The 450,556-nt window shown below is 60.7% G+C and carries 421 protein-coding genes, 2 tRNA genes, 1 other RNA gene and 4 pseudogenes (2 of these 428 cut by a window edge); 253 read left to right on the top strand and 175 right to left on the bottom strand.

Going from position 1 to position 450,556, the window contains the following annotated elements; all coding sequences use genetic code 11:
* From E2F50_RS05675 to E2F50_RS05660, 4 genes are all read left to right on the top strand, one after another.
* Positions 1–1,000, top strand: the 3' portion of a protein-coding gene (locus E2F50_RS05675) for an ABC transporter ATP-binding protein (protein ID WP_133315045.1). It extends 98 nt beyond the left edge of the window; only the last 1,000 of its 1,098 coding nucleotides appear in the window; its start codon lies beyond the left edge, outside the window; its stop codon occupies positions 998–1,000.
* A gap of 126 nt (positions 1,001–1,126) precedes the next feature.
* Positions 1,127–1,939 (top strand): BON domain-containing protein, encoded by an 813-nt coding sequence (locus E2F50_RS05670; protein WP_133315044.1) that lies wholly within the window; start codon positions 1,127–1,129, stop codon positions 1,937–1,939.
* Positions 1,940–2,186: 247 nt separating this feature from the next.
* Positions 2,187–3,887, top strand: coding sequence for a sensor histidine kinase (locus tag E2F50_RS05665; protein WP_133315043.1), 1,701 nt, complete (start codon positions 2,187–2,189; stop codon positions 3,885–3,887).
* 63 nt (positions 3,888–3,950) lie between these two features.
* Positions 3,951–5,048 (top strand): DNA topoisomerase IB, encoded by a 1,098-nt coding sequence (locus E2F50_RS05660; RefSeq protein WP_133315042.1) that lies wholly within the window; start codon positions 3,951–3,953, stop codon positions 5,046–5,048.
* Between the two features lie 52 nt (positions 5,049–5,100).
* Here the strand turns inward: E2F50_RS05660 and E2F50_RS05655 are convergent, their stop codons facing one another.
* Entirely contained in the window at positions 5,101–5,661 is a 561-nt protein-coding gene (locus E2F50_RS05655; protein ID WP_133315041.1) for a type 1 glutamine amidotransferase domain-containing protein, read from the bottom strand.
* A 33-nt stretch (positions 5,662–5,694) separates the two neighbouring features.
* On the bottom strand, positions 5,695–5,892 hold the full coding sequence (locus E2F50_RS05650; protein WP_133315040.1) for a hypothetical protein: 198 nt from the start codon (positions 5,890–5,892) through the stop codon (positions 5,695–5,697).
* Positions 5,893–6,089: 197 nt separating this feature from the next.
* Between E2F50_RS05650 and coxB the strand changes: the two genes are divergently transcribed.
* The 5 genes from coxB to E2F50_RS05625 are packed head-to-tail and all read left to right on the top strand — an operon-like array spanning position 6,090 to position 11,752.
* The gene (gene coxB / locus E2F50_RS05645) at positions 6,090–7,157 is read left to right on the top strand and encodes a cytochrome c oxidase subunit II (protein WP_133315039.1); all 1,068 of its coding nucleotides are present in this window, start codon (positions 6,090–6,092) and stop codon (positions 7,155–7,157) included.
* Positions 7,154–9,670 carry a cytochrome c oxidase subunit I gene (ctaD, locus tag E2F50_RS05640; protein ID WP_133315038.1) on the top strand — a complete coding sequence of 839 codons (2,517 nt, stop codon included), beginning with the start codon at positions 7,154–7,156 and terminating at the stop codon, positions 9,668–9,670. Before coxB ends, ctaD begins: the two co-directional genes overlap by 4 nt.
* On the top strand, positions 9,667–10,050 hold the full coding sequence (locus tag E2F50_RS05635) for a hypothetical protein (RefSeq protein WP_133315037.1): 384 nt from the start codon (positions 9,667–9,669) through the stop codon (positions 10,048–10,050). The genes ctaD and E2F50_RS05635 overlap by 4 nt, the downstream gene beginning before the upstream one ends.
* Positions 10,047–10,691: a cytochrome c oxidase assembly protein gene (locus E2F50_RS05630; RefSeq protein WP_133315036.1), complete on the top strand. Its 645-nt coding sequence runs from the start codon at positions 10,047–10,049 to the stop codon at positions 10,689–10,691. Before E2F50_RS05635 ends, E2F50_RS05630 begins: the two co-directional genes overlap by 4 nt.
* Positions 10,688–11,752, top strand: a complete 1,065-nt coding sequence (locus E2F50_RS05625; RefSeq protein WP_245515293.1) for a c-type cytochrome — start codon at positions 10,688–10,690, stop codon at positions 11,750–11,752. Before E2F50_RS05630 ends, E2F50_RS05625 begins: the two co-directional genes overlap by 4 nt.
* A gap of 212 nt (positions 11,753–11,964) precedes the next feature.
* On the opposite strand, the gene E2F50_RS05620 is transcribed toward E2F50_RS05625, so the two are convergent.
* Positions 11,965–12,234 carry a hypothetical protein gene (locus E2F50_RS05620; RefSeq protein WP_133315035.1) on the bottom strand — a complete coding sequence of 90 codons (270 nt, stop codon included), beginning with the start codon at positions 12,232–12,234 and terminating at the stop codon, positions 11,965–11,967.
* 108 nt (positions 12,235–12,342) lie between these two features.
* Here E2F50_RS05620 and E2F50_RS05615 point away from each other — a divergent pair, with 108 nt between their 5' ends.
* From E2F50_RS05615 to glgX (E2F50_RS05605), 3 genes are all read left to right on the top strand, one after another.
* Complete coding sequence (locus E2F50_RS05615; RefSeq protein ID WP_133315034.1) at positions 12,343–12,648, top strand: hypothetical protein; 306 nt, start codon at positions 12,343–12,345, stop codon at positions 12,646–12,648.
* Positions 12,645–12,872: a hypothetical protein gene (locus E2F50_RS05610; RefSeq protein ID WP_133315033.1), complete on the top strand. Its 228-nt coding sequence runs from the start codon at positions 12,645–12,647 to the stop codon at positions 12,870–12,872. The genes E2F50_RS05615 and E2F50_RS05610 overlap by 4 nt, the downstream gene beginning before the upstream one ends.
* A 79-nt stretch (positions 12,873–12,951) precedes the next feature.
* Positions 12,952–15,030: a glycogen debranching protein GlgX gene (gene glgX / locus E2F50_RS05605; RefSeq protein ID WP_133315032.1), complete on the top strand. Its 2,079-nt coding sequence runs from the start codon at positions 12,952–12,954 to the stop codon at positions 15,028–15,030.
* Positions 15,031–15,153: 123 nt separating this feature from the next.
* On the opposite strand, the gene glgA (E2F50_RS05600) is transcribed toward glgX (E2F50_RS05605), so the two are convergent.
* Both glgA (E2F50_RS05600) and E2F50_RS05595 read right to left on the bottom strand, forming a co-directional pair.
* A complete protein-coding gene (gene glgA / locus E2F50_RS05600; protein WP_133315255.1) occupies positions 15,154–16,635 on the bottom strand; it encodes a glycogen synthase GlgA in 1,482 nt (493 codons plus the stop codon).
* Between the two features lie 311 nt (positions 16,636–16,946).
* Positions 16,947–17,405: a DUF2934 domain-containing protein gene (locus tag E2F50_RS05595; protein ID WP_133315031.1), complete on the bottom strand. Its 459-nt coding sequence runs from the start codon at positions 17,403–17,405 to the stop codon at positions 16,947–16,949.
* A 160-nt stretch (positions 17,406–17,565) separates the two neighbouring features.
* Between E2F50_RS05595 and E2F50_RS05590 the strand changes: the two genes are divergently transcribed.
* Positions 17,566–17,796, top strand: a complete 231-nt coding sequence (locus E2F50_RS05590; protein WP_133315030.1) for a hypothetical protein — start codon at positions 17,566–17,568, stop codon at positions 17,794–17,796.
* A 97-nt stretch (positions 17,797–17,893) separates the two neighbouring features.
* On the opposite strand, the gene E2F50_RS05585 is transcribed toward E2F50_RS05590, so the two are convergent.
* From E2F50_RS05585 to E2F50_RS05560, 6 genes are all read right to left on the bottom strand, one after another.
* Positions 17,894–18,391, bottom strand: a complete 498-nt coding sequence (locus E2F50_RS05585; RefSeq protein WP_133315029.1) for a YciE/YciF ferroxidase family protein — start codon at positions 18,389–18,391, stop codon at positions 17,894–17,896.
* An 82-nt stretch (positions 18,392–18,473) separates the two neighbouring features.
* A complete protein-coding gene (locus E2F50_RS05580; protein ID WP_133315028.1) occupies positions 18,474–18,659 on the bottom strand; it encodes a hypothetical protein in 186 nt (61 codons plus the stop codon).
* 20 nt (positions 18,660–18,679) lie between these two features.
* Complete coding sequence (locus E2F50_RS05575; RefSeq protein WP_133315027.1) at positions 18,680–19,072, bottom strand: BON domain-containing protein; 393 nt, start codon at positions 19,070–19,072, stop codon at positions 18,680–18,682.
* Positions 19,073–19,144: 72 nt separating this feature from the next.
* Entirely contained in the window at positions 19,145–19,729 is a 585-nt protein-coding gene (locus E2F50_RS05570) for a cysteine hydrolase family protein (protein WP_133315026.1), read from the bottom strand.
* A gap of 224 nt (positions 19,730–19,953) precedes the next feature.
* Positions 19,954–20,136 (bottom strand): hypothetical protein, encoded by a 183-nt coding sequence (locus E2F50_RS23155; protein WP_133315025.1) that lies wholly within the window; start codon positions 20,134–20,136, stop codon positions 19,954–19,956.
* A gap of 197 nt (positions 20,137–20,333) precedes the next feature.
* Positions 20,334–20,534 carry a hypothetical protein gene (locus E2F50_RS05560; RefSeq protein ID WP_133315024.1) on the bottom strand — a complete coding sequence of 67 codons (201 nt, stop codon included), beginning with the start codon at positions 20,532–20,534 and terminating at the stop codon, positions 20,334–20,336.
* A 108-nt stretch (positions 20,535–20,642) separates the two neighbouring features.
* On the opposite strand from E2F50_RS05560, the gene ku (E2F50_RS05555) reads away from it, so the two are divergent.
* Positions 20,643–21,449 (top strand): non-homologous end joining protein Ku, encoded by an 807-nt coding sequence (gene ku, locus E2F50_RS05555; protein WP_133315023.1) that lies wholly within the window; start codon positions 20,643–20,645, stop codon positions 21,447–21,449.
* Positions 21,450–21,452: 3 nt separating this feature from the next.
* Here the strand turns inward: ku (E2F50_RS05555) and ligD are convergent, their stop codons facing one another.
* Together ligD and ku (E2F50_RS05545) are read right to left on the bottom strand one after the other, a co-directional pair.
* Entirely contained in the window at positions 21,453–23,996 is a 2,544-nt protein-coding gene (ligD, locus tag E2F50_RS05550) for a DNA ligase D (protein ID WP_133315022.1), read from the bottom strand.
* 2 nt (positions 23,997–23,998) lie between these two features.
* Positions 23,999–24,877, bottom strand: coding sequence for a non-homologous end joining protein Ku (gene ku / locus E2F50_RS05545; protein ID WP_133315021.1), 879 nt, complete (start codon positions 24,875–24,877; stop codon positions 23,999–24,001).
* Between the two features lie 175 nt (positions 24,878–25,052).
* Between ku (E2F50_RS05545) and E2F50_RS05540 the strand changes: the two genes are divergently transcribed.
* On the top strand, positions 25,053–25,559 hold the full coding sequence (locus E2F50_RS05540; protein ID WP_245515292.1) for a sigma-70 family RNA polymerase sigma factor: 507 nt from the start codon (positions 25,053–25,055) through the stop codon (positions 25,557–25,559).
* Between the two features lie 87 nt (positions 25,560–25,646).
* Here E2F50_RS05540 and E2F50_RS05535 read toward each other — a convergent pair whose 3' ends face one another.
* Positions 25,647–26,375 carry a glutathione S-transferase gene (locus E2F50_RS05535; protein WP_133315020.1) on the bottom strand — a complete coding sequence of 243 codons (729 nt, stop codon included), beginning with the start codon at positions 26,373–26,375 and terminating at the stop codon, positions 25,647–25,649.
* 302 nt (positions 26,376–26,677) lie between these two features.
* Between E2F50_RS05535 and E2F50_RS05530 the strand changes: the two genes are divergently transcribed.
* Positions 26,678–29,020, top strand: a complete 2,343-nt coding sequence (locus E2F50_RS05530; RefSeq protein ID WP_133315019.1) for a glucose/quinate/shikimate family membrane-bound PQQ-dependent dehydrogenase — start codon at positions 26,678–26,680, stop codon at positions 29,018–29,020.
* Positions 29,021–29,078: 58 nt separating this feature from the next.
* Here E2F50_RS05530 and E2F50_RS05525 read toward each other — a convergent pair whose 3' ends face one another.
* Together E2F50_RS05525 and E2F50_RS05520 are read right to left on the bottom strand one after the other, a co-directional pair.
* Positions 29,079–29,372: a BON domain-containing protein gene (locus tag E2F50_RS05525; protein WP_133315018.1), complete on the bottom strand. Its 294-nt coding sequence runs from the start codon at positions 29,370–29,372 to the stop codon at positions 29,079–29,081.
* Positions 29,373–29,424: 52 nt separating this feature from the next.
* A complete protein-coding gene (locus E2F50_RS05520; protein WP_133315017.1) occupies positions 29,425–31,362 on the bottom strand; it encodes a hybrid sensor histidine kinase/response regulator in 1,938 nt (645 codons plus the stop codon).
* 189 nt (positions 31,363–31,551) lie between these two features.
* On the opposite strand from E2F50_RS05520, the gene E2F50_RS05515 reads away from it, so the two are divergent.
* Genes E2F50_RS05515 through E2F50_RS05505 form a run of 3 tightly spaced genes read left to right on the top strand, consistent with a single transcriptional unit; the run spans position 31,552 to position 36,544 of the window.
* The gene (locus tag E2F50_RS05515; protein WP_133315016.1) at positions 31,552–32,154 is read left to right on the top strand and encodes a TetR/AcrR family transcriptional regulator; all 603 of its coding nucleotides are present in this window, start codon (positions 31,552–31,554) and stop codon (positions 32,152–32,154) included.
* 50 nt (positions 32,155–32,204) lie between these two features.
* Complete coding sequence (locus E2F50_RS05510; RefSeq protein WP_133315015.1) at positions 32,205–33,386, top strand: efflux RND transporter periplasmic adaptor subunit; 1,182 nt, start codon at positions 32,205–32,207, stop codon at positions 33,384–33,386.
* A complete protein-coding gene (locus E2F50_RS05505; protein ID WP_133315014.1) occupies positions 33,383–36,544 on the top strand; it encodes an efflux RND transporter permease subunit in 3,162 nt (1,053 codons plus the stop codon). The genes E2F50_RS05510 and E2F50_RS05505 overlap by 4 nt, the downstream gene beginning before the upstream one ends.
* Here the strand turns inward: E2F50_RS05505 and E2F50_RS05500 are convergent.
* Positions 36,493–37,485 carry a LysR family transcriptional regulator gene (locus tag E2F50_RS05500; RefSeq protein WP_133315013.1) on the bottom strand — a complete coding sequence of 331 codons (993 nt, stop codon included), beginning with the start codon at positions 37,483–37,485 and terminating at the stop codon, positions 36,493–36,495. The genes E2F50_RS05505 and E2F50_RS05500 overlap by 52 nt on opposite strands.
* Before the next feature lie 171 nt (positions 37,486–37,656).
* Between E2F50_RS05500 and E2F50_RS05495 the strand changes: the two genes are divergently transcribed.
* The 10 genes from E2F50_RS05495 (at position 37,657) to E2F50_RS05445 (ending at position 47,854) form a co-directional block, all read left to right on the top strand.
* On the top strand, positions 37,657–38,871 hold the full coding sequence (locus tag E2F50_RS05495) for an ABC transporter substrate-binding protein (protein WP_133315012.1): 1,215 nt from the start codon (positions 37,657–37,659) through the stop codon (positions 38,869–38,871).
* A complete protein-coding gene (locus E2F50_RS05490; RefSeq protein WP_133315011.1) occupies positions 38,871–39,653 on the top strand; it encodes an ABC transporter ATP-binding protein in 783 nt (260 codons plus the stop codon). Before E2F50_RS05495 ends, E2F50_RS05490 begins: the two co-directional genes overlap by 1 nt.
* Positions 39,650–40,354: an ABC transporter ATP-binding protein gene (locus tag E2F50_RS05485; RefSeq protein ID WP_133315010.1), complete on the top strand. Its 705-nt coding sequence runs from the start codon at positions 39,650–39,652 to the stop codon at positions 40,352–40,354. Before E2F50_RS05490 ends, E2F50_RS05485 begins: the two co-directional genes overlap by 4 nt.
* A gap of 313 nt (positions 40,355–40,667) precedes the next feature.
* A complete protein-coding gene (locus tag E2F50_RS05475) occupies positions 40,668–41,555 on the top strand; it encodes a branched-chain amino acid ABC transporter permease (protein ID WP_133315008.1) in 888 nt (295 codons plus the stop codon).
* A complete protein-coding gene (locus E2F50_RS05470) occupies positions 41,548–42,555 on the top strand; it encodes a branched-chain amino acid ABC transporter permease (protein WP_133315007.1) in 1,008 nt (335 codons plus the stop codon). The genes E2F50_RS05475 and E2F50_RS05470 overlap by 8 nt, the downstream gene beginning before the upstream one ends.
* 12 nt (positions 42,556–42,567) lie before the next feature.
* Positions 42,568–44,163, top strand: a complete 1,596-nt coding sequence (locus E2F50_RS05465) for a GMC family oxidoreductase (RefSeq protein ID WP_133315006.1) — start codon at positions 42,568–42,570, stop codon at positions 44,161–44,163.
* A gap of 13 nt (positions 44,164–44,176) precedes the next feature.
* The gene (locus tag E2F50_RS05460; protein ID WP_133315005.1) at positions 44,177–45,256 is read left to right on the top strand and encodes an enoyl-CoA hydratase/isomerase family protein; all 1,080 of its coding nucleotides are present in this window, start codon (positions 44,177–44,179) and stop codon (positions 45,254–45,256) included.
* A 27-nt stretch (positions 45,257–45,283) separates the two neighbouring features.
* Positions 45,284–46,171, top strand: coding sequence for a 3-hydroxyisobutyrate dehydrogenase (mmsB, locus tag E2F50_RS05455; protein WP_133315004.1), 888 nt, complete (start codon positions 45,284–45,286; stop codon positions 46,169–46,171).
* A gap of 503 nt (positions 46,172–46,674) precedes the next feature.
* Complete coding sequence (locus tag E2F50_RS05450) at positions 46,675–46,914, top strand: hypothetical protein (protein ID WP_133315003.1); 240 nt, start codon at positions 46,675–46,677, stop codon at positions 46,912–46,914.
* A 142-nt stretch (positions 46,915–47,056) separates the two neighbouring features.
* Positions 47,057–47,854, top strand: a complete 798-nt coding sequence (locus tag E2F50_RS05445; RefSeq protein WP_133315002.1) for a hypothetical protein — start codon at positions 47,057–47,059, stop codon at positions 47,852–47,854.
* Positions 47,855–48,019: 165 nt separating this feature from the next.
* Here E2F50_RS05445 and E2F50_RS05440 read toward each other — a convergent pair whose 3' ends face one another.
* On the bottom strand, positions 48,020–49,456 hold the full coding sequence (locus E2F50_RS05440) for an NAD-dependent succinate-semialdehyde dehydrogenase (RefSeq protein WP_133315001.1): 1,437 nt from the start codon (positions 49,454–49,456) through the stop codon (positions 48,020–48,022).
* A 190-nt stretch (positions 49,457–49,646) separates the two neighbouring features.
* Entirely contained in the window at positions 49,647–50,822 is a 1,176-nt protein-coding gene (locus E2F50_RS05435) for an acyl-CoA dehydrogenase (RefSeq protein ID WP_133315000.1), read from the bottom strand.
* 97 nt (positions 50,823–50,919) lie between these two features.
* Between E2F50_RS05435 and E2F50_RS05430 the strand changes: the two genes are divergently transcribed.
* Positions 50,920–51,852, top strand: a complete 933-nt coding sequence (locus tag E2F50_RS05430) for a LysR family transcriptional regulator (RefSeq protein WP_133314999.1) — start codon at positions 50,920–50,922, stop codon at positions 51,850–51,852.
* Between the two features lie 34 nt (positions 51,853–51,886).
* On the opposite strand, the gene E2F50_RS05425 is transcribed toward E2F50_RS05430, so the two are convergent.
* Positions 51,887–52,651, bottom strand: a complete 765-nt coding sequence (locus E2F50_RS05425) for an SDR family oxidoreductase (protein ID WP_133314998.1) — start codon at positions 52,649–52,651, stop codon at positions 51,887–51,889.
* 119 nt (positions 52,652–52,770) lie between these two features.
* On the opposite strand from E2F50_RS05425, the gene E2F50_RS05420 reads away from it, so the two are divergent.
* The 23 genes from E2F50_RS05420 (at position 52,771) to E2F50_RS05305 (ending at position 76,585) form a co-directional block, all read left to right on the top strand.
* Positions 52,771–53,670 carry a LysR family transcriptional regulator gene (locus E2F50_RS05420; RefSeq protein WP_133314997.1) on the top strand — a complete coding sequence of 300 codons (900 nt, stop codon included), beginning with the start codon at positions 52,771–52,773 and terminating at the stop codon, positions 53,668–53,670.
* 359 nt (positions 53,671–54,029) lie between these two features.
* A complete protein-coding gene (locus E2F50_RS05415; protein WP_133314996.1) occupies positions 54,030–55,079 on the top strand; it encodes a DUF1963 domain-containing protein in 1,050 nt (349 codons plus the stop codon).
* Between the two features lie 71 nt (positions 55,080–55,150).
* Positions 55,151–55,666: an ankyrin repeat domain-containing protein gene (locus E2F50_RS05410; protein ID WP_133314995.1), complete on the top strand. Its 516-nt coding sequence runs from the start codon at positions 55,151–55,153 to the stop codon at positions 55,664–55,666.
* A gap of 69 nt (positions 55,667–55,735) precedes the next feature.
* On the top strand, positions 55,736–56,824 hold the full coding sequence (locus tag E2F50_RS05405) for a LacI family DNA-binding transcriptional regulator (RefSeq protein ID WP_133314994.1): 1,089 nt from the start codon (positions 55,736–55,738) through the stop codon (positions 56,822–56,824).
* Positions 56,821–57,855 carry an ABC transporter substrate-binding protein gene (locus E2F50_RS05400; RefSeq protein WP_133314993.1) on the top strand — a complete coding sequence of 345 codons (1,035 nt, stop codon included), beginning with the start codon at positions 56,821–56,823 and terminating at the stop codon, positions 57,853–57,855. The genes E2F50_RS05405 and E2F50_RS05400 overlap by 4 nt, the downstream gene beginning before the upstream one ends.
* A gap of 95 nt (positions 57,856–57,950) precedes the next feature.
* Positions 57,951–58,793 (top strand): ABC transporter permease, encoded by an 843-nt coding sequence (locus E2F50_RS05395; protein ID WP_133314992.1) that lies wholly within the window; start codon positions 57,951–57,953, stop codon positions 58,791–58,793.
* Entirely contained in the window at positions 58,790–59,584 is a 795-nt protein-coding gene (locus E2F50_RS05390; RefSeq protein ID WP_133314991.1) for an ABC transporter permease, read from the top strand. Before E2F50_RS05395 ends, E2F50_RS05390 begins: the two co-directional genes overlap by 4 nt.
* Positions 59,577–60,602 (top strand): ABC transporter ATP-binding protein, encoded by a 1,026-nt coding sequence (locus E2F50_RS05385; RefSeq protein ID WP_133314990.1) that lies wholly within the window; start codon positions 59,577–59,579, stop codon positions 60,600–60,602. Before E2F50_RS05390 ends, E2F50_RS05385 begins: the two co-directional genes overlap by 8 nt.
* A gap of 12 nt (positions 60,603–60,614) precedes the next feature.
* Positions 60,615–61,538 (top strand): nucleoside hydrolase, encoded by a 924-nt coding sequence (locus tag E2F50_RS05380; RefSeq protein ID WP_133314989.1) that lies wholly within the window; start codon positions 60,615–60,617, stop codon positions 61,536–61,538.
* Positions 61,535–63,322 carry an adenine deaminase gene (locus E2F50_RS05375; RefSeq protein WP_245515291.1) on the top strand — a complete coding sequence of 596 codons (1,788 nt, stop codon included), beginning with the start codon at positions 61,535–61,537 and terminating at the stop codon, positions 63,320–63,322. The genes E2F50_RS05380 and E2F50_RS05375 overlap by 4 nt, the downstream gene beginning before the upstream one ends.
* Positions 63,323–63,331: 9 nt before the next feature.
* A complete protein-coding gene (locus E2F50_RS05370; protein WP_133314988.1) occupies positions 63,332–64,009 on the top strand; it encodes a phosphoribosyltransferase in 678 nt (225 codons plus the stop codon).
* An 89-nt stretch (positions 64,010–64,098) separates the two neighbouring features.
* Positions 64,099–65,148, top strand: a complete 1,050-nt coding sequence (locus E2F50_RS05365) for a dipeptidase (protein ID WP_133314987.1) — start codon at positions 64,099–64,101, stop codon at positions 65,146–65,148.
* A 37-nt stretch (positions 65,149–65,185) separates the two neighbouring features.
* The gene (locus E2F50_RS05360) at positions 65,186–66,829 is read left to right on the top strand and encodes an ABC transporter substrate-binding protein (protein ID WP_133314986.1); all 1,644 of its coding nucleotides are present in this window, start codon (positions 65,186–65,188) and stop codon (positions 66,827–66,829) included.
* Positions 66,830–66,864: 35 nt separating this feature from the next.
* Positions 66,865–67,911 (top strand): ABC transporter permease, encoded by a 1,047-nt coding sequence (locus tag E2F50_RS05355; protein ID WP_425375366.1) that lies wholly within the window; start codon positions 66,865–66,867, stop codon positions 67,909–67,911.
* The gene (locus E2F50_RS05350; protein WP_245515290.1) at positions 67,908–68,852 is read left to right on the top strand and encodes an ABC transporter permease; all 945 of its coding nucleotides are present in this window, start codon (positions 67,908–67,910) and stop codon (positions 68,850–68,852) included. The genes E2F50_RS05355 and E2F50_RS05350 overlap by 4 nt, the downstream gene beginning before the upstream one ends.
* Complete coding sequence (locus tag E2F50_RS05345; protein WP_133314984.1) at positions 68,849–69,697, top strand: ABC transporter ATP-binding protein; 849 nt, start codon at positions 68,849–68,851, stop codon at positions 69,695–69,697. Before E2F50_RS05350 ends, E2F50_RS05345 begins: the two co-directional genes overlap by 4 nt.
* Entirely contained in the window at positions 69,694–70,443 is a 750-nt protein-coding gene (locus E2F50_RS05340) for an ABC transporter ATP-binding protein (RefSeq protein ID WP_133314983.1), read from the top strand. The genes E2F50_RS05345 and E2F50_RS05340 overlap by 4 nt, the downstream gene beginning before the upstream one ends.
* A gap of 112 nt (positions 70,444–70,555) precedes the next feature.
* Positions 70,556–72,082 carry an ABC transporter substrate-binding protein gene (locus tag E2F50_RS05335; RefSeq protein WP_133314982.1) on the top strand — a complete coding sequence of 509 codons (1,527 nt, stop codon included), beginning with the start codon at positions 70,556–70,558 and terminating at the stop codon, positions 72,080–72,082.
* A 316-nt stretch (positions 72,083–72,398) separates the two neighbouring features.
* Positions 72,399–73,349: an ABC transporter permease gene (locus E2F50_RS05325; protein WP_133314981.1), complete on the top strand. Its 951-nt coding sequence runs from the start codon at positions 72,399–72,401 to the stop codon at positions 73,347–73,349.
* Positions 73,346–74,164 (top strand): ABC transporter permease, encoded by an 819-nt coding sequence (locus E2F50_RS05320; RefSeq protein ID WP_133314980.1) that lies wholly within the window; start codon positions 73,346–73,348, stop codon positions 74,162–74,164. Before E2F50_RS05325 ends, E2F50_RS05320 begins: the two co-directional genes overlap by 4 nt.
* Positions 74,165–74,187: 23 nt before the next feature.
* A complete protein-coding gene (locus E2F50_RS05315) occupies positions 74,188–75,585 on the top strand; it encodes an amidase (protein ID WP_133314979.1) in 1,398 nt (465 codons plus the stop codon).
* A 185-nt stretch (positions 75,586–75,770) separates the two neighbouring features.
* Positions 75,771–76,115, top strand: coding sequence for an ElaB/YgaM/YqjD family protein (locus E2F50_RS05310; protein WP_133314978.1), 345 nt, complete (start codon positions 75,771–75,773; stop codon positions 76,113–76,115).
* A complete protein-coding gene (locus E2F50_RS05305) occupies positions 76,115–76,585 on the top strand; it encodes a hypothetical protein (protein ID WP_133314977.1) in 471 nt (156 codons plus the stop codon). Before E2F50_RS05310 ends, E2F50_RS05305 begins: the two co-directional genes overlap by 1 nt.
* 1 nt (position 76,586) lies before the next feature.
* Here E2F50_RS05305 and E2F50_RS05300 read toward each other — a convergent pair whose 3' ends face one another.
* Positions 76,587–77,345 carry a Crp/Fnr family transcriptional regulator gene (locus tag E2F50_RS05300; RefSeq protein ID WP_133314976.1) on the bottom strand — a complete coding sequence of 253 codons (759 nt, stop codon included), beginning with the start codon at positions 77,343–77,345 and terminating at the stop codon, positions 76,587–76,589.
* A 133-nt stretch (positions 77,346–77,478) separates the two neighbouring features.
* Here E2F50_RS05300 and E2F50_RS05295 point away from each other — a divergent pair, with 133 nt between their 5' ends.
* Positions 77,479–77,841, top strand: a complete 363-nt coding sequence (locus E2F50_RS05295; RefSeq protein ID WP_133314975.1) for a response regulator — start codon at positions 77,479–77,481, stop codon at positions 77,839–77,841.
* A gap of 4 nt (positions 77,842–77,845) precedes the next feature.
* On the opposite strand, the gene E2F50_RS05290 is transcribed toward E2F50_RS05295, so the two are convergent.
* Together E2F50_RS05290 and E2F50_RS05285 are read right to left on the bottom strand one after the other, a co-directional pair.
* Positions 77,846–78,412 (bottom strand): RNA polymerase sigma factor, encoded by a 567-nt coding sequence (locus tag E2F50_RS05290; RefSeq protein ID WP_133314974.1) that lies wholly within the window; start codon positions 78,410–78,412, stop codon positions 77,846–77,848.
* A complete protein-coding gene (locus E2F50_RS05285) occupies positions 78,409–78,591 on the bottom strand; it encodes a NepR family anti-sigma factor (RefSeq protein WP_161974038.1) in 183 nt (60 codons plus the stop codon). Before E2F50_RS05285 ends, E2F50_RS05290 begins: the two co-directional genes overlap by 4 nt.
* A 165-nt stretch (positions 78,592–78,756) precedes the next feature.
* On the opposite strand from E2F50_RS05285, the gene E2F50_RS05280 reads away from it, so the two are divergent.
* Positions 78,757–79,551, top strand: coding sequence for a response regulator (locus E2F50_RS05280; protein ID WP_133314972.1), 795 nt, complete (start codon positions 78,757–78,759; stop codon positions 79,549–79,551).
* Between the two features lie 376 nt (positions 79,552–79,927).
* Positions 79,928–80,869, top strand: coding sequence for a sensor histidine kinase (locus tag E2F50_RS05275; RefSeq protein WP_245515289.1), 942 nt, complete (start codon positions 79,928–79,930; stop codon positions 80,867–80,869).
* 319 nt (positions 80,870–81,188) lie between these two features.
* Here E2F50_RS05275 and E2F50_RS05270 read toward each other — a convergent pair whose 3' ends face one another.
* From E2F50_RS05270 to E2F50_RS05260, 3 genes are all read right to left on the bottom strand, one after another.
* On the bottom strand, positions 81,189–82,115 hold the full coding sequence (locus E2F50_RS05270; RefSeq protein WP_133314971.1) for an ABC transporter permease: 927 nt from the start codon (positions 82,113–82,115) through the stop codon (positions 81,189–81,191).
* Positions 82,108–83,118 carry an ABC transporter permease gene (locus tag E2F50_RS05265; protein WP_133314970.1) on the bottom strand — a complete coding sequence of 337 codons (1,011 nt, stop codon included), beginning with the start codon at positions 83,116–83,118 and terminating at the stop codon, positions 82,108–82,110. Before E2F50_RS05265 ends, E2F50_RS05270 begins: the two co-directional genes overlap by 8 nt.
* Positions 83,119–83,189: 71 nt before the next feature.
* A complete protein-coding gene (locus E2F50_RS05260; protein WP_133314969.1) occupies positions 83,190–84,899 on the bottom strand; it encodes a peptide ABC transporter substrate-binding protein in 1,710 nt (569 codons plus the stop codon).
* Positions 84,900–85,232: 333 nt separating this feature from the next.
* Here E2F50_RS05260 and E2F50_RS05255 point away from each other — a divergent pair, with 333 nt between their 5' ends.
* Both E2F50_RS05255 and E2F50_RS05250 read left to right on the top strand, forming a co-directional pair.
* On the top strand, positions 85,233–86,396 hold the full coding sequence (locus tag E2F50_RS05255) for a M20 aminoacylase family protein (protein ID WP_133314968.1): 1,164 nt from the start codon (positions 85,233–85,235) through the stop codon (positions 86,394–86,396).
* A 22-nt stretch (positions 86,397–86,418) separates the two neighbouring features.
* Positions 86,419–88,266, top strand: coding sequence for an ABC transporter ATP-binding protein (locus tag E2F50_RS05250; RefSeq protein ID WP_133314967.1), 1,848 nt, complete (start codon positions 86,419–86,421; stop codon positions 88,264–88,266).
* Between the two features lie 159 nt (positions 88,267–88,425).
* Here the strand turns inward: E2F50_RS05250 and E2F50_RS05245 are convergent, their stop codons facing one another.
* Positions 88,426–90,192 (bottom strand): methyl-accepting chemotaxis protein, encoded by a 1,767-nt coding sequence (locus E2F50_RS05245; protein ID WP_133314966.1) that lies wholly within the window; start codon positions 90,190–90,192, stop codon positions 88,426–88,428.
* A gap of 335 nt (positions 90,193–90,527) precedes the next feature.
* On the opposite strand from E2F50_RS05245, the gene E2F50_RS05240 reads away from it, so the two are divergent.
* The 10 genes from E2F50_RS05240 to E2F50_RS22900 all read left to right on the top strand — a co-directional run bounded on the left by E2F50_RS05240 (position 90,528) and on the right by E2F50_RS22900 (position 100,487).
* On the top strand, positions 90,528–91,481 hold the full coding sequence (locus E2F50_RS05240) for a sugar-binding transcriptional regulator (protein ID WP_133314965.1): 954 nt from the start codon (positions 90,528–90,530) through the stop codon (positions 91,479–91,481).
* A gap of 143 nt (positions 91,482–91,624) precedes the next feature.
* On the top strand, positions 91,625–92,950 hold the full coding sequence (locus tag E2F50_RS05235) for an ABC transporter substrate-binding protein (protein ID WP_133314964.1): 1,326 nt from the start codon (positions 91,625–91,627) through the stop codon (positions 92,948–92,950).
* Positions 92,951–93,083: 133 nt separating this feature from the next.
* Positions 93,084–93,956: a carbohydrate ABC transporter permease gene (locus E2F50_RS05230; RefSeq protein WP_133314963.1), complete on the top strand. Its 873-nt coding sequence runs from the start codon at positions 93,084–93,086 to the stop codon at positions 93,954–93,956.
* 9 nt (positions 93,957–93,965) lie between these two features.
* On the top strand, positions 93,966–94,790 hold the full coding sequence (locus tag E2F50_RS05225; RefSeq protein WP_133314962.1) for a carbohydrate ABC transporter permease: 825 nt from the start codon (positions 93,966–93,968) through the stop codon (positions 94,788–94,790).
* A 12-nt stretch (positions 94,791–94,802) separates the two neighbouring features.
* Positions 94,803–95,822: an ABC transporter ATP-binding protein gene (locus tag E2F50_RS05220; RefSeq protein WP_133314961.1), complete on the top strand. Its 1,020-nt coding sequence runs from the start codon at positions 94,803–94,805 to the stop codon at positions 95,820–95,822.
* 22 nt (positions 95,823–95,844) lie between these two features.
* Positions 95,845–97,326 (top strand): mannitol dehydrogenase family protein, encoded by a 1,482-nt coding sequence (locus tag E2F50_RS05215; protein WP_133314960.1) that lies wholly within the window; start codon positions 95,845–95,847, stop codon positions 97,324–97,326.
* Positions 97,327–97,338: 12 nt separating this feature from the next.
* The gene (locus E2F50_RS05210) at positions 97,339–98,040 is read left to right on the top strand and encodes an HAD family hydrolase (protein WP_161974003.1); all 702 of its coding nucleotides are present in this window, start codon (positions 97,339–97,341) and stop codon (positions 98,038–98,040) included.
* Positions 98,041–98,095: 55 nt separating this feature from the next.
* A complete protein-coding gene (locus E2F50_RS05205) occupies positions 98,096–99,676 on the top strand; it encodes an FGGY-family carbohydrate kinase (RefSeq protein WP_133314959.1) in 1,581 nt (526 codons plus the stop codon).
* Positions 99,677–99,755: 79 nt separating this feature from the next.
* Positions 99,756–100,235 carry a hypothetical protein gene (locus tag E2F50_RS05200; RefSeq protein ID WP_133314958.1) on the top strand — a complete coding sequence of 160 codons (480 nt, stop codon included), beginning with the start codon at positions 99,756–99,758 and terminating at the stop codon, positions 100,233–100,235.
* A gap of 81 nt (positions 100,236–100,316) precedes the next feature.
* Positions 100,317–100,487 (top strand): hypothetical protein, encoded by a 171-nt coding sequence (locus E2F50_RS22900; RefSeq protein ID WP_161974000.1) that lies wholly within the window; start codon positions 100,317–100,319, stop codon positions 100,485–100,487.
* A 149-nt stretch (positions 100,488–100,636) separates the two neighbouring features.
* On the opposite strand, the gene E2F50_RS05195 is transcribed toward E2F50_RS22900, so the two are convergent.
* Positions 100,637–101,302 (bottom strand): HAD family hydrolase, encoded by a 666-nt coding sequence (locus E2F50_RS05195; protein ID WP_133314957.1) that lies wholly within the window; start codon positions 101,300–101,302, stop codon positions 100,637–100,639.
* Positions 101,303–101,554: 252 nt separating this feature from the next.
* On the opposite strand from E2F50_RS05195, the gene E2F50_RS05190 reads away from it, so the two are divergent.
* Positions 101,555–102,301, top strand: a complete 747-nt coding sequence (locus tag E2F50_RS05190; protein ID WP_133314956.1) for a sulfate transporter family protein — start codon at positions 101,555–101,557, stop codon at positions 102,299–102,301.
* Here the strand turns inward: E2F50_RS05190 and nth are convergent.
* A complete protein-coding gene (gene nth / locus E2F50_RS05185; RefSeq protein ID WP_133314955.1) occupies positions 102,254–103,045 on the bottom strand; it encodes an endonuclease III in 792 nt (263 codons plus the stop codon). The two genes, E2F50_RS05190 and nth, sit on opposite strands and share 48 nt — an antisense overlap.
* Before the next feature lie 36 nt (positions 103,046–103,081).
* On the opposite strand from nth, the gene E2F50_RS05180 reads away from it, so the two are divergent.
* Together E2F50_RS05180 and E2F50_RS05175 are read left to right on the top strand one after the other, a co-directional pair.
* Positions 103,082–103,564 (top strand): DUF2244 domain-containing protein, encoded by a 483-nt coding sequence (locus tag E2F50_RS05180; protein ID WP_133314954.1) that lies wholly within the window; start codon positions 103,082–103,084, stop codon positions 103,562–103,564.
* 65 nt (positions 103,565–103,629) lie between these two features.
* Positions 103,630–104,511 carry a methylated-DNA--[protein]-cysteine S-methyltransferase gene (locus tag E2F50_RS05175; RefSeq protein ID WP_133314953.1) on the top strand — a complete coding sequence of 294 codons (882 nt, stop codon included), beginning with the start codon at positions 103,630–103,632 and terminating at the stop codon, positions 104,509–104,511.
* A 50-nt stretch (positions 104,512–104,561) separates the two neighbouring features.
* On the opposite strand, the gene E2F50_RS05170 is transcribed toward E2F50_RS05175, so the two are convergent.
* Positions 104,562–104,933, bottom strand: coding sequence for a tudor domain-containing protein (locus E2F50_RS05170; protein WP_133314952.1), 372 nt, complete (start codon positions 104,931–104,933; stop codon positions 104,562–104,564).
* 124 nt (positions 104,934–105,057) lie between these two features.
* Positions 105,058–106,068 carry a sugar-binding transcriptional regulator gene (locus tag E2F50_RS05165; RefSeq protein ID WP_133314951.1) on the bottom strand — a complete coding sequence of 337 codons (1,011 nt, stop codon included), beginning with the start codon at positions 106,066–106,068 and terminating at the stop codon, positions 105,058–105,060.
* A gap of 187 nt (positions 106,069–106,255) precedes the next feature.
* On the opposite strand from E2F50_RS05165, the gene tal reads away from it, so the two are divergent.
* Together tal and E2F50_RS05155 are read left to right on the top strand one after the other, a co-directional pair.
* Positions 106,256–107,221, top strand: coding sequence for a transaldolase (tal, locus tag E2F50_RS05160; RefSeq protein ID WP_133314950.1), 966 nt, complete (start codon positions 106,256–106,258; stop codon positions 107,219–107,221).
* A gap of 176 nt (positions 107,222–107,397) precedes the next feature.
* Positions 107,398–109,110, top strand: a complete 1,713-nt coding sequence (locus E2F50_RS05155; RefSeq protein ID WP_133314949.1) for a methyl-accepting chemotaxis protein — start codon at positions 107,398–107,400, stop codon at positions 109,108–109,110.
* A gap of 71 nt (positions 109,111–109,181) precedes the next feature.
* Here the strand turns inward: E2F50_RS05155 and E2F50_RS05150 are convergent, their stop codons facing one another.
* Genes E2F50_RS05150 through E2F50_RS05135 form a run of 4 tightly spaced genes read right to left on the bottom strand, consistent with a single transcriptional unit; the run spans position 109,182 to position 112,663 of the window.
* On the bottom strand, positions 109,182–110,048 hold the full coding sequence (locus E2F50_RS05150; protein ID WP_133314948.1) for a metal ABC transporter permease: 867 nt from the start codon (positions 110,046–110,048) through the stop codon (positions 109,182–109,184).
* Positions 110,045–110,905 carry a metal ABC transporter permease gene (locus tag E2F50_RS05145; protein ID WP_133314947.1) on the bottom strand — a complete coding sequence of 287 codons (861 nt, stop codon included), beginning with the start codon at positions 110,903–110,905 and terminating at the stop codon, positions 110,045–110,047. Before E2F50_RS05145 ends, E2F50_RS05150 begins: the two co-directional genes overlap by 4 nt.
* A complete protein-coding gene (locus tag E2F50_RS05140) occupies positions 110,886–111,779 on the bottom strand; it encodes a manganese/iron ABC transporter ATP-binding protein (protein ID WP_161973997.1) in 894 nt (297 codons plus the stop codon). Before E2F50_RS05140 ends, E2F50_RS05145 begins: the two co-directional genes overlap by 20 nt.
* Complete coding sequence (locus E2F50_RS05135) at positions 111,776–112,663, bottom strand: metal ABC transporter substrate-binding protein (RefSeq protein ID WP_133314946.1); 888 nt, start codon at positions 112,661–112,663, stop codon at positions 111,776–111,778. Before E2F50_RS05135 ends, E2F50_RS05140 begins: the two co-directional genes overlap by 4 nt.
* A gap of 251 nt (positions 112,664–112,914) precedes the next feature.
* On the opposite strand from E2F50_RS05135, the gene E2F50_RS05130 reads away from it, so the two are divergent.
* Positions 112,915–114,345 (top strand): hypothetical protein, encoded by a 1,431-nt coding sequence (locus E2F50_RS05130; RefSeq protein ID WP_133314945.1) that lies wholly within the window; start codon positions 112,915–112,917, stop codon positions 114,343–114,345.
* A 124-nt stretch (positions 114,346–114,469) separates the two neighbouring features.
* On the opposite strand, the gene lysS is transcribed toward E2F50_RS05130, so the two are convergent.
* The 4 genes from lysS to E2F50_RS05110 all read right to left on the bottom strand — a co-directional run bounded on the left by lysS (position 114,470) and on the right by E2F50_RS05110 (position 119,578).
* Positions 114,470–115,969, bottom strand: a complete 1,500-nt coding sequence (gene lysS, locus E2F50_RS05125) for a lysine--tRNA ligase (protein ID WP_133314944.1) — start codon at positions 115,967–115,969, stop codon at positions 114,470–114,472.
* A 216-nt stretch (positions 115,970–116,185) separates the two neighbouring features.
* On the bottom strand, positions 116,186–117,643 hold the full coding sequence (gene gltX / locus E2F50_RS05120; protein ID WP_133314943.1) for a glutamate--tRNA ligase: 1,458 nt from the start codon (positions 117,641–117,643) through the stop codon (positions 116,186–116,188).
* A 365-nt stretch (positions 117,644–118,008) separates the two neighbouring features.
* On the bottom strand, positions 118,009–118,776 hold the full coding sequence (locus tag E2F50_RS05115) for a TerC family protein (protein ID WP_133314942.1): 768 nt from the start codon (positions 118,774–118,776) through the stop codon (positions 118,009–118,011).
* Positions 118,777–118,873: 97 nt separating this feature from the next.
* Positions 118,874–119,578, bottom strand: coding sequence for a TetR/AcrR family transcriptional regulator (locus E2F50_RS05110; protein WP_133314941.1), 705 nt, complete (start codon positions 119,576–119,578; stop codon positions 118,874–118,876).
* A gap of 129 nt (positions 119,579–119,707) precedes the next feature.
* Between E2F50_RS05110 and E2F50_RS05105 the strand changes: the two genes are divergently transcribed.
* The 5 genes from E2F50_RS05105 (at position 119,708) to xylA (ending at position 126,547) form a co-directional block, all read left to right on the top strand.
* Positions 119,708–120,910 (top strand): HlyD family secretion protein, encoded by a 1,203-nt coding sequence (locus tag E2F50_RS05105; protein WP_133314940.1) that lies wholly within the window; start codon positions 119,708–119,710, stop codon positions 120,908–120,910.
* Between the two features lie 27 nt (positions 120,911–120,937).
* Positions 120,938–122,539 carry a DHA2 family efflux MFS transporter permease subunit gene (locus E2F50_RS05100; RefSeq protein ID WP_133314939.1) on the top strand — a complete coding sequence of 534 codons (1,602 nt, stop codon included), beginning with the start codon at positions 120,938–120,940 and terminating at the stop codon, positions 122,537–122,539.
* Positions 122,540–122,709: 170 nt separating this feature from the next.
* Positions 122,710–123,735 (top strand): LacI family DNA-binding transcriptional regulator, encoded by a 1,026-nt coding sequence (locus tag E2F50_RS05095; protein ID WP_133314938.1) that lies wholly within the window; start codon positions 122,710–122,712, stop codon positions 123,733–123,735.
* A gap of 23 nt (positions 123,736–123,758) precedes the next feature.
* Entirely contained in the window at positions 123,759–125,213 is a 1,455-nt protein-coding gene (xylB, locus tag E2F50_RS05090; protein ID WP_133314937.1) for a xylulokinase, read from the top strand.
* 23 nt (positions 125,214–125,236) lie between these two features.
* Positions 125,237–126,547 (top strand): xylose isomerase, encoded by a 1,311-nt coding sequence (gene xylA / locus E2F50_RS05085; protein ID WP_133314936.1) that lies wholly within the window; start codon positions 125,237–125,239, stop codon positions 126,545–126,547.
* Positions 126,548–126,590: 43 nt separating this feature from the next.
* Here xylA and E2F50_RS05080 read toward each other — a convergent pair whose 3' ends face one another.
* Positions 126,591–127,652 (bottom strand): SDR family oxidoreductase, encoded by a 1,062-nt coding sequence (locus E2F50_RS05080; RefSeq protein ID WP_133314935.1) that lies wholly within the window; start codon positions 127,650–127,652, stop codon positions 126,591–126,593.
* A gap of 114 nt (positions 127,653–127,766) precedes the next feature.
* Between E2F50_RS05080 and E2F50_RS05075 the strand changes: the two genes are divergently transcribed.
* Positions 127,767–128,138: a winged helix-turn-helix transcriptional regulator gene (locus E2F50_RS05075; protein WP_133314934.1), complete on the top strand. Its 372-nt coding sequence runs from the start codon at positions 127,767–127,769 to the stop codon at positions 128,136–128,138.
* A 57-nt stretch (positions 128,139–128,195) separates the two neighbouring features.
* On the opposite strand, the gene E2F50_RS05070 is transcribed toward E2F50_RS05075, so the two are convergent.
* On the bottom strand, positions 128,196–129,062 hold the full coding sequence (locus E2F50_RS05070) for an aldo/keto reductase family oxidoreductase (RefSeq protein ID WP_133314933.1): 867 nt from the start codon (positions 129,060–129,062) through the stop codon (positions 128,196–128,198).
* A gap of 93 nt (positions 129,063–129,155) precedes the next feature.
* Here E2F50_RS05070 and E2F50_RS05065 point away from each other — a divergent pair, with 93 nt between their 5' ends.
* The 14 genes from E2F50_RS05065 (at position 129,156) to speB (ending at position 144,721) form a co-directional block, all read left to right on the top strand.
* On the top strand, positions 129,156–130,052 hold the full coding sequence (locus tag E2F50_RS05065) for a LysR family transcriptional regulator (RefSeq protein WP_133314932.1): 897 nt from the start codon (positions 129,156–129,158) through the stop codon (positions 130,050–130,052).
* An 80-nt stretch (positions 130,053–130,132) separates the two neighbouring features.
* Positions 130,133–130,471, top strand: coding sequence for a DUF6665 family protein (locus tag E2F50_RS05060; protein WP_133314931.1), 339 nt, complete (start codon positions 130,133–130,135; stop codon positions 130,469–130,471).
* Between the two features lie 203 nt (positions 130,472–130,674).
* The gene (locus E2F50_RS05055; RefSeq protein WP_425375356.1) at positions 130,675–132,192 is read left to right on the top strand and encodes a sugar ABC transporter ATP-binding protein; all 1,518 of its coding nucleotides are present in this window, start codon (positions 130,675–130,677) and stop codon (positions 132,190–132,192) included.
* The gene (locus E2F50_RS05050; protein WP_133314930.1) at positions 132,189–133,190 is read left to right on the top strand and encodes an ABC transporter permease; all 1,002 of its coding nucleotides are present in this window, start codon (positions 132,189–132,191) and stop codon (positions 133,188–133,190) included. Before E2F50_RS05055 ends, E2F50_RS05050 begins: the two co-directional genes overlap by 4 nt.
* A gap of 72 nt (positions 133,191–133,262) precedes the next feature.
* Entirely contained in the window at positions 133,263–134,228 is a 966-nt protein-coding gene (locus tag E2F50_RS05045) for a substrate-binding domain-containing protein (protein ID WP_133314929.1), read from the top strand.
* A 202-nt stretch (positions 134,229–134,430) separates the two neighbouring features.
* Positions 134,431–135,486, top strand: a complete 1,056-nt coding sequence (locus E2F50_RS05040) for a sugar phosphate isomerase/epimerase family protein (RefSeq protein WP_133314928.1) — start codon at positions 134,431–134,433, stop codon at positions 135,484–135,486.
* 1 nt (position 135,487) lies between these two features.
* Complete coding sequence (locus tag E2F50_RS05035) at positions 135,488–135,886, top strand: hypothetical protein (RefSeq protein ID WP_133314927.1); 399 nt, start codon at positions 135,488–135,490, stop codon at positions 135,884–135,886.
* Positions 135,887–135,909: 23 nt separating this feature from the next.
* Entirely contained in the window at positions 135,910–137,097 is a 1,188-nt protein-coding gene (locus E2F50_RS05030) for a Gfo/Idh/MocA family protein (RefSeq protein ID WP_133314926.1), read from the top strand.
* Between the two features lie 103 nt (positions 137,098–137,200).
* The gene (locus E2F50_RS05025) at positions 137,201–138,583 is read left to right on the top strand and encodes a GH1 family beta-glucosidase (RefSeq protein ID WP_133314925.1); all 1,383 of its coding nucleotides are present in this window, start codon (positions 137,201–137,203) and stop codon (positions 138,581–138,583) included.
* Between the two features lie 218 nt (positions 138,584–138,801).
* Complete coding sequence (locus E2F50_RS05020; RefSeq protein WP_425375355.1) at positions 138,802–139,902, top strand: methionine ABC transporter ATP-binding protein; 1,101 nt, start codon at positions 138,802–138,804, stop codon at positions 139,900–139,902.
* Positions 139,892–140,560, top strand: a complete 669-nt coding sequence (locus E2F50_RS05015; RefSeq protein WP_133314924.1) for a methionine ABC transporter permease — start codon at positions 139,892–139,894, stop codon at positions 140,558–140,560. Before E2F50_RS05020 ends, E2F50_RS05015 begins: the two co-directional genes overlap by 11 nt.
* Before the next feature lie 55 nt (positions 140,561–140,615).
* Positions 140,616–141,392 carry a MetQ/NlpA family ABC transporter substrate-binding protein gene (locus E2F50_RS05010; protein WP_133314923.1) on the top strand — a complete coding sequence of 259 codons (777 nt, stop codon included), beginning with the start codon at positions 140,616–140,618 and terminating at the stop codon, positions 141,390–141,392.
* 110 nt (positions 141,393–141,502) lie between these two features.
* Positions 141,503–143,722: a putative bifunctional diguanylate cyclase/phosphodiesterase gene (locus E2F50_RS05005; RefSeq protein ID WP_133314922.1), complete on the top strand. Its 2,220-nt coding sequence runs from the start codon at positions 141,503–141,505 to the stop codon at positions 143,720–143,722.
* A 24-nt stretch (positions 143,723–143,746) separates the two neighbouring features.
* A complete protein-coding gene (gene speB / locus E2F50_RS05000; protein WP_133314921.1) occupies positions 143,747–144,721 on the top strand; it encodes an agmatinase in 975 nt (324 codons plus the stop codon).
* A 14-nt stretch (positions 144,722–144,735) separates the two neighbouring features.
* On the opposite strand, the gene trhO is transcribed toward speB, so the two are convergent.
* Genes trhO through E2F50_RS04985 form a run of 3 tightly spaced genes read right to left on the bottom strand, consistent with a single transcriptional unit; the run spans position 144,736 to position 147,182 of the window.
* The gene (gene trhO, locus E2F50_RS04995; RefSeq protein ID WP_133314920.1) at positions 144,736–145,680 is read right to left on the bottom strand and encodes an oxygen-dependent tRNA uridine(34) hydroxylase TrhO; all 945 of its coding nucleotides are present in this window, start codon (positions 145,678–145,680) and stop codon (positions 144,736–144,738) included.
* A 46-nt stretch (positions 145,681–145,726) separates the two neighbouring features.
* Positions 145,727–146,710: a CHAD domain-containing protein gene (locus tag E2F50_RS04990; protein WP_133314919.1), complete on the bottom strand. Its 984-nt coding sequence runs from the start codon at positions 146,708–146,710 to the stop codon at positions 145,727–145,729.
* Positions 146,700–147,182 (bottom strand): CYTH domain-containing protein, encoded by a 483-nt coding sequence (locus tag E2F50_RS04985; protein ID WP_133314918.1) that lies wholly within the window; start codon positions 147,180–147,182, stop codon positions 146,700–146,702. The genes E2F50_RS04990 and E2F50_RS04985 overlap by 11 nt, the downstream gene beginning before the upstream one ends.
* A 154-nt stretch (positions 147,183–147,336) precedes the next feature.
* Between E2F50_RS04985 and E2F50_RS04980 the strand changes: the two genes are divergently transcribed.
* The 7 genes from E2F50_RS04980 to E2F50_RS04950 all read left to right on the top strand — a co-directional run bounded on the left by E2F50_RS04980 (position 147,337) and on the right by E2F50_RS04950 (position 152,770).
* Positions 147,337–147,987 carry a 2-dehydro-3-deoxy-phosphogluconate aldolase gene (locus E2F50_RS04980; protein WP_133314917.1) on the top strand — a complete coding sequence of 217 codons (651 nt, stop codon included), beginning with the start codon at positions 147,337–147,339 and terminating at the stop codon, positions 147,985–147,987.
* Between the two features lie 93 nt (positions 147,988–148,080).
* Positions 148,081–148,794: a tellurite resistance TerB family protein gene (locus E2F50_RS04975; RefSeq protein ID WP_133314916.1), complete on the top strand. Its 714-nt coding sequence runs from the start codon at positions 148,081–148,083 to the stop codon at positions 148,792–148,794.
* 168 nt (positions 148,795–148,962) lie between these two features.
* On the top strand, positions 148,963–149,988 hold the full coding sequence (locus E2F50_RS04970) for an ABC transporter substrate-binding protein (RefSeq protein WP_425375354.1): 1,026 nt from the start codon (positions 148,963–148,965) through the stop codon (positions 149,986–149,988).
* 38 nt (positions 149,989–150,026) lie between these two features.
* Positions 150,027–151,025, top strand: a complete 999-nt coding sequence (locus tag E2F50_RS04965; RefSeq protein ID WP_483475617.1) for a FecCD family ABC transporter permease — start codon at positions 150,027–150,029, stop codon at positions 151,023–151,025.
* A complete protein-coding gene (locus E2F50_RS04960) occupies positions 151,022–151,783 on the top strand; it encodes an ABC transporter ATP-binding protein (protein WP_133314913.1) in 762 nt (253 codons plus the stop codon). Before E2F50_RS04965 ends, E2F50_RS04960 begins: the two co-directional genes overlap by 4 nt.
* Positions 151,784–151,874: 91 nt before the next feature.
* On the top strand, positions 151,875–152,567 hold the full coding sequence (locus tag E2F50_RS04955) for a GNAT family N-acetyltransferase (protein WP_133314912.1): 693 nt from the start codon (positions 151,875–151,877) through the stop codon (positions 152,565–152,567).
* Positions 152,564–152,770: a hypothetical protein gene (locus E2F50_RS04950; protein ID WP_133314911.1), complete on the top strand. Its 207-nt coding sequence runs from the start codon at positions 152,564–152,566 to the stop codon at positions 152,768–152,770. The genes E2F50_RS04955 and E2F50_RS04950 overlap by 4 nt, the downstream gene beginning before the upstream one ends.
* A 13-nt stretch (positions 152,771–152,783) precedes the next feature.
* On the opposite strand, the gene E2F50_RS04945 is transcribed toward E2F50_RS04950, so the two are convergent.
* The 4 genes from E2F50_RS04945 to E2F50_RS04930 form a co-directional block, all read right to left on the bottom strand.
* The gene (locus E2F50_RS04945) at positions 152,784–153,020 is read right to left on the bottom strand and encodes a hypothetical protein (RefSeq protein ID WP_133314910.1); all 237 of its coding nucleotides are present in this window, start codon (positions 153,018–153,020) and stop codon (positions 152,784–152,786) included.
* A 359-nt stretch (positions 153,021–153,379) separates the two neighbouring features.
* Entirely contained in the window at positions 153,380–154,453 is a 1,074-nt protein-coding gene (locus E2F50_RS04940; RefSeq protein WP_133314909.1) for a nickel/cobalt transporter, read from the bottom strand.
* Complete coding sequence (locus E2F50_RS04935; protein ID WP_133314908.1) at positions 154,447–155,091, bottom strand: DUF1007 family protein; 645 nt, start codon at positions 155,089–155,091, stop codon at positions 154,447–154,449. Before E2F50_RS04935 ends, E2F50_RS04940 begins: the two co-directional genes overlap by 7 nt.
* A gap of 83 nt (positions 155,092–155,174) precedes the next feature.
* Positions 155,175–156,071, bottom strand: a complete 897-nt coding sequence (locus E2F50_RS04930) for a LysR family transcriptional regulator (RefSeq protein ID WP_133314907.1) — start codon at positions 156,069–156,071, stop codon at positions 155,175–155,177.
* Between the two features lie 526 nt (positions 156,072–156,597).
* Between E2F50_RS04930 and odc2 the strand changes: the two genes are divergently transcribed.
* Positions 156,598–157,731, top strand: a complete 1,134-nt coding sequence (gene odc2 / locus E2F50_RS04925; protein ID WP_133314906.1) for an ornithine/lysine decarboxylase — start codon at positions 156,598–156,600, stop codon at positions 157,729–157,731.
* Positions 157,732–157,828: 97 nt separating this feature from the next.
* Positions 157,829–158,398, top strand: a complete 570-nt coding sequence (locus E2F50_RS04920; RefSeq protein WP_133314905.1) for a GNAT family N-acetyltransferase — start codon at positions 157,829–157,831, stop codon at positions 158,396–158,398.
* A 98-nt stretch (positions 158,399–158,496) separates the two neighbouring features.
* Here the strand turns inward: E2F50_RS04920 and E2F50_RS04915 are convergent, their stop codons facing one another.
* On the bottom strand, positions 158,497–159,153 hold the full coding sequence (locus tag E2F50_RS04915) for a glutathione S-transferase family protein (RefSeq protein WP_133314904.1): 657 nt from the start codon (positions 159,151–159,153) through the stop codon (positions 158,497–158,499).
* A 264-nt stretch (positions 159,154–159,417) separates the two neighbouring features.
* Here E2F50_RS04915 and E2F50_RS04910 point away from each other — a divergent pair, with 264 nt between their 5' ends.
* From E2F50_RS04910 to E2F50_RS04900, 3 genes are all read left to right on the top strand, one after another.
* On the top strand, positions 159,418–160,668 hold the full coding sequence (locus tag E2F50_RS04910) for a sensor domain-containing diguanylate cyclase (RefSeq protein ID WP_133314903.1): 1,251 nt from the start codon (positions 159,418–159,420) through the stop codon (positions 160,666–160,668).
* Positions 160,669–160,767: 99 nt separating this feature from the next.
* Complete coding sequence (locus tag E2F50_RS04905; RefSeq protein ID WP_133314902.1) at positions 160,768–161,301, top strand: DUF4142 domain-containing protein; 534 nt, start codon at positions 160,768–160,770, stop codon at positions 161,299–161,301.
* A gap of 141 nt (positions 161,302–161,442) precedes the next feature.
* The gene (locus E2F50_RS04900) at positions 161,443–162,459 is read left to right on the top strand and encodes a serine hydrolase domain-containing protein (RefSeq protein ID WP_133314901.1); all 1,017 of its coding nucleotides are present in this window, start codon (positions 161,443–161,445) and stop codon (positions 162,457–162,459) included.
* A gap of 5 nt (positions 162,460–162,464) precedes the next feature.
* Here E2F50_RS04900 and E2F50_RS04895 read toward each other — a convergent pair whose 3' ends face one another.
* Positions 162,465–163,145: a spermidine synthase gene (locus E2F50_RS04895; RefSeq protein WP_133314900.1), complete on the bottom strand. Its 681-nt coding sequence runs from the start codon at positions 163,143–163,145 to the stop codon at positions 162,465–162,467.
* Between the two features lie 207 nt (positions 163,146–163,352).
* Between E2F50_RS04895 and E2F50_RS04890 the strand changes: the two genes are divergently transcribed.
* Positions 163,353–164,528: a GGDEF domain-containing protein gene (locus E2F50_RS04890; RefSeq protein WP_133314899.1), complete on the top strand. Its 1,176-nt coding sequence runs from the start codon at positions 163,353–163,355 to the stop codon at positions 164,526–164,528.
* A 28-nt stretch (positions 164,529–164,556) separates the two neighbouring features.
* On the opposite strand, the gene E2F50_RS04885 is transcribed toward E2F50_RS04890, so the two are convergent.
* From E2F50_RS04885 to E2F50_RS04865, 5 genes are all read right to left on the bottom strand, one after another.
* A complete protein-coding gene (locus E2F50_RS04885) occupies positions 164,557–165,543 on the bottom strand; it encodes a WD40 repeat domain-containing protein (protein WP_133314898.1) in 987 nt (328 codons plus the stop codon).
* A complete protein-coding gene (locus E2F50_RS04880) occupies positions 165,543–166,649 on the bottom strand; it encodes a CobW family GTP-binding protein (protein ID WP_133314897.1) in 1,107 nt (368 codons plus the stop codon). The genes E2F50_RS04885 and E2F50_RS04880 overlap by 1 nt, the downstream gene beginning before the upstream one ends.
* Before the next feature lie 114 nt (positions 166,650–166,763).
* Positions 166,764–167,168: a type II toxin-antitoxin system VapC family toxin gene (locus tag E2F50_RS04875; protein ID WP_133314896.1), complete on the bottom strand. Its 405-nt coding sequence runs from the start codon at positions 167,166–167,168 to the stop codon at positions 166,764–166,766.
* Positions 167,168–167,422, bottom strand: a complete 255-nt coding sequence (locus E2F50_RS04870) for a type II toxin-antitoxin system VapB family antitoxin (RefSeq protein WP_133314895.1) — start codon at positions 167,420–167,422, stop codon at positions 167,168–167,170. Before E2F50_RS04870 ends, E2F50_RS04875 begins: the two co-directional genes overlap by 1 nt.
* Before the next feature lie 45 nt (positions 167,423–167,467).
* Positions 167,468–168,259 (bottom strand): creatininase family protein, encoded by a 792-nt coding sequence (locus tag E2F50_RS04865; protein ID WP_133314894.1) that lies wholly within the window; start codon positions 168,257–168,259, stop codon positions 167,468–167,470.
* Positions 168,260–168,341: 82 nt separating this feature from the next.
* Between E2F50_RS04865 and E2F50_RS04860 the strand changes: the two genes are divergently transcribed.
* Together E2F50_RS04860 and E2F50_RS04855 are read left to right on the top strand one after the other, a co-directional pair.
* Positions 168,342–168,854, top strand: a complete 513-nt coding sequence (locus tag E2F50_RS04860; protein WP_133314893.1) for a MarR family winged helix-turn-helix transcriptional regulator — start codon at positions 168,342–168,344, stop codon at positions 168,852–168,854.
* 94 nt (positions 168,855–168,948) lie between these two features.
* Positions 168,949–169,971, top strand: coding sequence for a LacI family DNA-binding transcriptional regulator (locus E2F50_RS04855; protein ID WP_133314892.1), 1,023 nt, complete (start codon positions 168,949–168,951; stop codon positions 169,969–169,971).
* Positions 169,972–169,978: 7 nt separating this feature from the next.
* Here E2F50_RS04855 and E2F50_RS04850 read toward each other — a convergent pair whose 3' ends face one another.
* Positions 169,979–170,752, bottom strand: coding sequence for a gamma-glutamyl-gamma-aminobutyrate hydrolase family protein (locus E2F50_RS04850; RefSeq protein ID WP_133314891.1), 774 nt, complete (start codon positions 170,750–170,752; stop codon positions 169,979–169,981).
* 299 nt (positions 170,753–171,051) lie between these two features.
* Between E2F50_RS04850 and E2F50_RS04845 the strand changes: the two genes are divergently transcribed.
* Positions 171,052–172,158, top strand: coding sequence for a TRAP transporter substrate-binding protein (locus tag E2F50_RS04845; protein ID WP_133314890.1), 1,107 nt, complete (start codon positions 171,052–171,054; stop codon positions 172,156–172,158).
* Between the two features lie 88 nt (positions 172,159–172,246).
* Here the strand turns inward: E2F50_RS04845 and E2F50_RS04840 are convergent, their stop codons facing one another.
* Both E2F50_RS04840 and E2F50_RS04835 read right to left on the bottom strand, forming a co-directional pair.
* Positions 172,247–173,800 (bottom strand): TRAP transporter large permease, encoded by a 1,554-nt coding sequence (locus tag E2F50_RS04840; protein ID WP_133314889.1) that lies wholly within the window; start codon positions 173,798–173,800, stop codon positions 172,247–172,249.
* Positions 173,801–173,833: 33 nt separating this feature from the next.
* Positions 173,834–174,373, bottom strand: coding sequence for a TRAP transporter small permease subunit (locus tag E2F50_RS04835; RefSeq protein ID WP_133314888.1), 540 nt, complete (start codon positions 174,371–174,373; stop codon positions 173,834–173,836).
* 306 nt (positions 174,374–174,679) lie between these two features.
* Here E2F50_RS04835 and E2F50_RS04830 point away from each other — a divergent pair, with 306 nt between their 5' ends.
* The 3 genes from E2F50_RS04830 (at position 174,680) to E2F50_RS04820 (ending at position 178,322) form a co-directional block, all read left to right on the top strand.
* A complete protein-coding gene (locus E2F50_RS04830; RefSeq protein ID WP_133314887.1) occupies positions 174,680–177,004 on the top strand; it encodes a putative bifunctional diguanylate cyclase/phosphodiesterase in 2,325 nt (774 codons plus the stop codon).
* A gap of 161 nt (positions 177,005–177,165) precedes the next feature.
* Positions 177,166–177,918 carry an N-acyl amino acid synthase FeeM domain-containing protein gene (locus E2F50_RS04825; protein ID WP_133314886.1) on the top strand — a complete coding sequence of 251 codons (753 nt, stop codon included), beginning with the start codon at positions 177,166–177,168 and terminating at the stop codon, positions 177,916–177,918.
* Positions 177,919–178,097: 179 nt separating this feature from the next.
* A complete protein-coding gene (locus E2F50_RS04820) occupies positions 178,098–178,322 on the top strand; it encodes an aa3-type cytochrome c oxidase subunit IV (RefSeq protein WP_133314885.1) in 225 nt (74 codons plus the stop codon).
* Positions 178,323–178,667: 345 nt separating this feature from the next.
* On the opposite strand, the gene E2F50_RS04815 is transcribed toward E2F50_RS04820, so the two are convergent.
* A complete protein-coding gene (locus E2F50_RS04815; protein ID WP_133314884.1) occupies positions 178,668–179,558 on the bottom strand; it encodes a tetratricopeptide repeat protein in 891 nt (296 codons plus the stop codon).
* 124 nt (positions 179,559–179,682) lie between these two features.
* A complete protein-coding gene (rpsU, locus tag E2F50_RS04810; protein ID WP_133314883.1) occupies positions 179,683–179,931 on the bottom strand; it encodes a 30S ribosomal protein S21 in 249 nt (82 codons plus the stop codon).
* 260 nt (positions 179,932–180,191) lie between these two features.
* Here rpsU and E2F50_RS04805 point away from each other — a divergent pair, with 260 nt between their 5' ends.
* The 5 genes from E2F50_RS04805 (at position 180,192) to E2F50_RS04785 (ending at position 186,486) form a co-directional block, all read left to right on the top strand.
* On the top strand, positions 180,192–181,166 hold the full coding sequence (locus E2F50_RS04805; protein WP_133314882.1) for a zinc-binding dehydrogenase: 975 nt from the start codon (positions 180,192–180,194) through the stop codon (positions 181,164–181,166).
* A 156-nt stretch (positions 181,167–181,322) separates the two neighbouring features.
* Positions 181,323–182,576, top strand: a complete 1,254-nt coding sequence (locus E2F50_RS04800) for a sarcosine oxidase subunit beta family protein (protein ID WP_133314881.1) — start codon at positions 181,323–181,325, stop codon at positions 182,574–182,576.
* A 19-nt stretch (positions 182,577–182,595) separates the two neighbouring features.
* A complete protein-coding gene (locus E2F50_RS04795; protein WP_133314880.1) occupies positions 182,596–182,952 on the top strand; it encodes a sarcosine oxidase subunit delta in 357 nt (118 codons plus the stop codon).
* Positions 182,949–185,924 carry a sarcosine oxidase subunit alpha gene (locus tag E2F50_RS04790; RefSeq protein WP_133314879.1) on the top strand — a complete coding sequence of 992 codons (2,976 nt, stop codon included), beginning with the start codon at positions 182,949–182,951 and terminating at the stop codon, positions 185,922–185,924. The genes E2F50_RS04795 and E2F50_RS04790 overlap by 4 nt, the downstream gene beginning before the upstream one ends.
* Positions 185,917–186,486 (top strand): sarcosine oxidase subunit gamma, encoded by a 570-nt coding sequence (locus E2F50_RS04785; protein WP_133314878.1) that lies wholly within the window; start codon positions 185,917–185,919, stop codon positions 186,484–186,486. Before E2F50_RS04790 ends, E2F50_RS04785 begins: the two co-directional genes overlap by 8 nt.
* Positions 186,487–186,542: 56 nt before the next feature.
* On the opposite strand, the gene olsE is transcribed toward E2F50_RS04785, so the two are convergent.
* The 13 genes from olsE to E2F50_RS04720 all read right to left on the bottom strand — a co-directional run bounded on the left by olsE (position 186,543) and on the right by E2F50_RS04720 (position 208,758).
* On the bottom strand, positions 186,543–187,547 hold the full coding sequence (gene olsE, locus E2F50_RS04780; protein WP_133314877.1) for an ornithine lipid hydroxylase OlsE: 1,005 nt from the start codon (positions 187,545–187,547) through the stop codon (positions 186,543–186,545).
* A 101-nt stretch (positions 187,548–187,648) separates the two neighbouring features.
* Positions 187,649–188,890 (bottom strand): SAM-dependent methyltransferase, encoded by a 1,242-nt coding sequence (locus E2F50_RS04775; RefSeq protein ID WP_133314876.1) that lies wholly within the window; start codon positions 188,888–188,890, stop codon positions 187,649–187,651.
* 54 nt (positions 188,891–188,944) lie between these two features.
* Entirely contained in the window at positions 188,945–189,430 is a 486-nt protein-coding gene (locus tag E2F50_RS04770; RefSeq protein ID WP_133314875.1) for a MaoC family dehydratase, read from the bottom strand.
* A gap of 74 nt (positions 189,431–189,504) precedes the next feature.
* The gene (gene glgX / locus E2F50_RS04765) at positions 189,505–191,448 is read right to left on the bottom strand and encodes a glycogen debranching protein GlgX (RefSeq protein WP_133314874.1); all 1,944 of its coding nucleotides are present in this window, start codon (positions 191,446–191,448) and stop codon (positions 189,505–189,507) included.
* Between the two features lie 86 nt (positions 191,449–191,534).
* On the bottom strand, positions 191,535–193,160 hold the full coding sequence (locus tag E2F50_RS04760) for an alpha-D-glucose phosphate-specific phosphoglucomutase (RefSeq protein ID WP_133315245.1): 1,626 nt from the start codon (positions 193,158–193,160) through the stop codon (positions 191,535–191,537).
* 8 nt (positions 193,161–193,168) lie between these two features.
* Positions 193,169–194,614 (bottom strand): glycogen synthase GlgA, encoded by a 1,446-nt coding sequence (glgA, locus tag E2F50_RS04755; RefSeq protein ID WP_133314873.1) that lies wholly within the window; start codon positions 194,612–194,614, stop codon positions 193,169–193,171.
* Between the two features lie 12 nt (positions 194,615–194,626).
* On the bottom strand, positions 194,627–195,889 hold the full coding sequence (gene glgC / locus E2F50_RS04750; protein WP_133314872.1) for a glucose-1-phosphate adenylyltransferase: 1,263 nt from the start codon (positions 195,887–195,889) through the stop codon (positions 194,627–194,629).
* Positions 195,890–195,907: 18 nt separating this feature from the next.
* A complete protein-coding gene (gene glgB, locus E2F50_RS04745) occupies positions 195,908–198,103 on the bottom strand; it encodes a 1,4-alpha-glucan branching protein GlgB (protein ID WP_133315244.1) in 2,196 nt (731 codons plus the stop codon).
* A 17-nt stretch (positions 198,104–198,120) separates the two neighbouring features.
* Complete coding sequence (locus E2F50_RS04740; protein WP_133314871.1) at positions 198,121–200,583, bottom strand: glycogen/starch/alpha-glucan phosphorylase; 2,463 nt, start codon at positions 200,581–200,583, stop codon at positions 198,121–198,123.
* A 213-nt stretch (positions 200,584–200,796) separates the two neighbouring features.
* Positions 200,797–201,975 (bottom strand): vWA domain-containing protein, encoded by a 1,179-nt coding sequence (locus E2F50_RS04735; RefSeq protein ID WP_133314870.1) that lies wholly within the window; start codon positions 201,973–201,975, stop codon positions 200,797–200,799.
* A gap of 125 nt (positions 201,976–202,100) precedes the next feature.
* Positions 202,101–202,979, bottom strand: coding sequence for a transglutaminase family protein (locus E2F50_RS04730; RefSeq protein WP_133314869.1), 879 nt, complete (start codon positions 202,977–202,979; stop codon positions 202,101–202,103).
* Between the two features lie 14 nt (positions 202,980–202,993).
* The gene (locus E2F50_RS04725) at positions 202,994–205,417 is read right to left on the bottom strand and encodes a circularly permuted type 2 ATP-grasp protein (protein ID WP_133314868.1); all 2,424 of its coding nucleotides are present in this window, start codon (positions 205,415–205,417) and stop codon (positions 202,994–202,996) included.
* A gap of 8 nt (positions 205,418–205,425) precedes the next feature.
* Entirely contained in the window at positions 205,426–208,758 is a 3,333-nt protein-coding gene (locus E2F50_RS04720) for a transglutaminase family protein (protein WP_133314867.1), read from the bottom strand.
* A gap of 205 nt (positions 208,759–208,963) precedes the next feature.
* Between E2F50_RS04720 and E2F50_RS04715 the strand changes: the two genes are divergently transcribed.
* Positions 208,964–210,772 carry an ABC transporter ATP-binding protein/permease gene (locus tag E2F50_RS04715; RefSeq protein ID WP_133314866.1) on the top strand — a complete coding sequence of 603 codons (1,809 nt, stop codon included), beginning with the start codon at positions 208,964–208,966 and terminating at the stop codon, positions 210,770–210,772.
* 83 nt (positions 210,773–210,855) lie between these two features.
* Here the strand turns inward: E2F50_RS04715 and E2F50_RS04710 are convergent, their stop codons facing one another.
* Both E2F50_RS04710 and E2F50_RS04705 read right to left on the bottom strand, forming a co-directional pair.
* Positions 210,856–211,698: a DMT family transporter gene (locus tag E2F50_RS04710; protein ID WP_133315243.1), complete on the bottom strand. Its 843-nt coding sequence runs from the start codon at positions 211,696–211,698 to the stop codon at positions 210,856–210,858.
* Positions 211,699–211,805: 107 nt separating this feature from the next.
* Complete coding sequence (locus tag E2F50_RS04705; RefSeq protein ID WP_133314865.1) at positions 211,806–213,875, bottom strand: ATP-dependent helicase; 2,070 nt, start codon at positions 213,873–213,875, stop codon at positions 211,806–211,808.
* A 201-nt stretch (positions 213,876–214,076) separates the two neighbouring features.
* Here E2F50_RS04705 and E2F50_RS04700 point away from each other — a divergent pair, with 201 nt between their 5' ends.
* The 4 genes from E2F50_RS04700 to E2F50_RS04685 all read left to right on the top strand — a co-directional run bounded on the left by E2F50_RS04700 (position 214,077) and on the right by E2F50_RS04685 (position 217,948).
* On the top strand, positions 214,077–215,036 hold the full coding sequence (locus E2F50_RS04700) for an iron ABC transporter substrate-binding protein (protein ID WP_245515318.1): 960 nt from the start codon (positions 214,077–214,079) through the stop codon (positions 215,034–215,036).
* 79 nt (positions 215,037–215,115) lie between these two features.
* On the top strand, positions 215,116–216,684 hold the full coding sequence (locus E2F50_RS04695; protein ID WP_133314863.1) for an ABC transporter permease: 1,569 nt from the start codon (positions 215,116–215,118) through the stop codon (positions 216,682–216,684).
* Complete coding sequence (locus tag E2F50_RS04690; protein WP_133314862.1) at positions 216,681–217,715, top strand: ABC transporter ATP-binding protein; 1,035 nt, start codon at positions 216,681–216,683, stop codon at positions 217,713–217,715. Before E2F50_RS04695 ends, E2F50_RS04690 begins: the two co-directional genes overlap by 4 nt.
* 59 nt (positions 217,716–217,774) lie before the next feature.
* The gene (locus E2F50_RS04685; protein ID WP_133314861.1) at positions 217,775–217,948 is read left to right on the top strand and encodes a DUF1328 domain-containing protein; all 174 of its coding nucleotides are present in this window, start codon (positions 217,775–217,777) and stop codon (positions 217,946–217,948) included.
* 58 nt (positions 217,949–218,006) lie between these two features.
* On the opposite strand, the gene E2F50_RS04680 is transcribed toward E2F50_RS04685, so the two are convergent.
* The 3 genes from E2F50_RS04680 to cpdR1 all read right to left on the bottom strand — a co-directional run bounded on the left by E2F50_RS04680 (position 218,007) and on the right by cpdR1 (position 219,102).
* Positions 218,007–218,246 (bottom strand): hypothetical protein, encoded by a 240-nt coding sequence (locus E2F50_RS04680; protein ID WP_133314860.1) that lies wholly within the window; start codon positions 218,244–218,246, stop codon positions 218,007–218,009.
* A gap of 315 nt (positions 218,247–218,561) precedes the next feature.
* Positions 218,562–218,636 (bottom strand) — tRNA-Val (locus tag E2F50_RS04675).
* A gap of 103 nt (positions 218,637–218,739) precedes the next feature.
* Positions 218,740–219,102 (bottom strand): response regulator CpdR1, encoded by a 363-nt coding sequence (gene cpdR1 / locus E2F50_RS04670; protein ID WP_133314859.1) that lies wholly within the window; start codon positions 219,100–219,102, stop codon positions 218,740–218,742.
* A 181-nt stretch (positions 219,103–219,283) separates the two neighbouring features.
* Here cpdR1 and E2F50_RS04665 point away from each other — a divergent pair, with 181 nt between their 5' ends.
* Positions 219,284–220,171 carry an N-formylglutamate amidohydrolase gene (locus E2F50_RS04665; RefSeq protein ID WP_133314858.1) on the top strand — a complete coding sequence of 296 codons (888 nt, stop codon included), beginning with the start codon at positions 219,284–219,286 and terminating at the stop codon, positions 220,169–220,171.
* 275 nt (positions 220,172–220,446) lie between these two features.
* Positions 220,447–221,223 (top strand): histidinol-phosphatase, encoded by a 777-nt coding sequence (gene hisN / locus E2F50_RS04660; RefSeq protein ID WP_133314857.1) that lies wholly within the window; start codon positions 220,447–220,449, stop codon positions 221,221–221,223.
* A 6-nt stretch (positions 221,224–221,229) separates the two neighbouring features.
* Here the strand turns inward: hisN and E2F50_RS04655 are convergent, their stop codons facing one another.
* Entirely contained in the window at positions 221,230–222,195 is a 966-nt protein-coding gene (locus E2F50_RS04655; RefSeq protein ID WP_133314856.1) for an alpha/beta fold hydrolase, read from the bottom strand.
* 346 nt (positions 222,196–222,541) lie between these two features.
* Here E2F50_RS04655 and E2F50_RS04650 point away from each other — a divergent pair, with 346 nt between their 5' ends.
* Entirely contained in the window at positions 222,542–223,024 is a 483-nt protein-coding gene (locus E2F50_RS04650) for an Hsp20 family protein (protein WP_133314855.1), read from the top strand.
* 206 nt (positions 223,025–223,230) lie between these two features.
* Here the strand turns inward: E2F50_RS04650 and E2F50_RS04645 are convergent, their stop codons facing one another.
* Entirely contained in the window at positions 223,231–224,232 is a 1,002-nt protein-coding gene (locus E2F50_RS04645) for a bile acid:sodium symporter family protein (RefSeq protein WP_133314854.1), read from the bottom strand.
* A gap of 83 nt (positions 224,233–224,315) precedes the next feature.
* On the opposite strand from E2F50_RS04645, the gene E2F50_RS04640 reads away from it, so the two are divergent.
* A complete protein-coding gene (locus tag E2F50_RS04640) occupies positions 224,316–225,176 on the top strand; it encodes a LysR family transcriptional regulator (RefSeq protein ID WP_133314853.1) in 861 nt (286 codons plus the stop codon).
* Between the two features lie 6 nt (positions 225,177–225,182).
* On the opposite strand, the gene E2F50_RS04635 is transcribed toward E2F50_RS04640, so the two are convergent.
* Positions 225,183–226,235 carry a threonine aldolase family protein gene (locus E2F50_RS04635; RefSeq protein WP_133314852.1) on the bottom strand — a complete coding sequence of 351 codons (1,053 nt, stop codon included), beginning with the start codon at positions 226,233–226,235 and terminating at the stop codon, positions 225,183–225,185.
* 458 nt (positions 226,236–226,693) lie between these two features.
* Here E2F50_RS04635 and gltB point away from each other — a divergent pair, with 458 nt between their 5' ends.
* The 5 genes from gltB to E2F50_RS04610 all read left to right on the top strand — a co-directional run bounded on the left by gltB (position 226,694) and on the right by E2F50_RS04610 (position 234,192).
* Positions 226,694–231,412 (top strand): glutamate synthase large subunit, encoded by a 4,719-nt coding sequence (gltB, locus tag E2F50_RS04630; protein WP_133314851.1) that lies wholly within the window; start codon positions 226,694–226,696, stop codon positions 231,410–231,412.
* A 58-nt stretch (positions 231,413–231,470) separates the two neighbouring features.
* Positions 231,471–231,743 (top strand): antitoxin, encoded by a 273-nt coding sequence (locus E2F50_RS04625; protein WP_161973991.1) that lies wholly within the window; start codon positions 231,471–231,473, stop codon positions 231,741–231,743.
* A gap of 8 nt (positions 231,744–231,751) precedes the next feature.
* Positions 231,752–232,138, top strand: coding sequence for a type II toxin-antitoxin system VapC family toxin (locus E2F50_RS04620; RefSeq protein ID WP_245515287.1), 387 nt, complete (start codon positions 231,752–231,754; stop codon positions 232,136–232,138).
* 26 nt (positions 232,139–232,164) lie between these two features.
* Positions 232,165–233,619, top strand: coding sequence for a glutamate synthase subunit beta (locus E2F50_RS04615; RefSeq protein ID WP_133314848.1), 1,455 nt, complete (start codon positions 232,165–232,167; stop codon positions 233,617–233,619).
* Positions 233,620–233,724: 105 nt separating this feature from the next.
* On the top strand, positions 233,725–234,192 hold the full coding sequence (locus E2F50_RS04610; RefSeq protein WP_133314847.1) for a hypothetical protein: 468 nt from the start codon (positions 233,725–233,727) through the stop codon (positions 234,190–234,192).
* A gap of 35 nt (positions 234,193–234,227) precedes the next feature.
* Here the strand turns inward: E2F50_RS04610 and E2F50_RS04605 are convergent, their stop codons facing one another.
* On the bottom strand, positions 234,228–235,529 hold the full coding sequence (locus E2F50_RS04605) for an SGNH/GDSL hydrolase family protein (RefSeq protein WP_245515286.1): 1,302 nt from the start codon (positions 235,527–235,529) through the stop codon (positions 234,228–234,230).
* A gap of 25 nt (positions 235,530–235,554) precedes the next feature.
* The gene (locus E2F50_RS04600; RefSeq protein ID WP_425375352.1) at positions 235,555–236,790 is read right to left on the bottom strand and encodes a lytic murein transglycosylase; all 1,236 of its coding nucleotides are present in this window, start codon (positions 236,788–236,790) and stop codon (positions 235,555–235,557) included.
* Between the two features lie 185 nt (positions 236,791–236,975).
* Here E2F50_RS04600 and galU point away from each other — a divergent pair, with 185 nt between their 5' ends.
* Positions 236,976–237,863 carry a UTP--glucose-1-phosphate uridylyltransferase GalU gene (galU, locus tag E2F50_RS04595; protein ID WP_133314846.1) on the top strand — a complete coding sequence of 296 codons (888 nt, stop codon included), beginning with the start codon at positions 236,976–236,978 and terminating at the stop codon, positions 237,861–237,863.
* A 120-nt stretch (positions 237,864–237,983) separates the two neighbouring features.
* Here the strand turns inward: galU and fucP are convergent, their stop codons facing one another.
* Together fucP and E2F50_RS04585 are read right to left on the bottom strand one after the other, a co-directional pair.
* Positions 237,984–239,246 (bottom strand): L-fucose:H+ symporter permease, encoded by a 1,263-nt coding sequence (gene fucP, locus E2F50_RS04590; RefSeq protein WP_245515317.1) that lies wholly within the window; start codon positions 239,244–239,246, stop codon positions 237,984–237,986.
* Between the two features lie 421 nt (positions 239,247–239,667).
* Entirely contained in the window at positions 239,668–241,236 is a 1,569-nt protein-coding gene (locus E2F50_RS04585) for an outer membrane beta-barrel protein (protein WP_133314844.1), read from the bottom strand.
* A 143-nt stretch (positions 241,237–241,379) separates the two neighbouring features.
* On the opposite strand from E2F50_RS04585, the gene E2F50_RS04580 reads away from it, so the two are divergent.
* Positions 241,380–242,375 carry a KpsF/GutQ family sugar-phosphate isomerase gene (locus E2F50_RS04580; RefSeq protein ID WP_133315240.1) on the top strand — a complete coding sequence of 332 codons (996 nt, stop codon included), beginning with the start codon at positions 241,380–241,382 and terminating at the stop codon, positions 242,373–242,375.
* A gap of 66 nt (positions 242,376–242,441) precedes the next feature.
* On the opposite strand, the gene E2F50_RS04575 is transcribed toward E2F50_RS04580, so the two are convergent.
* Both E2F50_RS04575 and E2F50_RS04570 read right to left on the bottom strand, forming a co-directional pair.
* Complete coding sequence (locus E2F50_RS04575) at positions 242,442–242,900, bottom strand: NfeD family protein (protein WP_133314843.1); 459 nt, start codon at positions 242,898–242,900, stop codon at positions 242,442–242,444.
* Between the two features lie 5 nt (positions 242,901–242,905).
* On the bottom strand, positions 242,906–243,943 hold the full coding sequence (locus tag E2F50_RS04570) for an SPFH domain-containing protein (protein ID WP_133314842.1): 1,038 nt from the start codon (positions 243,941–243,943) through the stop codon (positions 242,906–242,908).
* A gap of 142 nt (positions 243,944–244,085) precedes the next feature.
* On the opposite strand from E2F50_RS04570, the gene queC reads away from it, so the two are divergent.
* Together queC and E2F50_RS04560 are read left to right on the top strand one after the other, a co-directional pair.
* Positions 244,086–244,796 (top strand): 7-cyano-7-deazaguanine synthase QueC, encoded by a 711-nt coding sequence (queC, locus tag E2F50_RS04565; protein ID WP_133314841.1) that lies wholly within the window; start codon positions 244,086–244,088, stop codon positions 244,794–244,796.
* Between the two features lie 59 nt (positions 244,797–244,855).
* A complete protein-coding gene (locus E2F50_RS04560) occupies positions 244,856–244,963 on the top strand; it encodes an FAD-dependent monooxygenase (protein WP_133314840.1) in 108 nt (35 codons plus the stop codon).
* Between the two features lie 16 nt (positions 244,964–244,979).
* Here E2F50_RS04560 and E2F50_RS04555 read toward each other — a convergent pair whose 3' ends face one another.
* The 6 genes from E2F50_RS04555 to E2F50_RS04530 form a co-directional block, all read right to left on the bottom strand.
* The gene (locus E2F50_RS04555; protein WP_133314839.1) at positions 244,980–245,441 is read right to left on the bottom strand and encodes a hypothetical protein; all 462 of its coding nucleotides are present in this window, start codon (positions 245,439–245,441) and stop codon (positions 244,980–244,982) included.
* 100 nt (positions 245,442–245,541) lie between these two features.
* A complete protein-coding gene (gene hemH / locus E2F50_RS04550) occupies positions 245,542–246,573 on the bottom strand; it encodes a ferrochelatase (protein ID WP_133314838.1) in 1,032 nt (343 codons plus the stop codon).
* A gap of 145 nt (positions 246,574–246,718) precedes the next feature.
* Complete coding sequence (locus tag E2F50_RS04545; protein WP_133314837.1) at positions 246,719–248,743, bottom strand: 5'-nucleotidase C-terminal domain-containing protein; 2,025 nt, start codon at positions 248,741–248,743, stop codon at positions 246,719–246,721.
* Between the two features lie 211 nt (positions 248,744–248,954).
* Positions 248,955–249,320, bottom strand: coding sequence for an outer membrane lipoprotein Omp10 (gene omp10, locus E2F50_RS04540; protein ID WP_133314836.1), 366 nt, complete (start codon positions 249,318–249,320; stop codon positions 248,955–248,957).
* Between the two features lie 156 nt (positions 249,321–249,476).
* On the bottom strand, positions 249,477–250,928 hold the full coding sequence (locus tag E2F50_RS04535; protein ID WP_133314835.1) for a homospermidine synthase: 1,452 nt from the start codon (positions 250,926–250,928) through the stop codon (positions 249,477–249,479).
* Positions 250,929–251,068: 140 nt separating this feature from the next.
* Positions 251,069–251,980, bottom strand: coding sequence for a heme-dependent oxidative N-demethylase family protein (locus E2F50_RS04530; RefSeq protein ID WP_133314834.1), 912 nt, complete (start codon positions 251,978–251,980; stop codon positions 251,069–251,071).
* Positions 251,981–252,103: 123 nt separating this feature from the next.
* Between E2F50_RS04530 and E2F50_RS04525 the strand changes: the two are divergent.
* A pseudogene (locus E2F50_RS04525) lies at positions 252,104–252,217 on the top strand (SDR family oxidoreductase); the annotation flags it as partial.
* An 8-nt stretch (positions 252,218–252,225) separates the two neighbouring features.
* Here the strand turns inward: E2F50_RS04525 and E2F50_RS04520 are convergent.
* Positions 252,226–253,128 (bottom strand): LysR family transcriptional regulator, encoded by a 903-nt coding sequence (locus tag E2F50_RS04520; RefSeq protein ID WP_133314833.1) that lies wholly within the window; start codon positions 253,126–253,128, stop codon positions 252,226–252,228.
* Positions 253,129–253,242: 114 nt separating this feature from the next.
* On the opposite strand from E2F50_RS04520, the gene E2F50_RS04515 reads away from it, so the two are divergent.
* From E2F50_RS04515 to E2F50_RS04505, 3 genes are all read left to right on the top strand, one after another.
* Complete coding sequence (locus E2F50_RS04515) at positions 253,243–253,971, top strand: SDR family oxidoreductase (protein ID WP_133314832.1); 729 nt, start codon at positions 253,243–253,245, stop codon at positions 253,969–253,971.
* A gap of 26 nt (positions 253,972–253,997) precedes the next feature.
* Complete coding sequence (locus E2F50_RS04510) at positions 253,998–254,489, top strand: carboxymuconolactone decarboxylase family protein (protein WP_133314831.1); 492 nt, start codon at positions 253,998–254,000, stop codon at positions 254,487–254,489.
* An 89-nt stretch (positions 254,490–254,578) separates the two neighbouring features.
* Positions 254,579–254,842 carry an Atu4866 domain-containing protein gene (locus tag E2F50_RS04505; RefSeq protein WP_202615420.1) on the top strand — a complete coding sequence of 88 codons (264 nt, stop codon included), beginning with the start codon at positions 254,579–254,581 and terminating at the stop codon, positions 254,840–254,842.
* A gap of 40 nt (positions 254,843–254,882) precedes the next feature.
* Here the strand turns inward: E2F50_RS04505 and E2F50_RS04500 are convergent, their stop codons facing one another.
* On the bottom strand, positions 254,883–256,700 hold the full coding sequence (locus tag E2F50_RS04500) for a M3 family oligoendopeptidase (RefSeq protein ID WP_133315239.1): 1,818 nt from the start codon (positions 256,698–256,700) through the stop codon (positions 254,883–254,885).
* A gap of 203 nt (positions 256,701–256,903) precedes the next feature.
* On the opposite strand from E2F50_RS04500, the pseudogene E2F50_RS04495 reads away from it, so the two are divergent.
* The 3 genes and pseudogenes from E2F50_RS04495 to E2F50_RS04490 form a co-directional block, all read left to right on the top strand.
* Positions 256,904–258,089, top strand: a pseudogene (locus tag E2F50_RS04495) (sigma-54-dependent transcriptional regulator); the annotation flags it as partial.
* Positions 258,090–258,268: 179 nt separating this feature from the next.
* Positions 258,269–258,475: pseudogene (locus tag E2F50_RS23635) on the top strand (helix-turn-helix domain-containing protein); the annotation flags it as partial.
* Positions 258,476–258,658: 183 nt separating this feature from the next.
* On the top strand, positions 258,659–260,542 hold the full coding sequence (locus E2F50_RS04490; protein ID WP_245515284.1) for a peptidoglycan L,D-endopeptidase MepK: 1,884 nt from the start codon (positions 258,659–258,661) through the stop codon (positions 260,540–260,542).
* An 80-nt stretch (positions 260,543–260,622) separates the two neighbouring features.
* Here the strand turns inward: E2F50_RS04490 and E2F50_RS04485 are convergent, their stop codons facing one another.
* The 3 genes from E2F50_RS04485 to E2F50_RS04475 form a co-directional block, all read right to left on the bottom strand.
* Positions 260,623–260,895 carry a DUF2312 domain-containing protein gene (locus E2F50_RS04485; protein ID WP_133314828.1) on the bottom strand — a complete coding sequence of 91 codons (273 nt, stop codon included), beginning with the start codon at positions 260,893–260,895 and terminating at the stop codon, positions 260,623–260,625.
* 98 nt (positions 260,896–260,993) lie between these two features.
* Entirely contained in the window at positions 260,994–261,320 is a 327-nt protein-coding gene (locus E2F50_RS04480; RefSeq protein ID WP_425375351.1) for a DUF1244 domain-containing protein, read from the bottom strand.
* A gap of 23 nt (positions 261,321–261,343) precedes the next feature.
* Positions 261,344–262,135: an N-formylglutamate amidohydrolase gene (locus E2F50_RS04475; protein ID WP_133314827.1), complete on the bottom strand. Its 792-nt coding sequence runs from the start codon at positions 262,133–262,135 to the stop codon at positions 261,344–261,346.
* Positions 262,136–262,396: 261 nt separating this feature from the next.
* Here E2F50_RS04475 and E2F50_RS04470 point away from each other — a divergent pair.
* Positions 262,397–262,801, top strand: a pseudogene (locus tag E2F50_RS04470) (DUF1036 domain-containing protein); the annotation flags it as partial.
* On the top strand, positions 262,801–264,240 hold the full coding sequence (pyk, locus tag E2F50_RS04465) for a pyruvate kinase (protein WP_133314826.1): 1,440 nt from the start codon (positions 262,801–262,803) through the stop codon (positions 264,238–264,240). The pseudogene E2F50_RS04470 and the gene pyk, both read left to right, overlap by 1 nt.
* Positions 264,241–264,295: 55 nt before the next feature.
* Here the strand turns inward: pyk and E2F50_RS04460 are convergent, their stop codons facing one another.
* From E2F50_RS04460 to E2F50_RS04435, 6 genes are all read right to left on the bottom strand, one after another.
* A complete protein-coding gene (locus E2F50_RS04460) occupies positions 264,296–265,333 on the bottom strand; it encodes an alpha/beta fold hydrolase (RefSeq protein WP_133315235.1) in 1,038 nt (345 codons plus the stop codon).
* Between the two features lie 19 nt (positions 265,334–265,352).
* On the bottom strand, positions 265,353–265,961 hold the full coding sequence (locus E2F50_RS04455; protein WP_133314825.1) for a tetratricopeptide repeat protein: 609 nt from the start codon (positions 265,959–265,961) through the stop codon (positions 265,353–265,355).
* 95 nt (positions 265,962–266,056) lie between these two features.
* Complete coding sequence (gene ykgO, locus E2F50_RS04450) at positions 266,057–266,182, bottom strand: type B 50S ribosomal protein L36 (RefSeq protein WP_112638909.1); 126 nt, start codon at positions 266,180–266,182, stop codon at positions 266,057–266,059.
* Between the two features lie 132 nt (positions 266,183–266,314).
* A complete protein-coding gene (locus E2F50_RS04445) occupies positions 266,315–267,388 on the bottom strand; it encodes a 5-(carboxyamino)imidazole ribonucleotide synthase (protein ID WP_133314824.1) in 1,074 nt (357 codons plus the stop codon).
* Positions 267,385–267,885: a 5-(carboxyamino)imidazole ribonucleotide mutase gene (gene purE, locus E2F50_RS04440; RefSeq protein ID WP_133314823.1), complete on the bottom strand. Its 501-nt coding sequence runs from the start codon at positions 267,883–267,885 to the stop codon at positions 267,385–267,387. Before purE ends, E2F50_RS04445 begins: the two co-directional genes overlap by 4 nt.
* Before the next feature lie 9 nt (positions 267,886–267,894).
* Positions 267,895–268,098: a YdcH family protein gene (locus E2F50_RS04435; RefSeq protein ID WP_133314822.1), complete on the bottom strand. Its 204-nt coding sequence runs from the start codon at positions 268,096–268,098 to the stop codon at positions 267,895–267,897.
* 229 nt (positions 268,099–268,327) lie between these two features.
* Between E2F50_RS04435 and E2F50_RS04430 the strand changes: the two genes are divergently transcribed.
* Positions 268,328–268,504: a YdcH family protein gene (locus E2F50_RS04430; RefSeq protein WP_133314821.1), complete on the top strand. Its 177-nt coding sequence runs from the start codon at positions 268,328–268,330 to the stop codon at positions 268,502–268,504.
* 208 nt (positions 268,505–268,712) lie between these two features.
* Here the strand turns inward: E2F50_RS04430 and E2F50_RS04425 are convergent, their stop codons facing one another.
* A complete protein-coding gene (locus E2F50_RS04425) occupies positions 268,713–269,483 on the bottom strand; it encodes a sulfite exporter TauE/SafE family protein (protein ID WP_133314820.1) in 771 nt (256 codons plus the stop codon).
* A gap of 113 nt (positions 269,484–269,596) precedes the next feature.
* Here E2F50_RS04425 and E2F50_RS04420 point away from each other — a divergent pair, with 113 nt between their 5' ends.
* Positions 269,597–270,247 (top strand): thiamine phosphate synthase, encoded by a 651-nt coding sequence (locus E2F50_RS04420; protein ID WP_133314819.1) that lies wholly within the window; start codon positions 269,597–269,599, stop codon positions 270,245–270,247.
* Positions 270,247–271,371 carry a tetratricopeptide repeat protein gene (locus E2F50_RS04415; RefSeq protein WP_425375350.1) on the top strand — a complete coding sequence of 375 codons (1,125 nt, stop codon included), beginning with the start codon at positions 270,247–270,249 and terminating at the stop codon, positions 271,369–271,371. The genes E2F50_RS04420 and E2F50_RS04415 overlap by 1 nt, the downstream gene beginning before the upstream one ends.
* A 22-nt stretch (positions 271,372–271,393) precedes the next feature.
* Here E2F50_RS04415 and E2F50_RS04410 read toward each other — a convergent pair whose 3' ends face one another.
* Positions 271,394–271,729 carry a hypothetical protein gene (locus E2F50_RS04410; protein ID WP_133314818.1) on the bottom strand — a complete coding sequence of 112 codons (336 nt, stop codon included), beginning with the start codon at positions 271,727–271,729 and terminating at the stop codon, positions 271,394–271,396.
* Between the two features lie 197 nt (positions 271,730–271,926).
* On the opposite strand from E2F50_RS04410, the gene E2F50_RS04405 reads away from it, so the two are divergent.
* The 4 genes from E2F50_RS04405 to E2F50_RS04390 all read left to right on the top strand — a co-directional run bounded on the left by E2F50_RS04405 (position 271,927) and on the right by E2F50_RS04390 (position 275,162).
* Positions 271,927–272,727 carry an inositol monophosphatase family protein gene (locus E2F50_RS04405; protein ID WP_133314817.1) on the top strand — a complete coding sequence of 267 codons (801 nt, stop codon included), beginning with the start codon at positions 271,927–271,929 and terminating at the stop codon, positions 272,725–272,727.
* Positions 272,728–272,855: 128 nt separating this feature from the next.
* Positions 272,856–273,905 (top strand): flagellar motor protein MotA, encoded by a 1,050-nt coding sequence (locus E2F50_RS04400; protein ID WP_133314816.1) that lies wholly within the window; start codon positions 272,856–272,858, stop codon positions 273,903–273,905.
* Between the two features lie 3 nt (positions 273,906–273,908).
* Entirely contained in the window at positions 273,909–274,940 is a 1,032-nt protein-coding gene (locus E2F50_RS04395; protein ID WP_133314815.1) for a peptidoglycan -binding protein, read from the top strand.
* A 3-nt stretch (positions 274,941–274,943) separates the two neighbouring features.
* Positions 274,944–275,162, top strand: a complete 219-nt coding sequence (locus E2F50_RS04390; protein ID WP_133314814.1) for a hypothetical protein — start codon at positions 274,944–274,946, stop codon at positions 275,160–275,162.
* Between the two features lie 29 nt (positions 275,163–275,191).
* On the opposite strand, the gene E2F50_RS23295 is transcribed toward E2F50_RS04390, so the two are convergent.
* Together E2F50_RS23295 and E2F50_RS04385 are read right to left on the bottom strand one after the other, a co-directional pair.
* Positions 275,192–275,452, bottom strand: a complete 261-nt coding sequence (locus E2F50_RS23295) for a hypothetical protein (RefSeq protein WP_210234586.1) — start codon at positions 275,450–275,452, stop codon at positions 275,192–275,194.
* A gap of 362 nt (positions 275,453–275,814) precedes the next feature.
* The gene (locus E2F50_RS04385; protein WP_133314813.1) at positions 275,815–277,611 is read right to left on the bottom strand and encodes an ABC transporter transmembrane domain-containing protein; all 1,797 of its coding nucleotides are present in this window, start codon (positions 277,609–277,611) and stop codon (positions 275,815–275,817) included.
* Positions 277,612–277,796: 185 nt separating this feature from the next.
* Here E2F50_RS04385 and rpmE point away from each other — a divergent pair, with 185 nt between their 5' ends.
* The gene (gene rpmE / locus E2F50_RS04380) at positions 277,797–278,018 is read left to right on the top strand and encodes a 50S ribosomal protein L31 (RefSeq protein ID WP_133314812.1); all 222 of its coding nucleotides are present in this window, start codon (positions 277,797–277,799) and stop codon (positions 278,016–278,018) included.
* A 154-nt stretch (positions 278,019–278,172) separates the two neighbouring features.
* Here the strand turns inward: rpmE and rcdA are convergent, their stop codons facing one another.
* The 3 genes from rcdA to E2F50_RS04365 all read right to left on the bottom strand — a co-directional run bounded on the left by rcdA (position 278,173) and on the right by E2F50_RS04365 (position 280,592).
* Positions 278,173–278,685, bottom strand: coding sequence for a protease adaptor protein RcdA (rcdA, locus tag E2F50_RS04375; protein ID WP_133314811.1), 513 nt, complete (start codon positions 278,683–278,685; stop codon positions 278,173–278,175).
* A 438-nt stretch (positions 278,686–279,123) separates the two neighbouring features.
* Positions 279,124–279,315 carry a DUF1192 domain-containing protein gene (locus tag E2F50_RS04370; RefSeq protein WP_133314810.1) on the bottom strand — a complete coding sequence of 64 codons (192 nt, stop codon included), beginning with the start codon at positions 279,313–279,315 and terminating at the stop codon, positions 279,124–279,126.
* On the bottom strand, positions 279,315–280,592 hold the full coding sequence (locus tag E2F50_RS04365; protein WP_133314809.1) for an MFS transporter: 1,278 nt from the start codon (positions 280,590–280,592) through the stop codon (positions 279,315–279,317). Before E2F50_RS04365 ends, E2F50_RS04370 begins: the two co-directional genes overlap by 1 nt.
* Before the next feature lie 185 nt (positions 280,593–280,777).
* On the opposite strand from E2F50_RS04365, the gene E2F50_RS23150 reads away from it, so the two are divergent.
* Positions 280,778–280,939, top strand: coding sequence for a hypothetical protein (locus E2F50_RS23150; RefSeq protein ID WP_202615403.1), 162 nt, complete (start codon positions 280,778–280,780; stop codon positions 280,937–280,939).
* Positions 280,940–281,216: 277 nt separating this feature from the next.
* Here the strand turns inward: E2F50_RS23150 and E2F50_RS04360 are convergent, their stop codons facing one another.
* From E2F50_RS04360 to tkt, 5 genes are all read right to left on the bottom strand, one after another.
* Complete coding sequence (locus tag E2F50_RS04360; protein WP_133314808.1) at positions 281,217–282,113, bottom strand: fructose bisphosphate aldolase; 897 nt, start codon at positions 282,111–282,113, stop codon at positions 281,217–281,219.
* Positions 282,114–282,329: 216 nt separating this feature from the next.
* The gene (locus E2F50_RS04355) at positions 282,330–283,532 is read right to left on the bottom strand and encodes a phosphoglycerate kinase (protein ID WP_133314807.1); all 1,203 of its coding nucleotides are present in this window, start codon (positions 283,530–283,532) and stop codon (positions 282,330–282,332) included.
* Between the two features lie 111 nt (positions 283,533–283,643).
* Complete coding sequence (locus tag E2F50_RS04350; RefSeq protein WP_133314806.1) at positions 283,644–285,470, bottom strand: potassium/proton antiporter; 1,827 nt, start codon at positions 285,468–285,470, stop codon at positions 283,644–283,646.
* Between the two features lie 288 nt (positions 285,471–285,758).
* Positions 285,759–286,766 (bottom strand): type I glyceraldehyde-3-phosphate dehydrogenase, encoded by a 1,008-nt coding sequence (gene gap / locus E2F50_RS04345; protein WP_133314805.1) that lies wholly within the window; start codon positions 286,764–286,766, stop codon positions 285,759–285,761.
* 83 nt (positions 286,767–286,849) lie between these two features.
* Positions 286,850–288,823: a transketolase gene (tkt, locus tag E2F50_RS04340; protein WP_133314804.1), complete on the bottom strand. Its 1,974-nt coding sequence runs from the start codon at positions 288,821–288,823 to the stop codon at positions 286,850–286,852.
* Between the two features lie 319 nt (positions 288,824–289,142).
* Between tkt and E2F50_RS04335 the strand changes: the two genes are divergently transcribed.
* From E2F50_RS04335 to E2F50_RS04295, 9 genes are all read left to right on the top strand, one after another.
* A complete protein-coding gene (locus tag E2F50_RS04335; protein WP_133314803.1) occupies positions 289,143–289,415 on the top strand; it encodes a DUF4164 domain-containing protein in 273 nt (90 codons plus the stop codon).
* A 9-nt stretch (positions 289,416–289,424) separates the two neighbouring features.
* Positions 289,425–289,802: a cell division protein ZapA gene (locus tag E2F50_RS04330; RefSeq protein ID WP_133314802.1), complete on the top strand. Its 378-nt coding sequence runs from the start codon at positions 289,425–289,427 to the stop codon at positions 289,800–289,802.
* 53 nt (positions 289,803–289,855) lie between these two features.
* A non-coding RNA gene (gene ssrS / locus E2F50_RS04325) (6S RNA) lies at positions 289,856–290,014 on the top strand.
* Positions 290,015–290,327: 313 nt separating this feature from the next.
* Positions 290,328–291,827, top strand: coding sequence for a sensor histidine kinase (locus tag E2F50_RS04320; protein WP_133314801.1), 1,500 nt, complete (start codon positions 290,328–290,330; stop codon positions 291,825–291,827).
* Positions 291,824–292,264, top strand: coding sequence for a response regulator (locus E2F50_RS04315; RefSeq protein WP_133314800.1), 441 nt, complete (start codon positions 291,824–291,826; stop codon positions 292,262–292,264). Before E2F50_RS04320 ends, E2F50_RS04315 begins: the two co-directional genes overlap by 4 nt.
* A gap of 12 nt (positions 292,265–292,276) precedes the next feature.
* Positions 292,277–293,314, top strand: a complete 1,038-nt coding sequence (locus E2F50_RS04310; protein ID WP_133314799.1) for a sensor histidine kinase — start codon at positions 292,277–292,279, stop codon at positions 293,312–293,314.
* A 218-nt stretch (positions 293,315–293,532) separates the two neighbouring features.
* Positions 293,533–294,819: a hemolysin family protein gene (locus tag E2F50_RS04305; RefSeq protein WP_133314798.1), complete on the top strand. Its 1,287-nt coding sequence runs from the start codon at positions 293,533–293,535 to the stop codon at positions 294,817–294,819.
* Complete coding sequence (locus E2F50_RS04300) at positions 294,819–295,412, top strand: 5-formyltetrahydrofolate cyclo-ligase (RefSeq protein ID WP_133314797.1); 594 nt, start codon at positions 294,819–294,821, stop codon at positions 295,410–295,412. Before E2F50_RS04305 ends, E2F50_RS04300 begins: the two co-directional genes overlap by 1 nt.
* 22 nt (positions 295,413–295,434) lie before the next feature.
* Positions 295,435–296,259, top strand: coding sequence for a TIGR00282 family metallophosphoesterase (locus tag E2F50_RS04295; RefSeq protein ID WP_133314796.1), 825 nt, complete (start codon positions 295,435–295,437; stop codon positions 296,257–296,259).
* 60 nt (positions 296,260–296,319) lie between these two features.
* Here the strand turns inward: E2F50_RS04295 and E2F50_RS04290 are convergent, their stop codons facing one another.
* The gene (locus E2F50_RS04290) at positions 296,320–297,051 is read right to left on the bottom strand and encodes a dienelactone hydrolase family protein (protein WP_133314795.1); all 732 of its coding nucleotides are present in this window, start codon (positions 297,049–297,051) and stop codon (positions 296,320–296,322) included.
* 177 nt (positions 297,052–297,228) lie between these two features.
* On the opposite strand from E2F50_RS04290, the gene E2F50_RS04285 reads away from it, so the two are divergent.
* The gene (locus E2F50_RS04285; protein WP_133314794.1) at positions 297,229–298,077 is read left to right on the top strand and encodes an MBL fold metallo-hydrolase; all 849 of its coding nucleotides are present in this window, start codon (positions 297,229–297,231) and stop codon (positions 298,075–298,077) included.
* A gap of 21 nt (positions 298,078–298,098) precedes the next feature.
* Here E2F50_RS04285 and E2F50_RS04280 read toward each other — a convergent pair whose 3' ends face one another.
* On the bottom strand, positions 298,099–298,608 hold the full coding sequence (locus E2F50_RS04280; RefSeq protein WP_133314793.1) for a pyridoxamine 5'-phosphate oxidase family protein: 510 nt from the start codon (positions 298,606–298,608) through the stop codon (positions 298,099–298,101).
* A 175-nt stretch (positions 298,609–298,783) separates the two neighbouring features.
* On the opposite strand from E2F50_RS04280, the gene E2F50_RS04275 reads away from it, so the two are divergent.
* Positions 298,784–299,530 carry a YebC/PmpR family DNA-binding transcriptional regulator gene (locus tag E2F50_RS04275; RefSeq protein ID WP_133314792.1) on the top strand — a complete coding sequence of 249 codons (747 nt, stop codon included), beginning with the start codon at positions 298,784–298,786 and terminating at the stop codon, positions 299,528–299,530.
* Between the two features lie 70 nt (positions 299,531–299,600).
* Here the strand turns inward: E2F50_RS04275 and E2F50_RS04270 are convergent, their stop codons facing one another.
* On the bottom strand, positions 299,601–300,608 hold the full coding sequence (locus E2F50_RS04270) for an LLM class flavin-dependent oxidoreductase (protein ID WP_133314791.1): 1,008 nt from the start codon (positions 300,606–300,608) through the stop codon (positions 299,601–299,603).
* Positions 300,609–300,710: 102 nt separating this feature from the next.
* Entirely contained in the window at positions 300,711–302,117 is a 1,407-nt protein-coding gene (locus E2F50_RS04265) for a methyl-accepting chemotaxis protein (RefSeq protein ID WP_161973985.1), read from the bottom strand.
* A gap of 172 nt (positions 302,118–302,289) precedes the next feature.
* Here E2F50_RS04265 and ruvC point away from each other — a divergent pair, with 172 nt between their 5' ends.
* The 6 genes from ruvC to E2F50_RS04235 all read left to right on the top strand — a co-directional run bounded on the left by ruvC (position 302,290) and on the right by E2F50_RS04235 (position 305,735).
* Positions 302,290–302,799, top strand: coding sequence for a crossover junction endodeoxyribonuclease RuvC (gene ruvC, locus E2F50_RS04260; RefSeq protein WP_133314789.1), 510 nt, complete (start codon positions 302,290–302,292; stop codon positions 302,797–302,799).
* 55 nt (positions 302,800–302,854) lie between these two features.
* On the top strand, positions 302,855–303,472 hold the full coding sequence (ruvA, locus tag E2F50_RS04255) for a Holliday junction branch migration protein RuvA (RefSeq protein ID WP_133314788.1): 618 nt from the start codon (positions 302,855–302,857) through the stop codon (positions 303,470–303,472).
* A gap of 70 nt (positions 303,473–303,542) precedes the next feature.
* Positions 303,543–304,580 carry a Holliday junction branch migration DNA helicase RuvB gene (gene ruvB, locus E2F50_RS04250; protein ID WP_133314787.1) on the top strand — a complete coding sequence of 346 codons (1,038 nt, stop codon included), beginning with the start codon at positions 303,543–303,545 and terminating at the stop codon, positions 304,578–304,580.
* Positions 304,573–305,100 carry an NUDIX hydrolase gene (locus tag E2F50_RS04245; protein ID WP_133314786.1) on the top strand — a complete coding sequence of 176 codons (528 nt, stop codon included), beginning with the start codon at positions 304,573–304,575 and terminating at the stop codon, positions 305,098–305,100. The genes ruvB and E2F50_RS04245 overlap by 8 nt, the downstream gene beginning before the upstream one ends.
* A 55-nt stretch (positions 305,101–305,155) precedes the next feature.
* The gene (locus E2F50_RS04240) at positions 305,156–305,377 is read left to right on the top strand and encodes a hypervirulence associated TUDOR domain-containing protein (RefSeq protein ID WP_133314785.1); all 222 of its coding nucleotides are present in this window, start codon (positions 305,156–305,158) and stop codon (positions 305,375–305,377) included.
* Entirely contained in the window at positions 305,370–305,735 is a 366-nt protein-coding gene (locus E2F50_RS04235) for a hypothetical protein (RefSeq protein WP_133314784.1), read from the top strand. The genes E2F50_RS04240 and E2F50_RS04235 overlap by 8 nt, the downstream gene beginning before the upstream one ends.
* On the opposite strand, the gene E2F50_RS04230 is transcribed toward E2F50_RS04235, so the two are convergent.
* The 3 genes from E2F50_RS04230 to E2F50_RS04220 are packed head-to-tail and all read right to left on the bottom strand — an operon-like array spanning position 305,719 to position 308,648.
* Positions 305,719–306,606, bottom strand: a complete 888-nt coding sequence (locus tag E2F50_RS04230; protein WP_133315233.1) for an NAD-dependent epimerase/dehydratase family protein — start codon at positions 306,604–306,606, stop codon at positions 305,719–305,721. The genes E2F50_RS04235 and E2F50_RS04230 overlap by 17 nt on opposite strands.
* Positions 306,606–307,415: a glycosyltransferase gene (locus tag E2F50_RS04225; RefSeq protein ID WP_133314783.1), complete on the bottom strand. Its 810-nt coding sequence runs from the start codon at positions 307,413–307,415 to the stop codon at positions 306,606–306,608. Before E2F50_RS04225 ends, E2F50_RS04230 begins: the two co-directional genes overlap by 1 nt.
* A 12-nt stretch (positions 307,416–307,427) precedes the next feature.
* Positions 307,428–308,648, bottom strand: a complete 1,221-nt coding sequence (locus E2F50_RS04220; protein ID WP_133314782.1) for an NAD-dependent epimerase/dehydratase family protein — start codon at positions 308,646–308,648, stop codon at positions 307,428–307,430.
* Positions 308,649–308,772: 124 nt separating this feature from the next.
* Between E2F50_RS04220 and ybgC the strand changes: the two genes are divergently transcribed.
* The 14 genes from ybgC to E2F50_RS04150 all read left to right on the top strand — a co-directional run bounded on the left by ybgC (position 308,773) and on the right by E2F50_RS04150 (position 325,685).
* Positions 308,773–309,222: a tol-pal system-associated acyl-CoA thioesterase gene (ybgC, locus tag E2F50_RS04215; protein WP_133314781.1), complete on the top strand. Its 450-nt coding sequence runs from the start codon at positions 308,773–308,775 to the stop codon at positions 309,220–309,222.
* A gap of 254 nt (positions 309,223–309,476) precedes the next feature.
* A complete protein-coding gene (gene tolQ, locus E2F50_RS04210) occupies positions 309,477–310,196 on the top strand; it encodes a protein TolQ (protein WP_133314780.1) in 720 nt (239 codons plus the stop codon).
* Between the two features lie 27 nt (positions 310,197–310,223).
* Complete coding sequence (tolR, locus tag E2F50_RS04205) at positions 310,224–310,679, top strand: protein TolR (protein ID WP_133314779.1); 456 nt, start codon at positions 310,224–310,226, stop codon at positions 310,677–310,679.
* Positions 310,680–310,689: 10 nt separating this feature from the next.
* Positions 310,690–311,913 carry a TonB C-terminal domain-containing protein gene (locus tag E2F50_RS04200; protein WP_133314778.1) on the top strand — a complete coding sequence of 408 codons (1,224 nt, stop codon included), beginning with the start codon at positions 310,690–310,692 and terminating at the stop codon, positions 311,911–311,913.
* A 32-nt stretch (positions 311,914–311,945) separates the two neighbouring features.
* Positions 311,946–313,250: a Tol-Pal system beta propeller repeat protein TolB gene (gene tolB / locus E2F50_RS04195; protein WP_133314777.1), complete on the top strand. Its 1,305-nt coding sequence runs from the start codon at positions 311,946–311,948 to the stop codon at positions 313,248–313,250.
* Between the two features lie 181 nt (positions 313,251–313,431).
* The gene (gene pal, locus E2F50_RS04190; protein WP_133314776.1) at positions 313,432–313,965 is read left to right on the top strand and encodes a peptidoglycan-associated lipoprotein Pal; all 534 of its coding nucleotides are present in this window, start codon (positions 313,432–313,434) and stop codon (positions 313,963–313,965) included.
* A gap of 174 nt (positions 313,966–314,139) precedes the next feature.
* The gene (gene ybgF / locus E2F50_RS04185; protein ID WP_133314775.1) at positions 314,140–315,165 is read left to right on the top strand and encodes a tol-pal system protein YbgF; all 1,026 of its coding nucleotides are present in this window, start codon (positions 314,140–314,142) and stop codon (positions 315,163–315,165) included.
* Positions 315,166–315,182: 17 nt separating this feature from the next.
* Complete coding sequence (gene tilS / locus E2F50_RS04180; protein WP_161973982.1) at positions 315,183–316,526, top strand: tRNA lysidine(34) synthetase TilS; 1,344 nt, start codon at positions 315,183–315,185, stop codon at positions 316,524–316,526.
* A gap of 102 nt (positions 316,527–316,628) precedes the next feature.
* The gene (gene ftsH, locus E2F50_RS04175) at positions 316,629–318,566 is read left to right on the top strand and encodes an ATP-dependent zinc metalloprotease FtsH (protein WP_133314773.1); all 1,938 of its coding nucleotides are present in this window, start codon (positions 316,629–316,631) and stop codon (positions 318,564–318,566) included.
* Positions 318,567–318,824: 258 nt separating this feature from the next.
* Positions 318,825–320,177, top strand: coding sequence for a phosphoglucosamine mutase (gene glmM, locus E2F50_RS04170; protein WP_133314772.1), 1,353 nt, complete (start codon positions 318,825–318,827; stop codon positions 320,175–320,177).
* A 312-nt stretch (positions 320,178–320,489) separates the two neighbouring features.
* Positions 320,490–321,314 (top strand): outer membrane protein, encoded by an 825-nt coding sequence (locus E2F50_RS04165; RefSeq protein WP_133314771.1) that lies wholly within the window; start codon positions 320,490–320,492, stop codon positions 321,312–321,314.
* Positions 321,315–321,533: 219 nt separating this feature from the next.
* Complete coding sequence (locus tag E2F50_RS04160; RefSeq protein ID WP_133314770.1) at positions 321,534–322,715, top strand: phosphoserine transaminase; 1,182 nt, start codon at positions 321,534–321,536, stop codon at positions 322,713–322,715.
* Between the two features lie 77 nt (positions 322,716–322,792).
* Entirely contained in the window at positions 322,793–324,388 is a 1,596-nt protein-coding gene (gene serA, locus E2F50_RS04155; RefSeq protein ID WP_133314769.1) for a phosphoglycerate dehydrogenase, read from the top strand.
* A 241-nt stretch (positions 324,389–324,629) separates the two neighbouring features.
* Complete coding sequence (locus E2F50_RS04150; protein ID WP_133314768.1) at positions 324,630–325,685, top strand: Tim44 domain-containing protein; 1,056 nt, start codon at positions 324,630–324,632, stop codon at positions 325,683–325,685.
* Here E2F50_RS04150 and E2F50_RS04145 read toward each other — a convergent pair.
* On the bottom strand, positions 325,682–326,116 hold the full coding sequence (locus E2F50_RS04145) for a DUF1810 domain-containing protein (protein ID WP_133314767.1): 435 nt from the start codon (positions 326,114–326,116) through the stop codon (positions 325,682–325,684). The two genes, E2F50_RS04150 and E2F50_RS04145, sit on opposite strands and share 4 nt — an antisense overlap.
* A gap of 99 nt (positions 326,117–326,215) precedes the next feature.
* Here E2F50_RS04145 and E2F50_RS04140 point away from each other — a divergent pair, with 99 nt between their 5' ends.
* Positions 326,216–327,337, top strand: coding sequence for a mechanosensitive ion channel family protein (locus E2F50_RS04140; RefSeq protein ID WP_133314766.1), 1,122 nt, complete (start codon positions 326,216–326,218; stop codon positions 327,335–327,337).
* 342 nt (positions 327,338–327,679) lie between these two features.
* On the opposite strand, the gene E2F50_RS04135 is transcribed toward E2F50_RS04140, so the two are convergent.
* Positions 327,680–327,928 (bottom strand): hypothetical protein, encoded by a 249-nt coding sequence (locus E2F50_RS04135; RefSeq protein WP_133314765.1) that lies wholly within the window; start codon positions 327,926–327,928, stop codon positions 327,680–327,682.
* An 87-nt stretch (positions 327,929–328,015) separates the two neighbouring features.
* The gene (locus tag E2F50_RS04130) at positions 328,016–328,444 is read right to left on the bottom strand and encodes a DUF983 domain-containing protein (protein ID WP_133314764.1); all 429 of its coding nucleotides are present in this window, start codon (positions 328,442–328,444) and stop codon (positions 328,016–328,018) included.
* Between the two features lie 204 nt (positions 328,445–328,648).
* Here E2F50_RS04130 and E2F50_RS04125 point away from each other — a divergent pair, with 204 nt between their 5' ends.
* Positions 328,649–329,506: a glycerophosphodiester phosphodiesterase gene (locus E2F50_RS04125; RefSeq protein ID WP_133314763.1), complete on the top strand. Its 858-nt coding sequence runs from the start codon at positions 328,649–328,651 to the stop codon at positions 329,504–329,506.
* Here E2F50_RS04125 and E2F50_RS04120 read toward each other — a convergent pair whose 3' ends face one another.
* Complete coding sequence (locus E2F50_RS04120) at positions 329,507–329,836, bottom strand: hypothetical protein (protein ID WP_425375349.1); 330 nt, start codon at positions 329,834–329,836, stop codon at positions 329,507–329,509. It lies immediately after the preceding gene.
* 115 nt (positions 329,837–329,951) lie between these two features.
* Between E2F50_RS04120 and E2F50_RS04115 the strand changes: the two genes are divergently transcribed.
* The 6 genes from E2F50_RS04115 to E2F50_RS04090 all read left to right on the top strand — a co-directional run bounded on the left by E2F50_RS04115 (position 329,952) and on the right by E2F50_RS04090 (position 336,190).
* Positions 329,952–331,313, top strand: coding sequence for an amidase (locus tag E2F50_RS04115; protein WP_133314761.1), 1,362 nt, complete (start codon positions 329,952–329,954; stop codon positions 331,311–331,313).
* A 108-nt stretch (positions 331,314–331,421) separates the two neighbouring features.
* Positions 331,422–331,829, top strand: a complete 408-nt coding sequence (locus E2F50_RS04110; protein ID WP_281029179.1) for a response regulator — start codon at positions 331,422–331,424, stop codon at positions 331,827–331,829.
* A gap of 152 nt (positions 331,830–331,981) precedes the next feature.
* The gene (locus E2F50_RS04105; protein WP_133314759.1) at positions 331,982–333,475 is read left to right on the top strand and encodes an ATPase domain-containing protein; all 1,494 of its coding nucleotides are present in this window, start codon (positions 331,982–331,984) and stop codon (positions 333,473–333,475) included.
* Positions 333,423–335,513: a hybrid sensor histidine kinase/response regulator gene (locus tag E2F50_RS04100; RefSeq protein WP_133314758.1), complete on the top strand. Its 2,091-nt coding sequence runs from the start codon at positions 333,423–333,425 to the stop codon at positions 335,511–335,513. The genes E2F50_RS04105 and E2F50_RS04100 overlap by 53 nt, the downstream gene beginning before the upstream one ends.
* A 135-nt stretch (positions 335,514–335,648) precedes the next feature.
* Positions 335,649–335,972 carry a hypothetical protein gene (locus E2F50_RS04095; protein ID WP_133314757.1) on the top strand — a complete coding sequence of 108 codons (324 nt, stop codon included), beginning with the start codon at positions 335,649–335,651 and terminating at the stop codon, positions 335,970–335,972.
* Entirely contained in the window at positions 335,969–336,190 is a 222-nt protein-coding gene (locus E2F50_RS04090) for a hypothetical protein (RefSeq protein ID WP_133314756.1), read from the top strand. The genes E2F50_RS04095 and E2F50_RS04090 overlap by 4 nt, the downstream gene beginning before the upstream one ends.
* Before the next feature lie 15 nt (positions 336,191–336,205).
* Here E2F50_RS04090 and E2F50_RS04085 read toward each other — a convergent pair.
* From E2F50_RS04085 to E2F50_RS04055, 7 genes are all read right to left on the bottom strand, one after another.
* Positions 336,206–336,282 (bottom strand) — tRNA-Met (locus E2F50_RS04085).
* A 134-nt stretch (positions 336,283–336,416) separates the two neighbouring features.
* A complete protein-coding gene (gene mnmA, locus E2F50_RS04080) occupies positions 336,417–337,613 on the bottom strand; it encodes a tRNA 2-thiouridine(34) synthase MnmA (RefSeq protein WP_133314755.1) in 1,197 nt (398 codons plus the stop codon).
* 167 nt (positions 337,614–337,780) lie between these two features.
* Positions 337,781–338,065 (bottom strand): hypothetical protein, encoded by a 285-nt coding sequence (locus E2F50_RS04075; RefSeq protein WP_133314754.1) that lies wholly within the window; start codon positions 338,063–338,065, stop codon positions 337,781–337,783.
* 363 nt (positions 338,066–338,428) lie between these two features.
* On the bottom strand, positions 338,429–340,969 hold the full coding sequence (treY, locus tag E2F50_RS04070; protein ID WP_133314753.1) for a malto-oligosyltrehalose synthase: 2,541 nt from the start codon (positions 340,967–340,969) through the stop codon (positions 338,429–338,431).
* Positions 340,970–341,225: 256 nt separating this feature from the next.
* A complete protein-coding gene (locus E2F50_RS04065; protein ID WP_281029178.1) occupies positions 341,226–341,957 on the bottom strand; it encodes a metallophosphoesterase family protein in 732 nt (243 codons plus the stop codon).
* A gap of 32 nt (positions 341,958–341,989) precedes the next feature.
* Positions 341,990–342,793, bottom strand: coding sequence for a nucleotidyltransferase family protein (locus tag E2F50_RS04060; RefSeq protein ID WP_245515314.1), 804 nt, complete (start codon positions 342,791–342,793; stop codon positions 341,990–341,992).
* A gap of 174 nt (positions 342,794–342,967) precedes the next feature.
* Positions 342,968–343,228, bottom strand: a complete 261-nt coding sequence (locus E2F50_RS04055) for a hypothetical protein (RefSeq protein WP_133314751.1) — start codon at positions 343,226–343,228, stop codon at positions 342,968–342,970.
* Between the two features lie 149 nt (positions 343,229–343,377).
* Between E2F50_RS04055 and E2F50_RS04050 the strand changes: the two genes are divergently transcribed.
* Together E2F50_RS04050 and E2F50_RS04045 are read left to right on the top strand one after the other, a co-directional pair.
* On the top strand, positions 343,378–343,566 hold the full coding sequence (locus E2F50_RS04050) for a DUF3008 family protein (protein ID WP_133314750.1): 189 nt from the start codon (positions 343,378–343,380) through the stop codon (positions 343,564–343,566).
* Positions 343,567–343,607: 41 nt separating this feature from the next.
* A complete protein-coding gene (locus tag E2F50_RS04045) occupies positions 343,608–343,838 on the top strand; it encodes a hypothetical protein (RefSeq protein WP_133314749.1) in 231 nt (76 codons plus the stop codon).
* A gap of 14 nt (positions 343,839–343,852) precedes the next feature.
* On the opposite strand, the gene hutX is transcribed toward E2F50_RS04045, so the two are convergent.
* Positions 343,853–344,377: a heme utilization cystosolic carrier protein HutX gene (gene hutX / locus E2F50_RS04040; protein ID WP_133314748.1), complete on the bottom strand. Its 525-nt coding sequence runs from the start codon at positions 344,375–344,377 to the stop codon at positions 343,853–343,855.
* A 9-nt stretch (positions 344,378–344,386) separates the two neighbouring features.
* A complete protein-coding gene (gene hmuQ / locus E2F50_RS04035) occupies positions 344,387–344,731 on the bottom strand; it encodes a heme-degrading protein HmuQ (protein WP_133314747.1) in 345 nt (114 codons plus the stop codon).
* A 165-nt stretch (positions 344,732–344,896) separates the two neighbouring features.
* Between hmuQ and E2F50_RS04030 the strand changes: the two genes are divergently transcribed.
* The 3 genes from E2F50_RS04030 to E2F50_RS04020 are packed head-to-tail and all read left to right on the top strand — an operon-like array spanning position 344,897 to position 347,651.
* Positions 344,897–345,784 carry a heme/hemin ABC transporter substrate-binding protein gene (locus tag E2F50_RS04030; protein ID WP_425375365.1) on the top strand — a complete coding sequence of 296 codons (888 nt, stop codon included), beginning with the start codon at positions 344,897–344,899 and terminating at the stop codon, positions 345,782–345,784.
* Positions 345,784–346,872 (top strand): FecCD family ABC transporter permease, encoded by a 1,089-nt coding sequence (locus tag E2F50_RS04025; RefSeq protein ID WP_133314746.1) that lies wholly within the window; start codon positions 345,784–345,786, stop codon positions 346,870–346,872. The genes E2F50_RS04030 and E2F50_RS04025 overlap by 1 nt, the downstream gene beginning before the upstream one ends.
* Positions 346,869–347,651 carry a heme ABC transporter ATP-binding protein gene (locus E2F50_RS04020; protein ID WP_133314745.1) on the top strand — a complete coding sequence of 261 codons (783 nt, stop codon included), beginning with the start codon at positions 346,869–346,871 and terminating at the stop codon, positions 347,649–347,651. Before E2F50_RS04025 ends, E2F50_RS04020 begins: the two co-directional genes overlap by 4 nt.
* A 12-nt stretch (positions 347,652–347,663) precedes the next feature.
* On the opposite strand, the gene E2F50_RS04015 is transcribed toward E2F50_RS04020, so the two are convergent.
* The gene (locus E2F50_RS04015) at positions 347,664–348,020 is read right to left on the bottom strand and encodes a YbaN family protein (RefSeq protein WP_133314744.1); all 357 of its coding nucleotides are present in this window, start codon (positions 348,018–348,020) and stop codon (positions 347,664–347,666) included.
* A 156-nt stretch (positions 348,021–348,176) separates the two neighbouring features.
* On the opposite strand from E2F50_RS04015, the gene galE reads away from it, so the two are divergent.
* The 4 genes from galE to E2F50_RS03995 all read left to right on the top strand — a co-directional run bounded on the left by galE (position 348,177) and on the right by E2F50_RS03995 (position 351,600).
* A complete protein-coding gene (galE, locus tag E2F50_RS04010; RefSeq protein WP_133314743.1) occupies positions 348,177–349,166 on the top strand; it encodes a UDP-glucose 4-epimerase GalE in 990 nt (329 codons plus the stop codon).
* 11 nt (positions 349,167–349,177) lie between these two features.
* Positions 349,178–349,870, top strand: a complete 693-nt coding sequence (gene ung / locus E2F50_RS04005) for a uracil-DNA glycosylase (RefSeq protein WP_133314742.1) — start codon at positions 349,178–349,180, stop codon at positions 349,868–349,870.
* Positions 349,871–350,009: 139 nt separating this feature from the next.
* Entirely contained in the window at positions 350,010–350,942 is a 933-nt protein-coding gene (locus tag E2F50_RS04000; RefSeq protein WP_133314741.1) for a VOC family protein, read from the top strand.
* A gap of 28 nt (positions 350,943–350,970) precedes the next feature.
* On the top strand, positions 350,971–351,600 hold the full coding sequence (locus E2F50_RS03995) for an alpha/beta hydrolase (protein ID WP_133314740.1): 630 nt from the start codon (positions 350,971–350,973) through the stop codon (positions 351,598–351,600).
* Between the two features lie 64 nt (positions 351,601–351,664).
* Here the strand turns inward: E2F50_RS03995 and E2F50_RS03990 are convergent, their stop codons facing one another.
* The 3 genes from E2F50_RS03990 to E2F50_RS03980 form a co-directional block, all read right to left on the bottom strand.
* Positions 351,665–352,240, bottom strand: coding sequence for a transglycosylase SLT domain-containing protein (locus tag E2F50_RS03990; RefSeq protein ID WP_133314739.1), 576 nt, complete (start codon positions 352,238–352,240; stop codon positions 351,665–351,667).
* Between the two features lie 53 nt (positions 352,241–352,293).
* Positions 352,294–353,487, bottom strand: coding sequence for a low temperature requirement protein A (locus E2F50_RS03985; protein ID WP_133314738.1), 1,194 nt, complete (start codon positions 353,485–353,487; stop codon positions 352,294–352,296).
* Positions 353,488–353,589: 102 nt separating this feature from the next.
* Positions 353,590–354,492 carry a DMT family transporter gene (locus E2F50_RS03980; protein WP_133314737.1) on the bottom strand — a complete coding sequence of 301 codons (903 nt, stop codon included), beginning with the start codon at positions 354,490–354,492 and terminating at the stop codon, positions 353,590–353,592.
* A 259-nt stretch (positions 354,493–354,751) separates the two neighbouring features.
* On the opposite strand from E2F50_RS03980, the gene E2F50_RS03975 reads away from it, so the two are divergent.
* The 4 genes from E2F50_RS03975 (at position 354,752) to E2F50_RS03960 (ending at position 360,744) form a co-directional block, all read left to right on the top strand.
* Positions 354,752–356,047, top strand: coding sequence for an adenylosuccinate synthase (locus tag E2F50_RS03975; RefSeq protein ID WP_133314736.1), 1,296 nt, complete (start codon positions 354,752–354,754; stop codon positions 356,045–356,047).
* Positions 356,048–356,107: 60 nt separating this feature from the next.
* A complete protein-coding gene (locus tag E2F50_RS03970) occupies positions 356,108–358,657 on the top strand; it encodes a hypothetical protein (protein ID WP_133314735.1) in 2,550 nt (849 codons plus the stop codon).
* Between the two features lie 125 nt (positions 358,658–358,782).
* Positions 358,783–359,175 (top strand): DUF2946 family protein, encoded by a 393-nt coding sequence (locus E2F50_RS03965; RefSeq protein ID WP_133314734.1) that lies wholly within the window; start codon positions 358,783–358,785, stop codon positions 359,173–359,175.
* Positions 359,176–359,328: 153 nt separating this feature from the next.
* Positions 359,329–360,744: a PepSY-associated TM helix domain-containing protein gene (locus E2F50_RS03960; RefSeq protein WP_202615402.1), complete on the top strand. Its 1,416-nt coding sequence runs from the start codon at positions 359,329–359,331 to the stop codon at positions 360,742–360,744.
* Between the two features lie 76 nt (positions 360,745–360,820).
* Here the strand turns inward: E2F50_RS03960 and rpoH are convergent, their stop codons facing one another.
* Together rpoH and E2F50_RS03950 are read right to left on the bottom strand one after the other, a co-directional pair.
* Complete coding sequence (gene rpoH, locus E2F50_RS03955; protein ID WP_133314733.1) at positions 360,821–361,723, bottom strand: RNA polymerase sigma factor RpoH; 903 nt, start codon at positions 361,721–361,723, stop codon at positions 360,821–360,823.
* A gap of 247 nt (positions 361,724–361,970) precedes the next feature.
* Positions 361,971–362,993: an RluA family pseudouridine synthase gene (locus E2F50_RS03950; protein ID WP_133314732.1), complete on the bottom strand. Its 1,023-nt coding sequence runs from the start codon at positions 362,991–362,993 to the stop codon at positions 361,971–361,973.
* Positions 362,994–363,024: 31 nt separating this feature from the next.
* Here E2F50_RS03950 and E2F50_RS03945 point away from each other — a divergent pair, with 31 nt between their 5' ends.
* Both E2F50_RS03945 and E2F50_RS03940 read left to right on the top strand, forming a co-directional pair.
* Positions 363,025–363,411 carry a hypothetical protein gene (locus tag E2F50_RS03945; RefSeq protein ID WP_133314731.1) on the top strand — a complete coding sequence of 129 codons (387 nt, stop codon included), beginning with the start codon at positions 363,025–363,027 and terminating at the stop codon, positions 363,409–363,411.
* Entirely contained in the window at positions 363,411–364,232 is an 822-nt protein-coding gene (locus tag E2F50_RS03940; protein WP_133315229.1) for a TrmH family RNA methyltransferase, read from the top strand. The genes E2F50_RS03945 and E2F50_RS03940 overlap by 1 nt, the downstream gene beginning before the upstream one ends.
* Before the next feature lie 35 nt (positions 364,233–364,267).
* On the opposite strand, the gene E2F50_RS03935 is transcribed toward E2F50_RS03940, so the two are convergent.
* Positions 364,268–365,476 (bottom strand): coiled-coil domain-containing protein, encoded by a 1,209-nt coding sequence (locus E2F50_RS03935; protein WP_133314730.1) that lies wholly within the window; start codon positions 365,474–365,476, stop codon positions 364,268–364,270.
* A gap of 146 nt (positions 365,477–365,622) precedes the next feature.
* Positions 365,623–366,213, bottom strand: a complete 591-nt coding sequence (locus E2F50_RS03930; protein ID WP_133314729.1) for a DUF1134 domain-containing protein — start codon at positions 366,211–366,213, stop codon at positions 365,623–365,625.
* A 188-nt stretch (positions 366,214–366,401) separates the two neighbouring features.
* Between E2F50_RS03930 and chpT the strand changes: the two genes are divergently transcribed.
* Together chpT and E2F50_RS03920 are read left to right on the top strand one after the other, a co-directional pair.
* Positions 366,402–367,049: a histidine phosphotransferase ChpT gene (gene chpT, locus E2F50_RS03925; RefSeq protein WP_133314728.1), complete on the top strand. Its 648-nt coding sequence runs from the start codon at positions 366,402–366,404 to the stop codon at positions 367,047–367,049.
* A gap of 92 nt (positions 367,050–367,141) precedes the next feature.
* Entirely contained in the window at positions 367,142–367,504 is a 363-nt protein-coding gene (locus E2F50_RS03920) for a response regulator (protein ID WP_133314727.1), read from the top strand.
* A 152-nt stretch (positions 367,505–367,656) separates the two neighbouring features.
* Here E2F50_RS03920 and ctrA read toward each other — a convergent pair whose 3' ends face one another.
* Complete coding sequence (ctrA, locus tag E2F50_RS03915; RefSeq protein WP_133314726.1) at positions 367,657–368,358, bottom strand: response regulator transcription factor CtrA; 702 nt, start codon at positions 368,356–368,358, stop codon at positions 367,657–367,659.
* Positions 368,359–368,778: 420 nt separating this feature from the next.
* Between ctrA and E2F50_RS03910 the strand changes: the two genes are divergently transcribed.
* Positions 368,779–369,129, top strand: coding sequence for a flagellar export protein FliJ (locus E2F50_RS03910; protein ID WP_133315228.1), 351 nt, complete (start codon positions 368,779–368,781; stop codon positions 369,127–369,129).
* 75 nt (positions 369,130–369,204) lie between these two features.
* Here the strand turns inward: E2F50_RS03910 and E2F50_RS03905 are convergent, their stop codons facing one another.
* Positions 369,205–369,483: a GNAT family N-acetyltransferase gene (locus E2F50_RS03905; RefSeq protein ID WP_133314725.1), complete on the bottom strand. Its 279-nt coding sequence runs from the start codon at positions 369,481–369,483 to the stop codon at positions 369,205–369,207.
* 96 nt (positions 369,484–369,579) lie between these two features.
* Here E2F50_RS03905 and E2F50_RS03900 point away from each other — a divergent pair, with 96 nt between their 5' ends.
* Complete coding sequence (locus E2F50_RS03900; protein WP_133314724.1) at positions 369,580–370,032, top strand: paraquat-inducible protein A; 453 nt, start codon at positions 369,580–369,582, stop codon at positions 370,030–370,032.
* An 88-nt stretch (positions 370,033–370,120) separates the two neighbouring features.
* On the opposite strand, the gene sciP is transcribed toward E2F50_RS03900, so the two are convergent.
* Together sciP and E2F50_RS03890 are read right to left on the bottom strand one after the other, a co-directional pair.
* Positions 370,121–370,396 carry a CtrA inhibitor SciP gene (gene sciP / locus E2F50_RS03895; protein ID WP_062455190.1) on the bottom strand — a complete coding sequence of 92 codons (276 nt, stop codon included), beginning with the start codon at positions 370,394–370,396 and terminating at the stop codon, positions 370,121–370,123.
* Between the two features lie 288 nt (positions 370,397–370,684).
* The gene (locus E2F50_RS03890; RefSeq protein ID WP_133314723.1) at positions 370,685–371,713 is read right to left on the bottom strand and encodes a DUF2793 domain-containing protein; all 1,029 of its coding nucleotides are present in this window, start codon (positions 371,711–371,713) and stop codon (positions 370,685–370,687) included.
* A 249-nt stretch (positions 371,714–371,962) separates the two neighbouring features.
* Between E2F50_RS03890 and E2F50_RS03885 the strand changes: the two genes are divergently transcribed.
* Genes E2F50_RS03885 through E2F50_RS03870 form a run of 4 tightly spaced genes read left to right on the top strand, consistent with a single transcriptional unit; the run spans position 371,963 to position 377,019 of the window.
* A complete protein-coding gene (locus E2F50_RS03885; protein WP_133314722.1) occupies positions 371,963–373,213 on the top strand; it encodes a sarcosine oxidase subunit beta family protein in 1,251 nt (416 codons plus the stop codon).
* A gap of 10 nt (positions 373,214–373,223) precedes the next feature.
* A complete protein-coding gene (locus E2F50_RS03880) occupies positions 373,224–373,505 on the top strand; it encodes a sarcosine oxidase subunit delta (protein WP_133314721.1) in 282 nt (93 codons plus the stop codon).
* Complete coding sequence (locus E2F50_RS03875; RefSeq protein ID WP_133314720.1) at positions 373,502–376,459, top strand: sarcosine oxidase subunit alpha family protein; 2,958 nt, start codon at positions 373,502–373,504, stop codon at positions 376,457–376,459. The genes E2F50_RS03880 and E2F50_RS03875 overlap by 4 nt, the downstream gene beginning before the upstream one ends.
* An 8-nt stretch (positions 376,460–376,467) precedes the next feature.
* Positions 376,468–377,019 (top strand): sarcosine oxidase subunit gamma, encoded by a 552-nt coding sequence (locus E2F50_RS03870; protein ID WP_133314719.1) that lies wholly within the window; start codon positions 376,468–376,470, stop codon positions 377,017–377,019.
* Between the two features lie 4 nt (positions 377,020–377,023).
* Here the strand turns inward: E2F50_RS03870 and E2F50_RS03865 are convergent, their stop codons facing one another.
* Entirely contained in the window at positions 377,024–377,290 is a 267-nt protein-coding gene (locus E2F50_RS03865) for a hypothetical protein (RefSeq protein ID WP_133314718.1), read from the bottom strand.
* A 235-nt stretch (positions 377,291–377,525) separates the two neighbouring features.
* Between E2F50_RS03865 and E2F50_RS03860 the strand changes: the two genes are divergently transcribed.
* The 7 genes from E2F50_RS03860 (at position 377,526) to E2F50_RS03830 (ending at position 385,748) form a co-directional block, all read left to right on the top strand.
* Positions 377,526–379,952 carry a GcvT family protein gene (locus tag E2F50_RS03860; protein ID WP_133314717.1) on the top strand — a complete coding sequence of 809 codons (2,427 nt, stop codon included), beginning with the start codon at positions 377,526–377,528 and terminating at the stop codon, positions 379,950–379,952.
* Between the two features lie 248 nt (positions 379,953–380,200).
* Positions 380,201–381,103, top strand: a complete 903-nt coding sequence (locus tag E2F50_RS03855) for a branched-chain amino acid ABC transporter permease (RefSeq protein WP_133314716.1) — start codon at positions 380,201–380,203, stop codon at positions 381,101–381,103.
* A gap of 1 nt (position 381,104) precedes the next feature.
* The gene (gene livM / locus E2F50_RS03850) at positions 381,105–382,493 is read left to right on the top strand and encodes a high-affinity branched-chain amino acid ABC transporter permease LivM (RefSeq protein ID WP_133314715.1); all 1,389 of its coding nucleotides are present in this window, start codon (positions 381,105–381,107) and stop codon (positions 382,491–382,493) included.
* Complete coding sequence (locus E2F50_RS03845; RefSeq protein WP_133314714.1) at positions 382,493–383,356, top strand: ABC transporter ATP-binding protein; 864 nt, start codon at positions 382,493–382,495, stop codon at positions 383,354–383,356. Before livM ends, E2F50_RS03845 begins: the two co-directional genes overlap by 1 nt.
* Entirely contained in the window at positions 383,356–384,084 is a 729-nt protein-coding gene (locus tag E2F50_RS03840; protein ID WP_133314713.1) for an ABC transporter ATP-binding protein, read from the top strand. Before E2F50_RS03845 ends, E2F50_RS03840 begins: the two co-directional genes overlap by 1 nt.
* A 39-nt stretch (positions 384,085–384,123) precedes the next feature.
* Positions 384,124–384,477, top strand: a complete 354-nt coding sequence (locus E2F50_RS03835) for a DUF6867 family protein (protein WP_133314712.1) — start codon at positions 384,124–384,126, stop codon at positions 384,475–384,477.
* 140 nt (positions 384,478–384,617) lie between these two features.
* A complete protein-coding gene (locus tag E2F50_RS03830) occupies positions 384,618–385,748 on the top strand; it encodes a branched-chain amino acid ABC transporter substrate-binding protein (RefSeq protein ID WP_133314711.1) in 1,131 nt (376 codons plus the stop codon).
* An 87-nt stretch (positions 385,749–385,835) separates the two neighbouring features.
* Here E2F50_RS03830 and E2F50_RS03825 read toward each other — a convergent pair whose 3' ends face one another.
* The 3 genes from E2F50_RS03825 to E2F50_RS03815 all read right to left on the bottom strand — a co-directional run bounded on the left by E2F50_RS03825 (position 385,836) and on the right by E2F50_RS03815 (position 390,403).
* A complete protein-coding gene (locus E2F50_RS03825) occupies positions 385,836–386,033 on the bottom strand; it encodes a hypothetical protein (protein WP_133314710.1) in 198 nt (65 codons plus the stop codon).
* 67 nt (positions 386,034–386,100) lie between these two features.
* A complete protein-coding gene (locus tag E2F50_RS03820; RefSeq protein ID WP_133314709.1) occupies positions 386,101–387,024 on the bottom strand; it encodes a response regulator transcription factor in 924 nt (307 codons plus the stop codon).
* Complete coding sequence (locus E2F50_RS03815) at positions 387,017–390,403, bottom strand: hybrid sensor histidine kinase/response regulator (protein ID WP_133314708.1); 3,387 nt, start codon at positions 390,401–390,403, stop codon at positions 387,017–387,019. The genes E2F50_RS03820 and E2F50_RS03815 overlap by 8 nt, the downstream gene beginning before the upstream one ends.
* A 319-nt stretch (positions 390,404–390,722) precedes the next feature.
* On the opposite strand from E2F50_RS03815, the gene olsC reads away from it, so the two are divergent.
* Complete coding sequence (gene olsC, locus E2F50_RS03810; protein ID WP_245515283.1) at positions 390,723–391,559, top strand: ornithine lipid ester-linked acyl 2-hydroxylase OlsC; 837 nt, start codon at positions 390,723–390,725, stop codon at positions 391,557–391,559.
* A 579-nt stretch (positions 391,560–392,138) separates the two neighbouring features.
* Here olsC and E2F50_RS03805 read toward each other — a convergent pair.
* The gene (locus tag E2F50_RS03805) at positions 392,139–392,657 is read right to left on the bottom strand and encodes a helix-turn-helix domain-containing protein (RefSeq protein WP_133314707.1); all 519 of its coding nucleotides are present in this window, start codon (positions 392,655–392,657) and stop codon (positions 392,139–392,141) included.
* Positions 392,658–392,796: 139 nt separating this feature from the next.
* On the opposite strand from E2F50_RS03805, the gene E2F50_RS03800 reads away from it, so the two are divergent.
* Positions 392,797–394,644, top strand: a complete 1,848-nt coding sequence (locus tag E2F50_RS03800) for an AAA family ATPase (protein ID WP_133314706.1) — start codon at positions 392,797–392,799, stop codon at positions 394,642–394,644.
* 339 nt (positions 394,645–394,983) lie between these two features.
* On the opposite strand, the gene E2F50_RS03795 is transcribed toward E2F50_RS03800, so the two are convergent.
* Positions 394,984–395,460, bottom strand: coding sequence for a hypothetical protein (locus E2F50_RS03795; protein WP_133314705.1), 477 nt, complete (start codon positions 395,458–395,460; stop codon positions 394,984–394,986).
* A gap of 162 nt (positions 395,461–395,622) precedes the next feature.
* Here E2F50_RS03795 and E2F50_RS03790 point away from each other — a divergent pair, with 162 nt between their 5' ends.
* From E2F50_RS03790 to E2F50_RS03745, 10 genes are all read left to right on the top strand, one after another.
* On the top strand, positions 395,623–396,417 hold the full coding sequence (locus E2F50_RS03790) for a hypothetical protein (protein WP_133314704.1): 795 nt from the start codon (positions 395,623–395,625) through the stop codon (positions 396,415–396,417).
* A 10-nt stretch (positions 396,418–396,427) separates the two neighbouring features.
* The gene (locus E2F50_RS03785) at positions 396,428–398,728 is read left to right on the top strand and encodes an integrase catalytic domain-containing protein (protein ID WP_133314703.1); all 2,301 of its coding nucleotides are present in this window, start codon (positions 396,428–396,430) and stop codon (positions 398,726–398,728) included.
* Positions 398,729–398,756: 28 nt separating this feature from the next.
* The gene (locus E2F50_RS03780; protein WP_133314702.1) at positions 398,757–399,782 is read left to right on the top strand and encodes an ATP-binding protein; all 1,026 of its coding nucleotides are present in this window, start codon (positions 398,757–398,759) and stop codon (positions 399,780–399,782) included.
* Between the two features lies 1 nt (position 399,783).
* A complete protein-coding gene (locus E2F50_RS03775) occupies positions 399,784–401,766 on the top strand; it encodes a hypothetical protein (RefSeq protein WP_133314701.1) in 1,983 nt (660 codons plus the stop codon).
* Between the two features lie 162 nt (positions 401,767–401,928).
* Positions 401,929–402,282, top strand: a complete 354-nt coding sequence (locus tag E2F50_RS03770; RefSeq protein WP_133314700.1) for an EF-hand domain-containing protein — start codon at positions 401,929–401,931, stop codon at positions 402,280–402,282.
* A 477-nt stretch (positions 402,283–402,759) separates the two neighbouring features.
* Complete coding sequence (locus E2F50_RS03765; RefSeq protein ID WP_133314699.1) at positions 402,760–404,079, top strand: SIR2 family protein; 1,320 nt, start codon at positions 402,760–402,762, stop codon at positions 404,077–404,079.
* A complete protein-coding gene (locus E2F50_RS03760) occupies positions 404,079–404,609 on the top strand; it encodes a hypothetical protein (protein WP_133314698.1) in 531 nt (176 codons plus the stop codon). Before E2F50_RS03765 ends, E2F50_RS03760 begins: the two co-directional genes overlap by 1 nt.
* Positions 404,606–406,654 carry an AAA family ATPase gene (locus tag E2F50_RS03755; RefSeq protein WP_133314697.1) on the top strand — a complete coding sequence of 683 codons (2,049 nt, stop codon included), beginning with the start codon at positions 404,606–404,608 and terminating at the stop codon, positions 406,652–406,654. Before E2F50_RS03760 ends, E2F50_RS03755 begins: the two co-directional genes overlap by 4 nt.
* The gene (locus tag E2F50_RS03750; protein WP_133314696.1) at positions 406,651–408,969 is read left to right on the top strand and encodes an nSTAND3 domain-containing NTPase; all 2,319 of its coding nucleotides are present in this window, start codon (positions 406,651–406,653) and stop codon (positions 408,967–408,969) included. Before E2F50_RS03755 ends, E2F50_RS03750 begins: the two co-directional genes overlap by 4 nt.
* Positions 408,953–413,005, top strand: a complete 4,053-nt coding sequence (locus tag E2F50_RS03745) for an nSTAND3 domain-containing NTPase (protein WP_245515282.1) — start codon at positions 408,953–408,955, stop codon at positions 413,003–413,005. Before E2F50_RS03750 ends, E2F50_RS03745 begins: the two co-directional genes overlap by 17 nt.
* Before the next feature lie 281 nt (positions 413,006–413,286).
* Here E2F50_RS03745 and E2F50_RS03740 read toward each other — a convergent pair whose 3' ends face one another.
* From E2F50_RS03740 to E2F50_RS03730, 3 genes are read right to left on the bottom strand one after another with little or no spacing between them, the layout of a single operon-like run.
* Positions 413,287–414,129, bottom strand: coding sequence for a type 1 glutamine amidotransferase domain-containing protein (locus E2F50_RS03740; protein ID WP_133314695.1), 843 nt, complete (start codon positions 414,127–414,129; stop codon positions 413,287–413,289).
* Positions 414,130–414,152: 23 nt separating this feature from the next.
* Complete coding sequence (locus tag E2F50_RS03735) at positions 414,153–414,455, bottom strand: putative quinol monooxygenase (protein ID WP_133314694.1); 303 nt, start codon at positions 414,453–414,455, stop codon at positions 414,153–414,155.
* Between the two features lie 10 nt (positions 414,456–414,465).
* Positions 414,466–415,257, bottom strand: coding sequence for an SDR family NAD(P)-dependent oxidoreductase (locus tag E2F50_RS03730; protein WP_133314693.1), 792 nt, complete (start codon positions 415,255–415,257; stop codon positions 414,466–414,468).
* Positions 415,258–415,356: 99 nt separating this feature from the next.
* Between E2F50_RS03730 and E2F50_RS03725 the strand changes: the two genes are divergently transcribed.
* The 3 genes from E2F50_RS03725 (at position 415,357) to E2F50_RS03715 (ending at position 418,917) form a co-directional block, all read left to right on the top strand.
* Complete coding sequence (locus E2F50_RS03725) at positions 415,357–416,283, top strand: LysR family transcriptional regulator (protein WP_133314692.1); 927 nt, start codon at positions 415,357–415,359, stop codon at positions 416,281–416,283.
* A 459-nt stretch (positions 416,284–416,742) separates the two neighbouring features.
* Complete coding sequence (locus tag E2F50_RS03720; protein WP_133314691.1) at positions 416,743–418,197, top strand: catalase; 1,455 nt, start codon at positions 416,743–416,745, stop codon at positions 418,195–418,197.
* A 69-nt stretch (positions 418,198–418,266) separates the two neighbouring features.
* Positions 418,267–418,917: an HD domain-containing protein gene (locus tag E2F50_RS03715; protein ID WP_133314690.1), complete on the top strand. Its 651-nt coding sequence runs from the start codon at positions 418,267–418,269 to the stop codon at positions 418,915–418,917.
* On the opposite strand, the gene E2F50_RS03710 is transcribed toward E2F50_RS03715, so the two are convergent.
* A complete protein-coding gene (locus E2F50_RS03710) occupies positions 418,914–419,903 on the bottom strand; it encodes a GlxA family transcriptional regulator (RefSeq protein ID WP_133314689.1) in 990 nt (329 codons plus the stop codon). The two genes, E2F50_RS03715 and E2F50_RS03710, sit on opposite strands and share 4 nt — an antisense overlap.
* A gap of 105 nt (positions 419,904–420,008) precedes the next feature.
* Positions 420,009–420,830 carry an oxidoreductase gene (locus E2F50_RS03705; protein WP_133314688.1) on the bottom strand — a complete coding sequence of 274 codons (822 nt, stop codon included), beginning with the start codon at positions 420,828–420,830 and terminating at the stop codon, positions 420,009–420,011.
* Positions 420,831–420,919: 89 nt separating this feature from the next.
* On the opposite strand from E2F50_RS03705, the gene E2F50_RS03700 reads away from it, so the two are divergent.
* Positions 420,920–421,483: a TetR/AcrR family transcriptional regulator gene (locus tag E2F50_RS03700; RefSeq protein ID WP_133314687.1), complete on the top strand. Its 564-nt coding sequence runs from the start codon at positions 420,920–420,922 to the stop codon at positions 421,481–421,483.
* A gap of 28 nt (positions 421,484–421,511) precedes the next feature.
* Here the strand turns inward: E2F50_RS03700 and E2F50_RS03695 are convergent, their stop codons facing one another.
* A complete protein-coding gene (locus tag E2F50_RS03695) occupies positions 421,512–422,735 on the bottom strand; it encodes an MFS transporter (protein WP_133314686.1) in 1,224 nt (407 codons plus the stop codon).
* Between the two features lie 96 nt (positions 422,736–422,831).
* Here E2F50_RS03695 and E2F50_RS03690 point away from each other — a divergent pair, with 96 nt between their 5' ends.
* Positions 422,832–423,740 (top strand): LysR family transcriptional regulator, encoded by a 909-nt coding sequence (locus E2F50_RS03690; protein WP_133314685.1) that lies wholly within the window; start codon positions 422,832–422,834, stop codon positions 423,738–423,740.
* Positions 423,741–424,047: 307 nt separating this feature from the next.
* On the opposite strand, the gene E2F50_RS03685 is transcribed toward E2F50_RS03690, so the two are convergent.
* Complete coding sequence (locus E2F50_RS03685; RefSeq protein ID WP_133314684.1) at positions 424,048–424,800, bottom strand: alpha/beta fold hydrolase; 753 nt, start codon at positions 424,798–424,800, stop codon at positions 424,048–424,050.
* Between the two features lie 221 nt (positions 424,801–425,021).
* Between E2F50_RS03685 and E2F50_RS03680 the strand changes: the two genes are divergently transcribed.
* Positions 425,022–425,855 carry an AraC family transcriptional regulator gene (locus E2F50_RS03680; protein ID WP_161973979.1) on the top strand — a complete coding sequence of 278 codons (834 nt, stop codon included), beginning with the start codon at positions 425,022–425,024 and terminating at the stop codon, positions 425,853–425,855.
* Positions 425,856–425,880: 25 nt separating this feature from the next.
* Here the strand turns inward: E2F50_RS03680 and E2F50_RS03675 are convergent, their stop codons facing one another.
* On the bottom strand, positions 425,881–426,483 hold the full coding sequence (locus E2F50_RS03675) for a TetR/AcrR family transcriptional regulator (protein ID WP_245515281.1): 603 nt from the start codon (positions 426,481–426,483) through the stop codon (positions 425,881–425,883).
* Positions 426,484–426,579: 96 nt separating this feature from the next.
* Here E2F50_RS03675 and E2F50_RS03670 point away from each other — a divergent pair, with 96 nt between their 5' ends.
* Entirely contained in the window at positions 426,580–427,266 is a 687-nt protein-coding gene (locus tag E2F50_RS03670) for a glutathione S-transferase family protein (protein ID WP_133314682.1), read from the top strand.
* Positions 427,267–427,281: 15 nt separating this feature from the next.
* A complete protein-coding gene (locus E2F50_RS03665; protein WP_133314681.1) occupies positions 427,282–428,256 on the top strand; it encodes an alpha/beta fold hydrolase in 975 nt (324 codons plus the stop codon).
* Positions 428,257–428,295: 39 nt separating this feature from the next.
* On the opposite strand, the gene E2F50_RS03660 is transcribed toward E2F50_RS03665, so the two are convergent.
* Both E2F50_RS03660 and E2F50_RS03655 read right to left on the bottom strand, forming a co-directional pair.
* The gene (locus E2F50_RS03660) at positions 428,296–428,766 is read right to left on the bottom strand and encodes a hypothetical protein (RefSeq protein WP_133314680.1); all 471 of its coding nucleotides are present in this window, start codon (positions 428,764–428,766) and stop codon (positions 428,296–428,298) included.
* A gap of 33 nt (positions 428,767–428,799) precedes the next feature.
* Positions 428,800–429,801 carry a GlxA family transcriptional regulator gene (locus E2F50_RS03655; protein ID WP_161973976.1) on the bottom strand — a complete coding sequence of 334 codons (1,002 nt, stop codon included), beginning with the start codon at positions 429,799–429,801 and terminating at the stop codon, positions 428,800–428,802.
* A gap of 68 nt (positions 429,802–429,869) precedes the next feature.
* On the opposite strand from E2F50_RS03655, the gene E2F50_RS03650 reads away from it, so the two are divergent.
* Positions 429,870–430,718, top strand: a complete 849-nt coding sequence (locus tag E2F50_RS03650; RefSeq protein WP_161973973.1) for an MBL fold metallo-hydrolase — start codon at positions 429,870–429,872, stop codon at positions 430,716–430,718.
* A 219-nt stretch (positions 430,719–430,937) separates the two neighbouring features.
* On the opposite strand, the gene E2F50_RS03645 is transcribed toward E2F50_RS03650, so the two are convergent.
* The 4 genes from E2F50_RS03645 to E2F50_RS03630 all read right to left on the bottom strand — a co-directional run bounded on the left by E2F50_RS03645 (position 430,938) and on the right by E2F50_RS03630 (position 433,897).
* Entirely contained in the window at positions 430,938–431,732 is a 795-nt protein-coding gene (locus E2F50_RS03645; protein ID WP_133314677.1) for an SDR family NAD(P)-dependent oxidoreductase, read from the bottom strand.
* A gap of 99 nt (positions 431,733–431,831) precedes the next feature.
* A complete protein-coding gene (locus tag E2F50_RS03640; RefSeq protein ID WP_133314676.1) occupies positions 431,832–432,380 on the bottom strand; it encodes a nuclear transport factor 2 family protein in 549 nt (182 codons plus the stop codon).
* A 104-nt stretch (positions 432,381–432,484) separates the two neighbouring features.
* Positions 432,485–432,943: a MarR family winged helix-turn-helix transcriptional regulator gene (locus E2F50_RS03635; protein ID WP_161973970.1), complete on the bottom strand. Its 459-nt coding sequence runs from the start codon at positions 432,941–432,943 to the stop codon at positions 432,485–432,487.
* A 15-nt stretch (positions 432,944–432,958) separates the two neighbouring features.
* Positions 432,959–433,897, bottom strand: coding sequence for a LysR family transcriptional regulator (locus E2F50_RS03630; protein WP_133315224.1), 939 nt, complete (start codon positions 433,895–433,897; stop codon positions 432,959–432,961).
* 129 nt (positions 433,898–434,026) lie between these two features.
* On the opposite strand from E2F50_RS03630, the gene E2F50_RS03625 reads away from it, so the two are divergent.
* The 4 genes from E2F50_RS03625 to E2F50_RS03610 are packed head-to-tail and all read left to right on the top strand — an operon-like array spanning position 434,027 to position 440,074.
* On the top strand, positions 434,027–435,328 hold the full coding sequence (locus E2F50_RS03625; RefSeq protein ID WP_133314674.1) for a beta-ketoacyl-ACP synthase: 1,302 nt from the start codon (positions 434,027–434,029) through the stop codon (positions 435,326–435,328).
* Entirely contained in the window at positions 435,325–435,813 is a 489-nt protein-coding gene (locus E2F50_RS03620) for a MarR family winged helix-turn-helix transcriptional regulator (protein WP_133314673.1), read from the top strand. Before E2F50_RS03625 ends, E2F50_RS03620 begins: the two co-directional genes overlap by 4 nt.
* A 29-nt stretch (positions 435,814–435,842) precedes the next feature.
* On the top strand, positions 435,843–436,973 hold the full coding sequence (locus tag E2F50_RS03615) for an efflux RND transporter periplasmic adaptor subunit (RefSeq protein ID WP_133314672.1): 1,131 nt from the start codon (positions 435,843–435,845) through the stop codon (positions 436,971–436,973).
* The gene (locus tag E2F50_RS03610) at positions 436,970–440,074 is read left to right on the top strand and encodes an efflux RND transporter permease subunit (protein WP_133314671.1); all 3,105 of its coding nucleotides are present in this window, start codon (positions 436,970–436,972) and stop codon (positions 440,072–440,074) included. The genes E2F50_RS03615 and E2F50_RS03610 overlap by 4 nt, the downstream gene beginning before the upstream one ends.
* 101 nt (positions 440,075–440,175) lie before the next feature.
* On the opposite strand, the gene E2F50_RS03605 is transcribed toward E2F50_RS03610, so the two are convergent.
* Positions 440,176–441,111, bottom strand: coding sequence for a GlxA family transcriptional regulator (locus E2F50_RS03605; protein ID WP_133314670.1), 936 nt, complete (start codon positions 441,109–441,111; stop codon positions 440,176–440,178).
* Positions 441,112–441,341: 230 nt separating this feature from the next.
* On the opposite strand from E2F50_RS03605, the gene E2F50_RS03600 reads away from it, so the two are divergent.
* Together E2F50_RS03600 and E2F50_RS03595 are read left to right on the top strand one after the other, a co-directional pair.
* On the top strand, positions 441,342–442,070 hold the full coding sequence (locus tag E2F50_RS03600) for a hypothetical protein (protein ID WP_133314669.1): 729 nt from the start codon (positions 441,342–441,344) through the stop codon (positions 442,068–442,070).
* Complete coding sequence (locus E2F50_RS03595; protein ID WP_133314668.1) at positions 442,067–442,474, top strand: nuclear transport factor 2 family protein; 408 nt, start codon at positions 442,067–442,069, stop codon at positions 442,472–442,474. Before E2F50_RS03600 ends, E2F50_RS03595 begins: the two co-directional genes overlap by 4 nt.
* Before the next feature lie 31 nt (positions 442,475–442,505).
* On the opposite strand, the gene E2F50_RS03590 is transcribed toward E2F50_RS03595, so the two are convergent.
* Positions 442,506–443,243: an SDR family NAD(P)-dependent oxidoreductase gene (locus E2F50_RS03590; RefSeq protein WP_133314667.1), complete on the bottom strand. Its 738-nt coding sequence runs from the start codon at positions 443,241–443,243 to the stop codon at positions 442,506–442,508.
* Positions 443,244–443,856: 613 nt separating this feature from the next.
* Between E2F50_RS03590 and E2F50_RS03585 the strand changes: the two genes are divergently transcribed.
* Positions 443,857–444,606 (top strand): DUF5131 family protein, encoded by a 750-nt coding sequence (locus E2F50_RS03585; RefSeq protein ID WP_133314666.1) that lies wholly within the window; start codon positions 443,857–443,859, stop codon positions 444,604–444,606.
* Here E2F50_RS03585 and E2F50_RS03580 read toward each other — a convergent pair.
* Complete coding sequence (locus E2F50_RS03580; RefSeq protein WP_133314665.1) at positions 444,567–445,478, bottom strand: three-Cys-motif partner protein TcmP; 912 nt, start codon at positions 445,476–445,478, stop codon at positions 444,567–444,569. The genes E2F50_RS03585 and E2F50_RS03580 overlap by 40 nt on opposite strands.
* 397 nt (positions 445,479–445,875) lie before the next feature.
* Between E2F50_RS03580 and E2F50_RS03575 the strand changes: the two genes are divergently transcribed.
* Positions 445,876–446,376 (top strand): nuclear transport factor 2 family protein, encoded by a 501-nt coding sequence (locus tag E2F50_RS03575; protein WP_133314664.1) that lies wholly within the window; start codon positions 445,876–445,878, stop codon positions 446,374–446,376.
* 574 nt (positions 446,377–446,950) lie between these two features.
* On the opposite strand, the gene E2F50_RS03570 is transcribed toward E2F50_RS03575, so the two are convergent.
* Entirely contained in the window at positions 446,951–447,334 is a 384-nt protein-coding gene (locus E2F50_RS03570; RefSeq protein ID WP_133314663.1) for a hypothetical protein, read from the bottom strand.
* 263 nt (positions 447,335–447,597) lie between these two features.
* Positions 447,598–448,272: a GNAT family N-acetyltransferase gene (locus E2F50_RS03565; protein ID WP_133314662.1), complete on the bottom strand. Its 675-nt coding sequence runs from the start codon at positions 448,270–448,272 to the stop codon at positions 447,598–447,600.
* A 94-nt stretch (positions 448,273–448,366) separates the two neighbouring features.
* On the opposite strand from E2F50_RS03565, the gene E2F50_RS03560 reads away from it, so the two are divergent.
* Positions 448,367–448,831 (top strand): winged helix-turn-helix transcriptional regulator, encoded by a 465-nt coding sequence (locus tag E2F50_RS03560; RefSeq protein WP_133314661.1) that lies wholly within the window; start codon positions 448,367–448,369, stop codon positions 448,829–448,831.
* A 275-nt stretch (positions 448,832–449,106) separates the two neighbouring features.
* On the opposite strand, the gene E2F50_RS03555 is transcribed toward E2F50_RS03560, so the two are convergent.
* Both E2F50_RS03555 and E2F50_RS03550 read right to left on the bottom strand, forming a co-directional pair.
* Positions 449,107–450,309: a hypothetical protein gene (locus tag E2F50_RS03555; RefSeq protein ID WP_133314660.1), complete on the bottom strand. Its 1,203-nt coding sequence runs from the start codon at positions 450,307–450,309 to the stop codon at positions 449,107–449,109.
* A gap of 13 nt (positions 450,310–450,322) precedes the next feature.
* Positions 450,323–450,556, bottom strand: partial view of an MFS transporter gene (locus tag E2F50_RS03550; protein ID WP_133314659.1) — the 3' portion only. 1,182 nt of this gene lie beyond the right edge of the window; the window shows 234 of its 1,416 coding nt (coding positions 1,183–1,416); its start codon lies off the right edge, out of view — the gene reads right to left on this strand; its stop codon occupies positions 450,323–450,325.

Raw genomic sequence — 450,556 nt, 5'->3', positions numbered from 1 at the left:
TCTCGTCGGTCCGTCCGGCTGCGGAAAATCGACTTTGCTCAACGCCATTGCGGGCCTCTTGCCGCTGACATCGGGCGACATCGTCATCGACGGTCAGGTGGTCAACGACCTGCACCCGTCGCAGCGCGATATTGCCATGGTCTTCCAGTCCTATGCGCTTTACCCGAACATGACGGTCGAGGAGAACATCGCCTTTGCGTTGGAAATGCGCGGCGTCGCCAAAGAAGAACGGGCCAAGGCCGTTGCCCAGGTAGCAAAGACGCTGCAGATCGAGCATCTCCTGAAGCGCCGCCCGAGCCAGCTTTCCGGCGGCCAGCGGCAGCGCGTCGCCATGGGCCGGGCGCTGGTGCGGCAGCCGCGCGTCTTCCTGTTCGACGAGCCACTGTCCAACCTCGATGCCAAGCTGCGTGTCGAAGTCCGGGCCGAGATCAAGGCGCTGCATCAGAACACCCATGCCACCATTGTCTACGTGACGCATGACCAGATCGAGGCGATGACGCTGGCGACGAAGATCGTCGTCCTCAAGGAGGGCATGGTCCAGCAGGTCGGCACCCCGGCGGAAATCTACAATCGTCCGGCCAATCTTTTTGTTGCCGACTTTATGGGTTCGCCAGCCATGAATATGCTGAAGGGCAAGGTCACCGCCGGCGGCGGTATCGCGCTGTTCGGCAATGGCGGTGTTACCGTGCCTATGCCGCCGTCGATCAGCTCCGCCTTGCCTGCGGGCAAGGACGTTATTCTCGGCTTGCGCCCGGAAGCGATTACCGATGACGGCCTGGTCGACCCGACGGCCCGCGCGATCGCCCATGTGGAAGCCGAGGTGACGATGATCGAGCCGACGGGTTCCGACACATTCGTGACCGGCAAAATCGACGGTGCAAGCTTCACCGCCCGAACCCGCGCCGAAGTGGTGGTCGAACTCGGCCAGACATTCCGCTTCGCCTTCAATCTCGACAAAGCCGTCGTCTTCGACCCCGAAACCGGTCATCGGGTCGTCTGAGCGATCGCGCGAAAAATCGGCTCAAGCTCAAGCGCCGAACCTGTCGAAACACAGGAACATTCCTCCGAAGGCGTGGTTCCGTTGGTGTTCCCCATTGAGGAACCAATGCAATCGAGGAGACAAACAATGGCGAATGGACCCTATTCCCCATCGGGCGGGTATCGAAACGATCGTGCCCGCGAAGAGCGCGATCCGGCCCGGCAATCCTCCCAGGAATACCGGGAAGGCGACACAGGCTATGTGCGCGGTTTCGGCGACTACCAGCGCAGCAGCGATGATGGCTATGGTGGCCGCGACCAAAGCGATCGTGCCCGGCAGCCCCAAAACGGGCGCGGCGACCAGCGCGGGCGAGAGGACTTCAGCTACCAGAGCGGCTATGGCGACAACGACCAGTCGCGGGTATGGGCGCGTGAATCCTACCGGGCAGATCCGTCTTCCTTCAGCTACCAGCCGAACCATCTTCGCAATACCCGAGCCTCTGGCGACCGCTATGGTTCCGGACTGGAGCATCGCGCCGGCCCGGATCGGTATAGCTCGGATCCACGGCAGGGGGATTCCGAGAAGGCTGATCATCGCCGCGGCTTCATGGAGCGTGCCGGCGACGAGGTTGCTTCTTGGCTCGGCGACCGAGGTGCCGAGCAACGCCGCGCCATCGATGAACATCGCGGCAAGGGCCCTAAGGGCTATCAGCGCTCCGACGCACGCATTGAAGAGGATATCAACGACAGATTGAGCGACGATCCGATGCTGGATGCGTCCAACATCACCGTCACAGTGAAGGGTGGGGAGGTCACCCTGGATGGCTTCGTGTCCAGCCGCCTGGACAAGCGCCGCGCCGAAGATCTGGCCGATGACGTATCCGGCGTGCGGCATGTGCAGAACAATCTGCGGCTCAACAATGGCTCTAGCGACAGCCTGACCGGCTCGACGACAGTCTAGCTGCTCAGGGGCGACGCCCAACCAATGCGACCATGTCTACCGGTGTGATTGCATTTGGTACAGCTTTACCTGCCCGCAATCACAAGCGGGCGGGAAAAGGTTCCCGCGCGCCAATCAATCCTTGGCCCATCTTCCAAAACCAGTTAGAAATACCCGTTGTTATATTAGCAAGGGGCGGGATAAGGGATGTCATGTTCGGGCGGGTCGCACAGGACCTGCGTGATATGCTTTGGGACGGGCAGGCGAAATGCTTAGAATTTCGCGCTGGCTTCCGACGGCATCGATAGGGACTTACCTTGTCGCCCTGGCGGCAGGCGTTGCCTTGCCTCTGCTCATCTTTGTCGGCTTCCTGATGCTGCAGCTCGAAGATCATGAGCGGGAAATCCTGTCGAGCCAGACGGCAGAGGATGCCCAGCTGATTGCCCGTTCGGTCGATCGTGAGCTCCAGGACATGGCAACGACGCTGCGCCTGCTTGTGACCTCCCCCGAACTGGAGGCGGGAGATCTGCGCTCCTTTCATAACCGCACGCAGAACAGCCTAAAATCAAACTCGCTCTACGTTATCCTGGTGAATGCGGACGGCCAGCTGCGCCTCAATACCAGGGTGCCGTTTGGCACGCCTTTGGGAAAAACCGGCAACATGCCGGCGCTACAATCGGTGCTGCGTTCCGGTGTCACGGAAGCCTCTCCCGTCTTCCTGGGTGCGACCAGTGGCAGATGGGTGTTCAATGTGGCGATGCCGCTACCGAAGGACATATCCTATTCCGGCGCCGCCATGATCATTACCCAGGATGCCGAGGATCTAAAGAAGCTGATCTCCATCGACGGCCTTCCAAAGGGCTGGTCGGCCGCCGTTGTCGATGGAGCGGGCCGTGTCGTCACCTCCGTCGGCGCCCAAAACCTCGCGCAGGGCTCGGCCTTTCCAGCCGAAACGCTGCGCTTGATGACCGGTTTCAAAGGCACGATCGAGGATGTCGAGGGCGACCTGAAGCAGATGTACGGTTATGCACAGATCACCGGCTGGACCTGGAAGGCTGTTGTCTGGGGGCCGATCGACACAGCCCAGGCGAGCATCCTGACCACGTGGCGGCAGCTGATCGCGGGCGGCGCAGTCTTCCTTGCTGTCGGCATGCTGATCGCTTGGCTGGTCGGCCGCCAGCTCCGCATCCCCATTCAGCAGATCGCCGAAATGGCCGAGCGGATCGGCAAGGGGGAGATCGTTTCGCCGGTGGAAACAAAGATCCGCGAGGCCAATCAGGTGGCGATCGCCTTGTCCAATGCATCCTTTGACCGCAGCCAGGCGGAAGACCGGATCCATCTGATCCTCCACGAACTCGTTCACCGCACGAAGAATATCCTCACCCTGGTGCAGGCGATGATGCGCCAGCTTGGCCGTAAAGGCACCAGCATGGAGGACTTCCAAAAGGCAATTGGCACGCGCCTGCAGGGTCTTGGTAAATCGATCGAGGCCTTGGCAAGGGAACAATGGGCAGGCGTGTCGATCCACCGAGTCATCGAAATCCATATGAGCACGTTCGCCGACGTGGCCGACCGGGTCGAGCTGAACGGGACCGACTTCATGCTCAAAGCCGAAGCCGTCCAGAATTTCGGCCTTATTCTCCATGAACTGGCTACCAATTGCGTCAAATACGGCGCGCTTTCTACCCAGTATGGCAAAGTTTGCATTACCTGGGTCGATCTCCCAGGGGGAACGGAAGACGGCCCTCTGCTTCAGCTCAGCTGGGAAGAGAAGGACGGCCCGCCCGTCCGCGAGCCGACCCAAGCGGGCTTCGGTACGACGATCATCCGGCGCCATGCCGCGGCAGCCTTTGGCGGCCAGGTGGAGGTGGATTATAATCCGCAAGGCCTTCGCTGGAGCCTGACGGCGCCGCGTTCCGCCTTCGAGCGCAACGAGCTTGTGGAGAGCCCGGCCGACATCGCCATCTGAGCCGATCTCAGCTCCTCGATATCAGCGAGGGGAACGAAGCAGTTTGTGCTCCGTTAAGCGCGCATGGATGCGACGATCACCACCACTACAGCCACGGCAACAACAACAACGACGATCGATGTCGATCCGGATTTTCTCGAAGCAATCGGCCTTACCTATGTGAGCGACGTGCAGCCGGGCATTCGGCGGCTTCGCCGCGGCAAGGGTTTTTGCTACAAGCTGCCGGACGGAAAGCTTCTATCCGACGAAGCCGAAAGGCGGCGGATCGCAGCGTTGGGCTTACCGCCTGCCTATGACAATGTCTGGATCTGTCTTGATCCGCGCGGTCATCTTCAGGCGACGGGTGTGGATTCGCGCGGGCGCAAGCAGTACCGTTATCATGCGGACTGGCAGAGCTTCCGCAGCGAGCGCAAGTTTGATCAGCTCGTCCGCTTCGGGGAGGCGCTTCCGCGCATCCGCCGCAAGGTTCAGCGAGACTTGGAATTGGGGCTCGATAAGGCGGATGCAGTCCTGGCCGCGCTCGTCGCACTGATGGACGCAACCCATCTGCGGGTCGGCAACCGCCTTTATGCCAAGGAGAACAAGACGTACGGAGCGACGACGCTCCTGAAGCGTCATATGAAGCTTTCCGATGGCTCTGTGCTGCTGCGTTTTACTGCAAAGGGCGGCAAGCGCGTCCAACATACGGTCAAGCATCCACGGCTGCAGCGCATCTTTGAAGAGATCGCCGACCTACCGGGCCGCCAGCTCTTTTCCTGGCCTGACGAGAACGGCACCCCACATCCAGTCGATTCCGGTCGCCTCAACGCTTATCTCGCAAAAGCAGCGGGCTTTTCGATCTCGGCAAAGACGTTTCGCACCTGGGGCGGCAGTTTGGCGGCCTTGATAGAAGCGTGGCGGATCGTCGAGGAGGAACACAGCCGGCCAAAGATCAAGGCGATTTGCAAAGCGGCATCCGATGCGCTCCACAATACGCCTGCCGTTTGTCGCACCAGCTATATCCATCCGAGCATATTGGCGCTCTCGGAGGACGTCTCGCCAGTTGAAAAGCTGCTCGCCGAAAAGACATATCTGAACGGGCCGAAGGGCTTGAGGGCGAGCGAGCAGCGGCTGCTGGCTTTCCTGAAGGAAGCGTCGAAGATCAACGCCGAGACGGAATGACCGCCTGTACAGCTGCAGGCGGCCATCCTATCTCATTAAGCGAGTTGTGCGATCAGGCGGCGCGCCGGTTGTGGCGGCCTTCCTCGACCTCCTCGACGATCTTGTCGATGAACTGCTCCAGGTCTTCCGGCGAGCGGGACGTGATGATGCCATTGTCGACCACCACGGCTTCGTCCCGCCAGGAGGCGCCGGCATTGCGAATATCGGTGCGGATGGAGTGGTAGGAGGTGGCCTTGCGGCCTCGCAGGGCGTCCGCCTCGATCAGCAGCCAGGGGCCATGGCAGATGGCAGCGACCGGCTTGCCGCTTTTGATGAAATCACGCACAACCTGGACCGCATCCTCGTTGACCCGTAAAAAATCAGGATTGATCTGGCCGCCAGGCAAAACCAGTGCATCGAAGTCCTCAGCCCGGACGTTCTTGGCCTCCAGGTCGACGGGAACGGTGTCACCCCAATCTTTTTCGTCCCAGCTCTTGATCTCCCCGGTCTTGATCGAAGCAATCTTCACGACGGCGCCGCGTTTCCTGAGTTCGTCAAGCGGCACCCGCAGCTCCGAACGTTCGTAGCCGTCGGTTGCGAGAATAAGGATAGAGGCGGATTTGATCTCGGCCATGCTTTGTTCCTTTCGGTATGTGATTTCAGATCTTCAAAGGCGTCCGGTGGAAAGATCCCGGCCGTTGATCGAGGCAGGGACGCGGATTTCCTCGCGGGTCGCCTTGGGGAGGGGCAGCACGACAGCTTCCGGCGCGACGGCTTGCAGTTCCTGGGGATGTGCAACCGCGAAGGTCTTCTTCTGGTCGCTGTTCATCAGCCGGTTTTTCAGCAGTTGGAAAATGTGTCGCATGATCAATCTCCCGTTGTGGAGGCGGGCGGTCGGCCCGACCATAGGAAGCAAACCTTTGTTCAGGGCATTGGTTCCACCTTTTTGCAGGTCGCCATATTTCGTGAGAAGCGCCGTGGAACAAATGCAAAGGCAAGGCGTTGAGCGCGATTGATCACGACCGCATCCAGTAGCGGAAGCCAATCGACGGATAAGGCCGGATGACTGATGACCGCTTGACCGGCTCCGAATGCTGGCCAATCCGATCAAGACTGTTTATCGGCCGAATAACCGATCGCGCAGATGCCCGCAGTTTTTACCGTGCGGGACTGATGCTCGCTGCTTCCCTCCTTTGCTCCTGTTCGGGACCTCAGTCTGCGCTCGATCCTGCCGGGCCTGAGGCCGAGGACGTAGCAATTCTGTTTTTCACTATGGTGGTCGGCGGCGCCCTGATCTGGTGCAGCGTCGTCGGCATCCTGTTCTATGCGAGCCGCAAAAAGCACGCCTATGACGCCGGACAGGCCAGCCGGATCATTCTGTGGTGCGGCGTAGTCTTTCCCACGATTGTCCTCGGCGCCCTGCTTTCCTATGCGGTCTGGCTGATGCCGAATATCCGTCCCGGCTTCGGAGAAGCGAATGCGAGACTGAGGACGATCGACGTGGCCGGCGAGCAGTTCTGGTGGCGCGTACGCTACCAGAACGCGGAGGGATCTGCGGCCTTCGAGACGGCAAACGAGGTGCGGGTGCCGGTCGGCGAGCGTGTCCTCTTCAAGCTGACATCACCGGATGTCATCCATTCCTTCTGGATTCCCGTCCTCGGCGGTAAGATGGATGTCATCCCCGGGCGAGAAAACCATCTGACGCTGATGGCGGAAAAGCCCGGCACTTATCGGGGCGTCTGCGCCGAATTCTGCGGCCCCTCGCATGCCTTCATGGCATTTACCGTGGTCGCCATGGAGCCTGGAGCTTTCGAGGACTGGACAAAGGCGCGCGCCAGCTTCGACGGAGCCCGCGACGCCGAAGGTCTGGCGCTGTTTCTCAAGCACGGCTGTTCCGCCTGCCATGCGATTTCGGGCACCGAGGCGCGTGGCACGATCGGCCCCGATTTGAGCGGTTTTGGCGAGCGCGGCTCGGTCGGCGTTGGCGCTCTTGTTAATACGCAGGAAGATATCGCCCGCTTCATCCGCAATCCGTCGGAGATCAAGCCGGGGGCCCGCATGCCGCATTTCTCCATGCTGCCGGAGACCGATATTCAGCGGATTGCCGCCTATCTGAAAGGGCTCCAATGAGCATCGAGCTCGGAAATTTTACGGCGGAGGAACGTGCGGCTCAGGAAGAGCGGCTGCGCAAGGTCTGGGGCACGCCGAAGGGGCTTCGCTATTGGACCTCCGTCAACAATAGCGAGATCGGCCTCTGGTATGCCTGCACCGCCTTCGCCTTCATGCTGTTTGCCGGCGGTCTGGGGCTTCTCATGCGCCTGCAGCTGGTGGTGCCGAACAATAATTTCCTGTCGGCGGATTTCTTCAACCAGGCCTTCACCCTGCATGGAACAGTGATGATGTTCCTGTTCGCGGTGCCGATCTTCGAGGCGATCGCGATCTTTCTCCTGCCGTCCATGCTGGGCGCGCGGGAGCTGCCTTTCCCGCGTCTGTCCGCCTTCGGCTACTGGAGCTTCCTGCTCGGCGGTGTCTTCGTTTGCGGCTCGATCTTCTTCAACGCGGCGCCGAATGCCGGCTGGTTCATGTATCCGCCGCTGGCAACCGACGAGAAATATTCGGGCATCGGCGCCGATATCTGGCTGCTCGGCCTGTCTTTCATCGAGGTGGCGTCGATTGCCGCCGCCGTCGAGATCATCGTCGGCATCATGAAATGCCGGGCGCCGGGCATGCGCATCAACCTGATGCCAATGTTCGCCTGGTATCTGCTGATCGTCGCCGGCATGATCCTGTTCGCCTTTCCGCCGCTGATCGCCGGCGACCTCCTGTTCGAGATGGAGCGGATGTTCGACTGGCCGTTCTTCGACGTGGCGAGGGGCGGGGATCCGCTGCTCTGGCAGCACCTGTTCTGGATCTTCGGTCATCCGGAAGTCTACATCATCTTCCTGCCCGCCATTGCGCTGATGGCGATGATCGTGCCGACCTTCTCTCAGCGGCCGATCGTCGGCTATTCCTGGATCGTGCTCGCGGCCGTCGGCACCGGCTTCCTGAGCTTCGGGCTCTGGGTGCATCATATGTTTGCAACCGGGCTGCCGCAAATCTCGCTCGCCTTCTTTTCCGCCGCCTCGGAAGCCGTCGTCATTCCGACGGGCGTGCAGATCTTTGTCTTCGTTGCCACCATGCTGGCCGGGCGGGTGATCTTCTCCGTTCCCATGCTGTTCGGCACCGGCGGACTGATCATCTTCGTGATCGGCGGCCTCACCGGCGTCATGGTCGCGCTCGTGCCTTTCGACTGGCAAGCCCACGACACCTATTTCGTCGTGGCACACCTGCATTACGTGCTGATCGGCGGCATGCTGTTTCCGGTGGTCGCCGGCATCTATTATTATTTCCCCTTCGTGACCGGCAAGAAGCTCTCGGACGCCTGGGGCAAGGCCGCCTTCTGGCTGATGTTTACCGGCTTCAACATCGCCTTCTTCCCCATGCACCTGTCCGGCCTGCGCGGCATGCCGCGGCGTGTCTTCACCTATCCGCAGGATATAGGCTGGGACTGGTTCAACCTCATCTCCACGGTCGGCGCCTTCGTCTTCGCCGCCGGCGTCGCGACCTTCGTGATCGACATCCTGCGGCCGAAGCCTGCGCCATCCGAGCCCAACCTCAATCCCTGGAACTCGGGCACGCTCGAATGGACAAACAATCCGGCCGAGGATTGGGGCATGCGCTCCGTGCCGATCATTTCCAGCCGCTACCCGCTCTGGGACCAGCCCAACCTGCAAGCGGATATCGAGGCGGGGCGCTTCTATCTGCCGGATGCCAAGTCCGGCCGGCGGGAAACGCTGGTCACCTCCGTGCTGGATGCAACGCCGATCCAGTGCCTGCGCGTCGGCGGCACATCCTATGTCACCATCGTCGCGGCACTGGCGCTCGGCGGCGTCTTTATCGCGCTGACCTTCAAGTGGTGGATCGCCACCATCATCTGTTCGATCATCACCTTTGCCGCCATCGTCACCTGGCTTTGGAGAGGAACGGCGCAGATCCCCGAAGCACCGGAAACCGATGTCGGGCTGGGGCTCAAGCTGCCGATCTACGTGTCCGGTCCGGCCTCCGTCGGCTGGTGGGCCATGTTCATCACCATGGTCGGCGACGGAACCGCGTTTGCCAGCCTGATCTTCGGCTATTTCTTTTACTGGACGGTCCATGACGATTTCACCGCCGCAGCGCAGGGGCCCGGCGTGGTTTGGCCGATCACCGCTCTCGTCCTGTTCGTCGCTGCCTGGGGATTGACGCTTCTCGCCCGGCAGCTGAACGAAAAGGGACCGAACGGCGCCCGCATCGCGCTGGTGGCAGCCATCATCGTCACGCTTGCGGCATGCGGCGCGGGTCTTGCCGGTCCTTATCTTTACGCCATGGACCCGACCGCCCATGTTTATCCGGCCACGGTGTGGATCGTGGCGATCTGGGCGGTCGTGCATGGCGTCGTCGGCGCCATCATGCAGCTTTACTGTCTGGCCCGCAGCCTTGCGGGCAAGATGACCGGCGAATACGACCAGGATATCCGCAATGTCGCACTCTACTGGCACTTCATGGCTTTCACGGCCGTCGTGACCTTTGCGGTCGTCGGCCTCTTTCCCTTGGTGAGCGCATGAAGAGCGTCATCCCTCGCGAGGTCGAGACCCTCTGGACGCTGTTTACGGCGCCGGTGGTGTGGGCGGTGCATTTCCTTGTCTGCTATGTCGGGTTTGCGGTTTATTGCGCCAAGGCTCTGAGCCTCCATCTATCCTTCGACGCGGTGCGGATCGGGCTTGGCGTCTTCACGCTGCTGGCCTTGGCCATGATCGTTCTGTCGGCCTATCTCGCCTGGCGTCAATGGGGATATGGCACAGGCGATCCGCCCCATGACGCACCGACAAGGCAAGACCGCAAGCACTTCCAGGGCTTCGCGACCCTGCTACTCTCCGGCCTCAGCTTCATCGCCGTGCTCTACATGGCCATCCCGATGATCTTCATTGCGGAGTGCCAGAGATGAGAACTTCGACCCTTGTCCTCGGCTTTGTCCTGCTTCTTGCCTTCTGGTTTCTGCTGCTGCCCTTCGCCGATAGGGCTGCATTTTCGGTGCACATGATTGCCCATATGGGAGTCGTGGCGATCGCCGCGCCGCTGATCGCGCTCGGCCTGTCTGGAACGCGGCTGGATTATACGGCAGACCGGACCTGGCTGACGCCGGTGCTAGCCTCCGTCCTGGAACTGTTCGCGGTCTGGGGCTGGCATGTTCCGGTGCTGCGGCAGCTGTCGGAAGGCTCCGGCTTGGTGGCGGCGCTCGAGCAGATCGTCTTCCTCGGAGCTGGTCTCACCCTCTGGCTGTCCTGCCTCGGCGGCGCGGCGAGCGGACGGGAGGAAAGACGGCTTGCGGGAACTTTTGGCCTTCTCTTCACCTCCATGCACATGACCCTGCTCGGCGCACTGCTGGCGCTCTCGCCGCGGCCTTTGTTCGGGGAAGGCGAAGTCAGCTGCCTCGGCCTCACCTTGACTGCAGCGCAGGACCAGCAGGCGGGTGGCGTGATCATGCTTCTGGTCGGTGCAGTGGCCTATCTTGCCGGTGGCCTTGCGCTGCTGGCGGGCACGCTCAATCGTCCGCTGCAGACCGGTGAGGGGAGGGTAAGCCGATGATGACCATCCGCTGGAAACATGTGCTCGCCCTCATTGTGATCCTGCCGATCGCCGGGCTGCTGATCGGCTGGTCCGGCTTGATCGGCATCCGCGCCAGCAGCGGCCATTGGGCTGTGACCGACTGGTTCCTGCACTGGGTGATGCGCAGCTCAGTCAGCACGGCAGCAATCACGGTGCAAGCGCCACCTCTCGATAATCCTGCCCTTCTGCCGCCGGCAGCCGGCCATTTCGAAAGCGGCTGCGCTACCTGCCATGGTTCGCCGGCGCAAGCCCGCTCCACTGCGGTGCTCGGCATGTTGCCGCCGCCGCCGGATCTTAAGGGCGTCATTGGCTCGTGGACGGACGAGCAGCTTTTCGAGATCGTCAAGCATGGCGTCAGATATACCGGCATGCCCGCATGGCCGGTGCAAACACGGGATGACGAAGTCTGGGCCATGGTTGCCTTCCTTCGCCGCCTGCCGGACATGTCTTCCGGCCAATATACCGCCATGGCCGGCCTGGCGACGGGACGTCAGGTTGCCCGCATGTCGGCCCAGGCAATTACCTGCGACAGTTGTCATGGCGAGCAGCGACTTGGTGAAGATAGCCTGATACCCAGCCTTTCCGGCCAGTCGAAAACCTACTTGATGAACAGCCTGCAGGCTTATGTCCAGGGACGGCGACCAAGCGGCATCATGCAGCAGGCAGTGTCGACGATCCCGGAAGATCAGTTGCGCGAATTCGCAGCGCATTATGCCAGCCAGCCTCAGCCCCTCCATCGATCAGCTGCGGATCGGTCTTTGGTGGCCCGGGGGCAGGAGCTTGCCGAAAAGGGAAGGGCGGCAGATACCATTCCAGCCTGTCTCAGCTGTCATGAGAGAGAAGGCGGCAACGCTGCTTATCCGCACTTGTCGGGCCAGAAAGTGCCCTATCTCGAAACGCAGCTGCGGTTGTTCCGCGGGGGCGTCCGAGGCGGTTCTTCCTACAGCCATATCATGACCGAAGCGGCTGCCCATCTGGGCGACGAAGATATCACGGCTCTCGCAGCCTATTTCGCTGGCCGCGAGAGCGTGGGGCCGTAAACGGCCACTCCTCCTCAGGAGTTCAAAAGCCTTTCAGACCGGCACGATCATCATGTAGCACGCCGCGATGACCAGAACGAAACTTGCTGCTTCTACCCATTCCCTGACCATAACCGCCTCCATGTTGCATGCAGGATGAACGAGGATCAGGCAATCTTGTTCCACAATATGGCCATAATCGTGGCATGGTCGCCGCAAAGATGTATGGGCAGTTACCGGATGTCCGCAGCGGCCCTTGCCCGGGCGGCTTCCAGGATGCTGCGAAGCTCGCGTGCAGCAGCGTTTTCGATCGCTAAGGCGCCATCGGGAAGGACACCGGGATCCTCTTCATTATCCTTCAAGGTCGCGTCGTCGCGGAGGCGCTGCAGGAATTCTGAGATTGTCGTTTCGCCGCCGATCATCGCCGCCAGCATGTCGATCATCAGCTCCCGGTGAGCGTTGAGCTTTCCTTCCAGTTCCTGCGGCGTCAGGCTCGTCGACATCATCTTCTCCTTCACATCTGTTCTGCGGGAGACATAGGGGAGAGGGGTCGCGAGGGAACAATAGGGCAAACCGAAAGTTGACCTTGCGATCACGATTTGGAGGATGCCATGGCTGAATTTGCCAGGACTGGTACCGGAACCGACCAGAAACCTCGACACGAGCAGCACGATGTCCGTGACCGTTTGATCCTGGCGCTTTACGCCCAGTTGCAGGCGGAACGGCAGACACGGGAAGCTCTGGAGTATGTGATCCGCAATGGCGCGCTGGCGCCGGAGGTTCTGGAAGCGATTGCCGGCGATCCGATTCCGGTGGCCATAACCGAAGACGTGGCGGCCGTTGAAAAGATCATCGCGCTCGATGCCCGGCGTCCGACAGCGCGACACAACAAGACCAAGGGAGCAGAAACAACATGAAGCGTTTGATCATGGCCATGTCGGCAGGGCTTCTGCTCGCCGGCTGCAGCGATTCCGGTGAAAAGCAGAACGACACCTTCAACAATACGCCGCCTCCCCAAGCCAATAACACGGCGCCGACCGAGCAAAGAGCGACGCCGCAGAGCGGCTCCGGCTATCAGGCCCCCGTCAACAATGCGGCTGGCGCGACGAACAGCCAACCTACCGAGGCGCCGAAGCAATAGTTTCTGTCATAGTTGAAGATCGAGGGAACGAAATGTTGTGCCGCACCATTATGACGGGAATCTTTCAACTGGGTGCGGCATGACGACAAATACCGGTAACTTCGAAATCCAACCTGGCTCCTGGCTCCAACTGGGGGCCAATTTTGATGGTGAAGGGGTCAATTTCGCTATCTTCTCGGCGCACGCGCAGCGTGTAGAGCTCTGCCTGTTCGACGAGAGCGGCAAGAACGAGATCGCCCGTCTTGAACTTCCGGAATACACGCACGAGATTTGGCACGGCTATGTGCCCAAGCTGAAGCCGGGAGCGCTTTACGGTTTCCGCGTGCATGGCCCCTATGACCCTGAAAACGGCCACCGCTTCAACCCCAACAAGCTGCTAATCGACCCTTATGCGCGCGAACTGGCGGGTGATGTGGAGTGGAACGAGGCGCATTTCGCTTATGATCTCCTGCACGAGGACAAGGATCTGGTTTTCGATGCGCGCGACAGCGCACCTTTCATGCCGAAATGCCGCGTGATCGATCCTAACGAATTCGACTGGCAGGACCAGAACCGGCCGAACATCGCCTGGCCGCATACGATCGTGTATGAGACCCATGTGAAGGGCTTTACACAGCTCAATCCAGGCATCCCGCAGAACCTCCGCGGCACGTTCGAGGGTATGGGCCACAAGGCCTCGGTCGACTACATCAAGAGCCTCGGCATTACCTCGGTCGAACTGATGCCGATCCATTCGTTCCCGGACGACCAGCACCTGCTCGACAAGGGCCTGCACAATTTCTGGGGCTATAACACGCTCGGTTTCTTTGCGCCGGCGTCGCGCTATTATGGACCGAAAGGCATCCAGGGCTTCCGCGACATGGTGCGGTCCTTCCACGATGCCGGCATCGAGGTCATTCTCGACGTGGTTTACAACCACACGGCGGAAGGCAACGAACTCGGCCCGACCCTCTCCTTCAAGGGCATCGACAACTTCTCCTATTACCGCACCATGCCGGACCAGCATCGTTACTACATCAACGACACAGGCACCGGGAACACGGTCAACACCTCGCATCCGCGTGTCCTGCAGATGGTCACGGATTCGCTGCGCTACTGGGCCGAGGCGATGCATGTCGACGGCTTCCGCTTCGACCTTGGCACCATTCTCGGCCGCGAGCCGGAAGGCTTCAACGAGCGCGGCGGCTTCTTCGACGCAATCACCCAGGATCCGGTTCTCTCCAAGGTCAAGCTGATCGGCGAGCCCTGGGATATCGGTCCCGGTGGCTATCAGGTCGGCGGCTTCCCGCCCGGCTGGGCGGAATGGAACGACAAGTACCGCGACACGGTGCGCGAATACTGGAAGGGCGACAACGTGCCGACCGATTTCGCGGCACGCCTGCTCGGCTCAGGCGATCTCTATGACCAACGCGGTCGTCGCCCTTGGGCGAGCGTCAACTTCATCACGGCCCATGACGGCTTCACCCTGAACGATCTCGTTTCCTATAACGAGAAGCACAACGAAGATAACGGCGAAGACAATAACGACGGTCACAACGACAACCGCAGCTACAATTACGGTGTCGAAGGTCCGACGGAGGACGAGGGCATCAATGCGGTGCGCGAGCGCCAGAAGCGCAACTTCCTCGCCACGCTGTTCTTCTCGCACGGCACGCCCATGCTGTTGGCCGGCGACGAGTTCGGTCGCAGCCAGATGGGCAATAACAACGGCTATTGCCAGGACAGCGACATTTCCTGGGTGCATTGGGAGGACTTGCCAGAAAGCTGCGAGGAGCTGCGCGAATTTACCCGCCGGATCATCAAGCTGCGCCACGAGCAGCCGATCCTGCGGCGCGAGAACTGGCGCGACGGGATGGACATCAAGTGGTTCAATGCCGGCGGCGGATTCCAGACTGCCGAGCAGTGGGAAGAAGGCTCGACGATTGGCCTTTACATCGGCCGCGGCGATCTGAAGGAGGAAGAAGGCATATGGCACGACGTGCTGCTGCTGTTCAATCCGTTTGAAGGCAATGTTCCGTTCCGCATCCCGCAGTTCGGCGAAGGCGGCTGGGTGCTGGAACTGACGACGTCGGATGTCACCAAGCACGGCCAGGTCATCACCAAGGAACGGGACTTCGAACTTGAAGGTCGAAGCCTGGTGCTCTTCCGCAGACCATAACCGACATCGGAACCAGTCGCCGGGGGGTATTCGACCCTCCGGCGACCTCTCCTTATACAACGAGACATAATAAAACCGGCCCGAGGCCGGTTTTTTTATTAAACTGACTTCAGCCGCGACGCCTCAGAAGGAGGCGCGGCGGATATCGCTGGTGGATGCGGCGCGGCCGGACTTGCGGATCAGGTTGGCATAAACCGTGGCATACTGTTCGGCGCTGCGCTCCCAGGAAAACTTTGCTTTCATGCCCTGGTTCTGCAAGCGCGCCCACATTTTCGGCTCGACATAGGCATGCATGGCGCGCCTCAAGGCCAATCTCAGCCCGTCCGTCGTAACGGGGTGGAACTGAAATCCGGTGGCAACACGTGCGGACATGGCCGCGTCATTGGCATCGATGATGGTCTCAGACAGGCCCCCGGTCCTTGAGACGACCGGGACTGTTCCGTACCGCAGCGCGTAGAGTTGGGTCAGGCCGCAGGGCTCGAAGCGGGAAGGCTGGACGATGGCGTCGGACCCACCGTGGATCAGGTGCGCGGTCGGTTCATCATAGCCGATATGCACCGCCATGCGTCGCGGATAGCGCTGCGCCGTCGCGAGAAGATGCTGCTCGATATCGTGATCGCCCTGGCCGAAGATGATCAGCTTGCCGCCATTGGCAACGACCTCGTCGGCCGTTTCGGCCAGCATGTCGAGGCCCTTCTGCCATGTCAGGCGGCTGACCGCCGCAAAGACCGGACCGTCGTCATCGGTATCCAGATCGAAGGTCTTCATCAGGACCTGGCGGATTTCACGCTTCCGCCTCAAGCTGGTGAGGTCGTAATTGCGCGGCAGATAGGGGTCGGTGGCCGGGTTCCAGACGTCGAGGTCGATCCCGTTGACGATGCCCCGCAGGATGGAAACGCGTTCGTTCAGAACGCCGTCCATGCCCATGCCGAAGCGCGGCGTCAGGATTTCGCGGGCATAGGTCGGGCTGACAGTGGTGATCGCATCCGCCGTCTGCAGGCCGCCCTTGAGGAAGCTGATATCGCCGAAATATTCCAGTCCTTGCATGTTGTAGAGGCTGGCGGGAAGCCTGATCTCCGGCAGGATCTGCGCCGAATACTGGCCCTGGAAGGCAATGTTATGGATAGTGATGACGACCGGCGTCGTGCAGCCCATGTCCCGCATATAAACGGAGGTGAGGGCCGACTGCCAATCATGCGTATGCACGAGATCGGGCTGCCAACCGGGTAGAAGGCCGGATGCGATCTCGGCTGCGGCGCGTGAAAGCGCTGCAAAGCGCTTCCAATTATCCGCGTGATCGCGGCCATGCGCATCCACATAAGGGCCGCCTGGACGGTCGTAGAGGCTGGGCGCGTCGAGAATAAAGAGGCTCAACCCATCCACCCGCGCATGCAGAAGCGAAGCGCGCACGCCCAGGAGATCGTCGAAAACAACGAGCGGCGTCGCGTTTTTCAGCTGCTCCATGACCCTCGGATAGCCGGGCACAAGCGAGGTGGTTTCGACGCCACAGGAGGCGAGCGCCTTAGGCAGAGATCCAGTCACATCCGCCAAACCCCCGGTCTTGACCAAGGGGTAGATTTCGGATGTCACCGACAAAACCTTCATTTCAGAGATATCCCCATTCCGGCGGGCAGAAGCGGCAACCCGATTGATCCTTTGGGCAGGATTGCGGGCTATGCTTTCAACAGAAACCTGCGCGTTCATCATGCCTGCCTCCGCCATGCTGCATTTGTGTAGATCAGAACGCGTGGCTTACATTGCACGTTCCATGGCCGAAGTGGAATTGAATAAACCGTACGCCCGACACTCATCCGAAAAATCCAAGCAGGAACAAGATATCGGCCGCGGCGACTGTCGTCGCCACGGCCACTGTAAATTTAGATAGGGTTCGGACAGAGTGACAGCAGTCATTGCTGTCAGCCGCCAGCCGCGGCCTTCTTAGAGCGCTTCTTATCAGGCTCCTGCACGGAAGCGGCAGGTGTTGTTGGAGCTTTCGCGGCAGATGTCTTAACCGGCGTGGCTTTCGCGGCCGCAGCCTTGGAAGAGTTCGCTTTGGTGGAAGTTGCTTCGGCGGCGCTGGCGAGATCGGTCGGTTTCGTCGGCTTGGAGCCCGCAGCGGCTTTGCCCGCTGCCTTCGATGCAGACGTCTTGCTCGACGTGGCCTTGGCTGCGCTGCTCTTTATCTCTGCTGGCGTTTCTGCTGCGCCATTTGCCTTTCGGCGGGATTTGCCTGAACCGGCCGCTGCCGGGTTATTCGTCATATATTCAAGTCTTGCTTGTTCCCAATGCTCGGCATCCTTGCCTGTGGGATAGCCTTCGGCTTCCCACAACTCGTAGGCACGCCTTCTGATCCATTCTTCGTTGGATTCCGCCATGTTCGTCTCCATTCGCCCAAACGCCCAACGCCGATGTAGACAAAAGGTTCCAGCGGCAATGAGAAAAGTTCGGGTGACTATGACTAAAGCTACCGCTGACGGCGCTGATCGGAACTTTCTTCGGGCATCGGCGTTAGAGCCCTCTGGGAGGAGTACATGAATGGAAAACTACTGCGATATCATGCCTGATGCCACAGGCTGGGTTTACGTCCTCGATGGCGTCCAGTCGCCCTGCGCCTATTACAGCTATGAGCTTGCGCTAGAAGCGGCTCAGGCCCAATTGGCCCGTAAGGGGCGTGGTCGGCTCTTTCGATACCAGGCGCTGAACGGTGAAATGCTGCCGGTCCAGGCAATGAGTCTGGCAAGGCCACCTGCATCCATGAGCTTCTAGTTACCGCCTGTTGCCAATCGAGAGGCCCGGTCTCCGGGCCTCTTTTTTTGTAAGGATGCAGCCGAGCCGCATCCTATTTTTGTTTGGTCGCTCGACCTTATGCAGCTTTCTGGGCAGCCGAGTTGACAGCCGATTCGGCCAAGCCAGTCAGCAGTTCGTCCGTCTTGGACTCTTCAGCCAGCGTCTCTTCGAGGAGCGTCACCGCTTCCTTCAGGCCGAGCTGCTGTGCCCAGGCGCGCAGGGTGCCATAACGGCTGATCTCGTAGTGCTCAACGGCCTGAGCCGCAGCCAGAAGACCGGCGTCCAGAGCAGGCGTGCCCTTGAACTCTTCCATGATTTCTTCGCCTTCGGAAATGATACCTTCGATCGCGTCGCAGGTCTTGCCCTGGGCGCGCTTGCCGATCAGTTCGAAGACCTGCTTCAGCCGGTCGATCTGGCCTTCGGTTTCATCTTTGTGGGTCTTGAAGGCAGCCTTGAGCTTTTCGTCCTGGGCGGCGCGTGCCATCTTCGGAAGGGCCTTGGCGATCTGGCGCTCGGCATAATAGATGTCCTTGAGCGTCTCATAGAACAGGTCGTCGAGGGTCTTGTTGGCCATGGTGTTTCTCCTTGTTGTAGACATTCTTGATCAGGGGATTGCGAGACTCGTAACGACAAGCCGCCGCGAAAGGTTCCGCCCGTTATCGGCTGTGCGTGCTCGGCTGGCGGCCGCCCTGCGGCTTGTCATAAAGAGCTTTAACGGCCTCTTCCTGACGTGCCTTTTCGCTGCTCGACAGGCGCCGGCGCTGCAGCATTGCATAAGCGATGGCGCCACCCAGAAGGATGGGGCCGATCGCGACGAGGATGAACCAGAGATTGTCTGCCATTGCTGTCTCCTATCCGGACGTTAGTGCCGTTCGGGAGCGAGGCGAAGATTGTTCTGGCAGGATTGCGCACCCTCGACCGACAGGGCGCAGGCCTCGGCCCTCTCCTTGTCGGCGAGCTGCGCGACATAGCCTCCCAGACTAACGACGCCGTCCTGAACCGTGACAGTGATATTGGTGGGATCGAGAAAGGCGTCCTGAGTCAGTTGCTCTTTGACGTCCTGCTCGACGAGATCATCCGCGCGCTGGTAGCCGAGGGGGCCCTTGCCTGCCTGCTTTTCCTGTCCGGGCTCCGTTGCGAAGATGTTTGTCTCGCCCTGAAGATATCCGCTTGGGCGGCTTTCCGCCGGTCCTTCCCAGCGGGGCCACTGCGACGTTTCCCCGGGACGGCCGGCTTTTGGCTGCTCGTTTTTCATCGGTGGCTCCTTCGATGGTAGTGCGATTGCTGCTACTGGAAACCGACGAAACGCCGGAAGGTTCCTTTGGAGCTACGCCCAAGAGCTGAGTATGTCTTCAACGCGTGCAAGCCTGAGTTGGCTGGAGAAGCGGCTGCCGAACAGCGACAGCGACGCATCATGGGTCTCGTCGGAGGTGCTGCATATCGCATCTTGGAGGAGGATGATGTAGTACCCGAGATCGACAGCGCCGATCACAGTCGCCAGCACGCAGACATCGGTTTCACCGCCGGAAATCACCAGCGTAGTCACCTCCTCGTGCTGCAGATAGGCGTGCAGGCGGCCGTCGAGCCAGGGCGAATAGGTCATCTTGTCGAAAACCGTGGCAGGCGGCACCAGGGCCCGAAGTTCAGGAATGATATCGCCCATCTCGTCACCGAGCTGGCTGCGGGTCATCATCGGCCATTTCTCGTAATACTCTCGCCAACTTCCAAAGGCATCGCCCGGTGTCTTGGGCGGCAGGAAGCGCGTGAATATGGTCTTATCCGCGTGAACCTCGGAAAGCGCCGCTACTGGCTCGCGAACGCGCTGCATCCAGGGTATCTGCCATGGTGTGGCTTCGGCGAACATGCGCTGCATGTCGACGCAGAGATGTCTGCAACGGCCCAGATCCTCCATCGGCTTGCCTCCTTTTCCAGAGCGCCAAAAACCATGAGGACCGGCTAAAGTTCCCGCTGGGAATGGCGCAAGAGACAAGGACAATGGCAGCCGCTCAGATGATCAGCCGGCGCGTCGGACGGTCAACGAAATGCAAGGGAAATGGGGGAGGACGATCGTCCATCCGGGGGGCAGTTACTCTCATGAGCGAGCGGTTTCGCTCCCACCGCCGGCGTTATCGGTCGCTATTCTGAGGCGCGTGCTTCCATCTTTTCGTTGAGAGCCTTCTGCAACTCGCGTGCCAGGTCGAGCAGGCGGTCAGGAACCTCTTCCTTTTCGATCTCGGTCAGCAAGACGGAAACCTGCCGGTTGACCCGGCGTCCTATCCTTGCCTCCTGCTCCTTAACCGAACTGTTCTGTTTCGCCATCCCGACCTCTGAGGTATCACTACGGCATAACCGGTGCCGGCCCAATCGCTGGCCGGAAAACCCTACAGAGTCCCTCTTACAGTATCGGGGGTTATTTCGGATATCCCGAAAAAGTCACAGAGGATAAATGAAGTAGGGCAGCTTCCTATCCAGGAAGCCGCCCCATTTGTTCCAGTGCTTGATCAGATGATCCGAATTTAACGTTTCGGGGGCGCTGGCGTGCCGGCCGGGATGGAGGTCACGGTGGTCGCAACCGGGTCGCTCGCCGGGAACGTGTCTTCGAGACCTTCCTCGAGCTGTTCTTCGAGAGCGGCATCATTGCCTCTCTCACGGGCGCTGCTTTGGGCTGCCTTGCCCTGGTCCTTCGGAGGGGAATTAGGGGTGCTGTTGATGCTCATGGAAATGCCTCCTGCGATCTGGTTCGGGCAAACGGCTGTTCCGGATGTTTGTTCCGGAACCAAGCGGAGCATGTTCGGGTTGTCCAGGCAAACAATAAGGAGTTGTCCGTGGCGCCCCGCGTATTCTGGAAAGGCTATCTGAAGCTGTCGCTGGTCACCTGCCGTGTCACCATGACGCCGGCCATTTCCGAAGGCGCCAAGGTCCGCTTCCACAACATCAACCGCAAAACCCATAACCGTGTCCTCAGCCAGTATGTCGATGCCGAAACCGGCGCGTCCGTGGAGGACGAGGATCAGGTCAAGGGTTACCCGAAGAGCGAGGACGAATATGTGCTCTTCGAGGATGAGGAGATCGAGGATGTGGGTCTTGAAAGCACCCGCACCATCGACATCGAGACTTTCATTCCGTCTGGTTCGATCGGCTGGACCTGGTATGACCGGCCGCATTATCTCGCACCCGATGACGAAGTGAGCGCCGAGGCCTTTGCGGTGATCCGCGAGGCGATGGCCAATACCGGCACCGGCGGCATTGCGCGGCTGGTCATGTATCGCCGCGAGCGGGCCGTGCTGCTCATGCCCAAGGACAAGGGCATTGTGGTTTGGACGCTCCGCTATGGCGACGAGGTCCGCAACGCTGAAGATTATATGCCTGGCAAGCCTTCCGAGAAGGCGGAAGCCAAGCAGTTGTCGATGATGAAGAAGATCATCGAGGAGCGGACCCAGGCCTGGGATCCGTCCATGGTGGACGATCCTGTCCAGGACAAGCTTCTCGACATCATTGCTGCCCGCAAGAAAGGCCGCAAGACGAAGAAGCAGGCTTCCGCCAAGACGCCTGAGCGCACCAATAATGTCATCGACATTACCAGTGCGCTGAAAAAGAGCCTCGAAGCCGAAAGGAAGTCGACGCGCAAATAGGCGTCACTTCTTTTTCTTAAGGTCGAACTTGATCGGTGCTGCAGCCTTGCGGAAGTCGGCCCATGGATCGCTCGCCAGCTGGGCGATGCGGGCCGGCGCATTGATCACGGTAAAATAGTTCGGGCCGATCGCGCCGCCGAGTTCATCCCAGGACAGCGGCATGGAAACCGGAGCGCCGGGCCGCGCTCTCGTGGAATAGGGCGCCACCGCCGTCGCTCCCCTGCCGTTTCGCAGATAGTCGATCAGGATCTTGCCCTTGCGCTTCGACTTGGTGATCGTGGAGACGTATTTGTCGGGATCGTCGCCGGCCATGCCGTCGGCTAACGCCTTCATCGATGCCTTCACCTCGGGCCATTCCGCCTCCGGCTTGACCGGCGCCACCACGTGCAAACCCTTGCCGCCGGATGTCTTGACGAAGCCGACGAGCCCCATGTCCTCGAAGCGCTGCTTCACCTCATGGGCGGCCGCGATGACGGCGGTCCAGGAGACGCCGTCTCCCGGGTCGAGGTCGATATTGACCATGTCCGGCTTTTCCCAATCATCGAGGGTCGAGCCCCAGGGATGGATTTCGAGCGTGGCGCCCTGAACAAGGCCGAGCAGGCCGTCAAAATCCCGGATATAAACGTCCTCTTCCGTCTTATCGGCGGGATCGGGCTTCAGGAGGATGTTCTTGTTCATGCCCTTCCAGCCGTGCTTCTGGAAGAAGAGCGGTTTTGTGATGCCGTCGGGGCCGCGCACCAGAGACAGCGGCCGGTTGACGATAAAGGGCGCCATCAGCCGCCAGACCTGCGCATAATAATCGGCAAGCCCTTCCTTGGTAACGCCGGCATCCGGCCAGTAGACCCGGTCGGGATGGGTCAACGTGACGGTCCGCTGAGGCTGCTTGGCGTCCTCTTTGGTTTCTGCTTCCGCCACGGCACCTTCTCGCACGATCTCCTTGGGATCCTTGTCCTCCCTCAAGCCCCGGAAGGAGGCGTGGCGGATATGCGCATCGGCCATCCAGCCGTGAAATTCGACCTCGGCGACGATCCGCGGCTCCAGAAACACCACGTCCTTCTTCTCGATGCTGGCCAGCTTCTCGTCGAACGGGCTCTTGTCGATGCGGAAGTTATCGAGCTGCTTGAACAGTGACTGGGCTACCGCATTGGAATAGCCCGTGCCGACGCGTCCGGCATGGCGCAGCTTTCCCTTGTCGTAATAGCCCATGACCAGCGAGCCGATCGCATGGCTGTTGACGGAGGAGGGGACATAGCCGGCCACTACGAATTCCTGGCGGGCCGAGCATTTGGATTTTACCCAGTCGCGGCCACGACCGGCGCGGTAGGGCGCATCGGCAATCTTGGAAATGATTCCTTCCAGGCTGAGGCGGCAGGCATGCTTGAGCACGAGACCGCCTTCCTCACCGAAATGTTCGCTATAGCGGAGGGCCGAACCGCTCCCCGCCAGCAGTTTCTCCAGCGCTGCCTTGCGGTCGATCAGCTTGGCGTCGGTCAGGTCATAGCCGTCGAGGTGAAGGAGATCGAAGGCGTAAAAGGTAAAACGGTCGGAGCGGCCTTCGCTGAGATCCTGTTGCAGGAGCGAAAAGTCGGTGGCGCCGGAGCCGGCTTCGATGGCCACTTCGGCATCGATGACCGCATCCTCGAGCTCAAGTTTTTCCAGCTCGGCAACGATGTCGGCGCCGAATTTATGGGTCCAGTCGAGGCCGGTGCGGGTTAGCAGCTTCACTTCGCCCTTTTCGATGCGGGCCTGGAGACGATAGCCGTCCAACTTGATCTCGTGCAGCCAGCGCTTTCCCGATGGCGCGCTCTTGACCAGCGTTGCCAGCTGCGGTTCCACAAAGTCTGGGAGCGGGCTCTTCTGCGCGCCCTTCATCGTATTTGGATGCGCTGCGGAAACGGCTGTCTTGCTTGACTTGTCCGATCCCTTGTCCGATGCCTTGGCCGGCATCTTCCCGGCCTTGGTACTGCGTTTCTTGGCGGGCACCTTGCCCCAGATCTCCTCCAGCGTCTTTCCGGTTTTAACCGAAAGCGGCAGCTCTTCCAAAATGTCCTTGTCGCCTTCCGCGCGGGCAAACTCGTCCTCGCTCTTGATCAGCAGCCAGTTTTCGCGCTTCTCGCCTTCCCGATGGCCCATGCGCACCAGATGCCACCGCCCTTCCAGCTTCTCGCCCTTCAGCTCGAATTCGAGATGACCCTTCTTGTAGGCCTTGTGCAGATCGCCGATCGGCGCCCAGCTGCCGCGGTCCCACAGCATGACGGCGCCCGCGCCGTAATTGCCTTCCGGGATCGTGCCTTCGAACGTGCCATAGTCGAGCGGATGATCTTCCACATGCACGGCCAGCCGCTTTTCTCCGGGAACGAGGCTCGGCCCGCGGGTGACCGCCCAGCTTTTCAGCACACCGTCCATTTCCAACCGGAAATCGTAATGCAGCCGGGTCGCATCGTGCTTCTGGATCACGAAACTGTTGCCGCCGGTCTGGCCCTCGAGGCCCTGCGGTTCCGGGGAGACTTCGAAATTCCGTTTCTGGTTGTAGGTTTCGAGCGCCATGGTCAGCCTGCCTTTTTCTGCGGAGCCGCAGTTTTACGCGATACGGATTTCTTGGCCGAAGCAGATTTGCGGGCCGTCTTCTTGGGCGCGGGCTTGTCTTTGCCACCCGTGCCGCCGGCACTTTGCCTGAGGGCGTCGAGCAGGCTCGATACCTTCTTGGGTTCCGGAGCCGGCTTCTTCTTGATCTTGCGGCCCTCGATCTTGGCACGGATCAGTTCCGCCAGCGCTTCCTCATAGCGGTCGTCGAACTTGGTCGGGTCGAACTCGCCACGTTTGGTGTCGATAATATGCTTGGCGAGGTCGAGCATTTCGCCCTCGATCTCGAAGGTCTTGATGTCGGAGAAGATCTCCTTGGCCGGCCGCACCTCATAATCGTAGTTCAAGGTAGCAGCGATCAGACCGTCTTCGCTCGGGCGGATCAGCAGCGTGCGCAGACGGCGGAACAGGACGGTTTGCGCCAGTGCCGCGACATTCTTTTCCTGCAGCCCCTTACGGATCAGCGCAAAGGCTTCGGCAGAAGCCTTGTCGGCGGGGGCGAGATAATAGGGCTTGTCGAGAAAGGTCGTATCAACGTCGCCGCAGGCGATAAAGGTGTCCAGCTCCAGCGTCTTGTCGCTTTGCGGAACGGCTGCCTTGATCTCGTCGGGCTCCAGGAAGACATATTCGCCGCTCGAGACCTCATATCCTTTGACGATGTCTTCGCTTTCCACTTCCTGGCCGGTATCGGCGTCGACCATCTGGCGGTGGACGCGGTGGCCGGTTTCCCGGTTGACGATGTGAAAACTCACACGATCGGAGGTTGAGGCGGCCGTGTAGAGAGCGACGGGGCAGCTCAGTTCTCCGACCTTGATATAGCCTTTCCAGTTTGCACGCGGTGCCACGACAAAAACTCCGTGAAAGCCTATCAACAGGCGCGGTGGCGTCTTTGTTCCGTCGGCGATTCGAGCATCTAGCAGCAAGATGAATGGGACGTTCATGTTAGCGGAACCAATACCCCGGGGCATGCGTTTGCCACCGTCATTTCCGCCATTGGGACTCAGGGAGAGGTAGGCAACGGTGTCTGAATCACAGTTGAACGGCGATCCTGCACGTGCAGACATAGTGCGGCTCATCCCGGCCCTCCGCGCCTTTGCCCGCACATTTTGCCGCAGTTCCACCGATGCAGACGACCTCGTCCAGGAAACCTTGATGAAGGCGCTTGGCAATCTCGACAAGTTCGAGCCGGGTACCAAGCTGAAGTCGTGGCTCTTCACGATCATGCGCAACACGTTCTACACCCGTTCCAAGGTGCTGGGACGGGAGGCGCCGGGGGTCGAGGAAAACGTGTCCGGCGATACCCCCATGGCGGCTACCCAGGAAATGGCCGTTCGGGCCCGCGAAGTGCAGCGCGCCTTGCAGAAGCTGCCGCCGCATTATCGCGAAGTCCTGACGCTGGTCGCCATCCTCGGCGAAAGCTACGAAGCTGCCGCAGAAATATGCGACTGCGCCGTCGGCACCGTCAAAAGCCGGCTCAACCGGGCCCGGCACCAGATCCTCCAGGAATTGGGCGAAGAGGTGAGATAGCCTCGCTTTCCGGCAGCAGTGGTGCCGGTGACATCTCAGACCTTAGCCGGCGCCTGCCCATAGGCGCCGGCTTTCGTTTGGCCGATGTCACGCCGGATCCTGGTCCAGTTCCGGATAGTGACGGAATATCCCGCTTTCGTTGAAAGCCAGCCGCCGATCCGATTTGAGATAGGACGCGATCCTCGGTCGCTGGCGCACCTGATCACGCAAGGTCGCGACATGCGGATAATTCCGGTCGAAACCCACCATGGCGCGCGGAAAGGCATAGGTCAGTCCCTCGGCTAGCTGGAAGAGGGACAGGTCCACATAACTCAGGCTGCCGCCGATCACATGCCCGCTCTTGACCGGATTGCAATCGATCAAACGGTCGAAGTAACCGATGAATTTCGGGACCCTGTGCTTCAAAAAGGACGTGGTGCGCGCCTTCGCCTCAGGCTTCTGGTCCTCGTAGTAATCGGCGGTACTGATCGGATGATGCGTATCATGCACCTCGGCGATGAAGTCGGAGATCGTCAGCTGCACGCCGTGTGCAAAAACGCGGGTCCGCTCGTCATCTGGGACGAGGTTCATCTTGGGTCCGAGATATTGGAGTATATTGGCCAAGTGCGAAACGACCAGATCCCCGTCCTTCAGGAAGGGTGGGGCGAATGGCATGTCCAAGTAGCCCTGCTTGCCCTGGAGATAGGCCATCATTTTCTGGGCCCCGACGCTGCTGCGGGCCACATCGAGATAATCGGCTCCCGCTTCTTCCAGTGCGAGCCGGATGAACTCGCCCCGGCCCTGAATACCGTCCCAGTAATAAAGTTCGTATGCCATGCCTACTCCGCAAAATCAGAAATCGTCTTTTAAATCGTCATAGAATTTCGCCGGGTTCACCTCGGCATCAGGGTCGTCGCGCGTGCGCAGAAGCGCCGAAGGATGACTTGCCGCAGCCCTCGGGACCCTGTCCACAGCATCTCCGGGTTTTTCTTCGATGCTATCAAACCGGCTCAAACTTGTGACGGTTCCGTAAAATTTTTGGAGGGGGAATGGACCCAGGAACTTTGCGCCTTAGCTTATGTTCAAGCTCGGGCTGGCGGAGGCTCGGCGCGTCGGTTTTTCATCGGAACGGATTCATTATGGCTATTAAGATAACCGCGGTCATCTTCACGCTGATCGGGCTGGCGCTCGCAGTCGGCGGCGGGCAGTTGCTGATGCTCGGCGGCAGTGCCAATTACCTAGTTTGCGGCCTCGCCTTCGTGCTGACCGCCGTGCTGCTTTTCTTAAAGAAGCGGATTGCCCTTCACGTTTATGCAGTGATCGTCATCGTTTCCCTGATCTGGGCAATCTGGGAGGTCGGCTTCGACTGGTGGCAGCTCGGCCCGCGCGGCGGCGTCATCATCGTGCTCGGGCTCTGGCTGCTGACACCGTGGATCCGCAAGCCGCTCGGCTTCCTCAGTCCAAGCGGGATGCGGTATGGAGCAAGCGCCGTTCCGCTGGCTGTCTGCGTGGCGATCTCGATCGCCGTTGCTCTGCTGTCGATGTTCTTCGACCCTTATGATCAAAGCGGTGACCTTCCCTCCCAGTCCGTTGCGGCTGCGCCGCCGCTGGGCGGCAATGTTCCGGATGGCGACTGGCACCAGTATGGCCGGACGCCCTTCGGCCAGCGCTATTCACCGCTCGACCAGATCAAGGTCGACAATGTCGCTAACCTCACCGAAGCCTGGCGCTACCAGACCGGCGATGTAAAGCGGCCGGACGATGTCGGCGAAACTACCTATCAGGTGACGCCGCTCAAAATCGGCAATTCGCTTTATGTCTGCACGCCGCACAACCTGGCCATTGCGCTTGATGCGACGACCGGCAAGGAAAAATGGAAATACGATGCCAATTCGGGGATGAACCCGGATCGGCAGCACCAGACCTGCCGCGGCGTCAGCTATTACAAGGACGTAGCCGCTGCTGCCGGCTCGCCTTGTGCCGAACGCGTCTACCTGCCAACGGCCGATGCACGGCTGATCGCGCTCGATGCCGCCAATGGTCAGGTCTGCACCGGGTTTGCCGATCAGGGCACGCTGCATCTGCAGAGCGGCATGCAGCACAATCCCGCCGGCTATTATTATTCCACGTCGCCGCCGGCCGTCGTCGGCAACAAGATCATCATCGGCGGAGCCGTCAACGACAACTATTCGACGCAGGAGCAGTCCGGCGTCATCCGCGCCTTTGACGTCAACAGCGGTGCGCTGATCTGGAACTGGGATTCCGGTAATCCCGGCCAAACACAGCCGCTCGCACCTGGCCAGACTTATACGACCAATTCGCCGAACAGCTGGTCGGTCTTCAGCGTCGACGAGGAACTGGGTCTTGTCTACGTGCCGCTCGGCAATCAGGTGCCTGATCAGCTCGGCATGAATCGCAGCGAGAATGTCGAGAAATATTCCTCCTCCATCGTCGCGCTCGACATCAATACCGGCGCCGATCGCTGGGTGCGCCAGACGGTGCATCACGACCTTTGGGACATGGACGTGCCGGCCCAGCCGGTTCTGCTGAACATCACCAAGCCGGATAATACCGTGGTTCCGGCCCTGGTTGGGCCGACTAAGCAGGGCGATATCTACGTGCTCGACCGGCGGACGGGCGAGCCAATCCTGCCGGTCACCGAAGAGCCGGCTCCGGGCGGTGCCATTCCGGAAGACCGCACGGCACCCACCCAGCCGACCTCGGCGCTTAGCTTCAAGCCGGAAAAGCTGAAGGAAAGCGACATGTGGGGCGTCACCATGTTCGATCAGATGGTGTGCCGCATCCGTTATTATCAGCACAAATACGAAGGCCGCTACACGCCGCCTTCCTTGCAAGGGTCACTCATCTACCCCGGCAATTTCGGCACGTTCAACTGGGGCAGCGTTGCAGTGGATCCGGAGCGCCAAGTGATGTTCGGCATGCCGACTTATCTCGCTTTCACCTCGCGCCTCGTGCCGCGGGCCGAGATTGCTCCGAAGGGTGAGGGCGAAAAGGGCAGCGAACAGGGCCTCAACCGCAACGAGGGCGCGCCTTATGGCGTTTACATGGGTCCTTTCCTCGGGCCTCTGCAGGTCCCCTGCCAGGCGCCGCCATGGGGTTATGTCGCCGGCGCCGATCTCAGGACCGGTAAGGTCGCATACAAGCATCGCAATGGAACCGTTTATGACATGACGCCGCTGCCGCTGCCATTCAAGGTCGGAGTGCCCGGCATCGGCGGGCCGATGATCACCAAGGGCGGCGTCGCTTTCCTGGGAGCTGCGGTCGACAATTACCTGCGCGCCTATGACCTGACCAATGGCGAGGAATTGTGGAAGACGAGACTTCCGGCTGGCGGCCAGTCGACGCCGATGACCTATGCGGTGGATGACGGACGTCAGTTCGTGGTCATGGTGGCCGGCGGGCATGGCTCGATCGGGACCAAGCCGGGCGACTATATCATCGCCTATACGCTGCCGCGCTAAAGGCAAACGAACAAAAGGAAAAGCCCGGAAGCGTCCTTCGCTTCCGGGCTTTTTTTCGTCAGATGCCGCGTGGTTGCGGCGCGGGCATGGTGGAGCGAAGGCTGTTACGAACTTCCGTCACCCCAGAAACGCTGCGCGCTACTTCTTCGGCGCGAGCCACTTCTTCCAGTTGAAAGACGTTGCCGGCAAGCGTGATCGTCGAGCCGTCGGCGGTGACGGTGACGTCCGTGGCATCTAAGCCGCCAGCCGAGGCAAGCGCGTCCGACACCGCGCCTTCCAGCGCGGCGCTTGGCGGAAATTCGTTTTCCACCTGCGGCAGGGTATCGTGAAAATGTTGGTGTTTGCGAACCATGGCGTCGTTCTCCGGATTTGACACCCGCCAAACGTTTGATCGGCGCCTTTGTTCAGCCGGCGGCGCCGAGAACGGAGGCCATGACCTCCTGCAACTGGTTCTGGGAGAAAGGTTTCGGTAGGCGCGGCAGGCGGTTGTCGCCGCCGGAAGGCAGTTCGGCGTAACCGGTTGCCAGCACCACCGGCAGCTGTGGCCACTGGCTGCGGATCTGGTTCGCCAGTTCCGAGCCGGTCATTCGAGGCATGGAATGATCGGTGATTACCAGGTCGATCTGGTCGTTGCTTTTCAGCATATCCAGCGCTTCCGGGCCGCTATAAGCCTCGATTACCGTATGGCCGAGATCTTCCAGCATCATGGTCGTGTTCATCAAGACGAGCGCATCGTCGTCGACGGCCAGAACCGTGAGGGGCTTGCTCGGCCCGTTGGCTGGCATGGCCGCGGGCTCTTCTGCTTCCGGAACGACGTCGCTGTCGGCGCTTGGCAGGAACAGAGATACTGAGGTTCCCTTGCCCTTGACGCTTTCAACGCGAAGTTTGCCGCCCGACTGCTCCGTCAGGCCCTGGACCATGGACAGGCCGAGCCCGGTGCCCTTGCCGACACCCTTGGTGGTGAAGAAGGGCGTGGTCGCCTGTTCCAGTGTCTCGGCATCCATGCCTTCGCCGGTATCGGTCACCCAAAGCCGCATGTAGCGGCCAGGCTTCAGCCTGTCGCCGGTGCCGTCGGTCAGATATTCCTCCGCGGCAATGGTGATCGTCCCGCCGCTCGGCATGGCGTCTCGGGCATTAACCGCAAGATTCAGTAAAGCCGTCTCCAGCTGGACGGCGTCGGTGACCACCACCGCGTTCGACACTGGAATGGATGTCTCTATCCGTACCGCTGAACCGAGCGAGCGCTGCAGGAAGTCCATTACGCCGTTGACCAGGGCGCCAAGATCGACCGGCTTCATGTTGAGCTCCTGCCGGCGCGAAAATGCCAGCATGCGCTGCGTCAGGGCAGCACCCCTTTCGCCACCCTGAATGGCATTTTCCAGAAGCGGCGTCAGCGCCGGATCGTCCGGCATTCTCTTCTTCAGCATTTCCAGGCTGCCGAGGATGGCCATCAGGAGATTGTTGAAGTCATGGGCGATGCCGCCGGTCAGCTGGCCGATCGCCTCCATCTTCTGGGATTGAAAGAGCTCTTCGCGAGCCTGGGCAAGCGCCTTCTGCGCCTGAACTTTTTCAGTAATGTCGCGGGTGATCTTGGCAAAGCCGATGATCTCGCCTTGGTCATTGCGAATGGCATCGACGATGACATGGGCCAGGAAGCGGGTGCCGTCCTTGCGCTGGCGCCAGCCCTCCTTTTCGAACCGACCGTCGCGCCGTGCCGTGGCCAGTGTCTTGGCGGGCTCTCCCTTTTCCCGGTCTTCATCCGTATAGAATTGGGAGAAATGCTTGCCGACAATTTCATCGGCGAGATATCCCTTGATGCGCTCCGCGCCGGCATTCCAGTTGCTGACATGCCCATCGGGATCCAGCATATAAAGCGCATAATCGGTCACGCCCTGAACGAGGAGCTGGAACTGCTCGTGGCTGCGCTTCAGTTCCGCTTCGGCCGTCTTCCGTTCCGTCAGGTCGCGGGTGACCTTGGCATAGCCCAGCAGGTTTCCGGACTGATCGCGGATCGGATCGACAACCACATGCGCCCAGAAGCGACTGCCATCCTTGCGGACCCGCCATCCCTCGTTCTCGAAGCGACCCTCCGTCAAGGCGCCGCGCAATACACGCTCGGGAAGACCGGCGGCGCGGTCTTCATCCGTATAGAAGCTGGAAAAATGTTGGCCCAAAATCTCCCAGGCTTCGTAGCCCTTGAAGCGCTGGGCCCCCGCATTCCAGCTGGCTATGCGCCCATCGGGGTCTAGCATGTAGATAGCGTAGTCGGTGATAGAGTCGACGAGAAGCCGGTAGCGTTCCTCGTCAAGCAAGGTCACTTCGTAACTTTGCGGCATGCTCATCGAATCGCTCCCCGGCCGTCGCACCCAGTTCAACACGGTTTAATGCATGATAGGGAAGCCGGTTCCAACATCTTTTGCTGTGGTTTTCTTGCAAATATGGGCATGCCGCATTGACTCTCAAGCATAGGAGTCTTACGACTGACGAAATATGAAATTCGTCACACGTCATTACGTGTCTGCGAGGCCCCGATGGATATCCAGGAAAACACAATCGAAACGAGCCGTCAGGAGAACCTGACGCGGATTTTGGATGCCGCCGAGCGCTTGTTCAAGCACTACGGCTATACCAAAACCAACGTGGCCGACATTGCCCGGGATCTCGGCATGTCGCCGGCTAATATCTACCGGTTCTTCTCCTCCAAGTCGGAGATCCATCAGGCGCTTTGCCGCCGTATGCTGTCTGCCAGCTATGAGGTCGCGCGTTCGATCGTCGAGGGTAAGGGCAGCGCCTGCGCACGGCTGATGGAGTTCACGCTTGGCCAGTTCCAGTTCACTCTCGAGACCATGCTGGACGAGAAGAAGGTTCACGAGATGGTGGTTGTCGCCATGGAGCAGAACTGGCCGGTGATCGAGGAGCATATCGAAAAGCTCCGCCTTCTCGTGGAGCGTACAATCACCGAGGGGATCTCGGGCGGTGAATTCCGGGCGCAAGATGCTGCACTTGGCGCCGAAAACTTCATGTCGGCGACCGTCATCCTCTGTCATCCGCAACTGGTTGCCAAATGCCTGGCCGAAACCAGGATCGGCAAGCCTGAAGATCTCGTGAAATTCGCGCTGCACGCCTTGAAGTAGAACCGGTGCCCGCCGGGCGCCAATTTCAACCACCACCGGGAGTGGGGATCATGTTTTTCATTGGCAATGGACGTCTCGCCTTCTTGCCCAAGGGCATGGCTGTCGCGGCCGCTCTGACTGCTCTTACCGCCTGCTCGGAAGAAAAGAAGGCCGAGGCGCCTGAGGTCGTCCGTCCCGTCAAGGTGACTGAGTTGGCTGGCCCGGACAATGGCCGCATGCTTGTTTATTCCGGCTCGGTCAAAGCGCGCACGGAAATGAACCTCGGCTTCCGCGTTGCCGGCAAGATCACCGAGCGTTCGGTGGATATCGGCGACCGCGTTACCCCCGGTGTCGTGCTCGCCCGGCTCGACCCTGCCGATCTGCAGCTGGCGGTGCGCCGCGCCGAGGCGGATCTTTCGGCGGCCGAAAAACAGGCTGAAATCAGCGAACTCGCTTATCGCCGAGCCGAGAGCCTACATTCCAAGAACATCACCTCGCAGTCCGAGCTGGAGCAGGCAAGCCTTGCCCGTGACCAGGCGACGTCCACCCGCCAGTCTGCGGTTTCGGCACTCGAACAGGCCCGCAACCAGGCGGCCTATACGGAGCTGAAGTCGGAGCAAAGCGGCATCGTCACCAGCACCAGCGCCGATATCGGCCAGGTCGTCAGCGCCGGCACGCCAATCGTCACCGTCGCCGTCGACGGCAGCAAGGAAGTGCAGATCGCCGTTCCCGAAATGGATGTGGCGCATTTCAAGCCCGGCAAGACCGTCAAGGCACGCTTCTGGTCGAGTGCCGACCTGGTGCTCGACGGCAAGGTCCGCGAAGTGGCCGGCAGTGCGGATGCCCAGTCGCGCACCTTCTCGATCCGCGTCAGCCTGCCCGAGGACCCGCGCGTGCTTTTAGGCATGACGGCGACGATCGAAGCGACCGCCGACAACTCGGTTCCGGCCTATTCCATTCCGCTTGCCGCACTCGGCAAGAAGGGCGACCAGCCGGTTGTCTGGATCGTCGATCGGAGCAAGGCCACGGTGAGCTCGCGTCCCGTCACCGTTGCCGACTTTTCCGACGATGGCGTGCGTATCTCCAAGGGTCTGTCGACCGGCGATCTCGTCGTCTCGGCCGGCACGCAATTCATGAAGGAAGACATGAAGGTGAGGCTGCCGGAAACCGTCTCGTCGCGGTTCGGCAGCGTCAACAGCCTGACCACTGCGTCCGTCCCCTCCGAGCGCCAGGATGAGGAGCAAAGACCATGAGCTTGCACAACACTCCTTCCGCATCCGGCCCTGAAGACAGGCAGCCGTTCAACCTGTCGCGCTGGGCGATTTCCCATCCCAGCATTGCCCGCTTCCTGTTCGGCCTGATCATCGTCATGGGCGCGCTCGGCGTCATGAACATGGGCCAGAAGGAAGATCCGGATTTCACCTTCCGGGTGATGGTCGTGCAGTCGGTCTGGCCAGGTGCCTCGATCGACGACATGCAGAACCAGGTCGTCAACAAGATCGAGCGCAAGCTACAGGAAACACCCCATCTCGACTGGGTGAAGTCCTATACCCGTGCAGGCGTTTCCATCACCACCATCCAGATCAAGGGCGACACCAATGCCCAGGACGTCGCGGATGCCTTTTATCAGGTACGCAAGAAGGTCGGCGACATCAGCCAAGACCTGCCGTCCGGCCTGCTCGGGCCTTATTTCAACGATGAGTTCGGCGATACCTATATCACGCTGCATTCGATCAGCGGCGAGGGCTACAGCTATCCTGAATTGAAGCAGTTCGCCATTCAGGCGCGCGACATGCTGATCGCCACGCCGGGCGTCGAAAAGGCCGTCATTCTCGGCGACCAGCCGCAGAAGATCTTCATCGACGTTTCCTCCAAGGCACTGGCCGAACGTGGCCTGACCGTCGTCAATATCCAGGATGCGCTGGCCGGGCAGAACGATGTGGATGCCTCCGGCAGCATCGATACGGCCGAGCGTTCGGTGCGCATCTCCGTCGAGGGCGGTGTCACAACGCCGGCGGAAATCCGCGAGCTGCGGCTGCGCGCCGGCAGCAGTGTCATCCGGCTCGGCGACATCGCTACGGTCAAGGAAGGCCTGGAAGATCCTTTCCAGCGCAAGTTCCGCTTCAACGGCCATGACAGCGTCCAGCTCGGCGTGGTGATGGCCAAGGGCTTCAAGGTCACCGATGTCGGCAAGGGAGTCGAGGATACCTACAAGCGCTTCGAAGACACCATACCCGTGGGCGTTTCGGTCGAGCAGGTCTCCAACCAGCCGGAAGTCGTCACCGAAGCGGTCGGCGAATTTACCCAGGCGCTTTTGGAAGCACTGGTGATCGTGCTGGTCGTGTCGCTGATTTCGATTGGCTGGCGCTCCGGTATCGTCATCGCGATTGCCATTCCGTTGGTGCTCGCTGCAACGCTGGCGATCATGTACTACATGAGCATCGACCTGCAGCGCATTTCGCTCGGTGCCCTGATCATCGCGCTGGGCCTTCTGGTCGACGATGCCATGATCGTCGTCGAGATGATGGAGCGCAAGCTGGAAGAGGGGATGGAGCGCCTCGACGCGGCAAGCTTTGCCTATTCCTCCACCGCCTTTCCCATGCTCACCGGCACGCTGATCACCACGGCCGGTTTCATCCCAGTCGGCTTTGCCGCTTCAACGGCCGGCGAATATGTGCGCTCGCTGTTCTACGTAGTCGGCATCGCGCTCGTCACCTCCTGGTTCGTGGCGGTCTATTTCACGCCCTGGCTCGGTTACATGATCCTCAAGCAGCGCGCCCATGCCGGCACCCATCACGATGCTTATGACACGCGCTTCTATCGCGGCGTCGGCCATACGGTCGGCTGGGCGGTGCGCCATAAGGCGATCGTGCTGCTGCTGACGCTCGGCGCGTTTGCCGGCAGCCTGTGGTCCTTCCAGTTCATTCCGCAGAGCTTCTTCCCGCAATCGTCGCGCCCGGAAATCCTGGTCGACATGTGGCTGCCGGAAGGCACGAGCATCAAGGAAGTCGAGCGTCAGGCCAAGGCGCTGGAGCAGAAGATCCTGCCCGATCCGGACAAGAGCTTCGTGGCCACCTATATCGGCGAGGGCGCGCCGCGCTTCTTCCTGCCGCTCGACCAGCAGCTCCGCAATCCGAACTATGCCCAGCTCCTCGTCATGTCGAAGGGCCTGGAAGAGCGCGAGCGGATGATCGTCAAGCTGCGCAAGATCCTGGCCGAAGACTTTCCGACGGTGCGCGGCAAGGTTGACCGTCTCTTCCTCGGCCCGCCGACCGGCTGGGCGGTGCAAATGCGCGTCACCGGCCCGGATCGGGCTGAGGTCCGCCGCATTGCCGATCAGGTCAAGGAACGCTACCAGCAGCAGCCACTGTTCGGCGCCATTCACGACGACTGGATGGAACCGGTGCCGGCCATGAAACTGGTGATCGACCAGGACCGCGCCCGGGCCTTGGGGGTCACTTCGCAGCGGGTTCGGCAGATGCTGCAGACCTCGGTTTCTGGCGCGCCGCTCAGCGATTTTCGCGACGGCGAGGAAACCGTCTCGATCGTCGTGCGCGAACCAGAAGCGACCCGCAGCCTGCTGTCGGCCGTCAACTCGGTCTATATCCCGACCGATTTCGGCGGATTCGTGCCGGCTTCGCAGATCGCCAAGGTCGTGCCGGTTCTCGAACAGGGGATCGAATGGCGGCGCGACCGCCTGCCGACGATCACCGTCAAGGCGACCTTGCCGGATGGCGTAGAGCCGACCCAGGTGTCGATGAACCTCTACAATTCCATGGCTGACTTAAGGGAGAAGCTGCCGGCCGGCTACAATGTCGAGATCCAGGGCGGTGCCGAGGATGCGGCCGAGAGCCAGAACTCGATCGCCGCAAAGGCGCCGATCATGCTGCTCGTCATCCTGCTGCTGCTGATGGTGCAGCTGAAGCATTTCGGCAAGGCCATGCTGGTTCTGTCGACCGGGCCGCTCGGCATCATCGGCGCCGCCATGGCACTGCTGATCACCGGCGCACCGTTCGGCTTCGTGGCGATCCTCGGGGTCATTGCGCTACTCGGCATCATTATCCGCAACTCAATCATCCTCGTCGACCAGATCGACCAGGATATTGCAGCCGGCCATCCGCGTGCCGAGGCGATCGTCGGCGCGGCCGTGCGGCGTTTCCGGCCGATCATGCTGACGGCACTGACCGCCGTCTTGGCCTTGATCCCGATCTCCCGCGGCCTGTTCTGGGGGCCGCTCGCCTATGCGATGATGGGCGGCATCCTGGTCGCGACCGTACTGACCATCCTCGTTCTGCCGGCCGCCTACGCCCTGTTCTTCGGCCGCGAGCCGAAGCAGAAAAAGGATGAGCAAGCCGCCAATCAGGGTGATCTCTTCGCAAGCCGCGAGGATCTGCCGATGGCGGCGGAGTGACGACGCAGCAGGTCGCCTTCCTTTTCGGCTAGATGGGCGCGGAGGAAGGCGTCCTGATTGTTGCGGACCGCTTCGAAAATGTAATCCGCCACCATCCTGACGCGCGGCACATGGCTGAGGTCACGATGGCAGACGAGCCAGTAGTTGCGGCGCAATTCCACCTCGTCCGGCACGACGATCTGCAGCTCCGGATGGGCGCGGGTGATGAAATGCGGCAGAACGCAAAGCCCGAGCCCGTTCAACGTCGCCGTCAGCTGGGCTGAAATGCTGGAACTCTGAAACCGCGCCCGGATGCCGGGGTGCACGTCGCCAAGGTAATCGAGCCCCGGCACGAAGATCATGTCCTCGATATAGCCGATGAAGGGATGATCGAGCAGGTCCTGCCGGCTGGTGATCTCCGGCGCACCCGCCAGATATGATTTGGCGCCATAAACGTTGAGATTGTAGTCGGTCAGCTTTTCGGTGAGGTAGGGACCGTCCTTGGGCGGATCGAGCGAGACGGCGATATCCGCCTCCTTGCGCGACAGCGACATGATCTGCTGGATGGTCACTAATTCCAGCGAGATATTCGGATGGCTGTGGCAGAAGCCATGGATCTTGTCGGCAAAGAAGAAATTGGCAAATCCCTCTGGCGCGCTCAAGCGTACCACGCCGCGCTGCGCCGTCGTGCCGGAGGTGATGTCGGCCTGCAGCCGGTCGGCTTCCGTTTCGATGCGTTCGGCCGTTTCGATGAAGCGTTGGCCGATGGCGGTCAGCACATAACCGCGTGGATTGCGTTCGAAGAGCTTCACCTTGAGGGCGAATTCAAGCCGGTCGATGCGGCGGGACACGGTGGCATGACTGGTCCGTAGCTGCCGCGCCGCCGTCGATAGCTGGCCGCTACGGGCAACGGCCAGAAAATACTGCAGATCGTCCCAGGTGAAATTCGGGTTTGCCGCCAAGCTGTCTCCGTCTGTTCAAAAATGCACAGATACTGTTTGCAATTAATGACGGCTGCCTGCTTGCGTCAACCGCAGTTTTCCTAAACCATAGGCGCTGGGAGAGCTGCTTTGAGGAGAGCGGCTGGCCAATTTTGAACAGATGTTCGGCAAAGTTCTCTGGGAGGGGAAATCATGCACAAGACTATTTTGGCGTCGCTGGCACTCGTTCTTGCAGGCAGCACAGCCTTTGCGCAAACCGCGTCAGGCAGCGCGTCCGACAACAAGGTCAAGATCGGCATCCTGAACGACCAGTCCGGCGTTTATGCCGACTTCGGCGGCAAGTCCTCGGTCGAAGCGGCCAAGATGGCGGTCGAGGATTTCGGCGGCAAGGTTCTTGGCGCAACCGTCGAGATCGTCGATGCCGACCACCAGAACAAGCCGGACATCGCCTCCAACATTGCCCGCCAGTGGTATGATACCCAGCAGGTCGATGCGATCATGGAGCTGACGACGTCGTCCGTGGCGCTGGCGGTTCAGGCCGTTGCCAAGGAAAAGAAGAAAATCGACGTGGTTACCGGTGCGGCAACCACTGACCTGACCGGCAAGGCCTGCAGCCCCTACGGCTTCCACTGGGCATACGACACCCATGCTCTGGCCGTCGGCACGGGCGGCGCTCTTGTCAAGCAGGGCGGTGACAGCTGGTTCTTCCTGACCGCCGACTATGCCTTCGGCTATTCGCTGGAACAGCAGACCGGCGATTACGTGAAGTCAAGCGGCGGCAAGATCCTCGGCTCTGTGCGCCATCCCCTGTCGAGCACGGATTTTTCGTCCTTCCTCCTGCAGGCGCAGTCGTCCGGCGCCAAGGTGATCGGGCTTGCCAATGCCGGTCTCGATACGGCGAACGCTATCAAGCAGGCCTCGGAATTCGGCATTACCCAGGGCGGCCAGAACCTGGCGGCGCTGCTGTTCACGCTGGCCGAAGTGCATGGCCTTGGCCTCGAGGCGGCGCAAGGGCTGACGCTGACCGAAGGCTATTACTGGAACCTCGACGACAAGAGTCGGGAATTCGCCAAGAAGTTTTTTGCACGCACCAAGAAGATGCCGAACATGATCCATTCGGGCACTTATTCGGCCGTGCTTCAATATCTGAAGGCGGTCCAGAAGGCCGGCACGGACGAGACGGAAGCGGTTGCCAAGGCGATGCATGAAATGCCGGTGGACGACTTCTTTGCCCGCGGCGGCACGGTGGGCGCGAATGGCAGGCTGATCCACGACATGTATCTGCTGCAGGTCAAGAAGCCGGCCGAAAGCAAGGAGCCGTGGGACTATTTCAGCGTGCTGGCCACCATTCCCGGCAAGGAAGCCTATATCGACCCCGCCAAGAGCGGCTGCAGCCTGGTGAAGTAATGGCGGTTTCCGCAACATCCATGCAGGAAGAACCGCGGGTGGTCTTGTCCGCCCGCGGCCTCACCAAGAGCTTCGGCGCCTTTGCCGCGGTCAGACAAGTCGATCTCGACGTGCATGACGCGCAGGTGCATGCGCTGATCGGTCCGAATGGTGCTGGCAAGACGACGGTCTTCAACCTGTTGACCAAGTTCCTGCAGCCGACCGCCGGCTCGATCATGCTGATGGGAACGGACATTACCAAGACGCCGCCGGACAAGGTGGCGCGCATGGGGCTCGTGCGCTCCTTCCAGATTTCAGCCGTGTTTCCGCATCTGACCGTGCTCGACAATGTCCGTGTCGCGCTGCAGCGGCCGGGCGGATTGTCGACGCAGTTCTGGCTTCCCATGTCCTCGCTCGACCGGCTAAATGCCCGCGCCGACGAATTGATCGAGCAGGTTGGCCTGAAGCGCGAACGCAATGCGCTGGCCGCCGATCTCTCCTATGGCCGCAAGCGGGTGCTGGAGATCGCCACGACACTGGCGCTTGATCCCAAGGTCCTGCTGCTCGACGAACCGATGGCCGGCATGGGCCAGGAGGATATCGGCACGGTCTCCGGCATCATCCGCGAGGTCGCGAAGACACGGGCCGTGCTGATGGTGGAGCACAATCTTTCCGTCGTTTCCGACATCTGCCACCATGTTACGGTTCTCCAGCGCGGCGAAATCCTGGCAGCCGGCGATTATGCGACGGTTGCCCAGGACGAGCGCGTGCGGCTCGCCTATATGGGGACGGAGGACGCATGACCAAGCCCCTTCTTCAGGTCTCCAACCTGCATGCCTGGTATGGCGAAAGCCATGTTCTTCACGGCGTCGACATGACGGTGGGCGAGGGCGAAACCATCACCATTCTCGGCCGCAACGGCGTCGGCAAGACCACGACGCTGCGCACCATCATGGGCATTATCCGCGAGCGCAAGGGCGAGATCCGCTTTGCGGACAAGGACATGGCGAACGTGCCGCTGCATCGCACCGCGCATGCGGGCCTCGGCTTCGTGCCGGAGGAACGCGGCATTTTCTCCACCCTCACGGTCGAGGAAAACCTGACGCTTCCGCCTGTGGTGGCGAAAGGCGGCATGCCGCTCGATGAGATCTACGACCTTTTCCCCAACCTGAAGGAACGCCGCTCCAGCCCGGGCACCAAGCTTTCCGGCGGCGAGCAGCAAATGCTGGCGATCGCCCGCATCCTGCGCACCGGCGTCAAGCTCCTGATCCTCGACGAGCCCACCGAGGGGCTGGCGCCGGTCATCGTGCAGCGCATCGGTGAGGTGCTGAAGACGCTGAAGGCCCGTGGCATGACGGTGCTGCTGGTGGAGCAGAACTTCCGCTTCGCCAGCCGCGTCGCCGACCGTTTCTACCTGATGGACCACGGCAAGATGGTCGCCGACTTCCCCGTTGGCGAATTGCCGGAACGGATGGACATGCTGCACAAGGTTCTGGGGGTATAGGGATGGGCGAGACTTCCAGTTATGCCTCCGGTGGTTTGGCCATAAACCTATCCTTCGTGATTTCTGTGCTTGTCACAGAAATCCAGTGGCGCCGCGTCTGCGGCGTAAAGGACATCTTTCAGCCCAAGGACCTGGTCTGGCTGGATTCCTGTGACAAGCACAAGAATGACGGACCCTTTGGAGAGAACGGCGGGGTTTCGGTGCAGTCGCCCTTCCGGAAATCCCGTGCGGCACTCAAATCGCGCCTCTTGAGGGGGGGATCCTGCCGCGCCGTCTTTTTCGATTCCAAATCTCCGCAGAGGAGCCTCGCCCGATGACGATGATCTTTGGAATTCCGCTGCAGGCCTTTCTCGGGCAGTTGCTGATCGGGCTGATCAACGGCTCCTTCTATGCGCTGCTCAGCCTCGGGCTTGCCGTCATCTTCGGGCTGCTGCGGGTCATCAACTTTGCCCACGGGGTGCAGTATATGCTGGGCGCTTTCGCAGCCATGCTGATGCTGCAGTACTTTTCCATCAATTACTGGTTTGCGCTGATCCTTGCGCCGCTTGTCGTCGGACTGTTCGGGGCCGTGGTCGAGCGCTTCCTCCTGTCGCGGCTCTACAAGCTGGACCACCTATACGGTCTGCTCTTCACCTTTGGCCTGGCGCTGACGCTCGAAGGCACGTTCCGCTACTTCTACGGCTCGTCCGGACAGCCCTATGCCGTTCCGCCGCAGCTCGCCGGCGGCACCAATCTCGGCTTCATGTTCCTGCCCATCTATCGCGGCTGGGTCGTGGTCATCTCGCTTGCCGCCTGCATCGGCACCTGGCTGCTGATCGAAAAGACCAAGCTCGGCTCTTATCTGCGCGCCGCCACGGAAAATCCGGTTCTGGTGCAGGCCTTCGGCGTCAATGTGCCGATGCTCCTGACGCTGACTTATGCGCTCGGCGCCGGGCTTGCGGCCTTTGCCGGCGTGCTCGCCGCGCCGATCTACCAGGTCTCGCCGCTGATGGGCTCCAACATCATCATCGTCGTCTTCGCGGTGGTCGTGGTCGGCGGCATGGGCTCGATTATGGGCGCCATCCTTACCGGCTACATGCTCGGCATTGCCGAAGGGCTGACCAAGGTCTTCTATCCGGAAGCATCCAACATCGTGATCTTCGTGATCATGGCGATCGTGCTTCTGCTTCGGCCGGCCGGCCTGTTCGGAAGGGATGCCTGACATGACCGAGGTGCTTCACACGACCTCCAAGCTTCCCGCCGAGCGTTCTGCGACCGCCTCCAGGACCTATGCGGCCTTTCTGCTCGTCGGCCTCGTCCTGCTGATCGTGGCGCCCTTGTTCTTCTACCCGATCTTCCTGATGAAGCTCCTGTGCTTCGCGCTGTTTGCCTGCGCCTTCAATCTCCTGCTCGGCTATACCGGCCTCCTGTCCTTCGGCCACGCCACCTTCTTCGGCGGTGCCGCCTATTTCACCGCCCATGCGGTGAAGGAATGGGGCTTGTCGCCGGAGCTCGGCGTGCTCCTCGGCGTCGTCGGAGCAGCAGTGCTTGGGCTGATTATGGGCTTTTTCGCCATCCGCCGGCAGGGCATCTACTTTGCCATGATCACGCTGGCGCTGTCGCAGATGTTCTTCTTCTTCTGCCTGCAGGCGGAATTCACCCAGGGCGAAGACGGCATCCAGTCGGTGCCGCGCGGCTACCTGTTCGGGTTGATCGACCTCAGCCAATCGACCAACATGTATTATTTTGTGCTGGCGGTGTTTCTGATCGGCATGGTGGTGATCTGGCGCTTCATCAATTCTCCCTTCGGGATGATCCTCAAATCAATCCGCGAAAACGAACAGCGCGCCGTCTCGCTCGGTTATTCGGTGGCCCGCTACAAGCTCGGCGCCTTCGTCATGTCGGCGGCGCTGGCGGGACTTGCGGGCGGGGTCAAATCCTTGGTCTTCCAGTTCGCGACCCTGACCGACGTGGCCTGGCAGATGTCGGGCGAAGTGATCCTGATGACACTGCTCGGCGGCATCGGCACGCTGATCGGGCCGATCTTCGGCGCAGGCCTGGTGGTGACGCTGCAGAACTATCTGGCCACGTCGCAATTTCCGGTCACCATCGTCACCGGCGTGGTGTTCATGGTCTGCGTGCTTCTTTTCAGGCGCGGACTGATCGGCGAGTTCTACGCCTCGCGGCTCGGCCGCAAGCTGGGCTTCGAGCACAGGCGCTGATCGGGCGGCATTATGGAAACCTATGACTACATTATCATCGGCGCCGGCAGCGCTGGCTGTGTGCTGGCCAACCGCTTGTCGCAGGACCCGAAAAACCGGGTGCTGATCCTGGAAGCAGGCGGCAATGACAATTACCATTGGGTGCATATCCCGGTCGGCTATCTCTACTGCATCAACAATCCGCGCACCGACTGGTGTTTTACCACCGAGAAGGAGGAGGGGCTGAACGGCCGCTCGCTATCCTATCCGCGCGGCAAGATTCTCGGCGGCTGTTCGTCGATCAACGGCATGATCTACATGCGCGGCCAGGGCCGCGACTACGACCTGTGGCGGCAGATGGGCTGCACCGGCTGGGGCTGGGACGAGGTGCTGCCGCTCTTCAAGAAAAGCGAGGATTTCTATAAGGGCGCCGATGAGATGCATGAGGCCGGCGGCGAATGGCGGGTGGAGAAATCGCGGGTCCGCTGGGCGGTCCTCGATGCGTTTCGGGCGGCCGCGGCACAGGCCGGCATTGCCGAGATCGAGGATTTCAACCGCGGCGACAATGAAGGCTCATCCTATTTCGACGTCAACCAGCGCTCCGGCATCCGCTGGAACACGGCCAAGGCCTTTCTCAAGCCGGCGATGAAGCGGCAGAACCTCGATGTCGTGACCAAGGCGCATGTGAAGCGCCTCCTGGTCGAAGCGGGCGAGGTGAAGGGCGTCGAATTCCAGCATGACGGGGTGACGAAGACGGCCTTTGCCCGGAGGGAAACGGTGCTTTCCGCCGGCGCCATCGGCACGCCGCATGTTCTCGAGCTGTCTGGGATCGGCCGCGGCGACGTGCTTTCCGGTGCCGGTATCGAGGTGGTGAAGGAGGTCAAGGGCGTCGGCGAAAACCTGCAGGACCATCTGCAATTGCGGATGGTTTATACGGTGACGGGCGTGCCGACCTTGAACGAAAAGGCGTCGCGGCTTCTGGGCAAGGCGGCGATCGGGCTCGAATATGCTTTTCGCCGCTCGGGGCCGATGTCGATGGCGCCGAGCCAGCTCGGCATCTTCACGAAGTCCGGGCCTGAGAAGGAAACCGCCGATCTGGAATATCACGTGCAGCCGGTATCGCTCGACAAGTTCGGCGATCCCGTCCACGCCTTTCCCGCCATGACTGCCAGCGTTTGCAACCTTCGGCCTGAAAGCCGCGGCTCCGTGCACCTGAAAAGTCCAGATTTCGCCGCTCAGCCGGCCATCCGTCCGAACTATCTCTCGACGGCGGCGGATCGGGATGTCGCCGTGCGGTCGATCCGTCTGACCCGCGAAATCGTGCAGATGCCCGCCTTTGCACGCTACCAGCCGGAAGAATACAAGCCCGGCCCATCCTATGAGACGGATGCGGATCTGGAGCGGGCGGCGGGGGAGATCGGCACGACCATCTTTCATCCGGTCGGCACGGCGCGCATGGGTGCTGATCTCGACAGCGTTGTCGATCCCCGTTTGAAAATGCGGGCGCTGGGCAGATTGCGTATCGCCGATGCCTCGATCATGCCTAATATAGTTTCCGGTAACACCAATTCGCCGACCGTCATGATCGCCGAAAAAGCGGCGGAGATGATCCTGGCGGACAATCGCTGAGGAGAAGAGTGCAATGCCGGAAGCGGCGATCCCGAGCCCGGAAGTGATCATCGACCGCGTCGGCTCGGCCGGGATTATCCGGCTCAACCGGCCAAAGGCGCTGAACAGCCTCACCCTTTCCATGGTCCGGGCAATGAAGGCCGCGATGCATGATTTCGCCGAGGACGACACGGTGGCCACGGTTGTCCTGGTCGGGGAAGGCGAGCGGGGGCTTTGCGCCGGGGGCGATATCCGTGCCATTCACGATATGGGCCGTGCGGGCGATCCCGACGTGACGCAGTTCTGGCGGGAGGAATTCCCGATCAACTATGCCATTGCGCATTATCCCAAACCCTATGTGGCGCTGATGGACGGCATCGTCATGGGCGGTGGGGTCGGCATTGCATCGCACGGAAAACATCGGGTCGTGACCGGACGGACGCGGCTTGCCATGCCGGAAACCGGTATCGGCTATGTGCCGGATGTCGGCGCCACCTGGCTGCTGCCGCGCGCGCCGGGCGAGACCGGCACATGGATGGGGCTGACGGGACAGGAAATCGGCGCCGCCGACGCGATCTACGCCCGCCTGGCCGATGCGTGCCTCTCGTCGGATGATCTTCCCGCCCTCATAGAAGCGCTGGGTGGGCTCGGTGGTAGCGCATCCGATAGCGAGGTGCGGGCGGTGATCGATGGATTTGCGGTTCAGCCCGCCGGCGGGAAATTTGCGACCCAGCAGGCTCTGATCAACCGTTGTTTCCGCTTCGACACCGTTGAGGAGATCCTGGAGGCGCTGCGGCAGGAAGAAGGCGAGTTTGCCGCCCGCACCCGCGACGTCATCCTGAAGCGCTCGCCGACGAGCCTGAAACTGACGCTGCGGCTGCTGCGGCTGGGGCGGAACAGTTCAAGCCTTGTGGAATGTCTCGAACGGGAGTTCACTGCGGCTTCGGAGATCCTCAAGAACCATGACTTCTATGAGGGCGTGCGGGCGGCGATCATCGACAAGGACCGCAATCCGCAATGGTGGCCGGGACGGCTCGAAGAGGTGAATGAGGCGGATCTGGAAGGCTATTTCACAAGCCGGCATCCTGTGCTGTTTGCGGACCACCGGCTCTGACGTGAGATTGGAGGAGGGGAGGACGACATGACGAAGATTGCTTTCGTGGGGCTTGGCAATATGGGCGGGCCGATGGCCGCAAACCTGGTCAAGGCGGGACACGAGGTGCGCGGCTTCGATCTTTCCGATGCGTCGGTGAAAAGCGCCGCCGAGGCCGGCGTGACGCCGGCCGGCTCGCTTGCGGAAGCGGTCAGCGATGCGGAATGCGTCATCACCATGCTGCCCAAGGGCCAGCATGTCATTGCCGTCTGGACCGATCTCACCACGCTGGTGGCGGAAGGCACCCTGCTGATCGATTGCTCCACCGTGGACGTGGCGAGCGCCCGCCAGGCGCATGAGCTTGCCTCGGTGATGAACTGCATGTCGCTCGATGCGCCGGTTTCGGGCGGCACCAGCGGCGCGTCGGCGGGCACGCTCACCTTTATGGTCGGCGGTTCGGACAAGGCGTTCGCGCTGGGCCTGCCGCTGCTCGAGACGATGGGAAAGAAGATCGTCCACTGCGGCTCGGCAGGTGCCGGCCAGGCGGCCAAGATCTGCAACAACATGATCCTCGGCATTTCCATGATCGGCGTCTGCGAAGCCTTCGGCCTGGCGGAAAAGCTCGGCCTGTCGCATCAGGCGCTGTTCGATGTCGCCTCCACCTCGTCCGGCCAATGCTGGTCGCTGACCACCTATTGCCCGGTGCCTGGCCCGGTGCCGGCCTCGCCGGCCAACAACGACTACCGGCCGGGCTTTGCCGCGACGCTGATGTCGAAGGACCTGACCCTGTCGCAGGAAGCCGCCAAACAATCGGGCGCCGCCACACCGCTGGGCGAGCACGCGGCGGCGCTTTATGCGGAGTTCGAAAAGGCCGGTCATGGGGCTGAGGATTTCTCGGCGATTATCCGGATGCTGCGGGAAAAAGCTGGCGGCTAGCCCGCTTTTGTCAACGCCGACGGCCATGCCGGCGGGACCGGCATGGTGGGAAAGGGGCAGGCAGGGATATTGCAGGGTAGGAGGTAGATTTGTCTGCCTGCCCCGGCCATTTCACCAATCTTTCGAGGATTTCGGGCTCCTCATCCGACCGCTGCCATGACCATCACCGGAACCAGGACCTTTCGAACCCGAGGAGGCGCCGGTTCGCGAACCCGGTTCCCTCCGATGACAGGCGGATTATCGCGCAGACGCAGCGCGCGGGGACGAACGGGATCGTCACTGTCGTGGAAGCCCTTGAAGATGCATCCGCATTATTTTCTGGTTATTGCTGATCGTCCCCCTGCCGAAAAACTGATGTAGCGCAAACGCGCGGAGCGACGTGGCGGGATTTTTGTCCTAGCCTATATAGAAGCAGCGAAAGGATTCCTGTTCGCGCGCCAACGTCTTCTCTAAGCCGGCAAGGCACATGGTTACCTTAAGCTGTTCATGCCCCGGAGCCCGTCATGCTGGATGCACCAAAGTCCGAAAGCCGCCTGCACGATGCCTATGAAATCGCCCTCGATTGGTGCGATGATGCCCCTCAAGGAAAGATGCACGACGACTGCGTCGTCGGCTCCATGGCTTCGATGAGCGTCCGGGAGCAGGCGGCGGCCGATCGCGCGACTTTGCTGGAGGGCGCTTTTCTTCTTGCGCTGGTTGCGGCTGTTGCACTGATCGCCGGCCGCAAGTTCCGCCGTGCCTGAGCGATGCGTGGACCGGAATCCGACTGCAATGCGCGCGGAAGACTTACATCGAGGTCTGTTAAGGCTTGCTGTTGGAAGCCAGCAGGTGACGTGACCAAGCATGGGAGAAGTGGCTGCGCGGCCGATGTCATGGGAGATTGTGATGCTGATGAGTTTCGTACATCCAACCACGAGGCTGGCATATGGCGGGCTGATCACAGCAGCGATCACCTTGTTTGGCCCAAGCGAACTTGCGGCTGCCTCTGATCTGACAGTGGAAATTGCCGGCGAGCTTCTGGAGCGCGGTGGCGCCGTGACCATCTATCACATCCCGGTCGATGCGGATAAACTGCAGATGGGCGAAAGCGGTGTTGTCGCCTCAATGATACGGATCGACCAGAGATATACCGAGATACAACTGCGTTATCCTAAGGATGGCTCATTCGCATATCGCTTTCGCCCCGGCACCGGATCACCCAATGCGGCACAACACTGGACGCAGGTGCTTTCCATCATCGGGACGACCATGGAAGGACAAGGGCCTCTGATGGAGCATGGTTTTGTAGGTTCCAGTTCTTCCGGAGGGCGCATCATCCGGATACCATCCATGTCCGAGATCGCCGGACCGAGCGAGGCGACAAGAACGGCAGCGCGATGGGGCGAGACTGAAGGTCTGGGTGCCCATCCTCCTGGAGATGAGCGGAGCGTGCGCGCCTTGGTCGGGCTTTTGGATGGCGCACGCCTGCAATGCAATGGTGGTGAGCAGGTACAGGTATGCGCCCCGGACCAAGCGCAATGGCCAGAAATCGAAGCCAAATGGTGGCGGTCGATCGCGGAAGCGCGGTTAGATCGTCTAAGAGAACATGCACTGCGCCGCTGCTACGACAGCAAGTGGTTTGAAAATGTCAAATGTGACGCTGACCCGGAATCCGATGAGCCAAAATACAAGGCGCGTTGGTAAAGCCGGGCCTTGGCGCGGTTCATGCAATTCGGCCAGTTTCCCGCCGTAGCCAGTCTGGTTTCCGTTCATCGCTCGGAGCGTGCGGCTCTTGTTTTGCGTCACCTCAAGCAAAACCGGCCGGAGCACTCGCTCTGGCCGGCTCAAACGCTGCAGCAAATGATCTATTCAGTTCATCAGCGAAACGAACTTGGTTTCCAGATAGGCTTGCGTGGCTTCGGACCCGCCTTCGGTGCCGTAGCCGGAATCCTTGATGCCGCCGAAGGGGACTTCGGGAATGGCTAGGCCGTTGTGGTTGATGGTCAGCATGCCGGCTTCCACCTGACGGCCGAGCGCATGCGCGGTCTTCACCGAGCCAGTAAAAGCATAGGATGCGAGGCCGAAGGGCAGGCGGTTGGCTTCCTCGATCGCTTCCTCATAATGGGCGAAGCGGTTGACGATGGCGATCGGGCCGAAAGGCTCGTCGTTCATGATATTGGCCGAGGTCGGCACGTCGGCGAGCACCGTCGGCTCGAAGAAATAGCCCTTGTTGCCGACGCGCTTGCCGCCGGTCTTCAAGGTTGCGCCCTTGGACACAGCATCGTGGATCATGTCCTCCATGACCGGGATGCGGCGCTCGTTGGCGAGCGGGCCCATGGTGGTGGCATCTTCCAGGCCGTTGCCGACCTTCAGCGCCTCGGCCGCCTTGACAAAGCCGTCGAGGAACCGGTCGGCGACGCCGTCCTGCACCAGAAAACGGGTCGGCGCGACGCAGACCTGGCCAGCATTGCGAAATTTCGCGGCGGCCGTCACCTCGATCGCCTTGTCGATATCGGCATCGTTGAAGATCATCACCGGCGCATGGCCGCCGAGTTCCATCGTGGCGCGCTTCATGTGCTTGCCGGCGAGTGCCGCCAGGTGCTTGCCGACCGGGGTGGAGCCGGTGAAGGAAATCTTGCGGATCACCGGATGGGAGATCAGATATTCGGAGATTTCCGCCGGAATGCCATAGACGAGGCCGATGACGCCAGCCGGCACGCCTGCATCGGCAAAGGCGCGGATCAATTCAGCGGGCGAGGCGGGGGTTTCTTCCGGTGCCTTGACGATGATCGAGCAGCCGGTCGAGACGGCGGCCGACAGCTTGCGGACGATCTGGTTGATCGGGAAATTCCATGGGGTAAAGGCGGCAACCGGGCCGACCGGCAGCTTGATCGTCATCTGCTGGACGCCGCCGAAGCGGGCTGGGATGATCTGGCCATAGGTGCGGCGAGCTTCTTCGGCGAACCAGTCGATCGTATCGGCGGCACCCATGACCTCCATCTTGGACTGGGCGAGCGGCTTGCCCTGTTCGCGCGTCATGAGATAGGCGATGTCGTCGGCGCGGGAGCGCATGATATCGGCAGCCTTGCGCATCAACTTGGAGCGCTCGAAGGCGGAAGTGTCGCGCCAGACCTTAAAACCCTTGTCGGCAGCTTCAAGCGCCAGGTCGAGATCGGCCGGACGCGCATGGGCGATCTTGCCGATCACTTCCTCGGTTGCCGGATCGATGACGGGGAGGGTTTCGCCGCCAATGGCATCGCGCCATTCGCCATTGATGAAAAGTTTTACGTCGGGATAGGCAGTCATGATGTCCGCTTTCGTTCGCATGGAGATCGGGCGAAGGCCGGCAATGCCGGCAAGGGAATAGCGCACCTGACGTAGGATAATTGGCGCCCACAATCAACGGCTGGCTGAAGGAATGAGTGCCGGTGGCCGCCTCAGGTGTCCATACCTCCCGGGCAAGGAGGGACGGACGTTGTCAGGGTAAACGCCAGTCTCAGAAAAACGCCTGTATCCCCGTCTGCGCACGACCCAAAATTAGCGCATGCACATCATGCGTGCCTTCATAAGTATTGACCGTCTCCAGGTTCTGCGAATGGCGCATGACATGATATTCGGCCTGGATGCCGTTGCCGCCGTGCATGTCGCGGGCCTGGCGGGCGATATCAAGCGCCTTGCCGCAATTGTTGCGCTTGACGATGGAGATCATCTCCGGCGCCATCCTGTGGCTGTCCATCAGCTGGCCGACCCGCAACGACGCCTGCAGGCCAAGTGCGATCTCCGTCTGCATATCGGCGAGCTTCTTCTGGTAGAGCTGCATGCCGGCGAGCGGCTTGCCGAACTGTTTCCTGTCGAGACCGTATTGGCGGGCGCGGAACCAGCAGTCTTCGGCGGCACCCATGACACCCCAGGAAATGCCGTATCGGGCGCGGTTGAGGCAGCCGAACGGGCCTTTGAGCCCCGAGACGTTCGGCAGGATCGCATCTTCGGTCACTTCGACGCCGTCCATGACGATCTCGCCGGTAATAGAAGCGCGCAGCGACAGCTTGCCGCCGATCTTCGGGGCGGACAGGCCCTTCATGCCCTTTTCGAGCACGAAGCCGCGGATTTCGTTGTTATGGGCTTCCGATTTGGCCCAGACGACGAAGACATCGGCGATCGGTGCGTTTGAAATCCACATTTTTGCGCCGCGCAGGCGGTAGCCGCCGGCGATCTTTTCGGCGCGGGTCTTCATGCCGCCGGGATCGGATCCGGCATCCGGCTCGGTCAGGCCGAAACAGCCGATCAGGTCGCCCGACACCAGGCCGGGAAGATATTTCTGCTTCTGCTCGTCCGAGCCGTAAGCGAAGATCGGATAGATGACCAGCGACGACTGCACGCTCATCATCGACCGGTAGCCCGAATCGATGCGTTCGATCTCGCGGGCGACAAGGCCATAAGCCACGTAGGATGCGTTGGCGGCGCCGAACTCTTCCGGAAGCGTCAGGCCGAGCAGGCCCGTCTGGCCCATCAGCTTGAAGAGGCCCGGATCGGTCGTTTCGTCCAGATAGGCCTCGTTGACGCGCGGCAGAAGTTCGGACTTGGCGAAGGCCGCAGCGGCATCGCGGATCATCCGCTCTTCGTCGGAAAGCTGATCTTCGAGAAGAAAGGGATCGTTCCAGGAAAAGGCCAAGGGTCTCGCTCCATGTCAGGTTGGGTCGATTATGGTTGTGCCGTCGCCAAGAGCAAGACCCGTTTACTCAAGCAGACATGAACTATAGTAATAGCGCATGCTCGGTCTTTCGCGAAAACTTCTTCCCTCGACTTCGGCGCTGGCCGCCTTTGACTCGGTTGCCCGGCTCGGCAGTTTCTCGGCGGCCGCAGAGGAGCTATCGCTGACGCAAGGGGCGGTCAGTCGCCAGGTTTCCGGACTGGAAGAGCAATTGGGTGCCCTGCTTTTCGAACGCACCAGCCGCGGCGTCGTGCTGACGGTGATTGGCCAGGATTACGCCAATGCGGTCGCCCATGCGCTGGCGCAGATCCGCTCCGCCTCCCTGCAGGTCATGACCAAACGACATAGCGACCAGCTGAACCTCGCCATCCTGCCGACCTTCGGCACCCGCTGGCTGATGCCGCGGATACCGTCGTTCGTTGCCCAGCACCCGGAGATCACCCTGAATTTCGCAACCCGCATCGGCGTTTTCGATTTCGACCGCGACGGCATCGACATGGCGATCCATATCGGCCCCATGGGAGAGAAGGGGCCGGATTGGCCGGGGGCGGAATGCACCTTTCTGATGGAGGAAACCGTCGCGCCGGTCTGCTCGCCGGCATTTCTGGCCGCCCATCCGATCGCTTCTGGCGCGGATCTCTTGCGCCTGCCGCTTCTCCACATGGCGTCGCGGCCGGGCGCCTGGGGCCACTGGTTCGAAAGCCTCGGCGTGACGGGGACGCCGTCGCAGGGCATGCGCTTCGAGCAATTCGGCAATGTGGCGCAGGCGGCCATTGCCGGGCTGGGCGTGGCACTGATGCCGCTTTTCCTGATCGAAACCGAATTGGCGAGCGGCCAGATCGTCGAGGCCTTCCCGCACCCGGTGCGCAGCCCCAGCGGCTATTATGCCGTGGCGCCGGTGAGCAAGAAGGACTTCAGGCCCGTCGTTGCCTTCCGGGCCTGGCTGATCGAGGAGGTCGGACGCTTCCAGCAGGACGTGGTGGGGTGGTGAGGGTGGCTCGATTTCGCCAGCCACCCGGGCAGCGTCAGGTGCGGGTAATGGAAAGGCCGCCATCCACAAGGGACGCGGTGCCGGTGACGAAGCTCGCGTCGTCGGAGGCGAGATAGAGGACGGAGCGGGCAATCTCCTCCGGCGTGCCAACGCGCTTCAGCGCATGAAGCGAGGTGACGAAGGACTGCTTTTCCGGCGTGTCATTGTGTTCCCGGTACATATCCGTTTCGACGGCACCCGGAAGGACGGCGTTGACGCGGATGTTCTGCGGTCCGTATTCCGCGGCTAGTGCCTGGGTGAGGCCGATCAGGCCGGATTTGCTTGCGGCATAGGCGGCCGTGCCGGGAAAGGCGACCGTATAGCCGACAAAGGTCGAGGTGAAGATGATCGAGCCGCCGCCATTGGCCTGCATAGCCGGAACCTGGTGCTTGGCCGCCAGGAAGGAGGCGGTGAGGTTGATGGCGAGCGTGTCGGCAAATCCCGCCTCGGACACGCCGGTTGTGGGGCCGCCCTCGCCAAGCGTGCCGGCATTGTTGAAGGCGATGTCGAGCTTGCCGAAGCGCTCCACCGCGGCGGCGACGAGAGCCTTGTGGTAATCTTCCGAGCGCACGTCCCCGGCTATGGCAATCGCTTCGCCTCCTTGCGCCCGGATCTCGTCGACCAGGCTGTTCAGTTCCGCCTGGCGGCGCGCGGCCACGACGAGCCTCGCGCCTTCCCGGGCGAAGAGCTTCGCCGTCACGCGTCCGATGCCGGAGCTGGCGCCCGTCACGATGGCGACCTTGTTCGTCAGTCTGTTCATTGTCATGCTTTCCTTGATCGTGGAGGAGACCCCTCCGTTGGCTTGATCGGAAGATGGCATTTCTCCAGCGTTCGGATTAGCCTGCGAACAGCGGAACTGCCGTCCGGAATGTTCGAACAATGCTGAAAACCGAAGCGCTTCTTGCCTATGCCGCCATCGTGGAAAGCGGCTCGATCATCGCGGCTGCCCGGCGGCTGCGGCTGTCGAAATCCGTCGTCAGCGAGCGTTTGGCGGAGCTGGAAAAATCCCTAGGCGTGGTTCTCCTGCATCGGACGACCCGTAAGCTGACGCTGACCGAGGACGGCACGGCCTTCCTGGAAAGGGCGCGCCGCATCCTGGCGGAGATCGAGGATGCCGTCGCCGACATATCGGAGCGGCGGGGAACGCTTGCCGGGCCGCTGCGTCTGGCTGCCCCGGTGACCTTCGGGCGGCTTCATCTGGGGCCGGCACTTTGTCCATTCCTGCGCCAAAACCCGGAACTCGCGCTGACGCTGGATATCGATGACCGGCGGGTGGATGCAGTGGCGGACGGTTTTGATGCCGTAATCCGTCACGGGCCCATCGCCGATTCCCGCCTGATCGCCTGGAAGCTCGCGCCAAGCCGTCGCCTGCTGCTGGCATCGCCGGACTATCTTGAGCGGTTCGGCACGCCGCGAAGCCTGAAGGAGCTCGAAACCCATCGGGGGATATTCTACACCAACCGAGGCGTGTCTGACTGGCGCTTCGAGACCGAGGATGGCCCGATCCTGGTGCGGGCACGGCCGGCTGCCGTCGTCAACAATGGCGACATGTTGCGAGATGCAGCCATTGCCGGGCTCGGCCTCGCCATGCTGCCGACCTTCATTGCCGGCGCGGCGGTGCGCGAAGGGCTGCTGCAGGAGGTCGTGCTGGAGCACAAGCCGGCCCAGGAATTCATCTACATGGCCTATCCGCAAGGCCGGGGCGCCTCCGCGAAGCTGCGGGCGATTGCCGAGCATCTGCGGGTGACCTTTGGCGATCCGCCCTATTGGGAGAGCTAAAGAATTCGAACAATCCGTTTCGGCGATCACCTGCATGGTTCGCCAGCGGATGCGGACTCGACTCGTTCATGGGCCGATTTCTCCTGCTCAAATCATTGATTTAGCCTCCCCATGACTGGCGTCCGCAGAGCCTGATGCCGATACGGCATGCAGACGTAGGCCTTCCCGTACCGGTTCGCAGCCCCAGCGCCTGTTACGCCGGTCAACAAAAGGAATTCTTGAAGCCTGTCGCTGCCTCCGGGACTTGCTGATCAACGAAGTCGAGCGCTGCCGACGGACGTGCTGGGGCGGTAGCGCTATCCATGGCTTGCCAAGGTGCATCCGTCCATTAAGTCTCTCCTCTTTCGGACAGGCGAGGGATGAACATGTTCGACACGCCGGCACAAGCGCATCAGGTGATCGAGGAGCGCTTTGCTCCGGACATGGTCGAAATGATAGCGAGCCAGTTGCGCCCGGTCGTCGTCTTTTCGGTGCAGGACGCAGATCGCAAGGGCGGCAGCCGGATCGGCGGTGTACCGGACCTGCCGAAGGATACGGAATGGCCGCGCCGGCCTGTTCCGGAGAATACGGATGAGATCGCCAAACGCGCCGGCGAACCTTACGACAAGGAGCTGCGCGCTCATCTTGCCGGCGGCCTTCCCTATGCCTTCTTCGCCCAGGTCGACCTTGGTGAGGCTGCTGGTCTCGGTGAGGTGGCAAGTTGTCTGCCGAGCGAAGGACGGCTCCTGTTCTTTTACGACATGATCGCTGGGCCCTTCGATAGCGGCACACAGTCGGCCAAGGTGATTTGGGACCGCAGCCCGAGCGACAGCCTATTGCAGGCTGCAGTGCCGGCCGAACTCTCGGACGCTGCTGCTGCCTACCGGCAAATGGCCGAACAAACGAACAAGCAATATGGGCTGCAGCCAGAGACCCGCGCACCCGGCGCGCCGCAACCGGGAACATCCTATGGCGGTCCGTCCAGGCCGATGGCGCTGAAGCTCGCGCTGCAACTGCCGGTCTATTCCAGTCTCGAATTTCAGGCATCCGGACGTTTGGAAAAGACCTATTCGGCCGATCGCGCGGTGGTCGGCGGGTCGCAGAAGTTCAGCCAGGCTTATGGAGAATTGTCGGGAGAGTATTACCCGGGAAATCAGCTGCTCGGCGCGCCGGTGCCGGTGCAGGACGATCCGCGCTACGACGCGGTCGTCGTCAGCGAGTACAATACACAGTTCCTGTCCGGTGAAGACTGGGCAAAGAACCGGGACAAGGTGATCGAGAAGGCGAAGGAGTGGCGGCTTCTGCTGCAGGTCGAGGTTTCCGACTGGATGCAGGACAGCGCGGAAGGCACGGTCTATTTCCTGATCCGTGAAAAGGATCTCGAAAACCGAGCCTTTGACCGTGTTGTGGCTGTTTACCAGCAAACCTGATCGGATGAGATTATGCGCAGGTTCGCAGTCTTTTGCCTCTTGCTCTCGCTGGTTTCCACGGGGCTTCAGCAATGAGTTCCAATGATGTCGAGACCTTTCATCGTGCTGTTGAGACCGGCGACGTGCCTATGGTCATGGCAATGCTGCAGGCGGAGCCAAAGCTTGCAACATCGTCCGGTGCCTTTGGCTTTCAGCCGATGAACCTGCAGGACCTTTACTTCGAACCCGCCATCTTCAGGATGCTCATCGCGAACGGCGCCGACGTCAATGCCGCCAATGATGAGGGCATCACGCTGCTGCACATCATCGCGGATCCCGCGCCAGTCGCCGAAGTCGTTGCCGCAGGCGGCAATCTGGAAGCACGCGACAAGGACGGGCGGACACCGCTGCTTGTCAATATGACGGAGCCCGATCGGGAAGACGTTATCGAGGCGCTGATCGAGGCCGGCGCCAACGTCAATGCGCGCAGTCATGATGGAAAGACGGCGCTCGCCATGGCGTGGGAGGCTCAGAACAGCGTCCTGGCAGACCTGCTGATCAAGGCCGGTGGCATGAGTGAGCGACATGCTAGTCGGCCAAACGCCTAAGAACGCAAGGGACTCGACTCCCTGACCTTTCCATATTATCCTGCTTAAACGATTAATCAGGCAGGTCCCATGGCCGTCGTCCGCCAAAGCACGAATATGAGCGCTATCGCTTTGGCGCTTGGCGTGTCTGCGGCAACGGTGTCCAATGCGCTTTCGGGCAAGGGCCGCGTGTCGCCGGAACTGGTGGACAAGATCCGCGCCAAAGCGGCCGAGCTCGGCTATGTGCCGAGCCTCACGGCCCGGGCTCTGCGCACGGGGCGGACCGGCGTGCTCGGTCTGGTGCTGCCGGACATTGCCAATCCGCTGTTTCCGCAGATCGCTCAAGCTATCGAAAACGCTGCGGCCAGTGCCGGTTACGGCGTGCTGATCGCCGACTCGCGCGGCAACAACAATACGCAGACGCTGGCCATCCAGCGGCTGATGGAGCGGCAGGTGGATGGCATGGTCATCGTGCCGCGCTTTGGCACCCGGATTGCCGATCTCGGCTGCCCGGTCGCCGTGATCGACAGCCCCTCGACGCCCGGCAACACGGTCTCGGCCGATCACTGGCAAGGCGGTCAGCTGGTGGCAGAACATCTCGTCGGGCTCGGCCATCGCAACTTCGTGCTGATCGGCGCCAATCCGCAGTCCAATGTTCAAAACGACCGGATCGGCGGCATGAAATCCCGCATGCCGAAGGATGCAAGGATCGAGGTCATCTGGATCGAAAAGGCCGAAGCCCTCGCCGGTCCCGGTTGCGCGCTGGGTCTGGCAGACAGGATCGAGCGCGGCTTTACCGCTTTTGCCGCCAGCAATGATCTGCATGCATTGCGCGCCCTGACGGAGCTGCAACGCGCCGGCGTCCGTATTCCCGATCAGGCCAGCATTGTCGGCTTCGACGACCTCGTCTGGTCTTCTGTGGTCAGTCCCAGCATTACCACGGTGCGGCAGAATATGTCCGTGATTGCCGAGATCGCCGTCAGTGCGCTGCTTGGAGTGATCGACCAGGAAAGTCCTGAAACCGCGGACGTGGGCGGCATGGCGGTTGCCCAACGGGACCGTGTGCCGATGACGCTGATTGCCCGTCAGACCAGCGCTGCGGTCAATCCGCATCACGAGACGCTGAGCTTGCATGCCCGAACCCTCCAGAAGATTCCAGCAGGAGAACTCAAATCATGAAGAAGGTTGTATTCGCATCGGGCGCCGTCCTGATGCTCACCCTCGGTAGCGCGCAGACACCGGTTCTAGCGCAGGAAAAGACATTGACGATCTCCGTCTATGCGCTGGCGCAGGACGAGTATAAGCAGATCGTTTATGATCCCTTCGAGAAGATCTGTGGCTGCAAGCTGGTCGTCGAGACCGGCAACAGCGTCGAGCGGCTGGCGAAGATGGAGGCGAACAAGGCCAATCCTGTCGTCGACCTTGCTGCCGTTTCCATGGCAGATGCACTGGCCGCATCGCGCGCCGGCCTGATCGACAAGATCGACACGGCCAAGCTTCAAAGCTTCGACAAGCTCTATGACATTGCCAAGGATCCGAACGGCGACGGCATGAGCGTCGGCTATACATTCTACGCCACCTCGATCGCCTATCGCTCCGACAAGATGAAGATTGAAAGCTGGGCAGATCTGCTGAAGCCGGAATATGCAAGCCATATCGCCTGGCCGAACGTCACCACCAACCAGGGTCCGCCGGCGCTTTACATGCTCGGCCAGGCGCTCGGCAAGGACACGCCGGACCTCAAAGGCGCCATCGAGGCGGTCGGCGAAAGCAAGGACGATATCGTCACCTTCTATGAGAAGTCCTCGCAGCTCGTGCAGCTGATGAAGCAGGAAGAAATCTGGGCCGCCCCAATCGGCCGCTTCACCTGGGCGCCCTTCGCCAAGCTCGGCCTCCCCGTCGCCTGGGCGATGCCCAAGGAAGGCCAGACCGGTGGCATGAACGTGATGATCCTCACCAAGGGCTCCAAGAACCGGGATCTGGCGCTGCAGTTCATGGATTTCTGGTTGTCGACCGAAGTTCAGACCAAGCTTGCCGAAAAGATGATCGACAGCCCGGCCAATCGCCAGGTCAAGGTTTCCGATGAGGTCGCCGGCAATCTCACCTATGGCGAGGAAACCGCCAAGAGCCTGAAGCTCATTCCGTCTGCCGTGGCGCTCGACAATCGCGCCGGCTGGGTGAAGAGCTGGAACGAGACGGTCGGGCAGTAACGCCATCCAAAGAGTAGCCTCCCAAGGCGAAGGGATGCGGTCCGGGCGCGAATGCCCCTCCGCATCTCGTTTACAATCACGCAGGATTAATTCGCATGTTCCAGAACAGGGCCGAGGCGCTTGCACTTGCATTGCCTGCCGCAATCTTCGCGGCGGCGGTGTTTCTCGTGCCCGTCATCATCCTGCTGTCAGACGGATTTCGCGATCCCGTCGGCGGATGGACGATTTCGGCCTATACGGACTTCTTTTCCAATTCGCTCAACCAGACGGTTTTCCTGCGCACGCTGCGTCTTGGCGCCATCGTCACCGTCGTGTCAGCGGTGATCGGCTATGCCGCTGCATTCGCCATCGTCAGTCTGGAGCCTGCGACCAAGGGAAAGATCACCGGCCTCGTCGTGCTGCCGCTGATGATCTCGCCGGTGGCGCGCACCTATGCCTGGATCGTCATTCTCGGTCGCACCGGCATCGTCAACCAGGCGTTCCAGGCATTGGGGATAACCGACGCGCCGCTGCGCATCCTGTTTTCCGAAACGGCGATCTTTATCGGCCTTCTGCAGCTGTTCCTGCCCCTGATGATCATCTCGCTGATCTCGGCACTCGAAAACATGCCGAAGGATGCCATTCCCGCGGCCCGTGTCTTGGGCGCCAACTGGTTCCAGGTGTTCTGGAAGGTTGTGCTGCCGCTCACCAAGGAGGGGCTGGTGATCGGCGGAACACTGGTCTTCACCGGCTCGCTCACCGCCTATATCACGCCCGCCATTCTCGGCGGCTCCAAGGTGCTGATGCTCGAAACACTGATGTACCAGCAGGTCTCGGTTTCGGGCAATTTCGTCGCCGCCAGCGTCATTGCCTTCATCCTGATCGTCATGAGCTTTGCCGCCAATATCCTCCTGAAACGCGTCGCGACGGCCCGCAACAAGGTAAGGAGCCAGGGATGAATTCGAACACCCTTGCCCGCAGCCTGTTCATTCCGATCATCCTGTTTCTGGTGATCGCCTTCCTGATCGGGCCCTTCCTGATTATCGTCGCCGCCTCGTTTTCGGCCGGTGATACGCTGGCCTTCCCGCCGCAGGGTTTTTCCTTGCGATGGATCGCCAAGGTCTTCACGGTCGAAAGCTTTCGCGCTTCCTTCGGCATGTCGCTGTTTCTAGCGATCGGCGGCACGGCGGCGGCGCTCGTACTCGGTATTCCGGCCTCTTATGCGCTGTCGCGCTACAAGCTGCCGGGAGCGGAAGTGATCCGCACCGTGGTTTCGGCGCCGATCATCGTGCCAGGCATCATCGTCGGGCTGGCGCTTCTTCGCTATATCGTCGTGCCCTTCCAGGTCGGCATCACGCTGGCGCTGTTCCTGGCCCATACGGCGCTTGTTCTGCCCTATGCGGTGCGGGTCGTCTCCGCCAGCCTCGACAATCTGCGCTCCGACATCGAGGAGGCCGCCGTGCTGCTGGGATCGTCACGCACGGGGGCCTTCTTCCGGGTGGTGATGCCGAACATCCGCGGTGGCATCCTGTCGGCCTTCATCCTCGGCTTCGTCACCTCGTTCAACCAGGTGCCGGTATCGCTGTTTCTTTCCGGCCCGGGCGTACGCACCCTACCGGTCGACATGATCGCCTATATGGAAATCGTCTTCGACCCATCGGTTGCCGCGCTGTCGGCGCTGCTCGCCTTCCTGTCCATCGGCATCGTCTTTGCCGCAGAACGTTTCCTCGGATTTTCCCGCTATGTCTGATGCCTCCTATCTTTCGCTGCAGAAGCTGACGCTCGCCTATGGCGACACGGTCGCCGTGCCGGATCTCGACCTCGATATCGCCAAGGGCGAGCTGATCGCGCTGCTCGGGCCTTCGGGCTGCGGCAAGACGACGACCATGCGGGCAGTCGCCGGGCTGCTGCCGGTCAAAAGCGGTCATGTCAGGCTCGACGGCGCCGACATCACCCATGTCTCGCCCAACAAGCGTGCGGTCGGCCTGGTCTTCCAGTCCTATGCGCTGTTTCCGCATCTCTCGGTCTACGAGAATGTCGCCTTCGGCCTGAAGCTCAAGGGGCTTCGCGGGGCCGAACTTGATAAAAAAGTGCGCTCCGGCCTGACCTCCGTCGGCCTGTCGACCTTTGCCGACCGCAAGCCAGCCGAACTTTCGGGCGGCCAGCAGCAGCGCGTCGCACTTGCCCGTTCCATGGTCATGGAGCCGAAAGTCCTGCTGCTCGACGAGCCGCTCTCCAACCTCGATGCCCGGCTTCGCCTGGAAATGCGCACCGAGCTGCAGCGCGTCCAGAAGGAGACCGGCGTGACGATGATTTTCGTCACCCACGACCAGGCGGAAGCCCTGGCGCTGGCCGACCGGATCGTCGTCATGAAGGCCGGAAAGATCGAGCAGATCGGCTCGCCGGAGGATATCTACAATCGCCCGGTATCGTCTTTCGTGGCAGATTTCGTTGGTTTCGAGAACATTTTCCCGCTCGAGAACGGCAGGCTCAGGACTGCTTCCGGTCTTGAGGAGCTTTCCAGCCAGCCCCCTTCAGCGGCGGGTCTGGCCTGGCGTCCGCGCATGGTGTCCCTTGGGACAGGTCCTTTTCGGGGCACCGTGCGCGGCACATCCTTTGCCGGCGATAGCCGCGAATACCTGCTCGACACGCCGCTTGGCGCCATCAAGGCGGAGGTCGAGGCGAGCGCGCCGGCGCATCCGCTCGGCGCTGAACTCGCCTTTGACCTGCCGGCCCACAAGGCCGCGCCGCTTTCCACGTTTTCCTGAGGAGCGGTCGCCATGGGCATCTGGATCGATACCGATATGGGCTTCGACGACATTGTCGCGGTGATGACCGTGGCGCATGCGGGCTTAAGCATTGATGGCGTCTCGCTGACCTTCGGCAATGCCTCGTTGGAACAAGTCATGCGCAACTCGGCAAGCGCCGCAGCCGCCTTCGTATGGCCGTTCCCGATCCATGCGGGGCGTCGGGCACCTGTGCTCGGGCGCCTTGAAACCGCAACGGATATTCTCGGGCAAACAGGCATGCCGAGCGCTGGGCTGACGCTGCCGGAGGCGCCGGCGACATTCCAGAACGATGCCTTCGAGGCTCTCTGCGCCTGGTTGGAGAAGGCGGAGGGCGAGCGCCGCATCCTGGCGTTGGGGCCGCTCACGAATATCGCCGCAGTGGCCCTGGCGCGGCCCGATCTGGCGCAGAAGATCACCGATCTGACCTGGATGGGCGGCGCCGTAACCACCGGCAATCACACCGCTTCGGCGGAGTTCAACGCCTTTGCCGATCCCGAAGCGCTGGCGATCGTGCTTGCCCACAAGGTGCCGCTGCGAATGGTCGATCTCGATCTCTGCCGCAGGGTCCTGTGTGGCCCTGACAACGTTGCGCCCATTCGCGGTGCCGGCGGCCGCAATGCCGTTCTTCTGGCCGACCTGCTTGAAGGTTTCATCCAGATCGCCATCAGCCGCGGCCGACCGGCCATGCCGCTTTATGACGCGGTGGCGGCTGTCGCCCTGGCCTATCCTGGCACCGTTACCTGGCGAGCGGCACGGCTGGATGTGGAGCTCTGCGGAGGATTGACCCGCGGACGCACGGTGGTCGAGACGCGGCTCGGCCGCGGCGAGTTCAACGGCGCCTATGCGGTCGAGATCGACGTGGAAAAGGCGCGGTCGGTCATTCTTGAAACATTGCAAGCGGAGGCGAGCTGGTGAAGAGCATCATCACGGATGTGAACGAGTTCAACGATCCGGAGCTTCGCAACCGCGCCGTGATTGCGGCGCGTGGCGATGCGGCCTTCGATATCCTGATCACCGGCGGCACGCTGGTCGATGTGGTGACGGGCGAGTTGCGACCGGCCGATATCGGCATTGTCGGACCGCTGATCGCCAGCGTCCACGCGACCGGCAGCCGTGCCGACGCGGCAGAGGTGATCGATGCGACGGGTGCCTTCGTGTCACCCGGGCTGATCGACATGCACATGCATATCGAAAGCTCGATGGTGACGCCGGCCAATTATGCGGCAGAGGTCTTGCCGCGCGGCGTGACCACCGTGGTCTGGGATCCGCATGAGCTGGGCAATGTGCATGGCGTCGACGGCGTCCGATGGGCGGTCGAGGCGGTGAAGGCCTTGCCCTTGCGCTCCGTCGTTCTGGCGCCTTCCTGCGTTCCCTCGGCTCCGGGATTTGAAGTTGCCGGTGCCGATTTCGACGCCTCGACGATTGAGGAACTGCTGTTCTGGCCAAAGATCTGCGGGCTGGCGGAAGTCATGAACATGCGCGGCGTCATCGACCGCGATCCGCGCATCAGCGAGATCGTCCAGGCGGCACTGTCGTCGGAAAAGATGATCTTCGGCCATGCCCGCGGGCTGGCGGGCGCCGATCTTGCCGCCTTCATGGTGGCCGGCATCACCTCCGATCATGAGCTTGTTTCCGGCGAGGATCTGCTGGCCAAGCTTCGGGCGGGCCTGACGATCGAGCTGCGCGGCTCGCATGATCACCTTCTGCCTGAACTGGTCGAGGCGCTGAAGGCCCTGCCGCATCTGCCGCAGACCGTAACGTTTTGCACGGATGATGTGTTTCCCGACGATCTCGTTGAAGGCGGCGGGCTCGACGATGTGGTGCGCCGGCTGGTGCGCTACGGGCTGAAGCCGGAATGGGCGCTTCGGGCCGGGACACTTAACGCGGCCATGCGGCTGGGACGGGACGATCTGGGGCTGATTGCTTCCGGGCGACGGGCGGATATCGCGGTGTTCGAGGACCTCGGCGACTTTCGGTCGCGGGCTGTTCTGGCGAGCGGAACCGTGGTTTCCAGGTCCGGCGCCATGACCGCCAAACTCAGCCACGCCGACCCTGCGCCGCTGCGGGATTCGGTGAAGCTGCGCTCGCTGCGGGAAGAGGATTTTCGCATCGCATCGGAAGGACGCAGGGTTCGCCTCGCGACCATAGACCAGCCGCGGTTCACGCGCTGGGGAGAAACGGATGCGGATGTCGTCGACGGTTTCGTGGTACCCCCGGAGGGCGCGACGCTGATCGCCGTGACCCACCGCCACGGCCGCGCCGACAGCCGCACCCGTGTCGGCTACCTGACCGGCTGGGGCGCCTGGAAGGGTGCGTTCGCCACCACGCTTGCCCATGACAGCCATAACCTGACCGTCTTCGGCGCAAAGCCGCGAGACATGGCAATGGCCGCCAACGCGGTGATCGCCGCCGGCGGGGGCATGGCCGTTGTCGAAGATGGCGAGGTCACCGCCCTGTTGCCGCTGCCGCTTTCCGGCCTGTTGTCGCAGGCGCCGGCTGCCGAGGTGGCGGAACGCTTCAGCGCCATCCGCGCCGCCATGGACAGGGTCGTCGACTGGCAGCCGCCCTATCTGGTGTTCAAGGCCTGTTTCGGTGCGACGCTCGCCTGCAATCCCGGCCCGCACCAGACAGACCGCGGCATTGCCGATGTGACGACGGGCAGGCTGCTCCGATCGCCTGTTCTGGACATCCTGGAATAGGTGCCGCCGATGCAGCCGCATGATTTCTGGCAGACCATCCATCCGCCCGGCAGCTTCGATACGGTCGGGCCGTTCACCGGTTTCTTTCCGGCGACGCTCGGCCAGGGGGAGCAGATCCGCCTGCCGATCCGGCCGCTGGCGGACGGAAGCCACGCGCTCGCCTCGCTGATCATCAACCAAGCGAGCTTCGATGTGCAGGATGCGCTGGCCGGCGACCTTGCGCCGAAGCTTGCCGCCTTTCGGCCCGAAATTATCATCGGCCTGCCGACGCTGGGGCTGACATTGGCCGCCGGTGTCGCCCGCGCCCTCGGCCACACGCGCTATGTGCCGCTCGGGACCTCTCGCAAATTCTGGTACGACGAGAGCCTGTCGGTGCCGTTGTCTTCCATCACCACGCCGGAACAGCAGAAGCGGCTTTATGTCGATCCCCGCATGCTGCCGCTCATTCAGGGCAAGCGCGTCGCGCTGGTGGACGACGTGATCTCCAGCGGCACGTCGATCGTCTCAGGCCTGACGCTGATGGCATCGCTCGGCATCGAGCCGGTGGTGATCGGCGCCGCCATGCTGCAATCGGAGCGTTGGCACCAGCGGCTGGACGCTTTCGGTCCTCACTGGCGTGGCCGCGTCGTCAGCGCCTTCCGCACGCCCATGCTGCAAAAGGCAGGCGAGGGGAGTTGGCGTTTTTGATGCGGATTGCGTCTTGCGAAAGCCAAGTGGCTGGCTAGGATCGCTTCATCATTCATCTTGGTACCTTCAATAAAATCGGGAATAGCTTCATGGAACTGGTGTTCGACGGCCATAACGACGTGCTTTTGCGGCTCTGGCGGAACATGAAGGCAGGCGGCGACCCGGTCCGCGAATTTGCAGAAGGCATTCCGAGTGGCCATATCGACCGCCCCCGCGCCAAGGCTGGCGGTCTAGCCGGCGGGTTTTGCGCCATCTACATTCCATCCGGCGATCTCGTGCTCAAGGAGCCTGACGAGCAGGGGCATTATGAGACGCCGCTCGCCGCTCCGCTCGATTATTCTCCGTCGCTCGACATCGCTCTTGAAAAGGCGTCGATCGCGCTTCGGCTGGATCGCGCCGGCGCATGGCGGCTGTGCCGCTCCACTGCCGATATCCGCAGGGCCATGGATGACGGGATCTTCGCCGCCGTCATGCATATGGAAGGCTGCGAGGCGATCGATCCCGACCTCCGCAATCTCGATGTATTCTACGCCGCCGGGCTCCGGTCGCTCGGTCCCGTCTGGAGCCGCCACAATATCTTCGGCCATGGCGTTCCCTTCGCTTATCCGATGACCACCGATACAGGCCCGGGCCTGACCGACCTCGGCTTCGAGCTGATCAAGGCCTGCAACCGGCTCGGCATTCTGATCGACCTGTCCCACATTACCGAGAAAGGTTTCTGGGATGTGGCCAAGACGTCCGATCAGCCGCTGATCGCCACGCATTCCAACGCGCATGCGCTGACGCCGGTTGCCCGTAACCTGACCGACAAGCAGATGGATGCCATCAAGGAGAGCGGCGGCGTGGCCGGGCTCAACTATGCGGTGACCATGCTGCGGGCCGATGGACGCGACGATGCCGCAACGCCGCTGTCCGACATGATCCGCCATATCAACTATATGATCGAGCGTATGGGCATCGATCACGTAGCCTTGGGATCCGACTTCGACGGGGCCTCGATTCCGCAAGAAATTCATGATGCTGCCGGCAATCAGAATCTGGTTGCAGCCCTCAAAACTGAGGGATACGGTGAGGCGGAATTAACAAAGCTTTGCCGGGAAAACTGGTTGAGAGTCTTGGGGAAGGCCTGGCACGAATAGGCGGCTCCAAAGATACAAAAACAAGGGAACGACGACCATGATCCATTCACTCCATGCCGGAATCCGCTTGCTGTCCACCAGCGCGGCCCTGTCCCTCCTTCTCGCAGCCGCGCCGCAGGCCTTTGCCGCGACGCCGGCCGATACGCTGGTGGAAGGCTTTGCCTTCGACGACATCATCACGCTTGATCCGGGGGAGGCCTTCGAGCTTTCGACCGCGGAAATCACCGCCAACAGCTACAGCAAGCTCGTCATGCTCGATCCGGCCGACACGTCCAAAGTGGTCGGTGAGCTGGCCGACAGCTGGACGGTTTCCGACGACGGCCTGACCTATACGTTTAAGCTGAAATCCGGCCTGAAATTCGCTTCCGGAAATCCGATTACCGCTGAAGACGTCGCCTTCTCGTTTGAACGCGCCGTCAAGCTCGACAAGTCGCCGGCCTTCCTGCTCACCCAGTTCGGCCTGAAGGGCGACAATGTTGCTGAAAAGGCCAAGGCTTCCGGTGCGGATACATTCGTCTTCACCGTCGATAAGCCCTATGCACCGAGCTTTGTCCTCAACGTCCTGACCGCCACCGTCGCCTCCGTGGTCGACAAGAAGTTGGTGATGGAACATGCCAAGAAGGTGACGCCGAGCGCCGACTACAAATACGAAACAGATTTCGGCAATGAATGGATGAAGACTGGTTATGCCGGTTCCGGCGCCTACAAGGTGCTGACCTGGCGCGCCAATGAAGCCATCATCATGGAAGCCAATCCAAACTTCTTCGGCGAAAAGCCGAAGCTGAAGCGGGTCATCTACCGGCACATGAAGGAAAGTTCGGGCCAGCGCCTGGCGCTCGAGAATGGCGATATCGACGTTGCCCGCAACCTTGAGCCCGGCGATATGGAAGCGGTGACCAAGAAGAACGGCATCCAGCTGACCTCGGCGCCGAAGGGCACAGTCTATTTCTTCAGCCTCAACCAGAAGAACAAGAACCTGGCCAAGCCCGAAGTCGTCGAAGCGATGAAATATCTCGTCGACTATGACGCGATCGGCGCAAAGCTGATCAAGGGGATTGGCGAAATCCACCAGACCTTCCTGCCCAAGGGGCAGCTGGGCGCGATCGACGACAAACCCTACAAGCTGGATGTCGCCAAGGCCAAGGAACTACTTGCCAAGGCGGGGCTGAAGGACGGCTTCACCATCACCATGGACGTGCGCAACACGCAGCCGGTCACCGGCATTGCCGAAAGCGTGCAGCAGACGCTGGCCCAGGCCGGCATCAAGATGGAAATCATCCCCGGCGACGGCAAGCAGACGCTGACCAAGTTCCGCGCCCGCACCCATGACCTGTATATCGGCCAATGGGGCTCGGATTACTTCGATCCGAATTCCAATGCCGAGACATTTGCCATCAACTACGACAATTCCGACGCCGGCACCAACAAGACGCTCGCCTGGCGCAACGCTTGGGATGTTCCCAAGGAATATTCTGACGCGGCCAAGGGCGCGCTTCTGGAGAAGGATGCAGCCAAGCGCGCGGCCATCTACGAGGACCTGCAGAAGAAGCTTCTGGCCACCAGCCCCTTCGTCTTCCTTTTCCAGCAGACGGAAGTGGCCGGCTATTCCTCCAAGCTCAAGAACTTCAAGCTTGGCCCGAGCTTCGACACCAACTTCGTTTACACGGTGTCCAAGGAATAGTCTGAAGGCCGGCTTCCTTGACCTTACCTGACACGATAGTGGCAACGCGGCGCCGACGGCGCCGTGGTTCATCCTTCGCCAAAGCGGTGCTGCGCTTCATCGTCACTGCCGCTACCACCTTTCTCGGCCTCCTGGCCGTGACGTTTTTTATCGGCCGCGTCGTGCCGATCGATCCGGCGCTGGCGATTGTCGGCGACCGTGCGCCGGCGCATGTGGTGGAGCGGGTGCGCGAGCAGCTCGGCCTCAACCTGCCGCTTTACCAGCAGTTCTGGATCTACCTGAAACAGGCCGTGACGGGTGATTTCGGCACCTCGGTTCTAACCACCAATCCGGTCATGGCGGATATCGCCCGGGTGTTTCCGGCGACCATCGAGCTGGCGACCGTCGGCACGATCATCGGGGCATTGATCGGGGTGCCGCTCGGGGTACTGGCCGCCGTCAAGCGCGGATCGATTGCCGACCAGATCGTCCGGATCATCGGGCTGATCGGCTATTCGGTGCCGATCTTCTGGCTGGGACTGCTATCCCTCCTGCTGTTCTACGCCCGGCTGAACTGGGTCGCCTATCCCGGCCGCATCGATATCGTCTACGAGTACACCTTCACCCCCGTCACCGGCTTCTTCCTGCTCGATGCGATCTGGCAAGGGCAGTGGGAAGTCGTTTGGGACCTCTTCCGCCACATCATCCTGCCGGGTGCTCTGCTCGGGTATTTCTCGCTCGCCTATATCAGCCGCATGACGCGCTCTTTCATGCTGAACGAGCTTTCCCAGGAATATGTGGTGGCGGCGCGCGCAAAGGGCCTTTCGGAAACGCGGATCATCTGGTTCCACGCGCTGCGCAATGCGGCCGTGCCGCTGGTGACGGTGATCGCGCTGTCCTATGCCGGGCTGCTGGAAGGTTCGGTGCTGACCGAGACGATCTTCTCCTGGCCGGGGCTTGGCCTCTACATCACCAATTCGCTGCAGAATGCCGACATGAATGCCGTGCTCGGCGGCACGATCGCCATCGGCGTCGTTTTCGTCAGCATCAACCTTTTGTCCGATCTCCTTTACCGGACGCTGGACCCGAGGACCAGGCGATGAGCCATCAGTCAACAAGCATGGGCGAGACCCTGAAGCCCTACAGCCGGGCATGGCTGCTGTCCGACCGGCCGACCTCGCGCAACCAAGCCCGGCTCGGCCGCGCCTATATCATCTGGCGGCGGTTCGCCGAAAACCGGCTCGCACTGATCGGGCTTGGCATCATCTTGGCTCTGCTGGTGGTGGCGGCGCTTGCCGACGTGCTGGCGCCGCATAATCCGGTGCAGGGCGATCTGATGAATGCCCGCCTGCTGCCGCCCGGGACACCGAGCTACCTGCTCGGTACCGACGACCAGGGCCGCGACATCCTTTCGCGCCTCATCCATGGTTCGCGGCTGACCCTGTTCGTCGTCGTGCTTGTGGCGGTGATCGCCGCGCCGATCGGGCTGATCGTCGGCACGGTTTCCGGCTATGCCGGCGGCTGGGTCGATGCGGTGCTGATGCGCATCACCGATATCTTCCTCGCCTTCCCGAAGCTCGTCCTGGCACTGGCGCTGGTCGCCGCCCTCGGGCCCGGCATCGAGAATGCCATCCTGGCCATCGCCGTCACCTCCTGGCCGCCCTATGCGCGCATCGCCCGTGCCGAAACGCTGACCTTCCGCAATTCGGAATTCATCTCAGCGGTGAAGCTGATGGGTGCCTCGCCCTTTCGCATCGTGCTGCGCCACGTCATGCCGCTCTGCATGTCGTCGCTGATCGTGCGCGTGACGCTCGACATGGCCGGCATCATCCTGACGGCTGCGGGCCTCGGCTTCCTCGGTCTCGGCGCGCAGCCGCCGCTGCCGGAATGGGGCGCGATGATCGCCTCGGGCCGCCGCTTCATCCTCGATCAATGGTGGGTGGCCGCCATGCCCGGTTTCGCGATCCTCGTGGTCAGCCTCGGCTTCAACCTGCTCGGCGACGGGTTGCGCGATGCACTGGACCCGAAGGAGGCCGGCCAATGAGCAACGGGAGTTTCGGACCGCTTCTGACGGTCGACGACCTGCGCGTCACCTTTCCGACCCGCACCGGCGAGGTGCAGGCGGTGCGGGGCGTTTCCTTCACACTCGGCAAGGAAAGGCTCGGGATTGTCGGCGAAAGCGGTTCCGGCAAGTCGCAGACCGGCCGCGCCATCATGGGGCTGACGCCCGGACACGCCAAGATCACCGCCAAGACGCTGGCCTTCCGCGGCCGCGATCTGCTCGGCATGCCGGCCCGCGAGCGCCGCGATCTGCGCGGCAAGCAGGTGGCGATGATCCTGCAGGATCCGAAATATTCGCTGAACCCGGTCATGCCGATCGGCCGGCAGATCGTCGAGACACTGAAGACCCACGAGAAGATCTCCAGTTCCGAAGCAAAGAAGCGGGCGCTCGCCATGCTCGAGGCGGTGCAGATCCGCGATCCGGAACGGGTGTTTTCGCTTTATCCGCATGAAGTATCCGGCGGCATGGGGCAGCGGGTGATGATCGCCATGATGCTGATCTGCGGCCCGGAACTGCTGATCGCCGACGAGCCGACCTCGGCGCTGGACGTGACCGTGCAGCTGGAAGTGCTGGATATTCTCGACAAGCTGGTGTCCGAGCGCGGCATGGGGCTGATCTTCATTTCCCACGACCTGCGGCTCGTTTCGTCGTTCTGCGACCGCGTGCTCGTCATGTATGCCGGGCGGGTGGTGGAAGAACTGGCTTCGGCCGACCTTTCCAAGGCGCAGCATCCTTATACGCGCGGGCTGTTGAACTGTCTGCCGACCATCGGTTCCGACCGGCATCCGCTGCCGGTTCTCGACCGCAAGCCGGAGTGGGCCCTATGAGTTCTGCTCTTTCGATCCGCGACATGGTGGTGACCTACGAGGATTTCGCGGCGCTCGACCATGTCAGCTTCGATATCGCATCCGGCGAAAGCTTCGGGATCGTCGGCGAGAGCGGTTCCGGCAAATCGACGCTGCTGCGGGCGATCGCTGGGCTGGCGGCCTTTGAGAAAGGGACGCTGTCCGTCAATGGCAAGGCCTATTCCGGCAGCCGGCGCGACAAGCAGTTCTACCGCACCGTTCAGATGGTGTTCCAGGACCCTTACGGCTCGCTGCATCCGCGTCAGACGGTAGACCGGCTGCTGCTGGAACCGCTCGTCATCCACGGCTTCACCGATATCGAGACGCGCATCAACCGGGCGCTGGACGAGGTCGGCCTCGGCTCCGGCTTCCGCTTCCGCTATTCGCACCAGCTTTCTGGCGGACAGCGGCAGCGCATCGCCATTGCCCGGGCGCTGATCCTGGAGCCGAAAATCCTGTTGCTCGACGAGCCGACTTCGGCACTCGACGCTTCGATCCAGGCGGAAATCCTCAACCTGCTCGAACAGGCGCGGCGCGACCGCAACCTCACCTTCGTGATGGTCAGCCACGACCTCGGTGTCATCAGCCACATGTGCGAACGGCTGGCGGTGATGAAGAGCGGCAAGGTGGTCGAGACGGTGGCGGTGGAGGCGCTGGAGAAACGCGAATTCTCAGCCGATTATACGCGCCGGCTGCTGGTGGCCAGCGAAGGGTTTCGACGCGCCTAGGGCCATGGTGGCTCGCACATTTTTGCCGCACATTCTTATTGTGCATCTGCGAAATCGCCTTAGACTACCCTCCAATAGGTCGCGACAAGCGGTTGATAAATGGGGGTGCAGTATGAATGTGTTGGGTGCATGGAAGCCTGTCTCACGGGGACTGGGGCTGGCTTTGGCGCTGGGGGCAGGGGTGGCTTTGGCGGGCGCAGGCACGGCCTTTGCCGCGTCGAAAACCTCGGTGACACTGGGCATGGCAATCGAGCCGGCAGGACTAGACCCGACGATTGCGGCTCCCGTCGCGATCGGCCAGGTCACATGGCAGAACATCTTCGAAGGCCTGACGACGATCGACAAGGCTGGCAAGGTGCAGCCGCAGCTGGCGGAAAGCTGGAAGATCTCCGAGGACGGCAAGACCTATACGTTCAAGCTGCGCCAGGGCGTCACATTCCATAACGGCGTCGCCTTCGACTCGTCCGTCGGGAAATACACGATCGAGCGCGCCCGCGGGGCCGACAGCGTCAATCCGCAGAAGCGTTATTTTGCGTCGATCGACAGCGTCGAAACGCCGGATGCGGCAACGCTCGTGTTGAAGCTGAAACAGCCGGCCGGAAGCCTGCTCTACTGGCTCGGCTGGCCCGCTTCCTCGATGGTCGAGCCGAAATCGGCTGCCGACAACAAGGTGACGCCGGTCGGCACCGGGCCGTTCAAGTTCGTTTCCTGGGCCAAGGGTTCCAAGGTTGACCTGGCAAGGAACGCCGATTATTGGAACAAGTCCGCGCCGGTCAAGCTTGAGACGGCCTCTTTCCGCTTCATCGCCGATGCGCAGGCGCAGGCCGCCGCTCTCAAGGCCGGCGATGTCGACGCCTTTCCGGAATTCGGCGCGCCGGAACTGATGGAAAGCTTCAAGGACGACCAGAAGCTTGCAACCGTGATCGGCAATACCGAGCTCAAGGTCGTTGCCGGCATGAACAATGGCCGCAAGCCGTTCAACGATAAGCGAGTTCGTCAGGCGCTGATGATGGCGGTCGACCGCGAAACGGTGGTGGAGGGGGCCTGGTCCGGATTCGGCACGCCGATCGGCAGCCATTACACGCCGAACGACCGCGGCTACAAGGACCTGACCGGCACTTATGCTTATGATACGGAAAAGGCAAAGGCGCTGCTGGCCGAGGCCGGCTACCCCAATGGCTTGACCTTCACCATCAAGGCGCCCCAGATGGCCTATGCGCAGCGCACCTCGCAGATCCTGCAGGCGCTGTTTGCGGAAATCGGCGTGACGATGAATATCGAGACGACCGAATTCCCGGCCAAATGGGTGGCGGACGTCCTGAAAGCCGCCGATTACGACATGACCATCATCGCCCATGCGGAGCCGATGGACATCGATATCTATGGCCGCGATCCCTATTACTTCAACTACAAGAACCCGGTCTTCAACGACATCCTGAAAAAGGTCGAGGCGACCTCCGATCCGGCCGAACAGGATAAGCTTTATGGCGAGGCGCAGACCATGCTCGCCAATGACGTCCCGGCGCTCTTCCTGTTCGTCATGCCGAAGCTCGGCGTCTGGGACAAGAAGCTCAAGGGGCTGTGGGAGAACGAGCCGATCCCCTCCAATGTGCTGACCGAGGTGCATTGGGAAGAGTGATGTCTTTCTCGGGTGCGGCATACCGATCTACCCCACACGCAAGATACTCACCGGGACCTTGCCAGGCCCGCTCCGTTTGGCATGGACTAGGAATCCCGGTTGACATGGAGGCGGCAGATGTTTGTCGCGCCCTTGCTGCAAATTCCGTCATCCCTGTGCTTGTCACAGGGATCCAGCCACGCGAAGTCCTTTGTGTGAAAAGATCCTTCCGCGCCGCCGACGCGGCGCTGCCGGATTCCTGGGACAAGCCCAGGAATGACGGGTGCGAGTGGTACCTCCGGGGCTACAATGGCAGCGCTGATCGGGCGGCTCGGTCATGATGGCTATCCTCATCCGCCGCATCTTGAGCCTCGTTGTCACGCTTCTCGTCGTGTCGCTGCTGATCTTCACCGTGATGGATCTCTTGCCTGGCGACCCGGCGGCGATCATGCTTGGCACTTCGGCGAGCCCGGAGACGCTGGCGGCGCTGCAGCATCAGCTGGGTCTCGATCAACCGCTGCCGGTGCGGTACCTCGCTTGGCTTGTGGGCGTATTGCGCGGCGATCTCGGACAATCCTATACCTATGGCGTGCCGGTGGCGGGGCTGATCGTCGAGCGGCTCGCGGTCACGCTGCCGCTGGCGCTGATGGCCGTCGTGCTGTCGGTGCTGATCGCCGTGCCGCTGGGCGTGCAGGCGGCGCGCCGGCATAACGGCCTGTTCGATGTCGTCGCCGGCATGTTTTCCTATGTCAGCATTGCCGTACCGGCCTTCTGGGGCGGGCTGCTGCTGATCATCTTGTTTTCCACCATGCTCGGCTGGATGCCGGCCGGCGGCTTTCCCGGCTGGGAAGCGGGCCTTCTGCCGGCGCTGAAGTCGCTCGTCCTGCCGGCGGTGGCTCTCGCCCTGCCGCAGGCGGGGGTGCTGACGCGGGTGGCGCGGGCAGCGGTGCTCGACGTGATGAACGAGGATTTCGTGCGTACCGCCCGCGCCAAGGGGCTGAGCGAACGGATTGCCGTTTGGCGGCATGCCGTGCCGAATGCGCTCATCCCGGTCGTCACCATGCTCGGCCTGCAGTTTACCTTCCTGATCGCCGGCGCGGTGCTGGTAGAGAACGTCTTCAACCTGCCGGGGCTCGGTCGGCTGGCTTATCAGGCGCTGGCGCAGCGCGATATCATCGTGATGCAGGACGTGGTGCTGTTCTTTTCCGCCCTGGTCATCCTGATGAATTTCATCGTCGATCTCGCCTATCTGGCGATCGATCCGCGGCTGCGGGCAGGTGCACAATGAGCCGTGCATTCCGCCGCCCCATCTTCCTGGCCGGCCTGCTGATCACGCTGGCGCTGGTTGCCGTGGCGCTCCTGTCGCTGGTCTGGACCCCGTTCTTACCCTCCAAGATGAACATCGTCCACAAGCTGAAGGCGCCACTGGAATATGGTCTTCTCGGCACCGACCAGTTCGGCCGCGATATTCTGTCCATGCTGATGGTCGGCGCCTGGAATTCCCTATCGACTTCCATTCTGGCCGTGCTTCTGGGTGCCGGCATAGGTACGGCGGTCGGCCTCCTTGTGGCGATGCGGCGCGGCTGGACCGAACTGGTGGTGATGCGCGGCTGCGATATCATCTTCGCAGTGCCGCCCATCCTGTCGGCGATGATGCTGGCCGCATTCATTGGGTCGGGCCGGTTCACGGCAATCATCGCCATTGCGGTCTTCATGGTGCCGGTCTTTGCGCGGCTGGTCTTGAGCGCGGCGCTGCAGATCTGGACGCGCGATTACGTGATGGCGGCGATCGGTATCGGCCGGTCAAAGGCCAGGATCACGCTGGTCCACGTTCTGCCGAACATATCGAGCCAGATCATCGTGCAGGTGACGATCCAGCTCGGTCTTGCCATCCTGACGGAAGCGGGGCTGTCGTTTCTCGGTCTCGGCATGCCGCCACCGGCGCCGACCTGGGGGCGGATGCTCGCCGATGCGCAGACCTTTCTCGGACAGGCGCCCTGGTTGGCATTGATGCCGGGCATGGCCATCGCGCTTGCTGTGCTTGGCCTCAACATGCTGGGCGACGGTTTGCGCGATATTCTCGATCCGCGCGACAATTCCTGATTTTCAAGAAGAAGAGCATTGCCATGAGCGACCTTTTGAAACTGACCATCCGCGAGGTTCTGGCCCTATATGCGGACAGAAAACTCTCGCCGTTAGAATACTGGCTGGCGGTCGAGGACCGCATTGCCGCTTTCGAGAGCCATGTCCAGGCGCTCTATCTCTACGATCCGGAGAGCGCCCGGGCACAGGCAAGCGCCTCGACGGAGCGGTGGGCGAGGGGGGCGACGCTCGGCGTGCTGGACGGCATTCCTGTCACCATCAAGGAACTGATTGCCACAAAAGGACAGCCGGTGCCGCTTGGAACGGCGGCGGTGGAACTGGTGCCGGCCGCCGAAGATGCGCCGGCGGCGGCCCGGTTGCGCGAAGATGGCGCCGTCATTTTCGCCAAGACCACCTGCCCGGACTACGGCATGCTGTCATCCGGCCTGTCGAGCTTCCACCCCTTGAGCCGCAACCCCTGGGATCTCAGCCAGAATCCCGGCGGATCGAGCGCCGGTGCTTCAGCGGCAGCCGCTGCGAGCTTCGGCCCTTTGCATATCGGCACGGATATCGGCGGGTCGATCCGTCTGCCGGCCGGCTGGACCGGTCTGTTCGGCCTCAAGCCGAGCCAGGGCCGTATACCGGTCGACCCCTATTATGTCGGCCGCTGCGCCGGTCCGATGACCCGCACGGTTGAAGACTCGGCGATTGCGATGGCGACGCTGACGCGGCCCGACTGGCGCGACGCCACCTCCTTGCCGCCCAATGATTTCAACTGGCTCGACCTCAATATGGATGTCAAAGGCCTGCGGATCGGCCTGATGATGGAGGCCGGCATCGGGCTCGGCGTGGATCCGGAAGTGTATGACGCCGTCACTGCCGCAGCCCGCCGGTTTGAGAAAGCGGGCGCCATCGTCATGCCCGTGCAGCCGGTGCTGACCCGCGACATGCTGGACGGGCTCGACAATTTCTGGCGGGCCCGGTTCTGGGGTGATATCGAAAAAATGCCGGAGGAAAGGCGAAAGCTGATCCTTCCCTATATCTATCAGTGGGCGGAAGGCGGCACCTATATATCCGGTGCCGAGGCGGTACGCGGCTTCAACCAGACGATCGAGATGCGCAAGGCCTGCGCAAAACTCTTCTCCGAGGTGGACGCCGTCATCTCCCCGACCAATCCGATCGTTTCCTATCCGGCCGAATGGGCTTCGCCGACCAATGATCCAAGCCGCCCTTTCGAGCATATCGGCTTTACCGTACCCTGGAACATGTCCGAGCAGCCGGCCGCCTCGATCAATTGCGGCTTCGCGCGCTCAGGCATGCCGATCGGGCTGCAGATCGTCGGGCCGCGCTTCGGAGACCTTTTCGTGCTGCAGCTGTCACGGGCGTTCGAGCAGTGGAGCGGCGGAATTCACGCCTGGCCGGAGCCGGGTGCTGCATCCTAAAGACCGTTCATCTTTATTTTCTTCAGCCGGCGCAAGGCTGGAACAATCATGCTTTTGCCGCGTTCAACGCCCGCAGCACAGGCGTGGTGGACATGATGCCATTTGTCCGCGCGTCAAAGCTATTCTAATTCGGCGCGGCCCTCTGCTGCGCACCATCCCAGGTTTCGCAACAACAGGAGACGGATATGCCATCTGCCAACACAACGAGTGATATCGGCCGCGCAACGGGCCAGAGCTCCAGCGCCTCGAAGGATGTGGAAGTTCAGATCAGCCAGCTGCGCGACGACATTGCAGCACTTGCACGCAGCGTTGCCGCGGTCGGCAATGAAAAGGCAAGCGAAGTGCGCGGCAAGGCAAAGCGCGCCGCCAATGACGCAGCTGACGCATCCATGCAGATGGTGGAAGCGGCGCGGGAGCAGGCGATGACCTGGGAACGCGACCTGGAGCGCCAGATCCGCACCAAGCCGCTCCAGTCGGTTGCCATTGCCGCCGGCTTCGGCTTCCTCTTCGCGCTGATGACGCGCCGCTGATGCTGGCAGCAATCGGTCCCCTTTTGGCTTCCTTTGCCGCGATCGACATCGCGAATTTGACACGGAAGCTGAAAAGAAACGCCATCCTTTACGGGTTCGCGCTGATCTTCCTGCTGACGGCCTATGTGCTCGCCACCGCGGCACTGGCGGTTTACCTCGGCGGTCTGTGGGGTCTGCCGGTCGGGCTGCTGGTGGTTGCCGGCGGCGCTCTGCTTCTGGCGCTGATCATGTATGTCTCGGCAGTGATCGCCAATAATGCGGAACTGTGGCGCAAGCGGGAATTGGCGGCCGCCAATAGCAGCAGGGCGCTGATGGTGACGGCAGCGGCATCGACTCTGCCGATGGTGATCAAGTCGCGGGCGCTCTTGGTCGTCGCCATTGCCGGTGGCCTCGGCTTCCTCGCCATGAAGAAGATGCCTACCGGATTACGGCTTTCGCGCCGCCGCCGTCCAGGCGAACCGCTCGACTGAGCTAGATAAATGGCCGCTTGCTTTCTGCAGGCGGCCACCATTCCGCCACCTGGTGAAGCCCTTCGGCATTGATTACCTCACAGCCGCGGTCGAGCCAGCGGATCAGCCCCTGGTCTGCGAGCTTGCGCAGTGTCTTGTTCGTGTGCACCAGGGACAATCCGAGCGTGTCCGCCACATGCTGCTGCGTCAGCGGCAAGGTGATCGACTGGCCGGCCTGCACCGGGGCAGTGGACTTGGCGCGCGAGTGCAGGAAGACCAAAAGATAGGCCGCCCTTTCCGCCGCGCTGCGTCGGCCGATACTCAGCAGATGCTCGTCCAGCATGGACTCCTCACGGGCCGCCAGCCAGGTGATGTCATAGGCCAGCGACGGATGGCGCTGGTAGAGCTCAATCAGCCGCTCCCGCTCGAACATGCATAGCGTCATCCGCGTCAGCGCTTCGACCGAATGCTGCATCTCGAGCATGATATTGCCCTGCAGGCCGACCATATCGCCCGGAAGCAGGTAATTGAGGATCTGACGGCGGCCGTCCTCGAGGATCTTGTAGCGGAAGCCCCAGCCTGCAAGCACCGTATAAAGCTGCGGATGGCGTTCGCCTTCGCCCATGATCGACATGCCGGGATCCGCGATCAGTTCGCCAAGCTTGAAATCCGCGATGAAATCAAGTTCGGGCGGCGAGAAGTCCCGAAACGTGTCGAGGCGCCGCAGGGGGCATCTGACGCAGGGGATGCGGGGAGGAATGATGGGTCTGCTGCTGGCCATGGGACTCAAATGACACGAATAGAAGACGCACAATAGTGGGCTCTTCTGTTGTCGTCTGTGTCTTTTTTAAATGACCACGTCGCCTTTCGGTGATCTACGGCCTTCCGTTGGGCGGAAAACCAGGACAGTCGTATTGCAGATTCTCATCGTCGAGCCGGAATATCTGATTGCTCTGGAGGCCGAAAGGATCTTGCAGCTCTTCGACGGCAGCGAGATCACGATTGCCATGCCGCGCGAATATCTGGCGGTCCTAAAAGATCGGACCTTCGACATCATCCTGATTGCATCCAAGCTGCTGACGACACCGGAAGCTGAAGCGGCTCTGCGCAGCTCGCACGCCGGGATCGCGTTTTCAACACTGCGACGCGAAGAGCTCAACGGTATTGCCGGCTGGCCGGACGTTCCGGTCGTCTGGAAGCCTTTCGATGACGCAGAACTGTTGGCCGCAATCGAAAACGCCGCCCGGAACCGGACGGCGTTTTCGTCGAACATCTGAGGGATCAGCTTCCGAAGGCGCGGGCGGTGATGGCGGCGTCGCCGGCATCCGGGCCGTAATCACTTTCACCCGAAACGCCCAGCAGCTCCTGCAACCTCGTGCGGGCGCGGCTGACGCGGCTCTTGATGGTGCCGACGGCGCAGCCGCAGATCTCGGCCGCTTCCTCATAGGCAAAGCCCGCGGCGCCCACCAGAACGATGGCTTCACGCTGATCATCCGGGAGCTTATCGAGCGCAGTGCGAAAATCCTGCAGGTCGAGACGGCCATATTGTTCCGGATGCACGGAAAAACGCTCGCTGAACAGCCCGTCGCTATCCTGCACTTCCCGGCCCCGCTTGCGCATCTGGCTGTAGAATTCGTTGCGAAGGATCGTGAAAAGCCAAGCGCGCATATTGGTGCCGGCGGTGAAGCTGGTCTGGTTTGCCCAGGCCTTCATGATCGTGTCCTGCACGAGATCGTCCGCCTTGTCGTGGCGGCCCGTGAGGGAAACGGCAAAGGCGCGCAAGTTGGGCAGCGATGCGAGGAGGTCGCGCTTGAAGCCGCGATCGTCAGGTTCGACTTCCTTGCTCATTTCACTTGCACCGATTTGGCGTTCTTTTCAGCCTGATCCAGTCGCTCGAGAAGATCAAGAAAGCGATCGGGAATGCCTTCTTCCTGAACGGCATCGTAGAATTCGCGCAGTTTCCGCGATATCGATGCGTTAGGAGTTGCTGACCCGGGGCGTAAATCTGGAGGTTGGCTTATATTCATGTCATTTTTTTTTCTAAGATCTTCACTCATCACGCGGGCAGCCTGTTACGATATCGTCGGCGTGGTAATGCGGGATTTTAAAAAAAGTTCCCCCCTTGCGGAACTTTTTTTGCATGCCCACGTTCTGACGAGGTCAATTGCCCGGTTGGGCCAGGGGAGTTTTGTATGTCACTTACCACACGCGTTGCGTCTCATCTTCCATATCTGCGTCGTTATGCCCGTGCCGTCACGGGATCGCAGACCTCCGGAGACGCCTATGTCGCTGCGGTCCTGGAAGCTTTGATTGCAGACGTTTCGATATTCCCCGAAACGTCCAAGGACCGTGTTTCGCTGTATAAACTGTTCGTTGCAATTTTTGGTTCCACGGCCATCGAGATACGTCCGATCGATTCTCCCTTTGCTTGGGAGCAGCGTGCGGCGGCCAATCTGGCGAGCCTCCCTTCGCAGTCGCGGCATGCTTTCCTGCTGATTTCGGTCGAAGGCTTCACCATCGATGAGGCTGCCGAAGTCCTGGATGTCAGCGTCGCAGAGGTCAACCGCCTGCTCGACGAAGCATCGCGCGAGATTTCGCGCCAGGTGGCAACCGATATCATGATCATCGAAGACGAGCCGCTGATCGCGCTCGATATCGAGCAGATGGTTCAGGATCTCGGCCATCGCGTCACTGGCATTGCCCGCACCCACAAGGAAGCGGTGTCGCTCTTCCAGACGTCGCATCCGAAAATGGTGCTGGCCGACATTCAGCTCGCCGATGGCAGCTCGGGCATCGATGCGGTCAACGAGATCCTCAAGAATTCCAGCGTGCCGGTCATCTTCATCACCGCGTTCCCGGAAAGGCTTCTGACGGGCGAGCGTCCGGAACCTGCCTTCCTGGTGACGAAACCCTTCAATCCGGATATGGTGAAGGCGCTGATCAGCCAGGCGCTCTTCTTCAACGAAGCGGTCAAGGCGGCTGCCTGAGGTTTGATCATCCTCAGCAACAAGCTGGAACAAATACAGGCATGGCTGCGTTTTGGCGCATCCGCAATGGAGGAAGCCATGTCCTGTTCGCTCCCGACGTTCCGCTTATCGCTCATCCCTGTTTCGCGGGATGCAGGTGTCAAGCTCGCTTGTCTGCCGCTTTTGGGCATACCCTTCATTGCCTCGCTGTCGATAACGCTGATGGCGGCTTGTTCCGTCTCCGTCGGCATCTTATAAGAGTTCAGCACTCAGCTTAACCGGGCGCTCCCTTGCAGGCGCTTGTTTCCCCAGAAGCCGCAAATGGAGAATTCAATTGGTGCATCCGCTGACATGGCAGCAAGCTGGTCAGAGTGATGGCAAACTTCGGGAATTCTTTATGCCTGCGCTCGTCGATCTCGGCGCAAGCATCATCATCCAGGACCCCCGTCGTGAATATCTCCTCGTTACCAACCTGCCAGACGCTTGGGCGGTAGAGCAGTTTGCTTCGCCAAGCGACGTCAGTCTGTTTGGTGAGGATGTTGCAGCCAAACTGTCGCTTCTTAAGCAAGGCATGACGGAGCCCGGCCACAAGGGACACATCGAGGTCACGGTTGGGTCCGACCAGGTTTATGAGTTCCGGGTCCAGGCGGTCGAATTTGAGCGTGGTGGCGTTCACCTCGTCACAACCATCATTGATCGTTCCGAGGAGCGGCATCGGGAGCGGCTGTTACGGGCGCTTCTGCGAGAAGTCAGCCATCGCTCGAAGAACCTGCTGGCGATCATTCAGAGCATCGCCCTGCAGACGGCCCGCTATTCCGGCTCTTTGGAGCTGTTTCTCAACAAATTCCGCGGCCGCTTGTATTCACTGTCGCAGAGCCAAGACCTGATCACCGACAGCAGCTGGCGTGGTGCTTATTTCTTTGAGCTGGTCCAGCAGCAGACGGAAAAATACTTGCCGGATAACAAGCATTTGATTCGAGTCGGGGGCGACAACGTTCTGCTGACGCCAAATGCCTCGCTGCATCTTGGGCTCGCCCTGCATGAACTGATTGTTAACGCGGTGAGCCACGGTTCCATCCTGCGCAGCCGCCAGGCCATCAGTGTGTCCTGCACCAGGCTGCATCTGGAGGGACACGATTCGCTTGAAGTGGCATGGGACGAGGTCCTGGATCCGGCACATGCATCTGATCCGGGTGAGGATGCGCTCAAGGCGCATTTCGGCAGCACGGTTCTAGAGCGCGTCGTGCCGGCGTCCGTCAACGGCAAGGCAACCTATGCCATATCGAGCGGTCGCATCAGCTACCGGCTCGTCTTCCCGCTGGAAAGCGCCGCAGAGTAACGTTCACTTCAAGTGGTGTAAGAGCGCGATACCTTAGGTCGTGGCCCAGAAAATAGCTGTGGAGCCAAAAACAGATCTGGCTCGGTTCCTGTTAAGGAGCCGAGCCAGTTCGTCTCTTCGAGGGGGATTGAAGAGTATGTCCGAAGGCTTTTGTAGGGCGGGGGACGGGGGGTCGCCTTCAGACACTCCAATAACGAGCCGCATGAAGTAAGGTTCCGAAGAATATCCAAAAAAAATGTTTTTTTTGAAGTTCCTCTGGAAATGCGGGAGCGGCACATTTCCGAAAACAGAGTGCGAGCTCTGCTCCCGGAAACCGTAGTCAACGCCTGAGGCTGCGCGGATCAAGCGCGTCGCGGATGGCGTCGCCCACATAGTTGACGCTGAGCACGGTCAAGGAGATCGCGAGACCCGGCCAAAGCACACGCGACGGCGTGAGCTGCAGGAAGTTGGCGCCATCGAACAGAAGCCGGCCCCAGGTCGGAAAGTCTGACGGGAAACCGAGGCCAAGAAAGCTGAGCGCCGATTCGGTGATGATGGCCGAGGCGATGCCGAGTGTTGCCGAGACCATGATCGAACTCAGCACATTGGGCAGGATATGCCGCCAGATGATGCGGTATTCGCGCATCCCGCTCGATTTTGCAGCCATGATGAATTCCTGGCTTTTCACTGCCAGGACATCGCCGCGCACGATGCGGGCGGTATGCATCCAGCTGGTAATGCCGATCACGAAGACCACGAGAATGAAGATCCCGGTCTCCGGCCCGAATGCCGCCCGCAACGTATCGCGGAACAGCATCAGGATGACGAGGAGGAGGGGCAGGAGGGGCAGGGCCAGGAAGAGGTCGGTCAGCCGCATCAGGGGACCGTCAAGCCTGCGGAAATATCCGGACATGACGCCGACCAGCGTGCCGAGGAACAGGGCCAGCAGCATGGCCGTGAAGCCGACCGCCAGCGACGTGCGGCCGCCGGCCAAAACCTGAGCCAGCATGTCCTTGCCAAGATTGTCGGTACCGAAGGGATGCGTCATCGAAGGCCACTGGTTCTTGTCGCGGATATTGATCGCATTGGGGGCAACGCGATGGATATAGGGGCCGATGTAAACGGCTGCGACGATGAAAACGAAAACAGCCAGCCCCACCACGCCGCCCTTGTGGGACCGGAACTGGTGCCAGATATCGGCAAGCGCCGAGCGGGCCGGGCTTGCCGCCTTGGCCGGCGGCGCGGCAGCGATGGTCGCGTCAGTCATAGCGGATCCTCGGATCAAGAATGCCGTAGAGTACGTCGGCGATCAGGTTGAAGAGTACGATCAGCACCGCGAAGATGAAGGTCAGCGTCTGAACCAGCGGAATATCCGCCCCCTGGACCGCGGTGATGAGCAATTGTCCGAGGCCGTTCACGCGAAAGATCTGCTCGGTGATGATGGCGCCGGAAAAGATGGTCGGCACGCCGAGCGCAATCACGGTGACAACCGGGATGAGGCTGTTGCGCAGCACGTGGATGAGCAGGACCGCCTTCTCCTTGACGCCCTTGGCGCGCGCCGTGCGAACATAATCCTGGTGGAGATTGTCGAGCATGGAGGCGCGGACGAAGCGGGTGATCTGCGAGGCATTGTAGAGTGCGAGCACTGCCACCGGCAGCACCATCTGTCTCATCTGTGCGAGAAAAGTCGAGACATTGGTGACCTGCAGATTGGTGTCGTAAACGGATGGAAACCACTGGAGGTAAGAGGAGAAGATGACGATCAGCACGACGCCGGTGAAGAAGGTCGGCACCGAATAGCCGACCATGGAGATGAAGGTGCCGATCTGGTCGAAGATCGAATATTGCTTGTAGGCGGAGATGACGCCGATGGGGATGGCGATCAGGATGCCGAAGAGATAAGCGAGACCAACGACCCACAGCGTCTGCGGCATGCGCTGGACGATCAGATCGACTACCGGGCTTCGGGTCGCCCAGGAAAGAACCCGCATGCGCTGGCCGTCGCCCACCTGCCAGCCGGTGAGGCTTTCGAAAATATTGATTGGCTCGTTGATGAAGAACTGCTGCAGCCATTTCATGTAACGGATCAGGAAGGGCTGATCGAGACCGAGGGAGGCACGGATCTGCTCGCGCACTTCCGGGGGAATGGTCAGCGGAAGATCCCCGGTCGGGTCACTGGGCGCAAGGTCGAGAAGCGCGAAAATGACGAAGCTGATGACCAGCAGGGTCGGGATTGCAAAGAGCAATCGCCGCAATGTGTATGTGAACATTTCATAGTCTCCAGGCTAGCGCGGAGAGGATCAATTGCCGGGCCCGCCGAAAGCAGGCCCGGCAATTGCCATCACTTCTTGCGCGACCAGTCGGCGACATTCCAAAGTTCGGAATCCCAGGCATTCATCTTGATGCCTGCGACGGAATTGGAGGCGGCGGAGGGATTGCCGCGGTGGATGAGCGGAATATGCGCGCCTTCCTCGGTCAGCATGTCGTTGAGGCGCTTTGAAAGCTCATGGCGCTTGTCGAGATCGGCGGTCTTGGACAATTCGCCGACGAGCTTGTCATATTCCGGGTTGCAGTAGCGGGGAATGTTCTGGCCCTGCCAGCCGTTGGCCGGACCCGGCACCTTGTCGCACAGCCATTCCGCCAGATATTTTTCAGGATCCGTGCCGTCGAAATTGTTGGTGTACATTTCGACGTCGGCGTAAAATTTCTGGAATGTGTCCGGGCTGGCGGGATCACCGCCGAAGAAGACGGAAGCGCTGGCATTGCGTAATTCCGCTTGGACGCCGATCTGCGACCACATGTCCTTCACCAGTTCCTGCGTCGCCTGACGGACGGAGTTGGTGGAGGTCGAGTAAAGGTAGGACAGGCGCACGCCGTTCTTGGCGCGGATGCCGTCAGGACCCTTCTTCCAGCCCGCGTCTTCCAGGAGCTTGTTGGCGCCTTCGATATCCTGCTTCAGGCACCAGCTGTCGTTCTTGGTGGAAGTGACGGCTTCGGGCGCCGGAACGATGTTGCAGGTCGGCTTGCCCGCATCGCCGTAACCGGCTTCGTCAATGATCTCGCGATCGATGGCGAGCGAAAGCGCGCGGCGCACGGCAGGATCCGAAAGGGACGGATGCGGGCCGGCTTCCTTGGTGGAGCGCTTGTCGCCGAGCTTCGGATCGGCATTGTACCAGTTGAGGTTGATGCGTTCGACATTGGTGCCGAAGGCGGTTTCCAGATGGCCCTTTCCGGCGGCGACCATGGTGGCCAGGATTTCAGGCTCCACCTGGACGTTCCAGGCATAGTCGTATTCGCCGGTTTCAAGAACCGCGCGCGCCGCAGACGGAGCGTCGCCGCCGCCCTTCAAGGTGACGCTGGCAAAGGCCGGCTTGGCCGAATCGCGGTAATTCTTGTTGGCGACGAAGGTGACGACGTCATTCGGCTTGAAATCCTTGACTACGAAGGGTCCGGTACCGATGGGGCCGAAATTGGCGGAAGTGCATCCCGGCGCCTTGGCGCCGACGCAATCCTTGAACTGCGCAGCCTGAATGATCGGCGACTGGGCGCCGACAAAGGCGCTGTAGGGATAGGGCTTCGGCTCTTCGAAGGTGATTTTCACCGTCAGCGGATCCGGCGCCTCGACATTCTTGACGCCTTCATACTGGGCTGCCTGGGCGCAGCCGCCATCAGGCGCCGTGCAATATTTCCAGGTGAAGATAACATCGGCCGCGGTAAACGCCGTGCCGTCCGACCATTTGAGATCCGGCTTCAGCTTCCAGGTCATGCTGAGAAGATCCTTGGCGACCCCGCCGTTTTCCAGCGTCGGGATCTCGGTGACCAAGGTGGGTACGAGTTCGCCCTTCTCGTCGTAGCGCGCCAGCGGCTCGATAACCATGGACGAGGAGTAGACCTCCTTCGTGCCGCCGGACAGGAAGGGGTTCAAGGTCGAAACGGCCTGCCAGAAGATGATCTTCAGGTCGCCGTCGCTGCCTCGCTCGGCATGCGCCGCCGACCCAGCGAAGGCGAGCGCGGCAACCGTGCCGGCCAGTAGGAGCTTGATATTCTTCATTCTGCTATTCCCCTTTGGTTTTCTTTTGAGTGATGCTGCGGCCCGCCCGTTATCTCGGTGCTGGTGCCTCGCCCAGTTGCGACCGGCGGAGCCAAGTCGCTGGTAACACTAGATGACCTAGGCTTTATCCTCCGCGGATTGGTAGCTCGAAGAGCTTGCTGATCGATCCCGGAAAACCGGTGATGACCAAAATTTGAGCCATCTAAGCATAGGCCTATTTTTCGTTCAAGGGCGAAAATAGAAGCTTGCAAAAAGCGTTCCAAGCGTCTCAATATCCTTCCGACATCTGGCCTCGGTCAGAAGGAAACAGCAAAAAAACAACGGGGTATCGTAATGCCGGTCATCAATCGCGTCGCCGAAATGCAGGATGAGGTCGCAGAATGGAGGCGCCATCTGCATGAGAATCCGGAATTGCTCTACGACGTTCATCACACGGCGGATTTCGTTGCAGACAAGCTTAGATCCTTTGGTTGCGACGTCGTCGAAACCGGTCTCGGCAGGACCGGCGTTGTCGGCATCATCAAGGGCAGCCAGGGCGAGGGGCCGGTGGTCGGCTTCCGGGCGGATATGGATGCGCTGCCGATTCTGGAAACCTCCGGCAAGGCCTGGGCTTCAAAAACGCCCGGCAAGGCCCATTCCTGCGGTCATGACGGCCATACGGCAATGCTGCTCGGAGCGGCGCAATATCTGGCGGAAACGCGCAACTTCAAAGGTTCGGTCGCGGTGATCTTCCAGCCGGCGGAAGAGGGCGGCGCCGGCGCGCTGGCGATGATCAACGACGGGTTGATGGAGAAGTTCGGCATTGCCCAGGTCTACGGCATGCACAACGAGCCGCGCCTGCCGGTGGGCAGCTTTGCGATCCGTAAGGGTTCGACCATGGCGGCTGCCGATACGTTTGAGATCACCATCAACGGCCGCGGCAGCCATGCTGCCCAGCCGCATCTTTCGATCGATCCGGTGCTCGCCGCATCGCATGTGGTGGTGGCCCTGCAGTCAGTCGTTTCGCGCGAAACAGACCCCCTGAAGTCGCTGGTGGTCACGGTTGCCTCCATCCATGGCGGCGAGGCGAGCAATGTTATTCCCGCCTTCGTGAAGCTGGCCGGCACGGTGCGCACGCTGCTGCCGGAAACGCGCGATTTTGCCGAAAAGCGGTTGAAGGAGGTCGCAGAGGCGACTGCCATCGCGCATGGAGCGAGCGCCGAGGTTATTTATCACCGTGGCTATCCGGTCACGTTCAACCATGACGAGGAAACTGATTTCGCCATTGAGATTGCCAGCAAGGTTGCAGGGCCGAAGGCTGTCAATGTCGGCGTGCCGCCGCATATGGGCGCCGAAGACTTTTCCTACATGCTGGAAAAGCGTCCGGGCGCCTTTATCTTTATCGGCAATGGCGACACGGCCAATCTCCATAATGCCGCCTATGACTTCAACGACGAGGCGATCCCGTTCGGCGTCAGCTATTGGGTCACGCTTGCCGAAACCGCGCCTGCCGCCTGAGTTCTGGAACAAGGAGAATACCATGCTGCTTTCTGGCAACGCGATGGAGCAGGGCGGCGGTTCTGTGACGCCGGTTCTTTCAGTGCGAAACCTGTCTACCTCGTTCCGGGTCAATGACGAGTGGAAGACTGTCGTGCGCAATATTTCCTTCGATGTCGCGCCGCGTGAGACGGTGGCTATCGTCGGCGAGTCGGGCTCGGGAAAGAGCGTCACTTCGCTGTCGATCATGCGGCTCTTGCCGAAAAATTCGAGCAGGATCGAAGGCCAGGTTCTGCTCGGTGCCCGGGATCTGCTATCTCTGCCGGAAGAACAGATGCGGCGGGTGCGCGGAAACGATATTTCGATGATCTTCCAGGAGCCGATGACCTCGCTCAATCCGATCTTCCCGATCGGCAAGCAGATCGCCGAGGCGCTGACTGTCCATAAGGACATCAGCAATGCGGAAGCCAAGGCAGAGGTGATCCGGCTTCTGGAAAAAGTCCGCATCCCGAATGCCAAGAGCAGGTTCGACGAATATCCTCACCAGTTTTCGGGCGGCATGCGCCAGCGCGTGATGATCGCCATGGCGCTGGCGTCGCGGCCCAAGCTGCTGATCGCCGACGAGCCGACGACGGCGCTCGACGTGACGATCCAGGGCCAGATCCTCGACCTCATCAAGGTTCTGCAGGAAGAGGAGGGCATGTCGGTCCTCTTCATCACCCATGACATGGGCGTCGTTGCCGAAGTCGCCGACCGGACGATCGTCATGTATCGTGGCGATGCGGTCGAGACTGGCGAAACCAGCGACATCTTCCACCGTGGCCAACATCCCTATACGCGGGCGCTTCTTTCCGCCGTGCCGCGTCTCGGCTCCATGGGCGAGCGGCGGCTGCCGCTGCGCTTCCCGATCGTCGACGTCAAGACCGGCGAGCAGCAGGTGCTGGCCGACGTGCAGGACACGGTGGGTAAGGGCAAGACGCCGATCCTCGACGTCAAGGACCTGACGACCCGCTTCGACATCCATTCCGGCCTGTTCGGTCGCAAGACGGGCGCCGTGCATGCGGTGGAAAAGGTTTCCTTCGATCTGTTCGAAGGGGAAACCCTGTCATTGGTTGGCGAGTCCGGCTGCGGGAAGTCAACGACAGGCCGTTCCGTGACACGGCTGATCACCCCGACCAGCGGCACTGTCCAGGTTGACGGCTATGACGTGATGAGCCTCGATCAGCACGCGCTGCGCAAGATGCGCCGCTCAATCCAGATGGTCTTCCAGGATCCTTTCGCATCGCTCAACCCGCGCATGAGCGTCGGCTCAGCAGTGATGGAGCCCTTTATCGAGCACAAGCTCGGCAGCAAGGCGCAGGCTCGCGAAAAGGCAGCGGCCCTGCTGGAGAAGGTGGGCTTGTCGGCCGACATGATGCGCCGCTTTCCGCACGAGTTTTCCGGCGGTCAGCGCCAGCGCATCGCCATCGCCCGGGCGCTGATGCTCGATCCCAAGGTCATTGTCGCCGACGAGGCGGTTTCGGCGCTCGACGTGTCAATCAAGGCGCAGGTCTGCAATTTGCTGCTCGACCTGCAGCAGAGCCTCAACCTGGCCTTCCTGTTCATTTCCCACGACATGGCGGTGGTGGAACGGGTCAGCCACCGGGTTGCGGTGATGTATCTGGGTGAAATCGTCGAGATCGGGCCGCGGGCGGCGGTGTTCGAAAACCCGCAGCATCCTTATACGCAAAAGCTGATTTCGGCCGTGCCTGTGCCGGATCCATCGCGCCGCCGGATCAAGCGCAACATGTCGACCGACGAGATCAAGAGCCCGATCCGGCCGGTCGATTACGTGGTGCCGAAGCGGGAATATCGGGAAATATCCGCCGGCCATCTGGTGCAGGTGGCGTAGACCTTTCAGGTCTGCGGTTGTTCAGCGGCTATGGGGTCACGGTATTGTTAGATGATGCCTTGACCCCTGGTCGTTTACGACTGGAACGGCGGTATCCGCTTGTGATGGCGAATGCCGCCGCTTCTTCTCATGCCTTAGAACGGCCAGCTGGGCTGGCGCTTAGAACTCGCTCCATTCGACCTTCATGGCCGCATTTCCATGCGTCGCCATTCTTGGAGCTGCCGCGCGCTGCGGCGCCGGCCTCGGGGTTGCGCTGCTTGGCGCCGTGCGGTGTGCCTTGGCGCGATCATCGAACTGGAACTGCTCCAAGAGCGCAAACAGAGCCTTGGCTTCCTCGGCCAGGCCGTGGCTTGCCGCCGTCTGCTCCTCGACCATCGCGGCGTTTTGCTGCGTGCCCTGGTCGACCAGATTGATGGCCCGATTGATCTCGCTCAGCGCCGTCGACTGCTCGCGCGCCGATTCGATGATGGCGCCGATATCCTTGTTGATGTCCTGCACGTTGCCTGCGATCTCCTGCAGAGCCTCGCCCGCCCGGCTGACCAGGGTAACGCCGCTTGCCACCTGCGTGCCGGACGCGGTGATAAGTGTCTTGATCTCCTTGGCAGCCGATGCCGAGCGCTGGGCAAGCTCGCGGACTTCCTGGGCAACGACGGCGAAGCCCTTGCCCGCTTCCCCAGCGCGTGCCGCTTCGACGCCGGCATTTAGCGCCAGAAGGTTGGTCTGGAAGGCAATCTCGTCGATCACGCCGATAATGTTGGAAATTTCGGACGAGGACTGGTTGATCTTGTCCATGGCAACGATCGCTTCGTTGACGATCTGGCCGGAATGATCCGCATGCGCCTTGGCGCGGCCGACCAGCTGGCCGGAATCTTCGGCGCGGCGGCTGGAGTCCTTGACGGTCGTCGTGATCTCTTCAAGCGCGGCTGCGGTTTCTTCGACAGAGGCTGCCTGCTGCTCGGTTCGCTTTGCCAGATCATCGGCGGCGGTGCGGATTTCATGCGCGCCGGCCGAGATGGTTTCGGCATTGGTCATGACGGTCTTCATGGCCTCGCGCAGCTTGGCAGAGGCTGCGTTGAAGTCGCGGCGCAGCTTGTCGAGCGATGGGATGAAGGGTGTTTCGATGTTCTGCGACAGGTCGCCCGATGCCATGCTCGTCAGGGAGGAGGCCAGGCGTTCCACGTTCTCGACGCGGGCGGTGACATCGGTGGCAAACTTCACGACCTTGATGACGCGGCCCTTGAAGTCGAAGACAGGATTGTAGGATGCCTGAATAAAGACGTTGCGGCCGCCTTTGCCCATTCTCTTGAACTCGCCAGCAACCAATTCCCCCGCGTTCAGCTTGCGCCACATATCGGCATATTCAGGGCTGGCGGAAAAGCCGGGCTCCACGAACATGCTGTGATGCTTGCCGACGATCTCGGACAGGGAATAGCCGAGTGCCTGCACGAAGTTCTCGTTGGCGGAAAGGATCGTCCCGTCCGTCTTGAACTCGATCGTGGCCTGGGCTCTTGAGATGGCGTCAATTTTTGCGCCCGTGTCGATGCCTTGCATCTTGGTCTGGGTGATGTCGTTGGCGAACTTGACGATCTTCAGAACCTTGCCCGAGCTGCTCTTGATCGGGTTATAGTTTCCACGGATGAAGATCTCTTTTCCGCCTTTGGCAAGGCGGGTGAACTCGCTGCAGACAAATTCACCGCCGCGCAGCTTGTTCCAGAAGGCGGTATAGTCGGAAGATCCGGCATAATCTGCATCCAGGAACATGCGGTGGTGCTTGCCGAGCAGTTCCGCTTCGGAATATCCCATCAGGTCGCAGAAATTCTTGTTCGCCTTGAGAATCTTGCCGTCGACGTCGAATTCGATCACAGCGAAGGAAAGATCCAGGGCGTCGAGGATTTTAGCAGAGTTAGAGCTCAGGAAGCTTGCCATGTGTTTGTTCCATCAGATGCAGTTACATAAGATGCTCGACTATTTAAGTTAAAATTTTGGACATAGTTTTCGTACCTGCTCACTTGGGATCTATGTATTTCTACTTAGATGAAGGACTTACCTCGTAACCTAGGATGCCGGCGACTTTGCCTTCGTGCCTGCTAGGGAGAGTAGAGCTGGAAGCTTTCTCGCGTGGTTGCTTCGGGCACTTCCATGGCTCGGAACTTCAGGGGCGCCGTTTTCGAGGACCCATGCGGTGATCCTGATCCATCCGCCGATCCGTTTGACAGAGTGTCGGAAAACATGGCAGCAAACCCGCGAGGAGAATTTCTGTTATGGCAAAACGGTCCGATTCCCAAGGTCGACTTGACGACGCTGCAAGAGCCGGTTGGCTCTACTATGTCGCCGGTCGCACCCAGGACGAAATTGCCAGTACCATGGGGATATCGCGCCAGTCGGCCCAGCGGCTCGTGTCGCTCGCTATTGCCGAACGGCTGATCAAGGTCCGGCTCGACCATCCCATATCGATCTGCCTCGAGCTTGCGGAAGGGCTGCGGCAGAAATACGGTCTCAAGCATGCCGAAGTGGTGCCGAGTGATCCGGGCGGCGGATCGACGACAGTGGGTATTGCGGAAGCGGCGGCCGCCGAAATCGAGCGCTGGCTGAAACGTCCTGATCCGATCGTCGTGGCCGTCGGGACGGGGCGGACGCTGAAGGCGGCCGTCGACCAGCTGCCGCCGATGGAATGCCCGCAGCACCGCATCGTGTCGCTGACCGGCAATATCGGCCCGGACGGGTCCGCAGCCTTCTACAACGTCATCTTTTCTATGGCCGATGCCATCAAGGCAAGGCATTTTCCCATGCCCCTTCCAGTCCTTTGTTCCTCCACCGCCGAGCGGATCACCCTCCATGATCAATCGCTAGTGCGCTCCACGCTGGCTCTCGGGGCGCAGGCCGACGTGACATTTGTCGGGGTCGGCGAACTGGGCGTCGACGGCCCACTATGCGTCGACGGTTTCATCGGCAAGGAGGAAATGCTGCAACTGATTAAAAGCGGCGCCGCCGGCGAGATCTGCGGCTGGATCTATGACCAGAAGGGCCGACTTCTCGACAATGCCATCAACGAGCGGGTGGCCAGCGTTCCCATTCCGTCGCGCGATGTCTCGCATGTCATCGGCATTGCCCAGGGCAAGCGGAAATGGGCTGCGATGAAGGCGGCGCTCCACGGGGGCCTGCTGAACGGGATCATAACCGACGAACTTGCCGCGACCTTTCTGCTGGCTGACTAACAGAATTATCTCTTGATAATCAATCAGTTGCTTTTTTCCGCTGCGTTGCAGCGATGATTTCCCGTTGACTTGCCCTAGCTAATGTTGGGTAATTGCCCATGAGCAAAGCGAATGCTCGCACTCAATCTTCTCGGGAGGAAGATATGACATTGAAGACGATTTTGCTGAGCGCCTGCTCGGCGTTCATTCTGGCCGGCGTTTCGGCGACCGGTGCCTCGGCCGAAACGCTCACCATTGCGACGGTGAACAATGGCGACATGGTGCGCATGCAGGCCATGGCGCCGGAATTCACCAAGGCCAATCCGGACATCCAGATCAACTGGGTCACCCTGGAAGAAAACGTTCTGCGCGAACGTGTCACGACCGACATTGCCACCAAAGGCGGCCAGTACGACATACTGACCATCGGCAATTACGAAGTGCCGATCTGGGCCAAACAGGGCTGGCTGCTCGAGCTGAACAAGCTCGGCGACAAGTATGACGCCAATGACCTGCTGCCGGCCATCAAGGGCGGCCTGACGGTCAACGACAAGCTTTATGCCGCGCCGTTCTATGGTGAATCGGCGATGATCATGTACCGTAAGGACCTGTTCGACAAAGCCGGCCTGAAAATGCCTGAAAACCCAACCTGGGAATTCATCGGCGATGCGGCCCGCAAGATCACCGATCGCAAGGGCGACGTGAACGGCATCTGCCTGCGCGGCAAGGCCGGCTGGGGCGAGAACATGGCCTTCATCACGGCGCTCGCCAATTCCTATGGCGGCCGCTGGTTCGACGAAAAGTGGAACCCGCAGTTCGACCAGCCGGAATGGAAGGAAGCGCTGCAGTTCTATGTCGACCTGATGAAGGATGCCGGGCCGTCGGGCGCCTCCTCGAACGGCTTCAACGAAAACCTGACGCTGTTCCAGCAGGGCAAGTGCGGCATGTGGATGGATGCGACCGTCGCGGCCTCCTTCGTGTCCGACCCGAAGGATTCCAAGGTTGCGGACAAGGTCGGCTATGCGATCTTCCCGACCAAGGGAGAGATGAAGAACCATGGCAACTGGCTCTGGTCGTGGAACCTGGCTGTTCCGGCTTCCTCCAAGAAGTCCGACGCTGCTCAGAAGTTCATCTCCTGGGCAACCAGCAAGGAATACACCCAGCTCGTAGCTTCCAAGGAAGGCTGGACTGCCGTTCCTCCGGGTACCCGCACCTCGCTCTACAATAACGAGGAATACAAGAAAGCGGCTGCCTTCGCGGGTCCGACCTTGGCTGCCATGCAGGCTGCCGACATCACCAAGCCGACCGTCAAGCCTGTGCCCTATACAGGTGGCCAGTTCGTTGCCATTCCTGAATTCCAGGCGATCGGCACCAATGTCGGCCAGCTGTTCTCGGCGGTCATCGCCGGCCAGTCGACGGTCGACGATGCGCTGGCCCAGGCACAGCGCGCCACCCAGCGCGAAATGAAGCGCGCCGGCTATCCGAAGTAAGAAGCCTCCCAGGCAGACCGCCCGGCCATCCAGCCGGGCGGTCCTTCATAACCAACCACCACACTAAAATAGGTCCCGCGCAGACGTCTCCGTACCTTACGGGGCGCGCGGCCAGTTCGGGGAGGGCGTCGTTATGGCAACGCAAAACACCAAGACGTTGGCGCGGCTGATGATGGCGCCATCCGTTCTGCTTCTACTGGTCTGGATGATCGTACCGCTGGCTATGACGCTGTGGTTTTCCTTCCAGAACTACAATCTGCTGGATCCCTCCAGCGACGGCTTCACCGGCTTCTTCAACTACGAATACTTCTACACCGATCCGGCCTTCTTCCAGTCCGTCTGGAATACGCTCGTCCTGGTCGGTGGCGTGCTTTTGATCACCGTGATCGGCGGGATTGCCATCGCCCTCCTGCTCGATCAGCCGATTTTCGGCCAGGGCATCGTTCGCATCCTGGTGATCTCGCCCTTCTTCGTCATGCCGCCGGTGGCAGCGCTGATCTGGAAGAACATGATCATGCATCCAGGCTATGGGGTACTGGCGGATATTTCGAAATTCTTCGGCCTTCAGCCGGTGGACTGGTTTGCCAGCTATCCGCTGTTTTCGATCGTCGTCATCGTCGCCTGGCAATGGCTGCCGTTTGCAACGCTGATCCTGCTGACCGCCCTGCAGTCGCTGGACGGCGAGCAGAAGGAGGCGGCCGAGATGGACGGCGCGAATTTCATCAACCGTTTCATCTACCTGACGCTGCCGCATATGTCGCGGGCGATCACCGTGGTGATCCTGATCCAGACGATCTTCCTGCTCGGCGTTTATGCGGAAATCCTTGTCACCACCAATGGCGGCCCGGGCTACGCGTCCACCAACCTTGCCTATCTGATCTACCGCGTCGCGCTTTTGAATTACGATGCCGGCGGCGCAGCGGCAGGCGGCATTATCGCGGTCATCCTTGCCAATATCGTCGCCATCTTCCTGATGCGCGCGGTCGGCAAGAACCTGGATCGTTAGGAGAAGATCATGGCTCGTTCCGTTACGACAAGACACAAGGTCACTGCCACGATCTTCGCTTGGATCGTCGCATTGCTGATCTTCTTTCCGATCCTCTACACGATCATCACCAGCCTGAAGAGCGAGACGGAGGCGATTGCGGGCTTCAATCTCCTGCCTTCCTTCACGCTGGAAAGCTATATCACGGTGCAAACGCAGCGCGATTACCTGACGCCGTTCATGAACTCCGTGATCATCTCGGTCGGATCAACCATCCTCGCCCTGATCATCGCCGTTCCGAGCGCCTGGGCCATGGCATTCTCGCCGACGAAGCGGACCAAGGACATCCTGATGTGGATGCTGTCCACCAAGATGATGCCGGCCGTCGCAGTCTTGGTGCCGATCTACCTGATCTTCCGCGATCTCGGTATTCTCGACAGCCGCATCGGCCTGACCGTCGTGCTGATGCTGATCAACCTGCCGATCGTCGTGTGGATGCTTTACACCTATTTCCGCGAGATCCCAGGCGAGATTTTGGAAGCATCGCGGATGGACGGGGCAGGGCTCTGGCAGGAGATCGTCTATGTCCTGACGCCGATGGCCGTGCCTGGCATTGCTTCAACGCTGCTTCTCAACATCATCCTCGCCTGGAACGAGAGCTTCTGGACGATCCGCCTGACGACCACGAATGCTGCACCGCTGACGGCATTCATCGCTTCCTTCTCCAGTCCCCAGGGGCTGTTCTGGGCAAAACTGTCGGCAGCTTCGACCATGGCGATCGCGCCGATCCTCATCCTTGGCTGGTTCAGCCAGAAGCAACTCGTCCGCGGCCTCACCTTTGGCGCGGTTAAGTAAGGACCTTTCGTCATGGGCAGAATCACACTCAAGAACGTTTCGAAGACCTTCGGCGAAGCCAAGGTCATCCCTTCCATCGACCTGGAAATCAACGACGGCGAATTCGTCGTCTTCGTCGGCCCGTCCGGTTGCGGCAAGTCGACGCTTTTGCGCCTGATCGCAGGCCTTGAAGATGTCAGCGGCGGCCAGATCCTGATCGATGGCAAGGATTACACCAATAATGCGCCGGCCGAGCGCGGCCTTGCCATGGTGTTCCAGTCCTACGCACTTTATCCGCATATGACCGTGCGCAACAATATCGCCTTTCCGCTGAAGATGGCGAAGATGGACAAGGCGGCGATCGACAAGAAGGTGACGGATGCGGCCCGCGTGCTGAACCTCACCGACTATCTGGAGCGCCGCCCGTCGCAACTTTCCGGCGGCCAGCGCCAGCGTGTCGCGATCGGCCGCGCCATCGTTCGCGAGCCCTCGGCCTTCCTGTTCGACGAACCGCTGTCGAACCTCGACGCGGCTCTGCGAGGGACTATGCGCCTCGAGATCACCGACCTGCATCACCAGTTGAAGACGACGATGGTCTACGTCACCCATGACCAGATCGAAGCCATGACCATGGCCGACAAGATCGTCGTCCTCAACCGCGGCAATATCGAGCAGGTGGGCTCACCGCTCGAGCTTTACCGGTCGCCGCGCAACCTGTTTGTCGCCGGCTTCATCGGCTCGCCGAAGATGAACCTGATCGAAGGCGCCTACGCCCAGTCCAAGGGCGCCAAGACCGCCGGCATCCGGCCGGAACACCTGCTGCTTTCCAAGGACAGCGGCTTGTGGACCGGAACCGTGACGGTGGCGGAACATCTCGGCGCCGACACTTTCCTGCATGCAAATGTTGATGGGATCGGCCTGATCACCGCCCGCTGCGATGGCGAGTTCGGCGTCACCTATGGCGACCGGATTTACCTGACGCCGGACGAAGGCAAGCTGCACCGCTTCGACGGCCGAGGCCTTGCGATCGGCAATGCCGGCCTGGCCGCCTGAGCGAGACACTGGAGTACTGGAAATGACCGTAAAGCTTTCGCTGGCAAGCCTTCAGGATGCCGCCGCAACCGCCGCCGTGCCGGCCTATGATCCGAAGGGCCTGACAGCCGGGATCGTGCATTTCGGCGTCGGTAACTTTCACCGCGCCCATCAGGCAGTCTATCTCGACGACCTGTTCAACCTGGGCAAGGCGCATGACTGGGCGATCATCGGAGCGGGCGTCATGCCCTCCGACGCCGCCATGCGCGACAAGCTTGCGGCCCAGGATTTCCTGACAACCGTGGTCGAGCAGGACAATAACAAGACGGCAGCCCGGGTCACGGCGCCGATGATCGACATCATTGCGCCCGGCGAAGTTCAGGCCCTGGTCGAAAAGCTTGCCGACCCGACAATCCGCATCGTCTCGATGACCATTACCGAAGGCGGCTATTTCATCGACGCGGCCGGCCACTTCAATCCGGCCCATCTGGCCATGGTCGAGGACGGCGGCAATCCGACGGCGCCAAAAACGGTGTTCGGCCTCATCCTCGCCGGCCTCAAGCTTCGCCGCGAGCGCGGCGTCACACCCTTCACCATCATGTCCTGCGACAACATTCCCGGAAACGGTCATGTGACGGAAAACACCGTCATAGGGCTCGCCAAGCTGTCCGACCCGGATTTCGCGACATGGATTCACGACAACGTGTCCTTCCCGAACTCGATGGTTGACCGCATCACGCCGGCGACAGGACAGCGCGAAATCGATATCCTGAGACAAGATTTCGACATCGACGACAACTGGCCAGTCTTCTGCGAAGAATTCAAGCAGTGGGTGATGGAAGACAGGTTCCCCTCCGGCCGGCCCCGGCTGGAAGAGGTTGGCGTGCAATTTGTCGACGACGTGGCGCCTTACGAACTGATGAAGATCCGCATCCTTAACGGCGGCCATGCGACGATCGCCTATCCTGGCGAATTGCTCGACATCCATTTCGTGCATGAGGCGATGGAGCATCCGCTGATCCGAGCCTTCCTCGCCAAGCTCGAGAAGGAGGAGATCATCCCGATCGTGCCGCCGGTGCCCGATACCGACCTGCATGAATATTTCGACCTGATCGAGCGGCGCTTCCTCAATCCGAAGATCGGCGACACCATCCCGCGGCTCGCCCAGGACGGCTCCAACCGCCAGCCGAAATTCATACTGCCATCGACACGTGACCGGCTGGCGCAGGGCAAGGACATTGTTGGCCTGTCGCTGGTTTCGGCGCTGTGGTGCCGCTATTTCGCCGGCACGTCCGACAGTGGCCGCAAGATCGTCTTCAACGATGCCAGCGCCGAGAAGCTGCAGGCCGCAGCGCTGAAGGCTAAGGACGACCCGGATGCTTTCCTGGTCTTCGACGAAATCTTTGGTGAAGTCTCGAAATCCGATCTCTTCCGTCAGCGCTTCGCGCATGCGCTCAAGACGCTCTGGGCAGAAGGAACGGCCAAGACGCTGGAACTCTATCTCGCTGACCAACTCGTCAAGTAAAGAGGTGCAGCGGTGACGCAGGCGGCGGCCCCATTGGTGATCTTCGACTGCGACGGCGTTCTCGTCGACAGCGAACCCGTCTCGGTGCGGGTGCTGGTCGATGCGCTGCGCCGCAAGGGCGTCGAAATGGACGAGGCGGAAGCCTATCGTCGCTTTTTGGGCCGCAGCCTGGCGACCGTGACCAAAACCATGCAGGAAGAGTTTGGCGTCACGGCCGATGACGCCTTCCTGGAAGACATGCGCCACGACCTTTATCTGCGCTTCCGCTCGGAGCTGAAACCGGTGCCGGGGATTGCGGATGCGCTTGCCAGGCTGACGCTACCCTGCTGCGTTGCCTCCTCCAGCCAGCCTGAACGCATCCGGCTGTCGCTGACGCTGACCGGCCTGATCGACAGGCTCGAACCGCATATTTTTTCCGCTGCCATGGTTGAAAACGGCAAGCCGGCGCCAGACCTTTTTCTGCACGCCGCAGAGCGCATGGGGGTCGCGCCGCGCGACTGCATCGTCATCGAGGACAGCCCGGCCGGCATCGAGGCCGGGCAGCGCGCAGGCATGGTCGTCTTCGCCTTTGTCGGCGGTTCGCATGCCTCGACGCCCGGCTATCGTGAGAGGATTGCGGCACTCTCTCCGGACGTGGTGTTTGACGCCATGCCGGATTTGCTCCACCTTGTCCAAAAACATATAAAGGGTCGCGACAGCACGATTGCCCGATAGCTGCCACAGGCTGGGACGTGCGAAGCGGACATCAGGGACGGGGAAACGGATCTGGATGCGTGATTATCTCGTGGCGGTCGATGTCGGAACGGGCAGCGCCCGCGCCGGCGTGTTTGATTGCGACGGGCGGCTGCTCGCCAAGTCGAAACATCCGATCCTGATGTTCCGGCCAAAGGAAAACCATGCTGAACACGATTCGGAAGATATCTGGGCCGCCACCTGCGCCTCGGTAAAGGCGGCAGTGGCGGAAGCGGGAATAACGAGGTGCGACGTTGCCGCTATCGGGTTCGACGCGACCTGTTCTTTGGTTGCCCGGGATGTGGAGGGGCGGCAGCTCAGCGTGTCGATCACCGGCAAAGACAGCCAGGATACCATCGTCTGGCTCGACCACAGGGCCATCCGGGAAGCCGATTTCCTGTCATCGACCGGTCATCCGGTGCTGGACTTTTCGGGCGCTTCGCTGTCGCCGGAAATGGAAATGCCGAAGCTGATGTGGCTGAAAAAGCACCTGCCGCAGAGCTGGGCAAGGGCCGGCTATTTCTTCGACCTTGCCGATTACCTGACCTGGAAGGCGACGGGGTCGGCAAGGCGCTCGCGCTGCACGCTGACCGCCAAGTGGAATTATCTGGCGCATGAAAAGCCCGGCTGGAATGCCGATTATCTGCGGCTTGCCGGGCTCGAGGACCTTCTCGAAAAGGGCGGGCTGGCGGAGGATACGGTGGCGCCCGGCTCGAGCATGGGGCGTTTGACCCCGATGGCTGCCGAAGATCTGGGGCTCGATGTCGATGTGGAAGTGGCGCCGGGCCTGATCGATGCCTATGCGGGTGCTTTCGGCGTACTGGGCGCTGCCTCGGGGGGGCCGAAACTCGAAACCAGCGTCGCGTTGATCGGCGGCACGTCGAGCTGCATCGTTGCCTTTGCCGGGCAGGCCAAGTCCGGCCGCAGCCTTTGGGGGCCTTATTTCGAGGCGGTGCTGCCGGAACACTGGCTGGTCGAAGGCGGGCAATCGGCGACCGGCGCGCTGCTCGATCATATGGTGAGGATGCATGCAAGTGGGGGCGAGCCGACCGGCGAACTGCATGGCCGCATCATCGACCGCATCGGCGAGCTGCGGGCCATCGAGGGATCGGATCTGGCGCCCGACCTTAATATCCTTCCCGACTTTCACGGCAACCGCTCGCCGCTCGCCGATCCGCATGCAACGGGTGTCATCAGCGGATTGACGCTCGATACCTCCTTCGACGGGCTGTGCCGATTGTACTGGCGGTCCTGCGTAGCGATCGCGCTCGGCATTCGTCACATCCTGGAAACGATGAGCGGCTATGGCTACCGTTTCGAGACGCTGCATGTCACCGGTGGGCATGTCCACAATCCGCTGCTGATCGAGCTTTATGCGGATGTGACGGGCTGCAGGGTAATCGTTCCTGAAACCCGCGACGCGGTTCTGCTCGGCACGGCCATGACGGCGGCGGTGGCCGGTGGCGTTCATCCCGATCTGCCGGCTGCCGGCCGGGCCATGGACGGCGGCGGTACCGAACGTATCGCCAACCCGGAACGGGCCCGGCAATATGACCGGGATTATCGGCGGTTCCTGGCCATGGTCCGGCATCGCGACGAGCTGCGATCGATTGGATAGGGTTTGGTTGGGAGTATGGCTGTCCTGACTTCAACGTGAGGCCAGTGAGACCAGCCGTTTAGCGGGAGGTGGCGGCGAGATGATTGATCATGACATGTTGATCCCTATCTACCGGCCTCGATATATCGGACGCTTGGCCAGCTGGGAATTTTCTAATTGGACTTTCAAGGTCTACGGGATCTCTGCTGCAGCCCAAAACCACAAACTGGATCTCGATCCAAGTTTAATCGCAGCAGCGCGGGGCTTTGTTGAAGCTAATTTACCTCACATGAACGAAACGCCTCATTATGGGGTCGGCTTCGTCATATTGCACCATGGAAGCGGAGCGAAATCTCTTCTGACTCAATGGTGGACCAACGAATGTGTTTGCCTGCAAACGGTTGCGCAGTCCAATTTTCTTGGGTTACCGGAGTTCAGGCCTGCAAGGCAGGATCTGATGGCATGCGTCTATGAGCTTGTAGCAATCGATTTCGAGCGCCGCGCTTGGATTACGACGGTGATGTCTGGAAGATCAATGAGTGATTACCATGCCGCCTCGCTAGAGGACGGCTTCTACTGAACAGAACCTCACCGGCTAGCAGACAACCGTCGATGCTTGAAGCTGTGTAACACACGCCTATGTCTTCGTTTGGAGGTTGCTATGCTAGCATTAGTTGTCCGACACCTGCTCGGCATCGTCGTCGTATCCAGCCCTTTCTGGGGCGCCGGGCTGCTGTGCGCCTGGATCAGGAAGGACCGCAAGAGCCATCAGGGCCGCAAGACCAGCGGCAGCGCCACGGCGCTTTACGTCAGCACCAACAACCACTGGTGACGGGTTCCGGCTTGCCGTACCGGTGCATCAGTAGGCCGGAACTCCGCCCGCTGACGGCTGCCGGTCGTCCAGCGACATGCGGCTGGAAGGCTGTGCCTCTTTCCGCTATCTGATTGCCCACCCTGGAAATCGCAATCCTGCCTGGCCGCTCATTGGCCAAGCGGCGAATTGTCGTAGTCGGCCAGGAGAGCCGCCACGTTGTCGTAGATGGCGAGTGCTCCGGCTTCTTCGAGGACGGCATCCGGAAAGCCGCCGGAGCGAAGTGCGATTGCCGATATGCCGCATCTTCTTGCAGCTTCGACGTCATAGGGCGTGTCGCCGACGACAAGGGTCTCAGGAGCGCTTATTCCCGGCAGCTTGGCCAGAGCGGTGGCAAAGATATCGGGAGCCGGCTTGGTGTTTTCGACGTCGGCGCTGCTCGTCGTGGCGTCAACCAGATCCCGAACATCGAGAAGATCGAGATAATGGTGGAGCTGATCTTGTGACGACGAGGTGGCCAAGACGACCTTCTGCCCGCGCCCGTGCGCATGAGCCAAGAGATCGTGAGCGGATCCAAACGGCTTAACCTCATCCAAGAACCTGGCCTTAAAGATTTCGCCCTCCGCTTCGCCCAGCTTCTTTTGCCCGGCCTCATCCAGATCCGGAACAAGTGCCGGCAGCAACATGTCGGCACCCTTGCCGATCTGGCCGTGGATCACCGAGCGATCGAACTCGCGGCCCGTGTCCGCGAAGGCCGCCTGCCAGGCGTCGACATGCATGTCATTGCTGTCGACCAGCGTTCCGTCGATGTCGAATAGGATGGCCTTTATCTGCATGTATGGATTCCTGATCTGCTCTTGTTGATGCCGGCCGGATCAAAGCAAAGTCTGCGGCATCTGCGGCGGATTACGCAGCGATGACACCGAGGTTGCTGTTGGTGGCGGGCCTTGATCGTCAAAGGTGAAGTGTCGAGTGCAGTTCAACCAATGGAAGGCGCCAAAGTTCCACCGTAGGTGGCCTGCCACCGCTTCACCGCTTGCTCGCAGCCTTCCGCCCACCTACATCTTGCCGGGAACCGGAGACCGCTCATGATCCTCGACGCCGCCAGACGTTCGCTCGTCAATCTCTTCGCGCCGGAAAGCCGCGCCGTTTTCTGGAAGACGCTCGGATTGACCATTCTCGTGCTGACTGGCCTGTGGCTCATGCTGCGGGAAGCCTTCGTTTATTACGCCTGGCCCTGGGTCGCAGTCTTTCTTCCCGACCTGCCGGACTGGACAGGCTGGCTGACATTCGTCGCCGCGATCGGGGCGAGCATCGGGCTTGCGCTGGCGCTCGCCCTGCTGATTGCGCCGATCACGGCGCTGATCGCCGGGCTTTTCCTCGACGACGTGGCCGAGGTGATCGAGAAGCGGGATTATCCTAGCGAACCGGCCGGCAATGCCATGCCGCTCGGGCAGGCGATCATCGGCTCCATTCAGTTCCTGGGCGTCGTCATCCTCGGCAATATCGTCGCGCTGATCATGCTGTTCATCCCAGGCGTCAACCTCGTCGCCTTCTTCCTGGTCAACGGTTATCTGCTTGGGCGGGAATTCTTCGAGTTTGCGGCAATGCGGTTTCGCAGCCCCAAGGACGCCCGCGCCTTCCGATCAAAGCATGCATCCACGGTCTTCCTGGCGGGTCTGCTGATCGCCGGCTTCCTCGCCATTCCCTTCGTCAACCTGCTGACACCCCTGTTTGCGGCGGGCCTGATGGTGCACCTGCACAAAAGTCTGAGCCGGCGCGACCCGTCATTCGCCCTCGACCAGAGCCGCTTCGCCGAGCCTTTGCGGCGGTAGCTCGACGAGCGGTGCCGGAATGTCGCAGGTCTTTTCGGGCGATCGACAGAGATCGGCAATGACGCAATGTTCGCATTCGGGGCGGCGCGCCTTGCAGGTATAGCGGCCGTGCAAAATCAGCCAATGATGCGCGTGGAAGAGATATTGCTCGGGAATGACCTTGAGGAAATGCTCCTCCACTTCGTCCGGTGTCTTGCCCTGCGCCATCAGGAGCCGGTTGCCGAGCCGGAAGACATGCGTATCGACCGCCAGCGTCGGAATGCCGAAGGCCATCGACATGACCACATTGGCGGTCTTGCGCCCGACGCCCGGAAGACGAACGAGTTCCTCCCGGGTTTTCGGCACCTGACTGCCAAATTCCTCGATCAGCATGCGTGACAGGGCAATGACGTTCTTCGCCTTGTTGCGATAAAGGCCGATCGTGCGGATATGCTGGGTGACGCCCTCTTCGCCAAGCGCCAGCATTTTTTCCGGCGTATCGGCTTGTCTGAACAGTTCACGCGTCGCCTTGTTGACGCCAGCATCGGTCGCCTGCGCCGACAAGGCGACGGCCACGACGAGGGTGAATGGGTTCACATGCTCGAGCTCGCCCTTCGGTTCGGGTCGCTGAACAGAAAAGCGTCGGAAGATTTCGTCCATTTCTGCTTTGGAATAGGCGGACTTGTAGCGCTTCGGCTTACGGCCGGCGGCTTGATTTGACTTTTTGGGAGAGCTGGCTTTGGATTTCGGTTTGAGCAGGGCCATATGCCTCTATATCCAGCCTGAAGGAAGGAAAGCAACGTGGACCTTTCCGACGACCGGCCCGTATTCACGGCCGAACTGACGCCTTACCGCTCGCTTGGCAAGACTGGCTTTCGCGTCGTGCTGGTGATCTGCGGCGGTGTCTGCCTGCTCTACGGTGCCTTCTTTCTGGCGACCGGTGCCTATCCCGTCGGGGTGTTCTTCGGGCTGGATTTCCTCGGGCTCTACATCGCGCTGAAGATGAGCTACCGCTCCGCCCGCGCCCGCGAGGAGGTGACGGTGAGCCGAACTGGTCTGTCGATTCGCAAGTTTTCCGCCGCAGGCCGCATGGTCGAGCATCGCTTCAATCCGTTCTGGGCGCGGTTCCGGGTCAGGCGTCACGAGGAATTCGGCATTACCGGCATGTATGTGACGGGCGAGGGGCGGTTTACCGATATCGGCTCCTTTCTCAATCCTGACGATCGCGAAAGCTTTGCCAAGGCATTTCGGGGCGCGCTTGCAACGGTGAAACGGCGGATCTGAGCGCACAAGAAACGGGTGGCCCGGATGTCGGCAAGGGTGCATTGATGAGCGAAAGGAGAGACGCCATGAATGCGCTTGCCAAGATCGCCGAACCCGCCGTGGATGTGACGCCGCAAGGCTCCGATTATGAGACCGTGCGCCGCGTCATCGAGATGATCACACTCGATTACCGCCAGCAGCCTTCGCTCGACATGATCGCTGCCGAACTCGGCCAATCGCCGACCCAATTGCAAAAACTATTTACCCGCTGGGCCGGGCTGTCCCCGAAAGCTTTCCTGCAGGCGGTGACGCTTGATCATGCAAAGCGGCTGCTCGGACACGAGGGGCTGCCGCTCCTGGAAGCGTCGTATGAGCTTGGTCTTTCGGGGCCCGGCCGGCTGCATGATCTCTTCGTGACCCATGAGGCGATGTCGCCCGGCGAATGGAAGGCCCGCGGCGGCGGGCTCACGATCCGCTACGGCTTCCACCCGTCGCCCTTCGGCATCGCCCTGGTGATGGCCACCGACCGTGGCCTTGCCGGCCTAGCCTTTGCCGATCTCGGCGGAGAAAGTGCAGCATTGGAGGACATGACGCGGCGCTGGCCCAATGCCGCCTATGTGGAGGACGGCCCGTTGACGGCCCCTTATGTCAGCCGCATCTTCGAGCGCTCGCAATGGGCGGCGGACCGGCCGCTGCAACTGGTGATGATCGGCACCGATTTCCAGGTGCGCGTCTGGCAGAGCCTCCTCAAGATCCCGTTCGGCAAGGCCGTCACCTATTCCGACGTCGCCCGCGACATCGGCCAGCCCAGCGCCAGCCGGGCCGTGGGGGCTGCGATCGGCGCAAACCCCATCTCCTTCGTCGTTCCCTGCCACCGGGCCGTCGGCAAGAGCGGCGCGCTCACCGGCTATCATTGGGGGCTGACTCGCAAGCGGGCGATCCTCGGCTGGGAATCGGGAGCGGCTTGAAACAAGGCGCTCCCGGAAAACACACAGCGTCAAAACCTGTTGCTTGCCGATTACCTGGAGCGGCAGCGGCCGGTTTTGGTGGTCTCCTTGTCGCCATCGTCATAGGCAATGCCGATCCTCTCGCCAGCGAGGGATGAGATGGTGCCGCGGTACCATTCGCCCTGGCCCTTGAAATTGCATTCCACCTTCATGCCGATCGACCAGTTGTAGGGACGGACGTCGCGCAGCGCGACCGTTTCCTTGTCGCCGTCGTCGTAGCGGATGGTGACCTGGTTTCCCTGCACTCTGTCGATGACGCCCGGAAACCAATAGCCAGCGCCCTTATAGTTGCCGAGAACCCAGTCGCCCGTGGTTTGCGCGCCGGCTGCGATAGCACTTGCGGCCAAAATACCTGCCGCCAGAATCATTGTATATTTAGCCATGACCAAACCTCCCCAGAAAATATGCCGGCATTATTGCCAGTGGCAATTTGTGTTTAGGAATTTTCAACTGAATACATGCTGAACGTAACCGCTCTTCTTGATACTCGCGATGCTAAGGGGAAAGTCAGGCCTTGGCAGGAAGGGCGCTGGTCTCTTCATCAGCTGCCAGACGCAACAGTTCGCGGGCCGCGGTCTCGTCGGTGATCAGCGTGTTGCAGCCGATGCGCCGGATTGTCGCACGGATCGCCACGGCACGATGGGCGCCGCCTGACGAAAGCACGATATGCTGGGCCTGCTTCAGCGTGTCGAGGTCGACGCACATGACCCGCTCGTTCAGCGCGTGGTCGACGGACCGGCCATCCTCGTCGAGGAAGTTGAACATGGTATCACACACGCAACCGGCGGCGATCAGGCGGTCGAGCTCGGCCTTCGATATGAAGCCTTCCGAAAGAGAGGTCGAATGCGGCCCAATATCGCCGCAGCTGACCACTGCCAGATCAAGGTTCTCGGCCAGGTCGTAAATGGTCTTCAGGCCGCATTTTTCGACAAGTGCCCGCTTTGTTTCAAGCGTGTCGACCAGTAGCGGCGCGAGGAACATGTAGCATTCCGCGCCGAGCTGGCTTGCCAATCGCCAAGTATAGTCGATCGGATTGGTCTGATGCACGGCGACGATGCCGCCCAGCAGCGACACGACCTTGCAATTTTCCCGCCGCGGCGGCCGAAAGCCGGAAAGCGAGGCGGTCATGGTGCGGCCCCAGCCGACGCCGATGGTCATGCCATCCTGCACCACTTCAGACAGAAACTGGCCGAGCGCCAAGCCGACAGCCGTCGCCAAGGCTTCGGCACTGTCATCGCGCGGCGCTGGCACGACAAGAGCCTCGTCCAGGCCGTAAGCCTTTTCAAGCCCAGTCGCCAGTTCAACGCAGCTGCCCACCCCTTCGCTGATCCAGATCTGCACCTCGGACCGCTTCATCGCCTCGTCCAGCAGCCGGATCACGGTGGAGCGGCTGATGCCCAGCCGTTCGGCCACGTCCTTTTGCGTCAGACCCTGGTTATAATAAAGCCAAGCGGCGCGCAGCCGCAGCGACGCTGCTTCAGAATAGGAGGTATGGGTTTCTCGTCTGAGCTTTGCCAAGGGTGGTTCCTGAAACGGGCGCAAGCTGAAGGCTGGTGACTTCATGATAGGGTTGCAATGGAACATATGTCAATTGTGAACGACATATGTCTTGACTTCTTTACCTTGGCGAGATGTTATCTACATATTGCCCAAGGAGCTGAAACGGCGCCGAAGGTGTCAGAGATCCACAGCGAGGACATTGCCGATGACGTCGAAACTAGAGCAACTTCGTTCCATGACCACCGTTGTCGCCGATACGGGCGATATCGAAGCAGTCACCCGCCTGAAGCCGGTGGATTGCACGACCAACCCGACCATCGTGCTGAAGGCGCTCGGCACGCCGATTTTTGCCGACAAGGTGAAGGCGGCTATCGCATGGGGCCGTCAACAGGGTGGCCAGGATGATAGCGTCGTGGCAGCAGTCGCCGACAGGTTGGCCGTCGATGTCGGCGCGGCATTGGCCGAGATCGTGCCCGGCCGGGTTTCCACGGAAGTTGACGCTGATCTTTCCTTTGACACCCAGGGGTCAATCGCCAAGGCCCACCAGATCATTGCCGCCTACAAGGAACGTGGCATTGAGCGGGATCGCATCCTGATCAAGCTCGCCTCCACCTGGGAAGGCATTCGTGCGGCGGAAGTGCTGCAGACGGAAGGCATCGATTGCAATTTGACGCTGCTATTCAGCCAGGCCCAAGCGATTGCCTGCGCCGAGGCCAAGGTCTTCCTGATCTCACCTTTCGTCGGGCGCATCCTTGACTGGTACAAAAAATCGACCGGCGAAGACTATACGGCTGAAACCGACCCAGGCGTTGTTTCCGTCCGCGAGATCTATAATTACTACAAGGCGAACGGCATCGGCACGATCGTCATGGGTGCTTCCTTCCGCAATGTCGGCGAGATCGAGGCCTTGGCAGGCTGCGACCGACTGACGATCAGCCCGGCCCTGCTCGACGAACTCGACAAGGACACCGGCAAGCTGGAGCGCAAGCTTTCGGCGGAGACATTTAATGCCGAGCCGATGCAGTCACTCGACGAAAAAGCCTTCCGCTGGATGCTGAATGAAGACCAGATGGCGACGGAAAAGCTTTCCGACGGTATCCGGCTGTTTGCCAAGGATCTCGTCGCCCTGCGCACGATGATCAAGAAGGAACTGACGCTCGCTGCTGCTTAAGTCCTCTGGCGACTGGAAGAGGCCCGCCGAGGCGGGCCTTTTTGCTGGATTGTCTGATGCCGTACAGTCCGCCTGTTCAGGTCTTCATCAAGTTTTACTTTAACTGAAATTTCAGCACCTTGATTTAATTTGCAGCACTTATTCCTCATTGAGTTCCGTGGAACTTGGAGCTGATCATGGTTGCTGTGCCGTTCGGTCGCATGTTGTCTAATGCTGCAGTGCTTGAAGCCTTAAACCGGTCGCAGGCTATCATCGAATTCAACCTGGATGGCATTATTCTCAGCGCCAACGAGAACTTCTGCAAAGCCATGGGATATTCGCTGCAGGAAATCGTCGGCAAGCACCACCGGCTTTTCGTCGACCCGGCCGATGCGGCATCTGCCGAATATTCGGCCTTTTGGAAGCGTCTGGGCACCGGCCAGTTCGACCAGGGCAAGTACAAGCGGTTCGGCAAGGGTAACCGCGAGGTCTGGATCGAGGCTTCTTACAATCCGATCATGCGCGGCAAGAAGCCGTACAAGGTCGTCAAGCTGGCAACCGACATCACGGCGGCGCGCAAGATAGCGCTGGAAAACCGCGGCAAGCTGGAAGCGCTGTCGCGTGCCCAGGCAGTCATCGAATTTACACCCTCCGGCGAGATCATCACCGCCAACGAGAATTTCCTGAAGGCGCTGGGCTATAGCCTGGAAGAGATCGTCGGCAAGCATCACGCCATTTTCTGTGAGCGCGATTATGCGCAGTCGGCGGAATACAGGACCTTCTGGAAGGATCTCGGTGCTGGCCATTTCGCCGCCAACCAGTTCACCCGCGTGACCAAGGACGGCAGCAAGATCTACATCCAGGCGTCCTACAATCCGATTGTCGATGACAACGGCCATGTCTTCAAGGTCGTGAAATTCGCGACCGATGTGACGGAACGCGTCAAGGTGGTCAATGAACTCGGCGCCGGCCTCGCACGTCTTTCGGATTGCAATATCCGTCAAACGATCGACGAGCCTTTCGTTGAGGAATTCGAGCCGCTGCGTCGCGACTTCAATGCGTCGCTGGGCGCCTTCCAGGAAACATTGGTCAATGTTCTCAAGCAGACCAACAGCCTGAACGGCAATGGCCAGCAGATGCACGAGGCGGCCGATCAGCTGTCGATGCGCACCAAGGAACAAGCGGCCTCGCTGGAACAGACTTCCGCAGCCCTGGAGCAGGTGACCGCCACCGTGCGCTCTTCGACGGTCAACACGGAAGATACCCGCAAGCTGGTCAAGAACGCGCTGCAATCGGCATCGACGTCGTCATCGGTCGTGCAGGAAACCATCACGGCGATGCAGCGGATCGAATCCGCTTCGGCCGAGATCAACAAGATCATCAGCGTTATCGACGAGATCGCTTTCCAGACCAACCTGCTGGCACTGAACGCGGGCGTCGAAGCGGCGCGCGCCGGAGAGGCGGGCAAAGGCTTTGCGGTTGTCGCGCAGGAAGTGCGCGAACTGGCCCAACGCTCTGCCAAGGCGGCAAAGGAAATCAAGGGACTGATCGAGAATTCTGGCCGGGAAGTCACCGAGGGCGTGCGGCTGGTTGATGCAACCGGCGTTGCCCTTCACGAGATCGAAAAGTTCGTCGCTTCGATCGACACCAATATGCAGTCCCTGGCAACGGCTGCGACGGAACAGTCAGTCGGTCTTTCCGAGATCAACAACGCCGTTTCGCAGATCGACCGGATGACCCAGCAGAACGCTGCCATGGTCGACCAGACAACGCATATCAGCCGAGAACTGGCAAATGGTGCTGCCCAGCTGGCCGAACTGGTCGGCCACTTCAAACTGAACCGCCGGACCATGATCCGCGAACCCGGTGCGCCAGAAGCTGCACCGCGATCGTCGCGTCGGGCTGCCTGAGCAACTCATCGCTCCAAGCTATTCAAGAGCCGCTGTCACCCTGACGGCGGCTTTCGTTGCTCAGCTTCCTGTCAGCTGGATGTTGTCTCGCTGGCGCCGACAGTCGTGCGGCCGCTCATCATCGTGCGTATGAAGGCGATGATGAAGAGAAGGGTCATCAGGAGCACGATGGTGGGGGCAGGGGCGCTGTCGAGGAAGAAGCTGATATAGATGCCCGTGATCGAAGCGCCGAGTCCGATCGCGACCGCTGTCAACATCATGGTCGTGAAGCGGCGCGTCAGCAGAAAGGCGATCGCGCCCGGCGCTACCAGCATGGCAACCGACAGGATGATGCCGACAGCCTTCAAGGCGCCGACCACCGTCAGCGACAGGACGGCGAGCAGGCCGTAATGCAGGAGCCGAGTGGGGAGCCCGATCGCCTTGGCATGCTGCTCGTCAAAGGCATGCACCAGCAGATCCTTGCGCAGTAAGATGAGGAAAATCGTCGAGACCAGCGCGATCAAACCGGTTTCGATGACATCCGAAGACACGATCCCCAGCATGTCGCCGAAGAGAATGTGGTCGAGATGCACGTCCGCCTGGACGTTGACGAACAATACAAGTCCGAGGCCGAACATGCCGGAGAACACGATGCCGAGCACCGTATCCTCCTTGATGCGGCTGTTTTCCTTGAGGAAGCCGGTTGCCAAGGCGCAAATCATGCCGGCAACAAAGGCGCCGATCGCAAACGGGATGGACAGCATGTAGGCGATGACAACCCCTGGCAGCACCGCATGGCTGACGGCGTCACCCATTAGCGACCAGCCTTTCAGCACCAGGAAGCAGGACAGGATCGACATGGGCAGGGCGATCATCAGCGTCACCGCGAAGGCAGTGCGCATGAAATCGATCTGGAAGGGGAAGGTGACGAGATCCAGGAAATCCAGAAGGCTGCTCATGCGGCTTCCTCCAGAGTCCGGCGCAGCCTGCGGCGCGCCGCCAGCATGCCGTGCTTGGGTGCAAACAGGAAGGCGGAAAGGAATAGCAGCGTCTGCAGCACGACGATGATGCCGCCGGTGGCGCCATCGAGGAAATAGCTGAGATAGGCGCCAAGGAAACTGGTGCCGGCGCCGATGCCGAGGGCCATCAGGATGACCCGCTGGAACCGGTCGGTCAGAAGATAGGCGGTAGCGCCCGGCGTCACCACCATGGCGACGACAAGGAAGGCGCCGACCGTCTGCAGGGCGGCGACGGTCGAGGCGGCGAGCAGGGTGAAGAACAGCACTTTCAAGAGATCCGGCTTGAGGCCGATGCTGCGGGCGTGGTTCTCGTCGAAGAAGGCGACCATGAGGTCTTTCCATTTCAACGTCAGGACGAGGAGGCTGACGCCGCCGATGATGACCAGCTGCAACGTATCAGCGGGGGAGATGGCGAGGATATTGCCGAGCACGATGGTCTGGATATCCACCGATGTCGGCGACAGCGACACCATGAACAGGCCAAGCCCGAAGAAGGAGGTGAAGATCAGCCCGATGATGGCGTCTTCCTTGAGCCGGGTCCGCTGGTTGAGGAAGAGCATGGCGCCGGCTGCAAGCCCGCCGGAAATAAAGGCGCCGATCGAAAAGGGCATGCCGAGCATATAGGCACCGGCGACGCCCGGAACGATCGAATGGGACAGCGCGTCGCCGATCAGCGACCAGCCCTTCAGCATCAGATAGGCGGACAGGAAGCCACAGACGCCGCCCACCAGCGCGCTGACCCAGATGGCGTTCAGCATGTAGCTATAGGTGAAGGGTTCAAGAAGCGTCTGGAGCATCCAGGGTCTCCTTTGGCTTCCGGCTGCCGTTGCCATAGGTCACATAAGGCCGCTCGTCATCGGTAATGACCTTGACGTGGCGCGCATCGTCGTCGTCATGCAGGTCGGTGCCGCTGAGGATGAAATGCCGCAGCACGCCGCCAAACGCCTTTTCGAGGTTGGCCTCGTTGAACGTGTCCTCAGTCTTGCCATAGGCGATCACGGTGCCCTTGACGAAGACGGTGCGGTCGCAAAAATCCGGCACGCTGCCGAGATTGTGGGTGGAGACCAGCATGACGCGGCCCTCGTCGCGCAGCGCCCGCAGCAGTTCGACGATCTGCTCCTCGGTTGTCACGTCGACGCCAGTGAAGGGTTCGTCGAGCAGGATGACCTGGCCTTCCTGGGCCAGTGCCCGGGCCAGAAAGACGCGCTTTCTCTGGCCGCCGGAGAGTTCGCCGATCTGCCGCTTGCGGTATTCCTGCATGTTCACCCGCTGCAGCGCCTGATCGACCAGGTCATGGTCGCGGCGCGAGGGGATGCGCAGGAAATTCATGTGGCCGTAACGGCCCATCATCACGACGTCCTCGACGAGGACGGGGAAGTTCCAGTCCACCTCTTCCGACTGCGGCACATAGGCGACGAGGTTCTTCTTCAGCGCCTCGCGGGCCGGAAGCCCGAGAATTTCCACCGAACCCTCGGCCAATGGCACGAAACCCATGATCGCCTTGAACAGCGTCGATTTGCCGGCGCCGTTGACGCCGACAAGCGCGGTAATCGTGCCCTTCGGCACGGTAAAGCTGGCACGGCGCAAGGCGGTCATGCCGTTGCGGTAGGCGACCGTGACATTGTCGACCGCCAGGCCGGCGCGGGCCGGCTTCGTCTTGCCCATCATCATTGTGCCAGGCCCTTTGCAATGGTTTCGGTGGTGACGCGCAGCAGGTCGAGATAGGTCGGCACAGCGCCATCCGTGTCGCTGAGAGAATCCACGTAGAGAATGCCGCCATAGGCCGCCCCGGTTTCGGCCGCGACCTGTTTCGCCGGCTTGTCGGAGACAGTGCTTTCGCTGAAGATCACCTTGACCTGGTGTTCGCGCATCGCGTCGATCACGGAGCGCACCTGCTGGGGCGTGCCTTGGCTGTCGGCATTGACGGGCCAGAGATACAGCTCCTTCAGCCCGAAATCGCGGGCGAGATAGGAGAAGGCGCCTTCGCTCGTCACCAGCCAGCGGTGCTCTTCCGGCAGCTTGGCCAGCGCATCGCGGATCGGCTTGACCTGAGCGCGGATCCTGTCCGCATAGGCCTTGGCATTGGCGGCATAGAGATCAGCATGGGACGGATCGATCTGGGTCAAGCCCTTGCGGATGTTCTCGACATAGATGATTGCATTTTCCGGCGACATCCAGGCATGCGGGTTCGGCCGGCCCTGATAGGCGCCGCCGGCGATCGACACCGGCACGATGCCGTCGGAGACGGTGACGTTCGGGATGTCGCCGAGATTGCGCAGGAAACGCTCGAACCAGGTTTCCAGGTTGAGGCCATTGCGCAGCACGAGATCCGCATCGCGGGCGCGCAGGAGATCGCGCGGCGTCGGCTGATAGTTATGGATCTCGGCGCCCGGCTTGGTGATGCTTTCCACATCCGCAGCATCGCCGGCGACGTTCTTCGCCATATCGGCGATGACCGTGAAAGTGGTGACAACCTTCGGCCTTTCCTGAGACACAGCGAGCGTCGGAAAAGCCAGGAGCATGGCGGCAATGAAGAACAAGTTTCGAAAAATCATGGGCGATAGGTGCTGCTGTTGCAAGTCATTCGCAATCTAATTTAGGCAGCTTGCCGCATCTGTCAATGCTATTGCAAGTCATTCGCAACAGAAGGGGCATTCATGTTTCAAAACCTGCCGTTTCAAGAGCTCCCGGGCTGCAAAGAGGGCATGCGGGTTAAAGCTTCTTCAATGAGATCGTGCGCATATGCATCCTTATTCCATGACTTGTAATGCGTTCCAGTGGAGTGGCGTATGCCGGAGTTTGGCGGATGAAGATCCGGCTACCGAAGAAGTTCGTCCTGATTATCGGCGGCGTCCTCGTCCTGTGCGGCGGCAGCGGCGCGGCTGCGGTCTTCGTCGGCACCGACAAGATCCTCGGGCCGTCCTATCTTGAAATCAACGGCCTGGAATGCACGGCGCTGCAGACCATCCAGATCAAGCGGGACCACCGCCATTGGGTCCGGAAATATGTGGTAAGCGATGAGCCGGGCGACGGCATGGCGCGGATCCGCACCGCCCTGCGCGTGGCGCGCGCCGTGCAGGAAAAGGAAAAGGCGGACCTCGTGCAGGTGGCGCTGCTCGACAAGGCGGGTCCGACCGGACGAGCGGAAATGCGCGGACGCATGATCGGCGCGCAGGTGATCTATATCCCGGATCTTGCCAAGGTGCCGCCAGGCGCCGCCGCCCAGACCTACAGCGCCTATTACATTGACGGATCTTCGACCCCCAAGGGGGAGTATTACGGGATGCGGATCGACCTGCCGCTCGAGGACGTCGAGGCGCTGTCCGCCAAGCTTACCGACAAGGCCGACTGCATCGATCCGGTCGTGGAAGCGCCGGAAGGAGCTCACGGCGCAACAAGCGGCCACGGCGACACGAAGAAGACCAAGCCGAAGGGCGGCGACCATGGCGCGTCGAGCGGCCATGGGGACGCTTCGGCCCACGGCGAAGCAAGCGGCCACGGGGAGCCATCCGCACACGGCGAAGCACCGGCACATGGCGCAGCACCGGCTGCCGACGCGCATGCTGCCGCGGCCGATGCGCATGGTGAAGAAGTTGCCGCCAAGGAGAGCGGCGGGTTCCTGAGCTCCATTACCGGCATGATCTTCGGATCCAAGGACGAGGCGCCCGCGGAAGGGCATAAACCCGAAGCCAATGCCACAGACGGACATGCAGCGGAAGGCCATGCAGCGGAAGGCCATGCGGTCAAAGGCGAGGACCATCCAGCCGCTGCGGCCGATGCCCCTGCCGCCCATTCCGCACCGGCGGCAAGTCATGATGCGACCGCGGCGGACCATCCGGTTGCCTCCAAGGATCATCCTGAGGCGCCTGTAGTCTCGGCCGCATCCGCGCCCGAAAAGGCCTTGGCAGAACCATCGAACCCGGATGCGGGCTTCTTCGATTCGATGAAGTCGATGATCTTCGGGGGAAGCGAACAGCCGGAGGCGTCGCATGACAAGGCCTCGGCTTCTGCCTCTACAGGACCGGCCGAACCTGCACCGGAGCCGAGAACCTCGGCGGAAGGCGGCAAACGATGGTCTTCCTCGACCGATGCGGATGTGATCCGGTCCGATGAGGGGGCAACCCAGACGCCGCATGCCGATGGAAAACCGGTTGCCAGCGATGGCCCGACGGATGCGGATGCCGCCGGCGCCGAATGGCTTGCGAAATTCCGGGCACAGCAAGCTGCCAAGCCTTGAGGCAGAGAGGCAGATCGCTGCGACCTAGCGATCAATAGCGCCCAGACCCCATCCTCTTGCGGGCCGTTCGTTTGTGATCGGTCGTGGGGTGTACCGGTCGCCGGTTGTATACCAGCCGGACGCGTCAATCCTGCTTGGCGCGGCGTGCCGGAAAGAGGATGACGTCGCGGATCGACGGCGAGTCGGTCAAGAGCATGACGAGCCGGTCGACGCCGATGCCGAGGCCGCCGGCCGGCGGCATGCCCTGGTCGATAGCGTCGAGGAACTCGTCGTCGAGTTGCTTGTCCTTTTCACCACGGGCATGCGCCTGCTCGAGTTGCTCGACCATGCGCTTGCGCTGTTCTTCCGGGTCGTTCAATTCGGAAAAGGCATTGCCCAGTTCCCAGGCATTGCAATAGGTCTCGAAACGCTCGACGAGGCGCGGTTCGCCCGGCACTTCCTTTGCGAAGGGCGAAATGTCCTTCGGGAAATGAGTGACATGGGAGGGCTGAATCAGCGTGGCCTCGACCTTCTCTTCGAAGATGAAGGCTAGGCATTCGCCCCAGGTCCAGTCCTTTTCGACCTCGAAGCCCGCGGCCTTGGCGGCCGCACGGGCTTCCTCGTCGGTCTTGAGGCTAAGGAAGTCGATGCCGGTCGCTTCCCTCACGGCGTCGGGCATGGGCACACGCTTGAACGGGCCCTTGAAGGACAGTTCCTTGTCGCCGAACTTGAACTCGGTCCTGCCGTGAATGGTCATCGCCAGGCGCGAGAACAGCCGCTCGACGAGGTCCATAATGTCCTCGTAATCGGCATAGGCCCAGTAGCATTCCATCATCGTGAATTCGGGATTGTGCCGGGTCGAGACGCCTTCGTTGCGGAAGTTGCGGTTGATCTCGAACACCTTGTCGGTGAGGCCGGAAACCAGGGTGCGCTTCAAGAACAGTTCCGGCGCGATGCGCAGGTACATGTCGAGCTTCAGCGTGTTGTGATGCGTCTTGAAGGGTTCTGCCGTGGCGCCGCCATAGACCGAATGCAGCATCGGCGTTTCGACTTCCATGAAGCCGTCGTCTTCCATGAAGCGGCGGATGCCGGAAACAATGCGCGAGCGCTGCTGGAAGCGGAGCTTCGACTCCTCATTGGTCATGATGTCGAGATGGCGCTTGCGGTAGCGCAACTCGACGTCCGACAAGCCATGCCACTTTTCCGGCATGGGCAGCAGCGACTTGGTCAGCATGATGATCGACTGGGCGTTGATCGTCAGCTCGCCGCGCTTGGTGCGACGCACGACGCCAGTGACGCCGATAATGTCGCCGATATCGATCATCGGCAGAAGATCACGGGCTTCCTGCGGTGTGGTGTCTTTGTGGGAAAAGATCTGCAGCTTGCCGGATGCATCATGGATATCCATGAACATGCCGGAATTGCGCGAGGAATAGACCCGGCCGGCGACGGTGACGATGTCGGTCGTCTCGACGTCCGCCTCGAGGTTCTTGTACTTCTCGGCGAGTTCCGCATTAGTCATGGTGCGGTGGAAATGCGCCGGATAAACGTCGCCGATCTTGTCGCGCAGGATGGCGAGCTTCTGGGCGCGCACCTGTGTGGCGTCGGAGGAGAGGGCGGTTTCGGTCGTCGTCGTGTCGGTCATGGTGTTCTGGTTCCTGTCGATTCCGTCTTCTCGTCATTCCTGTGCTTGTCACAGGAATCTAGCCACCGCGCGTCTGCGCGGTTAAAGGCTTTTTTCCAGCCCAAGGACTTGGGCTGACTGGATCCCTGTGACGAGCACAGGGATGACGGAGGAGAGGCTTAAGTTCTATTGTTTCCGGTGAGCCCTGCCTCTCGATGCAGGCCGCCGATCGAAATGCTATGCCGCGCTGCCCACCATGGACGCCACCACGCCTGCTGCAATCTTCAAGCGCTGGCGTACGACAGAGCGGCCGAGGAGGGCCATGGAGTCGAACAGCGGCAGGGAGCGCGACGAGCCGGACATGGCGATGAAGAGCGGCGGGGTGACGACGCGCAGCTTCTTGGCGAGTTTATCGGCCACATTGCGCAGTTCCGCGTCGATAGCCTCGACATTCCACTCGATCATCTTCTCGATATCGGCCTGGACCGTGGTGATGATTTCCAGCGTCTCCGCAGGCGTTGTCTTCAAGCCGGCAAACGAGGCCGGCGTCAGGCCGACATCGGCCGCCAGCAGGAAGCCGGCAAGGTTCGGCAGGTCGCCGAGCTTGGAGACACGGCTCTGGGAGTGTTTCAGGCCTTCGGTCAGGCGGCCGTTTTCCATCGCCCATTCGAGCGTCCGGGCGACAAACTCTTCCGGCGAAAGCTTTTCGCGCAGCCAGCGGCCGTTCAGCCAGTCGAGCTTCTGCAGGTCGAAGATGGCGCCGGCCTTGGACAGTGCTTCCGGGTCGAACTTGCCAATGAGCTCTTCCATCGTCATCAGCTCCTCGCCTTCGGCGATCTGCACGAAGAACAGGCCGAGGAAGTTCATCAGCGCTTCCGGCAGATAACCGAGCGCTGAATAATAGGAGATCGAGGTCGGGTTCTTGCGCTTCGACAGCTTGGACTTGTCGGCATTGCGCATCAGCGACAGATGCATGAAAACCGGCGCTTCCCACTCGAAATAGCGGTAGAGCAGGATGTGCTTCGGCACCGATGCCAGCCATTCCTCGCCGCGCGCCACATGGGTGATCTTCATCAGATGGTCGTCGATGACGTTGGCCATGTGATAAGTCGGCATGCCGTCGCCCTTAATGAGCACCTGCATGTCGACCGAATCCCAAGGGATCGACACGTCACCGTAGACGCCATCGTGGAAATCGCAGGAGCCTTCGGTCGGTATCTTCATGCGGATGACCGAGCTTTCGCCCGCTTCCATCTTCGCCGTCACTTCCTCGGCGCTGTACTTCAGGCAGAGACCGTCGTATTTCGGCGGCTTGCCGCTCGCGCGCTGCCCTTCGCGCATTTCCTCCAGACGCTGCGGCGTACAGAAGCATCGGAAGGCATGGCCCTTGTCGAGTAGGTCCTGGGCATAGGGCTGGTACATGTCCTTGCGGTCCGACTGGCGGTAGGGACCGTAGGGGCCGCCGATATCCGGACCCTCGGCCCAGGTCAGGCCGGTCCATTTGAGAGCGTCCAGCACCTTCTGTTCGAATTCCAGCGTCGAGCGGGTCGCGTCGGTATCCTCGATGCGCAGGATGAATTCGCCACCGTTTTTCTTGGCAAAGAGGTAGTTGAAGAGCGCGATATAGGCAGTGCCGACATGCGGCTCGCCGGTCGGCGACGGGGCAATGCGGACGCGCGGAGTCGGATTGATCATGATACTGCTCGATCTAAGGCGCGCTCAAATTGGTATCAGTCGGGCGCCAAGCCTGCTTCTGGAATGTGGATTTTCGCAGGCTTAGGCCATATTCAGGCGCAAGCGTCAAGAAATTTAGGCCGCGTGCTTAACGGACAGGCCAGACCCACATGAGCACTGGCACGCTGGCCAGGATGATCAAGAGCGACGAAAGAGCGCCAAGGCGGGATTTGCCAAAGCCATCAGGAAAGCTTCTGCAGCTCAAGTCATTAGGGATCGCGAAGACGCCGCCGGTGCGAGTTCCGCAAAGCAGGCACAGCGCGCCTATCAAGCAAGGGGGATGCAGCAAAAAAAAGCGCCCGGAGGCGCCTTTTTCGGTAGGGTTATCAATGCAACGTCGGGTCGCTGCCCTTTTTCTTCTTACGCGCCGTCCTGGAAAACATGTTGAGGGCCTCAACGCCGGCGGAGAAGGCCATGGCGGCGTAGATATAACCCTTGGGCACATGCACGCCGAAACCTTCCACGATCAACGTGCCGCCGATCATCAGCAGGAAGGCGAGCGCCAGCATGACAATGGTCGGGTTCTTCTCGATGAAGTTGGCAAGCGGGGAGGCGGCAACCAGCATGACGGTGACGGCGGCGACTACCGCAACAATCATGATCGGCAGATGCGGCGTCATGCCAACGGCAGTGATGATGCTGTCGATCGAGAAGACGAGGTCGAGGAGAAGGATCTGGCCGATCGCCGCGGCAAAGCTCATCTTCAGCACTTCCTTGCCGGCGCCGACCATATCTTCCTTATGGTCATCGACATCGACGGAATGATGGATTTCCTTGGTCGCCTTGTAGACGAGGAAAACGCCGCCGGCGATCAGGATCAGGTCTTTCCAGGAGAAGTCGTGTCCAAAGGCGTTGAACAGCGGATTGGTCAGCTGGACGATCCAGGCAATCGTGCCGAGCAGGCCGAGGCGCATGACCAGAGCAAGGCCGATACCGATCTTGCGCGCCTTTTCCCGGCTTTCGGGCGGCAGCTTGTTGGTGAGGATGGAGATGAAAATCAGGTTGTCGATGCCAAGCACGACCTCCATGACGACCAGCGTGACGAGTGCCACCCAAGCGGCCGGATCCGTGATAAGCGCGGCTATTTCCTGCATTCAAACTCCCCTATTCAATCAAAAGGCGCAATTGCCGGCCCGATGTAAGGATTGGCCGTCTGAAGACAAGAGGAGGTTGTAGGGACTTAAGTCTGATTCAAGCTTGTTCCGGCAGCTTTTTGGTCACGGATTCGTCATGTCTGCCATAGGCGGCCATGAAAACCCGCACGGCACCGTGGATGACCCGGTCCATTTCTTCGCGCGGCGGCGTCGCTTCCAGAGTGCCGAACAGGCGAAGCTTGAAGAAGCTGCCGCTGGCAAGGTCCAGAAACTGGCCGGCAGCGAGATCGATATCGTCGATTGAGAGGGCGCCGGCCACCACATGGCGCTCCAGAAAGTTGCGCATCACGGTGCGCAGGTTTTCCGGCCCTTTGAAGAAGCGCTGACACAGCACTGGCATGCGCTCGCGAACTCCGAGAACGGTACGCATGGCAGTGATGACCTTCTCATCCGTCATATGGGTAACAAAGGCGATCCCGAACTCGTAGAGGCCCGTCTTGATGTCTTCGGTACCGTCGAGAGCCGTGCGGACTGCGTTCAAGAAGACGGTCCGCTCTCTGTCGACCATGGCGGCGAACAGGTCTTCTTTGTTTTGGAAATAAACGTAGATCGTGCCTTTGGAGACGCCTGCCTCACGGGTTATGTCATTCATGCTGGCAGCGTCAAAGCCAAGTTTGAGGAAGACGCGCTTGGCCCCCTCGATGATCTGCTCGCGCTTGGCAGGATCCTCGCCTGCTGCAAACCGTCCTGCAGACGAGGCGACCTCCTTTGCGGCTGCCGTTTTTAACGCTTTTGAAGTCATCTGTTCTCAACTCGAATATTTTCGAACCAAGTGGTTCGATCTGCTCTTGATATGTGATGGGGAAGCTTCTATGTCAATGCCACCGAACTGAGTGGTTCGATTGATATGCCTCTGACGATGGTTCCCAAAATGACGGCTTCCCAGAATGCGGGCGCTCTGCGCGCAGTACAGAATGAAACTGCTGTTCCGGCCGACAACGAAGCTCGCAAGCCTGCGCCTGCAAGCGAACAGCCTGCAAGCGAGCAGCCGGCAGCCGCCGCTCCCGTTGCAGAACCTGCGGCCGCGCCGAAAAAAAAGAAGCGTGGTTTCATTCTGCCTGTCGTTATTCTGGCTCTGCTCGCCGGCGGCGCCTGGTATGGCTATCAGTGGTGGACCGAAGGCCGCTTCATGGTTTCCACCGATGATGCCTATATCGAAGGCGATATCGCAACTATTTCCCCTAAAGTGACGGGATATGTTGCCAAGGTCAACGTCGTCGCCAACCAGCAGGTGAAGGCAGGCGACGTTCTTGCTACGCTCGACAAGGGCGATTACCAGAACGCACTTGATCAGGCCGAAGCGCAGATTGCCACAGAGAAGCTGTCGCTCGACCGGATCGACGCCCAGATCGAAGGCGGACGGGCCAGTCTGGCGCAGGCGAAGGCGCAGCAGGTAGCGCTCGAGGCGGCCGTTCGCGGCGCGCAGACGACGCAGAAGCGTCAGGCGGAACTGAGTGCAAAATCAGTCGGCACCACAGCAGACCTGGACACGGCCAATGTGGCGCTTGACCAAGCCAAGGCGAACCTTGCGGGCGGCCTTGCCAATATCACGGCGGCAGAAGCCAATATCAGCATCCTGCAGGCGCAGCGCAAGGAAGCGGAGGGAACCGTCCGCACGCTCGAGCTGCAGCGCGACAAGGCGGCACGCGACCTGTCGTTCACAGTTCTGAAGGCTCCTTATGACGGGCTGGTCGGCAATCGTTCCGTGCAGGAAGGGGATCTCGTTTCGCCGGGTCAGCGCCTGATGGCGATCGTTCCGGTGCGCCAGCTTTATATCGACGCCAATTTCAAGGAAACGCAGATCCAGCATCTGGTTCTCGGTTCCAAGGTCAAGGTGCACGTGGACGCCTACGACGACCATGCGATCCAGGGTACGGTCGAAAGCATCTCGCCGGCCTCCGGGGCGGTCTTCTCGCTGCTGCCGCCTGAAAATGCCACCGGCAATTTCACCAAGATCATCCAGCGTGTGCCTGTGCGTATTGCATTGCCCCAGGATGCGCTCGACAGCGGTCGCCTTCGTGCCGGCCTGAGCGTCGTCGTCGACGTGGATACCCGTACGGCGCCGAGCAAGTAGGCCCGTGCCGGGGCGGAGGTTGATCTGATGGCCGGAAGTGCAGCAGCGACAGCGGGAACCATTCCCGGCGCTCCCCCGAAAGTCGAGGAGAGCATGGATACGAGGAAGCTGATCGCCTTCTTCGCGATGGTGCTCGGCATGTTCATGTCGATCCTCGACATCCAGATCGTGTCCGCCTCGCTGTCCGAGATCCAGGCCGGCCTTTCTGCCGGCGGTGATGAGATCGGCTGGGTACAGACCTCCTACCTGATCGCCGAGGTCATCATGATCCCGCTGTCGGGCACGCTGGCGCGCATCGTCTCGACCCGTTACCTGTTCGCCTTTTCGGCTGCGGGTTTTACCGTAGCCAGCGCGCTCTGCGCCACCGCAACGAATATCGACCAGATGATCGTCTACCGAGCGATCCAGGGCTTTATCGGCGGCGGCATGATCCCGTCGGTCTTTGCGGCCGCCTTCACCATATTCCCGCCGTCCAAGCGCGCTATCGTGTCGCCGATCATCGGCCTGATCGCCACACTGGCGCCGACCATTGGCCCGACCGTCGGCGGCTATCTGTCCAACGCCTTTTCCTGGCACTGGCTGTTTCTCGTCAACATCATTCCGGGCATTGTCGTCACCATCGTCACCTGGAACTTCATCGACTTCGACAAGCCGGAACTGTCGCTCTTCAAGAAGTTCGACTGGTGGGGCCTCCTCTCGATGGGCGTCTTTCTCGGCGGCCTCGAATATGTGCTTGAAGAGGGTAATTCCAACGATTGGTTCAATGACCACATGATCGTCATCGGTGCCGTCGCTTCGGCCGTCGGCTGCCTGATCTTCTTCTACAGGGCTTTGACCGTCGCCTTTCCGGTGGTCGACCTGACCGCCTTCACCAACCGAAATTTCGCCTTCGGGTCGATCTTTTCCTTCGTTATGGGGATAGGCCTTTATGGCCTGACCTATATCTATCCCGTCTATCTCAGCCGGATCCGCGGCTATGACAGCCTGATGATCGGCGAGACCATGTTCGTGTCCGGTCTTGCCATGTTCGTGACGGCGCCGATCGCCGGCAAGCTGTCGACCAAAATGGACCTCAGGCTGATGATGATCCTGGGCTTCATCAGCTTTGCTTCCGGTACCTATGTGATGACCGGTATTACTCAGGACTGGGACTTTTACGAGCTCTTCCTGCCGCAAATCCTGCGCGGTTTCGGCCTGATGATGTGCATGGTGCCGATCAACAATATTGCGCTCGGAACGCTTTCGCCGGCGCGTATCCGTGGAGCTTCCGGTCTCTTCAACCTGACCCGCAACCTCGGCGGCGCCGTCGGATTGGCCATCATCAGCACCCTGCTCACCAACCGGCAGGACGTACATTACGAGCGGCTGCGCGAAAGCATGGACTGGGGCAAGGCCGCTGCCGTCGAGCAACTGAACAATATGGCAGCCAACCTCAACGCCTACGGCCTGGATGGCACGACCGGTGCGCTGCGGCAGATGGTGCAGCTGGCCACCAAGCAGGCCGTCGTGATGTCGTTCAGCGACGTCTTCCTGATCCTGACCGTGCTCTTCAGCGCGCTGATCCTCGGCGTCTTCCTGATCGACAAGCCCGCCCCCCAGGGCGGCGGAGGTGGCGGCGCCGGCCACTGACCTTATACCAGATCCACCGCCGGAAGGGGTCGTCGCGAAAGCGGCGGCCCTTTTCTTTTGTGGCTGGTTTACGGGCCGATTCAAATGCTCGGCAGTAGGCCGCTACACTTCCAAGATTTTTTGATTTACGTACCTCAGAAATTGCACTACGACGTTCGGCGGAGGAGTTCATGAAGCCGACGGTCCATGACATAGCGCGCAGCGCAGGCGTCAGCCTCGCCACAGTCGACCGCGTCCTCAACGGTCGGCCCGGCGTTCGGCATGTGACCCGGGAGAGGGTCGAGGGTGCGATCTCGGCTCTGGGCTATGTACGCGACGTGGCCGCCGCGAATCTGGCCAAAAGCCGCACCTATTCCTTCGTGTTCATCCTGCCGATGAACGACAATCCCTTCATGATCAGTCTCGCTGACGAGGTGCGCGGCGCAATCGGCCGCTCGGGCGCGGAGCGAACCGGCATCCGCGTTGTTGATGTGCCGCCCTTCGATCCTTCTGCCTTGGTGGGCGCTTTGGAGGCGGTGCTTGTGGAGAAGCCGGCCGGCATCGCCTTTGTCGCCATCGATACCCCGGAGGTGCGCGATGCTGTCGCAAGGCTTGCCGGAGCCGGGATTGCCATGGTGACGCTGGTTTCCGACCTGCCGGACTCCGCCCGCGACCACTATGCCGGCATCGACAATATTGCCGCAGGGCGAACGGCCGCCAGCCTGATGGGCCGGTTCCTCGCCGGGCGTTCCGGGACTGTTGCCGTGCTTGCCGGTTCCATGCTGGTGCGCGACCATCGCGAACGGCTGGAAGGCTTTTCGGCCGTGCTTCAGGACACCTTTCCGGATGTCCGAATTCTGTCCGTTCTGGAGGGCCGCGACGATCCGGAACTGGCCGAAATGCTGGTTGCCGATGCGCTGAGGCGGCATCCCGAAATCTCCGGCATCTACAGCCTCGGCGCCGGCAATCGTGGCCTCATTCGTGCCGTGCAGAGCCGGGAAGCAGACAGGCGTCCGCTCGTCATCGCCCACGAGCTCACGGCGCCGACACGTGCCGCACTGACCGATGGCATTATCGATGCGGTCCTCAACCAGGACGCCGGTCATGAGGTTCGTAGCGCCATCCGGGTGTTGAAGGCAAAGGCCGACGGTCTGCCGGTCATTACGGCGCAGGAGCGCATCCGCATCGACATTTTCTTGAAAGACAATTTGCCCTGAAGGGCGGCAGGAAAGGAATCATCATGTATCTTGGTCTCGATCTCGGCACGTCAGGCGTCAAGGCGATGCTGATCGACGGCGATCAGAAGATCGTCGGGTCGGCGAGCGGCTCGCTCGACGTCTCGCGGCCGCATTCCGGCTGGTCCGAACAGGATCCGGCGCACTGGATTCGCGCCACCGAGGAAGCGGTTGCCGGCCTGAAGGCGAAGTTTCCTGAGGAGCTCGGCGCCGTCAGGGGCATCGGCTTGTCCGGTCAGATGCATGGCGCGACGCTGCTCGATGCCGATGACAAGGTGCTGCGCCCCTGCATTCTGTGGAACGATACCCGCTCTTACGCAGAAGCGGCCGCGCTCGACGCCAATCCGATCTTCCGTCAGCTGACCGGCAATATCGTCTTTCCGGGTTTCACAGCGCCAAAGCTCGTCTGGGTGAAGAACAACGAGCCAGAAATCTTTGCCAAGGTTGCCAAGGTTCTGCTGCCGAAGGATTATCTGCGTCTCTGGCTGACCGGTGAACATATTTCCGAAATGTCGGATTCGGCCGGCACGTCCTGGCTTGACACGGGTGGCCGCAAATGGTCACCCGAACTGCTGGCAGCCACGGATCTCGACGAACGGCAGATGCCGTCTCTGGTGGAAGGCACGCAGCAAGGCGGCACGCTGCGGCGCGAGCTTGCCTCGGCCTGGGGCATTGCCGGTGAGGCCGTCGTCGCCGGCGGGGCAGGGGACAATGCCGCTTCGGCCTGCGGCATGGGCACGGTTGCCGAAGGCCATGCCTTTGTTTCGCTCGGCACATCCGGCGTGCTGTTTGCCGCCAACGCCGCCTATCTGCCGAAGCCAGAAAGCGCCGTGCACGCTTTCTGCCACGCGCTGCCGAAGACCTGGCACCAGATGGGCGTCATCCTGTCGGCGACCGACGCCTTAAATTGGCACGCGCATGTCACCGGCAAGACGGCCGCCGAACTGACGCAGGAGCTCGGGGACAGCTTGAAGGCGCCGACCGGCGTGACGTTCCTGCCTTATCTTTCGGGTGAGCGGACGCCGCATAATGATGCTGCTATCCGCGGCGCCTTCATCGGTCTTGAACATGAAAGCAGCCGGGCGGTGCTGACCCAGGCGGTGCTGGAAGGCGTAACCTTTGCGATCCGCGACAACCTCGAAGCACTGAAATCCGCCGGGACCTCCATCTCCCGCGTCACGGCAATCGGTGGCGGTTCCCGCTCGCGCTATTGGCTGTCTTCGATCGCCACTTCGCTCGGCGTACCGGTCGATATTCCGGCCGATGGTGATTTCGGCGCCGCCTTCGGTGCAGCGCGCCTCGGCCTGATCGCCGCGACCGGCGCCGATCCCGTCGCCGTCTGCTCGGCACCGAAGACAGAAGAAACCGTAGACCCGGTCTCTGCTCTCTCAGAGGCCTATGGCACCGCTTACGCTCGCTACCGGGCCGCCTATCCGGCGATCAAGTCGCTGGCACATTAAGAATATTCAAGGAGGAATACATCATGAGCACAGGCTTTTTCGGAGACATCCAGAAGATCCAATACGAAGGCCCTGACAGCACCAATCCGCTCGCCTTTCGTTTCTACAATCCCGATGAGATCGTGGCCGGCAAGCGGATGGAGGATCATCTGCGGTTCGCGGTCGCCTACTGGCATTCATTCACCTGGCCGGGCGGCGATCCGTTCGGCGGCCAGACTTTCGAGCGGCCTTGGTTTTCCGACACGATGGAAGCGGCGAAGATGAAGGCCGACGTCGCTTTCGAATTCTTCCAGCTGCTCGGTGTGCCTTTCTACTGCTTCCACGATGCCGACGTGCGTCCGGAAGGCAATAACTTCGCCGAGAACACGAAAAACCTCAACGAGATCGTCGATTATTTCGCGCAGAAGCAGGCCGATACCGGGACCAAGCTTTTATGGGGTACGGCCAACATGTTCTCGCACCGGCGCTACATGTCGGGTGCCGCGACCAATCCGGATCCGGATGTCTTCGCGTTTGCGGCCGCGACCGTGAAGACCTGCATGGACGCGACAAAGAAGCTCGGCGGCGCCAATTACGTACTGTGGGGCGGTCGCGAAGGCTATGAGACGCTGCTCAACACCGATCTCACCCGCGAGCTCGACCAGATGGGGCGCTTCCTCAACCTTGTCGTCGAATACAAGTACAAGATCGGTTTCGAGGGCACGATCCTGATCGAGCCGAAGCCGCAGGAGCCGACTAAGCACCAGTATGATTACGATGTTGCGACGGTCTATGCCTTCCTGCAGAAGCACGGGCTGGACAAGGAAGTGAAGGTCAATATCGAGCAGGGCCATGCGATCCTCGCCGGCCATTCCTTCGAGCATGAACTGGCTATGGCCAATTCCTTTGGCATCTTCGGCTCGATCGACATGAACCGCAACGACTACCAGTCCGGCTGGGATACCGACCAGTTCCCGAACAACGTACCGGAAATGGCGCTCGCCTATTACCAGGTGCTGGCGGGCGGCGGCTTTACCACCGGCGGTACCAATTTCGACTCGAAGCTGCGCCGCCAATCGCTCGATCCGCAAGACCTGCTGATCGGCCATATCGGCGGCATGGATTGCTGCGCCCGTGGCCTGAAGGCTGCGGCAAAGATGATCGACGACGGCGCCCTCAAGAAGCCGCTCGACGCCCGTTACGAGAAGTGGGACAGCCCGGAAGCACAGAAGATGCTGCGCGGCGAGTACAAGCTCGACGACATCGCTTCCTGGGTCGAGCAAAACGATATTAACCCCGAGCCTGTTTCCGGCCGCCAGGAATATCTCGAAAACGTCGTCAACCGTTACGTTTGATCAGCGAAAGAAGCGGGCGGGGCACGGCTCCGCCCGCCATTCGTTACGGTATCAGGCGGTCGGCGCGCAACTGCTCGAACAGGGTGAAAAACGCGTCATCCGTCGGCTGGTAGTCTAGGAAGCCGAGGCGGCGGCTCTTGGCCATGTCTGTGACCACTTCGATCGGCCGGCCGAGATCGGCATCCGTGTGCCAGGGCGAAACCAGTCGGTCGATATCCGGCTCAGCCAGGCCGTGCTTTTGGGCAATTTCAGCCCAGATCGACGCGTCGTTCGCCATCTGAGTTTCGAGCGGCTGGACCGTTCCGTCGAAGGGCGCCGCTTCGACGCCAAACCAGTCAGCGATCCGTCCCCACATCCATTTCCAGCGAAACACGTCGCCGTTGACGACGTTGAAATCCTGGTTGGCCGCCGCTGGCGTCGTGGCTGCCCAAAGCAGATGCCGGCCGAGCAGGGTCGCGTCGGTCATGTCGGTCAGGCCGTTCCACTGCATGTCGACGCCGGGAAAACGCAAGGGGCGCCCGGACTGCTTGCAGATCGAGGCATAAACGGCGAGCGTCGTTCCCATGTTCATGGCGTTGCCGACCGCCTTGCCGACGATGGTGTGGGGGCGATGCACGCTCCAGGCAAAGCCGTCGCGGGCGGCCGCGGCAAAGACCTCGTCTTCCTGGGCATAATAGAAGTTGTCGATTTCCAGCCGGCCCTGCTCCTCGCGAAACGGGGTCTGCGGCAGGCTGCCCTTGCCATAGGCCTCGAACGGTCCCAGATAATGTTTGAGCCCGGTCACCAGTGCCACATGACGGACGGAGCCTGCGGGCCGCAGGGCATCGAGCAGATTGCGGACCATGGCCGAGTTGACACGGATGTTTTCTGCCTCAGTCGGCTGGCGGAGCCAGCTCGAGATGAAAACATGCGACGGATCGAGCCCGGCCAGCGCCTTTTCAAGTGAAGCGGGATCGAGAAGATCGGCGGCCACCGGCTCCACGTTCGACTGCGCCTGCGGCTTTCGCGCCAGGCCCCAGATCTGCCAGCCGTCATCGGCCAGAACTTTTGCGGTGGCGCTGCCGACAATGCCGCTGGCGCCGACGATCAATGCTTTCTTGGTCATGCATGCTCCTTTGCTTTAGCGGCTCATCTAGTCTTTGGAGTGCAGCTATGCCAGAAGGCACCCTTTGGGGACATAGACACCCTGGCGTAACCACCTAGGAGCAGAGAGAGTATCATGGAGCGCGGATCGCCGGATGACGAGTGGCGCGAAGACTGCGCACCGCGGCGCGTGCTGGAAATATTCGCAAGCAAATGGACGAGCATGATCCTGCATGTGCTGGCCACGCGGCTCGGCGGCTGCGCCCGCACCGGCGTATTGCTGCGCAGCCTGCCGGGTATTTCCAAGAAGATGCTGACCCAGACGCTTCGCGACATGGAAGCGTCCGGGCTGGTGACACGGCATGTGCACGGCACCGTGCCGCCGGCGGTGGATTACACGCTGACGCCGCTCGGGCGACGCTTCGTCGAGCCGATCGACCTTCTCTATGGCTGGGCACGCGGCAATGCGGATGCGCTGGATGCGCTTGGCAGCAAGCGCCGCGCCTGATCGATCAGGTCAGCAGGACGAAAGGCAGGCAGAGCGAGGCTCCACCGGCTTGATTCTTCAAGCGGCGATCGTGTCGAGCTGCGCCAGCGCCTCCGCCGGCAGGGTGAGTTCGGCGGCGGCCAGGTTTTCCTTTAGGTGACCGACCGACGAGGTGCCGGGGATCAGGAGGATATTGGGCGAGCGCCGCAAAAGCCAGGCAAGTGCGACCTGCATCGGCGTGGCGTTCAAGCTCGCTGCGACGTCATTGAGCGTCGTCGACTGCAGCGGCGAGAAGCCGCCGAGCGGGAAGAACGGCACATAGGCTGTGCCATCCTGTGCCAGCTGGTCGATCAGCCCGTCGTCATCGCGATGGGCGACGTTGTACATGTTCTGCACGCAGACGATGTCGGTGATCTTTCGGCCGTCGGCAACCTGCTTTGCCGTGACGTTGCTGAGGCCGATATGGCGGATGAGACCCTTCTGCTGCAATTCAGCCAGCGCCGTCAGTTGCTCTTCTAGCGGACCTTCCGCCGGGCCGTGGACATCATACATCGAGCGCAAGTTGACGACGTCGATGACGTCGAGCCCGAGATTGCGCAGGTTGTCATGGACCGCCGAAGTCAGCTCCGCAGGCGACATGGCCGGTAGCCACTCGCCGTTCGGGCCGCGCTTGGCTGAGACCTTCGTGACGATGGTCAGATTGTCCGGATAGGGGTGCAGGGCCTCGCGGATGATCTGGTTGGTCACATGCGGACCATAGAAATCGCTTGTATCGATATGGTCGACGCCGGCTTCGATGGCCGCGCGCAGCACGGCGATCGCCGCGTCGCGCTCCTTTGGCGGGCCGAAGACGCCCTTGCCGGCCAGCTGCATGGCGCCATAGCCGAGGCGTTTGACGGTGCGGTCGCCAAGCTCAAACGTGCCCGCCTTTTCGAGAGTGCTCATGATCTTCTCCTGTGTCGATGGCGGCAAGATAGCGCTTGGACATATGGAGGATAATGGGGTATAATTTGGACAAGTTGTGCTGAATGGCGAACAGTGAAGGTGGAGCTGAGCGACCTGGAGGCGTTTGTTGCAGTTGCCCGCGCAGGCGGCTTTCGCGAGGCCGCGCGGGTGACGAGCAGCAGCGCGTCCGGATTGAGCGAGGCGGTGCGCCGCCTGGAGAGCAATCTCGGCGTGCGGCTCCTTAACCGGACCACGCGAAGCGTTGTTCCGACCGAAGCGGGCAAGGGGCTGCTTGAACGGGCCGCCCCGGCACTGGCCGAAATGGAAGCCGCCCTCGACGTGGTCAACGGCTACCGGGACCGGCCAGCCGGCGCACTGCGCCTCAACGTGCCGACCAGCGCCGCACGGCTTGTCCTGCCCGGGATCGTGCCGTCCTTCCTGCAAGCCTATCCGGATGTGCGGCTGGAAGTGATGACGGATGAAAGCTTCGTCGACGTGATCGCCGCCGGCTGTGATGCGGGCATCCGCTATGGCGAACGGCTGGAGCAGGACATGATCGCGGTGCCTATCGGGCCGCGGGTGCAGACCTATGCCTTTGCCGCGGCACCTGCCTATCTCGACGCCCATGGCCGGCCCGAGCATCCGCGGGATCTTTTGAACCATGCCTGTCTGCGCCACCGCTTTGCCAGTGGCCGCATGCCGCCCTGGGAGTTCGAACGCGACGGCGAGGTGCTCGTGGTCGATCCGCCCGGTCCGTTGATCGTCCAGGCGGGCGGGGCCAGCGATCTTGCCGTCGAGGCGGCCATTTCCGGCCTCGGGATCGTTGGCCTGTTCGAGGGCTGGTTGCGGCCCTACCTGAACAGCGGGCAGTTGGAGCCGGTGCTCGAGCCCTGGTGGCAAAGTTTTCCGGGCCCGTTTCTGTATTATCCGGGCCAGCGGCTGGTGCCGGCACCGCTCAGAGCCTTCATCGATTTTGTCAAGGCGAAGTAAGAATGACGTCGGGTGGGAACGGCGTTTGCGGCCTTCGCGTTTGACAGCAAACGGGAGATCTTCATGGCCATCCGTCCTTCATGGCCATCCGTCCACCGCAAGCCTTTCACGCGTCTCGTACCGCCGAAAGCGGATTGGGCATTCTGGAGCATGAGCTGGCGGCCGAGCGGGCAAGCGCGCTTGGTCGGCACGGGCAGAAGCTGGAGGCTTCTCTTGCCAGGCTGCGCCAATGGAGTGCCGAGGGCGGCCAGGAGGATGAGGCAACACGCCTTGCTCTCGTTCATGATGCCGCCGATGCCCTCTGGGCATTGTTCATCCAGCGCGAAGTGTGCGGTCTGCGCGACAACCGCGACATCGTGCGGCGCTACGGGATCCCGTCCGAAGTCCTGTCGAAAGTCGGTACCGTCCGGTCACGCTAGTATGGATGTGGCCGCCAGTCGCATTCCGTCGCCTCATGACGCGAAGTTGACGCGGAAATCTGCTTTACGTACCTCAGAATCTTAGATAGCCTGAATGTACAGGGAGGATTTCAGGTGCACCACATCGCTTGCGAGGAGGCAGGCGTTGGGGGCGCGTTGCGCGACAACCGCTTCACGACGCTCATTTTTTCCGGCCGGCGCGCATGATCGCGGTTGCAGCAGAAGCACCGCTGCTCGACGCGCGCGGCCTGTCCAAGACCTTCGGCATTGTCGAGGTCCTGAAAGACATCGATCTCAGCGTGCGTGCTGGCGAGGTGCATGCGATCATCGGCGAAAACGGCGCTGGCAAGTCGACTTTGATGAAGATCCTTGCCGGCAATCACCTGCCAACCCGCGGCGAAATCCGCATGGATGGGCAGCCGGTCGCTTTTGCAAGTCCCGTTGACGCCGAAGCACGCGGCATCGTGCTGGTGCATCAGGAAATCCTGCTCGCACCCGATCTCAGCGTGGCGCAGAACATTTATCTCGGCCGCGAACTTGGCCGCGGTCTCACGGTCAACGACCGGGCCATGAACGAGGGCGCCGCCAAGGCCATTGCCGATCTCGGCGCGGATATCGATCCGAAGACGGTGGTCTCGCGCCTGTCGATCGCGCAGCGTCAGCTGGTGCAGATCGCCCGGGTGCTGCTGGTGCCGCATCGTATCGTCATCTTCGACGAGCCGACGGCATCGCTGACGCCGCACGAGACCGAGGCGCTTCTCAAGGTCATCAAGCAGATTCGTGCCAAGGGGGTCGGCATTCTTTATATCTCGCACCGTCTTCCGGAGGTGAAGGAGATTGCCGACCGCGTGACGGTGCTGCGTGACGGGCGTCTGGTCGCGTCGCATGCCGCAGCCGAACTGCAGCCAGCCGACATGGCACGACTGATGGTCGGGCGCGACGTTGCCAAGCTTTATCCCGACCGTCATGCGGCTCGAGCGCGTGAAACGGTGCTTGATGTCGAAGCGCTGGATGTTCCCGGCTATGCGCAGAATGCTTCGTTCCGGCTGTGCAAGGGCGAGATCCTCGGCTTTGCAGGATTGATCGGCGCGGGCCGCACCGAGCTGATGGAGGGCCTGGTGGGGCTGAGGCCTGCCCACGGCACGGTGCGTCTCAACGGCAGCCCGGCTCATTTTTCCGATGTGCATGGGAGCCTCAAAGCGGGCGTTGCCTATTTGTCGGAAGACCGTAAGGGCAAGGGGCTGCTGCTCACCAAGGACCTGCGCGTCAACCTGACGCTCGCCTCGCTTGGCAAGTTCACCAGCGGCTTGCAGATCGATCGAGCTAAGGAGGCGCAGGCGCTCGACCAGGCGATCAAGGATTTCGATATCCGCACGGGCACCAAGACTATCCTGGCCGGCCAGCTTTCGGGCGGCAATCAGCAAAAGCTGCTGCTTGCCAAGATGATGCTGCTCGATCCGCAGGTGGTCATCATCGATGAACCGACCCGCGGCATCGATATCGGCAACAAGGAACAGATCTACAAATTCATCGCCGCTCTTGCCGAGGAGGGACGTTCGATCATCGTCGTTTCTTCCGAAATGCCGGAGCTGATCGGCATATGCGACCGCATCCTGGTGATGCGGTCCGGGCGGATCGTCGGCGAAGTCACGGGAGAACACATGAACGAAAACGAGATCGTCGGGCTGGCCACGGGTGTGACGGCAGGAGAAGCGGCATGAGCGTGGCTGCTACTGACACACCCAAGGCGCCAAAAACATCGCGGGACTGGGACATGGCGGCGATCGCGCCGTTCATCGCGCTCGCGCTTTTGCTGCTGCTCGGCTATTTCGCCAACCCCAATTTCATTTCCGTAGCCAATCTCCTGAACGTCATCACCCGCAGCGCCTTCATTGCCATCATCGCACTCGGAGCCACCTATGTGATTTCTTCCGGCGGGCTTGATCTCTCGGTCGGCTCGATGGTCGCCTTTGTTGCAAGCCTGATGATCCTGTTCATGAATTCTGGCACGATCGGCGATCCGATGCTGATGCTGATCGCAGCCATGATCCTTGCCACAGTCCTCGGCGCCGCCTGCGGGCTTGCCAACGGGCTGATCACGACGGTGGGCCGGATCGAACCCTTCATCGCGACCCTCGGCACGATGGGCATATTCCGCGGGCTGACCACCTGGCTCAGCCAGGGTGGAGCGATCACACTCAGGGATCGCGAGATGCAGGCGCTTTATCGACCGGTCTATTTCGGCACGCTTGCCGGCATCCCCATTCCGATCGTCATCATCTTCGTCACCGCTGCAATTGCCGCTTTTGTGCTCTACCGGACGCGCTACGGACGCCATCTGATCGCCGTCGGTTCGAATGAGGATGTCGCACGTTATTCTGGGATCTCGGTCAACCGGGTGCGCACCATTGCCTATGTCGTGCAGGGGCTCTGCGTCGCGGTTGCGGTCATTCTTTATGTGCCACGCCTCGGCTCGACGTCGGCGACCACCGGTATCCTGTGGGAATTGCAGGCGATCACCGCCGTCGTCGTCGGCGGTACAGCACTCAGGGGCGGCGTGGGGCGTATCTGGGGCACGGTCTGCGGCGCCTTCATTCTCGAAATCGTCGGCAATATCATGATCCTGTCGAACTTCGTCAGCGAATATCTGATCGGCGCCATCCAGGGTGCCATCATCATCATCGCCATGCTGGTGCAGAGATTGCTGATGCGCAGGTAAGGAAACCGGCCGGGCGCGTGGGGTGCGCCTGGCTTTGGAGGAACAGACCCCGCAACTTTGGGAGAGAGACATATGCGTAGAAGAACTTTTGGCCTGGCAGCCGCGGCGCTTGCCGCTTCTGTTGCCGCCGGCCCCAGCCTCGGCTGGGCTCAAGAAGCAAAGAAGGTGACGATCGGCGTTTCCATTCCGGCCGCCGACCACGGCTGGACTGCCGGCGTCGTGTTCCATGCCGAACGCGTGGCAAAACTGCTGATGGCCGAGCACAAGGGCCTCAATGTCATCGTCAAGACCTCGCCCGATCCGGCAAGCCAGGCGAATGCCGTGCAGGATCTTGCGGTACAGGGCCTCGATGCACTGGTCATCCTACCGTCCGACCCGGATCCACTGGTCAATGCCATCCAGCAGGTGAAGGACAGCGGCGCCTTTGTGGCTCTCGTCGACCGCGCGCCTTCGGTCAACGACAATTCCATCCGTGATCTTTATGTCGCCGGCAACAATCCGGCGCTCGGCGAAGTCGCCGGGCAGTACATCGCCAAGACCACGCCGGATGCCCAGGTCGTGGTAATCCGCGGCTTGCCGATCCCGATCGACCAGCAGCGCCAGGACGGCTTCGACAAGGGCATTGCCGGCTCCAAGGTGAAGATCCTGGAGCGCCAGTACGGCAACTGGAACCGCGACGACGCTTTCCGGGTGATGCAGGACTATCTGACGAAATATCCGAAGATCGACGTCGTCTGGTGCCAAGATGACGACATGGCGGTCGGTGTCATGGAAGCGATCAGCCAGGCCAAGCGCACGGACATCAAGTATGTGGTGGGCGGCGCCGGCTCCAAGGACATGATCAAGAAGGTCATGGACGGCGACAAGATGATCCCAGTCGACGTGCTTTATCCGCCGGCCATGGTGGCGACTGCCATGCAACTGACGGCTGCCAATTTCTATGATCAGGTCCCGGTCAGCGGCAATTACATCTTGGATGCCACGCTGGTAACCAAGGAAAATGCCAAGAACTTCTACTTCCCGGACTCGCCGTTCTGATTTGACTATCGCAGCGCCCGCTCCGGCGGGCGTCGCTCCCGTAATCCGTCATTCCTGTGCTTGTCACAGGAATCCAGCGTGCCAAGTTCTTGGCACAGGGAAACTCCTTCATGGCGCAGACGCGCCATGGCTGGCTCACGGCCCAGCGCCGGGATGATGGAGTTGCGAGTTCGTTCGAATTCAATTGCAAGTGGAGAATTTCATGAAGACCATCAAGGGTCCCGGCATATTTCTTGGCCAGTTCGCAGGCGATGCGGCACCGTTCGACACATGGGACGGGATCACCAAATGGGCGGCAGACAAGGGCTATGTCGGTGTGCAGGTGCCGACCTGGGCAAGCCAGCTGATCGACCTGAAGCAGGCTTCGGCGTCGAAGGATTATTGCGACGAATTTGCCGGCGTGGCGCGGCAGAACGGTGTCGAGGTCACGGAGCTGTCGACGCATCTGCAGGGCCAGCTGGTGGCGGTACATCCGGCCTATGACGAGGTTTTTGACGGATTTACCGTGCCGGAAATGCGCGGCAACCCGAAGGCCCGCCAGGAATGGGCGGTCGATCAGGTGAAGATGGCGCTGACCGCGTCACGGCATCTGGGCTTGAGCGCCCACGCGACCTTTTCCGGCGCGCTTGTCTGGCCATTCCTTTATCCGTTCCCGCAGCGCCCGGAAGGCCTGGTGGAAACGGCCTTCGACGAACTTGCGCGTCGCTGGACGCCGATCCTCGATCACGCGGAAGAGAACGGCATCGACCTCTGCTACGAAATCCATCCGGGCGAGGACCTGCATGACGGCGTGACTTTCGAGATGTTCCTGGCGCGGGTCAACAACCATCCGCGCGCCAACATGCTCTACGACCCATCGCATTACGTGCTGCAATGCCTCGATTATCTCGACAATATCGACATCTACAAGGATCGGATCAAGATGTTCCACGTCAAGGACGCGGAGTTCAATCCGACCGGCCGCCAGGGCGTCTACGGCGGCTACCAGAGCTGGGTGAACCGCGCCGGCAGGTTCCGCTCTCCGGGCGACGGCCAAGTGGATTTCGGTTCGATCTTTTCAAAAATGGCCGCCAATGATTTCGACGGCTGGGCCGTGGTCGAATGGGAATGCGCGCTCAAAAACTCCGAGGACGGTGCGCGCGAAGGTGCCGAATTCGTCAAGGCGCATATCATCAACGTCACCGACAAGGCATTCGACGACTTTGCCGGCGCCGGCACGGACGAGGCGGCCAACCGCCGCATGCTGGGGATTGATTGAAGTGGATACGCCAACCGTGGTCGCTCTTGTGACTGCAATTATCTCTGGCGGATTGGGCGGCATAGCAACTCTTCTGGCCTATGCGCATGGATACCTTCGCATCGAAAAATTGGAATCCAAGCGGAGGAGATTAGAGGTCGCTTATGACGTTTTGGCTTATCGCTATGTTCTCCAAGCTGGGAGCAACAGCGATGATGCCTCTCGACACGGGTTTAATCGCGCTCTCAACCAAGTACCTGTCGTTTTCGGCGATGACGCCGAGATAATTCAAGCATTTGACGCATTCTCAAACAACAAATCCGACGAAAATCTGAAGAGGCTGCTGGTGGTGTTGACGAGACGAACAGGGCTTAGAGGCATTGTGCTGGACAGTCACTTGATGAAAACGCTTTCAATCTAGCCTACTACACGGGAAATAAAGTCATGACCATAGAAGCCAAGGACGAGCAGGCGCGAAGCCCGAAAATCAGGCTCGGCATGGTTGGCGGCGGAGCCGGCGCCTTTATCGGGGCGGTGCATCGCATGGCGGCGCGCCTGGACGACCAGTTCGACCTCGTCGCCGGCGCGTTGTCCTCGACGCCGGAAAAGGCCATGGCGTCCGGCCGCGATCTGGGGCTCGATCCGTCACGCACCTACGGGTCGTACAAGGAGATGGCGATCCGCGAGTCGGAGCGCGAGGATGGCATCGAGGCGGTGTCGATCGTCACGCCGAACCATGTGCATTACGACGCGGCACGAGAATTCCTGACGCGCGGCATCCACGTGATCTGCGACAAGCCGCTGACCTCCAACCTAGCGGATGCGATCAAGCTCAAGCAGGCGGCCGACGAGAGCGGCGCGCTGTTCATCCTCACCCACAATTACACCGGCTACCCGATGGTGCGGCAGGCCCGCGAAATGGTCGCCAATGGCGAACTCGGCAGGATCCGCATCGTGCAGGCGGAGTATCCGCAGGACTGGCTGACCGAGGCAGTGGAGCAGACCGGCGCCAAGCAGGCGGTCTGGCGCACCGATCCGGCCCAGTCGGGTGCCGGCGGTTCGACCGGCGACATCGGCACGCATGCCTATAATCTTGCCTGCTTCATTACCGGACTGACGCTCGACAGCCTCGCCGCCGATCTCGACAGCTTCGTGGAGGGCCGCAGGCTGGACGACAATGCCCATGTCATGCTGCGGTTTGCGGCCAAGGACGGGGAAAAGCCGGCCAAAGGCATGCTCTGGTGCAGCCAGGTGGCGCCGGGACATGAGAATGGCCTAAAAATCCGCGTCTACGGCACGAAGGGCGGCATCGAGTGGGTTCAAGCCGATCCGAATTATCTGTGGTTCACGCCGTTCGGCGATCAGAAGCGGCTGATCACCCGCAATGGTGCCGGCTCCGGTCCCGCCGCCGCCCGGGTTTCGCGTATCCCCTCGGGCCATCCGGAAGGCTATCTTGAAGCCTTCGCGACCATCTACACGGAGGCCGCGCATGCGATCAATGCCGCCAAGGCGGGCAAGCCGGTCGACGGGGCGGTGATCTATCCCACCGTCGACGACGGGGTGAAAGGAGTCGCTTTCGTTGAAGCCTGTGTTGCCTCGTCGAAGAGAAACGGCGCCTGGGTAAAAGTCTGAGATAGACACCTGTGACCGCGGTTGACAGGCGACCTGTACAACCGCGAGCTCGTCCGATAAATGGCCGCCATTGATGGTTCAGAACCAGACATGGCGGCATCCAATGACCGAAATCAAAATCCTCGCATCACGCTTTCCCGATGAATTCCTGTTTGGCGTCGCGACTGCCGCCTACCAGATCGAAGGTGCGGCCAAGGTCGATGGCCGAAAGCCCTCCATCTGGGATGCCTTCTCGCATATGCCGGGCCGGGTGTTCGGCGGGCATAGCGGTGATGTCGCCTGCGACCACTATAACCGGCTGGACGAAGATCTCGATCTCATCAAGGAGATGGGTGTCGAAGCCTATCGGTTTTCCATCGCCTGGCCGCGCATCATCCCGGAAGGAACCGGGCGCATCAACGAGAAGGGCCTGGATTTCTACGACCGGCTGGTCGACGGCTGCAAGGCGCGGGGCATCAAGACCTATGCGACGCTCTACCACTGGGACCTGCCGCTGGCGCTGATGGGGGACGGAGGCTGGACCGCGCGCTCGACGGCCTATGCCTTCCAGCGCTATGCCAAGGTGGTGATGGCGCGGCTGGGGGACAGGCTGGACGCAGTGGCCACCTTCAACGAACCCTGGTGCTCGGTCTGGCTCAGCCATCTCTATGGCGAGCATGCACCCGGCGAGCGCAATATGGAGGCTGCACTTGCCGCCATGCATTACACCAATCTGGCCCATGGCCTTGGTGTCGAGGCCATCCGGCATGTGACGCCGAACGTGCCGGTCGGACTGGTTCTGAACGCGCATGCGGTCATTCCCGCCACGCAGGGCGTTGAGGACAAAGCGGCAGCCCGCCGGGCGTTCGATTTCCACAACGGCGCCTTTTTCGGCCCGGTCTTCAAAGGTGAATATCCGGCCTCGCTTCTTGATGCGCTGGGCGAACGGATGCCGAAGGCGGAGGAGGGCGATCTGGCCATCATCAGCCAGAAGCTCGACTGGTGGGGGCTCAACTATTACACGCCGATGCGGGTTTCCGACAATGCGACGGAGGGCGCCGAATTCCCCGCAACGAAGCCGGCTCCTTTCGTCGGCAAAACCGTGACGGATATCGGATGGGAAGTTTATCCGGCGGCGCTGACCGAACTGGTCGAGGATCTTTATCAGTATTACGATCTGCCCGATTGCTACATTACCGAAAACGGCGCCTGCGACAATACCGAGATCGTGGATGGCGAGATCGACGATCAGATGCGTCTCGATTACTACGGTGCGCATCTGTCGGCGACCGCCGATCTTGTCGAGAAGGGATACCCGCTGAAGGGCTATTTCGCCTGGAGCCTGATGGACAATTTCGAATGGGCGCAAGGTTACCGCATGCGCTTCGGCCTTGTTCATGTGGATTATGAGACCCAGAGGCGAACGATCAAAAAAAGCGGCAAATGGTATCGGGCGCTGGCCTTGGAGTTTTCTAGGAGCCGTTCCGGAACTAACGCGGCTAAGTGAGAGAAATTTCCCGGGGCCCGGCTTTAAATGGAATAATATCCCTGTTAATTGGCCCAGGCCTTGGGCATTTAGGCGACAGCGATCGCGGCCGTCCTGGCCGTTCAGGGAAAGTTCGAGAATGCTCCGGGAAGTCACCTGTCATCGAATGTGCGCCTAAGCCGATGAGCAGGGCAGCGATATCGTCGCTGGGATGAATAGACTTAACACGTGAGCAGAAAATGACCCTCGCAGAAGCCGCGGCAAGCTCCGCACCGTCGCTCCAGGCGCAAGCCGCGCCCATGGTCGCCTTCGAGGCGGTCACGAAACGGTTCGGCAGGGCTGCAGATGAAGCGCAGTTCACGGCACTGGACGGCGTCGGTCTCTCCGTCTCACGCGGTGCCATTACCGGCATTATCGGGCGCTCAGGCGCGGGCAAGTCGACCCTGATCAGGCTCGTCAACGGTCTGGAGAAGGCTACTTCCGGCAATGTCCTGGTCGATGGGGTCGAGGTCGGCGGCTTGTCGGAGACCGGCCTTCGCGACCTTCGCCGCCAGGTCGGCATGATCTTCCAGCACTTCAATCTCCTGTCGTCGCGAACCGCCTTCGACAATGTGGCGCTGCCGCTCGAAATCGCCGGCCTCAGCCGCGAGGCGATCCGGCAGAAGGTGGCGCCGCTGCTGGACCTCGTAGGGCTGGGCGACAAGGCCGATCGCTATCCGGCGGAACTTTCCGGCGGGCAGAAGCAGCGCGTCGGCATTGCCCGTGCGCTCGCGACGTCTCCGAAGCTGCTGCTGTCGGACGAAGCCACTTCGGCGCTCGATCCGGAAACCACCCATTCCATCCTCGAGCTCCTGAAGCGTATCAACGCGGAACTCGGGCTCACCGTCCTGCTCATCACCCATGAAATGGAGGTAGTGAAGACGATCGCGACCGATGTCGCGGTGATCGACCGGGGCCGCATTGTTGAAGCGGGTCGCACCTTCGATGTCTTCACCCTGCCCAAACACGAGACGACGCGAGCGCTTTTGTCCTCGTCGCTCGGGGTCAAGCTGCCCGAATGGGTGCGTTCGGGACTTCAGCCGCAGCCATTGCCTGGCGGTCGCGTCATGGTCCGGCTGATCTTCTTCGGTGCAACCGCATTCCAGCCGTTGACCGCGCGGCTGGTCAGCGAGATCGGCACCGGCGTCAATATCATGGCCGGCACGATCGACGAGATCGCCGGCGAGCCCTTTGGTTCGCTGGTCGTTTCCTATTCCTCGGATACTGCCGTCATCCAACGTGCCGAACAATTTTATACGGAGACCGGCCTGACCAGGGAGGTGCTCGGCTATGTCGCCTGAAATGCTCTTTAACCTGCTTTGGAAGTCGCTCGCACAGACACTGCAGATGGTCGCCATCGCCGGGGTAATCGGTTCGCTGATCGGCCTGCCGATCGGCGTCTTCCTGGCTACCAGTGGCAAGGGAGAATTGTTTCCGGCGCCGGCGACCAATCGGATCATCGGCCTTGTGGTCAATGCTGCCCGTTCGACTCCGTTCATCATCCTGGTCGTGGCGATCATCCCTTTTACCCGCTTTGTTACCGGCACCTCGATCGGCACCTATGCCGCCATTGTGCCGCTGACACTCGCTACCATTCCCTTCTTCGCGCGGTTGGTCGAAGCCTCTATCCGTGAGATCGACAAGGGATTGATCGAAGCGGCCCGCGCCATGGGCGCCACGCCGTTCCAGATCGTCTGGAAGGTGCTGCTCCCGGAAGCAAGGCCAAGCCTCATCCTGGCGCTGACGATGACGCTTGTCAGCCTGATCGGCTATTCGGCCATGGTAGGCGCCGTCGGCGGCGGCGGATTGGGTGATCTGGGTATCCGTTATGGGTATCAGCGCTTCATGCCGGAAGTAATGCTCGCTGTCGTCGTGGTGCTGATCGTCCTCGTTCAAGCTGTTCAGAGCGCCGGCGATCTGGCTGCCCGTCGCTTCGACAGGCGCAGCCGCAAAAACTGATATTACCTAAAACCAGCCTCTCAAGACTGGTCCCGAAAACCTGAAGGAGACATCCATGAAGAAGTTCATTATCGCGGCGGCCCTTGCCGTCTTTGCAGCAGCGCCAGCATTGGCTGAAGATATCAAGGTTGGCGTGACTCCCGGCCCACACGCGCAGATCATGGAAAAGGTCAAGGAAGTCGCCGCCACCAAGGGCCTCAACATCGACATCCTCGAATTTTCGGACTACGTCGTGCCGAACCAGGCGCTAGCCGATGGCGAACTGGATGCCAACTCCTTCCAGCACAAACCTTATTTGGACAACCAGGTCGCAGACCGCAAGTTTGCGCTGGTGGACGTCGCCCAAAGCGTCAACTTCCCGATGGGTATCTACTCCAAGAAGGCAAAGAGCCTGGCCGAGCTCAAAGATGGCGCCACAATCGCCATTCCGAACGATCCCACCAATGGCGGTCGCGCCTTGCTCATCCTTGCCGACCAGGGCTTGATCAAGGTGAACGCCGCCAAGGGCCTGAAGATCGGCCCGGCCGACGTCACCGAGAACCCGAAGAAGATCGAGTTTGCCGAGCTTGACGCGGCCCAGCTTCCTCGCTCGCTGGACGATGTCGACGCGGCCGTGATCAATACCAATTATGCGATGGAAGCGGGCCTCAACCCGAAGACCGATCCAATCGGCAAGGAAGGCGAGAAGGCTCCCTACATCAACATCATCGCGGTGAAAGCCAAGGACAAGGACGCGGCTTGGGTCAAGACCTTGATCGAAAGCTATCACAGTGATGCGGTCAAGAGTTTCGTTCTGGACAAGTTCAAGGGCGCCGTCGTCCCGGCCTGGTAAGACTCCAGAAAAAGCGCGCCAGGACGGCCTTCCATGTGGCTGGTCCTGGCCGCCTTAACGGTATCTGAAGGAATACTCGCGAAAGATGTGGCGCTCCAGCGAGGTTATTAATGCGGCTTTTTCCGCCACATTTGCGACGTCCCGTCTCGGTCGGCCGAAGGGCGACCGGGATTCTGATGCTGTTCGCCTTCGCGCTTGTCGTTCTGCTTGTGACGATCTTCATCCTGACCGCTGTCAGTCGTATAGCTGCCTACGCCAATAATCTTGACGACGACCGATCGCGCCAGACCACTGCGGGCGCCCTTCATACGTTTCAGGACCAGCTTCGCGCGACACTTGGCGACTATGCGGCCTGGGACGATGCAGCACAATTCGTGTATGCACCCGACGGCCAGGAGTGGGTCGTGAACAATTACGGCGACATGACCGCCGATAGTCCGCTTTTCGACATCGCCCTAGTGATGGATGCGCAGCGCAATGTCCTGTTGGCCTATCAGGACGGTAAGCCGGCCAGCTGGCTGCCCCGCAACTATTTCGACGGCTCGCTTTGGACACTATTCGACAGGGTGCGTTCTTTCGATCCGCAGGTCACTCCGGAGGCCACAGGCTTCATGAGGACGGGCAGGGGCGTAGCGGCCGTTGGCATCGCCTTGATCCGTCCAAAGTCGGGACGGTTGGACAAACCGGGGGACCAACGTCGGTTTCTCGTCCTCGCCCGCCATCTCGACGAAAAGAGGGTCGGCGCGCTTGCGAACACCTATGTCATTGAGGGGCTGCACTTTGCCAACGGCAGTACATTCCCTTCAAAAACCGTCGAAATTCGCAATGTCCATGGGCAATTGCTGGCGGAACTGGGCTGGCAGTCCCGTCGCCCGGGCGACCTGGGCTATACCGAGGTGCGGCCGCTGGTTTACTGCGCCCTGGCCATGGTCGGCCTCTTCTTCCTCCTGCTTTTTGTCAGCGGCACGAACATGCTCGATCGGCTGAAAGCCGACGAGGCTGCAGCTCGTCAGCTTGCCATGCGCGACAGGCTGAGCGGCCTCATGAATCGTGCCGGTTTCTTTGCAGCTCTGGAAGATCTGGTGCAGGCCGGCCGTGCCAAGAACGTCGACATCTTGCTTCTTTATCTCGATCTGGACGGGTTCAAGGAGGTCAACGACGCCTACGGACACGGCACGGGCGACCAATTGATCCGCGGCGTGGCTGCAGGCCTGAAGGCGCTTGTGGGGCCGGAGGCTGTGCTCGCCCGGGTCGGAGGCGACGAATTCGCCGTTGTACTTTCAACCGCGGATGCGCCGGCCACTGCGGCCATTTTCTGCGACCGTATTCTCGGGTTCTTCGACGAACCCTTCATCATCGGCGAACGGGTCGCCACGATCGGCACGAGTATCGGCACCGCCGTTTCTGCGCGGGGAACCGTTTCCGGCGAGGAACTGGTGCGGCGTGCCGACATGGCCATGTACCGCGCCAAAGAAACTGGACGAGGTAGGGCTGAGGATTACCATCCGGAAATGGATGCCGAGCGCGAAGAGCGCAACATGCTTGAGATCGACCTGCGGATCGCCATCGAGCGGCGCGAACTGGCGGTCGTCTATCAGCCGGTGGTGGATGCGGAGGATTGGCGGCTGATCGGCGTCGAGGCGCTGGCGAGGTGGAACCGCAAGGGCTATGGGCCTGTGTCTCCGGAGATCTTCATCCCGATCGCCGAATCCACCGGTCTTATCGATCAACTGGGCCTTTTCGTGCTGCACCGCGCCTGCGAGACAGTACGGCAGTGGCCCGAGATCAAGCTTGCGGTGAACATCTCGCCCGGCCAGTTCCGGGATCCGGGTTTTGCCGTGCATGTGGGCTCAGTGTTTCAGAAAACGGCTGTTGATCCTGCCCGCATCACGCTGGAGATGACCGAGGGTTATTTCATCCAGAACCCCGAGCGGGCCCGTGCCGCCATCACCAAGCTGCGCCAGCTGGGCGTCAGCATTGCGCTCGACGATTTCGGCGCCGGCTTCTCGAGCGTCGGCTATTTGCGCCAGTTCGGCTTCGACCGCATGAAGATCGACAAATCGCTCGTGCAGGCGCTGGATGAGGGCAACCGCGCGGCCGACCTGCTGCAGGCAACGGTGGCGTTGGCACGATCGCTGGAAATCCCCGTCACGGCGGAAGGCGTTGAGACGCAGAGCCAGGCTCTGCAATTGCAGCTGACCGGCTGCGACGAGCTGCAGGGCTATTTTTTCGGCAAACCGATGGCGGCGGAAGAGATCGACAAGATATACATGGCAAGGAACAAGCGGCGGGCGCCGACGGGCTTGCGGTCGTCAGGCTTGGAAATATAGTTTCTCCGATCCAGGAGATGCGCCATGAAACCACCATTCCACCAGCCGGTCGATGCGGCGCAAGTGCCGCGCTTTGCGGGACACTCCACCTTCATGCGGCTTCCTGTCGTTTCGAATGCGGAAGGGCTCGATATCGCGCTTGTGGGCATTCCGTGGGACGGCGGCACCACCAACCGGGCCGGCGCCCGGCACGGGCCGCGTGAGGTGCGCAACCAGTCGAGCCTGATGCGGCGGGCCCATCATGTATCGGGCATTGCGCCCTTCAGCGTCGCCAATGTCGCCGATGTGGGGGACCTGTCGGTCAATCCGATCGACCTGCTGGATTCGCTGAAGCGGATCGAGGCGGGGATGACTGCTATTGTCCGGACCGGAGCGATCCCGCTCAGCGTCGGCGGAGATCATCTGACGACGCTTCCCGTGCTGCGCGCTGTTGCCAAGGAGAGGCCGGTCGGGCTGATCCATTTCGATGCCCATTCTGATACGAACGACACCTATTTCGGCGACAATCCTTATACGCATGGAACGCCCTTCCGCCGCGCCATAGAGGAGGGGCTTGTTGATCCGAAGCGGATCGTCCAGATCGGCATTCGCGGCTCCGTCTACGATCCCGGCGAGCACGATTGGGCGAAGGACCAGGGCATCCGCATCATCTATATGGAAGAATTCCTGCGTCGTGGCGCTGAAGACGTGATGGAAGAGGCTCGCCGCATTGCCGGTGATGGCCCGACCTATATTTCCTTCGATATAGACAGCATCGATCCATCCATGGCGCCCGGCACCGGCACGCCGGAGATCGGCGGCTTCTCGACCCGGGAGGCGCAGCAGATGGTGAGGCTGCTGGCCGGCGTCGATATCGTCGGCGCCGATGTCGTGGAAGTCGCGCCGCCCTTCGATCTCGCAGGGATGACGGCGCTGGCGGGCGCTACCATCATGTTCGAGCTGCTCTGCGTGATTGCCGGACAGGTTGCCGCCGGGCGAACCGTAGCCGGGGCCACCTGAACGGGAGCGTCGGCTTAGCCGCCGATATGTTTCTGGCCGCGCTGTTTGGCCAAGGCGATCTGAAGCTGGCGCTGCCGGTAGCGATCCCGGTCCTCTTCGGTTCGACTGTCGTAGCAATGGGAGCAGGAAACGCCTTCCTCAAAGTGCGGTGACGTCACCTCTTCGGCAGTGATCGGATTGCGGCAGGCGTGGCAGAGCTTGTGATTGCCTTCCTTCAGGCCATGCTCGACCGAAACCCGCTCATCGAAGACGAAGCAGGCGCCTTCCCATAGGCTTTCCTCTGCCGGAACCTCCTCGAGATATTTCAGGATGCCGCCCTTGAGGTGGTAGACCTCGTCGAAGCCCTGCTCCTTCATGAAGGCAGTGGCCTTTTCGCAGCGGATGCCGCCGGTGCAGTACATGGCGATCTTCGGCTTGTTGTGCAGGCCGGTATTGTTCTTCACCCAGTCGGGAAACTCCCGGAAGGTCTTGGTCTGCGGATCGACGGCGCCCTTGAAGATGCCGATCGCCGTCTCGTAGTCATTGCGCGTGTCGATGACGATGGTTTCAGGATCGGAAATGAGCGCATTCCAGTCCTTCGGCTGAACATAGGTGCCGACAATGCGGTTGGGATCGATATCCTCGACACCCATGGTGACGATCTCTTTCTTGAGCTTCACCTTCATCCGCACGAAGGGCATTTTCGAAGCCCAGCTTTCCTTGTGCTCGAGCTTTTCGAATTCCGGCTGCTGGCGCAGATAGGTGAGAAGGCCAGAGATCGCATCGTCGCTACCGGCGACCGTGCCGTTGATACCCTCGCGAGCGATCAGCAAGGTCCCCTTGATGCCGTTGACATTGCAAAAAGCCTGCAAGGGCTTCTGGAAGTCTTCGAAGCGGTCGAAGCGCGCGAAATGATAAAGGGCTGCCACGAGAAAGGCGCCCGTCACTTCGGGCTTGGCTTGGGTCGAGATTTCGGTCATGGCGCTGAAATACAGCCAGAAGCCCTTTGGTGCAACGGATGACTTGTCAGGCCGACACGGATTCCTTCTGGCGGTGCTTGTGAGCCTTGGGTGACTTCGAGCCAAGCCGCTGCCGGCGCTGCGCTTTCGCAGCCACCTCCCACAGAAGCTCGACAAGCCCACCTTCGACCTCGGGACTGTCTGCAAAGACATCGCGCGCCATGTCGAGCGCTTCCTGTCTCAAACCCTGTTGTCGGGTGATGATGGCGCCAAGCAGCAGCGCCAGCGTTTCGCTCTCGCCGAAAAGCTCGGGGCTCTCGTTGACCAGCTGGGTCAGGACCGAAAGGTCATGTTCGTGGCCGAGCAGGTCGACCAGCTGCTTTGCTTCCTTTTGTTTTGCAGCCATGGCCGAGGGCCAGATGGGGCCGAGCAGGGCAAGGTGCATCCAGTAGGTCTGGCCGGCTTTCCTGAGGTCGTGGAAAACTTCGGCATGGGCGTTGGCGTGGCATTCCGCCAGGGCTGCCTGCGCCCTCTGCCGCTGCTTCTTCCAGCTTCTGCCCAGCCGCTTGGCGGTCCTGCGCGGGTCGTTTTCAAGGCGCAGATCCTGCAGGGCTTCGATAGCCTGTCGGGAGCTTGCCGCGGCCGCCTCCATTTTGGCCGGCAGATCCTGCTCTTCGTGGGCAATCCGGTCACGGCGCTCGGTCAGTGCCTTAGAGGCAAAGGCGAGCGCCGCCATTTCCTCGGGCGACTTTGCCTGACTAGCCAGATAATCGACGGTCTCCACCAGGGCTGTGGCATCGCGGACGGCGGATAGCGTTTGGGCCATATCCCGAATACGAGCGTTTTCGCGGCGCCGAAACTCCTTCGCATCCGCCTGAATCAACCTGTAAAGCGCCCGGACACGCTTGAATTTCTTGCGCGCATCATGCACCGCTTCATGCGGGCCGTGGGCCTGGTCCTCGAGAATCTCGATCGCCTGGGAAAGCTGGCTTTCCGCCACCGACCGGAATTCCTCCGTAAAAGGCCTGCCGGGGCGCAGCCTAAAGGCCATTCAGCAACTCCTCGCTCAGGTCTTCGGTGGCCATGACCATATTGGAATAGCGGCGGTCGCCGGTGACTTCCGGCCCAATCCAGCCAGGCAAGTCCGGCTGGGCGCCCTCATCCTCCATCTCCACTTCGGCGACGACGAGCCCGTCATAGCTGCCGCCGTAGACGTCCACCTCCCAGACATAGCCCTGGTGCTCGACCTTATGGCGGATCTTTTCCAGAACGATCCCGACAGCGGCACTGGCCAGTTCCTGCGCATCGGCGAGAGGGATGTCATACTCGAATTCGTCGCGAGAGCGAAGGTTCTTGCCGATCTTGATCGTCAGCCGGGCTTTCTGTCCGTCCATGATCCGTACGCGGACCGAACGATCTTCGGCCGATGCGACATAGGCCTGCAGGAAGGATGAGGAGGAATCGACCTTGGAGCGCCATTCGTCGCTCGTGACCCGAAACTTCCGCTCGATCTCCTTGGCCATGCTGATCCTTGCGCGTTAGTGCCTCAAATCCTTAGTGCAAATAGACCCTCAAGGGAACTTGTTCCATGGTCGAAGCCTGTTTTTTCTCGACATCAAGGCGCTCGGGCGCTATTCCCGGCTTCACATTTTAATCGTTTAGCGGAGACCATGCGTGATGGCCGGCCAGACCGACAACAAGACCGAAAAGCTGCTTGCCATCCTCAAGCTGCAGCCGGTCGTACCCGTGCTGATCGTCGATGATGCCAAGTCTGCCGTAGGGCTGGCGCGGGCACTGGTCGCGGGCGGACTACGGGCTATCGAGATCACCATGCGCACGCCGGCTGCTCTCGATGCAGTGCGGGCGGTTGCGGACGAAGTCGAAGGCGCCAATGTCGGCGCCGGAACGGTTCTCAACGCGCGTGACTTTGACGCCGCCGTCAAGGCAGGATCGACCTTCATCGTTTCCCCCGGCTCGACGCCCGGCGTCATCGATGCGGCCAAGGCGTCCGACATCCCGACACTGCCGGGTGCTGCGACGGCCAGCGAGGTGATGACACTTCGCGAAGCCGGGTTCGGCGTCATGAAATTCTTCCCGGCCGAGCAGGCTGGCGGTGCGGCCTATCTCAAGGCGCTCTCCTCGCCGCTCGCTGGCACGCTGTTTTGCCCGACCGGCGGCGTTTCCCTGAAAAACGCCATGGATTATTTGTCCTTGCCGAACGTCGTTTGCGTCGGCGGGTCCTGGGTAGCTCCGAAGGAAATGGTGTCGGCCGGCGATTGGGACGGCATTACCAAGCTTGCTGCCGAGGCTGCGGCTTTGCGGGGCTGACATTCGCGTTATCATCCGGCGGGAAAAATTGCTTTCCCGCCTTGCGTTTCCTATCTCCCGACCTGACGCTCAAAAACAATCAGGGAGACAGCCATGTTCGATGCCAAGAAACTTCTCGACCAGTTCCTGGGTTCGCAAGTGCCGGGCCTTTCGGGATCGCTGCGGGACAGGGCAGGGCAGGCGGGACAGATCGCAAAGGAGAATCCGCTGAAAACAGGCGCGATCGTTGCAGCGCTTCTCGGCACCAAGACTGGCCGCGACATTGCCGGCAATGTGGCAACGGTAGGGGGCATCGCCGCCATTGCCGGCCTCGGTTATCTCGCCTACAAGAATTATCAGTCGGGACAGTCGCCGCAGGCGGTGGCGCAGCCTAACCCTCAGGCGCAGAGCCCGGTTCTGATGCCGCCGACCGATTCACCCTTTCATCCGCAGTGGCCGGCGCTGTCAAATGATTTTGCGCTGACGCTGGTGCGCGCAATGATTGCCGCCGCCAAGGCCGACGGCCATATCGACGAGGCCGAACGCGCAAACATCATGGACAAGGTGCATGCCGTCGATCTCGGAGCAGAGGCGGAAGCCTTTATTGCCAAGGAACTGGCCAACCCGATCGAAATCGACGAACTCGTAGCGGCGGCGAGAACTGAAGAGCAGAGGGTCGAGGTCTATGCGGCATCACGGCTGACGATCGACCCGGATACCCGCACCGAGCGTGGCTATCTCGACATGCTGGCCGGGCGTCTCGGGCTTGCCGATGCGCTGATCGACCATATTGATGCGACGGTTTCCGCCGCCAAGGTGAAGGCCTGATCCAGCTTGCTTCGGGCGCTCTCCTCCATCAGGAAGGGTGCCCGACAGCTCAAGTCGCTGATCTCTCCGTGCCCGAATAGAAAGCTGATTTAAATTCTCTTGTTATCAGTTATCCTGACGGCTATATGGCGCCGAAATTTCACGCCCACGCCAATCAGGATGCTTCTCGTGACGGTAACAAAACCCCTTCTGGCCCTTTCTGGTCTGCTTGCCGCCTTGGCGCTCGCCACCGCATCCGCCTATGCCGCTCCCACGCAATTTCCGCTGACGATCGACAATTGCGGAGCCAAGGTCACTTTCGACAAGGCGCCTGAGCGGGCGATCGGGCTTGGCCAGAACAGCGCGGAAATCCTGCTGCTGCTCGGCCTTGAGGACAAGATGGCCGGCACGGCTTTCTGGCCGAGCAAGGTTTTGCCGCAGCTTGCCGACGCCAATGCCAAGGTGAAGCTACTCACCGTCGAATTTCCGACCTTCGAATCCATTCTGGCCGAAAATCCGGATTTTGTGGCGGCGGCGCTGCCGAGCCTGATGGGACCGACCAGCAAGGTCGCCAAGCGCGAAGATTTCGAGAAAGTAGGGATCCCGACCTATCTGTCCCCGAGCACCTGCCTCAGCACCGACAAGGTGAAGGACCAGTATGGCAGCCGCGACCAGTTGTGGAACATGGACCTGCTTTACAAGGAGATCGACGAGCTTTCGCAGATCTTCGATGTTGCCGATCGCGGTCAGGCGCTGATCGCCGACTTCCGGAAGCGCGAGGCGTCTCTGCGTGCCGGTGTCGCGGCCGACGGCAAGAAGCTTTCCTATGTCTTCTGGTTCTCCAGCCCTTCGCCATCCGCAGATGCCTATCTGGGCGGCAAGAACGGCGCCTCCGGCTTTATTGCCGACCTGCTCGGCGGTCGCAACGCCATCGATGCGGATGCCGAATGGCCGACGCTCGGATGGGAAGGCATCATCGCCGCCAATCCCGATGTCATCGTCGTTGCCAGCCTCGACCGCAACCGGTGGGAACTCGACAAGCCGGAAGCCAAGATCAAGTTCCTGAACACCGATCCGGCCGTTAGCCAGATGCCGGCGGTCAAAAACAAGGCCATCGTCGTCATGGACGGCCAGGCGATGAACCCGACGATCCGGACCATCTACGGCGCCGAACAGGTGGCCGCGCAGATGAAGGCGCTCGGTCTTTCCAAGTGACAAAGGCCGGCAGCAGGACGGGCCAATGGGCGGCAGCCATATTCCTGCTGCTGGTATCCTTCGGTGCCGTTGCAGTGGCCGTCGGCGTCAGTGTCGGGATCGGCGACCTGCCGATCCCGCTGAAGACGACCTTCCAGGCCGTGACGAACCGGATCGGGCTGACTTCCGTCCAGTTGAACCGCATCCATGAAACGGTGATCTGGGACTACCGCCTCAGCCGTGCTCTTGTTGCCGCCTTCTGCGGCGCCGGGCTCGCCCTGTCAGGCGCCATTATGCAGGCGCTGCTGCGCAATCCTTTAGCGGAACCCTATGTTCTCGGGATTTCCGCGGGCGCTTCGACCGGTGCGGTTGCGATCGTCATTTTGGGCCTCGGAGCCGGCACCGTATCCCTTTCGGCAGGCGCCTTTGCCGGCGCCTTCGCCGCCTTCTTCTTCGTCGCGCTGCTGTCGAATGGTACCCGGGGCGGATCCGACCGCACGATTCTTGCCGGCGTCGCGGCATCCCAGCTGTTCAATGCTTCCACCTCCTATATCGTCACCACTTCCGGCAATGCGCAGCAGGCACGCGACGTCATGTTCTGGCTGCTCGGTAGTTTCGGCGGAGTTCGCTGGCCCGAGTTTGCGCTCGTTTCCGCGGTCCTCGGCCTCGGCCTAGTGATCTGCCTCCTGTACGCGCGGGTGCTCGACGCCTTCGCCTTTGGCGACGAGGCGGCCTCGGCGCTTGGCGTCAATGTCGGCAGGGCTCGCATCATCCTGTTTGCCGTGACGGCGATGATGACTGCCACGATCGTCAGCATGGTGGGCTCGATCGGCTTTGTCGGGCTCGTCGTGCCGCATGCAGCACGCTTTCTCGTAGGCCCGCTGCATATCCGGCTGCTGCCGGCCTGTGCCATCGCCGGCGCGATTTTCATGGTTCTTGCCGACATCGCCTCGCGTGCCCTCATTCCCCAGCAGGTTCTGCCGATCGGCGTCGTGACGGCCCTGGTCGGCGTGCCCTTCTTTTCGATCATCCTTTACCGGTTCCAGCGGGCATCATGAGCATCAAGGCCGATAAGATGACCTGGAAGATCGGCGGGACCACGATCCTGCATGGGGTTTCGCTGGAAGCGCAGCCCGGTAAGATGCTGGGTCTTCTGGGCCCGAACGGGTCGGGCAAGACGTCGCTGCTGCGTCTGCTGGCAGGCCTGAAGCAGCCGCATGCCGGGCAGGTCCTGCTGGACGGCACCAATCTGAGTGCGATGGGACGGCGCCTGGTGGCTCGCCGGATCGCCTTCGTCGAACAGCATGCGGCGACCAATGCCAATCTGAAGGTGATCGACGTCGTGAAACTGGGGCGGTTTCCGCATCGCTCGATGTTTTCGAGCTGGACGCCGGCCGATGACGAAGCCGTCGAGAGCGCCCTGACGCGGGCAGGCATGGGAGAGAAGCGCAACCAGGGCTGGATGAGCCTTTCGGGAGGCGAAAAGCAGCGGACCCATATCGCCAGGGCGCTGGCGCAATCACCGTCCGAACTCATTCTCGACGAGCCGACCAACCATCTGGACATTCAACATCAGATCGGCCTGATGCGACTCGTGGCCGAACTGCCCGTGACCAGCATCATCGCCATGCACGACCTGAACCATGCAGCCATGTTCTGCGACCAACTGATTGTCCTGCAGCGGGGCCAGGTGGTCGCCTCCGGCCAGCCTGAAGACGTGCTGACGGAGCATCTGCTGCGCGAAGTGTTTGCCGTCGACGCGCGGATCGAGGCCTCGCCCTACCATTCTCGTCCGCATATCCATTACCTGCGTTGACGAACCATGCTGAGCTTTTAGTAGCAGTCCATCTCCCGTTGCCTTTGCAGCCGTGCTGGCCTAAGCCTCTGACGTCCTTCTCGAGGCTGTCATGCGCGATCTGAAAAACTACCACGTTGCTGCCCCTAGTCCGGTTACCCTGGAAGGCCGGTTTGTGACGCTCGAACCCTACACGCCCGAACTGCATCTGGCCGACCTGTGGGAGGCGCTCGGAAGTACCGGTATCAACGAGTTGATCCGATACTTCCCCAACGAGGAATATGCCTCGGCGCAGGAGTTCGGCGCATGGCTCGACAATGCGCGGGTGGCCTCGAACTTCGTCACGCTTGTTGCCCGCGACAAAGCGACGGGCAAAATTGTCGGCATGGCAAGCTATATGCGGCCTGATCCCAAGAACGGCGTGGTCGAGGTCGGCTCGGTTGCCCACGGGGCGGCCATGAAGCGGTCGCCGATGTCGACGGAGCTGCACTACCTGATGGCCAGGCATGTCTTTGAAGATCTCGGATATCGCCGCTACGAATGGAAATGTCATAACGACAACGAGCCGAGCAAGGTAACGGCCAGGCGCTACGGCTTCACATTCGAAGGCGTCTTCCGTCAGCACATGATTTCCAAGGGCGCCAATCGGGACACGGCCTGGTTCTCGATGATCGACAGCGAATGGCCCGCCGTCGGCAAGGCCTTTGAAGCCTGGCTGTCACCTGACAATTTCGACGACAAAGGTCAGCAAAAGCGGCGGCTGGAGGATATCCGCACCGAGATTTTGCAAGGTGGGAGCCGATGAGCCCGGAAAACAGATCGCCGGCCATCGCGGCCGCAATCATTCTCGCCGGTGCGGCACTGGTGATCTATTTCCTGCCGGCGATCGTGCTCTGGATCGGCAATTTCTCGCCGGCGCTTGGCTTTGCGGTCGGCGCGGCGCTGCTGCTGTCCTTCTTTCTCGTCTTCTGGCTCAGGGCTCGGTATCAGCAGCGTCATAAGCGCTGAAGAGGGCTGCCGCCTAGTAAGCAAAATAGCCCATCGTGAACCCGAAGAAGGCGCTGGAGACGATGCTGCGCATGAGGTGATCCGGTGCTTCTCGGTAATACGGAAAGACAAGCCAAGCCAAAAATAAGATGACAGTAGTCGCTAGTACCGGGATGCCGAGATCATTTGGCACGAAGATAAGGGCGAGCACTATGGCGAAGAGAGCGGGCCAGAGCCTCGACCCTGCGACGATCCTGATTGCTTTGGCCACTCATCCACTTTCGTCTTGCCTTGACGCGCAGCCTCCTCAATCGGCCTGATATGCCTTTCCGGTAAAAGGAAGCGGTCTCGACGAGGCATTGACGGCCAAGTTCAAGAATGATGCATCCCGACTGCAGGCCCATCCAGAACAGCCAAGCCCACACTGGCTGCCAATCTGCGACCAGGCTTCCGCCGGCGAGACGGCCCAGGATTAAGCTCGTTGCCATTGCGGTGGCGACTGCCATCATGCCTGCGAAACGATATCTAAGTGCAGGCTGTGGCTTTTGCTGCGGAGGGTCAACTGGTCCCATGCTTGCGCTAACTCTTGCAGATGGCGGACTTACATCTGCGCATGTAGGCCGTCGATCATCAAGCCTGCAGTACCGCGCCAAGCAGCGACAGGCCGACAAGCAGCACGAACAGTGCCCCGCCGATCTCGATTGCATGGCCGAGGCGCCGTCCCTTGCGCGATTGCGGACCAGCCATGCGAAGCGCCAGATCCTTGGCGGTCACCGCAAGGGTGGCAAGGATTGTCACGGTGATCGCAGTGCCCAGCGACATGGCCAGCACCGACAGGATGCCGCCGAGATAAAGCCCGTTCAGCAGTGCGAAACTCATCACCAGGATGGCGCCTGAACAGGGGCGAAGGCCAACAGCCAGGATCGCCGACCAGGCTTCGCGCAGGCTGAAATCCTGCTTCCCGAGGGCCGTGGGATCGGGCATGTGGCTGACGCCGCAGGTTTCGCAGTAACCGTCGTCGCCAGTGGCGTCGTGGTCGTCGATCTCGATGGCGCGGAAGTTCAAGCTGTTCGACACGCGCCCGGACGACAGGCGCATGGCAGAAGGTGTCTCGAATGCCGGCGAGGTCGTCATTGCCGGCGACGGGACCATGCGCATTCGGAGCGCGCGGATCTTCTTGACCAGCAGCCAGGCACCGAACAGGGCGACCATGGCAAAGCTGGTGATCTCCATCGCCTGTGTGGCCTCCGTCATCGTGATTCCGGATCCACGCAAAAGGACATAGGCGACGCCGACCAACAGGATCGCCACCATTCCCTGCAGCAGCGCAGAGATGAAGGAGATCGTCACGCCGCGCTTCAACTCGATCTCATTGGCGATCATGTAGGAGGAGATGACTGCCTTGCCATGGCCGGGTCCAGCAGCGTGGAAGACGCCATAGGCAAAGGAAAGACCGATCAGGCCGGATAAGGCGTAGGGATCTTCTCGCATGGCCTTAAGGGAACCGGTCAGTGCCCGATAGAAAGCCTGCTGATGAGCATTGATCCAGGCAAAGAAGGGGCCGAGCGGGCCGCCGATGGAGAAGGCGGGCTCCGCCGAGCCGACGCCGAGCGGAGACTGTGCAAGCGCCGATCCGGCGGCGAGACAGCCGATCAACATGGCGGCGAGTGCAATGCGAGGCAGGTCGCAGCGCTTGGTCAGCATGTCACTTCCATGCGGGTGGCAAACAGCTTGGTCATGTCGGTGCCGGTCGGGTCATTGAAGAAGGCATCGGTCAGCGAGGCGCTGTTTTGCGACAGCACTTCATCAGGATCCGGCCGAACCACCTTGTGCTGGCATTTGGCGAAGGCCGCGCCCTTGACGATCAGGTCGCCGTCGGTGGGGAAATCGATCGACGTGTACATCGACGGGTCATAGATGCCGAATGTGAGCCTGCCCTTCAGCGGTATAGGCTTGACCGGCTTCACCGCGAAGATGACCATCAACTGGTTATCCTGCAGTGAGACGTGGATAGCATCCGGCTTGGTAATGCCGATGACTGCGCCATCGAGCGTGATCGTCGTGAAGTAATGGTAGTCGCCGAGCGAGGTGCGCATGGTTTCGCCAAGCTCGGCAAGTTCCGCGCTGTCCAGTTTCAGATCGGTATTCTTGTCGAAATCCAGAAGCACGCTGGAGGAAAACACCTCGTCGAAGCGCCAGACATTCTGTAGTTCCTCGACATTGCCGTCCGGGCCGCCGACGATCTCAAGCCGCGCCTCGGCAAATATATGCGGATGGGCAAGTGCCGGCAGCGGCGTGCATGCGGCCGCAAGGGCAGCCATAATTGCAAATCTGTATCGCATCCGCCCGTCAGGCTCCCGGTTCGTCCCAAGCCTGCTCTGCAGCGCAATTGGGACGGAATTTCGACCCGGTCCGGCAGATCCGCTTAGGACGGCAGCTGCTTGCGAAACCAGCTGGCGAGGAAATCGACGAAGCTTCTGACCTTCGCCGGCAGGTAGCGGCGATGCGGATAGACTGCATAGATGCCGCGGTCCTTGATGATATACTCGTCAAAGAGGGTGACCAGTTCGCCCGACTGGATGGAGGCCTGGGCGATGAAGTCCGGAATGATGGCGACGCCGAGCCCGGCGCGGGCGGCGCGCAATGTGGCTTGCGGGCTGTTTACCTCGATCGGGCCGCTGACGGGTACGGACAAGGTGGAGCCGCCGTCGACGAAGCGCACATTGTTGTGCCAGCGGGAATTGGTGTCGATGATGAAGGGTGTGCGGCTGAGATCCTGCGGATGATTGAGGGGGCCGTATTTGGCGACCAGGTCCGGCGTGGCCACCGCATAGACACGGAAATCGGAAAGCTTCTTGGCGATCATGCCCGAATCTTCGAGCTTGGTGATGCGGATGGCGAGGTCGAAATTTTCCTCGATCAGATCGACGAACCGATCCTCCGCCACGATCTCCAGCGAAACATCCGGATGCGCCTTGGCGAAATCGATCATTGACTGGCCGACATCGGCGTCGATGAAGGTGCGGGGTGCGGAGATCCGCAGCTTGCCCTTGAGATCGGTATTATTCTCGCGCACCAGGTCCGCCAGGCTGTCGATCTCCTTGAGAATATCGGCAGCGGTGCGGTAATAGGTATGGCCGGCCTCCGTCATCGAGAATTGCCGAGTGGTGCGGTTCAAGAGCAGCGCGCCGAGATCATCCTCGAGTTCCCGCACATATTTCGACAGAAGCGCCTTGGAGCGGCCGGTGCGCCGTGCCGCAGCCGAAAAGCCTTCGGCTTCGACGACGTCGATGAAGGCACGCATGCGGGTGAGTGTGTCCAAGGTGATCCCCTAAATGGCGGCTGAAACCTAGTTGGCCGAAGCTATGCGGATGTGCAACGCGAATTTTCTTCCCGCCGGAAAAAACCACTTGATTATGACGGCGAATATTCTTATCTCCCGTGCAGCCCAAAGTCGCACGTGCCCGTGGGTGTCCGCCGACCCTCTATTTGGTGAGGTCATCGGTAAGGTACCTGGAACTAACCCCTCCAGTCGCTATTCCGGCCATCCGGGAAATGCGAGGACATCTGAAGCAACGACGGTGCGGGCCTTTTTGTTCTCTCCCTGCTTTCCATCAGCGGGGGTTACTGAAGAGGCACACCATCATTGCCGGAAGTGCGGTAGGGGTCCCCCTCCAATCCATGGCAGACAAAGCCGGATCCTTGTTCTTGGCGGAACGTTGATCCACTTACCGCGCGTTTGAGCGTGTCAAGGTACCAGTGTCTCCACCGACTGGTCCTGGCGCATGTTCATCCGTCCTTTGTCCTCCGGTTCACAGCCGGAGCCTAGAGATTCGAAGGGACTGACCATGACCACTGCCCGCATCCTTGACTTCATCAAGACGCAGCGTCCCGAAGGACCGTATCTTGTTGTCGATCTCGACGTCGTGCGCGACAATTATTCGGCTTTCCGTCATGCCCTGCCGGACAGCGCGATCTATTATGCGGTCAAGGCCAATCCGGAGCCGGCGATCCTGAAGCTGCTCGCTTCCATGGGTTCCAACTTCGATTGCGCTTCGGTGGCCGAAATCCAGATGGCTCTCGATGCCGGCGCTTCCGCTGATCGCATCTCCTTTGGCAATACAATCAAGAAGGAGCGTGATGTCGCCCGCGCCTTTGCGCTCGGTGTCGGTCTCTATGCCGTCGACAGCCATGAGGAAGTCGAGAAGATCTCACGCGCCGCTCCGGGCGCCAAGGTATTCTGCCGCGTCCTGACCGATGGCGAAGGCGCCGAATGGCCGCTGTCGCGCAAGTTCGGCTGCGTGCCGCAGATGGCCGTCGACGTTCTCGTCTATGCTCACCAGCTGGGCCTGGAATCCTACGGCGTGTCCTTCCATGTCGGTTCGCAGATGACCAAGGTCGATGCCTGGGATGCGGCTCTTGCCGATGCCAAGCGCGTCTTCGGCCAGTTGGCGAAGCAGGGCATCGTCCTGCAGATGGTCAATATGGGCGGCGGTTTTCCGACCAAGTATCTGCGCGACGTGCCGAAGGCCGAGGAATACGGTCAGGCGATCTTCGCTTCGCTGCGCAAGCATTTCGGCAACAACCTGCCCAAGACAATCATCGAGCCGGGTCGCGGCATGGTCGGCAATGCCGGCGTCATCAAGGCGGAAGTCGTGCTTGTCTCGAAGAAGTCGGACAATGACAACCATCGCTGGGTCTTCCTCGACATCGGCAAGTTCGGCGGTCTCGCCGAAACCATGGACGAGGCGATCCGCTACCCGATCCGCACGACGCGCGACGGCGACGAAATGGAGCCCTGCGTCCTGGCCGGTCCGACCTGCGATTCGGCTGACGTGATGTACGAGAAGAACATGTACCCGCTGCCGATCTCGCTTTCGATCGGCGACGAGGTTCTGATCGAAGGTACCGGCGCCTATACGACGACCTATTCGGCCGTCGCCTTCAACGGCTTCGATCCGCTGAAGGCCTACGTGATCTGAGACTTCCAATGCCGCCGGCCCCGTAACCAGTCGGGGCGGCAAATTCACAATTTTCCGCAGTGCCGCCTTGAACGGTTTTGGGTAACGGGAGGCCAAGATGGCCACTGTGCTTGACACTGTACGCGCATTCTTTGCGCACAGCTCCACTTTCACCATAGATGCCGAAACGCCGGCTGACGTCGTTGCGCGCGAAAACCTGCTCGATCGTGCCATGGGCGCGGATCGACGCAAGAAGTCGTCGGAGCAGATCCGCCGCAACCGCCTGCCGGCCGAAGGCCTGGCTCTGGTCGCGCGCGATGAGGATGGCCATGTCATCGGCACCGTCCGTCTCTGGAACGTCGAGGCCGGCATTACGCTTGAGGGCCAGCCGATCGACGCCTTGCTGCTCGGTCCGTTGGCGGTGGATGGCGCCCACGAGGGCAAAGGCATCGGGGGAGCCTTGATGCGCACGGCGATCACCGAAGCCAAAAACCGCGGTCATGGTGCCGTGCTGCTAGTCGGTGATGCGGCATATTATGAGCGCTTCGGCTTCTTTGCCGACAAGGTCCGGCATCTTGTTATGCCTGGGCCGTTCGAGCGTGCGCGCTTTCTCGGGCTGGAGTTGAAAACAGGCTGGCTCCAGGATGCTGCGGGCATGATCGTTCCCAGCGGACGCAAGCTCGCCTGACATCGGTATTGCCGGAAGGCATGGCCTTCGATGATCTGCCCATTACCCGCTCGCCGATAAGGCAGACGGGTATCGGTATCATTCACAATATCGGCAGGTCACTTTCCTCTCGGCTTGACGAATGCATATTCACCGCCCTTGGCAAGCGCCGCCTGATAGGCGGGGCGGGCGTGGATCTTTTCGAGCCAGGCGATTGTTGCCGGGCGGCTTCCATCGAGGCCGGCCCGGCTGCTGGCAGCTTCCAGCGGAAAGCTCATCATGATGTCGGCGGCCGTCAGCGCCTCGCCGGCAAACCAGGCGCGGCCGGACAGTTCCTGTTCGATATAATCGAGATGCACATCGATCATCGGCTGCACCTTGCTTGCCGCGAACTTGCCGATCATCGGTACACGGCTGACAACCAGCTTTGCGAACAGCGGTGGCATGACCGAGCCCTCGGCATAATGCAGGAACTGTCTGTAGCGCAGCGCGCCGATCCTGTCGTTGGGCGCGCCGAGGCGGCCGTTGGACTTGTCGACGAGATATTCGCAAATTGCGCCGGTTTCCACCAATGTGACCTCAGCGCCGCCGGACCCGCCCATGTCTTGGATCATCGGTGATTTGCCGAGCGGATGTACCTGCTTCAGTTCCGGCGGCGCCAGCATGGTGGCCGAGTTGCGCTGGTAGAGACGCAAGTCATAGGGCAGTGCAAGCTCTTCCAGCATCCACAGGATGCGTTGCGAGCGGCTGTTGTTCAGGTGGTGCACGATGATCAAGACGAGACTCCAGCGGCAGTGGGTGAGAACGGCCCGCATCCGCCGGAGTTCCGAGTGTCTTGGATTGCGCAAGAACGACAGCAGTCAAAGCCAGTGGTTCAAGCTGCAGTGTTGAGAGCTCCCCTCCGGCCTTCGCTTTCATAGGACACGCGCCTCGGCATCGCGACCAGCGGCGGCCGGCGCCTTGCCGGGCCGTTGTTCAATAAATTCTAAATTAATTAATCGACTGCATGATTGCCACCATTCTTAGGGCAAGGAGTGGAAATGCCGACGGCAAGAATATTCGGGAAGTCATCCCTTGAGGCTCAGCGGGAAACAGCCCGCCTGGCTGCGCTGGAGCGACTGGATATTCTTGACAGCCCGAAGGACGAAGGCTTCGAACGGATCGTGCGGCTGATCAAGGAGATCTTCACGGTCGACATCGGCATTGTCTCGCTCATCGATGCGCATCGTCAGTGGTACAAGGCCTGCTCTGGCTTTGCCATCGAGGAAATGCCACGCCAGGACACGTTCTGCAGGCGCGTCATCGAATGCGAAGATGCAATCATTATTCAAGACACCACCAAAGATAGCTACTTTTCCGCTCATCCGGCGGTCACAGGTCCGGATCATGTCCGCTTCTATGCCGGCATGCCGCTCAAGACGCGCGACGGGTTTACCGTCGGAACCGTGTGCGCCATCGATCGCCGGCCCCGGTCGTTCAGCAGCCGTGATGTCGTTATCCTCCAAGAGCTGGCTGGCGCCTGCATGGATCGGATAGAACTGCTGGAATCGGCGGCCACCGACAGTCTTACCGGCGCCATGACGCGCCGGGCCTTCAAGAAGGAGGCAGAACAGTTCATTTCGCTGGCTCGGCGCCATCAGCACGATCTATCCTGCATTGCCTTGGACATTGACCATTTTAAGAACGTCAATGACAGCTACGGGCATGCCGTCGGGGACCAGGTTCTGAAAGCCGTGGTCGCGGCATGCAAGGCTACTCTGCGGGCAGGAGATCTGCTCGGCCGATTAGGCGGTGAGGAATTTGCAATCATCCTCCCGCATGTGGATCGCCAGGATGCAATCGCGGTCGCGGAGAAAGTGCGGGAGCGTGTCGCGGCCCTTGAGATCCCGAGCGAGCATGGCATCATAAAAGTGACGGCCAGCTTCGGCATCACCTCGCTCTCCATTGTCGGCAAGGAGATCGAAACCCTTCTGGCGCAGGCGGATGCCGCCATGTATCAGGCCAAACATGCTGGCCGGAACCGGTGCATGTCCTGGAACACCGTTCAGGCTGATCATCCAACTGGCGCACGTCGGCGGGTGCTCAAGGCGGGGGCGATCATCTTCAACAATCGCCGCTCGACCATGGACTGCACGATCAGGACGCTCGGCAGCGACAGTGCGGGCCTGGCGGTCTCGAATGCAATCGGCATTCCTCCGGAATTTGTGCTCGCCATCAAAGGAGAAGGGTTCGAAACCAATTGTAAGGTGATCGCCCACGACAGGCAGCATCTGGAAGTGGCATTCGCCTAGTTCGTTTTTGACATTCTGATGAAATTTGTAGCATCCTGTTCCTCAAATGGAACAGAGGCATGCCTTGTTCGTTCTGGCCTCATCACAAAGGAGACCTCAATGAACAAACTAGCTTTGGCAGCTGCGATTTTTCTCGCGGCGACATCCACGTCCGTTATGGCCCAGTCGGCCGCAGAAAAGACCGGCGTGAACTCCCTGATCGGCGTTGCACCGAAGACCGAAGATTTCGTCATGGAGGCAGCGGGTAGCGACATGTTCGAAATCGAATCGAGCAAGCTTGCTGTCGAGCGTGCTGACCCGGCTACGAAGACCTTCGCGCAGCAGATGATCACCGATCACACCAAGACTTCGATGGAAATGAAGCAGATGATCGATGGTGGCAAGGTCAAGGCGACAATCCCGGCAGCGATGCCGGAAAAGTACCAGAGCATGCTCGACAAGCTCAAGGGCCTGCAGGGCGACGACTTCAACAAGCAGTATCATTCCGACCAGGAAGACGTGCATGAAGATGCCGTCGATCTGTTCAAGCGCTATGGCGCCGAAGGCGAGAATGCCGAGCTGAAGGCCTGGGCTGCAAAGACCACGCCGGCTCTCGAGCACCATCTCAAGATGGCCACGGATATGAACAAGTAACGGTCAATTCCGTTCAAGTGTGTTTTGAAATGGCCGCTGCATTCGATGCAGCGGCCATTTCCGTTTCACGACCCATCATTTTGGCGTGAGGCTTAAGCTCCCGCCCTATTTCCGGATGATCCGGGCTATATTTCCCGACAGATGATTACACGCCGCACCGCCCTGCTTTCCGTGCCATTCGCTTTAACCGCCGTCCGCTCCTTGGCGCAGGGTGTTCCGCAACCGCCGGTAACGCTGAAGACAGTGCTCGACGGTGCCGGCGAGCTTGAGCCACTGAAGGTCGTGCTTGTTACGCGCAATGGCCAGATGCTGGCCGAACGGGCTTTCAATGGCCATGCCCTGAATGGCGCAACCAATATCAAGTCGGCCTCCAAGTCGATCATTTCCGCGCTGGTTGGGATAGCCATAGACCGAAAACTGCTTGGAGGGGTGGACCAGAAGATCGCCCCAATCCTCAAAGTCCACCTGCCCGCCAATTCCGACCCGCGCATTCACGAGATCACCATCGGCAACCTGCTTTCCATGCAGGCGGGCTTGTCACGCATGTCCGGCCCGAACTACGGGCGTTGGGTATCGAGCCGGAACTGGGTTCGCTTCGCCCTGTCGGAGCCTTTCGATGCCGATCCAGGCGCTGACATGCTTTATTCTACCGCTTCGACCCATCTCCTTTCCGCAATCCTGACGCGGGTAGGAAAGAAGCCGACATTGGCTCTTGCACAGGAATGGTTGGCGCCGGTCGAGGGTTTCAGAATCACCTCCTGGGAGCGCGATCCGCAAGGCATTTACCTTGGCGGCAACCAAATGGCGATGACGCCTCGGTCGCTGCTGGCCTTCGGCGAGCTTTACCGAAATGGCGGCAAGACAGTTGCGGGAAAGCAGGTCGTCTCGGAAAGCTGGATCGAACAGTCCTGGGTGCCGCGCACCCAATCGCGGTTCTCAGGCGATGGCTACGGCTATGGATGGTTCATGCGCTCGATCGGCGGCGAGGAGGTCAAGTTCGGCTGGGGCTATGGCGGCCAGATGGTGTATATCGTGCCGTCGCTCGGGCTGACCGTCGTGATGACCTCGGCCGATAGCGGCCCTTCGGCGCGCAGCGGGTACCGGGACGACCTGCACAACCTGCTCGCCGAGATCATCAGCGTGATCCGGAGGGCTTGATCGCCTCAGGCCTGTCTCTTGCAGGCAAGCCATATCGTATGGCGGGCGCCGCCGCGCTTGCCGTTGGCCCTGACCTTGACTTCTTCGGCAGCAAAGCCGGCGGCCTGCAGCCGGCGGGTGAACTGCGCGTCAGACGCGGAAGACCAGACGGAAAGGACGCCTCCAGGGCGCAAGGCCGTGCTTGCAGCCCTTAATCCACCGAGATCGTAGATCTGGTCGTTTTCGGCGCGGGTCAGCGCCTCGGGACCGTTATCAACGTCCAGCAGGATCGCGTCGTAGCTGTTGGCTCCTGCGCGAATGACACCGCCAACATCGCCTTCCCGGATACTCACGCGCGGGTCTTCAAGGCTGCCTCTGAAGACTTCCGCCATCGGCCCGCGCGCCCAGGAAATGACGGCCGGCACAAGTTCAGCCACCACCACGCTGGCATCATCCGGCAGTTCGGCAAGCGCGGCGCGAAGCGTGAACCCCATGCCGAGGCCACCGATCAGCAGCTTCGGCTTGGGCCGACCGCGGATCTTTTCCCAGGAAAGATGGGCCAGCGCTTCCTCCGAACCGCTGAGGCGGCTGTTCATCAACTCATTGGTGCCAAGCATGATTGAGAATTCCGAGCCGCGCTGCTTCAGGCGCAGTTCGTCGCTGCCGCCGGGTACTTTCGCGGTATCGATCAGCGACCAGGGTATCATCGGAACTCTCCATTGGGGCATCAACGCCGCTCTTTCGCCTTATGACGGGTCGGTGCGCACAGCGCAATTACCGAGCGGATCGATGAAGTACAGGGAGCCGTAGAGCGGATGCGCAGGAAATGATTTTCTATCGCATTCTACGCAGGGCGCATACCAATCGGAAAGAACACGTGGTGTAAAATCGCCGCCGACCAAAGGGAAAAGGCGATGGCGTTCGATCTGCGCACCATTTACGCAATGACAGCAGTGGCCTGCCTGATTCTCGGCGTCATCCAAGGCGCTGCGTTCACCACCGGCCGGTTTGGCCGCTGGCTGGCTTGGTGGAGCGTCAACAACTGCCTGCTGGGTGTCGCCTCCTGCCTGATCGTGCTGCGCGGCATCGCGCCGGATCTACTCACGGTGCAGATCGCCAATGGCTTGACTTTGGTCGGCTGTGCCCTCCTGCCGGTGGCAATCCGGGACTTCAGCGGGCGGATCATGAAGCCGTGGGCCATCGGCCTGGTGGCTACCGTGCCGGCTTTGCCCTTCCTGTTCGTTCTGACGGATCCCGGCCAGGCCGTAGCCCGGATTGTTTTAGCCTCGGCCCTTTGCGCGCTGTTCGACATGTTCGTCGCCTGGGAGACCCGGCGCTTGGCGCAGGAGGAAAAGCTTTATTCCGCCAGCCTTGCTTCCGGCCTCTTCGCGCTCACTGCGACGCTCTACGGCGCGCGCTCATTGATGGGTCTGTGGGGCAGCCTCGGCCCCGGGCCACTGTTCCAGGGTGGCGACCAACTCCATGCGTCGCTGGGCCTCGTCGCCATGCTGCTTTTGACCCTCCGGTGCATGGTGATCATGATGATGGCGACGGAACGCACCAAGGTTCAGCTGGAGAACGCCGCTCATCATGATCCGCTGACGGGGCTTCTGAACCGGACCGGCGTTGCCCGTGCCTTTGACCGTGCTGCCGAGAAGCCGCTGGCCCTGCTGCTGGTGGATCTCGACCACTTCAAGCAGTTGAACGACAGCTGCGGTCATGCCATGGGCGACAAGGTGCTTCAAGCGTTTGCCGACGCCGCCCGTCGAGCGGTGGGGCCAGGGGAGCTCATTGCGCGCCACGGCGGTGACGAATTTCTGGTCGTGCTAAGCGAACGGACCGCCGAAGAGGCGGCACATATTGCGGATCAGATCCGGCAGGAATTCGCCGCTGCGATGATGCAGCTCGAGGATATTCACTGTGCGCGGCCGACGCTGAGTATTGGCGTTGCGCTCGGCCAGGCGGCGCGGGGCGATCGACCGCAATTTCTGGACGCCATGCTGCACAAGGCAGATCAGGCTCTATACCGTCGCAAACGCGATGGCCGCGACGGCGTCGATGTTTTCGTCGAGGCGGCGAAAGCAGCCTGAAGCAACGGGCGCCGGATCGCACCGCCCGTCAGGCAGAAATATCCACCACGCCGCAATCGCCCGCTTCGGAAGCAAAGGCCAGCAATCTGCCGCTGGCGCTCCAGCTCATGCCGGTGATGCCGCCTTTTCCGGGGCGGCGCAGCAGCGCTTCCTTGCCGTCGGCCATCCGCACGCCGAGGATCATGCCGTCAATGAAGCCGATCGCCAGAACCTCGTCGGTCGGGTGGAAGGCGACCTGCGTCACCATGATGTCGGCACGCGTCCCAAGCTCTTGAGGCGCCTTTCCCATTGGACCGTCCTTGGCCGAAAACGGCCAAACGATAGCGGCCGGGGCGCCGGACGATGCGAGCCACTTGCCCTTGGCCGACCATGACATGGACTTCACCTTGGCCGGGTAGCCGGTCATCCGCATATGGCGGTTTTCGCCGGGCTTGCCGTCCAGCTTCCAGCCATGCAACGCGTTTTCCTGCATCATGGTGACAAGGAACCGATTGTCTGGAGAAAAGGTCACACCCGTATGGGCGCCTTTCCAATCGAGATCCACGGGCGGCGCATTGGTGCCGACCCAGTGCAGCGAAACGCCATTGTACCGCGCGGCGGCGATGCGCAGGCCCTTGGATGCAAAGGCGATGCCTTCGACGCTGCGGTTTTCCGTGAATTCCTTGACCGCGCCGTCGCTGGTGCGCACGAAGCTCGACTTGCCTTGCGCCCAGGCTACAGCACCCTGGGGGCCGCCGGCCACCACGCTAATCCATTTGCGTGGCGCTTCTGCAAGCACGGTCGCCGTGCCATCATGGCCGACGCGAAGGACTTTGCCGTCTTCACCGCCGGAGATCAGCGTGTCGCTGAAGGGATCGCGAATACAGGTCAGCAGGCCTTCATGGGCCTCGGTAACCTTCTCGCCGCCGTCCAGACGGTGGATCGAGCCGGCAGCGGTCGCAAAGAAAGGGACGTCGCCGAGAAAATGCGCGGCGACGACATGGCCTTCGAGATCAAGCGGTGCAACTGTCGGCATCAGGCGGCGGTCGTCACATTCGCCTGGCAGGCCTTGAAGCTCTGCTCGATCTTCTGGACGTCCAGGTCGCGGCCGATGAAGACGAGACGGCTTTCGCGCTTCTCGCCATCTTTCCAAGGACGCTGGTGATCGCCCTCGACGATCATGTGGACGCCTTGAACGACGTAGCGCTCCTCGTCGCCCTTGAAGGCAATAATGCCCTTGAGCCGCAGGATGCTAGGACCGTCCGTCTGGGTGATCTTCTGGATCCAGGGGAAGAAGCGCTCGGGGTTCATTTCACCGCCGCGCAGCGATATCGACTTCACCGTCACATCATGGATCGGCGACATTGCACCGTGGTGATGATCATGCCCGTGGTCATGATGGTCGTGCGCATGGTGGTCATGGCTGTGATCATGGTCGCAATCGGGACCACAAACATGGCCCTCATGCCCGTGATCGAGGAAATGCGGATCGTTTTCCAGTGCGCGCTCCAGGTTGAAGGCACCCTGATCGAGCACGCGGGCAAGATCGACACCCGAACGGCTGGTCTTGTAGACGCGGGCAGTCGGATTGATGGCGCGCACGACGTCTTCGATGACGGCCAGTTCTTCCGGCGTCACCAGGTCGGTCTTGTTGATGACGACGACATCGGCAAAGGCGATCTGGTCTTCCGCTTCGCGGCTGTCCTTGAGGCGCAGCGGCAGATGCTTGGCATCGACGAGGGCGACGACCGCATCGAGCTCAGTCTTGGCGCGCACGTCGTCGTCCATGAAGAAGGTTTGCGCAACCGGGACCGGATCGGCAAGTCCGGTGGTCTCGACGATGATACCGTCGAAGCGGCCGGGGCGGCGCATCAGCCCCTCAACGACACGGATCAGGTCGCCGCGCACGGTGCAGCAGACGCAGCCGTTATTCATTTCGTAGATTTCTTCGTCCGATTCCACGATCAGGTCGTTGTCGATGCCAATTTCGCCGAATTCGTTGACAATGACGGCATATTTCTTGCCGTGGCTTTCGGACAGGATGCGGTTGAGCAGCGTCGTCTTGCCGGCGCCGAGATAGCCGGTGAGCACCGTGACGGGCACTGGCCTAGGTGTGGCTGCTTCGGTCTTTGCTTCGGTCATAAGGGAACCTCGAAGGATGTGGAGCGCCTGAGGGCGCGGAAGCTTGTCCGCCTCATATAAGCGGAAGCCGAACCGAGTTCAAAGGGTTTTGAATGTTATAAGATCACATCGTATCTAGGGACGAGTGTCGGCATCCGTTTGGCGAAGAAGCTCGTCCAGGGTCAGGAGTGGCTGACCAGCCACTCTTGCCGTTGCATAATGGAAGCAGTCGAAATTGCTGAGATAGCGGCGACCTATTCCATATTTTTCGGCAACGGCTACTGCGTGGCTCAGGATGTCGCGAGGCGAACCCAGCTCACAAATTCCAATGCTACGGGCATCGAGCCATTCTACAACGGCGCCTTGAGCCTCACTATATCGGCAGTTCAACTGGTCGGGCCGGGACAGGACGATAATAGCCTCCCACGCGGCAAGTGGCGACGTGAATGGCGTGTCGGCGATCGACAAGGCTTGTTCATAGGATTCGGCAGTCTGTTCGTTGGCCATCAAGGAAATGATTGCGCAGGCATCTACAAACATTACGGCTTGCCAGAAAGGTCATGATCAAGGTCATGATAGGCTTCGCCATCCACGGCCTCACGGTCCTGGTTGAACGCCAGGCCTCGGCGAGCAAGGATCCGCTTGGCAGTGTCCCGAGGCGTTTCCTGCTCGATCCGCTTTCCGATGGTTTCCTTGAGAGCGGAAATAACGGCATCGGTGATCGATATACCGTCGATCCGCGCCAGTTCCCGCGCAAGCAGATCTGCTTCCTCATTGCGGATGTTCAGCGTCATAGCTATTCTCCTGTAGCCCATTATGACTAAGTGTGTAGCTTTGCGCTACCATAATGTCTCAACATCAAACCTCGCCACGTCCTCCAGCAATTCGATCATGCCTCTCACGGCATAAGCGACCAGGGCCTCGCCGCGTTCGACGGTGGCGGCTGCGGCATTGCCGGCGACGCCCTTCTCGTTGAGGTCCGACATCTTCCAGCCGAACGCATGCGGGCCGTAGGCACGCAGGTGCCGGAACGTGCTGACAAATTCCGTCTGCCGCGAAGAGAAGTTTTCCGCCTTCGTCATATCCACCTTGTCCGGCCACAGGGCCAGCATAACGGAGGTCTCGATATCCCCGCCATGGATGTCTATGGCCTTTTGTTCGGGTGTGATCCACCCTTCGGGCTGGCCAAAGCGGGTCCAGCTGGTCGTAACAACCAGCATGCCGAACCGGATCCTCGCCTCGGTCGCGACCACGGTCAGAAGTGGAGAATTGCCGCCATGGGCATTGAGAAGCACCAGCTTTTGGATGCCATTGCCGTGAAGCTCCTTGGCAAGCCCCAGCCAGCGGGATACCGCCTCGTCAAAGGCGAGGGTCCTGGTGCCGGCGACATCCATGTGCTCGACCGAATAACCCACCGGTTCCACCGGCAGGAAGGTGACGGGGAGGGCGGCCGGCATGGCGGCTTTCAAGCGTGACACCAGACCGGCAGCGATCAGTGCATCGGTTTCGAAGGGTAGGTGTGGGCCGTGCTGCTCATGCGCCCCCAAAGGCAGGACCGCGATCCAATCGCGTCTTCCTGTGGATGGAAGTGTAAGATCATTGTCATGATAGTCGGGCAGAGGATGCGGCACTGGCGGCGGTTTCCGGGTTTCTATAAGGATAGCGCCGCACAGATATAGCGCCTTACGTCATGGGGCAAAACAGGCGGAGTCGATGAGCAAGAAAAAGGGCGACAAGAAAGCCAAGCCGGGCAAGAAGAAAGATCATGCCGGCCTTTCCGTGGTCGATCTTGCACCGACGATCACCCATGCCGCCCGGTCCATGCGGACCGCGCTGACGCGCAGTCTCGGTGAAAGCGGTCTCTATGCCGGCCAGGATGGCGTCATCCTAGCGCTCGCCGAAGAAGAGGGCATGACGCCGGGACAACTGGCCCTGCGGCTGGGGGTGAAGGCGCCCACCATGACACGCACGATCGGCCGAATGGAGGCGCAGGGCTTCCTCGAGCGCCGGGCCGATGAAACAGACGGACGTCTGACCAAGGTTTTTCTGACCCATAACGGACTGAAGACAGTGGAACAGATCGGCCGCTCCGTATCCGAATGTGGCGAGCAGGCGGCCAGGGGCCTGTCCGACAAGGAAGTGCGAACGCTTCTCAAGCTTTTGAAGCTCGTCGAGCAAAACCTCCAGCCGGCTCAGGAAGAGGATCAGGATTCCCTCGACGACTGAAAAGTGCCGTCACAGGATTGTCGCATTCAATTAAATTGTTTATTTCAAGTTTAAATCGGCATCCCGGGATGATGCTTGTGGACTTGGGGGAGACATGGTTCAGAAGATCAAGTTGTCGACAATTGCCGAGAGCCTCGGTCTTTCCACGGCCACGATTTCCCTTGCGTTGCGGGATAGTCCTCTGGTTGCCGCCGATACCAGGGAAAAGATCAAGGAACAGGCGCGCACTCTCGGCTACATCTACAACCGGCGCGCGGCGAGCCTGCGCACCTCCCGCTCCGGCATTATCGGCGTCGTGGTGCACGATATCATGAACCCGTTCTACGGCGAGATCTTGAAGGCGATCGAAAGCGAGCTCGACCGCAGCCGGCATACCTTCATCCTTTCCAACCATTACGATTCAGTCGAAAAGCAGCGAACCTTCATTGAGACGCTGCTGCAACTCGGCGGCGATGGAGTGATCATGTCACCGGCCATCGGAACCCCGATCGAAGATGTGAAGCTCGCCGAACAGAATGGCATGCCGGCCATTCTCGTTGCCCGTTCCATGGATGGCGTCGATCTGCCTACTTATCGCGGCGATGACAGCTATGGCATTTCGCTCGCTACCAACCACCTGATCGGCCTCGGCCACAAGGTTATCGCGATGATCGGCGGAACCGATCAGACCTCAACGGGCCGCGACCGCTATCAGGGATATGTAAACGCGCTGCGCAAGGCCGGCATCGAGGTTGATCCGGACCTGCGCATTCCGGGTCCGCGCACCATGCAGGGCGGCTTCGAGGCGGCCGTCAACTTCCTGTCGCTGCCGCAGAAGCCGACCGCTGCGGTTTGCTGGAACGATCTCGTCGCAATCGGCTTGATGAACGGCATTGCCCGCGCAGGCCTGGTGCCTGGTCAGGACATTTCGGTGACCGGCTATGACGACCTCCAAGAGGCCTCGATCGCGACGCCGTCGCTGACGACGGTTTCGAACGGGCAGGCGGATGTCGGCAGATTGGCTGCGCGGGCGCTGCTCGATCGGCTCGCCGGCAGCCATGAGCCTGACGGGATTCATCTGATCAAGCCGGAAATGCGCATCCGCCAATCGACCGGACTTTACCAGCCCCGCAACTGATCTCGGCTCAGGCCGCAGCCTCGCTGCGGGTTCCGCGGCCGGCATAAGTGCGCACGGCATCTCCAAAAGCATGAAAAAGGGCGCGGGAGACCGTATCGGTTTCCGCCCAATATTCCGGATGCCACTGCACGCCGACCGCAAAATTGCGGGCGTCGATGACCGACACGGCCTCGATCGTGCCGTCTTCCGCAGTTGCCTCCACCTTAAGGCGTGGCGCGGTCTGGGCGATCGCCTGGCGATGCAGCGAATTTACCTGGATCTTGCCCGAAAGCCCGAGGTAGTTGGCGATGCAGGAGCCTTCCTGAACAAAAACCGGTTGGCGGATCGCATACATGTGATCCCGCTCCGGCACATTGGGCTTGCGGTGGTCCCACATGCCCGGCTGATCCTGGATTTCGCTGGCGAGCGTACCGCCAAGCGCTACGTTAAGCTCCTGGATGCCGCGGCAGATGGCCAGAAGCGGGATACCGCGATCAATCGCCCGCTGGATCAGCGGCAACGATGTTGCATCACGTGCCGGGTCGAAAGGGCCATCCGCCTCCTTCGCCTGCCGGCCATAGAGTGAGGGATGGACATTGGTTGCGGAGCCGGAAATCAGGACGCCGTCGACACGGTCAAGCACCGCATCGATCTCTGTTCCGTCCTCGAAGGCCGGCACGATGAACGTCATCACCTCGGCCACCTTCAGCGCCGCCTGCAGGTATTGATTGGGAGCAGCGTGCCAAACGGCACCGTCGATTTCGCGGATATCGGCGGGAAGGGCGACTATCGGTTTCGGCATGCAATCTCCGACGGCAAGACAAGCTGGACTACTCCGTTTTCGCGCCGCGAGCCCCTCCAAGTCAAGCTTCACCGCAATCGGCATCCTTCCGAGCTCGTGGCTCGGACCCGCAGCTGTCTTCGGCTGGTTCAAGGAAGGAATGACAACGGCGGAGCGACGAAAGTATAAGGCGCAACGGGAGCCCGGCGTTCGAGAATATGAGGCGACCGCTTGCAAGCCCTTGTCCAACATGGTTACCTCGGCTGAACCGCGGGATTGGGAAGCAGGAGCCCACGGTAAGTCATCATGGGAGGTTATGCATGGATCGTCGTTCATTCTTTAAAAAGGCAGCCGTTACCGGCGCCGGCGCTGCGGCGGCAACTGCGCTTGCAGCACCCGCCATCGCGCAGTCCAACCCTAAGATCACGTGGCGGCTGACCTCGTCATTCCCCAAGTCCCTGGACACGATCTATGGCGGTGCGGACGATGTCGTCAAACATGTGGCGGCCGCAACGGACGGCAACTTCACCATCCAGCCCTTTGCTGCCGGCGAAATCGTTCCGGGTCTGCAGGCGCTGGACGCGGTCACCAACAGCACGGTGGAGATGGCCCATACCTGCTCCTATTATTTCGTGGGCAAGGATCCGACCTTCGCGATCGGCAGCGCCATCCCCTTCGGCCTGAACGCGCGCCTGACCAATGCCTGGTTCTACCAGGGCAATGGCAATACGCTGATGAACGAGTTCTTCGCCAAGCACAATGTTTATGGCCTGCTGGCGGGTAATACCGGCGCCCAGATGGGCGGCTGGTTCCGCAAGGAGATCAATACGGTCGACGACTTCAAGGGCGTCAAGATGCGCATCGCCGGGATCGCCGGCCGCGTGCTGGAAAAGCTCGGTGCCGTTCCCCAGCAGATCGCCGGCGGCGACATCTATCCGGCCTTGGAAAAAGGCACGATCGATGCGGCCGAGTGGATCGGACCCTATGACGACTACAAGCTCGGCTTCTACAAGGTCGCCAAGTACTATTACTATCCGGCCTTCTGGGAAGGCGGGCTCGCCATCCACTCGTTGGTCAACCTTGAAAAATGGAACAGCCTGCCGAAGGCCTACCAGGCGGCGCTGACCGATGCCTGTGCCTATGCCAATGTCAACATGATGGCGAAATACGACCTGAAGAACCCGACAGCGATCAAGCAGATCGTTTCGCAGGGGACCACTTTGCGGCCGTTCAGCCAGGACATCCTGGAGGCCTGCTACAATGCCTCGCTCGAGGTCTACAAGGAAATTTCGGCGACGAATGCCGACTTCAAGAAGATCTACGAGGACCAGGTCGCCTTCAAGAAGGAGGGTTATCTGTGGATGCAGCTCTCGGAATATACGTTCGATACATTCATGATGATCCAGCAACGCAACGGCAAGCTGTAAGCAGTCGTATCAGTTGAGCGCATAGAAAACCCGGAGCCAAGGCTCCGGGTTTTTGTTTGGCTACAAGGGGAACTCGCGCCTCATCGGATCACGGATTGATCTTCGGCGGCTCCCCGAAATTCGGCATGCCGGGAAGCCCCGGAGCCTGCTGACCTGGTTGCGCCGGCTGGCCTGGCTGATTGCCGCCTTGACCGGGTATGCCGTCCAGAGAGGGCAGGCCGAAATTCGGCATCTGATTGTTGTTGCCGCCATTCCCCAGTCCGTTGCCGAAGCCCGGAACCTCGATCTTGATCGTGTTGAGGTCGACATCCGGCGCCTTGTCCAGCCAATAGGTCACCGACTGCGGCCAGAAGATGATGATCGCCACCAGAATCAGCTGCATGCCAAGCCATGGAATGGCGCCAATATAGATGTCACGGGTCTTGACCGTCTTCGGCGCGATGGAGCGCAGGTAGAAGAGCGCGAAGCCGAAGGGCGGATGCATGAAGCTCGTCTGCATGTTGACGCAAAGCAGGACGCCGAACCAGATGAGGTCGATGCCAAGCGCGCTTGCGACCGGCGCCAGCATGGGCAGGACGATGAAGGCGATCTCGAAGAAATCGAGGAAGAAGGCAAGGAAGAAGATGAAGATATTGACGAAGATCAGGAAGCCGACCACGCCGCCCGGCACGTGCTTGAGCAGGTATTCGATCCACAAGCCGCCGTCCATGCCCTGAAAAACCAGGCTGAAGCAGGTCGCTCCGACAAGGATGAAGACGACCATGGACGTGATCGTCATGGTGGAATGCATGCCCTGACGGATGAGATCCCAGGTGAGGCGGCCATGCAGGGCGGCGAGCACCATGGCACCGACGACGCCGAGTGCGCCGGCTTCGGTCGGCGTTGCCAGACCCATGAAGATCGTGCCGAGCACCAGAAAGATCAGCACGATCGAAGGGACCATGCCCCAGAGAACGCGGCCAACGAGCGCCATGTTCATCTCGCCACGGGCTTCGGGCGGAAGCGCCGGCACGTCCTGGGGCCTGAAGATGGACATGGCGAGGATGAACAGAAGGAAGATGACGACCTGCAGGATGGAAGGACCGATGGCGCCGAGATACATGTCGCCGACGGAGCGGCCGAGCTGGTCGGCGAGCACGATCAGAACGAGCGACGGCGGGATGACCTGGGTAATCGTGCCGGAGGCGGCGATGACGCCAGTGGCAAGCCGTGGATTATAGCCGTATTTCAGCATGATCGGCAGGGAGATCACACCCATGGTGATGACCGAGGCGGCCACCGTGCCGGTGATGGCGCCGAGAATGGCGCCGACCAGGATGACGGCATAGGCGAGGCCGCCCGGGATGGCGCCGAACAGCTTGCCGGTGCCTTCCAGCAGGTCCTCCGCCAGGCCGCAACGTTCCAGAACGGCGCCCATGAAGGTGAAGAAGGGAATGGCGAGCAGCAGGTCATTGGAAACGATGCCGAATATTCGCAAGGGCAGCGCCTGCATGAAGCCGAAGTCGAAGTGACCGGTGGCGATGCCGAGCAGCCCGAAGAAGAGACCAACGGCCGAAAGCGAGAAGGCAACCGGAAAGCCGTAGAGCATGAAAATGATCATGCCCAGGAACATTGCCGGCGGCATTATGCCATATTCAAACATGAGCGACAGATCCCCCAGATCGTCTTGTCGTTGTTATTGCAGCGGCTTCTCATAGGCCGTGTTCACCTGAAGGGCGCCGGTCAGCCCCGCGATACGCTTGATCAGCTCCGACAGGCCCTGCAGCGCCAGGAGCACGAAGCCCGCCACGATGATCAGCTTGACCGGCCAGCGGATCAGGCCGCCGGCATTGGAGGATATTTCGCCCTGCATGTAGGACATGGAGAAGAAGGGCCAGGAAAGCCAGGCGAGATAGAGGCATGCGGGAATGAGGAAAGCCACCAGGCCGATGGCGTCGATCCATAAGCGCGCCCTGTCCGAAACGGCACCATAGACGAGGTCGACACGCACGTGTTCGTTCAGGCGGAGCGTATGGGATGCGCCCAACAGCACGATGAAGGCGAAAAGATACCATTGAATCTCGAGCCAGCCGTTTGAGCTGTAATTGAAGAGATAGCGAATGCAGGCGTTGCCGGCGCTGATCAGGCAGCAGGCGAGTACAAGATAACCTGCAAACTTACCGATGATCTCGCTGATGCGGTCGATGATGCCGCTGAACTTCAACAAAGCTGACATGGATCCCCCAAGTAAAACGGGTCTCCTTCATCCCGCTCGTCCTGTTGGCCATGTAACCCAGGGATCGAAAAAAAGAAAGTGCTTAAACCCGCTTAAACCGCCTGCTGCACAAGGCTTTCAGAAGCCGGGCCTCGGCATTCCTCAAAAAGCCTGATGTGTTTTACGAAAATTCTAGTCATGATGCCCAGTATTGGTTTCCCACGTTTTCACCGGTCCCCCTGAAACAGGGGGTATCCATCCTAAGCACAAGTAATTCTTAAAGAGTTTTCGCCCACTGTCGCCGCAAGTAACGAGGGATTGAACCCGATGAAGGAAGTCGAAGCAAGGACGGTTCCGACAGATGTCTATCTGTCTTTCGTCACGTCCTTGTTCGGCAATCGCGGCACGCTCTTCACGGGCATGGTTGTCCACATCCTGTCTTGCGCAATCATCTACGCCAATACCGAGTCCGTCTTTTTCCTGCTTCTCATTGTCGTGTTTGCGGCGGTCTTCTCCTACCGGCTCTACGGGTTCCACCAGTTTGATCTTGTCGACCGAGCGTTACTAACTCGGAAGGAAATCCAGAATTGGGAGAAGCGCTATGTTTATGGCGCTGCGCTGACCGCATTTCTGCTTGGCCTTGCGAGCGCTTATGCGGTAGCGGTTTTGCAGGACATGGCGGCGGCCTTTATGTGCATTGCCGTCACCATGGCGTCCATGGTCTCTATCGTTGGGCGCAATTACGGATCAGCGCGTGCGGTTGCGCTGCAGACGGTGGGCTGCTGCCTGCCGATCATTCTCGGATGCTTTGCAAGCGGCGATGTGCCGTTGATGTTGATGTCCCTGCTGCTTATCCCGTTCGGCCTGACCACCCAAGCTATGGCGACTGGAGTGAGGGAATTTCTCTACGAGAACGTCGTAGCATCCAAGGAAATGGTGAAAATCGGCGACCAGCTCGATATTGCGCTGAACACCACGGCGCACGCACTGGTCATGGTCGACGCCGATGGCCAGATCCAGGTGATCAATCGGCGAGCCTTTGACCTCCTGGATCTCGACAGCCGCAAGGGTATCAAGGGGTCGCCGTTTTCGACTGCCGTGAAAGAAAGTGCAGGATCGCTTTCGGACGAAATCCTGAACAAGATTGCATCGCTGCCGGCCGGTCCTGCCGGCAAGGTCCTGCTTCGGCTTGACGCCGCCCGTTGCCTGGAATTTTCCGTCAGCTATCGAGCGGACGGCGGCGTCGTCATGATCTTCGAAGATGTCAGCGCTCGCGTCGCTGCCGAAGACAAGATCCTCCATATGGTGCGCTATGATTCCCTGACGGGCCTCCCGAACCGCGGCTATTTCGGCGAATGCGCGCTAGCGAGAGCGCAAGCTGCAATGCCGAACGGTCTTGCCGGTTTGCTGATCCTCGATGTCGATGGTTTCAAGCACGTTAACGACATGCAGGGTCACCTGGTTGGCGACGGCTTGCTCGCCGCGATCGCCTCAAGGATTTCCAGTCTTGCCGGCGATGGTATGTTGGTCGGGCGGCTGGTAGGGGACGAGTTCATCCTTCTCGTGACGGGAGGCAGCGATATCAGCGACATGGAACAGCGTCTGCGCAGCATCCATGTCCGGGTTCAAGGAAGATATCTCTTCGATGGAAGAGAGCTGAGCGTTTCCTTGAATGGCGGATGCGTCATCCTCCCGACCGAAGATTTCGACATGGAAGCATGGCAGATCAAGGCAGACCTTGCCCTTAACGACGCCAAGTCGAGCGGTAATGGCACTCTGACCCTGTTCCGCCCGGAAATGGATGAGCTCTATGTTGCGGAGCAGAGCCTGATGGCCGATCTTCGCCTGGCGATCGACAACCATGACCTCATGGTTGTCTACCAGCCGATGTACCGCCCGGACGGTTCCCACATGGAGTGCTGCGAAGCGCTGGTGCGATGGGCTCATCCGGAGCGCGGATGGATTGGGCCGAACATCTTCATCCCGATGGCGGAAAAGATGGGCCTGGTATCGTGGATTACACGTTTCGTCCTTGATCGTGCCTGTCGCGACTGTGTCGCCTGGTCCGGACTGACGGCCGTATCCGTCAATCTTTCCATTGCTGACCTGCGCAATGATGACCTCGTTGCTTACGTCGCGGAGGTGTTGGAGCGCCATTCACTTCAGCCGACCCGCCTTCATCTCGAGGTGACGGAGAGCTGTTTCATGGACGAGCCGGTGGTCATCAGCGGGGTGCTCAACGCCTTGCGCGCAAGCGGAGTAACAATTGCCATCGATGACTTCGGGACCGGGTTTTCCAGCCTTAGCTATCTTGATTCCCTGCCAGTTGACGTGTTGAAGATCGACCGCGCCTTCGTAACCAACATTACGGAAGACAGTCGCAAGCTGAAGCTGCTGAATGGCATTGTTCAGCTGTCGCGCGGGCTGGGCATGAAGATTGTGCTGGAAGGAGTGGAGACAAGGGAGCAACTTGCCCTCATCAACCAGCACCAATTTGCTGATCTGGTGCAGGGCTATGTCTTCTCCAGGCCAATCGATACCAGCGAAATTGCACGGCTATCGGCGGATCAGGTTTCCCGCAAGTTGTCGCCGTCCGTTCGCCGCCGCCGCAAGGAAGCGGCTGCCCGCCCCGTCAGTGTCGCCAGCCGCTGACCGCGAATCACCGTTCCTGGTGCCGCCGGTGTTCACCGCACCGCGTCCTGATGCTCGGCGAATTAACCATAACAGCAAAAACTTGATTCTAATCGTCCGGAATGATTGGCGAACTGCCGGTAGATACGGTTAATTTCCTGTTAACAGCAGGAGAAATCCGTATGCAGCAGAACGATGTGCCTAATTCGAAGTCATTTTCCGTCAAACTGCTGGATGCCCTCGATCACGTTGAATACCGCCGCATAGAAAGCCATGAGGATTACGAGGATATCGCTCGGCTGCGCTACAAGGCTTACAAGATGCAAAACGTGCTGCCCGTCGGCGCGAGCAGCATGTTGGACGAGATCGATTTCGACAGTCATGCCTATGTCTTTGGCATCTATTTCTACGAAGAATTGGCCGGAACGATCCGCGTCCACCACGTGACGCCGGACCACCGCGTATGCCAGTCGAGCGGCGTGTTCCCGCAAGCCGTTACCCAGTTCCTCGACGCTGGGATGACGCTAATCGATCCGGCCCGTTTCGCCGTCGACCCAGCAATCGTCGGGGAGCTACCGCTTCTCCCTTATGTGACGCTGAGGCCGAGCATCATGGGCGCCATTCATTTCGGCACCGACCGGGTGCTCCAGCACATCCGGCCGCCTCATGCAGCCTTCTACCGTCGTGTTTTCGCGGCAAAGGTCGTGGTTCCGCCGACCATAGCCAAAAGCTACGGCTTCGAACTGACGCTGCTTGCCTCCAATGTGCGCGATGTCCGCTCCACCGTAATGAGACGATTTCCGATCTTTCAGTCAGAAGCCTATGAGCGGCGGCTGATGTTCGAAAGCGCCGCGCAGCTCGCCGTGCCGCCGCTGACTATCCTGCCCACGGCGCGGCTCGCTTCCAAGCCGGCGGTCCAGCTCTTGCTGAGCTAGCGATAGGGCTTGGTGGCGGTTCGTTGAGCAAGGCGCTGCCATTGCGCTTTGGGACCGCTTTGTGTAATTCCTGAAGAGAGATTGGCAGCGATTTGCACCATGGGTGCGGGTGTCGCCAGAGTTTGCACGCGGGCCCCGATCAGGTGCCGCATAGCTGTTCGTTTGAGGAGACGAGACTGATGGACAACCACCACAGCGCGCCAGCCGAAACCGGTGCTCCAATGGATTATGCGGAGCACGAGAGAACCTACGAAATGTTTCTGGCCGGAGCAAAGTGGGGAACCATGGCTATCGTCGTGCTGATGATCGCTATGGCAGCCGGCTTCTTCGGTGGCGTTGGCATTATCGGCAGCTTGTTCGTGTTCATCGTGCTGAACATTGCGGGCGTTTTCCTGCTGCGCTGACCGGTTTGGCGCAGGAGGAGGTCCATAACGTCTTCGGCCAGCCGCTTCCATTCAATTACTAAGCGTGTGCGCAGCTGGGAATATTCGAGCGGACTGCTCCAATCAGCGGCGATCCAGGCAATGAATCGGCAGTGGCAACGCCACCCGAGCGCTGTTGCGACAAGACGAACCTAATCGCCTGCCGCGCAAGATGCCATGCGACGAAGGCACCGATAACCATAATTCCACACATGCGTGCGTCATTCTCCGCCTGTGCCTGTGATCCAGAAAATCATCATCGCGACTGAAGGCAGACCTATCCGATGTCGCCATCTCTGCCTTGTGGCGGCGAAGCTCGGATAAGAATCAGCTGTTGCCGCGCGTTCTGGCGGCGCCGTCCTGGGCCGGCTTGTAATTCGGGTCGAGGCGCACGGCATGCGAATAGGATTTGTTGGCACGTGCCCTGTCGCCGCGACGTTCATAGACAAGCGCCTGGTTCGCCCAGGATTCGGCAAGCTTGTCGTTGAGTTCGATCGCGCGGTTGAAATCGGCAAAGGCATTGTCATCGTCGTTCAAGGCGACGTAGGATATGCCTCGGCCATTATAGGGCTCCGGCGAGTTCGCCGAGAGAGAGATCGCCTTAGAGAAGTCGTCGATCGCTTGAGCGTGTTGGCCTCGGGTCTGATAGATCAGGCCGCGATTGTGCCAGGCGCGGCCATCGGTGGTTTCCAGTTCGATGGCGCGGCTGAAATCGTTGAAGGCTTCGTTTGACCGTCCAGCCTGACGGTAGATATTGCCGCGGCCGATCAGCGCGACGTCGTAATTCGGATTGATCTGGAGCGCTCGGTTATAGTCGTTGGCCGCATCCACCGGCTTACCCATATTGCGGTAGACCAGCGCCCGGTTGGCGTAGGCCTGGTAGAATTGCGGGTTCAGCTGGATCGCGCGGTTGAAATCGTCCAAGGCGCGGCGGAAATCGCCCGCCTTGCCGTAAGCGGTGCCGCGGCTGTTGTAGCCCTCGGGATCCTGCGGATTGGACTGAATGACGGAAGACAAAGAGGTAATGTTTTCCGCGCTACCCTGCGCACGGTCGACGGTGATCATATCGTTCGACGTGGTGGTCGTGGAACAACCGGCAAGCGCCAAGAGACCCGACAGTGCTACGGGAAGAAGTTTTGTGCCATAGGCGCGGGAAGCGATCGCGAAAGGGCCGGGGTTTCGGATTCCATCTTTCAGAACGGCATTCGTGGCGGCCATCAGGCGCGTTTCCTCATATCGGGATGTGGAGCAGGTTCTTGGATCGGGCTAAATCAAAAAAAAGCGGCGGCGCCCTTGTCGCCACCGCCCTACAAGCACATGAAAACGTCGAAAAAACGGCCGATCAGCGAGCCGGACGTGCAGTTGCAGCCGGACGCGGGGTCGCCGGCAGAAGGCCTTCGCGCTGCATCCGCTTGCGAGCCAGCTTGCGAACCCGGCGAACAGCTTCGGCCTTTTCACGAACACGCTTCTCAGAAGGCTTCTCGTAGAAATCGCGCATCTTCATTTCGCGGAAAATGCCTTCGCGCTGCATCTTCTTCTTGAGAGCGCGGAGCGCCTGGTCGACGTTGTTGTCGCGGACAAGTACCTGCACGTGAATCCCGTTCCTTTGTTTGGTTCATCGCCCAGCTCGTGCACCGAATCCAAGGCGAAAAAATTCGTATACTCAAGCCGCAGCATGAGCGATTTGCGACGCGGCATAGCAGAAGAGGCGCGGCAAGTCCAGATATTCAGGTTGCTGTTCTCGTAAAAAGTGTTCGATAAAATCGTGATGGCTTCCCGCGCATTCCAGTCGGCCTATATCGGACGACAAATGCTAATGTTTACCTGATCCCAAACAATGCGGAGATTTTCATGCGCAGCGCCATCTATTCGAGATTCGGCAAGCCCCCGGAGGTTCTTGTCCTGGAGGAGAAGGCGCTTCCCGAACCCGCTGCCGGTGAGGTAAGGATCAGGATGACCATGGCGGCCATCCATAATCATGATCTGCTGACGGTGAGCGGCCAGTATGGCGTAAAGCCCGACCTGCCGGCGGTGGCGGGAACGGAGGCTGCCGGCATCGTGGACGCCGTGGGCGAGGGTGTGACGCATCTGAAAGTGGGGCAGAGGGTCGCCGCATCCGGCAAGGGCACCTGGGCAGAGTTTTACCTCGCGCAGGCCGCAGCCGCCGTGCCGTTGCCCGATTCCATCAGCGACGAGGCGGGCGCCCAGCTGATCTCGATGCCGCTCAGCGCCCTGACCTTGCTGGACTTCATCTGCGTGGAGAAAGGGAGTTGGATCGTCCAGAATGCCGCCAACGGCGCGGTCGGCAAGGCACTCGCCATGTTTGCAAAGCCGCGCGGCATCAATGTCGTCAATCTGGTTCGGCGCAATGAGGCGGTCAATGAGCTCACCGACCTCGGCATCGAAAACGTGGTTTCGACATCCGAGCAGGGCTGGCAGGAGAGGGTGCAGGCGCTGACCGCGGGAAAGCCGATTCAGGCGGCTATTGACGGCGTCGGCGGCACTGCTTCGGGAGAGCTCCTGTCCCTGCTGGGCGAAAACGGCCTTCTCGTCTCGTTCGGTTTGATGTCGGGGCAGCCGATGCAGCTGTCGGCCAGTGATGTCGTCTTCAAGCAGGCGGTGATCAAGGGCTTCTGGCTTGCCAAGATCGCGCCGACCCTCACACCTGAGAAGATGCGCAGCCTGATCGGCGAGATTGTCCAAGCCGTCGCTGCCGGGCACGTCAGCTTGACGGTTTCTGAGGTCTTCGGCCTGGATGATGTTGCCAGAGCCGCTGCTGCGGCGGCGGAACCGGGGCGCAAGGGCAAGGTCCTCATCCGTCCCTGACACCAAAACTAAGGGTACCTGGATTGCCGCTTAATCGGCCGTGTCGAAACAATCGCCTCCTGCGTCGCAAAACAGCTATTGCGGCGCATGTTGATTTGCGAAGGGTATGGCACTACGCAAAGTATCGTACCCGGCCGATCGAGGAGCAGAGGCGCAATGCGCAAATATTCGGTTTTTGCCATAGCCCGCGAGGCGATGCGTGCTCATAAGGGCTGGGAGCAGCAGTGGACCTCGCCGGAGCCGCGCAGCTCCTATGACGTGATCATTGTCGGCGCCGGCGGCCATGGGCTCGGCGCCGCCTATTATCTCGCCAAAGAGCACGGCATCACCAATATCGCAGTGATTGAGAAGGGCTGGCTCGGCGGCGGCAACACCGGCCGCAACACCACGATCATCCGCTCGAACTATCTCTATGAAGAGAGCATGGACATCTACGAGCACTCCCTGAAGCTGTGGGAAGGCCTGAGCCAGGATCTCAACTACAACGTCATGTATTCGCCGCGCGGCGTGATGATGCTGTCGCACAACACCCATGACATGCAGTCGTTCAAGCGGCATATCAACGCCAACCGGCTCTACGGCATCGACAACGAGTGGCTGACGCCGGAACAGGCGAAGGCCTTCGTGCCGGTTCTCGATATTGCCAAGACGGCGCGCTACCCGATCAACGGCGCCGCCTTGCAACGGCGCGGCGGCACCGCCCGCCATGACGCCGTCGCCTGGGGCTATGCGCGCGCCGCTTCGGATCGGGGCGTCCACATCATCCAGAACTGCGAAGTCACTGGCATCCGCCGTGGCCCGAATGGCGAAGTCCAGGGGGTCGAGACCTCGAAGGGCTTCATCGGCGCCAAGAAGATCGGCGTATCGGCCGCCGGCCATTCGTCGGTGGTGATGGAAATGGCCGGGGTGCGCGTGCCGCTGCATTCCAATCCGCTGCAGGCGCTGGTGTCGGAACCGTTGAAGCCGATCTTCCCCTGCGTGGTGATGTCGAACACGGTGCATGCCTATATCTCGCAATCCGACAAGGGGGAGCTGGTCATCGGTGCCGGCACCGACCAGTACAACTCCTATAGCCAGACCGGCGGGTTGCAGATCATCACCCATACGTTGGATGCGATCTGCGAACTGTTCCCGATCTTTCGCCGCGTCAAGATGATGCGCCAGTGGGGTGGCATTACCGACAACACACCGGATCGCTCGCCGATCCAGGGTGTCACGCCGGTTCCTGGCCTGTTCGTCAATTGCGGCTGGGGCACCGGCGGCTTCAAGGCGACGCCGGGCTCGGCCAACCTGTTCGCCCACCTGATCGCCAAGGGCGAGCCGCACAAGCTCGCCGCCGGCCTCAACCTCGACCGGTTCCGGACGGGGCGGCTGATTGACGAGGCGGCAGCGGCCGCGGTGGCGCATTAAACGATAGGGGATAAACGAGATGCTTTTGATCCATTGCCCCTATTGCGAAGAAGATCGCTCGGAGTTGGAATTCCGCTGGGGCGGCGAGGCGCATATTGCGCGGCCGGAGAACATCGCGGCGATTTCCGACGAGGAATTCACGGAGTTCTTCTTTCTGCGCAACAACGAAAAGGGTCTGACTTATGAGCGCTGGCGGCATATCCATGGCTGCGGCCGCTTCTTCAATGCGGCGCGCGACACGGTGAGCGACAAGTTCCTGCTGACCTACAAAGCAGACCTGCCCAAGCAGCCGATCGCAGCGGTGGAGGAAGCCCTGGCAGCGGCCCAGGACAAGGTCGTTGAGACCTGGGAACAGACGGAAGGAGATGCGCGATGAGCTCTTCTTCCAACATCGGTGCATTCCGCATCAAGGGTGCCGGACGCCATACGCCGGCGCGTACCGCGCGCTTCACCTTCGACGGCAAGACCTATACGGCACTGGAAGGCGATACGGTGGCTTCGGCGCTACTGGCGCATGGGGTGCATCTGGTCGGACGTTCGTTCAAGTATCACCGCCCGCGCGGCATCCTGTCCGCGGGGCCGGAAGAGCCGAACGCGCTGCTTGACGTCTCATGGGACAGTGCCCGCCGCCAGCCGAACGTGCGCGCCACCGTGCAGGAAGTCTTCGACGGCGTGAAGATCGCCTCGCAGAACCGCTGGCCGTCGCTGAAGCACGATATCGGCGCCTTCAACGACATGCTGTCGCCGTTCTTCGCCGCCGGCTTCTACTACAAGACCTTTATGTGGCCGAAAGAGGCGTGGGCCAAGATCTACGAACCCTTCATCCGCCGGGCCGCCGGTCTTGGCGAAGCACCAAAGGAAGAGGATCCGGATCACTACGCCAACCGGTTTGCCCATTGCGATGTGTTGATCGCCGGGGCCGGCGTGGCGGGGCTGACAACGGCGCTATCGGCGGCAGCAACGGGCGCCACGGTTATTCTGGTCGACGAGCAGCCGGAAGTCGGCGGCGCGCTGCATCACGATGCGGCCACCACGATCGACGGCCAGAACGGCTACGACTGGGCTCAAGACGCGGCCGCCAGACTGAAGGCAATGCCGAACGTCACGCTGCTGACCCGCACGACCGTGTTCGGCTACTACAATCACGGCTTCCTTGGCCTGGTCGAGCGGGTGACGGATCACCTCGCGCGTCCGGGCCGCAACCTGCCGCGCGAGCGGCTGTGGCAGGTGCGGGCCAAGCGCGTGGTGATCGCCACCGGTGCGATCGAGCGGCACATGGTGTTTTCCAACAACGACCGGCCGGGCATTATGCTGGCCTCGGCGGCGCGATCTTTCCTCAACCATCACGGCGTCGCACTCGGCCGCAATGTCGGCGTCTACACGGCACATGACAGCGCCTATGAAGCGGCATTCGACCTGAAGCGCGCCGGCGTTTCGATCGCCGCGATCGTCGACAACCGCACCGATCCGGGCGAGGCGGTGCTGGCGGAAGCGCGGGCGCTCGGCATCGACGTGCTGACCGGCCATTCGGTCACGGACACGTCGGGCCGGCTGCGGGTCGCGTCGATGACCGTGGTGCGCAATGGCGGCGCCAACGCCCGCAAGATCAAAATCGATGCGCTGATCATGTCGGCCGGCTGGACGCCGTCCGTGCACCTGTTCTCGCAGTCGCGCGGCAAGCTGCGCTTCGACGAGGCGAACCAGCGCTTCCTGCCGCATATCTACACCCAGAACTGCGTGTCGGTCGGCGGCTGCAACGGCACCGACGATATCGCCGATCTCGTCGGCGAGGCGATTGCGGCCGGCGGTGGCAGCATCGCGGTGACGGCCGAGAACCGCTTCGAATGGACTGGCGGCATGATCGGCGCTGCCGAAGGCGCCGGGCCGGACACGGCGGTCAAGGCCTTCGTCGATTTCCAGCACGACGTGACCGCCAAAGACATTCGCCTTGCGGTGCGCGAAGGCATGCATTCGATCGAGCATATCAAGCGCTTCACCACCAATGGCATGGCATCCGACCAGGGCAAGCTTTCCAACATGCACGGCCTGGCGATCGCCGCCGAAGTGCTCGACCGGCCGATCCCGCAGGTGGGGCTAACGACCTTCCGCGCGCCCTATACGCCGGTGACCTACGGAGCGCTGGTGGCGCACTCCCGCGGCGAGCTGTTCGACCCGGCCCGCAAGACGCCGATGCATGCGCTTGAGGCTCAGGCCGGCGCCGAGTTCGAGGATGTCGGCAACTGGAAGCGCGCCTGGTATTTCCCCAGGCGCGGCGAGGACATGCATGCCGCCGTCAACCGCGAGTGCCGGACGGTGCGCGACGTGGGCGGCGTGTTCGACGCCTCGACGCTTGGCAAGATCGAGGTGGTCGGCCCCGATGCGGCGCAGTTCCTCAACCTTCTCTACACCAATGCCTGGGATACATTGAAGCCGGGCAAGAGCCGTTACGGCATCATGACCCGCGAAGACGGCTTCATTTATGATGACGGCGTGGTCGGACGGCTGGCCGAAGACCGCTTCCACGTGACCACCACGACCGGCGGCGCGCCGCGCGTGCTGCATCACATGGAAGACTATTTGCAGACCGAATTCCCGCATCTGAAGGTCTGGCTGACTTCGACCACCGAACAGTGGGCGGTGATCGCGGTGCAGGGCCCGAAGGCGCGCGAGATCATCCAGCCGTTCGTCGAAGGTCTCGACATTTCCAACGAAGCCTTTCCCCACATGAGCGTTGCCGAGTGCAGCGTCATGGGCGTGCCGGCGCGGCTGTTCCGGATGTCGTTCACCGGCGAACTCGGCTTCGAGGTCAACGTGCCGGCCGATTACGGTCCTGATGTCTGGAAGGCGATTTGGGAACGGGCGCAGGGAATTGGTGCCTGCCTCTACGGCACCGAGACCATGCACGTGCTGCGCGCCGAGAAGGGCTATATCATCGTCGGTCAGGATACGGACGGCACTGTCACGCCGGACGATGCCGGGCTTTCCTGGGCGGTCTCCAAGAAGAAGACCGATTTCGTCGGCATCCGCGGGCTGAAACGGCCCGATCTCGTGCGCGACGGTCGCAAGCAACTCGTTGGGCTGATGACCAGGGATCCGACCCTGGTGCTGGAGGAGGGCGCGCAGATCGTCGCCGATCCGAACCAGCCGAAGCCGATGACCATGCTCGGCCACGTGACCTCCGCCTACTGGTCGGAGAACTGCGGCCGCTCAATCGCCTTCGCGCTGGTTGCCGGCGGCAGGGCGCGGATGGGTGAAACGCTCTACGTGCCGATGAAGGAAACGACGATTGCCGTCGAAGTGACCGACCTGGTATTCTTCGACAAGGAAGGAGGCCGCATCCATGGCTGAGCTTGGTTCTCATCATCTGGCGACCCGCACGCTGCCGCTTGCCGGCCATCATGGCGGCTCCTCGGTCGTACGGCTGGAAGCGGCTCCACCTGCCGCGCGCTTGTCGCTGCGGGCAAGGGCGGAAGACGTCGCAGCCCTGTCGGCATCCCTCGGCATCAGCTTGCCGGTAAAGCCGAAGACCTCGGTTTGCGTGAACGGCCGTACGGCATTGTGGCTTGGGCCGGACGAATGGTTGGTCATCGACGAAGATCACGGCGGGCTTCTGCAGGCCGCCACGGACTCGGGCGTGCTTCACTCGGCGACCGACGTGTCCCACCGCAATACGGCTATCCTCGTTTCAGGACCGGGTGCGGCGGCGGCCATCAATGGGGGCTGTCCGCAAGACCTGTCGCTGGCTGTCTTCCCGGTCGGCGCCTGTTCGCGCACGCTGTTCGGCAAAGTCGAGATCGTGCTCCTGCGAACGGCGGAAGATGCTTTCCGGGTCGAGGTATGGCGCTCGTTCTCCGATTACGCGTTCGGACTGCTTGCCGCCGGCGCGCAGGATGCGGCGCTCTCCGCTTAATTTTTTGCTCTGCAGAGGAAGCTATTAAGGCGGCGGTCGGACACCGCCTCCATGCCTCACTCGGCGGGGATGGAATCCGCGCCAGATGGCACCGGCATGGTCACACCGGCGTCAGTCGACCGGTTCTGACCCTCGAAGGTCGCAGGCTGCTTCGGCTTGCGACCCATGATCTCCCGGTAACCCTTTGTGGTGAAGGGTTGGACGAGCTGGCCCCAGAATGTTCTTGCGACGCGACCGCTGATGCCGATCTGCGTCGATGACGGCCGCGGCGGATTGAAATAGGATCCGAATACCTGATCCCACAGAACGAGGTTTTCGCCGTAATTGGTATTACCCTCGTCCAGCAGTTTGGAGTGATGCCAGCGATGCAGACGCGGCGTGCTGAACAGCCAGTCGAGTGCGCCGGTCTTCACGTCGATATTGCAATGGGTGAGGAGACCGATGAAGGCGGTCACGGCACCGATCCACAGGAAGACGGGCAAAGGCGCCCCGAAGACATAAAGCGGGATCTGGCTGAGCGCGATCTTGATCACCGAGTCGATGACGTGGAAGCGTCCGGTATTGATGACCCAAAGCCGCTCGACGCTATGATGCAGGGCGTGAAAGCGCCAAAGCGAGTTCTTTTCGTGGGCAAGCCGGTGCGCCCAGTAAAGGCCGAATTCGGCGACGACGAGCCCGAGCACGACCTGAATGAAGAGCGGCCAGGCATGCGGCCAGATATCCAGCGGCGAAGCGAAGGCGGGAAGGGCGACGGTTGCTACCGCCATGGGCGCAGAGGCGCCGAGAGCGGCCGCCAACTGGACGCCGCCCTTGTTCAGCAGTGTGTGGGCTATATCGTTAAAGGTCTCGCCATCCTTCTTCCGCCAGGTTTCCTCATAGGGCATCAGCCATTCGAAAAAGGCAATGACCGCCACCACCGACAGATAAACCACGTTGAACCACATTAGATGGGACGAGGACTGGAACGCGAAATAGGCGCCGATCAGCCCGCCGCAGAACACGGCCGGCCAGACCAGGCATGAGATAATGGTGTAGAAATGCGAAGCGGAAAATTGCCTCATGGTTTGTCTTCGATCCTTGGCAATGACCTTCAATAAATTCTTTCAGTAGAGCGATGTATTGCACATGCTTTCAGCGCAGTCATCCGCCCTTCCCGTGATCCTCAGAGGCTGAGATCAAGCGCCTTTTCCCGCTCGATATATTCTCTTTGCTTGTCGGTGATATAATCGCGGACGATCGGGGCTGCGTCCCGCTTGCGCGACAGCTGCATATGGAAGACAAGCTGGCTGCCGGTGCGGAACATCATCTCGGCGCTGATCAGATAAAATTCCCACATCCGTGCAAAACGCTCGTCATAGAGCGCAATCACTTGGTCGCGGTTCTTCTCGAAGCGCTGCGTCCAGTGGGCCAGCGTCGTAGCGTAGTGGACGCGCAAAAATTCGAGATCCGTGACCCAGAGGCTGTTGCGTTCGGTGACCTCAAAGACTTCAGACAGCGCCGGCGAATAGGCGCCTGGAAAGACATATTTGCGCAGCCAGGGGCTCGCCATGCCAGGCGGGCTCATATGGCCGATGGAATGCAGCACCATCAGCCCGTCGTCCGGCATCAGGTCGTTCACCTTGGCAAAGAATTCGTCATAGTGATGTACCCCGACATGCTCAAACATGCCGACCGAAACGATGCGGTCGAAGGGGCCAGCGACGTCGCGATAGTCGCGCAGTTCGAATTTGACCCGGTCGGACAAGCCCGCTTTCTGGGCCCGCTCCGAAGCAAGTTTCTGCTGTTCCTTTGACAGCGTCACGCCGGTCACCCGGACATTCTCCAGCTTTGCAAGATAAAGCGCGAGATCCCCCCAGCCGCAGCCGATGTCGAGGACCGTCATGCCCGGCTTCAGGCAGAGCTTCGACGCGAGCAGGCGCAGCTTATTGCGCTGCGCCTGTTCCAGCGTCTCGCCGGGATCGCGAAAATAGGCGCAGGAATAGAGCATGTTTTCGTCGAGGAAGAGTTTGTAGAACTCGTTGCCGAGATCGTAGTGATGGGCGACGTTCTGTTGTGCCTGGCCCTTCCGATTGGATTGCTGGTGCTTGCGAAACCGCATCTTGATGGCCCGGAGTGCCTTCTGCAGCGGGTAGGAGCCGAGCGACAGCCGGTTGACCGAAAACAGCATGAGGAAGTCGCGCAGCGTTGAGCCGTCCTCGAAGCGCATCGTGCCGTCCATATAAGCCTCGCCAGCCGCAAGCTCGGGATTGAAGACGAGAGTGCGGTAGAGCGCCTTGTCGGTCAGCCGCATCGTCACTTCTATGCCTGGCGTCCCGGCAAAGACATGCCGGTTGCCGTCTGCATCGATGACCGTCAGGCGGCCCTTGCGGATGAAGGATTTCATCATGTGAGACAGCGGAAACATCGGACCTCGCAGGGATAAACAGGCGACAGGGCATGCGATGCGTAGGCTTGGGCGTCAGACGCCCTCGGGACGATCCTTCGGATCGAACTGAACTATGGTAATCCAGCAGGCGGTCAGGGCGGGCTTCTTCTCGTTCTCGATTTCGATGGAAACGTCATAGGTGGTCATCAGCATGCCGGCGCCCCGAAAGCGGCATTCCGCCAATGTGAAATGGCCGCGCACGCGGCTGCCGCTCCTAACCGGCGACATGAACCGCACCCGGTCGAAACCGTAGTTGATGCCCATGGTCTGTTCACGGATCTTCGGAACGGTGTTGAAATTCATGGTGGAGAGAAGCGATAGCGTCAGGAAACCATGCGCAATGGTGCCGCCGAAAGGGCTTTCGGCTTCTGCGCGGGCCGGATCGACATGGATGAACTGGTGGTCGTGGGTAGCGTCGGCAAAGAGATCGATCATCGTCTGGTCGATGGTTATCCATTCGGATGTGCCAAGTTCCTTGCCGACGAGGCCCGGGACATCCCCGAGCGAAATTTCACGCATGCGACCCTCATTAATGCTGGAATGCCGACTTTACAGAGTCTGGAAGGCTTGGCGAGCGGCTTTTTCACGGCATTTCAGTCTTGGATGCAGAAACACACGGAGCGGGCGGGGAGCTGTTCGCTCCAGGTTTCGCCGGAAGGAAGCCGCGTCCAGCCGGCGCCGGGCAAAGCAAAGCTCGCAACGTTGTGGCCGCGATTGAAGAGCACGGCTAGGCGCATGGCTTTGTTTGTCTGGCGATCGAGCGTCTTCAGCAGCATGCCGAGAACCGGATTGCCTGGATCTTCCCAGTCCTGAACCTGCATCGGCTGCCCGGATGCGGCGAGCCATTCGACATCGCCGTCGCCGTCGAAGAAACGGTTATGGGAAAACACGGCGAAGCGCTTACGGAGCGCCGAAAGCTGTGCCGTATGTTCGACCAGCACCGGGTCCAGTGCGTTCCAATCCAGCCAGGTGATGGGATTGTCCTGCGCATAGGCATTGTTGTTGCCCCGCTGGCTGCGGCCGCCCTCGTCACCCATGGTCAGCATCACCGCGCCCTTGGTGGCAAACAGTGTCGAGAGCAGCGCTTCGACATCGCGGCGGCGGTTCGCAAGGATCTGCGGATCGTCTGTCCCACCCTCGACGCCATTGTTCCAGGACATGTTCTCGCCGTGGCCGTCGCGATTGTCCTCGCCATTCGCCTCGTTGTGCTTGTGGCGGTTTGAAACGAGGTCCATCAGCGTGAAGCCGTCATGCGCGGCCAGAAAGTTGACCGTTCTTGTATGCCCGGAGCGCTCGAAGATGTCGGATGAGCCGGCAAGGCGGGTGGCGAGGGCTCCGGTCATCCATTCGTCGCCGCGCCAGTAGCGGCGCAGGTCATCGCGGGCCCGGTCGTTCCATTCGAGGAAAGCCTGCGGGAAATTGCCGAGCTGGTAGCCGCCTGGGCCGATATCCCATGGTTCGGCGATCAGCACGCGGTCTTTCAGCACCTCGTCGGAAAGCATCGCCGTCAGGGTTTCGCCGTTCGGGTCGAAGCCATGCGCGGTGCGGCCGATGATCGGCGCCAGATCGAAGCGGAAGCCATCGACGCCGGCATGCAGCACGAAATGCCGCAGCGTGTCGATGATCAGCCTGCGCACCATCGGGTGGTCGCAGGCGACCGTGTTGCCGGTGCCGGTATCATTGACCAGATGACCTGGCTCTCCGGGCACATGCCGGTAATAATTGAGGTTGCCGAGGCCGCGCATGGACAGCGTCGCGCCGTAGCGGTCGCTTTCGCCGGAATGGTTGAAGACGAGGTCGAGGATCACGCCGATGCCGGCCTCGTGCAGCGCCGCCACCGTGTCACGCAGTTCCCGGAGACCGCCGGGGCAGAGCCGCGGGTCGAGCGCCATGAGGGCGACCGGGTTATAGCCCCAGCCATTGGTCAGTCCCAGTGGGGGAAGATGCCGCTCGTCGATCCAGGCGGTGATTGGCATAAGTTCGACCGCGTCGACGCCGATTTTCTTCAGATGCGCGACGACGGCGGGGTGGGCAAGTGCTGCGACTGTGCCGCGGATGTTTTCGGGCACATCCGGATGCAAGATGGTGAAAGGTCTGACCGCGACCTCATAGATGAAACCGCCCGCCGGCAGGATAGGCTTGCCGACATTCGCCGGCATCATTTGCGCGACGATCGTCTTCGGCACGAGGTCGGCTGTGTCCATGCCGAATTGCGACAGCTTGGCATCGTGAACAAAGGGACGGTCCAGTTCGCGGGCGTAGGGATCGACTAGCAGCTTGGACGGATCAAACCACAGGCCCCGGTCGGGATCGTAGGTGCCATGGGCGCGAAACCCATAGCGTTGGCCGAGCCTGATCGAAGGGAGTTCGATGCGGTGGATGTGGTCGTCGCCGCGCTGCATCGCGTAGTCGGCGATCTGCTTCACACCATCGGCATCGAACAGGCAGAGATCGATCCGCTCGGCGTGTTCGGACCAGACGGCGAACTCCGCCAGCTTTTCAGCCAGAGTTACGCCGAGTTTTGGCGCAGACGTCATAGGTTAGCCCCCTCGTGCGGGGAGATGCCCGGCAGGGCAGAGAGGAGTAGGTGCATATGTAATCTCCCCGGTTTACAGCGGCCGCCTTACGTAATGACCGTCGGTGCGTCACGCCCCGAACGCTTCTTGAGCTCGGAGATCTCGTCCGCCACCGCGATCAGGTCGGCCAGCGCCTCCTGCGTCTCGATATTGTGGCGAGATGGATCCGGCTCATAGCGCTCCACGTAGACGCGGATCGTTGCGCCCGACGTGCCGGTGCCCGACAGGCGGAAGACGACGCGGGAGCCGCCTTCGAACAGGATGCGCACGCCCTGGTTCTTGGACACCGAGCCGTCGACCGGATCGTGGTAAGCAAAATCATCGGCGCTTGCCACTTTCAGTGCGCCGAAGCTCTGGCCGGGCAGGGTGGCCAGCTTTTCGCGCAGGGCGGCGACCAGAGCATTGGCTGCGTCCGAATCGACCTCTTCGTAGTCGTGGCGGGAATAATAGTTGCGGCCGTATTCGGCCCAATGCTTCCTGACGATCTCGGCGACGCTTTCGTTGCGGGCGGCGAGGATATTGAGCCAGAAGAGCACAGCCCAAAGGCCGTCCTTTTCGCGCACGTGGTCGGAGCCGGTGCCGAAGCTTTCTTCGCCACAGACCGTGACCTTGCCGGCATCGAGAAGATTGCCGAAAAATTTCCAGCCGGTCGGGGTTTCGTACATGCCGATGCCGAGCTTTTCAGCAACCCGGTCGGCAGCGGCGCTGGTCGGCATGGAGCGAGCGATGCCGGCGATCCCCTTGGCATAGCCCGGCGCCGCCGTGGCATTGGCGGCGATGATCGCCAGGCTGTCGGACGGGGTCACGAACATGCCCTTGCCGACCACCATGTTGCGGTCGCCGTCGCCATCGGAAGCAGCGCCGAAATGCGGGCCACTCTCGCTCATCACGTCGTCATAGAGTTCCTTGGCATGCACGAGGTTCGGGTCCGGGTGATGGCCGCCAAAATCCGGCAGTGGAACAGCATTGCGGACCGAACCTTCCGGCGCGCCGAGGCGATTTTCCAGGATTTCCCGGGCATAGGGGCCGGTCACGGCACCCATGGAATCGATGACGACGTTGAAGCCGCTGGCGATCAGGGCGCGGATCGACGGAAAGTCGAACAACTTCTCCATCAGTTCGGCATAATCGGCGACCGGATCGGTGACCTCGACCTCCATGCCGGCGACATCGAAGGAACCGACCTGATCGAGATCGATATCGGCGACATCGGCGATCTTGTATGTGTCGATGACCTTGGAGCGGGCGAAAATCGCATCGGTGATCTTTTCCGGTGCCGGTCCGCCATTGCCGATATTGTACTTGATGCCGAAATCTTCAGTCGGACCGCCGGGATTGTGGCTGGCCGACAGGATGATGCCGCCGAATGCCTTGTATTTGCGGATGATGTTGGAGGCGGCAGGCGTCGACAGGATGCCACCCTGGCCGACCATGACCTTGCCAAAGCCGCTCGCAGCGGCCATCTTGATCGCCTTCTGGATGACTTCGCGGTTGTAGTAGCGGCCGTCGCCGCCGATCACCAGGGTCTGGCCTTCAAAGCCCTCGAGACTGTCGAAGATCGACTGGATGAAATTCTCGACATAGTTTTCCTGGGCAAAGACCGGGACCTTCTTGCGCAGGCCGGAGGTTCCCGGCTTCTGATCCTGATAGGGAGCAGTCGTGACGGTCTTCATCGTGGTCATCAGGCACCTTTTTTGACAAGCAATTGTGAATAAAGCGCGGCGTAGAGGCCGGCGCTCATTTCCCAGGAGACATCCGATTTCATGCCCTGCTTCTGGATCGCAGTCCAGAGCTTGGGATCCTGGTAGAGGCGAACGGTACGGCGAAGTGCGCGGCGGAGATTGTCCGGGGTAGCGGGGCCGAAGGAAACGCCGGTGGCAGCCTTTGCCGCAAGCGCCGCGGGGCTGGCATCGATCACCGTGTCGTTGAGGCCGCCGGTCCGGGCGACGACCGGCACGCAGCCGTAGCGCAGGCCGTAAAGCTGGGTCAGGCCGCAGGGTTCGAATCGCGACGGAATGACGATCGCATCGGCACCGCCCTGCATCAGGTGAGACAGCGGCTCGTCGTAGCCGGTCACGATGCCGACGCGACCGGGATGCTTTTCCGCCGCGGCCAGAAACGCGCTTTCCAGCCCCCGGTCACCTGAGCCGAGCACGGCCAGCCGGCCGCCGAGCGCAACCAGATCATCGACAGTCTCGGCGAGCAAATCCATGCCCTTCTGCCAGGTCAGCCGCGATATGACGCAAAACAACGGACCATCATCCTCGGCCAGGCCGAAGCGCTCAGCCAAGGCCCGCTTGTTCGCTTCGCGAGCTTCGAGCGTCGCAGAGCCGTAATATGCACTGAGATTGCTGTCGGTTTCAGGGTTCCAGACCTCAGTGTCGATGCCGTTGACGATGCCGGTCAGGCTGGAGGCGCGGTGATTGAGCAAGCCTTCGAGGCCCATGCCAAATTCCGGCTCAAGAATTTCTTCCGCATAGGAGGGGCTGACGGTCGAGATCGCCCAGCTCGTCTGAAGCCCTGCCTTCAGGAAGCCGACGCCGCCGTAATATTCGACCCCGTCCATGGCAAAGGCGTGCGGCGGTAGTTGCAGATGCGGAAAGATGTCGGCGCCGAACTGACCTTGGAAGGCGATGTTGTGGATGGTGATCAGGCTCGGAATTTCTGGTTCGGCGGCGTAGCGCATGTAGGCCGGCAGCATCGCCGCCTGCCAGTCGTGCACATGCACGAGATCTGGTCTCCACCCGTCAATGCCCTGCTGGGCAATGGTCGCGCCGGCCTTGGAAAGCGCCGCAAAGCGCCTCCAGTTGTCCGCATGGTCCTGGCCGCCCGCATCGACATAGGGCCCCCCGGGACGATCGAAGAAGGCGGGGCAATCGAGGATCAGAAGGTCGAGACCCTGATGTTTCGCCAACAGGATATTCGCCTTGGCGCCGAGAAGGTCCTCGATGCGTAGGACAGGGACGGCGTCTCTCACCGCCTGCATGACAGCAGGATAACCAGGCATCAGCGTGCGTACCGAGACGCCGTGCCGACCAAGCGCCAGCGGCAGGGCTCCGGCCACATCGGCAAGCCCGCCGGTTTTCACCAGAGGATAGACTTCGGACGCGACCGAAAGAACCTGCATCAGATATCCAACTTAAACGTCCAGCCTGTCGATCATCGGCTGGGTGATGAGGCAGATCCCGGTTTCGGTGCGGCGGAAGCGCTTGGCATCAAGTTCCGGATCTTCACCGACGATCAGGCCCTCCGGAATGGTTACACCGTGATCGATGACGACATTGCGAAGCTGTGCTCGCCGGCCGATGCGGACATTCGGCAGAACGACCGCACCTTCGAGCTTCGAATAGGAATTGGCCCGGACCCCGGTGAACAGCAGGCTGCGGTTGAGCGAAGAGCCCGAAATAATGCAGTCGCCGGCAACAACCGAGGACGTCGCCGAACCGCGGCGGTCTTCGTCGTCATGGACGAACTTGGCCGGCGGCAGGATTTCCGCATAGGTCCAGATAGGCCAGGACTTGTCGTAGATGTCGAGGCCCGGGACGATTTCCGTCAAATCGATATTCGCCTGCCAATAGGCGTCGATCGTGCCGGCATCGCGCCAATAGGGCTCGCGCTCGAAATCGGAACGGACGCAGCTGTCGGCGAAGCGGTGGGCGACGGCTTTGCCGTGCTCGACGATGTAAGGGATGATGTCCTTGCCGAAGTCGCGGCTGGAGCCTTCCGCTGCCGCATCGCGCTTGAGTGCCTCCATCAGGAATTTCGTGTGGAAGACGTAGATGCCCATCGATGCCAGCGCAAAATTCGGATTGCCGGGAATGCCAGGCGGGTCGGCGGGCTTTTCCACGAAGGCGATGATCTCGTCCTTCTCGTTGACATGCATGACGCCGAAGCCGGTCGCCTCCATGCGCGGCACTTCCAGGCAGCCGACGGTGACGTCGGCACCTGAATCGACATGCTGCTGCAGCATGTATTCATAGTCCATCTTGTAGACGTGATCGCCGGCCAGGATGACCATGTATTCGGGAGCGTATGCCTCGATGATGTCGATGTTCTGGAAAACGGCATCGGCTGTGCCTTCATACCACTGCGTCTCCGAGACGCGCTGGGAGGCGGGCAGGATGTCGAAGCTCTCGTTGCGCTCCGGTCGGAAGAAGTTCCAGCCCCGCTGCATGTGGCGGATCAGCGAATGGGCCTTATACTGGGTGGCCACGCCGATGCGTCGAATGCCCGAATTCAGGGCGTTGGACAGGGCGAAATCGATGATACGGGCCTTGCCGCCAAAATACACGGCGGGCTTGGCGCGCCGATCTGTCAGTTCCTTCAATCGGCTGCCGCGGCCGCCGGCCAGCACATAGGCCATGGCATCGCGTGACAGCGGCTGAATGCGTTTCTCGTTCATTGTTCCCTCCCTTATGCTTTACGCTTGTTCCAGTTCGAGCATGATCGTTGCCAAAGGCGGCAATGTGACTTCTGCCGAAATGCTTCCTCCTGCATTGACGGCTTGAACCCGACCGCCATTGCCCTTGCCGCTGCCGCCATAGATCTCCGCGTCTGTGTTGAGGATTTCCCGCCATCTGCCTTCGTTTGGCAAGGGCACACGATAATTTTCCCGGTACACCGGCGTGAAATTGGTAATGACCGCGACCGGCTTTTCGCCCGGTGCCATGCGCAGCCAGGCATAAACAGAGTTTTCCGCGTCGTCGGCGATCAGCCACTGGAAGCCTTCGCCTTCGCAGTCACGCGCATGCAAGGCAGGCTTGGAGCGGTAGCAGAAGTTGAGATCGCGCACCAAGCGACGGATGCCTTCGTGCGGATGGTAGGCCAAGAGGTTCCAGTCGAGCGCGCGCTCCTCGCTCCATTCGCTCCACTGGGCAAACTCCTGGCCCATGAACAGCAGTTTCTTGCCCGGGTAACCCCACATGAAGCCATAATAGGCGCGCAGGTTGGCAAACTTCTGCCAGTCATCCCCGGCCATCTTGGCGATCAGCGAGCCCTTGCCGTGAACCACTTCATCATGGGACAGCGGCAGGACGAAATTTTCCGAATAGGCATAGACCAGTCCGAAAGTCAGCTCATGGTGATGGTGCTTGCGGTGCACCGGTTCGCGCTGCAGGTAGCTCAGCGTGTCGTGCATGAAGCCCATATTCCACTTGAAGCCGAAACCAAGCCCGCCTTCATGCACGGGCGAGGAGACTTTAGGCCAAGACGTGCTTTCCTCGGCAATGGTCATTACGCCCGGATGGGCGGCGTAGGAATGCGTATTCATCTTCTGCAGGAAGCGCACAGATTCGAGATTTTCGCGACCGCCATATTCATTCGGCACCCATTCGCCCTCTTTGCGCGAATAGTCGAGGTAGAGCATGGAGGCGACCGCATCGACGCGCAGCCCGTCCAGATGGAACTTCTCCGCCCAGTAAAGCGCATTGTTGATGAGGTAGGAGAGGACTTCCACCCGGCCGAAATTGTAGATGGCGGTGTTCCAGTCCGGATGGAAACCCTGGCGCGGATCCTCATGCTCGTAGAGCGCGGTGCCGTCGAAGAAGCGGAGGCCGTGCGCATCGACCGGAAAATGCGCCGGCACCCAGTCGAGAATGACGCCGATGCCGACCTTGTGGCAGCCGTTGACGAAGCGCGCAAAACCTTCCGGCTCGCCGAAGCGGGCCGTCGGGGCATAAAGCCCGGTCGTTTGATAGCCCCATGAGGGGTCGTAGGGGTGCTCGGTAATCGGCAGGAACTCGATATGGGTGAAGCCCATGTCGTCGCAATAGGGGATCAGTTCGGAGGCAAGTTCGTCCCAGGAAAGAAAAGAGCCGTCGGCCTTTTTGCGCCAGGAACCGGCATGCACCTCGTAGATCGAGATCGGCTGACGTCGGTGGTCCGATTTTTCCCAATGCTCGCGGTGCGCCTCGTCATCCCATTTCTGAGCGAGTTCCGGCGCGGTCACCGATGCGGTCTTCGGGCGCATCTCGGCACGCCGAGCATAAGGGTCGGCCTTCAAGGGCTGCGTTTTCCCGTCCTTGCCGACGATCTCGAACTTATAGGCAGAGCCGGCGGAAATATCGGGAGCGAAGATTTCCCAGATGCCGGTATCCGTGCGCAGCCGCATGACGTGGCGACGCCCGTCCCAATTGTTGAAATCTCCGACGACCGAGACCCGTCGGGCATTCGGCGCCCAAACGGCGAAGTGAAAGCCTTCGACACCCTCATGCTTCAGGGGATGGGCGCCCATCTTGTCGAACAGGCGCAGATGCGAGCCTTCCCGCAGAAGGTAGTCGTCCATCGGTCCCAGCACGGGGCCAAAGGAATAAGGGTCCGTAACGGCCCATTCGTCGTCGCCACGGCGGGCGCGATAGCGGATCGGCTGTAGTTGCGTGGCGCTGACCAGACCCTCGAAATAGCCGGCCTCATGACGGCAGGTGAGTTCGCCTAGCTCGGTTCCGGTGAGGCTGAGCGCGGTGACGGCCTCGGCGCCGGGAATGAAGCAACGAGCCCGAAAGCCGTCCCCGAGCTTATGAAGCCCGAGGACGGCGAATGGGTTGGTGTGCCTGCCTTCTAAAATCGCCTCGATCTCGGATAACGGGATTTCTCCTGGAGCTCTCCCGTCATCGAGCATACGCGGCGATTTTGTCATCAGGCTCTCCAGATCTCCGACGCGTACTGGCGAATAGTTCTGTCAGAGGAGAACCATCCCATCCGGGCGGTATTGCGAATTGTTTTCGAATACCAGGATTTAGGGTCGGCCCAGATTTGGTCAACGTTGCGCTGCGCTTCCGCATAGGCATCGAAGTCTGCAGCAACCATGAACCAGTCGTGATTGTAGATGCCGTCCATCAGCGCCGAGAAACGCGACCGGTCATCGGGTGAGAAGACACCCGTGGCGATGGCGTTGAGCGCCTGTGCCAGTTCACGCGACTTCTCGATGATCGGACGGGGATCGTGCCCGTCCGCACGAACCTTGGTGACTTCATCTGCGGTCATGCCGAAGATGACGATGTTGTCTTCGCCGACGTGATCGCGCATTTCCACATTGGCGCCATCAAGCGTGCCGATGGTGAGCGCGCCGTTGAGTGCAAACTTCATGTTGCCGGTGCCCGAAGCTTCCATGCCCGCCGTGGAAATCTGCTCGGAAAGATCGGCCGCCGGAACCATGATCTCGGCCAGCGAGACGTTGTAGTTCGGGATGAAGACGATCTTCAGCAGGCCGCGGACCGCCGGGTCGTTATTGATGACGCGGGCGACGTCGTTGGCAAGCTTGATGATGAGCTTGGCATTGTGATAGCTCGGCGCCGCCTTGCCGGCGAAAAACTTGACGCGCGGCACCCAGTCCAGTTCCGGATGCGAACGGATCTGATCGTAGAGCGCCACGGCCTCGATAATGTTCAGGAGCTGGCGCTTGTATTCGTGGATGCGCTTGATCTGAATATCGAACATGGCGGAAGGATCGACACGGATACCCATCCGGCTGCCGACGAGATTGGCAAGCTGCACCTTGTTCGCCCGCTTCACGGCGGCGAACTTTTCCTGGAAGGCCTTGTCGTCTGCATGGGCATCCAGTCCCTGCAGAGCATCGGTATCGTCCATGAAGCTGTCGCCGATAGCTTCCTTTACTAGCGATGTCAGCCCGGGATTGCACTGCATCAGCCAGCGACGCGGCGCGATGCCGTTGGTCTTGTTGTTGATGCGAGCCGGATACAGCGTGTGCAGATCCGAAAACACCGTGACCTTCATCAGGTCGGTATGCAGCGCCGAAACGCCGTTGACCGAATGGGAGCCGACAAAGGCAAGGTTGCCCATGCGGACACGGCGGTCGCCGCTTTCGTCGATTAGCGAGATCGAGCGGATCTGCGTTTCAGAGAAGCTTTTCTGCTTGCGGGCCTCGATCAGGATTTTCGCGTTGATCGCATAAACGATCTGCATGTGGCGCGGCAGGAGGCGCTCGAACAGTGGCACTGGCCAGCTTTCCAGCGCTTCCGGCAGAAGCGTGTGGTTGGTATAGGAGAAGGTCTGGCGGGTGATGTCCCATGCCTGCTCGAAATCCATGCCATGGATGTCGGTGAGAAGCCGCATCAATTCGCCGATCGACACCGCAGGATGGGTGTCGTTAAGCTGGATCGCGACTTTCTCGTGCAAATTGGTGAAGTCGGGATACTGCTGCAGGTGACGGCGAAGAATGTCCTGCAACGAAGCGGACGAGAAGAAGAATTCCTGGCGCAGGCGCAGTTCCTGACCGGCCGGATTGGCGTCGGCCGGATACAGCACGCGTGTCAGGCTTTCCGCCTTGTTGCTTTCGCGAAGCGCGCCGATATGGTCGCCGGCGTTGAAGGCATCGAGCAGGATCGGATCGATCGGTTGGGCCGACCAGAGGCGCAGCGTGTTGACGCGCTGGGCGCGCCAGCCGACCACCGGCGTATCATAGGCCATGGCGATGACGCGTTCGGCCGGCTTCCAGACGTAACGCGGCGTGTCTTCGTAGCCGCCGACGGTCTCGACGGTGCCGCCATAACCGATTTCGTAGGAGCTTTCCCGGCGCTCGAACTCCCACGGATTGCCGTGAGCAAGCCAGTTTTCGGGCAGTTCGACCTGCCATCCGTCCGCCATCTGCTGACGGAACAGGCCGTGGACATAGCGGATGCCATAGCCATAGGCCGGGATGTCGACGGTTGCCATGCTTTCCATGAAGCAGGCGGCGAGACGGCCAAGACCGCCATTGCCGAGAGCGGCATCCGGCTCGAGCCCGGCAATCACGTCAATATCGACGCCGAGGGACGTCAGCGCGTCGCGCAGCTCGTTCATGACGCCCAGATTGCTGACGGCGTCGCGCATCAGGCGGCCGATCAGGAATTCCAGCGATAGATAATAAACCCGCTTTCCATCGGTTGCGTATACCTTGCGGGTGCTCTCCATCCACTTGTCGATGATGCGATCGCGCACAACGAGGATCGACGCTGTCAGCCAATCATGCGGCTTGGCAACCTTGGCATCCTTGCCGATGCGGTAGGTCAGGCGTTCGATGATCTCTTCCGCGAGGATTTCAGGGCGGGAGCTGCGTGGAGCCGGCTGCGGGATTTCAACCGGAGAAGAGAGACTGTTCATATATCGCCAACTTTCTGGTGGAACGGGAGGAAAGGCGTCCGATTCAGGTCCATCAGGCATGATGTCGCGAGACAGTCTATGCAGCCTTATGACACCCTTCAATGGGTCGGGAATATATTAGTGAACTTGAGCGGAACTGGCCAAGCGATCGCCATAGCTGGAATCAAAAGCCCCGCCGGGCGATGGCGGGGCGCTACGGGTTTGGCGAAACCATCAATTGGTGAGGCGGGTGCCGACCTGTGAAGCTTTTTCCCCGATGGACTTGAACGCCGCAATGAGATCGACTGCGTTATCTGCGTCGTAGTAATGGCTTGTGTCGGTTGCGCAGGTTTTTAAAAGCTTTTGGCCTGCAGTCGGAGCCATGAATGCAACGGTGTAGATCTCGATCCCGGCGGCCTTTGCATTGGCGCATGCTGCCTTCGTCTTTGTGTCCGCACCGGCAACGTTGTTTTCTCCGTCCGTCATGAAAATGATGTACTTGCTCGGATCGCTCTGTCCGTTCTTCTTCTTATGTGCACTTGCCTCAGTAGCAGCGGAAAGCGAAGAATAAGCGGTCTCCATCGCCTCTCCGGAATTGGTCGTCCCGTCTGCACTCAGCTTACTGACGTAGTCCTCGACCTTTTTAGTTCCCCAGCGGAGCTTCTCAGGCGACTGCATTTCATTGTTGTAGGAGACCGCCCCAAGCCTAGCATATTTGCTGTCCGCGTCGGCTTGCTTGATGGTGGTCAGCAGACTGTTGACCGCTATTTTGAGTGCGTCGATCTTGATCACATAATTTGTTGTTTCCTGGCATTTGCCGTTTGAATAGGAGCTGCACTTCTTGGGTTGGGCCGTGTTGACGGTCGCTGTGTCCTCCCCCATCGATCCCGAGCGATCGAGCACGAGGTACATGGAAAGTGCGTTCTGCGCCTCGGTGCTGCTCTGAGCCGAGCCGGATACGGCAACGTTCATCGTGCCGACGCCGATTGCTGCGCTCAAGCCACTCAACGGCAGATTCAATGAACTGTTTATCGCGACATTGAAGGTCTGCCCGGATGATGGGCTTCCCGTCTGCGACACCACGACGGCAGTGTTATCCTTGATGTATTCAGCCTGATTGGCCGCCTCAGCCGCATCTTTACTCTTCACGACTTCGCCGATCTGGGCCGCAAGCAGCGATTTTGCGAGCTCCTCCGCCTGCTCCGGAGTAAGGCCCTTGTCGGCCATGGAGGAGGCGGCTGCCAAGGCCGCGGCATCCGCCAGTCCTTGCAAGGCGCTCTTCGTCTGCATCGCATTGCTCAAATCCAGCGCCACACCCGCAGCACCTAGGAGCACGGGCAGAAGCACAGCCGTCATGATTCCGAAATTGCCGCTGCGGTCCTTCAAAAGCCGCCTGAGATGTGACTTGGCCATGGTCGTCCCCGATCGCTGCTCGAGTCATTCGAGCTTTGCGTGACCATAAGTCCGGAGTTGTGGATGAAATTCTAAAGCAATCCGCGCAATCTTAACGAATGTCGCGATTCAGCGTCAAAACGAGGCTATCTCACTGGAATGACGTCGACGGCCTGGGCCGCCTTCTGATTTCCGTAACCCTTGAGGACGCCAATCACCGGTGCCACATCGGAGTAATCGCGGCCGTAGCCGACAACGATATGATCGCTTCCGACAGCGATATTGTTGGTCGGATCAAGCTCCATATATCCGGTCGCGTCGCCGCACCAGACCTTTACCCAGGCATGCATGGCATCCGCCCCTTCCAGCCGCTCCTTGCCCGCCGGCGGAATTGTGCGCAGGAAGCCCGAGACATAGCCGGCGGGAATGCCGAGGCTGCGCAGTGCGACGATCATGATATGGGCGAAATCCTGGCAAACGCCGCGTTTCAGGGCAAACGCTTCCTTGGCGGTCGAATCGACGGTGGTCGCTTCCGCATCGTAGGCGAAGTCCTTGTTGATGCGGGCGCAGAGCGCAAGCGCGACCTCGCGCACCGTCTGCCCCGGCTTCATGGTCTCCCGGGCATATTCGGCAATGGCGGGCTCTTCGGGCAGGCGAAGGCTGGGTCCGGTCAGATGATGCGGAGACGCAGGTCCCACGGACCGCAGATCCTCCAATTCCTCCCGAAGCTCTGCAAGTTGCGGCGACAGGTCGGCGGTGAGCGGCGGAGGCTCGACCATGACGCGCGCCTGCATGCGGATATCGAGACGCTCGTGCGGCGCCCGCACCAGCACTGCCGTCGCCTGCTGGCCGAAGAAGTCGATGAAACTGGTTCGTTCCTCGGCGGTCGGGGTGACGGTGACCGAGCCGGCGATCAGTCTCTGCCGGTCGGGCAGCGACACCGGCAGCACACGGATCAGATGCCGGGCACCGGATGCCGGGACGTCATAGGCATAGCCCATGTGAAGGGAGAGGTCGTAGAGCATCGACATATCTTCCCTCAGCTGAAGTAAGTCTGACCGAGAATGTCGGACAGCTTCTCCATCTCCTGTTCGAGCTTGCGGTAGAAGTCCTCGTTCATGCCTTCCGGCGTCATCACCGCAAGTCCCGAATGCAGCCGCATGGCCTCGCGGTAAAAGGGCGACATCTGGCCGTTGACGAAGGCATTCGGCAATTGCTCCACCTCGGTGCGGATCTCGTTCAGCTGGTACAGGACGGAGCGCGGGTTGAGAGGGTCGAGCGCCAGAAGATCGGCCACGGTCAGCCGCGCGGTCGCCACATTGTAACGGCGCCGATGGGTCATGACGCTGTCGCCGATTTCCAGCAGCATGTCGAGTGAGCCATCCGGAGCATCCTCCCCCGACATGTGGCCGAGAAGGCGGGTCATGTGCAGGGCGCGTTCCAGATGCCTGCCGATCGACAGGAAGCGCCAACCGGTAAAGCGATACATGTTCTCGTGCACCAGGCCGGCAAAGCCTGCGAGCTTGCGCAGCAGCACGGTCATGGCATGGGCGGCATCGTCACCCGGCTGCACGGCCTCGTGGAAGCGCCGCGCCGTTTTGGCAAGATCGGTCAAGGCAAGCCAGCCGTCCGGCGAAAAGCGGTCGCGGATATTGCTAGCGGAGTAAATGGCGCTGTCGATATTGCGCAGAAGCGGTGTCGGCACCGCCTTTCCCATGTCGATGTCGATGCTTTCCAGATAGCGGCTCACGTCGGCCAGCAGCGGCGCTTCCGGGTCCGCCGATTCCGCATAGCGCAGGTTCCAGGCGCGCAGGATGCGCAAAGCCCCTTCCGCTCGTTCAATATAGCGGCCGAGCCAATAAAGATTGTCGGCGGCGCGGCTCGGGAGCGAGCCCGGCATATTGCGGGTGAAGCTTTCCTCTGGTGGCAGCAGGGTCGGCTTGCCGACGGGCTTGCTGGAAACGATCCAGACGTCGGCAGCCGTGCCGCCCGCCTGCATGGCGATCGCCGCCACGTCGTCGCCGGAGCCGATACGGGCAAAGCCGCCGGGCATGATCTGCCAGCCGCTCGCGGTGCGGGCGGCAAAAACGCGCAGCGACATCGGCCGTGGGGTGAGCTTGCCATCGACATAAGCGGGCGTGGTCGAGAGCGTCACGACTTCCTGGCCGACCAGCTTGGAGCCTTCCGAGGCAAGCCATTCGCCGACCGTATCCTTGGCCGTCTCGCGCAGCGACGATCCGAGCACGGATTGGCCGTTGTCGTCGAAAAAGGGCATGCGCGAATAGGCCGGGCCAATGACCATACGTTCGATATTGGCGGCGACATGCTCGCGTTCCGACTTCTGGCCGCACCACCAGGTGGCGATCGACGGCATGGTCAGATCCTGCCCCGTCAGCCGGCGACAGATGGTCGGCATGAAGGCAAGCAGAGCGCGCGTTTCCAGTATGCCGGAGCCCAGCGCATTGACCAGGGTCAGCGAGCCGGATCGCAGCGCCTGGACCATGCCGGGCGTGCCGATATGCGAATTCTGATCAAGCTCGAGCGGGTCGGCATAGGACGCATCAAGCCGGCGCCAGAGCACGCCGACCGGCTTCAGGCCGGCCACGGTGCGCACCATGACTCGGTTGTTGACAACCGTCAGGTCTTCTCCTTCGAGCAGCATGAAGCCGAGATAGCGGGCGATATAGGCATGCTCAAAATAGGTTTCGTTGGCGGGGCCGGGAGAAAGAACGGCAATGCGGTCCTCCGGATATTGCTTGTGGCCCTGCAGGGCGTCGCGGAAAGCGCCGAAGAAGGCGGCCAGGCGGTGCACATGACTTTCCGCATAGATGTCCGAAAGGGCACGGGTCGTTGCTACCCGGTTCTCCAGTGCAAAACCGGCGCCCGAAGGCGCCTGGGTGCGATCGGCTAAGACCCACCATTTGCCGTCCGGCCCACGGCCGACTTCGAAGGAACAGAAATGCAGATAGTGGCCGCCGACCGGCTTGACACCGACGAGCGGGCGCAGGAATTCTGGATTGGCGGCCACCAGTTGCGGCGGCAGTATGCCTTCCTGCACCAGCTTGTTGTCGCCGTAGATATCGGCGATCAGAGCTTCCAGAAGATCGGCCCGCTGCTTGAGGCCCTTCGATACCGCTTCCCACTCCTTGCCGTCGATGAGCACGGGAATGTGGGAAATCGGCCAGCTGCGCTCGCCGTTGCCTTTTGCAGGCGCTTGCGCCCCGTAGGTGCGGTAGAAGACGCCGGCGTCGCGCAGATAACGGTCGGCGCGCGCGAAGCGGTCATGCAGCTCTCCTTCCGACATGCGGCTCAACCGCGTGATCAGGTTCAGCCAGACCGGCTTGATCTCGCCGTTGGCATCCAGCATTTCGTCGGCGACGCCCGGCAAAGCGGAATAGCCGAGAATCGGGTCGCCGCCGATCGGTTCGGGTTCCACGCGTTCTGTTGCCGGTCGCTGGGACATGGCTGACTTTACACTCCGTGCGGCCGACGCAGATCGAGCGTCAGCGGAAATTCGGGCGAGGGCGTTTCGGCAAGCAAAGCATATCGGCCCGCTGTATGCCCCCAGGGTTCAAAGCGGGCAAGGCGCCGCGCCTCCGCCTCATTGCCATTGACCGGGAAGGTCTCATAACTACGCCCGCCGGGATGGGCAACATGGTAGATGCAGCCGCCGATCGAGCGGCCTGACCATATATCATAGATGTCGAATGTAAGCGGCGTATTAAGCGGCAGTGTCGGGTGCAGGCCCGAGGCCGGCTGCCATGCCTTGAACCGCACGCCGGCAACCGAAACACCGGCTGTGCCTGTCTGTCTCAGCGGGACCGCACGGCCGTTGCAGGCAACCGTGTAACGCGACGGATTGGCCGTTTCGAGACGCACCTGCATGCGCTCGACCGAACTGTCGACGTAACGCACAGTGCCGCCTGGGGCACCTTCCTCGCCCATCACGTGCCAAGGTTCGAGTGCCTGGCGGAGTTCGAGCCTGGCGCCCTCGTATTCGACCTCGCCACAGAAGGGGAAGCGGAATTCGAGCTGTGCCGCAAACCATTCCGGACGGAAATCGAAGCCGTTTTCACGCAAATCCTGGAGCACGTCGAGAAAGTCCGCCCAGACATAATGCGAGAGCATGAAGCGGTCGGCAAGGGCCGTACCCCAGCGGACGAACCTGCCCTGGGCGGGGTTACGCCAGAACCGGGCGATCAGGGCCCGTACCAGCAATTGCTGGGCAAGCGACATCCGCGCATTCGGCGGCATTTCGAAGCCGCGGAACTCAACCAAGCCGAGACGTCCGGTCGGGCCGTCCGGCGAAAACAGCTTGTCGATGCAGATTTCCGAGCGATGGGTATTGCCGGATACGTCGGTCAGCAGGTTGCGGAACAGGCGGTCGACCAGCCAAGGCAGCGGCGCTTCGCCTTGCCCGGGCATCGGCACCTGCGCCATGGCGATTTCCAGCTCGTACAGCGTGTCGTGGCGGGCCTCGTCAACACGTGGCGCCTGGCTGGTCGGGCCGATGAACATGCCGGAAAACAGGTAGGACAGCGACGGATGCCGCTGCCAGTGCATGATCAGGCTTTTCAGGAGGTCGGGACGGCGCAGGAACGGGCTGTTGTTGGGATTGTCGCCGCCGACCACTACATGATTGCCGCCGCCGGTGCCGGTATGGCGGCCGTCGATCATGAACTTGTCGGCACCAAGCCGTGTCTGCCGGGCCTCTTCGTACACAGCGGTGGTGATCTCGACGCATTCGGCCCAATTGGAGGCCGGGTGGACGTTGACCTCGATGACGCCGGGATCCGGCGCAACGCGCATGACATTGATGCGCTCGTCCTGAGGCGGCGTGTAGCCTTCAATATGGATCGGCAGGCCGAGCTGCTGGGCAGCCCTTTCGGCGGCGGCGATCAGGTCGAGATAGTCCTCGATCCGCTCGACGGGAGGCATGAAGACGCAGAGCCGGCCGTCGCGCGGCTCCACGCTCATCGCCGTGCGCACGGCGCCGCGGATGTCGCCGGCCGAGCCGGTGATGTTCTGCTCGTTTCGGTCCTGCTGCGGTTCACTCGCCGTGCGGGATGCCTGCGCCATGGCGCGAGCCGGAGCGCTGTAATCGGGCAGCGGCTGGCGCGGGATCGAGGGGTCGGCCTCGTGGATGTAGGGATATTGCGACGGCGGCACATAGGGCAGCGTGCCGAGCGGCATGCGGAAGCCGACCGGGCTGTCGCCGGGGATGAGGAAGATTTTGCCGCGCCGGGTCCGCCAGCGCTCGCTCACCCAGCGCCGTCCGTCGGCCTTGGCATTCCAGGCCTGGACTGGAAGGATATAGCCGGTCGGCACCGTCAGACCGCGCTCGAAGACCTTGGCGATGCGGGCCCGTTCCTCAGGGCTTTCCAGTTTGGAATTGGACGGGTCGACATTTTCGGGAAGGCTGCCTTCCTTGATAATCCATTCGGCCGGATCCTCGAAGGCCGGGATGACCATGTCGCTTTCGATCTCAAGCTCGGAGGCGATACCGGAGATCAGCGCTTCGGCCTCCTTGGTCGTGACCTTGGTATCCTTGCCTTCGGCGGCGATCAGATCCGGGTTAATCCAGATCGGTTTGCCGTCCTTGCGCCAATAGAGCGAAAAGGTCCAGCGCGGCAGACTTTCGCCCGGATACCATTTGCCCTGGCCGTAGTGCAGGAAGCCGCCCGGCGCGAAACGCTCGCGCAGCTTGCGGATCAAGATATCGGCCTTTTCCCGCTTGGTCGGGCCGACGGCATCGGTATTCCATTCGCCGGACTCGAAATCGTCGATGGATACGAAGGTCGGTTCGCCGCCCATGGTCAGGCGCACATCCTGGGCCTGGAGAACGCGGTCCACCTGCTCGCCCAGATCGTTCAGCGCGTCCCAGCTTTCATCGGAGAAAGGCTTGGTGATGCGCGGATGTTCGGCGACTCGGCTGACTGTCATGGCGAAGTCGAAGGAGGTCTGGGCTTCGCCGAAATAGCCGCCGGAAATCGGCGCGGCATTGCGGTAATGCGGCGTGGCGGCGAGCGGGATATGGCTTTCGCCGGTCAGAAGACCCGAGGTCGGGTCGAGGCCGATCCAGCCGGCGCCGGGCAGATAGACTTCCGCCCAGGCATGCAGATCGGTGAAGTCCACTTCGGTGCCGGAAGGACCGTCCAGCGCCTTCAGATCCGGCGTCAGCTGAATGAGATAGCCGGACACGAAACGGGCGGCGAAACCGAGATGCCGTAAAATCTGTACCAGCAGCCAGCTCGAATCGCGGCAGGAGCCCATCGCCGAGGTCAGTGTCTGCTCCGGCGTCTGGACACCCGGCTCCATGCGGATCACATAGCCGATCGCCTGCTGTAGCCTGGCATTGATGCCGACCACCATGTCGACGGTCGGCTGGTTAGGCGACATGTCGAAGGTCTTGAGATATTCCACGAGCGCCGGTTCGGGCGGCTCCGGCGTCATGTAGATCGACAGATCCTCGACCAGGTCGGCCGGATACTTGAACGGCCATTTCATGGCCTCCTCTTCAACAAAGAAGTCGAAGGGATTGTAGACTGTCATGTCGGCGACGAGGTCGACCTCGATCTTCAGTTCAGTAACAGGCTCGGGAAACACATAGCGGGCCAGATAGTTACCGTAGGGATCCTGCTGCAGGTTCACGAAATGGGTGGAGGGGGTGACCTTCAGCGAATGGCTGAGGACCTTGGTGCGGGAATGGGCGGCGGGCTTCAGGCGGATGATCTGTGGCCCAAGCTTTACCGGGCGATCATATTTGTAATGGGTGAGGTGATAGATGCTCGCCTTGATCGACATACTGCCCCTTTGGCTGCGCTTTCGCTGATTCTGCCGATGCTAACACCGGGCGATCCGTGATCGTTGCAAGGATTTTGTGCAATGCACGAGAATAATGCAAGGCGGCATCCAAGCTTGTCGCCTGCTTGCTGTACAAGCGGCGAGCCCATGTTAAGGCTTCGGCATCAAAATGAGCTCGACGTCGAGCCACGGGAGACCGCGCAGAATGAATGACACTCCGGATGCCATGCCGCAGGCCTACGAGCTTTCGCTGTGGAGCCAGCTGCGCATGATGGCCGGCGCCTTCTGGGGCTCGCGGGTGCGCACCAAGGTCCTGTTGCTGACGGTTGCGCTCCTGACGATCATCTTCGCGACGACCTATGCGCAATATCGGCTGAACGAGTGGAATGGGCCTTTCTACGACGCACTTGAGCGGCGCGACATGGCGGAATTTCTCGACCAGCTGGTGGTTTTCGCCGTTCTCGCCCTGTCGCTGACTGCACTCAACGTTGTCCAGATGTGGCTGAACCAGATCGCTGCGCTGCGCATGCGCGAAGGCTTGGCGCGAGATCTGGCGGATGTCTGGCTTTCGCACGGTCGGGCACTGAAGCTGACCAGCGCCGGCGCAATTGCCGCCAATCCGGACCAGCGGCTGCACGAGGACACCCGGATCCTGGCGGAAAATACGACGAACCTGGCGATCGGGCTCGTCAATTCCACGATCCTGCTGGCCAGCTTCATCGGCGTGCTCTGGGCGATCTCGTCGGATTTCGTCTTTCCCCTTGCCGGACGCATGGTCTTCATTCCCGGATATATGGTCTGGGCGACTGTGCTTTATGCGGTACTCGGTTCGGTCATCAGCAATGTCGTGGGCAGCCGGCTGCCGCGGCTCAATGCGGACCGCTATGCCCGCGAAGCCGACCTTCGTGCCGCGCTGGTCCGGGCTAACGAGAACATCAAGCCGATCACGCTGGCACGCGGCGAACCGAACGAGCTGGCCCGTGTTCAGGGAGCCATCGACGGCGTGCTCGGCATGCTGCGCAAACTGGCCTGGGCACTTACCAACCTCACCTGGGTCTCCTCCGGTTTCGGCTGGCTGGCCCTGGTCGCACCGATCATCATCGCATCGCCCATGTATTTTTCCGGCCAGCTTTCGTTTGGCGGTCTGATGATGGCGGTCGGCGCCTTCAATCAGGTCAACCAGGCGCTGCGCTGGTATGTCGCCAATTTCAGCGTCATCGCCGACTGGCGGGCGACGCTCGCCCGCGTTTCCTTCTTTCGCAACGCGCTCCTTGCCATGGATACGCCGAGACAGGAAGGTGAAGTCATTGTCCGCGGCGACGCGGCCGTCGGCGAGGGCATCAGCCTGGCCGGGCTTACCGTGTTCGCCGAGCCGGAGCGCGGCAAGGCAGGACGAGGCGTGCGGATCGTCGAAGGAACGTGCGCCATCAAACCTGCTGAGCGGGTGATGATCAATGGCGATCCGGGCGCCGACAGGCATCTTTTTTTCCAGGCTCTGGCCGGCATCTGGCCCTGGGGCCGGGGCAAGGTCAATCTCCCAGTCGCCGGTACAATGATCATGATGCCGCAGGAGGGCTACCTGCCGACGGCAACCTTGCGCGAAGTGATGACCTATCCGGCCGGTCTTCCAGGTATTACCGATGCAGCTCTTTCCGAGGCTCTGGAAAAGGTCGGGCTGGAGCGGCTTGTGCCCCGGCTGGACGACGTCGAGCGGTGGGACAGGTTGCTGGACAAGGACGAGAAGGCGGCACTGGCGATTGCCAATGCCGTGCTACGCCATCCGGACTGGCTGATCATGGACGATGTGCTGGAAGGGATCGAGCAAGAAAGCCGCGAGCGGCTGCTCGACGTCCTGTCGGGCCTCGAAGGCTCGGCGCTGGTTTATATCGGCCGCTCCGAGGAATTCCTGAACAGGTTTTCGCCGAAGATCTTCCACCTGTCGCCGCTGCATGCCAATGGCGAGCATACGGCGTCGGCTGAACCACAAGATCACCCTTTGCCGGAAAAGGTATGAATAGGGCAAAACACTCGCCGCCGCTCATGCCCCGGGGGGGTCATCTCTTCGGCATCATGTCTAGCGCCAGCCAGTAAGCCTTCCTAGGTCGGTGTCGTCTCGATGCGGTTGGCATTCGGTCGGCGCAGGTTGAAGAGGTTGCCGGCCAGGATCAGCGCCGCGCCGATCGCCATCAGGGTATCGACGCCCTCGGCGTAAAGGAAATAGCCGATCAGCGCCGACAGCGGCACGCGAAGATAATCCATCGGCATGGCGACCGTGGCATCCGCATGGGACAAGGCCTTTGCCATGCAGAAATGCGCGAACGTGCCGGTGAAGGCGATCACGAAGATCCATGGCCAGATGCCCGCAGAGGGCCAGGCCCAGACCCTTAGGGCTGGGATGAGGCCGAGGATCGACTGGATGATCAGCATCCAGAAGATGATCTTCGTGGCGCTGTCCGACCGTGTCAGAAACTTCGTCATGATGAAGGATATGGCGAAGAAGAAGGCGGCACCCAGCACGATCAGATGGCCGGGATTGAGCGGCGCAGCCCCCGGCTTCAGGATCAGCAGCACACCGAGGAGGCCAAAGGAGATGGCGGCGCCCTTGCGCCAAGTCAGTCTTTCGCCGAGAAAGGTTGCCGCCATCAGTGCCGCCCAAATCGGCGCGGTGAATTCGATGGCGATCACCTGCGCCAGCGGGATCAGCGTCAGGCCCATCAGCCAAGTAAACTGGCCTACATAGTGGGCGACGTTGCGGCCGATATGGATCGGCAGGATGCCGGTTCGCATGGCGCCAAAGCCGCCTTCGCGAAAGACCAGCGGCAGCAGCATGAAAAAGGCGATCACCGAACGCATTTCCATGACCTGGAAGACATCTATTTCGCGAGTGGTGATGCGGCCCGAAACGGCCATCAGCAGAAGCAGTGCGATCGACGCCATCATCCAGGCCGCAGCCTTCATGGTCGATTGAGTGTTTTCCAAGGACGTTTCCTCCTGACGCAGAACCGGCGGCATTGCCTTAGAGGTTTCGGGCGGCGAATGGAAATGCCTTATCGCCACATGCCCCGCATTCGCGCAGTAACGTCGATGCGGACTTGCTGGCGGTGCTGGCGTTCCGCATCCGACATCGGCGCAACGACCGGCCAGGCGCAGGTCTCGAAGAACTGCAGCAATGTCGCCGGGATGAAGCGGGAGCGAGACGCATAAACGTGCCGGTCGCCCTGCGACGCCTGGCCGTGCACGAAGAAACGCTGCGGGGTGATGAGGTGCAGGTGGTCCTTGGCCCGCGTCATGGCGACATAGAGAAGCCGGCGCTCCTCCTCGATCTCGGCGGTCGAGCCGACGCCGAGATCCGAGGGGATGCAGCCGTCGACGCAGTTCAGCAGGAAGACCGAACGCCATTCCTGTCCCTTGGACGAGTGGATAGTCGAGAGGATGAGGTAGTCCTCGTCTAGCAGCGGCACGCCTGCCTGGTCGCTCGTCGCATCCGGTGGATCGAGCGTCAGCTCGGTCAGAAAGCGCTCCCGCGAGGAATAACCGGAAGCGATCTGCTCGAGTTGCAGGAGGTCGGCTTTCCGGGTCTCTGCATCCTCGTGGATCCGCTCCAGATGCGGCTCGTACCATTGTCGCGCAAGGCCGATCTCCGAAGGCCAGCCTTCCTTTTTGCGGACGGCAGCCAGCATTTCCACGAGGGCCGGCCAGTCGGCGCCCGAGCGGGGCGGTGCCGGGATTTCCTCCAGGGCAGCCAGAGGTTCCGGATCGCCAGCGATCGCATCGAGGATCTTGCCCGCCGTTTGAGGGCCAATGCCGGGGACGAGCTGCATCAGCCGGAAGCCGGCGACCCGATCGCGGGGATTCTGGGCAAACCGTAGGGCGGCCAGCATGTCCTTCACATGGGCGCTGTCGAGGAATTTCAGGCCGCCGAACTTGACGAAGGGAATGTTGCGGCGCGTCAGTTCCACTTCGAGCGGGCCGGAATGATGCGAGGCGCGAAACAGCACGGCCTGGTTTTTCAAGGTCATGCCGGTTTCACGGTTCTCGAGGATCTTCTCGACGATGTAATTCGCCTGTTCGTTCTCGTCCTTGACGGTGACGAGGCGCGGCCGCTCCTGCGACTCGCGTTCCGTCCACAGGTTTTTGGTGAAACGCTCCCGGGCAAGCTCGATGACGCCGTTGGCGGCAGAAAGAATGGCAGTGGTCGAACGGTAGTTTCGGTCCAGCGTGACGATATGGGCGGGCGGGTCGAATGCGTTCGGGAAATCAAGAATATTGCGGATCGTCGCGGCCCGGAAGGAATAGATCGACTGCGCGTCATCGCCAACGACGGTGAGGCCTTGGCCGCCCGGCTTCATCGCCATCAGAATCGAGGACTGGAGGCGATTGGTGTCCTGATATTCGTCGACCATGACATGATCGAACCGCCCACCGACATCCTCGGCGATCAGGGGCTCCGCCATCATCTGCGCCCAGTAGAGCAGCAGGTCGTCGTAATCGAGGACGTTCTGGGCCTGCTTGGCCTCGACATAGGAGGCAAAAAGCTCGCGCAGCTGCTTGTCCCAGGCTTGGCACCAGGGAAAGCTCTGCTTCAGCACTTCGTCGAGCGGGGTCTCGGAATTAACGGCGCGGGAATAGATGGCGAGACAAGTGCCCTTGGTCGGAAACCGGCTTTCCATCTTGGAGAAGCCAAGCTCGTGGCGCACCAGGTTCATCAGGTCGGCGGAATCCTCTCGGTCGTGGATGGTGAAATCCGGGTCGAGTCCGATCTGATGGGCATAGATGCGCAAGAGCCGCGCCCCGATGCCGTGGAAGGTACCGGCCCAGGCCAGGGCATCCGTCATGATGCCGGCCTTTGCGCCCAGGACCTGCTTGCAGATACGCTCGACGCGCCGGCCCATTTCCGAGGCGGCACGGCGCGAAAAGGTCATCAGCAGGATGCGGCGCGGGTCGGCGCCCGACATGATCAGATGCGCAACGCGATGGGCAAGCGTATTGGTCTTGCCGGAACCGGCGCCGGCGATCACCAGAAGCGGCCCGGCCGCGCCACCATCGGCGACTTCGGAACCGTGTTCGACGGCCCGCCGCTGGGCGTCGTTGAGTTTTTCCAGATAAGCAACAGTCATGGCCGTTCCCGATGTGTTCGATTTAGCCATAGCTGATTCGTCGGCTCGCGCATGTCTTCACGTAGTTGCGATTGACCTGAACTTGACCGGGCTTCTCCCCTTTCGATAAGACCGTCGCATTCAATCTTCATGTGGGAGGCGCTCTTGAACATCCTATTCGGCCTGATCGGTACCGCTGCCGCCGCAAGCCTTTCGGCTCTCGTGGTCTCCACGCCGGCCGCAGCGCAGGTGGCCGACAGCATCACCATCTACAATGCGCAGCACGAGGGGCTGACCAAGGAATGGGCGGAAGCCTTTACCGAGGAGACCGGTATCGTCGTGACGATCCGCAACGGCTCGGACCTCGAATTCGCCAACCAGATCGTCCAGGAAGGCGCCAATTCGCCGGCCGACGTGTTTTTGACGGAAAACTCTCCGGCCATGGCACTGGTGGATGGCAAGGCCCTGTTCGAGCCGGTGGCAAAGGAAACGCTTGAGCAGGTGCCGGAGCAGTTTCGACCGGCCAACGGTCATTGGATCGGCGTCGCGGCGCGCTCCACGGTCTTTGCCTATGACAAGACCAAGCTGTCAGGCGACAAGCTGCCGAAGTCCATGCTCGATCTTGCCAAGCCGGAATGGAAGGACCGCTGGGCCGCGTCTCCTTCGGGCGCCGATTTCCAGGCGATCGTCGGCGCGCTCCTGCAGCTGAAGGGCGAGGAGGTCACCGCTGAATGGCTGAAGGGCATGAAGGCCAATTTCACCGCCTATCGCGGCAATTCCACCGCCATGAAGGCAGTCAATGCGGGCCAGACCGAAGGCGCCTTGATCTACCACTATTATTACTTCGGCGATCAGGCGAAGACCGGCGAGAACAGCAAGAACGTGTCGCTGCATTACTTCAAGAACCAGGATGCGGGTGCCTTCGTGTCGATTTCGGGCGGCGGCATCCTGGCTTCCTCGAAGCACAAGGAGCAGGCGCAGGCCTTCCTCAAATGGCTGACCGGCAAGGGCGGCCAGGCGGTGCTGCGCGACGGCACATCCTTTGAATATGCGGTCGGCAAGGGTGAGGCTTCCAACAAGGCGCTGGTTCCGCTCGAGGAACTGCAGGCGCCGAAGGTCGAGCCGTCAGCCCTCAACAATGCTGAGGTCACCGACATGATGACGGCTGCGGGCCTACTGTAGCCCTGTCGCGTCTTATAATTCCAGTTGCACCTGAACATGGCAGGCGCTACCTGCCGTGTTCAGGTTTTTCAGGTTTCTCATGAGTTCCATCGCCGATACCAGCGTCTTGCCTGCGCAGCGCCGCCGCTTGCCGGCTGCATCGTCGTGGACAATGACGACTGCGGTCTCCGTGGCCCTGCTCGCCCTCATGCCGCTTGGCTTTGTACTATGGGCGACAGTGGCGACCGGTTGGGAGACCGCGCAGCAGCTGATCTTCCGCTCGCGCGTCGGCGAGCTGATGATCAACACGATCCTGCTCGTCGTCTTCACCATTCCGATCTGCACCCTTCTTTCGGTTGCGCTTGCCTGGTTGACCGAGCGCAGCGATCTGCCGGGCGCGCGCCTGTGGTCCTGGCTTTGCGTGGCGCCGCTCGCCGTGCCGGCCTTCGTGCATTCGTATGCCTGGGTCGGCCTTTGGCCCGGCATCCACGGGCTCGGCGCCGGCATAGCGATTTCGGTGGTTGCCTATTTCCCATTCGTTTATCTTCCCGTCTCGGCCGCATTCCGGCTCCTCGACCCGGCGCTGGAGGATCAGGCCGCATCGCTAGGCCTGGCGCCCCTTGCGGTGTTTCGCCGTGTCGTGCTGCCGCAGCTTCGGCTGGCCCTATGCGGCGGGGCCCTGCTGATCGGCCTGCACCTGCTCGCCGAATACGGGCTCTATGCCATGATCCGCTTCGACACGTTTACGACGGCGATCATCGACCAGTTCCAGTCCACCTATAACGGCGTCGCCGCCTATATGCTGGCGGTGGTGCTGGTCGTCTGCTGTTTCGTGCTGCTGGGGCTGGAAGCGGCGGTACGTGGCCGTCGCCGTTATGCGCGCCTTGGTCCGGGCGTCGCTCGCCAGGCCAAGGTCGCCCGTTTGGGAAGGTGGGCATATCCGTGCCTGCTGCTGCCGCTTGTCACCTCCGCCTTCTCGCTTGGCATTCCGGCCTTCACCCTTGGCCGATGGCTGGTGGGTGGCGGCACGAGCATCTGGCGAATGGACGAGATAGGACTAGCGCTCAGCCAGACGCTGGTGATCTGCCTTGTTGGCGGGCTTGCAACGACGACTGCAGCCGTGCCGATTGCCTGGCTTTCGGTGCGCCGGCCGACGCGGGCCAGCCGTCTCCTTGAAGCCTGCTATTATCTGGCAAGCTCTATGCCCGGCGTCGTCGTCGCCCTGGCGCTGGTGACGATAACGGTGCGGCTTCTGCTGCCGCTTTACCAGACGCTCGCCACCATCGTGCTCGCCTATGTCATCATGTTTCTGCCGCGCGCACTCGTCAGCCTCAGGGCCAGCATTGCGCAGGTGCCGATGGAACTTGAGCAGGCGGCTGCCTCGCTCGGACGCTCGCCTGCCAATGCGCTATGGTCCACCACCGTGCGGCTTGCAGCACCGGGGGCTGCGGCCGGAGTGGCGCTCGCTTCGCTCGGCATCATGAACGAACTGACGGCCACGCAGATGCTGGCGCCCAACGGCACGAGAACGCTCGCCATGGCCTTCTGGGCCCTGACGGGCGAGATCGACTATGCCGGTGCTGCACCCTATGCCGTGCTGATGGTGCTGTTTTCGCTGCCCCTGACATGGCTGCTCCACCACCAATCGAAAAAGATCGCCGGGCGATGACGCTTCTCCAATTGAATTTCCTGAACAAGCACTTTGGCGCAGTGGCCGCGCTCGACGGCGTCCACCTGACCGCGACCAGCGGCAGTCGGACTGCCATTGTCGGCCCCTCCGGCTGCGGCAAGACTACGCTTCTGCGCCTGATTGCCGGTTTCGAGACGCCGGATGCGGGAGAGATCCTACTTGATGGACACAGGATCGCAGATGCGGATGCCCAGGTGCCGGCGCATCTGCGCAATATCGGCATCGTCGCCCAGGACGGCTGCCTGTTTCCCCACCTGAGCGTCGTTGACAATATTGGCTTTGGGCTCAAAGCCGAGCGGGCGGTGAAGCTGGCGCGGGCGTCCGAACTGTTGGACATGGTCGGGCTCGACCAGGCCATGCTGGCGCGAAAGCCGGACCAGCTTTCCGGCGGCCAGCAGCAGCGTGTCGCGCTGGCACGGGCGCTGGCCCGCAAGCCTCGACTGATGCTGCTCGACGAGCCCTTCTCGGCGCTGGATACGGGGCTGCGGGCAGCAACCCGCAAGGCGGTGACGGAGGTCCTTTCGACCGCTGGCATTACCACCATACTTGTCACCCATGATCAGGGTGAAGCGCTCGCCTTTGCCGATCAGCTGGCGGTGATGCGTGGCGGCCGTTTCGTGCAGGTTGGCCATCCACGCGAGGTTTATGAAAGACCGGTCGATGCGGCAACCGCCGTCTTTTTGGGGGAGGCGGTTCTTCTCCCGGCGGTAGTCACGGCGGGGCGGGCGCAAACGCCGCTCGGAGTTCTGGCGGTTGAGGACCTGGAATTTCGCGGACAGACTACCGTGCTGCTGCGTCCGGAGCAGATTTCCGTCCGCCGAGTGGAAGGCGGGGAGGGCGATGGTGTGATCACCGACTTAGTGTTCGGTGGCTCTACCTGCAATGTCTGCCTGACGCTGGGCGGCACAGAAGCCTTTTCCTTCCGGATAGACGTCCCCAGCCGCGACATCCGTTCCGCCGGAGATCGGGTAGCCATTGGCGTGGATGGACCTGCCCACATTTTCCCTTAATGGGAACTTGGAACCTTTTTCGACGTTGAGTGGCCATTCAACGTAAAAGGTAAAATTCCATGCTGAAATGGGCTCTTATTTTTCTGGTCATCTCGCTGATTTCCGGCTTCCTTGGCTTTTCGGGTGTTTCCGCCGCAACGGCGTCGATCGCGAAGATCCTGTTCTTCATCGCCATCGTGCTCTTCCTGATCTTCATCGTGCTGACCTTTGCCGTCGGCAGCGCCGTATTCTGATCCTGTCGATGCCTGATCGAAGCTGAAGGTTGTCCGCCAAAGCCTCAGCCGTGAGACATTAGCCGCCGGAGGGATGCTTCTGGGCAAAGACCAGGAGCTTCCAGGCAACGGGGCCGAGAAGCGTGTGCTCGTGGTGGCTCTTGGGGATGGCGGCGCCCTTGTCCACTACGATTTCATCGCCGCAGGTTGTGCAGCGGTAGATGCCGGCATTGCGAACCACCTGGCCGGGTTTCCAATCCTGATCGAAGGCCCAGGATTTGGTTTCCACTATATGCGTCGGATATTTGTACTGCGCCACGCCAGCCTCCGCGATCTATTCGCTGCACCTTATAAAAGGAAAGTAACCAATTCGACTGTGAACGCCGTAAACGAATTCAAACAGGGAGGGCTGTGCTGGTTCTGGCCGGCATTACTTTGAACGAGGTGAGGGCGGCCAACGTGATCTCGTGGCAACGACGTGACGTCAATCTGTCGCCCGACCCCGTTCTTGATCTAACGGCAGTCGCGCCCCCGATGGGCTTCTGACAGACCGGCTGGCGGAGGTCCAGTCTTCCCAAACCACGGCCATGAAAAAAGGCCTCTCGATGTCTCGAAAGGCCTTTTTGAAAAGGGATGGTGGGCGTGACAGGGATTGAACCTGTGACCCCTACGATGTCAACGTAGTGCTCTCCCGCTGAGCTACACGCCCATCCGTGGCGGCGCATAGACCATAGAGCGGTCGGGCCGTCAACAGGTTTTTCGCACCAGATGCGAAGCTTTTTTGAACAGCCTGCATTCCGGTGCTTACGGTCTTAGGCCGCCAGGAGCTTGTTCACTTCGTCCACAAGATCGCGCAGGTGGAAGGGCTTGGAAAGCACCTTTGCATCCTTCGGCGCCTTGGAATCAGCATTAAGTGCCACTGCTGCAAAACCGGTGATGAACATGACCTTGAGGTCGGGATCGAGTTCCGTTGCGCGGCGGGCAAGTTCGATGCCGTCCATTTCCGGCATGACGATATCGGTCAGGAGCAGCGAGAAGGGTTCCTCGCGGAGCCGGTCATAGGCGCTGGCGCCATTGTCGAAGGAAATAACTTTATAGCCAGCCTTCTCCAATGCTTTCACGAGGAAGCGGCGCATATCATTATCATCTTCGGCGAGAAGAATTTTCTGGAGCATCTTCGGGGACCGTTATCCGTGTATTAGAAGTGTCTGTATAGCCATTCACACTGCCAAGTCACGGTAAATATCCGTTTAATGGGGTGGAAGCGGCCTCAGTGAGGGATACATAGTATGGACTTGGCGTCAGGCAACTGGCAACATACCACTTCGAACTAGTTGGCGACATGGTAAAAGCAGGATGGATTGCAGCGCAGGCGGTATCAAGCATTTCGAGGTGAGAGAGCCCCCGACGCAGACCATTCCCTTCGTGTTCAATTCGCCGCATAGCGGCCGCAGCTATCCGACTGCCTTCCTCGCCGACAGCAATCTTGACTCGATCGCCATTCGCCGCTCCGCCGACCATTACGTCGATGAGATTTTCGCGGATGCGCCGGAAATCGGGGCGCCGATGCTGATGGCGCATTTCCCGCGTGCCTATCTCGACGTCAACCGCGAGCCCTATGAACTCGACCCGCGCATGTTCGATGGACCGTTGCCGTCCTATGCCAATATCGGCTCGATGCGCGTCGCGGGCGGGCTCGGCACCATACCACGCATTGTCGCGGAAAACATGGAAATCTATCGCAGGCGGTTGCCGGTAAACGAGGCGCTGTCCCGGATCGAGACGATTTATAAACCTTACCACGCCTGCCTGCGCAGATTAATTGCCAGAACCCATGCGCGGTTCGGGCTTTGCGTGCTGATCGATTGCCATTCCATGCCCGGCAATATCCGGATATCAGGATCCGACATGCGTCCCGACTTCATCATCGGCGACCGTTACGGCACGAGCGCCTCTGCCGAGCTTTCGCGCGCGGCGCTGCACATGTTCGACAGGATGGGCTTTTCGGCCGTCCGCAACAAGCCTTATGCAGGTGGGTTCATCACCGAACATTATGGACGGCCGGTACGTGGGCTGCATGCGCTGCAGATCGAGATCAACCGGGCGCTCTATGTCGACGAGGTGACGCTTGCCAAGAAGCCGGAATTCCCGGTGATTGCCGCGGCGCTTTCCACCTTCATGCGACAGATGGCGGATTTCGTCGCAGATTTTTCCGGCAGCAACACCGCACTTGCCGCTGAATAGTCTCAGCCTCTCCCAGAATCCAAGGCAAAAAAAACCGCGCTCGGGGCGCGGCTGAGTCTAGGGAGGAAACACCCAAGGAGGGTATTTACAGTCAGAGACTGTAGGGAGAACCTATGGAAACTATGCACAATTGTCAAGCACATTTAACGCGTGATTAAATTTGCATCATTTATAGGCGGGATGATGCGTTTTTCGCCAAGCTGAAGATTGGCGGACAATTCCAATCTGCGACGGGAGGCGATAGAAGAGCTCTTCTGCCACGATGGGAATTCAAAATGTTACCCGATCGCACCTTCTTCCATGCTCTCGCCGATGCCGCGAAGGCGGAAACGCTGCCGCGATTTCGCACCGGCGTTTCGATCGTCAACAAGATACAAGAAGGCTTCGATCCGGTTACCGAAGGTGACCGTGCCGCCGAAACGGCAATCAGAGCGATGATCGTTGCAAAGTTTCCCGGGCATGGGATTCTCGGCGAGGAGCATGGCAATACCGGGCTCGACCGCGAGCATGTCTGGGTCATCGATCCGATCGACGGTACGCGAGCGTTTATTTCGGGCCTGCCGGTCTGGGGCACGCTGATCGGTTTCCAATCCCACGGCCGTGCAATGATGGGGCTGATGGATCAGCCATTTATCGGCGAACGCTATTATGCAGACGGTACGCGCGCCTGGTATTCCGGTCCGGACGGTGAGCGGCAGCTTGCGACGCGCGACTGCGGCGCGCTTGCCAATGCCATTCTATTTACCACCTCGCCGCATATCTTTACCGGCGAAGATGCCGTCAGATACCGGGCGGTGGAGGAAAAGGTGCGGTTGTTCCGCTATGGCTGCGATTGCTACGCCTATGCACTGCTTGCTGCAGGCCATATAGACCTTGTCGTCGAGAACAGCCTCAAGCCCTATGACGTCGGGGCGCTGATCCCGATCATCGAGCAGGCTGGCGGCGTGATTACCACCTGGGACGGCGGCCGGCCGGAAAACGGTGGCAGCATTGTCGCGGCGGGCTCGAAGGCTGTCCACGAAGAAGCCATGGCGCTGCTGGCCGGCCGGTAGTGCTTTTCAGGCGGCAGTCTCAGAAAGGTCCAGCCCACCGTCCAGTCCCGGCATAAAGGCCTCGATCGCAGCGAGCGCCTGTGCCCGATAGATATCCCTGTCCTGCAGCAGTTCATGGCGGCCGCCGGTGATGGTGACGAGCTGCCCAGCCCGAAAGTTGCGCGACAATTCCTCTTGCGCTGCATAGGGCACGATGCCGTCTAGCACCGGCGCCAGAATTAGCGTCGGAATGGTGATCTTCGTCAGATGCGCCTGGGAAGCGACGCGTTTTGCCGCCTTGAAGGTTTCGTGTAGCCAGCGAGCGGTGGGGGCGCCGATCGTCAACTCCGGATGAGCGGCGATGATCTCCGCATTGCGCCGGAACCTGTCCGGGTCGGATGTCAGGGGATTGCCCGCAAACGGCCGATGACTTTGATCCTGTCCAAGCTGCACTTTGCCCAATCCCGTCCAACTGGCCAAGCCGGCAATGGTGCGGATAACACCTTCCGGGAGGCTCTGGCCGGTGAGCGCGATGTATGGCGCTGCAAGTGCCATGCGGCTAATGCGGTTCGACAGTCTCGGTGCTGCAGAAAGGGCAACCAGCGCTCCCGTGGAGTGAGCGACGAGGAAGAAGGGCAGGCGGGCATCCGGCAGTACGATATGCTCCAGGAAAATTTCTAAGTCGCGCTCGTAATCCACGAACCGCCGTACATGCCCCTTGCGCTGGTTTTTGGTCAGGCGGTCGGACCCGCCTTGGCCGCGCAGATCATAAACGGCCACCCAAAGGCCGAGGGCGTTGAGGTCCCGGATGGTTTCGAAATACTTCTCGATGAATTCATTGCGGCCGGGCACCAGGACGATCGTGCCGACCGCCGGCGAGCGGTCCGACCGGAACAGCCCGTAGCGGATGCGCGCGCCGCGGTGGCCGGTGAAATAGCCGGCAGTGTAGTTGGCCGGCGCAGGATTGTTCGGGGTCAGGTGGAGGATTGTCATGAATGTGCCGCTCGCTTGTCGCCTCAAGCGATAGGCACGCCAAGTCGGACGTCAAGGAAAAAGACGCCGAAAGCCGTTTTTCCGGTTCCGCGGCACAAGACCTGGAGCCGGAGCGTAATACGGCGCCGTTGGAGGAGGCCGCAGCCTTTGCATCGTCTGTTTCTGCACCCAACGGCCGCGTCCAGATTTCGATGCGGTTCCTTTCCGGCAGGGGCTTGAAGGGGCAAAAGGCAATTCCCATCTTCAACCTGCGGGCGCCGAGAAGGGCCTGCAGAATGGGTTCCGCATCGCCAAGAAGGGATCGGAATCACCTAAAACCGCACCGTCGCTTCCCAAGGAGGACATTATGCGTCACGTCGATTTTACACCCCTGTACCGCTCCACCGTCGGTTTTGACCGTCTTTTCAGCCTGCTCGACAATCGCAGCATTGCCGACCAGACCCCCAGCTATCCGCCCTATAATATCGAGCGGACCGGGGATAACACCTATCGCATCACCATGGCCGTCGCCGGCTTCGACGAAAAGGAAATTTCGATCGAAGCGCATGCGCATGTGCTGACCGTGAAGGGCGAAAAGGGTGAAGATGCCAATGCCAGCGAGAGCGAATATCTTTATCGCGGCATTGCGACGCGCGCTTTCGAGCGCCGCTTCCAGCTCGCCGACCACGTTGAAGTCCAGGCTGCTTCGCTGAAGAACGGTCTGCTCCACATCGACCTTCTCCGGAATATCCCGGAAGCCATGAAGCCCCGTCGGATCGCCATCGCAGCGGAAGCTGCCGATGAAGGCAAGACGATCGAGGCCCAGGTCGCTCCGCAGCAGATCAACTAAGCTCGACCCGAAAACCTCCAAGTCAAGGATCGGACTTCAGACGCCTCTTCCCCCGCCAGGAAGGGGCGTTTTCCAATTCAACCCGTCAGCCTCTGTACAAGAGAGATATCGATTAGCTGCAGGAACATGCAGTGCTGCCTGATGACGAGCAGGCGGGACGGCTAAGGCTGCCGCACCGATGGAAACGCCCTAACCCAGATACCGCCTCATGCTGCCGCGGTTGCCGGCGTCGCTGGCTCCTTGGCCTTCAGGCGTTGCGCATATTTCTGGGCAATGATTGCGCAGGTCATTAGCTGAATCTGGTGGAAGAGCATGATCGGCAGGACGATGGCCCCGATCGAGGCGGACTGGCCCGCAAATATGGCGTTGGCCATCGGCACGCCCGATGCCAGCGATTTCTTGGATCCGCAGAAGGTGATGGTAATCTCGTCTTCCTTGGTAAAACCCAAGGCCCTGCTGCCAAACATCGTGATGCAGATCACCACTGCCAGCAGCACGATGTCGACGAGGACGACAACGGCGATATCGGTGAGGGAAAACGTCCGCCAAATGCCTTCCATGACGGCTTCCGAGAAGGCGGCATAGACAACCATCATGATCGATCCGCGATCGATGGGAGCCATCAAGGTTTTGCGGGCACGGATCCAGGCGCCGATCCAAGGCTGCAAGAGCTGACCGAGCGCGAAAGGCGCCAGCAATTGCAGGGCGATCTTCTGGATAGCATCGACCGATACGCCGCCATCACCCGTCGTCGACATCACCAAACCGGCAAGCAGAGGCGTCAGGAACATGCCTAGCAGGTTGGACCCGGACGCCGCCACGACCGCTGCCGGCACGTTGCCGCCCGCCATCGAGGTGAAGGCGATGGAGGACTGCACCGTCGAGGGCAGGACGCACAGGAAGAGAATGCCCATGTAGAGCGGCGAGGGGAGGATGTCTTCCGGGATGAAGCCGATCGCCAGCCCGAGCAGCGGGAAGACAGCGAAAGTGGTGAGCAGGATGGTGAGATGCAGCCGCCAATGCAGCATGCCTGCAACCACTACCTCACGTGACAATCTTGCACCGTGCAGAAAGAAGAGCAGACCAATGGCGACGTCGGTCGCGGTCCCGAACCAATCGGCCCACACCCCATGGATAGGGAGGATGGAAGCGAGGATGACCGTGCAGACCAGCATGATCGTAAAACGGTCCGGCAGAAGACGCTTCATGACTTGTTCCTTGATTTAATGCTGGATCTGTCGCTTATCACGAAGCGGGATGCAAACACTAACAGTTATCAAGGATCATGATCGTGCTGAACCTGTATCATCTCGACAGCTTCCTGATGCTCCATGAAACCGGCAGCTTTACAACGGCTGCAGCGCGGCTTGGGCTTGGCCAGTCCACCGTGACGCAGCACATCCAGCGACTGGAGAAGTTGCTGGGCCGAAGGCTGGTGACGCGCGATACGCACCAGGTCAGGCTGACGGCGGAGGGGGAGGCGCTGCTGGGCTATGCGCGAGGCATGCTGGATCTGAACGGCAAGGTGACGGCGCTGTTCGGGGAAAGCCGGCTCAGGGGCAAGCTCAGGCTCGGCGTTTCGGAGGATGTGGTGGCGAGCCGGCTGACTGCCATCCTCGAAGACTTCATCCGGCTACATCCGCTGGTCGATCTCGAGCTGACCGTCGCGCTGTCGGCGGTCCTTTATCAGATGCAGGATATTGGCGATCTAGACCTAGTTCTGGCAAAGCGGCATATCGGCGAAACGCATGGCCGGCTTCTTTACCGCGAGCCGCTGGTCTGGCTTGCGCGCGACCCTGAAATCATTCTGTCGCGCTCGCAGGCTTTGCCTCTGATTGCCTTTCCGCCGCCTTCTATCACCCGAAGGGTTGCCCAGGAAGCGCTCGATCGGGAGAAGATGGCGTGGCGGATCGTCTGCACTTGCGGCAGCCTGAGCGGGCTGACTGCCGCCGCACGGGCCGGCATGGGCGTGCTGGTGCAGCCGCGCAGCATGGCTCCGGAAGGCTTGAAGGAGATACCGGCAGACCGGCTGCCGGTATTGGATGACGTAGAGTTCGTCCTTGTCGCAAGGCGTGGCGCGGATGCCGCACTGGTCGACGCTCTTTCCAGCCTGATCGCGAAGCGGATCGGACCTCAGCCTGTGTCGGGCTGAGCCTCGTCAGGCAGCGGCGCAGATCGACAGGAACTGGTCGACATCCTCCTGCGTCGTCGCAAAGCTGGTGACGAGACGGATCAGCACTTCATCTTCTGCGACGAGGTCGGGCATGGTCAGCGGCACCGGCCAGTCGTAGAATGCCGAGCCTTTCTCCTTGGCGGCATCGGCGGATGCCTTGCTGAGCACGGCAAAGACCTCATTGGACGTGGTCTCCCAGGCGAGGCGGGCGCTGTTGAGTGCGCCGATCCCAGCTCGCAGGCGGGTGGCCATGGCGTTGGCGTGGCCGGCGAGATCGAGCCACAGATCGTCCTGCAGATAAGCCTCAAACTGGGCCGAGATGAAACGGGTCTTGGAGAAGAGCTGCGCCGAGCGCTTACGGATATAGGCAAACTCTTTGGCGAGCTCCGGGTTGAAGAAGACGATTGCTTCGGCGCACCAGCAGCCGTTCTTGGTGCCGCCGAAGGAGAGCACATCGACGCCGCGCTTCCAGGTCATTTCCGCCGGCGTCGCTCCGAGAGCGACAAGCGCATTGGCGAAACGGGCGCCGTCCATATGAACCGGCAGGTCATTGTCCTTGGCGATCCTGACGATGGCTTCAATTTCATTGAGGGAGTAGATCGTGCCGGTCTCGGTCGCCTGGGTCATGGTAACGGCGGCGGCGCGCCCGTGATGCAGTGCATCCTGAGGAAAGCCGGCAATCCGCGCCTTCAGCCTGGCCGGATCGATCTTGCCGCCTGCGCCTTCGACGCCCACCATACGCATGCCGGAGAAGAAGTCCGGAGCGCCGCATTCATCCTCGATTACATGGGCTTCGGAATGTGCAAAGACAACGCCGCCGACGCGTGCAATGCTGGCGAGCGACAAGGAATTGGCGGCCGTGCCGGTAGACACGAAGTAAACCGAAACCTCGCGTTCGAAAATCTCGTTGAAGCGCTCTTCGACGCTCTTGTCGAGTTCGCTGTTTCCATAGGCAGCGGCAAAACGAGTCGATTCTTTTGAGAGGCGGTCATTGATGGCGGAATGGGCACCGGCCCAGTTATCGGAAGCGAAGAACATACATTCACCTGGATGAGGTCTGGAGAGGAGCGCAGATTAAGAGTTTTGCGGGTCCATTCAACCGTAAAGCTAGATCTCGTTGCCGGCCCTACCGCTGCAGCAATCAACTTCACGCCAACGCGCCTGGGCCGTAATAAAATTTCGTCGCGTACGGCACGCGGGCAATCAACTGTCGCAGCTTGCCTTCCTTTTGTAGCGTGGGCTCTTGTTAATCATCTCATTCCGTGTCATAGAAAATGGAAATTAGGTCATCTATACTGTCCTAATTTCCGCAAAACACGCGTGTGGTGCGGTCGTTTGCGACTGATTGTTGTGCCGATCCGCGTTATGCTGCGGTTGGTGGCTGCAGTTCGGTACGATTGCGTGACCGGAATTCAGGAGCGCTCCTGTCATCCGGAAGAGACAATAGAGAGCCACCTTGCCGCCCAATGATGAGGCGGCGAACAGGAGGAATGACGATGACGAAGACCATTTCCGAGACGAGCGTCGGTGCCGCCTTGTCTTCCGAAAAGAAACTCGACATTCCGTTCGTTGCTTCCGGCATTCCGGCGGCTCAGGGCCTCTATGATCCTCGCAAGGAGCATGATGCCTGCGGCGTCGGCTTCATCGCCCATATGAAGGGCAAGAAGTCGCACCAGATCGTCAAGGACGGACTGTTCATCCTTGAAAACCTCACGCATCGCGGCGCCGTCGGCGCCGACCCGCTAATGGGCGATGGCGCAGGCATTCTGGTGCAGATCCCCGACCGCTTCTTCCGCGAGGAAATGGCCAGGCAGGGCGTCACCCTGCCCAAGGCAGGCGAATATGCGGCCGGCCATATCTTCATGCCGCGCAAGCCGGAAGAGATCGAGCATTACAAGAAGGTCATCCAGGATGTCATCGCCGAGGAGGGCCAGCAGTTCCTCGGTTTCCGCGACGTGCCGGTCGACAATTCCTCGCTGTCCAAAGCACCCGATATTGCCGCCACCGAGCCGCATCATGTCCAGGTCTTCATCGGCGCCGGCCGTGATGCCGCGACCAACCAGGATTTCGAGCGCAAGCTATTTCTGATCCGCAAGGTGATCTCGAACCGGATCTACGATGCTTTCGGCGGTGCCGATATGGGCTTCTATCCCGTGTCGCTGTCGTCCTCGACGATCGTCTATAAGGGCATGTTCCTCGCCTATCAGGTCGGCGCCTATTACAAGGATCTCTCGGACCCCCGGTTCGAGACGGCCGTGGCGCTTGTCCACCAAAGGTTCTCGACCAATACCTTCCCGTCCTGGAAGCTGGCCCATCCCTACCGCATGGTCGCCCATAACGGCGAGATCAACACGCTGCGCGGCAATGTCAACTGGATGGCGGCGCGTCAGGCCTCCGTTTCCTCGCCGCTGTTCGGCGAAGACATTTCCAAGCTCTGGCCGATCTCTTACGAAGGCCAGTCGGATACCGCCTGTTTCGACAACGCGCTGGAATTCCTGGTGCGCGGCGGCTACTCGCTGGCGCATGCGATGATGATGCTGATCCCGGAAGCCTGGGCCGGCAATCAGTCCATGTCTAAGGAACGCAAGGCATTCTACGAATACCATGCGGCTCTTATGGAGCCGTGGGACGGTCCTGCTGCGGTCTGTTTCACCGACGGCCGGCAGATCGGCGCGACGCTCGACCGCAATGGTCTGCGCCCGGCGCGCTACATGGTGACCGACGACGATCGTATCATCCTGGCGTCGGAGTCCGGCACCCTGCCGGTGCCGGAGGAGAACATCGTCAAGAAGTGGCGCTTGCAGCCCGGCAAGATGCTGCTGATCGACATCGAGAAGGGGCAGATCATCTCCGACGAGGAGCTGAAGTCGCAGCTTGCCACCAAGCATCCTTACGAGAAGTGGCTGGATCGCACCCAGCTGATCCTCGAGGAACTGAAGCCGGTGGAGCCGCGCGCCCTGCGCCGCGACGTGTCGCTGCTCGACCGCCAGCAGGCCTTCGGCTACACGTCGGAAGATACCCGCATCCTGATGTCGCCGATGGCGACGACCGGACAGGAAGCCATCGGTTCGATGGGCACCGACACGCCGATCTCGGCCATGTCGCTGAAGTCGAAGCTGCTCTACACCTATTTCAAGCAGAATTTTGCGCAGGTCACCAATCCGCCGATCGATCCGATCCGCGAAGAGCTCGTCATGAGCCTCGTATCGTTCATCGGGCCGCGTCCGAACATCCTCGACCACGAGGGTGCGGCACATGCCAAGCGGCTGGAAGTGCGCCAGCCGATCCTCACCAACGGCGATCTGGAAAAGATCCGCTCGATCGGCCATACGGAAGACCGGTTCGATACCAAGACGCTCGACTTCACCTATGACATCGAGCGCGGTGCCGAAGGCATGCCGGAAATGCTCGACCGTCTCTGCGAGCGCGCCGAGGCGGCGGTCAAGGGTGGCTATAACATCATCGTGCTGTCCGACCGCCAGCTCGGGCCGGACCGCATCGCCATCCCGGCGCTGCTGGCAACGGCTGCCGTGCACCATCACCTGATCCGCAAGGGCCTGCGCACCTCGGTCGGCCTCGTCGTCGAGAGCGGCGAGCCGCGCGAAATCCACCATTTCTGCTGTCTCGCCGGCTTTGGTGCCGAGGCGATCAACCCCTATCTCGCCTTCGACACGCTGACCGACATGCATATGCGCGGCGAGTTCCCCAAGGAGGTCGATGCGAGCGAGATCGTCTACCGCTACATCAAGGCGGTGGGTAAGGGCATCCTCAAGGTCATGTCCAAGATGGGCATTTCCACCTACCAATCCTATTGCGGCGCCCAGATCTTCGATGCGATCGGCCTGTCGTCCGAGCTGGTGGAAAAGTACTTCTTTGGTACCGCCACCTCGATCGAAGGCATCGGCCTGGAAGAGATCGCCCAGGAAACCGTCACTCGCCATCATGCAGCCTTCGGCAAGGACCCGGTTCTGGCCACGACGCTCGATATCGGTGGCGAATATGCCTACCGCATTCGCGGCGAGAGCCATGCCTGGACGCCCGACGTGGTCGCGACGCTGCAGCATGCGGTGCGCGGCAACAGCCAGGAGCGCTATCGCGAGTTCGCCCAGATGGTCAACGAGACGGCTGTGCGGATGAACACCATCCGCGGCCTGTTCAAGATCAAGACCGCCGAAGCCTTCGGGCGTCAGCCGATCGCAATCGATGATGTCGAACCGGCCGTGGACATCGTCAAGCGCTTCTCCACCGGCGCCATGTCTTTCGGGTCGATTTCCCGCGAGGCGCATACGACGCTGGCGATCGCCATGAACCGGATCGGCGGCAAGTCGAACACCGGCGAAGGCGGCGAGGAAAGCGACCGCTATCTGCCGCTGGCCGACGGCCGGATGAACTCGGAACGCTCCGCCATCAAGCAGATCGCCTCCGGCCGCTTCGGTGTGACGACCGAATATCTGGTCAATGCCGACATGCTGCAGATCAAGGTGGCGCAGGGTGCCAAGCCCGGCGAAGGCGGCCAGCTGCCCGGCCACAAGGTGGATGCAACGGTCGCCAAGACCCGTCATTCCACCCCGGGCGTCGGCCTGATTTCGCCGCCGCCCCACCATGACATCTATTCGATCGAAGACTTGGCGCAGCTGATCTTCGATCTGAAGAACGTCAACCCGACTTCGGATATCTCCGTCAAGCTCGTGTCGGAGGTCGGTGTCGGCACGGTTGCGGCGGGCGTTGCCAAGGCGCGTGCCGACCATATCACGGTTGCCGGTTTCGACGGCGGCACCGGCGCATCGCCGCTGACCTCGCTAAAGCATGCGGGTTCACCCTGGGAGATCGGCCTTGCCGAAACCCAGCAGACGCTGGTGCTGAACGGGCTTCGTTCGCGCATCGCGCTGCAGGTCGACGGCGGGTTGAAGACCGGCCGCGACGTGATCATCGGTGCGCTTCTCGGTGCCGACGAATTCGGTTTTGCGACAGCGCCGGTCATCGCCGCAGGCTGCATCATGATGCGCAAGTGCCACTTGAACACCTGTCCGGTCGGCGTCGCGACGCAGGACCCGGTCCTGCGCAAGCGCTTCAAGGGTACGCCCGAGCATGTGATCAACTACTTCTTCTTCGTCGCCGAGGAAGTGCGTGAGATCCTCGCCTCGCTCGGCTATGCCCGTTTCGACGACATTATAGGTCTTTCCGAACTTCTGGAGAAGGACGAGATGATCGCGCACTGGAAGTCCAGGGGGCTCGATTTCTCGAAGATCTTCCACAAGGTGGAGGCTCCGAAGGAGGCAACGTACTGGACCACCCGTCAGAAACACCCGATCGACGACATTCTCGACCGCAAGCTGATCGAGAAGTCTCTGCCGGCCTTGGAAAGCAAGGAGCCGGTGGTCTTCGAAGTGCCGATCAAGAACGTCGACCGCTCTGCGGGCGCCATGCTGTCCGGCGCGCTTGCCAAGCGCTGGGGCCATAAGGGCCTGAAGGACGATACGATCCATGTGACCTTGCGCGGCACGGCCGGCCAATCCTTCGCCGCCTTCCTGGCGCGTGGCATCACCTTCGATCTGATCGGCGACGGCAACGACTATGTCGGCAAGGGGCTTTCCGGTGGAAGGATCATCGTCCGTCCGCCGGAAAATTCCAAGATCGTCGCGGAGCACTCGATCATCGTCGGCAACACAGTGCTTTACGGCGCGATCACCGGCGAGTGCTATTTCCGCGGTGTCGCCGGCGAGCGCTTCGCAGTGCGCAATTCCGGTGCGATCGCGGTCGTCGAAGGCGTGGGTGACCACGGCTGCGAATACATGACCGGCGGCATTGTCGTCGTGCTCGGCGAGACGGGCCGTAACTTCGCAGCCGGCATGTCGGGCGGCGTCGCCTATGTGCTGGACGAGCGAGGCGATTTCGCCAAGCGCTGCAACATGGCCATGGTCGAGCTCGAGCCGGTTCCGGAAGAAGACGACATGCTGGAAAAGCTGCACCATCATGGCGGCGACCTCATGCACAAGGGACGCGTCGACGTGTCCGAAGACATGACGCGCCACGACGAGGAGCGGCTTTATCAGCTGATCTCCAACCACATGCACTACACCGGTTCGAACCGCGCCAAGGAAATCCTTGATCGCTGGGGCGAGTTCCGACCGAAGTTCCGCAAGGTCATGCCGGTCGAATATCGCCGGGCGCTTGTAGAGATGGAGCGCATGCGGATGGGCGTCGCCGCGGAATAAGTCGACAAGCTTCATCTGCGTGATATGCTGATGGCATATGGCAAAGATGGGGCCTGACATGAACGAGCATGTAAAAGACACTGGTGAAGGTGGCGAGGTTGTCGTCGCCATCTTCAAGAATGGTCGAAGCCGGGCGGTTCGGATACCGAAAGAGTTCGAGTTCGAAGGCGATCGCGCCGTTTTGGTGAAGCAGCCGGATGGATCTATACTGATGCGGACAGCGGTGACCGCAGGCTTGATCGAGTATCTCAAACGGGCGGAAGCCTGGCGTGGAGAGGATTTCGTCGCGGATGATGACGATCTTGCGCCGCTCCGTGAAGTCGAGTTCTGATGCCGTTCATGCTCGATACCAACATCGTCTCGGCGATCGTGAGGGACCCTCGTGGAAAGGTGCTTGAACGACTGCTCGAAGTGGGAGAGGAGAACGCCTTCATCAGCATCATCACCCATGGTGAGATTTGGTACGGCGTTGAAAAGAACGGGTCGGAGGAGCTGGCAAAAAAGGTATCCGCGGTGACGCGGCGGCTTTATGTGGCGCCTCTCAATCTGCCAGGTGATCAGCGATATGCCGAAGTCCGGCTGGCGTTGAGACAGGGAAAGAACATCGGTCCCAATGATCTTTGGATCGCCGCCCATGCGCTTGCCTTGGATGCGATCCTGGTGACGGACAATGAACGTGAGTTTTCCCGGGTGCCGGGACTGAAGATCGAGAACTGGCTGCGGTAGCGGCGGGACGAATTAGGGGTACAAGTATGGGCAAGGTTACAGGTTTCATGGAAATCGACCGGCAGGTGGCGAAGTACCAGCCGGCCTCCGATCGCATCCGGCATTTCCGCGAATTCACGATCCCGATGTCGGATCCGGAAGTAACGAAACAGGCGGCGCGCTGCATGGACTGTGGCATCCCGTATTGCCACGGCCCGACCGGCTGCCCGGTGCATAACCAGATCCCGGACTGGAACGACCTCGTCTACAACAACAAGTGGGAGGAGGCGATCCGCAACCTCCACTCCACCAACAATTTTCCCGAATTCACCGGCCGCGTCTGCCCCGCTCCCTGCGAGGAGGCGTGCACGCTGAACCTCGAAGACGCGCCGGTGACGATCAAGACGATCGAGCAGGCGATTGCCGACAAGGCTTATGAGCTCGGCTTCATCGCGCCGCAGCCGGCGACGGTGAAGACCGGCAGGAAGGTGGCTGTCATCGGCTCCGGTCCAGCCGGCATGGCGGCCGCCCAGCAGCTCGGCCGCGCCGGGCACGAGGTGCATGTTTTTGAGCGCGAGAGCAAGGCGGGCGGCCTGCTGCGCTACGGCATCCCTGATTTCAAGATGGAGAAGAACTTCATCGACCGCCGCGTCGAACAGATGACCGGCGAGGGCGTCACCTTCCATACGGGCGTCAATGTCGGTGTCGACATGCCGGTCGAACAGCTTCTCGCGGAACATGACGCGGTGCTGTACTGCGGCGGATCGGAAACGCCTCGTCCGGCTGGCATTCCGGGTGTCGATCTCAACGGCGTTTATGACGCCATGCCTTACCTGGTGCAGCAGAACCGCCGACTCGGCCGCGAGAACATCGACAGTGTCGCCTGGCCGGCCGATCCGATCCTGGCCGGAGCCAAGCATGTCGTGGTTGTCGGCGGCGGCGATACGGCGTCGGACTGCGTCGGCACGGCCTTCCGTCAGGGTGCGGTCAAGGTGACCCAGCTGGACATCCGTCCGCAGCCGCCGGAAAAGGAAGACAAGCTCGCGGTCTGGCCCTTCTGGGCCACCAAGATGCGCACCTCGTCTTCCCAGGCGGAAGGCGCAATCCGCGAGTTCCAGGTGGCGACGCTGGAATTCGTCGGCGAAGATGGTCAACTGACCGGAGTGCGCTGCTGCGAAGTGGACGAGCGCCGCCAGCCAATCGCCGGCACGGATTTCATCATCAAGGCGGACCTCGCCTTCATCGCGATCGGCTTTTCCGGCCCAATGACGGAAGGCGTGTTGTCCGAACTCGAGGGCAAGCTGACGCTCAACGTCGACCGCCGCGGCTCCACCAATGTCGTTGCCAACGACAAGGACTATCGGACTTCAATCGACAAGTTCTGGACCGCCGGTGACGTGCGCCGCGGCCAGTCGCTGGTCGTCTGGGCGATCCGCGAGGGCCGCCAGGCGGCCCGCGCCATCGACGAGGCTCTGATGGGAAGCTCGGTCCTGCCGCGGTAAATCTCCGCAGTTTGGCTATTCAAGGTTCTTTCCTCCTGGGAAAGGGTCTTGCTCATTTCTGGATCTGGTTTGACTGCTGCCGAGAATCGGCCCAGCCTCCGTCGAATGTACATCCTGAAGCACGGTATCAAGAAGGATCCGGTGAGGCGGTGGGCTCTGCCCGACCGGATCTTCTTCGGATATGGTGCCTGCCATATTCTAGCAGGCGTATTTCTTCGACATCCGCCGTTCCGGCGATTTTATGCCGAGCGTATCATTCCGGTTGAAGGCTTTGCAGGTGCCCATGCCTATGTCACCGATGGTATCATTGCCTTCGACTATCACGGCTACTCGTGTCGGGAACGGCTACTGAAGCATCATGCCAAAGGCTGGTTGGAGCACTATCCGGGCTGGCAATGCGACATCGAAGTGGTCGATTTCGACCTTCTCGACACTGGCGAATTGAACCGCCGCAAGATGCTGGGGCCGGATCAGTATCTCCACAATGCCATTCCCCGCGCGCGGGCTTTTGTGGATCGTGTCAAACATGAAGAGGGAGCGGCGAGAGCGCGACGAATTCTCGATCTTGGCTGAAAATAGCGATTGTACCCACCGGTATCCGGCAGATCTTACTGCGTAGCCTCTACCCGGTAATTGTCGATTCGTCCTGCCGGCGGCTCCGGCAGTTCGCCCCGCTTCACCAGCTTGTCACGTGGTGTTTCGGCCAGAACAGCAGGCGGCGGGGTGGCGCCGAGCAGTTCGCTTCCGCCGTCCAAGTCAGGATCAACAAGGCTGATCGGCTGGGTGGGAACGGCCGTGTCTGACGGAGACGGCGTCATCGAAAGCGTGGGCAGGCTGCCGGGGTCGAGGCTGAGGAGATCGGCGCTGGCCATGTCGCCCAAATGTCTGCGGGCAAGCCGTTCGACGTAAAATGCCAGCTTGCGCTTGCCTGCTTTTGTGAATGTGATGCCGTCGGAACCGCGCAGCCGGACCTGCTGGCCGTTGATGTCCGATCCGGTCACGACGAATTTGCCTTCCTCGTCAACGAAGCCGTCCCAGACATCGACAAATTCGCCGCCCGCCTTTTCAACCTGGGCACGGTAGAGTGCATTGAGCGTCACCGCGTCTGCTGTCAGCGCAGGGGACTGGAAGGCCGGCAGGCCGACCCAGAGCAGGGGGATCTTCCGCGATGTGACAGCGCTGGCAAACTGCGTGACCCGGTTCTGGTATTCGGTGAACCAGCCATCGCTGCGGAACTTTTCCTTGTTGTCTCCGATCGACATCTGCTGACGGTCATTGGCGCCGAGCATGACGACGACGACTGCCGGCTTGACCTCGTCGATCATGCCTGGCAACGCCGCCAGCCAGTCGAAATGATCGGTGCGCACCAGACCGGACGAGCCATTGCTGCGCTCGACGATGGAAACTCCCGGCGAGCTTTCGAAAGCGGTTTCAAGTTCCGATCCAACGCCGCCGGCGAGGAAATCGCCGACCACCAGCACTTTGCGCGCATCCTCTAGTTTGGCTGCCGGCTCGGCTTTCAGTGGTGCTGCAGGCTGCGGTTCCCGAGGCGTGGAAGCTCTAACCGTGCTGCGGCGGGGCGGCCGAGCGGGCGCTTCGATGATCGAACCGTTCCGGGGGTCGTAGCGGCTGCCTCGCTCGTAACGCGGCTCATACCGTGGCTGGTAACGCGGCTCATATCGCGGTTCGTACCGCGGATAACGCTCATAACGAGGACGGTCGCCGAAGAACATATCGAGGAGGTTGCGCCGCTGGCCTTCCTGAGCCGATGCCGGCCCAGTTTGGATGGGCAAGGCGATCGCCAGCGCCATAAACAGAAGAAGGAGGCGAACCAGCCTTCCATATTGCCCTGTTTTCTGCACGCGTCTCAAACCTCCGGCGTCACGCACGCCTGATGGCGTCTCAACCATGATGTGGCGCCGCCGTGGCTTGTTGTCAACGCAAGGCTTGGAGCAGCTTCTGGGAAGGCTCGCCGTTCGGCTGCATGCCCAGGCGCTGCTGGATTGTTGAAATGGCGGCCTTCGAGCCGGAGCCGAAATTGCCGTCGACTTCACCTTCGTAATAGCCAAGCGCCTTCATCCGGGTCTGCAGTTCGAACTTTTCCTTGATGTCGAGAGTGCCGTGAGGCCGCGGCCAATCCTGCTGGACGCCGCCGTGGCCGGCAATTTCATCCGCAAGCAAGCCAACGGCCAGCGCATAGCTGTCGGCTGCATTATAGCGCTTGATGGTGAAGAAGTTCGACAACATCAGGAAGGCGGGACCTTCCGCACCTGCCATGAGCTTCAGCGTCGCCCGGTCACCGCCTCGCGGAAACGCCTTGCCGTCGGGACGCTGAAAGCCGAGCTTTGCCCATTCGGCCAGCGTCTTGGTTTGTCCTTCGTAGCGGCCGCCGGCCGCCGGGGTCACCGCTTCATAGCCCCAGGTCCTGCCGGCCTGCCAGCCGTTCTTGGCCAGCAGATTGGCGGACGTGGCCAGCGCATCGGGTACCGAATTCCAGATATCGCGCTTGCCGTTTCCGTCCGCGTCGACCGCGTAAAGCAGGTAACTGGTCGGGATGAACTGGGTGTGGCCCATGGCGCCGGCCCAGGATCCGGTCAGGTGCTTTGCACTGATATCCCCCGACTGCAGGATCTTCAGCGCGGCAATGAGCTGCGCACGGGCAAATTTCGCGCGGCTTTGATCGGCCCAAGCGAGGGTCGCCAGGGCCTGCGGCACATGATGCAGCCGGTCGGGCTTTTCCAGAACGGCGCCATAGTTGGATTCCATTGACCAGATGGCCAGAAGAATATTGCGGTCGACGCCGTAATGCCGTTCCAGTGCCGCCAGCGTGCCGTGATGCTTGGCGGCCATTTCGCGGCCGATGCGCACCGTATAGGGATTGACGCGCGAATCGAGATAGTCCCAGATCTTCGACTTGAATTCGGGCTGGTAGGCTGCCTTCTCCAGAACTTCCTCGTCCGGTCCGGTGACGCCGGCAAAGGCCTTGTCGTAGGTGGACCGGCTGATGCCGCTCTTTGCGGCCGTCTCGTAGAATTTTGCCACCCACGTCTTGAAACCGGCATCTGCCTGGGCATCTATCGGGCTGATCGCTGCGGCAAGCCCGGCAGCGAAGCTGAAAACAAACCCGCGGAAACGTTTGGTGCGGAATATCGTCATCGTAGTCGTGTCCATTTTTATCATCAGGCCCGAAAGGCGAGACCGGGATGCGGCTTAACGATGTCATAACAGGATTGGGTCAACAAATTCTTTACCATAGAAAAGCCGCCGGGTGCAGCCCTTTGCGAAACGGTGGCAAATGGCGGATAAGAACCCTTACGGATCAAGATCCGCACAATGAAGTGCTTCAGGAGGCATGAGTGTCAGAGCAACGAAAAATTCGCAAAGCCGTCTTCCCGGTCGCTGGTCTCGGGACCCGCTTCCTCCCCGCGACAAAGGCGGTGCCGAAGGAGATGCTGACTGTCGTCGACAAGCCTGTCATCCAGTATGTGGTGGATGAAGCCGCCGAAGCGGGCATCGAGCACTTTGTTTTTGTCACCGGCCGCGGCAAGGGCGTCATCGAAGACTATTTCGATATCCAGTACGAACTCGAACAGATGCTGCGCGAGCGCAACAAGAATGCTGAGCTAACGCTTCTGTCGCATATCCTGCCGAAGGCCGGCACGGCCAGCTTCACCCGCCAGCAGGTTCCGCTTGGTCTCGGCCACGCGGTCTGGTGCGCCCGCGACATCGTCGGCAACGAGCCCTTCGCCGTTCTGTTGCCGGACATGATCATGTCGTCGGAAAAGAGCTGCCTTGCCGGCATGGTCGATCTCTACGGCCAGACAGGCGGGAACGTGCTTGCCGTCGAGGAATGCGATCCTGACCAGGCTCATAAATACGGCATTGTCGGAAAGGGCGCTCCGGTCGGCGACGGCTTCAAGATCACGGAAATGGTCGAGAAGCCGGCCAAGGGCACCGCACCTTCGAACTTCTTCATCAACGGCCGCTACATCCTGCAGCCGGAGATCTTCAAGATCCTGGAAACCCAGGAGCGCGGAGCCGGCAACGAGATCCAGCTGACCGACGGCATGCTGGCGCTGGCAAAGAGTCAGGAATTCGCGGCCTACCATTTCAAGGGCGAAACCTATGACTGCGGCGCCAAGGACGGCTTCATTCTTGCCAACCTCGCCTTCGCCCTGCAGCGGCCTGACATTCGCCCCGCGATAGAAGGCCCGCTGAAGAAGCTGGTTTCGGGACTGCTGTAAGAGGCATCTGCTTCGTCGAACAAGAAAAGCCCTGGCCGATGACGCCAGGGCTTTTCTTTGCCCGACAGTGCGACAGACAGGCCAACCAATGCCTGCCTTGCCGCACTTGCTGGAACGCAATCAGGCCGGCTTGTGACCCTTGATGCCGTAGAAGGCGATGTAGAGGTAGCAGACCACCGGCATCAGGAAGGCGAGGTGAATGCCGATCGTATCGGCGAGACCGCCTTGTACCACCGGCAGAAGCGCACCGCCGACGATGGCCAGGCACAGGATGCCCGAGCCCTGGCTGGTGTAACGGCCGAGCCCCTTCAAGGCCAGGCTGAAGATCGTCGGGAACATGATCGAGTTGAACAGTCCGACTGCGAGAACGGCCCACATGGCAAGCGTGCCACCCGCAAAGACCGTCAGCAGCAACAAGGCGATCGCCATCACGGCGTTGAAGGCCAAGGCCTTGCCGTCGTCCACATAGCGCATGGCAAAGGAGCCGATAAAACGACCGATCATGGCGCCGCCCCAGAAATAGGCAACGTAATGGGCAGCTTCCGCCTCCGGCATATTGGCGATGGTGGGTTCGGCCAGATAGTTGACGAGGAAGCTTCCAATGCTCACCTCCGCGCCGACATATAGAAAGATGCCGACCGCGCCAAGAACCAGATGCCGGTAGGACCATGCCGAGCCGCCTGCCGCATGGCCGGCAACGTCCGCTTCAGCCTCTTCCACCTTTGGCAGCTTCAGCGCCGCGAAGATGGCGGCCAGTACCAGAAAGGCGATGGCAAGGATCATGTAGGGGAAGCGCACGGCGCCGGCTTCGGCAATGCGCAGGGTTTCGATCTGCTCCGGCGTGGCGTTCTGGATGTCGGCTGCGGCAGCCGACAGGATGAGGAAGGCGCCAAACAGCGGTGCCACTGTGGTGCCCAGCGAGTTGAAGGCTTGGGTCAGCGTCAAGCGGCTGGAAGCGGTTTCCGGCGCCCCCAGTTCGGTCACATAGGGATTTGCGGCGACCTGCAGAATGGTGACGCCAGTTGCCAGAACGAAGAGCGCGCCCAGGAACAGCGCATAGACGCGATAGCTGGCGGCCGGGATGAAGAGCGCGCAGCCGATTGCGGCAACCAAGAGCCCGACGACGATGCCCCATTTGTAGCTGATGCGCTTGACGAGCGCGCCGGCAGGCAATGACACCACGAAATAGGCCCCGAAGAAGCAGAGCTGAATCAACATGGATTGGGTGTAGTTCAGCGAAAATACGTTCTTCAGGTGCGGAATGAGAATGTCGTTCAGGCAGGTAATGAAACCCCACATGAAAAACAGGGACGTCAACGCAACGAGAGCGAATTGATAGTTGTTTGTGCCTGTGCCGGCGGACGACGAAGGACGTCCGGACAAGCTGTCACTCGAATAACTAGCCACTTTATACCTCTGATTTAAGCCTGCAGCCATGCTGCATTGCGGCAGAAATGTGCCGCTCAGGGCGTATATGTTGCATATGCTCACAGTTGGAAAGATAGGATCTGAATTTCGGCCGATCATGCCGCCAGTTCGTTTCGGGGTATCTCGCGGAGCAGGTATGCAGCCCATGCATAGCGCGCCATCCTAACCCTTACCGCTTTAAGCCAGTGCGCAAGATTCGATCGATCACTTGGGTTCGGATGGCAAGATGTCGAAAGCTTCCTGAGGCATTAAGCGCGTGAGACAGATTACGCTCACTATCAAGGCACTCAGGCCTGTCGTTAACGCGACGCTTCCGGCTTTGAGATCACGGAAAGGTGAACTCTTCAGTTTGCGCAAGCATCGGAAATGATTAGCCCTATCGCTTTAGCGTCAGTCCTAGCCCCGCACGGATGATGTCTTGGTCGGAGCTGTCGCTGCCGCTGCTTTGTTCGTATTCGACATCCCCCGTCACATCGAGATAGGGGTTGATTGCCCAGGTCAGACCAGCCCCGGCGACCCAAGTCTTTCCGTCGCTGGTGCCGCCTTGGAAGTCACGCAGGACGGTGCTGCCGCTCAATCGGCCGATGAGGTTGTCGCGCATTTCATGCGCCAGCGCTGCGGTCAGTTCATATTCGACCCAGCCGCTCTCGCCGGCAGTCGTCGTATCCTGCACAGAGGTTCGCAGGCCAAGATTGACGTCGGTGCCGCGCTGCGGCGACCAGGTGGCATTCCCGTCCAGGGTCAGCGCGTCGATCGAGTTCAGCCGGCTATCGTCATAGTCGACTACTTGATAGCCGGTGCCGATCTCGCCGCGCAGCTTTTCGCCAAAATCGAACTCGACGCCGCTGCGCGCCGCATAGCTCTGCGATGAGCGTTCATAACCCGAACTGTCGCGACGGCGGTCGTAGAAGGTATGGCCAGCTGCAACTTCCGCGAAAGGAATGAGCGCCGGTGAAAGCTCGTAGCCGAGGCGCAAGCGCCCGTCGACACCGCTGCGGTTACGATCCTTCATGCTGATGACATTGCCACCGGAAAGCTCTGCATCGGTATAGATGTAGCGGGTAGCGTCCAGCGCAGCAAGCCCGCGGATGAGGCCGAGATCCCGTTCGACCGAGAGCCCGCCATTGAACTGGTGGACGCCGGATTGCTCCGTAGCACCCCCAACCGCATTGGGATCGTCATTGTCTTCGCGCGCGAAGCTGTATCCGCCGGTCACATGCGCGATCGTGTCGTCTGCAAGATCGAGCCGAAGGTCGGCCGCAATCGTGCCCTCGGGTTCGAAATTTCTTTTCCCGCCGCTCAAGTCCTTCTCGAAAGTGCCGTCGCCGGTGACCGTCAGGGAATGGCGCGACCAGTCGGAAGACAGGCTGCCTCGAATGCCGGTAGCGAGATAGTTGCGGGTCAGCTTGGCGCCGCCGGATCGGGTGATCTCGGTATTGATGCTCTGGTTGACGGATGGCCGGAGCATGAACGTGCCAAGCCGTATCCCGGTCGGATCACCCGGTACGCGCGGCTGCTCCTGCTGGTCGATCGGTCCTGCCCCGCTATCGGCATCCAGCGACTGGTCGTAGGGCTGGTTCAGATCCTCCTCGAAAGGTGTATCACGCTCAGCTGCCGCGGAAGCTTGCGGACTGGTGGGCGTGGCTGGGGCCTCGCTTCCGGACTCATTCTCGGTTCCGGTTCCGGGTGCGGTGCCAGCATTCGCGCTTGGCAACGCCGAGCCGGTTGTCGTCCCCGCATTGGTGGTGACCGTTGTCGTGCCGGCTGTGCCGAACTGCTGATCGGAGAGCCCGGGAAGCGGGCTGGCCTGCGAGGGAAAGAGCGTCTGCGCCGTTGCCAGAAGGGGGGAAAGTAGAGGTGAGCCCAGCGCCGAACAGGCGAGCAGCAGGCCGAGAGCCTTCCGGCGCCGGTTCAGCGTCGTGCCTGATATCGTATTGCTCTTCATGGGCCTGCCTGGCGATCGGAATGCTTACCCAAACGTAAAGCCTCGTGGTTAACGTTTGGTTTCGACTTGCCATTTGGGTTCGGGTTTTGGCCAGGAGGGGAAACCGGATGGACTTGGCCGGTCAAAAGGTCTAAGCCATGCCGATGATCAAAAGAGCTTTACAACTCGTCGAAAATGACGTGATCGACTCTGCCCTGAGGACGGTCGCTTTTGGAAAACAGGGACTTGATGCCCTGGAACGATCCCTGCAAAACGGCCTTGGGGATGTCTTCCGCAAGGTCACCACGATGATCGGCGAGATCGACGGCCGGGTTATCGTGACAGGAATCGGCAAGAGCGGCCATATCGGGCGAAAGATTGCCGCCAGTCTCGCCTCGACGGGCACGCCTGCCTTTTTCGTTCATCCGGTGGAAGCCAATCACGGCGATCTCGGCATGATTGCGCCGGGTGATGTGGTGCTGGCATTGTCATGGGGCGGGGAAACTGCTGAGCTCCAGGGCATCGTTGCCTTTACACGCCGCTTTTCCATTCCGTTGATCGCGATCACCTCCGGCGAGGCGTCGACGCTTGCGCGTGCGGCCGATCTGGTTCTCCTTCTGCCGCGCGAGCAGGAAGCCTGCCCGCATGGCCTGGCGCCGACCACCTCGACGCTGATGCAGCTTGCGCTCGGCGATGCGCTGGCGGTGGCTCTGCTCGAGGCACGAGGCTTTTCAGCGACAGACTTTCGCGTTTACCATCCAGGCGGCAAGCTGGGCGCCATGCTCAGCCATGTCAGCGACCTCATGCATACCGGTGAGCGCCTGCCGCTGGTGAAGCTCGGCACGTCCATGCCCGATGCCATCGACGAGCTTTCACGCAAACGGTTCGGCTGCGTCGGCATCGTCGACGAAGACGGACGCCTATGCGGCGTGGTGACCGACGGTGACATTGCCCGTCACCTCGATGTCAATCTCAAGGAAGCCGTCGTCGACGACTGGATGACGGAAAATCCGAAAACCGTCGGCAAGGACACGCTGGCTACGGCAGCCATGGCTCTGCTCAACAAGTACAGCATTGGCGCGCTGATTGTCGTCAATGAAGAAAATCGCCCGATCGGCATCGTACATTTCCACGACCTGCTGCGGGTCGGAGTCGCCTGAGGCATCTATAAAGACTATGCCTAAGCAAGATCAGCTTGGCTGATCGGGGACAGGTAATGGCCTTCTTCAGGCTGCTTCCACGGTCAGGCTGCGGCCGCACGCTTCAGTCACCATCACGCGCGTGCCGGCGGGAAGGTCCGGCCCCATGACAGGCCACCAGGTATCGTCGAGACGGATGCGGCCGCGCCCTTCGCTGATCGGCTCGGCAAGAATTGATGTGCGGCCGACGAGGCTTTCGCCGCGGCGGTTCAGCAGCGGCTCGTCACTCGGCTGGTGACGACCGGCATAGATGCGGCGTCCCGCAAGTGCGAAGGCGACGGAGAGGGCGGCAAAGATCAAAAGCTGCAGCTGCCAGCTCCAGAAGGCCGCTTCCCAGAACACAAGCGACAGCACGCCGAGTATGATGGCCGCCAAGCCGATCCAGATCAGGAAGACGCCCGGTGCGGCAAGCTCGGCTGCAAGCAGCACAAGACCCAGTATCCACCAGCTCCAGGGGCCAAGACCGTTTATCATCTCGTGCAGCATGGCCTTTAAGTCTCGGACGATGAAGAGTTCGGCGCGGGATTGGTCGTAAACGCCGGCATGGTACGCGGAACCGTCTGCTGCCGGGGCGCCGCCGGCGGGCGAGGCGGGGTGGCGGGCGCGGAACCATCACCGAAAACTTCCTTGGCAATCGCACCGATGCCGCCGAGCGAACCGATGATGGACGATGCTTCCAGCGGCATCAGGACGATCTTGGAATTCGGCGCCTTGCCGATTGCGACCAGTGCCTCGGTATATTTTTGCGCCACAAAGTAGTTGATGGCCTGCACATCACCCGCCGCAATGGCCTGCGAAACGGCCTGAGTGGCCTTCGCTTCCGCGTCAGCGAGACGCTCACGGGCTTCGGCCTCGCGGAAGGCCGCTTCCCGCTTGCCTTCGGCTTCCAGCACCGCTGCCTGCTTGGAGCCTTCGGCCCGCAGGATCTGAGCGTTTCGTGAGCCTTCCGCCTCCAGAACCTGGGCTCGCTTCTCGCGCTCGGCCTTCATCTGACGGCCCATTGCCGCTACAAGATCCGCCGGCGGCTGGATGTCCTTGATCTCGACACGGGTGACCTTGATGCCCCAGGGGCCGACCGCTTCATCCACGACCCGCAGCAGCCGTTCGTTGATCACTTCGCGGTTGGACAGCAGTTCGTCCAGATCCATCGAACCCATCACCGACCGGATATTGGTCATGGTCAGGTTCTGGATGGCGTTTTCCAGATTGGAAATCTGGTAGGCGGCCTGGGCCGGATTGAGCACCTGATAAAAGGCAACCGCGTCGGCGGAAACGCTGGCATTGTCCTTGGTGATCACTTCCTGGGTCGGGATGCTGAGGACCTGCTCCATGACATTCATGCGAACGCCGATGCGTTCGATGAAGGGAGTCAACAGGTTGAGGCCGGGGTCGAGCGTGCGGGTGTAGCGGCCGAACCGTTCCACCGTGTAGCGATAGCCCTGCGGCACCGTCTTGATTGCTGCAAACAGAACCAGAATGGCGAGCAGTACCACGCCGATGACAACGATATCGAATCCACCCAGCACCATCTAAATCCTCCGCCCAATCCGATCTGTCTCGGTGCGGCGATCCTATTCAAGCGAAGCTGTCTTCACAAGCATTCCGGGTCGTTCTAGACGAAGAGGCTCATTACCGGTCGCAGCCTACCCGGTCAAAACAAGGATCACGCCCATGAAAACCATCGTTGTCTGCTCCGGCGGTCTCGATTCCGTCTCTCTCGCGCATCGCGTGGCGGATGAAGGCGGACTTATCGGCCTCATCTCCTTCGACTACGGCCAGCGCCACCGCAAGGAACTGGACTATGCCAGGACCTGTGCCAAGCGCCTCGGCGTCTTCCACGATGTCATCGACATGCGAGCGGTCGGCAGCAAGCTGACCGGGTCGGCACTCACCGATGACGTTGCCGTGCCGGATGGGCATTATGCGGAGGAGACCATGCGCGTCACCGTGGTTCCCAATCGCAATGCCATCATGCTTTCGGTCGCCTTCGGCGTCGCCCCCGCCCGGCAGGCGGATGCGGTGGCAATTGCCGTGCATGGTGGCGATCACTTCATCTACCCAGACTGCCGCCCGGATTTCATTGCGGCTTTCCAGGCAATGCAGGACAGGGCGCTCGACGGCTATGCATCCGTGCGGCTGCTGGCGCCCTACGTCAACGGCTCCAAGGCCGAGATCGTCACGGACGGGGCTTTGCATGGCACGCCGTTTGCCGAGACCTGGTCCTGCTACAAGGGCGGAGATCTGCATTGCGGCCGGTGCGGCACCTGCGTCGAACGCCGGGAAGCGTTTCACCTTGCCGGCGTGGACGACCCGACGGCCTATGAAGATCCGGAGTTCTGGAAGGCGGCGACGGAAGGTTTCAAGGCCGAGGAGGTGCGGTAACACATTGCGCTTTAGGCCTCTTCGCCTCATCTTGAGGCGAGCCAGGGGGAGAGTGTTTCATGCGCCATGACGTCTTGATTGCAGGTGCCGGCCCCACAGGGCTGGTGCTGGCCCTCTGGCTCACGAAGATGGGCCTGTCGGTGCGCAAGGCATCCAACTGCCGCTGACATCGCCCACCGCAATCTAGCGGATGGTCGCGTAGATGGTATCGGCGAGGAGATCGATGCGCTTCCGCTCCGTTTCGTCGACTGAGGATCTGGTCGACGCGACGCGGAGGGTAACCTTTCCTTTGCCTTCCTTGTGGCCGACATAAAGCGAGAAATATTTGACGCCAGCGGCCGGATCGTCGGTTGGGAATGCTACTTCCACGCCCCCGAACTTCTGGGTCCGACCGCAGATGCTGCCCACGACGAGGTTTGGATTGGTGGCGCTGCAGGTGTTTTCTTCATAGCCTTCATCCAGCCGATATTGCAGGTTGCCGGTGCACATCAACATCACCTCCGTATCCCTTCCGCTCCAAGAAGCAGAAACCAGCTTCCCATCGGCGTCATAGGAAATCGTTTCGGGACTGTCGGCATCAAGCTTTAAAGGAGCGGGGATCTCAACCGTGAATGGGCAGGCCGCCTCGGCGAACCGTTGCGGCACCTTGGCAGTGCTATCCGCCTCTGAGCAGCTACTCAAAGCAAATGCACACCATAATGCCCAGGGAGTTTTGGCGCTCGCTCCTTGCACGTTTTTCCTTTCGTCAAACCCAGCCCTGCAGTTCCCGGCGCACCACCGTTTCCAGCACGTTCATGCCGCCCTCGCTGTCGTTGAGGCAGGGAATATGCACGAACTTCTCGCCGCCGTTATGGTGGAAGATCTCGCCAGCTTCGCCGGCGATTTCCTCCAGGGTCTCAAGACAATCGGACACGAAACCGGGGTTCATCACCGCGATGCGCTTGATGCCGTCCTGCGCCAGCTTTTCGACCGTCTTGTCCGTATAGGGCTGCAGCCATTCCTCCGGTCCGAAGCGGGACTGGAAGGTGACCATGAAATTCTTGCCGGTCAGGCCAAGCGCCTCGCCAAGCAGCCGGCCGGTCTTCTGGCAATGGCAGTAATAGGGATCTCCGGCCCGGAAATAGGATTGCGGAATTCCATGGAAGGAGGCCAGCAGCATTTCCGGTTCCCAGTCGAGCGTAGCGAGCTTGCTGCGGACCGAATTTGCCAGGGCATCGATATAGGCAGCATCGTCATGATAGGGCGGCACGGTGCGGATCGCGGGCTGCCAGCGCAGCTTCATCAGGTGCTCAAATGCCTTGTCGTTGACGGTCGCCGTCGTCGATGCCGCATATTGCGGATAAAGCGGGAAGAGCAGGATCTTCTCGCAACCCTGTTCCTTCAGCGCGTCGATGCGCTCTGCAATCGACGGCTTGCCATAGCGCATCGCCCAATCGACCACGACATTCGGCAGGTCCTTCAGGCGCTCTCCCATCAGTTGTCCCTGGCTGCGGGTAAAGGTGCGCAGATAGCTTTCGTTGAGGTCCTTGTTCCAGATCTCCTCGTAAGCCTTGCCGACCTTCTGCGGCCGCTTGTTCAGGACGATGCCGTAGAGGATCGGGTACCAGTAGAGCCGCGACCATTCGATCACCCGCTTGTCCGACAGGAATTCGGCCAGGTAGCGCCGCATCGACCAGTAATCCGTCCCGTCCGGCGTACCGAGGTTGACGAGCAGCACGCCGACCTTGCCGAAGCGGATCTTCGGATGGCCGGATGGCATGGCGGAAATCATATTCATGGCGAACACTCTCAATGGTGGTATGCCAAGGCCCGCGTGGCCGCGCGCGCATGGCAGCTTATTTAGAGTGTTTCTAGAAAGAAAAACCGGTCCGGGGAAGCCCGGACCGGTAATATCTGGCAGGACAAATTGTCCGAGGCAGCGCTTACTTCGCCGGCAGGTCCAATTCCGCGCCGACCTGGATGACGTCCGGGTCCCGCAGAGGGTTGGCCTTGGCGATCTTCGTCCACTGCTCGCCATCGCCATAGGTGCTCTCGGCGATCTTCCACAGCGAGTCGCCCTTGACGACCGTATACTTGCTGGGACCTGCCGCCGGTGGCGTCGTCTGACCTTCGGCCTCAACGGGAGCGGGTGCTGTCGTCGTTGCCGGTCCCTGTGCTGTGGGAGCCGGAGGAGCAGGCATGGCTGCGGGAGCCGGTGTTGCCGGAGCGGGAGCGGGTGTTGCCGGCGCAGCCGGAGCCTGAGCCGTGGTGGATGGGGCAGGGGCTGCAGGAGCCGCTGCAGCCGGCGCGGGTGGTGCAGCCGGAGCCGGCTTGGCCGGCGGTACATAGCCTGCCGGTGTCAGATCGGTGATGCGGCCGTCCGTATAGGGCTTATAGGGATTGTGGGCGGTCAGATAGTCGGCGACCGCCTGTTCGAGATTGGGACCGAAGTCGTAGGCGTTCTGGGCATTGGTCGCAAAGATCTTGTATCCGTCGCCGCCGCCGCGCACGTAATTATTGGTGACGATCCCATAGGTCTTGGTTGGATCGAGCGCTACGAAGGCATCGCCTTCCTTGACCTGAACGTCGCTGATGCGGCTGCCGACCGGTTTCGACTTGTCGAAGGAATATTTCATGCCGGCAACCTGCGGGAAGCGTCCGCCGCCGTCGTCGATCTGGCTGACGCCGTTTTCAAGCGCCGTGACGAGATCGGCGCCCTTGAGCTGGAACGTGGCGAGGGTGTTCTGGAAAGGCAGAACGGTCAGGACCTCGCCCATGGTAATCTCGCCGGCATCGATCGGCGCACGCAGGCCGCCGCCATTCTGGATCGAGATGGTGATGCCCTGGCCCTTGACGCGGTCGAGCTGCGCATCGGCCAGCAGGTTGCCCATGGAGCATTCCTTGGCCCGGCAAATCTTGCGATCGCCGTCGATCAGCGCGTCCGTCGAACCGACGACCTTCTTCTTCAGCTCTTCGATCGGCGCCTTCAGCTCGTTGATGCGGGCAACCAGGGCCGGGTCGGGCTGGAATTTGGAATCGACGAGGATCGGCTCTCCGTCCGCCTGCTTTACGACGCCCGCATCATCGAACACGACTTTCAGATCGCCGAGATAGCGGGAATACTGGAAGGCCTGGACCACCGGCACCTTGTAGCCGGCCGGATTGTCTACCCAAGTCGGATACGGACCTTCCGCACCCTTGACCACGTTGGACAAAAGCGTGTGGCTATGGCCACCGACGACCACGTCCACATCGGCGATCTTGGCGATCGCCGAAAGGTCGCGGGGGTAGCCGACATGCGTCAGCGCGATGATCTTGTTGACGCCCTGCGCCTTCAGCGCCTGGACGGCCTCGGTGATCTTGGCAACATCGTCCGTGATGGTGATATTAGGCCCCGGATTAGCGATTTCGGGCGTATCATTGGTGACTGCACCGACAATGCCCACCTTCTGCCCGGCGACATCGAGGACGATCGACGGCTTGATGCGGTCGCCGATCTTTGCCGCCGCGGCGGGTGTCACATTGGCGGTCACGACCGGGAATTGGACCTTGTCCAGGAAGGTCGCCAGCACGTCGTCGCTGTCGTCGAATTCGTGATTGCCGACGGTCATCGCGTCGAATTTCATGGCGTTCAGCACTTCGGCTTCCGTCGCGCCCTTATAGGTCGTGTAGAAGAGGGAGCCCTGGAAATTGTCGCCGCCGTTCAGCAGAAGCACGTTCTTGTTCTGAGATTTCAGGCCATCGCGGGTCTGGTTGATGGCGGTGAGCAGTCGGGCGGCGCCGCCGAAGCATTCGTTCTTGCCTTCCTCTTCGGGAGAGCAGGTCGAGTCAGTCTTGTTGATGGACTCGATACGCGAGTGGAAGTCGTTGATGTGCAGGATATTCAGCTCGAAGTCTGCAAATGCAACGCCGCTTGAAAGAGCCATGGCCGACGCTGCCAGCAAGCCCAGTCTCAAGGTCTTCATCATCTGTCTCTCTCCTGTTATTCCGGTCGGCTTGCCGCCGCCTCGCTTCGATTGTTCTAGCGTCCCACCGTGACAATCTTTGTGCAGCGCATGCTTTCATCAAGCAAAGCCGGTTTCAAGGGAAATATGACAGGCAGTCTGCACACCGCTTGCGTTAGCTTCAACGCAAAAACCCCGCCGAAGCGGGGTCTCGAAACTGCCGGGAAGAGTGACTTCAGCTGCGGCGGGTAAGCGAGAATTGCGCTCCGGTATCCTGCGTGCAGTTCAGCTGGCTTGGCGATGCGAGCGAACAATTAACACGCGACTGCGTCTTGCGCACCAGCGAGGTCATGTTGATTTCGACCAGTGTCGGGGACAGGCTGACATAAGTGCCGCTGGCAAGCAGGGCATTGCTGTCGCTGGCGCGTGTGTTGAAGGTGCCGCCCTGGAACGACGAGACGATGCCGTTCGGATCGACCCAATTGCCTTCAACACCCTGGGGCTGAGAAGGCATTGAGGAAACCTGGCGTGGCGGCGGCGAAGAAACGCAAGCCGTAAGGCTTGCAGCGGCGATGAGCGCGAAGCCCAGTTTCAATTTCATGATCAATCTCCCGCAATTCGATCGTCCGGCCATCCGAAACATGGCGCCTCGGGCCTTATAAGGCAAGCGAACTGCATTTAACACGCCGCCGGCCTCGTTTCCTTGAGAAGACGCCCGCTTGACGGCGGGCGCTCAGAGTTCCTAGATTTCTGGAGCCTAGCGGACCAGGATGTTCCTGAACTGCCACGGATCGCTCTCGTCGATATCCTCCGGGAAAAGGCCCGGGCGCCCTTCGAGCGGCGTCCAGTCTGTGTAATGGCCTTCGACAGGGCCAAGATAGGGTAGCTGCACTTCCAAGCAGCGCTTGTAATCGATCTCGTCGGCTTCCACGATGCCGGCCGTCGGGTTTTCCAGCGCATAAACCATGCCGGCCAAGACGGCGGATGTCACCTGCAGGCCGGTAGCGTTCTGGTAAGGTGCAATGCGGCGGGTTTCTTCGAGCGACAGGCGCGAACCGAACCAGTAGGCGTTCTTTTCGTGGCCATACAGAAGCACGCCGAGTTCATCGACGCCGTCGACCAGTTCATTCTCGTCGAGCACGTGGTGGACAGGCTGCGGGTTGCCGCCATTGCCGAACATTTCGTGCAAGGAAAGCACGGCGTCATTGGCGGGATGATAGGCATAATGGCAGGTCGGACGGAAGCTGACTTCGCCGTCCTTGTCGCGCACAGTGAAATAATCGGCGATCGAAATCGACTCGTTGTGGGTGACGAGGAAGCCGTATTGCGGGCCGGGCGTCGGGCACCAGGTGCGCACACGGGTATTAGCACCTGGCTGCTCCAGATAAATGGCGGCCTGTGAACCTTTCTTGTGCGTCTTGGCGTTTTTCGGCATCCATTCCTCATGGGTGCCCCAGCCGAGTTCGGCCGGCTGCATGCCTTCGGAAATGAAGCCTTCCACCGACCAGGTGTTCCAGAAGACGTTGAGCGGCTTCGGGTTCTTGGTGCGCTGGGTATCGCGCTCAGCAATGTGGACGCCCTTGACGCCCAGCTTCTTCATCAGCTTGGCCCAGCCTTCGCGGTCGTGCTGATCAGGTTGTTCGAACTTCATGCCGGTGTCGTTGGCGAGGTTCACCAGCGCCTGCTTAACGAACCAGGAGACCATGCCCGGATTGGCGCCGCAGGTGGAAACGGCCGTTGCGCCGCCCGGGTTCTTAGCCTTTTCCTTGCGCACGGTTTCGCGCAGCGCATAATTGGTGCGCTCGGAATTCTTCATGTTCTTGTCAAAGTAGAAGCCGAGCCAGGGCTCCACAACGGTATCGATATAGAGGACGTCGAGCTTGCGGCAGAGCTTCATCAGATCGAGCGAGCCGGTGTCGACCGAAAGGTTGACGCAGAAGCCCTGACCTTCGCCTTCGGTCAGGAGGGGCTTCAGGAGTTCCTTGTAGTTCTCCTTGGTGACGTATTCCTTGATGTGCCGGACGCCATGCTTCTTGAGGATCTCCATGTCGGAGGGCTCTTCACGCGGGTCGATGACCACCATCCGGCTCTTGTCGAACTTGAAATGGCGTTCGATGAGCGGCAACGTGCCGCGACCGATCGAGCCGAAGCCGATCATCACGATCGGGCCGGTGATCTCGCCATGAACCGGATAATTTGTTTCTGCCATCTATCTCTCCTTGGATCGGCTTTTGAAGCCGCTACCCGCTTCTTCGGCGGTGATCGAAATTTGCTGCGCAAGCGCAATTCGCGCCGCTCTAGATCATAAAACTTCGTCACAATAAAGAGCCTGCCAAGGGCGGTTGCCACTCAAGCGCCGGATTTTGTCGGGCTAACGGCTCCGATTCCATGGCGCAAATGGCCGATCAGCTCGCTGCGCTTGGCGAGCAGACTTTTGTAGACAGCTTGGTCTACACTTAACGCCTCGAGCTGATCGGCCAGGGAAGCGGCAAGCTCTTTGGCATTCGGCTGCGCCAGAATCGTTTTCACCGGGTCAAGATAGATACGGATTGTGAAAAGGATGTCGCCGGAAACGGGCATCTTGCGCAGCGTCTGGCGCTCAATGCGCAGGTAGGTATCTTCCGGCGGCGCGGCTTTTATCTCGGAAGCTGGCTGAGCGGCAGGACGGTAAAGCTCATAGCCCCAGTTGACCGACCAGTTCCAACGCACCACGAAACGGGCTGGCGACAGGTTGTCGAACATGCGGTTGATGAGGTCCGCATTGCGGCTTCCGGCATGGAAGTCAGGCACCGGCGCATGTACCTCGTCCATAACCTTGCCGAATTTTTCGGTGAGCGAACAGGACGAAGGAAAGGCTAGAAAAGCGGCCGCGATACGCCATCCGTTGTCGCCCTTGCGCATGATGACGAGGTCGTCCTGGACCAGAAGCCCGGCACGCAGGAGTGGCGCAAGCGTCTGATCGCGGAGGTCGACGGTGTGGCCCGCCATCGTCATCAGCTCGCCGTGGCGGCGGTAGTGTCTTGGATGATTGGCGGCAAGGTAGGCAGCCATCTCGTCGAGGATTTCCTGCTGGGCCGTTTGCATGCCCGGCTCTGCCAGGAATATCTTTGCCCCGTGTTCCGCAAGGAGTCTCTTCTTTTCCGCCAGATGATAGGCCAAGTCGTCGTCCGGCTCGATCCACCGGCTTGGATCGAGCTGCTGCAGGCCGATCGTGAACGGCTGGCTGGAGCCATCGTAAGGGGTGTAGGCAAGGTTTTTCATAGTCGTTCGGGTATCGGTTCGGTTGGCAGAAGCAGCATAGCAGCATTGCCCGCGGACGCGGAACCTTCACCTGTAGCGGCTGTCCTTTTCTGGTCTGGTCGACCCGATTTGAATGAAGCTGAGGATATCGCGCCGGTCATCGCCTTCCTGGCAAGCGCCGACGCCCGCTTCGTCACCGGCGTCAATCTTCGGGTCGATGGCGGCATTTCCGCTTCCAACGGACAGCCGCCGCAGTAGGGCGGCACCTATTTCGGGCGCCGCAGATGGTCGATCAGGGCGCGAAGTTTTGGTGCCATGTTGCGGCGGTTCGGATAGTAAAGGTAGAAGCCGGGAAAACGCGGGCAGAACTCTTCCAGAACCGGCACCAATTCACCGCGTTCGATAAAGGGCCGGAAGCTTTCCTCCATGCCGAAGGTGATGCCCGCGCCGGCAACGGCGAGCCGGATCATCAAGGTCATGTCCGTGGTGGTGATCGTGTCCGCAACGGCGACTGCGAAGTCCTTGCGCCCATCCGGCCCATCCTCTGCAAACTCCCACCGGTAAGGCGCGACATGCGGTCCCGACCGCCAGCCGATGCAGCGACGGGCGGCCAGCTCGCGTGGATGGGACGGTGAACCGAAGCGTGCAAGATAATCTGGCGAGGCGACCGCCAATTGCCGCTGCTCGCCGGAAACGGGGACGGCGATCATGTCCTGCGCAATTACTTCGCCGAGTCTGACGCCCGCATCATATCCTTCGGCGACAATGTCGAATTCCTCGTCCGTCACGGTGATATGAAACTTCACCTCCGGATAGGCTTCGGCAAAGGCTGCCAGCAGGGTGCCTGACAAGAAGCTTTCGGCAATCGACGAGACAGCGAGCCGCAACTGCCCGCTTGGATGGCCGCTCAGGCTGCCGGTCCGTTCCAGTGCCGCCTGCATTTCTCCAAGCGCCGGTGCGACTTCGCCATAAAGCCGCTCGCCGGCCTCGGTCAGGCTGACACTTCGCGTCGTTCGCTGCACCAGCGCGATGCTGAGATTTTCCTCCAGCCGCCGAATGGTCTGGCTGACAGCCGACCGGGTCACGCCCATGCGATCGGCTGCGGCGCGAAAACTGCGCTCCTCCGCCACGAGAAGAAAAGTCGCAAGAGAATTAAGGTCGGGAACCATTGGTTAGCAATGCTTTCCAGTATGTGAACCAATCATCGGCTTATCACAACAATGGCGGTGTTCTATCTCTGTGGCAACTGCTTCGGCGGTGTCACGATCCAAAAAGGAGAAGTCATGACCATGGATAAAGTCGTCCTCATCACCGGTGCATCAAGCGGTATCGGTGCCGGCATAGCCCGGGAGCTCTCTGCGGCTGGCGCCAAGGTGGCGCTGGGCGCTCGGCGGACCGACCGGCTCGACGAACTGGCGGAAGAGTTGCGGGCGCAGGGCGGCAAGGTGCTGACCCGCAGGCTCGATGTCACCGATCGGGCGGATGTTGCAGCCTTTGCCGATACTGCCCGCCAAGAATACGGACGAGTGGACGTTATGATCAACAATGCCGGGCTTATGCCCTTGTCGCCGATGGCATCGCTCAAGGTCGATGAATGGGACCGCATGGTCGACGTCAATATTAAGGGCGTGCTCTACGGCATTGCGGCCGTTCTGCCGGAAATGACAGCGCGGGGCTCCGGCCATATCATCAATATCGCGTCCATAGGAGCGCTTCAGGTGGTGCCGACGGCCGCCGTCTATTGCGCCACGAAATATGCCGTCAGGGCGATCTCGGACGGGCTGCGGCAGGAGCGGGACGACCTTCGCGTCACCTGCATCCATCCCGGCGTCGTCGAAAGCGAACTCGCGAATACCATCACCGATCCGGTCGCTGCGGAAGGCATGAAGGCCTACCGCGCCATCGCCTTGCAGCCGAGTGCCATCGCCAGAGCTGTTCGTTTCGCGATCGAGCAGCCGGAGGATGTCGACGTCAACGAGATCGTCGTGCGCCCTACAAGATCCGCAAACTGACTGCTTCCAACAAGGAGGAGCTTATCATGTTACAGCAGATACGATCCCAGATTGCCGCCACAGGCGCCGTCATAGCGCTCGGCTTCGTGCCGGATGCCGGCCTTGCCCAGACCACCGAGGAAAGGCGGGAGCGCGGTGCAGCCGTGATCCACGATTTGAACAATGGCATGAGCCAGCCGAATCTGGAGGGGATGCGGCAGGAATTTCCCTTCCTTGCCGAAGCTACAGAGGCTTATGCGCTGGGCGATGTGTGGTCGCGGCCTGGGCTCGACAGGCGCACCCGCCAACTGGCCGCGGTTGCCGCCTTCGCTGCCATCGGCGAGCGAACCTACATGAAAGTCCATGCCGGCTATGCGCTCAACATCGGCGTGACGGAAGAGGAGCTCAAGGAAGTCATCTATATGGTGACGGTACCCGCTGGCTTCCCGAAGGCCATAGCCGCATCCCAGGTGCTGGCGGAATTGTTCGCAGAGCGACGTCGCCCGGCCGGTCGCCAACCCTCGGAGCAACGGCCATGAGGGACCCTCTCAGATTAATCGTCGTCATCATTATCATCGCCACCACGTGGCTAGGTACCTTGACGCATTTCGCCAGAGCGGAGGACAAGATGGACAGCCAGACCCAGATCGATAACCAGACCCACCCCTATATCGGCATGTGGGTAACCGCCGACGGACGGATCCGTCACGAGCTCTTGCCGAACGGCCGCTATGACGAAGCACGCGGCACGCGGAAAAGCGCCTACCAGGGCCGCTATGTCGTGACCGGCAATCATATTGACTACTGGGACGACACCGGCTTCACCGCCGACGGCGACTTCATCGACGGCGTGCTGCATCACGCCGGGATGATATTGTACCGGGAAAATTGACTTACGACGCCGGGCTTGATGCCCGCTGTTCGAGCTGTCGTTAAGCGTTCTGATCCAGCGCCTCCAACTCGTTGATCAAGCCTTCAATCATGGACAGGCCCTTAGACCAGAAGGAGGGGTCGGTGGCATCGAGGCTGAAGGGCTTCAGCAGCTCCGAGTGGTGCTTGGTGCCGCCGGCCTTGAGCAGTTCGAAATACTTCTCCTGAAAGCCTGGCGCGGCATTTTGGTAGACCGCATAGAGCGAGTTCACCAGGCAATCGCCGAAGGCATAGGCGTAGACGTAGAAGGGCGAGTGGATGAAATGGGGGATATAGGCCCACCAGGTCTCGTAGCCTTCTGAAATCTTGATTGCCGGACCAAGGCTCTCGCCCTGTACGGACAGCCAGAGTTCGCCGATTTGCTCGGCCGTCAGCTCGCCCTGCTTGCGCGCTTCGTGAAGCTTGCGTTCGAACTGGTAGAAGGCGATCTGGCGCACGACCGTGTTGATCATGTCCTCGACCTTCTGGGCCAGCATGGCCTTGCGCTCGCGCCGGTCCGTGGTCTTCTCCAGAAGCGAGCGGAAGGTCAGCATTTCACCAAACACCGAAGCCGTTTCGGCGAGCGTCAGCGGCGTCTGGCACATCAGCGCGCCCTGGCCGCCGGCCAGCACCTGATGCACGCCGTGCCCGAGTTCGTGGGCAAGCGTCATCACGTCGCGCGGCTTGCCCATATAGTTGACGAGCACGTAAGGATGCGCCGACGGCACGGTTGGATGGGCAAAGGCGCCGGGCGCCTTTCCGGGTCGCGCAGGGGCGTCGATCCATTCCTCGTCAAAGAAACGGCCGGCGATCTCGGCCATTTCGGGGGCGAAGCCGCGATAAGCGGAGAGGACCGTGTCTCTCGCCTCCGACCACGGGATCAGCGCGTTCGGTGTTTCCGGCAGTGGCGCATTGCGATCCCAATAGTTGAGCTGCTCCATGCCGAGCCACTTCGCTTTCATCGCGTAATAACGGTGCGACAGACGCGGATAAGCCTCCTGAACAGCGGCCGCCAATGCATCCACCACTTCCCGCTCGACGCGGTTGGCGAGGTGGCGTGAATCGGCAATGTCGTGGAAGCCGCGCCAGCGATCGGAGATTTCCTTGTCCTTGGCGAGCGTATTGGTGATCAGCGTGAAGACACGCATGTTGTCGCCAAAGGTCTTGGAAAGCGCCGCTGCCGCCTTGGCGCGAGTTTCCGGCGCCGGCTCCTGCAGCATGTTAAGGGTGATCTCAAGCGGAAGCTTCTCGCCGTCCACCTCGAAACGCAGCTCGGCCATGGTCTCGTCGAACAGACGGTTGAAGGCAGCAGCCGAGGTCATCGACTTCTCGAGGAAGAGCTGTTCCAGCTTGTCGTCGAGCTGGAAGGGCTTGTCCTTTCTGAGGTCAACGATCCAGGGTCGATAATGTCCGGCGGCCGGATCGCGCACCATGCAGGCGTCCATCGCTGCGTCATCGATGCGGTTGAGTTCCAGTGCGAAGAAGAGCAGATGCGAGGAAAGGTCGGTGAGCTTGGCCTGGACGTCTCCATAGAACTTGCCGTTTGCGGGGCTCGATGTGTCGGCGAAGTAGGTGAGGCCAGCAAACGAGCCGATCTTGCCCAGAAGATCGTCTAGTGCCTCATATTGCTTCAGCGCCGTGCCGATGCCGTCTGCGCCGGTCTTCGTGGCTGCCTCGGCCAGCTTGCCCTTCCACTTTTGTTCGAAAGCGAGCGAGAGCTGCGCTGCCTTTTCGAGGTCGGCAGTGAATTCAGGAGCGTCCTTAGACGGGTAAAGGTCGGTGAGTTTCCAGACCGGAAGACTGCCCAGTGCCGGTTCGGCGGCTGCTCCGGCCGTTCCCATCGACAATAGCCGCGGAGACAAGGAATCCGATCGTTTCATTCTCTTTTCCTCTCAAAATCCATGGTCCGGATGTGACGGCCTGTTTTCATCGGCAGCCGTTAAAATGCAAGCTTTTCTCAAAAGAGGATGTTCAAGCCTGTCTGGCACAACCAGCCAGATAAGGGCCCAGAATGGGTGCACGATGAACGTTGCGGGAGCCGAGCATGATGGCGCACATCCTAGTTGTCGATGACGATCCAATTCAGCGTCGTTTGCTGAAGAATGCAGTGGAACGCCATGGTTACACGGCGCATCTGGCGGAAAACGGCCGCGTCGGCCTCGAGTTCCTGAAGAATAGCAGCGGCGTCATCAACGTCATCGTGCTCGACCTGATGATGCCGGAAATGGATGGCCTGTCGTTTCTCGCTGCCATCCGCGGCATGGGCATCAATACGCCGGTCATCGTCCAGACGGGGCAGGGCGGCATCGAAACGGTGGTCGAGGCCATGCGGGCTGGTGCCTTCGATTTCGTCGTCAAGCCGGTTTCGCCTGAGCGTATCGCCGCTTCGGTCGCCAATGCCCTGAAGCTCGACCAGAAGGAAACCAAGGCGCGGGCGGTCCGACGGCGCACTGGTGCCATCGGCTTCAATGACATTGTTTCGGCAAGCCCGGACATGCTGCGGGTCATCGACCTTGCCCAGCGAGCCGCCCATTCCATCATTCCCGTTGTGCTTGAGGGGGAGTCGGGCGTCGGTAAGGAAATGGTCGCGCGGGCCATTCAGTCAGGCAGCGACCGCGCCGGCAAGCCGTTCATCACCGTCAACTGCGGAGCTATTCCGCACAACCTCGTCGAAAGCATCCTATTCGGGCATGAAAAGGGAGCCTTTACCGGCGCTTCGGAACGGCATACCGGCAAATTTGTTGAAGCCGACGGCGGAACCCTTTTCCTCGACGAGATCGGCGACCTGCCGCTGGAAGTCCAGGTCAAGCTTTTGCGGGCGGTCCAGCAGGGCGAGATCGAAACGGTCGGCGCCGGCAAGGTGCAAAAGGTTAATGTGCGGCTGATTTCGGCCACCAACAAGGACCTGATCGAGGAAGTGCGCGCGGGCCGCTTCCGCGAAGACCTCTATTACCGCCTCAATGTGTTCCCGATCACCATTCCAGCGTTGCGCCGGCGCAAGGAAGACGTGCCGCATCTGGCACGCGTTTTCGCGGAACGCTTTTCGGTGGAGCAGAAATTGCCGAAGGCGGTCACGATCAATGCCAGCGCCATGGCATTGCTGACCGCCTATGACTGGCCGGGCAACATCCGCCAGCTCGAAAACGCGATCTTCCGCGCCGTCGTGCTGGCTCAGGGCGATGAACTGACGGCCGACGATTTCCCGCAAATTGCCGCGCAGCTACCCGATTTCCGCAGCTCGGAGCTTGCCGGATCTGCGGTGTCGAACGCTCCGGCGACGTTCGGTTCGGCCTCCGAACATGCGGTGCGTGAAGCGCTTGCCGATTCGCCTGTTTTTGCGAACAACGATAGGGTCCGTGCTGGCAGGCCTGACGCAAAGGCGCTGCTTGCCGCCGCTTATCCGGCGGCTGAGAACCTTATTGCCAGCACGGACGATGCCGGCGAGGTGCGCAAACTCGCGGATGTGGAAGAGGAGCTGATCCGGTTTGCATTGAAGTTCTACCGCGGTCAGATGAGCCAGGTCGCCCGCAAACTCGGGATCGGACGCTCGACGCTCTATCGAAAACTCAAGGATTACGGCATCGATCCGGATGATCCGCTGAAGGAAGCCGCGTGAATATTTCGTATGAGTAAAGTAACTTTCGGGCAAGGATCCTCTGTCACCCTTTGTCAATCTTCCGTTAGTGGGTTATTGACTATAGGAGAAGAGCTTGTGCGGGTGTGGCTCATTTGCCATGCTGTTACCGCATTTGGCAGTCAATGAGACAACGAGGGTGTTGTCTACAGGACGGGGATCGTTTTGCCGGATTTCAATGCAAAAGAAGCGCCCTCGGGCGTTCAAGAAGGCCGCCTTTATGCTGGAATACCAGCGGCGCTCGCCAAGCGTATGGTCGGTCTCGTCCTGCTGCTCCTCGCGACGCTGCCGGTTCTCTCCTTCTCTGCCACAGCGGCGTCTGCCGAAGATCGGACCCTGAAGCTTTACTTCGTCCATACGGGCGAAAAGGCAGTGATCACCTTCAAGCGCAATGGTCGATTCGATCAAAAAGGTCTGGCGCAGATCAACGAGTTCCTGCGCGACTGGCGTCGCAACCAGCCAACCAAGATGGATCCCCGCCTGTTCGACCTGGTCTGGGAAGTCTATAGGCGCAGCGGTGCCACGGATTACATCCACGTCGTCTCGGCCTTCCGCTCGCCGGAAACCAACGGCATGCTGCGCACCCGTTCGCGCACTACCGGCGTTGCCAAGAACAGCCAGCACATGCTCGGCAAGGCCATGGATTTCTATATCCCGGGCGTGAAGCTCTCGACATTGCGCGGTCTTGCCATGCAGATGCAGGTCGGCGGCGTCGGCTATTATCCGACATCCGGTTCGCCATTCGTGCATCTGGACGTCGGTGGAGTACGCGCCTGGCCGCGCATGACACGCCAGGAGCTGGTTCAGATATTCCCGAACGGCAACACGATCCATCTTCCCGCCGACGGCAAGCCATTGCCTGGTTACGAGCAGGCCATGATGGATTACAAGAAGCGGGTCAGCAGCGATTCGATCCAGATTGCCAGCACGGCAGGTGGTCGCATCCGTGGCGATAGCACCGAAAGAAAACGGCCCAATCTGCTGGCCATGCTCTTTGGTGGCGGCGGCGCGGACGAGGAAGAAGATAACGTCGAGAGCACGGCGCCTGTCGTGGCAGAGCGCCCGGCCTTGCCCGCCAAGCCGACACTACCGGCTAAACCTGCGCCGGAACCGGTGGGTGCGGATGTGGCTCCTGTCGCTGTTGCTTTGGCAGAACCGCAACCGTCGCAAAATATCATCGCACCAGTACCATTGTCGCGGCCAAGCTTCCGTTCGGATTCCGGCCCGGGCGGCCTGGCAACGGCACTCTATTCGCAGTCGCGTAATCCGGCTCAGGAAGCTCTCGCCATGCAGGCGTCAGCTCCGATCAACAACGCTCTGCCTGCCGGCGAAAGCTTTGCCGACCTTTCCGGGTACGCCATTCCGGTTCCGACGCTTCTCGGGCCACGCGGGTTCAAGGGCGATGCCGAAGCGAATATCTTGACGGCTTCGGCGGCGCCCATGCCCTTGCCGCCGGAAAACATCGGCTCCATTCCGCTTCCGTCGCATCGGCCGGCAACCGGCATAACCCTCGCGGCCAAAGTGCAGGACCAGCAGAGCTTGACGCCGGCGCTGGTCGCAGCCCTTTCGCAAAGCGTCGAAGCGACGCGTCCGGCCGTTGCGCCTCCGGTCCAGCCGTCAGTACCGCAGCTCGCCGCCGCGTCTGTGCCGCAGCGTCAGCCGATCCCAGCGCAGCGGCCTGTCGAGACCGCAGCGATCACGCCCAAGATCATTCAGCCGACGTCCAAAACCATGCAGTTCGGTGATGGCTTCGACGCTCCGAAAGCCGCGGCCGCATCGGCAGCCGGCATTCCCTCGAAAGGCACACGTGGCAGCAGACCTGCGCCTGCAGCGCCGAGCGCTAATGGCAATGGCTTGACCGGCGAGGCGCTCGCGAAATGGGCACTGAACAATAACCGCCCGGATGCAGCCGCTTCGATGAAGGCGCCGCGGGTGGTCAGCCGGACCTTGAACGGCGAATATTCGGCTGCTTATGCGGGCGGAGGCTTCAAGCCGGTGGCCGCGACGGTTGCGATCGATCCGAACCGCTTCAGCGGCCCCAACAACTGAAATCGGTCATATATCGTTTTCCGGTGATGAAAAAACCCGCCGTTTCCGGCGGGTTTTTGTTGAACTGTTCTTCAGTCGGATCAGGCGGCGTCTTGTTCGGCCGGGCCCTCGATCATTCCAAGCGCTTGCAGATAGGTGTCGAGGATCAGGTCCTCTTCCATCCGCTCCTGGTCATCCTTCTTGCGCAGGGCGATGACCTTTTTCATGATCTTGGTATCGTAGCCCATGCCCTTGGCTTCGCCGTAGACATCCTTGATGTCGTCAGCAATAGTCTTCTTTTCTTCTTCCAGTCTTTCAATGCGCTCGATAAATGCGCGAAGCTGGTCGCGGGCGACGCCATGAGCATCAGACATCGGTGCCTCCTAATCGTGTAACTTTGAGTGAGTTCTGGTCAACTGCCGAAAAGTGGCGGTAAGGTCAAGTCAAATCGCCGGCCCCGGTGATCGATCCATCAACCATGAGCCGGCTTGTTGACTTCGAATGCGGCCTTTTGTGCGTCAGAAGCATCCGACTGGTGGAGATTTCTCCATTCGTCGTAAGACATGCCATAGACTATGCGCCGGGAGTCATCCTTGCTGATCTCGACACCCGCTTGGCCGGCAGCTTCCTGATACCAGTTGGACAGGCAGTTGCGGCAAAAGCCCGCAAGGTTCATCAGGTCGATATTCTGGACATCCGTCCGCTCGCGCAGGTGGCCGAGAAGACGGCGGAAGGCCGCGGCCTCGAATTCCGTCTGCTGCTGCTGGGTGAGTTCGCCGATGTGGCTGGGTTCGGTCATGGGAGCGCCTTCCTGAAATCGCGTCAGGCCGGGTAGGACCCGGTGCGTGACGGAAAAATCCTGTACTCGTGCAATGTGGGGTCGGCGTTGAGCGTCTTGAAGATAGGCGCCAATCTTTCCGCCCAGGCATCGATGCCTGCCTCGTCGCCAAGCATATCCTGGCGCAGCTCAAGAAGCGCATGCGGCACGCCGGTCATCATGCAGTGACGGTACATGGTATCGTTCTTGAGTGCCCCGTCATAGGGTTCATTGTCGCCGACGACGATATCGCCAGGAGCGCGCAGCAAATCCAGAAGAGGCGTCACTGCGCGGTTGTCGCTGTCCCATAGCACGGCAGCATGCCAGGGACGTGCGAACTGCTTCCAGAACGGCGTGAAGGAATGCAGCGACAGGATCAGCGGCGCATGGCCGCGAGCGCCAGTCTTTGCGATCGTTCTCTCCACCGCCCGATGGTAGGGCCGGTGATAGGTGTCGACCCGATGATCCCATTCGGACTGGCTGATCGGATGATTGCCCGGAATAATCGCGCCGTCCGAGATCTTCATGATCAGCGTCGGGTCGTCCTCGCCCCGGTTCGGATCGATCAGCAGGCGCGAAAAGCAGCTTAGCACGGCCGGTATATCTAAGAGGAGAGCTAGTTTCCGCGTTAGTGCCTCAATGCCGATGTCATAGGCGATGTGCCGCTCAAAGGCGCTTTGCGGCAAGCCAAGGCTGGCATAGGCGGTTGGCAAGCGGTTCATGGCATGGTCGGCAAGGATCACCATGCCGATGTCATAATCGCCTTCTATGATTTCATACGGAATGAAGGTCTGCATTGCAGCTGCGGCTGAAGTGAAGGTTGAAGTTGTGATCGCACAGGCCAGGGGGAGGGCGCAAGTCCGACTGTCTGGCGCAAGCCAGGCGCAGCATGATGGCAGAAGCTACAACCGCTTAGACTTTCGTTGACTTTCAGACTCTGCCGCGCCAGAAAGTGCCTTACGAATAACCATGGAGTCCTGACGGAAACCGTGTCGAAAAAATCCCCCACAGCTTATCTCAGTTCTGTCGTCTCCGCTCCTGTGCTGGCCGCATTGATTGCAGCTGGTGTGCCCCTGTTTGCCGCCGGCGCCGCGCATGCGGATTTCCGCGTCTGCAACGGCACCCAAAACCTGGTGGGCGTCGCCATCGGCTACCGGGCCGCCGAAGGCTGGGCCACCGAGGGCTGGTGGCAGGTGCCGGCCTCCACATGCGCGACGCTGATTGAAGGCGAACTGCAGTCCCGATATTATTATCTTTATGCCGAGGATGCGGCGCGTGGCGGCCGCTGGACGGGCAATGTCAACATGTGCGTTGCTGAGAACGAATTTAAGATTACCGGCGTCAACGATTGTTTTGCCCGTGGCTTCCAGCGGATGGGCTTCAAAGAATATGACACGGGCCGTCAGGGGAGCTGGATGGTCCAGCTTTCCGACACGCCCGGCACCCAAGAAGGCCAGAATTGATGAGGCGCAACCGCAAAGTTAAAATCCTTGCCACGCTGGGACCTGCTTCCTCCGAAGAGGAAATGATCCAGAAGCTGCATGAAGCAGGGGCCGATCTTTTCCGCATCAATATGAGCCATGCCAGCCACGACACCATGCGCACGCTGATCCAGCGGATCCGCGCTGTCGAAGCCAGGAGTGGACGGCCGATCGGTATCCTCGCCGATCTCCAGGGGCCCAAGCTGCGCGTCGGCAAATTTGCCAATACGAAGGTGGCGCTGAAGCCGGGCCAGACTTTCACGCTCGACAACAACCAGGAGCCGGGCGACGAAAACCGGGTCTTCCTGCCGCATCCGGAAATCCTGGAAGCCGTTAAAGTCGGCGACCGGCTATTGATCGACGACGGAAAGCTGGCGTTGAAGGCTGTCGAGGCAGATGGCAAGAGCATTGTCTGCACCGTCGTCGCCGGTACCAGCATTTCGGACCGCAAGGGCGTCAGCCTTCCCGATACGATCCTGACTGTCGGCGTGCTGACGGACAAGGACCGCGCCGACCTCGATGCCGTGCTAGCGACAGATGACGTCGATTGGGTCGCGCTTTCGTTTGTGCAGCGACCGGAAGACCTTGCCGAAGTTCGCAAGATTGCCCGCGGCCGCGTCGGTATCATGTCGAAGATCGAAAAGCCGCAGGCGCTGGAGCGCATTGACGAAATCATCGAGCTTTCCGATGCTGTCATGGTAGCGCGTGGCGACCTCGGCGTCGAGATGCCGCTTGAAGCCGTCCCGGGCATCCAGAAGCAACTCACCCGCGCCTGTCGGCGTGCCGGCAAGCCCGTCGTCGTCGCGACCCAGATGCTCGAATCAATGATCTCGGCCCCAGTTCCGACCCGCGCAGAAGTCTCCGACGTGTCGATTGCCGTCTTCGAAGGCGCCGATGCGATCATGCTGTCTGCCGAATCGGCTTCCGGCGAGTATCCGGTTGAAGCCGTCTCTATGATGGCGTCGATCGCTCATACGGTCGAGCAGGATCCCTATTATCCGAACATCATCTATGCGCAGCGCGCCACGCCGGAAGCGACGGGAGCGGACGCGATCTCACTTGCCTCGCGCCAGATCGCCGAAACGCTGAAGCTGTCGGCAATCGTCACCTATACTTCGTCGGGAACCACTGGCCTGCGCGCCTCGCGCGAACGGCCGCAGGTGCCGATCATCGCGCTTTCGCCAATCATAAAGACGGCGCGGCGCCTGTCAGTGGTTTGGGGCCTGCATTGCGTCGTTACCCACGATGCGACCGACCTGGATGACATGGTGAACCGCGCCTGCCGCATCGTCGTATCCGAGGGATTCGGCAGTCCGGGTGACCGGATTATTATTTCGGCCGGTGTTCCATTGGGAACGCCCGGAGCGACCAACATGATCCGGATTGCCTATATCGGTGCAGACGGACAGACCGGTATCTGACTCCATAATCTGCTCAGCGATTCGAGCCGTCGGTAATCCGGCGGCTTTTGCTTGTTCAGGCTTTCTCGATCGACAGGTCGAGCTCAGGTGCTGCATGGTCTTCGGTGGCTGCCAGCCTTCGTTCTGCGCGTCTTGCCGCGATATCAAGGTCGCGCTCATGGCCGCCAAGCTTCTCGATCGCAGCGATCGCCACATCGGTTGCCACATAGTCCGGCTTGTGGCCGAGATTGCGGATGACAACCAGTTCGGAGCCCGCAATATCGCGGGCGAGGCCGCGCGAATGGATCTCTTCGGCAACGATCGCATCGCTATCGCCGGTGATGATCACCGTCGGCGCTTCGATCTCGCGGTAATGTGGAGAAACGCGCCTGACATAGCTGTTGAGATTGGCGACATCGATCGCATTCGCGCGGAAATTCTTCGGCCGCAGTACCAGAGCCGGTGCACCGTCTATGAGATAGGTCGGCGGCCGAGGGTTAGGGTGGAAAACCGCATCGATCGCCTTGTCCATCAGCACCAGGCCGGCCGGCAGCGACAGCAGGTGGCTGAACAGCCAGCCGAGCAGCGGTCGCGATGTCAGCTTGTAATACCAGCCAATCGTTCCGGGCCAGGGATGCGTGGCCGGTGCCATCAGCAGCAGACCTAAGGTCTTCTCCGGATGATAAAGCGCAAAGCTTGCAGCGATCGCGCCACCGAAGGAGTGCCCGACGATGATGGCTTTCTCCATGCCGCGCTTGTCCATCAATCTGGCGATGGCGGAGGCCTGCCCGTCCGGATGATCGTTGTCAGGGCCGCCGCGTTCGGAATAGCCGTGGCCAGGTCGGTCGACGAACAGCAGTTCGCCCCTGCCTTCGAGTGCCTTGCGAAAGGCGGTCTCCTGATCGCGCAGATTTCCGCTGGCGCCATGGATAAAAACTAAGGGCGGCAGATCGGCACCGGGACCTGCCGGCAGATGCAGGCTGTTCATCCTGAACCCGCCGACATCCGTCAGTTCGCCGATATTGGGAAAGGAGGCTTCGATCGTCCGGGCCTTCCAGGCGGTGAAGCCATAGGTGCCGGCGACAACGCCCATGGCTGCGATGGGCAGGAGCATCATGGGAGGGGCGACTCGCTCAAGTCCGGCTGCCTGCGATCTTCTCGGTGAGCTTGGTGACTGCTTCCTGCGCATCCCGATCGGCCGGGTAGACTTCCAAGTAACGCTCCCACGCCTTGAGGGCGAGCTCGTCCTTTCCCGCTTCGGTTAGAATGCCAGCCATACCAGCCAGGGCACCCAGATGTCGGGGTTCGCGGCGCAGGACCTCGGAAATATCCGCCATGGATTTGCGAGTCTCACCCATCGTATAGTGGAGCGTCGCCCGGCGCTGCCAGCCTTCCGGATAGGCGGGATCCAGCACGATGACCTGATCGAGGAAGTCGAGCGCAGCGCCATTGCGCTTTTCCTTCATGGCGGTGGTCGCCCACTGCATCAGCAGATTGACCGTAGCGCTGCCCGAATCATTGAGGTCGGAGAAAATCTGGCTGGCTATGCCCCGCGCCTTCTGCGGATCCCGTTCACGCTTCAGCGCTTCAAACAAGGGGTCTACCGGTTTGGTGGCAGCCATCGGTGCTGCAGCCGCGACGGTGGAGCCGCCTGCCGGAGGCTGCTCAGGAACCTGGGCGAGAACAGAGCTGCAGGATAGTGCTGCGGTCAGGGCGATAGGGATCAAACGAAAATAGCGCATGCGGATAAGGTAATCCGCATGCGCTCAATATCAAACCCGATTTATCGCCCTGGCAATAAATTGATCGGCTCGGTCAAACCGGAGCCGAAGCCATATCAGCCCTGACGAGCCTTGAAGCGCGGGTTCATCTTGTTGATGATGTAAACGCGGCCCTTGCGGCGAACCAGACGGTTGTCGCGGTGACGGGTCATAAGCGCCTTGAGCGAGTTCTTGATCTTCATTTTTCCGGTCCAGCAATCTGTGGGCTTGGAAAGCCGCCTGTTATCAATCAAAAGCGCGCCGCCTGTTTGTGCAAGAGGAGCGCGCTCTCAAGTTGGCGAGGCAGATAACCCGAGCCTCGGCTCATGTCAACCTTATGACGAGGTTTTCGAGCCTATAAGCTGGGTAACATGGCCCATTTTGCGGCCTGGCCTTGCTTCCGTCTTGCCGTAAAGATGAGCCAGCACGTCTTTCCTGGACAACCAAGTCGGCAGGTCCAGAATGTCGTCGCCGATCAGGTTGGTCATAACGCAATCGGAATGACGGGCGGGGCTTCCCAGTGCAAGACCGGTGACGGCACGGATATGCTGCTCGAACTGCGAAACCACACAGGCCGCCTCCGTCCAATGGCCGGAATTGTGGACACGAGGAGCAATTTCATTAGCGATAAGCTCGTTGTCGGCCATGAGAAAGAATTCCATGCCGATGACGCCGACGTAATCCAACGCTGCCAGAAGCCGCTCGGCCGCTTCGCGGGCCATGTCGGCGGCCCTGTCGCTGAGTCGCGCGGGCAGGGTGGAGGTGTGCAAGATGCCGTCCCGATGGACGTTTTCGGCCGGATCGTAGCAGGCGATAGTACCGTCCGCTGCGCGCGCAGCAATGATCGAGACTTCGCGCTCGAACGAGACCAGGCTCTCGAGAATCAGCGGCACGCTGCCGAAGGCTTCGTATGTGCCGGCCGCATCGTCCTGCGCGGTGCGGAAAACGCGCTGTCCCTTGCCGTCATAGCCAAGCCTACGGGTCTTGAGGACGCCTTGGCCGCCGAAATCGGCAAGCGCTTTTTCCAGGTCTACCTGATTGTCGACCGGGTGGAATTTCGCCGTTTCGATTCCGCAGGAATTGAGGAAACGCTTTTCCGTCAACCGATCCTGCGCCACGTCCAGCGCCTTGGCAGGCGGGTAGACCGGCAGCGAGCGCTGCAGATACTCGGCTGCGGCTACGGGAACGTTCTCGAACTCGTAGGTGATGACGTCGCATAGGTCGGCCATCTGGGTAAGGGCTGCCGGATCGTCATAGGCCGCGACGATCTGCTGATTGGCGACCTGCGCGGCGGGACAATCCGTTTGTGGCTCGAGAATCACGGTCCGGAAATTCAGCCGCGCTGCGGCCATGGCCAGCATTCGGCCGAGTTGGCCGCCGCCAATAATGCCGATCGTGCGGATGGTCATGGTGCCTCGTCGATCGGATAATCGGCCACGGACGCGCTTTGGCGGGCCCGCCATTCGTCGAGGCGATCAGCGATCTCCTCGTCATGCAGCGCCAGAACGGCGGCCGCAAGCAATGCTGCGTTGACGGCGCCGGCCCTTCCGATCGCCAGCGTCCCAACCGGAATTCCGGCCGGCATCTGCACGATCGACAGGAGACTGTCCTGCCCCGAGAGTGTCTTTGACTGAACTGGCACGCCGAAAACGGGGAGCGCCGTCATGGAGGCGGTCATGCCCGGCAGGTGGGCGGCGCCACCGGCACCCGCAATAATCACCTGAAAACCTTCGTCGCGCGCGCCTTTCGCAAAGCTCACCAGCCGGTCCGGCGTGCGATGCGCGGAAATGATGCGGGCTTCATAGCCGATATCGAGCGCCTCGAGCGTATCGGCGGCGTTCTTCATCGTTTCCCAGTCGGACTGGCTGCCCATGATAATGGCGACGGCGGGTCGTTCGGCCAGCATGGCTTCCTCCTAGGCGATGATGTCCGGGACGATCTGGTCCTCGATCTGGGTCATCCTGTCCTTGAGAGCCAGCTTCTTCTTTTTCATCCGCTGGACGCGCAGGGCATCGCAGCCGACCTGGATCATGGCATTGATCGCAGCGTCATAATCCTCGTGCTCCTGCCGCAGTTTTGCAAGCGCAAGCCGGATATCCGCCTTCTCCTGATCAGGCATTCACTAGTCCCCATGTCTCCTCCGGCTTTTGAAGGTCGCCGGCGTGTTTGGCAAGCTCCTACCATCAAACCGCGTTAACGGCTAGTTAGACAAGGTCATGAATTTGCCTCTTTGAAACCACGATTTGTCCTTCGACAAAGCGGATCAATCGTGTCACACTTCTGTTGCAAACCTGAAGCCTCGGCTAAGGGAACAGCCGGGGCAGGTGTTCAAGGAAGGAACATGCCACATGACCGTCCAGGCTCATATCGCATCGCTTGAAAAGAAGCACGTCGCTCTTGAGGAGGAGCTCCAGTCCATTCTTGCGTCTCCCTCTTCCGATGATCGCGAGATCGCTGAAATCAAGCGCCGCAAGTTGCGTCTCAAGGATGAGCTGCAACGCCTGAAAGCCTCTACGCGTCACTAGTTCTCAACATAGGAGAGCCCGCCGCCGCCTCACGTCATGATCAGTAAGAGGCATTTCTAATAAGCGGCACAAATAATCCCAAGACAAGATTCTGGTCGTGGTTCGCAAGGATCACGGCCAGAAGCCATTCCCACTAGGCATGTTCTGCCTGTGCCGAATGTCGCTTGCGGCAGCTGTGGCCGACCGACTGCCTTGTTCACCTCTTCGTTTAGATCGGCAAACCGTCCCAAAGAAGCTTCAGACCTGCAAGCAGTGCAAGCCCATATGTCATCGGGTAGAAGGTCTCCGCCCTGAGGTGCTTGACCACTGCCGCGCCAGCCATGGTCGAGACCAGGGCGACCGGCAGAAGCGTCGCCGAGATCGTCAGGTTTTCGCGATCGAGTGCACCGAGGAGGAAGTAAGGGATAACCTTCACAGCATTGACGATAGCGAAAAACCTTATGCTGGCGCCGGTGTAGGATTTGGGGTCGAGCCGCATCGGCAGGACGTAAATCTGGAAGGGCGGCCCTCCCGCATGCGCGACGAAACTGGCATAGCCGGAAAGCGCGCCCCAGAAGGTCGCGGCGGCAGGGCGGTGCGGCAAGGCGACGACCGGCCGGTTTGAATGAGGGCCATAGACTTGCCAGAAATAGCGCAGGGTAAAGAGGATGGTGGCGGTCGCGATGACCAGTCGAAGGGCATTGTCGGAGACATAGGCCGACGTCGCCCAGCCGAGCGCTATGCCGATCACCCCTCCGGGCAGGATCATCAGCAGGGTCTTGGCGTCATTGTGATTGCGCCAGGACCATAGCGCCACGAGATCCATGAGGATCAGGATCGGCAGGAAAATGGCGGCGGCCCGGACGGGATCTACCGCAAGTGACATCAGTGGTACGCCGAGGAGGCCGATCGCACCGCCTATCCCTCCCTTGGACAGGCCCACGAGCATCACGGCAGGAATGGCGGCAGCGAAAAAAGCAAGAGTAAGCGTATCGGGCATGAGCAGTTCGGCCGCTTCGGCTGTTGATCCTCGTATCCTTCCGGTCTATCGAACTTGGGAAGAGAAGACGAGCACGGATTGCCTCAAACCGCCGTCGCCGCATGGGAAGCAATATGACATTACAGGAAGACCGTTGCCGCCTCGTCCTGGTCCTGCCGGAAAGCGAGAACGCCAAGGCGATCGAAACGCAGTTGCAGGAGGCATTGGCCACCGGCGACGTGGCTTCCGTTATCATTCCCCAATACGGTCAGGACGATCAGGCTTTTCAGCAGCGGTGCGAAGCACTCGTGCCCGAAATCCAGGCGGCGGGTGCCGCTGCGATCATTGCAGGCGATAGCCGGGTTGCCGGACGCGTCAAAGCCGACGGTCTGCATGTGACGGCAGTCTCGGAACTGAAGGAAACCATCGAGAAGTTCACACCGAAATTCATTGTCGGCTCCGGCGGTGGGGCCGAGCGGCATACGGCGCTGGAAATCGGCGAGATGCGGCCCGACTATATTTTCTTCGGCAAGCTGGATGGCGACATCAAGCCGGAGGCGCATCCGAAGAACCTAGCGCTGGCGGAATGGTGGGCCTCGATGATCGAGATCCCTTGCGTGGTCTTGGGCGGCACGGATGCGGCATCTGCTCTGGCTGTCGCCGAGACAGGCGCCGAATTTGTCGCTATGCGGTCCGCGGTCTTTGCTCATCCGGAAGGCGCGGCCGAAGCGGTCCGGCAGATCAATGCGATCCTCGACGAAAAAGCGCCACGGTTTGAGGCTTGATGGTATCCATGCCATGGAACCGTCACGCTTATAAAACCGCCTTTCTGTTCATCGCCGCACTGGCTGTTGGCGCAGTCTTGCCCGCCATTGCCCAAGCGCAATCGCAGCAGCCGCAGGCTGAGCCGCCGGAACCGTCCTCTCGCCAAGTGATGACAAGACCTGTAGCGCCTGACGCAGGCGGCATGTCGAACGCGGATCAACCCGATGGCATTGTGCCCTCCGGCGGCGTGGAGCTCTACCAGCGAATGGGGGCAGGGCTACCTCCGTTGCCTGCCGAAAAGCCTTATACAGGACCTGTCGACGAGGCCTTCGGAGCTTATCAGCGGGGCCTTTACGTCACGGCGCTCGGCAAGGCCTTGCAGCGGGCGAGCGCCGGGGATGCGGCTGCCCAAACCCTGGTGGCCGAAATGATGACCAAGGGTCTCGGCATCAAGCGTGACGCCAAAACAGCAGCCTTCTGGTACGGACAGGCGGCAGAACGAGGCGATCCTGCTGGAATGTTCCAGTATGCGCTGCTTCTGATGACCGGCCGGGATGTGCCCGCCGATAAGAAGAAGGCGGACGACTACATGCGGCGGGCCGCGGAAGCGGGCAATTCTTCTGCGCAGTTCAACTGGGCGCAGATCCTGATTTCCGACAATCCCGGTGAGAGAGGGCTTCAACTCGCGCTGCCCTTCTACGAAAAGGCGGCTGAACAGGGCGTCGCCGATGCGCAATACGCGGTGGCTCAGCTTTACGTAGTAATGAAGAATCTTCCGGCACAAAAGAAGTCGATGGCCCGGCAATGGCTGGAGCGTGCCGCCAAGGCAGGCTTCGACACGGCGCAGCTCGACATGGGCGTCTGGCTCGTCAATGGTGTCGGCGGCGAGAAGGACTACGAACGCGGCTTCGATTGGCTGAGGATTGCCGCGCATCGCGGCAATGTCGTAGCCCAGAACAAGCTCTCCCACCTTTACATCGATGCCCTCGGAACGCGTCCCGATCCAGTCGAGGCGGCCAAGTGGTATGTCCTGTCACGGCGGGCCGGTCTGCAGGATCCGGAACTTGAGGATTTCTACCTCGGCATCAACGACGAACAGCAGAGGCAAGCGATCGAAGCGGCCAACAAGTTCCGCCGCAGTTGATCGCCTGTTCTGGTAGCGAGCGTCAAGTGCTCCCAAGCGACATCAAGGCGCTGCGGATGACCAGGCCGTGGCCGACGGACAGAAGGAGAATGACGGCCAGCCAGAGAATGATGTAGCGCTCCGGATGCCGTGCTGTTGTTCCGATGTTCTTGCAAATAAGTGCAAAAACGGCCGTTGCGATCAGGATCGCAAACGGCATGATCGCCAGGAGGACAGTCTTGGAAGCAGGTTCTCCACCGAAGCCAAAAGGCAGGGGAATGCCCATTTCGGCTGGCAGCATCGAGCCGATCCCGAGCGAGAGCGACGTCATGGTGGTGAACATGCCAAGGCTCACGATCAGCGGCAGGGCGATCCTCATCTAGGGCGTCTCCGGGTTCTGCTTGTCTTTATCCGCTTCTCGCAAAGCCGTGGCGCAATAACAATGGCGATCTGCGCCTTTCTCCGAACGACTTGAATTTTTGCCGGTTTTATGGTCTTGAACCCGCCAATCACGAAATTGCACGTCACACGTCGTCCCGTTCAGGTGAAAATGGGACAATCCGAAGGATTTCCCGCATGGCCCGCTCTGCTCTTCTCAATGTCATGGTTCAGGCTGCCCTGAAGGCAGGAAAGTCGCTCGCCAGAGACTTTGGAGAGGTGCAGAACCTCCAGGTTTCCGTCAAAGGTCCGAGCGACTTCGTGTCTCAGGCCGATCTGAAGGCCGAAAAGATCGTCCACGACGAGCTGATGAAGGCGCGCCCGACCTATGGTTTCCTTGGTGAGGAAAGCGAAGAGGAGAAGGGCACGGACGGCGCCCATCGCTGGATCGTCGATCCGCTGGATGGGACCACCAATTTCCTGCACGGCATCCCGCAGTTTGCCGTATCCATCGCGTTGGAGCGCAACGGCGAAATGGTGGCAGGCGTCATCTTCAACCCGGCGACCGATGAACTTTTCACGGCCGAAAAGGGCGGCGGCGCCTTCATGAACGACCGCCGCATCCGTGTGGCTGCCCGTCGCGTCCTGTCGGATTGCGTGATCGGCTGCGGCGCACCACATCTCGGCCGCGGCAATCACGGCAAGTTCCTTGTCGAGCTCCGGCATGTCATGGGCGAAGTGGCTGGCGTGCGCCGCTTCGGCGCCGCTGCGCTGGATCTGGCCTATGTGGCAGCCGGACGCCTTGACGGTTTCTGGGAAACCGAGCTTTCGCCCTGGGATATGGCTGCGGGTCTTATCCTCATCCGGGAAGCCGGCGGGTTTGTCAGCGATATGAATGGCACGACCGACATCCTGCAAAGCGGCAGTATTGTCGCCGGCAACGAGCTTATCCAGAAGGCGCTGCTCGAAGCCGCTACTCGCCCGGTTCCGGGCCGCTGAGAAGCTTTTCGCCGAAAGCAGAGTGTACAGGCTGACAGCGGGCGGTTTTTCCGCCGTTTCGGCACTTCAATTCGTCTCATTTTTCCACTAGCCTCCGGCGCAAAAGCATACCGGAGGCAAGGCATATTATGGCGAATGCGAAAGTGGATGATTTGGATGAGTCTGAAACAAACCGCAGCGGCTATCCCTACAAGCTTTCCAGCCCTGCTTCCTTTATCTGGACGATGGTCATCTTCCTGATCATCGTCGGCTTCGTCGCCGCCATCCTCTACAGGCAGGCTGCCCATGCCTTTCAAACCAATCCCGGCCTTAACGGGCTTATCCTCGGCGTCCTGCTGATCGGCGTCGTGCTTGTTTTCATGCAGGTGATCGGCCTCATGCCGGAGGTGCGCTGGTTCAATTCCTTCCGGGCTGCGGGCAGCGCCGACAAGGTCGGGCGCGAGCCTCGACTTCTGGCGCCGATGCGGACCCTTATCGGCAGCCGCCGCAAGATGGCACTGTCGACCAATGCCTTCCGCTCCATCCTCGATTCGATCGGTACGCGGCTTGACGAGGCGCGCGACACGTCGCGCTACTTGATCGGGCTACTGGTCTTCCTCGGTCTGCTTGGCACGTTCTGGGGCCTGATTGAGACGATCGGCTCGATCAGCAACGTCATCGGCGCGCTCGATCCGGGTTCCGGCGGTTCCAACGATGTTCTTGCCGCGATCAAGACTGGTCTCGCTCAGCCGCTGGCCGGCATGGGGACCGCGTTTTCGTCATCGCTGCTGGGATTGTCCGGCTCGCTGATCCTCGGCTTCCTCGACCTTCAGGCGGGCCGCGCGCAGAACCGCTTTTATACCGAACTCGAAAACTGGCTGTCTTCCGTCACCGATCTCGGTTCCGATATGCCGATCGGCGGCGAGACGTTGGCGAGCGGCGGCTCGTCGAAAGAGATCCGCGCCTTGACGGAGGAATTGCGCAACATCGCGAGCACCCAGTTCAGGGCGCCGGACGGCGCGCAGAACGAACGGTCGCTCGCCGCCATGGCGAACCTCGCCGAGGGCATTCAGGGCCTGGTCAAGAACATGCGCAACGAGCAGCAGATGCTGCGCGACTGGATCGAGGCGCAGCAGGAAGAATCGAAGGCCATGCGCCGCACCCTGGATCGCCTTTCCGACAAGATCGGGAGCAAATAATCGATGGCGCTTGGCAGAAATCGACGCCGGGAGCGAACTGTCGACTTCTGGCCGGGCTTCGTGGACGCGCTTTCCACGCTGTTGATGGCCATCATGTTTCTGCTCACAGTCTTTGTGCTGGCGCAGTTTCTGCTGAGCCGGGAGATCACCGGGCGCGACGAGGTCTTGAACCGGCTCAACAGCCAGATTGCCGAACTGACCCAGCTTCTGGCTCTGGAAAAGGGTAATAATCAGGATATGGAAGACCAACTCGCCAATCTCCAGACGTCGCTTGCGACGACGGAAGGCGAGCGGTCGCGGCTGCAGCAATTGCTGAGCCAGGGAACCGGCAGCAGCAACGCAGCAAATGCCCGCATCGGCGAGCTGACCGGCCAGCTCAATCAGGAGCAGCAGGTCACGGCACGGGCCATGAGCCAGATCGAGCTGCTGAACCAGCAAATTGCCGCTCTAAGGGCGCAGATTGCCGCTGTCGAACAGGCGTTGCAGGCTTCGGAGGCGAAGGATGCCTCCTCGCAGACGCAGATTGCCGACCTCGGCCGGCGGCTGAACGTTGCGCTTGCGCAGCGGGTGCAGGAACTCAACCGCTATCGTTCGGACTTCTTTGGCCGTTTGCGGGAAATTCTTTCCGACCGCGAGAATATCCGCATCGTCGGGGACCGCTTCGTTTTCCAGTCGGAAGTGCTGTTCCCCGTGGGCGGCAACGAGCTTGATGATGCCGGCCGCGTTGAAATGGACAAGCTCGCCGCGGCTCTCCTTGAACTTGCCAAGGAAATACCCGCGGAAATCAACTGGGTTCTGCGCGTTGACGGACATACGGATAATTCTCCGCTGTCGGGCAGTGGTCGCTATCGCGACAACTGGGAGCTATCCTCGGCACGTGCCACCTCGGTGGTGAAATATCTGATTTCTCGAGGCGTGCCTGCCAATCGTCTTGTGGCCGCCGGCTTTGGCGAATTCCAGCCGATCGCGCCGGGAGACACGCAGGATGCCCGCAATCAGAACCGGCGCATCGAGCTCAAGCTGACCGAGCGATAGGCCATGGCTGGCGACAAGGGAGATATGGACGCGCTGGTCAAAGCGGTGGCGGAAAGCCCAAAGCGCGACAACAGCGCTTATCACAAGGCAATGGCAGAGGCGCGTCAGGCTTTCGAAGATGCTGAGAAGATACTGGGCGCGCCTGTTCAGGTGCACACCAAGATGAAAACCAAGCGCAATGGCGACTATGTCGTGAAGTGGACTTTCAAGTCCTGCAAATAAGCGGTGCAGACGCGGGGAGCGCTCCGGAATTAGACTTCCTTCAATTGTTGAAGGAGGAGCTGCAGCCTGGGCGAGTCGGGCAATATCTTGCTCGGCTGGGGCTTCAGCATGTTTCTGTCGCTGAGTTCGAACTGGTACCAGTCGATCAAGGCCGAGGCCACGTTCACAGCAGCTTCGTTGTTCATGTCGACATGGTTTTCTTCGCACCAAGCCTCCAGAAATCTTTGCAGCAACTCCAGGTCGTCAGATTTCAGGGGAACTGTGGATGGAAACTCGTTTCGGTGAAGCATGAAAGCATTCCCACTTTGCTGGCCGGTCCGCCTATTGTTGTGTTCATCGCGGCATCCGGCTCAGAAGAAAGCAACCTCGATAATAGAGGTTTACATTGCCAAGCTTATGCAGAGCTTACTAATATGTGTTCGTTTCTGATGCTTTAAAGCAGTGTTCAGAGGTCGCCTGACCGACATTTGGCAAACCCTGAGAAGCACATAGGCCATCAAAAGATTGCTCTGCGTTTCATTCCATCGGTTGCGCTGGTTTGCTTCGCCGGTGAATGAGAGAATGCTTTTGTCGTCTTCTGGTTCCAGACAATACAGCGCAGGCGTGCAAATCACGACTGTCGAGCCCCGTTCTTCTTACAAAGCGGCTGGATCTATAGTGCCGTTGCTCTTTCACGCTCGAGATCGTGGAACTGCAGGCGTGCCAGCCGGGCATAAAGTCCGCCCTCGGCAATCAGGCTCTGATGGGTGCCTTCCTCGACAATCGTGCCATTGTCCATGACCAAGATGCGGTCTGCCTTCAATACAGTCGCCAGCCTATGGGCAATGACCAGGGTGGTGCGGTCCTGCATCAGGCCGTCAAGAGCCTTTTGGACCAATGTCTCGCTTTCCGCATCGAGTGCCGAGGTTGCTTCGTCGAGGAGTAGCACGGGCGCGTCCTTAAGGATGGCGCGGGCGATAGCGATTCTCTGGCGCTGGCCGCCCGACAGGGTGATGCCGCGTTCACCCGCCATCGTGTCGTAGCCATTGTCGAGCTGCGAGATGAACTCGTCGGCCTGCGCCGCAATGGCCGCCCTGCGCACGGCTTCCCTGCTTGCCTCTGGCACGCCGAAGGCAATGTTATCGTGGATGGAGGCGGCGAAGATGCTGACATCCTGCGGCACGATGGCAAACCTGCTGCGCAAATCGGCAAGCCGAACCTGTCGCAGATCTATCCCGTCCAGCGTGATGGCACCTGAAGTGGGATCGTAAAAGCGCATCAGGAGCGAGAATAAGGTGCTCTTGCCGGCGCCCGACGGGCCAACAATGGCAACGGTCTCACCTGGCTTGATCGTGAAGGAGAGAGCGTTCAGGGTAATTGCGCTGACACGGGCGGGATAGGCGAAGGATACGGTTGCGAATTCCACATGGCCGAGCGGCGGAACGGGAAGCGGAGTCGGATACTCTGGATCTCTGATCGCCGGAACCTCCTGAAGCAGTTCCGTCAGCCGCTCCGCAGCCCCCCCGGCGGCGGACAACTCTCCCCAGACTTCGGACAAAGTGCCGAGAGAGCTCGCTGCGATCACCGCGTAAAGTACGAACTGCCCCAGCGTGCCGGCTGTCATATCGCCCGACAGGACGTTTTGCGCCCCATACCAAAGCACCCCGACAATGCTGCCGAAGATCAGCAGGATGCCGAAGCCGGTCAGCAGCGCCCGCGCTCGGATCGCCTTGCCGGCGGCATCATAGGCGCTTTCAATGGCATGGCCATAGCGGTGGGCGGCGGCCGCTTCCCCGGTAAAGGCCTGAACCGTGCGCGTTGCTCCGATCGTCTCGGCGGCATAAGCGGAACTCTGGGCCAGCGTATCCTGCGCCGCACGCGAGCGCTTGCGGACAGAGCGGCCAAACCCGACGAGCGGGAAGACGATCAGCGGGATGGCCCCCAGCACCAGCGCGGAGAGCTGTCCGCTGGTATAGATCATCATGCCCATTGCCCCGAGACAAAGGATGGTGTTGCGCAGCGCCTGAGAGGCGGCGGATCCGAAGGCGGACTTGATCTGGGTCGTGTCGGCAGTAAGCCGCGAGACGATTTCGCCGGACTGGTTGACGTCGAAGAAGGAGGGCGACAGCCGCGTCACATGGGCGAAAACCTCTCGCCGAAGGTCCGCAACCACCCGCTCGCCGATGGTGATCACGTAATAGTAGCGCATGGCGCTGGCAATCGCGAGCAGGGCGCAGAGAACCAGCAGCATGGCAAAGTAGTTGTTGATGAACCGGCCATCCGAGGAAGCAAAGCCGTGGTCGACCATGCGGCGCACGGCCAGCGGGAGAGCGAGTGTTGCCGCCGCCGCCAGGATCAGAAAAAAGGTTGCGGCGGCAACCATCGGCCTGTAGCGCGAAAGGTAGGGAAGGAGCCTTGCAAGCGGCCTTAAAGTTGCACTCTTCGGCGACGTTTCTCCGGCTTCAGCCATTCCATCTCCATAGTCCTGGCGGTGCATTCTGGGCTGCACGGGGACTTGTACTCACACCGACCTTCCTGTATAGGCTCCGCATCCAATTGGGAAGCCGTGGCCGGACGGGTCTGCGGCTTCGTTTATTAAAGAGGGTTCTCGCTCGCGATCGCGACAAATGAACCTCGCAGAGCAGGAATATCGACATGAAGGCCAGCATTCATCCTGAATACCACGTAATCAAGGTCGTCATGACCGATGGTACCGAATACGAAACCCGGTCCACCTGGGGTTCGGAAGGCCAGACCATGAACCTAGAAATCGACCCTAAGTCGCACCCAGCTTGGACGGGCGGCAACCAGCAACTCATGGACCGTGGCGGTCGCGTTTCTAAGTTCAACAAGCGCTTCGGCGGCCTCGGCCTCTAATCCGCTTCTGGATTTTGTTATTAAAAGCCTGGCGAAAGCCGGGCTTTTTTATTGCCTTCGCTCATGGCGGGATGCGGCATTGCAGGATCAGCGCACAAACAAAAAGGCAGGCGCGAGGCCTGCCTTTTTCATATCCGCGTCTGTTTGTGTGCGACTAGTTGCTGAAAGCCGTGCGCAGCAGGCTCAACTGGGCGCGCACGCTGTTTTCGTTGTCGGGCACGACTGCCGGTTCGCTTGGGCGATAAATCTCGCGGTCGAGGAGCGCGATGCGGTTCTGCAGGCGCAGCGAGCGTTCGACGAGATCGCGGAAGCTTTCCGGCAGATCGAACCAGCCCGGCGCGCTGCGATCCACGTTGAAGCCGTCGAGGCGAACCTTGCTCTTTTCGGAAAGCACCTGGTCGCGGCTCATTTCGCCGTTGTTAACAGCGCGTTGCAGCAGGAGCCAGGAAGCCATCTGCATCAGGCGGGTCGTCAGCCGCATGGACTCAGCCGCATAAAGCACGGATGCCATGCGGGGCAGAACCTTCGAGGCTGTGCGTCCGGGACCGTCGAGATAACCTGCGGTCTCTTCGACAAGCGCCATGCCTTCCGTGTAAAGCCCCTTGAACTGCGAAGAGCTGGCAGCGCGGCCTGCGAAACTGACAGTATTCAATCCTTGATCCGACATGGAGATCTTCCTGCTAACGCATTCATAACAAGGCAATGGCGACAGTGGCAAAAAGTTCCGCCGCGCTCGTAACTGACCTGAATGTGATGCTTATAATGGAAATCCGCAAGGCGTTTCTTAAGGAAAGGTTAATACCCACAAGAACCGGTAAATATCCCCGATCTTCTTGGATTGGGACAGAAATTAATCTTCGTAAAGACCATTCGGCAGACGCGCGTTCAGCGCGAGCGGAGTTCGCGGGAGTGACTGCTGCGAGCAAGACAAAAAAGAAGAGCCGCGGAAGGGCGGCTCTCAAGGTAAAACAGGGAGAAATCAGACCATCGCCGAGAGGTGAACCTGTCTGAGTCCGGCAGAACCGAACCTCTTCATATTCTCTGTTAATGATGAATATATGCTTAAGGCCACGCTGGAATCTACTTGTTCGTCGGAGCCAGCCACCTATGATCGGAACAGGCTGTCGGCGGCACGGCGACCTGCCGCCTTTCTCTCCATCTCTGCTTCGAGGCGCAGGATCTCACTCTTTAGCAACTCCACGCGCGCGCCAAGCTCTTCGACGGAAAGCAAGGACAGGTCGGCCCCAATCTCATGGGCTGCGGGTTTCTTCGGCTGCTCGTTGTCAAACAGGCTCATCAGTTTTCCTTCCGATTTCCTTCCGTTGTCGTCGACGTGGTCTGGGCCCGCGGATCGAGTGAAAGGCTTTCCGGTGTCGACAATGGTCCATTGGCCGAAGGCGATGCCGTATAGACTTCGCGGTCTCCGGTCGGCACCGGCGCCCGCTGTCGGCTGCGGACGATTGCATAGGCCGTGATGAGGATGTGAGCTGCTGCGGTGACCGCAAACAGAGCGTAGGGCCCGGCCCAGCTCATGACCGGCCCCCCGAGGCTTGGACCGATGATTGTGCCGATGCCGTAGAGCAGCAGCAGCCCGCCGGAAACCTTGACGAAGTCCTCGGGCGCGGCGAAGTCATTGGCATGCGCGACGGCGATCGGATAAAGCGAATTGGCGGCTGCTCCGTAGATCGCCACCAGCACCACGATATCATAGACGCCGGCCGGTCTCATCAAGGCGACCGCTAGTCCGGCAAGTGCAGCCGCGGCCGAGAGCCCCGCAAGCACGTAGCGGCGGTCCATCTTGTCGGAAAGCCGGCCGGCCGGAAACTGCATCAGCGCACCGGCAAAGATGGTGATGCTGACCATGGCCGCAACCGAGCTTTGGTCGAGACCGGCACGCGTGGCAAAGACGGCGCCAAGGGTGCCGTAGGCGCCGTTGGCAATGCCGATCAGCAAGATGCCGACAAAGGAAATCGGTGAATTGCGGAACAGTCCCTTGAGATCGAGCCGAGCCCGTTTCAGCGGCTGGGGAGAGGCGGCTTTCGACAATGTCGTCGGCAGCGCTGCTATGCTGTAGAGAATGCCGCCGATCATGAACAAGGTCGGCGTTGACACATCGGCAAAGGGCACCATCAACTGGCCGCCGACGACGCCGAACAGGGTAATGGAAATATAGAGCGAAAAGATCGTACCGCGGCTCTCGCTGGTGGCCCGCTCGTTCAGCCAGCTTTCGATGATCATCGACGTGCCGGCGGTGCAGAAGCCGGTGATCGCGCGCAGGATCAGCCAGGCCGTCTGGTCGACAAGCAGGCCGGTCAACAGCACGTTGAGGCAGATCAGGGCAAGAAAGCTCGAAAAGGCGCGCACATGGCCGATACGGCGCACGACATTCGGCGCAACGAAACAACCAACGACGAAACCGGAGGCCCAGGTGGTCCCGAGCAAGCCCAATATCTCGTTGGAATAGCCTTCGATCGACCCACGGACCGGCAGAAGAAGCCCCTGAAGGCCATTGCCGAGAAAGAGGAAGAGCGTACCACAAAGAAGGGCGAGGACGGGGAGGAGATTTCGTCTCATATCGGATACTGTCAGCTCTCTCCGCTTAGGCGATCAATGCCGACCGGAGCGCGGCGGTTGCGCGCGACCAGTCTGGGCGTTAACGAAGGCGGGAGCGAAGTTCGGACATCGAATCCGCTCCCAACCTATCTGTGGTGGAGCGCAAAAATGTCCAGCCTGTGGCGACGAGGAAAGCCGATGCTTGCATGACGAAGCTGATCTCGGTCCTTCTCATGCTTGCTATGCTGATCCAGATCATTCGGCCGATCGGCCTGCCTGGCCTGCGGCGGCGCATGGACTTCTGGAAGCTGGCGCTTCTCGCCTTCGCGATCTGGACCATAGCCCTGCTTCTGCGGGAAGCAATCTAAGCTAGAATTGGAGCGGGCCCCCGTTACCAAAGCGCGGCCCCCGGTGATGCGGCAATCGGCATGGCGGGTCTGCGGCAGCGGCAGTGACACCAGCATGCCAATCGATGGATTGGGAACCAGCCGATCTTTGTGATGATTGTCATCAGCAAATGCAAATGCAAATGCAAATGCAAAGGCCGAGCCGTTGCCAGCCCGGCCAGTCTTCCTCCCATGGAAGCAAAAGGTGTGCAGGGCGAAAGCAAAATCCGCAGATCTCCTGCCACCCCCCGGAAACGCGTCAGACCTTGTTGACGCTTGCGGCGTAGATCTGACCGATGGTCTCGGCCAGGCTCGAGTTGAAGTCTGCATCGCTCATCGTGACGCGCAGGTTTTCGGCAAGGGCGCGTGAAAAGCTCGCGATCATGCCACGGTTATGGCTCAGCTTCTCGCAGGCATCTGCAGTACTGTAGCCGCCAGACAGTGCGACGACGCGAACCACCGACTTGTGCGCAATCAGGGGAGCGTAGAAATCGGCGATCGTCGGGATCGTCAATTTCAGCATGACGGTTTCGCCTGCGGGAAGCTTATCGAGTTGCTGCGCAATCTCGTCGCGGAGAATGGTTTCAGCCTCCTGCTTGGTCGTGCTCTTGATGGAGACTTCAGGCTCGATGATCGGCATGAGGCCTTGACCGATGATCTGGCGGGCAACCTCGAACTGCTGCTGCACGACGCCAGCGATGCCGGCCTTGTCGGCATGCGCGATGACCGAACGCATCTTGGTTCCGAAAATGCCTTTCTCGCGACCGCGGATCAGGAGAGCGTCCAGCTCGGGCATTGGCTTCATTGTCTGGGCGCCGTTTTCTTCCGCGTTCAGGCCCTTGTCGATCTTGAGGAAGGGCACGACACCGCGATCTTCCCAGAGATAAGCGGGAACCGGCTGACCTTTAACGTCTCCGTCCATGGTCCGCTCGAACAGGATGGTGCCGATAACCTTGTCGCCTGAAAAGGCCGGAGCGCTCATGATGCGGACGCGCATGGCGTGCATCAGTCGGAACATATCCTCGTCGCCCTGGTAATCGGACTCGGAAATACCGTAGAGACGCAAAGCTCCGGGTGTCGAACCGCCGCTCTGATCCAGCGCCGCTATGAAACCGGGCGCCGAGCTGATTTTGTCCAACATCTTCGCGTCCACCATACTACACTCCTGTCTTTAAGTTGGCGCCACGAGCGCCGACATCCCCAAGCTCTCATTCGCCGATAACAGATGTTGTTTTAAAGGGAAATGCCGAGCTAAATCCTTGAAACGATTGAAATGCGTTCAATCGTTTAAAATATCTAAATTATTGAAATCACTCTTGCCGGCGAAGCGCCTGAAGCTATTTCCAAGCGCTTCGTATTGTATCTAGGGCGCTCAGGCCGACTTCGACAGTACCGCGACGCCCGGCAGTTCCTTGCCCTCCATCCATTCCAGGAAAGCGCCGCCAGCGGTCGAGACATAGCTGAAGTCATCGATGACACCGGCATGGTTGACGGCCGCGACCGTATCCCCGCCACCGGCCACGGATGTCAGCTTTCCGGCCTTGGTCAAGGCTGCCGCATGCTTTGCGGCTGCGACCGTCGCCTTGTCGAACGGCTCGATCTCGAAGGCGCCGAGCGGACCGTTCCAGACCAACGTGGATGCCTTGGATATCCACTCGCTGACGGCTTCAACCGACTTGGGGCCGACATCGAGGACCATGGCGTCCGAAGGAATTTCCTTGATGTTGACGACCTCGTTTGCCGCACCGGCCTTGAACTCGCGGGCGATGACGCCGTCGAGCGGAAGCACGATGGCGCATCCGCCCGCTTTAGCTTCCTTCATGATCTCGCGGGCGGTATCGGCCAGATCATGCTCGCAAAGCGACTTACCGACATCAATGCCCTGTGCGGCGATGAAGGTGTTCGCCATACCGCCGCCGATCACCAGCGCATCGACCCTTTTGACGAGGTTCTGCAGCAGATCGATCTTGGTGGAAACCTTGGCGCCGCCGACGATCGCGACCACCGGACGGGACGGATTGCCAAGGCCCTTTTCCAGCGCTTCCAGTTCCGCCTGCATAGTGCGGCCGGCATAGGCCGGGAGATGATGGGCAAGGCCTTCTGTCGAGGCATGCGCGCGGTGGGCCGCCGAGAAGGCGTCGTTGACGAAGAGGTCGCCATTGCCCGCAAGCGCCGTTGTGAATTCTGGATCGTTCTTTTCCTCACCCTTGTGGAAGCGGGTGTTTTCGAGAAGCAGGATGTCGCCGTTCTTCATGCCGTCGATTGCCTGCTTGGCGTCAGGGCCGATGCAGTCGGAAGCAAAAAGCACCTTGCGGCTGAAGACCTCGTTGACTGCAGACACGATCAGCGACAGCGACATGTCGGCCACCGGCTCGCCTTTCGGGCGGCCGAAATGCGCGAGCAGGATGACCTTGGCGCCCTTGCTGGAAAGCTCGAGGATCGTCGGAGCAACGCGTTCGATCCGGGTTGCATCCGTAACCTTGCCGTTGGCAACAGGGACATTGAGATCCACGCGCACCAGGGCGCGCTTGCCTGCGATGTCGGTGAGGTCGTCAAGGGTTTTGAAGGCCGGCATGATTAGATCCATTCATTGGGGAAATCGAGCGGACCATACTATGCCTGATCAGCGACGCAAGAGCCGTCCAGCATGGGAAAGGGGCGGGGTGCAGTCATCAAGCTACAGGCTTCAGCCTTCATGGCGCTCCGGTACCGTCTTGCCGCGATACTTGCGCAAGCGGTCTCGTATCCGATGGGCAATTTCGCGCATATTGATGAAGATCGGCAGATTGGTCGCGGGCTCGACCGGCTCCAGCGAGATGCCGATGGAGCGGATATGGGCCAGTTCGTCGAGATCGCGAACGATCAGGATGACTGATCCGAAACGCGTGCGGTCGGCGTAATCGGCGTGGCCGCCGAGCCTGTGGTTCATCAACTCGCCGACCGTCATGTTCTGCTCGGCGGGTAGAAGAAGACCGGGCCCGTAGGCGGCATCCAGTTCCTTGGCTGGCCGACTGGGTGAAATGGAGAAGGCGCCGAAGATTTCCGCGTCATCCTCTTCGACCGGAACGCGGCTGGCAAACACCCTGTCGAGCAGTTTGATATAGGTCGGCGTCACGAACAGATAAACCTGGTCTCCCTCTCTCAGCCGGCCGGCATATTGATAGCGGATGCTGCGCCCGTCGCGGATCACCAGCGAAGGCATGGCCCAGCGCGGAATGCGCTCGCCGAGCAGGATGGGGCTGTCCTTGATGACGCGGTAGGACACGAGTTCATGCGTCGCCTTGCCCGGCAGGTCGAGCTCGACCTTGTCCACGGCACCGATCCTGGGTGGTATGATTAGCCCTAGATATTCGGCAACCGGGCGGATGGTCCAGCCTTGTAGGAACAAGGAGACAAGAACGATGATGAACGTCGTGTTGAAAAAGAGGGGACCGTTTTCCACCCCGCTCATGATCGGCATGATGGCCAACAGAATGGAGACGGCGCCGCGCAGGCCGACCCAAGCAACGAAGCCAATTTCCTGCTGCGTAAAATCGTAGGGAAGCAGGCTCAACCAAACGGCGATCGGCCGGGCCACAAAAATCAGGAAGAGGGCGAGCCCGATGGCCGGCAGGAGAATGACGGGGAACTGCGAGGGCGTCGCCAGAAGGCCGAGGACCAGGAACATGATGATCTGGGCAAGCCAGGTGAGGCCCTCATTGAAGCGGATGATCTGCTGCTTGGCGAACATCCGCTTGTTGCCGGCATAGATGCCAGCGACGTAAACGGCCAGGAAGCCGCTGCCGCCCATCGTGCCGGTGAACGAAAAAACCAGCAGTGCCAGCGCCAGCACGAAGATCGGCGCCAGTCCGCGGTCGGAGGTGAAGCGGTTCAAGACCCAGACGATCATCATGCCGCCGAGCAGGCCAAAGATGACACCAAGACCCATTTCCTCGATAAAGAGCATGAGGAAGTGCAGGTTGAGACCGGAAAAGCCCTGGCCTGTGGCGACCAGCTCGGCGAGCGCGACAGTGAGAAAGATCGCCATCGGATCATTTGTCCCGGATTCCACTTCCAAGGTCGAGCGCACCTTGTCACGGATATTGATGCCGCCGATGCGCAGCAGGAAGAAGACGGCTGCCGCATCAGTGGAGGCAACGATCGAGCCGAGAAGCATGCCTTCCAGCCAGGTGAAGCCGAGGAGCAAGGTGGCGCCGAAAGCGAAGATCACCGATGTCAGAACGACGCCGACCGAGGCAAGCGTCATGGACGGGATGGCGGCGATCCTGAAGGAATGAACGGGCGTGCTGAAGCCGGAGTCAAAAAGCACAATGGCCAGAGCCAGAGAGCCCAGCATGAAGGTGAAGGGGTAGTTTTCGAAACGGATGCCAAGGCCGTCGACGCCCGCAAGCAGGCCGATGGACAGGAAGACCAGGAGGAGAGGCGCGCCAAAGCGGAATGCAAGGAGGCTTGAAAAGGCTGCCGCCAGCACCAGCACCGTGCCGACCAGCAGGATGATGTAGAATGCCTCCAATAGATCGGTCCTTCCGCTTGCAGCACTGCCGTCGCAGGATCCTCGTTCGCAGACCCCGCTGATCATCGGAGCCTGTGCCTTGGCCGCAATGCGGCTTCCGGAAGAATGGGACTATTCCTGGGAGCCAGGAGAATCGGTGCGACGTGCCGATTAGGCCGGAACAAATCCGGCAAGAGAAGGGCAGGGGGCCAAAAAGAAGGGCGGACCGGAGCTTTTCCGTTCCGCCCTTCGCAGACTGCAGTCAAGCGCCACCGATCGCCGCTTCTCAATGGCGATCGTTGGTTTTGATCAGATCAATTTCGCAAATGCCACTGCCGTGTCCGACATACGGTTGGAGAAGCCCCATTCGTTGTCGTACCAGGTCAGAATGCGCACGAAATTGCCTTCCATGACCTTGGTCTGGTCAATGGCGAAGATCGACGAGCGCGGGTCATGGTTGAAGTCGCGCGATACGAGCGGCTCTTCCGTATAGCCGAGAACGCCCTTCAACGGACCGTCGGCTGCCGCCTTGATGGCCTCGTTGATTTCCTCGACGGTCGTGTTGCGCTTGGCGACGAACTTCAGGTCGACGACCGAGACATTCGGGGTCGGAACGCGGATCGACGATCCATCCAGCTTGCCTTTTAGTTCCGGCAGCACCAGGCCGACAGCCTTGGCGGCACCGGTCGACGTCGGGATCATGGACAGGGCTGCGGCGCGTGCGCGGTACAGGTCCTTGTGCATCTGATCGAGCGAGGGCTGGTCATTGGTGTAGGAGTGGATCGTGGTCATGAAGCCATGGTCGACGCCGACGAGATCGTTCAGGATCTTGACGACCGGCACCAGGCAGTTGGTGGTGCAGGACGCGTTGGAGATGACCATGTGGTCCTTGGTCAGCTGGTCGTGGTTGACGCCGTAGACGACGGTCAGGTCGGCACCATCGGCCGGAGCCGAAACGATGACGCGCTTGGCGCCGGCGGTCAGGTGGGCCGCAGCCTTATCACGGGCGGTGAAGATGCCGGTGCATTCCAAGGCGATATCGACACCCAGTTCGCCATGCGGCAGGGTGGCCGGATCCTTGATCGCGGTAACCCTGATCTTCTTGCCGTCGACGACGATGGAGTCACCCTCGACCTTCACGTCGTTCGGGAACCGGCCGTGGATCGAATCGTAGCGGAGAAGATGGGCATTGGTTTCGACCGGGCCGAGATCGTTGATGGCAACGACCTCGATGTCAGTGCGGCCGGATTCGACGATGGCGCGAAGAACGTTGCGGCCGATGCGGCCGAAACCGTTGATGGCAACCTTGACTGTCATGTGCATTCACTCCCTGGGAACGGCTTTGTTGTCAGAGGTGAAGGCGCCCCGGTCCATTTTGGCGAACGCGAGGCGCACTCCATTCAGAGCTTGGCTTCGGCGGCAGCGACCACCGCTTCGGCAGTGATGCCAAAATGCTTGAAGACATCCTTGGCCGGGCCCGAGGCGCCGAAGCCCTTCATGCCGACAAAGGTGCCTTCCGGTCCGATGAAGGCATCCCAGCCTTCACGGACGCCCGCTTCGACGGCGATCTTGACCGGCGACGTGCCAAGAATCTCGCGGCGGTATTCGTCGGTCTGTTCGAAGAACAGGTCCGTCGAGGGAACCGATACGACGCGGGTGCTGACACCCTTTTCTTCGAGCGTCTTGGCGGCGGCGACGGCGAGTTCGACTTCCGAGCCCGACGCGAAGATCGTTACCTTGGCATCGGCATTGCCAACCAGGGTATAAGCGCCCTGCTTGCAGAGGTTCTTTTCGCTGTATTCGGTGCGCACTGCCGTCAGGTTCTGACGGGTTAGCGCCAGGCCGGACGGGCGGTCCTTGGTTTCGATGGCGATCTGCCAGCATTCGGCTGTTTCGGTCGCATCTGCCGGGCGGAACACCATCAGGTTCGGAATGGCGCGCAGGCTGGCGACCTGTTCCACCGGCTGGTGCGTCGGACCGTCTTCGCCGACGCCGATGGAGTCATGCGTCAGAACGTGGATGACGCGGATGCCCATCAGCGAGGCCAGGCGGATCGGCGGGCGGCAATAATCCGAAAAGATCATGAAGCCGCCGCCGTAGGGGATCAGGCCGCCATGCAGGGCGACGCCGTTCATGGCCGAAGCCATACCGTGCTCGCGGATACCCCAATGCATGTACCGGCCGGCGAAATCCGTCGGCGTGATCGAATGCATCTGGCTGGTCTTGGTGTTGTTCGAGGGCGTCAGGTCGGCGGAGCCACCGAGCGTTTCCGGCAGGAAGCCATTGATGACTTCAAGCACGTCTTCGGAAGCCTTGCGGGTTGCAACCGTGGGCTTGCTGTCGGCGAGCTTCTGCTTGTACTGGCTGATCGCAGCGTCGAAGCCCTGCGGCAGATCGCCGGCGAAGCGGCGGGTGAATTCGTCACGGTTCGGGTTCGAGGCGAGCCTGTCTTCCCAAGACTTCACCAGATCCGCGCAACGGGTGCCGGCGGCACGCCATTCGGACAGCACGTCGTTGGGAACGACGAAAGGCTCGTACTCCCAGTTCAGCGCCTTGCGGGTTGCGGCGATCTCATCCGGTCCGAGCGGCGAGCCGTGCACCTTGTGACTGCCGGCCTTGTTCGGCGCGCCGAAACCGATCACCGTCTTGCAGGCGATGAAGGTCGGGCGGTCCGATTTGTGAGCCTGTTCGATCGCATCGGCGATGGCGGCTTGGTCGTGTCCGTCGATCTCGATCGTATTCCAGTGCACGGCCTTGAAGCGGGCGATCTGGTCGGTCGAGTCCGACAGCGAAACCGCACCGTCGATCGTGATCGAGTTATTGTCCCAGAACAGGATCAGCTTGTTGAGCTTCAGGTGCCCGGCAAGCGCGATCGCCTCATGGCTGATGCCTTCCATCAGGCAGCCGTCGCCGTTGATCACATAAGTATAATGATCCTGCAGATCGGAACCGAATTCCTCGCGCAGCTTGCGCTCGGCAATGGCCATGCCGACGGCATTGCCAATGCCCTGACCGAGTGGGCCGGTCGTCGTCTCAATGCCGGTGGCGTGGCGATATTCAGGGTGACCGGCGGTCTTAGAGCCGAGCTGACGGAAACCCTTCAAATCGTCGACCGTCATGTCCGGATAGCCCGTCAGGTAAAGGAGCGAATAAAGCAACATCGATCCGTGACCGGCCGACAAAACGAAGCGATCGCGATCCGGCCAATGTGGCTTCGTCGGGTCAAACTTCAGGTATTTGGTGAAAAGAACGGTTGCGACGTCGGCCATGCCCATCGGCATGCCGGGATGGCCGGAATTCGCCTTTTCGACGGCATCCATGGCCAGAAAACGGATCGCATTTGCCATCCGGTCGTTTTGTTCGCGAGAAATCATGGCTAATCCAATGTGTCCGAGTGTCGGTCACGGCCCTGTCAGAGAGCCATGTTGGGGAGCGCCTGATCCTTATCAGCTGCATCGGGCAAGTCAACAAAAGCGCAGGTATGATGACGCCTTAATGACGACATTCGCTGCTGCCGGCATGACGGCAAAGGCAGCGGCCGATGCCAACTGCGATGGTCGATCCACAGTTTGCTGCCATTGTCCTGCCGTGCGTTTGTTGACCGCACCAAGGCCGGTGAATAGTCTGCACTGCGTGTTGGCGACCGGCCCGTGGCGATTCGGGTCGCCTGCAGCATCGACAGGAAAAGGGCGAATGCCGGCGGAAAAGACCTTGGATGTGGCGCTCTCGGAGCTCGTGGGAGCGATCGGAAGCCTCGAAAACGCTGTTGATGCGCGCATAGAACGGCAGCGGGAAAGCAGTGAGGTCGAAGGCGAGGTCAGGCGGGTTCATGCGGACCGAGCCCGGCTGGCGCAGGAGCTCGATCAATCGCAGTTTCGGGCCAACCGGCTCGAAGAAGTCAACCGCGAGGTTTCCCGGCGTCTGGTGACGGCGATGGAGACGATCCGCGCCGTGTTGGACCGCTAAGGACGAAGTATGGCGCAGGTTACGGTCACCATCGACGGCAAGGCGTACCGAATGGCCTGCGAGGAAGGCCAGGAAGACCATCTCTCCGAGTTGGCCGACCGGTTCGACCGCTATGTCGGCCATTTGAAGAGCCAGTTCGGCGAGATCGGCGATCTCAGAATCACCGTCATGGCCGGCATCATGATCATGGACGAACTTTCGGAGACGAGCCGGAAGATCGGCGCACTCGAAGCCGAACTGGACGCGCTAAAATCGAACCGCGAAGGGGCGGCCGAGAAACAGCAGCGCAGCGAACAGCAGATGGTTTCCGCCGTGACCGAGCTAACGGCAAGGCTCGAAACCCTTACAGCGAAGTTGAACGGGCGGGTTACGGCTCCGGTCAGTTAAAAAACTGGCGCCTTGCCACTGGCGCATATCCTGTTTGCTTCTTATATTGCCTTTGCGATCTGCGCCTCTCGACAGGAACCACAATCCCTGGGGCCATACTCGATCCAAAGGGAGCTGTCCCTGGCCAGGCCCGTGGGCTTGGACATATGGCGCCCACCTACGTTTGTAGGCACCCAGGATCGTAAACATCCACCGGTTGCCGCGGATCGCGCTTCAATTTTGTTTAACCCGAAACCCGACGGGTTCAGGCGACCCAATGATATGGGTTGCGCCCAGCGCGTAAGGCCGAGTGTCCGCGATCTGCGACGCATTCAATCCATGACCGGGACAGCAGCGTTACGCGCTGTTGGGCACATTATCTGTTGCTCGAAGATCTCGCGACAGGAGCGGCTAGTGCCCGCTGTGTATCACCCTCCGGAGCGAAGCATGGCTTTTAAGACCTGGCCGCCGGCATTCCGCCTGCCGGCTTGACAAGCGTTACGCGACGCTCGACTAGTGGCCGTCTTCTCAATTGACGGCCAGTTCATGCCTTTCTCAAACACGACTTTCGCCCGATCATCGCTGCTGATGCTGTTGGTGGGTGCAGCCATCCTCCTTGGCATCGTCCTTTCCTCCTTCTTTCTCGCCCAGATGACGAGGAGCTATTTCGACGATGTGACCAAGCTTCGGGCGGTGAGATCGGCATCCGCCGACCTGCTGCTCTTGGTCCAGGCGGCCGAAACCGGCCAACGCGGCTATCTGCTGGTGCAGGACCAGGCTTTTCTGGAGCCTTACCGCAAATCGATGACCGCCTTGCCGGCGCAGTTGGAAAAGCTTGAGCGCACCGCCGCCAACCAGAACACCGTTCCTGTTCCTGTCCAGGATATCCGCCGCCTGACCTCGCAGAAACTAGCCGAGATGCAGTCGACGCTGGAGCTCGCGGAAAAAGGTGACGTGCAGGGTGCGTTGGCCATCGTTCGCGATCAATCAGGTCGGGAAGCGATGGAGCAGATCCAGTCGACCATCGCCAGCGTCGTTTCGCAGCTTGACGGACACCTTGTTTCCGGCATCGAACAGCTCCGCAGCAGCTCGGACTCGTTGCTTTGGTTCACTGTCGGCGGCGGCCTGCTGATCATCCTGGTCGTTGGCGGATCCATTCTCGTCGTCGGACAGCATGTGCGCGAGCTTTCGCGAGCGCAGGCGGAAGTCGAGCAGTTGAATGCAGGACTGGAGGAACGGGTCAACGAACGGACGGAAGATCTTATCCAGGCCAATCGAGAGATCCAGCGCTATGCCTATATCGTTTCACACGATCTTCGCGCGCCGCTCGTTAATATTATGGGCTTTACCAGTGAGCTTGACGCGACGCTGAAATCCATCCGGACCTATGTGCTGGCCGAAGGCTCCGCACTGACGGAAGCCGATGTGCGCGAAGCAAGGCTCGCCGTGGAGGAGGATCTGCCTGAAGCGATTGGCTTCATCCGGTCATCCACGAAGAAGATGGACGCGCTCATCAACGCGATCCTGAAGATTTCGCGTGACGGTCGCCGTGAGCTGAAGCCGGAGCGCCTTAATCTCGGTGAGCTTCTGGAAAATACAGCTGCCAGTATATACCATCAGGTCAGCGACGCCGGCGGCGAGGTGAACATCTCGGTCGGAGCGGCCAAGGGGCTGGTAACCGACCGTTTTTCGATGGAGCAGATCTTCGGCAACCTGTTCGACAACGCGGTCAAGTACCGGCATCCAGATCGGCCATTGCATCTGTCCGTAAAGGCCATACCTATGGGCCGAGGCGCCGTGCGCATCGAGGTTGCGGACAATGGCCGAGGTATTGCTCCGGAAGACCATGAACGGGTGTTCGAGCTTTTCCGCCGCTCTGGCGTCCAGGATCAGCAGGGCGAGGGCATCGGTCTCGCCCATGTTAGATCATTAGTTAGAAATTTAGGCGGCGAGATTACGGTGCAGTCCACATTGGGCGGGGGAACGACCTTCATCATCCGCCTCCCCACCGATTTATCCCAATATGTCAGGAGTAACGGGTCATGAAAGCAGCCGGTAAAGAAGTCACGATTGTCATGGTTGAGGACGACGAGGGTCATGCTCGTCTGATCGAGAAGAACGTTCGGCGCGCCGGCGTCAACAACGAGATCGTTCCGTTCACCAACGGCAATGCCGCCCTCGACTTCATCCTCGGCCCGGACCGGTCTGGCGCCATCAACGAGGATCGCTATCTCCTGATCCTGCTCGACCTTAACCTCCCTGATATGTCGGGTATTGACATCCTGGAGAAGGTGAAGTCCAACGCCCATGCAAAGCGCCTGCCTGTGGTCATCCTCACGACCACAGACGACGAACGCGAAATCCAGCGCTGCTATGATCTCGGCGCCAATGTTTATATTACCAAGCCGGTTGAATACGACAGCTTTGCCAATGCCATCCGACAGCTCGGCCTGTTCTTTGCCGTGATGCAGATACCGGGATAATATCGAGAAGCGATGCCGCAAACCATTCTCTATGTCGACGACGATTTAGCGCTTGCCCGCCTTGCCGAACGTCATTTCCGACGGGCCGGCTATGAAGTCGTGCATGCCGCGGATCAGGCAGCCGCAATGCAGGTCATGGCAGAGGGCGACATCGATGCGGTGGTTCTCGATCATTATCTCAAGACAGGCATCGGTCTCGATATCCTGCACCAGTTGAAAGACCAGGGTTCCGATATCCCGGTGATCTACGTGACCGGATCGAGCGATGCCACGATCGCCATCGATGCTCTGAAAAGCGGCGCATCCGATTACGTTATCAAGACGGTCGGCGAGGAATTCTGGCCGCTGATGGAAAGTGCCATCGCACAGGGCATTGCCAATGCCGATCTGCGTCGCGCCAAGGAAAAAGCCGAGCAGGAAATCCGGCTGGGCAAGGAACGGGCGGAGGTCCTGCTCGCTGAGGTCAACCACCGTGTCGCCAACAGTCTGGCACTGGTGGCCGCGCTGATCCGCTTGCAGGTTTCCAGCAGCAAGAACGAGGACGTCAAGGCGGCGCTTTCCGAAACGCAAGCGAGAATCACCGCGATAGCCGGAATGCACCGCAGCCTTTATACGTCGGACGACGTGCGTCAGGTGGAGATGGACAAGTATCTCGGCACCCTGGTCCGCGAGGTTCAGGGTACGGTCAACGACCAGCAGGGGCCTTCCATCAAGCTCGATGCCGAACCTATCTCGTTGACATCGGACCGAGCCGTGTCTGTGGGCATGATCGTCACCGAACTGCTGACGAATGCACTAAAATATGCCTATCCTGCTGGGACCGAAGGCGAAGTGCGGGTGCTGCTGCGGCAACAGGATGACGGTAAGGCGCTTTTGTCCGTGGAAGACGACGGCATTGGCTGGCGGGAAGGCGACGCGCCCAAGGGCACAGGTCTCGGCAGCCGTATCGTCAAGTCCATGGCGTCGACCCTGGGCTCGACAATCCATTATGTTCCTCTGGCCTCCGGCACCCGGGCGGAACTTCTGCTCGACGTGCAGGTGTCGCTATAATCGGCACTTATGTGTTCCAACCATTGCAATGCCTCTGCTCGGACCCTATGATTTCGACCATGCGAGTGAAGGTGCGCAGCGACGAGAACCGTTTCCGGCTCTCCGAACAGCGTGCGAAACTGCGCTGACTTTTGCCGATATGGCGAAGGGCCGCGGTCTGCTTGAGGCAGCGCAACCGGTTTCGCGTGCAGGTTATTGTCCCAGTTGAAGAGCTTCTCTTGTTAACCGAAATTCTCATCGTCATTGCACTCACCGTCTTGAACGGCGTCCTGTCAATGTCGGAACTCGCGGTTGTCTCGTCGCGTCCCATGCGCCTGAAGGTCATGGCGGAACAGGGCAATCACGGCGCAGCCACGGCTCTCCAGCTGGCCGAGGATCCGGGCCGGTTCTTCTCCTCCGTTCAGATCGGCATCACGCTGGTCGGCATCCTGTCCGGCGCTTTTTCGGGCGCAACTCTTGGTGCAAGGCTGACGACTTGGCTGGAAGCCCAGGGCATGGCTGAAAACCTTGCCGACTGGCTCGGCGTCGGCACAGTCGTCGTCCTCATCACCTATCTGTCGCTGATCATCGGCGAGTTGGTGCCGAAGCAAATTGCCCTGCGAGCGCCCGAAACCGTGGCCGCCCGGGTCGCTCCTTCCATGAAATTGCTGGCCACGATGGGAGGACCGATCGTCTGGCTCCTGGACGTGTCCGGTCGGCTGATTCTCGGTCTCCTGGGGCAGCGGGGGGAGTCGGGCGAAAAAGTCACCGACGAAGAAATTCGTACCGTGCTTGCCGAAGCGCAGAGCGCCGGTGTGATCGAGACCGAGGAATCGGCGATGATTTCCGGGGTCATGCGGCTTGCCGACCGTACGGCGCGTGGCCTAATGACGCCGCGCCGCGACGTCGAGGTGCTGGATACGGAGCATGACGCCGACGAGCTGCGTGCCCAGCTGCGGGCAACGTCGCGTTCCCGGCTGCCGGTACGCAAGGGAAGTTCCGACGAAATCCTTGGGGTGCTCTTCGTCAAGGACGCCTATGATTTCATGGCCGGCGGCAGGAATTTCGACATCGAAACCATTATGCGCGAGGCGCCGGTGGTGTCCGATCTGACCGGCGCGCTCGACGTCATTCAGGCGCTGCGCAAGGCCCCGGCGCATATGGTTCTGGTTTTCGACGAGTATGGTCACTTCGAAGGGATCATCACCTCCGGCGACATTCTCGAGGCCATAACCGGCGTCTTCCAGGAGGACGAGAAAGAGGAGCCCGCGCTGGTGCAGCGGGATGACGGGTCGTTTCTGGTCGCCGGGTGGATGCCGGTCGATGAATTTGTCGATCAGATGGGCTTCTCGGTTGGCGATGATCCCGATTTCGAGACCGTTGCGGGCTTCGTGCTTGACGAGATGAAGCACCTGCCGGAGCTCGGCGAGAGCTTCACGAAGAACGGCTGGGTCTTTGAAGTTATCGATCTTGACGGGCGCCGGATCGACAAGCTGCTGATCCGCCGGGCTGCGGAAAAGGCGTGATGGCCGGCGCGGAACGGAAGGCCGAACTGCGGAGCGAGCGCTTGTCGCTCCGGGATTCGATCCCGCAGATCGAGCGGATCGAAAAGAGCCTCGCGATTGCCACACATGGTGCAACGGCCATTTCACTGGATCAGGGAGCAGTCGTGTCCGGCTTTCTGCCGATCCGCTCGGAGGCCGATATCCGGCCGCTGATGACGCTGTTGAGGGACCGCGGCGCCAGGCTCTGTGTCCCGGCAATCCTCGACAAGCAGACCATCGTCTTTCGTGAACTTCTTCGCGGCGCGGAACTGGTGGCGGGCACATTCGGCACCTTCGGTCCCAGCCCGGAGGCTCCCGAACTTGACCCGCAGATCATGTTGGTGCCGCTATCCGTTTTCGACGAAAGAGGCCATAGGATCGGTTACGGCGGCGGCTATTATGACCGCGCCATCGAACGCCTGCACCAAAAAGGCTTGAAGCCCCTGTTGGTCGGCATTGCCTTCGACTGCCAGGAAGTGGCATCAGTTCCCAACGAACCTCACGACATCAGGCTCGACGCGATCCTGACGGAGAGCGGATATCGCCGCTTCGACCTAAGCTCGGCGCACGATTGACTGATCTAGATTAAGGATAAGCATGCGTCTTTTGTTTCTCGGTGATATGGTCGGCAAAACCGGCCGGACGGCGGTTTGGGAAAAGCTGCCGAGTCTGGTTTCCGACCTGAAGCTCGATTTCGTTATCGTCAATGGCGAAAACGCCGCCGGCGGCTTCGGGATCACCGAAGATATCTTTCTTGAAACGATCAATGCCGGCGCCGATGTGGTGACGACCGGCAACCATGTCTGGGACCAGAAAGAGGCTGTTTCCTTTGCCAGTCGCCACGACCAGTTCCTGCGTCCTGCCAATTATCCGGCTGGCACGCCTGGCAAGGGGTCAGGCGTCTTCTATGCCCGCAACGGCGCACGCGTTATGGTGGCCAACATCATGGGCCGCGTCTTCATGCATCCGGAACTGGACGATCCCTTCAAGAGCGCCGAGGCGATCCTTGCAGCTTGCCCGCTCAAGGAGCAGGCAGATGCGATCATCTTCGACTTTCACGCGGAAGCGACCAGCGAAAAGCAGTGCTTCGGGCATTTTGTCGATGGCCGTGCCAGCCTCGTCGTTGGCACGCATACGCATGTGCCGACCGCCGACTGCCAGATCCTGAACGGCGGCACTGGCTATATGTCGGATGCCGGGATGTGCGGCGATTACGACTCGTCGCTCGGGATGGAAAAGGAAGAGCCGCTCAACCGCTTCATCTCGAAAATGCCGAAGGGCCGCTTCGAGGCGGCAAGCGGCCCTTCGACGATCTGCGGCCTCGGCATCGAGATTTCCGATGCCACTGGCCTGGCGGAAAAAATCGAGCCGTTGCGGATCGGACCGAGGCTGGCGGAAACCATTCCTTCGTTCTGGCGGTGACGGAAGGTTCGGCGCAGTAGTCTGCTATAGTCGGCTGCTGCAGCAAGCGGTACCGGCCGGCTAAAGCGTTTCCTCAAACAGGGTCAGCAGGCGCTTAAAGTGCCGCTCGGATCCCGCCTCGTCATAGATGCTGTGGTCGGGAACCGTCCAACCATGGGCCATGCCGATATAGTTCTCGATGGCATGATCAACGCCGCCGATGCGAAAGGCTTCTGCGAGGCGGGCCGACTGCTCCGGCGGGAAGCTGTTGTCGACGCCGGCCACGCCGACATAAACGCGGGCCTTGATCCGGTCCGCCAGCCGGTGCGGGCTGTCTTCCGCTTCGCTTGCGAGATTGCCGCCATGGAAACTCGCGACGGCCTTGATGCGGTCGGGATAATTGGCTGCCGCCGTGATGGCGCGGCCGCCGCCCATGCAATAACCGACCGCACCAATATCGCCGGTTGCACCTTCGGATGTCAGGGCCTGAATAAAGGCGGCACTGTCCCTGGACGTCAGGTTCTGGCTGGTCGCGCGCATCATGCCCATGATCTGGGCCTTACTGTCTTCCTGCGCAAAGGCAGTTTTGGCATCGAAAGGCCCGTAGCTGCCGGCCCGGTAGAAAAGATCGGGGACAAGCACGATGTAGCCGGCATCGGCAACGCGCTGTCCCATCCAATACAGCGCCTCGCGCGGACCGAAAGCGTCCATGTAAAGAATGACTCCGGCCCTCGGAGCCGCACCGCCTTGAGGCTTGATCAGCATAGCGGCTGCCGTGCCGTCGGCGGTCATGATCTGAATACTGGTCTTCATCGATTATCCTTTCTGCGGTGAAGCCGGCAAAGGCTCCGGTCTTTCAATAGAATTTTCCAGTGCCTCCACCAATGACAGAATTGTGAGAGTGGGGCCGCACTTGGCGCTAGACCGGCAAATGGCCTTGCCGCATCCTCCTTCGCAAGCTTGAGAATAAACGCGCTGTTTGGGGGTAGCATGAGGCTACGAGCTCTGGCATTCGGTTTTGGCATCACGCTGCTGTCGGCTTTGGGCGCTCATGCACAAGCCACCGACCCGCCGATCAGTCAATGTCAGGCCATCGCACAGGTGTTGCCTCGCGCGACCTTCGCAAGCTTCCGCCCGCCGGGGATCCAGGTCGCACAGACAAGAAACGGCCTCAGGATGGCGGCAAAACAGGAGGTGAAGATCACCTTCGTAGGGCATTCCACCTATTTCATCGAGAGCCCGGGCGGGATTGGCGTCGCCACGGATTATAGCGGCGTCTACCAGCCGTACCGCGTGCCGGACGTCGTGACGATGAACAAGGCACACTCGACCCATTTCACGCTGAATCCCGACTTCAGGATCGCGCATGTCCTGCGCGGCTGGAGCGATGTACCAGGGGAGAAGGTGGAACACCGGCTGATGGTCGGCGACGTTTATATCCGCAATGTCGCCTCGGATATCCGCAGCTGGGGAGGCGATGTCGAGACGAATGCCAATTCGATCTTCATCTTCGAGGTTGCAGGCCTCTGTATAGGGCATCTGGGCCATCTGCATTTCGAGCTCAACGAGGACCAGTATACTCAGATCGGCCGCCTCGACGTTCTGATGGTGCCGGTGGATGGCGGCCTGACTATGGGAGCCGACAGCATGAGCCGGGTCGTGCAGCGGCTGCGCTCGTCAATTATCCTGCCCATGCATCGCTGGGGGCCGCCGCTCGACAGTTTCCTCGCCATGTTCGACGGAAAATTCGATATCGCCTATGCCAAGGAACCGGTGATGCGGGTTTCCGTCCGCTCTTTACCAAAGAAGCCGACAATCATGATTCCGCAGGGGCTATGACGCCCCTGCATGCTCTCGTCGCTAGTACTGCGGAAAGGTAAGGTGTTGCTTGACGCCAACCTCGGGAACCTTCTCGTCGTTCAGGTTGGCCTTGGCGACCTCCCATCCGAATTTCAGCGTGCTGTCCGTCGACGCCCAAATTTCGGCATCGTCGACCCGTAAGGCCAGCATGGTCAGGAGCGGATCGTCCTTGCCGTGCTCGTACCAGGCGGCGGTCACGGCGCTCCAGTATTCGTCGATCTTGTCGCGGTCGGCGCGCACCTCGATCCTGCCCGAGAGGCATGCGTGATAGTCGTGGTCCTTGCCGACCACGCAGAAATGAGCCCGGCTGCCGGTTCCGATCGATTGCACCAGGTCGGTATCAGTTTTTGTGTAGAACCAGATCGTGCTGGTCTTGTAGTCGGCGTTCGGCGACATCGGCTGAAAATGCGTGTGGGATCCCTGGATGCCCAGCATGCCGGCATGGATCTTGCCGATCTCGTCCCAGAGCTGGCGTTCCGGTGCTTCACGCGCTTCGGTCAGGCTTACCATAGGGGGTCTCCCTTGTTGTTTTCTCCGGCAGAAAACGGGGAGGCCGTAGCTTTGTTCCTCCTGTGTTGCGAGCCCGCGGCCCGAGAGGCCAGCCGGCTGCGCGAAATGCCTTGAACGGTCACAACATCGAAATTATAAGGCGCCATTCCAAACGAACCATAGCGTCAGGGTTGTCATGGCCGGCCATTCACAGTTCAAGAACATCATGCACCGCAAGGGCAAGCAGGACGGCATCCGGTCGAAGATGTTTTCCAAGCTTGCACGCGAAATCACTGTTGCTGCAAAGACTGGACTTCCTGATCCGGCCATGAACGCAGCGCTGCGTCTGGCTATTCAGAATGCCAAGGCCCAGTCGATGCCGAAGGACAACATCGATCGTGCCATCAAGAAGGCATCTGGTGCCGACGCTGAGAACTACGATTACATCCGCTACGAAGGCTATGGTCCGGGCGGCACGGCGATCATCGTTGAAGCGCTGACCGACAACCGCAACCGGACTGCGTCCAATGTGCGGTCAATCTTTACCAAGGGCGGTGGAACGCTTGGCGAAACCGGCTCGGTGTCCTTCTCCTTCGACCATCTAGGCGAGATTACTTACAAGCCGTCCGTCGGGGATGCCGACAAGGTAATGGAAGCGGCGATCGAGGCGGGTGCGGACGACGTAGTGTCGGACGAGGATGGGCATACGATCACCTGCGCCTTCGAAAGTCTCGGCGAAGTCTCCAAGGCTCTGGAAGCGGCGCTCGGCGAAGCCGATACTGTTAAGACGGTCTGGAAGCCGCAGAACACCATCGATGTGGACCAGGAAAAGGCCGAGTCGTTGATGAAGCTCATCGACAGCCTGGAAGACGACGACGACGTTCAGGCTGTGTTTTCCAACTTCGAGGTCTCGGAAGAGGTCATGGCCAGGCTTTCCGCCTGATCCGGAGCTCGTTCAACTGATCTAAAAAGGGTGCCGCGGGCGCGGCACTTTTTGACTTATAACCCTCGGCTCATGCCGCGATGGCTCGTCTCTCCATCAAGGGCAGGCTCGCAAACAGTTCGACCGAATGCAGGCGCGCATCCACGTCGTGGACCGGCATGGAAATGATCAGCTCGTCTGCCCCGGTTTCTTCCAGAAACTCCTTGAGCTGCGCTTCGACCGTCGCGACGGAGCCAACCGCCGCGTAACGCAATGTGTGCTCGACATTCATCTTTTCCATCGGGCTCCACAAGCCTTCCATGCTGTCGACCGGCTTTGGGAAGGGTGTGCGGACGTTCTTGCGCAGGTTGAGGAACTGCTGCTGCGCCGAGGTGAACAGTCTTTCCGCTTCCCTGTCGGTATCCGCTGCGACGCCCATGACGCCAACCATGACATAGGGTTTTTCGAGCTCGATCGATGGCTGGAAACGCTCGCGGTAGATGGCGATGGCGTCCATCAGCATGTCGGGCGCGAAATGCGAGGCGAAGGCGTAGGGAAGGCCGAGTGCAGCCGCGAGATGGGCACTGTAGATGCTGGAGCCGAGCAGCCAGATCGGCACATGCGCTTCCATGCCGGGAACGGCAAGCAGCGCCTGGTTCGGCTCCGGCGTCCCCAGCAGGCGCTGAAGCTCGAGAATGTCGTGCGGAAAGTTTTCGGCGCCGGCTTCGAGATTGCGACGCAGGGCGCTGGCCGTGCGCATGTCCGTGCCCGGCGCCCGGCCGAGGCCGAGATCGACCCGGCCGGGGAAAAGCGCCTCCAGCGTGCCGAACTGTTCGGCAACCACGAGCGGAGAATGGTTCGGCAGCATGACGCCGCCCGAGCCGATGCGGATCTTCTTGGTGGCCGCACCCACATGCGAAATGACGATGGCGGTCGCCGCGCTGGCAATGCCGGGCATGCCGTGATGTTCTGCCAGCCAGAGGCGGTTAAAACCTTGTTCCTCAGCCTTTACGGCCAAGCGGCGGGACTGATCAAGCGCGTCACTAATGCTGTAGCCTTCGCCGATCGGCGAAAGATCGAGAATGGAAAAAGGGATCATCGACATGTCCTGAAACAAATGAGCAGAAAGTGCTTTATCGTTATCTAGGCAGCCAGATCCGCAAATGCGACCCCTTTGCGCAAGACGATTCGCCGCGACCGCTCAGGACTTGACCAGCCGCAAATGGGCGCCGGGCTTCGGCCCACCCTGTGGTTGCGGCTTGAAGATGCTCCCGGGCTGGATTGTCCGGATCGGGATAAAGCGGCTGGCATGGCGATCGACAAAGGCAACCTCGCGACTGATGACATCCGTCCTCGTCCGTAGCGTTTCCATTGTCATCGCATGTTCGCGGCTCGTCCGGGCAAGCTTCATCATGGTAGATCTCAAGCTGTCCAAGGCGGCTTTTTCCTTGCCGGCGTTTTCAGCCATGCCGGCCGCCTTTTCGTGTATCGCCTTGAGATAAACGGCCATTGCGTCGAATTCCCCCGAAACCTTGTCGGCAGCGCCGACACCGAGCGTGGCTGCTTGCGAGGTCGTGCGGCTCAGGTGGGCATTCGCCTTGGCCGCTTCGGCCATTTGTTCGGCCAAGTGCCGGAACTCGTCTCCCGCCGCATGCATGTCATCACCGGCTTGCCCTGTCTTGCCAGCCTGAAGCTTCAGGTTCATCGCCAGGAGGTTAGCCTTGAAGGCGATGTTCATGATTTCCTCGTTTAGCGAGGCGGTCTTGGCCGATGACGTGGCGAGCGCCTGCATCGCCGACGCGACCCCATCCACCGTCTGCCTTGCGCGCGGCAGATCAAGCAGTGCGCTGTAGCCGGCGCTTGCCGTGTAACCGGCCTGCGCTTGCCGCGCCCGGACCGTCTCGGAAAGCACGGCCGTTTCCGTTGCCGTCCGCGCGATCTCGGCCGTTTGTGAGGCAGCAGACTGCATAAGCGCCTTGATGTCCGCCTGAAGATCGGCCTGGCAGCCATGCAGTGTTGCTGCGCTGCTGCCAATGTCGTCGAGCACTTCTTCCATGCCTTCAAGGGAATGGTTGAAGTCGGAACGCAGGCCTTCGAACTCCGCGGGAAGCGGGGCCTCGATCCGTGCCGTGAGATCGCCGGAAGCAAACCGCCGCAGGCCGACGTCCAGCGCCGCCACCACCGTCTTCAGTTCCTCTGCCTGCTCGCGCTCATCGCCGGAGTTTTCGTGATGATTCTCGTCCGTCTTTCCGATCAGTCCCTCCATAACCTCGTCGGAATTTGCAAAGTGTACAAGATTGAGATGCGACGACTGTTGAGGTGCCGCAGAGGGCAGATAAAGGTGGTCCGGCGCCGGTTCTGGATGTGGCACGGCTGTGGTTGCGGCATTGTCGAACCCATGCAGCGGGAAGCTCTCGGAAGATGCCAGCAGACGCTTGACCAGCACGGCGAAGCCAAGCGTCACCGCTGCCAAGATGACCATCGCCATCATCAATTGGGGTCCGGTCAGGGGAGGAGAAAGCACAATGAGAAGCGCTGCCAGCACGGCCGCCTCGGCTACGATTGCCGTGACGAGCCTGAAGGAAAGGGATTGCTGTTTCTGCAACATGATTGTCTCCTCTTGTCCGTCCAACCTGAGCGTCAACGCGTGGCAAAGGCCCATGTTGCCCCAAGATAACAGCCGGGTCCTTCTATGGTTAATGAAGGGTTAACAACGACCTGTTTCTGGTTTGTTCACATTTGCATGGCACTCCATGCTTATGGACGCTAAGATCACGCACATGACACACACGATTCGCATTATCGGGATCGACCCCGGCCTTCGCCGCACGGGGTGGGGGATCATCGAGACCCTGGGCAACAGTCTCCGCTTCGTCGCATCGGGGACCGTGACCTCCGACGGCGACATGGACCTCGCTTCGCGCCTTTGCCAGTTGCATGACGGGCTTGCGGACGTGGTGCATGCCTATCAGCCCGATGAGGCGGCGGTGGAGCAAACCTTCGTCAACAAGGATGCGGTGGCCACCTTGAAGCTGGGGCAGGCCCGCGGCGTCGTCATGCTGGTGCCGGCCCGGGCCGGGCTGCCGGTTGCCGAATATGCACCAAATGCAGTCAAGAAGTCGGTGATCGGCGTCGGCCACGGGGAGAAGCAGCAGATCCACATGATGCTGAAGATCCTCATGCCCAAGGCCGAGTTTAAGGGCAATGATGCCGCGGACGCCTTGGCGATCGCCATTTGCCATGCTCATAATCGCGGCGGACAGCGCATGCGGCAGGCACTGGCCGGCTGATGGCCTGACGCTCTGCTGACACTCATCTTGATCAACTTTCCGGACGGACCTTTCCATGATCGGCAAGCTTAAAGGCAGTATCGACGAGATTGGCGACGATTATGTGCTCGTTGACGTGCATGGCGTCTGCTACGAGGTCTTCTGTTCTTCACGGGTGCTGGCAAGGATGGGATCGGTCGGCGAAGCGATCGTGCTTTTTATCGAAACCTATGTGCGCGAAGACCAGTTCAAGCTTTTTGGCTTCCTGACGGCTCTGGAGCGCGAATGGTTCAACCTGCTGCAGAGCGTGCAGGGCGTCGGCGCCAAGGTGGCGCTGGCAGTGCTCTCAACCTTGACACCCTCCGAACTTGCCAACGCGATCGCCCTGCAAGACAAGACGGCCGTGTCGCGAGCGCCGGGGGTAGGCCCGAAAGTAGCCGTCAGGATTGTCACCGAGCTTAAGAACAAGGCTCCGGCTTTTGCCGGCGAGGCATCGGCCACGATCGGCCTCAAGCAGGAACTGGGCGAGGGCGTAGCGGCCGCACCGGTTGCCGATGCCGTGTCGGCGCTTACCAATCTCGGCTATTCCCGTGATCAGGCCGCCAATGCCGTTGCCGCCGCAATGAAGACGGCAGGCGAAGGCGCCGACAGTGCCAGGCTCATCCGGCTCGGCCTGAAGGAGCTGGCGCGATAGTCCTGCAGCGGATGGCAAGACGCACGTCTTGGTGTATTGATGGGCCGAAAATCATAATGGAAATATCCCCATGACTGACTCCCGCCTGATCACGCCGGAAAAGCGGGGCGAAGACCTGGATGTAACGCTGCGCCCGCAGTCGCTGGACGAGTTCACCGGCCAGGCGGAGGCGCGCGCCAATCTGAAGGTCTTCATTGAAGCTGCCAAGAACCGCGGCGAGGCGCTCGATCACGTGCTTTTCGTCGGGCCGCCTGGACTTGGCAAGACGACGCTGGCGCAGATCATGGCCAAGGAACTGGGGGTCAACTTCCGGTCAACCTCCGGGCCGGTGATCGCCAAGGCGGGCGATCTTGCAGCCCTTTTGACCAATCTCGAAGACCGCGACGTGCTGTTCATCGACGAGATTCATCGGCTCAATCCAGCTGTCGAGGAAATCCTGTATCCAGCCATGGAGGATTTCCAGCTCGATCTGATCATCGGCGAAGGGCCGGCCGCCCGCTCCGTGAAGATCGACCTGTCGAAATTCACCCTGGTGGCGGCGACGACACGGCTGGGACTCCTCACAACGCCGCTTCGGGATCGTTTCGGCATTCCGGTGCGCTTGGCCTTCTACACGGTGGAGGAGCTGGAACTTATCGTGCGGCGCGGGGCGCGGCTGATGAACCTGCCGATGACAGACAATGGCGCAAGGGAAATTGCCCGCCGCGCACGTGGAACGCCTCGCATTGCCGGCCGCCTCCTGCGGCGTGTTCGTGATTTTGCAGAGGTGGCGCGTGCGGAAGCCGTCACCAAGGAAATCGCCGACGAAGCTCTGACGAGGCTTCTGGTCGACAACATGGGCCTCGATCAGCTCGACAAGCGCTACCTCAACATGATCGCCGTGAACTTCGGCGGCGGGCCTGTCGGTATCGAGACCATTGCCGCGGGCTTGTCTGAGCCACGCGACGCCATCGAAGATATTATCGAGCCCTATATGATCCAGCAGGGCTTCATCCAGCGGACGCCGCGTGGGCGGGTTTTGACGGCAAATGCCTGGAAGCATCTCGGGCTGCAGCCGCCCAAGGATTTGGAAGCGGCGCAATTCCGGATGAACCTGGACGATGAGTGAAGACGGCAAGGCCCCAGACCTCCGTATTCGTATCAAGTTCAAGCGGAAACGCATCTTCCAGATGCGGATAGCGGGTCTGGCATTTCGCGAGGGCCATGTTCTCGTCCACCGCGCGGTGCATGAGCCCTTCTGGACCTTTCCGGGCGGTCGAGCAGAAGTCGGAGAAACGTCAGCCGAAACGCTGAAGCGGGAGATGATGGAAGAGCTGGGGGTCGAGGTGACGGTCGAGCGCTTGCTCTGGTCGGTCGAAAACTTCTTCCATTACGAAGGCCAGGATTTCCACGAATTCGGTCTCTACTACCTGATGAACCTCCCTGAGCGCTTCCCATTTCATATAAGCGATATCGTGCACCGGGTGCAGGATGGGCATGAACTGGAGTTCAAGTGGGCGAGGGCGACGAAGCCGGCTTTGAAGACGCTGGATATCCCGCCTTATTTCATCGCAGAAGCGATTGAGGATCTTCCGTCAACGCCCCGGCATGTGATCTGGCGGGACGGCGACCTGGATTTGAAATCCTGAATTTCGGAACATCGAGCGGCTTCTCTCAGTTCTTCTGCAAACAAAGGAGAGCGTGATGCAGAAAATCAATGTCGGAAATGACGTCGAGTGGAAGTGGGGACGGTCCAAAGCCGAGGGCAAGGTCGCCGAGAAATTCACCAGCGATGTCGAGCGCAAGATCAAAGGCAAGACCGTCAAGCGTAAGGCAGACAAGGAAGAGCCAGCCTTCCTGATCAAGCAGGAAGATGGTGATCGGGTTCTGAAGAGCCAGTCGGAGCTGAAGAAGACCCATGGCTGATGGACATCCCGAGGAACGGCCGCCGGCTGAAGTGGCGGCGGCTGCCGAGAAAGGCCTGGAACTGCGGGCCAAGTTTCGCCGCGGCGGCACCACGATCGGCATAGCACGAGCCCGCGACCTGAAGCATCAGAAAATTCTGTCGGACAAGACGGTCAAGCGCATGGTCAGCTATTTCGCACGCCATAGCGTCGACAAGCGTGCGGAAAACTTCGGCAACGACGAAAACCCATCTGCTGGCTATATCGCCTGGCTTTTGTGGGGTGGCGACGCGGGCCAGAAATGGGCCGAAGAGCACAAGAAGGCCATGGAAAAGACCAAGGAAGAGGTCAGGATGAAACGGTTCAGACAGCAGCACTGAGCTTACGGCCCAAGTTTTCGACGGTTCTCGCGAGCAGCGGCTGTCCGCCCGGTTGCCATCCAAGGCCTCGTATCTTGTCCACCGGCATGACGTTGATCGACTGCCGGTCTGCCACAGGCGGCAGGAGGCCCTCCGGATGGTGCAGATGCTGCAGGATTTCGCGGGTGTCGGTGGTGACATCCGACAAGTTGAAGCTTTGGCCGCCAATCTCTTGCCCGTCGCTTTCCAGCATCAGCCGCACCGCCGCCGCGAGATCGCGTCCATGGACCTCAGTTCCAGCGCGCGACAGAACGGGCTTGCCGGACAGGAAGTCGGACAAGAGCTCGTCCCATTTGTTGGGCTGCAGATCGCCATAAATGCCAGTGGCCCTGAGGCTGGCGGTAATGAAGCGCGGTTCCGACAGGGCGGCGATCTCCTGCTCCGCGCCCAGCTTGATCTCGCCGTAAAGGCTGTTGGGGCAAAGCCGGAGATCCTCGCTGAGCTTCGTGCCGAGGGGCAGGCCATCATAAACGGCGCGGCTGGACAGGAAGACAGCCCGTTGCACGCCTGCTCTCTTGGCCGTTTCGAAGAGGCGGACGGTGCCATCAAGATTAAGGCGGCGGAACTGCTGCGGGTCAGTGCCTTCTCCACCGCGATATCGGCCGGGAACATGATCGAACGCCGCATGGACAAAGAATTTCACGGTTTCGAAGGCATGGCTTTGATCCAGGTCCGGATCCAGAAATAGCGGCACGAAGCCGACGGGCCGGTCGAACAGATCAGGGGCAGGCGGCCTTCGGCCGCCGATCACGACCTGGTACCCGGCCGTCAGCAGCCCCTCCACAATATAGCGACCGACAAAGCCGGTTCCGCCCGACACCAGCACCCTCATCATGCGGCTCCGGCGGGCGGCGGAAGCGAACGGATGTCAATTACCCTTCCGTCGTGGAAAGCGTGCCAGAGATCAATCAACGGCTTCAGCTCGTTCGATCGGGGGTGATCCGTCTCCCATGGCTTCTCATACTGATAGTGGAGAATGCCGATGCTGCGCCAGTCCCACAGCCCCGGCATGTTGAACCAGACATACTGCAGCATGTTCATGAAGACAGGCAGACCGTGCCAGTCGGGGAAAAAGGCTTCCAAAAATGTTTGGTCGGTGCGCCGCCAGAAGGCATCTGGCTGGTCTAGAGCGACAAGCATGGCCTCGAAAGTCGCCAGCGAAGGCTTGGCGACGAAGACGCCCGAATTCAGCCGGCGGAAATCGGCCAGGCTCTCGTAAAGGTTTGGCGCGGCGGAAAACTCCGGATAATCGAAAAGCTTGTCAACGTTCTTCAGGACCAGAGCATCCGCGTCGATAAAGACGCAGGTCTGGTAATCTGTGAGCTGCCAAAGGCGCAGTTTGCAGAAATTGTCGAGAGGCGTGTGGAAATTGGGCTTGCGCCCTTTGGTGAAAGGCGCTGCTCCGTGAAGGTTTCGGCGCGCATGCCGCTCATTGAAGGCGTCGGATAATGGTAGATGTTCGACAGCCACCATCCGGCACCCGAGTGACTGCAGAGGCAAGAGGTCGTCTTGCGAGACGCCTCCGGTATGCAGCACGACGATGTCGGCATGCGTTCCGGTCCGCTGGATGGATCGGGCGAGCGCCATCGCGCCCATCGTGTAGTCCGCATTGGTCACGAGGGTGACGAAGGCATTGGCCATGGTCAGGCTGCCTCAGGACACTGATTTCAGCCGCTTGCCTTCCGGATCATGCTCCACCTTGGCGGCAATGTCCTTGGTCCAGGCAGAGACCGCCGGCACCCGCGAACGGTCGACGCGATAGGCATATTTTCGGGCGACATCGACGATTTCAGACAAAAGGCCTTCGCCTAGGGTCGTCGGTTCAAGGCCGAGGCCCAGAAACTTCTCGTTGCGGACGATCAGGTCGTTTTCCGGCGCTTCCTTGCGCGGATTGGGCAGCCAGGCAATCTGCGCGCCGCTCATCTTCGACACGATCTCTGCAAGGTCGCGTATCCGATGGGTTTCAGTCATCTGGTTGAAGATCTCGACGCGGCTGCCGCGGGCCGGAGGATTGTTCAGGGCGATCTCGATGCAGCGAACCGAATCCTGGATATGGATGAAGGCACGCGTCTGGCCGCCGGTGCCATGCACCGTCAGAGGGTGGCCGATTGCAGCCTGAATGAGGAAGCGATTAAGGACAGTGCCGTAGTCGCCGTCATAGTCGAAGCGGTTGATCAACTGTTCATGGCGGCGGGTCTGTTGCGTATGGGTGCCCCAGACAATGCCCTGATGCAGATCGGTGATGCGCAGCCCGTCGTTCTTGGCATAGAACTGGAAAAGCTGCTGATCCAGGCACTTTGTCATGTGGTAGATGGAGCCGGGATTGCTGGGATAGAGGATTTCCTGAGACACGCTGCGACCGTCGACCGTCTCAATACCGACCGGCAAATATCCCTCCGGAATGGCTGCCCCGACCGTCGAATAGCCGTAGACGCCCATGGTTCCCAGGTGCACGAGGTGCGCATCCAGATCGAGCTCGACCAGGGCGTTGAGGAGGTTGTGGGTCGCATTGACGTTGTTGTTGACCGTGTAGTTCTTGTGCCGGTCGCTTTTCATCGAATAGGGCGCTGCCCGCTGTTCGGCGAAGTGAATGATGGCGTCGGGGCGGTTCTTGGCGAGCCAACCCTTCAGGAGCTCATAATCCTTGGCAAGGTCGATCAGGTTGAAGTGGACACGCCGGCCAGTCTCGGCGTGCCAGATGCGGGTGCGCTCCTGGATGCTGTCCATGGGCGTCAGGGACTGAACGCCGAGTTCCGTATCGATCCAGCGCCTCGAAAGATTGTCGAGGATATGGACGTCGTGGCCTGCCTCCGACAGGTGGAGCGAGGTCGGCCAGCCGACAAAACCGTCGCCGCCCAGAACTGCGATCTTCATTGATGACTCTCCGCTGGTGTTCGGGTTTTTTCCTGTTAGGGAGAAAGTGTGACGCTTCTTCGAAGCTGGGTCAGCAATTCGCGTTTATCCAGTGGTCGAAGACGAAAATTCTCAAGGCAGGCGGATGAGCGATCATAACTTTCTTTTGTCGGGGGAGCTGACGGAGGCCGGGCATCGGCTGGTGCAGCGTGTTTATTATGAAGACACGGACTTCTCCGGTCTCGTCTATCATGCAAGGTATCTTCACTTCCTCGAGCGCGGCCGAACCGATTATCTTCGCTGCCTCGGTTGCGAGCAAAGCGCGCTGCTTTCGGCCGACGAGGAAGGGCTGGTCTTCGTCGTTCATCGCATGGAGATCGATTTCAAGCAGCCCGCGCGCATGGACGATATCCTCACCATCGAGACAGCCACCGAGAAAGCCGGAGGCGCCAAGATAGTGCTGACCCAGGAGGTCCGTCGCGGAGACGCATTATTGATAGCCGCGAGGGTGGTGATTGCCGTCGTCAACAAGCATGGGCGACCCCGGCGGCTGCCGCAAACCCTTGCGGAGAAGTTTCTCGGATCTTCTTCTTGATCGCCATGAAGTAGATCCGCAGCCTGCGCAGGTAACACATTCTTAACGATAATGATGTCTTACTGCGGCATCGGGAATTTGTGCAGCGCACGCCTTCCTTTGACCAAATTTGAAAGCGAGAAGCCAAGCTGAAAGCTCAGTGCGCATAGGGCGAAGAGCGCATCCAGCGATATAATCGGCATTCTCGCGAGAGCGCGCTTTTGAACCCGCCCGGTCCTTGAAGCCGGGCGTTTGGATTCGGGGATAGTGGATAGATGGAACAGGTAGCTTTGGAAGCTGCGGCGCATGATGTCAGTCTATGGTCGCTGTTCATGCAGGCGGGACTGGTTGTAAAGCTGGTCATGATCGGGCTCCTCGGGGCATCCGTCTGGACCTGGGCGATCGTTGTCGACAAATACGTCAACTTCGCCAAGGCCCGCCGGCAGTTCGATCAGTTCGAGCAGGTCTTCTGGTCCGGGCAATCTCTCGAAGAACTTTACCGAACGCTAGCAGAACGTCAGAACACCGGGACGGCGGCTATTTTCGTTGCAGCCATGCGCGAATGGAAGAAGAGCTTCGAACGCGGCGCCCGCTCGCCGATCGGCCTGCAGATGCGTATCGACCGGGCCATGGACGTGACCATGGCGCGTGAGAGCGAAGGCTTCGAGGCGCGACTGGGTTCGCTGGCAACCATCGGTTCGGCCGGTCCCTTTATCGGTCTCTTCGGCACGGTCGTCGGCATCATGACCTCGTTCCAGGCCATCGCCGGTTCCAAGTCGACCAATCTTGCCGTCGTCGCTCCGGGTATCGCGGAAGCCCTTTTGGCAACGGCGATCGGTCTCGTTGCGGCTATTCCGGCGGTTATCGCCTATAACAAGTTCATGGGTGATGCCGGCAAGCTTTCGGCTCGCATGGAAGGCTTCGCAGACGAATTTTCGGCCATCCTGTCGCGTCAGATCGACGAAAAATTGCAGCCGCGGCAGGCAGCACAATAATCCTGCAAGCGCCAAGGAGCACGTATCATGGGTATGTCAGCCGGAGGAGCCAAGGCATCGGGTGGCGGTCGTCGCAGGCGCGGCGGGCGTCGTGGCGGTGCGATCAGCGAAATCAACGTGACGCCGCTTGTCGACGTGATGCTCGTGCTGCTGATCATCTTCATGGTGGCCGCACCGATGATGACGGTCGGCGTGCCGATCGACCTGCCGGAAACGCAGGCCAAGGCGATGAACTCCGATACCCAGCCGATCACCGTGTCCGTCAACACGAACGGTGAGATCTTCCTGCAGGAAACTCCCATTGCCATCGATGAGATCCTGCCCAAGCTGCAGGCCATCGCCACCACCGGCTATAGTGAGCGCATCTATGTGCGCGGCGATACCGCCGCCGCCTATGGCGTCGTCATGAAGGTCATGGCCCGTATTTCTTCTGCTGGTTACAAGAACATCGGTCTTGTGACGCTGCAGGAACAGGAGAAGTGATCCCGGCGCCATGAAAGGTAGTCTCGGCACATCGCTGGTCCTGCACACGCTGGTGCTCAGCTGGGCGCTCATATCGTTGAGCGCTCCCGCACCAATGACTGTTGCCGACGTCGAGGCTTTTCCGGTCGATATCGTTCCGATCGAATCCGTCACGCAGATGCAGCAGGGCGACAAGAAGGCTCCGATGAAGGACAAGCCGTCTGCCAAGGAGACCAAGAACCAGAAGGTCATCGAGAGCGCCGAAAATGCCGGTGAGAACGACATCGACCTGAAGACGCCGCCGACCCCGTCCAAGAAGCCGACGCAGACGGAAGCCGCGGCAGCGCCCAAGCCCGTCGAGCGGCCGACACCCACGCCGACGCCGGAACAGAACGACGTCAAGGAAATCGCGCCGGAGGAAACGGCGCCGAAGCCGGCCGAAGTGGCAGCCTTGCCGCAGCCCAAGCCCGAGCCGACCCCACCGAAGCCGGAGCCGACCCCGCCCAAGCCAGAGCCTACGCCACCCAAGCCGGAAGCGGCCAAGCCGACGCCTGCGCCTGTCCAGGCAGAGAACAAGTCTGAAACGGGAGAACTGCCGGATACGCCGCCCGTACCGACTGCCAAGCCGCAGCCCCCGAAGCCAGAGCCTCCGAAGGAAGAAGCCAAGCCGGTCGAAAAGCCGGCTGAGAAGCCTGTAGAGAAGAAGCCCGAAACGAAGCCGACGGAAGTCGCCAAGGCCGATACCAAAGCCACCGAATCCGCAAAGCCGACCGACAAGAAGGACGGCAAGAAACAGGAGACGGCGAAATCATCCTCTTCGCAGAAGAGCGACTTTAATGCCGATCAGATCGCGGCGCTTCTCAACAAGCAGGAAGCATCCGGCGGTGGCGCGAAGCGTTCCTCAACGCCTGCGTCGACGGGCAGCACCAAGCCTTCCACCGGCAACAAGCTCAGCCTGAGCGAGATGGATGCGTTGCGCGGGCAGATCCAGAACAACTGGTCGACCATTGCCGGCATCGAAGGCCTGGAAGGCATGATCATTCGCGTCAAGATCAGGCTCGACCAGTCCGGGACCATCGTCGGTGAGCCCGAGGTCTCGTCCAGCGGCGGTTCCGACATGGCGCGCAGAACAATGGAATCCAGTGCCCGTCGCGCAGTGCTGCGTTCGTCTCCGTTCAAGAACCTGCCTGCCGACAAATATGACTCTTGGAGCGAAGTCGTCGTCAATTTCGACCCCAGCGAGCTTGGGCTCTAGTAGATGAAGCATAGCTGAAAGGCTTTAGTACCATGAACAGACGTTCCTTCCTTGGCCTCATGATGGCGGGCGCCGGCGTGTCGGCACTCTCGACGCCGGCGCATGCTTTGGTGGAAATCAACATCAACAAGGGCAATGTTGAACCCTTGCCGATCGCGATCACGGATTTCGTATCCAACAACGAACTCGGTGCGCAGATTTCGCAGGTCGTTGCTGCCGACCTGCAGCGCTCTGGACTGTTTGCGCCGGTCAACAGGGCCGCATTCATTGAGAAGATCACTGACCCGAGCAAAGCACCCCGGTTCGAAGATTGGAAGGCGATCAACGCCCAGGCGCTGGTCGTCGGCCGTGTCAGCCGCGAGGGCGACGGCCGGCTGCGCGCCGAGTTCCGGCTTTGGGACACTTATGCCGGCAGCCAGATGACCGGCCAGCAGTTCTTCACCCAGCCCGAAAACTGGCGCCGTCTGGCCCATATCATCGCAGATGCGATCTATGAGCGGATCACCGGCGAAAAGGGCTATTTCGATACGCGCGTCGTGTTCGTTTCGGAAAGCGGTCCGAAGACCGCCCGCCAGCGCCAGCTTGCAATCATGGACCAGGACGGCTTCAACGTCCGCACGCTGACCAGCGGCAAGGACCTTGTGCTGACGCCGCGCTTTTCGCCGAACCGGCAGGAGGTGACCTACATGTCCTTCGAAGGCAATCAGCCGCGGGTCTACCTGCTGCAGCTGGAAACCGGCCAGCGCGAAGTGGTGGGCAATTTTCCCGGCATGACCTTCTCGCCGCGCTTCTCGCCGGATGGCCAGAAGGTCATCATGAGCCTGCAGCAGGAAGGCAATGCGAATATCTACACCATGGATCTGCGGTCGCGCACCACGACCCGCCTTACCTCGACTGCGGCCATCGACACGGCGCCTTCCTATGCACCTGACGGTGCCCGCATCGCCTTCGAAAGCGATCGCGGCGGCAAGCAGCAAATCTATGTCATGGGCGCCGACGGCTCCGGACAGCAGCGGATTTCCTTCGGTGACGGATCCTATTCGACGCCTGTCTGGTCTCCGCGCGGCGACCTCATCGCCTTCACCAAGCAGTCCGGCGGCAAGTTCTCGATCGGCGTAATGAAGCCGGACGGGTCGGGCGAACGCATCCTGACCTCCGGCTTCCACAATGAAGGCCCGACCTGGGCGCCGAACGGCCGCGTGCTGATGTTCTTCCGGCAGAATGCCGGCGCGGGTGGTCCGCAGCTTTATTCGATCGACCTGACCGGCTATAACGAATTGCAAGTCAAGACGCCCGCTTACGGCTCCGACCCGGCCTGGTCGCCACTGCTCGAATAATGGCGGCAAGCTTCAATTGGAAAGGGAGCGGTTGTCGCCTCTTTCCCGCCCTATTCTGCTGAGAAAGGGCGAATTAAGGGACAGCGGAAGACTTTGTTAACCATAACTGTTTGATCATGGTTAACCGACTTCGGTTAGAGTCTGGCAACTCTGATAGCAATCGATCAAGGAGAGACCGGCCATGAGCCGCATTGATACCCCGGCGATGAGCCGCATGCAGACACTCGCTCGCAATCCTGCCGTTATCGCGCTGACGCTCGCCCTCGCTCTTGCCGGCTGCGCCAACAAGAAGAACCTGCCGAACAGTGCCGGCGACCTTGGCCTCAACGGCGCCGGTTCGGCCACGCCCGGCTCGACGCAGGACTTCACGGTCAATGTCGGCGACCGCATCTTCTTCGACACCGATTCGACCTCGGTTCGCGCCGATGCGCAGCAGACGCTCGACCGTCAGGCTCAGTGGCTGCAGCGCTATCCGAAATACGCGATCACGATCGAAGGCCATGCTGACGAACGCGGCACCCGCGAATACAACCTTGCTCTCGGTGCGCGCCGTGCTGCCTCCACCAAGGAATATCTGGCTTCCCGCGGTATCCCTGCGAGCCGCATGAAGACCATCTCCTACGGCAAGGAACGCCCGGTTGCCGTTTGCGATGACATTTCCTGCTGGTCGCAGAACCGTCGCGCAGTGACCGTACTGGGCGGCGCCGGAATGTAATCAGCCTGATGGCTGGAGAAATAAAAGGCGGCCTTTTGGCCGCCTTTTTGTTTTTTCCATAGTTTAGCCCTGTTTAACGGGATTTTGGCGGAGGACTTGGTTGCTTTTTGACCGTAGTTGTAAAAATCTCTTTTCGCGCCAATTCGGCGCAAATCAAAAAGCAGGACGGACGACATGAAGAAAATTGTCTTGGCAGCAATGCTGGGGCTGGCGGTAACGGGCGGGCCCGCAGGCGCCTTTTCGCTGCCGAAACTCTTCCAGGGCGAACAAAGCGTAACGCAGCAGCAATCGACCGAGGATCGGCCGGTGGTGCTTGCGCAAAGCAGCGACGCCGTTCGCATCCAGCAGCTTCAGGAAGAGATGCGGCAGCTCAACGGCCGTATCGAGGAAATGAGTTATCAGATTCTGCAGATGCAGGAGCTACTCCGCAAGACGCAGGAAGATAACGAATTCCGCTTCCAGGACCTGGAAAAGAAGAAGAGAACCGAAGTGGACGACACGGCCGGGAAACCGGCCGTGGCGGCTAACCGCACTCCTTCGACGCCTGCAGCCCCACCTGTATCTTCTTCCGACGATGTCGCGCGGATCATCGACGAGCCGCTGTCCAGTGATGGGGCCGAAGCCCCGGCCGGCGGTCGGGCGGCGCCTCCACCGACGACGCTCGGTTCGATGGATTTCGATCAGAATGGCAATCCGCGCGGCGCGAGCCGCAACGAGAATGCCAAGAATGCTGCGGGCCTGCCCGGCGTTGCCGCTCCGCCGCAGGTCGGCCGCCCGGCAGCCAACGGCAAGGACCCGCAGCAGACGGCGTCGCTCGGCAGTGAAAACGACGCCTACAAGATCGCCTATGACCACGTTCTTTCCGGCGACTATACGCTGGCAGAGAAGGAATTCTCGGGCTACATCGCCGCCTATCCGAAAAGCGGGAAAGCTGCAGATGCGAATTTCTGGCTGGGGGAGGCACAATATTCGCAAGGCAAGTATGCCGATTCGGCAAAGACCTTCCTCAATGCACATCAGACTTATGGGAAGTCTCCCAAGGCGCCGGAAATGCTTCTGAAACTGGGCATGTCGCTTGCCGCGCTTGATAACCGCGAAACTGCCTGTGTGACGCTCCGGGAAGTGCCGAAGCGCTATCCCAACGCGCCGAAGGCCGTGCTGGCAAAGGTCGGCAGTGAGCAGAAACGTCTCGCCTGCTGAACCGTCGCACTGTCGTGGTGTCCGCTGCTGCTTCCTCTTTTCTGTCGCCGCACGATGCGGCCCGCGATTTTCTGAACAGGCTCCAGCGGCCGGCGCGCCTGCTGATCGCGATTTCCGGGGGAAGCGATTCCTCCGGCCTCCTCAGCGTCCTTCTTGATTGTCACCGTGGTGAATCAGGCGGCAATATCAGCTTGTTTGCAGCAACGGTTGATCACGGCTTGCGGCCGGAAAGCGCGCAGGAGGCTCGGGCCGTAGCGGAACTCTGCCGCAGCTTGAATGTGCCGCATCTTGTCCGTCGCTGGGAGGGCAGCAAGCCCGCGACCGGGGTTTCGGCGGCTGCGCGGGAGGCGCGCTACCGGTTGCTGATGGAGATGGCTGATGAGGTCGGCGCAACGGCAATCGTCACCGGCCACACATGGGACGACCAGCGCGAAACGGTGGCGATGCGCGCCGCACGCCGGGATGGAGACGAAAATCTCGGTCTTGCGGGCATGGCAGAGGCCGTTCTGCTCGACAGGCGGCGCTGGCTGTTGCGCCCCTTTCTCGCTACTCAACGGGCCGACATTCGGGCCGCACTCTCAGCAAAGGGTATGGCTTGGATCGACGATCCCAGCAATCTTGACACGCATTACGAGCGCATCCGCGTGCGGCAGGGTGGTCGGCAGGAGGCAGGTGTCGAACCTGCGGATATCGCGCGCGTTGCGGAAAGGCGCACAAGGCTGTCCGGCCAAGCCGCGCAGCTGCTGCGCGACCATCTGACGCTTCAACATTGTGTTCTGGCATATTTGCCGGCGGCGGCGCTTCAAGGCGAGCCGGACGTGCGACGCCATGCGCTGGCAACTCTTGCCAGCTTCCTCGGGGGGCGGGCCCATGCGCCGGGCACGGAATCCATGGATCGAATTGTGTCTGTCGTCGATGACGCAGTGCCGGGACGCGTCACGGTCGGTCGGGTGATCTTTGACCGCCGCCGCGAGGGGATCTACCTCCAGCGTGAATGCCGGGGCCTGGCGCCTGCTCATGTGGCGCCGGGCACCGAAGGTCTTTGGGATGGACGCTACCGTGTCGTGAACGGCAGCGACCAGGAGGTCGTCATCGGCCCTACGCCGCCGGAGCGTGAAAAGGCACAGGCCCTTTTTGCTGACGTTCCGTTGTCGATTGCAATGCGGGCTATGACGGTCATGCCTTTGATCCTGACGCGTGCTGCGGAGAATGTAGCGAACATCCGCTTTTACCCGGTGGTCGCACCTTTCGATCGCTTTCTTTCGCAGTTTGATCTCGATCTCGCGCGCCAACTGGCGGTTTTCTGCGAAGGCCACCTTTATCCGCCGCTGCCAATTAAGCTTTCCGTGCGGAAAAGCTAGGGGGCAGTCCCGGTTCGCCTTGGCAAGGCCATGCCGCAACCCTATGTTAGGCAACAAGCAAGGCGGCCGCCATGGGCTGGCCGTCACAGTCCGGGGAGTTCGATGAACCCAAACTTTCGTAATTTTGCCCTCTGGGCCATTATAGCCCTGCTGCTGATCGCTTTGTTCAGCATGTTCCAGACGGCACCGACGCAGACCAGTTCGCGCGAGATTCCATATTCGCAGTTCCTGCATGATGTGGATTCGGGACGGGTGCGTGATGTCGTCGTCACGGGCAACAGGGTGCTCGGCACCTATGCCGAGAATGGTTCTGGATTCCAGACTTATTCGCCTGTTATCGACGATACGCTGATGGACAGGCTGCAGTCCAAGAACGTCACCATTGTCGCTCGCCCGGAAACTGATGGCTCGTCCGGCTTCCTGAGCTATCTCGGCACGCTTCTGCCCATGCTGCTCATCCTCGGCGTCTGGCTGTTCTTCATGCGGCAGATGCAGGGTGGAGGTCGAGGCGGCGCGATGGGCTTTGGCAAGTCCAAGGCCAAGCTTCTGACGGAGGCGCATGGTCGTGTCACCTTCGACGACGTGGCAGGCGTGGATGAAGCCAAGCAGGATCTCGAGGAAATCGTCGAATTCCTGCGCGACCCGCAAAAGTTCCAGCGCCTCGGCGGCCGCATCCCGCGCGGCGTGCTGCTCGTCGGACCTCCCGGTACGGGTAAGACCTTGCTGGCTCGTTCGGTTGCCGGCGAAGCCAATGTGCCGTTCTTCACCATTTCCGGTTCTGATTTCGTGGAAATGTTCGTCGGCGTCGGTGCAAGCCGCGTCCGCGACATGTTCGAGCAGGCCAAGAAGAATGCGCCTTGCATCATCTTCATCGACGAAATCGACGCCGTCGGCCGCCATCGTGGCGCCGGCCTTGGCGGTGGCAATGATGAGCGCGAACAGACGCTCAACCAGCTGCTGGTCGAGATGGACGGCTTCGAGGCCAACGAAGGCGTCATCCTGATTGCTGCAACCAACCGCCCTGACGTTCTCGACCCGGCGCTGCTGCGTCCCGGCCGTTTCGACCGCCAGGTCGTGGTGCCAAACCCGGACATCGTCGGCCGCGAACGCATCCTCAAGGTCCATGCCCGCAATGTTCCGCTGGCGCCGAATGTCGACCTGAAGGTTCTGGCGCGCGGTACACCGGGTTTTTCCGGTGCGGACCTGATGAACCTCGTTAACGAAGCCGCCCTCATGGCCGCCCGCCGCAACAAGCGCCTCGTCACCATGAGCGAGTTCGAAGACGCCAAGGACAAGATCATGATGGGTGCCGAGCGCCGCTCGTCCGCCATGACCGAAGCCGAAAAGAAGCTCACCGCCTATCACGAAGCCGGTCATGCGATGACCGCGTTGAGAGTTCCGGTGGCCGATCCGCTGCACAAGGCGACGATCATTCCGCGCGGTCGCGCGCTGGGCATGGTCATGCAATTGCCGGAAGGCGACCGCTACTCGATGAGCTACAAGTGGATGGTGTCGCGCCTGGTCATCATGATGGGTGGCCGCGTCGCGGAGGAACTCACCTTCGGCAAGGAAAACATCACCTCAGGTGCGTCTTCGGATATCGAGCAGGCCACCAAGCTTGCCCGGGCCATGGTTACCCAATGGGGCTTCTCCGATGTGCTTGGCCAGGTTGCCTACGGCGAGAACCAGCAGGAAGTCTTCCTCGGTCATTCCGTTTCGCAATCGAAGAACGTGTCGGAATCGACTGCCCAGAAGATCGATACGGAAGTCCGTCGCCTGATCGACGAAGCCTACACGGAAGCGCGTCGGATCCTGACCGATCATCACGATGAGTTCGTCGCCATTGCAGAAGGCCTTCTCGAATATGAGACGCTTTCCGGCGAGGAAATCAAGGGCTTGATCAAGGGCCAGAAGCCTTCGCGTGATACCGGTGATGATTCCCCGACGGCGCGCGGCTCTGCCGTGCCGAGTGCGGGATCGAAGAAGGACGAGCCCAAGGGTGGAGAGACCGAAGGCGGTCTTGAGCCTCAGCCGCACTGACGGCGAACGAAGAAACAACGAAAGCCGCCGCGGAGTTCTCCGCGGCGGCTTTCGTTTATCCTGACGCAAGGGCCACAAGCCTCGGGCTCATGGTAACGGGATATAATCGTTTTTGATGCTAATTTATATGCCTGTTCATGCGAACTATGGCATGAGCCAAGCATGATGGCTCGAGCATCCCAGCTTGGCCAGGATGATGACCGTGGGTTCTATCCCTGCGAGGACCGCGCTTAAGAGCGCGATGACGAAGGAGCATTTATGACGCGCCGCTATTTTGGTACCGATGGCATTCGTGGGCAGTCCAATATCTTTCCGATGACGCCCGATCTTGCGATGCGGGTCGGCACGGCGGTCGGCACCATGTTCCGCAACGGCAATCATCGGCACCGGGTGGTGATCGGCAAGGACACCCGCCTGTCCGGTTACATGCTTGAAAATGCCATGGTGGCAGGCTTCACAGCTGCGGGGCTCGATGTGTTCCTGCTGGGGCCGATCCCGACGCCGGCTGTCGCCATGCTGACCCGTTCTCTGCGTGCCGATGTAGGCGTCATGATCTCCGCCTCGCACAATCCTTACGAGGACAACGGCATCAAGCTTTTTGGCCCGGATGGCTATAAGCTTTCCGACGAGCTGGAAATGCAGATCGAAGACCTGCTCGACAAGGATTCCCATGCCCAGCTGGCGAAGTCGGCCGATATCGGTCGAGCCAAGCGCGTCGAGGGTGACATCTACCGCTATATCGAGCACGCCAAGCGGACATTGCCGCGCGACGTTACGCTGCAGGGCCTGCGGGTTGCGATCGACTGTGCCAATGGCGCGGCCTACAAGGTCGCGCCATTGGCACTGTGGGAACTGGGTGCCGAGGTGGTGACGATCGGTAATGAACCGAACGGCACGAATATCAACCTCGACTGCGGCTCCACCAGTCCCGCCAATCTGCAAAAGAAGGTTCATGAGGTGCGTGCCGATATCGGCATCGCGCTGGATGGCGATGCCGACCGGCTGATCATCGTCGATGAGAACGGCGAGATCATCGATGGCGACCAGTTGATGGCGGTTATCGCTGAAAGCTGGGCGGAGGAACAAAGGCTGACAGGTGGCGGTATCGTCGCCACGGTTATGTCCAATCTCGGCCTCGAGCGCTTCCTGCAGGGCAAGGGACTGGAGCTAGCGCGCACCAAGGTCGGCGACCGCTATGTGGTCGAGCATATGCGCAATCACGATTTCAATGTCGGCGGCGAGCAGTCCGGCCATATCGTGCTTTCGGATTTCGGCACGACGGGCGATGGGCTTGTTGCAGCGCTGCAGATCCTGGCCCGGGTGAAGCGTCTCGGCCGGCCCGTCAGCGACGTCTGCCGCCGCTTCGAGCCAGTGCCCCAGCTTCTGAAGAATGTCCGGTTCCAAGGTGGGAAGCCGCTCGACGACATCATCGTGCGTCAGGCGATCAGCGATGCGGAAGCTGAATTGGCAACCCGCGGCCGCCTTGTCATCCGTCCATCCGGCACCGAGCCTTTGATCCGCGTCATGGCGGAGGGTGACGACCGCGCGCAGGTCGAGCGTATCGTCGACGGCCTGGTCAACGTCATCGCCAATGCCCGATCTGCTGCCTGATCAACGAATATGCTGACGCTCAAGGGGAGGCGGCCGTGGTTCGACGGCCGTTTCAAGATGGCGCGGCTCTAGAGCGCCAGCGACTAGCCATAAAAGATTTCTGCGCGCATTGGCTGAACTGGCGCGTTGCGGCTCTCGAACGGCAGCGGCGGTTATTTGCCGCTGCATGGTAAAAGCCTGTGTCAGACCGCATCAGGTTAGTAAACAGGCATAGTTAATCTACACTTAACCTTTATCGTTCATTCTCCATGCCAGACGAGGTGGTTGTGCGCCGTGCCTGCCATACGCGATACGAGCTTTGGAGATGAAGCCATGAACAAGTGCTTGGCTGGCGCTTTCGCGCTGTTGCTGACCGTGACCACCGCAAATTCCGCAGATCTTTATCAGGCCCAGCCGGAGCCCATTCAGGATGCGCCGGAAGTGACTGTCCAGGAGGCCAGTGGCTGGTATCTCCGTGGCGATGTCGGCTATTCCTTCAACCACATGCGTGGTGCCGAGTATTTCCAGGGATCGAACAGCAATCTGGTCGATTTCAGCCGCACCTCGCTGAAGGACAGCTTTCTCGTCGGCGCCGGCGTCGGCTATCAGGTCAACAGCTACCTGCGTACTGATCTGACCTTCGATTACTTGTCCAAGGCTAAGTTCAACGGCGGCACAGACGGCTTCTGCAGCGGCGTCGCATGCTCGTCGTCCGACCGCGCCGACATGCACGCCTATTCGCTGCTGGCCAACGCCTATGTCGACCTCGGAACCTACGGCTACATTACGCCCTATATCGGCGCCGGTATCGGTGGCTCCTATGTCAAGTGGAGCAAGCTTCGCAACACGATCTGCGATGATCCGGGCGTACCGGGCTGCTACAGCACGGAACATGGCGGCGAAGGCAAATGGCGCCTGACATATGCGTTGATGGCCGGTGCATCCATCGACATCACCTGCAACCTGAAGGCCGACGTCGGCTACCGCTTCCGTCACATCGCCGGTGGCGACATGTTCGGCTACAACGCCAATGGCGGTCCTGGCCGCGACAAGGGATTTGATTCCCACGAAGCCCGAGTCGGCGCCCGCTATGTCTTTGGCGGCTGCGATGCTCCGCCGGCTTACGAGCCTGCGCCGGAGCCGATCGTCTACAAGTAATTGCTGGACCCACCATATGAAAAAGCCGCCTCCGGGCGGCTTTTTTTTGTTCCAGAGAGCAGCCGGGGACGAGGATTTGGACCGCCCTCGAAGCAGATCTGCGCCAGAAACTAATCCTGCTGCGACACAATTTCCTTGACTGCAAAGGCGGATCAGATTACCCACGCCGGCGGGACACTCCTCCCCAACGAGGAGCTAATTACCTGTGAGGGTATACATATGGCCGATGGCACCGCGAAGCCGGACACACGTCCGAACAATGCTCATTTTTCTTCTGGCCCCTGCTCCAAGCGCCCCGGTTGGTCGCTCCAAGCTCTCTCCGATGCTCCGCTCGGTCGTTCGCACCGCGCCAAGGTCGGCAAGGATAAGCTCAAGCAGGCCATCGATCTCACCCGGGAAATTCTGAACGTTCCCGCCGATTACCGGATCGGCATCGTTCCCGCCTCCGATACCGGCGCCGTCGAAATGGCGATGTGGTCGCTGCTCGGCGAGCGTGGTGTCGACATGGTCGCCTGGGAAAGCTTTGGGGGCGGCTGGGTAACCGATGTCGTCAAGCAGCTGAAGCTCAAGGACGTCCGCAAGATCGAGGCCGATTACGGCTTTCTGCCTGACCTGTCCACGATCGATTTCGACCGTGACGTGGTCTTCACCTGGAACGGCACCACATCCGGCGTGCGCGTTCCCAATGCCGATTTCATCCCGGCCGACCGCAAGGGCCTGACCATCTGCGACGCGACCTCGGCCGCCTTCGCGCAGGATCTGGATTTTGCCAAACTCGACGTTACCACCTTCTCCTGGCAGAAGGTCCTGGGTGGCGAGGGCGGTCATGGCATGATCATCCTGTCGCCGCGCGCTGTCGAACGTCTGGAAAGCTATGTTCCGGCCTGGCCACTGCCAAAAATCTTCCGCATGACGTCGGGTGGTAAAATCTCGGAAGGGATCTTCAAGGGCGAGACCATCAACACGCCGTCGATGCTCTGCGTCGAGGACTATATCGATGCGCTCAACTGGGCAAAGTCGATCGGTGGGCTGAAAGCATTGATCGCCCGCGCCGATGCCAATGCCAAAGTGATCTTCGATTTCGTCGCCGCGAACGACTGGATCGCCAACCTGGCGCAGGTCGATGAGACCCGTTCCAACACCTCCGTCTGCCTGAAGATCGCCGATGCCGACATCGCTGCTCTCGACGCAGACGCACAGGCAGCCTTTGCCAAGGGTGTGACCTCCATCCTCGAAAAGGAAGGCGTCGCACTCGACGTCGGCGCTTACCGCGACGCACCTTCCGGCTTGCGCATCTGGGCCGGCGCGACCGTCGAAGAGGCGGACATGAAGGCGCTGATGCCGTGGCTGACCTATGCATTCGAAACGCAGAAGGCAGCCCTCAACAAGGTAGCAGCCTAACCTTAGTCCGGTGCCGCGGATTGCGGCACCGTTTCCTCCAATTTCAAAGAATGAACCCCTTATCAGGAGCCCAGACCATGGCACCTCGCGTACTCGTATCCGACGAACTGTCCGAAACCGCCGTCCAGATCTTTCGCGATCGCGGCGTAGAGGTCGATTTCCAGCCAAAACTCGGCAAGGACAAGGACAAGCTTGCCGAAATCATCGGTAATTATGATGGCCTTGCCATCCGTTCGGCCACCAAGGCGACGGAAAAGCTGATCGCCGCCGCGACCAATCTCAAGGTCATCGGCCGTGCCGGTATCGGTGTCGACAATGTCGATATCCCGGCTGCGTCGAAGCGCGGTATCATCGTCATGAACACCCCGTTCGGCAACTCGATCACAACGGCCGAACACGCCATCGCGCTGATGTTCGCCGTTGCCCGCCAGCTGCCGCAGGCGGACGTTTCGACCCAGGCCGGCAAGTGGGAAAAGTCGAAGTTCATGGGCGTCGAGATTACCGGCAAGACGCTCGGCGTCATCGGCGCCGGCAATATCGGCGGCATCGTCTGCAAGAAGGCCATCGGCCTTGGCATGCATGTCATCGCCTATGACCCCTTCCTGTCGGTCGAGCGGGCCCAGGAAATGGGCGTCGAAAAGGTCGAGCTCGATGATCTGCTCGCCCGCGCCGATTTCATCACCCTGCATGTACCGATGACGGACAAGACGCGCGGCATCCTTGGCCGTGAAAACCTTGCCAAGACCAAGAAGGGCGTGCGCATCATCAACTGCGCCCGCGGCGGTCTGGTCGATGAGGCAGCGCTTGCCGAAGCCATCAAGTCCGGCCATGTCGCCGGTGCCGGTTTCGACGTGTTCGAAGTCGAGCCTGCCACGGAAAGCCCGCTCTTCGGCCTCGACAACGTCGTCTGCACGCCGCATCTGGGTGCCTCCACCACGGAAGCCCAGGAAAACGTCGCGCTGCAGGTCGCCGAGCAGATGTCGGACTACCTGGTCAAGGGTGCCGTCTCCAACGCCATCAACATGCCGTCGATCACCGCCGAGGAAGCACCGCTTCTCAAGCCTTTCATCAAGCTTGCCGATGTGCTTGGCGCCTTTGTCGGGCAGGTGACGGAAGATCCGATCAAGGAGATCGAGATCCTGTTCGACGGTGCCACCGCGACGATGAACACCAAGGCGCTGACCTCGGCCTTGCTCGCCGGCCTGATCCGCAACCAGGTTGCCGACGTCAACATGGTTTCGGCACCGATCATGATCAAGGAAAAGGGCATCGTGCTTTCCGAGGTCAAGCGCGACAAGACCGGCGTTTATGACGGTTACATCAAGCTGACAGTCACCACCGACAAGCAGACCCGCTCCGTTGCCGGTACCGTCTTCTCCGATGGCAAGCCCCGTTTCATCCAGATCAAGGGCATCAACCTCGATGCCGATGTCGGCGCCAACATGGTCTATATCTCCAATACGGACGTTCCAGGCATGATCGGCTTCATGGGCACGACGCTCGGTAATGCCGGCGTCAACATCGCCAACTTCCAGCTCGGCCGGGAGAAGGGTGGCGGCGACGCCATTGCGCTGCTCTATGTCGACGGTCCGGTTTCGGATGAGGTTCTCGGCCAGCTGACGGCCAATCCGGCAATTCGTCAGGCCAAGCAACTGACCTTCAACGTCGACTAATCTTTTCCTCCCAAGGAAGATGTGGAGAGCCTGGTGCCTGATGCGCCAGGCTTTCTGCTTTCCGGCTTCTCATACATCGTCCGGGTCACTTTCTCGTGGGTTGCAAATCGGGAACTTGGCCGCGGCTTGGCCGTTCGATATCTACTTGAGCGGGAAATTTTGCTGCGACCCCTAAAATCGTGGAGGCAGCATCGCTATATGGATCGGTAGACCGCATATGAGCGGTCATGAGGAGAAGATGATGTTATCCAAGCTTCGGCGTTTCCAGAAACTCTTCGCGATCTTCGCGGTCGGAATGGCAGTTTCGCTAACGGCCGTCGACCTGGCAGAAGCACGCCGTGCCAGTGGCGGCAGCAGCTTCGGCAGCCGCGGCACGCGAACCTTTTCGGCTCCGCCGTCCACGAGCACGGCTCCGGGCGCGGCCACAGGCATTCAGCGGTCGATGACCCCAAATACGCAGCAGAACGCGACCAATCCTGCAACGGGCTTAGGTCAGGCGGCTCAGCAGCGCCGTCCAGGCCTGTTCGGCGGTCTCGCCGGTGGCTTGCTCGGCGGCCTGGCACTTGGCGGCCTGTTCGGCATGCTGATGGGCAATGGTTTCGGCGGTGCCGCCGGCTTCCTTGGCATGCTGTTGCAGCTCGCCTTGATCGCTGGCCTTGCCATGTTCGCCATGCGTTGGTTTACACGGCGCCAGCAGACCGCCAATCCCGGCGGTAGCCCCAGCAATGGTGCCCGCCCTGGGTTTGGCCCGGCGCGGAGCAATTATGACGCGCCAAGCCAGAACACGTCGGGCTTCCAGATCCCCAAGATCGGCGGCTTTGGCAGTAGCGGCAATGCAGGCATGGGCTATAACAATACGGCACCTAGGCAGGCCGGACCTGAAACGGACGAGATCGGCATCACCAGCCGCGATCTCGACCAGTTTCAGAAGATGCTTGGCGAAGTGCAGTCGGCTTATGCGGCCGAGGATTATGCAAAACTGCGCAGCCTGACGACGCCGGAGGCTATGTCCTATCTCGCAGAGGAACTCGGAGAAAACGCCACCAAGGGCGTCAAGAACGAGGTGCAGGACGTAACGCTGCTGCAGGGCGATCTTGCCGAAGCATGGCGTGAAAACGGCCAAGATTATGCGACGGTCGCGATGCGCTATTCCAGCGTCGACTTCATGCGCGACCGGGACACGGGCGCTGTTGCCGAGGGTGATCCGAATAAGCCGACCGAGACGGTGGAAGTCTGGACCTTCGTGCGCAAGCCCGCCAATGACTGGAAGGTGTCGGCAATCCAGGCCGCCGCCTAAGGACCAAGCAGCGCGATGGTCTTTTCGTCGCGCTTGCCGTCGTAGAATTGTTGAAGGGCTCGCTCGAAAGGCGAGCCCTTTTCGGTGACCTCAGCAAATAGCGTCATCGAGCTTTTGAACTTCAGGTCGTCGGGTGAGCCGAGGATGGCGTGGGCCGAAAGCTGCCGATGCTCCAGCATGGCCGCCGTGCATTCAGAAAGCCGCGACCCAAGCACGGCATGGCGGAGGTAGGCGCTCGCCTCAGCTCGAGAGCCGATGGCAAAGCGTTGCGACATGGCCGATCCACCCAGGCCCGCCACCTGCGGGAAGATGTACCACATCCAGTGAGATCGCTTGTGCCCATTTTTTAGTTCGCCAAGGGCGATCTCATAGTCTGGTGCCTGGGCATCCACGAAGCGTTCCAGATCGAACTCTGCCTGCTTTTGACCCATCAGATTGGTCTTTCTGTTTTACGTGCCATGAAGCGTCCTTAAACGTGAAATTTTTGCGATGCCCTTTTCCATGCTGCATTGCACTCTAGCTGGGTAGTCATGGAACATTTTATCCAGGAATTCCGCAGCGACACGGCTTGGCTGCCGGATGGCTTCGTCAGCCTGACGGTCATCATTGTAGCCTTTCTTGTCGGGCTTACCATCCAGCGCTTCGGCTTTCGTGCTCTGACGCGGCTTGTGCAGAACAAGGATCTGTTCTGGCGCTCGCTGGTTTCACGCACCCGGCGCCCGATGCGACTAGCCATCCTCACCTGGACCCTGTCTTTCGGCATTACAATTGCGCCCTTGACGGGGGAACAGGCGTCAGTCCTGCGTCACGTTCTGCTGCTTTGCTTTATCATCGTGGTCGGCTGGATGGCCAAGATTGCCCTGCATGTCTGGATGATCGTTTATCTGCGGCGGTTCAAGCTGGACGCAGAAGACAATCTGCTGGCGCGCACGCATGTCACGCAGTCGCGCATCGCCGAGCGCATCGCCAGCGTCATGATCGTCGCGATCACCATCGCCGCTATGCTCATGACTTTCCCTGCAGTGCAGCAATATGGCGTCAGCCTGCTGGCATCGGCGGGTGTTGCCGGTGTCGTACTCGGCTTGGCCTTGCAGCCGGTGCTGAAGAATATCTTTGCCGGCATCCAGCTCGCCATCACCCAGCCGATCCGCATTGACGATGCGCTGATTGTCGAAGGGGAGTGGGGCAATGTCGAGGAGATCACCTCAACCTATGTGGTGGTAAAGCTTTGGGACTGGCGGCGGATGATCCTGCCGCTCAGTTACTTCATCGAGAAGCCTTTTCAGAACTGGACACGCGAAGGGGCAGCGTTGATTGGAACGGTGATGATCTACCTGGATTATGCCGTTCCGGTGCCGATTCTTCGCCGGAAGGTGGAGGAGATAGCTGCCGCGTCGCCATTATGGGACCAGCGCGTCGTGGCAGTGCAGGTGACGGATTTCCGCGAAAACGTCGTGGAGGTGCGCATCCTGATATCGGCCAGCAATGCGCCGAAGACATTCGACCTGCGGTGCGAAATGCGCGAAAAAATCATCGATTTTATTCAGCGGGAATATCCCAACAGTCTGCCGCGAGTGCGCACAGAGGGTTCTGCTTACCCAAACGGCGCCATTGCTGGAGAGACTGCCAGGACTGCTGCGCTGCAATCCTAGTCAATGCTTCCTTAAGCCTGTTAGCTGCTTTTTAGTAAATTCGGAATGAATATTGTAGCCGCCACTGAATCGCGCTATCCGAGGCGCGGGAGGCTGCATCTGGATTTGAAATGAATACGATTGAAAATATTCTCCCGCTGATCTTCTTCTTCTTTGCGATCTACGGCTTCTTCCGCTGGGTCGTCTACGACATGAACAGGTCCCCCGATCGCTAGCCGGTCCGCTCTGAGCGCGCTTATACCGGTGCCGCATCGACCGAAGGCGCGGAAGATGCCACTGGTCTGGTCAGAGGCTTAACGGCTCTGTCCGGATGATTGAACTGGCGACCGTGCTCCCGCCAGTTCATGCGCCAGGCGTTGCCGCTCCGTCACCGCCTCGAAGTCGCTTCAACTGATGCACGATGCGCAGGGAACTGGAGGCGCGCGCGGCGGATAAGTCTGAGCTTTTCGAGAGGATGCGCAACATGTCCTCTGCCTCGTCCGCAGAAATGGTGCCTCGTGCGGCAAGCCCATCGATCAACAGGAGCACGGCTCCCTCAAGTGCCAGGGACCGCCGGCGGGCTTCCAGTTCGGCTTCGGACGTTTCGGACATGACAGGCTCCTTCCATTCTACCTCTGGAATGGTTTGAAGCCCGAATTGTTCCTCTTATTTCGGGTGATGCAACTGTCTGATGCATCTTTAGGTGGCGTCTTCCGGCGTCGGATCCTGACCGCGTTGCGGCACTGGTATAGGTCGATCCAGCCGGCCCTGTTCGGCCTTGTAAAAATATTGGCTCGCGACGAGCCATCCTTTCAGCGGCCGCAGGGGAAGGATGCAGGTCACCAGCAGGAAGGGCAGCGAGATCAGAAGATGCACCCAGAAGAGCGGCTGAAACGCGACCTCGATCCAGACAGCCAGAGCAATGCTCGGTACGCAGGCAAAGCAAATTACGAAGAAAGCCGGACCATCGGCGGGATCTGCAAAGGAATAGTCGAGCCCGCAGACCTCGCAGCTTGGTCGGAGCGTCAAGAAACCATCAAACAGGTGGCCCTGACCGCAGCGGGGGCAACGGCCGCGCACGCCTGTCGCATAGGGAGAGAGTGGAGCCCAGTCTGCTTCATCTGCCATGACGTCCGACCTTTCAAGAAATCTGCAATCTGGAGTTAGGCGTTAGGCTCAACCGCACTGGACGGCAAGCAGTTCCACCGGCGCGCGGCAATCTGCCACTTCCCCAACGCGAAGGAAGAATGCGGTGGACAATCAGAGCCTGTCTCACGCCGACCACCTATCTTGGCGTAGCATGCCAGAAATGCATAGAAGGTGAGAAAACAGATGGCCGATGCAGTTCACGGGCTGGGGATGGAATATGATGGCCATTTCACCCGGCTTAAATGGCACAGGCTGCGTCGCAGTCTTTCCGATAGCCTATTTGCCGCAAATGTCATGTTGGAAGGCTTCAAACTTGGCGCCTCCATGGAACTGGATTTGCGGGTACGTGGCGACGGCGGATTTGTCGTGCTTCACGACGAGGTTCTTGAAGGAGAAACGACGGGGCAGGGCCTGATTCGAGATGCGGCTCCCGCCTCCATCCGCCAGGTAACGATCCGTGACGGCGGTCATGTCCCCATCCTCAGCGAGGATCTGGCCGACATGCTGGAGACCGCTCACCCCCAAGCCCTGCTGCAGTTCGACATGAAGGACAGGCTGGATGTCATCGGCAGACGTGGGCTTGCCCATCTGCAGGAGTACTTCTCAGCCGCAGGTCCGTCGATTATCGTCAGTGGCGCCGATCTCGATCTCATCCTAGCCGTAAAGCAGCAGATACCCGATATTTTGCGCGGGATCGATCCGACGGACAAGCTGCTGGAGATCTACGGCCATCAGGGACTAAAGGCGGTGGAAGCGGAATTGAAGTTAGATCTGCTCGGCCCGACGGAGCCGGATACCGTCTATCTTGCCTGGCAGCTCATCTTGAAAGCGGCTGGCGAGGGGCTCGACTTGATCGCTCTGACGCATGATGTCGGCAAGCGAGTCGATGCCTGGACCTACAATATGAAGGTGCCTTCAGGCGGCTTCAGCCCTTCAGAAGCGCAGGAGTTTTCAGCCCTCATGGCGCTGAAGCCCGACCAGATCACCACCGACGAGGCACCGGCGACGGAGCAGGCTTGGCTCGCTCTTCAAGCGCGCTGATCACGGATCATTATTGCCGAACGGCGAGCGGACGACGCGGCGAGTTGCGAGCCTCAGGCTTCGGTCCGGCTGGACCACGTAGGTTTCCAGCGTCAGTTCGCCGAACTCATTGCGAAATTCATGTTGCACGACACTGCCCACAGGCGCTTTCGTGAGGCGGCTGCGGGGCTGACCGCCATAGGTAATGCTTCCCGGGATTGGCTGGAGGCCGGGGCCGCTGTTCATGCCTCCGGTGGTGCATCCGGCAAGTGCCATGGCAAGACATCCGGAAATGACGAGACTTCTCACAGGCCTATCCTTGTCAATGAAACCCGAAACTGCGGGGTTCAACCGCTGTGATGATTGAAAGTTCCCATACAATAATGCACGCAAATCCTCTGGTCTGTGCCGAGATATCCGCTACACAAGGCGTTTAGGCAATGCTTCAATGAAGGGGATTTAGATCGTGACAGACAATTTCGCAGCCATGTCGATTGCGCAGCTTTCTGCTCTCTTTCAGATGCGGAAAGCCGATCCGGTCGATGTCGCCGAAGCGGTCTTTGAAACGATCGAAGCCTATTCCGACAAGGCCGTGTTCGTCACGCTCCTCAAGGATCGGGCTCGGGCGGAAGCAGAGGCATCTTCCAGGCGTTTGCGCGATGGCCGCTCGCTCGGTCTCCTGGATGGCATTCCAATTGCCTGGAAGGATTTGTTCGACATCGAGGGTATGGCAACGACCGCGGGATCGACCGTGCTCGGCAAGGAAGAACCCGCCGCCAAAGATGCGGACGTTGTCGACCTGTTGAAGCAGGCGGGCATGATCGCCATCGGGCGCACCAACATGAGCGAGTTTGCCTTTTCGGGTATCGGTATCAACCCTCACTACGGCACTCCGCTCAACCCGCGTAGCCGGGATGTCCTGCGGGTACCAGGCGGGTCATCTTCGGGCGCGGGCGTGGCCGTCGCAGCGGGCCTGGTGCCTGTGGCCATGGGCACCGATACGGGCGGCTCGGTGCGCATTCCGGCCGCCTTCAACGGCGTCGTCGGCTACAAGGCGACGCGCGGACGCTATTCCATGAGCGGCGTCTACCCATTGGCAAAGAGCCTCGATTCGCTTGGGCCCCTGTGCCGCACCGTGCAGGATGCCGCTTGGATCGACTCGGCAATGCGCGGTGTCTCGTCGGCGCCTGTGCCAAAGCGTAGCAAAGCGCAGCTGGATCTGGTTGTTCCGACCCATGGGGTTTTCGAAGGAGCCGAGCCGGGTGTGGTCGCGGCATTTGAAGCGGCCTTGGGTAGGCTTGAAGCAGCGGGTGCCCGGATCAGCCGCGAACGCTTCCCGGGCTTTGAGGAAGTGATTAGCGTGATGGGCAAATATGGTCCTCTGGTTACCGCCGAAGCTTTCGCCCTGCATCGCGATCGGCTTTCAGGCCCGGATGCCGCCGCAATGGACCCGCGTGTCGTCGCTCGCACGCGATTGGGCGAAAAGACCAGCACCGCGGACTACTTGGCTATTCTTGAAGCGCGCAGTCGCCTGATTGCTGAGACCAATGCCCTGATCGGCCATCGCTTCGTGGCGTTTCCTTCAGTCGCCCATGTGGCCCCGGCGGTCGAGCCACTGCTGGCGGACGACGAGACCTTCTTCGCGATGAACGGTAAAACGCTGCGCAACACTGCTTTCGGCAATTTCCTCGATTGGTGCGGCGTGTCCATCCCTTGCGGGACGGGCGAGGCGGGCATGCCGGTCGGCTTCTTGCTTTCCGCTGTCGGTCATCACGACGACGACCTTCTTTCTGCGGCCATGGCCCTGGAGGAGGTCATTCGCGGCTGACAGGCTCGCGTGTTTGCCGTTTTCCACCAGGACATTGTGAAACCGAGGAACACAACCACGTATCGCGGCGTTCGGCAGTGGAAGACAACAGTAGGCAAGCAACGGAGAATAACAATGTCCTACAATGTGCTGATTGTGGAAGACCAGCCGCTGATAGCCTTGGGCCTTGAGGATGCGATCGAAGCCCTCGGCCACAAGGCGGTCGGCATTGCTCGCAATACGAACGAGGCCCGTGCGCTGGCCAGTGCGGCCGACATGGCCTTTGTCGACGTCAACCTTGAAGACGGTCCGACCGGTCCAGTGATTGGGCGCGAGCTGGCTGCGGCCGACATAGCGGTGCTGTTCATGACGAGCGATCCTCAGGCGCTAGGCGACGGCGTTCCTGGAACGCTTGGAATCATCGAAAAGCCGGTCTTCGACAGGGAGTTGACCGAAGCGATCCAGTTTGTCGCCGATCGGCGCGCCGGTATGGATGGAGCTGTCCCTCCCGGATGCCTGGTGCAGTTTTCGTCCTGACCGATACAAGAGTCGCAGGCGCAATTCCGGTTGCAGTGCGGAGGGAAGGTTTTGTTCCTGCGCCCTGCAGCCTTCACATCGAAGATTTCTGCTCTATGTTGGCGGCAAATACGCGCGTTTGAAGACACGCGGTGAAGCGTGTAAAGGCGAGTATGAGCGAACTACTGGCAAAAACGGGCGTCGTAGGCCTGGACGAAATTTTGGGCGGGGGCCTTTCAAAGGGCCATGTCTTCCTGCTGGAAGGGAATCCGGGCACCGGCAAAACGACCATCGCCCTGCAGTTTCTGATCGATGGGGCGCTTAAAGGCGAGCAGGGGCTCTATATTACGCTTTCGGAGACGGAGAAGGAATTGCGCGACGGCGCAGCTTCTCATGGCATGGCTCTTCCCGATAATGTCGAGATCTTTGAACTCGTGCCGCCCGAGAGCCTGCTTGACGCAGATCACCAGCAGAGCCTGCTTTACTCTTCCGATCTCGAACTTGGCGAAACGACCAAGCTTATCTTCGACGCCTTCGAGCGGCTTAACCCAGTGCGTGTTGTCCTGGATAGCCTGTCGGAAATTCGACTGCTGGCTCAGAGTTCACTGCGCTACCGGCGCCAGATCCTGGCGCTCAAACATTATTTTGCCCGCCGCGGCGCCACAGTTCTCGTATTGGATGACCTTACGTCTGATGCACAGGACAAGGCGGTCCATAGCATCGTTCACGGGGTTATTCACCTGGAGGAGCTCTCTCCAGATTATGGAGCGGAACGGCGGCGTGTAAGGATCATCAAATATCGCGGCCAATCCTATCGCGGCGGCTATCACGATTTCATTATCAAGACTGGAGGCGTCGCGGTATTTCCGCGCCTGCGGGCAATAGAACACCGAACCTCCTTCACAAGAGAACAGATTGGCAGCGGAATTGTCGAACTTGACGCGTTGCTTGGCGGTGGCGTCGAGAAAGGGTCAAGCACCCTGGTCATTGGTCCAGCCGGTACCGGAAAAAGTATTTTTAGCCTGGCTTTCATTGCCGCTGCGGTCAGACGTGGGGAAAAGGCTGCGGTATTCCTTTTCGACGAAGAGCTCGGACTTCTGTTCAACCGCATGCGCGGCATAGGTATCGATCTTGAGCGCATGCGCGACGACGGCAATCTTCATATCGAACAGCTGGACGCGGCTGAATTATCGCCCGGGGAATTCGCCTCTCGCGTACGCGAACGCGTCGATTATGCGAATGCCAAGACGGTGCTGATCGACAGCATCAACGGTTATCAGGCGTCCATGCCTCAGGAAAACGCCTTGATCCTGCACATGCATGAACTGCTTCAATATCTCAACCGGCAGGGCGCCAATACGTTTCTCACGGTTGCTCAGCATGGCCTGGTCGGGGACATGAAGGCACCCGTCGATGTGACTTACCTTGCAGATACGGTTGTTCTGCTCCGCTACTTCGAAGCCATCGGCAGGGTAAGAAGGGCGGCTTCAGTAATCAAGAAGCGGACCGGTCCGCATGAGGAGACCATTCGAGAGTATAAAATCGGCAAGGGAGGCCTCGTCCTAGGAGCGCCGTTGAGCGATTTTCAAGGGGTACTTCGCGGCGTTCCCACCTATGTCGGCGGCGGCGTCCCCCTTTTATTGGACGGGAGCGACACTGATTCCTGATTCGCCAAGTGCTGCCCTGGTCTATGCGCCTCATGGCCGTGACGGCCAGGTTGCAGCTGCGCTTCTGAAGGAAGCGGGGGTCGTCTCGAAAGTTGTCAGTTCCTTCCAGAGCTTTGTTGCATCGCTGGGAGAGGAATGCCTTTTCATCGTGGTCACGGAGGAAACTCTGCGGACACAGGACATGCGTCCGATTCATGAATGGGTAAGATCCCAGCCAAGCTGGTCGGATCTGCCGTTTATCGTGCTGGCTCACCGCGGTGCCGGGCCGGAACGCAATCCTGCTGCAAGCCGACTGGTAGAATTGCTTGGAAACGTATCATTTCTTGAGCGGCCTTTTCATCCGACTACCTTCATCAGCGTCGTCAATACGGCCAGCAAGGGACGCCGTCGGCAATACGAGGCGCGCAACAGGGTCGAGCAACTGAACGAGAGCGAGCTTCGTCTGAAGACGGCGCTGCTGGCTGGTCGGCTTGGCACTTGGGAGCTCCGGCTTGCGGATCATACGCTGGCTGCTTCGGACGTCTGCAAGAATGTCTTTGGTTGCAAGCCTGAAGAGCAGTTTTCTTATGCGGATCTTATCGAGGCTATCCATCCCGACGATCGGGAGCGGATGCAGCGGAGCATCACCGAAACATTGCAGACAGGAAGCGATTACCTAATCGAATTCCGGGTTGTCTGGCCCGACAAAAGCGAACATTGGGCGGAGCTACGCGGGCGTATCGTGCGGGACAGGGTTGGCTTGCCTGCACGGCTGGTCGGGGTCGCCTCGGACATTAGCGAACGCAAAGCCGCAGAAGCAGCGCTTCGCTCGGTGAACGAGATCCTTGAACAGCGTGTGGAGGAGCGAACCCAGGAGCTGCGCAAGGCGCACGAACAGCTGGTCGCAGAGGCTGTCCAGCGCGAGGCGGCCGAGGAAAGGCTTCGCCAGTCCCAGAAGTTGGAAGCGCTCGGGCAGTTGACTGGCGGTGTCGCCCACGATTTCAACAATCTGCTAATGGCTGTGCTTGGTAATCTCGAACTGATCCGGAAAAACGTTGCTGAGGACGCTCGAACGGTCAGGCTTGTGGATGGAGCGTTGCAGGGCGCGCGGCGTGGGGCGTCTCTGACCCAGCGGCTTCTCGCATTTGCACGCCAGCAAGACCTGCAGGTAAAGCCCACTAACCTGGCCGATCTGGTCGAGGGCATGCGCGAGCTGCTTGTCCGTTCGGTCGGCGGCGCTATTGAAATCGCCAGTGATTTCGAGGAAGACCTGCCGCTTGTTCTCGCCGATGGCAACCAGATGGAACTCGCACTCCTGAATCTCGCCGTGAATGCGCGCGATGCCATGCAGAACGGTGGAACGATCACCATCGGCTTGCGCAAGCACCTGCATGTGCGACCAAGTAGCGATCTCCCGCGCCGTGATTATGTGTGCCTCAGTGTCACCGACACGGGCGAGGGCATGGACGCGGCTACCCTGCAGCGGGCCGTCGACCCATTCTTTTCGACCAAGGAACTTGGGAAGGGGACCGGTCTCGGTCTTTCCATGATACATGGGCTGGCGCTGCAGCTTGGTGGTGCGCTAAAGCTAGAGAGTACGCTGGGTAAAGGGACAACTGCGCAGATTTGGCTTCCAGCCACAGATCTTGCCAATCAGGAAGACGAAAAGGGAGAGATCCAAATGGTTCAGGCGCCGGAATCGCTCAAAATCCTCGTGGTCGATGACGATGCCCTGATCGCGATGAGCACGGTCGATATGCTGGAGGATCTGGGACACCGGGTGGTCGACGCTTCTTCCGGCAATGACGCCCTGGCGATCGTCTCTGCCGCCGAGGATATCGATCTTATCATTACCGACTATTCTATGCCGGGCATGAACGGCGCACAGCTCGCCAAGGCTGTAAGGGAGATCCGTCCGGATCTGCCAGTTCTCGTGGCCACCGGCTATGCGGACCTTCCGCCTGGAACCGGTATGAATCTTCCAAGGCTGAGCAAGCCCTATACCCAGGAGCAGCTCGAAAGAGAGATCGCCATCATTTTCTCTTCCCGCCACGCATGAGCTCTAGAAAGAGCGGTGCCCGACGCCGCTCAAGCTAAATACCGCGGTTCGCGCTGTCTCAGTCGCCAGACTTCCTCACCATCCGGAACCCGTGCCCCCGGCTGCGAGTTGTGGGTGGAACAAAGGAGTTCAGCGATGATCAACGAGACAGATCCGAACAAAAGCCCCCTTAGCGGTTCAATCAGTGCCGCAAAAGTCGATGAGGCTCTCGCCGCAGTCACATCGCGTCCGGATGATGACGGGCGTGATGTACTGGCGATGGACGAATTGAGCGCGCTGAGGTCTGAGGTCGCTCGGTTGAGGGAATCTGCAACCGAGGTCACGGCTGCGTCCGGACGGCTCGCTCGCACCGGCGCCATTGCACTTCGCGAAGACGTCGAAGACCGGATCCGCGTAAGACCGCTGGCTGCCGTCGCCATTGCCGCGGTGGTCGGTTATGTCTGGGGAGCGACACGATGAGCGACAACCTTGAAACGGAAACACTGAAGCTTGCCAAGGAATATGTGCGGCTGGGAGGGCAGCGGCGCGCTATCATGGACGACAATATTTCCGATACGCGCAAGTGGGAATCGGACAATCCCGAGGCCGAAGCGTTCTGGAACCAGAACATAAAGCCGCTGGACGAAGACCGGCTTCGCGAAGTGGAATCGCATCTTCCGAGTATCAATTCCGTCTGAGCGAATAAGAAGATTTGGTAGCGGGAGAGGGACTCGAACCCCCGACACGCGGATTATGATTCCGCTGCTCTAACCACCTGAGCTACCCCGCCACAGGGGCCGATGCGGAGAATATCTCGGCGCGGCCCGTTTGGATGTGCGGCTTATAAAACCCGTGTCACCGAAGTGTCAAGCATATGATGGGAGAAAAACCGGCGGGCTGGCCCGCCCGGTTTCCTTCCTCGTTTCAAGCGGCTACGGGCGCCGCAAGCAGAGCCCTCAGCGATGCCTCCGCGTCTGCAGCCCGCTCGGAGCGCTCGATGAAGCCGCCGCCGTAAACGCGCGCATCTGCCCCTTCCGCCGAATAGAGGACGCAGGCTTGGCCGGGCGCCACACCCGCTTCGCCCATAGCGAGATCGACGTAAACACCGCGCCCGTCGACACGAACGGTTGCGGGTGTCGGAGGACGGGTCGAGCGGACCTTGGCAAAGCAGGCGAAACCGTCGCGGGCGTCCTGTTCCAGCGCCTTGTCACCCAGCCAGTTCATGTCGCGAAGATAAACGCGATGAGTGTCCAGCGCTTCCTTCGGGCCGACGATGACGCGCCGGGACCGGGCGTCGAGATAGACCACGTAAAGCGGATCGCCAATCGCCACCCCCAGGCCCTTACGCTGGCCGATCGTGTAATGCACGATGCCTTCATGCCGTCCGAGCACTCGCCCGTCCATGTGTACGATATCGCCGGCCAGGGCCGCGTTCGGCTTCACCTTGCTGATGATGTCGGCATATTTGCCCTGCGGCACGAAACAGATGTCTTGGCTGTCAGCCTTTTTGGCGACGACAAGCCCCATTTCCTCGGCAAGCTCACGCACCTGCGCCTTCGGCATGCCGCCAAGCGGAAAACGCAGGTAGTCGATCTGCTCCTGCGTTGTGGCGAACAGGAACCAGCTCTGGTCGCGGTCGCCATCGACCGGGCGGAAAAGCGCACGGCGGCCAGGGTTTTCCGGCGTCGGATTTGGAGCGGAGCGGATATAGTGGCCTGTCGCAAGGGCGTCGGCGCCGAGATCCTTGGCAGTCGCCAGCAGATCGGCGAACTTGACGGTCTGATTGCAGGCGACGCAGGGGACGGGGGTTTCGCCCATGGCATAGGCTTCAGCGAAGGGATTGATCACCGTTTCGCGGAACCGCTTCTCGTAATCCAAAACGTAGTGCGGAATGCCGAGCGTCTCACAGACCCGGCGCGCATCATCGATGTCCTGCCCGGCGCAGCAGGAACCGGCGCGATGGACAGCGGCACCGTGATCATAAAGCTGCAGCGTGATGCCGAGCACGTCATAGCCCTGACGCTTGAGAAGGCCAGCGACGACGGAGGAATCCACGCCTCCCGACATAGCAACGACAACACGGGTGTCTTCCGGCCTTTTGTTGAAATCCAGCGTATTCACGGAACTCTCTCGGTCTAATCTCAAGGCCGCCGGATCGTACGGCGGCGGAGGTCGTGGCCCGGAGCGGGATCGGCCGCACGCGGGCATTCCCTGCCGATATAGAAAGGAATGGCCCCGGGCGCAAGAAGCACGTCAATGAGAGCCCGAACGGCAGGTCAAGTGCTCGATCAGGTGCGGCGGCCGACTTCTTTGGCCAGAGCCTCGAAATCTGCCGCAACGCCTTTTCCGTCTGCCTCATTGGCCAGGAGCAGCAGGCGGATCGGGAAAGCGACTGCCTTCTGATGCGAAGGCGATACGCTGGCCGCCTTGTTGTCCGAAATCGCGACGGCTTCGGCCGCCTGCAGGGCTTCACGGATTTCGTCATGCGAGGCCACGCCCTTCTGGATGAGGAGGCGGTTCATTGCAGCAATCGCGAGATAAAGGCCTTCTAGCTGGGGGTTGGCTGTGTTCATCGATCTCTCCCATATTCGACGAGGCGGTAGCACGGCCCTAGCGCCGAAACCGGATCTTGTGCCTCATTTGCCTCGGCTTCGGCGGCCGCTTGATCGTCGTTCAACCCAATGCGGAGAAACTTTGTTCCGCCCGCTGCTGCGGGAACCTTTTTCCTTTGTTCCCGTTCATTTTCACGACATCAAAAGGAGAAGGTCATGAACAGCATCGTTTGGTTGGTTGGCGCCGTCGTTATCGTCATCGCAGTTCTCAATCTCGTTGGATTTGCTTGATTTATTGACGAACGGAAGCTTTGCTTCCATCATTAGAAAGGCGCCGCTTCCTCCCGGAAGCGGCGCCTTTTGCTAATGTACTAACCTTCCCGCTCAGGTGCGCAGCAGCGCAAAGGGATGGTCCGCGAAGACCCAGTTGACGGCAATACGGTCCTTGGGATCGATCGTCGTGCCGGTGCAGATGTCGCTATAGCGATGGTCGGCAAGCCGAGCTGGCAGGACCACTTCCGTTTCGGCCCAGCGATTCTCCGGGTCGACGTCCAGTGCCGGGTTGAGGGCATTGAAAACGAGCCGCGGGACGATGACCACGAGCGCATCTTCGGCATCGGCGCGCGCAAAGGCAGCAATGTTGCCCGCCCGCTTGCCGACCACTTCCAGCGGAATATATTCGCCCTTGCGAAAGAGCGACGGTAGCTCCTGACGAAGGCGCAGCAGCGTGGCGATCACGTGCTGCTTCAACCGCCCGGACTGCCACTCCTCTTCTTCCGCCGAGGCTAGCTTTTCCTTTTCGGTCAACTGCTGCTGCAACATGGCGAAATCCGGTTCGCGCCGGTTGTCGGGATCGACAAGGCTGAGATCCAGTCCCTCGCTGCCCTGATAGATGTCGGGAACGCCCGGAGCCGTCAGCTTGATGATGGACTGGCTGAGGCTGTTCACCAGGCCGCTGCGGACGAAGGGGCGCAGGGCATGAGAAAAGTCTTCCAGAAAATCACTGTTCTGAGGCGAGAGGAGGTTGCGAGCATAAGAGATCACCGCCTGCTCATAGGCTTCGTTGGGGCCGTTCCAATTAGTCCGCAGTTTTGCTTCGCGAAGCGCCTTTTCCACATAGGCCACGAACCGCTCTTCGAGTGCCTTCAAGCCTGCTGTATCCGGCAGGCTCAGATCCGTCGGCCAGACGCCGGCCAGTGCCTGATAAAGCATCCACTCGACCTCTGGCTCCGGGGCCGGCCCGTCGGCAAGATCCTGTCGTGCAGAGCCGTTCATCTCGCGCCACCGGCTGACCGATTCGGCCCATAGATCCGGCGCTTCGCTCAATACATAAAGACGGGCACGTGCATCTTCGCCGCGCTTGGTGTCATGGGTCGACGTGCCGGAGAGGGCATCGGGTTGCCTTTCGAGGCGCGTTTGCATTTCCGCATGGAAGCGCTCCAGTGAATGCACCCTTGGCAAGGGTTCGCTGCCCACTTCGTTCAGCGCGAGCGCCGCGTGCTGGCGGAAGAAGAGCGTGTCTTCGACTGATTTTGCCATCAGCGGCCCTGTCAGCTGCTGAAATCGGATGCGGAAGGTCGTGGAGTCGGCGGCAGCCGCGCCCGCCACGTCCCCTTTAAGCAGGCGTTCGAAATAGGCCAGCGCCTGCTCATCGGGTGCATTAGGCCCCCGGCGCACGGTGTCGACGACTTTTTCCAGCGTCTGCCGGCTTTCGGGCGGCAGGCCATTCGCCGTGCCATAGGTGCGGTAGACGGGGAAGGCGACGAGAAGCTCGCGCAGGGCAGCCTTGATCTTTTCTTCGGCCAGCGGTGCAGCTTTGCCTTCTGCTTCCTGGATCTGCAGGGCGAGCTTCAGGAGTGTGGAAACTTCGCCGGCAAAGTTGTTGTCCGCCATCAGCAGCTTAGCCTTGCGCAGTTCGGCTGCCATGTCGGCAGGATTGCCGGTCATCTCGCCGTAGGCACTGCGCAGGCGCTCGATCCCGTCGCTATCGACGAGAACGTCGCTCAGGGCGGAAATGAATTCATATCCGGTCGTGCCGGATATCGGCCAGTCGGCGGGGATCTGCTCACCTTCGCCGAGGATTTTCTCCACGGTGATGTAGCAATCCGGTCCGGCTTCCTGCCGCAGCCGCTCAAGATAGGATTTGGGATCGGCAAGTCCGTCGACATGGTCGACGCGCAGGCCGTCAACCTTGCCGCTGCGAACCAGTTCGAGGATCAGCCGGTGAGTGTCGTCGAAGACCGGACCGTCCTCGACACGAACGCCGGCAAGGCCGGTGATTTCGAAGAAGCGGCGATAAGAAAGCTCCCGCGGCGCATCCCTCCAGGACATCAGCCGATAGGATTGCTGGTCGTGCAGGCTGGCAATGTCGTTTTTGCCGCTGATCTTCAAAACCTCCGCCTCGCGCCCGGTATAGGTTTGAGGATTGAGGGGATAGAAGCTTTCAAAATAGGCGAGGGCAGGCTTGCCGGTCCTTGGGTCAGCCTTCACCGAAATATCGCCGGCTTCGAGGACGGTCTCGAAACTATCGCCGAGGAAAGGCAAAGTCAGGCGGCGGTTCCAGTCAATGTCGAAATGCCGGGCGTACCTGCTCTCCTTGCCGTTCTCCACCACATCGCGCCACCAGGCGTTCTCCAGGGACGCTGCCATGTGGTTGGGCACGATGTCCAGGATGAGGCCGAGGCCGTGCTCCTTCAAGGCGCTGGACAGGCGCTCGAACCCTTCACGCCCGCCGATCGTCGGATCGATCTCATTGGCATCGGTCACATCATATCCGTGTGTCGAGCCGGCAGTCGCCGTGAAGATCGGCGAAGCGTAGAAGTGGCTGATGCCGAGCCGCTTCATATAGGGCACCAGGCCGGCTGCCCGATCGAATGTCATGCCGTTGCGGAATTGAATGCGGTAGGTAGAGGTAGGGATCTTCATGCGGCATCTCCTGCAGCTTCAGGGAGGATACCGAAGACCTCGGCGCCCGCTTCCGGGCAAGCCGCTAAAAATACTCGATAATCGATGACCGCAGTCAGTTCCGGCATAGTTGATTAAGCCCCGTTTGATGAGACGGCCCAACGGTCGAAGGGCAGTCGAGTTCCATCGTGCGGCAGTCGCCGGATGTTTTCCTGTCGCGCTATGGCCTGCGCGGCAGTAACCCCATGCCACCACCGCCTGCGAACCGCAATGCCGTTCAAAGGTCCAGGAGCGCGTAGGGCCGGCCGGTCGGCTTGGCGATATGCGAAGCCACATTATAAACCGGCGCGCCGCCGGGCGTCCTGCCTTCATAGGTGCCACGATGGGCGTGACCGTGGACAACCGCCTTCACAGGGAACCGGTCGATCGTTTCCGCCAGCCGGGAAGAGCCAAGAAACGGGTAGATTTCCTGAGGCTCTCCGACCACGGTCTCGGGGATTGGCGCGTAGTGCAGCACGACCATGGCGCGCTCGGAGCGGACCTGCCTCAAGGCATTTTCAAGACGCATGGTCTCGTCGACGCTCTCGGCAACCATGGCCTTGATCGCCGGCTCCCCGAAAGAGCCGAGCATGTAGCGGCCAAAGCCGCCGGCAAATCCCTTGACGCCGGCAAAGCCGACGCCCTTGATCTCGACCGCCTGACCCTCGAGCAGGTGAACGCCAGCATCCTTGATGATGGTCCGGATCTCGTCGACATGGCCGCATTCGTAATCATGGTTGCCGAGCACGCCGACCATGGGAATCGAGCAGGAACGCAAGTCTGCCGCCAGCAGCTCGGCTTCCTTCGGCTTGCCGAGGTCGGTCAGATCGCCCGTCAGCACCAGGATATCGGCGACTTGGGAAATCTCGGTGAACAATTCCTTGTAGGAGACAGAGCCATGTTCCTTGACGTGCAGGTCTCCCATCGCGGCGATCTTGAGCGTCTGGTCCGACTGGTCGCCCTGGCGTATCGTCGTTTCGTTTGTCACATCAGCAGCCTCGCTCACACCGGCCCTCCTTCCATGCTTGCTTCATCGACGCCTTCGCGCAGATCACCTTCGCCGCCCACGTCGGCAAAGCCCCATTCCTTGACGTCGATCTCGAAATCAATGCGGCTGAACATGCGCCCGCGGCAGATCTTCATCTGCGGGAGAGGCAGTTCGCGCTGCGCCTTCAACCGGTCGAGCAGTTCGTCCAGCAGCCAGTCGGGCACCTTGTCCCGCTCCGTCGGGTAGATCCAGCGGAAGTTGAGGAGGTGGATCAAAAGCACCTCCCAATGAACTTCCATGTGGTTGAGAAGGCGCTCCCAATCAATCTGGTCGTGCGCCCGCAGGATCATGTGCACGACATCGCCGCCATCATAGCGGTGGCGCAACTGCACGAAGCACTTCGACCAGATCAGCTCGGTCGGCGCGATGATCCGTATCTTGTGGCCGTTCATCTCGATCTGCCGGGCATTCTCGAACCAGCTTTCACCGATCGGCATGGTGCCGTTGGAGCCGGCGAAGATCACGTCGAAGAAGTGCTTGCCCTTCCTCACCTTACCCAGCCAGCGGTCGTCCTCGACTTCGATCTCGTAGCCGTTTTCCTTGAAATGCGCCAGGATGCGGGCGTAGTCGCCGGCCTTGCAAAAAATGTCGAGATCCTTGGTCGGCCGCGTAATCCCGGTATAGGCGCTCACGGCAAATGTGCCGGCTAGCAGGAAGGGAATGTGGCATTTCACAAGTTCATCGAGGGATTCGGCAACAAACGCTTCTGCGTCGGCATCAGCCAGCGTGGGGGCAGCCTTGACCTCTATCCCCGGCATGGCCTCGACGGGATGAGAGCCTTTCTGTCGGATCAGGTCCGGCGCGCCGGTGGATGGGGAATTCATGAAGTGTCTCCGCTTGAGGTTCGCCCGTCAACACGCAACAAGCGCCGGAGGTTCCCCTCCGACGCCTGCAACCGTCACTCGCGATGAACCGCTCCGGCCTCGGCCAGTCTATCTTTCGGCGTTGTCGGCATTGGCCATGGGGCTCGGACGGCCGTCGGGCTGGTCCTGATCCTGCCGCTCGTCCAGATCCTCAAGATCGCTTTTGACGAGATAGGTGTCTCCACCGCCGAGCCTTGAAGCTTCCTTGACCGCATCCGGATTGGTCATGTCGATCTGCGCGTGCAGGGCATCTTCGGAGCGCTCACGGCCCTCCTGCTCGAAGCGGGCGGATTCGTCATTGGTTTTGAAGTCGCGTTCGGCGTCCATCATGGTCCCTTTCTGAAACTGCCGCTGCAAGAGGCGTGCGGCCATGGGATTAAGAACCCACGGGCGGACGAACAAGTTCCGTCCGGTGGGAGTTGGAACAAATGAAACAAGAAGGGGGTTGGCTTTTTATGAAGGTAAACAAGGAGCCAAACATGCCAGCGAAATCCAAGGCACAGCAGAAGGCTGCCGGTTCGGCGCTTTCAGCCAAACGCGGCGAGGCCAAGAAGTCCGACTTGAAGGGCGCTTCGAAAAGCATGGAGAAATCCATGAGCGAGAAGCAGCTCGACGAACTGGCGTCCACGAAACGGAAGGGCAAGCCGGAACATGTCGCCCAGCCATAATTGGCGCTATCGGGAAGTTGTAAAAGTCCAGGGAGGAAGCAATGCCGCCTGAGGAATTGGACGCCACGCTGACCGCTCTTCCCTTAAGGGTGGGAGCCTATGTTCCTGAAGATCTGCTCGAAGACTGGTTTGCGCCGGGCACCGGCATGAACCCGGTCAGCGCGGCGGCGCTGGAGGCCGCCGAAGCCTATGGCCGCCGCTTCGAATGCGAGTTCAAATATTATCCGGAGCGGATGGAAGGCGTTTTTTGGAAATGGGTGCCGGCGCTTTAACCGCCACCCGCCGGTCACGAGGCCGCGTAACGGTCGCGCAGCGCCTCGAACTTCTGCAACTGGTCGCCGATCAGCTCGCGGTTTTCGTCGCGGCGGACGAAGACCTTGAACATGGCCGAGCCCTTGTCGTTCATGAACCAGACCGAGCAGGAGCGCCGGCCGTGGAAGGCCCGGTCGACAAAGGTGACCGAGGCGCAATTGTCCTTGCGAATATGTCCGCCGATCGGGCTGTCGCCATGGATATTGAACCAGCCGTGACCTTCCGATCCGGCCGGCAGGCTTCCTTCGGCTTCAAGCACGATGTCGTCCGTGTGAACGATGAACAGGACCGTGCCCCAGGCCGTCATTTCGGACCAGATATCGATGAACCGGTCCTTGCCGGCAATGACGGCGGCGCCTTGCGGCAGGATCTCGAGGATCTCGGCCGGCGTTACCTCGGCCTTGCCGGCAATCGCCTCGACGACGCCATCGGGTTTTTCGGCAAGAGCGGCAAGCGCCCGCTCACGGCGGTCGGGCTTGATGTCGGAAGCAATGTTCATTGCCAGGCCTCAGGCAGCATCGGCGCGGACGCCGTTGCGGTCTTCATGGATGATGACTTCGAAGCCTTCGAAATGCGGACCTGAAAGGTATTCGATCTTGCCGCGGTTTTCGCCAGCCTTCGCATGTGCCGAGCGGAACTGTTCCGACTTGGTCCAAGCCTGAAAATGCTCGAAGCTTTCCCAAACGGTATGGGACGCATAAAGCGTGTGATCCTCGGCTTTGGGCCCCTTCAGCATGTGGAATTCCACAGAGCCCGGAAGCTCTGCCAGCCTGCCCTGGCGGCTGCGCCACATGGCTTCGAAAGCCTCCTCGTAGCCCGGTACAACCCGGAAACGGTTCATGGCGATAAACATGGATCAGTCCTCACATAAAGTTTCACTTTGGCCTCAAGATATCTGCGGCCCATGCTCTTGAAAAGCCCAAAAAACTTGCGTAGTCAACTCAAGTTATCAGGGCCGTTGAGCGAGCGCATGCAGATGCTGCTTCCAGCCCGAAACAGGCAGGAAGGGGCTGTGGTGATGATGTTTCCGATCAATCTGAATGGGCGTTTTTTGGTAATTGCATTGGGAGCATGTCTCGTTGCAGCTGCTGCCTCGGCTTCCGACCTTGGCAATCCGCAAGCCAAACGCATCGTCTCGATCGGCGGCACGATCACGGAGATCCTTTATGAACTCGGTGCGCAGGATCGCATCATTGCCCGCGATTCCACCAGCATGTTTCCCGGAGAGGCTGCTTCTAAGCCGGATGTGGGCTATATGCGAGCGCTTTCAGCGGAGGGCATCCTTGGACAGAAGCCTGATCTCATCCTGATGGAGGAGGGATCCGGCCCGCCGCCGGTCATCGAGATCCTGAAGGCAAGCGAAGTGCCGATGGTGGTCGTCCCGACGCCTCCCGATGCGGACAAGATCGGCCGTAAGATCCGGGATGTCGGCGCCGCTGTCGGGCTTGCTGACAAGGCGGAAGCGCTTGCGGCGAAAACGGAGGAGGGGTTGAAGGCCCTGGCCACCGACATCGCCGCGATCCCGGAGAAGAAAAAGAAGGTCCTCTTCGTGCTGTCGCTGTCCAACGGCCGGGTCATGGCGGGCGGCGCAGATACGGAGGCGGGCGCGGTGATCGAAATGGCTGGCGGCATCAATGCCGCGCCGACGATCAGCGGCTACAAACCCTTGAGCGATGAGGCGGTCATTGCGGCGCAGCCCGATGTCATCCTCGCCATGACGTCTACTGGCGGGCATGCCATCACACCGGAAAAGGTATTCTCCTTGCCGTCGATGCAGACGACGCCGGCGGCCGCCAACAAGGCGCTGGTCAACATGGACGGCCTGCTGCTGCTCGGCTTCGGACCACGCACACCACAGGCTGCTCGCATGCTTGCTTCTAAGATTTTTCCCGGAGCCATCAACTGATGGGAAGTACTTTGGCCATGCCTTTCCGACAGATGGGCAACGGAGACAGAACAGGGCAGGGGGTCCTGGTCCTCTTCCTGCTGGTGCTCCTGCTTGTCGTTTCCTGCCTTGTCTCGATCGGCGTCGGGCCGACCGGCGTCGGCCTGGACGATCTGTGGACCTATTTGCGCGGCGATGCTGCCAGTCTTTCGAGCCAGGAACGGGTCATTCTCGAAGCGGTCAGGCTTCCCCGCACGGCGCTCGGCATTCTAGTCGGTGCGGCCCTGGCTGTCTCGGGTGCCATGATGCAGGGGCTGTTTCGTAATCCGCTGGCCGATCCCGGTATCGTCGGCGTGACGTCCGGTGCCGGACTTGCCGCCGTTGCCGCCATCGTGCTCGGCAACACGATCCTTGCGCCGCTGTCCCTGTTCTTCGGCAGCCAGTTTCTGCCGCTGATGGCGTTTTTCGGCGCCCTGTTCAACACATGGCTGCTTTACACGATCGGCACGCGCCAGGGCCGGACGTCGACCACGGCCCTGATCCTGTCCGGCATCGCCATCGGCGCCCTTTCGCTGGCCATCATGGGCTTGTTGATCGTCATGGCCGACGACAGGCAATTGCGCGACATTACCTTCTGGAACCTCGGATCGCTTGGCGGCGCCACCTTTGGCCGCGTCATCTCCATCCTTCCTTTCGTTGCCGTCGTGCTCGCCATCATTCCCTTCGTCGCCCGCGGCTTGGACGCCCTGGTTCTCGGGGACGCTGCGGCCTTCCACATGGGCATTCCGGTGCAGCGGCTGAAGCGTGTGGTGATTGTCGCGGTTGCCGCTGCCTGTGGCTCGACCGTCGCCGTCGCCGGCTCCATAGGCTTTGTGGGCATTGTCGTGCCGCATCTCCTGCGGCTCGCCATGGGCCCTTCGCACCGCTTCCTGCTACCCGGATCCGCTTTGGGTGGAGCTGCGCTCATGCTGATCGCCGATAGCGTCGCACGCACCGTTGCCGCACCGGCGGAATTGCCGATCGGCATCATAACCGCCTTGTTCGGTGCACCCATCTTCCTTTTCCTGCTTCTAGGAAAACAGGGTGCCAGCATCAGAGACATGCCATGATCGCGGCCGAAGATATCACCGTCAGCCGTTCCGGGCGCAAGCTCCTCGACAAGGTCAGCATTACAGTGCGGCCTGGGCAGTTCACCGTCGTGATCGGACCGAACGGTGCCGGGAAGTCAACCCTGATGAAGGTGCTGTCAGGTGAAATGAAACCGGACCAGGGCCGCGTTTCCTATTACGGCACCAGCGTCGAGCTTTGCCGGCCGGCCGAACTTGCTAAGCGCCGAGCGGTCCTGCCGCAGGCGACGCAGCTTGCCTTTCCCTTTACCGCGCTGGAGATCGCCCGTATGGGCGCCGTTGCCCAGGGAGCGGTCAATCCCACGGAAGAGGCGCGCCGGGCGCTGTCCCGTGTCGGACTACGCGGTTTTGAAGACCGTCCCTATCCGTCGCTGTCGGGCGGCGAGCAGCAGCGTGTGCAATTTGCTCGCGCACTGGCGCAGGTGCCGCAGCCGGTGGCGGACGGCGTGCCGCGCGCGCTCTTCCTCGACGAGCCGACGGCTAGCCTCGACCTCGGCCACCAGATTTCGGTGCTGGAAATCGCCCGCGATTTCGCAGCTGCCGGCGGTATCGTCCTGGCAATCCTCCACGACCTCAACCTGGCGGCGGAATTTGCCGACCATCTCGTGGTTCTGAACCATGGCCGCGTTGCTTCGGAAGGCCCCTGCGCCGATACGGTCAGCGACGAGATCGTCGCCAGCGTCTACGGGATTGCCGGCGCCGTCGGGCGGATACCGGTTGCCCATATTCCCTATATCCTGCCGCAGTCACGGCACCGCTGACGGCTTAAAGTCTCAGGCGTTGGGGCGGGTCAGCATGAAGATAGCCGGGGCGATCATCACCGCTGCGACCAGCACGGCGCGTCCCAGGGGCGGCGATGTGCCGAACCAGAAGATGGCATAGCTTGCCGCCATCAGCGTCACGGCGGTGATCTTCGCTCGTTTGGAGATCGCGCCTTTTTCCCGCCAGTTGCGAAGCGGCGGCCCGAATGTCGGATGGTTCATCAGCCAGGCTTCCAGCCTTGGCGAGGAGCGCGCAGAGCAGGCCACCGCCAGCAGAAGAAACGGAGTGGTCGGCAGGATCGGCAGGAAGGCGCCGACCAAGCCGAGGCCGACGAAGAACCAGCCCAGACAGAGAAACAAGAGGCGCATGAAAGACCTATCGGAAATTGTGGCCAGGATAGACGGGTTAGCGCTTTTCGTCTCGGCAAATCGCGCCGCCGCTGAAGGGCACAGCATCCGGCGACCCTTTCCATTTCCCGGCCGCCGATTATATTGCCGCGGACTTCATCAAGCTTAGGGGCGGTAATGTCGCAAAAGAAAGTGCTTGTCGTCGGCGGAGCCGGCTATATCGGTTCCCATACATGCCTTGTACTGGCGGAGAAGGGCTACGAGCCTGTCGTCTTCGATAATCTTTCCAACGGACATGCGGAATTCGTCCGCTGGGGCGAACTGGAAGAAGGCGATATCCGCGACCGTGCACGCCTGGATGAGGTTTTTGCCAAGCACAAGCCGGATGCCGTCCTGCATTTCGCTGCCTTGATCGAGGTCGGCGAGTCGGTGAAGAACCCGGTCGGCTTCTACGACAACAATGTAGTAGGTGCGCTGACGCTTCTGTCCGCCGCCATGGAAGCCGGGGTCAAGGCCTTTGTCTTCTCTTCGACCTGCGCCACCTATGGCCTACCGGATCGGGTGCCGATGGACGAGACGCACAAGCAGGCGCCGATCAACCCCTATGGCCGCACCAAGTTCATCATCGAGCAGGCGCTGAAGGATTATGGCACCTACAAGGACCTGAAATCGGTGATCCTGCGTTATTTCAATGCTGCCGGAGCCGATGTCGAAGGCCGGATCGGCGAATGGCATACGCCGGAAACCCATGCCATTCCGCTCGCCATCGAGGCGGCGCTCGGGCGTCGCCAGGGCTTCAAGGTGTTTGGCGATGATTATGACACGCGCGACGGAACCTGCGTACGCGATTATATTCACGTGCTTGACCTGGCCGATGCACATGTGCGGGCCGTCGATTACCTCCTGGATGGCGGCGAAACCGTGGAGCTCAATCTCGGCACCGGCACCGGCACGACGGTGAAGGAACTTCTCGCAGCCATATCCGAGGTATCGGGCAAGCCCTTCCCGGTCGAATATGTCGGGCGCCGCGAAGGCGACTCCACCTCGCTGGTCGCTAATAACGACAAGGCCCGCGCCGTTCTTGGCTGGGAACCGCAGTATACGCTGCACGACATCATCCGCTCCGCCTGGGACTGGCATTCGCGCAGCAATCACGTGTTGCAGTAAGAGGCATCGGCATGGCGGCAAGCGAGGTCAAGCTCGAAGACAGTTGGAAACATACGCTTGAGGCCGAGTTCTCCGAGCCTTACATGACCGAGCTCCGCCGTTTTCTGGTCGCTGAGAAAGAGGCCGGCAAGCGGATATTTCCCAAGGGCTCGGAATATTTTCGGGCGCTGGACCTGACGCCGCTCGACGAGGTCAAGGTCGTCATCCTCGGCCAGGATCCCTATCACGGCTATGGTCAGGCGCATGGATTATGCTTCTCGGTGCAACCGGGCGTGCGTATCCCGCCGTCACTCGTCAACATCTACAAAGAGATAGAATCAGATCTCGGTATCCCGCCGGCAAAGCATGGCTTCCTCGAGCACTGGGCACGGCAGGGCGTGCTGCTGCTCAACAGCGTTCTGACGGTAGAGGAGGCGCGAGCAGCCGCTCATCAGGGCAAGGGTTGGGAGCGGTTTACGGATGCGGTGATCCGGGCGGTCAACGAGGAATGTGAAGGTGTCGTCTTCATGCTCTGGGGATCCTATGCCCAGAAGAAAGCAGCCTTCGTGGACCCGAACAGGCATCTTGTTCTCAAGGCGCCGCACCCCTCGCCCTTGTCCGCCCATAACGGGTTCTTCGGCTCCGGGCACTTTTCCAAGGCCAATTCCTACCTGATCGAGCAGGGCAGAGAGCCGGTCGATTGGCAACTGCCTGATCAGGCCTGATCTGTGAACGATCATCCGGTATTCGTCTACGATAGTTGAACAATCCGTTCGGATGGTCGCGTCTATCCAATCAGATCTGGTTGCACCATCTTCACCCCATACAAGGGCCGCAAGGGCGGTCCCAGAAAAGGGGTTAACAATGCTCAACCAGATCAAGGGCCTCCACCACGTTACTTCGATGGCTGCGAGCGCCAGCACCAACAACAGGTTCTTCACCGACACGCTCGGCCTGCGCCGGGTCAAGAAGACCGTGAATTTCGACGCGCCGGATGTCTACCACCTTTATTATGGCGATGAAGTTGGCACGCCCGGCTCGGTGATGACCTATTTTCCATTCCCGCATATTGCCCGCGGCCGCCAGGGTACCGGCGAAGTCGGCACGACGCTGTTTTCCATACCGGAAGGTTCGCTTGGATACTGGACCGACCGGCTGACCAAGGCTGGCGTCGACGGGCTGAAGGCCGACAGTGCCTTCGGGGAGAAGCAGTTGCATTTCGCCGGCCCGGACGGAGACGGGTTTGCGTTGGTCGAAGTAAAGGATGACGCACGGCCCCAGTGGACCGGCAACGGCATCGGCGAAGACAATGCGATCCGCGGCTTTCATTCTGCTTCATTGAGATTGCGCGACGAAGGCGCGACCGGTGAACTCCTGTCCTTCATGGGCTACCAGAAGATCGAGGAGAAGGATGGCGTTACCCGCTTCGCCGTCGCCAATGGCAATGGTGCCGATTTCATCGACGTGGAAACCATGCCGAATATCAGCGATGCGCGGCTGGGTGCCGGATCGGTTCATCATATTGCCTTTGCGGTCGACAATCGCGCAAAGCAGCTCGAAGTTCGCAAGGCGCTCATGGACACCGGCTATCAGGTGACGCCGGTGATCGACCGAGATTACTTCTGGGCGATCTATTTCCGCACGCCCGGCGGCGTCCTGTTCGAGATCGCCACCAACGAGCCCGGCTTCGACCGGGACGAGGATACGGCCCATCTCGGTGAAGCCCTGAAGCTGCCCTCGCAGCACGCGCATCTGCGCTCGGTCCTGGAAGAACATCTGGAACCGCTGGACGCCTAACAGACGAGACCCGTCGAAGGAGACTGACATGAGTAGCAACAGTTATGTGCACCGGGTGCGTCCCGGTGCACCCGGATCGCCGATCCTGTTCGTGCTTCACGGTACCGGCGGCGACGAGAACCAGTTCTTCGATTTCGGCAGCCGGCTTCTTCCGGGCGCCACGGTCGTTTCTCCCCGCGGCGATGTATCCGAGCACGGCGCTGCGCGGTTCTTCCGTCGCACGGCGGAAGGAGTGTATGACCTCGACGACCTCGTCCGGGCAACGGAGCGGATGAGCGAATTCGTGGAAGCCCATCGTGACAAGTACGAGTCGTCGACGGTGCTCGGCCTCGGCTTCTCCAACGGAGCGAATATTCTCGCCAATATCATGATCGAGAAGCCGGGCCTGTTCGAAGCCGGCGTCCTGATGCATCCGCTCATTCCGTTCAAGCCAGTCCGGCGAAACAGCGATAGCCCCGCGCATGTGCTGATCACAGCCGGCGAGCACGATCCAATCTGCCCGGTGCCTCTGACCGTCGATCTGGCCGACTACTTCAAGCAGCGAAATGATCAGGTGACGCTGGAATGGCATGCCGGGGGACATGAAATCCGACCAAACGAGATCGAGGCGATCAAGACCTTTCTGGCTCCCTATGGCGCAGACCGACCTGACGCGTGATCGGTCAGAAACAATGCTTGGAGAAAGGCAATGACAGGCGTGACTGCGGCCGCAGGTTCTCGGATCAGTAGCCGCAGCCTCTCAACTGAGCCTCGTAGCGCTGGGCCATGCCGGCCGACTTCTGCGCCGTTCGCTTAACGCCGCTGCCGAATTCGCCGCGCGCATAGCCTGCTTGGCCGGTATAATAGGCAAGGTACAGGTTATAGCTGTCGTTCAGGGAAATGCCGTTCTTCAGGTGGCTTTGGTTGTGATACCAGGCGACGAAGCGGATGGCATCGCCGAAATCCGTGCGGCTTGCGCCCCAGCGCCCGGTGTCCTTCTTGTAAGAAAGCCATGTCCCGTCAAGCGCCTGTGCATAGCCATAGGCGGAGGAAACGCGGCCCCAGGGGATGATGCCGAGCACATATTTGCGGGGTGGTCTTGCCTTTGCCCGGAAGCCGGACTCCACGTAGATCGTAGCCATCAGAATGGGGACCGGCACGCCATATTCGCGAGATGCCGACTTGGCATCGCGGGCCCAGTTGTTGAACAGCCCGTCGCGCTGGTCGAAAATCGCGCATGCATCATTGATCCGGCTCGGCGCGGAAGCGCAGGCAGACAGTGATAGCGCCAGAAGGGCGATGAAGAACGCATTACGCATCGCTCGATCTCTCGGTTTGCGAAAGATCGTATCGCTAAAAATTAACGAAAAGTTTAACGAGCCGCGATTGGCGAGAGCGTCTGCCTGGAAACCAGCCAGTTGCGAACGATGACGGCGAGCGTCGTGGTAGCTGCAATGGCCTCTAGCCCGAATCCCATGGCGGGCACAGCAAGCCCGACAAGCCCGAAGAGCAGGAGCATGTAACGGGCCGGACCAGTGCAGGTGAAGCGGTCCCGGACGAACCAGAGGCTGGCGAAATAGAGTGCCACCGGAATGGCCACCGCATAGTCGCCCGCCAGAAACGGAAGATTTGCATGGTGGGTGGCGATGTCGACATAAACGCCGAACCCCGCACCGACGGCCGCACCGGAGGTGAAAATCAGGAAATGCCCATAACCCCAGAGCAAGGTGTGCTTCAGGCCGTGGCGGCCCAGATGTTCGTCGCGGGTGAAATAGGCCCACCAGAGCGAAAAGACGATGACGAGGGCGGAGAGGGCCGTCCGCACCAGCATGAGGTCGAAATGGTCGGCCGATTGGCGTAGCGCCATCGAACCGGACAGAAGCGTTTCGCCGAGCACGATGAGCGTCAGCAGGCCATATCGCTCGACGATGTGGTGGCGGTGCCAGGGCGTATAGCCGTTCAAGGGTTCGGCCACTGCCGGCACGGCAAGTTCGAGCAGCACGGCGACGAGCCAAAGGCCGTAACCGAGGCTGGAGGACACGGGCTGGACGAGAAGGAAGAAGAGCCAGTAGATCTGGACGAGGAAGATACCGATCGCATAGGCCATGGCGGTTTTGCGTCGTGCCCGGTCATAGACGGCTGCCCGCAGCCAGAGCACGATCATCGCAGACCGCATGATCACATAGCCGATGGTGACCATGGTAAAATCCGGAGCCGCCGCATAAAGAAGCGGGATACCGGCGGCAATTGTCAGCGAACCAGCCATGATGACCATGGTCAAGAGGCGGTAGACAAGATCGTCATTGTCATAGGCCGAAGAATACCAGGTGAAATTCATCCAGGCCCACCAGATGGCGAAGAAGGCCATGATGAAGGTGATGATCCCCTGCACCGCATGGGCTTCCGCGATGGCGTGGTGCAGCCCTGATGCTGCCGAAGCGATGGCGATCACCGAGACAAGGTCGAAGAGAAGTTCCAGCGGCGTTGCGGCGCGGTGATGTTCATTGGGGTCGCGCGGCTGAAGCGGCCGGAGCAATCTGGCCGACACGGATCTTTCTGCAGCCATCTCTGTTCCCCTGTGTTCGATATCCGTCCTTCTGCAAAGAAATTGGCGACAAGGCAAGCGTCTGAGCTACAAGCAAACGACGACCGCTTGGTCAGCCATGGATCAGCCAGTCTGGCTTTCGGCAGCAGGTGGCTTTCCCCATTCCGCAATCGCAATCCCCCCGAGCGCCAGGACCAGGGCCAGGATGTGGAAGAGCTGCAGATCCTCGCCAATAATGGCAACCGACAACAGGGTACCGAAGACGGGAACGAGATTGATGAAGAGGCCCGCTCGGTTGGCGCCAATGCCTTCGACGCCGAAGATGAACAGGATCTGGGCCACCAGTGAGGCGAATACGCCGGTATAGGCGGCAATCATCCAGCCTTGCCGGTCGGGCCAGATCGCCGTGCCGTTCGACACCTCCCAGGCCACCAGCGGCACCGTCGTCAGCAGTGCGAACAGGGCGGGCAAAGCCATCAGGCTTCGCCAGTTGATCACCGGCTTCCAGCGCAGGGCAACCGTATAGACGGCATAGGCCACCAGGGCGATGATCATCAAGGCGTCGCCGAAATTGAGCGTCAGCTCGAGAAGTGAGGTGAGGTTTCCATGTGAGGCGGTCAGGGCGACGCCGACCAAGGTCAGCGAAAAGCCGCCGATCTGTGCCAGCGACACTTTCAGCCGGAAGAGCACGAAGTTGATGAAGAAGATCAGCATCGGGATGGCCGCCTGTTCAATCGTCACATTGATGGCCGTCGTGTATTTCAGCGCCGAATACAGAACCGCGTTAAAGGTCGTATAGCCGACGACGCCATAGAAAAGCAGCATCGGCAGGTGCTTGCGGGCAATCGGCCAGTCGCGCACGAGCTGGGGCACTGACATGGCGAAGATGATCGTCACAGCAAAAAACCAGCGCCAGAAGGTCAGCATCATGGGGCTTACATGCCCGACAGCCAGCTTGCCCGCCACCGCATTGCCGCCCCAGCACAATGTTGCAATGACGAGATAAAAGTAGGCTTTCCTGTGCAAATCATTCTCCTGCGCCGGCTGGACGATCTCGCCCGGGCGTTGTTTGGGGCAATAACGTGCCCTCAAGTCATTTGTCACGCAAAAATCCCGCCCGTGTCACAAACCGGTCGCTTTCCTTGCCTCAAGGCTTTATAGATGCGCCCGTTTGCATGGCCTGTAGCTTTTGGCGTCGGATCGTGTGGGATGGATTGGCGCGCTGCTGGAGGTTTCCGACTGGCGCGTATTGGCGTGAGCTTTGCTCGAAAGGCAGGGAAGCAAGATGACGAACGTGGTTGTGGTTGGTTCGCAATGGGGTGACGAGGGCAAAGGCAAGATCGTCGATTGGCTCTCCGAACGCGCCGACATCGTCGTGCGCTTCCAGGGCGGTCACAATGCCGGCCATACGCTCGTGATCGACGGCGTGAGCTACAAGCTTTCGCTGCTGCCCTCCGGTATCGTGCGCGGAAAGGTTTCCGTGATCGGCAACGGCGTGGTGCTTGATCCGCATGCGCTGGTGGCGGAAATCGCCAAGCTGGACGCGCAGGGCGTCAAGGTTTCGCCCGACAACCTGCGCATTGCCGATAATGCGACGCTGATTCTTTCCCTGCACCGCGAGCTGGACGGCATGCGCGAAGACGCCGCCTCCAACAGCGGCACCAAGATCGGCACGACCCGCCGCGGCATCGGCCCGGCCTATGAAGACAAGGTCGGCCGTCGTGCCATTCGCGTCATGGATCTTGCCGATCCGGAAACGTTGGCCGCCAAGGTCGACCGCATCCTTACCCATCACAATGCGCTGCGCCGCGGCCTTGGTGCCGCCGAGGTTTCGCATGAGGCGATCATGCAGGAACTCACCTCGGTCGCGGAAAAGGTTCTGCCTTACCGCGAGACCGTATGGGAGCTCCTGGACAAGGAGCGCCGAAAGGGATCGCGCATCCTGTTCGAGGGCGCGCAAGGCTCGCTGCTCGATATCGACCACGGCACCTATCCATTCGTTACCTCGTCGAACACCGTTGCCGGCCAGGCCGCTGCCGGTTCCGGCATGGGGCCTGGCTCGCTCGGCTATATCCTCGGCATCACCAAGGCTTATACGACGCGCGTCGGCGAAGGTCCGTTCCCGACCGAGCTGTTTGACGAGATCGGCCAGTTCCTTGGAGAAAAAGGCCATGAATTCGGCACAGTAACAGGGCGAAAGCGTCGTTGCGGCTGGTTCGATGCGGCACTCGTGCGCCAGTCGGTCGCCACGAACGGCATCACCGGCATTGCGCTGACCAAGCTCGACGTACTCGACGGGTTGGAAGAACTGAAGATCTGCGTCGGCTATATGCTTGATGGGGAGCGCGTCGACCACCTGCCTGCAAGCCAGGCGGCCCAGGCGCGGGTCGAGCCGATCTATGTCACGCTGGAAGGCTGGAAGGAATCCACCGTGGGTGCGCGATCCTGGGCTGATCTTCCGGCTCAGGCCATCAAATATGTTCGTCAGGTGGAGGAATTGATCGGCGCCCCGGTCGCCCTACTTTCCACCAGCCCGGAGCGGGATGACACCATACTTGTGACTGACCCGTTTGAAGACTAGTGTCAGGAATTGATTAATCCATTCGGCCGGTGCTGAGCTGGCGACCATGAGAAAGTGCTGATGGCTGATTTTGTAGCGGTGATCCGCCGTGCTGTGGACGGTCTGGCGACCAATACGCCGGAGACGCGCGCGAAAGTATATGAAAAGGCTCGCGGCGCAGTTCAGCGGCAGCTCGAGAACATGAAGCCGCGTCCGCCGGAAGACATGCTTCGCCGGCAGATGGACAAGCTGCAGGCAGCTATCAACGAGGTCGAGGCCGAGCATCGCGAAGCTCTGGCGCCGGTCGACGAGCCCTATGCAGCAGCGGCAATACCCGCTGCTGATGTCGCCGATCTTCAGGCTCCCCAAGAAACCTCGGCTCCGGCCTATCATCAGGCCGCCCCGGAACCGGCGCCAATCTCCGAAGATCGTGGCCGCTATTTCCAGGACGAGCCGCAAGAAGAACCGGCGCCAGCAGCAGAAGCCCATTACGAAGCGCAGTCGGAACCCGAGCCTTGGGCGGCTGAGCCTGAGTTTCGTTCTGAACCTCAGGAATTCACCGCTACGCCTGAGCCTGTGCAGGCTGCTCCCGAACCGCCAGTTTATGATGAGCTTCCGCGCGACGATCATGCCGCTTCCATGCAGCAAAGCGAGCCGCTAAGCGCTGTCTACAGCGACTGGCCGGAGACCGATGCATCTGCCGATGCGGCGACGGATGTGCCTTATGAAGAAGAGCATCTGCCGGCAACTGTCGCGCCGCCAGTCTTCCATGAAGAGGCTGTCCATCAGGACGTCTTTCATCAAGAGGCCGTTCGTCACGAGACTGAAGCCTATCAGGAACCGCTGCACGCCGCAGAGCCCGTCCCGTCTGCAGAGCTGGAGGACGATTTTCCTTATCCTTCCCGCGAAGAGCAGGCCCCTGCACCGGTGGCGCATGAGCCGGCCGCGGTCGAGCCGCAATGGCATGCCGAACCGCATCCTGTAGAGCAGCCGCATCCGCTGGATCAGGAACGGCCTCCCGAAAGCTGGGGCTGGGAAGAACCGGCCCGGCCTGCACAGGCGGATGTCGCGGCTGCCTGGGACGACGTCCCCGAACTGATGCCTGCCGGTCCAGTCGAAACGATCGACCGTGGGCCGTCCGCGGAAGGCATAGACGCGCATTTCGAATATGAGACACACGCTGCCGCGGACGCGGTGCGCATGCCCCCGGTGTCGGAGCTCCCGGATCTCGACACGCCGGCTGCCGCCAACAAGGCGACGGACGATCCTTTCGCTGACTATGTGGATCCCCAGCCGAAGACGGTGGTGCAGCAGGCCAAGGAAGCCGACAATGATCCCTGGAGCGATCTTGAGGATCTGATCGGCTATAACAGCAAGGACGCCGCCCAGTCCTCCGGTGCGGGTAATTCCCTGCGCGAAGACGATATCGACGATTTCATGCCGCCGCCGTCCAAGCCCTACAGGGTGACGCCGGTGCGCAAGCGCAACTACGCGGGCATCGTGCTTGGCCTTATCGGCCTGCTTCTGCTCGGCGGCGGTGCCTATGCCCTGTGGCTCAATCGCGCGTCCTTGAACGACATGGTCGATGGGCTCTTCCAGTCGGACGGCGCGGGACCGCAGACCGCCCAGCAGACGCCTGCGGCACAGCCGAACGCTCCCGCGGCTCAGCTGCCGGCTCAGGGTTCGGCCGCAACACCGCAGACGCCGGGCCAAGTCCCGGCTCAGCCGTCGATTCAAACGCCACCGCCGGCTCAGGCCCCGGCAGCAAGCCAGGCGGCCAATGCCACGACACCGCCGGCCGCTGATGGCTCCGCTGCAAATTCCAAGTTCACACAACGACTCATGCCCGATGGCAATGAAGTGGACGAGGGACCAGGCGGCACGGGCGGCCTGGCACAGAATGCCGAAGGCCAGTCGGTCGCACAGCTGAATGCGCCGCCGGCCAATCCCGCGCCGGCCGCACCGGCCGCCGCCGACAATGCCGGCGCAGCTCCAGCTACCGGATCGCCTGCACCGGCAGGTACGCCTCCGGCACCTGCCGCCACTCCCGCCGATGCGCCGGCGCTCGCCGGCGAAAAGATGTTCCTGTATGAAGAGCGGATCGGCCAGACTGCCCCGACGGCGATCGACGGAAGCGTTTCCTGGTCGCTGCAGCGCGAACCGGGCGCCAATGGTGCGCCGCCTGAGCCCGTGGTTCAGGGTCGGATCACTATTCCCGGACGTGGCCTGACGGCGCTGATGACCTTCAAGCGCAACGGTGATCCTTCACTTCCGGCCAGCCACCTGATCGAGATCGTTTTCGCGGTTCCTCCGGATTTCGAAGGCGGAGCGATCGAAAGCGTGCAGCGGATTGCGATGAAGCAGACGGAGCAGGATCGCGGTAGCGCGCTCGTGGCCGTGCCTGCAAAGATCACCGACGATTTCCATATGATCGCGCTCAACGATTTTCCGGACGCCCGCAATACCAATCTCGAGCTCCTGAGAACCCGCAACTGGATCGACATTCCGGTCGCCTATCGCAATGGCCGCCGCGCACTGCTGACCCTTCAGAAGGGGCCGGAAGGCGAGAAAGCATTCACCGAAGCAATTCGCGAATGGGGCCAGATGGGCGGAACGCCGACCGGCCAATGACAATCAAGCCAGCCCATCTCTACCGGATAGGCCGGCTGCTTGGACGCTGTGATGGCAGCGTAGCACTTGTTGATCCGACGAAAATGTCGCGTTGACCATTTGGCAGTCGTGGGGCATGGAAGGCCATGCGTATAATCCGGCAGATCACGGGCGATGTCATGAGCGGCGGCTTGATTGCCGTGCTCCTTGCCCTGACGATGCTGCTTCAGGGTGCGCTCGGTGGCTATACCCAGTCCGCCATGGCTTCCGTCGGTCCGGCCGGGGAAATCATCTGTTCTTCCCACGGAGCCGTGGCGCCAGCTGAACAGCCCGGCGACAAGCACAGTTCCGACTGCTGCCTGACGGGCTGCCAGCTTGCATCTTCGCTTCCCACGATCCTGCCCGCGCTCGGTTCTTCCCTGGCGACCGCGCCGGCCTCCAATCCAGACATAACCAGGCACTCCACCGACGACAATTTCTCACCGCGATTGATCGGTCTTGCCGGAAGGCCGCGAGCGCCGCCTGTTCTTCCAGTTTGATGTGACCGTCCATGGACGACCATTGGCCGTCCTGTCGTCTACTGGAGATTCTCATGTATTCTTTCCGCACCTTCGCGCTGGCGCCGGCTGCCACCATGCCGCCAGCTCCGCTCTTCCACAAAGCTTGCTTCACTCTTCGCGCGGGAGGGTGCCTTGGCCGCTGACCTTTCCTCCGCCGCGACATCGGCTTCAGCTATTAGGGCCTTCGTCACCCGCTTGCATTTCTATGTCGGGCTTTTCGTCGCCCCGTTCATTTTCGTGGCGGCTCTGACCGGCACGCTTTATGTCCTTACGCCGCAAATCGAAAGCCTGGTTTATCGTGATCAGCTTGTGGCACAAACCCAAGGGCCGGCGCAGCCGCTCGAGGCGCAGATTTCGGCAGCCCGTGCTGCGATTGGCGGGGGGCCTAAATTCTTTGCCGTACGCCCAGCGCCCACCGAGGGGTTGACGACGCAGGTCATGTTCACGCAGGCGGGCCTTGGCGATTCCGAAAGCCGGGCGATCTTTGTCGATCCTGCATCGCTTCGTGTCCAGGGTGACCTCATCGTCTATGGAACAAGCGGCATTCTCCCTTTGCGCACCACAATCGATTATCTGCATCGCAATCTCCTGCTCGGAGATTTCGGGCGGCATTACAGCGAGCTTGCAGCATCCTGGCTGTGGGTGGCGGTTCTGGGCGGCCTGTGCCTGTGGTTCTGGCGGCGCCGCCTGCCGAAGACGGCAGGGAAGGGTAGTTCTGCCCGAGGGATCCACAGCCTCACCGGGCTGTGGATCTCACTCGGCCTGCTGTTCCTGTCTGCCACCGGGCTGACATGGTCCCGTTGGGCCGGCGATCACATAGACAGTTTCCGGACGCAGGTCGGTTGGATCACACCTTCCGTGTCGCTGGCACTCGGGGACGGCATGGCGCAGCCCGAGGGTGAGCATGCCGAGCATCAGGGTCACGCCGGCATGGCCATGCCTATGCCCATGCCAGCGCCTTTGGCTTCCGAGACTGAGCTTGCTGCGCAGGCAGATCAGGTGCTCCGGGTGGCGCGGACCGGCGGCATCGATTCGGCGATGATCGAGATACGTCCTCCCCGGTCGGCCGGACAGGCTTGGATGGTGCGCGAATACGACCGGCAATGGCCGACGCAGGTGGATACGATCGCCGTCGATCCGCAAAGCATGACGATTGTCAGCCGTGCCGACTTTGCGAGTTTCCCGTTCGTTTCCAAACTCATTCGTTGGGGGATCGATGCCCACATGGGCATCCTGTTCGGCCTGGTCAACCAAGTGGTCATGGCTCTGCTTGGATGTGCCCTGATGGTTATGATCGGTTATGGCTATCGCATCTGGTGGCTGCGCCGCCCGGCACCCGGCGCCATGCCGCAAACGCTGACGCGGGCATGGTCCTATCTGTCCCTTCGAGCAAAGGTCGTGACAGTGATCCTCGCGCTCGCCTTCGGCTATGCATTGCCTGTTTTGGGCGCGAGCCTCCTGGCCTTCCTGTTGGTCGACATCCTGCGCTGGCGGATGGCAGACAGGAAAGAAGATCGAACAAAGAGAATAGCGACGCCGGCCGAATAGCCACAAAAGAAGAAAGCCCGCGGCCGTTTTTCTGGCTCGCGGGCTTTCAATATCGAGAATGCAGATAGCTGGGTTACTAGGCGTCGACGACGCGCAGGGCCTTTGCCTGAGCAAGGGCTTCCTTCTGCACGGCTTCCTGCACCTTTTCGAAAGCCCGAACCTCGATCTGGCGCACGCGTTCGCGGCTGATGTCGAATTCCGACGACAGTTCTTCCAGGGTTACCGGATCTTCGGCAAGACGGCGTGCTTCGAAGATCCGCCGCTCGCGGTCGTTCAGCACGCTCATCGCCCTTTTCAGCATGGAACGACGCGTTTCCAGTTCGTCCTGCTCGATCAGGACCGCTTCCTGGGTTTCATGATCGTCGACCAGCCAATCCTGCCACTGGCCGGCTTCGCCTTCGGCCGCGCGGATCGGCGCGTTGAGCGAAGCATCGCCGGACAGGCGACGGTTCATGGAGATGACTTCTTCCTCGCTGACATTCAGCTTGGTTGCGATCTCGGTCACCTGATGGGGCTTCAGATCGCCTTCCTCGATGGCCTGGATCTTGCCCTTGAGGCGACGCAGGTTGAAGAACAGCCGCTTCTGATTGGCGGTCGTGCCCATCTTCACGAGCGACCAGGACCGCAGGATATATTCCTGGATCGAGGCCTTGATCCACCACATGGCATAGGTCGCCAGCCGGAAGCCGCGTTCCGGGTCGAATTTCTTGACCGCCTGCATCAGGCCGACATTGCCTTCGGACACGACTTCACCAATCGGCAGGCCGTAACCGCGGTAGCCCATGGCGATCTTTGCCACGAGACGCAGATGGCTTGTCACCAGCTTATGGGCTGCATCACGGTCGCCATGCTCTGCATAGCGCTTAGCGAGCATGTATTCCTGCTGCGGCTCAAGCATCGGGAATTTGCGGATCTCGTCGAGATAACGATTGAGGCCGGCTTCACCGGCAGTAATGGAAGGCAGAGTATTGCGGGCCATAAAGCACCCCTTTCCGAACGTTGTCGGCTCCCTCTTGAACTAGCGCTGCATGCTGAAAGGCGAACCGAAAGTGGCGCGGATCGTTCCCCGATCCCGCACCAATCCGGGTAACAAATAACTACGGTGGAAAGGTGATTCAAGAGGTCACGGAAGTGTTATAGCATTACATCTTGGTAATCCGTCTCCGCCGACCGCCAGATGTCTATGCTCCTGACGAGCCCAGCGAAAGGTCAGCACCGGCCGTGGCTCAGCCTCTCAGGGCCTCCACCAATTCCTGCATGTCGGCCGGTATGGGGGCCTCGAATTCCATGACCTCGCCGGTCCGCGGATGTTCGAAAGCCAGAAGAAAAGCATGCAGCGCCTGGCGCGGAAACCGTCCGACGACGCTCTTTGCGGGTTCCGGCAGAAGGTTTACCTTGGTCTTGAAGCCGGCGGAGTAATCCGGATCGCCGATCAGCGGGTTGCCGACATGTGCCATGTGGACGCGGATCTGATGCGTGCGGCCCGTTTCAAGCCGGCATTCGATTAGGGCGGCAAGCGAGGTTGCATCCGGCTTTTCGTGAAAACGCTCCATGACCTCGTAGTGGGTAATAGCCTCGCGCGCGTCGGAGCTGTCGTCCTTCTGGACGGCTCGCTTGGTGCGGTCGCCGGCGCGCCCCAAAGGCGCGTCAATCGTGCCCTTCAGTCCGCGTGGCCTGCCCCAGACGATCGCCTGATAGGCCCGCTCGAGTGGGCCTGATCGGCCATGGTCGGCGAACTGGTCGGCGAGATGCCGGTGGGCGATGTCATTCTTGGCAGCCACCATGACGCCGCTCGTATCCTTGTCGAGGCGGTGGACAATGCCCGGGCGCTTGACGCCGCCAATGCCGGAAAGGCTGTCGCCGCAATGGTGGATCAGCGCATTGACGAGCGTCCCTGTCCAGTTGCCGGCGCCCGGATGGACCACCAGCCCGGCAGGCTTGGCAATGACGATCACGTCGGCATCTTCATAAAGCACGTCGAGGGGGATGTCCTCACCCTTGGGCTCCGGGTCCTCCGGCTCGGGTAGCCCGATTTCGATCACGTCGCCGACCGCCACTTTCTTTTTCGGCTCCGTGACGACCTTGTCGTTCACCGTCACCGCACCCTGCTCGATTAGCGCCTTGATGCGGTTGCGGGAGAATTCTCCGTCTAGGACGCTTGTCAGCCAGGCATCCAGACGTCCTTGCGCATCTTCTGAGGCGGTCAGGACTTTCCTCGGGCGCTCGGCTTGTTTAAAGGGGTCGTTCATTCATTCATCCGATGTCATGCAAGGACGCTCAATGCCCCAATCCGAGGTCGAGGACCAGGAACAGCCGCTTGATCCGGCAATGGACAGAATCCGCCGGAAAATGGTGCTTCTGATCGTCGTTTCGGGCGGGATCCTGTTTGTCTGCTTTATGGCGGTCCTTGGGGCCATTGTCTACAAGGTCTCGCAGAGACCGTCCGCGCCGACGGCGCCCATCGCGTCCGGCGGCTTTGCCGTACCGTCCGACCAGCCGCTCGCGGCCACTGCGGCGCTCCCCGCCGGCTTCAACGTCCAGGACGTGTCCCTGTCGGGCAGCCAGCTCGTCTTCTATGGTCTTTTGGACGGCGACCAGAAGGTGTTCATCTTCGACCTCGCGGTCGGCCGCATCGTTGCCGACGTCACGGTCGGCACAGCGCCGTGATTCTGCCGATCCGCATCGAGGACGCCGACGATCCGCGCATTGCGGAATTCCGGGCGATCCGCGAGCGGGACCTGACGGGGCGGGAAGGGCGGTTCATTGCAGAGGGCACAGTCGTGCTCCGCATGCTGTCGGCCGCCCATCAGCATGGCACCGACTTCAGGGCGGAAAAGATCCTGCTTCTGGAGAACCGCGTCGGCGGGCTTGTCGAGGTGCTTGCTGAATTTCCGCCGGAGGTGCCGGTTTATGTGGCGAGCGGCGAGGTGCTCGACCGCATTGCCGGTTTCCATCTGCATCGCGGCGTGCTGGCGCTCGGCCGCCGGATCGGGCAGGCCACTGCAGGTGATGTTCTCGAAGGCTTAGACGCTAGTGCCTTGGTGGTTGCTGCCTTCGGAATTTCCAACCACGATAATATCGGCTCGATCTTCCGCAACGCCGCGGCTTTTGGCGCGGATGCCGTCATTCTCGATCAGGGCTGCTGTGATCCTCTTTACCGCAAGGCGCTACGGGTTTCGGTCGGCAGCGTGCTTTCGGTACCCTATGCCCGCGGCGGCTCCGCTTGCGACGTCCTCGCAGCACTGGCGGAGCGAAATTTTGCCGTCTGGGGCTTGTCTCCTTCTGGTAAGACCGAGATTCGGGCCGTCCCGCCCGCGGATCGCATGGCTCTGATCACCGGTACCGAAGGCGAGGGGCTGCCGGCGGCAATCCTTGCAACCATCCGCACCGCGCGCATCGCTCAGGCGCCTGGCCTCGACAGCCTGAATGCGGCAACGGCGACAGGGATTGCGCTCTACGAAATAGCCATGGCACAGGGGCGGCTATAGCGATCGGCTCCGGCCGATCTCCAGAGTTCCATTGATCAGGTTGCGGCGCCACTGGTTGAAGCGAGCATCTTCTTTGCGCGTGCGGCAAGACTTTCCCGATCGCCGCTGCCAGATTTCCCTGCGAGCATCGCATGAATGGGCGATAATTTGCCTTCCGCTGCGGCGGTTACTGCCACCATGCTGGCGGCAATCACTGCCATTTCCTGGCGCAGGGCCTCGTCATTGGCGGTGTTCTTGCTGTTCAAAAGCCGTTCGGCGAGGGCGGTCGCACGGTTGCGCGCCTCTTCCGAAAGGCTTGCAACACGCGAATCGAGCCCCTTGTCGTCCGCCATTGCCTCAACCACATCCGGAAGGATGGCATCGGTTTGTGGATCCTCCGCTTCCTCCACCGGGCGTCTTGCATTTGTGGCCTTTGAGGCAGTACGGCCTGATCCAGCGCCGCGGGTGGTGCGGCTGGCTCCACGGCTTTCCCCATTTGCCGCTTTGAGTTTTTCGCGCAGGCGGACGATCTCCTCGACGCGACGGTTCAGAGCCATTTCCTTATCGGTGCGCTCCGCGATTTCCTTGGTCAGCTTTTCGTCTAGCCGGGCTGCCCGCTGCTCCTCCTGGGCCAGCCGCATTTCGGCATCCTTGGCTCGGCTGGTCAGCACGCGGATATCGTTACGCAGGCTTTCACGCTCGTCACGCAGCGTCGTGACGCGCAGCTTGAGGTTTTCCGTCTCGGTGTCGCGAGCTGAGAGATCGATACGGAAATTATCCGCATCGGAATTGAGCCGAAGCAATTGCTGACGCAGGGCATCTATTTCCAGAGCCTGAGCCGATTCGGCTTCTTCGGACTTCTGCAGCACCGCTTTGAGCTGCTGAATGTAACTGTCCTCTTCGCGCAGCCGCGAGCGGGCATCAGAGGCTTCGACATCGAGATTATCGATCTGCATCTTCAGCTCGGCCTTTTCGGCCTCCATCCGCTTGACCTCGTCCGCGAGTGCATCGGCGCGAAGCTGGAGAGCCGTAGCGCGCTCGCGCTCGCGCACCAGTTCCTGGCGGCTGCGGGCATTTTCCGCGGCATAGACGGCGCGTGCCATGTCCCGCTGGGCGCGGACTTCCTGGGGGCTGATGGGCAGGGTAGCCTGGATGCGCTTCTCGGTATAGCGGACAATCCGCCGATGGATCGCGGGGGCGACGAGCATGGCCAGAAGGGCGGCACTCAGAAAGCCCAAGCCGAACAGAAGAGCAAATTGGATCACGCCGCGGCCGTTTCTCAGTCAGATTGGGTGTGTGATAGGTTTAAGCACGAGCCGCGATGTCCCACAAGCGCCGCAACGAAAGCGGACGGCATCAAGCCTACGAAGCCGTGATGCCGCCGCTCGAGATTGCGATCTAATGCCTGTACTCAGAAGGGGTTCCATGTGGCGTCACGGGTCAGCTTGAGATAGCCGACATTGACTCCAAGACGAGCGCCGATCCCCGTGCGGATGGGAACAAGGACGACGTTGTTGTTGCGCAAAACGGTCATGCCGACGCCGGCCACGACGAAGGCTGAGCCGGAAACGCCGCCGAAGCGGGCGTAAAGCGAATCCACTGCAGGAAGATCATAAACGAGCATCATCGTACGCGTGCCCTGGCCGCCGTAATCGATACCGAGCGAAGGGCCCTGCCAGAAGGCGGGGTGTTGGCCGGCATTCTTGGTGTAGAGTTGGCCTTCGCCATAGGTCAGGCCAGCGATGAAAGCTCCGGAGCCTTCCTGGCCGAGGATATAGCCGTTTGGAAGCCCGTATTGCGAAAAGGCGTTTTCAACCACCTTCGCCAATCCGCCGCTGGTCGAGCCGAAAAAGCCGTGGCCGGCATCGACGATCTCCTGCATCGAATATTGTGACGCACCCTGCTGCGCCGAGGCCGGTGCGGCGAGCAGCCAGAAGCCGCACGCGATCGAGGCGAGGGCGGAGAAGAGGCGGGCAAAGGCGGGAACGTGATGGCGGCGCATGTTCAAGTCCGTTCGATGAGCGTCCAGCTTCAAGCATCATGCTCGAGCCTGTCCTATTTTCGTTTTATGGTGTTAATAATCGGTTTACCAAATATGGTGTCTTTATGGCCGCAGCAATGGGCACCATCCCCACGCAATCTTGGCGTGGAACATGGTCGCCGGCGCGATACATCCAGCAGGAGAAAAATATGCCGAAAAATCCCAACCTTACCCTCAGCGGTCCGGATCTGGCGGCTCTCCTGTGCAGCAGGGTCTGCCATGACGTTATCTCGCCGGTGGGCGCGATCAACAACGGGCTTGAGCTGATAGACGAAGGTGGGGCCGACGCAGATGCGATGGACCTCATCCGCACCTCCGCCCTCAATGCATCCGTCAGGCTTAAATTCGCCCGCCTAGCCTTCGGCGCCTCCGGCTCCGTCGGTGCGTCTATCGATACCGGCGAAGCGGAAAAGGCCGCCAAGGATTTTGCGATCGCCGAAAAGAAGACGGAAGTCACTTGGAGCGGCCCACGCGCCATCATCCCGAAGAACAAGGTGAAACTGCTTCTCAACCTCTTCCTTGTTGCCTATGGCGGCATTCCACGCGGCGGCTCCATCGACGTGACGCTCGAAAACCCGGAGCTTGATGCCAAGTTCATGATCGTCATCAAAGGACGGATGATGCGCGTTCCGGCGAAGTTCAATGAAATCGCCACCGGCACGCTTGACGAGCCTATCGATGCCCATACCGTTCAGCCCTATTACACGGTGCTGCTGGCGGAAGAATGCGGCATGGACCTGAAACACGTGGTTTCGGAAGACAAGATCACCTTCATCGCCGAAAGCATCTCTGCCTGACGACGGTTGCATATTCGCGTGTAACGATTCGTTAGCTGCAATCCCTTATTCATTGACATCAGCAATGGTTGGTGGAGAGAGGGAGCCTCAAGATGCAGCGTTTGATGATTGCCGACAGTTCGGATATCGTACGCAAAGTCGGCAAGCGCATTCTGTCCGAGCTTGGCTTCCTGGTCGTAGAGGCTGGCAGTGCCCCCGAGGCGATCATGCGCTCGCAAGCTGAGCTGCCAAATTTCATGATCGTCGATGCCTCGCTCGACGGCGCCTTGGACGTGATCTCTGCGGTCCGCGGCATGCCGAACGGGCAGGGGGTGCGGATCTTCTACTGCGTCATCGAGGCGGATCTCAAGAAGATGATGGTCGGCAAGCGGGCTGGTGCGGACGATTTCCTGCTGAAGCCCTTCGATCGAAAAATCCTGACCTCTGTGTTTTCCGGCTTTGCGGCCGCAGCCTGACAGCCGTCCTTTATCGTGAGCTATGACCCGGCGGCCTCGGCCGCCGTTTTCGTTTGGCGAGATCACGCTAAAGGCGTGGTCGAACAGGAAAACACCCGCCGGGCTCGCCAGGCGGGTGTTTCAAACTCATTAGGTAAAGGTTTGGATGAGGATCAGGCGCTTTCGGCGAATGCTGCCGCGTCCGGCTCGCGCAGCACATAGCCACGGCCCCAAACGGTTTCAATGTAGTTGGCGCCGCCGGCTGCATTGGCAAGCTTCTTGCGCAGCTTGCAGATGAAGACGTCGATGATCTTCAGTTCAGGTTCGTCCATGCCGCCATAAAGGTGGTTGAGGAACATTTCCTTGGTCAGCGTCGTACCCTTGCGGAGCGAAAGAAGCTCCAGCATCTGGTATTCCTTGCCGGTCAGGTGAACGCGCTGTCCACCGACTTCGACGGTCTTGGCGTCGAGGTTGACGATCAGTTCGCCGGTAATGATGATCGACTGGGCATGGCCCTTGGAGCGGCGGACGATCGCATGAATGCGGGCGACCAGTTCGTCCTTATGGAAGGGCTTGGTCATGTAGTCGTCGGCGCCGAAGCCGAGACCGCGTACCTTGTCCTCGATGCCAGCCATTCCGGAAAGGATGAGGATTGGCGTCTTGACCTTCGAAAGCCTCAAAGTGCGGAGCACTTCATAACCCGACATGTCGGGCAGGTTGAGGTCCAGGAGGATAATGTCATAGTCGTAGAGCTTGCCCAGATCCACGCCTTCTTCACCGAGATCGGTGGTATATACGTTGAAGCTTTCCGATTTCAGCATCAGCTCGATGGACTGGGCCGTCGCGCTGTCATCTTCGATGAGTAGAACCCGCATAATTTTCCCCTTTACCGCCGTGTAAGGTTAATCTGCCCCCTTACTCGTTACGGATCCAGACTGAGCCTGATTTGGAAGCTGCCACTAACTGGTTAACAAATTATGAGCGGTCCTGGCAAGGTGCATCATTTCATTAAGCAAAATTAGTAGTCGCCTGTTTTCTTTTGAGGATTAGCCATTACCAAATTGAACCAGCGGGTGAGGAGAGTCCGCTAAGTGATTCATGCGATTCGACATTATCGCGGCCAAATTGGCCCTGGCATTTACCGACCCTTAAACGATCAGGCTTATCATTAATGATGCCCGTAAACGAAAGGTTAACGCGGCGGCTAAATTATTAACGCCGCAGAAATTTTTTGATCCGGAGTGTAACAATCCGGAGTCATGGGCCGGGGTCTCGCTATCCACGGAGTATTGCGTATGAAGTCGCGTGACAACCTTGTTCGCCTGAAGAGTTTTCAGGTTAACGAAAAACGTCGCCAGCTGCAGCAGCTGGAGATGATGATGGCCGAGTTCGAGCGGATGGCGAAGGAGCTGGAACACCAGATCACGCTTGAAGAAAAGAAATCAGGCATCACCGACGCCAACCACTTTGCTTATCCAACCTTCGCAAAGGCGGCACGGCAGCGGGCAGACAATCTTCAAGTTTCTATCCGCGAACTGAAGGTTCAGCAGGAAGCTGCCGAACTGGCGCTTGAAGAAGCGGAAGCGGAATTTACGAAGGCTTCCGCCCTCGAAGAAAGAGATGGGGGAATGCGCGCTCGCGCCTGAACCGCTTGATCGGGATCCAGGGGATGCGGGGCGCGGTCTGAAGCCCCCCATTTTCCTGCTACCGTTCGGCAAGACTTACTTGATGACGTCCTGCCAGTCAGGATGACGCTCGGCCTGCGCCTTCAGATAGGAGCAGAGCGGAACAATCTTCCAGCCACCCCTGCGGGCTTCCTCGACAGCGTGAACTGCGAGCGCCTGCGCTATGCCTTTTCCTCGTAAAGGCTCCGGCACACCTGTGTGATCCACGACGATCAGTTCCTGTGATTGCCGAGAATAGGTCATCTCCGCCTCATGGCCGTTGATCTTCGCCACATAGCGACCACCCGATTTGGTGTTCTCGTTGATGATGTCCATTGGTTTCCCCGGTTAAGACTTGCTTCCTTCCGATATATGGAGGAGATCGGGAAAAACTGTAGGGAAGGGCGGTATGCGTCATACCTTTGGCGAAAGATGAGGCGTTTCCGGTTCGCCATACTTCTGGCCCTGGCCGCACTCTTCCTGGTGTTCGGGTTGTTCCTGCCGATCATTCGGTTCGAACGGCTTTACTTCTTCAACGAAACTCCGTCGCTTCTCGAACTCATCTCCGGCCTCTGGTCGCAGGGCGATATCGGCCTTTGCGTCGTCGTCGGGCTGTTTTCGATCGTGTTTCCGATCGTCAAGCTGATCGGGCTCGGGCTGCAAATCTTCGTGCGGGACGGAAGCCTTGTTTTTCTTCGCCGCGCGATGCCGCATTTGTCCAAGTGGTCTATGATGGATGTCATGCTGGTGGCGATCGTCGTGTTCGCGGCGAAGAGCAGTGGCTTGGCACAGGCTGCTGCGCAGCCAGGCCTCTGGTTCTACGCGGGGTCGACCCTTATTGCCGGGCTCCTGTCATCCCTGCTGCCGACGGCAAGCAAAACCTGAAACGAGTGATCCAGACAAAGCGAAAGGTGCCCGCTGCGTCATATGACGAGGGCACCTTTGTGGGAGACGGTCTACCCGCGGATGTCGCCTAGTGGCGGTACTGCTGAATTCGCGTCGTGCGCAGGCCTGCCAGGCCATGGTCGTTGATCGAGGCCTGCCAGGATAGGAATTCTTCGACTGTGAGCGTGTAACGCTCACAGGCTTCTTCCAAGCTCAACAAGCCACCGCGCACAGCCGCGACAACCTCTGCCTTACGGCGGATGACCCAGCGGCGCGTATTGGCCGGCGGCAGATCCGCAATCGTCAGGGGGCTGCCATCGGGGCCGATGACATATTTCACTCGGGGACGTATCATTTCGGTCATTGGACTCTCTACACAACACAAGACCACGTCCCGCAGCCTAGCCCCGCAGTTTTAACATTTGACTAAATGGGGAGCACCATTTGTGGCCGGACGCGCAAAGGATGTAATTTGCCGGTGATTCGATGGAATAGCGTGGGTTTCCGGGGGCTTCAGCGGCTGAAAACGCTGCCGCATCACGATCGTGAGCCCTTCGACCACGACTGGCCCGTATCGAAAATGCACAGGCTGGCGCAAATTTCCGCCACTAATTTGCCTTTAGGTGGCGGCGGAAACCTGCAGATCGCTCCCTCAGAGCATGGCGAGAGAGAGCTCAGTCTTGCCGCTGCCGGTCTGGATCTGCACTGTGCCGCTATGCCCGAGCGTCAGCGCGTTGCCGGCAAAGAAGAAGAACACGCCGCTCGCCGAGCGTGTCTGCATATCGCCGGATGGCCCGCTAACTGACAAGAGGATTTGAGAGCCGTTCAAGAGCAGTGTGACTTCATGCGCCGATGAAGCCTGAAGGACGATGTTGAGTGCGACGAGGTAGAGGCCGGATGCCGGGATGGTTAAGGCATTGCCGCTATTGGCCGCTGTAGCTCCAAGTGCGAAGCCTCCCTGGTTGAAAGCGAGCGTCGTAAAGCCGCTTTGCTGCCCGGGCGTTGGCGAAAAACTTGTGCCGGTGCGATAGGCTCGTGCCGTCGGCTGGTTCGGCCGCGAGACATGTCCGGCTCCCGTCAATGCCAGCGCCGTCTTCCAGTTGGCTCCATCGCTGACCTTGATGGAAAATTCGTTGTTGCCGGCCAGCCCCATTTCCGCGTGCCCCGTCCAGTTCGACTGGAAGAGAAGGGATGCGGTGTCGGAAGCCGATGCCTTGTTGACCTTGACCTGGTGACCATTGCCGGCATGATTGAAAAGGCTTGCTGGCGAAGACAGGACGAAGCGGTTGGTGTTGTCCGGTGCGGCGCCGACCCCCAACCGGTCGAAGCTCGCTTCCTGGGGCAGGGGAATGTCCTGCCAGCTCGACCCGGTGAAGACCTTCAGTCTTGCGCTGCTTATGAACCAAACACGCCATCCGACCTTTGGTCGGCTGAAACTCCAGGCGCCGTCCTGCCAGGCGGCGATGCAGCCCTGCTTGCCGGTCCAGAGGCCGGCGGGAGAGCCCGCAACGAGATAGCAGCTGCCTTCCACCGCCGACACCGGAGGCTCAGCCTGCTCGGCGACAACAGTTAGATGGACGAGAGCATCGAGCCGCAGCAGCGCCTCGTTGTGCGTGACGTGTTTCTGCGCCTGGGACGGCAGAATGAAGGGCATGTTCAGATTGGCGGTCGTGTCGCTCATGGTTCGCTCCTGTTCGATCGCGCAAGTCTACAGCCGCTGACAGAGGCGGGGAGGCAGAATGAGCTAAACCATTGGGCCATATGGACCCACACGGGTAAAACATCCCCATTAGCGCCTGCCGTTGCCACGTCGCAAGGTTTGCGCCCGGTTGTCGGGGGCTGTCGCAATCGGGCCTGTGGATGTCCTGAATGCGCTTGTTCTTTCTCCCGCATATGCGAATGTGCCATCGGCAGTGAACGGGACGGGCGCATGCGCTATTCGGCATATTCCATCTTCAAGCAGGCATTTTCCGGCAACCGGTTATGGACGCCGGCATGGCGTGAACCGCAACCGAAAACGCATTATGACGTGATCATTATCGGCGGCGGCGGGCATGGCCTTTCGACGGCCTATTATCTCGCCAAGGAATTCGGCATCACCAATGTCGCGGTGCTGGAAAAGGGCTATATCGGCTCCGGCAATGTCGGGCGCAACACGACGATCATTCGCTCGAACTACCTGCTCGAGGGCAATAACCCGTTCTACGAACTGTCGCTGCAGCTTTGGGAAGGGCTGGAAAAAGACTTCAACTACAACGCCATGGTATCGCAACGCGGCATCGTCACCCTGTTCCATTCCGATAGCCAGCGCGACGACTATGCACGCCGCGGCAATGGCATGCGCATGCACGGGGTCGACGCCGAACTGCTCGACCGCGAGCAGGTGCGGCGGATGATGCCCTATCTGAACTTCGATCATGCGCGCTTCCCGATCTTGGGCGGGCTTTACCAAAAGCGCGGCGGCACAGTTCGTCATGATGCCGTCGCCTGGGGCTATGCCCGCGGCGCCGATCAGCGTGGCGTCGACGTCATCCAGCATTGCGAGGTAACGGGAATCCGCCGCGAGAATGGAGTGGTCGTCGGCGTCGAGACGACGAAGGGCTTTATCGGCTGCAGCAAGCTGGCACTGGCGGCGGCCGGCAACACGACGACGGTCGGACGTATGGCCGATCTCGACCTGCCGATCGAGACGCATGTGCTGCAGGCCTTTGTCTCAGAGGGGCTGAAGCCGGTGATCGACCATGTCATCACCTATGGCGCCGGGCATTTCTACATTTCCCAGTCCGACAAGGGCGGCCTGGTGTTCGGTGCCGGACTGGACTTCTATTCCTCCTATGCGCAGCGCGGCAATCTGCAGACGGTGGAGCATACGATGGAGGAGGGGGTCACGATGATCCCCGGCCTGTCGCGCGCCAAGGTGCTGCGGGCCTGGGCGGGCGTTATGGACATGTCGATGGACGGCTCGCCGATCATCGACCGGACGCCGATCGACAATCTCTACCTCAATTGCGGCTGGTGCTATGGCGGCTTCAAGGCGACCCCGGCTTCCGGTTTCTGCTTTGCCCATCTGATCGCCAGGAACGAGCCGCATCATGTGGCGCGCTTCATGCGGCTCGACCGGTTCGAGCGCGGTTACATGATCGACGAAGCGGGTAAAGGCCCGCAGCCGAACCTTCATTGAGATATTGACGATGGCAAGCCTGATCACCTGTCCGCATTGCGGAACCAGACCGAAGGAAGAGTTCTCCATCCGCGGAGCGGCAGCCCCACGGCGTCCGTCACCGGCTGCGCGCGACGAGGTATGGCATCGCTATGTTTACGTGCGCGACAACCCGAAGGGGCGCTACGAGGAATATTGGCATCACGCGGCCGGGTGCCGGCGCTGGCTGGTGGTCGATCGCGACAACCTGACCCACGAGGTATTCGGGGTAACCGATGCGACGGATCACCTGACGGCGGAGGCTGGCGAATGACCTCCTACCGCCTCGACGCCGGCGGCGCGATCAACCGTGCCCAGGCACTGACCTTCACCTTCGACGGCCAGAGCTTCAAGGGGCTGGATGGCGACACGGTTGCCTCGGCGCTGCTGGCCAATGACCAGATGCTGATGGCGCGCAGTTTCAAATACCACCGGCCGCGCGGTGTCGTAACCGCCGGCTCGTCGGAACCGAACGCGCTTCTGACGATCGGCAGCGGCCTGCGCGCCGAACCGAATGCCCGCGCCACGGTCACCGAGCTCTACGATGGGCTTGTCACGACCAGCCAGAACCGCTGGCCGTCGTTGAAGACGGATATCGGAGCCGTCAACGGCCTCCTGTCGCCGTTTCTCGGCGCCGGCTTCTACTACAAGACCTTCATGTGGCCAGCGAGCTTCTGGGAGAAGCTTTACGAGCCGCTGATCCGCCGTGCCGCCGGCCTCGGCAAGCTTGTGCTGCAGCCCGATCCCGACCGCTATGAAAAGTGCTGGGCGCATTGCGACCTTCTGGTGATCGGTGCCGGTCCTGCCGGGCTGATGGCCGCGCTTGTCGCGGGCCGTTCCGGGGCACGGGTCATCCTGGCCGACGAGAGTTTTACGCTCGGTGGCTCGCTGCTGTCGGAGAACGTCGCAATAGGCGAGACACCGGCCTCGGAGTTCGCTAAGAGGACGATCGAGGAACTGGCATCGCTGCCGAACGTCACCTTGATGCCGCGCACCACCGTCTTTGGCTGGTATGACGACATGGTGTTCGGCGCGGTCGAGCGGGTGCAGAAGCACGTCGCATCCCCGTCGCCGGACCTGCCTATGGAGCGGCTCTGGCGGATCGTCGCCAAGCGGGCGATCCTCGCATCCGGTGCCGAGGAACGGCCGCTTGTCTTCGGCGGCAATGACAAGCCCGGCGTGATGACGGCCGGCGCGGTGCGAAGCTATCTCAACCGGTACGGGGTCGCAGTCGGTTCCAGATTGGCGATCTTCACCAATGGCGGCTCCGGATACCGCACGGCAGCGGATCTAACGGCGAGGGGGATCAAGGTCACGGCGATCATCGATGCTCGGCAACAAGCGCCGGATTTGGGCCCCGACGGCGTTCGCGTCATCCGCAACGGTGCGGTGGTCGCGACTAAGGGCCGTCATCGCCTCGAAAGCCTGATCGCCGAGCGGGCCGGCTTCCAGGAAGTTATCGATTGCGATGCGCTTGCCATGTCCGGCGGCTGGTCGCCCATCGTGCATCTGATGTGCCAGCGTGGCGCCAAACCTATCTGGTCGGAGGAGAAGCAGGCCTTCATGGCTCCGAATGTGGGTGGCGCTTTCGTCGCCGCCGGTGGCGCCCATGGAGCGGACACGATCTATGCCTGCCTGCGTGACGGCGCGGCCAAGGCTGCGGCAATGATGGGCGAGCTCGGTTTCTCAGCGTATCAAGCGACCCTTCCGGAGGTCGAAGGGGAATATGATCCGTCCTTCGCACCCGTCTGGTATGTGCCCGGAGCCAAGGACAAGGCTTTTGTCGACTTCCAGAACGATGTGCATGTGGGCGATCTCGGCATCGCCCAACGCGAGGGGTTCCGGCATATCGAGCATACAAAGCGCTACACGACATCAGGCATGGCGACCGACCAGGGCAAGCTCGGCAATGTCAACACGGCCGGGATCGTCGCTGGCATGCGCGGTGTTTCCCCGGCCGAGATCGGCACGACCACCTTCCGACCGTTCTATACGCCGGTGTCCTTCGGGGCGCTTGCCGGTGCCGCCCGTGGCGAGCATGCTGCACCTGTCCGGACATCGCCGCTACATGGCTGGGCCAAGAAGAACGGCGCCACTTTCGTGGAATCCGGTCTCTGGTATCGTTCGGCTTGGTTTGCGAAAGAAGGCGAGAAAACCTGGCGAGACAGCGTCGACCGCGAAGTGCTGAACGTGCGGGCCAATGCCGGCCTTTGCGACGTGTCGACGCTCGGCAAGATCGAAATCTTCGGCGCCGGTGCGGCAGAATTTCTCAACCGCGTCTATTGCAACGGCTTTCTGAAGCTGCCGGTCGGCAAGGCACGCTATGGCTTGATGCTGCGCGAGGACGGCATCGTCTTCGACGACGGAACGACCAGCCGCCTTTCCGAGCAGCATTACGTGATGACAACAACGACCGCCTATGCGGCGGAAGTCATGGCGCATCTGGAATTCTGTGCCCAGACCTTCTGGCCGGAGCTGGACGTGCGCTTCGTATTCGTCACCGATGAATGGGCGCAGATGTCGCTGGCAGGTCCGAAAGCCCGCATCATCTTGAGCCGGATCGTCGAGGACGACATCTCGAATGTCGCTTTTTCATTTCTCGCAGTGCGGACGGTGACGCTACGCGGCGGCCTGAAGGCGCGTCTCTTCCGCATCTCCTTCTCGGGTGAGCTAGCCTATGAGCTCGCCGTGCCGGCAGGCTACGGTGAGGCTGTGGCCGATGCGATTATGGAGGCCGGCCGTGAAGAAGCGATCTGCGCCTATGGCGTCGAGGCGCTGAACGTCCTGCGCATCGAAAAGGGCTTCGTCACCCATAATGAACTCGATGGTCGCACCACCGCCGACGATGTCGGGCTTGGCAAAATGATGGCGATGCAGAAGGCCGACTTCATCGGCAAGCGGCTTTCCACCCGGTTTGGCCTGACGGCCGCCGACCGGCTGCAACTCGTCGGCCTGAAGCCTGTCGAAGCAGACAAGGAGATCAAGGCGGGCGCGCATCTGCTCAAGGAAAATGCCAAGCCGTCCCTGGCAAACGATCAGGGCTTCGTCTCGTCCGCCTGCTTTTCACCGACGCTCGGCGGCTTTATTGCGCTGGCCATGCTGAAGTCCGGCCGTGAGCGAACCGGCGAGCATATTGTGGTCTGGGACGCCTTGCGCGGTGCGGAAGTGCCGGCGGAGGTCTGCCAGCCGGTCTTCTTCGACCCCGACAACACTAGACTTCATCTGTGAGTATGACGATGGCGCTCAACCTCCTTCACCGGCATGTCCTCGAAGATCACATCCTCGGTTTTCACGGCGGCGCGAACCCGAACCATCTCTCGGTTGTCCGGCGCCCGGTGATCTTCTCGGTTCTGGCGCATGCCGGCCGCGAGGGGCAGGTCAGGGAGGCGCTGGCGAAGGCTGAGGATATTGCTATCCGGGCCTGTGGCCCATCGGAATGGCTGGCCGTGTCGCAGACGGCGGGCGCCGAGCATGTTGCTGCGCAGCTTTCAGCTATACCTGGTGTCTCGCTTGCGGAGCAAAGCGATGGCAAGGTGCTGATGGCGATTGCCGGCCCGAGCGTTCGCAGGATCCTGGCCAAATGCGTCGCGGTTGATCTGCACCCGGACGTGTTTGCCGAAGGCCAGTCGGCGAACATGATGTGCTGTCACGTCGTCGCTAATCTCGCCCGGACCGGTGCCGACACGTTTGAGATTATTGTGCCGCGCTCCTTTGCAGGCTCCGTCTTCGAGGAGCTTACGGAGATGGGCCGCGAGCATGCCCTGACGGCGTCGTTCTTGGACGCCTGAGGCTTCAGTACTTTTCCCGCACGAAATACCAGAGCGACTTTTCTTCTGACGCGGCGACCACGAGATCCGGTCGCCGTTCAAGCGCAGGCACGAGGCTTTCCAGCCCTTCGACCCTGTTCAGGATATCGACTAGGTCAGGAGCCAGCTCTTCGGCAAATTCACGGCAGAAGCCATGGATGACGCCGAATTCGATCGTCTTTCTCGGCGTCGCGTCACGGACCATGCTCAGGACGCTGCCGACCAAGTGGTCAAATTTCTGAACGCTTGTCATTGTGCCAATCCCTGTTCGCTGGCGGTCATGCAGATGATACGCGAGGTTTGTGAAACAAGTTTCGGGCGCCCTCGGATAAAGTCGGTTCCTTCGGTCAGTCAATCTCCCAAGTGGCGCGAACCGAACACTGACTATGTCGGAAACGACAAATCCGGCTTCGCAGAATAGCCTATTGGGCTTACGCAGGAGGCTCTAGGTTCCTTGCGATCTTACCGTACTCGACCGGAGAATTCGAATGAAGAGCCATGCCCAGGTCGTCGTCATCGGCGGCGGTGTCGTCGGATGCTCCGTCCTCTATCATCTCACCAAGTTCGGCTGGACCGACGTGGTGCTGGTCGAGAGGTCGGAACTGACCTCCGGTTCAACCTGGCATGCAGCCGGCGGCATGCACACGATCAACGGCGACCCGAACGTCGCCAAGCTGCAGAAATACACGGTCGACCTTTACAAGGAGATCGAGGATTATTCGGGCCAGGACATCGGCCTGCATATGACCTCGGGGCTCATGCTGGCCGCGACCCACGAGCGGTTCGACTGGATGAAATCGCTGCTCGCCAAGGGCAAATATGCCGGCGGCGAAGCACGGCTGATTTCTGCCGAAGAAGCCCACGACATGATGCCGCTTCTCGATCCGTCGCAATTCGTTGGCGCCGTCTTCGACCCGCATGAAGGGCATCTCGATCCCTACGGCACGACGCATGCCTATGCGAAATCGGCCAAGAAGAATGGCGCGGAAATCTACCTTCACACCAAGGTCGAGGATCTCGTGCAGCTGGAGGACGGCACCTGGCGGGTCATCACAGACAAGGGCGAGATCCACTGCGAGCATGTCGTCAATGCCGCAGGCCTGTGGGCTCGCGAAGTGGGGCGCATGGTCGGGCTGGAACTGCCGGTGCTGGCCATGGAGCACATGTATCTGATCACCGAGGACATGCCGGAGGTGATCAAATTCAACCAGAGCCGCGGCAGGGAGCTGATGCACTGCGTCGATTTCGACGGCGAGATCTACATTCGCCAGGAACGCAATGGCATGCTGATGGGCACCTACGAGAAGGATTGCCGACCCTGGTCGCCGATCGAGACGCCGTGGGATTTCGGCCACGAACTGCTGGCCGAGGACCTAGAGCGCATCACCAACGAGCTTGAGGTTGGCTTCCGGCATTTCCCGGCCTTCAACAATGCCGGCATCAGGAAAATCATCAACGGGCCCTTCACCTTCTCCCCGGACGGAAACCCTCTCGTGGGCCCGGTGCGCGGCATGACGAATTTCTGGTCGGCCTGCGCCGTGATGGCCGGCTTCAGCCAGGGCGGCGGTGTCGGGCTGGCGCTGGCGCAATGGATCATCAACGGTGATCCGGGCTTCGACGTCTTCGCCATGGACGTCTGCCGATACGGCGACTATGCAACGCTCGCCTATACCAATGCCAAGGTGCGCGAAAACTATTCCCGCCGCTTCTCGATCCGCTATCCCAATGAGGAACTGCCGGCGGCACGACCGCTGCTGACGACGCCGATCTACGACAAGCTCAAGGCCGCCGGCGCCGTGTTTGGCGCATCCTACGGGTTGGAAACGCCACTATGGTTTGCGCCGGAAGGGGTGGAGGACAAATTCTCCTGGCGCCGGTCCACGGATTTCGAAGCGGTCGGAAAGGAGGCAAGGGCGGTGCGTGACCGTGTGGGCCTGATGGAAACCTCAGGCTTTGCCAAATATGCCGTGGCGGGCGAGGGCGCCCACGACTGGCTCGACCGCATCCTGGCCGGCCGCATGCCGTCTGCCGGGCGAATGACGCTGACACCCATGCTCAACGATGCCGGCAAGCTGATCGGCGATTTCACGCTCGCTAATCTCGACGATCAGGAATTCCTGCTGATCGGCTCCGGGATCGCCGAAGACTATCACATGCGCTGGTTCGAGAGCCATCTTCCCGAAGACGGTTCGGTGGAGCTGAATACGCTCAATCTGGGGCTGGTCGGGCTGTCGGTGGCGGGACCGAGGTCGCGCGACGTCCTGCAGAAGCTGACCCACCTCGACCTGTCGGATGCGGCACTGCCGTTCATGTCGATCACCGAAGTCGATCTCGGCATGGCGCCGGTCATTCTCGGCCGTGTCAGCTATACGGGCGATCTCGGCTTCGAGCTGTGGATGAAGCCGGAATTCCAGCGCAGCCTTTTCGACCTGATCATGGAGGCCGGTGCGGAATTCGGCATCCGGCTTTTCGGGCTCCGGGCCCTCAATGCACTGCGCCTCGAAAAGGGCTTCGGCAGCTGGTCGCGCGAATACCGGCCTTTGTACGGGCCGCAGGAAGCCTCGCTCGGGCGCTTCATCGCTTATGCAAAGCCGGCCGACTTCATCGGCAAGGCGGCGGCGCTCGAGGAGAAGGCTTCGGGCGGTGCGCTTCGCCTGGTGACGTTCGTGGTGGATGCTCGAGATGCGGACGTTATCGGCGACGAGCCGATCTCGCTGAACGGCCAAGTCTGCGGCTGGGTCACGTCCGGCGGCTACGCTCATGCTTCGGGCGTGTCCGTCGCCATGGGATATGTGCCGCGAGAGATCGCCACCGTTGCGGACGGTTGGCAGATCGAACTTTTGGGTGAAATGCTGGATGCGCGATTGCAGACGCATCCGCTCTTCGACGCGCATGGCGCGCGCATGCGCGGCTGAGACAATCTTGCAAAGTAACACGAGGAAACCTGTGGCTAATTTTTTGCCACAGGCTGCTGCTTTTTTGTTGCTCATGGACTTTGTGGCGTCAAATTGTTGAGAATGCGGTGATTCTTAAGCCTCCTGCGGGTTTTGGACTTCACATTTCTTTCGAAAACGTTATGAAATCGCGGGTGTAAGAACCCATTAGGGACATCCAATACAAGAGACGCAGCGCACTCCTGAACTGCGTCCGGGGGAAAAGGTATATGGAGTATTTTATCCAGCAGCTCATCAACGGGCTGACTCTTGGATCCATCTATGGCCTCGTGGCGATCGGCTATACGATGGTTTACGGCATCATCGGCATGATCAACTTCGCCCATGGCGACATTTTCATGCTCGGCGGCTTTGCCGCCTTGATCGTCTTCCTGATCGTTACTTCATTTTTTGCCGGCATACCGATCGCGCTTCTGCTTCTGGTGATGCTGCTGGTGGGCATGATTCTGACGGGCTTGTGGAACTGGACGATCGAGCGCGTGGCCTACCGCCCGCTGCGGGGATCCTTCCGGCTGGCGCCGCTGATCACCGCGATCGGCATGTCGATCGTCCTGTCGAACTTCATCCAGGTGACACAGGGGCCGCGCAACAAGCCGATCCCGCCGCTGGTCAACGACGTTTATCACCTGGGTGCCATCACGATTTCGCTGAAACAGCTGCTGATCGTCGTCATCACTGCCGTCCTCTTGTTCGCCTTCTGGTATATCGTCAACAAGACACCGCTCGGCCGCGCTCAAAGGGCGACGGAACAGGATCGCAAGATGGCGGCCCTTCTCGGTGTCGACGTTGATCGGACGATCTCCATCACCTTCATTATGGGTGCCGCGCTGGCAGCTGTCGCGGGTGGCATGTATCTGATCTACTACGGCGTTGCCTCCTTCAACGATGGCTTCATTCCCGGCGTAAAAGCTTTCACAGCAGCAGTTCTCGGTGGCATCGGCTCGCTTCCGGGCGCAGTTCTCGGCGGTCTCCTCATCGGGCTTATCGAGTCCCTGTGGTCTGCCTACTTCTCGATCGCCTACAAGGATGTCGCGACCTTCGCGATCCTTGCTTTCGTGCTGATCTTCAAGCCGACCGGCATCCTCGGACGTCCGGAAGTGGAGAAGGTCTGACATGTCCAATCCTTCTGAAACCGGCAATGCCGGCACGATGGGGCAGGCGCTCAAGGAAGCACTGTTCGCAGGCGTTATCGCCTTCGGCATGTTCCTGCTTTTCGTCGGAATCGAAACCTACCAGGACATCAACAATGCCCTGGTGTGGCGCACGCGGTGGGGCCTTCTGGCCATCTTCGTGATCGTGGCCGCTGTCGGCCGTTTCGTCACGGTCGCCTTCATCAAGCCGCATATCGATCGCCGCAAGCTCAACAAGGCCAAGAGTGGCGTTCTTGAGATCTCCGACAAGAAGAGCTTCTTCCATAAGCACTTCCTCAAGATCGCGCTCGTGCTGTTGCTGATCTACCCCTTCCTTTCGCTGATGATCGTCGGCAAGCAGGGCTCGCTGAAATATGTCGACAATTTCGGCATCCAGATCCTCATCTATGTGATGCTGGCCTGGGGCCTGAATATCGTCGTTGGCCTTGCTGGCCTGCTCGATCTCGGCTATGTCGCCTTCTATGCGGTGGGCGCCTATTCCTACGCCCTGCTGTCGTCCTATTTCGGCTTCTCCTTCTGGCTTCTCTTGCCGATGTCGGGGATTCTTGCCGCTCTCTGGGGGATTATTCTCGGCTTCCCGGTTCTGCGCTTGAGGGGCGATTATCTCGCTATCGTGACGCTGGCCTTCGGCGAGATCATCCGTCTGGTGCTGATCAACTGGACCGACGTCACCAAGGGCACATTCGGCATATCCGGTATCGCCAAGGCGTCGTTCTTCGGTATCTGGTCCTTCGACACCGGTGCCACCAACAATTTCGTCAAGGCGTGGGGGCTGTCGGCCTCGTCGGTTTATTACAAGATCTTCTTGTTCTACATCATCCTGGCGCTCTGCATGCTGACGGCCTATGTGACCATCCGCTTGCGGCGCATGCCGATCGGGCGCGCCTGGGAAGCCTTGCGCGAAGACGAAATTGCCTGCCGCTCACTCGGCATCAATACCGTCACCACCAAGCTGACAGCCTTCGCCATCGGTGCCATGTTCGGCGGCTTTGCAGGCTCCTTCTTCGCCACGAGACAGGGTTTCGTGTCGCCCGAGAGCTTCGTCTTCCTGGAATCGGCCGTTATTCTGGCCATTGTGGTTCTCGGTGGGATGGGCTCGCTGACCGGCATCGCCATAGCGGCCATCGTCATGGTAGGCGGTACAGAAGTGCTGCGCGAAATGTCCTTCCTCAAGGTCGTGTTCGGACCCGACTTCACCCCTGAACTCTACCGCATGCTGTTGTTCGGTCTGGCGATGATCATCGTCATGCTGTTCAAGCCGCGCGGCTTCGTCGGTTCGCGAGAACCGACTGCCTTCCTCAAGGAACGCAGGGCGGTTTCCGGCAGCTTCACCAAGGAGGGCCACGGCTGATGGCTCTCGAGACAATCACGATGACGAATAATACGCTTTTGAAAGTCGAGCATCTTTCGATGAAGTTCGGTGGCCTGATGGCCATCAACGACCTCACTTTCGAGGCTCGACGCGGCGAGATCACGGCACTGATCGGTCCCAATGGTGCAGGCAAGACGACCGTCTTCAACTGCATTACCGGCTTCTACCGGCCGACCATGGGCATGATCACCTTGCAGCGCAGGGACGGACGGGAGTTCCTGCTGGAACGCCTGCGCGACTTCGAGATCACCAAATTGGCCGGCGTTGCCCGTACCTTCCAGAATATCCGGCTCTTTTCCGGCCTGACGGTTCTGGAAAACCTGCTGGTGGCGCAGCACAATGCGCTGATGAAAGCATCCGGGTATACGATCCTTGGTCTTCTGGGACTGCCTGCCTATCGCAAGGCAGTCGATGTCTCGATCGAAAAGGCCAAATACTGGCTGGACAAGGCGGATCTCACCGATCGCGCCGACGATCCGGCCGGAGACCTTCCTTATGGCGCCCAGCGGCGTCTGGAAATCGCCCGCGCCATGTGCACTGGACCGGAGCTCCTCTGCCTCGATGAGCCGGCAGCCGGCCTCAACCCGCGTGAGTCGGCGGCGCTCAACACGCTGCTCCATTCGATCCGCGACGAAGGCGTATCGATCCTTCTGATCGAGCACGACATGTCGGTGGTCATGGAGATTTCCGACCATGTCGTGGTTCTCGAATATGGCCAGAAGATCTCGGACGGCACGCCGGACCATGTGAAGAACGACCCAAGAGTGATCGCGGCATATCTCGGCGTCGAGGATGACGAGGTGGAAGAGGTGATATCGGAAGTCGAAGGAGGGAGGCTCTGATGGCCGGTGAAACCCTTCTGAAAGTCCAGGGCGTCGAGACTTATTACGGCAATATCCGTGCTCTTGCCGGCGTCGATATTGAAGTCCACAAGGGCGAAATCGTCAGCTTGATCGGCGCCAACGGTGCCGGCAAATCAACGCTGATGATGACCATTTGCGGCAGCCCGCAGGCGCGCAACGGCTCGATCGTGTTCGACGGCGAAGATATTACCCAGCTGCCGACGCATCTCATTGCCCGACGCCGCATCGCCCAATCGCCGGAAGGTCGTCGCATCTTCCCGCGCATGACCGTTTATGAAAACCTGCAGATGGGCGCGGGCCTCGATAACCTCAAGTTTTTCAACGAGGACATCGAGAAGATCTTCACGCTTTTCCCGCGCCTCAAGGAGCGGCAGAGCCAGCGTGGCGGAACGCTTTCCGGCGGCGAGCAGCAGATGCTGTCGATCGGGCGTGCGCTGATGGCACGGCCGAAGCTGCTTCTGCTCGACGAGCCGTCCCTCGGCCTCGCGCCGCTGATCGTCAAGGGAATTTTCGAGGCGATCAAGAAGCTTAACCAGGAGGAAGGATTGACGGTCTTCCTGGTCGAGCAGAATGCCTTTGCGGCACTCAAGCTTTCCGACCGGGCTTACGTCATGGTCAACGGCAAGGTGACGATGAGCGGATCTGGTCGCGAGCTGCTGGCCAATCCGGAAGTTCGGGCCGCTTATCTCGAAGGTGGACGGCATTGAGCGGCGTGGTCCTGAGTTTGGCTGTCGGGAGTATTTGAGATGCAGGGATTGTTCTTCGAAAGCGATAGCGGCGTCCGCTACCTTCTCCGCTTCCTGGTGCTGCTGATCGGATTTTGGACCGCCTGGCGGGCCGGCAAGGCGGTGGCCGAGGGCTGGGACAACCTTCCGACGGTGATCGTTTACACTCTGCTTCTCGGGGTGGTGATGCGCTTTCTGCACTTCGCACTGTTCCAGGGGCCGTTCATCAGCCCGTTCTACTACGTCGTCGACGTGGTCATTCTGATGGTGTTTTCGGTTGCTGGTTTCCGCGTCCGTCGCACCCGCCAGATGGTCCAGAACTACTACTGGCTTTATGAGTCTACGTCAGCGTTTTCCTGGAAGAAGAAAGATTGACAGCCGCACTTTTCTGACTTCAGATTGGTGAAGGTCGAAGCATAACGCACCTAGAGTGGAACAAATTTCCGACGCAACGATGGTGGGTGTTGCAGTTGGATCCTAGACAGGTACTCACCTAAAAAACTGGGAGTTAATCTATGAAGAAGTCTCTTCTTTCCGCGGTTGCGCTGACGGCCATGGTTGCCTTCGGCGGCAGCGCATGGGCAGCCGACATCGTCATCGGCGTTGGTGGCCCGCTGACAGGCCCGAACGCCGCTTTCGGCGCTCAGCTCCAGAAGGGTGCCGAACAGGCTGCTGCCGACATCAATGCAGCTGGCGGCATCAACGGCGAAAAGATCAAGATCGTGCTCGGCGACGATGTGTCGGATCCGAAGCAGGGTATCTCGGTTGCCAACAAGTTCGCGTCCGACGGCGTGAAATACGTGGTCGGCCACTTCAACTCGGGGGTTTCCATCCCGGCTTCCCAGGAAGTCTATGCGGAAAACGGCATGTTGGAAGTGACCCCGGCTGCAACCAACCCAACCTTCACCGAGCGCGGCCTGTGGAATACGTTCCGCACCTGCGGACGTGACGACCAGCAGGGCGGCGTTGCCGGCAAGTATCTTGCCGAAAAGTTCGCATCCGCCAAGGTTGCCATCATCGACGACAAGACGCCTTACGGTCAGGGTCTTGCCCAAGAAACCGAGAAGGCATACACCGCCGCCGGCAAGAAGGCAGTCATCCGCGAAGGCGTCAATGTCGGCGACAAGGACTTCTCCGCCCTCATCTCCAAGATGAAGGAAGCCGGCGTCTCGATCATCTACTGGGGTGGCCTTCACACCGAAGCTGGTCTGATCATCCGTCAGGCAAAGGATGCGGGCCTTAAGGCGACGCTGGTTTCCGGCGACGGCATTGTTTCCAACGAACTCGCATCGATCGCTGGTGACGCAGTCGCCGGCACGCTGAACACCTTCGGCCCCGACCCGACGCTGAAGCCGGAAAACAAGGACCTGGTTGCCAAGTTCAAGGCTGCTGGCTTCAACCCGGAAGCCTACACGCTTTACTCATACGCAGCCGTGCAGGTCATTGCTGAAGGCATCAAGGCTGCCGGCGCATCCGACGATGCGGAAGTGGTTGCCAAGGCGTTGAAGGAAAAGGGACCGTTCAAGACCGTTCTCGGCGATATCGCCTTCGACGAAAAGGGCGATCCGAAGCTGCCGGGCTATGTCATGTACGAGTGGAAGAAGGGCCCAGACGGCCAGTACAGCTACTTCCAGCAGGGCAGCTAAGACGCTTCGGTTTCGAGCTCACGATCACACAGTTGGAGAAGCCCGGCATTGCCGGGCTTCTCTGTTTCAGACTGGGCGATGCAGATATCAATCGCCGGTCTGCGGTTTGCGCTCGCAAGGATCATCATCGGAAGCCGACTGCGGGCCTTCCTCTTCATGGATTTCCACCTTGACCGCACCCGGCCGGCGCTGCTGCAGGTCCGTCACGGCCTGAGCCGCATCATGAGCCGTGTCGACATCTGCGGCCCTGGTGCCGTTCTGGACCGATTTGACCGTGAATGACATTGGGTTTTGTCCGTTTTGGAGACAACCTGAAAATCACTGCCGGGTTCCATGGCAGGAGCAGCGATTGTCAGATCTCGTGCAGGACGTGTGCCGCCTTGACTGCCGCCGACGCCCGGTTTTCGACGCCGAGCTTCACATAGATCTGCTCGAGATGCTTGTTGACCGTGCGCGAGGAGAGACCGAGGATATCGCCAATATCGCGGTTCGACTTGCCCTTGGCGATCCAAAGCAGAACCTCGGATTCCCGCTGGGTGAGGGGGAAATGCTGGCGCAGGGTCTGGTCGTCCGGGCGCTTGTTGGCTGCCGTCAGGCGGAAAAGGTGCTCGTCGGCCCCGATCGCTCCCAGGAACGAAAATTGCAGCGTCGCCTTTCCGTTTTCCGTCAGCGCAAATGAGGCATCACGGACGAAACCCGGCTTGTCGCGCTCCGACATCCAGGCGGCAATACGGTGGGCGACGATATCTAAGCCGTCATCACTGTTGGTTGCGGCATTGATCAGCCGGGTCGCTTGCGGCGTCGACCAGTGCACGACACCGTTGCCCTTGACGGCCAGCAGATGGCGCCCGGCGGCATCGAGCGCAACGCGGGCGCTCTGGGCGGAGCGGGCATTTGACAAATGGACGCGGATGCGGGCCCGCAGTTCGTCGATATTGATTGGCTTAGTCAGATAATCGACGCCACCGGAATCGAGAGCGTTGACGACATGCTCGGTCTCGGTCAGCCCCGTCATGAAGATGACCGGAACCTGGGCGACGGCAGCATTGGCCTTCAAGCGCCGGCAGGTATCGAAGCCGTCTAGGCCGGGCATGACCGCATCGAGCAAAACGAGATCGGGCGTTATGCGCTCGACGATATTAAGCGCTGCCTCGCCGGAGGTTGCGATCAGAACCGAGAAACCGGATTTCTCCAACGTTTCGGTGAGAAAGCCGAGCGCTTCGGGGCTATCGTCGACGAGAAGAACGATGTCGCGCGGCAGAGCTGCTTCAGCCATCAATCGTCCTTTCCGCTTCCATTTGGCTCAGGAATTTCATGTATCCGGCAATATCAAAGGCTTTGACATAGGCCCCCAGTCTTTCGGCAAAAGGCACGTGTTCGTCGTCACGTGCCAGGTCCGCCAGCTTTGCTTCTATGCCGCGGATGTAGCCGATTTCGCCGAGCCGTAACAGGTCCTCTACATGGTTCTTGCCCGGGCTCTTGAGCGGCAGTCGGGGCGCGAGCGGGACGGGTGGCGCTATGTCGTCATGATAAACCCACACTAGGCCGAGATGGGATGCGAGCTTGTCCGCCAGGCGGCGAATTTCAACCGGCTTGGCGAGCGTATCATTGTGACCTTCGTCGCCGAAATCGGCAGCGCCCCCGTCACCTATATTGGCGGACAGCATGATGATCGGTGCCATTTGGCCAAGCTCACGAAGCTTTGTCACAAGCTGCCAGCCGCTCATGCCCGGCATGGAAATGTCGACCAGGAAAAGATCCGGTGCCGCGCCTTCGATGAGGGTGAGGCAGTCCGGCCCGCTGTTGGCAGTGAGGACTACGAAATCCATGGGCGCGAGTACCTCGCGCATCAAGTCGCGGTGGTCCTCGTTGTCGTCGACCACGACGATCGTGCGGCGGGGACCGGTATAGGAAACAATCTTCTTTTCCGCCGCCGGTGCCGTGTTCGGGCGTTCGATCGCCGACAGCATCAGGCGAACCTTGAAGACCGATCCTTCGCCCTTGGTGCTGGCCGCCGCGATCTCGCCGCCAAGTGTATTGGTCAGCAGCCGCGTGATGGTCAGGCCGAGGCCGAGACCCGGCATCGGCTGCATTGTCTCAGCCTCGCCCCGCTGGAAAGGCTCGTAGACGCGTCCGAGATCCTGTTCGGCAATGCCGCGTCCGGTATCCGAAACGGTAAAGGTGGCGACCTGGCTGCGATAGGTAATGTCGAAGCGAACTTCCCCCTCGTCGGTGAACTTGATAGCGTTGGACAACAGGTTGACGAGGATCTGGCGCAGCCGCTTTTCGTCAGTGCGTACATATTGCGGCAGGGAGCGGGCCCGCTCGTGCTTGAAGGCCAATCCCTTGGCCTGGGCTTGCAGGGAAAACATTTCGACGATCTGGTCGAGGAAGTCCTGGATGTTGATTTCGTTAGAATAGACCTGCAGGCGTCCGGCCTCGATTTTGGAGATATCGAGAAGCCCGTCGATCAGGCCGGACAGGTGGTCGGCGGAGCGCTTGATCACCTTGATCGCCGATTGGCGCGGCGCCGGGATGGTTTCGTCCCGTTCGAGGATCTGCGCATAACCCAGCACGGCATTGAGTGGCGTCCTCAGTTCGTGCGAGAGCCCCACCACGTAGCGGCTCTTTGCGCGGTTGGCCGCTTCTGCCGTTTCCTTGGCCTCCTGAAGTGCGGCATCGGTTTTCTTGTGGGCGGAGATTTCCTTCAGCAGAAGCGTGTTCTGGCGCGAGGATTCCTCTTCCGCCACCACCCGGCTGTCGTGGGCCAGCACGTAGAACCAGGACACCACGGCGGCGATCATGGCAAAGACGAAGAAGACGATCAGGATCGTCCGATAGATGACCTCGGCATTGGCAGGCGTCGCCTGGCCGACATGATAGGCGATCATGGCAAGGATGGCGGCGATCAGCGAGGTCGCGATGATCGCCGTCGTGGCATAGCGGCCAAGGCGGGTGGTCAGCCGCGCGACCACGGTTTCGGGGAGAAACGATCGGGCAACGGCGCCGACCTGGGCGTTGAGCCGCGCATGCGGCTTGCACATGTCGTGGCAGCGGCTGTCGAGCGAGCAGCAGAGGGAACAGATCGGCGCCGCATAGGCGGGGCACCAAGCCATATCCTCATGTTCGAACGGGTGTTCGCAAATGGAGCATGTAATCGATCCCAAGCTCTTCCAGCTGTGGCGCGGCTTGCGGGCAAGGTAGAACTTCCCCTTGGTTGCAAAAGCGATCGCCGGCGACAGCAGAAATGAGATCAGCGTCACATAGGTGGCAAGCGACGCCATGATCTGCCCGAACAGGCCAAAATGCGCAGCAAGCGCAATGCCGGCGGACGTGAACATGGCGCCAAGTCCGACCGGGTTGATATCGTAGAGATGCGCCCGCTTGAATTCGATGCCCTCGGGCGACAGGCCGAGCGGCTTGTTGATGAAGAGGTCGGCCGAGATCGTGCAGAGCCAGGCCATGGCGATGATCGAGAAAATGCCAAGCGTTGCTTCGAGCAGCCGGTAGATGCCGAGTTCCATCAGCAGCAGCGCGATCGCCACGTTGAAGATCAGCCAGACGACGCGACCCGGGTGGCTGTGGGTAAGGCGGGAAAAGAAGTTCGACCAGGCGAGCGAGCCCGCATAGGCGTTCATCACGTTGATCTTCAGCTGCGAGACCACCACAAAGGCCGCCATCAGCAGCAGTGCCGCGGTCTCGTTAGGGATCATGTAGCCGAAGGCGGCCAGATACATATGGGCCGGATCGGCCGCCTCGTGGATTGGTACGGCGGTCGACAGCGTCAGCACGGCAAGGAAGGAGCCGGCCAGCAGTTTCGGCACGCCGACCACCACCCAGCCGGGGCCGGCCAGAAACACCGCCAGGCGGTGGCGCCATTTGCGCACGCCTTCGGCCGGCAGGAAGCGCAGGAAGTCCACCTGTTCGCCGATCTGCGGCATCAGCGCCAGGATGACCGCCGAGGCGGCGCCGAACTCGACGAGGTTGAAGGGAGCCGCGCCACCGACCTCGGCATTCGAATGGTTGACGCCCGCAAAGGCCCGCCAGAGGTCGAACTTCTCCCAGTCCATGAAGGCGATGAAGATGAAGGGCAGGACGTTGAGGATAATCCAAAAGGGCTGAGTGATCAGCTGAAAACGGGAAATCAATTGCACGCCGTAGATGACCAGCGGGATCACCATGACGGCGCTGATGATATAGCCAATCCAGGGCGGTACGCCGAAAGCGAGATCAAGCGCCCCCGTCATGATCGAGGCCTCGATCGCAAACAGCATGAAGGTGAAGCTCGCATAGATCAGCGAGGTAATGGTTGAGCCGATATAGCCAAAGCTCGCACCGCGCGTCAGGAGGTCGATATCCACGCCGTGGCGGATCGCATAGCGGCTGATCGGCAGGCCGATGACAAGCATAGCGATCGCAGCCGCGATGATCGCATATATGGCGTTGGTCGTGCCGTATGAGAGGGTGATGGCGCCGCCGATGGCTTCGAGCGCCAGAAACGAGATCGCGCCGATGGCGGTCTGCGAGATGCGGCTCGATGAGAAGCGCCGTGCACTCTTGGCCGTAAAGCGTAGGGCGTAGTCTTCCAGCGTCTGATTGGCGACCCAGCGGTTATACTCGCGCCGGACCGGGATGATGCGTTGCCGCGCTGCCATGCCTATTTTCTAGCGCCCCTACAGTAAAGACTGTTCAATGGGCACTTTCGGCTGCCGCCCGCGGATTTGCAAGGGTGGTCGCCCTTAGAAAGCCGCCTGATTTCAGCCCTTCCAGCTCCTTGTTCTGTGTCCAGCGTACAAACGCGCGCTTCTTCTGCCACACTTGCCTGTGAATCTCATGAGCCGGCTGCCATAGATGGGACACAGGTGCTTGCAAGCTGGAACATGACATCACATGTCAACTACTCCAGAAGCGGACGAGGGTGTGATCGGAACACCTTAACCGCAGCCTATCAACCGTCAATTCAGGCCAATTCCCGTGGAACCGTCATCGCCTCTCGCTTCTCAGCCTGTCATCTCCCAGCATGAACAAACATTCGGCACGTCCGGCCTTGCGCCGATGGACCGCCCAAGCCGCATCACCCGTTTTTTCATGGGTATCGTTTCCTGGGCCGAGGGCCTGAACTTCAAATATGCCAAGCTCGGCAATCCGCCGGTCTACGACAATGCCACCTTCCCTTGGGCAGCGGAGGTGGAGAAAGCGGCGCCGGCCATCCGCGCCGAGCTCGACCGCATTCTCCTGCGCAAGGACGAGCTGCCGACCTTCCAGGACATTTCCACCGACGTGAAGACGATTTCGACGGACAATGGCTGGAAGACCTTTTTCCTGCTGGGGTTCGGCGTCAAGTCGGAACAGAACATCAAGACCTGCCCGGAAACCTGGAAGGCGATGCAGAAGATCCCCGGCCTCACCACGGTGATGTTCTCGATCTTCGAGCCTGGCAAGCATCTGCCGGCCCATCGCGGTCCCTATAACGGCGTGCTGCGCCTGCATCTGGGACTGATCGTGCCGGAAAATTCCGGTGACAACCTTGCGATCCGCATCAAGGATCAGGTCTGCCACTGGCAGGAGGGCAAGGTGCTGATCTTCGACGATGCCTATGAGCATGAGGCATGGAACCACACCGACAAGACACGGGTGGTGCTGTTCGTCGACTTCGTCAAGCCGCTGAAATTTCCGGCGCGGCTGGTCAACTGGATGCTGATGCATATGGCGATCTTCACGCCGTTCATCCGCGAAGGGCTCGACAACCACAAGGAGTGGGAAAAGAAGTTCTATGCGGAAGCGGAAGCCCTGCGCAACCGACCGAACTGAATTCGGCGAAGACTTCTTGCCTTATGCGCAACCTGACCGATTGAATTTTGGTTGAACCAAAATTGAAAAATTTCGGTTCAACCCTCGCGCCATTCCGTAAGCTAATTCGCTGAAACGACGCAATAAAACCTTTTGTTCGCTCGCCGTCTCCGGTTGAACTCCGTGTGGTCGAACTCGACGAGCCAGTTTGCAGGAATCGCAAGAAACGACCAGCCGAATTGAATATTTTTGAATTCGCGAGGTCGTCTGAAAACTTTTGAATTCAAGTTGGCGGGCTGAAGGTCATGCCTACGAATCGAAATTTGGATGAGGCAAACTGAAAATTTGTGCGTCATCCTTCCGCTGCGTCCGCCGCCATCATGCACCGTTCTGTGGTAGCGAGTGAAAGCGGCGACCTGTACTGAATATTTTTGAGTTCGCGGTGACGTCGGACCAAATCTGAACGAGACGGCGGCGGCGAAAAGCGGCGGCTCTCCGGCCTGATCTTCATAGCTAACGAGAATCTGCGGAGGGCTTATCCGAGCCCGGAGCAGACGTTTTGGAGCGTGCGGTATCCGTTCCGCGCTTCTAAGACGCGGCTCAACCTGCCGGCGTCAGCCGCATTCGCCATCCAGCGTCCGCAACGGGGCGGAAGAACTTCACGCCCTCCTTCTCCAGGTGCCTCTGGAGTACGTATGCAAGCTCAGGGCTTGCTTCCACATCGCTTTTTTCCAGCCGGCGGACGGTCGTATGCGCCAGCCTGGCCCGCAAGCCCAGTTCGCGTTGCGTGAAGCCGAGCGCCACCCGTGCCGCCCTGAAAAGCGGGCCGGGCAGGGGGTGGTAGAGCTTGCCGCGCTCCAAGTTCTTGTCGGGGGCGGGCGCGAGCCATTGCGGCAGCATCAGCGTCCAGTCCTCCTCGTCCGTGGGATCGAGGAACACGACCCCGCGACTTTCGAGGAAGATTCTGATCTGTCCGACGTGACTGAAGCTCACTAGGCCGGCGCCTGTCTCGATTCTGTTGATCGTGCGCGTCGAAACGCGCGCCGCTTCGGCGACGTCGGTTTGGCTCAGATCGAGCACATCTCTGGCTGCGCGCAGCAGGCGATAAAGGCTGTCCATTCCCCTAGATTTCAGGAATCAAAACTGTTGACAACGACGATCCGAATCCGCCACATTGCGGCGTCAATCAGCCATAAAACGGCTTTAAAATGCAATTCTTCTAGGCTTGCGAATCGCCTGTACTAAATGAGGAGATCAGATGCACCATCGACTTTCGCGGGACGACTTCGACGACATCTGCAGGCAGCCAGCCAAGTTCCTGATGTACTCCGCGGTTCGCAGAGCGTTGCGGCAGACTGAGCAGTTCCGCGGAAACGCAAGAGGGCTGATGGTCCTGGTCGTCGACAAGCAATGGATCTGGCACGCCAAGGCGGCAGCCCGCCTTCTATTAAAGGATCCGAGCAACCCATATGTCCGAGACGACATCCGCTCTGTCGTGGCGATCTACGACGACACGTCGAAAAGGCGCTCCGAAGTCAGCGTAGTTCGTCCAGAACATCAAAGCTTTCTCCTCTCCACATCGCGCGAGGCGCTTCCGGTCTCCATCCAGCTGGCCGCCGACGCGATCGTCGACATTCCAGGTCCGACAGCACGTCATGTCCAAGCGGCGCGACGGCTCGCCGGCGTCGACGACGTCGACGTTCAGACCGCCGCGTGGATCGCCCGGCAGCGGGCCGAGGTCGTCATCGGGCTGAGTGCGAGGAATTCCCTCAAGTATTTCGACGCGTCGCTGCTCGGCCGGCCGCCGGACGAGCCGGAACGGGGGCCCAAGCTCAGCGATCTTCCGGGCTACCGCCCGACGAGGCGGTGGGTGGCGGACCTCAAAGGGGACGTCGCCGACTGGCGGCAGGGACGTCTGCAGTGGAGCGAGCTAAGCAAGGGGATACTTCTGACCGGACCTCCCGGAACAGGAAAGACGCTGTTCGCGACCGGACTGGCCAACGAGCTGGGCTTCGATCTTGTCTCGACCTCGGTGGCCGAATGGCAGGGGTCCAAGCAGGGCTATCTAGGCGACACCCTCAGTGCAATGTCTAAGTCCTTCGCCGACGCAGCGTCGAGGCGAGGGGCCGTCTTATTCATCGACGAGCTCGACGCAATCGGGGATCGGGCGAGGATGAGAAGCGACCACGTCTACTACGAAGGGAACGTCATCGCCCGGTTCCTGGAGCTGGTCACACGGATCAACGAGCAGCCCGGCACGGTCGTCGTCGCCGCGACGAACTACGAACACCTGATCGATCCCGCGATCCTCAGATCCGGCCGGCTGGAAGAACACATTGTTCTGGAACTTCCGGACGAGGAGGAGCGGGCCGAGATGTTCTCGTACCATCTGGGCCATGGCATTTCCTCCCAGCAGCTTCGTCCGCTGACCGATCAGCTCCGTCTCGCCACGCCGGCGGATATCGACAAGTATGCTCGTGAGGCAAAAAGGCATGCCCGTCAGCGAAAGGCAATGGTCGATCTCGGCGACGTCGCCGCCGCGCTTCCCGCCAAGGCGCCGCTACCGGAGGACGTGCTTCACCGGATTGCCGTCCACGAATCCGGCCACGCCATCATGGCGCTGGCCTCCGGGCAGGTGGAAGCAGTCCACATCAGGCTCGAAACCCACATGGTGGAGGGCGTCACGGTGCAGGACGGCGGAAGGGTCCAGTATGAGATGAAGGACATGGCACTTCCGACGGAAAGGCAGCTTCTCGCCAGGGTGAGGACCATGCTGGCGGGCATGGCGGCGGAGGAGGTCGTCTTCGGGACCAGATCGATAGGATCCGGTGGGGTGCAGGGCAGTGATCTTGATCAGGCCACGCGGCTCGCATACCGCCTCGCGGGTTCCTACGGCCTGGGAAAGTGGCTGCGGTTCCAGGTCGACGCTCAGTGGGTCGACCACTCGTTCCAACCCATGCCGGAACTGCGCGTCGAGGTGGACGGAATTCTGGGCCGCGAGTATCGCGCGACGAAGGAGCTCCTCTCGAAGGAGAAGGCCGCGCTGATGCGAATGGCGGCGGAGCTTGCGGTCGACCGCGAGATCAGGCTCGGTAGGCAGAGCTGATCGGCCGAACCCGCCCGAGGCGCCAGAGCCTCGGGCGGTCGGAACTCATGCCGAACCTTGCATCTGGCCGGGCGGAATGCCTCTCCCAGGAGTAGAAGACGTGGCTCCGTAACCGTGCGAATCCTTCTAGCACCAAGCGACATCGGCGCGGGCGGCTGAATCCTTGTCAACAATTATGCGGTAGTCCATGCTCGCAGTAAGCTAGGCCTAATTCCAACGCCTGCGGACCCTCTAAGACGCTCGAATCCTTCTCCCGAATTCGAAGATCGAAACGAATATCCAGGAACTCGAAGGATTGAACCCGAAGCTTAATTGTTGACAAAGGGCGGACGCCTTGGACTAGATGCCGTGTCCTTCAGCACTTCCAAGTTGGCCGAACCAGTATCCGCCTTCTGTGTGCGTGAACTCGGACGCACCCCAGAGGACCCTGCCGATCTGCTTCACCGGGTTGTTCACCGAAAGTAGGAGCCCCTTCTCCGACATCGCTCGGTATATTTCGGTCGCGGACATTGGCCGTCCGGCTTCCCGAAGAATATCGGCCGTGTGACCTCTTATGAGATGAGCGGTGCTGTTTAGATGAAGCTTCTTCCGGCGCCTTGGCTGGGCCGTCGCCGGCGGGTTGTCCGAGGTGAGCGCCTTCAGGGCCTCTTCGAGCCGCGCCTTCTTGTCCTTGATGGCCTCGAGCCGCATGCACGTCGCATGCAGCTCCCTCTGAAGGCTGTCCACCAGCTGGTCCACCCTCGCATCGTCATAGATGGGACCTTCGGAAACCATCTGATCGACCGCGTGCTGCACCAGTTCACTTTCCATCTTCATTTTGCCTTCGAATCAGTTCAAGGTTGAACAAGTTCATTTGAAGGAATTTCGAAGTCTGCTGCTTCGAAGCGTTTGTTCATAAATAGCATGTGCGGCAGCGTCCTCGTAGAAAAAACTTCCGGCAGCGTACTGATTGCCCGGTCGGCACGATGGAGATCTTGTATGCACCAGCCCGCGAAGCGCACCGGTCCACGGGGGTTCTCGGCGATGATCGTCCGGGCGGCCGACGGCGGACCCATCAGGACCCTGGCCATCGGACGGCAGAAGAAGCCCGTAGGGAGGTACCCCGCCTACAAGGCGTCCGGCAGGGCGCTGCCGGAGGAGTCGCCCGCGGAGGTATCGGTCATCCAGATCTGCGAGGTCTCTCCCTACGTCCGGAGCGTTCTCGCGCAGCCGCACCGGCTGGAGATCTCGGTGCGCGGGCGTACTCGGCCGCTGGTCTATTTCCCGGACTTCGAGATGAAGGTGGACGCGCCGCTTGCGGCCGCGCTCGAAGAAGGGCGTTCGTTCGGCAATGCGGCGCTCGAATGGCCGCCCCGTGCCTCAACATCCGGAGACGTCCGTACCATAGTGGCGGAGGTCAAGAGACCTGGGGACAAGAGGCTGTGGGATCCCGAATACAGGCAGAAGCTCATGCTTGCGCGCGAGGTATACGAGAGCCTGGGCTTCCATTTCGCGGTGATCGAGGAGGAACGGGACATTGCATGCGTCGACGGCGCCGTTCTACGGCTCATCGCCTACCATACGTTCGTCAAGGTGGACAACCTGGACGCCGTGCTGGCCCTGGAGTTTCTTGCCGCACGCGGCGGGGAGGCGGATTTGCGGGAACTCCAGGAGGCGCTCGGTCCCGGTGCCGAGGGCGTCGCGAAGTCTCACGCGCTGCAGATCCGGGGCGTCCTTTCGTTCGACGTGCTCAGATACCGGTCGGGGACGGCACGCGTCGTCGCCGGCATCTGAGCGCAGACCGATGTCTCAGCTTCCAATGCAGCCGGGCCAGACGTTTAGGATAAGGTCGAAGGCTGCCGGGGAGGGCGCGATCTTCGACTTCAAGGAACGGCTGCGGAGCGGCAGGCTCGTTTTCGTAAACCAGACGACGGGGCGCACCCGGACGATAGACGAGAACGAGTTCGAGCTCATGCGCGGCGTCGGGAACGCCGCCTTGCTGCGGTACCGCTTCGCGTCGGACCAGAGGCCGCGGGAACATATCGAACCGGCGATGCTGGCGGATCCCAATAATCAGAAGCTAACGAACAAGCAGAGAGCCGCCGCGGAAGCCGCTTCGGTCAAGTACGAGAAGGCGAGAGCCGTCCTATTCTTTATCAGAAAGTGGGACGAGGCGCCGGAGGTGGCGGATTCCAGACGTCCGGTGGAGGCTCTTACGAGGCGGTTCAGGAACGAAGCAGCCGCGCAGGGCATCACATGGCTTCCCTCCTACTCGACTTTGCATCGGGCGCGACGAATCGGCCAACCCGGACAGCGAACGCTCGCGATGTACCTGGGCGACCACGGAGTGCACGATCCTGAAAAACGCTATCCGCCGTTCGTCCTGGAGGCCAAGCAGGCGGCGATTGATTTCTACTGGAGCGAGAGGGGCGTGGAGCAGCTGGACGCGATATCGCGGTTCTTCGAGCTCTTCGACATCGGCGTGCGAAAGCTGGTAGCCGCGGGTCTGAAGCCTCCGAAGAGGGTCGACCGAACCACAGTCCGGCTGTGGATCCTGAAGGCGGAGACCTATGAAAGGCATTGTAAGAAGTACGGCAGGCCGTCGGCGGACCGCCAATTCCACGGCTCAAGCCCCTCCATCGACGCCGAGCACGCGCTTCAGTACGTGATGATAGACCACACCAGGTGCGATCAATGGGCGATCGTGCTCGACGAAGACGGCAACGAGATCTTCCGAGAGCGCCCATGGATCGTCGCGGCAGTCGATGTTTATTCGGAACTGGTCCTGTCATTGATCCTGACGCTCGAGCCGCCTTCTCTCACGACCGTGACAGCGTGTCTGAAGCAGGTGATGAAGCCCAAAAACTTCCTCCTCGAACGATACGGCGAATACAAGGGAGCGACGACCGGCTGGGGCGCACCGTTCTACCTCGTGGTCGATAACGGATGGGAGAACGTCGGAAAGTCCTTCCAGACCGGGTGCGAGAGCCTCGGCATCAGGGTGAAATGGGCGCCTGTCAAGACGGGCGAGTACAAGACCTTCGTCGAGCACCTTTTCCACGTCCTCAACAAGCAGGTCTGGCACAAGGGCGACGGAGCGGTTCCGTTCAAGCCGAGCGAGATGTCGGCCCTGCAGCTCAAGCCTCGAGAAGAAGCCACTCGGACCGTCGCCGAGCTGGAAGCGCTCGGCTGGGACTATCTGGTCACGCGCCACAACCTCGAGGACTGCAGGCGGCGTCGCATGGCGAGGGCGCGCGCCTGGTCGAAAAGCCTTGAGAAGGTGGGCCGGAATATCCTAGACGACGTCTCCGCGCTCGACAGGGCGCTCGGCGCTGTGGACAGCGCCAGCCTTACCAGGGACGGCGTCCTCGTAGACGGACACCGCTTCCACGACGCCGCGCTCACCGGCCGGCTTCTCGATTCGCTCGTCAGACACGCGCCTCCGTCGCGACAGCCCAGGTCCAGGCTGCGCGGCGCCACCATCCCGGTTCAGGTGGTCAAGGACCCCACCGACTGCTCGTTCGTGAACGTCTGGGACTTTGCCGCCAAGGAGTACGTCAGACTGCCCAATGTCGATCGCCGCTTTTCGAGCGGCCTCAGCTGGCACGGAGCCGGCCTGATCAAGGATTTCGCGAGGAAGGTGAACGCTGCCTTCCACTCGGACGAGGAGAAGCTAGCCGCACGTTCCGCGTTTACGCACAAGCTATCGGGAGACATAGCCGTGCTTCCGTTCGCCGAGCAGAGGAAAGCGGTCAGGATCCGTCAGCGGGAGCTCGAACGTGCTCCGGGCGACATCGTGGAGGCCTACGCCGAGCCGTCGCCGATGGGCATGTCGACCGCGGAGCTGCCAAACGGCATGGCCGCGGTGCTGCAGGCAGGCAATCGCATTCCCTCCAAGGGAGTCCGGCGGGGGCGGCCGAAAAAGGCAGGTAAGACGCAGCGGTCGGATCTGCGCGCGGCGCACCCGAAGGCGGGCGTTGCAGCAGCCAGCACGCAGCAGAGCGCAAGCCCGCGGCCGACGACGCCCTGCCCGACCCGAGAGAACTACTACGTCGTGAGCGACTCCAAGTCCCTTCTCGACGATCTGGCGAAGGACCTTGACTGATCGAAACCGTAGACGAGGGAAACCAAAAATGCGCGACGACGTTACGGAAGCAGACATTTACGTCATGTTCGAAGACCGGCGCATCAGGCACGACCGCCTGAACAAGGCGCAGAAGTTCTTCGGAGAACTTCGCAAGACGAAGCGGATGTCGCCGCTGTCGCCGAAGAGGTTTGGAACGCTGTTCGCGCCGTCGCAGGCCGGAAAATCGACCACTGTCAGGCACTACATCGAGACAGTGGTCGTCGACGACGCGATCGCGCAGGGGCTCTTCCCGCCGACGATGGACCGTCAGACGATCGCGGCGAGGCAGAAGCTGGTCCTGCACGTGACCTTGTCCGCGAAGGCCACCATCAAGACGCTCGCGTCGGACATCCTGACTGCGATCGGGGACCCCTACGCAGTAACGGGAACGGCCGACAACCTTCTGAAGAGGGTCTACGACAATCTGCGGCGTTGCGGCACGGAGCTGGTCTTCATCGACGAGATCCAGCACCTGTCGCACCGGCTCGCCCGAGAGAGCGGGACCACGACCGACCGGAGCGGCCTGCGCGAAAGCCTCGAGGTTACCGACACGCTGAAGAACATGATGATTAAGGGCGTGGTTCCCATGATGTTCGTGGGCATCCCCGAGGCGCGTCATTTCATTTTCAACGAGGAACAGCTCGCCCAGAGATGCCTTAAGGAACTGCAGTTCGATCCGGCGAACTTCAGCAAGGAGGGCGAAAGGAACGACTTTATCGCCTTCGTGGGGAAGCTGGGGCTGAAGCTCAAGCAGGAGGGACTGTTCGCCGAGGCGAGCGACTTCGTCGCCGGCGACATCCCGTACCGCCTGCACGAGATCTCGCACGGCTACATGGGCGCGGCGTGCAACCTCGTTTGCGAGGCCTGCATCATCGCCCTGGCGGAAGGCGCGAGCTGCGTGACGAGGGATCATCTTTCAGAGGCGACCGACTCCTGGGCGATCCCCCGAAGAGTGGTCACCAGCAATCCCTTCAAGAGGACGCGGGGACGTGGCGCCCCGACGGACGATCGCCGCAGCAGGCTGGAGGGGTGACATGACGGTCGGGCTCGTAGACGACATGTCGAGCCTCGTTCACGCCGTGCGGCCGATTCCAGGGGAGGGACTGGGCGAGCTTCTTCTCCGCGCCGCCGCCGAGAACGGCTACGACAAGACCGACTGGATCCTGGCGCTGGCCGGCAGGAAGGGTTCGTTCCTTTCGAAGACGCTCCGGCTAGCGCCCGAGGAACTCGTCCATCTCGCACGGGTGCTTGGTCTCGACGACCCCGCGGGCGTCGGGCCGCTTCTCTACAAGGAGGTCGCCGGCATGAAGGGCTGGCTGGACTTCTTCGGCGCGCCGGTCCGGGCCCGGCATCTGCAACTGCGGCGCAGGCGCGTCTCCCCGCGTTCGCTGCGGCAATCGCCGCACCTCAAGGCCGTCTGGGCCGTCCGAATATTCTCGTTCGACCCGGAGACGAAGGAACAGCTGATCGACCGCTGCCCCGTGTGCGGTGTGAAGTTCAACTTCTGGCGCGTGCTCGAACCCTGGTCCTGCGCCAGCTGCCTCCGCACGGACCACGAAGGATTTCGGCGGCCTTCCGTCGATCTCAGGGACTACCCCCAGCCGGTCGTGGAGGTCGCCGACCAGATGGCGCTTGATTTTGTCACGGGCCTCGTCCAGCCGGACCCGGAGAGGAGATCGGATTGTGCCGGACTCCATCCCGGCCTCCAGGCCCTGTCGCGGGGCGAACTCTTCGAAATGGTGGTGTCGCTCTGCTGTGCGGTGATTCCGGAGCCGGGCGAAAGTCCGAACGCGCTGTGGCGTCCGATGACCAACGAGGATTATCGTCGGGTCACTCCGGACCTGCTCGCTAAGATGGGGCGCACAATCCTCAGCTGGCCGGAGGGCTTTCATCAGCTTGCCTCCGAGGTTCGGGAGCGGTCGGACGAAAGGCCGGGACATTACGGCGTCCGAAAGGAGCTGGGGCCGCTCTTGAGGGTCACGGGCTACAAGAACGTCCCGAAGGCCGTGAGAGACCTCGTCAGGAAGGCGATCGACGACGATATGGCTATGACCGCCTCCGCGCTCCCGACCGTCCGGAGAAGCGCCGACAGGTACCGGGCGGATCTCATGACGATCGCAGACGCCCACGCCGAGCTGGGCTGCACGGGAAAGCACATGACGAGGCTGGGACGACGGCCCGAAATAGAAATGATACAATCGGCTGGCTCTCACGGTCCTATCCTGTTCAGGCGCGATCAGATCGAGACGATCCTCAGGCAGAAAGACAGGATAGTGGCGTCCCAGGAAGTCGTGAACCGGCTCGGGATATCGCGCTCGGGACTAAGGCAGCTTGCAGAGAAGGGGCTACTCGAACGCGAAACGGGGGCGGTGATCGACATCATGATCGGTAACGATTACTACCTCGCCAAATCGGTGGACGACTTGCTCGACAGGATCGTCGCACTGGTCAGGAACGACGAGTGCCCCGAGATGCACGTTCGGCTTAGGAAGGCGGTGAACAGGCTGCCCGAAAGGCCGGCTGACCTATGGCCTACTATCATCGAGAACATTCTGGGCGGCCGCCTGCCGATATGGCTGCGGGAGGGCAGGCTCGCCGCCCTCACGAGCCGGATCGCAGTCGAGCACATCGCCATCCTCACGGACATTTTACAGACTCCGGGGCAGTCCAGAGGCGCGCTTGTTCTCAATCAGGCCGAAGCCGCGCAGGTCCTAGGCATAGGGCCGCTGAACGTCAACCAGCTGGTCGCAGCAGGCTTTCTACCCCGCAAGATGGTACAAAAGGACCTTGATGAATTCGCGCGCACATACGTGCTCACAAATGGGGTACTCGAACTTCTAAAAGAGCGCGGACGCGTTGCTTCAACCAAGGTGCTCGTTGGGGTGCTGCGTGCCGCCGGATTGAAGCCGGCGACGGAGCTCCTTCTTACGGGGAGGCCGGTCTGGGTCCTAAGGGAGATCGTACGGTTCCTTGACGGCGGAGGCCTGTCGCATTTCAAGCTTCTGCAAAGCCGCTGACGGCGGCGTTCAAAATACCTGATGCTTGAGCCGCGTTGCGGCGGCGCCGGAACAGCAGGTACTCCGGTAGTCTGCAATGCGGAGTCGATAGCTTCATGCAAGTTTCTCTTCCTATACCGAACGGCGGCGGCCAGCCGGCGCCGCCTGTGAAAGGAGAAGGTCATGACTGCTATCAATGGAAACCCGCTGACAAGCATGCTTAACGGCGCATTCGGAAAGTTTGACCGCAACGGCGATGGAAAGATTAACGGAGACGAGGTTAGCGCATTCGACGAAATGCTTAGGCCGGGCGTCCCGACTGATGGAATGGGCCGCCCGAAATTCAACTACAGCGATCGCATGGATCAGGATGGCGACAGCGCCGTAACGAGGGAGGAAATGTCTTCCGCAACCGTCCTGATGCCTGCAAACCTGACGGACACCAACTTCAGCCGCATGGTCTCCTATCTTCAAGATCAGAACACTAAGGAGGCATTCTTGGCGGCATCGATCCTGATGGACAATGGCGATGTCTGATACTTCCCGGCGAAGTGTTAGATGCGGCACTCTGTTGAACTTTGGAGGCTCTAGTGCAGTTTTCAGCTGGGCCGATTGTCGGCAGCATCTTGTTTAATCAAGAGTCCGTTAAGGGGCCGTGAGGCGACTGTCCGGTGTTGGGAAGGCGAACGGAGATAGCGGACATCGATGGGAAGGATGCATAGTCCGAGTCCGGCCCGGAGCCGACTGTCTCGTTTCGAGTTTACAGGGTTCATAGCTGCCGTTCAGGTCATCTAATTCGAAATCCGCCCAGCAATGAACGTAGTGCAGCTTTCAGAATTTCGCTTTGAGAGGCAGTATGATATGCACCTCTCTACGCTCCGTCATGGGGGGTGGAGGGGGAAAACTTGAGATGCCGTTAAAGTCGCCGTCCAAGCCAGTCGAGCATTTAGGTGACATGGCTCATTTAAAGAGGAAGACGTTAGGTCAGCACGCTGATGCCAGACGGGGGCGCGTTTGACCCCTCAGACGATCGCTCGGCTTCTAGCTTCCATGAACGCCGGCCGCCTTCTCGTGGTCTGCGGCGCCGGACTCTCGATGGCGCCGCCCAGCAGCCTGCCATCGGCCCGTACGGTGGCCGAGAGGTGCTTCGACAAATACCGTCTCGAATCTGACCCGAACTGCGACCTCGGTCTTCGGGACAATCTGGAGGCACTCGCCGAGCACTTTGCTGGCCTCAACACCCTGCAATCGGTCTTCATCGAACATCTAGTGCCCTGGCCCGCTTTTGTGCGGCCTTCGAATACAGGGCATGCCGCGATCGCGGATTTCCTCATAACCCGCGCCGCCGTTGCCGGCATATCGAGCAACTACGATACGCTGATCGAGCGACGCGCTTGGGACTACGGCGCGGACTTCCGTGGCTCGCTCGACGGAGACGAAGCCACAGCCGATTCCGTCCGGCAGGCACCCTTGTTGAAATTCCATGGCTGCTCCCACCGTGATCGGCAAGCCACGGTCTGGGCGCCTTCGCAGCTCAACGATCCGACCATCTCGGGGCGCATTGCGCGAAGCAAAGTTTGGATGGCTGCCAACCTTCGGCAGAAGGATCTGCTCGTCGTCGGCTTCTGGTCGGACTGGGAATACCTCAATGCCGTGATCGGCGAAGCTCTGATCGACGTACAGCCGCTGTCCGTGACCGTCATCGACCTCTCGCCGACAAACGCGCTCGAGCAGAAAGCCCCGCAACTCTGGGAGATCGCGCACGCACAAAATGTGACGTTCGAACACGTGCAAGAGTCAGGAGCTGCGGCGCTCGACGAGCTTCGTCGAGCCTTCTCATCGAACTACCTACGTCAGGTCCTGGAAGCCGGACGAGCCGCCTTCGAGCAAGCTACCGGAGCCCACTGTGACCCGGCTTGGCTAGACGTCGGAGATTTCGACAGCGAAGCCCTTTATGGTCTGAGGCGGGATGCCGAAGGCGTCTCTGCGGCGGAGCCGGCTAAGCTCCTGCGCCCAGCAAATCCGGAAGCTCTCGGCTTCTTCCACTTGCTGCTCCGTCAGGCGGGCGCCGTTAAACGCGCTGATGGTTATGATCTGAACGGCCGGACCATCCGAGTCCTCAACGGGGCGCAATCCATCCTTGGGACGATACGCGGGAAATTCGTCGAACCGCCTGCCGCGATGCAGTCCGATATTGTTGTCGCGGTAGGCGCGACCGACCTGGGCGTGCCGGACAATGTCGTGCGCAGCGGGCGCGCCGGTGACGTCATTCGTCCGGACCCAGCGGGTGAATGGTACGACCTTCCTGGGGCAAGAGCTGCGTTGGGCATCTGATGGACATCTTCACGCAAGCCGAAATCCTCCTCCGCGACGCACAGTATGAAACCTGGGCGTGGACCGGCTCGGCTGGCCCGGTGACCTGTTTCGAAAACGCGGCGCTGATGGGATTCGTCCACGTCTTCGACAGTGCAGATGCTCTCCTCGGCACCTGGAAGGAGAACCAGCAAACCGTGCTCGCTCGGCATGCCGCTTCGTTACGCGGAGCCGGAGCAAAGGCATGGAACGTCTATTCGGTCTTTCTGACCCCGGGTCAGGATGCACGCCGAGGGCGAGAGATCGAGCGTATCGAAGAGGATTTCTCTTTGACCCGAAAGATCGCGAGGGCCTCCATCACCACACCTGATGACGTTGAGAAGGCGCTTCTACCGCTGCTGTCGATACGCTCCAAGCCGCTGCTCGGCGCGTCCAATTTCGAAACGAGACTGCGGACCAGGCTGAAGGATATCCCTCCGGATGCCGTGACCGCGTTTCTCAGCGAAACCACGCCGGCAGAGATCGCTCGCATCTTGGGGGCGACGTCATGAGGCTCGATTTCATCGAAGTATGCGGCTTTCGTGGCTTCAGAGATCTCGTCCGGATCAATTTCGGACGGGGCTTCACCGTCATCACCGGTCGTAACGGCGTGGGCAAGAGCACGCTGTGCGATGCGGTCGAGTTCGCGATCACAGGCTCCATCGACAAGTACAGCGTCGAAAAGGCAGCGAAGGAGAGCCTGAGCGATTACCTTTGGTGGCGCGGCGAAGGTGTTCCCAAAGCCCACTACGTGACAGCCTCTTTCGTCGACGACAGCGGGAACCCATTCACCATCACGCGGACGCGGGAAGGCGGCCCTGATCGCTCACCGGAGGAAATCCACGCTGCGCTTTGCCGTGGACCTGCGCCAGACGACGCACTTCGGCAGCTCACCCGGACGTCGATCATCCGCGACGAATGGATCGCCGCCCTCAGCCTGGATCTCACCGAAACCGAGCGATTTGATCTCGTGCGCTCGGCGCTCGGTGCATTGGAAGGCTCGGAAGCCGGCAGCAGAGCCAAGGAAGTCGTGACCGCCGCCGAAGCCGCGCACACCAAAGACGAGGCTGCCTATGAGGCTGCCCGCTCGCGACTGGCCGACAGGCTGACGCAGCAGTCCGAGACACAAGCCGCGCTCAGCCGATCAGGGGACGTGTCCGGCGCGCTTCAGGTGATCGCCGCCGCGGCGCCGGATGCGCCCACCGAGTTGACGGCACGTCTGGCTGCAGGTCGAAGCGCGCTCGCAAACGGACGAGCCAGATTGGGTCGGATGGGCGAAGCGCTTCAACTCGGCCGAGAGGTCGCGGCGGCGCAGGCGCTCTACAACGCTCCAGAGGCTGTAGCGAACCGCGATGCCGCATCCGCAGCGCACGAAGCGGCGCAGCGCGAGCATGAGGCCGCACAGCGAGCGCTCTCGGAAGCCGAACAACGTCTCTCGCAGGAAGAAGAGATGGACGCGATGGCGGCGTCGCTGAGTCTCCTCGTTGAACACGGCGAGCGTCTCGGGCTACACGACGATCATTGCCCGCTATGCGCAGCCAATCGGACATCGGAAGAGTTCGCTGCCGGTCTGGCCGCCGCGCGTCGACGGATTACATCACTGGCGTCCGGCGTTCAGGCCGCTCGTGATGCTCTCGCCACCGCGAAACAGAACGCGCGACAACCCAGCCTCACGTTGCAGACAGCCATCGCCGCGGTTCAAGCTCATGCGGACGACTTGCGGCGTCTGCGCGATCTGGAAGCGGCGCATGTCGATTTCTACGATCAGTGGGGGCTCGACCACCGCTTCATCCAGGATCCTGACGGGTTGGAGCAGGCCATTTCTCTGGAACGCGACCGGTTGATCGACCTCGAGCGCGCGCTACTCGTATTGGAGGCTTCGCAAGCGGTCTCGCGAATGTCGTCGATCGAAAGCAACATCTCGGCGCTACGAGCTGAAATCGAGAAGCTGGCGCAGGCGGTCAGCCAGTCGCAAAATGCCGTCACAGCGGCCCGCGAAATCGAACGCTCGGTCAAACGGGTGAGCGCGGAAATCATCGATGAGCGCCTTGCTCAGATCAGTCCTCTGCTCAACGAGCTCTATCAGCGCCTGCGACCGCACGCCGATTGGCGGACGATCGACTACAGCATCCGCGGTGACGTCCGGCGTTTCCTCAGCCTCAAGGTGGGCGACGGGCTGAACCCGCAATTCGTCTTTAGCAGCGGTCAGCGCCGCGCCGCCGGTCTCGCCTTCCTTCTCTCGGTCCATCTTGCGCGGGCGTGGACACCGCTGAGATCCCTTCTACTCGACGACCCCGTTCAGCACATCGACGATTTCAGGGCCCTTCACCTGGTCGAAGTGCTCGCCGCTCTGCGCTTGGACGGGCGCCAAATAATTTGCGCCGTCGAAGACCCCGCGCTGGCCGATCTCTTGTGCCGGCGCTTGGTGAGCACCTCAACGGAGAGAGGCCGGCGCCTCGACATCGACCTTGGACTGCTTGGCGCAACAAGCGTGGTCACTGACCAGGAGATCAATCCGATGCCGGTCGGTGTTTTGCGTGGTGTCGCCACCGCATGACGGCCGAGAGCGCGCAAATCGAGCCCCTGGCGCCGCGCGGACGTCGAGCGCACGGACCCTGGAGCGATCTGGCGCTACATACCATTGGCTGGCGTGCGTTTCAGGATCTCTGTTCGCAGGTATGCGAGGTCGTGCTCGGCCGACCGGTAGAGATATTCCGTGAAGCACAGGACGGCGGCCAGGACGCGGTCTTCCTCATTCCCTCGGGACCAGACGCACCGCTCATCGGCACGGTCCAATGCAAGCACACGTCCGATGCCATGAGGACCTTGAAGCTCAGCGATCTCACGGTCGAGCTTGAGAATGTCGAGGAACTGGTTAAGGCCGGTCAGGCGGACACCTACGCCTTCATGACGAACATGAGCGTAGATGCGCCTGTTGCGGCGGCGATGCGCGCCAGACTTCGGGCGCTCGGCGTGCGTAAGCCTCACATTCTTGGTCGTCAGTATATCGTCCGAGTTATCAGAACCAGCGCGCGGCTGCGGGCCCTCGTCCCGCAGGTCTACGGCTTGGGGGACCTCACCTCGATTGTGGACGAGCGGTTAAGCGAGCAAAGCCGGGCGCTGCTTGACAGTTGGATTCCAAAGCTCCGCACCTATGTGCCCACGAAGGCCCATCGCGACGCCGTCAACGCCATTTCCAACCACGGCGTAGTGCTGCTGTTGGGCAACCCCTCGAGCGGCAAATCGGCGATCGGCGCGATCGTCTCGACCATCGCTTCGGAAAACCCGGATAACACCGTTCTCGCTCTGACCAGTCCCCGTGATTTCGAGGTGGGATGGAATCCGAACGATCCGGGCCGCTTCTTCTGGATCGATGACGCCTTCGGCTCGAATGTGCTACGCGACGACTATGTGCAGGACTGGGCGTCGGCCTTCTCGAAGCTGCGAGCCGCGATCAAGCACGGCAACCGCTTTCTCCTGACCTCCCGCAAGCATATCTATGAAGCGGCGCGGCGTCGGCTCGGACAACGCAACCTCGCCCAATTCGCTGATGGCAGCGCCGTCGTCGATGTCGGCGCACTGACATTCGAAGAGAAGGCGCAGATCCTCTATAATCATGTGAACTTCGGCGAGCAGAGCCAGAGCTGGCGATCAAGCGTCAAGCCACACCTAATTGCCGTCGCCGCCGTTCGCGACTTTCTTCCTGGGATTGCCGAACGTCTTGGCGACCCCAACTTCACCAAGGGGCTCGCTCCTCGCGAAAGCTCCCTTGTTCGCTTCATGGAAGAGCCGACAGAGCATTTGATCGATACGGTTAATGCCCTGGATGATCAGCTTCAAGCCGCGCTCATTCTAGTCTACGTCCATCAAGCCGGCTTCGATCCCAGCGACCACGATGTGTCGGCTGCCCAAGCGGTCGCGGAGCTGACGTCGTACAGCCTCACCAAGATCCAGGATTGTTTCGCTGAGCTGAAAGGCTCGTTCCTCAAGCTCTCCGGATCAAAATGGACCTTCGCCCATCCGACCATATCCGACGCGCTGACGGAGATCCTGCGCCAGAAGCCGCACATGATGGCCGCGCTCATACGGGGCGCGACCATCGACACCATTCTCAATAGTTTCACATGCGAGGGCTCGCCTCTGATTCGAGACGCCCTTGTCATCCCGACGACGCTTGACGACGCTCTGGTCGCCCGGCTCGGCCACACCCCCAATGAATGGCACCGCAATTGGATGCTATTCCACTTCCTATCCTATCGGGCGAGTGGACCCGTGTTCGCCAAAGCTGTCCAGCAATTTCCAGATTTACTTCGACGGTCCTGCTGGCGAACCGACCTCGCTGGCAACAATCCCAAGATCGCGGCCCACACCCGAGCCCATCATCTCGGCGTCTTGCCCGACGATCTGCGCTCGGAGGCGGCCGACAACCTCGAATACGCCGTGCTCACGAACCTGGATGCTTCCGTCTTCGACGAACCAGAGATGCTCGCGCTCATACCGCCGCTGAGACTGGTCGGTATAGGGTTGGCGCTGCGAACAACCGTGCTGCCTTCGCTCGAAGAGCGGATCGAGGAGATCGTCGCCGACGCTGACTTGGACGACGAGCCTGACAGCCACTTCAAGAAGCTTCTTGGTCTACTCGATCACATTGAGGCGATCGGTGTCGACGCGGACGCCACAGCCCTGATCGACGACGCGCGTGATCAGGTAAAGAGGTCAATCAAGGGACTGGAGGAGCGCAAGCGCGAGCGGGAGGAAGGTTTAGAAGACGAAGCAGATTGGACGCACATCGTGACGCAAAAGAAGGAGGAAGCTCCGGCTCCCACTTCGGTTGCCACGAAGCGCTCGGTGTTCGATGATGTCGACAAATAGTAATGAAGACGCCCAACGACTGAGCTCCAGCCCGTCGGTCCCGCCCTTGAGCGATAGCGCGGACGCGAAGCGCCCCCTACGAGGCGCTGCCGCCGCTCAAGCGGGTTTCGACTATCAAATCGACGTCTCAATCCTGGCGGCCCTGCAACTCCTCCTCATTTCCAAGGCGGCTACGCGCCTCGTGCTCGAACCAGCGAGCGAGGAGGATTTGGAAGCAGACCTCGAGCCCCACGTGCCGGGACGCTTGCAACCCAGTGCAACTGTCGCAGGCGGGTACAAGCTTGTCGTCCAAGTCAAAATGGACAACGGCGAGCCCTGGTCGATCGAGGATTTCGAAGCCTTGCTCAAGCACGGCTCTGACAAAAAAGGTGGGCGCCGAAAAGCCCTTCACCATCTCGACGAGCCGAACACTCGCTATCTGCTCGTCACCAATGCGGACGTAAAAGGTGCCGCGCGTGGACTGCTAGTCGAAGGCTTCGAAGACGTCGCGGACAAGGCAGGCTTTCCCCCGAGCCTGTATGCCACATTGAAAGAGTCGCCCGAGGGCCGCGTCGCGATCTGGGGGAAGCTCACCGAGAAACAGCTCGCATCGGATATCCGAGCGCTAATGTCGGACCTGTTGCACGTTCCCAAGGTCGAGCAGCAGAATCTCCTCCAAAAGCTACGTCTCGAAGCCAGACGGCGTACTCGAGGCAGCACACCCGGTCTATGGACGAGCGATGACCTTCTCGCAACGGTGCGGGCGCATGGCGGGTTTCTCGCCAGCTCAGCCAGCCTCGAGCATTTCGTGCCTCCTGCGAACTTCGACGAGATGCTCAAGGTCCTGAACGACAAGAACGCAGTTGTCATTCGGGGACCCTCGGGCGCAGGAAAGACGCAGGCAGCGCTCAAGCTAAGCGATATCGCGCGACGGCGTAATGGTGAGTTGGAGGTCGTCACTGTCGGGGCGGACGATGCGCCGACGAGCGTGCGTAAGGTCGTCAACAACGGACCGACCCTCTTCTACGTCGATGATCCTTGGGGCCAATTCAGCCTACGCGGAGGCAGCGAAGCTTGGACCGAGCAGTTGCCACGCCTCCTTGCCAAGGCTACGCCGGATCATCAGTTTATCGTCACGTCCCGCAGCGACATGATGCAGAGCGCCAAAGTCGGGGACAGCCTCAACGCATGGTCGGTCGAGTTGGATGCGGACCAGTACCGGGACGGTCAACTCCGCGACATTCACGACAACCGCATGGACCAGTTGCCGGCCGCCCTGCAGACCAAGGCGTATGCGTTTCGGAACGAGGTGCTAGACAGGCTCAGCACCCCACTTGAGATCGAGCTGTACTTTGCGCACATGCAAACCGGCCCCGACGTCGGCGAAGAAGACCACGTCTTCTTTCGCCGGTTGCTCGACTTGGCGCAGCGCGATGCAGTGGAAGGCGTTGTCCTGAGAGCGCTATCGTCGATCGACACATATGGCACCTCAGCCATCGTTTGGGCGCTGCTGGCGGCACGGGGTCAGTTCGACCGCAGCCGGCTCCACCCTCTTCAGCGCGCGATACGCGGCCTTGATCGCGAACTCGGCGACGGCTTGGACCGTCTCATAGACCGCATGGTCGCGGCCCGCCATTTGCGCCAGCCGGCCCGCACCATCGCCTTTGCTCATCCCAGCGTCCGACAAGGTTTTGAAGCCTTCGTCAAGGACAATTGGGGCCAGAGCGAGTCGGCAATCGAGACGCTGATAGCCGCGCTGGTTCAGTTGCCGCCAGCCAATAGAGGTTGGGGTCTGGAAACCGCCGCCCGAATTTTTGAGGTGACGCGCTCGCTCGCCCGTCGAGAGGACGTTGATCAGGCCTTCGACATTGACTCCGGCAGCCAGGAAGCGATCGATGCCTGGCTGGACGAAAGCCTCATGGACCCAACTTCCAAGTTCACGCCCTTGTTGGAGCTGGCGTCGGAAGTAGGCAGCGATGCGTCCATACCGAGCCGGGTGGCTCGATGGTTGTTGAAAGGCACGCAGCGAGGAGCTTCCTTCTTCGTCCGCAATTGGCAACCGCCGGTCTTCGACGATGCCTGGTACGACATCGTGTCCGCGGGCCCGGTCGCGGCCAAAGTCGCCGAACGATTTATCCGTGAGCAGCTTGGCTTCGACCGAGGGAACTACGGATCGGGATTCGCTAAGCGGCTCGACCGCTTCGCACCCAACTTGACCTTCGCCTATCTCGACGCCGCGCGCCAGATGGTCGGGAACGGCTTCGAGCTCAATGCCGATGCCGTGGCGGCCGGCGCCGTGCGCGACCTAGAGGGATTTGAGAGCGTCTTGCATGCTGCGCTGGATGACCTTGCGGGCATCCACCGTCACCACATTCAGAGCGGCCTAGAGGAGTGGCGCGCGATCGAGGACGGCGAACGGGATCGTGCCGTCGAAGAGGCCGCGCAGTCGAGCCATGAAGGCGACGGATACACTTCCGGTGTCTTCATCGACGCATATGTGCGCCAGCTTCGCGGAGAGGGTCGTTGGCTGGTTCTTGCCGACCATCCGAGACTCGCGGAGTTGGTCCGCGCCTGGTCGCAGGCGCTCATGATGTCTCCCGGACCCGTGAATGAAGATGAGATTCAAGCTATTCTTGCGGCGGGCAAGGGGTCAGATGACGAGCCAAATGTCTGGGCAGCGGTGCGAGAGCACTGGCGCGCCACTTTGGAACCAGCGCTTGCGGCGCGGCTCTGCTCTGTCCCCTCTGAGGTGGATCTGCGCGACGAGCTCGCGCTCACAGCTTTGAAAGTCGCACCAAATGCGCTGATCGCGGCATTCCAAGCAAATAGCGAGCAGCCTGATCGGCAAGTAACACTGCTCACCGCCATGCAACGCGCTCGCCGGCGGCTTGGGAAAAGCAGCTACGCCAAGCTGAAGCGCATCACCGATGCACTTCCAAATGAATTCGAAGAAATTCTAAACGCCCTTTCCACCACGAAGCGAAAAGCTCGCAGAGTCGACGGTCCGGCGCTGGCGCTCCTGACCGGCTGTGCATCCCAACTCGATGCGGTGGCGCTCGACCTCGTGGTGCCGGTCATCATCGAAAGCGGAGGCGACGCCTCGCCGGCGATCGCCCAATGGCTGACGATTGCCAATCGCACGGAGCATGCCGTCAGGGCGACGGAGGCGGCCATTGCAATTGGCGATGCCGCCCTTGTTCAAACGGCACTGCGGCACCAGCGCGCCGATGCGCGCCGTGCGGCTCTTGTTCATCTGGCGCCGACACTCGCCGACCCTTTGCCGCCGACAATCCTCTCCATGGCATCCGATCCCGGTAGCCGCGTCCGCCGCGCTCTGGTCACTCTGCTCGCAGAACGGCCACATCCGGATCACCTCAAAACGCTGTTGGCCCTGATCCATGACACCTGGTCGAGCGCTGAGCCATACCACAACGAGCCCGAAAGCTTCGATATTGCGCAAGAAGCCGTCGTTGCCCTTGCAGCCAACGGTCCGCTATCCGACGCGGTCGGTGATGCGCTTCTCGAACTTGCCAACACGACGGTGGATCGCACGCTGAGCCAGTACGCCCTGATCGTGGCAGCGCATTGCTGCAGCACCGGAATTCAGCAGAAAATCTTGGACCTTGTCAGCATTCCGGAAGCGCGCTGGATCCGGCTCGATGCCCTTGATGCCTTGGCCGATGCGGAGTTCGTGGACCCAAGCATTGTCGGGCGTCTGACGCCCGCGTTTCTACTGAAGTCGCCGGCAATCCTGGCGGCGCCAGCGGCTCATCTCGTCGGCGCCCATGCTCCAGCAGAAACTGCCCTCAAACTCTTCGAGCGGGTCGCCAGCTCGAACAAGCGACGTGCTTTGCTGCTCGTCGGGGCTAATGCGTTGGCCAAGCGCGACCGGACGACTGCCGAGCAAATTATTGATCTGCTTGAACCTGATCATCCTGGGCGCCAATTGTTAACAGCGATCGACCCTCTCCCCGCCTCCATCCTAGACAATCTTGGCAAGGTTCAACTACGAGAGGCTGTCCGAAAGCGGCTAGGTGATCGCATCGCGGGCTCTTGACCTCTGAGCACCTAGGTCTGCTGCATTGAGTACGTCGCTTCCTACCTCGACTTAGCGTTCGCGAATGAGTATCGCTGCCTGCCGAAATCAAGCGGCGCGAACGTCCGCTTCTGGTGTGGGGACAGCCGTCTCTGTCGACCGAAATGGAGGCGCATAGCCGACGTCGGAGCGGTCGCTATCTCGTTGACCAGAGGAAACTCTGACGCTCCACACAGTTTCGGAGGCAGCAAAACAACGCTTCAGCGGTCAATGAGATTACCGCAGGCCTTTCCATCAGCCGCTTACTTCAGTCGCTTTAAAAGCTCCTTGGCAACCATAAGGGCCGACGCGGGATTTTGTCCTGTGATGAGCTCCCGATTTATGACCACGTGAGGAGCGAAAGCGTCCGAAGCCTGGCTGTATGTTCCTCCTGCGCGCACGAGAGCGTCCTGTGGGTAGAATTTCATCTCGCCGCCGAACATACTCTTGGCCATCTCTTCCTCCCGGTTGCTGAAGGCGGTCATCTTGTAGCCGGAATAGATCCAGTCCTGTGACGACACCACCCTCTCGCCCGTAACGAGGCCAGACGTGAACACTTCTGGATCCTTGAGAGAAGACAGGAGGGCGATCGGCCCGTGGCAGTCCAAAGCAGTTGGCTTCCCCGTCTTGTGGAAGTGATTGAGCACGCGCCCTAGGCGCTGATCGTGAAGGAGGTCCTGCATCGGAGCATGACCCCCTGGAACATAGACGGCGTCGAACTGATCGAGGCCGATCTGCTCCACCCTTGCAAGACTCACGACCGGAGAGGTATCCGGCGACAGCAGGCCCAGGTGATCAAGCTGTCTCTGCGCTTCAACAACGGCAGTCTGATCTCCACCGAAGTATGCCTTGTCGATCGACGCCCTGTCGACGGAAGGCGCGCGTCCGTCGGGCGTGACGAAGGTCAACTTGTGACCCGCCTTCTGAAGCGCCTGCACCGGCTGCATCAGTTCGTTGAGATAGAAGCCGGTCTTGTAGATCTTGCCGTCCTTTAGTTCGAGATGATCGGAACTGGATAGAACGACGAGCACATCCTTGGCGTGAGCGGTTGCTGCGCCGAGACCGAAACTGATTGCAAGCGCGAGCGAGAGCAGTGTTTTCTTCATGATGAGGTCCTTTGGAAGGTGGTTTAGCCGGCGATCTTGGTCAGTCGGTGGAGCGCGAAGTCGGCGAAGAAGGCGCCGACACCTTTGGCCTGGAAGCGCCTCATGGCGTCGCCTTCCATGTGAGCATGCCACTTCGACTCGCTTTCCCAGGTCTCGACGAAGATGCGGACGCGGTCGTCGTCGAGCGATTCGTGAAGCTCGTAGCGCAAGCACCCGTCCTCCAGCAGCGTCTCTTTGACCAGATCTTCCTGTGCGGCGCGAAGAGCGGCCTCCTTGCCCAGCTTGGCGGTCGTGATTGCAATGATGGTGATCGCAGATTCTGACATGTTTGATCCCTTAGGCGATGGTATTCACGAGGCCGCCTTCGGCGCGCAGCGCGGCACCATTGGTGGCGGATGAGCGGGGACTTGCGAGGTAGGTCACGAGACTGGCGACCTCTTCTGCCTCGACCATTCGCTGAAGAATCGATGCGGAACGGGCGGTGGCGAAGAACTGGCTTTCGATCTGCTTCATCGGTGCTGATGAATCCGCAGCCTGACTGCGCAGGAAGGCTTCGATCCCTTCGGACCGCGTAGGACCAGGCAGAACAGAGTTTACGGTGACATTGGTGCCGCGTGTGAGTTGCGCGAGGCCGCGTGAAACGGAAAGTTGGGCTGTCTTCGTCATTCCGTAGTGGATCATGTCAGACGGTATCGCCAAACCAGCTTCGCTCGCGATGAAGATCACGCGGCCCCAGTTGCGCTCGATCATCGCTGGAAGGTAAGTGCGCGATAGGCGTACGCCACTCATCACGTTCACCTCGAAGAGCTTGTACCAGTCAGCGTCGTCGATTTGATCGAAGGCCTTGCTTTCGTAGATGCCGAGGTTGTTCACCAGGATGTCGACCGACGGTGCCGCCTGGGCGATCGTCGAGGCTCCTTCTGCGGTTGCGGCGTCGGCGAGAAGCCCTTCTATCGACGAAGCTCCAGATGTCGATATCGCGGCGACGGCCGCATCCAGCTTATCCTGGTCTCGGCCAGTAATTATGACGCGCGCACCCTCGGATGCCATCGCCTTGGCGATCGCGAGGCCGATACCGGCAGTGCCGCCAGTTACCAGCGCAGTCTTGTCGTTCAGTTGCAGGTCCATGATCAATCTCCGATCGTTGTTTCGGAGGGAAATTTATGATCAGGCTCTACCAGCTACTATTGCCTTACACAGACAAGCACCTGTGAGTGGAGATCATCAATGCCGCAGATCCTGATGGACCGTTCTGGGGAAATGGAAGTATTCGTAAGGGTGGTCCATGAGGGAGGCTTTTCGGCTGCCGCACGCAGCCTCGACATCACGCCCTCCGCCGTGAGCAAGCTCATAGGCCGCCTCGAGACGAGGCTCGGCGCGCGGCTACTGATGCGCACGACGCGCGCTCTTGCCCTTACAGAGGAAGGACAAGCCTACCATCATGCGGCACTGCGGATCCTACAGGATCTGGCCGATGCCGAAGAGGCAGCATCCGGAGGCGCAATTCGGGGCCGGCTACGGGTCAATACCACGATTCCCTTTGGCACCATGTTCGTAGCCCCTGCGATGCCTCAGTTCCTAAAGGGCAACCCAAGCCTCATTGTTGATCTGAGCTTCACCGATGGTATCGTCGATCTTGTTGCCGAGAAAACGGACGTGGCTATCCGTATGGGAGATCTGCCGGATAGTGGCCTTGTCGCCCGCAAGCTCGGCCAAAGCCGCCGCGTTGTATGCGCTGCCCCATCATACATAGAGCGCCATGGCCCCCCAGAAACACCTGCGGATCTTCAGCATCATGACTGCCTGACCTTTAATTTCCGGCGGTCACGGCCTTCCTGGCCGTTCCTGCTTGATAGGCGCGACCACCAGCAACCGGTCGCGGGAAGCCTTATAGTCAATAACGGGCAGACGATGAAGCAGATGGTGCTGGCGGGCGCGGGGATCGCCAGGCTCGGTTTGTTTCACGTTGCAGACGATTTAGAAGCTGGTCGGCTTGTCCCTCTCCTGGAGCAATTCAACCCTAACGACCTTGAGCTCATTCATGCGATCTATGTGGGCGGCGGTCCTCTACCCCAGAAGGCACGTGCCTTCATCGACTTCATGACGCACATATTGCGTGACGTCCCAGCCCTCAAGGCCGAACCCAAAGCGTGAGATCACGGAACTGAGGACGAACTCCGCAGGGCCCGAAGAGCGCGCAAAAGGTAGAAATTGGATGATAGCTCGCCTCAGGTAAGTCTGCTTTTAGAAGCTGGGCGCGGTGACTTCTACGGCCGACATGACGGCGCCTACCGGACGTGCTGGCGGAGCTTCATAAGTATAGCCATCAACCTTCAGCAACGCGGAGCCGGGCAACCGAATGCGGCGCCTCTTAATTGTGGCCCATAGGGAGCAAGTCTGAAGGCTTCATGTCCGAGCGCTTGACGGCATCATAGCGAGCAACAGCTCTCTTGCGCCGTTCGAGCGCGGCTGAAATTCGGCCACTTTCGGCAGGATCCAGGCCACCGCTCACGTTGCCTAATGGCTCCTTAAGGAAGATGTTCCGGCCATTCGTAAGAGCATGTGAGGCCCCCGATCGCTGAAGGCGAGCGCGCCTCCGCAAGGAGCTGTGGAATGAACGAGAAAAAACCTCTGACTACGGCAGCCGGCGCGCCGGTCGTCGACAACTTCAACGTCGAAACGGCCGGTCCGCGGGGTCCTGCACTTCTGCAGGACGTCTGGCTGATCGAGAAGCTCGCCCACTTCGACCGCGAGGTCATCCCGGAGCGGCGCATGCACGCAAAGGGGGCGGGAGCGTTCGGCACGTTCACGGTCACCCGCGATATCACGCAGTACACGAAGGCGCGAATATTTTCGCACGTCGGCAAGACCACGGAAATGTTCGCGCGCTTCTCGACGGTTGCAGGCGAGCGCGGCGCCGCCGACGCCGAGCGCGACATCCGCGGCTTCGCATTGAAGTTCTATACCGAGCAGGGAAACTGGGATCTGGTGGGCAACAACACGCCCGTCTTCTTCTTCCGAGACCCTTTGCGGTTTCCCGACCTCAACCATGCAATCAAGCGCGACCCAAGGACAGGGGTGAGAAATCCCGAGAGCAACTGGGACTTCTGGACATCGCTTCCTGAAGCGCTCCACCAGGTGACAATCGTGATGAGCGAACGCGGTATTCCCCGTAGCTACCGTCACATGCACGGATTCGGCAGCCACACCTACAGCTTCATCAATGCGGCCAACGAAAGGTTCTGGGTCAAGTTCACCTTCAAGACGAGGCAGGGGATTGAAAATCTGACGGACGCCGAGGCGACCGACCTCATCGGGCGCGATCGCGAGAGCCACCACAGGGACCTCTTCGACAGCATCGAACAGGGCCAGTTCCCGCGGTGGACGCTTTACGTCCAGATCATGCCGGAGGCCGCGGCGGCCACGCATCCGGTCAACCCGTTCGATCTGACTAAGGTATGGCCCCACTCCGACTATCCGCTGATGGAAGTCGGGGAGATGGAGTTGAACCGCAACCCGCAGAACTACTTTGCGGAAGTGGAGCAGGCGTCCTTCACGCCCGCGTCGGTGGTACCGGGCATCGGCTTTTCGCCCGACCGGATGCTTCAGGCCCGACTGTTTTCATATGGGGACGCGGCGCGCTACCGTCTCGGGGTCAACCACCATCAGATCCCCGTCAATGCTCCAAAGAACCCGCACAACTCGTACCACCGCGACGGGGCGATGAGGACGGACGGGAATCACGGCGCGACGCCGGCATACGTACCAAATTCCCAAGGCCTCTGGCCCGAGCAACCCGACTTCCGTGAACCGCCCTTGGCGATCGGCGGAAGCGCCGCCCACTGGGATCATCGTGTGGACGACGATCACTACGAGCAGCCTGGCAACCTCTTCAGGATGATGAGCTCAGAACAGCGTGAAGTCCTCTTCGCGAACACCGCAAGGGCGATGGAGCGGGTCTCTTTAGAGGTGCGCGAGCGGCATGTGGCGAACTGCGCGAAGGCCGATCCTGCGTATGGCGAAGGCGTGGCGCTGGCGCTGGGCGTGACGTCGCCGTCGGCCGCTTAATGATCGTGTATCGATGCGTCCGAAGGGTTTTGGCACAGGCGCGGAGCGCCAGAATTGCAGGAGTGAACTATGTCTGAAGAGCCGAAGGTGATCGCGGGGGTTAAGGTGCCCGATAGTGCAATGGCTCGAGCCGCCACGGAGGTGGTGAGGGATACGGAAACCGACCTTCTCTACCATCATTCGCGCAGAGTGTTCCTTTTCGGTGCCCTGACAGGCGAACGGAACAAGCTGAAGTACGACCCGGAGCTACTCTACGTGGGCGCCATGTTCCACGATATGGGTCTGATGGATTCGTACGCGAGCGACACTGAGCGCTTCGAGGTAGACGGCGCGAACGCGGCCAGGGATTTCCTGAAGGCGTACGATGTCGCAGAGCGGGACATCGACGATGTCTGGGACTCGATCGCGCTCCATACCACGCCAGGAATTCCCCAGCACAAGCGACCAACGGTGGCGCTAGTCACTGCCGGCGTCGAGATGGACGTGCTCGGCCTCGCCTATGACGACTTCACGCCCCAGCAGCGTCACGAGGTCTGCTCATGTCATCCGCGCGGATTGCGATTCAAGCACGGAATTATCTCTGCGTTCTGCTACGGAACCATCAGGAAGCCGGAGACCACCTTCGGCAACGTGAAGGCGGACGTCTTGTCGCGGATGGATTCCACCTACCAGCGCAAGGACTTCGTTGACGTGATCCTCGAATCCCAGTGGGAAAGCTAGGTGGAAGAGCCGGTGGCTTGGCCCTGCCGGCCTTGCGCCTGCCGTGTCCGGTATTGTGCCGCCGTCATCCCTAGCCTGCGCAGAAAAACTTGGCTCATGTGCTTGGCCGTCCGGAAGCCGCAGTCGTGCGCAACGAGCTTCAGAGGTGCGTCCGACGATTCCAAGGCGGCCTTGGCCGCCTCCAGCCGCGCCTGCTCCACGAAGTCGGCGGGGGTGATCTGATAGCGATCGACGAACGTTCGCGCGAACGAGCGGCCGCTCATGCCCGCGGCGGCCGCCAGCTCGGCGACCGAGAGCTTCTTTCGCAGGTTGGCCATCACGTACGTCTTCACTGCTGCTATGGGGGAGCCGATGTCGCCGGCGATCTCGGCATAGGGGCTGAACTGAGACTGGCCGCCCTGCCTCTGGGCGGCGACTACGAGCCTCCTCGCCACGGCGTTCGCAACTCGGGCGCCGTGGTGCTCGCGCACGATCGCCAGGGCGAGGTCGATGCCCGCTGTCACGCCAGCCGAAGTAATAAGGTCGCCGTCGCGAATGAAGATCTTGTCCGGGTCCACGTCGGTTCGCGGATACGACGCAGCCAGTGCTCCCGCGTGCTGCCAATGAGTCGTGACGCGCCGACCGTCGAGAAGTCCCGCTTCGCCTAAAAGGAAAGCTCCCGTGCACACCGAGCCGAAAGATTCGGAGCATGCGGCTGCTTCGCGAACCGCAGCCAGAACACTGGCGCTAGCGACGGATCTGGGGATGAGCGGACCTCCGGGCACCAGGAAGAGGTCCAGCGGAGGCTTGCCCTGTACGACCGCCGCGTCCGGCAGGATCCTCATTCCGTTCGACGCGCTCACCGCATCGGCAGTCGCTGCGACGAGCAGGACTTCGTACCTCTCCGCTTCAGGAACGAAAGCGTTCGCCTCGGCGAACACGTCGGCCGGGCCGGTGACGTCGAGGGCCTGTACTCCGGGGAAGATGAAGATGCCGATGCTTCGCATTAGCCGTGGCAGGTTCCTGCGCGGTTTGCTGCCGCTGAGGCTGTTATCTGGTCCTGCGCACGTTAGCGGCGGGATGGTTCATGTGCAACGCCGTGTGAGCGGCGATCAAGTGCCGGTCCGATCGAGCTGCATCTGCTTGCGCAGCATGCCATCCAGCATCTTTTCGGGCACGAGCTTTCGTGCCACTTCCAGACTGCGCGCGAGACCACCAGCTTGGTATCGCAAGGCAGGGGATCGTGCCGTAGCCGCCCTGATGACCACTTTGGCCACCGCCTCCGGCGTATCTGCCTTCGCGATCGCCTGCTCGATCAGCTTGTCGGCGCCTGCTCGTGCCTTCAGGTATTCATCTTTCGGGTGGTCGGGCTTCAGCATGTTCGCGTCGAACGACGTCCGGGTATAGGCGGGCTCGACCAGCACCACTCTGACTCCCTGGCCGCGCACCTCGTGGTCAAGCGACTGGCTGTAGGCTTCCAGCGCATGCTTGGAGGCGGCATAGGCGGCGGAGAACGGGGCAGGTATGAAGCCCAGCACCGAACTGATGTTGACAATCCGCCCGCTTCCGCGGCGACGCATGGACGGCAGGACCGCCTTGCACGTCCTGATAGCGCCGAAGACGTTGAGGTCGAAAAGCTCCTGATGCTGCGCGACTGACGAATCTTCAACAGCCCCCAGGAGGCCAACGCCCGCGTTGTTGACCAGGAGATCGATCTGGTCCGCCCGATCCAGCACGAAGCCGACGGCGTCGGCTACCGATTCCTCCGACCTGACGTCGCAAGTGATCAGACTGACGTCGCCGGTGGGCTCGGGAGCATGTCGCCGCGTCGTCCCGTAGACCGCGTAGCCCGCCTGGACAAGCGCATTGGAGGTGGCGAGCCCGATGCCACTGGTCGCGCCGGTTACCAGGGCTACAAGATGTCTCTTTCCCATCAATCCAACTTTCTTCCTACACGATAAAATTATGACCATAATTTCATATTATGATCGTAATGCAACAGGAAATGACCTATTAGGTATGCATGCGATACAAGAACGATCAAAAGAGCGTTTCCAGACAGCGGATCCTCGACGCGGCCTCCAGGCGCTTCAAGGCAGACGGCGTGGCGGCTTCTGGCCTCGCGGCGGTGATGGAGGACGCGGGACTGACCAACGGGGCGTTCTACACCCACTTTGGGTCCAAGGATGATCTGGTTCGCGAGGCCCTGAGTGTAGCGCTTCAGGAACAGCTGTCTTCCACTCCCGACCCGTGTGGCGCAGACGCGCTCCTAGAAATACTACGGACCTATCTTTCCGCCGGGCACACTAAGAACCCGTCCCTCGGATGTCCCTCGGCGGCACTTCTGCCTGAAATTGCCAGGTCTCCGCTTGGAACTCGCCGGGAATACGAGGAGGCGGTCGGGCGCTGGGTCGACAAGCTTTCCAGCGGCGTTGGCGGAGACGTTGTTGCCAGGCGGCGGGCCATGGCCCTCTTCTGCCTTGCCGTCGGCGCCCTGCAGGTCTCGCGGGCGGTGGCGTCGGATGAGTTCTCCGATTTTGCCAGAACCTCCGCCGTGGACACGGCACAGGCCCTTCTCAAGGGCTGAACAGGCCGGCAGCGCCGCCGGGCGGTTCTCACGCCCGTCTCGTCACGACGTGAAACAGGAAGGCGGCCAGACCGAACAGGGCGCCGCCAAGGCAGGTGAGGGGCCAACCCCCCGCCGTCCAGAGGAAGCCGGAAGCGGCCGATCCTACCGCTCCGCCAATAAAGAAGATGCCGACGAACAGGCCGTTTATGCGGCCCCGCGCCTCCGGCCGCAGGTGGTTTATGGCATGCCGGCCCACAGTTTGGTCTCCCGTTACACCGACGTCTAGCAGGACCGCTCCAGCTCCAAGAAAGGCAAGCAGCACCGCCGTCGGCGCCCCGTTCGACGAACCCGCCCAGGCGGCGACCGCGAAACCGAGAACCATCAGTACGTGGGAGAAGATGGTAACGCGCCCCCCAAGACCTCTGTCCGATAGTCGTCCGACGACCGGCGTGACCGCTGCGCCTCCCGCGCCCACAAGTGCGAATACCGCGATCCCCGTCTGATCCAGCGCGAAAGGAGACCGTTGCAGCAGGAACGCTACCGAGGTCCAGAACAGGTTGAACGCGGCCATTACGAGCGCCGCCGAGAGGGCGCGCCTTCGCAGCACTCGTTCTGTCGCCAGCAGGTGCCACAGGGAGGCGATCAAGGCGCCGTAGCCATGAAGGCGGTCCGGACGTCGCTCCGGGAGACGGACTGCTAGAAGAACCGCCAGCAGCGCAATTGCGCCCGCGCTGAAGAAGTAGAACGCCCTCCATCCCCATAGGTCGGCTAGGAAGCTTGCGGCGGGGCGAGCCAGCAGGATGCCGACCATCAGCCCTCCCATCACGTCTCCGATCACACGCCCGCGACTCTCCGGAGAGGCCATGGAGGCGGCGATCGGCACGAGGATCTGAATGGCGGAGCAGGCGGCGCCGAGGACGAACATCAGCACGAACAGCAGCCATGTGCTCGGGGCGAGACCAATACCTGTCGCAGCGGTGGCGGCGCAGGCGAGCATGCGCATGACCAGTTTCCGATTCTCGAAGATGTCGGCCAGCGGCACCAGCAGGAAAAGACCACTCGAGTATCCGACGAGCGTTATCGTTGCCGCAAGGCCACTCGAGCTGGCGGTGAGTCCAAAGTCTCCGCCGATCGCTCCGGCCATCGTCTGTGGGGCGAAGAGGTTCGTGATGATGACGCCTACCGCGGTGGCGAACAGAACGACCGGAGGCGCGGTCTTTTCCCGCGGCGGCTCCACGAGACCTTCTAGTTCTTCCTGTAAAATGGTCATGCCTCGTGTCTCCTTGATCTACAGATAGTGACATCTACCCAAAGCCAATGTTATGCATCAAATAGATAATATCGATAAACGTCATGCGAGATTGTTATGAACATTAGGGACGTGGAGGCGCTTATAGCGGTCATAGAAACGGGGTCGGTCGTCGCGGCGGCCGCGCGTCTGCGCATAACCCAGCCTGGTCTGACGCGGCGGATACAAAATCTCGAAGATCACCTCGGCGCCCGGCTGCTGGAACGGGATAGCAAGCCGTACAAGCCGACAGCTGCGGGCATTAGGGCATATGAGCACGGCCGAAAGATACTTCGGGAAATCGACGCCTTCCGGGCGCACGTCTCTCCCGGATCAGGCATGGGCGGCGTCTTCCGCTTCGGTTTCATGCCGCACGTTTCGGAGGAGGCGGTGACGTCGGGAGTAGCGGCGCTTCGTGAAAGCTTTCCCAAACTGTTTTTGAAACTCTCGTCCGGCTGGTCGTCCGACCTGGCGGAGCGCGTGGTCCGTAGGGAGCTCGATGCGGCGGTGGTGTTCATGTCTGAAGGAGCGGCGCCGGTTGAGAGCGGCCGGGCCATCGACCTAGGTCTACTCGAGCTCGTCGTGGTTGCGCCCAGGAGCTATGGCCTTTCCAATCGGACCATGCTGCAGGACCTTGCCGAATACCCTTGGGTCCTTAACCAGACAGGCTGTGGTTTCAGGAACTACGTTAGGCAGAGCCTCAACGCCGCAAACCTGCCTTTCGACGTGGCGGTCGAGGTCGCGGACCCCTCCGTGCGGCTTGCTCTCGTCGCGAGCGGCCACGGGATTGGATTGACGACGCCTTCGGCAGTCCACGCAAGTCGATGGAGGAGCGAGCTCATGGTGGTCGAGACCCCCGATTTTCGTCCAATCGTACGGATGTGGCTGCTCCACGGTGCCGGATCCGGAATTCTTGTCGAGCCCGTCGACGTACTGGCGGCCTGCTTCAAGTCGGTCGCCAAGGAAGGGGGGCTGCTCGCGGCATGAGCAGTCTTCTCGATGTTCCGCAAGAATATCTCCTATTCAAACCCGGAATTGGATTCTCGCTTCCACGGTCGGCAATCAGTTCCTATCTCGGCTGCTCCACGGCTGGCGCCGCCCAAAACAGGAGAATGACGATGGGCCGAACTGGAACCAAAAGGAGATGCAATGCTGACGGATGTTGGCCCGCTGCCAGCATTTTCTGTCAGAACTTAAAGGCAGTGTTGACGGGAGCGTTGCTCCTGGAGGGCCATCTGTTCCGGTGCTGGGCTTGAGCGGGCGAGGTGATCCCCCGCCGCTCGATCCTTTCGGTTCACTTGGAGGAGGCGGCCTTCTCGATAATGTCCGCGACGTCCTTTGCACGTACCACGAGCGAAGCGTGGCTCCCCTCGACTTCGACGGTCTGCGCCTTGATGCGGTTGGCGAAGAAGTGCTGGTCGCGAGGGTCGAGAAGCTTGTCCTGCGTGCTCACCACGTAGAAGCTCGGCTTATCGTGCCAGGCGGCTCGCGTAACGGCCGTGTCGAATTTCACGTGGTTCAACGGAAGCTGCGACTTCGCAAGAGCCTGGCCGATGCTGTCTGGGAGGTCTGCCGCGATGACCTTGGGGAAGGCCTGGGGATCGATGGTAAGGAAGCCCTTCTGGTCCGCTCTGATGCTCTTAATACCTTCGGTCTGAGTGCCATTCTTCCCGAGAGCTGCGACAGATTCGCCCTTTTCAGGGGCGAACGCGCTGACGTACACGAGCGCCGTGACTTTGGGATCGTCTCCAGCCTCGGTAATGACGACGCCGCCCCAGGAGTGTCCAACGAGAACCGTCGGACCCGACTGCTGCGCGAGTGCCTCGCGGGTTGCCCTGACATCGTCCTCCAGCGAGGTGAGAGGGTTCTTGACCAGGGTCACGTGGTAGCCGCGCTTGGCGAGCAGGTCTGCGACCGGCTGCCAGCTCGTCTCGTCGACGAATGCTCCGTGCACGAGGACCACGTTCTTGGCCGGCGTCTGGGCCGAGGCGACGGACGCGAAGGCCGAGAGAAGCGCGGCTGTGGCCGAGATAATGACTTTACGCATTTTGTAGATCCTGACTGTTGCTGTTCTTGGCGTGCCGGACTGGCAGGGCGCGATCGGCGCCCAGTCCTGGAACTGCGTTCCGGGCAAGTGCCGGCGCGGCTGAGGCCCGGCTCCCTATGCGTCATCCGACCCCTCCGACCCTAGAGATTGGCCTCCCCGTGGTACATGACGGAGACGACGGATCGCTTGCCCCAGCGTCCAGAAATGAGCTCGAGCCGGACTTGCTGTCCGAGGTGCTCAGGTTCGTCCAGCTGAGAGGGGGAGCAGTCTTTTCACAGCCGCAGACAGACCTCGCCTGGTCGGCGGGACCCGCGCTGCACGTGGTTCAACACGGTTCGATTGAACTGGATCTGGGCGAGGGCGCCGTAGCCTTCCTCGCACCCGGTGACATTCTTGTTCTGCCACACTCGGCGAGCCGCTACCGGCTGCGGACGCGGTTGGACGGGACGGCCTCGCCACTCGCCGCGGCAAGGACGATCAGCGCCACATTCCAGTTCGAGAACGCGGCCGCCGCCGCCTCGCTTCTGAGGCTTCTTCCAAGGATGATCCACATTTCGGCCGCAAATGACAGCGCCGCCGTGCTGATCGGCGACGTCGCAAAGTTCCTCCTGCTCGAGATAGAGGCGCCGGAACCGGGGGCGTCCCTCATGATTTCCCGTGTGATCGACATCCTTGTGATCCGGTGCATCAGGACCTGGGCCCGCTCGATGGGAGGCGCCGGAGGATGGATCGGCGGACTAGGGGACGACAGGGTGGGCCGGGCCCTTGCGCGTCTGCATCGCGACCCGGAACGGAACTGGACGGTCGCGGAGCTGGCGAGGGTCGCCGGCATGTCTCGATCGAGCTTCGCTAGTCGCTTCGTGGCTCTGATCGGCGAGCCGCCACTGCGATACCTGCACAACTGGCGTCTCGCGGCCGCCTTCGAGCTCCTCCATCGCTCTCCGATGCAGGTCAAGGACGTCGCACGAAGCGTAGGCTACGACTCCGAGGCTGCTTTCAGCCGCGCCTACAAATCCAAGTTTGGACATCCGCCGAGCCGGAAGCGCGAGGCGTAGCAGCTTTAGTGGCCTGTGAGATTCTCTACGGGAGCAGCCCGGCGTCCGTATAGGCCGCAACGACGGTGTCGAACACCTTCACGTCTCCACGGCCTCGAGCGATCAGCTGAGCGCCCTCGATCGCCGAAAAGATTGCGAGGGCGCGCGATGCGGCTTCCTTTCGCGGCATCTGCGGATGGACGTTCCGCAGGAGGATTTCGAGCCATTTGACGTTCACGTCTGTGAAGCGGTCCACCTCGACCCTGACGTTGTCGGGCAGGTCGTCACGCTCCGCCACCATGATCCCGCACAGGCACATGCGGTTATCGTTGAGAAGGGCGGCCCTGAAGGCGGCGATGTATGACTTCACCGTCTCTCGAAGGTGCGCCGGCTCTACCTGCAGCGCGCCGAGGAAATTTTCAGCATCTTCGGTGTACCGCGCGGCAAGCGCCGCGCCCAGGTGTCCCTTGGTGGGGAAGTGATAGTGAATGCTCGCGCTCTTCACGCCGATCGCCTTAGCGATTTCCCGGAAGCTTAGCGCATTGTAGCCATGGGACTGAACCATCTCCTTGGCGACGTGCATGATGTTCTCTCGCGTGTCCATCGAGATCTCCTTATCTATCAATAGATAACCCGCAAACTCAAACATGGCAAGCACACCTATCTATCGATAAATAGATATTGACAGAGGACCGGATGTGAATATACACAATGCCTATCTATCACTAGATAAGGAGATCTAACAGTGAAGATTTACGACCGCTCCGGCTTCCCGAACCCCGCGCGCATCCGGATCGTCCTGGCCGGAAAGGGCCTCGACAGCAAGATCGAGTTCGTGCCGGTCGACCTGATCGGCGCCGAGCACAAACAGGAAGCCTTCCTCGCAAAGAACCCGTCCGGCGTCGTGCCAGTGCTGGAGCTGGAAGATGGAACGCTCATATCCGAGGCGACTGCAATCACGGAATATCTCGACAACCTCGACGGCGATCCGGTGTTCACTGGCAAGTCCCCTTTGGAGAAAGGACTTATCCACATGATGCAGCGCCGCGCCGAGGCGATGCTGATCGATCCCGTCGGCATCTACTTCCACTACGGCACGCCCGGCCTCGGGGAGGCCCTGCAGGCCTTCAAGAGCCCGGAATGGCAGGGAAGGACCGAATGGGCGCAGCGCAACCGCCAGGCCGTCGAGGAAGGGATGCGCTATTTCGACGGCATTCTACGGGGTAGGGACTTCGTCGCCGTCGACTACTTCTCGATGGCCGACATAACTGTTTTCGCTGGACTAGCGTTCGCGGAGGCCGCGGGAATGACTGTTCCGGAAGAGCTTTCTGAGCTGCGTGCATGGCGCCAGAGGGTCGCGGATCTCCCCGAGGTTAGAAACCGCTCTGGTCAGCAGTTCCTAGCCGAAGACGCCCGCCGCCTTGGCTTCTAAAAAAGGATAAGGATCATGACTAGCAACCAAAACGTGCATGGTAGCTCGCGCCGGGGTGTTCTGTTGGGAGCTGCGACCGCAGTCGCTGGCGCAGGACTTGTGGGAGCCGCTCTCGGGAGCCCCTCGGCGGCTACGGCTGCTGCGAGCAAGCCTTCCATCGCCGGCAGCTCGGGCTTCCACAAGACGAAGGACGGTACGTCCATCTACTACAAGGATTGGGGCGCCGGCCCCACGGTGGTGTTCTCGCATGGATATCCTCTGTCGTCGGACGCCTGGGAGAACCAGATGTTCTTTCTCTCCCAGCGGGGCTTCCGCGTGATCGCGCACGACCGCCGCGGCTTCGGGCGCTCCAGCCAGCCCTCGTCGGGATACGACTACGACACCTTCGCGGACGACTTCGCGTCCCTGCTTGAGGAGCTCGACGTGAAGGACGCGGTTCTTGTCGGGCACTCGATGGGAGGCGGGGAGGTCGTGCGTTATGCTGCCCGTCATGGCCAGAAGCGGGTCCGGAAAATCGCCCTTGTGGCGGCCGTGACGCCCTTCCTGCTCCAGACGACGGACAACCCGGAAGGAGCTCCCAAGTCGCTGTTCGACACCTTCCGTTCGGCAGTGGAGACGGACAGGTCCCAGTGGAACCTGGACGTTACGATGCCGTACTACAGCTTCAACCGTCCTGGCGCGAAGGTCAGCGAGGGCGTACGGCAGGAATATTGGCGCCAGGGACAGCAGACCGGGTTCCCCGCGGCCTACCATGCGCTCACCGCGTTTTCGGAAACCGACTTCCGCAAGGACCTTGCGAAGATCTCCGTGCCGACGCTCGTCATCCACGGGAGTGACGACCAGATCGTCCCGATCGAGATTTCCGGCGCCAAGGCCGCGAAGCTCGTGCCGAACGCGCAGCTGAAAGTGTACGAAGGCGGCTCGCACGGTCTTCTGGTGACCGACAAGCAGAAGCTGAACGAGGATCTACTGGCATTCGCCAGGGCCTGATGCCGATGAGGGAGCGGAGGCGGTCCTGCCTCCGCTCCCTCATGCCGAATGCTTGAGCAGCAGCGCATCGATGTCTATTTCTCGCAACCAAGGGGTTCTTGCGAGCGCGCGTCTAAGATCGGCGCCGACGTCGACCCGCCTCCATCCGAGACGTTGAAGGAACTTTGCGGAGCTGATCGCGTACGTCGCCGCCTCTTCGATCGCTGTCCGAGTCTTGCCAGCGAAGCCGTAACGCAGCCCCGCGACCGCCGCGACCGTCTCGATCGCGCCTTCGTAGTGTTCGACCAGATCTCTTGCATGCAGGGTGCCGGAACCGCTTGCCGACACGTACGTCATCGGCACCGTTTGCTCCCAAGCGGCGGGAAAACCGTTCATTCGGGCCAGGACGAAGAACTCCCCCTGACCGCGCGAGCGGGATAGGTGGCGAAGAGCATTGTCGGCCGCCTGCTCCAGGTCCGGAGCGGCCCCCTCGGCCAGACGTCCATCGTATTCTACCGTGATCGTAAGCAACGAACTCTCCTATTGCTGGCGGCGACGGGCCGTTCAGCGCCCTGCAGTAAATCGTCCGGGTGTGGCCGCCGAACGCATCCGGTACTCTCCGGGAGTGACACCCAGGTACCGCTTGAACAGCCTTCTAAAGGAGTTGTGATCTTCGTATCCGCAGAGGTGTGCAACCTGCTCCACCGACATTGAAGAACTCTCAAGAAGGCCTTGGGAACGGCTCACCCTCAGCCTTTGGCAATATTCGGTCGGGTTGTGTCCCGTCACTCTGGCGAACCTGCGCAGAAAAGTTCGTTCTCCAAGCTTCGCCATCGCGGCGATCTTCGGCAAGCTTACGTCAGCCGCCGCGTTCGCATGCAGCCACTGCTGGACCGCCAGCACCTGCTGGTCGCCGTGGTCCATGCGGGGGCTGAATGAAGTATGGCGGCTTTGCGGGCGCAGGGCCGGGTCGATTACCATGAACCTCGCCGTGTCGAGCATGACGCCGTGTCCAAGAAGCCGCTCGATCAGACGCAGCCCCATGTGAATCCACGCCATCATTCCTCCCGCGGTGATAAGGTCACCGTCGTCCAGAAGCATCTCGGTCGTATCCACGGCGGCGGCGTCGCAGACCTTGGCAAGCGGCTCGCCAAGCGACCAGTGGGTCGTGATACGCCTTCCTCGCGCAACTCCCGAAGCGGCAAGATAGAATGCGCCTCCGCAGGCAGACGCGAGGCAGACACCTTCGCCGTGCGCCGCCGCAATCCACGAGCAGCATGGCTCGACAGGTCCGCTCGGCAGATCCCCGCGTCCGACGGGTGGGAGGACGAGGAAGTCCAGGTCCGAACGTAACAGCTGCGACGGGAGGTCCGGCTCAACGCATCCTGAAGCGGAGACCCGCCAGACGGCCGTGCGGATGACGGGCTCCTCCTCGCATTGTCTGAAGCTGTTCGCAATGTTGGCCATTTCCTGCAGCCCATACACGCACGACTGGAGAGCGCCGTCGTAGGCGAGGATGCCGATATTTGCTCGACGTCGAGTCATAATTGCCATCAATAATGTCATTTTCGACTCTGGTGTCTCTATTGGTTTTGGTGCCTTGTGGCAACCACGCTTACACAAGGAATAGAACGATGCAGGATCCTCATGATCTTCGGCCGCTCCGCTATGGCGACTTCGAACTGACGCTCGCATCCGATGGGATCATTGTGCTTCCGGCGGCCATAGTGGTGCCGGACGCTCCGGAAACGGAGCGCCCTTACTGGCTTGCAAGGCTTGGAGGAGGATGGGGGAGCGCTCCCATGAGTGCGCACGTCCCGGTTCTGAGGAAGGGCGACGACGTCATTCTGGTCGATGCAGGCTCGGGAAGAAGCTTCCAGGATACAGCAGGAAATCTGGTCGAAAATCTGCGACTCCACGGCATCATACCTCAGGACGTAACAAAGATCGTCTTCACCCACATGCACCCGGACCACGTCGGCGGAATGATCGACGGTGAGGGCGCGGCGGTTTTCGCCAATGCTTCCTACTTCGTCGGCCAGGCCGAATACGCCTTTTGGCGTGATCCCGAATTCAAAGGCCGGAGGCCCGAGAGCCTCCATGCGTTCGCGGATCTTGCGGTCAAATGCTTCTCCGCTATGGGTGACTCTCTGACACTCCTCCGCGACGGGCAGGAGGTCGTAGAGGGTCTGGTTGCCCGCGCGACTCCTGGTCATACGCCCGGCCATCTGTCGCTCCATCTGCATGGCGGCGAAGGCCTCTTCATCGTCGGCGACGCCATAACCAATCCTCTGGTGCCATTCGAGAACCCGGACTGGGGCTTCGGCTTCGACGTGGACCGGGACATCGGTGTTCGAACCCGGAAGCGGCTGCTGGACGAGCTCGCCGCAAGTTCATATGACGTCCTTGGCTACCATTGGCTTGGCAGCGGGCTGGGCCGCGTGGAGCGCTCCGGCAGGACATACCGGTTCGTCGCGGCATGACTACACGCCGACAGCCGCCCAAGGACCTTCCCTATGAGTGACTGAGGCCGCTTCGCAGGCCGAGATTGGAGGAGTCGCCGCGGCGCGCGCTGGGGCACCTAATCGTCAGTGCCGCGGCCAGCCGGCCGAGGCGAGCTCAACAGAATGATGCTTTCAATGAACGCACCGATAAAGAACCCCTGTGGGCAGCCTCGGGCGTCGAGCCGGCCGACGTTGCTACTAGAACGCTGTGTCCACGATGCCACCTTCGACTCGCAGAGCCGCCCCCGTCGTCGCCGAGGAGAGGGGCGATGCGACGTAGAGGATCATGTTGGCTACTTCCTCGACGGTCGCGGTACGGCCGATGATGGAGGTGGGCCTGTTGGCCTTGACGAAGTCGTCAGCGGCTCCGAGGATCCCTTCGCCCTTAAGTCCGGTCGCGCCTTCCAGCATGGATACAACGCCGTCGGATAGGGTGGGACCTGGGAGAACCGAGTTGACTGTCACCCCAGTCCCTGCAGCCCTTTTCGCAAGGCCTCTGGACAGGGCGAGCTGAGCAGTTTTGGTGATCCCGTAGTGAATCATGTCGGCGGGAATATTGATCGCGCTTTCGGAGGAGACGAAGATCACTCGGCCCCATCCTTTCCGCATCATCCCCGGCATATATAGGCGGGAAAGGCGGATGCCGGAGGTGACGTTGACAGACACGAAATCCTCCCACTCGGCGTCCGACGTCTCGAAGAAGTCCTTCCAGGCGTACATCCCCAGATTATTTATTAGGACGTCGCATTCCGGATGCGCCTCCAGCAGTTTTTCAGCAACGTCGGCCTTTGAAAGATCGCCTACGAATCCTTGAGCCGAAGACGACGGCGAGAGAGACCGCAGGCGCTCGACAGCGGCGTCGACCTTCTCGGAACTGCGGCCGTTAACGACGACGCTTGCGCCGGAGGAGGCCAGTGCGGCTGCAGCTGCGAATCCTATTCCGCCTGACGATCCGGTAATGAGCGCCGTCCTGCCGGTGAGGTCAATCTTCATGGGAGTACCTTTCGTTTTAAGTCTAGGATGAACGCGGTGAGGCGGCGTCGGAGGAGGGGAGACCGCCGCCGCCTCTGCGGGGGTTGGGACCCCGCCCGACTATGCTGCCTTTGTCGGCGGCATGTAGTCGGCAAAGGCGCCGGCCGCTGTGGTGGCCGGCGAAAGCCGCTTGTTCGTAGTCGTTCCACCAATGTATCGTTCAAAAATCTTCCAGCCGGTCTTGGTGCGGCGCAGCCGGTCCCGCATCGGCGAGTAGAGCCATATGCCAGGAAGATCGTCGCCGCTCTCCATCATTTCTCCCGAACCCACCAGACGTGAATCCTCGACGTTCGCATGACGCACGAGCAGGTTGTGATACCGCACGACGACGCCGTCGCCATCCTTGTCGACGATATGGTTGGTCGCGTGGCGCCCAACTCCGGGGATTAGGTAGGGGTAGTCTACTTCGAAGAAGTGGCGGATCTCGTCGTGGCCGCGTATGGTGCCGTGAAAATGATAGGCGACCGCTTCCGGAACGAATGCGTCGATCATCTTTTCGACGTCCCACGTCTCGAAGAGCCAGTTGACCCTGTTAACGAAGTCGATCGCCGTAGCTATGTCTGACGGGTCCGCGAGCGTTGAGGCTTGCACGGCCGGGAAGGCTTCCATTTCTTTGATCCTTGCTAGAGGCGCCGTAGCGCTAACTGTGTAAATACACATATAGAGCTAGGCGCGCCACCTTCTTCTGTCAACTCCGTTTCGAAAATGCTTTCTCAGTCCTGCATCAGGCCGAGGGCGGCCAGACTACGACGTCTTATCTCGTCTGCTTCGGCGCCGCCGGCCGCGGCCTCGAACTCCTCCTGCGCCTGCGACCATAGCGCGGCGGCTTCCGAAAGCTTGTGTCTGCCCGTGGCGGTTATGGCTACCATGTGCCGCCGGGACTCCTGCGGGTCGCGGGATACCTCGACCAGGCCTGCCGCTGTGAGAGGCCGGAGGTTGCGCACGAGCGTCGTACGCTCCATGAAGAGCGACGCCCCAAGGTCCGCCATCGTCATTCCCTCTCCTGGAGAAAGGAACTGCAGGATCGAGAAGTCGCCGACGGATATGCCTGCAGGCCTAAGGCGCCGGTCGTAAGAACGGGTCAACTGTCTGGCCATCTGCCGCGCCACGAGGCAGTGGCAGGAATAGGGGCCGGGGACATCGTTTTGCGCCGCTTTGATCTCTGTCGCCATCTTCTTCATCCTCTATCAAACTGCCACGGGAGGTTTAGCCTGCCGGTCCTCAGACGTGCCCGATCCGGTTCCGCAGATCCGGACCAACCAATCCACGAAGACCCGTACCTTCCGGCTTAGGTGCCTGTTCGGGAGATAGACGACGTACAGCGGCAGCGTAGGGTGCGTCCAGTCGGCGAGAATCCGCTGAAGACGGCCCTCCCGAAGGCCTGGAGCCGCGAGGAATTCTGGCATCTGACCTACACCCAGTCCATGCTCGGTCGCCGCCAGATAGCTCCTGATGTCGCTGAAGGACAGCTTCGAGTTCGGCGCCATCTCGAAGTCGCGTGCGGCGGCGGAAAGCTTTAGCGGGAGGACCTGTCCGCTCTGCGCCCTCAGGTACCCCAGCACCGAGTGCTCGTGTAGGTCCTCAGGGGCCGCCGGCGTGCCGCGGAGGCGCAGGTAGTCCTGCGACGCGACCGTCACGAACTGCAGAGTGGCGATCTGGCGCGCGATCAGGAATTCCGACGCAGGCGCGCCCGCCCTGAGCGCGCAGTCTACGTTCTCGGCGAGATAGTCGATCGAGCGGTCGCTGACCCCGACGTCGAGCTGGATGTCGGGGTAGAGCGCCTGGAACTCGTTGAGCGCCGGAATGACAACGAGGTCGCACATGGCGCCGGCCATCTCGACCCGCAACCGTCCGCTCGGCGTCCGGCGTGAACTTGAGATCTCCGATTCCATGTCGTCCAGTTCCGCCAGGACTCGTACGCCGCGCTCATAGTACGCCAGACCGTCCGCGGTGGGCAGGACGCGGCGCGTGTTCCTGTTCAGTAGCTTTGTCTGCAGTCGGGCCTCTAGGTGCTGCACGGCTTTCGTGACAGTCGCCTGGCCCATCGAGAGCGAGTCGGCTGCCTTCGTGAAGCTGGCCGTCTCGACGACCCGCGCGAATACCCGCATTGCGGATAGGTGATCCATGAAAGCGCCTCGACCCCATTCCAACATGGAATTAGTGTAATTACACATAAGAGGTTTTTCAAGAGGCGCCGCTCGCTCATGTTCCTCCAGACCGGGCGCTGCCTGATAGATCCTTGAGTGAGGGCACGGATGGGGAGCATCTACAACGACGACCAGGGACGGCCGCTGGTCGCAGTCACCGGAATGGGGCTCATAACCTCTCTCGGCCAAGGCCTAGAGGAGAACTGGGCCGCAGCTTGCGAGGGCCGCTCAGGCATTTCCCCCATCACCAGGTTTCCCACCGACTTTCTGAGGACGCGGATCGCGGGGACTGTCGATTTCGTGCCGCTGCCCGCTTTCAATCCCGTGGAAAGGGGGTTCGCTCTCGCGCGCGAAACCGTGGCGGAGGCGCTGGGGGCGTCCGGACTGAGAGCGGATTTCGGCGGCCCGCTTTTTCTCGCGGCCTCGCCCGTCGAGCCCGAGTGGGAGGCGCGGTTTGCTCTCGCCGACAGGTCTCCCCCGGTCGCGGAAGGGGCGACGGCCTACGACCGCTTCCTTGCTGCAATGCGCGAGCGACGCGATCCGATCTTTCACGACGCGGCGGCCTTCGGAACGGTCGCGGAAAGGCTCGCCGACAAGTTTGGGACGCGTGGTCTGCCAGTAACCGTTTCGACCGCCTGCGCCTCTGGAGCCACGGCGATCCAGCTGGCCGTGGAGGCGATAAGGCAGGGCAGGGCCGATCGGGCGCTGGCGGTCGCCACCGAAGGATCCATTACTGCGGAAGCCCTCATCCGGTTTCAGCTCCTGTCCGCACTCTCGACGCAGAATGGAGATCCCGCACGCGCTTCCAAACCCTTTAGCTGTGAACGCGACGGCTTCGTGATGGCCGAGGGAGCGGCAGCCTTGGTGCTGGAGCCGCTGGCGCGGGCGGCGTCGCGCGGAGCGAAGATCTTCGGCTATGTCAGGGGTTGCGCCGACAAGGCCGACGCCTTCCATCGCACCCGTTCATCGCCCGACGGAATTCCAGCAGTAGAAACGATGAGGGCGGCCTTGGCCGACGCCGGTCTGCATCCGGACGAAATCGGCTACGTCAACGCCCACGGAACCTCGACGCCCGAAAACGACAAGATGGAGTACGGGGCGACCTCCGCCGTCTTCGGCGGCCGTCTGGCGGACCTGCCGGTATCGTCAAACAAGTCGATGATCGGACACACAATATCCGCCGCCGGAGCCATCGAGGCGGTTTTCTCGCTGCTGTCCGTCGGCCGGAATACGCTCCTCCCGACAATCAACTACGACAGGCCGGATCCTGCGATCCCGCTGGACGTGGTGCCGAACGTCAGGCGGTCGATGGAAGTAAGGCACGTCCTGTCGAACTCGTTCGGCTTCGGAGGGCAGAACGCCAGCCTCGTGCTATCCCGCGCCGACCAGGTGCCGGGAGGCCCGACGTGAGCGCGTCTGGAGGCAGGAGGGAGATGGCGCTGCAGTTCCCCGCACTTGCCGGCTCGGCGGCGCTCGTCGACGGCGAATGCTTCTGCCTCAACATCAACCGTGCAGCGAGGGCGATGAACAGGCGCTTCGACGACGCCTTCCGCCCGCTCGGCATCGGCAGCGGCCAGTTCTCGGTCATGATGCTGCTTTGCGACGACCACGCGCTCTCTATCGGGCAGCTCGCATCCCGTGTCGGCTGCGACAGGACGACTGTGACCGCCCTTCTGAAGCCTCTGCTGCGCCGCGGCCTTGTGGAGATGTCCGTCGATCGCCGCGACAGCAGGAGGAAGTGCGTCGTGCTCCGAGAGGAAGGTGCGGACCTCCTGCGGCAGGCCCTGCCCCTCTGGCAGCAGCTGACGGCCAGTATAGGCGACGCCGCTTCCTTGGAAGGAGGGGGCCTCGTAGCGGCCCTGCGCAGCTTGTCCTCCGGCCGTCACGGGACCTGAAGAGGCGGGCGTCCTTCAACCACACATCGATGAAAGGTAGCAATATGATAACCCGACATAACAACGGCCGTCGCAAGCGGCACGGGGGAGACATCCGCGCGTTTGCGGTGATAGCAGCGGCCATATCGTTTACGCCTGCTGCGTCGTATGCCGACAACGATCCGCGCACGCGGCCGCCGCTCGTCCGGACCGCTGTCTCTGCCCCGAGTTCGCATTCCGCGCGCAGTTTCACCGGAACGGTGACGGCCAGGATCGAGAGCGGCCTTGGCTTCAGGGTCGCGGGAAAGATCGTGGACCGAAAGGTCGACGTCGGGGAAACGGTCAGGCGGGGCCAGCCGCTCCTCGCGCTGGATCCCCAGGACCTCGAGCTGGCGTTGCGCGCCAAGGAAAACGCGGTCGTCTCGGCTCGCGCCATGGAGGAAAGGAGCGCCGCCGACGAAGAGAGGTATAATAGGCTACTCGGCGCCGGCGCGATCTCGAAGCAGGCGTACGATCAGGCCAGGCAGACCCACGAGAGCGCCGTGGCTGCGCTGGAGGCGGCGATTGCCGACGCAAACTTTGCACGGAACGAAGCGACCTACGCAGTCCTGGTCGCGGACTCCGATGGTATTGTGACGCAGACGCTTGCGGAGCCCGGCCAGGTGGTGGCGGCGGGCCAGATCGCGATCAGGGTGGCTCGTAGCGGCGAGCGGGAGGCGGCCGTCAACCTGCCTGAGACAGTCCGGCTTCCGCTTGGATCGGAAGCTTCCGCAAGCGTCTACGGTGACCCGAAGACATACAGGGCCAGGCTAAGGCAGCTTTCCAGCGCGGCTGATCCAGGAACGAGGACGTTCGAAGCAAGGTTCGTTCTGGAAGACGCCGGTGGGCTGCCTCTCGGCGCGACGGTTAAGGTGGAGGTCGACGTCGATGGGGAGCGGCAGAAAGCGGCGGACACTTCTGTCATTCCAGTTGGAGCTGTTTTCGACGACGGAAGGAGGACGGGGGTCTGGCTCGTCCGCGACGACGCTACCGTAACTTTCCATCCGGTGACGGTCTCTCAGGTGGGCGAGGAGACCGCGCGTGTGGTGGGCGTCGACCCTGGGACGCGCATCGTCGCTCTTGGGGCGAACTTCCTTTCCGAAGGAATGCAGGTACGGCTAGCGGAAGGAGATGCGAAATGAGCGGATTCAACCTGTCGGCTCTCGCCGTCCGGGCAAGGGCGGTGACCCTCTTCTTTATGATCGTCATCGCGGCGGCAGGCGCCTTCGCCTTCGTAAACCTGGGGCGCGCGGAGGATCCCTCCTTCACGATCAAGCAGTTTACGGTGGCGGCACTCTGGCCCGGAGCGACGGCACGTGAGATGCAGGATCTTGTCGCCGAGCCGCTGGAAAAGCGCCTGCAGGAGCTGAGGTACTACGACCGTGTCGAGACGATCAGCCGTCCGGGCGCCGTGTATCTCATGGTAAGCCTGCGAGACGACACGCCCCCCCAGCAGGTGCCGGAGCAGTTTTATCAGGCTCGCAAGAAGATGGGGGACGAGGCGTCGAAGCTGCCCTCGGGCGTTCTGGGCCCTCTTGTGAACGACGAATATTCCGATGTGACGTTCGCGCTCTACGCTCTGAAGTCCAAGGGCCTGCCCCCGAGGACCCTTGTTCGGGAGGGGGAGAGGCTGAGGCAGGAGATTCTTCACGTGCCGGGCGTCAAGAAGGTCGCAATCCTTGGCGAGCAGGCCGAGAAAATCTTCGTCGAGTTCTCGTTCGCCCGGCTCGCCGGACTCGGAATTAGCCCCCAGGACGTGTTCGATGGGCTCAGGCAGCAGAACGACATCGCGCCCGCTGGATCCGTTCAGACTAACGGGCCCGAGGTGTTCGTACGGGTGGACGGGGCCTACCAGGATCTTCAAAAGATCGCCGACACGCCGGTGGTGGCCGGCGGACGGAGCTTCAAGCTTTCCGACGTCGCGACCATTCGGCGGGGCTATCAGGATCCGGCGACGCATCTGATCAGACACCAGGGACAGCCTGCGCTCATGCTGGGCGTCGTGATGCAGGAGGGCTGGAACGGCCTTGACCTCGGGAAATCCCTCGACGCCAAGGCGTCGCAGCTTTCCTCCGAACTTCCGGTGGGCGTATCGTTCGAGAAGGTCTCCGATCAGGCGGTCAATATCGCGAGCGCCGTCAACGAGTTCATGCTAAAGTTCGTAGTGGCGCTCGGGGTGGTGCTGCTCGTAAGTCTCATGAGCCTCGGCTGGCGCAGCGGGCTGATCGTGGCGGCGGCCGTGCCTCTGACGCTCGCGGTCGTCTTCATCGTCATGGAGAGCACCGGCCGAGTGTTCGACCGGATCACGCTCGGAGCGCTTATTCTATCGCTCGGCCTACTCGTCGACGACGCTATCATCGCCATCGAAATCATGGTGGTGAAGCTCGAGGAGGGCATGGACCGGGTCGCTGCCGCCGCCTACGCCTGGAGCACTACGGCCGCGCCGATGCTTTCGGGTACGCTCGTGACGATAATCGGGCTGATGCCGGTGGGATTCGCGCAGTCGAGCGCAGGCGAGTACGCTGGAAACATCTTCTGGATCGTAGGATTCGCGCTCATAGCGTCGTGGCTTGTGGCCGTTATCTTCACTCCGTATCTCGGCGTGAAGATGCTGCCCGAAATCGGTCCGGCCCAGGGCGGTCATCACGATCCTTACGACACCGCCAACTACAGGAGGCTGCGCGGCCTCATCGAGTGGTCCGTGAAGTACAAGTTCGCGGTAGCCGGCGTCGTCCTTGTCCTGTTCGCCGGCGCCGGGGTTGGCATGTCCGCCGTCAAGAAGCAGTTCTTCCCGACATCGGACAGGCCCGAGGTTCTCGTCGAGGTGCAGATGCCGGAGGGCAGCAGCATCCAAGCCACCAACGAGGCGGTCAGGAAGCTGGAAGCGTACGTTAGGCAGCAGCCCGAATCCCTGATCGTCAGTTCCTACGTCGGCCAGGGTGCGCCGAGGTTCTTCTTCTCTTATGCGCCCGAGCTTCCCGATCCCTCGTTCGCGAAGATGGTGATCCTCACGGCCGACGCCGAGGCGAGGGAGAACCTGAAGCACAGGCTGCGCGAGAAGATCTCCGAGGGGCTGGTGCCCGAGGCTCGGCTGCGGGTGTCGCAGCTTGTCTTCGGTCCTTATTCGCCCTATCCGGTCGCGTTCAGGGTGATGGGTCCGTCGCAGGACGAGGTCATGCAGATTTCCGACCAGGTCATGGGAGTGATGAAGGCCAATTCCCACACGAGGACGGTCAACAGGGACTGGGGCGAACGCGCGCCTACCGTCCGGTTCGTGTTCGACCAGGAGCGTCTAAAGCTCATCGGGCTATCTCCGACCCAGGCGGCACAGCAGCTTCAGTTCCTTCTGTCGGGCGTAGCGGTGACCTCGGTGCGCGAGAACATCCGCTCTGTCGAGGTCATCGCCCGGAGCGAGGGGAGCGAGCGACTGGATCCGTCTAGGCTTGGAGACTTCACTCTTGCGGCTCCAGGCGGAAAGATGATCCCGCTGGACCAGATCGGCGCTATGCAGGTCGCGATGGAGGAGCCCCTTGCGAAAAGAAGGGACCGCACGCCGACCGTGATGGTCCGCAGCGACGTGCAGGAGGGACTGCAGCCGCCAGACGTTTCGGCGGAGGTCTGGCAGGCGCTTGGTCCGCTGGTTCAGAAGCTGCCTGAAGGCTACCGGGTGGAGGTCGCGGCCGACGTCGAGGAGTCGGCGAAGGCCAACGTGGCTCTTGCCAAGGTCTTTCCGGTCATGATCGCGCTGACCATGCTCGTAATCATGCTGCAGGTCAGGTCCTTCTCGACCATGTTCATGGTTCTCCTGACGGCGCCGCTCGGCCTGCTCGGGGCAGTGCCTACGCTGCTGCTGTTTCATCAGCCGTTCGGATTCAACGCCATCCTGGCACTGATCGGCCTGTCTGGAATCCTGATGCGCAACACCTTAATCCTGGTGGAGCAGATCAAGAGCAACCATGCTTCCGGTCTCGACCTATATCACTCGGTGGTCGAAGCCACGGTGCAGCGTTCGCGGCCGGTGATCCTGACGGCACTGGCAGCGGTGCTGGCCTTCATCCCACTCACCCACTCCGTGTTCTGGGGATCGCTCGCCTACACCCTCATCGGCGGGACGGCCGTAGGCACAGTCATCATCCTCGTGTTCCTGCCCGCTCTCTACGCCATCTGGTATCGGGTGCGGAAGGCGGACCCGTCGAACCGCGGCGGAACGCAGGGGCTGGAGCTGGCGGAGGCGGCTGAGTAGCGTCGGCGCGCACCGCCCAACGGCCGCCACAGGCGGCCGTTGGCTTTAAGACGAATACAAAGAGCTGGGGAGTTAGAACGGCCCCGCGACCGACGTCCCCGTCAACCGTCCGTCCTTGCGATCCGCCGCAGGCCCTGAGGCGGGTGGCCTAGCGTCCTCACGAACGCCCGCCGCATCCTTTCCGCGTCCATGAACCCCGTCTCCGTCGCGACGAATCCCATCGGATGCCTCGTTGTTTCTATCATAACTCTTGCAGCTTCGACGCGAAGCCTCTCAACCGCCCTGGCAGGCGTCTGCCCGGTTTCCGCCCGGAACATGCGGCTGAACTGTCGCGGGCTGAGGGATGCTGCCTCGGCGAGACGCTCCACCGGAAGCGGCTCCGAAAGTTTTTCGCGCGCGAACGAAATTGCTCTCCGAATTCGGTCCGATCTGGGCGCCAGCGCAAGTAGTGCCGAGCGTTGGCCGTCCGTTCCGCTCCGCCGGTGGTATAGCAGCAGCTTGTCTGCGACACTGCCGGCTATGTCTCGTCCGTGATCGTTCTCGACCATCGCCAACGCCAGATCCGTTCCCGCCGACATGCCTGCCGAAGTCCAGATCGGGCCGTCGACTACGAAGATTCGGTCATGCTCGACCGCGACGTCGGGGAACCGCTCTCCAAGTTCGTTCGACACCATCCAATGCGTGGTGCAACGCCGTCCCCCGAGAAGCCCTGCCTGAGCGAGAACGAACGTACCAGTGCAAATCCCACCAATCCGGCGAAACGAGTTTCCCGCTTGGGTCAGCCACTCGAGAAGCTGGGCAGGTGGCGTCGGAAGCTCCATTCCACCTGCCACCAGCAGCGTGTCGAAGCCGCCCCCGAAGACCTTTTCCGAGCCGATGGTGAAGCCTGCGGAGCTGCGTACGGGACCACCCGCCCAGGACAGGGTTGCTACCTCGTAGGGAGGATCGGCAAAGGCCTGGTTGGCCAGCTCGAAGACCGAGAGCGCCTCGAGGCTCATGGCTTGGAAGTCTGGATATATGAGCAGTGCGATCTTCATGCCTGAACCTCGTCCTGAAAAGTGGGATTAACGTCATTTGTGGACTGAAGCTCTTTGCGTATCTTCCGCGCCAGGCGTCGTCGAACGCCTCGAATGGCAGGAGACACCATGGAAGAAGAACTAGCAGTCTGGCTGGCGAGGCCGCCGATCGAGTGGCGGCCGAGGCGACGGAACAGACTAATCAATGAGACAGGCGCCGAAGGGCGCATCTGTACGCAGGGAGGTCGGGCATGAACGATCTCTTGTCCTATACCCTTGAGGCGCACGGCGGGCTGTCCCGCTGGAGGACGGTAGAGTCGGTTTCCGCAAGGATCGATGTCGGCGGGCTGTTGTTCGAGTGGAAGGGCGTCGCCGGTGCGTTCCGGGGGAAGAAGGCGGTTGCGGACGCCCGGCGGCAGCGGCTCGTCGTGGAGGAGATCGGCGGTGGCAACCTGGTCTACACTCCGGAAATGGTCTGGATCGAGGACGGCGCGGGACGCGTGCTTGATCAACGCCCGGATCCGGCCCGTGCGTTCGAGGGACATGTGCAGGAAACCCGATGGGACTTGTTCCACGCTGCCGTCTTCAACGGTCGTGCCTTGTGGACGTACCTCACGCAGCCCTTTCTCTACGTCGAGCCAGGTTTCGAGGTGGAGGAGGTCGAGCCCCTGCAGGAGGACGGCGAGGTTTGGAGAAGCCTGCGCGTCACGTTTCCAAAAGCGGTGGCAAGCCACACAAGGACCCAGATCACGCGCATCGGCCCCGATGGGCTGATACGTAGGCACGACTACACGGTGGACCTGCTTGGCGGCGCCTCGGGGATGAATTACGCAAGCGCATACCAGAACGTGGACGGCATCATGGTGCCAACTAGGAGACGGGTCTATCCCCGAGATGCACCGCCGCCCGATGGTCCGCTTCTGGTGTCGCTCGACCTGTCGGACGTCGTTCTCGATCATTGGGAGGACGGGTCGCAATGAGTACGGAGAGAGACGGCAGGACACTGGCGCTGGAGGCGCTCGACCTCCTGTTCAATCGTCGGGATTTCGTAGCTGCGGCGGAAAGGTGGTCTTCTGACTATATTCAGCACAGTCGAATGGTTCCTGGGGGGAGGGAGGGCCTCTTCGACCTCGTCCGTGGCCTCCCCGACGGTACGCGGTACGAGCCCGGAAGAGCCATGGCGGATGGAGAGTACGTGATGATCCACGGACGCTATTCGGTGCCCGGAGCAAGAGCCCTCGTCGCGATGGACATGTTCCGGCTTCGCGACGGCCTGCTGGTCGAGCACTGGGATGTCCTCCAGGAGGAGGCGACCGCGGCCGAATCCGCCGGAGGTCATCCCATGTTCGGCAATCGTTTTGCCTCGGACGGTGCGTCGCCCTAGTCGACGCGCCCAGTTGTCACGGATCGCGCGTTCAGGCTGGTAGTAGCCCGGCCAGCTGGGCCTGAAGGCCTTTCGGATCGGATTCGAATGCCGAGGCGGCGCCCCTGGAGAGGGCGCCGGGGAACACTTCGGTCTCTCCGGCTTCGACTGCGTCGAGCATGTCGGTCGCGGCTTCTTCCGGGGTGACCTTTTCCTGAGTGGTCCAGGCGCCCATCGTGGTGTCCACCTGTACCGGCATGGCGCCGACGACGAGCGTTCCCTGGGCGGCGAGCTCAGCGCGGACGGTCCGCGTGAGGGCGAGCGCCGCCGCCTTGGAGGCCGAATAGGTTCCCATGAGCGGCAGGGTGACCAGCGAAAGGAAGGACAGGACGTTGAGGATTGCTCCTCCGCCGGCTGATGCCAGGACGGGAGCGAAGCTGCGGGAGACCTGCAGCGGGCCGAAGTAGTTGACCTCCATCTCTCGCCGCGCGTCCTCTACGTCCAGTGCCGAGAGAGCGCCCTTCTCCGCGCAATAGCCGGCATTGTTGACAACCAGGGTGACGTCCTTGGCGACCGCCGCCGCGGCCGACACGCTGGCGGGGCTGGAAACGTCCAGCGGTAGTGCCACGACCACGCTGCCGAACCTCTCTACCAGATGCTCGACCGTCTTGGGATCGCGTGCGGCAGCATAGATCTTGAGCGCCTTGCGAGCCACGAGTTCGGCGACAAGAGCCCTGCCGATGCCGCCATTAGCGCCCGTGACAAGTGCGACGGAATTTTCAATCTTCATTTTCATCTCCAAAATGTGTAATTACACATGTACTGCTCTACACGTTTCACAAACGTCGGTCGAGAGGTTTTTCCGAACTTAGGATACAGTGGGTACCGAGCGGTCCGCGCCGCCCATCCGAGCGCGCGTTTCTGGCTTCTCTTCCGACGCCTTTCAGGCTGCGGCACGAGCCGCGTTGCGTCTGCAACAAGCGGTAGTACCGCGCGCACCAGGCTGTAGTTTTAGTCCTAGTCTGTATAGCGCCGGCGTCGGAATGAGCTAGACCTACGTCGTGAAGCTCCTGAAGAATTATACAAGCATAACGCGCACCATGACCGTAGGTCGGGAGTTTATGAGATGATCGTAGCGCTCGCGCGTGCTGAGAAGGTAGAACTGGCTGTTAGTCACGTCTGCCCGGCAAGCACGCTTCGAATTCCGGTGGATGCTATCGCGAGAGCGTTCGCATGATCCCGTTGAACGATCTTGTGGACGTCGTGATGGAGAGGGGGCCGACGTTACCGAAGGTGACCAGAGGACGCCGCTGAGCCGAATGCGATAAAGCTCGTTCCAAAGCCGCGCCCATATTTGTTCAGGATTTTGGATTATGATGACCCTTCAACGGCGAGGATCGGAAATGACTGAAACCTCCATCGAGTGGACTGATGCCACTTGGAATCCTATAGCGGGCTGCTCTGTGATGAGTGCAGGCTGCACAAACTGCTACGCGATGCGAATGGCAGCTCGTCTCGAAGCGATGGGCGTCGAGAAGTACCGGGGCCTGACGCGGAAGACCGGTGGCCGGGCCAAGTGGACCGGGGAGATATTCCTGGATGCCGCGTCGCTTCACATTCCCCACCGTTGGTCACGGCCCAGAAATGTATTCGTGAACTCAATGTCGGATCTGTTCCATCCAGACGTCCCCAAACAATTCATCGGCCAGATCTGGGAAGTGATGCGAGAAACGCCGCGGCACACTTACCAGATCCTCACCAAGCGGCCCGACCGAATGGCGGAGGTCCTGTCGCAGGGCTTCCCAGTTCTACCGAACGCTTGGCTAGGAACCAGTGTCGAGGACCACCGGGTTCTCCACCGTCTCGACGAGTTGCGCAATGTGTCGGCGAGGATCAGGTTCGTTTCCTTCGAACCCTTGATAGGTCCCGTCCAGGGCGCCGACTTGCGTGGCGTTCACTGGGCTATCGTCGGCGGCGAATCGGGGCCGCACGCACGTCCGCTAAAACCTGAATGGGTCGACGAGATATTCGACCAGTGCCAGCAGGCTGGGTCCGCATTTTTTTTTAAGCAATGGGGCGGGGTGAACAAGAAGGCGACCGGACGGACCTATCGTCAGCGCACTTGGGACGAAATGCCGGCTTTGAGTATGTGAGACGCGATGCTCGTCGCGAGACCGACGGCGGCCGGCGATCGGTTCGACACCGCAAAGAACAACGATGCCAGCGGCTTGCCCAAAGCGTTGTTGATTCGCATAGGCTTCAGAACGGTTCCCTTGAAGACGGACGCCAGGCGTGTTTGAACATAAGCCTCTATCGCATCGACTTCGATCCGTCGTTCCTCTCCATCGAACATGCCAAACATAGTTTCGACCGGAGGCGGCTTGTCATAGAGAGCGTCGCGCCAATCCTGAGTTCCCAGCACCCGGTTCAGCGAACTGACCTTCACCGGATCGAGTTTCAACGGATCGCGTGGCGCGTTCCGGTATAGCCCTGACAACGGAAAGAAGTACCAGCAGTCGAGAGCTTCGGTCTGCGCGATCGCCTCCACCGTACTCCATTCGACTTCCATCCCGTACGGGTCCAGGAAAATCACGCCTCGTATTCCGTTGCCGATGGTGCCGCGTCCCCGCCATGGAGTGTTGCGGCAGATTGCCTTCACGATCTGGTTGGCATCGCCTTGTCGTACGTGAGCGCCCTTGTGACCTGATCTTGTGATCACGTCTTTCAAAGCTCCGATTTTGGACGGATCCTGTTCGATGAGGGAGATGTGGTGGAACTGAGGCTGGGTATTCAGCGCAATGTCGGCTGATCCCTGCGTCGTAACTACTTCGGGTTCGAGGCTTCCGAGGATCGGGATCGCGGGCCGGACTTCTGCGCGGCTCCCTGTGCCCGCGAATGCATCGACATATAACCGGGCGAAGTTCTGCTTCTTTAGTGCGATAGAAAACGCTGCGAGATATTCACGGAGACATTGAAGCTTCGGCTCGGTGTGGGCGCCTCCAAAGACGTGATCGACTGTGGTCATGGGTGCCTGCACTCCGCGGAGCCAGTGGTGCTCGAATCATTCAAGTCTAACGTTATCGAACCACTTAAGAAGGCAGGTGTCCATTTCGACACTCGGTTTTATGCAGATGGCCGCGCCTTCTGACGAATGCTAGGTACGTCTTTAGCGCGAGGTAGCGATGTTTCCGCGGGATTCAGCGCAGGGAGCCACGTAGGGCTAGTAGTCGCACAGCCAGAACGCCGCGGTTCATGGATCACCCCGAGGCTGGTCCGCGACCGCCGCGGCTCTTTCGCCGCCATCGAGCTCCGCGAAGCGCTCCGTTTCGGGTTGACCGATGCGCGTCATCGCAGCAGGCACGGACTTGACCTGCCGACGTTTCTGCAGTCATATGTGCATATACACATATGGAGTGAGAAGCATGACACACAGGAATAGGCTTTTTGGCGAACCGGCGCCTGCGGACGCGAGGGGAGAGGCGATCGATTTCGTTAACCGAGTAAACTTCCTCTTCGACCGCTGGGAGCCGGAGGCGCTGCTCGACGCATTTACCGACGACGTCGTAGTCGACCACCCGTTAGGTCGGAGCGTCGGGCGGGAACAGCTGCAAAGGTTTCTGACGGACTATGAACCCATCACCCGCGGGGTGCGGCGACACAACTGCAATCACGTGGTGGAAGCGCTGGAAGATGGAGACCTGCAAGTGACGTACTACATCCTGCTCGTCAGGATCGCACCCAGTTCTGCGGCGGAAGACCTCAAGAACGAGCCGATGACCATCATGCACTACGAGCGGGATCTTCCCAAGCTCATCTCTTACGCGATGGTAACTGATACGCTAGCGCGTCGTCCCGACGGCCGGCTAGGGGTCAGGCACAAGCGCGTCGAGAACGTTGCGGAAGACGTCGCCTTTCATTTCTGATTGGTCTTCGTGTGGCGGCTGTTGCGAAAACATCTGAGTCACGCGTCGCAACTCGCTACTGCCCGCCACGTCCGCAGATCGCTAGGACACGAGACTTGGCAGGGCTGCTGCCAGGATAGGTCTCATTGTACCAGCATCACCTGACGACCAGCGGACGTATCGTGCTCGAAGCAGGTCAGATGGGTACGTTCCGGCGAGAATTGAGGTGGGAGATCATTGACTTGAGGAGCCGCCGAAGGAGAGGTAGCCGTGCGCGTCCCGTACCTCCCTCCACCGGCACATGCCCCGACGAATGAGAGATGCCAAAGGTACGCCGCACCGCCGCCTGTCGGCGAAGATTTCATAAGGGCTGACACGCAGGGACGTTCGATATCGTCGTGCTTGAGGCGCCGGGTTTCGCCGCCAGGTCAAAGCCGGCTGAGGATCCACCTAATCGTCCAAAGCCGCGGAGGTCTTCTTAGAAGCATGCTGACGTCAGTTGGCTAGGTTTATCCAGGCGCTGCTTCTCTCAGTTAGAGCTTTATAGCATCGGGTCTACGTCCTCCTCTATTTGACAGCAGAAAGTGTTCGGCGCCTAACCGAAATCCGGGGCGAGGTGCCACAGGTGTTCCACCGATACCTGGCCGTGTGCGGCCATGGTTCCTCGTCCCCTAGATGGAGCTGGATCCACATTGCTGAAGTCGTTCCGCAGACGCTCTGCCACAGCATCCTCCAAAGTGCGAACCGCGGGGTCCTTGGCGCCCCAGAAGCACGCGCGGGATGCCCTGTTCGTGCATGCTTCGTCGAAGCTAAGTATGAGCAATGTGTCCAGCAGGGCCTCCAGCGACAGCCCAGCGACGTCGCGAATGCCGCCCATTTCGTCGGCTAGCTGCGTCCGGCGACGATTGATCTCGTTGACAACCTCAAACTGTTTCAGCTTCGAGTCCGTCTCCGTTTCTCTCGCACTCCGATACTGCATCGTAACCCTTCCAAGTCTGTGCTTCCGATGAAAGGCTGAGGCGGCTGGAGCCGTATGTCAATGAGCCGCGATACATGATCGAACGCAAGCCAGCCGACTGTCGCCGATGATCCAGAAGCTCCTTCAGCAGCCCATGCAGAACGTCGCACAGACAATACTAGCTCCGCCGGCACTTGCGGGCGTCGAAGATCATACCAGCTGGCAAGTACGCTCTAAGTTTAACGTGGCGGGCGGCTTACTCCGCGCAAAGCAAGTCGCACCTGTCACGCAGGACGCAGGACTGTAAGCTGCATTAGTCGCCGCGTCTGAAATCCGATCTTCCGATAGAGCTGGCGGGCACCGTTCTCGGTCTTCACATGAAGGAACGGCACTACGCCCTGCGACAAGGCCTTCGAGACCAGGAAGCCGACCAAGTTTCGCGCCAGACCTAGGCCCTGGAACTCTGGGTCTGTGCACACCGCACTGATTTCCACGAATCCTTCCGGCATCAGCCGCTGGCCGGCCATGGCGACGAGCCGCCCGTCTTCGGAACGGACGCCGTAGTATTCGCCGAGGACGATCGTGTTGCCTGAAAAAGGCCCCGGTCGCGTAGCCGATACGAGGCGGAGCATGTCCTCCACGTCGCCGCTGCGCAGCCGCTCGATTCCTTCAAGATTGTACTGCGCTACCCTGTTACAGTACATCTGCTCGATCGTGAGGCTTTTTAGCACCTCCAAGTCCGCCGGCGGTTCTAGCGGCACGCCGGTGAACAACGCCACATCGGCATCCACGGCCAGCTTGCGCAAGTCGCCCATTCCGGCTGGGCTGTAATCTGCCAGGCCTGCAAACGGCGCCACGTCGATAGGGTAGCGCAATGCCAGGCCCTTTGTTATCGCAAGGTTTCGGTGAGCGGTCGAAAGAGAGTACCAGATAGGGTTGTCTAGCGCGAACAGGTCCATGATGGCTTCCTAGGAAGTGTTGACCCAAGAACTAACACGGTGACTTGCACCATGAAAGTCACCGTGTAAGATGGATGTGCTGAAGGAGCGCCGGATGAAGAGGAAGAGTTTTCAGGAAATGGACTGTCCTGTAGCCCAGACGCTTGAGCGCGTGGGCGAGCAGTGGAGCATCCTTATTCTTCGCGACGCGCTCAGGGGGCTGAAGCGGTTCGATGAGTTCCTGCGGAGCCTGGACGTCGCACCGAATATGCTTGCACGAAGATTGGCCACGCTTGTGGAGGCTGGACTGCTTGAGAAGTCACGGTACTGCGACAGGCCACTACGGTACGAGTATCTGCTAACCGACGCGGGAAGAGACTTTCAGAGCGTGATCCATGCCTTGATCGCATATGGAAACAGGCATTTCACGGAGGGTGGCCATTCGGTGTACATCTTGGACACCGAGACGGGACAGGCGGCGGAGCCGGTAGTCGTGGACCGGTCGAGTGGTGAACTGATTCGAGAGCCGCGGTTCCGCCTCGGCGGAGACGCCGTCAAGTCGGCAACCGACGGAGCCTGAAGAGCCGGCGTCAGTTGCGGAGCCTCTGCCATGCACGCCGGGGCGCATGAAAACGGAAGAAGGCGCAATGACGCAGTGACCTCCGCCACGAACTCCAGCGTTTCCTCTTGGGGCCTGACCTAGTGACCCGTGGGATGGCCGTAGCCCTAGCTAGCGCGTCGAGTTCCGTGGCAACGGGGAATATCTTCAGGAGGCAGTCGAGATATCGCGCAGCTCTTCCTGCTGGCGTCCTCTCCGCCATCTCTGATCGCAGATCTGTCTGTGTCCGGCTTCCATCATCGTTCGGACTGCTCCTCGCTCCACCTATTCGACAGCACGCGTTGAACGCTGCCACGCGAGAAGAACCGTCTTTGCGGCAACATCGAATAGGAGGGATATAGCAGCTCAGGAGCTCCGGCTACGATATGAGGAAGGGCGATAAAGCCGTTCATCCGCCCTGTCGTCGACAAAGCAGCAGGGTCGAGAAAAAAGCTGCGTCGGGAGGCCAGCCGGGGCCGGAGCGGGCGTGCCTCGAAAGCGCGCGCCTGGACCTTCCGGATAGCGCCGAGGGCGCTGTGGTAGCTAGCAGTTACGGTCGGCTCGCCTGTGGCAAACTGCTTCAGGTGTATGCCCATGAGCAGCTCGATCTCCGTCGCGATTCGGCGGCTCTCGTCCGGGCGGGCGATTGCGACGGACGCCAGGCCGAACAGGGCGTCGAAAGCGGCGAGCGGACCGGCAGCGGAGGAAAGCGCGGAAAGGTAGACGTCGACGACCTGAATCCCGGACGCTATTGCCGCAACGGCGCCCGCCGCCGACATCCAGAGTGTCCTCTCGCGGGTGAACGCTATCGATGGCGTCCTGTTGCTCCAGGGCAGTCTCGGCGCAGCGTCCTGCAGGGAAGGAATGCTACCGCCGCGAACCCCCAAGATCATCATGGTGGCCATCGCGTGGGTGGTGGACCAGTATAGCTGCAGGGCCTCGATCGGATGCTGGCCAAGCCGGAGCCTCGCCAGCAGCCCCGGCCTTGAATCCTCTAGCACGGCGCAAAGCGTAGCTGCGGCGTCCGAAGCGGCGGCGCCGATGAGCGGCGCCCAATCTGCAAGATCGCGATACTGCCGGCGCGTCATGGCAGCGCCGACATGATAGACGGGGTCGAGCAGACGGTCGGCCCTATCCGCAGCTCGGCCCTTCAAGGCTGTACTGATCTCGTCGGCAAGATCCGGCCGAGATAGAAGCAGGCGATCCAAGGAGACCGCCGGAATGCCTTTGGGATCGAGGGGCAGGATGCGGACCGCCCCGTGTACTTCAAGAACAAGCCAGCCGGTGCGAGGAGGAAGCTTCAGTGCGACTGCTGCTCCATCGTTACCAACGGCTGCGCACCGCAGCTTCTCGCGAAGACAGCGGTGGGAGGTCAAGGCTATTCCGAGGGCGAGAGCCCCGGCCAACTCGCGCCGTACAGCCTTGACCACGGCGAAGGCGTTCGGCTCGCCAGGCGTCATGGCCGCTCCGTCACTAAGAGGCCGATCCGCTCGCTTCCGTCTTCCCATTCCCGTTTCCGCCGCGAGCGTTTAAACCCATCGCGCAGAGGCCGGCACCAAGCGAGGTGCAGGCGATGACTATAAATGCCAGCCGATAGTCGCTGCTCGAGGTCGCCGTACCGGTGATCGACACCAGCGCGGCTACGCCCAGCGCGCCGCCCACTTGCCGGGAGGTATTCAAGATCCCGCTCCCCGCAGAGTACTCCCG

The sequence above is a fragment of the Rhizobium deserti genome, from assembly GCF_004358025.1.
Lineage (GTDB): Bacteria > Pseudomonadota > Alphaproteobacteria > Rhizobiales > Rhizobiaceae > Neorhizobium > Neorhizobium deserti.
Note: the sequence above shows the minus strand (reverse complement) of the source record. Positions and strands in the feature narration are given on the sequence as shown.

Excerpts from the sequence above, each read along its gene's own strand:
- E2F50_RS04940 (WP_133314909.1), bottom strand. The coding sequence starts at position 154,453 with ATGCTGACCAAGCGCTGCGACCTGCCTCGCATTGCACTCGCCGCCATG.
- E2F50_RS03805 (WP_133314707.1), bottom strand. The coding sequence starts at position 392,657 with ATGGACAGCCTTTATCGCCTGCTGCGCGCAGCCAGAGATGTGCTCGAT.
- E2F50_RS03580 (WP_133314665.1), bottom strand. The coding sequence starts at position 445,478 with ATGACCACAGTCGATCACGTCTTTGGAGGCGCCCACACCGAGCCGAAG.
- E2F50_RS04770 (WP_133314875.1), bottom strand. The coding sequence starts at position 189,430 with ATGCGTGAAATTTCGCTCGGGGATGTCCCGGGCCTCGTCGGCAAGGAA.
- E2F50_RS04530 (WP_133314834.1), bottom strand. The coding sequence starts at position 251,980 with ATGAAAAACCTTGCCTACACCCCTTACGATGGCTCCAGCCAGCCGTTC.
- E2F50_RS05255 (WP_133314968.1), top strand. The coding sequence starts at position 85,233 with ATGCCGGTCATCAATCGCGTCGCCGAAATGCAGGATGAGGTCGCAGAA.
- E2F50_RS03880 (WP_133314721.1), top strand. The coding sequence starts at position 373,224 with ATGGCAAGCCTGATCACCTGTCCGCATTGCGGAACCAGACCGAAGGAA.
- glgX (WP_133314874.1), bottom strand. The coding sequence starts at position 191,448 with ATGACGTCTGCGCCAAAACTCGGCGTAACTCTGGCTGAAAAGCTGGCG.
- E2F50_RS05595 (WP_133315031.1), bottom strand. The coding sequence starts at position 17,405 with ATGGCGGAATCCAACGAAGAATGGATCAGAAGGCGTGCCTACGAGTTG.
- xylA (WP_133314936.1), top strand. The coding sequence starts at position 125,237 with ATGAGCACAGGCTTTTTCGGAGACATCCAGAAGATCCAATACGAAGGC.
- E2F50_RS05265 (WP_133314970.1), bottom strand. The coding sequence starts at position 83,118 with ATGTTCACATACACATTGCGGCGATTGCTCTTTGCAATCCCGACCCTG.
- E2F50_RS05525 (WP_133315018.1), bottom strand. The coding sequence starts at position 29,372 with ATGGTTCGCAAACACCAACATTTTCACGATACCCTGCCGCAGGTGGAA.
- E2F50_RS03900 (WP_133314724.1), top strand. The coding sequence starts at position 369,580 with ATGAGGCGTTTCCGGTTCGCCATACTTCTGGCCCTGGCCGCACTCTTC.
- E2F50_RS05075 (WP_133314934.1), top strand. The coding sequence starts at position 127,767 with ATGGAGCGCGGATCGCCGGATGACGAGTGGCGCGAAGACTGCGCACCG.
- E2F50_RS04835 (WP_133314888.1), bottom strand. The coding sequence starts at position 174,373 with ATGTCAGCTTTGTTGAAGTTCAGCGGCATCATCGACCGCATCAGCGAG.
- E2F50_RS04160 (WP_133314770.1), top strand. The coding sequence starts at position 321,534 with ATGGCCGATGGCACCGCGAAGCCGGACACACGTCCGAACAATGCTCAT.
- glgA (WP_133314873.1), bottom strand. The coding sequence starts at position 194,614 with ATGCAGGTTCTTTCGGTCGCGTCCGAAGTCTATCCTCTGGTGAAAACC.
- E2F50_RS04230 (WP_133315233.1), bottom strand. The coding sequence starts at position 306,606 with ATGAGGGTGCTGGTGTCGGGCGGAACCGGCTTTGTCGGTCGCTATATT.
- E2F50_RS05515 (WP_133315016.1), top strand. The coding sequence starts at position 31,552 with ATGGATATCCAGGAAAACACAATCGAAACGAGCCGTCAGGAGAACCTG.
- E2F50_RS04570 (WP_133314842.1), bottom strand. The coding sequence starts at position 243,943 with ATGGTGCTGGGTGGATTCGATATCGTTGTCATCGGCGTGGTACTGCTC.
- E2F50_RS03775 (WP_133314701.1), top strand. The coding sequence starts at position 399,784 with ATGACGGTCGGGCTCGTAGACGACATGTCGAGCCTCGTTCACGCCGTG.
- tkt (WP_133314804.1), bottom strand. The coding sequence starts at position 288,823 with ATGATTTCTCGCGAACAAAACGACCGGATGGCAAATGCGATCCGTTTT.
- lysS (WP_133314944.1), bottom strand. The coding sequence starts at position 115,969 with ATGACCGACACGACGACGACCGAAACCGCCCTCTCCTCCGACGCCACA.
- E2F50_RS03910 (WP_133315228.1), top strand. The coding sequence starts at position 368,779 with ATGAAGTCGCGTGACAACCTTGTTCGCCTGAAGAGTTTTCAGGTTAAC.
- E2F50_RS03730 (WP_133314693.1), bottom strand. The coding sequence starts at position 415,257 with ATGGACCTGCAACTGAACGACAAGACTGCGCTGGTAACTGGCGGCACT.
- E2F50_RS03790 (WP_133314704.1), top strand. The coding sequence starts at position 395,623 with ATGCACCAGCCCGCGAAGCGCACCGGTCCACGGGGGTTCTCGGCGATG.
- E2F50_RS05620 (WP_133315035.1), bottom strand. The coding sequence starts at position 12,234 with ATGTCGACGAGCCTGACGCCGCAGGAACTGGAAGGAAAGCTCAACGCT.
- gltX (WP_133314943.1), bottom strand. The coding sequence starts at position 117,643 with ATGATCAATCCGACTCCGCGCGTCCGCATTGCCCCGTCGCCGACCGGC.
- rpoH (WP_133314733.1), bottom strand. The coding sequence starts at position 361,723 with ATGGCCCGCAATACTCTGCCTTCCATTACTGCCGGTGAAGCCGGCCTC.
- rpmE (WP_133314812.1), top strand. The coding sequence starts at position 277,797 with ATGAAGGCCAGCATTCATCCTGAATACCACGTAATCAAGGTCGTCATG.
- E2F50_RS05495 (WP_133315012.1), top strand. The coding sequence starts at position 37,657 with ATGCACAAGACTATTTTGGCGTCGCTGGCACTCGTTCTTGCAGGCAGC.
- E2F50_RS04405 (WP_133314817.1), top strand. The coding sequence starts at position 271,927 with ATGGCCCGCTCTGCTCTTCTCAATGTCATGGTTCAGGCTGCCCTGAAG.
- E2F50_RS04130 (WP_133314764.1), bottom strand. The coding sequence starts at position 328,444 with ATGGCAGATGAAGCAGACTGGGCTCCACTCTCTCCCTATGCGACAGGC.
- E2F50_RS04880 (WP_133314897.1), bottom strand. The coding sequence starts at position 166,649 with ATGACCGAAGCAAAGACCGAAGCAGCCACACCTAGGCCAGTGCCCGTC.
- E2F50_RS04830 (WP_133314887.1), top strand. The coding sequence starts at position 174,680 with ATGAAGGAAGTCGAAGCAAGGACGGTTCCGACAGATGTCTATCTGTCT.
- E2F50_RS04825 (WP_133314886.1), top strand. The coding sequence starts at position 177,166 with ATGCAGCAGAACGATGTGCCTAATTCGAAGTCATTTTCCGTCAAACTG.
- E2F50_RS05415 (WP_133314996.1), top strand. The coding sequence starts at position 54,030 with ATGAACATGTTCGACACGCCGGCACAAGCGCATCAGGTGATCGAGGAG.
- E2F50_RS04360 (WP_133314808.1), bottom strand. The coding sequence starts at position 282,113 with ATGGTGGACGCGAAGATGTTGGACAAAATCAGCTCGGCGCCCGGTTTC.
- E2F50_RS04900 (WP_133314901.1), top strand. The coding sequence starts at position 161,443 with ATGATTACACGCCGCACCGCCCTGCTTTCCGTGCCATTCGCTTTAACC.
- E2F50_RS04475 (WP_133314827.1), bottom strand. The coding sequence starts at position 262,135 with ATGCAGACCTTCATTCCGTATGAAATCATAGAAGGCGATTATGACATC.
- E2F50_RS03970 (WP_133314735.1), top strand. The coding sequence starts at position 356,108 with ATGGCTGATTTTGTAGCGGTGATCCGCCGTGCTGTGGACGGTCTGGCG.
- ctrA (WP_133314726.1), bottom strand. The coding sequence starts at position 368,358 with ATGCGGGTTCTACTCATCGAAGATGACAGCGCGACGGCCCAGTCCATC.
- E2F50_RS04610 (WP_133314847.1), top strand. The coding sequence starts at position 233,725 with ATGTACATCCTGAAGCACGGTATCAAGAAGGATCCGGTGAGGCGGTGG.
- E2F50_RS05155 (WP_133314949.1), top strand. The coding sequence starts at position 107,398 with ATGGTTGCTGTGCCGTTCGGTCGCATGTTGTCTAATGCTGCAGTGCTT.
- E2F50_RS03770 (WP_133314700.1), top strand. The coding sequence starts at position 401,929 with ATGACTGCTATCAATGGAAACCCGCTGACAAGCATGCTTAACGGCGCA.
- E2F50_RS05150 (WP_133314948.1), bottom strand. The coding sequence starts at position 110,048 with ATGAGCAGCCTTCTGGATTTCCTGGATCTCGTCACCTTCCCCTTCCAG.
- E2F50_RS03745 (WP_245515282.1), top strand. The coding sequence starts at position 408,953 with ATGATGTCGACAAATAGTAATGAAGACGCCCAACGACTGAGCTCCAGC.
- E2F50_RS04845 (WP_133314890.1), top strand. The coding sequence starts at position 171,052 with ATGGATCGTCGTTCATTCTTTAAAAAGGCAGCCGTTACCGGCGCCGGC.
- E2F50_RS05660 (WP_133315042.1), top strand. The coding sequence starts at position 3,951 with ATGGATGCGACGATCACCACCACTACAGCCACGGCAACAACAACAACG.
- E2F50_RS04795 (WP_133314880.1), top strand. The coding sequence starts at position 182,596 with ATGCTTTTGATCCATTGCCCCTATTGCGAAGAAGATCGCTCGGAGTTG.
- E2F50_RS03920 (WP_133314727.1), top strand. The coding sequence starts at position 367,142 with ATGCAGCGTTTGATGATTGCCGACAGTTCGGATATCGTACGCAAAGTC.
- E2F50_RS04355 (WP_133314807.1), bottom strand. The coding sequence starts at position 283,532 with ATGCCGGCCTTCAAAACCCTTGACGACCTCACCGACATCGCAGGCAAG.
- E2F50_RS04270 (WP_133314791.1), bottom strand. The coding sequence starts at position 300,608 with ATGATCCCTTTTTCCATTCTCGATCTTTCGCCGATCGGCGAAGGCTAC.
- E2F50_RS05145 (WP_133314947.1), bottom strand. The coding sequence starts at position 110,905 with ATGCTCCAGACGCTTCTTGAACCCTTCACCTATAGCTACATGCTGAAC.
- E2F50_RS04410 (WP_133314818.1), bottom strand. The coding sequence starts at position 271,729 with ATGAGGATCGCCCTGCCGCTGATCGTGAGCCTTGGCATGTTCACCACC.
- E2F50_RS03645 (WP_133314677.1), bottom strand. The coding sequence starts at position 431,732 with ATGAAGATTGACCTCACCGGCAGGACGGCGCTCATTACCGGATCGTCA.
- E2F50_RS05475 (WP_133315008.1), top strand. The coding sequence starts at position 40,668 with ATGACGATGATCTTTGGAATTCCGCTGCAGGCCTTTCTCGGGCAGTTG.
- E2F50_RS05520 (WP_133315017.1), bottom strand. The coding sequence starts at position 31,362 with ATGAGCATGCCGCAAAGTTACGAAGTGACCTTGCTTGACGAGGAACGC.
- E2F50_RS05320 (WP_133314980.1), top strand. The coding sequence starts at position 73,346 with ATGAGCCGTGCATTCCGCCGCCCCATCTTCCTGGCCGGCCTGCTGATC.
- E2F50_RS04760 (WP_133315245.1), bottom strand. The coding sequence starts at position 193,160 with ATGAAGACCGTCACGACTGCTCCCTATCAGGATCAGAAGCCGGGAACC.
- E2F50_RS04705 (WP_133314865.1), bottom strand. The coding sequence starts at position 213,875 with ATGACTGTTGCTTATCTGGAAAAACTCAACGACGCCCAGCGGCGGGCC.
- purE (WP_133314823.1), bottom strand. The coding sequence starts at position 267,885 with ATGCTGGCCGAACGACCCGCCGTCGCCATTATCATGGGCAGCCAGTCC.
- E2F50_RS03690 (WP_133314685.1), top strand. The coding sequence starts at position 422,832 with ATGAACATTAGGGACGTGGAGGCGCTTATAGCGGTCATAGAAACGGGG.
- E2F50_RS05235 (WP_133314964.1), top strand. The coding sequence starts at position 91,625 with ATGACATTGAAGACGATTTTGCTGAGCGCCTGCTCGGCGTTCATTCTG.
- E2F50_RS05200 (WP_133314958.1), top strand. The coding sequence starts at position 99,756 with ATGATTGATCATGACATGTTGATCCCTATCTACCGGCCTCGATATATC.
- E2F50_RS05350 (WP_245515290.1), top strand. The coding sequence starts at position 67,908 with ATGAGCCATCAGTCAACAAGCATGGGCGAGACCCTGAAGCCCTACAGC.
- E2F50_RS05275 (WP_245515289.1), top strand. The coding sequence starts at position 79,928 with ATGCCTGCGCTCGTCGATCTCGGCGCAAGCATCATCATCCAGGACCCC.
- E2F50_RS03570 (WP_133314663.1), bottom strand. The coding sequence starts at position 447,334 with ATGCAGTATCGGAGTGCGAGAGAAACGGAGACGGACTCGAAGCTGAAA.
- E2F50_RS05040 (WP_133314928.1), top strand. The coding sequence starts at position 134,431 with ATGAAGACCATCAAGGGTCCCGGCATATTTCTTGGCCAGTTCGCAGGC.
- E2F50_RS04140 (WP_133314766.1), top strand. The coding sequence starts at position 326,216 with ATGGAACATTTTATCCAGGAATTCCGCAGCGACACGGCTTGGCTGCCG.
- E2F50_RS03885 (WP_133314722.1), top strand. The coding sequence starts at position 371,963 with ATGCGCTATTCGGCATATTCCATCTTCAAGCAGGCATTTTCCGGCAAC.
- E2F50_RS05580 (WP_133315028.1), bottom strand. The coding sequence starts at position 18,659 with ATGGCAGACAATCTCTGGTTCATCCTCGTCGCGATCGGCCCCATCCTT.
- E2F50_RS03630 (WP_133315224.1), bottom strand. The coding sequence starts at position 433,897 with ATGGATCACCTATCCGCAATGCGGGTATTCGCGCGGGTCGTCGAGACG.
- E2F50_RS04310 (WP_133314799.1), top strand. The coding sequence starts at position 292,277 with ATGCCGCAAACCATTCTCTATGTCGACGACGATTTAGCGCTTGCCCGC.
- E2F50_RS05485 (WP_133315010.1), top strand. The coding sequence starts at position 39,650 with ATGACCAAGCCCCTTCTTCAGGTCTCCAACCTGCATGCCTGGTATGGC.
- E2F50_RS05305 (WP_133314977.1), top strand. The coding sequence starts at position 76,115 with ATGCTGGCAGCAATCGGTCCCCTTTTGGCTTCCTTTGCCGCGATCGAC.
- tal (WP_133314950.1), top strand. The coding sequence starts at position 106,256 with ATGACGTCGAAACTAGAGCAACTTCGTTCCATGACCACCGTTGTCGCC.
- E2F50_RS04635 (WP_133314852.1), bottom strand. The coding sequence starts at position 226,235 with ATGTTCTTCGCTTCCGATAACTGGGCCGGTGCCCATTCCGCCATCAAT.
- E2F50_RS03840 (WP_133314713.1), top strand. The coding sequence starts at position 383,356 with ATGGCCGGTGAAACCCTTCTGAAAGTCCAGGGCGTCGAGACTTATTAC.
- cpdR1 (WP_133314859.1), bottom strand. The coding sequence starts at position 219,102 with ATGCTCCAGAAAATTCTTCTCGCCGAAGATGATAATGATATGCGCCGC.
- E2F50_RS05220 (WP_133314961.1), top strand. The coding sequence starts at position 94,803 with ATGGGCAGAATCACACTCAAGAACGTTTCGAAGACCTTCGGCGAAGCC.
- E2F50_RS05610 (WP_133315033.1), top strand. The coding sequence starts at position 12,645 with ATGAAGCGTTTGATCATGGCCATGTCGGCAGGGCTTCTGCTCGCCGGC.
- E2F50_RS05135 (WP_133314946.1), bottom strand. The coding sequence starts at position 112,663 with ATGATTTTTCGAAACTTGTTCTTCATTGCCGCCATGCTCCTGGCTTTT.
- E2F50_RS04125 (WP_133314763.1), top strand. The coding sequence starts at position 328,649 with ATGGCCGATGCAGTTCACGGGCTGGGGATGGAATATGATGGCCATTTC.
- E2F50_RS04975 (WP_133314916.1), top strand. The coding sequence starts at position 148,081 with ATGTTCGATGCCAAGAAACTTCTCGACCAGTTCCTGGGTTCGCAAGTG.
- E2F50_RS05490 (WP_133315011.1), top strand. The coding sequence starts at position 38,871 with ATGGCGGTTTCCGCAACATCCATGCAGGAAGAACCGCGGGTGGTCTTG.
- E2F50_RS04000 (WP_133314741.1), top strand. The coding sequence starts at position 350,010 with ATGCTCAACCAGATCAAGGGCCTCCACCACGTTACTTCGATGGCTGCG.
- E2F50_RS04285 (WP_133314794.1), top strand. The coding sequence starts at position 297,229 with ATGAGGCTACGAGCTCTGGCATTCGGTTTTGGCATCACGCTGCTGTCG.
- E2F50_RS04650 (WP_133314855.1), top strand. The coding sequence starts at position 222,542 with ATGCGTCACGTCGATTTTACACCCCTGTACCGCTCCACCGTCGGTTTT.
- E2F50_RS03825 (WP_133314710.1), bottom strand. The coding sequence starts at position 386,033 with ATGTCATTCACGGTCAAATCGGTCCAGAACGGCACCAGGGCCGCAGAT.
- E2F50_RS03820 (WP_133314709.1), bottom strand. The coding sequence starts at position 387,024 with ATGGCTGAAGCAGCTCTGCCGCGCGACATCGTTCTTCTCGTCGACGAT.
- E2F50_RS05365 (WP_133314987.1), top strand. The coding sequence starts at position 64,099 with ATGGAACTGGTGTTCGACGGCCATAACGACGTGCTTTTGCGGCTCTGG.
- E2F50_RS05030 (WP_133314926.1), top strand. The coding sequence starts at position 135,910 with ATGACCATAGAAGCCAAGGACGAGCAGGCGCGAAGCCCGAAAATCAGG.
- E2F50_RS05380 (WP_133314989.1), top strand. The coding sequence starts at position 60,615 with ATGGGCATCTGGATCGATACCGATATGGGCTTCGACGACATTGTCGCG.
- E2F50_RS04980 (WP_133314917.1), top strand. The coding sequence starts at position 147,337 with ATGGCCGGCCAGACCGACAACAAGACCGAAAAGCTGCTTGCCATCCTC.
- E2F50_RS03870 (WP_133314719.1), top strand. The coding sequence starts at position 376,468 with ATGGCGCTCAACCTCCTTCACCGGCATGTCCTCGAAGATCACATCCTC.
- E2F50_RS05260 (WP_133314969.1), bottom strand. The coding sequence starts at position 84,899 with ATGAAGAATATCAAGCTCCTACTGGCCGGCACGGTTGCCGCGCTCGCC.
- E2F50_RS03615 (WP_133314672.1), top strand. The coding sequence starts at position 435,843 with ATGAAAGGTAGCAATATGATAACCCGACATAACAACGGCCGTCGCAAG.
- E2F50_RS04790 (WP_133314879.1), top strand. The coding sequence starts at position 182,949 with ATGAGCTCTTCTTCCAACATCGGTGCATTCCGCATCAAGGGTGCCGGA.
- E2F50_RS04425 (WP_133314820.1), bottom strand. The coding sequence starts at position 269,483 with ATGCCCGATACGCTTACTCTTGCTTTTTTCGCTGCCGCCATTCCTGCC.
- E2F50_RS23150 (WP_202615403.1), top strand. The coding sequence starts at position 280,778 with ATGACGAAGCTGATCTCGGTCCTTCTCATGCTTGCTATGCTGATCCAG.
- E2F50_RS04605 (WP_245515286.1), bottom strand. The coding sequence starts at position 235,529 with ATGGTTGAGACGCCATCAGGCGTGCGTGACGCCGGAGGTTTGAGACGC.
- E2F50_RS05115 (WP_133314942.1), bottom strand. The coding sequence starts at position 118,776 with ATGCAGGAAATAGCCGCGCTTATCACGGATCCGGCCGCTTGGGTGGCA.
- E2F50_RS04910 (WP_133314903.1), top strand. The coding sequence starts at position 159,418 with ATGCCGACGGCAAGAATATTCGGGAAGTCATCCCTTGAGGCTCAGCGG.
- E2F50_RS04150 (WP_133314768.1), top strand. The coding sequence starts at position 324,630 with ATGTTATCCAAGCTTCGGCGTTTCCAGAAACTCTTCGCGATCTTCGCG.
- E2F50_RS04985 (WP_133314918.1), bottom strand. The coding sequence starts at position 147,182 with ATGGCCAAGGAGATCGAGCGGAAGTTTCGGGTCACGAGCGACGAATGG.
- E2F50_RS05385 (WP_133314990.1), top strand. The coding sequence starts at position 59,577 with ATGTCTGATGCCTCCTATCTTTCGCTGCAGAAGCTGACGCTCGCCTAT.
- E2F50_RS04370 (WP_133314810.1), bottom strand. The coding sequence starts at position 279,315 with ATGAGCCTGTTTGACAACGAGCAGCCGAAGAAACCCGCAGCCCATGAG.
- E2F50_RS04665 (WP_133314858.1), top strand. The coding sequence starts at position 219,284 with ATGGATTGCAGCGCAGGCGGTATCAAGCATTTCGAGGTGAGAGAGCCC.
- E2F50_RS04105 (WP_133314759.1), top strand. The coding sequence starts at position 331,982 with ATGAGCGAACTACTGGCAAAAACGGGCGTCGTAGGCCTGGACGAAATT.
- E2F50_RS05530 (WP_133315019.1), top strand. The coding sequence starts at position 26,678 with ATGGCTATTAAGATAACCGCGGTCATCTTCACGCTGATCGGGCTGGCG.
- E2F50_RS03755 (WP_133314697.1), top strand. The coding sequence starts at position 404,606 with ATGAGGCTCGATTTCATCGAAGTATGCGGCTTTCGTGGCTTCAGAGAT.
- E2F50_RS03760 (WP_133314698.1), top strand. The coding sequence starts at position 404,079 with ATGGACATCTTCACGCAAGCCGAAATCCTCCTCCGCGACGCACAGTAT.
- queC (WP_133314841.1), top strand. The coding sequence starts at position 244,086 with ATGAAAACCATCGTTGTCTGCTCCGGCGGTCTCGATTCCGTCTCTCTC.
- E2F50_RS22900 (WP_161974000.1), top strand. The coding sequence starts at position 100,317 with ATGCTAGCATTAGTTGTCCGACACCTGCTCGGCATCGTCGTCGTATCC.
- E2F50_RS03665 (WP_133314681.1), top strand. The coding sequence starts at position 427,282 with ATGACTAGCAACCAAAACGTGCATGGTAGCTCGCGCCGGGGTGTTCTG.
- E2F50_RS05205 (WP_133314959.1), top strand. The coding sequence starts at position 98,096 with ATGCGTGATTATCTCGTGGCGGTCGATGTCGGAACGGGCAGCGCCCGC.
- E2F50_RS04045 (WP_133314749.1), top strand. The coding sequence starts at position 343,608 with ATGCCGCCTGAGGAATTGGACGCCACGCTGACCGCTCTTCCCTTAAGG.
- E2F50_RS05045 (WP_133314929.1), top strand. The coding sequence starts at position 133,263 with ATGCGTAGAAGAACTTTTGGCCTGGCAGCCGCGGCGCTTGCCGCTTCT.
- E2F50_RS04015 (WP_133314744.1), bottom strand. The coding sequence starts at position 348,020 with ATGCGCCTCTTGTTTCTCTGTCTGGGCTGGTTCTTCGTCGGCCTCGGC.
- E2F50_RS04720 (WP_133314867.1), bottom strand. The coding sequence starts at position 208,758 with ATGTCGATCAAGGCGAGCATCTATCACCTCACCCATTACAAATATGAT.
- serA (WP_133314769.1), top strand. The coding sequence starts at position 322,793 with ATGGCACCTCGCGTACTCGTATCCGACGAACTGTCCGAAACCGCCGTC.
- E2F50_RS03675 (WP_245515281.1), bottom strand. The coding sequence starts at position 426,483 with ATGTTTGAGTTTGCGGGTTATCTATTGATAGATAAGGAGATCTCGATG.
- E2F50_RS04240 (WP_133314785.1), top strand. The coding sequence starts at position 305,156 with ATGCAGAAAATCAATGTCGGAAATGACGTCGAGTGGAAGTGGGGACGG.
- E2F50_RS03985 (WP_133314738.1), bottom strand. The coding sequence starts at position 353,487 with ATGGCTGCAGAAAGATCCGTGTCGGCCAGATTGCTCCGGCCGCTTCAG.
- tolR (WP_133314779.1), top strand. The coding sequence starts at position 310,224 with ATGGGTATGTCAGCCGGAGGAGCCAAGGCATCGGGTGGCGGTCGTCGC.
- E2F50_RS05395 (WP_133314992.1), top strand. The coding sequence starts at position 57,951 with ATGTTCCAGAACAGGGCCGAGGCGCTTGCACTTGCATTGCCTGCCGCA.
- E2F50_RS05585 (WP_133315029.1), bottom strand. The coding sequence starts at position 18,391 with ATGGCCAACAAGACCCTCGACGACCTGTTCTATGAGACGCTCAAGGAC.
- E2F50_RS04645 (WP_133314854.1), bottom strand. The coding sequence starts at position 224,232 with ATGAAGCGTCTTCTGCCGGACCGTTTTACGATCATGCTGGTCTGCACG.
- E2F50_RS03695 (WP_133314686.1), bottom strand. The coding sequence starts at position 422,735 with ATGACCATTTTACAGGAAGAACTAGAAGGTCTCGTGGAGCCGCCGCGG.
- E2F50_RS04055 (WP_133314751.1), bottom strand. The coding sequence starts at position 343,228 with ATGATGGACGCCGAACGCGACTTCAAAACCAATGACGAATCCGCCCGC.
- E2F50_RS04200 (WP_133314778.1), top strand. The coding sequence starts at position 310,690 with ATGAAAGGTAGTCTCGGCACATCGCTGGTCCTGCACACGCTGGTGCTC.
- rcdA (WP_133314811.1), bottom strand. The coding sequence starts at position 278,685 with ATGTCGGATCAAGGATTGAATACTGTCAGTTTCGCAGGCCGCGCTGCC.
- E2F50_RS04390 (WP_133314814.1), top strand. The coding sequence starts at position 274,944 with ATGGCTGGCGACAAGGGAGATATGGACGCGCTGGTCAAAGCGGTGGCG.
- ung (WP_133314742.1), top strand. The coding sequence starts at position 349,178 with ATGGCGGCAAGCGAGGTCAAGCTCGAAGACAGTTGGAAACATACGCTT.
- E2F50_RS04860 (WP_133314893.1), top strand. The coding sequence starts at position 168,342 with ATGAGCAAGAAAAAGGGCGACAAGAAAGCCAAGCCGGGCAAGAAGAAA.
- E2F50_RS04280 (WP_133314793.1), bottom strand. The coding sequence starts at position 298,608 with ATGGTAAGCCTGACCGAAGCGCGTGAAGCACCGGAACGCCAGCTCTGG.
- E2F50_RS04730 (WP_133314869.1), bottom strand. The coding sequence starts at position 202,979 with ATGCTCTACGACCTCTCCCTTCACATGGGCTATGCCTATGACGTCCCG.
- E2F50_RS03655 (WP_161973976.1), bottom strand. The coding sequence starts at position 429,801 with ATGACATTATTGATGGCAATTATGACTCGACGTCGAGCAAATATCGGC.
- glgA (WP_133315255.1), bottom strand. The coding sequence starts at position 16,635 with ATGAAGGTTTTGTCGGTGACATCCGAAATCTACCCCTTGGTCAAGACC.
- gap (WP_133314805.1), bottom strand. The coding sequence starts at position 286,766 with ATGACAGTCAAGGTTGCCATCAACGGTTTCGGCCGCATCGGCCGCAAC.
- E2F50_RS05230 (WP_133314963.1), top strand. The coding sequence starts at position 93,084 with ATGGCAACGCAAAACACCAAGACGTTGGCGCGGCTGATGATGGCGCCA.
- E2F50_RS04100 (WP_133314758.1), top strand. The coding sequence starts at position 333,423 with ATGTCGGCGGCGGCGTCCCCCTTTTATTGGACGGGAGCGACACTGATT.
- E2F50_RS03610 (WP_133314671.1), top strand. The coding sequence starts at position 436,970 with ATGAGCGGATTCAACCTGTCGGCTCTCGCCGTCCGGGCAAGGGCGGTG.
- E2F50_RS05445 (WP_133315002.1), top strand. The coding sequence starts at position 47,057 with ATGCTGATGAGTTTCGTACATCCAACCACGAGGCTGGCATATGGCGGG.
- E2F50_RS04090 (WP_133314756.1), top strand. The coding sequence starts at position 335,969 with ATGAGCGACAACCTTGAAACGGAAACACTGAAGCTTGCCAAGGAATAT.
- E2F50_RS04330 (WP_133314802.1), top strand. The coding sequence starts at position 289,425 with ATGGCGCAGGTTACGGTCACCATCGACGGCAAGGCGTACCGAATGGCC.
- ruvA (WP_133314788.1), top strand. The coding sequence starts at position 302,855 with ATGATCGGCAAGCTTAAAGGCAGTATCGACGAGATTGGCGACGATTAT.
- E2F50_RS03845 (WP_133314714.1), top strand. The coding sequence starts at position 382,493 with ATGGCTCTCGAGACAATCACGATGACGAATAATACGCTTTTGAAAGTC.
- E2F50_RS23155 (WP_133315025.1), bottom strand. The coding sequence starts at position 20,136 with ATGGCGAAACAGAACAGTTCGGTTAAGGAGCAGGAGGCAAGGATAGGA.
- E2F50_RS04225 (WP_133314783.1), bottom strand. The coding sequence starts at position 307,415 with ATGGCCAATGCCTTCGTCACCCTCGTGACCAATGCGGACTACACGATG.
- E2F50_RS05025 (WP_133314925.1), top strand. The coding sequence starts at position 137,201 with ATGACCGAAATCAAAATCCTCGCATCACGCTTTCCCGATGAATTCCTG.
- E2F50_RS04300 (WP_133314797.1), top strand. The coding sequence starts at position 294,819 with ATGGCCGGCGCGGAACGGAAGGCCGAACTGCGGAGCGAGCGCTTGTCG.
- E2F50_RS04420 (WP_133314819.1), top strand. The coding sequence starts at position 269,597 with ATGACATTACAGGAAGACCGTTGCCGCCTCGTCCTGGTCCTGCCGGAA.
- E2F50_RS05570 (WP_133315026.1), bottom strand. The coding sequence starts at position 19,729 with ATGGAGGATCTGGGCCGTTGCAGACATCTCTGCGTCGACATGCAGCGC.
- E2F50_RS05140 (WP_161973997.1), bottom strand. The coding sequence starts at position 111,779 with ATGATGATGGGCAAGACGAAGCCGGCCCGCGCCGGCCTGGCGGTCGAC.
- E2F50_RS04545 (WP_133314837.1), bottom strand. The coding sequence starts at position 248,743 with ATGATGAAGACCTTGAGACTGGGCTTGCTGGCAGCGTCGGCCATGGCT.
- E2F50_RS05560 (WP_133315024.1), bottom strand. The coding sequence starts at position 20,534 with ATGAGCATCAACAGCACCCCTAATTCCCCTCCGAAGGACCAGGGCAAG.
- E2F50_RS04430 (WP_133314821.1), top strand. The coding sequence starts at position 268,328 with ATGACCGTCCAGGCTCATATCGCATCGCTTGAAAAGAAGCACGTCGCT.
- E2F50_RS03835 (WP_133314712.1), top strand. The coding sequence starts at position 384,124 with ATGCAGGGATTGTTCTTCGAAAGCGATAGCGGCGTCCGCTACCTTCTC.
- E2F50_RS03905 (WP_133314725.1), bottom strand. The coding sequence starts at position 369,483 with ATGGACATCATCAACGAGAACACCAAATCGGGTGGTCGCTATGTGGCG.
- E2F50_RS04775 (WP_133314876.1), bottom strand. The coding sequence starts at position 188,890 with ATGTTTCCGCTGTCTCACATGATGAAATCCTTCATCCGCAAGGGCCGC.
- E2F50_RS04075 (WP_133314754.1), bottom strand. The coding sequence starts at position 338,065 with ATGAACACAGCCAACCCCCAGCTAGAAGGCCTTTATCTCGCGATTGCT.
- E2F50_RS05615 (WP_133315034.1), top strand. The coding sequence starts at position 12,343 with ATGGCTGAATTTGCCAGGACTGGTACCGGAACCGACCAGAAACCTCGA.
- E2F50_RS05460 (WP_133315005.1), top strand. The coding sequence starts at position 44,177 with ATGCCGGAAGCGGCGATCCCGAGCCCGGAAGTGATCATCGACCGCGTC.
- E2F50_RS04840 (WP_133314889.1), bottom strand. The coding sequence starts at position 173,800 with ATGTTTGAATATGGCATAATGCCGCCGGCAATGTTCCTGGGCATGATC.
- E2F50_RS05050 (WP_133314930.1), top strand. The coding sequence starts at position 132,189 with ATGAGCGTGGCTGCTACTGACACACCCAAGGCGCCAAAAACATCGCGG.
- E2F50_RS04025 (WP_133314746.1), top strand. The coding sequence starts at position 345,784 with ATGGGAAGTACTTTGGCCATGCCTTTCCGACAGATGGGCAACGGAGAC.
- E2F50_RS04295 (WP_133314796.1), top strand. The coding sequence starts at position 295,435 with ATGCGTCTTTTGTTTCTCGGTGATATGGTCGGCAAAACCGGCCGGACG.
- E2F50_RS03750 (WP_133314696.1), top strand. The coding sequence starts at position 406,651 with ATGACGGCCGAGAGCGCGCAAATCGAGCCCCTGGCGCCGCGCGGACGT.
- E2F50_RS04735 (WP_133314870.1), bottom strand. The coding sequence starts at position 201,975 with ATGGCCAAGTCACATCTCAGGCGGCTTTTGAAGGACCGCAGCGGCAAT.
- E2F50_RS03605 (WP_133314670.1), bottom strand. The coding sequence starts at position 441,111 with ATGAAGATCGCACTGCTCATATATCCAGACTTCCAAGCCATGAGCCTC.
- E2F50_RS04625 (WP_161973991.1), top strand. The coding sequence starts at position 231,471 with ATGAACGAGCATGTAAAAGACACTGGTGAAGGTGGCGAGGTTGTCGTC.
- E2F50_RS04580 (WP_133315240.1), top strand. The coding sequence starts at position 241,380 with ATGATCAAAAGAGCTTTACAACTCGTCGAAAATGACGTGATCGACTCT.
- ykgO (WP_112638909.1), bottom strand. The coding sequence starts at position 266,182 with ATGAAGATCAAGAACTCGCTCAAGGCGCTTATGACCCGTCACCGCGAC.
- E2F50_RS04990 (WP_133314919.1), bottom strand. The coding sequence starts at position 146,710 with ATGGCCTTTAGGCTGCGCCCCGGCAGGCCTTTTACGGAGGAATTCCGG.
- E2F50_RS03650 (WP_161973973.1), top strand. The coding sequence starts at position 429,870 with ATGCAGGATCCTCATGATCTTCGGCCGCTCCGCTATGGCGACTTCGAA.
- E2F50_RS05250 (WP_133314967.1), top strand. The coding sequence starts at position 86,419 with ATGCTGCTTTCTGGCAACGCGATGGAGCAGGGCGGCGGTTCTGTGACG.
- E2F50_RS03860 (WP_133314717.1), top strand. The coding sequence starts at position 377,526 with ATGAAGAGCCATGCCCAGGTCGTCGTCATCGGCGGCGGTGTCGTCGGA.
- E2F50_RS05190 (WP_133314956.1), top strand. The coding sequence starts at position 101,555 with ATGATCCTCGACGCCGCCAGACGTTCGCTCGTCAATCTCTTCGCGCCG.
- E2F50_RS04060 (WP_245515314.1), bottom strand. The coding sequence starts at position 342,793 with ATGCCGGGGATAGAGGTCAAGGCTGCCCCCACGCTGGCTGATGCCGAC.
- E2F50_RS05015 (WP_133314924.1), top strand. The coding sequence starts at position 139,892 with ATGTCGCCTGAAATGCTCTTTAACCTGCTTTGGAAGTCGCTCGCACAG.
- E2F50_RS03700 (WP_133314687.1), top strand. The coding sequence starts at position 420,920 with ATGCGATACAAGAACGATCAAAAGAGCGTTTCCAGACAGCGGATCCTC.
- E2F50_RS04510 (WP_133314831.1), top strand. The coding sequence starts at position 253,998 with ATGTTACAGCAGATACGATCCCAGATTGCCGCCACAGGCGCCGTCATA.
- E2F50_RS04455 (WP_133314825.1), bottom strand. The coding sequence starts at position 265,961 with ATGCGCTATTTTCGTTTGATCCCTATCGCCCTGACCGCAGCACTATCC.
- E2F50_RS03875 (WP_133314720.1), top strand. The coding sequence starts at position 373,502 with ATGACCTCCTACCGCCTCGACGCCGGCGGCGCGATCAACCGTGCCCAG.
- E2F50_RS04960 (WP_133314913.1), top strand. The coding sequence starts at position 151,022 with ATGAGCATCAAGGCCGATAAGATGACCTGGAAGATCGGCGGGACCACG.
- E2F50_RS04855 (WP_133314892.1), top strand. The coding sequence starts at position 168,949 with ATGGTTCAGAAGATCAAGTTGTCGACAATTGCCGAGAGCCTCGGTCTT.
- E2F50_RS05370 (WP_133314988.1), top strand. The coding sequence starts at position 63,332 with ATGCAGCCGCATGATTTCTGGCAGACCATCCATCCGCCCGGCAGCTTC.
- E2F50_RS03800 (WP_133314706.1), top strand. The coding sequence starts at position 392,797 with ATGCACCATCGACTTTCGCGGGACGACTTCGACGACATCTGCAGGCAG.
- E2F50_RS04535 (WP_133314835.1), bottom strand. The coding sequence starts at position 250,928 with ATGGCAGAAACAAATTATCCGGTTCATGGCGAGATCACCGGCCCGATC.
- E2F50_RS05630 (WP_133315036.1), top strand. The coding sequence starts at position 10,047 with ATGAGAACTTCGACCCTTGTCCTCGGCTTTGTCCTGCTTCTTGCCTTC.
- E2F50_RS05245 (WP_133314966.1), bottom strand. The coding sequence starts at position 90,192 with ATGGCAAGCTTCCTGAGCTCTAACTCTGCTAAAATCCTCGACGCCCTG.
- E2F50_RS04955 (WP_133314912.1), top strand. The coding sequence starts at position 151,875 with ATGCGCGATCTGAAAAACTACCACGTTGCTGCCCCTAGTCCGGTTACC.
- E2F50_RS03990 (WP_133314739.1), bottom strand. The coding sequence starts at position 352,240 with ATGCGTAATGCGTTCTTCATCGCCCTTCTGGCGCTATCACTGTCTGCC.
- hmuQ (WP_133314747.1), bottom strand. The coding sequence starts at position 344,731 with ATGTTTATCGCCATGAACCGTTTCCGGGTTGTACCGGGCTACGAGGAG.
- chpT (WP_133314728.1), top strand. The coding sequence starts at position 366,402 with ATGCCGAAAAATCCCAACCTTACCCTCAGCGGTCCGGATCTGGCGGCT.
- E2F50_RS03575 (WP_133314664.1), top strand. The coding sequence starts at position 445,876 with ATGACACACAGGAATAGGCTTTTTGGCGAACCGGCGCCTGCGGACGCG.
- E2F50_RS05270 (WP_133314971.1), bottom strand. The coding sequence starts at position 82,115 with ATGACTGACGCGACCATCGCTGCCGCGCCGCCGGCCAAGGCGGCAAGC.
- E2F50_RS05325 (WP_133314981.1), top strand. The coding sequence starts at position 72,399 with ATGATGGCTATCCTCATCCGCCGCATCTTGAGCCTCGTTGTCACGCTT.
- E2F50_RS05215 (WP_133314960.1), top strand. The coding sequence starts at position 95,845 with ATGACCGTAAAGCTTTCGCTGGCAAGCCTTCAGGATGCCGCCGCAACC.
- E2F50_RS04800 (WP_133314881.1), top strand. The coding sequence starts at position 181,323 with ATGCGCAAATATTCGGTTTTTGCCATAGCCCGCGAGGCGATGCGTGCT.
- E2F50_RS05665 (WP_133315043.1), top strand. The coding sequence starts at position 2,187 with ATGCTTAGAATTTCGCGCTGGCTTCCGACGGCATCGATAGGGACTTAC.
- glmM (WP_133314772.1), top strand. The coding sequence starts at position 318,825 with ATGACGCGCCGCTATTTTGGTACCGATGGCATTCGTGGGCAGTCCAAT.
- E2F50_RS05175 (WP_133314953.1), top strand. The coding sequence starts at position 103,630 with ATGAATGCGCTTGCCAAGATCGCCGAACCCGCCGTGGATGTGACGCCG.
- E2F50_RS05170 (WP_133314952.1), bottom strand. The coding sequence starts at position 104,933 with ATGGCTAAATATACAATGATTCTGGCGGCAGGTATTTTGGCCGCAAGT.
- E2F50_RS23295 (WP_210234586.1), bottom strand. The coding sequence starts at position 275,452 with ATGCTTCACCGAAACGAGTTTCCATCCACAGTTCCCCTGAAATCTGAC.
- xylB (WP_133314937.1), top strand. The coding sequence starts at position 123,759 with ATGTATCTTGGTCTCGATCTCGGCACGTCAGGCGTCAAGGCGATGCTG.
- E2F50_RS03710 (WP_133314689.1), bottom strand. The coding sequence starts at position 419,903 with ATGCGAAGCATCGGCATCTTCATCTTCCCCGGAGTACAGGCCCTCGAC.
- E2F50_RS03560 (WP_133314661.1), top strand. The coding sequence starts at position 448,367 with ATGAAGAGGAAGAGTTTTCAGGAAATGGACTGTCCTGTAGCCCAGACG.
- E2F50_RS05300 (WP_133314976.1), bottom strand. The coding sequence starts at position 77,345 with ATGGCCAGCAGCAGACCCATCATTCCTCCCCGCATCCCCTGCGTCAGA.
- E2F50_RS04785 (WP_133314878.1), top strand. The coding sequence starts at position 185,917 with ATGGCTGAGCTTGGTTCTCATCATCTGGCGACCCGCACGCTGCCGCTT.
- E2F50_RS04895 (WP_133314900.1), bottom strand. The coding sequence starts at position 163,145 with ATGATACCCTGGTCGCTGATCGATACCGCGAAAGTACCCGGCGGCAGC.
- E2F50_RS04320 (WP_133314801.1), top strand. The coding sequence starts at position 290,328 with ATGCCTTTCTCAAACACGACTTTCGCCCGATCATCGCTGCTGATGCTG.
- E2F50_RS05405 (WP_133314994.1), top strand. The coding sequence starts at position 55,736 with ATGGCCGTCGTCCGCCAAAGCACGAATATGAGCGCTATCGCTTTGGCG.
- E2F50_RS03715 (WP_133314690.1), top strand. The coding sequence starts at position 418,267 with ATGTCTGAAGAGCCGAAGGTGATCGCGGGGGTTAAGGTGCCCGATAGT.
- E2F50_RS04275 (WP_133314792.1), top strand. The coding sequence starts at position 298,784 with ATGGCCGGCCATTCACAGTTCAAGAACATCATGCACCGCAAGGGCAAG.
- E2F50_RS04395 (WP_133314815.1), top strand. The coding sequence starts at position 273,909 with ATGGCGCTTGGCAGAAATCGACGCCGGGAGCGAACTGTCGACTTCTGG.
- E2F50_RS03590 (WP_133314667.1), bottom strand. The coding sequence starts at position 443,243 with ATGAAGATTGAAAATTCCGTCGCACTTGTCACGGGCGCTAATGGCGGC.
- ybgC (WP_133314781.1), top strand. The coding sequence starts at position 308,773 with ATGAGCGATCATAACTTTCTTTTGTCGGGGGAGCTGACGGAGGCCGGG.
- tolQ (WP_133314780.1), top strand. The coding sequence starts at position 309,477 with ATGGAACAGGTAGCTTTGGAAGCTGCGGCGCATGATGTCAGTCTATGG.
- E2F50_RS05590 (WP_133315030.1), top strand. The coding sequence starts at position 17,566 with ATGGAAAACTACTGCGATATCATGCCTGATGCCACAGGCTGGGTTTAC.
- E2F50_RS04560 (WP_133314840.1), top strand. The coding sequence starts at position 244,856 with ATGCGCCATGACGTCTTGATTGCAGGTGCCGGCCCCACAGGGCTGGTG.
- E2F50_RS05285 (WP_161974038.1), bottom strand. The coding sequence starts at position 78,591 with ATGAATATAAGCCAACCTCCAGATTTACGCCCCGGGTCAGCAACTCCT.
- ybgF (WP_133314775.1), top strand. The coding sequence starts at position 314,140 with ATGAAGAAAATTGTCTTGGCAGCAATGCTGGGGCTGGCGGTAACGGGC.
- E2F50_RS03855 (WP_133314716.1), top strand. The coding sequence starts at position 380,201 with ATGGAGTATTTTATCCAGCAGCTCATCAACGGGCTGACTCTTGGATCC.
- E2F50_RS05670 (WP_133315044.1), top strand. The coding sequence starts at position 1,127 with ATGGCGAATGGACCCTATTCCCCATCGGGCGGGTATCGAAACGATCGT.
- E2F50_RS04820 (WP_133314885.1), top strand. The coding sequence starts at position 178,098 with ATGGACAACCACCACAGCGCGCCAGCCGAAACCGGTGCTCCAATGGAT.
- E2F50_RS04165 (WP_133314771.1), top strand. The coding sequence starts at position 320,490 with ATGAACAAGTGCTTGGCTGGCGCTTTCGCGCTGTTGCTGACCGTGACC.
- glgX (WP_133315032.1), top strand. The coding sequence starts at position 12,952 with ATGACGACAAATACCGGTAACTTCGAAATCCAACCTGGCTCCTGGCTC.
- livM (WP_133314715.1), top strand. The coding sequence starts at position 381,105 with ATGTCCAATCCTTCTGAAACCGGCAATGCCGGCACGATGGGGCAGGCG.
- E2F50_RS04505 (WP_202615420.1), top strand. The coding sequence starts at position 254,579 with ATGGACAGCCAGACCCAGATCGATAACCAGACCCACCCCTATATCGGC.
- E2F50_RS03640 (WP_133314676.1), bottom strand. The coding sequence starts at position 432,380 with ATGGAAGCCTTCCCGGCCGTGCAAGCCTCAACGCTCGCGGACCCGTCA.
- E2F50_RS03635 (WP_161973970.1), bottom strand. The coding sequence starts at position 432,943 with ATGGCGACAGAGATCAAAGCGGCGCAAAACGATGTCCCCGGCCCCTAT.
- E2F50_RS05340 (WP_133314983.1), top strand. The coding sequence starts at position 69,694 with ATGAGTTCTGCTCTTTCGATCCGCGACATGGTGGTGACCTACGAGGAT.
- E2F50_RS03795 (WP_133314705.1), bottom strand. The coding sequence starts at position 395,460 with ATGAAGATGGAAAGTGAACTGGTGCAGCACGCGGTCGATCAGATGGTT.
- E2F50_RS04870 (WP_133314895.1), bottom strand. The coding sequence starts at position 167,422 with ATGACGCTGAACATCCGCAATGAGGAAGCAGATCTGCTTGCGCGGGAA.
- E2F50_RS05410 (WP_133314995.1), top strand. The coding sequence starts at position 55,151 with ATGAGTTCCAATGATGTCGAGACCTTTCATCGTGCTGTTGAGACCGGC.
- E2F50_RS03950 (WP_133314732.1), bottom strand. The coding sequence starts at position 362,993 with ATGAACGACCCCTTTAAACAAGCCGAGCGCCCGAGGAAAGTCCTGACC.
- E2F50_RS04290 (WP_133314795.1), bottom strand. The coding sequence starts at position 297,051 with ATGAAGACCAGTATTCAGATCATGACCGCCGACGGCACGGCAGCCGCT.
- E2F50_RS04850 (WP_133314891.1), bottom strand. The coding sequence starts at position 170,752 with ATGCCGAAACCGATAGTCGCCCTTCCCGCCGATATCCGCGAAATCGAC.
- speB (WP_133314921.1), top strand. The coding sequence starts at position 143,747 with ATGAAACCACCATTCCACCAGCCGGTCGATGCGGCGCAAGTGCCGCGC.
- E2F50_RS05100 (WP_133314939.1), top strand. The coding sequence starts at position 120,938 with ATGGCCGGAAGTGCAGCAGCGACAGCGGGAACCATTCCCGGCGCTCCC.
- E2F50_RS05470 (WP_133315007.1), top strand. The coding sequence starts at position 41,548 with ATGCCTGACATGACCGAGGTGCTTCACACGACCTCCAAGCTTCCCGCC.
- E2F50_RS05280 (WP_133314972.1), top strand. The coding sequence starts at position 78,757 with ATGTCACTTACCACACGCGTTGCGTCTCATCTTCCATATCTGCGTCGT.
- E2F50_RS04365 (WP_133314809.1), bottom strand. The coding sequence starts at position 280,592 with ATGAGACGAAATCTCCTCCCCGTCCTCGCCCTTCTTTGTGGTACGCTC.
- omp10 (WP_133314836.1), bottom strand. The coding sequence starts at position 249,320 with ATGAAATTGAAACTGGGCTTCGCGCTCATCGCCGCTGCAAGCCTTACG.
- E2F50_RS04020 (WP_133314745.1), top strand. The coding sequence starts at position 346,869 with ATGATCGCGGCCGAAGATATCACCGTCAGCCGTTCCGGGCGCAAGCTC.
- E2F50_RS05110 (WP_133314941.1), bottom strand. The coding sequence starts at position 119,578 with ATGACTTCAAAAGCGTTAAAAACGGCAGCCGCAAAGGAGGTCGCCTCG.
- olsE (WP_133314877.1), bottom strand. The coding sequence starts at position 187,547 with ATGAGGCAATTTTCCGCTTCGCATTTCTACACCATTATCTCATGCCTG.
- glgB (WP_133315244.1), bottom strand. The coding sequence starts at position 198,103 with ATGCTCGATGACGGGAGAGCTCCAGGAGAAATCCCGTTATCCGAGATC.
- E2F50_RS04685 (WP_133314861.1), top strand. The coding sequence starts at position 217,775 with ATGCTGAAATGGGCTCTTATTTTTCTGGTCATCTCGCTGATTTCCGGC.
- E2F50_RS04435 (WP_133314822.1), bottom strand. The coding sequence starts at position 268,098 with ATGCCTGATCAGGAGAAGGCGGATATCCGGCTTGCGCTTGCAAAACTG.
- E2F50_RS04920 (WP_133314905.1), top strand. The coding sequence starts at position 157,829 with ATGGCCACTGTGCTTGACACTGTACGCGCATTCTTTGCGCACAGCTCC.
- E2F50_RS03975 (WP_133314736.1), top strand. The coding sequence starts at position 354,752 with ATGACGAACGTGGTTGTGGTTGGTTCGCAATGGGGTGACGAGGGCAAA.
- E2F50_RS03890 (WP_133314723.1), bottom strand. The coding sequence starts at position 371,713 with ATGAGCGACACGACCGCCAATCTGAACATGCCCTTCATTCTGCCGTCC.
- E2F50_RS03600 (WP_133314669.1), top strand. The coding sequence starts at position 441,342 with ATGAACGATCTCTTGTCCTATACCCTTGAGGCGCACGGCGGGCTGTCC.
- E2F50_RS03965 (WP_133314734.1), top strand. The coding sequence starts at position 358,783 with ATGCGTATAATCCGGCAGATCACGGGCGATGTCATGAGCGGCGGCTTG.
- E2F50_RS05225 (WP_133314962.1), top strand. The coding sequence starts at position 93,966 with ATGGCTCGTTCCGTTACGACAAGACACAAGGTCACTGCCACGATCTTC.
- E2F50_RS05070 (WP_133314933.1), bottom strand. The coding sequence starts at position 129,062 with ATGAGCACTCTCGAAAAGGCGGGCACGTTTGAGCTTGGCGACCGCACC.
- E2F50_RS04095 (WP_133314757.1), top strand. The coding sequence starts at position 335,649 with ATGATCAACGAGACAGATCCGAACAAAAGCCCCCTTAGCGGTTCAATC.
- E2F50_RS05335 (WP_133314982.1), top strand. The coding sequence starts at position 70,556 with ATGAATGTGTTGGGTGCATGGAAGCCTGTCTCACGGGGACTGGGGCTG.
- E2F50_RS04710 (WP_133315243.1), bottom strand. The coding sequence starts at position 211,698 with ATGATGGCGTCGATCGCACTGCTTCTGCTGATGGCCGTTTCGGGCCGC.
- E2F50_RS05420 (WP_133314997.1), top strand. The coding sequence starts at position 52,771 with ATGCTGAAAACCGAAGCGCTTCTTGCCTATGCCGCCATCGTGGAAAGC.
- coxB (WP_133315039.1), top strand. The coding sequence starts at position 6,090 with ATGACTGATGACCGCTTGACCGGCTCCGAATGCTGGCCAATCCGATCA.
- E2F50_RS03740 (WP_133314695.1), bottom strand. The coding sequence starts at position 414,129 with ATGAAGAAAACACTGCTCTCGCTCGCGCTTGCAATCAGTTTCGGTCTC.
- E2F50_RS04135 (WP_133314765.1), bottom strand. The coding sequence starts at position 327,928 with ATGTCCGAAACGTCCGAAGCCGAACTGGAAGCCCGCCGGCGGTCCCTG.
- ruvB (WP_133314787.1), top strand. The coding sequence starts at position 303,543 with ATGACTGACTCCCGCCTGATCACGCCGGAAAAGCGGGGCGAAGACCTG.
- E2F50_RS03595 (WP_133314668.1), top strand. The coding sequence starts at position 442,067 with ATGAGTACGGAGAGAGACGGCAGGACACTGGCGCTGGAGGCGCTCGAC.
- E2F50_RS04805 (WP_133314882.1), top strand. The coding sequence starts at position 180,192 with ATGCGCAGCGCCATCTATTCGAGATTCGGCAAGCCCCCGGAGGTTCTT.
- E2F50_RS05105 (WP_133314940.1), top strand. The coding sequence starts at position 119,708 with ATGACGGCTTCCCAGAATGCGGGCGCTCTGCGCGCAGTACAGAATGAA.
- E2F50_RS05450 (WP_133315003.1), top strand. The coding sequence starts at position 46,675 with ATGCTGGATGCACCAAAGTCCGAAAGCCGCCTGCACGATGCCTATGAA.
- E2F50_RS04695 (WP_133314863.1), top strand. The coding sequence starts at position 215,116 with ATGAGTTCCATCGCCGATACCAGCGTCTTGCCTGCGCAGCGCCGCCGC.
- E2F50_RS03585 (WP_133314666.1), top strand. The coding sequence starts at position 443,857 with ATGACTGAAACCTCCATCGAGTGGACTGATGCCACTTGGAATCCTATA.
- E2F50_RS03815 (WP_133314708.1), bottom strand. The coding sequence starts at position 390,403 with ATGGCAGCGCGGCAACGCATCATCCCGGTCCGGCGCGAGTATAACCGC.
- E2F50_RS05055 (WP_425375356.1), top strand. The coding sequence starts at position 130,675 with ATGATCGCGGTTGCAGCAGAAGCACCGCTGCTCGACGCGCGCGGCCTG.
- E2F50_RS05440 (WP_133315001.1), bottom strand. The coding sequence starts at position 49,456 with ATGACTGCCTATCCCGACGTAAAACTTTTCATCAATGGCGAATGGCGC.
- hemH (WP_133314838.1), bottom strand. The coding sequence starts at position 246,573 with ATGAATATGATTTCCGCCATGCCATCCGGCCATCCGAAGATCCGCTTC.
- E2F50_RS04520 (WP_133314833.1), bottom strand. The coding sequence starts at position 253,128 with ATGGTTCCCGACCTTAATTCTCTTGCGACTTTTCTTCTCGTGGCGGAG.
- E2F50_RS04935 (WP_133314908.1), bottom strand. The coding sequence starts at position 155,091 with ATGCGATACAGATTTGCAATTATGGCTGCCCTTGCGGCCGCATGCACG.
- sciP (WP_062455190.1), bottom strand. The coding sequence starts at position 370,396 with ATGACCGAAATGATACGTCCCCGAGTGAAATATGTCATCGGCCCCGAT.
- gltB (WP_133314851.1), top strand. The coding sequence starts at position 226,694 with ATGACGAAGACCATTTCCGAGACGAGCGTCGGTGCCGCCTTGTCTTCC.
- E2F50_RS05510 (WP_133315015.1), top strand. The coding sequence starts at position 32,205 with ATGTTTTTCATTGGCAATGGACGTCTCGCCTTCTTGCCCAAGGGCATG.
- E2F50_RS04500 (WP_133315239.1), bottom strand. The coding sequence starts at position 256,700 with ATGGGAACGGCCGGAGCAGCCGCCGAACCGGCACTGGGCAGTCTTCCG.
- E2F50_RS04335 (WP_133314803.1), top strand. The coding sequence starts at position 289,143 with ATGCCGGCGGAAAAGACCTTGGATGTGGCGCTCTCGGAGCTCGTGGGA.
- E2F50_RS05390 (WP_133314991.1), top strand. The coding sequence starts at position 58,790 with ATGAATTCGAACACCCTTGCCCGCAGCCTGTTCATTCCGATCATCCTG.
- E2F50_RS05430 (WP_133314999.1), top strand. The coding sequence starts at position 50,920 with ATGCTCGGTCTTTCGCGAAAACTTCTTCCCTCGACTTCGGCGCTGGCC.
- E2F50_RS04815 (WP_133314884.1), bottom strand. The coding sequence starts at position 179,558 with ATGGCCGCCACGAATGCCGTTCTGAAAGATGGAATCCGAAACCCCGGC.
- treY (WP_133314753.1), bottom strand. The coding sequence starts at position 340,969 with ATGAAGATCCCTACCTCTACCTACCGCATTCAATTCCGCAACGGCATG.
- E2F50_RS04950 (WP_133314911.1), top strand. The coding sequence starts at position 152,564 with ATGAGCCCGGAAAACAGATCGCCGGCCATCGCGGCCGCAATCATTCTC.
- E2F50_RS05400 (WP_133314993.1), top strand. The coding sequence starts at position 56,821 with ATGAAGAAGGTTGTATTCGCATCGGGCGCCGTCCTGATGCTCACCCTC.
- E2F50_RS05650 (WP_133315040.1), bottom strand. The coding sequence starts at position 5,892 with ATGCGACACATTTTCCAACTGCTGAAAAACCGGCTGATGAACAGCGAC.
- E2F50_RS03565 (WP_133314662.1), bottom strand. The coding sequence starts at position 448,272 with ATGGACCTGTTCGCGCTAGACAACCCTATCTGGTACTCTCTTTCGACC.
- hutX (WP_133314748.1), bottom strand. The coding sequence starts at position 344,377 with ATGAACATTGCTTCCGACATCAAGCCCGACCGCCGTGAGCGGGCGCTT.
- E2F50_RS05095 (WP_133314938.1), top strand. The coding sequence starts at position 122,710 with ATGAAGCCGACGGTCCATGACATAGCGCGCAGCGCAGGCGTCAGCCTC.
- E2F50_RS03705 (WP_133314688.1), bottom strand. The coding sequence starts at position 420,830 with ATGGGAAAGAGACATCTTGTAGCCCTGGTAACCGGCGCGACCAGTGGC.
- E2F50_RS03735 (WP_133314694.1), bottom strand. The coding sequence starts at position 414,455 with ATGTCAGAATCTGCGATCACCATCATTGCAATCACGACCGCCAAGCTG.
- ruvC (WP_133314789.1), top strand. The coding sequence starts at position 302,290 with ATGACACACACGATTCGCATTATCGGGATCGACCCCGGCCTTCGCCGC.
- E2F50_RS05240 (WP_133314965.1), top strand. The coding sequence starts at position 90,528 with ATGGCAAAACGGTCCGATTCCCAAGGTCGACTTGACGACGCTGCAAGA.
- E2F50_RS05130 (WP_133314945.1), top strand. The coding sequence starts at position 112,915 with ATGAAGATCCGGCTACCGAAGAAGTTCGTCCTGATTATCGGCGGCGTC.
- E2F50_RS04220 (WP_133314782.1), bottom strand. The coding sequence starts at position 308,648 with ATGAAGATCGCAGTTCTGGGCGGCGACGGTTTTGTCGGCTGGCCGACC.
- E2F50_RS03930 (WP_133314729.1), bottom strand. The coding sequence starts at position 366,213 with ATGCGCCGCCATCACGTTCCCGCCTTTGCCCGCCTCTTCTCCGCCCTC.
- E2F50_RS05575 (WP_133315027.1), bottom strand. The coding sequence starts at position 19,072 with ATGAAAAACGAGCAGCCAAAAGCCGGCCGTCCCGGGGAAACGTCGCAG.
- E2F50_RS05315 (WP_133314979.1), top strand. The coding sequence starts at position 74,188 with ATGAGCGACCTTTTGAAACTGACCATCCGCGAGGTTCTGGCCCTATAT.
- E2F50_RS03865 (WP_133314718.1), bottom strand. The coding sequence starts at position 377,290 with ATGACAAGCGTTCAGAAATTTGACCACTTGGTCGGCAGCGTCCTGAGC.
- E2F50_RS05310 (WP_133314978.1), top strand. The coding sequence starts at position 75,771 with ATGCCATCTGCCAACACAACGAGTGATATCGGCCGCGCAACGGGCCAG.
- E2F50_RS05195 (WP_133314957.1), bottom strand. The coding sequence starts at position 101,302 with ATGCAGATAAAGGCCATCCTATTCGACATCGACGGAACGCTGGTCGAC.
- E2F50_RS05635 (WP_133315037.1), top strand. The coding sequence starts at position 9,667 with ATGAAGAGCGTCATCCCTCGCGAGGTCGAGACCCTCTGGACGCTGTTT.
- pyk (WP_133314826.1), top strand. The coding sequence starts at position 262,801 with ATGAGGCGCAACCGCAAAGTTAAAATCCTTGCCACGCTGGGACCTGCT.
- galE (WP_133314743.1), top strand. The coding sequence starts at position 348,177 with ATGTCGCAAAAGAAAGTGCTTGTCGTCGGCGGAGCCGGCTATATCGGT.
- E2F50_RS04235 (WP_133314784.1), top strand. The coding sequence starts at position 305,370 with ATGGCTGATGGACATCCCGAGGAACGGCCGCCGGCTGAAGTGGCGGCG.
- E2F50_RS05345 (WP_133314984.1), top strand. The coding sequence starts at position 68,849 with ATGAGCAACGGGAGTTTCGGACCGCTTCTGACGGTCGACGACCTGCGC.
- trhO (WP_133314920.1), bottom strand. The coding sequence starts at position 145,680 with ATGACCGAAATCTCGACCCAAGCCAAGCCCGAAGTGACGGGCGCCTTT.
- mmsB (WP_133315004.1), top strand. The coding sequence starts at position 45,284 with ATGACGAAGATTGCTTTCGTGGGGCTTGGCAATATGGGCGGGCCGATG.
- hisN (WP_133314857.1), top strand. The coding sequence starts at position 220,447 with ATGTTACCCGATCGCACCTTCTTCCATGCTCTCGCCGATGCCGCGAAG.
- E2F50_RS04145 (WP_133314767.1), bottom strand. The coding sequence starts at position 326,116 with ATGGGTCAAAAGCAGGCAGAGTTCGATCTGGAACGCTTCGTGGATGCC.
- E2F50_RS04740 (WP_133314871.1), bottom strand. The coding sequence starts at position 200,583 with ATGAACAGTCTCTCTTCTCCGGTTGAAATCCCGCAGCCGGCTCCACGC.
- E2F50_RS04385 (WP_133314813.1), bottom strand. The coding sequence starts at position 277,611 with ATGGCTGAAGCCGGAGAAACGTCGCCGAAGAGTGCAACTTTAAGGCCG.
- E2F50_RS04725 (WP_133314868.1), bottom strand. The coding sequence starts at position 205,417 with ATGTCCCAGCGACCGGCAACAGAACGCGTGGAACCCGAACCGATCGGC.
- E2F50_RS05060 (WP_133314931.1), top strand. The coding sequence starts at position 130,133 with ATGGCCATCCGTCCACCGCAAGCCTTTCACGCGTCTCGTACCGCCGAA.
- E2F50_RS03830 (WP_133314711.1), top strand. The coding sequence starts at position 384,618 with ATGAAGAAGTCTCTTCTTTCCGCGGTTGCGCTGACGGCCATGGTTGCC.
- E2F50_RS04050 (WP_133314750.1), top strand. The coding sequence starts at position 343,378 with ATGCCAGCGAAATCCAAGGCACAGCAGAAGGCTGCCGGTTCGGCGCTT.
- E2F50_RS05465 (WP_133315006.1), top strand. The coding sequence starts at position 42,568 with ATGGAAACCTATGACTACATTATCATCGGCGCCGGCAGCGCTGGCTGT.
- E2F50_RS04575 (WP_133314843.1), bottom strand. The coding sequence starts at position 242,900 with ATGCTGCACGAGATGATAAACGGTCTTGGCCCCTGGAGCTGGTGGATA.
- ftsH (WP_133314773.1), top strand. The coding sequence starts at position 316,629 with ATGAACCCAAACTTTCGTAATTTTGCCCTCTGGGCCATTATAGCCCTG.
- E2F50_RS05020 (WP_425375355.1), top strand. The coding sequence starts at position 138,802 with ATGACCCTCGCAGAAGCCGCGGCAAGCTCCGCACCGTCGCTCCAGGCG.
- E2F50_RS03555 (WP_133314660.1), bottom strand. The coding sequence starts at position 450,309 with ATGACGCCTGGCGAGCCGAACGCCTTCGCCGTGGTCAAGGCTGTACGG.
- E2F50_RS04620 (WP_245515287.1), top strand. The coding sequence starts at position 231,752 with ATGCTCGATACCAACATCGTCTCGGCGATCGTGAGGGACCCTCGTGGA.
- E2F50_RS04030 (WP_425375365.1), top strand. The coding sequence starts at position 344,897 with ATGATGTTTCCGATCAATCTGAATGGGCGTTTTTTGGTAATTGCATTG.
- E2F50_RS05360 (WP_133314986.1), top strand. The coding sequence starts at position 65,186 with ATGATCCATTCACTCCATGCCGGAATCCGCTTGCTGTCCACCAGCGCG.
- E2F50_RS04885 (WP_133314898.1), bottom strand. The coding sequence starts at position 165,543 with ATGCCGACAGTTGCACCGCTTGATCTCGAAGGCCATGTCGTCGCCGCG.
- E2F50_RS04690 (WP_133314862.1), top strand. The coding sequence starts at position 216,681 with ATGACGCTTCTCCAATTGAATTTCCTGAACAAGCACTTTGGCGCAGTG.
- E2F50_RS04485 (WP_133314828.1), bottom strand. The coding sequence starts at position 260,895 with ATGTCTGATGCTCATGGCGTCGCCCGCGACCAGCTTCGCGCATTTATC.
- E2F50_RS05535 (WP_133315020.1), bottom strand. The coding sequence starts at position 26,375 with ATGGCATACGAACTTTATTACTGGGACGGTATTCAGGGCCGGGGCGAG.
- E2F50_RS04265 (WP_161973985.1), bottom strand. The coding sequence starts at position 302,117 with ATGTTGCAGAAACAGCAATCCCTTTCCTTCAGGCTCGTCACGGCAATC.
- odc2 (WP_133314906.1), top strand. The coding sequence starts at position 156,598 with ATGACCACTGCCCGCATCCTTGACTTCATCAAGACGCAGCGTCCCGAA.
- nth (WP_133314955.1), bottom strand. The coding sequence starts at position 103,045 with ATGGCCCTGCTCAAACCGAAATCCAAAGCCAGCTCTCCCAAAAAGTCA.
- E2F50_RS05625 (WP_245515293.1), top strand. The coding sequence starts at position 10,688 with ATGATGACCATCCGCTGGAAACATGTGCTCGCCCTCATTGTGATCCTG.
- E2F50_RS04460 (WP_133315235.1), bottom strand. The coding sequence starts at position 265,333 with ATGCTCCTGCCCATCGCAGCCATGGGCGTTGTCGCCGGCACCTATGGC.
- E2F50_RS05505 (WP_133315014.1), top strand. The coding sequence starts at position 33,383 with ATGAGCTTGCACAACACTCCTTCCGCATCCGGCCCTGAAGACAGGCAG.
- E2F50_RS03995 (WP_133314740.1), top strand. The coding sequence starts at position 350,971 with ATGAGTAGCAACAGTTATGTGCACCGGGTGCGTCCCGGTGCACCCGGA.
- E2F50_RS05080 (WP_133314935.1), bottom strand. The coding sequence starts at position 127,652 with ATGACCAAGAAAGCATTGATCGTCGGCGCCAGCGGCATTGTCGGCAGC.
- E2F50_RS05005 (WP_133314922.1), top strand. The coding sequence starts at position 141,503 with ATGCGGCTTTTTCCGCCACATTTGCGACGTCCCGTCTCGGTCGGCCGA.
- ligD (WP_133315022.1), bottom strand. The coding sequence starts at position 23,996 with ATGGCGCTCGAAACCTACAACCAGAAACGGAATTTCGAAGTCTCCCCG.
- tolB (WP_133314777.1), top strand. The coding sequence starts at position 311,946 with ATGAACAGACGTTCCTTCCTTGGCCTCATGATGGCGGGCGCCGGCGTG.
- E2F50_RS03780 (WP_133314702.1), top strand. The coding sequence starts at position 398,757 with ATGCGCGACGACGTTACGGAAGCAGACATTTACGTCATGTTCGAAGAC.
- E2F50_RS04655 (WP_133314856.1), bottom strand. The coding sequence starts at position 222,195 with ATGACAATCCTCCACCTGACCCCGAACAATCCTGCGCCGGCCAACTAC.
- E2F50_RS03625 (WP_133314674.1), top strand. The coding sequence starts at position 434,027 with ATGGGGAGCATCTACAACGACGACCAGGGACGGCCGCTGGTCGCAGTC.
- E2F50_RS04905 (WP_133314902.1), top strand. The coding sequence starts at position 160,768 with ATGAACAAACTAGCTTTGGCAGCTGCGATTTTTCTCGCGGCGACATCC.
- E2F50_RS04480 (WP_425375351.1), bottom strand. The coding sequence starts at position 261,320 with ATGACCGAACCCAGCCACATCGGCGAACTCACCCAGCAGCAGCAGACG.
- pal (WP_133314776.1), top strand. The coding sequence starts at position 313,432 with ATGAGCCGCATTGATACCCCGGCGATGAGCCGCATGCAGACACTCGCT.
- E2F50_RS04715 (WP_133314866.1), top strand. The coding sequence starts at position 208,964 with ATGAATGACACTCCGGATGCCATGCCGCAGGCCTACGAGCTTTCGCTG.
- E2F50_RS04415 (WP_425375350.1), top strand. The coding sequence starts at position 270,247 with ATGGTATCCATGCCATGGAACCGTCACGCTTATAAAACCGCCTTTCTG.
- E2F50_RS04515 (WP_133314832.1), top strand. The coding sequence starts at position 253,243 with ATGACCATGGATAAAGTCGTCCTCATCACCGGTGCATCAAGCGGTATC.
- E2F50_RS04445 (WP_133314824.1), bottom strand. The coding sequence starts at position 267,388 with ATGACCATCCGCACGATCGGCATTATTGGCGGCGGCCAACTCGGCCGA.
- E2F50_RS03785 (WP_133314703.1), top strand. The coding sequence starts at position 396,428 with ATGTCTCAGCTTCCAATGCAGCCGGGCCAGACGTTTAGGATAAGGTCG.
- E2F50_RS04400 (WP_133314816.1), top strand. The coding sequence starts at position 272,856 with ATGGCGAATGCGAAAGTGGATGATTTGGATGAGTCTGAAACAAACCGC.
- E2F50_RS03725 (WP_133314692.1), top strand. The coding sequence starts at position 415,357 with ATGCCGCAGATCCTGATGGACCGTTCTGGGGAAATGGAAGTATTCGTA.
- glgC (WP_133314872.1), bottom strand. The coding sequence starts at position 195,889 with ATGAACGAGAAACGCATTCAGCCGCTGTCACGCGATGCCATGGCCTAT.
- E2F50_RS04615 (WP_133314848.1), top strand. The coding sequence starts at position 232,165 with ATGGGCAAGGTTACAGGTTTCATGGAAATCGACCGGCAGGTGGCGAAG.
- E2F50_RS03945 (WP_133314731.1), top strand. The coding sequence starts at position 363,025 with ATGCCCCAATCCGAGGTCGAGGACCAGGAACAGCCGCTTGATCCGGCA.
- E2F50_RS05655 (WP_133315041.1), bottom strand. The coding sequence starts at position 5,661 with ATGGCCGAGATCAAATCCGCCTCTATCCTTATTCTCGCAACCGACGGC.
- ctaD (WP_133315038.1), top strand. The coding sequence starts at position 7,154 with ATGAGCATCGAGCTCGGAAATTTTACGGCGGAGGAACGTGCGGCTCAG.
- E2F50_RS04585 (WP_133314844.1), bottom strand. The coding sequence starts at position 241,236 with ATGAAGAGCAATACGATATCAGGCACGACGCTGAACCGGCGCCGGAAG.
- E2F50_RS03685 (WP_133314684.1), bottom strand. The coding sequence starts at position 424,800 with ATGCGTAAAGTCATTATCTCGGCCACAGCCGCGCTTCTCTCGGCCTTC.
- E2F50_RS04890 (WP_133314899.1), top strand. The coding sequence starts at position 163,353 with ATGGCGTTCGATCTGCGCACCATTTACGCAATGACAGCAGTGGCCTGC.
- E2F50_RS04600 (WP_425375352.1), bottom strand. The coding sequence starts at position 236,790 with ATGGACACGACTACGATGACGATATTCCGCACCAAACGTTTCCGCGGG.
- E2F50_RS05010 (WP_133314923.1), top strand. The coding sequence starts at position 140,616 with ATGAAGAAGTTCATTATCGCGGCGGCCCTTGCCGTCTTTGCAGCAGCG.
- E2F50_RS04245 (WP_133314786.1), top strand. The coding sequence starts at position 304,573 with ATGAGTGAAGACGGCAAGGCCCCAGACCTCCGTATTCGTATCAAGTTC.
- E2F50_RS05425 (WP_133314998.1), bottom strand. The coding sequence starts at position 52,651 with ATGAACAGACTGACGAACAAGGTCGCCATCGTGACGGGCGCCAGCTCC.
- E2F50_RS04875 (WP_133314896.1), bottom strand. The coding sequence starts at position 167,168 with ATGTTTGTAGATGCCTGCGCAATCATTTCCTTGATGGCCAACGAACAG.
- E2F50_RS04315 (WP_133314800.1), top strand. The coding sequence starts at position 291,824 with ATGAAAGCAGCCGGTAAAGAAGTCACGATTGTCATGGTTGAGGACGAC.
- E2F50_RS05290 (WP_133314974.1), bottom strand. The coding sequence starts at position 78,412 with ATGAGCAAGGAAGTCGAACCTGACGATCGCGGCTTCAAGCGCGACCTC.
- E2F50_RS03720 (WP_133314691.1), top strand. The coding sequence starts at position 416,743 with ATGAACGAGAAAAAACCTCTGACTACGGCAGCCGGCGCGCCGGTCGTC.